Here is a 461,373-nt window from a genome sequence, read left to right as displayed (position 1 = left end):
CTATAGTGTTATTGTATTGAAAAGGGTCAGCATTACTGACACAATGACGCTGGAAAAAATATGATTGATAGATATGACGTAATGGCGATGGTAGAGGGAATGGACGACAGTTCGGAGTTTATTCCACTGTTTTCCGCTGAGGACGAGGAATCTTTAGCCAACGAAGCAATTCCTGAAAACCTGCCAATATTACCGCTTAGAAATACTGTACTGTTTCCTGGAGTAGTTATTCCAATTACTGTAGGAAGAGATAAATCCATATCCCTGGTTAAAGATTCTTATAACAAGGATAAAACCATTGGGGTGATCGCTCAGAAGAATCAAGACGAAGAGGATCCTGGATTTTCAGACTTACATTCCATTGGAACCGTAGCAAGAATTATCAAAATGCTTCGGATGCCTGATGGAAATACAACCATCATCATTCAGGGAAAACGGAAGTTTCGATTGGCTGAATTGACTCAAAAAGAGCCCTACTTAAGAGCTCGGGTTGAGGATTTTCCAGACATCAAACCTGAAAAAGAAGATGAAGAATTTAATGCCTTGGTGAATTCGATCAAGGACTTGTCTTTAGACATTATTAATAAATCGCCCGAAATTCCTACAGAGGCAACCCTGGCGATTAAGAATATTGAGAGTTCTTCCTTCCTTATCAACTTTGTGGCTTCAAATATGAATGCCGATCTTGATGAGAAGCAGAGCATTTTGGAAGAGCAAAGCCTGTCTAATCGGGCGAAGAGAACCTTGAGGCATTTGACCAAAGAACTTCAGTTGCTTGAAATCAAAAATGACATTCAATCTAAGGTTCGTTTTGATATCGACAAGCAGCAGCGTGAGTACTACTTGCAGCAGCAGATGAAGACCATTCAAGATGAATTGGGTGGTAATCCTCAAGATCAGGAATTGGAGGAAATTCGTCAAAAAGGCGAAAAGAAAAAGTGGGATAAAAAGGCAGCCGAGCATTTCGACAAGGAAGTGGCTAAGCTTCAGCGAATGAGTCCGCAAGGAATGGAATATTCCGTACAGCTAAACTACCTTGAATTGCTGGTGGAGTTGCCTTGGAACGAATTCACCAAAGACAATTTTGACCTCAAACGTGCCCGTAAGATTCTGAACAGGGATCACTACGGATTGGATAAGATTAAAGATCGAATCATTGAGCACCTGGCCGTATTGAAGCTTAAAGGTGATATGAAATCGCCGATTCTTTGTTTTGCAGGTCCTCCGGGAGTAGGTAAAACCTCTTTAGGTAAATCCATTGCCGAAGCTTTGGGCAGAGAATACGTTCGGGTTTCTCTGGGCGGATTGCGCGATGAGGCGGAAGTAAGAGGTCATCGTAAAACCTATATCGGTGCTATGCCCGGTCGGATCATCCAGAATGTGAAGAAGGCGGGAAGTTCCAACCCGGTTTTTATACTCGATGAAATTGATAAAGTGGGAAGCGATCACCACGGCGATCCATCTTCTGCTTTGTTGGAGGTATTGGACCCGGAGCAAAACGAGGCCTTCTACGACAACTTCCTGGAATTGGAATACGACCTGTCACGAGTGATGTTCATCGCCACGGCAAACGATCTATCCTTAATTCACCCAGCACTTCGCGACCGATTGGAGATTATCCAGTTGACGGGATATACCGTTGAAGAAAAGGTAGAAATTGCCAAAAGACACCTACTTCCCAAGCAATTGAAAGAGCACGGAATGGACAAGACATCCGTGAAAATGGACAAGAAGGTGCTCGAAAGATTGATCGAAGACTATACTCGGGAATCCGGAGTACGTGGTCTGGAAAAGAAAGTAGCTCAGGTAGTCAGAAAATTGGCAACCAAGGTGGCCATGGAAGAGGAATACGATTCCAAAGTGGTAGCCGATGGATTGCAGCCCTTGTTAGGGCCTGGATACCCGAAAGATAAATACGAGGCATCCGATGTAGCTGGTGTAGTAACCGGCCTGGCCTGGACATCTGTGGGTGGTGACATTCTCTTTATTGAATCTTCCATAACTCGTGGAAAGGGCAAATTAACCCTAACCGGAAACCTGGGTGATGTGATGAAGGAGAGTGCCGTAATTGCACTGGAATACCTCAGATCGCATGCTGAATCCTTTGGACTGGAGCAGGAAGTATTTGATCGATACAATGTACACGTTCACGTTCCTGAAGGAGCCACACCTAAGGATGGTCCTTCCGCAGGAATTACCATGTTGACTTCTTTGGCATCGGTTTTTACTCAGCGCAAAATTCGTAGCAAATTGGCTATGACTGGTGAGATTACTCTTCGTGGCAAAGTACTGCCGGTGGGAGGAATCAAAGAAAAGATCTTGGCGGCCAAACGAGCCAATATCAAGGAAATCATTTTGGCAGAGAGCAACCGCAAGGATATCGAGGATATTAATCCCGACTACTTGAAAGGATTGACTTTCCATTACGTAAAAGAGATGACTGAAGTACTCGATATTGCTTTGCTGAACCAAAAGGTGAAGAAAGCTTTGTCTGTGGCTTGATAAAGAAGGTCAGGACTATTTTTACTACTCAACTCATTCGGATTTGAAATCCGAATGTAAGAGTCGCGGATTTTATACTGAGCTTGCGACCTCATGAGCGAAGTGAGTAATCCGCAGCTATAGCTTTCGGATAGCATATCCGAAAGAGTGTAAATCCGAATGAGTAGTGTATAACTAATTGAAATTGAAAACCCTGTTGCCCCGAGTGACAGGGTTTCATTTTACGGTTATTAACTAAAAGTTTAGTTATAAAACTAAAATGTATATATTTGTAACTATTAAAACCTGTTTGATATGGAATTGACCAAGGCTGAAGAGCAAATCATGCAAGTATTGTGGAAGTTGAAAAGGGGAGTGGTACACGACATCATTGCCGAGCTTCCAGATCCCAAACCTGCTTATACAACTGTGTCTACTTTGATTCGAATTTTGGAAAAGAAGGGATTTGTAGACCATAAAGCCTATGGTAAAACCTACGAGTATTTTCCCAAGATTTCAAGGAAGAAGTATTCTGGAAAAATTGCAGACCGGTTTTTGCAGGGATACTTCGATGGCTCCACACAAAGCCTGGTTTCCTTTTTCGTAAAAGAGAAGAAACTTAGCACCAAGGAGCTGGAAGAAATTTTGAAACAACTAAAATCCGATTCCTGATGAACCTCCAAGATATTATTCTGTTTCAAGTCATGCTTGGCTTGGCTGTAGGGCTCACCGAATGGGTCATTCTTCGAGCTGGATTCCTCCGATTCAATCGCATCTGGCTTTTGCTCTTGCCTTTGGTGAGTATGATCATTTGGCTGCCTTTATCCGGTTCCATCCCTGGAACCCAATTTGCTCAGGTATTGCCCGAAATTCAAGTTTCATTGACTCCGTATGAAGCAACTTCCGGATGGTCTTTCATGAGTGTGCTCATTTTGGCTTATCTCAGTATAAGTGCTTTTTTCTTTGTTCGATCCTGGTTGAGGGTTGGCGCATTGTTTCGTAAGGGGCAAGTGGCTCCTAACGGACTTTCCCCTTATTCAGTAAGGTTTGTTGATGGCCAGCCGACCCAATCTTTTTGGAAAACCATTTTCCTCAATCCCAAGGATCGGTGCGAACCTTGGATTTTGGCCCATGAAGAAGCGCATATTCAACAATTTCATAGCCTTGATCTGATTTGGGTGCAGATTTTCTGGGCATTGAATTGGATTAATCCACTCATGTGGCGTTGGCGAATGCTGGTCAGGCAAAACCACGAATACCTCGCAGACCGAGCCGTATTGGATCAACCCAGCTCTTCCAAAAACGACTACATCCGATTGCTACTCGATAAGGCATTTGACACCCGGCACTTTTCTGTCGGACATACATTCTCCTGGAATTCATTAACATTTAAACGTATAAAGATGATTAATCAAGCTCAAAAAAGAAGCCCCTTGAAGATGGGGCTGGGTTTAGGATCGATTCTGTTCTTAGGCCTCTGGATTGCTGCGTGTAATCCAACCACTCCAAGTCCGGTGAACCCGGAAGAAACCGCTGAAGAAAAATCGCACAAAAAAGTGGATCAACCACCCTCGTTTGAAGGTGGCAATCAAGCTCTTTTTGCCTGGTTGGGCAAAGAGTTGAAATACCCTGAAGACTGCAAGGAAACGGGAATTGAAGGAAAGGTGGTTGTTGCCTTTGTGATTAACGCTGAAGGTGGAATCGAACAAGCCGAAATCAAGCAGAGTGTTCATGAATTGCTCGATGCTGAAGCCCTTAGGGTAGTCAATGCTATGCCGAAGTGGGTGCCGGGTATGCACGATGGACAGAGCGTATCGGTGAAGTACCAATTACCGATCATGTTTGCGATGAATTAAGATCATTGTATCCTAGAATGATAAAAAGTAAAAAGCCGTCTGATAATCAGACGGCTTTTCTATTATACGGGTATGATCTTCTTTTTTAGTAAATCACAAAAGTGGTTTTATACACCTGCCCGTTTTTGGTTCGGATCAATCCGAAAAAGGTACCTGGCTGAGGGTTGAGAATAGAAACGTTAGCCTCGTTGCCCTGGATTTCGGAGTTTTCCAATTCTACTCTTTTACCCAAAACATCTCTTACCTCTACTTCCTCAATCTCCATTCCATTGGAAAGACTCACCTGAAAGGTTCCTGAATTGGGGTTTGGAGTTAAAACAAACTGAATTTGCTCTTCTTCCAGCTCTTGTTCAGTAGAAGTTACTTCGGGAGCTTGGTCCTTACTACTACTGCTTGAAGTAGAAATGCCGGAGCATTCCCCAAAATGATAGCACAGCATGTTTTTTACCTGAGCCAGAGCTCTACCGCTTAGTGAGGTTTCGTATTGCTTGAGCTGTTGGTATTCAGTAGTTCCCAAGTCCCGAATACCTTCCTGTACGTCGATTAGAGTGATGATGTAATTCTTAAACGTTACAAAATCAGCCATTTCCTGTCGCATGGAAGAAGGGTACTGCTGAAGGTTGGAGGTGATGCTTTGCAATTCGGTGCTACAAGAACTTAGGTCCTCAATGCCCAAATAAGAATCAGCCAATTGACTTCTTAAAACCTCATCTCCCCGGGTAGTAATGCGACTTCGGTAGTCCGCCCAGTTTAGGCTACTCTTGTGACCCAAATCATAGATGGTAAGCAAATCCGATAGCTCAGTCATTTGACCTTCCAGGTCAGCGATGTGGGATCGTTTTTTACCTCGCATGGTAGCCGAGGTAAATCTCGCCTGGTCAATCTGATTGTAGAGCGATTGAGGCATAGGATTGGGCTTGGTTTGCAAGAAGTCCATAAAATCATCGTCCTGGGCCACTTCAATATTCAAATCAATAAGCTGCTTATACCAGTTGTGAGAAAATACCGAATTACTCTTTTTACCCACTTCCATCATAATGTCCTTCGAAAGGTAGGGGCTGTAGCTGATCAATTCCTGTTGGGTAAAATTCAGATTTGAAGAATTCACCTGATTAATCAAATGATAGAGGTAGCTGGAATTTCCGGCGTCATTCAGATTTTGCAAGTCATTCACTGCTTGTGTCCAACTATTCTCTGCTGTAGCCCTATCTGCTTCAAAGGTCGTTACATGCTGCGCTGAGAGCATGGACTCTGTCGATTGATTCACGATGAAGCTGGTGAAAGATGATGGACAGGAATGAGCGCTGTTTGCTGTATTCCAGATAAAAATATTTCCCTGATTCTGACTGGCCAAAGCCGGTGCCTGGTCCTGAGTAGAAGTCAGGTAGTAATAGTGTTCGTCACCGTCTGTCCGGAAGTGTTTTCTGGAAGAAGGGTTTCCATAGATATTGGAGAACACATTACCTGCTGATTCATCCGTGCTACCTTGGTAGTAACGAATACCAGCCTGAGTAGTGGGAACAAATGAACCAACCACATATTGATCATGCAATTCGTTGGATTCGTAAGTGTTACACAGCCATTGAAGTCCGGAGTAAAGGCCTGATTTATTAAGACCGGTAGCGTAGTTCCCCGTTCTTAACTTTCTATAGGTATTCCGATATATCTGGTTTTGCTCGTGACCTGAGTTATTGGTCCAAACGCCAATTGTTTGACTGTCGCTTACTTCACTTTCAAACAGGTTTCCTTCTACTTTGAATCCGGTACACATATCCAAAACACACTGGTTCATCGACGAAATGTCGCCTGGGTGTTCGGAAGAATACATGAACCAGTTTCTGGTTACGGTTGGATTGTCAATAACGGAAAGGTGCACTCCTTCCAGGCAGTCTTCAAACTTACAATGATCGATCACCAGTGTATTCTGCGTGTTGGAGTTCATGGCAAAGATTCCCGTTTTCAGGTTTTTAAACGTACAGATGTCGTAATTCAGTTCGCTAAAATTGTCATGAGCTGTGGCTACTAAACTTAAGTTCTTTCCAACCGCCAAAAAGCCTGCGTCCATGGTATAAATACCTGTGGTGCGATCCACATTACCTGTTCTGCTATCTTCAAAATCACAACCAATTACCTTAACTCCATTTACATTGTACATGCTAATTGCCGGACCAATGGTGGTGCCCAGGTAAAGATCATTCCAAATGAATTGACAATTGTCAAACTTGCCAATGTTGGGATATTCAAAATTGGGATTGTTGGCAGAGTAGTAGTGATAAGTGTAATAGGCTGCCGATCTCCAGTTGTTTCTAAAGGTACTGTTCGAAGCGTTGACAATTCCGCCTGTGGTGGACCAATGACCATGTTTCCATACGTCAATGGCTTCCTTGGCATTTTCAATCAGAGCTTGATTTCTGATAATCAGTTGCCCCTGGTTGCTAACGGTTCCCTGAGATAAGCTGTTGTCACCCCAAACTTCAATTCCACCCAAAAGGCGTCGCAGTAGTTGGTCAGAGTACCGCCGTTTACATCCAGTTTTCCTCCTGGTTCGATCATGATTTTTACTCCGCGGGACAGCTGAATTGTACTTGTAATTTCAAGAGTAACCCCCGATTTGACCAACACATGGGTATTGATTCTTTTCGGTTGATCCCAAAGCGTATTGGAGTTAATTGGATTCGCATAAGAACTACTAGTGGGTATAGATACCTCCGTTTTCCACATACCTCTTCCATAGGTGGACGCATAAAGTGTGTTTGTGCAGTAGTTATACTTCAATCCGGTGATCGAAACCTTAGGTAAGTTTTTGGAAAAACATTCCCATTGCGACATACTGCTTGTTCTGTAATAGATGCCCACACTGGTAGCGCAAAAGATCAAATCGTTGTCATCTTCCACCGTAAGTAAGCGCTCCACGGGAAGGGCTGGGAGTCCTTCAGAATAGTCGCTAAAGGTAGCTCCACCATCAGTGGATTTGATAACTCTAAAGCGTTCATCCGTAATGGTGTTGTTTACCTCATGAGTTCCTCCAATTCCACAATACAGCAGGTTGGGATTGGAGTGATCCACGGCAAGGGCTCTAATATGTACACCATGGGTCAAAAGGTCTTTGAGCGTGTTAGTTGTGGCTCCTGCATCCAGGCTGACCATTGCGGTGGTTAAATCTGACCACATATCCCCATCATCGGTTGATTTGAACAATTTTCTATCATTTCCCTGCCTATTCCTGTCTGCTGCGTAAATAACGTCGACATCTCGTTCGCAAATCGCGATTGGCCCTATTCCGTTTTGTGCGTCGCCAATGTTTACAATTCGTGTGTCGTTTGCCGAATAGTTTATAATAATGTCTCCATCGCTTCTTAAGCCTCTGGCAAATCGCTCTGGATGGTGACGGTATTGAATAAAATAACCACCGAGATAGGTTTGCCCGTTACCTACAATTTGCTCACCATTGGGACCCAAAACAATGGGATTTGGAGATCCTAATTTGTCTTGAATTCCTTCATAAGCATTTTCGCCGACAATGGCATCTGGATAATCTTGTTGAATCATGGCCGTAGAACTCTCATGGGCAAACCCATCGGCATCGGAGTAACTTAAATCTGCATTTCTATAGATCATTGTATGATCTTGAAAAGCATACACAGTGCGGCCAGTTTGCTCGTGAACGTCAAAGGCATGAATTAGATTTATAGACAGATCACCATTTAATGACTGGATTTTGGGAAAACCTATAAGACCATTTGGAACCAAGGCAGCCCCGCCATCATTTCCGAAAAGAATTCGATCGCTACCGTTTATGCTCAATATTTGGGAACATCGGTAATCATCATGATGTCCTTCATTTCCTATAACATCATTGATGGTAACAGCACTCGCCGCCGGGTCTGGGTCCGAATCATCAAACCGCAACAATTTTTTGACTGCTCCCCAATAAAAAACGTTGGCATCGTTAGGAGAAGCGATCAACTCATTTTTATAAAAACCTCCCGGCTTACCATCTGGAGCAAAAAAAGTAACATAAAAGGTGAAGTCGTTGATTACATTGGTGAATGTATTGCCATCATCTGTGGTTTTGTACACCCTTCTACGAGGTGAATAAACGGGCTGACCTTGGGAATTGTAGGATGAAATGTATCGGGTATGAATCTGCATATAGAAGCGGTTTCCCACACTGTTTGAGAAGTCATTAAAGGAAAGTTCTTCATCGCTTAGTAAAAAATTAGCCGAGATGTTGCTCCAGGAGTTAATGGATACCGTGGATCCTGAAATGCTAATTTGGGCTTTATACAATTCCGATCCAGGAGAGTAGAGGCTTTTTGTATTGACGAAAAAATTATTGTTGTTCACATGGATTTTAAAAAATTTCTTGTTCGTGGTAATGTATCCCGGAGGAGCTCCCAATGTGGACCAGGTTTGGCCATAATCAGATGAATAATAAATCTGTTCTCTGGAGGCAGCAAAAAGTAACCCGTTTACGGTAGGGTGATAGTCCAGCCAATAGAATTGGGGTAAGCCTGCCGCACCCGGTATTTGGCTCCAATTTACTCCTCCATCGGTACTTCGGATGACCCCTCCTACAATTTCGTCCCTTCCTCCCCATGTGGTAGATGTTCCGGTAATCGCCAAGAGGTGATCGGGGTTATTGGGAGCAGCAATAATTTGCTGAACCCCTAATACTGGAAAATTCAACCCGTCGGTGACACACTGCCAGGTCACACCCATATCGGTTGATCGCATGATTCCTGATGTACGCGTGCCAATGACGATGTGATTCAAATTGTTGGGATGATTGTATATCGCATCAACCCATCCGCCTCTTTGGCCGTAATCGTCTGATGGGCCCATGTGTGTGGGGCCGTCACTTACCCAATCGGCAGGGTCATTTGCACCGCAATTGAGTGGGCTGGTGTAAATGGATTGAATGGCCTTATTGTAATTGGCCATGCTGTAACTCCCATCCTCATTGATGTCGTAATTCTGAAACGAATAGTTTAACCATCGATCCATTTTCTTGAATTTGGATCGATCTTTTTCGTCCGTAGATTGGTGAAGCTGATTGTACTCCTGGAGCAACTCTTGATAGGTGGGCTGCAACTTGGGATTCTCGCTCGATGCATCTACGGCATTTTGCTGTACTTGACTCCAACATAATGGGGCTATCAAAATCCCAATTACCCAGAGCAAGTTTTTTTTCGCATTGATCATTTTTCTTTTGATTAAGGTGTTATTAGTAGTGTTTAGTTAGGTCCTGGAGGAAGATGCGTTGAGGTCATCATACCAGGAAATAAGGAGTGTTAAGCCATTGAGGATAGAAGTTTAGGTGGGCCTACTCGTTTAAGATTTGATCCGCTTTTCGGCATCCGCAGATTGGTGCAATCCGGGTTGCCCGTCAACAAAGTGGTTGAGGTAACCCGTTGAAAGGCAAAGCTATTCGAGGGTTAGTCGGAGCTTGTCAACAGATGTTAGTTTGTTGGAATCATATGTAAGGTAGAATGGCTGTAGGAAAATTGATTTCATTTTCTCAAGTTTCTATCCAACCCACAACCGAAAAATTTAGTCTTTACCAAATAGCCGGTAGGCCTTAAATAGAATTTTGAAGGTGGACTCAATCCATTTTTGGGGAATCCGGTTAAATCTTAAAACTCATTTGTCAACCCCTAATGACTTTATTCAACAATTACCTGGCGTTCCTATTTGTATCCCTTTTACTTTTTCTTGTTAGCTGTGATAATCAACAAACCAAGCCCATCGATCCTCTCCCGACTTCATCTCCTAAGGAGCTCAAGAAGATTGCATCCTTTCTGAATTCTCAACCGGATTCGGCTCGTTTATTATCCAAAGAGTATGTGCAACAAGCGTTAGTTATTGGTGATGCACAATTGGAAAGGCAAGTACGACTTCTTGAGACGGAGGCCTGGCTTAAATTAGGGGTACCCGATTCGGCCATGGAATCGATTAAACGGATAGAGGACCGTTTCAAATCGGAGATAGAGAACTCATCGGCACAACTCATGTACTATCGGGCCTATGCTCATGAACTGTATGGGGATTTTGACCTGGCTCTACAACTATCCAAAATGGCGACTGAGCTGGCATTGGCCGAAAACAACCCGATGCTGGCCATTGAAAGTGAATTAATCCAGTATGATATATACCTAACCCAATTTCATTATGATTCCATCCTATTGAATCAAACTGAGATGCGATCTCAGATTCGTACTTATGGTAATCCAGGTCAATTGGCTCAATGGCTGAAAATAGAAGGCAGTAGGATGTATGAGATTGGGCAACCCAAAAGAGCTCGGGAGCTACTGGATTCAAGTGCTGTTTTGGCTCAATTGGACAATAATTTGATTCAATGGACGGAAACCTTGTTTCATAAATTTCAATTTGTTCCTCAGTGTTCAGAAATACAGGTGATCGAGTCTCATAGGAAAGTGTTGGATTCAATAGTTGATATTACAGGCAATCGCCGACATATTCAGCACATCCTAAAAATTCAGGCCTACACACAACTCCGCCATTCAGAGACTGCCCGGGGCATGGAATTGATGGAGCAGATTTGCGATTCTTATAAAAACCTTGGACTTAGATATTTGCACGCTGGCACTCAGCTTAGTTTGGCTCAGTGGTTAATAAACATGGGGCAAAGAGGGAAGGCCTTAGAGCTTTTGCAAGAGAATTTTGAGATCGTAAAAAACCGGAATTATGAATACCTGGAATTAGAATCGATTGCCCACATGATAAGGCTCTATGCGATAATGGGGGAGATCGATAAGATGCCAGATCTCTTAAGTGAATTGAAAATGAGAACAGCTGATCTTCAACCATTAAAACTGAAAAGGATGGCGGTTGATTGTGAAAAGCTCTATCATTTGAAAAGGAGAGATTTTAAGGAGGCTATCAAATTTCAAAAGGAGTTATTGGCGATAAACCGACAGTTGTCATCACCGTGTAATTCGATCAATACCCAATTGTATCTGGCTCAACTCTATTACTATGTTGGTGACATGGAAACCAGCAAAAAGATCTTCTTTTCAACCCTTGATACGGCTAAAAGTGCAGGATACCATGAGCTTGTAGCGCTGGGGCAAATACACGCCGGGCAAATGTTAAGATTTAGGGAATCGGAATTGGCTATTGAACTCATAGAAGAAGCGAATGAGTATTTCCTTAAGTCCCATAGGAGTGAAAATATAAAGCTGGCTTATTACTTTCTGGCTGATGCTAACCGACGAACGGGTGACTATAAAAACGCCTTCTCCTACAGTCAAAAATTGATGAAGTTTAAGGATAGCATCAATCAAGTTGATATCAATCAGCAAACAGCTCTACTGGCGACTCAATTAGAAACGGCTCAAAAAGAGCAAAAATTGGCTGAGTCTGAACGGAATGCTAAGGAAAAGGAGCTTCAACTGGAAGTTCAACAATCAGAGTTAAATCGGTCTAATCAATTTCTGGCCACCTCGATCATTTCGGGTATTCTGATCCTTATTTCAGGGTTGTTTCTGTTCAATCGCTATCGGCTTAAGAAAACAACGGAAAACCTAGCTCTTGTTAGAAAACAAAATGAACTTGAACGAGTCAATCGAGAAACGGAACAGCGGCTGGAAATGGAGTCCTTGAAAAATCGTTTTTTCACGGATGTTTCCCACGAGCTTAGAACACCGTTGACGCTCATTCATGGCCCTTTGGAACAGCTGATTGCGGAAAGGTCGCTGGAAAAGGACAATCGCCTCCAGGTCATGTTACGCAATACCAACCGGTTGCTCGATTTAGTCAATCAATCCTTAGACTTATCCCGGTTGGAAAGTGGTCAGGTTCAATTGAAATTGGAAAAAGGATCGTTTACCGACTTGCCTCTTGGAGTAGTGGAGCAGTTTCAGAGTTCCTTGAACCAAAAGCAAGTACGTTTAATCCTGAGCACCGATTCCGATTCTCTCCAGGGAGATATGGATAGTCAACAACTCAGAACAGTTTGGAACAATTTGCTCTCCAATGCCCTAAAGCATACTCCAGAAAAGGGAAAAATAACAGTTGCTACTTCCGTGGTTTATCGCAATGAGGTTGAATGGCTAAAAGGAAGCGTTAGTAATACAGGGCCGAAAATCGATCCAAAGCACCTTCCTCACTTGTTCGATCGTTATTACCGGGCTGAAGATTCGAAAGGGACTGGATCGGGAATTGGTTTGACTCTCTGTAAGGAAATCGTGGAACTCCATGGTGGCGATTTTACGGTTCAATCCGATTCTGTGCTTGGGACCACATTTACTTTTAGAATACCGAGATATTCAGATCAGAAATTACCCGACGCATCTTTGAAACCATTTGGAATTCAGGAAAGAGAAGCGGTAAGCACAGACGAACAGATTCCAGTAAATGGGACATTGTTGGTAGTGGATGATAATCCGGACATGCTGATCCACCTGAAAGGAATCTTAACTCCTCAATTTGAGGTAGTAACTGCAAGCAATGGAAAGGAGGCTCTTGAATGGACTCAGAAACAATCATTCGATTTGGTGATTAGCGATGTCATGATGCCTGAAACAGACGGAATAGGTCTTACCCAAAAGTTGAAGGAGAATCTAACTACTTCGCATCTGCCGGTCATTTTATTAACGGCAAAGGCCACTCAAGAAGACAAGTTAACAGGGCTTATTATCGGGGCAGATGATTACTTATATAAACCTTTCGATGCCCGGGAACTGGTCGTTAGAGCCGAGAATCTGATTCGCCAAAGAGCTCAGCTGCGCAATTTATACACGCAGGGAGTGCTGGTGCCGCCTCAAAAAGTGGCTAAAAACAAATTGGACCAGGATTTTCTGGAACGAGCCCGAAACGTGGTGGATAAACACCTACAAAATTCGGAATTCTCAGTAGAATACTTTTGCCAGGAAATGGCCCTCAATCGGACTAGTGTTCACCAAAAGCTGAAGGTCCTCACCGGACTTTCTACCAGTGCCTATATTCGTTACATACGAGTTTGTCATGCTGCCGAAATGATTCGAAGTGGAACCACCCATATGGGTACCGTCGCCGATCTGGTAGGATTTAACAGTCGGCAAGCGTTTAACAAGGCCTTTCAGGAACACTTTCATTTAACCCCTTCCGAATTCTCTCGATTATGACCCGAATTGAGCGGGTTTCAGATACTTATTGCCTCAAAACTTTTAGCTAATATTGAAGCCTTAACGAAAAAATGCCTCAGGAAACTAAGACAACAGCAACGATGGGAACTATGCCGGTTTTTATGACCGCCATTAGTACCATTCTGGGGGCCATTCTTTTTCTCCGTTTTGGCTATGCCGTGGGGAATGTTGGGCTCATTGGAACTTTTGCCATTATTCTTATTGGTCATTTGGTCACCATCCCTACTGCTATGGCGGTGGCAGAAATTGCCACCAACACCAAGGTAGAAGGAGGAGGAGCCTATTACATGATATCGAGGTCTTTTGGACTCAATATCGGTGCTGCTATTGGTATTGCCTTGTTTCTTTCCCAGGCCATTAGCGTGGCTTTTTATGTGATTGCCTTTGCGGAATCCTTTAAACCTCTGGCGGAAATCATTTTTACCCAATACGGTTATTTGGTTACGCCCCGTATGAGTGGACTGGCCTTTATGGCATTCCTTTCCATACTTATGTTGATAAAGGGGGCAGATATTGGGGTGAAGGCACTTTATGTGGTAGTCGTTATTCTTTTGGTTTCATTGGGTATGTTTTTCGCCGGTGATGCCTATTCCACACCTTCGAGCAGCCTGGTTAAAACGGTGAGTAAACCCGACGATTTCTTTTACGTATTTACCATCATATTTCCTGCTTTTACCGGTATTGCCGCAGGTTTGGGGCTATCAGGCGATCTAAAAGATCCCAAGCGTTCTATTCCAGCTGGTACCATGTGGGCAACGGCAGTAGGTATTGTTGTTTACATGGCAGTTGCCATCAAATTATTTTATTCCGCCAGTCTTCAGGATTTGGCGAATACCGATCACCTGATCATGGGGAAAATTGCCATTTGGGAGCCTATTATTCCTATTGGCCTGGCCTGTGCCGCGATTTCCTCCGCTTTGGGTTCGGTAATGATTGCTCCAAGAACCCTTCAGGCATTGGGAGTGGATCAGGTTTTCCCGCAAAGCATGAGTGGATGGTTTGCAAAGGGCAGGGGAAAAACAAATGAGCCATTCAATTCAACCCTGTTGACCTGCCTGATAGGGTTCTTCTTTATTGGTATCGGTGATATCGATTTTGTGGCTCAGATCATCTCCATGTTTTTCATGGTTACCTATGGCGCCATTTGCCTGATCTCCTTTTTAGAACATTTTGCGGCAGACCCGAGTTATCGACCCACGTTTAAGTCGAAGTGGTACCTCTCTCTCTTAGGAGCTGTTTTGTGTTTCTACTTGATGTTCAAAATGAACTTCTCCTACGCCTTGTTGTCCCTCGGCATTATGATTGGGATTTATATCTGGGCAACGAAAATTGGCAACACAGACCGCGATATCGCCAAGCTGCTTCGAGGAGTTCTCTTTCAGCTCAATCGGGAGTTAATGGTCTACATCCAACGCCGGGCTTCTTCTCGCGAAAAAGGTTGGAGACCCTTCATTATCTGCATTTCGGGCGATACCTTTAAGCGAACCACAGCATTGGATTTTGTACGCTGGCTAAGCCATAAGTATGGATTTGGAACCTACATCCACTTTTTAGAAGGCTTTTTGAACAAGGAGACCTATCAAGAATCTACCGAAACCAAACGCCGATTAATCGAGTCGATTAAGGGCGGTAATAAGGTGTATATGGATACGATAGTGTCTCCGTCCTACACCAGTGCCATTGCCCAATCCATTCAGCTGTCCGGGGTTTCGGGAAAAGGAAATAACCTGATACTTTTCGAATTTTCAGATGACGATAAAGAGAGTCTGAAAGAGGTGATCAACAACTACAACTTGATGCGCGCCACGCACTTCGATGTATGCGTATTGCGATCAACCTACAAAGGATTTGGGCAAAGAAAGAGCATTCATGTCTGGATTTCGGCCCGTGATTTTGAGAACTCCAATTTGATGATTCTGTTGGCCTACATTCTCACCGGTCATCCGGATTGGAAAGACAGCGAAATCAAGATTTTCTCGGGTTATGAAAAAGGTCAGTTGGAATGGAAGAAGGAGACCTTAATGGAATTGATCGGCGATGGTCGTCTACCTATATCTCGTAAAAATATTGAGCTCATTCCTCAGGACGGGGAGTTGATGACACGCATCATTGAACAAAAATCCCATCACGCTGATTTGACCATTCTCGGTTATTCTGCGGACGGAATTGAGCAGAAAGGGGCCGATCTTTTCAATGAGTTTCCGAAGCTTGGAAACACCCTCTTTGTTAGTGCCTACAAGAAGAAGGAAATCGAATAAAATAAATAATCCGGTGTTTTTCATCGAAAAACGGATGAATATTCGCAGGGGCTGTTATTTTTGATTGGAATGCGATTTCCTCGGGTCATAACATCATTCATCATCGGGCTTTTGGGCTTGTCCCTTTTTTTCTCCCAAAGTCTTCGTGCCCAGTCGTATACCCTCGAATACTTGAACAACCAGTATGAAACGCTGGGAAAGTTTGTTTTTGATCTTTCAGTCGACGGCCTTGGTAATGTATGGGTATCCACCGAAAATGGCCTCTTTTTCTACAATGGAGAATCCTTTAAACAGGTAGCCTTACCCAGTAAATCGGAGAGTTTTTATGTATCGGCCTTGGCCGTGAAGTCGGATACCGTGTATTTCGCAGGAAATGATGGTAGCATTTATTCCTGGGTGGCCGGTCAGGTCATTTCCATCAAGGAGCCTGGATTGGGTGGAGCACGGGTTCAGGTGTTGCGCAACTTTGGATCCAATATCTATGGCTTTGACCAGGGTAGGGGACTCTTTAAAGTGCAGAATGATGCCGCCATTCTTTACGCTGGTTTTCCTGAAGTAGAGGGAATGATTCAGGATATCATTATTCGCGATGGAAACTTTTTTCTGGCTACCACCAATGGTGTGTACTGGGCAAAAATGGAAGGAGCGGTCCGCCATTCCAAACCTCGATTAATTACAGATCAAAACTTGATTTCGGTGCTCTGTATCAAAATGCACCCCGATGGCAACGAGCTTTTTATCGGAACCGAGGATCAGGGAATTTACCGTTGGAATGTAGAGCAGGACAGCTTAAGCCAATTGGAGTTGCTTTCCGGACAAACCATCGTTTTCATGGACGTATTTGAAGACGAACTTTGGGCGGGAACCAGAAATAGAGGGATTTATAAAATCCGGAACCTGAAAGGCATTCCGTCTATTGCCTCCCGAATAGATCCGGTTGACGAACGAAAGAAGATTTTAGGAAACGACCTTTCCTGTGCTCATGCCATTGGCCGTTTCGATCTTTGGATTGGGACCAATGGAAATGGATTGATGCAAGCCCACCTTGATGAGTTTGAATACATCGACCTCTTTGCTGCTCATGATATCCGTTTTGTAAACGATGTGATCGCCTATGGAAACCGGTGGATTTTGCTGGGGACTGATAAGGGATTGTACCGTATCGACCGCACCGAAATGAATCTGCCAGATCGGCGGACGCAAGCCGAACTGATGTGGAACGAGAGCCCCATTCGATCATTGTACCTCGATCCGTTGGGTCAGTTGTGGATTGGATCGGATAGGGACGGGATATTTTTAGGGAGCTTTGATTTACGCGGTGAATTGAAATCCGTAAAGCGTATTGATCGAAACCTTCGAACCAAGATTTGGACCATTTCAGGCGATCAAAATGCCGGAGTATGGGTTGCGGCCATGACCCAGGGGATAAGGGTGTACAATTACCAGGGAAATCTATCCCGCAAGTTTTCTATGGATAATGGATTTATCCACAATGAGATTTATGCGTTGGAACCTAAGCCAGATGGAAGTATGTGCATCGGTACACCCACCAATGGATTGGCCCTTTACAAGCCTGATGGCGAGTTTACCATGCTTACCCGTGACGATAAGTTATTGCTCAAGGATGTGAGTGCGATTCAATCACTCAATGATGGAGTGTGGGTGGCTTCGCTTGGTCAGGGCGTGGGTTTTATGCGCGGTGATTCGGTGTGGTATTTACACAAAGAAGACGGATTGCTGAACGACTATTGCATAGGCTTAACCAGCGATCAGGCAGGAAACCTTTGGGTGGTCCACCAGGATGGATTGAGTTTGGTCGATACCAATCGCCGGGTATTCCGCCAGGTACATACCGAAGCTCGGGTAACCAGAAATGGTTTTTTGAGAAATGCCATTGTCACCGATCCGGATGGCCATATTTGGATTGGAGGATATGGAGGGGTTATTCGAATCAATTACCCGCATGAACTCTCCAAACCGAGTTATTCGGCGATGATTCCTGAAGACATGTTGATCTTCTACAAACCGCTGGATCAATACCAATTTACCGATGGTGGAAGTGGTGAGTTTAACCCCAATCGCATTATTCGCCTAAACCATGATCAGAATCATGTGACCATCAATTTTAGCCACCCGACTTTTCGTTTTCGAAATCAATATCAATACCAGTTTAAGCTGGAAGGGCTGGATCAGGATTGGACTCCTTTACAAAAAGAGCAATCTGCAACTTATACCAACCTCGATCCGGGAGTGTATACCTTTAGAGCTCGTCCGGTATTTTATGGTCAGCCCGGTGAAGAGGCGAAAATCACCTTTGTTATTAAGCCTGCGATTTGGGACCAGTTGTGGTTTCAGTTGATGCTTTTGGCCATTTTCCTTTTGGGAACCTTTACGGTTTATCGGGTGAGGATCTATTCCCTTCATCGCTCTAAGGTCAAGTTGCAGGAGTTGGTTAGCGAAAGAACCGAGCACCTTAAGCAACGGAATGAAGAGATTGAGCAGTTTACCTATTCCGTTACCCACGATTTAAAAAATCCGGTGCACAACATTCAGGGGCGATCAGTTCCCTAAAGCAGTTTGGCGAGCTGAAAGAAGACGATGAACCGCTATTGGAAGTGCTGGAGGACAGTACCAATAAACTGCACCAAAACCTGGAGCGAATTGCCGAAGTTCTTCGTTCCGATTACTCCTACATTGAGCAGAAAGAATGGTTGTATGTGGATGAGGTAATTGACGAATTGCACAAAAACATGGACCTTCTCATTCAGGAGTCTCAAGCTGATATTCGGGTGCACAAGGAGTTTGAAATGATCTATTTCAATGCGAGTTACTTCTACAGCTTCATTTACAATCTGGTGAGTAATTCCATCAAGTACCGACATCCGGATCGCCCTTGTATCGTTGATGTGCATTTTGAAATCACGGACGACCAGCACGTGAGAATTCGGGTAAAGGACAATGGCTTGGGAATCGACATGGATAAAGATGGTGATAAGATCTTTAAACTATTCCGTCGAATTCACGACCATACCGAAGGTAGTGGGGTAGGACTACACTTGATCAAAAAGATGATTGAGCGCTCTCGTGGCACCATCAGTGTGACCAGTAAATTAGGAGAGGGAACCGAATTTACCATTCGGCTCCTGGGCAATCACAAATAAGCGATTAGAGAATGTTCTGGATTTTTACCGGATCCAGAGGTTTGCTCAAGGCCCCTTTTACAAAAGGGTTGTCCATAAGGTAGCGATCATCTGCTTTGAGGTCGTTCGTAAGCATTAAGTACACTTCAACTCCTTTTAGAGGATTCGACTCTATTTCCTTTAAAAACTGCGCACCATCCATCACCGGCATATTAAGGTCGAGAAAAACAACCTTACGCTCTTCGTCCGAGTCCTCCTGAAGCTGCTCCCATACCTGTTGACCATTGGAAGCCAATCGGATATCACGGGCCACATTCATACGTTGAAGAATAAGTCGGCATAAGGTTTGGGTGGATTTGTCGTCGTCAGCTACGTAAAAAATCATGGGTATTAATTGATTCGGTTAAAGTAAATCAAAAAGCGATTTAGGCCGAAAAAATTGAGTGCAGAATTTAACATTTATGTAAGCCCTACAACTTCAACATTGAGGAATGGGAAGTATCATTGTATCGCAGCAAATAGAAAATCATGACGGAAGCAATCCAAAAGCAATTTGAACTAAACCGAATTACCCGGGAGCGGGCTTTAGAGGCTATTGAAGGACTTGAATTGGAACAGTTGACCAGAATACCGGAAGGGTTCAATAATTCCTTGCTGTGGAACTTTGGTCATATTATCGTAACTCAACAACTGTTGAGCTTTGGCTTGTGCAAACAGGAATTACCTATCGAAAAAGAATTGATTGAACGATACCGAAAAGGAAGTGCTCCTGACCCCAATCATCCCAACGCAGAAGCCGATCTAAACTATTTTAAAGCCAATGCGCTTAAGTGGATCGATTTGGCTCGTGAATATTATGAAGAAGATCGGTTTGAGCCATTTCACTCTTACCGAACCAGCTATGGGGTTCCCTTACTTTCCTTGGAAGATGCCATCGCCTTCAACAACATTCATGAAGGGCTGCATTTAGGCTATATGATGGCTATGAAAAGAGCTCGTTAAAGGCAAATCCTTGATCGAATCTTACACCCTTTTCAGTTTGACGCAACGTACCACACTCGTGAACGGCATCGTGCTCAAAGAATAGAACGTAATCGTTTTCCACCGCCTTTTGGTAAAATTGACTTCTCTCTTCAATGGTCAAAAGAGGACGTGTGTCGTATCCCATAACCCAAGCCAATGGCACATGAGCGTGTGAGGGAAGCAAATCGGCCATATAGACCAAGGTTTTTCCCTGGTATTCGATGTGTGGAATCATTTGGGACTCGGTATGTCCATTTACCACCAAAGCCCTAAAACCCGGGAACAATTCCTCAGTCATACCTTCGGAAGTATTCACAAATTTCAACTGACCGCTTTCTTGCAAAGGCATGATGTTTTCCTTCAAAAAGGACGCCTTCTCCCTCGGATTGGGTTCTATGGCCCATTGCCAGTGCGATTCGTTACTCCAAAACGTGGCATTAGGAAACGCAGGGCGATAACCGTCTTTGGAGGAGTTCCATTCCACAGCGCCACCACAATGATCAAAATGGAGGTGGGTCAAGAACACATCTGTAATATCGTTCCGATGAAATCCATGAGCCGCCAGGCTTTTGTCCAAAGTAGCATCTCCGTGTAAGAAGTAATAGGAAAAGAACTTTTCACTTTGCTTGGTTCCCATTCCACAATCCACCAATACCAGGCGATCGTCATATTCTACGAGCAAACAGCGCATAGACCAGGGGCACATATTGTTGTTATCGGCAGGGTAAACGCGTTGCCATAGAGATTTAGGAACCACGCCAAACATGGCACCTCCGTCCAACTTAAAATTTCCGGTTTCTATCGGGTATATTTTCATGCGATCTACTTATTGGGTCGGTTTACCTGGGGTAAGGTTTATTTCTACTTTGTACTTGTATTTAGGCGGTCCTCCAATTGGGATACTATAAAATCCAACGGCTCTGTTATATTGATTCTTTACATGAATCACGAGGTCGTTTTGAAAGCTTGAATTGGTCGAAATCTGAAGGTCGTAAGAGGTATTCCTTTCGGCCTCTGTTACCCGGTGGGTACTGGTCGACCAATGGTTGTCACCTGAGGTGCGAGCGGGATGCCGGTTTTTGGAAACGGAATACACCAAAATGTTTCCGGCCTTGTCAAAGTCAAAATTGTGTTGGGTAAGTGATACCGTGTTTTTATCAATGAATGGGTAGATGTGAGAAATGATGGACGAGTCTTCGGGCATCCGAAATGAGTACTCGTAGGTAAAGGCATTAGCGCCATCAATTCCTCTGTTGATTTGAGAATTTCTACTGAGAAAGAAGTAATACAGGTTCCCATCATCTCCTTGCCGACCCGTCACCGTTACCTTAAAAACATATCCTCCTAGCTCAGGGAGAAACTCACCATCTTTCGGATTGAAAGGGCCAAGGCTATACCAACTACTGTCGTAGTTGTCCTGAACTCCAAAGGTTTTAGAAGAGAGGAGGATGCCACTGTCATAACCCGGAACCGGATCTACATTTTGAGCGGCTAAGTTAGAATGAGCGCCCTTTCCACCGTAAACGTTATAACGCATGTAGGTATCAAAAACACCATTTACTTCATCGTGGTTTCCACCTACTTCGGGATCAAAAATTCGGATAAAAAAGGGTTCATTAAAGGCAACGGGAATGGTGAAGAAGACTACTTGAGAAAAGTCGTCATCACCCCATGCCTTATCAGATTGGGAACCAAACGTAACCAAAAACTCAATGTTTTCGGCTTCATTGGGAATACGCTGGCCCTGGGAGAAAAGGCAAAGGAAGCTAAGCAATAAAATTATCGGAGAGCCCTTCCACATGTAGTTGGTAATTTATTTTACCATCATCTTTTTCGTCGTGCACAAGGTAATGATATCTCCGTCAGATCGCAACTCCAATATCAATTTTACATCATACTCCCCGTAATGGTCAAAGAAATGGAAGCCCGAAGCATCACAGCGGTAGTGGTAATCTCCGAAGTTCCAATAGGCCTTTTCGATTTTGTAGTTTATCGGCGGTATGAAGTTATATCCAAAAGCAAAGAGCTCCCCTTCAAACACTTGATCAGGAAGATTTAAGCCCAGGTTCAAAGAATCCCGGATGCTGAGTTGGAGGTCCAGTTCATTCTGTTCAAACACTCTTCCCGATTCAGGGTCAGCCAACATTAGGTTTACCTGGTAGTTACCAAACACCTGGTAGCAGTGATTGATTTTTGCACCTTCCAGAACGTTTCCATCACCCAAGTTCCATTTGTAAATCAAGGGCTTGCCATTCGGGTCAATAGAAGAGGATAGGTCCAATTCAAAACAGGTGTAAGGTGCAATCTGATCAATACACAGGGTCAGTGTATCATGAGCCAATTTAGACTGGCAAAGGTTATCGGTATAGAAGATTCCATCCTGATCGGGCTCGAGGTAATCAGGTACACCTGATTTGTTTTTGTCTACCGGATTGAAAACGCCCTTGCCACCTCGTTTTTTGTCAAAGGTGTCGTCTATACCATTGCGTGAAAAGTCCAGTCCTGCTTTGTAACGGAAGCGCAAAAAGTCTTGAGCTTCAATGTAGTTGGAAAGGCCATCACCGTCGGCATCCTGATCACAGTGATTGTATTCTCCATCGTTGTCCAGATCTTCCAACATTTCAGGTTTGGCAATTACTCCTTCAGATAGACCATCTCCATCTTCATCAAAGTAATCGTTTACTTGACCAAATTCGTTGTAATTGGTTAATCCAATGGCAAATATGTCGAGCAAACCGTCATCGTCAGAATCACCATCGACGAAATCGGGACGAGAATCTAAGTCGTAGTCAAATACATCGTTGATACCGTCGTGGTTGTTGTCTTTGTAGGATCCCCAAATCGGGTGGTAAAAGTCTACGTCCAGGTAATTTGGAATTAAATCGTTGTCATCGTCTAAAAGCGGACTGGTTTCGTAACACTCCAATAGATTTGGAATTCCGTCATTATCCCCATCGCGATCTTTGTAATCGGGAACACCATCTTCATCGGAGTCCGGTTTACAGTAGTAAGCCAGGTTATAGTAGGAATCTTCCTGAAAATTGTAGAAGCGGGTAACCAAGGTAAAACCACTTCCTTTTTGCCAGGTTCTTTTTCCTTCGTTCTTAATACCTCTTACATTCAAGTCATCCCAGGAACAATCGGTTTGGTAATTTCCCTTTCCAACCATCCGGTAACGGATTCCGCCTGGGTTGCGAGCTACGTTGAACAAGGAAATGTACAACGGACCTTGACGGTAGGAGATTTTCGCCCGAAGGTTTGTCCCATTGGAAACCACTTGACCATTGGCCAATTTCCCATCAAATAGTACATCGTGGAATCCAGGTTCTTCAAATTTTTCGCTCAATACCACCGAAGTACGTGAATCTCCCATTTCAACCCCTACCGGTTCAATCTGAAATTTGAGCTCTGCCGTTTCTGAATTTTGAGCAATAATTGCCGCTCTTAAGGTTCCCTTAGGATCGTAAAAAGGAACAAACTCCAGGCCTCCTTTGAATCCGCTTAACCTTGGAAATACCATAGGATCAGGTGGATTTAGGAACATCAGGTGTTCAGGCTTCAAGGAAATGTTGTTATCGCTCACCTCGTGTTTAGGCGAGGAAGAGGAAAAAGATGCCAGGATAAATTCACCAGCTTGAAAGTCTGGTAAATTGATTTCACCAGCGTAGAATATTTCGTCATTCTCCGTAGCAGGAAACAAATTGTAGCAGGTGAGTGAACTATGTCCATTGTCTGGATCAGCCTGTAAATTCAAGCTGTATGAATACAGTCTTCCAGGAATACATTGATCGGATACAGCATCTTCCTTGCCGGCATAACGTCCAGCGTCTTTCGAAACTGAAACATCAAAAAGCTGGAAAGTGATGCGATCGGAAGTATTAGGAACCGTTTGACTCCCTACATTAAATTCAATGATGTAATCGCCGGCCTCCATGGCTTCAAAGCTCAGAGGAGTGTAACCGTCTTTTACAACCGTTCCAGGACCCGTAACGCAACGCTGCCAGGCATCGCGATCGCTGCCTCCGATATAACCAGCACCCGAGGTGGGTACTTTTCGTTGCATAAGGGTATCACCCGAAGGGCTAATGATGTGCATATAAATTTCGGCGGGAGCAACCTGGTTACGGATGTAGGTCACATTACCATTGGTAAAGCAATTACCAAAACCCATGTGTATCCACTCACCACTGTGGTTGATACGGATATACATTTTCTCACTAATGGGGGAACCGAAAGACATCGAACCACTTCCCGGAACGCCTTTATAAGGGGTCGCTTGAAGAAAGAGATTGGATGCATATTCTCTACGAAGTTCTGCGGTACCTTCTGCCCAAGCAGAATATACCAATAACGTTATCAAACAAATGAAAACAACTCTCCGGGTCATGCACTGATTTTCACCAAAATTAAGTGAAGAAACTTATTGGGCAAACCAGGGGGGAATAAAAGATGCCATTCATCGAAGAAAAATGCACTTTAGCGGATCGAATTTCAATCCTTTGTAAGCATCCCAATTAGATTATATTTGTTCCTAACACAAGAGTGCGAAATACATGCGAATTCAAACCTTATCGTGCCTCCTTTTGGCGCTACTTTTTGGAGCAATGAGCGCGGTGGCTCAAGATGATTTGACCGAGTCTCAGAAGAAGAAATTGCTGAAGCAGGCCAGGGATTACATGCAGATGGAAGAGTTTCGTGAGGCGTTTAAGTCTTACAGTGAACTCCACAAATCCGATACGGCAAATCCAAATTACAACTACGAGCTTGGAATCTGTATTTATGAAGGTTCTTTTAATAAAGTAGCTTCCAAAAAGTATTTTGAGAGTGCCTTGGAAAAAGGAAATCGGGCCGATATGCCTGAAATGTTCTACTACTTGGGTCGTGTGTACCACCTCGAGCACAATTTTCTGTTTGCACTGGCTGCCTATAACACCTATTTGGTAGAAGGTCTTCCGAAGGGAAAGGTGGGAAGATTGCGCAAAAAAGAGGTAGAGTCCTACATCCAACAATGTGATGAAGGAAAAGATTTGATTGAAAAAGATCAGAACCTTCTCGATCGTGTGGATCGCAATACCAAAAACGTAAGTAAGTTTTATGTGGAAGGAAATAAATTCATCCGCATCGAGAATTTGGGTGATGAGGTAAACAGTGCTTTTTCGGAGTATGGCCCCATCATTATGAATAACAACCGTACCTTGGTTTTTACATCTCGTAGAACCGGATCGACTGGAGGAGAGGTATACTCAGACGGACAGTATTTTGAAGATATTTATGAGGCGACCAACCGCTCTGCCCTTTGGACGGACGTTCAAAATGTAAACAACTCCAAGTTCTTTAATGGAGCTTTGGTGAACTCAAAAAAACACAACGCTACGGTTTCTATTTCACCAGACGAGTCGCAGCTATTTGTTTATGTGGACAACCACATCGATGTTTTAGAAAATGACGGTGAAAACTGGTTGGAGCCTCGCAAGTTTAGTGAAACCTTTAGCCGGGCTGGTAACCAGGTAACCAGTGCAACTATTTCTCCAGATGGAAACAAGCTGTACGTTGCCGCCGATCGTTTCGACTGTATTGGTGGAAGAGACCTGTTTGTAAGTGAAAGAGATTCTTCTGGCAAATGGGGAGAGTTGGTTAACATGGGACCTGGAATTAATACAGAGCTCAATGAGGCCACTCCTTATATGTTGGACGACACCACTTTATTCTTTTCGTCAGCGGGTCATTCCAGTATTGGTGGATATGATGTTTTTGTAAGCTACCGTTCTGATACGGGATGGAGCAAGCCGCAAAACCTGGAGATTCCAATTAACTCGCCATTCGATGAAGTAAACTACATGCTCGGTCACGATCGTTCCCATGCTTACTATGCTTCTAACCGATCCGGTGGATATGGTGAATATGACATTTACCGCATTACCAAAGGGGTGGACATGAACATTGATGAAAGCATGTTGGCCAAGTTGGAAGCTGAAGAACGCGAATTGTCAGAAGGGGATAGCACTGCAACTGGCGGCCCTGAGTTGATTGCTGGCGGAATCGAAGGTGAGGGTGAAGGTTTGCCTGAAGGTGGAAAACAAGTTTTGTTGTTAAACGATATTTCATTGGATGAGTCTGGCAATCTGGATTCGGCTACCGTTGCTCGATTGGACGAAGCGGCTGAAGTGCTGAATAAGGATCCCAATTTTACTGCTCAGATCGTAGCCACTGGTGCTGGGGTAGGTGCGGCTGAAGATGCTCGTAAAAGGGCACTTAAAGCGTACAACAACCTAATCGATTCTGGCATTGAGCCATCGCGTATTGAGGTGAGCTATACCGGAATGGGACAAGAAGGTCTGGCCGGAGCTACCGAAATGGAAGACGGTCGTGAAAACCTAAAGGGTGCACCTGGAAGTGCTGCTGCATCGTCTGCACCGCTTACACCTAAGTATGAAGAGAATGTATACTTCGGATTTAACTCCAAGCTGGTGACCGAATACAGCCAAGGCAAATTGGCTAAGCTTTTGGCCTTCCTGGAGCAAAACCCGGATGTTAAAATCTACATGAGTGGCCACTCCGATCACGTTGGAAATGAGAGTTACAACCTCAAGCTTTCCGAAAAGCGTGTACTATCTGTTAAGGAGTATTTAGAAGGTCAAGGAGTGAAGCAACCTATCCGCACTGAATTCTTTGGAGAAAGCAGCCCACGTTTTGCGATCGATGAAGTGACCAGTGATCCGGATAAGCAGATCTACAACCGTCGGGTGAAAATTGTAGTATTCTAAGGAGTACTTAACCTATTTTACTTCCATTAGGCACCGGGCGCTCTGGACAAAGCAGGGTGACCTCAGATGTATCTTCACCATAGATTCCCAATACCAGGCATTCGGATTTGAAGCCGGCAATACGCTTGTTTTCAAAATTGACCACCGCAATAACCTGCTTTCCTTTCAAATCTTCGAGCGAATAGAGCGCCGTAATCTGAGCTGAGGATTTCAAAACACCCATAGGACCAAAGTCAATGCTCAGTTGATACGCTGGCTTACGGGCTTCAGGAAAGGGGCGAACCTCAATTAGAGTTCCAACGCGAATATCTAAGGAAGCGAAATGGTCGAAAGGAGCTGTTTCCTGTTTTGGATTTTCCATGGATTCAATTTTGACCAAAGATAGGAGGGACAAGGGTGGGTGCGAGTACGAAGACGAAAAATATAAATCACTGCTGGTGAACATCCCATTGCTATTGGAACCCTGAGTTCAGATACGAGATACGAGATGCGAGATTGGAGATTGAAGATTGGAGATTCGAGATTGGAGATTCGAGATTCGAGATTGGAGATTGGAGATTCGAGATTCGAGATTTGGAATTGAGATAGAAGCATGGAGATTCAAATCAAGTTCTATCTTTGGCGCATCTAAAATCACTCGCATGAAACTACTCGAAGGAAAGGTTGCAATTATTACAGGTGCATCTCGTGGAATTGGCAGAGGAATGGCCGAAAAATTTGCTGAGCAAGGAGCTCATATCGCATTCACTTATTTGTCTTCTGAAGAAAAGGCTAAGAAGCTGGAAGAAGAGCTAAGTGCATACGGTATTACAGCAAAGGGCTATAAATCTAACGCTGCCGAATTTGATGCAGCAGAACAATTGATTGCTGACGTACTGAAAGACTTCGGAGGTAAAATTGATGTGGTGATTAACAACGCCGGTGTAACTCGTGACAATTTGCTGATGCGAATGACCGAGGATATGTGGGATGAAGTAATGAACACAAACCTGAAATCGGTATTCAACATGACCAAGGCTGTGCAGCGTACAATGCTTAAGCAGCGCTCAGGGTCTATCGTTAACTTGAGCTCCGTGGTTGGGGTTAAAGGAAACGCTGGTCAGGCTAACTATTCAGCTTCTAAGGCTGGTATTTTGGGATTCACCCGATCCATCGCCCTTGAGTTAGGATCAAGAAACATTCGTTGCAACGCCATCGCCCCTGGATTTATCGAAACTGAGATGACGGGAGCACTTCCAGAAGAAACCGTGAACGAGTGGCGTCAGGCTATCCCGTTGAAAAGAGGTGGTACTCCTGAAGATGTGGCAAATCTGGCTGTATTCCTGGCTTCTGATATGTCTTCTTACATCACAGGGCAGACCCTTCATGTGGATGGCGGAATGCTAACTTCCTGATCGGAATTATAAAAGTTCCTAAAATAGGAACCAACCTTCCGGCGTTTCGATCAATTCATTGATATTTGAGAACGCATGCTCGAAATTAATTACCCCAACTGGTATCTGCTGGTTTGCCTGTTAGTCGGTGGACTTATTGCTGGTCTGCTGTATTACCGAGATAACCGCAGTGGTTTTTCCAAGCCGGTTGTTTGGGGCTTAGCCCTAATGAGAGCTCTGGTGGTAAGTGCGATTTGCGCCTTGCTACTCGAACCCTTGATTCGATACACCAGCTACGAATCTGAAGAACCCGTTCTCATTCTGGGGATTGACAACAGTCAGTCCATGAAAAATCATGCAGACTCATTGACGCTTGCTCAATCCGTTGAGACCTGGGTAAAGGAAGTATCGGAGAGATTGGATGGCAAATACCAAGTCAAGGCCTTTACTTTCGGAGAGGAAACCCAAACCTTTGATACGCTCAGTTTTCAGGAATCAGAAACGAACCTTTCTGGGTTTCTTGAGGAGCTGAATGCCTTGTACTCATTTCGAAATGTAGCCGGCGTTACGCTTATTACGGATGGGATATATAACCAGGGCAGCAATCCGGAGTATGTAAAAAATAGAATTAAGGCACCCATTTATGTTTTGGAAACTGGGGATACCTCCAAATCGGCAGATCTAAAAATTACGGATGCCCGGTACAACGAGATTGCTTTTCTGGGCGATCGATTTCCCCTGGAATTTGATGTTGTAGCCGAAGGTTTAAAGGGAAAACGAGCTAAAGTAACCTTAAGTTCAGGCGGACAGGTGTTGGATCAGCAACCCTGGGATTTGGGAGGTGGACACGTTTTTAAAACCTTTCGATACGAAGTAGAGGCTCAGCGAGAAGGAGTACAACAATTTACCCTTACCATAGAACCCCTAAAAGGAGAGCGCACGGTAAGAAACAACCGGATGAACCTTTATGTAAAGGTGCTGGATGCCCGGCAAAAGATTCTTTTGGTTTATGCTTTTACGCATCCCGATGTAGGTGCTATTCGCAGGACTTTAGAAAACAATGAAAACTACGAAGTAGAGCTTTTGCCTGTCAATGACCTTTCGTCGATGGATATGGATGGCCTGGAGAAAAACTACAACCTGGCCATTCTTTATCAGGCACCTGCTCTTAAAGGAAAACTTCAAGCATTCAACTCCTTTATGCAGACCCGTTTGCCCAAGATGTTCATTGTGGGGCCACGAACCAATATTGGCTTTCTCAATCAGCATAACATTGGTGTTAAATGGTCTGGCTTTAACGGACAATATGGCGAGGCCCGAGCTGGACTCAATGCCGGCTTTACACTCTTTGATCTGAATTCAAGAGAAAGAGCCGTATTTGATATTCTGCCACCATTGACCGTTCCCTTCGGTGAAGCAAAACCGATGGGGAACTACGAGTCCTTTTTACAGCAGCAAATTGGATTGGTAAAAACCGAGTATCCACTATGGATTTTTTCCACCCTAAACGGTCAGAAAACAGGAGTTCTTGCAGGAGAAGGGATTTGGCGCTGGCCTTTGGCTGAGTTTGAACAAAACGGCAACACTGAAGTATTCAATAAGATTTGGGACCGGAGTACGGCCTATTTGGCCAGTAAAGATTTGAATCGTCCCTTTAGAGTTCGGGCTGCTCGTAGCTTTAAAGCTACAGAACCCGTATTACTCTACGGTGAATTGTACAACCAGGCATTTGAGCGGGTGAACGATCCCGAAGCCACTGTGGTTCTGAAAAACCAGGAAGGGGAGGAATACAGCTGGCAAATGGCCCGGAGTCAAGGGAAGTATTTGTTAGAAGTGGGAACGTTGGAACCAGGATCCTATTCCTACGAAGCCAAAGTAAGTTTTGGAGGAAAGGAATTAAGTGATAAGGGTGAGTTTACAGTAACCGAAACCTACCTGGAGTTTGCCGAATACCGTACCAATCATCAGCTTTTGACCAACTTGACACAACAGTCGGGAGGAGCCTTGTATACCTTGGAGCAAGCCAATGAATGGTTAACCAAGATGGAACAAGAAATAGCTGAGCCTGTCGTTTTTGAGGAAAATACCTACCTCGACTTAGTGCATCTCAAATGGATATTTGCCTTGCTGCTAACACTGCTATCCTTAGAGTGGTTTTTCCGGAAAAGGGAAGGGGTGATTTAATCCTTAAAGAAACTCAACTTAATTTCCAGAAGCTTGTCCAGATTGAGAGGCTTAGTAATGTAACCTTTAACCATAGGATGGTTGTCCGATTGCCGAATATCTTCTGGGGAAATAGAAGAAGTGAGCATATAAACATCGGGTAAATGAGGAAGTTCCATTCCTTTAAGCATATCCAAAAACTCCCATCCATTCATAATAGGCATATTAATGTCAAGGAAAATGATTTCGGGCAGCGGTTCATCGCTAAGCAAGTATTCATCCCGAGCCAACTTCCCATTAATTGCCACATCGATGCGTTCGCTAAAGTCAATGCGGTTCAGAAGTTTGGTGTTAATCAGATTTTGAATCGGATCGTCGTCGATCAGTAATATTCTCTTAAAATTATTCATTCAGTCCTAATTGGCTCGCTTTACAACCAGGTTGATGTGTGGCGAATATATTAGAAAATTCACAGGAGCAAATCAAAAAAGTTGGGAATCGTAAAAATCAGTTGAGAATTAGAATTACCTTCGCAGCGCATTGCGGTTTCTGAAGCACTACCGTGCCCAGGAATTAAAATGGGAATTCCGTGAGACTCGGAGACTGTTCCCGCAGCTGTAAGGCTCATAATTTATCTTTTCGGACCACAATGTCACTTGTTGCCAGTGCAACTGGGAAGACCCGAAAAGGAGCTAAGTCAGAAGACCTGCCGCATGTAATTAATTACCAGGCTCGGGATAAGCCCGGTTTATTAGAAAACTATTTAAACACGTATTTTTACTTCGATGATTAATCTTTCCAAAACCTTTGCAGGTCTGGCATTGATGATTGGTTTGATCCCTTTTTCACAGGCTCAAACAGTATCTGATTTTGAAAACCTAATGGCTGCTCCGGATAGTATCTGGAACGGCTCTGACTTAAGCGGCGGAACCGTTAGCGGTGCTGCCTTCTTTTTTAATGACTATAACCCGGCCTGGAGCTCCTGGAGTGGATTCTCTGTGTCGGAAGTAAGCGATACCGTTACACGCGGTTGGGGTAATCAGTATGCCTCTATAGCTGGTTCAGGTGTCAACAATTCCAAAGCATATGGAGTCATGTATTCCGAAGGATTGATATCCTTCACTCACTCGGCTGCCGGAGACTCTGTAATGGGTGTGAGCCTGACTAATTCCACCTTCGCTTACTATTCCATGAAGGAAGGTGATAATATCGCCAAAAAATTTGGTGGTACCACGGGAACTGACCCTGATTTTTTCCGGGTTCAGTTTTACGGTATCGATGCCCAAGGCGAGATTACGGATTCCGTATACTTCTATTTGGCCGATTACCGCGGCGCAACGGGAGACTACATTGTTGATGACTGGACTTGGGTTGACCTTAGAACCTTGGGTCGCGTAAAAGCCGTTTACATGAGCTTTGAAAGTACAGATGTAGGAAACTGGGGTATCAATACGCCTACTTATGTGTGTATGGACAGTTTGATTGTGAAAAACAGTTCTAACCTTTTCGATCCTATCGCTCGATACGATTGGTCTGAAGCGGAAACAGCATCTTCTGGAAATGCCATTGACGTATTGGCCAACGACCTTGACCCAGATGGAGCTAAGGCAGATTTGAGTGTGAAAACAATTTTGCAGCCGATCAATGGTACAGCAATGGCTGGAACTGGAAATCAAATTGATTATACGCCAAACAATGGCTTCCACGGTTACGATACCTTGGGTTACGTAGTAGAAGATAAAAGTGGATTGACCGATACCGGATTGGTTTATGTATTGGTAAACTCAGCTCCAATTGCCGTTGACGATATGGGTTCTGCGCTTGAAGGACAAGCCATCACCATCGATATTTTGAAAAATGATTCAGACGAGGATAGCGCATCTCTCAATGTTTCTGTTTTAGACACTACCAAGAATGGACACATTACACTTACCAGCAACAAAACCTTGCAATACTTGCCGGATGCCGGATACATAGGAAAAGACAGTTGCTCCTACATCCTTTGTGATGTTTATGGTAAATGTGATACTGCCTGGGTAAATATTAATGTAGAAAAGAACACAGTTGGCGTAGACGAATGGTCGGCTCAAGAAAGCATTCATGTATTCCCTAATCCTACTAACCAGGTATTGACCATCGCTGGAGTTCAGCAAGCCGGTTCACTAAACTGGTATGATATGGCTGGTAATTTGATTCGTACCGATCGCATTGAGCTTGGATCCAACGAAGTATCCACCAGCAGTCTTCAGCCTGGAATGTATTTGATTACGACGAATCAAGCTGGAGTTAAACCTCTTCGCATTCAAGTGATTCACTAATGAAAGATTTCTCGCTTTGTACCCGGTTGTTTATTGGTCTGCTGCTCTTGGCAGGAAACCAGTTATTGGCACAAGGGCCCTTTGCCCCAGCTGCGGATCAGCCGGGTACAAAGGCGATTCATAAAGATTCTTCCATTTTCGTTTCCTGGGCATCTGAAGCCACCGTTCATCGGGGATTTATAAACATAGCCTTTCCACAAAAAGGAAGAACAACACACGGCGAAACCTGGTATGCACTGGGTAAAGCCAATCCTGAAGCTCTGAGTTTGGGAGATTCAGGTTACGTCACTGTTTCCTTTAATGGTACGGTGACCAATGGTGCCGGACCCGATTTTGCCGTTTTTGAAAACAGCTTCAATCACACTTTCCTCGAACTGGCCTTTGTAGAAGTGAGTTCTGATGGAATTAATTTTACTCGCTTTCCGGCTGAATCGCATACAGATACCACCTCTCAGATCGGTTCATTCGATGCTTTGGATGCCACCAATTTGTACAACCTGGCTGGCAAGTACAAAGGCTTATTCGGAACTCCATTCGATTTGGAAGAAGTAAAGGGAAGTCCAGGATTAAATGTAGATAGCATCACCCATATCCGAATTGTGGATGTGGTGGGGAGCATGGATGCCCGCTGGAAACAAAGAGATAGTAAAGGCCGGCCAGTCAATGATCCTTATCCTACGGACTTTGAAGTCAGTGGTATTTACACCGGTGGATTTGATTTGAATGCCGTTGGACTTATCCATTATCAAGGAGAGACTTTTTTGCCAGTACCCGATTTCTGGGCCGAAGAATCTAACCTGCAGTTATTCCCCAATCCAGCCACCGATCGTTTGTATTTGAAAGGATCTTCGGAGAACGTTCAATTGACTTTGATGGATCGCTTAGGCCGAATGAGCCAACTAAATCGCATGGGCGAAGGTTGGAGTCTGGATGGATTTTCTGCGGGTGTCTATAGCGTTATCATTCAGACTCAAGATGGACAAGAGATCCAGAAAGTAGTTCTTCGATGAAGTCGGTTTGGTGTCTGTTGATTCTGAGTTTAGTGCTCGGGAATACGATGCGAGCACAAACGGATACCACCCTTGAATTAAAAGTCTTTTTTCTTTCCGACGTTCGAATTACGCCGGATGAATCATTCAAAAAAAGCGAGCTGGATAGTGCACGAATGGCTCCTTACGATCTATCAGATCTCGGTGAGTTATTACGTTCCGAATCCGAGTTATTTATCCGTGATCAGGGCCCTGGATTGTTGAGCACCGCTTCGTTTCGTGGCACCGGTGCGAATCACACCAAGCTGTATTTTAATGGTGTTCCGATCAATTCCGGAATGAATGGAGTCTTTGACCTTAGCTTGTTTTCGGGGTTGCTGGTAGATGAATTGGAGGTTCATTATGGCGCTTCGAGTATGATCGATGGAGATGGAGGATTAGGAGGAAGTCTACAACTGCGTCAAAAGGCCACCTTTCAGCCTCGATTTTATGTCACGGCCATGGGGCAAATTGGGAGTTTTGGAGCGCATAACGAGGCACTACGTGTAGATTGGAGTAATTCGTCAATTAGTAGCTCTACCCGCATTTTGTACCAACATGCCGACAACGATTTTCCTTACATCGATCCCACACCTCCTGAATATGAGGAGCACACTCGAGAGCAGGCATCTTTTAACAAGGGCGGATTCTCTCAGTTGCTCCTCTTTCGAACCGGGAAGAACAGCGCCTTAAAAGCCAATTTCATTTACCTGTCTGCAGACCGTGACTTGCCTGGCCCGGCAGCAAAGGCCCATCCCAAAGAAAAGCAGGATGATCGAATTGCTTTGGGAACGCTGGAGTGGAGCCGTATTTCTTCCAAGACCTCCTGGTACGCCATTGGAGGCATCAAACACCAGATACTCTTGTATGAGAATGAGGGTGCCGATGTGTTTAGTAAGAGTTCAGAGAATCATGCAAATGGCCAGGTAAGGGTAAACTACTACCTCGGTAAAGCGCTCAAGATGGAGTCTTCTCTGATTACCGATTACGCCGAAGCCTTTAACACCGAATATGGCGAATGGAAATCGCAGTGGAAAACTCAGATGATTCACCGTGGTACCTGGGCCTGGGCCAACAAAAAGTGGATGAACAGTATACTCATTAAGAGCTTGGTAGCCGATGACCGAATCTATCCCTTATTGCCTTCCTATGCCACCAGTTATCCGCTCTATAAAAAATGGGTGAAAGCACGACTCTCTGCTTCATACCATGTCGCTATCCCTACCCTTAACGATCGGTTTTGGGGGTAGGAGGTAATCCTGATTTGAAAGATGAAGAAGGGTGGACAGCCGATGCGGGGTTTGAGGGCGAAGCCGGAAAAAAATGGATCTTATTTTATGATTTGGGTTATTATGTCAATCAGGTAAACAACTGGATTCTATGGATTCCGCAATCCGACGGAATTTGGCGGGTGACCAATCGGGATAGAGTGCTGGCTCAAGGAACCGAAGTGAACATGGGGGTGAGACGAAATGGTCGGAAAATGGGTGTAGAGGTCAGAGCTATGTATAACTACCAGTTTACCGAGACCGACGAAGGTTATCAACTTATCTATACGCCCCAGCACCGAGCTCGAATAAATCTGGAAGCCCGTTGGTTGGATTATTACCTACGATACGATCATAGCTATACCGGAACACGCTACATTAATCCTGAGAACACCATTTGGATGCCCGATTACTTTCTGGCCGATTTACGGATTGGATGGAAAAAGAAGTTCTGGAAAAAACACCGAATTGGAATGGAAGGTGGGGTGCTAAACCTGTTTGACGAGCCCTATCAAAACATAGCTAATCGCCCTATGCCAGGTCGTAATTATTTCCTTAAATTTCGCTACGAATGGCTATGATGAGGTATTTGCTATTAGCAGCGTTGCTGGTCTTTTTGGGCTGTAAAAAAGATCCTGATTTTGGTCCCCAGCAAGATAACCCCGAAATCAGGGATAGCCTGCTGGCTCCGGTTTATTCTGCCTTGGTGCTCAACGAAGGCAATTTTACCTACAACAATGCTTCGCTCACTCTGGTGGATTTGGATCAGCGTTCCGATCAGCAAGATTTCTTTTTTAGAAGCAATCAGGTGAAGTTGGGAGATGTGGCGCAGTCTATTACGGTAAGGGATACCATGGCCTGGATTGTGGTTAACTACTCAGGTTTAATCTATCAGGTTAGTCTGCCGGAAGTGAAAATTGTAAAGACCTTGAATGGTTTTGTGTCGCCCCGATACTTGCTTCCCGTCTCAGATACCATAGCCTGGGTGAGTGATTTGGGAGCGGAGAAAATCTACCAGTTGAATTTAAGAACCGGAGAGGTGAGTACCCGAACGGTGATTGAAGGCTGGATAGAGGAAATGATTGTTGTAGGAGATCGGGTTTTTGCTTGTATGGTTAAATCGCACGAGGTGATTGTTTTAAACAAACATTCCGGTCAGGTTGAAAAGCGGATTTCAGTGGGCAATCAGCCTCAGAGTTTAGTTCAGGATTACCAGGGCAAGGTTTGGGTTCTTTGTGACGGAGGGTGGAACGTAAACACGCGAAAAAATCCCCGATTGGATAGGATCGATGTAGATCGGTTGCAGGTAGATTTTACCTATACTTTTCCAAATATCGAAGATTCTCCAACCCGATTAAGAACCGATGGCGCTGCCCAGCAGCTTTATTTCTTGAATCGGGGTATCTACCGAATCGATGTAACTAACAACACGCCGTCGCCAGAACTGTGGTTAGAAACACCAGGACGCAACCTTTATGGTTTAGGAGTCTCGCCCGACGGTAAAACCATCCTTGCGACCGATGCAGGATCCTTCACCGCCAAAGGAAGTATTCTTCACATTGACTCATCGGCCAATCTGCTCAAAACCTACCCCGCTGGATTTATACCTCAGCATGTTGCTTTTTACCGAAGCAACTAAGTCGGTAATGTTGAAAAGCCTTAATTTAAGCCTGTATTAGCGGAATATAACCCAACGAATGGGCAGGTAAACAGTCTGTCAAAATGCGGGGTGTGTTTTCGTGGGAAAGTTGTCATAAAATTTTAGAGGATTGATCTCTAAGGTGCAGCTTTTCAAATATTTTTGCTTCACATGCAGCAGATCATATCAGGCATATTTTTCAGTCTAATCTTCCTTGTAAGCAGTTCTGCTTATGGACAAGAAGTGGCCGTTTTTGGCGACGAGGATGATTCCACGGCACTGGAAAACAATGTTTTGGTCAATGCTCAGGTAACTTTGAAAAACAGGCCTTTTTCGCAAGTTGAGGTAAAACTGTACCACGGAAAGACCTTGTTGCGCGAAACCACCACAGGCGAGGATGGCTTTTTTACCTTGATACTTGAATTTGATAGTCTGTATCATATCAAGTTCAGAAAAGAAGGATATGTCACTAAATTAGTTGAGGTGGATACCCGCGAAGTTCCAGGGGAAGATCAGAATATCGGCTACGATTTGGGCATGTTTAAACTGGACATGATTCCTCGGGAGTCCGGTACGAATTACGACCTTTACCGGGAGCCACTGGCAAGGTTTATGTATGATGATATAAGCATGAACTTTGTGGTGGACCGCAAACACAAGAAGTCCGTTAAAAAGAGATTTGAACAAGAAAATCAAAAACCAGATGTCATACACTTTTAAAAGCTCTTCCATTTCCTTTGTAGTTATGCTGGCCCTGATGTGGCTGATAACCCCTGCGGCTCAGGCTCAGGACGATCAAAATCAGGATCAGATGGAGGCTCCAGCCAAGGAAAAAAAGAAAAAGAAGCGCAGTTTTTGGGGTGGAGGCGATACCAATGCCATCGAGAAAAACCTTGAAATTAAAGATGCCTTTGTGACCGAGGGCGAGAAAATGCTTCGTGGAGTTCGGGTTGCCGTAATTAACAACGGTGCCACCATCGATTCTGCTTTTACCGACAAGTATGGGGGATTTAGTTTCAAATTGAAATTCGATTACCGCTATATTCTTCAGTTCTCCAAAGCTGGATACGTGACCAAAAGCGTGGAAATCGATTTGATCGACATGCCCGATGAGGCCAAAAAGGACGGCTACGATTTAGGAAGATTCAACATGGGAATGATTCGTTACGTAGATGGTATGGAAACCGATCAATACGACATTCCAGTGGCTCGCTACTACTTTGATGAGCGTACCAAAATCATCCAGGTAGATCGCAACTATGTAAAGAAACGTAAAGAGCTGATTGCTCAGCAGGCCGCTCAAAACCAAGAGGTGATTGACGAGAAGGCGGAAGAAGAAGATGCCCTTCAGGATGAGTACAATACCCTCATTCGAGATGCTGACATTGAATTTGAAGCTCGGGATTATGAGTTGGCCAAAGAGTATTACATGGCTGCTTTGAAGATTAAACCATTGGCTGAGTATCCAAGACAACAAATTCAGGCGATTAACAATTTGCGTAGCGATGACCTGAACCAGGATGAAAAGTACACCCTGTTGATTTCTCAAGGGGATGAAGCGATGAAAATTAAAGACTACGAGGCTGCTGAAAATGCTTATAAAAGTGCGATCAAACTCAGAACTACGGATCCATATCCTCGTAATCAATTGAAGAAAATTGAAGCTGCAAAAGCAGCTATGCAGGCTACGGCAACTACCGAATCTGAAAAGAATTACTCGCTTAAAGATGTTCAGATTTCCAACGAGAAAATGGGCTTTTGTACTGAACTGGCGAAAAAATACCCTCAGGGCTTGACCGAAGAAAAATACATGGAAGGAAGTAAGACGATTACCCGTAGAATTATCGTTGATGGTAATATAGGGGTGGAATACAAAAAGATCGTTCACAACTGGGGTGGTGTATATTACTTTAAAAACGGGAAAACAGTCTCTAACTTTGTTTGGCAGAAGGAGGCAATCCAGTAACTTTTAATCGCATAATGACTAATAACCGGGCATATTTTTGGATCAGGGGAATTGCTCTGTTCGTATGTTGTGTCCTTCTGGGATTTAAGGGTTTTAGTCAGGAGCAACCAGCCACAGATACTACCCAGGTAGCCGAAGATGTAGGCTTTCGATTCGAGATTATCGTTAAACACAAGGGGAGAGTACTCCCCAATGCCCGTGTTCGTGTGCTTAAAGATGGATCCGAATTTGATCAGGCCACGGCCGATTTGAAAGGGGACTTTAAGTACCTGATGCCTTTTGATGGAATTTACACCTTGCAGTTTGTAGGTGAGGGATTAGCTACCAAGCAAATTCTGATCGATTTGGCCGATGTACCCAACGAAGAAAAAATTCATCTCTACGAAAGAGCTTATGCGGAGATCAGCCTATTCAAAGGATATGATGGCCTGGATGTGAGCATTCTTAAAGATCCGGTAGCTCGAATTCACTTTGACAGCGACCTTCATGATTTTGTGATCGACTACGAATACAGCTCCAAGCGTGAAGTACAATTGGCCAAACTTGAAAAGCAAGTTCAGGTTTTTGAGAAGCAGGAAAAGGGAATGGAGAAGGAGCAAGGTCGGATGTATGATGAATACCTGGCTGAAGCGGATAAATATACCAAGGCCGGATCTTACGACGAGGCTACTTCGTATTACTACAAAGCCATGGATTTGATTCCCGAGCGGGAAGAGGCTCCTCAAAAACTACAGGAAGTACTTGACTTGATTAACCGCGATGAGCAATATGCTGTATTGGTTGAATCCGGCGATAGCCTTTTTAAACGCAAGGAGTGGAGCGAATCTCTGGAAAAATACCAGGCCGCAGTGGCCTTGAAATCAGGGTCTACCAAGGTGAATCAGCAAATGCAGCTCATCAAACAGGAGATGCTGAAAGAGGAGGAACAAACCGTTGCCTTCAACAATTACATGGCTTTGGCGGATGCCGCTTATTCGGATGGCAACTTTGAACAAGCCAAAATCAATTACGAAAAGGCCCTTGATATTCGCCCGGGGGCCGCTTTGCCTCAGCGCAAACTGGAAACCTCCACCCAAAAAATCGAAGAAAAGCGTCAGGCCGAAGAGTTTGCGGCAGCACAAAAAGCTCAACAAGAAGCTGATTTTGAGAATTACCTAACCCGTGCTCAGGAAATGGCTGACGCAGGAGACTTGAATGGATCGTTGGCTCTATTGGCTCAGGCTAAAGAGATTCATCCCGATGACCCACGCTTGATTGAAGATGAAAAGTTTGTTCAGGAACTGTTAGCTGATAAAAAGGCTGAAGAGGAAGCCAAGTTGGCAGTTGCAGAACGTGAAAAACAAAAAGAAGCCGATTACGAAAAGTACATGGAGTTGGCTCGTGCCTCAGAGGGTAGAGGTGATTTGCGAGAAGCAGCCTTTTTCTACAACAAAGCTGCTACTTACAAACCCGAAGATCAGGTGGCTCCGCAACAAGCCCAGCGGGTAAATGATCAAATGGCGGAGCAAGCCCATAAAGAGGAAGAGAAACTTGACGATCTGGATCACATGGATAAGAAGAGCGACGCTTTTATTGCCGCGCTGGCCAAGAATTATCCTCAGGGAGTAACAGAAAGAACCTACAAGAAAAACAACAAAACAATTACTAAGAGAATTGTTGTAGAAGGGAATAAAGGGACCGAATACATGAAAGTCGTTCACTCCTGGGGAGGAGTGTATTACTTCAAAAACGGAGACCCCATCAGCCAGATTATCTGGGATAAGGAAACCAAGGCCAACTAAGAATCGACTCCTTAGTCAGCCTAGCTCACAATTTCTTAAGACTTTTTTAGGTAAGCCAGTTGTGGATACTGGATAGAGATCACATAGAATCCGCCGAAAAGAGCCGTGCTAAAAACTAAGTCTCCCAAAACGTTGTAACCGAAGAATGGCACACCCGCTGCGTAGCAAGTCATCAAACCATCCCAAGTCATAGGATACATGTTCATAGACATCCAGGCGCCGAAATTGGTACCCAGGAAGAAAAGTACAGAAGCACTTAAACTCCCAAGCAAAACAGAACCGGCAGATAATTTGCGAATCAACATAGGGGCGATAGCTACGATAGCCAGCATAGAAGCGTAAACCCAAAGCACGCTTTCGTGAAATAGTACAAATCCATCGTTCATGTGGGCATAAACGGTATTGTTAAGTACTAAGTCGGAAATAAAAAGAGCACCAATTGGGAGAATCCACTTGATCCAGTTGCGACCGAGTGCAGCTCCAGCAAATAAGGCCATGGCGCCGATTGGGGTAAAGTTTGGAGGGTGAGGCAATAACCGTGTCATGGCCGCGACCAAAATCATTGAACTTATCAGGATCCAGTTACTCTTATTTTTCATGCAATTTGTATTTTCGCGTCAAAGGTAAAAAATTCACCATTTTTACCCGCTGCCAATTGACCTTATTATAATAATTGTAGCCCTTTATTGGTCATTTATTAAAACAATTTTTAATTTTAAACTGCACCGGAGACGGTGGGGCAGGATTATATACAAGGTTATGAATATCAACTCTTTCACAAAGTTCGGATTCCAAAATAATAGGGGTGCTTATGGAGTTAAATGAAGCATTAAAAAAATATTTTGGCTTTGAATCTTTCAAGGGGGAACAACAACAAATAATTCAGAGCGTACTAAATGGGCATGATACCTTCGTGATTATGCCTACTGGAGGGGGAAATCGATGTGTTACCAGCTTCCAGCTCTACTGATGGAAGGAACGGCAATCGTGATCTCACCTTTGATTGCCTTGATGAAGAACCAGGTGGATAGTATCCGCGGGTATTCGGAAGAAGATCATGTAGCGCACTTTCTGAATTCGTCTTTGAACAAAACGGAACAAGACCGGGTTAAATCGGACTTGATGTCTGGGAAAACCAAGCTGCTTTATGTAGCTCCGGAAACCCTGACCAAGGAAGATACCATTGCTTTTTTCCGAGAATTGAAAATATCCTTTGTTGCAGTCGATGAGGCTCACTGTATTTCTGAATGGGGGCACGACTTCCGTCCGGAATACCGCCGAATCAAGCAAATGATCAAAGGGATTTCAAAAGATATTCCGGTAATGGCGCTAACCGCTACCGCGACCCCGAAGGTTCAATCAGATATCCAGAAAAACCTGGACATGGTGGATGCCAAAGTGTTCAAGGCCTCCTTCAATCGAGCTAATCTTTTTTATGAAGTTCGTCCTAAGGTTGAGGTTGCCAAGCAGATCATTCGATTTGTAAAACAGCATCAAGGAAAATCGGGGGTTATTTATTGCCTGAGTCGCAAGAAGGTAGAGGAACTGGCCGAAACGCTGCAAGTAAATGGCGTAAAGGCATTGCCTTACCATGCGGGATTTGATGCCGGTACCCGGGCTCGCAATCAGGATATGTTTCTCAATGAGGAAGTAGACGTTATCGTTGCCACCATTGCCTTTGGAATGGGAATCGATAAGCCGGATGTCCGATTCGTGATTCACCACGATATGCCCAAAAGTCTGGAAGGATATTACCAGGAAACGGGTCGTGCAGGAAGAGATGGAGGTGAAGGAATTTGCCTGGCCTTCTACGATTACAAGGACATCGAGAAGCTTGAGAAATTCATGCAAGGGAAGCCCGTTGCTGAGCAAGAAGTAGGTCGTCAGCTACTGGAAGAAGTAGTGGCCTATGCCGAAACGGCTATGTCGAGAAGAAAATTCTTACTGCACTACTTTGGTGAAGAATTTGATGAAGAACATGGCGACGGAGCTAAAATGGATGATAATGCCGTTAATCCTCGTCCCCGGGAAGAAGGTGGTCAATGGGTGGAATTGTTGCTCAAGTGTATTCGCGAACTCAAGGAGACGGCCAAAGCCAAATACATCATTAAGATTCTTTTAGGGAAGGCAGATTCGGAAGTCAAATCTTTCCGTCATGATCATTTAGATTCCTTCGGTAAAGGCCAAGAAAAAGACGAAAAGTATTGGATGGCCGTGGTGCGACAAACCATTGTAGCTGGTCTGATTCGCAAAGAGATAGAATCCTATGGTGTATTAAAGATTACCGAAACCGGTAAGGCCTTTTTGGATAACCCTCAACCCTTCACCATTATTCTTGATCACGATTACGAGGCCCGTGCTGAGGACGATAACATTATCCTTAATACCCGAGCTCAAGGTGGTGCAGCTGACGAAGTTCTTTTTGGACAACTCAAGGATTTGACCCGGAAGATTGCCCGTGAAAAGGATCTTCCACCCTTCGTTATTTTCCAGGAACCATCCTTGATGGACATGGCCAATCAATACCCATAACCCTGGAGGAATTGATGAATGTGCAAGGAGTAGGACAGGGAAAGGCTACTAAGTTTGGAAAACCATTCGTACAGCTCATTGCCAAGTATGTAGAAGAAAACAACATCGATCGTCCCCAAGATATCGTGGTGAAATCGGTGGTGAATAAATCGGGGAAGAAGGTTTATATCATTCAAAACATCGATCGCAAGAGAAGTCTGGAAGATATCGCAGATGCCAAGGATATGAAGATGGATGATCTTCTTTCCGAAATCGAATTGATTGTCGATTCAGGAACCAAGGTGAACATCAGTTACTACATCGATGAAGTGATTGATGAAGATCGCCAGGAAGAGCTTTTCGACTATTTCCAGGAAGATGCTGAAACCGGTACTTTGGAAGAAGCTTACCAGGAATTGGCAGACGAGGATTACTCAGAAGAAGAGATTCGATTGATGCGTATCAAGTTCATGTCAGAAATGGCTAACTGATTTATTCCGAAGAAAGTAAGTCGCTTCGGCATACTAAAATCTTTTGCTTTTTCGTTGGTGTTGGAAACTATACATCACCATGTTTCGAGTATTCTGTATTCTGGTATTGGCATTGACCGTACCTTCTGCTTTTGCCCAATCGGATGAGTTTTCAAAGAGTCAAGTGGAGACTCCCGACAAATTTCCTGCCCATAAACACAGTATTGGCGTAAGCCTTACACCTATTGTGGTCATATTAGGGGGAACAGTCTTTCAACCCCGAGCTTTCAGTTATTTACCGTAGATATAAGGGAAAGTACAATTGGCGGCTTAAGGGTAATTTTGAAAATGAAATTTATGAATTGGGGATGAGGTCAACTCCAATTAAAATTTTGAATGATAGTGTTTTACGAGCGTATACGCGGCAATATTCACATATGCGTGCAGATTTACGCTTTGGTATGGAACGCTACTTTTCTGGAAAAAACAAACGTTCTCGGTTCTTATATGGGCTAGAGGTAGTCGGTGGATATGTAAGGGATCGTCAAGAAGTATATCCTTCGGATCAATACTATGAACGAGATACGGTAACCGGTACGATCTATATGCAAGGGTACCCTATACCTTCCGTAAATAGCAGACCCAGCTATGTAGAAGAGCATTACATTAAAACGGGTATTACACCCATTTTGGGTTACGATTTGTTCATTAGAAATCGCTGGAACCTTGGCTTACAAATATCAGCGGATATGGCCCTTCTTTTTGAAGTGGATCAATCTGAAGTGGACCCTGATAACCTCTTAGATCCGGGTAGTAGCAATGAAGTTCGTACGGAATTCGATGTAAATCCTTTAAACATTAACCTCTCCTTTCTATTCTGACAAAATCGCTTAACCAACCATGTTAAAAACCATTTTTCTACTGACCATTTGCCTTTTAATAGGGGGATTTGGCCATGCCCAATCTGAATCTGCTTCAAATACTCATTTTTCCAACAGTATTGGTGTCGCTCTATTTCCTTTAGGAGAGGATTGGTTTAGCGGCGATCCCAATAACTACCATTTGGCCATTCTTTATCGTCGCCATCAAAACAAGTTGAATTGGAGAGGCCTAATCGAGGTTGAAATAAATAGGGATATGATCAACGGTGATTCAAGGCTTTTGACAGATACATCAGCCTATTTGCATGATTATGAACTCTGGGAGAATAATTTTCATTGGAGCCCTGGAGTTTCCTTTCGCTGTTTAGGATCAGAGAAATTTTATGTTCTGGTAGGAGCAGAAGGAGAACTGGGTTACACCACTCGAAATTGGAAAAATGAAATTAATTGGATTACCATAGGCTCGGATACAGGTAGAAATCTGTCTCCTGGGTTGATTGTTGATGCCAAGGAACCCTATTCATCCCATGAACATCGAAAGTCGTATTTAGCTACTGGTGGTTCTGCACTTTTGGGATGTGAGCTTGCTTTGGGAAAACGTTTTCTATTGGCCGCTCACTTGAGGTATAGCTTTGAGAAATTGATTCCCATTACGGAGAAAAAAGAGTTTAAGGGGCCAGAGGTAGACGTTTCTGATCAGCCAGACTTGTTGTTTGAACACGGTTTGGAATGGCCCCGGATCTACGCTCTATATCGATTTTGAATCTACGAATAGGGCAAAAAAAAGCTCCTAAATCAACCGCAAAGCTGAGGGTTGAAACCCACCTTTTCGGGATTAGGAGCTTAGATTAAACGTAAATTTCTTAGCGAGCTGTAGTGCTCATAATTCGGTTGATCTGAGCCATGGCATCTTCCTCGTGGGATTCGGCCTTAACGATCTCAATCACACCGTCTACCAATTTTGGAGCAATGCTGGATGGGAATCCAAGACCAATGGCAAAACGACGAAGCAATGCAACTTCTTCTTCGGCAATAATACCGTCGGCATATACCATGCGTCCCAGGTTCCAGATTTGGGCATGACGATCTTCCTTGCTGGACGGAGGTGTAAAACCTACACTATCCATGTGCTCGATGATATCTTTCACATCGGCCTCAGAAAGTTCGTACTTCCGGGCAATTTTCAACAACAATTGGTATTCGGGGTCATCCATTTGTCCATCCGCACAAGCGATTCTGATCAAATTGCGAATGTGGCTTCTGGCCTTAGCATGATCTCCGGAGTAAAGGGCTTCTATCAAAGACATAGTTCGAAATTATAAGGGTGACAAATCTATGTTTTCACACTTGATTAAAGGTAATTAATTTGATGGATTAGTCAAATAAGCATCATTTAGTTAACGAATGACCAATGGTTTAGGTTGTGTGTCAATCAGATGAATATGGTCTGCTGGCTGGCAAACCATCCAAGTAGAATGTTAATTCAATTGATTTTCAATCCATTGCAAAATATCGGAATACTGATCGGGATGAAAGGATTGATACGTTTCATCACGTCTAAACCAGGTTAATTGCCGCTTTGCATAGCGCCGTGAGTTCTGTCGAATCATGTCGAGAGCTTCTTTGCGGGTGCACTTTCCGTCAAAATAATCGAAGAATTCACGATAGCCTACAGTCTGTAGTGGAGGGAGGTCGCGATAGGGAAGTAGGGCCTTAGCTTCTTCTTCCAAGCCTTGTTCGGCCATGATATCAACCCTTCGGTTTATGCGATCATAAAGCTCTTCCCGCTCTCTGTTGAGCAATACTTTCAAAGTTCGAAAGGGGCGCTTCTGATTTTGATTGGAGCGCAACTCACTAAACGTTTTTCCGGACAGTAGACATACTTCAATTCCCCGTATTAGGCGATGAGGATTGGCCTGATCTACTTGGGCAAAGTATTCCGGGTCGAGCGACTGCAGTTTGTTTTGCAGCCATTCGATGCCATCGGTCTTCCATCGTTGGGTAATTTCTTCTCTTAATTTAGGATCCGAAGAGGGGAGTGGATCCATTCCTTTGCACACCGCGTCTATAAACAGGCCTGATCCTCCAGTCAATATTAGAAGTTTATGCTTCTGAAAGCGTTCCTCTATCAGTTGGAGGGCTTCCGGCTCATATTGACCTACCGTGAGTGGTTGTTTTATGGTATGAGAATGAATAAAATGATGCTTGGCCCGAGCCAATTCTTCTGAGGTTGGCTTGGCCGTACCAATGCTCATCTCCTGGTAAAATTGCCGGGAATCTGCGGATATTATTTCGGTTTGGAAATGCTCAGAAAGCCTTATCGTTAGTTCCGTTTTTCCAACCGCCGTGGGGCCGGTAACTACTAATAGGGTATGCTCCTGGGAGATCAATTCTCGATTAGATCATCGAAATTAAAGTCATAGGGACCTGACTTATCATCCTCATCATCGCCGTTCGATTCAGGTTCAGAACCTCCGAAGTCCACAGGCTCTTTTTCATGTTGAGCCGGAGCATCACCATACGAAACCGCAACCCATGGATAGGTTTGGCTGGAAGATGGGGCTTTGATCGCCACTACATCCAAGTAGAAGCACCACATCAAAAAGAAGTCAAATACATAAAGCATTTTATCGCCAACGTGGTGCAAGTAATCTTCCACTTTGGCTTCCGACATGGTAGCTAACTTTTCAGGACCAAACTCTTCCTGAATGTCCATGAGGGGGATTTCTTTTCCCTTGTCCCAATTTTCGTTGCTTTCGTAAAAGGAGGCCATTTCTTCGGCCTGCCATCCAAAAGCCCGGATAATCTCTTGGTGAAATTGCTCGAACGTTGAGCTCCCCTGAATCTCAATATCACGAAAAACGTCCTCTTCGGTGTCAAGCAATACGCGAATGCGATAAATCATGTTTCCGGAATTTTTGCAAAAATAAGGATTCCCGAGGGTTCCGTAGGCACGGTTCGGCGCTCATTGCCATATTAAGGAAACAAAAATGGAGGTAACGAAGTTGCTTATAGCAGGCTCTTTACGGTGGAAACTACTTTTTGGGTTGAGAACATACAGCGGTGCGCATTGATTTTATGGCCACCAGTAATAGCTGAAGTTATGGCGTTCCATTTAGCATGTATATCGCTAAAGTCATGAACACCAGGTTTTTTGGCTGCAATCATGGCCCGATATTCCTTTCTTAACCCCAGTCCAAGATCATTTGGGTTGCGGTATTGAAAGGCCTTTTCCGTAGGCTTTAGCTTATTATGTATGTCGTGGAAATAGAAGTTTGCCGGTTGACCATTGGTTCCACCCATAATGCCTAAAACGGTGTGTCCGTCGGCATGTTCTTTTCGCTTTTCGGGATCCTTGTACTCATCCTTCTTCCATTTTTTGATGGCCTTGAGTTTTAATTGTGTGGAACCATAAAGCAGGTAATCAAATTCATTCCAGAATACATGAACCTCACCCCCAATTTGATTGAGTCTGGTAAAGTCGTATTTTCTTTCATCGTCGGCGTTAGGATCTTCCTTTTTGTGGATCGGATCGGTTACGACCACACCACCAGGTTGGATGGATTTATACGGTAAGTCCGGAGCAAACAAGAATATCTTGTCAAACATTTGACGATCGGCTGGTTTGATCTGACTGGCAAACCCATTAAAGAGTTGCATGGCAAAGGAATGTCCCATGAGATGCAACCTGATATTGTTAGCCTTAAGCGTATCGTAGAGCTTTTTGATTTTATCCAGATTATGCTTGTATAGGCTTACTCCTTGAGCATGGGCTTTGTCATCCACCAATTCCCTGACTCCACCAGAAGGCCAGGAAAAATGTAGAATGCATCCAATTCCCAAAGCAGCGTCCTTGGTGTAGGCATGTTTCATTCCGTTAAAAACCTTGTACATGTAACTGCCCACGTTTTTGCGAGGATCTCCATAAAAACCATGGAAGTAGATGACGACGTTTCTTTTTCCAGGAGGCATGTTTTTCACCTTTTCGAGCACTTGAAGCTCAAACTGGGCTTGATCATTCCATTCTTCCACCACGGGCATGGCTCCGGAAGTACGCATCGGGGCATAGTGCAATTCCCCGCTTTGATCCCATCGATCGTTTTTATCTACAATCTTGTTTACCCCGTTATTGGTAGTTAAGCGGTTGGTGATGAAGAAGTGTTTTTCTTGGAACATGGTGTTTACTTTAAGGTTGTCCTAAATTACAATTATTTCAAAACGAGTCTTCAGATTATTGGGCCCGAATGAAGGTCACCGTTTTAGGCCCTTGTTTTCGAGCAAGTGAATGGTATCCGATTGCTCTATCCAGGTATAATCTTCAAAGAGATATCCATTTAGATGTGATAGTGGAAGAAACTGGGTACTGGTCAGATCTATTTGCCCCTCAGGAATGGAATCATCGAGTGAGATGTTTGGGCCAAATTGGCTATTTAAAGCATCATATTCTCGACTTTCCTGGAGGAGAGTTTTCAAGGAATATTTCCAGGAGCTACGGATCAAATGATTGTTTTCAAAGAGGTTTTCTTGGGGAATTCGTGCATCATTAAATGTTTCCATTTTTTTCAATTCAGGATACTTAGCATAGAATTCCGGATGGGATTCCTTTCGGGCCTTTGGGCCGGACACAAAGGCATGGTCTTCATCAAAGAAGTGATGTGAGTAGCTAAATCCGGGTGCGTTGATTTTCAAAGCCGGTATGCAATCAATTATCCAGTTCGATGTGATTTCATTAAAGAATCCGCCATTGAGAATAATCGCATTAGGACAATTGACAATCACATTTTCTTTAACCCTGGTTCCAGAGGTGAATCCATCGAGGTAGACCCCCATGGAGCCATGGTCCCTCAAATAGTTGATGTCATGGATGTAGTTGAACTCGATCTGGTTGTTAAAGGATAGAAAGGATTCGTTAAAACAATAGATTACGCCCACATCAGAGGTCGAGTGACAAGTATTATACAACTCATTGTGATGGATGTGAATCTCTGAACCTTTGAAGATAATACCGGCATGAGGACAATCGAATATTTCGTTGTGATGAATGTCCATTCCAGATCCAACGGCATGAATAGCCGGGCGATAGGCCAGAATGTTGATTCCGATATCATGGATTTTGTTGCCTTCTATTTCGATCTCATTGTTTTCCACCTGACCCACTCCATTTTTCAAAGTGATCCCTGCTTCTCCTAAATCATGGAATTCGCAATGGTTGATTCTAACTTGATTGGCATTGGTCAATTGTATTCCATTTCCTTGAAACCCTTGAAAAGTGCAGTGTTCTACTTCTATTTGAGACACGGAATCACCGATGATTCCGGAGCCACGACCCTGGCTAAAGTGAATGCCTCGAAAAGTGATGTTTGAGCAATTTTGAAGTTGGATCAACGTATCGAGGGTACTTATCTCCAATTTTCCTTGGAAATGTGGTGGTAGTAAAAGGTCGATGGTTTGTTGAGGATAATTGAAGTAATACTCTCCAGGACTATCCCAGGCTGATCTCACGTTTTGGAGTCGTAATTTTTGATTGGGCAAACAACGTGAAGATTGCTCGAATTGAATTGCTTGATTAGAGACATATTTCAAAGGAAAATGGTAATCCGCCCAGTCCCATTGAGGAAATCCGTGAAACACGGCAAATGAATCGTTGGCAAGAGCAGGAATTTTTCCATCTACACCTTCAATAAGGTAAGTCGCGGAGTCCAGTCGCTTTCCAATCCGACCCCATCCCTTTTCAGGCCATATGGAGTTTTTCATTCGTTGATTTTCCACAAAGATTTCCGGAAGCCAAATCATATCGTTTTTCCAGCAACTGGTCCATTGCTGAGTAAAATCTGTTTCCACTTTCTCGAAGGGTATGGATAAGCGCTCCAATCCCGGTTCGAAGGAAAGTTCCTTAGCACCCGAAATTCGAACCGCCTCTTGAGGAAAGGCTTCAAAAGTGATGTTTAGGTGAGGCATTTCTTCGTTCAGTAATAAAGGCTTAGTCGGTCGATAGGTGCCTTCCCGTAAGACCACATGAATGGCGAGCATTTCCGAGGAGTCAGGCTTACGAAATGCTACCAATCTTTCTCTTACTTCTTCTAAACTTCTCAACGGATTTTCCAGGTCACCAATGTTGGTATCAGAACCTGACTCAGACAAATAGAAGGTATGATCATATTCTGCCTCCATGAAGTTTTCATAGATCTTTTTCCTTTTGAGAATCACGCAACTAAAATCCTTTGGATTAAATGCGAGTCCTGGGATAGAAGGCCTAAAACCCGCTGACTTTTGGCGCAATACGGCCACGGTATCCAGGGACATAACATCTGGATAGAGATTTGGAGCGCCCCAAGGCGCAATCAGGTATTCCAGATCAAATTGAGATTTGTGAAAATCCACTCGTTTTTCTGTGGGAGACAGCCACCAAAAGGTAGATGATTGATATTCCAATTCATGAGTTAAAGCGGCATAGTAGAACTTCTCTGGCCCTACGGTTCTACTGCCAGGTGGAATATATTGACCTACAAAATCGACCAGTTCCTGATGCTTTTTGGGAGTTCCGAAATCCAGATTAATGAGCTTTGCGGCGCTAATTCCAAGGTGGGAGATGATCAAAAGTATCGGAGCGAGATAACTCAACCTTTTGTTTTCCTGGACCAGGGAAAGGATTAGCATTGCGTACAGCGGTATGACGAAAACCACGTAGTTACCGCCCTTGACCAATAGATGAAAACAAACGATGGCAGTCAAACAAAAGAAGACGATTCCCTTGTCTTTTAGGTCCGCAAAAGTTTTGGATTTCCAAGAAAGAGCCAGTTGAAGGAATGCTATCACCATCATGGGGATGGACAACATTGGAATCCAGGGATTTTCCAACAAAGAGAAGGAATGGAAGAGGGCATTAAAATCGGTGTAGTAGGAAATGAATTGCGGAACAGAACCAAAGGCCCAAAATACCCAGGGAAGGTAGCCAACGATTAAGGTTAAACTCCAAATGAGAGCCATTCTCCAAGGGGTGGAATAGAATAGATAGATCGCTATGAAAAATAAGAAGAAGGCGCTTCGGGGAGTGGTGAGTAAGGCTAACAAGGCCAAAATCGCTGAAAGTAGAATCCATTTGTTTTTCGAATGCTTTTCAAAATGAAGAAGGGGCCAAAAGCTGGCTCCCACAAAGAAAATGGCCATCGAATCCATTCGACCTTCATGCAAGTTGTTTTGAAAAATGGGATCGAGCATGAAAAGCAGGGCAAACAGGTTGCTTTTTTCAACGGAAAACCGGTGCCGCACTATTTGCCGAAAAACAAGGACAGCTGCAATCCCAAAGAGCAAACCGGTCAGGCGATACTGAAAAACACCGATTCCAAACCACGTCATCAGGGTAGAGGTGCACCAGAAATACAAAGGACCATACAGATGGTAGTTTTGGGAGTAAGGAAAGTAGGGAGCTAACTCCAGGTTCAATTCACCAGAATCCATAAAGGACTTAGACAGACTCAACATGATTTCTTCATCGAACCAGGGAGTAGGAGTGAAGTTGAGCGTGATGAGGTGATAAGCGCTATAAACAAGTAGGGTGATCCACCAGAAGTAAGGATGTGCAAAGAGCCGCTTCACGCTCTAAAATTGGCTAATTCTAATAAGTTGCCGGCAAAAATTCGATCCTGATTTAAAACAATCCGGTTATTAGCTCACACTCAACTTGATAATAGGTGACTCTTCTTTTAGCCATCGGAAGTGACCACGGCCATTACTTCATCGCAGCTGAAATAGTATAAATGATTGGATAGTGAGGCCCACCATACCCGGTGTTTGCACCCGGTAGCTTCCAAATTGCGGATGGAAGAATTCATGGAAGGATCGTTTAAACCGTTTAATCCCAATCGCTCAATTCCATGAATTTTGCCGGAGGTTTTGAGTAAGCGATCCTTGTTGTGGTAAAAGATGGTCATATCACTGCAGCTTTCCAGAATGGATTGCCCTCTTTGGGTATTTAGGATGTTTTCTGGTAGATCCGGTGCTACCAGGTAGATGTGATCAAATAGGTTTTGGGTTTGATGAGAGCTCCCTCCTTCAAACAAAAGACTGAATACCCGATTGCCCATGGAGTGGCAAAACACGTTGATCTTTTTGTCGGGTTGAGAAGTTCTTAATTCCCGAAATAGACTCAAAATCGAGTCACGGGCAAAGTCCATCATTGGGGCCGTTTGGTTATAGTTTTTGGCATATCCCAATGCTGGTGCTTCCCATTTGATGTAGAGCACTTGATAGCCCTGCTGACTCAGATGTTCATCAAAAAAACGAGCCTGGTTTTTGAAAAAGGTGGATTGACTCCCATATAAACAATGAAACACAATCATGAGGTCTTGAGTATCTTGATTCCACTGAGTCATCAAATCCTGTTTCCAGCGAGATATTGATTCAGAAGGGGAGTGACGTACCTTTTTGTTTTGAATATCCAGGTTTCCGGATTCCAGTACATACGAGCCATGTTGATGTTGAATCCAGAGGTAAGGCTGAGTCGTTGCAAAGCCAGAATACGAGAAGAATATTAGGGCAGCGCTAAGCAGTAGTCGTTGAGTCATGAGCTTATTGTATACAAGAATCATGCGAGATTTTGATAAGGGATGTCACAGGTAGAATAACCCTACAATTCGGGAAAAATTATCTTTGGGAAACAATAATCACGGAACCATGGAAGAACAAGCCAAACCACACAAGAATCTGGAATTGGAATCGGATGATCAATTACGAAGTGATCTGGGATTTAATGAAGTTCCAGCTGAAGTTCCTCAGGATAATCTCGAAAAGCAGGTAGAGGATTATGTGTACAAGCTACTAAGCCAGGATGTATCGGAATTGGAAAAGCGCCAAACGGTAGACGGAATGGGAGCGGAAACTCAGGTGGAAGTGACCAACTTGAGTAAAATGCTCGAAACACCGATCCGAAAACTAAGCGCAGCCGGTGAGGATGGTGGTCCCGTGGCCAAGTCTCTGGTGGATCTAAAAGATCAGGTAGAGTCTCTGGATCCTACACGATTCGATTTGACCAGTGCGGCTGGATTTATGGAAAGTGTGGCACGTGCCCTTCCTTTTATTGGTAGCAAGCTTAGCCGGTATTTTGCCCGCTACATGTCTGCCGAAGAAGTAATTGATCGCATTATGGTTTCTCTTCAAACGGGAAGGGATGAATTGAACCGGGACAATGTCACCTTATCTCAAGACAAAGAGCGAATGCTTGGCGGTTTAGAAAAATTGAGATCATCGATTCAGTTGGGGCAGTTGCTGGATGAAAAGTTGCAGTATAAAGTGGACCGTGATCTGGCTAATGATGAGGAAAAAGCTGCTTTTGTACAAAACGAGTTGTTGTTTGCCTTACGTCAGAGAGTGTTGGATTTGCAACAAACGGTGCAAGTGGTACAGCAAGGTGTTTTGACGACTGAGTTGATCATTCGAAACAACCGGGAACTAATTCGTGGTGTAGATCGAGCTCGAACCGTTACCATTAGTGCCTTACAGGTGGCTGTGGCTTGTGCGGCGGCCTTGGCCAATCAAAAAATCGTACTCAAGAAAATTGAAGCTTTAAATAAAACCACCTCCAACTTGATCGCTCATAATGCTGCTATGCTCAAAAATCAAGGAGCCGATATCCAGAAGAAAGCTTCTGAGGCTACTATTGATATTCAGTCTTTGGAACGGGCATTTCAGGATGTGAAAGCGGCACTTACAGACGTAGCAACCTATCGCCAAAATGCGCTGCCCAGAATGGCTCAGAATATCCAGCGGATGCAGGCTCTCAATGAAGAAGCCTATAAGGCTGTGGAGCAATTAGAGTCTGGGAATAGTTCGAAGTAAGTTAGAGAGAGGGCGCCGTAGTTGCTTTAGAGACCGTATTTCTTGACTTGATCGGCAAGTATCTTTATTTCTTTTAGCGCTTCTTCCTGTTGGGTAGATTGCCCGTAAGGTCAACCGAAGACCAGAGCATGGCCATTTTTTGAAATTGTTCTACCGCCTTATCGTTGTGGTTGTATAAATCCTTGATCAAGTCCAGTTGTTTTTGAAAGAGTGTTTGAATTTCAGGTGACATCGATTCTTGATCTTCCGGAAGGCTGTGCTGTAAAATGTTGATTTGAGCAAAGTTGTTGATCGTTGCCGTCAACAAATGATCCACCGCCGATTTGTAGCGTTTGTAGGTCATTTCCGATGGATTCAATTTGGCATCCAGGGTTTCTAAAAACTGCTCGTAGGCGGTCAAAAGTGAATCTATCTGGTGCAATCCACGTTCGTCATCTCGGGCCGAAAAGTCCAATTCCAGGGTTCGCATTCGAGTAGCCAGTTGATGATCGATAGGGATGAGTCGGTGCCAATGTCCATTTTCAATCACCAGTTGTTCATCCTCCTCTTTCAAGGGCTCGTCAATGGCCAACCGTTTGCAAATGGCTTGTATAATTTCATCCGGATGATGAAGCCATTCGTATAAGCTCACGGGAAATACGGGAAGCGCTATTCGGGAAAGTACATGAATACGATCGAGCGAAAATGGATTTTCGTATTCCCCCGGAAAACCAATCAAGTCAATGGCCAACAGTTTTTGCCGATGGATGGCCACAAGGTCCAGGGCCATTCCAGCTACGGTGTAATTCTCCAAAACCTCTACTTGATTTTGTTGCAGCTTAACTACCAAATCCTGAAGGTATTTTCCGCGAAGTATCAATTCATTTTCCACCGACTTGATTTCTGCCGAGTGGATCGATTTTAGGTATTCGTGGATGAGACTCGATTCATTGATTTGCTCGTAGTCAAACGAGGTGTACAGCAGTTGGAGTCCCTTTGCCCTGGTAACGGCCACGTTAAATACATCTTCCCGGTTGAGGTAACCTAACACTTTTTTAACCGAGGCGTCGTCCACGCAACAAGAGATGAGCATGATGTCTCGCTCTTCCCCTTGAAACGAATACGGCGTACCCGATCTTAGTTGATGAGCATCCAGGGTTTCGTAGTCAAAAGCATCAAACAAACGAGACTGGAGGTAGTCTGACTGCTCCCTAAAAAAGGAGAGAAGACCTATCGATAGCCGGGAACCTTTGGGCAACTCCTTTTGAGATTCCACAATACTCTTCACTTTGGCCAAAATCTCATCGGCTTCCTTTTCGTTGATGTTTCGCTTTCTAAGTCCTTGACACTTGATTTCCCGAAGCGGATAGTGGCTATGTGGAACCGGCTTTTCGGTCATGATTCGTAGCTGACCTTCGTAAAACTTTTGGTTGCTAAAGGATATGATCTCCGGAAGACTTCTAAAATGCTCATCCAGCATGACCACGGCTTCGTAGTTGTGAATGCCTTGATTGGCCAAATCTATAATACTGTGGTTGCGATAGTCGAGAGTAAAAGGTGTAGTATTTGGATCTATCTTCAATTTCTTTCGAATCGCGGTTTGGTCTTCCGAGGAAAGAAAAGAAACATGTCGCAGTTGCTTAGGATCACCAACCACTACAGCAGATTTGGCTCGATAAAGTGCGGGTAGGCAAGAGGCAATGTTGCATTGAGTGGCTTCATCAAAAATCACGAGATCAAACTGTTCTTTGTACAATGGCAGCGCTTTGTGCAGGGTGTCCAAGGTGCATAGCCAAATAGGCAAAGTGTTGAGGATAACGTGAAAGTTGGTGTTTTTTAAGCGTTGATCCTGCACCGAGGATTTACTTGCCGATAACGACATTCGAAAATTGATCAGGTCTTTTCGTTTATTGCGTAAGGTATTGACCAATGACCGGTAATAGAAATGATCAATTTGATCCAGAAGTAGCTCCTGCCGTTTGAGTTGAAGCTCATGGATTCGATCAATCTGCTCATATAATTTCTGAGACGGCGTACGAAACAGTCTTTTGATCCATAGCCAAAAGCGATCGGCCCAGCGCATAGGTCCACCAAAACCATAAATCCGTTCCAGCCGAATCCCATCGGATACCTCGGAGATGGAGTTTTTGGTAAACGTCTTTTTGAGTTGAGCGATCTCCTTGTTTACGCTCTTGAGTTCAGAAGAAACATCATCCTTATTCCAATGGGGAACACTCCACCGGGTTAACCGGTCGATGTATTGTTTCATCTCGTTAAATCGGTAATGCTTACCACAGCGAACCACTGATTCTGTCGACAATCCGAGATCGTTGATCAATTTGTGTTGGATCACATCTATGGCACTTTCTGTTTGGGCCACGATCAAAATCGATTTTTTCCTAAGAAACTGCTCCAGCGCGATACTTCCAATCGTGTAGCTCTTACCCGTTCCTGGTGGCCCAATCACCTGGCTCAAAACCTGAGAGCCTGCATTTTCGAGAATTTTATGTTGAGCCGGACTCATTAGGCCCGGAACTCGGTTTTCAATGTTTTTGATGTTCGGGGCAGCCGAGAATTGGTCCAAATGAAACAGCTGTTGCAATGGTTTGGAGAGAACCTGCCTTTTTTCCAGTTGTTCCAATTCATGAACCACGCCTCTTGTTGAAGCGGACCTTTCCGCAATAAACAACAGAGCTCCAGGAGCTATTTTAATGGTCTTTTTTCGGGCTCTTCTTTTGTGCTCCTTAAGTTCAACCGAACCCTTAGGAGGATCAAGCTGTTCAATGTCAATCTCAGAATTGTTTTTTACCAGCCATTCTTCAAAGGCCAACCAATCCAAATCCGACGAACTCTTACCCTGAAACCGATCTTCCCATTCTGCCAAAGCCTCCTTATCGCTTACCAAGGACTGTAATATCGGAGTATTCCATTGAATCTCGTAGGGATCGAAATGAAGGGTATAACCGTCGTTTTCTGCAATCAAACTGGCCTCATGAAAGAGCAGGGGAGAGCAGATCGTATAGGTTTTAGTTTGCCCCATCAATACCGTGGTCGATTTGAAAATCAAATTTCCAATACCCACCAATAGCTTTTTCTCCCTTTTGTAAGCATCCAACTGGGCTTTGAATCGCTCACCGTGGGTATAAAACACATGGAAACCATCAGGATGATAAAGCCTTCCTCTTTCTTCTCTGGTGAGAATGTAGGAAATGATGCTTTTCGACATTACATCGCGAATCACTAACTCCCCGCTATCGGATTGGTAGCATTCTTTGAAGTAGCGGATTATTTCTGGGCGATTCTTGGATTCCATTAGTCAATGCCTAAAGTAGAATGAAACCAACAACTGAGCAAGCTTCGGTCATTAATCCCGTAATTTACAGCCAACGGTTCATACTTTTCGTGTGAAGGCGGGTGAAGGGTGCCATATTATTCTCATCTTCGGAGAGAATAAGAAAACGGCTTGCAACGCTATAAACCATATTTTATTCCCGCCATTCTGGCCCTCTTATCCCTTTTCATATTGGCTTGGTTTGCCTGGCCACTTTCTCATTTGGGCACCTTTCACCTTCGGGTGGTAGAGGCATTTGTTACCGATGAAGGGGATTACCTCTGGCCTATGATGCAGGCTGTGGAGCGGGGAGATTACGATTTAGGCATCTACAGTTATGGCTTGTTGTACTACAACATCGGTTTTGTTTTGGTCGATTTGTTTAGCTGGATCCCCGGGCTGAATCAGTTGTCCATCATACAAATCATGCGGTTAGAATCCTTTGGTTTTTTGTTGGCAAGCACCTGGCTAATGGCCTTTTATGTACGCCGATTTGTAGGAACTAAGCCGGCTATTTGGGTATTTGTATTGGTTCTGTTGAGTAACCTTAATCTACTGTCTTACAGTGTGATGTTACATCCAGATACCTGCCAGCTTTTCTTTGTCATTTTGGCCGTGTATGCCCTGGCCGAGTTTACGCAAAAGTTGCGAGTTCCCTGGTTGATGTTAGCTGGTGCCTCAGCGGGATTAGCTTTTTCAGCCAAGTTCGGTGGCTTAGCTCTTTTACCGGGAATGGTGATTTTATTACTGGTTTACCGCAACTCTTTGAGTCTAAAGTGGAACCCTAAACTTCTGAGTTTAGGAACCTTGATTCTTGGTGGTACCATTGTCTTTTTGTTTGACCCGCAATGGATCAGCCGATGGGTGAGTGAACCTGAATTGTTGGAAGCGCTCAATCATCCCTTGTACGTGGCTCAAGGGTTAGGCATTTGCTCCATCATTCTGAGTTGGGTGGTTCTGTCCAAGGCTATTACCAGTCGTTTTCCAGGATTGTTGCAGCTCAATCAAGCCCTATTTCTTACTTGGGTGAGTGTTGTCCTATTTCTTGTCGGATTTGCCATTGGATCGCCGCAGAGTATTCCAAACTACCGATTTCTGGAAGGATTTGCAGCCGTTACCTCCATTCACGAACAAGGCCATTGGTTTGTTGATGATTCTGGGTTAATGGGCTGGTTGGATTTGTTGTTCTCCGAAAACAGCCTGGGACCCATTCTAGGAATTTTCAGTCTCGCCGGAATCGTTTGGGCAGTTGGAATGACTGTTCGGGCCAAAGGTAGGGGAGTACTAAGTCCTGTTATGCTCCCTTTTTGGTGGATTGTCTCCTTCCTGATTATCGTTGTGTTTCGGGTGGGATCCAAGTTTTTGCATTACCTCATTCCCATAGTTCCCTTTTTGTTGTTCTATGTGGCCCTGGCCATCACGCAGCTTATTCCTCAAACTTTAGGACGTTTAGGAAACCCCATATGGCATAGAACCGGAAATGGGGTTTTGTTTCTTTTATTCACCGTTACGTTTTTGTATCAGATGCGGGAATATAAGATGGAACGTCACCGATTCTACTACGAATCCGGTCGTATGGAAGCTGGCTATTGGTTAGAGAAGAATATCCAGGAACCCGTCATGATTCTGGCTGATAAATACACTTACATACCCGCCACACCCCACATTCGACATGTGAGTACTTTTGGAATTCACCCAAGTCACTTCGAGGAGTTTCATCCCGATTGGGTATTGATTCATCAGGAAATCTACAAAGAGTTCTCCGACAGCAGCCGGGTAAGTGATTACTTGTATGGGCAGGACGTCTATTTAGAGCGCTACCATTTGTACCAGCAGCTGTTGAATGATCAGCATCCACAGTTTGAAAAGGTGGAGGATTTCGGGGAGGTGCAAATCTATCGTAAGCGAGCAAGCAAGTAACTCTTTTAAACTCTTTCGGATTTGCAATCCGAAAGCTAGAGCGGCGGATTTTAAATCCGCAACTCTCTACCTCCGGATTGCAAATCCGGAGGAGGCCGAAATTTTAAAATTTGCCATAGTAATTTCAACAGGTAAATAATGACAGTATACAGCCCGACTCTTTCGGATTTGTAATCCGAAAGCTAGAGCCGCGGATTTGAAATCCGCAACTCCCTACCTCGGGATTTCAAATCCAGAGGAGTGAAAAAAAGGCAAAAAAAAATCCCGACCGCCATAGGCAATCGGGATCTTGAGAATAGGGATTCTACTTAATTATTTTACTTTATCCACAACGGCTTTAAATGCCTCAGGATGATTCATGGCTAAGTCGGCCAACACTTTGCGGTTTAGATCCACATTGCCAGCTTTTACCTTACCCATAAATTGTGAATAAGACATTCCGTGCAAACGAGCACCAGCGTTGATACGCTGAATCCACAATGCGCGGAAATTTCTTTTCTTTTGACGTCTGTCGCGGTAAGCGTACTGTAGACCTTTTTCTACAGCATTCTTAGATACGGTCCAAACATTTTTTCTACGACCAAAGTAACCTTTGGCCAGTTTCATGACCTTTTTTCTGCGAGCTCTTGAAGCTACTGAATTTACTGATCTTGGCATAATTTTTAGTTTTTTGACGGGAAGTGGATCACTGTTTCAGATCGCTTAGGCACTATCCGCCGGGTATAACAATAACCAATTAATTAACGGCGAACCGTCAATCAATTACTTCATGTTCAATTGAAGTTTGATCGACTTTTCGTCTGATTTGTGAACCAAAGTAGCGTGCGTCAAATTACGCTTCTGCTTTGTTTCTTTCTTTGTTAGGATGTGGCTTTTAAAAGCGTGTTTCCTTTTGATTTTTCCAGTTCCGGTAAGCTTAAAACGCTTCTTGGCACTGGATTTTGTTTTCATCTTAGGCATCTTCTGCGTGTTTAAAATTTAATATTCAACCCCCGATTCCGATAGCTATCAGAATTATCGGGGCGAATCCCTATTCTATTCTCTTCTATTTCTTCTTCGGGTTGAAAAACACAACCATGCGTTTTCCTTCCATCTTAGGCATCGATTCCACATCCGCAATCTCAGATAACTCCTGAGCCAGCTTCAGCAGCAAAATCTCACCCTTATCCTTAAATAGGATCGTTCTTCCTTTAAAGAACACAAAAGCTTTAAGCTTAGCTCCTTCTTCGATGAACTTCTTGGCGTGCTTCAGTTTAAACTGAAAATCGTGTTCATCCGTGTTGGGACCAAAGCGAATTTCTTTCACCACAACCTTACTCGACTTACTTTTCAGTTCCTTTTTCTTTTTACGTTGCTCGTAAAGGAACTTCTTGTAGTCCATGATTTTTACCACAGGAGGTGTGGCATTAGGTGAAATCTCTACAAGATCCAGCTCAGCTGCATCGGCTTTTTTCAAGGCCACATCAATGGACACTACTTCGGCACCTTGTCCGTCAACAACTAATCGAACTTCTCTTGCTCGAATTTGTCCGTTTATCCTGTTTAAGATTTTTTCCTCACGTTGAGGACGTCGTCTTGAAAATCGCTTAGCTATGGCTTTCTCCTCCTAATTTTAGTTAGTAATAGTTCTTTATTCAAATTCTCTAATTAACTTCTTTGTCTCGTCTTCAACGTGCTTTACAAACTCGTCAACAGACATAGCCCCGAGGTCGCCCTGACCTTGACGGCGGACGGCAACGGTGCCGGTTTCTTTTTCTTTTTCGCCAATGATCAGCATGTACGGTACTTTGCGCAATTCGGTATCCCGAATTTTACGCCCGATTTTTTCCCCGCGATTATCCACGGTTCCACGCAGCCCATTTTGGCGGAGCAAAAGTAAAATATTTTCAGCTACTTCATCGTATTTCTCTGAAATCGTGAGAATAGCGAATTGTTCTGGGGTCAACCAAAGCGGGAATTTTCCCTCGCAATGTTCGGTCAAAATGGCGATGAATCGCTCCATCGATCCAAACGGAGCCCGGTGGATCATAATGGGGCGATGCTTTTGGTTATCACTACCCATGTAGTCCAAATCAAAGCGCTCAGGTAGGTTGTAGTCTACCTGAATGGTACCCAATTGCCACTTCCGGTTCAATGCATCACGAACCATAAAGTCGAGCTTCGGTCCGTAGAAAGCGGCTTCTCCGTATTCAATTTTGGTAGGCAATCCTTTTTCTTCAGCAGCCTGTATGATAGCCGATTCAGCCTTGTCCCAGTTTTCGTCGGTACCGATGTACTTATCAGGATTCTCAGGATCTCTCAATGAAATCTGAGCTTCGTAATTTTCGAAACCAAGGGATTCAAAAACATACTGAACCAGGTCGATTACTTTGTTGAACTCTTCGATCAATTGATCCGGACGAACAAACAAGTGAGCATCATCCTGTGTAAATCCACGTACCCGGGTCAAGCCATGAAGCTCCCCACTTTGCTCATAGCGGTATACCGTACCAAATTCGGCAAAGCGAATAGGTAAGTCACGGTAGGAGCGAGGTGCGGATTTGTAAATCTCGCAGTGGTGAGGACAGTTCATAGGTTTCAGCAAAAACTCTTCTCCCTCTTTAGGAGTGGTGATGGGCTGAAATGAATCTTCCCCATACTTTTCGTAATGCCCGGAGCACACGTAAAGCTCTTTAGCACCAATATGTGGAGTCATTACAGGCTGGTAACCTGCTTTTACCTGGGCAGCTTTCAAGAAGTCTTCCAAACGGGAACGAAGCTCAGCTCCTTTGGGCAACCAAAGGGGAAGGCCCAATCCTACTTTTTCAGAAAAAGTGAATAGTCCCAGTTCTTTTCCAATTTTACGGTGATCCCGTTTCTTGGCTTCCTCCAGCATGTGCATGTGCTCGGTGAGCATCTTTTGCTTGGGGAAAGTGATTCCATAAACTCGGGTCAACTGTGCTTTGCTTGCATCTGCACGCCAATATGCACCAGCCGTGTTCAATATTTTAACTGCCTTGATAAAGCCCGTGTTGGGAATATGTCCACCACGACACAAGTCAGTAAAGTTTGAGTGATCGCAGAAGGTGATTTCACCATCATTCAAATTCTTGATCATCTCGATTTTGTACTCGTTGAAATTTCCCTCTTGTTTGTAGAAGGCCAAAGCATCGGCTTTGCTTACTTCCTTCATTTTGAATTCAGCCTTTTCACGGGCAAATTCGAGGTAGCGCTTCTCAATTTTTGAGAAGTCCTTTTCAGAAATTCCTTCACCAGGTGCATCTACATCGTAGTAAAATCCGCTTTCCACAGCCGGACCAATAGTCAGCTTTACGCCAGGGTAAAGATCTTCCAAGGTTTGAGCCAATACGTGAGCCGAAGAGTGCCAGAAGGCTTTTTTTCCTTCATCATCGTCCCAGGTAAACAACCTAAGTTCGGCGTCTTCTGTAATAGGCGTCACCGTTTCTACCGTATTACCATTCACAGAAGCTGAAAGTACATTTCGTGCGAGCCCTTCGGAAATATCCCGGGCCACTTCAATGGGGGTAATGCCTGACTCGTATTCTCTTACTGAGCCATCGGGTAGAGTGATCTTCATTTTTATTAGGTTTTAAAGCCGGCAAAGATACATTTTTGACTGTTCCAAGAGGAGCGTCAATGCTCAATTTTCAACCTTCTTTCCGAACGAGGAATTTAAGTCTCCAAATAGAACCTTTTGTACCCTTGAAATGAGGTCAAAAAGTGATGAAATAAGGCGATGGAAATACGGAAAGGAGAATAGGGGAGTTAAGAAACAATGAAACTCCTAAGCTCGAAGATTTTGTCCTGCAGTTTCTTAAGGTCCATTGCATTGATTACCACACTATCTCCCGTTGAGGTAATCTGCATTTGACCCGCTAATTCCTCAAACTCCATCATTCGGTTTTGCAATTCCTCCACTTCGCTATTCACGGCACCTATTCTCGAAAGCTCCTCGTTTAATTGAGTAAGCATTTCAAGTTGCATGGTGATTTGGGATAGGGAGGCTGAATCCAAGGAATTGCTAAAGTTGGATTTGGCACTGAAGGCAATGTAAGCACTTTCAACCCAAGCTCCGGTGTAAAAAAGAATAGCTCGGTCTTGCGTCCCGTTCTGACGAAGTGTTTTGTCCAGATCTTGTTGAATACCACGTACCAATTTGGTCATTGAGTCCTTGTCTCCCAGGCTCTGATTGAACTGCGCAGCCACTACTTCGTAGCGGAAGATTTCGGAAAGCCCAATGCGTTCTGAGAGGGTTTGAAGAGCGGAAATGTAATCCGAGGCGCATTGACCCTGGTCGTTGAGCACACAATAACTTAAGTCCGCCGAGTAAACTCCAAAGTTGAGGGACTTTTTGGTGTGGGTGTGGTACCGTTCAAAGTTGTCCATAGGATTGGTAATCCCTGGAATGTATTCGATACCCGAATTTTTGTAATTGGAAGCCAGTTCAACCGGAGAAGGGAATTCGAGGTAGTGGCTATCCACCAGATTCAACTTTAGGCGGTAGTTTTCGAAATCTTCAATTGCTTCCTGCGCAATTTCCTCCTCATTGATGCTAATACCTTTCTGCTGGTCTTCCTGGCACGAATGCAAGGTAAAGACAATCAGTCCGGTAAAGAGCGTGGCGATGGTTGTCGTCTTCTTCATCTCAAACAACGAATGTAATAACAAATGACCTATACCCGAGGTTAATCTTCCTTGAATTCAAAATTATATGGCTATTTTGGTTGCCATAAATTATGAAAACGTATTTCAGAATATTTGGTTCGTTGTTGGGGTTGGTTTGGTTGACTTCGGCCTGCAATAATCCCAATCCTGCTCCGGGAATGGATGTGGAAATGCAATCCCTTACTGACAGTGCTTCTGATCGCTTGGTTCATGAATTGGGCGCGGTTAGAAAAAACATCGAACAGTCCGCTACCCTGTATACTCGGTTGAATGCTGAAGAATGCCCCTACAATCCGGGTTTGGCGGTGGAGCCAGAGCGTAATCACAATACCTCCAATGCCATGGCCTTTGGTTTCGGTGAATTGGGGGCAAAATTCGTTTACACGGCATCTTACGGACAAACTCAGCATGCCAATGAATACCTGGCACAGATTCTGGATTTATCGGAAAAAATGGGAATACGTCAGTCGTTCAATGAGGAGCAATTGAGGCAATTAGCATTGAGTGACCCTGAAATTGATAAGTCTGCTATTTTGACCAAGGCTTACCTGAGAGCAACCGATCAGCTGTATACCGAAGAACGCGCTGTTATGGTTAGCTATATGGTGCTGGGCGGTTGGATTGAAGGGATGTCTCTTAGCTATGAGATTTGCGGAGAATACCTGGAAGACGACAACATTCGCTTAGGCTTATATGATCAAACCTATGGTTACTACAATTGTATTCGCCTATTGAAAGCATTTGATTCCAACGAAACTACCCATCGTAGTTTGGAGCTCATGCTTGAGCTGGAACCTTTGATGGAGCGAGTGGTTCAATCGCGTGGAGTACTTTCACGTGAGCTCTTTACGGAGGTAAAAGAAAGTATCGAAAATCTTGAAAGTCAGATGGAAGAGCTTTGGTCATAAGCATTCCTCTTGTGGTGTTTTTAGCCCCAACTTAGTCCAATAAAAACAATTCCTTAATACATCCATAACCCGTTTCGGGGAACAGGGTAGACTTCTACATCGTAATCTTAATTGCTGAATGGTGAAGCGATTTTAGGCTTCATTATCAATTAATTACGGTAATATGGATTTATTTGACAACGGAATTTTCCGCAATGCTTGGTCGTCCAGGTCATCTCCTGCCGTGGTCAAACCTCAGGGAAATACAATTCAATTTCGGCTCTTGCTGGCTTTTCTATTTTTTACCCTCATCATTGTTTTTATGTCTGGGGTATCCGCCTATTACCTCTGGGAGGTGGAAAAGGTAAATGCCTTTAATACCCGGCTGCAAAACATGAGATCTTCTACTCAGCAGTTAATCAATCGGGATGCGGAGATTTTACATTTGGAGTTGATTAACACCGAATTCTACGAAACGGCTTCCACTCCAGCCATTATTCAGCGCGATCAATTGACTTCTCAGATAGAAAATAACCTTGAGTGGGTTATTGACAATCAGGTTCAGCATCAGCAATTGGGATTTCCTGATTTATCGCATATCCGAGCCCAATTGGATACCTATAACCGTCATTTCAGAGCCATTCTGGAAAAACAACGCGAACGGGGATTTAAAAACCATGGCCTGGAAGGGGAGATGCGCCAATATGCTCATCGTTTGGAAGACCCAGCCTTGCCCATTGACTTGGACAAGGTATTGTCGTTACGTCGTCATGAAAAGGATTTTTTCCTTCGAAACGATACGGCCTATATTCTTCGATTAAATCAGCTGTGCAATAAGATTCTTGCCGATTTAGCAGCTGAAGAGCAGCAAGCAGGATTGGTGGAAGGCGTTGCTTTGATTACCAATTACCAGGCGACGTTTAATCAATTGGTTAAAGTTCAACAGGAGATTGGATTAAAGAATCAGACGGGAATGACTCAGATGCTCGATTTTCAGCGCAATATTTTGAGCAATCAGTTTTACGCAGCCTCCCAAGCTTCGCAAGAACGCACAGAGGCCATCATGGGTAAGATTCGGATTCAATACGCGGTCACTTGTCTCATTTGTATTGTGCTCAGTTTCGTGTTGAGTTTGGTAATCTCGGCCTATATAAGCCGACCTATTCGTCGCCTTTCGGATTTTATGCGTCGTTTTATTCTCAACCATGTTGGGCGTTCTGATTTGAAAACGGTGGAAATGGAATCCGCCCCGTATGAGGTTAAAAATTTGGCTCGTTCATTTTCCGAAATGACCCGTCAGCTACGCAAGCAATACCATGAGATATCTGATAAAAAGATTCGTTTGGAAGATAAAAATGCAGAATTGACCAAGCTCAATGGCGAGCTGGATCGATTTGTATATAGTGTATCGCACGATCTCAGGGCACCGCTTACTTCCTTATTGGGCTTGATCGATTTGACTGAAATGGATTGCAAGGACGAGACTACTCAAGGCTACTTGGGAATGATGAGAACCAGCGTTCAACAGATGGATACGTTTATTGAGGATATTCTAAGTTTTTCCAGAAACCGCAGCCAAGAGGTTGTAGTGGAAACCATAGATATTGAAGGGTTCATTCGAGAGTTGTACGAGCAGAATAGTTTTTCGCTCAACGATCAGGTTGATCTATCCTTGTCTTCCGAAATCCTAACCTCGTTTTATTCCGATAAGCAAAGGCTTCGAATGATATTTAATAACCTGATGTCCAACGCTATCCGCTATCGGGATTTGAACAAGCCAATAACTCAGATTAGGGCACAGATTCAGGTAACTGAAAAAGAAGCCTTTATAAGTTTAAGCGATAATGGAATTGGGATAGATAAGGCTCATCAGGAAAAAATCTTTGACAAATTTTTCAGAGCAAGTGAACGCTCTAAAGGCAGCGGATTAGGACTATTCATCGTGAAAGAGGCGGTGGAAAAACTGAATGGTGGTATAGAGGTAAAATCAGAATTGGGGACAGGTACTACTTTCCTTGTCCGTATTCCCAATCTAAATCCAAATGCGTCCATCTCGGAGCCCAAAGCACAAAAAAATGCAACCAATCCAACCGATTTTCAGTTGTTTATGAATTGAAAAGGGGAGGGGGTGAGGGATTACTCAATAATGATTCCATCCCGAAGCTCATTAATTTGAGATTGGGTAGCGGTAAATCCTTTGGCAAGAAGAAGTGATTTACATTGCTTGATCGCTTGAATGATTCCTCCTTCCAAGTCCTTGGATTTAATTCCTGCGATGATATGGGCTACCACCTCATTCCAATCTTCCTGAGTCAATTTGGAGTTGATCCCCTTATCGCCCATCACATGTACTTGATGCTCGAGAAAGGATATGTAAATGAGAATGCCAATTCGTTCCGAGGTTTGAAAAACTTCTTCCTGCAAGAACACGTCGTGGGCTTTGGTTATAACCCGCTGCAACACATTGTTTTTGTGCATAAGGGCAACTCGAATTCTCGGGAAAAGAAAGGGGATTAGAACTCCGGTTAGGGTGATTGATAGAACGAACAGAGAAATATCAAACTGGGATAATCCAGCCGGGAGCATCCACAAGTAAGACATTGCTCCGACGCTTGCCGTGCTCAAGATGGCGAATAGGGTACCCAGGTACCAGATGGCATCACTGTAGTTATCGCTTCGACGAGCCAGGTAAATGACCAGTTCACCGGAAGTTTCTCTCTCAAGGTGTTGAACTTCAGTTCGGATCGCCTCCTGCTGTTGTTCGTTTAGCCGTATTTTTTGTGTAAATCTGTTCATTACCAACCTCCTGAGGCTCCGCCACCTCCAAATCCGCCGCCGCCACCGCCGCCGAATCCTCCTCCGCCACCGCCGAATCCACCGCTTGATCCTCCGCCGTACCAGCCTCCACCAGCTCGACGCCCGTAGGGATCGTTAGCACTGGTGTATCCAGATGTAGGATTTGAGAGACTAAATATTTTGAATTGAATGGTTAGGGTGAACACAAGGGCGATTAGGAGAACAATCCAACTGCTTAAAAACAGACCAATCACGGCTGCTAGGCCGACGCTTAATCCAATTCGCAAAAAAGAATTCTTAATCGCAGAGTACATAATGATATTTAAGAAGAAGGCGGCAAACAGAAGGAGTATGGCTTTTCCTACTTTTTCTTCTTGCTCTTTTTGAATCTGTTGTCGAGATTTCCCTTGGGCCGGTGGTAAATCCTCTCCCTGGATTAAGGCGATTAGGGCATCTACTCCGGCATTTATGCCACCAAAAAAGTCTGAAGATCTAAACCGCGGTACAATGCGTTCTTCAATGATTTGCTTGGCCATGGCATCTGGAATGGCTCCTTCCAAACCATACCCAACTTCTATTCTCAATTTTCTATCCTCCTTGGCAATGATCAGAATGACTCCGTCATCTACATCCTTTCTTCCGGCCTTCCATTGCTCGGCCATTCGAATTCCGTATTGCTCAATCGTCTCCTCACCAGTGGTGTAAACGATCGCGATAAACAGTTGACTACCCTTGGATTTTTCCAGGGCAGCCAATTTGGCTTCGAGGCTGGCAATATCACGGGAGGTTAACGTTCTCGTTTGATCAGTTACTCGGCTTTTCAGCTCTGGAATAGCAATTTGGGCTGAAGTCAGGTTGGTGATCAGGAGAAACAAAAAGAGGAGTGGATAAAGATATTTGGTTTGGGCAGTTTTCACTCGGGCTAAGATAATTAGATTTGAAATGACCAAATCACAAAACAATGAATAATAAAACCTGGATTGTTATTGGAGTGGTAGTTGGAGTTCTTCTGCTTACTATCTACTTATTTTATTCCCTTTTTGGCGGAACTTACAATACCCTTGTTGAAAAAGATGAAGCCGTTAAAGCGCAATGGTCGAAGGTAGAAACCCAGTACCAGCGTCGAGCCGATTTAATTCCAAACCTGGTAAATGTAGTTAAGGGATACGCCGATTTTGAAAAGGAAGTACTCATTGAAGTAACCACGGCTCGCTCAAAAGCGGGAAGTGTTACCATTGATCCTAAAAATCTGACGAACGAATCCATCCAGAATTACCAAAAAGCCCAATCAGGGATTACGTCGGCGCTTTCACGGTTATTGGTGGTTGCGGAGCGTTATCCGGACTTAAAAGCGAACCAAAACTTTCTGGAATTACAGGCCCAATTAGAAGGAACCGAAAACAGAATTGCGGTAGAACGGGGCCGATTTGCCGATGCCGTGCAGAGTTACAATACTTCTATTCGCCAGTTCCCAGCTGTGTTTATTGCAGGGTACTACGGATTTCAGGAAAGGGATACTTTCCATGCACAACCAGGAGCCGAAAAGGCTCCGGAAGTTAAATTTTGATTTTATGAAACGTTTCACCTCAGTAGAAGAATACCTTGAAAGCCAGGAAGCATGGACACCGCTTTTAACGGCCGTGCGAGATACGATGTTGGATTGTGGTCTCGAAGAAGCCATCAAATGGGGAGCTCCGGCTTACCTGTCAGGTGGAAAAACCATAATTGGCTTGGCTGCTTTTAAATCACATATGGCTGTTTGGTTTCATCAGGGAGCTTTGCTAAAAGATTCAGCAGGAGTACTTATAAATGCTCAGGAAGGTAAGACGCAGGCTTTGAGGCAATGGCGAATCCAATCGGAAGCGGAGCTGGATTTAAAGCTTCTACGCGCCTATATCGAGGAAGCGATTGAAAACCAAAAGCAAGGAAAAGCGATCAAACCTCAGAAAAAGCCGCTTATCGTTCCCGATGAACTACAAACCTGGCTGGACAATAATCCGGAAGGAAAAGCCCGGTTTGAAGGACTTGGACTTTCTCGCAAACGGGAATACACCGATTACATTTCCGAAGCCAAAAGAGCTGAAACTAAGCAGAAGAGACTGGAGAAAATCGGGCCAATGATTCTTCAGGGAATAGGTCTGCACGATAAGTACCGTTCCTAAAAATGAAAACCCCCAATCTACGGATAGATCGGGGTTCCTTGAAGTTTTAATTCTAACGACCTATTCAATAATCATCTGTTGCCTCAATACTTGAGAACCTGACACAGAAGTCGGTGCGGTTTTGTTGATTTGAAGCGCATTGGTCCACTCGTGTCGAATGGGATAAGCGGAAGTGGTTGATGGTTGAGATATCAGAATATTGAAGGGACCCGGTGGATTTGTTTTTCATGAATGATTTTTGGAGTTAATTGATATTTCGGAGGTTTGAATCCTGCCCGAAAATGCGGGGCAAATAACACAGGAATAAGAAAAGATTCACGATCGAAATGGGATGATTTTTGTAGGCCAAATGAGGAAGTTTGTTGAATGACAGTCATTTGATATGCTGTAAATCTTGACTCCATCTTGGGCTATCTTCTTAATTTCGCGGCATGGAAAAAAATCCTCCTGCTTATCAACCCTGGTGGCCCTTTCGATCGGGGCATTTCAATACGATATATTCCCGTGTATTTCGTAAAACGACTCAGGTAAGTTATCATCGTGAGCGACTGGAATTGGAGGATGGTGATTTTCTTGATCTCGATTTTTCCCGGGTCGGATCTGAGCAACTACTCATTCTTTTGCATGGATTAGAAGGAAGCAGTGATTCTCCTTATGCCCACAGCCTTGTTCACGCAGCCAATCAGGCCGGAATGGATGCTATGGTACTCAATATGCGCGGTTGTAGCGGTGAGCCCAATCGCCTGTTAGAGTCCTATCACAGTGGGAAATCAGATGATTTGAACCGGGTAATCAATCACTTGATTCAAGTGAGTCAACAAGACTTATTTGTGGTTGGAGTAAGCCTTGGAGGAAACATAACCCTTAAGTATGCAGGGGAGCGTGGAGACCAACTTCCGGATCGGGTAAAAGCCGTTGCCGGAATATCCGTGCCTTGTGACTTAGCTGCATCCGCTGTGCATTTGGCCAAGCGTTCCAATTTTGTCTATTTGAGGCGGTTTTTAAAATCTCTTCGCCATAAAACTCGCCTCAAGGCTGAGCAGTTCCCGGATTCCGGAATTTCTGTAGAGGAGGTGGATGCAACCCGTGATTTTCATCAATTCGATAATCTGTACACTGCCCCCGCTCACGGATTTAAAGATGCGGCGGATTATTACCAATCTTGCAGTTCCCGATTTTTTATTCCGGCTATTCAATGCCCTGCGCTGATTATCAATGCTTTGGATGATCCTTTTTTACCCAAGGAATGTTACCCGGTGGATGAAGCAATGGCAAATCCCCAGGTTCAATTATTGACCACTCGTTATGGCGGACACGTTGGTTTTCATACCAGAAGGGGGCAGGCTCCCTGGTTTGAGCAGGTGGTTATCCGGTTTTTTCAGGACCAAGGAAGCTAAAAGGAATAGGAGAGGGTAGATATAACCCCCCAGTCTTCGGTTGAAGCGGCTTCACTCACAGGTCTTGTATCAAATTGGTAGTAGTATCTAAATCCAAATTTGAGGTTGTTTACGATTTCCACTTTCGGATTGATATTAATCTCACCCCGATAACGACCTGGAATACTAAAACTGGGATAAACAGTGGCATTCGCATCCACATAAAAATCTTTTACTCCGCTATTAAACAGAAGATAACCTATGGTAGCAACACCTTCTGATGAGGTTACATAATCGGTGCTATCAATGGCTCGCTCAGCGTTTACAATCGTACCTACTGTTCCATGAAAACGATGCGCATTGGTGTAAATGAAATCATTACCTAAACCCACCCCGCCTTTTACCCGGAGGTCCAATCCTAATTCGCTGTTTTGCCCAAGACCGGAGTTCACAGCCACGTACCACCTTTTCACCAGGGTATATTGTACGGTGAGGTTGAGATCTGATTTTCGGGTGTTTTGGAGTTCTTCCTGCTCGGTCACAATCATGCTTCCGCCCATCTCCGCTGTGAGTCTTTGGTTGCGGTAGCTAATTTTTCCACCCAGGTTGTATTGCAAAACCTGACTTGCTTTGGTAAAGCTGAATCCTGCTTCCAGACTTCCGTCTACCTTGGGCCAGAATCCACGCTCCACTTTTTTCATGCTCACCAGTTCCATCAGGGCCACCGTTCGGGTTTCCCGGGTGCCTCGAAGTTCCACATAACCAGGAGCTGCCCGCCCCAAGGTTCCAAAAAATTCACTGTGATCGCGGAGAGACATTTCGAAATCATTGGGCGAGCTTATCCAGCTTACATCGTCCCAGTCCAGGGCGATAACCCCGGATTCATCGGTGTCGAATTTGAGCTTGCCCATGTCCAGCGATTTAATTTCACCAGTGAGCCGATCTCCATTGGCAAATACAATGGTGTCAGTGTTTTCAGCTTTGGCAGAATTCCAGCAACCCAGTAAAATAAGTCCTGTAAAACCAAGTAGAAGAAAAGCGTTTCGTTGAATCACCATGGGTTAATTTGCAATCGTCCTGCGAAAGTAAAACAACAAGAGAGGATGAAAAAGGGTTGTGGAAAGTCCTTCGGTACTAAATTCCAGGATCTTGTTTATCCGTTTCCTCAGGTGGGGTAAGGATAAGCTGAAAGAAAGGATTGGGGAAGAAAACCGTTCGGGCTGCATTGGTATCAGGTTCGGCAATCGAGTTGCTGTCCTTTTTGATCGGGTCCAGATCTAAACGCGGGTTTGGATCATCAGAAGTGGCATGCGCAGAAGCTACTCCCATCATCAAAACTGTTAAACCCAAAATCTTTAAACCGTTCATTTGAGCCCGAATTTAGCAATTCTTTTTAAGTCTGTAAATCTGATTTTCCGAAAGATGTGTAAATGGTACCCTATTTCGCGGAAAGCTTACCCAGGAAAAATTAGCTTTTTGGTACCATTTCGGCCTGTACCGTACAGGTAATCATCTTGGCAATTTTTTGGTTTACAATGGTAGGTATCTTAATGTTGTGGTCTGCCAAGGGCACTTCAAATTGACTGTTGATAATAAGCTTGTTATCAGTTATTTCCAGCGTTGCATCTAAAGTTCGTTCCTTACTAATTCCATGAATGTTGAGTGAACCCTTAACCTTTACTTGAGTCTTGCCTTTTTGGTTGTAATCAACGGGATCAACGAGCTTGCCCACAAACTTAATTTTTGGGTATTTGGTGCTCTCCATATAATTTTCATTGAAGTGCTCTCGCTGTAGCTCCGAATTAAAACCCATGAATGAAATGCAGGATACTTGAAAGGCAAAGCTGTTCTTTTCTGTGTTGAATAGGCCTACCAATTTGCTCGATTCTGCCTTGATTATTTCCATCGGTGCTTCTGATGAAAAATGCACTTTGGCCTGACTCGTTTTGTAGATGGTAGAAAGTGGGTTGGGGGCTGAGAAGCCCATCAATAGCGTGATTAATGGTATTAGCAAAACATTGCGCATAGATCAAAGTTACTCAATTAATTTCGTCCAAAAGTTCTTCTAACTCTTCCTCTTCGGTCTGTAGTTCCTTCTCTTCGTCGACCTGCACTTCTTCGATTTCCTGCTCAATCATCAGCTCCTTGTTTTTAAGCTCTTCTTCGAGTGCTTCACGCACTTCCTGAATTTTGAGCAGGGTGCCCTGCATGTCGTAGTAATAGGTCTCCAGAAGTTTATTGAATCGTTTTATGCGGTTGTAAAGCAAGGTCCGCATTTCCTCTTCGGTCAGACTTATAGTGTGGTTCTGATAGTTGAAATTGTCCACCAGTATCTCCGACCAGGTTGGGCTATTGGTATAGGCCATGAAGACCAGCCCTTTCTGCTCATTGGTTTGGAAGGATTTATCCAACTCAAAGAGCAACAGCTTGAGTACGGTATTGCTAATAAATTTCACATCTCCGCTCGATTCCAAAGCTTGATAGGTGTTGTTGGAGGGTACGTAAGCAAAGTTGTAAGTCAGTTTGTTTTCGATCAATTCAATGACCTGCGCCTGATCAATGTTTTCGGGCCGAGTGAGAATATGCATCAACTCCACGGTGGTAGCCATTTTATTCTCGTATTCCTGAATGCGTCGAGTGAGTTGATTTTGGTCCTTGATCAAATCCGAGTGAAGGCTCATGAGGTAGAATTCTTCCTTTTCAACCTTCTTCAATTCTTCGTCCCAGTTTTCGATAGCAAAGGCCACCAAAATGGATGCAATGATGCCAATGGCTTCAAGCAGCAATCCAGTGAATTTGGTGAGGTTATATCGGGTTCTGGCCTTGATCATAAGTGTGTTTGACGGCGGGAAGGTAGCAATTTTCAGAGGAAGGTTTTCGTCGGCTAAAATTCATAATGTAATTCTACTACACCCGAAGAGTAGGTCTTGTGTTCCTTTAGTTTTCCGGGTACTTCTCCAGTTCCTGCTGTAAATAAGGGTATTCCTTCTCCCAAAACTACGGGCATTATAAAAAGGATGAGCTTATCCAAGAAGTGATGTTCAATCATCCAGGTGTTTAAAAAACTACCGCCTACCACCCAAATGTCTTTACCAGGTTGAGATTTCAAATCCTTCATCCACTCTGGTGATAGATCGTGAACAAGAGTAACGGAATCTAAGGTCTTGAGGTTTCGATCATGGGTAATGACATAATTGGTTTTATCGGGGTAGGGAAAGGGAACATCAAAGCCTAAAACATCCCGATAGGTAGTTGCTCCCATCAAGGTAGTGTCGATGGATTCGTAAAAAGATTTGTACCCGTAGTCGCTGTTTTCGGGATGTGGAACCCGGTCCAGCCAATCCACTTTGCCCTCTTTATCGGCGATTTTTCCATCCAAACTACAAGCTATGTAGGCAACTGCTTTTCTCATGATTTTGACATTTAGGGAATTACAAGATTAGCGCTTTTTTAGAGGATTTTGGAAAATGTTCCCTTAGAAAAATGGTACTTTCGAGTTCCTGGAATTTGGTAGAAATGGACCTGGAAACCGCCCGATATATCTTCAATTATTTTGCTCATTTGCTCTCGCCATTGGAGCAGGCTGCAAGGCGTCACGCCTCCTTTGAATTGAAGTTGGAGGGAGCCGATAGACCCAAGGAGTTTCGCCGCTACAAGGAAATGGGTTGGTTAACGGACGATGCCCAGGTGTTGAATCTATTGAAGGATGGATTTGAAGCTTTTCAAGTTCAGGTGGCCGAGCGTATTTTGGTGGAGTCTCCAGAATCGGTTTACCTCAACCTGTGTCCCAGCTGTGGCCAGTTGACCCGTACGCCGCAAGCTCGTCAGTGCCGCCATTGTGGGCATGACTGGCATGATCAAATTGTGGGAAAGTTTAAATGGAATTCCTGTTTTGAAATCACGCCCCGAAGTTTCTTTTTGGTGGGAATGATTACCAGAGGCAAGGTTCACAAAGGAAATTTTCTCGATCTATCGGGAGTAGGATTGGCTGCCAAACCCAAAATCCGTTTGGTCGAATCGGTTCAATTGCGCAAACAAGGCCGCATCTACGAAGAAATCGGTTTAGGTGTCGCCACCCTCAACGAATGGGAGCGGAGCTACCTCAAAAAGATTGGATACTTCAAAGGTCGTCTCGATATTTTGAGGGAGTTGGATTAAGTTCTATTCCACGGCTGAGGTTTCCGGCTGGGATTGATCCATCAAATCTTCATAAGCCAGTTCTTCAAGAGACAATACAAGACTTTGCATGCTTTCCAAAACGTGACCCGCTGAAATGGCGCTGGCATGGTAGAAGTTCTCTACTTCCCAGGATTCCACCGTACCAAAGGTTTCATAAGTCTGGAAAAAGTCACGGAGGTATTCTTCCAGCGTTATCCTGTTTTTTGGGTTTTTCATCAAGCCGCTCAATTGTTCGGCATAGGATTCAACAGATGCCCTCAAGGCTAATGCTGAGCCGGGTTCTTTACTGGGTTGCCAACTATCCGCTCCAATAAAAAGTTGGGACGACACATCGCTGTTATCAATGTTCATGATTTCCCAGAATTCCATTTCTTCAGCCCGTTCTATGGGAAGCATGTCCACAGTGGCCATCAGCCTCACTTGAGCATCTTCAATTTCCTCCCAGGTCTCATTACTTAGAGCGTAAATCTGATCGGCTTGAGCTTGGGTATTCCCAGATTGAGCCAGTCTCTCATGCAACAGAGCATTGCGATCTATTTGATGAGAATTGATGCTGTGCGTTTGCCGGTAACTAACCAGGTGGCCTTGTAAGGAATTGAGCGAATAAGAGATAGTCGATGCCATGGTGATACCTGTGAAGGCGGCAAGTAAGGCCATTAAATTGAGACCTGAATAAGGATTTTCAGATTTGTTGAAACTGACAATAGCAACGGGAATCAACCCAAAAATCAAGAGAATTTGCCCAATATAAAGCAAGGATGTACCACCCGGGTAGTGCTGAATTTTAAACAGCAAGCCCATCGTCAATAACCAGGTTGTTACCGTGATAATCACACCGGCAAAAACATCAAATTGAGTTCGGCGAATTTGAATCCGGTAAATCAGGAATAAGGTCAGCGTGACCATGGAGAATAGTAGCGTGCCAATGAGCAGCATAAAGGATGCACCCGGGTAGTGCTGCATTTTAAAAAGGCAGCCCAATAGAACCAGTCCGGCGGAGATGCAACCTGTAATTATGATCGATTTTTTCATGGTTTTGGTTTAAAAATGAAACAAGAGGAAAAGGGCTATTCGTCCTTATTTGGAACCCTTTGACTGAGCAATATAGCTGCCGGTCGGGTTTCGGGAAATTCGTTGAGGATAATGATGATGATGACCGTGATAGGAACGGAAATCAGCATGCCGATAATTCCCCAGATACTTCCCCAAAGTGCCAGGGTAATTAAGGTGACCAAGGGACTTACATTTAAGGTAGATCCAACAAGACGTGGTTCAAGAATACTCCCAACCAACACTTGAATAGCGCCAACTACCACAATAACCAAAATGGCAGGTAGAAGTTCGCCAAATTGAAGCATGGCAAAAACCGCTGGAAAGGAGGTCGCTATTAGGGATCCAATGGTCGGAATAAAGTTCAAAATGAAAATAAGAAAGGCCCAGAATGCGGGAGAATCTACTCCAATAATGAGCAAGGCAAAATAACTCAATACACCGGTGAGCACACTTACGCCCGTCTTCATGGTGATGTAGGTACTAATGGATTGATCAATTTTTTTGATTACCGTAGACACATTTTTGTACCGGTCGGAGTTGGGGTACATGGCCTTTAGCTTTTCGCCAAAATGAGGTTCCTCCAACAGAATGAAAACGAGGTAGAAAAAGACCGTGAATATGTTGCCAAACAAGCCCACGAGAGCACCAATAATGCCGGAAATGATTTTCGTAAAGTTAAAATCCTTGGAGTAGTCCTTAGCCTGATCCATAATGTCCACATTCAAGGCTTCATCGATTTGTAGGGTAATGTTTTGAATGTTGGATTGATAAGAAGCCATGTTGGCGGAAAGCTGCTGGATGTTTACCGATAGCATTTCTACTACGCCAAAAACCACACTCAGTAGCAATGCCGATGAGGTGAGGGTAAGTATCCATTGAGGAATCTTTCCAATGACAGGGACCTTCTGAAGTAGTTTTCGGATAACCCGAATTAGAAACCAAAAGAGCACGGAAAGAATAAAGGGTATGATAACCTTTTGCCCATAAATGATGACAACCACCGAGATGATTACCAAAAGCAATACGTAGATTTTTCGGCTATTGTTCTGCTCCATCAGTCCATTTTTTTGAGATTTTAAATGTAGATTTTTTTCCAGCAACGACGGGCAAGTCTTGCAGAGCTTTTCACTGTTTACGGTACATGGGCTTTTACAAAGGCAAACTTTAATTGCTTGTTGTCACCAGAAACGATAGCGGTTAACGTATCTCCTGAAAGGTGATATTCAATCTTTTTGGGAAAGTCGTGCTTTGAATTCTCGGCTACGAAATGTCCCTTTTTGAGCTGTGTAAAAGGGAAGAAAACCGAGGTGTCGTTATGGCTAACTGCGGCAATGTAATTCCAGGTTTGGTTGTGCTGTTCGATTCTAAGTCCTTCTTCAAATACCAGTTGATCTCCTTCAAAAAATTGACCTGTACCCACCAATCCCTGATCGCTTGCTCGCCAAATTTCCTTACCGGATTGTCCGGAATCGAGACCTACTCGGATCCATTCACCTTCTAGCCAACTTAAATCCTGAGAGGGCGGAGAGCTGCAAGCCGAAAGAAATACAGCCAAGGTTGCGATTAGATAAAGGGTTTTCATGGGTGAAATTTTAATGAAAAATAGAAAATGCCTGGATACTGCACCACTTGATTTGCTAATTTCCTCCCCTGAAAAGGCGAAGCATCACGATGAAATTGACACCTAAAGCCAGAAGAAACCTATTCCGGATTTTTCCATTTGGATTTATCTGGCTCTTTGTGGGGTGGTTCTTTTTGCTGAGTGATACTTTACTTACCGGCAATCAAAATCCGGATCCAACTTCGGCCGTTACGATTTCCGTTCCCATATTCCTGTTTTCGAGCTTAGCTATCATGTTGGTGGGTTTCTTGGTAGGAACTATTGAGTTGTTTTTGATGGAAAAGTGGTTTCATCGATTCAGCTTTGTTTGGAAGGTCTTTTATAAGTTTCTGGTTTACTCCACGCTTATGCTGATCATTATGGTTCTGGCATTTCCATTGGCTGCGGCTATTGAATTGTCCAAGTCCATTATCGATCCGGAAGTTTTGGAAAAAACGGCTAACTTTTTTCACAGCACCGTTTTTTGGAACACCGCCCTGCAGTTGTCTTTTCATATCATGATCAGCGTATTTTATGCGGCCATTAGTGAAAATTTGGGGCACCAGGTCACGATTAATTTTATCACGGGCAGGTATCACCGACCCAAACAGGAGTACCGAATATTCATGTTTCTGGATATGAAGAACTCAACCGGTATTGCTGAAAAAATTGGGCATGTACGCTATTTTGACCTACTGCAGCTCTACTACGAAATTATGTCGGATGCCATTATTCGTTCAAAAGGCGAAGTATACCAGTACATCGGAGATGAGGTAGTTATATCCTGGCTGGCCAAAGATGGTTTTGAAAACAACCGGTGCATCCAATGCTTTTTTGATTTGAAAAAAGTGTTTCGCGAAAAAGCGGACGATTTCCAACGTCAATTTGGCGTGATTCCCGATTTTAAAGCCGGTGCACATGTAGGTGAAGTAACCACTGGTGAAATTGGTGCCCTCAAAAAACAGATTGTGTATACGGGAGATGTACTCAATACCACGGCTCGCATTCAGAGTTTGTGCAAGCAATATGAAAGTGATCTGCTCACCTCCCAAAAGTTGACCTTAGGACTCCATTTACCGGAAGAGGTGAAGTCTGATCAGATTGGTGAGATTCTGCTAAGAGGCAAACAAAAGAAGGTTATTCTACATGCCATTAGCACCAATCAATAAGGATTTGGACTTCTATTTAATTCCTTCATTCATAGGTCGAAAAGTGAATCTGAAAATTCAGAAAATGGATTAAATTGCAGCACCATGAACGATGCTGATCCTTCCTTGGTTGACGACGATATCCAGGGCCTTCATGAAAAGGCCGAGCACGATCGCCGCTATGTTGGATTGGGTACTCGTGTGGTAGCGTCACTTATTGACGGCGTGATTCTATCCACCCTGTTTGTTCTCATGATTTACAATGTGGTTTCCCTTAAATCGGGGGTGGTAGTTGTTCTGGTGCAATTGGCCATTATGCTCTATAAACCCCTTGCGGAGTGGGAGAAAGGAGCGACAATCGGAAAAATGGTTTTGGGTATTCAAGTGGTTCGATCAGACTTTCAAAAGTTGTCGCTCAAGGATTCCTTTCTAAGGAATTCAATTTTTATTCTTCCACAGTTCAATACTTTGGTGGGAATAATGATCGTTTTTGTGACCACGAGATTCGAAGAAATAGTTGAATTTAGAGATTTTGATATCGCTTATAATGAACCGATTACTTCAGCCATTGGATCAGGTCTGTTGTTAATTCAGTTTGTTGTGATCATTGCTATTGCGGTGGATCGGCGAAAACAAGGGCTCCACGATAAATTGGCTGATACGCTGGTGGTTCGCAAAGGAGCTTTTCAGAATAAGAACGCAGAATAACGCATTAACCACTTAATTAACAGAAAATGACCGAAACAAATCCATCCGCACTCGATGACGAACTCTTGGATGTAAAACACAGATTGCGAGAACCTGCCTATGCCGGATTTTGGACCCGGGTAGGGGCTTCCATCGTAGATACCATTGTACTTCTTCCTGCCATTGGTTTAATGATGTACAGTTTATTGTCTCTGCAATCTAATGCTATAGTCATACTTGTTTTACTGATCCTGATGATCTATAAACCCTTTATGGAGTTTCGCTACGGGGCTACATTAGGAAAAATGGCTGTGGGCATCAAGGTGGTAGACGAAAACCAAAATCCGATCACCTTGAAGCATGCCTTGTTAAGAGACCTTCCCTGGTTGCTTTCTCAGTTGAACGCTTCGGTGGGATTCATCATTGGGATATTTTTTATCCAGTCAGAAGATTTTGGAGCTCAGGTTCTTTCCAATTTTGGAGAAGGGGAGCAATCTCTTCCACATTTGATGGAGCCATTCTGTTGTTTCAAATCGCGACCGTATTAGCGGTGGCTTTTGATAAACGCAGACAGGGACTTCATGACAAGATTGCCAAAACCTTCGTGGTTTTTAAAGCGGGCTTCCAGGAAGAGGGCGAGGGAAACCTGCTCAAGAGTCGGGATTACCGGAAAACGGTAGAATAGTTTCGGAAAATCCTTACCTTCATGATTTAACCAATAGGAATTGATTATGAAGATGTTGCCTGCTTTTTTCGTAAAGGTGTTGACCTTGTGTTTGCTGCTGAGCCTATCTGCTTTGACCTCTCGGGCCTTCGTTCAGGTTAGTTCTGCTCAAATGACCACCACCACACCCACAGATTGTGATACAATTTCCTATACCATTGGTGGCTCACTTGGAGCGAGTAACTATACCTATACGGGTACGACCTGGTCCGTGTCAGGGTCTACACTCACCATCGATGTGAATTATACATCTGGTCTTATCATTTTGCCGGTAATCGTCCAGTTTACCCATTTTGTGGACTTAACAGGAATTCCATCAGGAACTTATACGGTAGTAGTAAGAGGAATGCTGAGCGGATCGCAGAGCAGCGTATTTAACGGGGCACCGAATTTAACTGTGGCCAAATGTTGTGCTGTCAAGGCTAATTTTATCGCTGGGGCTTCTTCTTATTGTTTGGGAGATACCATCTCGCATACCAACATAAGTTCATCCTCTTCCAGCCAAGTTTGGTATGCTAATAATTTGGCTGTGGATACCAACTTTCATTTAAATAAAATTGCAACCGTTCCAGGGGTTTATACCTATAAGCTGAAAGCCAATAGTCCTTGTGGAAGTGATTCGATCGAAAAAAATGTACTCGTTCTTGACAACCTAAAAATGCATAACGATACAGACATTTGTTTGAATGATAATCTGGTTTTAAACGCTCCACCTGGATGGGATTCTTATTCCTGGTCGGATCGAAGCCGCAAGCAATCATTAACGGTGACCCAATCCGGAACTTATGGCATAACCGTAACTGCAGACAATGGATGTAAACAAATTGATTCGGTAAAAGTGAATGTGGTGGGGCCCGCTTTCAGCCTTGGACCCGATACCTCTTTTTGCTACCAGGATAGCTTGATTTTGGATGCTGGAGCCATTTGGGACACGGTTTCCTGGTTTCAGAGACCTACAAATCGATACCTAACTGTAGATTCTGCTGGAGTATACGTGGCCGAAGTTACCAACTCCCTGGGATGCCGGTTTTTGGATGCGATCAAAGTCACTGAGTCAGGGGCAAATATTGAAGTTACAGGTTCTGATACGGTTTGCGAAGGCGATACGGTTTGGGTAGAAGTACAAGGAACAGAATGGACTCAATTTAGCTGGTCTGATGGATCCAATACGCGTAGAGTTGCTGCACCGGCCATGGGGAGACTCATAGTCACGGCAACCAATGCAGATGGTTGTGTCCGAACCGATACGGCCAACATAGGCCATTATTTTGTACCCACTGTTCACCTGGGAAGTGATACGACTCTTTGTATGGGAGATAGTTTGTTGTTGGATGTTACGCAAACCAATTCCACTTATGTCTGGCAGGATAGTTCAACAGGATCTTCCTGGTTAGTCGATACAGCTGGGTTCTATTTTGTAGAAGTAACCAATGCCGATGGTTGTAGTGGTGCAGATTCCATTCGAATTGCCCTGATGGATTGCGACACGGTTATTCAGGAACCTGATGGAATCGCTGAAGAGCAGGTCAATCGGCGAGTAGTTGTCTATCCCAATCCATCCACCGGAGAAATCTTTTTGAGAAGTTTGACTCATTCTGAAGAGGTCCAGGTGGAAGTGTATGGGGTTACTGGGAATCGGGTGTTTTCTGAACAGCTTGACAAGTACAACGGTACTTACGTGCTCCATTTGGAATCCCTGACCCAGGGCACCTGGTTTGTACATTGGATTACTCCCGAAGGACGGGAAGTGATTCCCATTCAGCTGATTTCATCTCCTTGACATTTCCTTCAAAAGTTTATCTTGGATGCGCTAATCGGATAAAGAAACGCTGCATTGAAGAATAAAAAGAAGGAATTGCCGGGGCGGCGGGAGTTCCTAAAAAAGGGGGCAACCGTTGGTGTAGGCTCCCTGTTGTTACCCTCATTTGTATTTGGAGCATCCTTTCCTAAAGGATTGATTCCTATTCCCTGGCCAGAGGGTGAAGAGCCCTTTGTGATTGATGGAAAACACCAGGATTTAACCATTCTGAATACACGACCCGTAAATGCGGAAACCCCGCCTTGGTTGCTGGATGATCCAATCACTCCAACCGACCGTTTGTTTGTTCGAAACAATGGACTTCCTCCTGTAGAAGTAAATCCTGATGAGTGGACACTGACCATAGAAGGGGAGTCTGCCACACAAAAGAAAACCTATACTCTGGCTGACCTCAAAGCACGTTTCAAAACATACAGCTACCAATTAACGCTGGAGTGCGGAGGAAATGGCCGTTCTGAGTTCAATCCTCCGGCCAAAGGAAATCAATGGACCACCGGAGCGGTGGGCTGCCCCAAATGGACCGGTGTACGACTAAAAGATGTATTGGAAGATGTTGGCTTAAAACCAGATGCGGTGTATCTCGGCTACTATGGAGCAGACACCCACTTGAGTGGTGATCCAGATAAGGTGGTCATTTCCCGAGGGGTTCCCATAAGTAAGGCGATGGAGGAGGAATCTCTAATCGCATGGGCCATCAACGATGAAGACTTGCCCTTGATGAATGGTTATCCCTTGCGACTGATGTTTGGAGGATGGCCGGCGTCTACTTCTGGAAAATGGCTCAATCGTATTGTGATTCGCAATAAGATTCACGATGGACCCAAGATGGGAGGTAAATCCTACCGTATTCCTTGCGAATCTGTGGCTCCCGGGCAAGAGGTGAAGGATGAAGATATGTGCATTATCGAATCCATGCCAGTTAAGTCTTTGATTACTTATCCAAAATCGGGAGGAGTGTTGACCAAAAGTCATGAAGTAACCGTGAGAGGTCAAGCTTGGGCCGGTGATTTGGAGGTAAAGAGCATGGAAGTTTCCATCGATTTTGGAACGACTTGGAAAACCGCTGATTTAAAACCTCCGGCCAATCGATTGGCTTGGCAACAATGGAGCTGCGCGCTAAAATTTCCAGACAAAGGTTATTACGAAGTTTGGGCTCGTGCTACCGATAGCGAAGGAAAGTCTCAACCCATGGTGGTGCCAGGGTGGAACCCCAAAGGATATTTAAACAATGCTTGTCATCGGATAGCCCTAAAAGTGCAATGAAGCAGCCCTTGGATGAAAATCAAGTAGAAGGGTTGAGAAAACTAACCCGGAATTTGCGTCGCTTCATCAGCATCGCAGCTTTGGTGTTGGGCTTCTTGTTTTATGCAGCCATCTTTGATCCCTCTTTGGGTAAACTCAATCGCTGGATCGCCGAGATAGGACAAACAACCGATCCATCGCCCCAGCAGGTGACTGAATCTGAACCTGAGGTTAAAGAAGGAATCCATTTGCCCACGGGTTTGGTGGCGGAAGGAGATTACCTGCTTGTTGCTCAGCATTGCACGCCTTGCCACAGCGCCAAACTGGTTACCCAAAATCGCATGACAGCAGAAGCCTGGACCTCTACCATACATTGGATGCAGGAAACCCAAAATCTTTGGGACCTTGGCGAAAACGAAGCTTTAATTGTGGCCTATTTATCCACGTACTATGCTCCCGAAGAAACCGGTAGGCGAAAACCCCTTAAAGTAGAAGAATGGTATACCCTCGATTAATAGCCTGGGCTAGCCTTCTGGGCCTACTCGTATCTTGTTCTACACCCAAAGAAGAGGTGGAGGTAGCTCCCTTGAATTGGCCGGAAAATAACCTGATGGAAGTTTCCGACCTGGGCTATTGGATGGATCAACCGGACGTGGTATTTGTTGACATTCGGTTAACCGATCGTTACATGACGGGACATATCCCTGGCGCGATCCATCTAACTCGGAAGGATCTGGAGAACGCTGAAATGGACTATGCTGGGGCTCAAGCCGATCGAGAACAATTACAAGCCTTGCTCAGCCAAAAAGGGGTAAAGCCAACGGATAGGTTGATTATCTACGATGCCCGGGGACAAGTAGAAGCAGCTCGGTTTTGGTGGATAATGCTAGGACAGGGGCACCAACAAATGGTTTTGCTCAATGGTGGTATTCAATCCTGGAAATCTGCCGGAAACCAGGTGTGTACCGAAAATTGCGATCACCGTGATCCGACACACTATGTATTTGAGCGACCCAAAAGCGATCAATGGTCCGTTTACAAAGAGGAGTTGATAGATCGCTTATCGGATTCAACTTTGCTTTTGGTTGATGCAAGGAATGATGATGAATACACCGGCGAGCGGCAAAAGAAAGGAGCTTATCGTGCCGGACACATTCCAGGTGCCATCCTGATCAACTACACTGAAAGTTTGAGTCCGGATTATACCTTTAAAACCGCCGATTCTTTGCGTGCTTTGTTTCAATCTCATCAGGTTAATCCTGAAGAGGAGGTGTTGGTCTATTGCCATTCCGGCGTGCGATCCAGTCATACCTTGTTTGTTTTGACCCAGATATTGGGTTATGAAAATGTTCGCAACTACGATGGTTCGTGGATAGAGTGGAGCAAGGATGAATCACTTCCCTTGGTCAGTCATCCCTAAAATTTAAGGCATAAAAAACCACCTCGCCCCAAATTGGAGGAGGTGGTTTCAAGTTTAAGAGGCTGAAATTTTTAAGGTTTCAAAATCAGCTTTTTACTGGAAGTTTTGGTTCCGTTTGTTTCAAACAGATAGAGGTAGGTGCCTTGAGGCAATTCGCTTAAATCTGCTCGAACCGGAATGTTGCTCGTTGCATCAAGAGTTTGCATGATTTGACCGTCCAAATTCAGAATCATGATGGTACCTCTGATTTCATCTTCCGTAGAGTGGATCTGGAACTCCACCCAGCCATCGCTTGGGTTTGGACGGGCGTGCACCTTAACATTTTCTATTCGGAAAGAAATTGGATTCGGATCTATCTCTTGTTTGTTGTCCACTTTAGGTTCCGGAGCCATCCCTTGGCCTCCGCCACCACCGCTTGAAATAATGCACTGCAAACTGGAGTAGGCTGAATAAACACTATCCGGACATCTGCTTCGAACTTCCCAGGATCCACAGGTTCCCAACGGAAGTGCCAGGTGATTGGCATTCACGATATACGATGTAGGACTACCCGTACCAAATCCACAGCAAACCTGGTCGTCGTAGATAACTACTTCGTAATCGATGGCACCTGGAATAGGATCCCAATTCAGTTGAACATGGGTAAGGTACAATTGACTGTACAAATTGATCGGGCCTACCGGATCACAAGGGTAGACAATAAACAACGGGCAGAGGCAATGTCTAACCGAGTAAGGGGAAGTTCGACCATCTTCACATACGGCATACACTCTAAACGATCCACAAGGATAACCTGAAAGCAACAGCTGATTGGTATCGGAGATGTACATGGTACCATATCCCACCATAGGCCAGAAGCAACAAGCCGGATCGCCAATAATCACCTCGATAATGTAATAATCAGCTCCATTTACGGGATCCCAGGTAAGCAAAGTACCTCCACCAGCGGCATGAGAACACCTTAGGTTGACTGGTATATCCGGAATGCAACATTCCAGTCGGAAGGTGTCGGTTTGGGTACAGCCGTTCGAATCGGTGACTTCTACCCAGTACGTATTGTTTACATAGCCATTAATAGACGATCCGGTTGATCCGGTGCTCCATTTAAAGGAGTGGTGTGTCGGAGAAATTGGATTGTTGTTGGAGTCCAGAACATTTAAGAAAAATGCCTTTTCCGGATCGGCACAAGGATCACAGCCACCGCAAAACATATCGATCTTGATTGGAGGGCAGCATAAAAACGCAAAGTGGAGGGTGTCCACACAATTGCCAGCAGAGTCACTTAGAATAACGGTAGTGGAGTCATTGGGAAGAATCCAGGAGTAGGCAGCACTCCAGCCCGGACGATGGCTCCAGCTAATGGTGTATTTACTATCGTCGATTAACACACCATTTTCATCCAGGATAAAAATTGGGAAGGTGTCGTTTTTAAATTCACAAGGATCGCAATCCGGTGATTCTTCAACACCAAAGGCCCTGTTCTCACGCTTCGAATTAATTCGGTTTTTGTATTCCAGTACCAATGCCTGAATCAAGGAGTCAGAAGAGGAAACGGCAGAGGATGCAAGAGCATCTTGGTCATCACCATACCAGTAAGTACAGCAATCCACCACATAGAAATCAGGGCAGCAATTTACACCCCAAATGAGGTCGTTGTTTTGCCCGGGATTGGAATGAACATTCGTTTCAGTATGAAAAGCCCCGTTGAGATTAAACACGATATCGGCCCGGAAATCGAATCCACCGCTGGCCCCATTCGGAAAATGACTGGAATCCAAATCGAAACAAAAAGTACTGTTTACGGCATCAATGGTCACTGGCACGGTACCCACGGTAACATCTACACCGTTTTGAAGAATGGTTAGTTGAATGGAATGTACACTAGAAGTACTACAGTTTTGAAAAGCCAGGTGGTAACTTCCGCAAATCTGACCAGGAAGGCTTAGGCAAGTATCCGTTTGGTCAAATAAAATATGGCCTTGGTAATCACACGAGTCGGGTAAACATTCTTCACAGATATCGTCAACGTAAGCATAACCGAAGTGGGCTGTAGCAGCACAATCAGAAGCATAAAATTCTACCGTTATGGTATCTCCAACCCGCCCGGATACATTGAGGAAATTACAGGTCCAGTCGGACCATACGATATCGTCAGCCCAGCAGTTATTGGGGTTTAGGCCGGTGACTGTTGTAAAAAACGGGTCTGTTGTCCGGGCAATACGTTCATACTGATCCAACACATTTCCTGCAGCATCAAGAGCCCGTGCGATGAAGTAGGGGTTCTGGTTGCAGTTTTGTTGAATATGACTTGGGTCTTGCTGTACCATGGCGTAATAGAATCCCACATTTTGGAATGAACTTGTGAGTACCACTTCTTTGGTGAGACGGTTAATCATGGCATTTGGTCTACAGGGATTGATCCAGTTGATTCGTGCCGCATGAGAGCTATTGTTGTGGGTTTGCCGAAGTTGTGGAATAACCGGGTCAGCCACGTTGTTGGTGATCAAGAAGTCATTGACTGGAGGAGCAGTCATATTAATCGGAGTCCAGTTTAGCCCCAAGATGTTTTGGGTTGAATCACACGCCGTAGATCGACTTCGAGCTCCCGTATAAAAGGAGAAATTGCCCATTTCAAAATCTCCATTCTGACAAGATAGGGCAGGCGCTCCTCCCGGAGAGGTATAAAGAGCCGCTGAGCCAGGATTCTTTACAAAGTACTGTTGACGCCAGTACAGCCTTTTAATTTCTTCCATCGATTCGGGAGATGGCTTTACCGCGTTGTGACCATCGTGGTCATGATCCTCGAGGTTTTCCCATTCCGATTTTGGAAAAGGGTCATCCAGGTGTTTCTGGATGAATCGCTCAATTTTAACCTCCTCCTTTTGGATGAGGTTTTCCCGCTTTTCGTCAGTAGATTGTTGAGCAAAAGCGCTTCCCCATACCAGCCCTATGAGCAGGCAGCAGAGGATAATTTTGGGTGTTTTCATGTTGTTCAGTTAAGAAAGTTTGTACGAAAGACTCGGGGAGAGTCCATAAATTGATGGGTTAAATTTATCGGGATGGATCATTGCTGATTCGAGGAAAGGTTTAGAACTTTCCTTGTGACTCAAAAGGCTTACTTAGAGCGAGTTAATACGTTTTTAATGAGTGTGAACTGTGTCTATCGCGAAGTATGGTTAGGCTCGTTGTTGCCTGCGGAATCACCGCGCTAAATCGAACGAATGGATCGTTTTTATTGTGGTAAGGTGTTGATTTGTAGTAGGTTGTTTTCTTTGGGTTATTTTCCGTAGAGCAGAAAAAGGCTTTTTGGTACTTGGGTAGGATTTTGGTTGGTTCCGTCTGCTTTGGAGTAACAGCACGCCTTATGGCCGGACAAAGGTAAATAGATAAAAAAAAGAACCCTCACCAAATGGCGAGGGTTCCCTATTCCTGATCCTTATTCTAAAGGACGAGAATCCTTTTAGTGTTGAATTTGAAGACGATCGGAAAAGGCAATTTGGTTTCCGTCAATTCTCAATATATACATGCCTTCAGCCACATCGCTGGTATTGATGGTTAGTTGATTGCTTCCAGCAGTCAAAGCCACTTGATCCATCAATTCGATACGCTGTCCATTGGGAGAAATCAATACCACAGAAACTTCATCGCTGTTTAGCATTTCCAGGTCAATTGAAATTTCAGCATTCCCCGGATTAGGATAGATTTTTGCTGAAAACTCCGGGTGATCTTCCAGGTCGCTTGCACCATCGATGTTCATTGTGCTTTCATCGTCATGGGTCATATCTGGCATCATTCCAGCTGGCTCACCACCGCTTGCAGTACCTACCGTACCACATTCAACTTCTGCACAGATGGTGCGAGTACAACATTCTCCAGGTTTACCATTTGGACCTTCAAAAATTACGGTTAAGCAAACGGAAGCGCCTCCGCTAAGCAGGTGCTGCACATTTTCAGTTGTGTAAATCGTTCCATTAATGTTCCAGTAGTATCCAATTACCGCTGTTGTTTGGTAATGAATAATAGGAGAGAAGTCCATTAAACAAGGATCGCAATACTCGTTGAAGGTCCAGCTAAAATCGATTTCAGCTTCACAGTCTCTGCACTCATTTACGCGAATCTCTTGCTTAATACTATCGGTACAGCATTCTTCACCATTAAAAGAGGTGACGTACAAGGTAGCCGTGTACGTGTTGTTTGGAGCGTACTGGTGGAATGGGTTCTGCTGATTAGAAGTTGTTCCATCTCCAAAGTCCCAATGCCATCCAATAATTGGGTAACCAGAGGCTGAAGTAGATTGGTCGGTAAACTGAACTCCACAACCGTTTACAGCATAGGTATACTTGGCCTCAAGGCTATCGCATGGATCTCCTTGTGGAGGAGTGCTGTCTCCCTTACTACAGTAGTAGAAGTTGTCAAAAGCCACGCCCACGCCACGGTTTGGGTGACCGATATAGGTCATAGTGATGTAATCAATCGGGTTACCATTGGTTTGAAGTTCCCAATAGGTATCACGACCATCGCCCGCCAGAATAGATCCGCCATTCCAGTTGTAGGCACCACTCATTGGTCCAGGCAGAGCCGGGCAACCCGAACAAGAAGCATATTGATCGGAGATGATGTAGATGCTGTTGTCTGGAGTTCCACCTCCGCCTACAGAGTAGATGTCCAAACGCCAGGCTTCAGCCATAGAGTTCCCATCCAGGTCATATACGTAACCTGAGGCGATAGTACACTGAATAGAATCTTGATCATATTCAATGTGTAACTGCTTTGGGTTTTGGGTAACAATTCCATCGTCATCCGTCATAAACCAACATCCGGGGTTGGTGGCGGAGTTATACGGGTTGTCATCCGTAGTGGAACCCGAATAGCAGTAAGTTGCATTGACATTAGATGTTTTAAAAGCAGCCGCATTCGGCCCTACTGTAGCGTACTTGGGAATGTATTGGGTACCGCTAAGTACATTAAAGAATTCAACGCCGTAGGCGCTGTGGAAATAAGCATTGTTGATGTTTGAATTTTCAGGTCCAGCCGTGTGGCCACCGCTGTATGTACCGGTTTCAAAATCTACGTAGTTTGGATTGTTTTGGGCACTGCCCACGAGGCTCCAGAATAGGATGCAAAGAGCCAAGCTTAGTTTAGTGTTCATGGTGTTTGTAATTTAAGAATTGATAGTTTGAATAATCAAAGTAAAGGGAAAGAAGTATGCTAATTGTTTCTGTTTGAGAGATTTCAAGTCCCAGAAGGATACTTGGTTCGTTTGAATTAGAATTTGGTCGGTTTGGGTTAGAATTTGGGAGGAAATTAAGAAGGGATTGGTTTGAATATATTTGCTACAAATTTGATTATTGAGATAAGGTGATTATTTGATGATTATTTCAAAATCCCTGTAATGACAATATTTGTAGCATTGCTATTATTTGTAGCAAGTTTGTTTTTTTTACTATAAAATTTAGCTAATCGTCTATCTTCGCATCAATCAATCTTAATACTAACACCAATAGGGGAAATTGGTGGATAACTATTGCTTGCTTGAGTAGAGTAGGAGAAAAATTGATATTTAATTTCACACCGTAAAAAGGTTACGTTTTACCCTCCTTCTTTTGCTTGCGGAAACTTTAAAAAAAATACGACTATGTCTCAGGATGCAAAACTGAAAGCCCTCAAATTAACCCTTGATAAATTAGATAAGCAATACGGTAAAGGTGCCGTTATGAAATTAGGTGATGATGCCATCGAAACTATGGATGTTATCCCTTCTGGCTCTTTAACTTTGGATATGGCTTTAGGGGTGAATGGTTACCCAAAGGGCCGTGTGGTTGAAATTTATGGACCTGAATCTTCGGGTAAAACTACTTTGGCCATTCACGCCATTGCGGAAGTACAAAAGCAGGGTGGTATTGCTGCCATTATTGATGCGGAGCACGCCTTCGACCGTTTTTATGCTGAAAACCTGGGTGTTGATACCGAGAACCTTTTGATTTCTCAACCCGATAATGGGGAACAAGCCTTGGAAATTGCTGATAACCTGATTCGCTCTGGAGCCATTGATCTAATCGTTATTGACTCGGTAGCTGCTTTGACTCCTCGTGCTGAAATCGAAGGCGAGATGGGAGACGCTGTGGTAGGTCTGCAAGCTCGTTTGATGTCCCAGGCATTGAGAAAATTGACCGGTAGCATTAACAAAACCAACTGCTGTTGTATTTTCATTAACCAGTTACGTGAAAAAATCGGGGTGATGTTCGGTAATCCGGAAACTACCACCGGTGGTAATGCCTTGAAATTTTATTCTTCTGTAAGAATCGATATTCGCCGTTCTTCACAAATCAAAGCTGGAGATCACGTTATTGGAAACCGCACCCGTGTAAAGGTGGTTAAGAATAAGGTAGCTCCTCCTTTCCAAAAAGCTGAGTTTGACATCATGTATGGCCTGGGTATTTCCAAGGCAGGTGAAATTTTGGATTTGGCAGTAGAACATGGAGTAGTTCAAAAAAGCGGCTCCTGGTTTAGCTATGGTGATACCAAATTAGGACAAGGTAGAGATTCAGTGAAAGAGTTGATTGGCGATAATCCTGAATTGGCTGATGAAATAGAAGCCAAAATTCGTGAAAAGCTGACCGCCGAGTAAGCCTCGGTCGGTTTTCTTTATTCAGACCCGGCCGAAAGCCTTATTTTCGGCCCACATTTCAATCCGTAAAGTATGGTGCGTAAGATTTTGGGCCTGTTTGCCCTGAGTGGTCTGTTGGTTTTTGGTTTTTCTTCCTGCGATTCTTCTGGAGAATCTTCTGATGCGGCGATTCAGTATGAAACCCGCTACGATAGTCTCAATGCAGTAATCAAAGACGATCCAAACAATGCTGCTCTGTATGCCATGCGTGCCGAGTGGCGTAAGGATGATGAAGATCAAGCTTCAGCTTATTCCGATCTGGATCGAGCTATGGAATTGGATAGTCTCAATGATCAGTATTACCTGAGAAAGGCAGAATGGTTAATTGAGGAGAAGCAATTTGGAAAGGCCAAGGCGCTTTTGGATGATGCCATTTACAAGGTTCCCAGCTCTACAGGAATCATGCTCAAAATTTCTGAAATCTACATGTGGGCTGGTGAGTACCAGAAGTGTATTAACTGGGCCAATGCAGCTCTTGGATTTGATGCCTACAATGGTCAGGCTTACTACCTCAAGGGAATGGCACACAAATATTCGAAAGATACGGTGAAGGCGGTTTCCAGTTTCCAAACCGCCGTCGAGCAAAATCCGGATCATTACGAAGCTTACATTCAATTGGGTATGCTCTATGCGATCGAGAACCACCCGCTGGCCGAAGCCTATTTTAGCAACGCCATTAAGGTGAAGCCGGAAAGTGTTGAAGCCTTGTATGCTAAGGGACTGTTTTTGCAAGAAAACGAAGAGGCCAAAAAAGCCCTGGATCAATACCGCCGTATTTTGGAATTGAGCCCCGATCATGTGAGCGCTTGGTACAACATGGGCTACGTGAAGTTGATTTTGGAAGAAGAATTGGATTCTGCTCAATACTTCTTTGAAGAGTCCCTTAAAAGAGCCCCTGACTATGCCGATGCTCACTATAACTTGGGTTATACCATGGAGCTGAAAGGCGAGAAGGAAGAGGCCCTGAAGAAATACCGCGAAGTGCTTGAAATGAATCCAAGCCACACATTGGCCGCTAAAGGGGTAAATCGCCTGACTGGTCAGTAGCGGGAAATCTTTAATTTTCAGGCTCTGTTTCTGATGAACAGAACTAGCATTGAGCCATGAATTTCTTGCTGAACATAACCAAAGACCTATCCGATATTGCCAAGGCTTTTCTAATCATTGGACTTCTTCTGTTGATTTATGGATTGGTCAGCCGATGGCTGCCCATTTACTTTCTATGGGAATCCTTGCCTATTAGTGGTATGGTGTTGCTCTTGGCCGTACTCTCCATTTTGGCTAAAAAAATGAGCGGAGCCAAACGTCAGGGAAAGAATACGACGGGGTACAAATTGGGGTTAGGATTTCTCGGCTTTGTCTTTTTTGCTCAGACTCTCATGTTCTTTATCATCCCAAATACTAAGGCTTATGATGCGGCTTGCTGGTATTTTACTCAATTGCCCGAAATCCAGAATGAAATTGGCCCAGTTGTTGGTTTTGGAATGATATCTTCCGGGAGTATAAGTATTGAGCAGAATGATCAGGGAGAGACAGGAGCTGCGCAGATCAACCTAATCATCAAAGGAGAAAGGAAATTTAAGAGTGTTACGGTATATGTATACAAAGACTATGGCAATAATTGGGAAGTTTATGAGTGGGAATAGAACCCTGGCCGTTTTGGTTTTTGTCGGGTTTGTTTCCAACATGGTCATGGCTCAAAATACACAGCTATCAAGTATTCATCCCACTGGACATAAACCCAAATCCAAAAAGGTTCGTCCGCTTAATTTTCCGGTAATTGAAACCGGTGATTCTGCTGTAGATGCCAACATTAACCAGCACCTTAAAAAGGACTTCTTAGGCGTTGATTCCGTAGAAATTGACCTACAACAGGCTCTGGATACTTGGATAGATGGAGTAGATTTCCTGGACTATGAAGTGACCTATGATCAATACGGTTTGTTGTCCCTCTTGATTTCAGCTGAAGGCTGTGGGGCCTATTGCACCAGTTGGTCTGAACCCTATGTATTTTCTACCTATTCTGGAAAGGAAGTAGAGCTCTATGATTTCATGGATACCACTCGCTTCATTCCTTTTTTGAGAGAACAGGTCAACAACCGATACACCTTTGCTCGCTATACCATAAAGCATTATTTGGGAGATTCACTCACGGGAGTAGATACCACGGATTATGAATGGGCCCTTGAAGTATATGAGCAATGTCAAAAGGATTTTTATCCCGACGATTTTCTCTTGTACGATGACCGTATTGAGATTTTGGCTCCCTGCCCCATGCCCAATGCCATTAAAACGTTAACTCCTTTGGTGGATCTTTCCTATAGTCGATATGATTTGTCTCCTTATTTGAAATACCGCACGGGTCCGGATTCGCCTTTGTTTATGATGGATAAACCATGAGTTGGTTGGCTCGTTTTTTCCGCTTATTCGGCTTTAAGGGAAACGAAGAATTGTTTCAAGAAATGGAGCAAGGAAGGCGTGCGGTGATCCAAGGTAGAGAAATGCGGATGGGCGATCGAATAGATCGCTTGGAATATCCCAAAGATTGGTACATACCTGAACGAGGAGGAGTCTACGAATCCATCACGGAGGTTCCGGTTACTTATCTTACCCATCACTTTGCTCCATATACAGGAGGAGAAAAAAGCGAACTTCCAGCGAATACCAGAATCTATTTGTTTCCTTCAACCAATGACAAACCAAGAAGCATTGGAGCGGTTCCTCTGGAGTATGACGAGGTGGAAAAAGTACTTGTTCCCGAAGAGCAGAGAAGAGATCCCACCTACGATTCTTACTCCCTGTCTATCGAAACACACTATTTTAGGGAAAAGTTTAAAAAGATAGCCTTGAATCCGATTACTTATACCCAAGGAGATGCTACCCAACCCAAGGGCGAAGGACCCAAATTTATTGTGCACGTGTGTAACGATATTGGTGGTTGGGGAAGAGGGTTTGTTATGGCCTTATCTGCTCGATGGAAGGAGCCTGAACAGGCTTATCGAAACTGGGCCAGATCGAAGGATAAATTTCGATTGGGAGAAATTCAATCCATTCAAGTGGAGCCCAATCTTTGGGTGATTAATATGATTGCTCAGCGCGATGTAAAGCCCAGTCCAGATGGAATACCTCCCATTCGTGAAGTTTATGTGGGGCGCTGTTTGGCCCAAGTAAGGGAGTTGGCTCTTGAGAAAGGAGCCTCCATCCACATGCCCCGAATTGGTTGCGGCCTGGCTGGTGGAAAATGGGAAAATATTCAGCCGCATATTTAAAGAGAATTAATCGCCTTTGGCGTAGATGTTACCGTTTATGATTTTGACTAAAAGTCGCTTTTTACTTATTGGATTGGTGCTACTATTCATGGGGTGTATGCCCGGATTGCATCGCAGTTTTCTCAAAGGAGATTTGCCTAAGACTACCTTCAAAGAAACCGTTGCTTGTGAGAATAACCTGGGTTTACTGATTCTACCGGTTACCATTCGTGGCAAATCCTACCGCTTTTTGTTTGACAGTGGAGCTCCACTGAGTTTGTCCAAGGAAATACAGGAAGAGTTGGGCTTCAAACAAGTGACTAAATCCATGATGCGGGATTCGGATGGAACTACTCGGGCCCTTAAATTTGTTAAGGTAGATACGATCCATGTGGGTTCGATTCCGTTTATTGATCAAACGGCATTTGTAGGAGACTTTAAGGCCCATCCCATATTGGAATGCATGCAGTTAGACGGTATTCTTGGATCTAATATGATGCGGTACTGCAACTGGACCATTGATTATCAAAATCTGGAAATTACCCTTTTCAAAGGCATGGAGTTAGACAGTAACCTGAGGGGAAAAGAAATTGCCTTTCGCAGCAATGGGCAGTTTGATATGATCACCGAATGGGAAGCAAAAGGGCACGCTATAACCAATATCAAAGTTGATTATGGATCGGTGTATGGCTTGACTTTACCCAAACAGGCTATCAGCAAGCTTCAAGAATACGAGGTGTTCGATACCGTTTTTGCTGAAACAGGTTGGAAGCGATCGGGTTTGTTTGCTCAGTCGAGTCCCTTTGAGGGGGTACGGGCCTTTACGGATAGCATGAAGTGGGGCGAAATAGAATTGCCTAATCTGGAGGTGAAAACGGGGCACTCGGGGTTGATTGGATCCAAGGTTCTTTCCCGGTTTGTTGTTACCATCGATTGGTCCAAACGGCGCCTGCATTTTGCTCCGGTGCAGAAAAAGAATGAAATCGAGAAAACTTTTGGATTGGGATTGGGATACAACGAAGAAAAAGGAGTGTTTGTTCAAACCCTGGTCCACCATTCAGTGGCCGATCAGGCTGGAATCAAACCAGGTATGAAAGTGCTAAAATTGAATACCCTAAAAATGGGAGATAAATCATCGTATTGCGGTTATATTCGATGGGCCAATTCAGAAGATCAACAAATGAACTTGTGGCTTGTGGATGAATCTGATACTTTAGCACCCATCCAATTGATCAAATCACCCTTGTTTTAACAACTCCACATAATACTTAGATGCAAGACAAAAAATACCTGGACGCCACTCCCGAAGCGGGAAGAGATTTTTACATCAATCACCAAGAGGGAGCCGTTGTCATGTTGAATTTATTGAAATTCAAGGCCGAGGCTGATTATGAGGGCTTGGATCACCTGGCTCCAGATGAACCAATAACTGGAAAAGAGGCCTACCGTGAATACATGAGCGAAACCATGCCTTATCTGCAAGCGGCCGGAAGCGAAGTGTTGTTTTATGGTAGTAGTAGCGCCTTTGTTATCGGTCCTGCCGATGAATCCTGGGATGCCGTTTTATTGGTGAAACATGCCTCAGCAGCTCAGTTTATTGCTTTTGCCCAAAATGAGGACTATTTAAAAATTGCTGGACACAGAAAAGCAGCACTGGAAGATTCCAGGTTATTACCCATTAAAGAATTGCCTTTGGATTTAGGGCAATAGAAGAACGATAAAATGCAACCCGAGTTAAGCCAATTAGGATTTTTAGAAGAGTGGAAAATCGACCAGAATGAAAGGGGATGGGATGATTTCCTCCTCGGTCGGGTTATTCTTGAACACAAAGAACGATATACCGTAAGCACGGGCCAGGAAGAATGGGACGCTGAAATATTAGGTAACCTTCGATATACGGCCACCAGTCGGCGCGATTTTCCAGCTGTTGGCGATTGGGTGGCACTTCAGCCTTATGAGGAAGGCAAAGCCTTAATTCACGGAGTTTTTCCCAGGAAATCCATTCTGGAACGATCTGCCGTTGGGAAGCAAGGCGAGAAGCAAATCATTGCCACCAATATTGATTATGCCTTTATTGTTCAATCCGTTAATCGGGATTTTAGCATCAATCGCCTGGAGCGCTACTTGACCTTGTGTTACGATTCTGGAGTGGAACCCATTGTGATTTTGAGCAAAATCGATTTGATTGATGGTGAGCAAGCCAAAGAGTTGGTAACTCAGGTGAAAAGTAGAATGAACCAGGTACCCGTTTATGCCATTAGTACGCTAACTGGCGAAGGATGGGAGCCTCTGACTCACCTTTTAGAAACAGGAAAAACTTACTGCTTGCTGGGATCTTCCGGGGTAGGGAAGTCTACCATCCTCAATGCCCTTCGGGGAGAAGAGAAGATGAAAACCGGAGAGATCAGTGGTTCAATCGACCGGGGCAAACATGTGACGACTCATCGCGAATTGGTGGTTTTGGAATCGGGGGGAATCTTGATCGATAATCCCGGAATGCGCGAAGTGGGTATGACCGACAATGAAACGGGAATGGAAACCACCTTTGAGGAGATTCTGGAATTGGCTCAGAATTGTCGTTTTTCCGATTGCTCTCACACCGAGGAGAAAGGATGTGCTCTACTCGAAGCCGTTGACAATGGGGAGCTCGATCCGGAAGCTTATTCTCATTTTATGAAATTGCAACGGGAGAAAGCCCGATTCGAGGGAACCGTTCGAGAGAAGCGTCTAAAAGACAAGCAGCAGGGAAAACTGTACAAGCGCATCATTAACGCAAAAAACAAGAGACATGACTAAGCAGGATTGGAAAGAATGGTCACCGCTGCTATGGTTAAACCTGATCGTATTAGTTGCCCTTGTAGAAGATTTTAGTAGCAGTTTTCCGATTTCGATTAAGTTATACGTGATTTGGGCGTGCATTCTGCTCTTAAATCTATTGTTCTTCCTTCATCGCCGCTTCTACAAGTATGGAATGGGTATAACGGTCCTATTGGCCACATTTACACCCATTTTCAATATTCTCAATTATTCTGTATCGATAACCCTCATTCTAATTACCATCCATATTCTTCTGGCCCCAGCATTGGTCATGTATGTAATGGTCTACTCTAAATCGCTGGCTCGTACAATTTATCAACTTCGAGATGAGCCGCAAACCGAAGAGGAAAAGCGGGAAATGGAAAGGCAAGAGTCTGCGAAGCTCTATAATAGCTTTAAACAGAGATTCAGCAACCTGACCGACTACGAAATTGAGCGAAGAAAGGATCGTGATTTGATGCCTGAGGCATTGCAGGCACTTGAAGATATCCGAAAGGAAAGAGGGTTGGTTGATCCGGAAGAAAAGGCCGAAGAGTAGATCCCTTTAACCTTAATAATGAGCAAAAAAAACGCCTTACCCGGAGGCAAAGCGTTTTCCTTAATTTATGAGGTACAAGCTTAAGCCTGAACGCCTTTAAGGGCTTCAAGCAAAGTGTGTCCAATTTGAGCGGGGCTTTCTGCCACGTGAATTCCACATTCACGCATAATAGCCATTTTAGCCTCAGCAGTATCGTCTTTTCCACCGATGATCGCACCAGCGTGACCCATTCTTTTTCCTTTAGGAGCGGTTTGACCAGCGATAAATCCTACAACAGGTTTTGGGTTACCAATTTCTTTCAACCAGCGAGAAGCCTGAGCTTCGTAGTTACCACCAATCTCACCAATCATAACGATGGCTTCGGTGTCAGGATCTTCTACCAAACGCTGAACAGCAGCTTTAGTAGAGGTACCAATGATAGGGTCTCCACCAATTCCGATAGCGGTAGAAATTCCCAATCCAGCTTTCACTACCTGATCAGCAGCTTCGTAGGTAAGGGTACCAGACTTAGAAACGATTCCGATTTTACCTGATTTGAAAACAAATCCTGGCATGATACCCACTTTGGCTTCACCTGGGGTAATAACACCTGGGCAGTTTGGACCTACCAACGTACAGTCGAAGTTGCTCAAGTAGTTTTTCACGTTAACCATGTCGGCAACTGGAATACCTTCTGTAATCGCAACAATTACTTTAATACCAGCTTCAGCAGCTTCCATAATTGCGTCAGCGGCAAAAGCAGGTGGTACAAAAATGATAGTTACGTCAGCCCCGGTTTGTTTAACCGCGTCTTCAACAGTATTAAAAACCGGACGATCCAAGTGAGTCTGTCCACCTTTTCCAGGAGTTACTCCACCTACCACGTTGGTTCCATATTCAATCATCTGGCCTGCGTGAAAGGTTCCTTCACCTCCGGTGAAACCCTGTACGATGACCTTAGAATCTTTATTGACTAATACGCTCATTGTTTCGAATTATCTCGTTGTTTATAAGGGAGTCCAAAAGTAAGGGTTTGTGGGTTTCTGGCAAGGGGAATTTTGCAGGCTTTTTGGACAGGGAAAAGCAAGTGCAATTTACCGACCATTCTCGTTTGAAAGTCGGGAATTCAGTATCCTACTTTTTCCAGTTAACAACCGGAATAACTACCACCCATTCGGAAAAAAGTCCAATTCTACAAACATCAATAAACCGATATTTGTGATGAACAAATTCCGAGAGATATGGCTTCTAAAAAAAATTCGCGACGAAAATTTCTTAAAAATACCACCCTGGGAGCCTTGTCTTTGGGCGTGTTGCCTTTGGTATCCAAAGACGCAATGGCAACCGGAAATATAACCGATGCCTGCGATCCAACTACCCTGGATTATTATGGTGAAGGTCCTTTTTATACAGCCAATCCACCCCAGATTCAGGGAGGGAAATTGGCCGATTCTTCTGAACCGGGCGAACGGTTGATCATAAGTGGTCGAGTTACGAATCTGGATTGTTCCCAGGTGATTCCTGATACTATCATTGATGTATGGCATGCTGATGATGCCGGGGCTTATGACAATGTAGGCTACAAGCTTCGAGGGCAAACCAAATCCAATTTCAACGGATTTTTTCAGTTTGAAACCATTATGCCGGGTAAATACCTGAACGGGGCTCAATACAGACCGGCACATATCCATTTTAAGATCACGCCTCCAGGAGGAACAACACTCACCACGCAGCTCTATTTTCTCGGTGATACAGATATTCCGGGCGATGCTGCCGCTTCGATTTCATCGGGACAATTCGATGCTACCGATCGAACGATAAGTGTACATAAAAATGGCCAGGGCGTTTGGGAAGGCTCCTGGGATGTTATTGTGGACGGACAGGGTGTTTCTACCGGATTAAACGAAGCTCATGTAGATAAGGGGATGATTTACCGGGTTAGTCCCAACCCTTTTACCGATCGGGTTGAGATATTCTATGGTGTATTCCGCCCAGCTCAGGTCAAAATAAGTGTGTTTGACATGCAGGGCAATGAAGTGGCCCACCTTTCGGAAGAAAACTTGAATGCAGAGAAGTACACGGCAGAATGGAGGCCAGAAGCAGATTTGCCCAAAGGCTACTATTTCATTTCCCTAAAGGTGAACGATCAGCAGGTACACTATCAAAAAGTACTCAGGAACTAAGCCAAGCAAAAAGGCAAAAACAAAGCAGTCGTTCTCGTCCTCGTCTTCGTTCTCGTCTTCGTCCTCAAAACCGTCCTCTCTTAGCTAAGCTGAAGCAAAACCGGACAATGGTCAGAGCCCATTACTTCGGTCAAAATATCGGCCTCTTGCACTTTTTCGAACATGCCTTGGGATACCAGGAAGTAATCGATACGCCAGCCCACGTTATTGGCTCGGGCTCCACCGCGTAGGCTCCACCAGCTGTATTTTACTTCATCGGGGTGCAGCGCACGGAAGGTGTCTACAAAGCCCGATTCGTCGATAAAGTTGTCCATTCCGTCAATTTCCTTTTGGGTATATCCAGGAGATTTGTTGTAGTTCGGCTTAGGCCGGGCGATGTCAATTTCACGGTGACATACGTTCATATCTCCACAAACAACTACGGGCTTGGTTTTCTGAAGATTGTCCAGGTACATACGGAAATCGTGGTCCCAATTTGCCCGGTAATCAAGGCGGGCCAATTTGTTTTGGGAGTTGGGTACATAAACCGTTACCAGGTAGTAATCTTCAAACTCAGCCATCAATACCCGGCCTTCCTGATCATGCTCAGTGATACCGATATTGGGATGAATGCTCAAGGGTTTTTCCTTGCTGATAATGGCTGTTCCCGAATACCCCTTTTTAACGGCAGAATTGGAATAAACATGGTATCCCTTCAAATCTTGCAAGGCCTCTGCTACTTGATCATCCTGTGCTTTGGTTTCTTGCAAACAAAGTACGTCGGGATTCAGATCGTAGATAATATCAATGAGCCCTTTTTTGACGGCAGCCCGCACTCCGTTAACATTCCAGGATATCAATTTTGAAGCCATTCTTGCAGAATTTGAAAGTAAACTTCGAAATTAAACCGGAATCGCCAATCGGCAAGTATTCGAGCCGACTATTTCCTGGATCAAAACCGATAGGTGAGGCCGAAGCGAGATTGGATCAACCCATAATTTCGGCGGTTGTTACCTGACTTTAGTCCAGAATACAAGGTGTATTGGGTGCCAGCCCCCAAATGCATCCACAGGTTGGGAGTTATTCGCCTTTCAATGTCGGCATACAAAAGAGCGGTAACCATCCATTTATTGCTGTTTGCTTTTTGGTCTTCGGCCAGATAAGGATTGAGGCTATGCGAACGAATGGAGGCAAATCCCAAGCTGATTCCCGGATTTACATGGACCTTCCAGGCAGGCCGGTTTAGCACGGTATAGCTGAGATAAATCGGGACTTCAAAATAGTTGTAGCTGTTTTTTCCTTGGTGTGAATAGGTCACCGAGTCGCTGACTAAACTGTCTTTTACCTGATGGGTGATGGTCGTTTGCGTATCGATCTGAATGACCAAAGTGGTGTCTACATGCCAGCGTCCTTGTATGAAGGTAGAGTCATAAATTTCATAACTTCTATCATTGATTTCGAAACTGGTATCTGAAATCTGAAAGGGCAAAATCCTAAACTCTTCGCCCCGGGTTTCAAAAGTGACGGATTCACCCAATTGCGAATATTGGAATCCAGTTCCTAAGGCAAATCGCTCATTGGCCAAGGACCGTTGTACCCCAAAATGAATACTTGGGGAAAGGAGGGAAGAGCTGGTTACATTTTTAGCCTCTTGCTGGTTGCCGTAATCAAGTTTGCCTGGAATACTGATTTGAGCACCACCGGTCATCGATAAACTCCACAGTGAAGGGGTATTTTGTTTGACTCGATCTCTTTCCTCATTTTCGAAAGAATGCTCCGAGGTTTCGCCCTGCTCAATATAGTGTAGAAACTCCTGTTGAAACAATGACCAGGAAAGACGGGGCATAAATCCGATACCCTCATTCGAAGCGATATTTTCCAATTCTACATCGGAGTGCAAGTGGGTGGTTTCCTTCTGCTCAGGTTGCAGCCTTTGATTTTCTTCTGGCTTTTCATCAGCGGAGAAAAAGGCTGAATTTGATACTGCTGAATATTGACCCCCGACAGTTTCCTGATAATCCTTTTCCAATGGATGGATTTCAGGGATAGTCGAAGCAGTTGACTTGGCCTGTGCTACTTCTTGATTGGGTTGCTCTTTGGAAATTGCTGCATTTGATGACTTGGTGTTTGCGGCTGGTGTAGTGCTGATACCTTTCGACGCTCGGGTAGGTTTGGCAGAGGTGTTATCAGCGACGCTTTCAGCCAATACGGGAGTGGAGTAGATAGAATCGTTAGTAGGAATTGGGAAAATTGAATGGGCGGAAGGAGAGGCTGCAAACCATCCGGAGAAGGCCAAAAGCATTAGCAGGTCACCCAAGAAGAAAAACCATCCTCCTTTTTTCTTCTTGGGGCTTCGGCCTGAAGAGAGTCTAACCGGGAAATGAGATCATTCCGGTAAGAATCCTTGATTTCGAACTCAGCATTGTCCAGAGAACTCCGGGCGTCTTGCAGAAACTTGTCTAAATCTTCCACCTTCTTTTCCTATTCGTTCGTAATGAATTTGTAATAACCGCTCAATTTTTTGCGAGCTTCCTTCACGTGCCACTTGGAGGTTTCTACCGATATGCTTAGCAATTCGGCAATCTCTTTGTGGGCGTATCCCTCCAGCGCAAACAGGTTGAACACATAGCGGGTAGCCGGGGGAGTACCTCCAGGACCTTTAGAATTTCCCGAATCCTTTCATCGCGTATGTAGTCGTTATAAGCCACCTGCTTGCCTCCGTATTCCAATTGCTCATCGGTGGCTGCCATCTCTCGGTTGCGTTGTTGCTTCCGAAAATCGTCAATCACCGTGTGTATCATTATGGTCTTAATCCAGGCTCGAAACGAGGTGCCCACCTGATAGTGATCCAGCTTTTTAAGCGCTTTGATAAAAGTGTCGTTAATTAACTCGGCAGACTTGTCTGGATCCAGTCGGTAACGGATGGCCACACCCATTAACAGACTGAAACAGCTATCGTACAATTTCAGCTGAGCTCGACGATCCCCTTTCCGAATCGCCTTCAGTAACGACTTATCTAATGCGTCCAATCCGCGTGAATACTAACAGCAAATGGCCACCGAAATAAGCGGTCGCCATTCACTGATTGAGAGTTGATGGTTACTTATTCAACAACAATGCGCTGAACGGCATTCCAGTTTTCAGAACGGACATTTAGCAAGTAAATACCAGGTGCCAAATCCTGAATATCGAGAGTGACCGGAGAACCTGTCCAATCCTCTTGTGCTGCCAGAACAACCTTTCCTGTTAAGGTCATCATTTCCAATTGCATGGATTGACCTTCTTCCGCCTCTACAGAAATCATAAGCTGATCGTTGGCGGGATTAGGATAAGCTTTGAAATTAACTTCTTCCCGGTGGTGAGACGCCACAGAAGTCAATTTGCTCTCATCGTACTCATCTACCCAGAGGGTAAGTCCTGCTCCACGGGTTACGTGACCATTGGAATCGATCTTTACAGTATCGCAGTAGGTATCCGTGCAGGATCCGGATGTAACCGTAAGGCATACTTTGTATGGACCATTGCCGCTGTACACATGAACTGGTTTAGCCTGAGTGGACGTGGAGCCATCTCCAAAATCCCACAAATAAGTTGGGTTGCTTCCAGTCGACCGGTTATGAATCATAACGTTGAAAGGAATTGGAGCTTGCCCCGGTCCACTCTGGTAAACCTGACTGACGGAAAATAAAGCCTTGCATGCGGGTGGTGGAGGTGGAGTGTTTGGGCATCCATCCAATTGAACCGTAGTTGACCATACCGAGGTTCCGGGATTCCAACTTCCACTGGCACGTTGAGAATTTCCGTTGCAATCGATCACGGTAGCCGAAATATATCCTTGGGTAGTTCCCATGGTGTTTACACTATCTGAGAAGTTTCCCAGTGAATCGGTTGTAACGGTTCGTGTAGATCCGTTAGCATCAATGCTTACGATTGTGGGTGATGAAATATTGATCACCTGTCCGTACATGTAGTAAGTCTGCGCCTGAAGGCCAAAGCAGCCAAGGAGCGAAAAAAGGAGGGTAAAAAGTAAATGCTGAGTTTTCATGATTAATGAATGTTTTGTGTTTATGCTTAATGGAACGATGGCGATTTGGCAAAAGGGGGGAAGAGGGGGAATAATTTTCAATTTTCAGGATCAATATTCAATTCTCAATTTTTTTAGTGGGAATTGGGGGGAGTTAATTTTCAATTTTCAGGATCAATATTCAATTCTCAATTTTTTTGGGGTACGGATAGCGGGATGACTGTTTAGCGTTTAACTTGAAAATTGAACATTTAAAATTCCTTACAAAGGGGGTGTCGTTTTAAGGAGTTACTTTTGCCGCCGTATGAATGTATCGGATTCTACCATCGTTGCTTTGGCCACTCCTCAGGGGGTAGGTGCTATTGGCGTAATTCGCCTTTCTGGTCCAGAGGCTATTAGTATTGCGAATTCAGTTTTTTCCAAGGATTTATCGAACAAGGCTGGGCATACGGCTCACTTTGGTGATATTCGGGATGGAGAAACCATTCTGGATGAGGTGTTGATGACGCTCTTTAAAGATGGGAAAAGTTATACCGGCGAAGAGGTGGTTGAAATTTCTTGCCACGGTTCTCCCTACATTCTCCAAAATGTGATGCGTTTGCTCACAAGCAAAGGTGCCGTTCCTGCTGAGCCGGGAGAATTTACTCTGCGCGCATTTCTCAATGGAAAACTCGATTTGAGTCAGGCTGAGGCCGTGGCTGATTTAATTGCCTCCAATTCTGAAGCCGCCCATAAGGTTGCTATGAATCAGATGCGTGGTGGATTTTCCCGACAAATCAAAGAGTTGCGCGAACAGCTTATTCATTTCGCATCCCTGGTCGAGCTGGAACTCGATTTTAGTGAGGAAGATGTTGAGTTTGCTGACCGCACGCAACTGGAAGAACTGATTCAGAAAACCCTAAAAGTCATTTCCGGGCTCATCGCTTCGTTTAAAACCGGGAATGCCATTCGAAATGGAGTCCCTGTAGCCATTGTCGGTAAGCCCAATGCCGGAAAGTCGACTTTGCTAAACGCTTTACTCAATGAAGAGCGTGCTTTGGTAACCGACATCGCTGGAACCACTCGGGATACCGTGGAAGACGAAATGGTGATCGAAGGCATCTATTTCCGCTTTATCGATACAGCCGGTCTACGCCAAACCGAGGATACCGTGGAGGCTATGGGCGTACAACGCGCCTGGGAAAAAATGGAAAGCGCCGATATCGTTCTTTATCTATTTGATTTAACGAACAATACTCCGGAAGAAGCCGCCAACAACTTGGTAGAACTTCAACAACGGAGTGGGGAAGAGGCCGTTATTCTTTCCCTGGCCAATAAAAGCGATAAGGTAGACGATCAGAAAATTGCAGCCTTTCAAAATGACCTCGAGTTTGTTTCGCTTTCTGCCAAGCAAAAGGAGGGACTCCAAGAGCTGAAAGATAAATTGGTCCAGTTGGTTCTTTCCGGACGCACGGGAGAAAACGAAACCTTAATCACCAACATTCGCCACTTTCAGTCGCTGACCAAAACCGCCGAAGCATTGGATGCGGTTCAAAATGGCATGCAAATGGGCATATCCGGCGATCTGTTGGCCGCTGATATTCGTCAAGCCCTATTCCACCTGGGCGAGATCACTGGAGAGATCACCACCGATGATTTGTTGGGGAATATCTTTTCGAAGTTTTGTATTGGGAAGTAAGCATCGAAACGTAAACAGTAGACTTCTCCAATATCATTAACTTACTGTGGCTTTTGTTCAGTTATTTGACCTGAAATCTACTGGACTCATCCCTACCTTTGATTTAAACAGCTTGCTGAAGTGATTGGGGTATTCAAAACCCAATCCATAGGCTATTTGACTAATAGGTGCGGTTGAATTTAGCAATCGGGTTTTGGCCAAATCCATTAAGTGAGTATAAATGTGATCCTGTGCGCTCCGGCCACTTTCTTTTTTAAGCATATCGCTTAAGTAATGCGCGGACATATTCATAGCCTCTCCAAAGTACTTTACCGTTGGTACACCCAGCGCTCGTTGTTTATCCTCCTTAAAATAATTGTGAAGCAACAACTCAAATCGACTGACCAGGTCTTTATTCAGATTCGAACGGGTGTAAAATTGACGATCGTAATACCGGGTGCAATAATCCAGTAAGAGTTTAATGTTCGACACCATCAATTCCTGACTATGGCGGTCAATAATGTATTCGTATTCTCTTTTAATCTTTTCCGCTAATTCGGTAAGTACTTCCTGTTCTTCGGTTGATAGGTGAAGGGCTTCAAAGATTTCATAGGAGAAAAAATCGTAGTTATCAATAATCTTTCCCAATTCTGATTTACGAATCAAATCAGGGTGAAATATGATGGTCCAACCCGATACATTGCTAAAGTCTTCCTGGGTGGAAAACTTCATGGCTTGATCCGGTTTGGTAAAAACCACGGTGCCATCCTTAAAGTCGTAAGAATTACGTCCATAGGAAATGTTTCCTTCAATCCCTTTTTTTAGACTGATTTGAAACAGATCCATGACAAAAGTAGTATCGCCATAGTTTGCAGTAACGATTCGTTCGTCAATCGGCAGAACGGTTATTAATGGATGTTTGGGGCCAGATAATCCCAAAAACTCATGGATTTGACTTACCGATTCTATTGTGAAAATGTTACTCATTCTCTACGTGGTTTTTAAGCTGTTGCAGCAATCTTTCGTAGGCTTTTTCTACCGCATTCGGATTCCAGAAAGGAACCATTATACCTCGGTATTTTTCGTGAATAGTAACGCGACAAAGGTCACCATCAGGTTCCAAAATATAGCTGTGATTAAAGGTGAGAATTCCAACAGGTCCACCTTCTTGATTAATTAGCCGCTTCGGCTCGATTTTAACCACTTTGGCACCGAGCTGGGTACTGCTATTTTCATCCTGAACAAAATTGTACTGAACCATTGTACCTTCTTTAAACTCTCCTGAAAGGGGAATAAGCACAGTATTCCATTCTTTAATTTTCTCAGGACTACTTAAGGCTTGCCACACTTGATCGGTGGAAGCATTTATTACGATGCTCGTTTTTACTTCTTTTTTACCCATTACAAACAGGATAAGCAGGATAGCCAATAGGGCTAATCCTGCTAACATCCATTTTGAACTTAAAATTGTCATTAGTAACATGGTTTTATTTCATGAATTTATCATACCAAGCAATCATTTCCTGCGGATATTCAGAAAAATACGTATAACCATGAAAACGCCATGGGGTATCTTCAATCCAAATAATATCTTTCATAGGAACCTCCAGGTTGTCATAAATCTCTTGAATGTCGCTTTCACGAGATACCCTATCGTTTCTAACTTGTAGAACCAAAGTTGGAATTTTTACATCCTTTACAAATTGACGCATGTTATGGTCATCAAATGAAAGGCCGGTTAGCTCTTTATTAATGGGTATAAATTCGGTGATTCCGTCTTCTATATTCATTCCCATGGCTTCCAAACTTCTTTCAATGCAAGTCTGGCCGTGTAGCGGCTGGATGAGTATCCAGCTTTTTATTCCCTCAAACTCTTCAGGAGCATTGTGCATGGCTCTTAGAGTAGAGTTTGCTCCCATACACATGCTTTGAAGGGAGATGTCCATGTCTTTGGTTTTTTCAAAGCTTTTGGCGAATCGTAAAGAACCGATCACATCTTGCCATTCCCAATAACCAACGCCACAAATCTCATTTTCTGAAGAATCACTTTCTCCATGGTTGCGCATGTCGTAGGTTAATATATTGTAACCGGCATCGTGTAAGGCCTTGTACTTGGGTAAGAAATTTACCTCGAACCCACCAGATGCCTCAAAGTTTTTCATGTGACCCGGAAACCCGTATCGGCTTGCCGGTGAAAAGTGGTTGTGAATGATCAATTTGTTTGAATCCGAAGGGATAAACCAGGCATGTAATTCTACACCATCCGCGGCTTTAAAGGTTACTTCTTCATAGTTTAAACCATATTCGTCAGGTTTTCTCAGGATTTTAGTTCTAATAGGTTTAGCCAAGTTGTAGGCTAAGCTGTTTAAGAATTCTGTTGTTTGGTCCGTTTCCATAGTTTTAGGATTATCAGATTATTAATTCATGTATTTGTTGAACCAATTAAGAATGGGTTCGGGGTTATTGCCAAGCCAATCGTAGGCTGCGCCTCGTTTTTTGTCTAAGTCTAACCACATCATTTCTTTTTCTACCAGAAGGTTATTGTAGTATTGGTTAACCATATCCATGTTGGTCATAGGGTCATTGCTGTTTTGAATAACCAATGTGGGTTTGTTGATGTCTTTCACATAAGGCAAAAAAGAGTCGCCCGTAAGGTCAACACCGCGTTTTTCTTTGCTGTATTTGTTTCCACTTTTTACTGCAGAGTTAGGCATGCCCAAAGCTTCAGTGAAGTAGTCGTACGTTAGGGGTTGAACAGCAATCATGGTTTTAACCTGATCATTCTTCGACAGTTCCTCCTCCAGGCCAAAAGCGAACGTGCTCGATGCAGCTCCCATACAAATACTGAGTAACCCGATAGAGGCATCTTTATAATCCTGGTGATTCGAAATAAAATCAACCGCAGCCAAAACATCCTTGCGTTCTTCAGTTCCCCACGTAATCCAGGGGGTGGTTCCTTCACCGCTGTTCCCATGATTTCGTAAATCATACATCAACACGGAGTAACCAGCATCAACCAGGTACTTGGCCTGATTTAGGAAATGGATATCATCCGTCCATAAAGCGTTTTTCATCATTCCCTTTCCCTTTTGGGTAAAACCAGCACAAGAACACTGGACCCCAAAGTGAGATTGAATAATTACTTTATCCGTGTTTCCTTTTATTAACCAGCCAGAAAGAGTTACACCATCGGATGTTTTAAAGCTTACGTCTTCATAGGCTAGGCCATATTGTTCCGGAGTTTCGAACACCGGTGAGCTACCGGGTTTAATCATCAGGTTAGAAACGGTTTTACCGCAACCAGCCATGAGTAGCGCTACTACAGGAAGCAGCAGGAGAATTTTTATGGAATTACTTGTTTTCATTTTTCCGTATTTAGAATTTCAGCAATTAGTGCTTGTTATACCAATCAATCATTTGTTCGGGATGCTCTGAAAAGTAGGTGTAGCCTTTAAAACGCTGCGTTGTTCCTTCAATCCAATACAGGTCTTTGTCCGTGTGAGGAATTGCGTCAAATACGGCTTGAACGTCCTCTTCAGCATAGGTAAAAGAGTCCTTTCTGACTTGAGCCACAAACGTTGGCACCTTTACATACCTGGCATCATCAATGGGTGAAGCATCATTGATGGCAAATCCATACAACTCCCTGTATTGTTGTTCAAATGCGTCGTACCCAGCCTTACCTAACTTCATGTTTTTAGCCAGTTTTCTTACCAATGCGTCACCAGAAATAGGTTGGAGTAACATCATGGATTTAACACCTTCGAAAACTTCAGGATGTTTGCGCATGGCTACCAAGGTGGAATTTCCACCCAAACACATACTGTGTAAGTGAATTTCCATTCCTTGAGTATCAGGTCGGTTTTTGACGTAGTTCATTGAGCCAATGACATCTTTGTATTCAAAGAATTTTGGATTGTAGGCTCCATTTTGTCCTGGGGTACTCATCCCATGACCTCGCAAATCATAAGCGAAAACGTTATAGCCTGCTTCTACAAGTGCCTTGTATTTGGGGAGAAAGTTTACTTCAAATCCGCCAGCACCCTTCCAGGGCTTAATGTGGCCTGCATATCCATAGCGATTACCTGGAGAGAAATGGTTGCAAATAACTACTTTTTGGGAAGGTTGTTTGGCCGGAATATACCAGCCTTCTAATGGTAAACCATCCAAAGAAGGAAATGAAACATCTTCATAGACCATATCATATTCATCTGGTCTTCTTAAAACCGGAGACCTCCTGGTATTGGCGACTGCTGGTACTACTCTTTTCATTAACATTTTAGCGATCATAATAGCGAGGGTTTGAATGTTTAAAACAAAGGTCCGTTGATTGTATAGGGCAGGGCAGAAATATATTCCTGTAAAGAGGAAACATATTGCAGGATGATATCATCCAGGATTATATTGGTTCAATCCTCCTGGACCCAATCATTCATTCTAAATTGTCCTTCGATTTGTATTTGTTAAGGTGTACTGCCTTAATTAATCCTTGGTTCAATCTGCCATCGTAATACAAGCCAATAACCCCATTCACAAGCTAAACATCCCATCGTTGCTTGGAATTTAAAGACCAATCGGCTTAGGGAATTCCAAGGCCTCCTACCAAAATGTATAAGTCTTCTACAGAAATGTTTAAGTGGTTTCGCTTAGTCTCTGCGGACCTTTGTCTTGTATCATTTTTCAAAAATCAGTTGAATATGAAAACAATCGCAAAAACATTAACCGGGCTCCTGATAGCCACTTCATTAAACCTATCAGCCCAAACAAATAACAACGTAAAAAACAATACCATGGAAAACTTAAAAGCAGGAAAGAACGAAGTTACTTTCAAATCATTTGGAGTAGAATTAGCGGGAGATCTATACCTCCCAGAAGGTTTTGATGCCAGCAAAAAGTACAAAGCCATTGTAAGTGCCAGTCCGTTTCCTCAAGTGAAGGAACAAGTGATGGCTACCTATGGACCAGAAATGGCCGAAAGAGGATTCATCTTCTTGGGATTCGACTATTTGGGAATGGGAGCTTCTCCGGCACTTCCAGGAGAATTTAAACAATCCAGATACATGTTTAGACTTTTGGAAAATACATGGGATGCTGTTTCTTACTTAGGTACGCTTCCTTTTGTTGATGAGATATATGGACTTGGAGTATGCCAGGGTGGTTCTATCATCGCCTCTGCAGCGGTAACCGATCACCGAATTAAGAAAATTGCTACGGTTTCCGGAATGATGGCAGCCGATGCTTTCCAATGGACGGACCGGGAAGCGGCCAACCAAATGATCGCTGCGGCCAATGCTTCTATGCAAAAGCAGTACGAAACGGGTGAACCTGATTACGTAGCACCTTTTGGACTAAATGACGAGCAATCCAGAGAAGAATTCGTGGGAGCTGCAGCCTATCCGGCAATGGCGGGTGAATCCTACGACTACTACGGAAGAGATGGTTATAGAGGTCCTAAGGCGGTGGAGAGCTTTACCAACATGCACATTGGTGATCAGGCCATGCAATCTCTTATCTCTATCGGAGAGGCTTATGCGGATAAAATTGTTCAGCCCACTTTGGTTATCTACGGAACCAGTGCCTCTACAGCTATTTGCTCTACCGGTTTTATCGAGAAGCTGACCAACAATCCTGAGGTGATCGCCTTTGACGAGTTTGGCCATGTTGATTTTTACTACAAGCCAGAAGCAGTAAACGCTTCCGCCGATGCTGCAGCAGAATTTTTCAATAAATAATGAGACCCTAAGGAACTCCATTTTGAACTAGCGCATCATGGAGTTCCTTTCATTCATTGCCATAATGTAGAATGGATGGAAGGCTTGCTTATCCCACATTGATCCATAATTCAAAACCCTCGACTATGAATAATTACCAAAACATTCCAGATTTAAGTGGCAAGGTGGCCATCGTAACGGGAGCTAACAGTGGAACCGGATACGGCATTACTTACCATTTGGCCAAACACCATTGCAAAGTCATTATGGCTTCGCGAAACGTGGAAAAGCTGCAGGATGCCAAGAAACGTTTGAAAGACGAAATACCTCATGCCAATCTCGAAATTGAGGTGGTAGATATTACTCATTTAGAAAGTATTAGAAAGTTTAGCCAGCGAATTACAAGTAGCTATGGCAAAATCGACTTTCTGGCCAACAATGCCGGTGGAGGGGGTAATAAATATGCCCTAACTGCAGATAAATTGGAACAACAATTGGCCGTCAATTATTTGGGACATTTTGCGATAACCACTCAGCTATTGCCGGTTTTAAAAGATGGAAGTAGAATTGTTACTTTTTCCAGTATCGGTTACAAACGATTCTTAAAAAACGACCTGGATGTGGATCATCTTATGTGCGTGAATCCTTCTGATTTTAACCAAATGCAGGAATACTGTAAGGCCAAACTTTGCTCCATTCTGTTTGCGGTAAAACTTCAAGATGAATTTGAAAGAATAGGCTCGAGTTCGATGTCTTTGTCTTGCCACCCTGGTTGGTCCAGAACAAATCTTTTTGAGCAAGCAGATACCTTCTCCATGAAACTACTCGGTAGGGTAATGAATGGGGTGTCAGGAATGTTGGGCATTAGCCAAAGTTTATACGATGGCGCTTTACCAGCCATTGAAGCATTGATAGCCGATGACGCCAAGCCCAAAGTGGTTTATTCGCCCAAGAAGAGAGAATCGACCGGAGCTCCCATTCCGATTGAAATAGATCGAACCCACTTTAAGGATGAAGACATTGATAAATTGTGGGATAAAACCCAGAAAATGTTGAATTTGAAGGTCGAAGACTTTATGTAATATCCCTGAACAATCGAGGACATGACAAAGCAGGAAATGATAAAACGGGTGGATGCAAAATGGGTCCATCAAATACGGTGCGGTGATCACCGTTTTATTGATATTACCATTGTTCAAACAGAAGGCCGATTTTTTGTGCGCCAATACAAGTTTGGAGGACGGAGCTGGTACCATGCCTTTTTGGATCATTCGGAAGGTGCCATGAAGCTGGGAGATGAGGTAGTTCCAATTGATGGGGTAGTTCCAACGGATCTTGAAAGCATCAACCCTAAAGTGAATAAGGCCTACTTCAGAAAGATGAATATCATGTATTGGTTAATGCGCCTGACCTATGACCGAAAGAAGCATGAAGCATCCACGTTGGAATTAATTCCGAGGGTTATCGGAAAAATTTGAAATTCCTGATAAGGAGATAATTAGTTTGAACTGTTTTAACTTAGAATCATGAAAGAACTGGTATTTAACACGATCACAGATTTTCATAACTTCAATGAGTTGCCCGCACCCGAGAATCCTTTATTCAGTGCTTCTCACCATGGTGCAAATAAGGCGAATGATGATGGCAGCTGCGATGAAGCCCAGGAAGAAATTAGCCTGACCTGCAATTTCTACAGCATCAGTTTAAAGAACATTATCTCGGGCGAGCTCACCTACGGCAAAACCAAATACGATTGCAACAGTGGAACTATGCTGTTTACCGCACCCAAACAAACCATGGTGTTCAAAGGTTTGGTATTCAGTTCGGAAGCCTATCACCTGATGTTTCACAAAGACTTTATACGTGGAACGGATTTGTACCGGCAGATTAAGAAGTACAGCTTTTTTGAGTACCGGGTAAATGAGGCCTTACACCTGGCTCCAAAAGAGGAAAAGTTGATTAAATCCATCTTTAAAAACATTGAAACCGAATACCACAACAACCAGGATGAATTTTCAAAAGAGCTGCTCATTTCTCAATTGAGTACTTTGTTACAATACTCCGATCGTTTCTACAAGAGGCAGTTTTTGGACAGAAAGCCCATTAACCAAACCGTTCTCGCTCAGTTTAGTCAAGTGCTGAATGAGTATTTCGATGCCGAAAAGCTCATGAGTAATGGCATTCCAACAGTTGATTTTATCGCTGCAGAGTTGGGAGTGGGCCACCGCTATTTGAGCGATTCCATCAAAGCCGAAACCGGAAAAACAGCTATCGATCAAATCAACTTGTTTTTGATAGACGAGGCCAAGAATATGCTATTGGCTCCTAATTCTTCTATTTCTGAAACAGCCTACAAACTGGGATTCGAATACCCGCAATACTTCTCCAGGTTGTTTAAGAAAAAGACCGGGATGAGTCCGAAAGAGTTTTCTTTGATGAATTCCAATAATTGATCCATCCAATGTCCGGATTCAAGCCATTGAATCACACTTTCCAACCCAATCCACGAATAGTATCTAACCTCCCGGAATTAGTATAACACTTATGGCCGGCAGCCTGCTCAACTTTGTACCATCATTAAAACAATACCGTGATGAGCAAAAATTGGACAGCAAATAATATCCGCGATCAACGAGGCAAAACCTTCTTGGTAACCGGTGCAAATAGTGGACTTGGCTTCGGAACTTCTCAGGTTTTGGCCAGTTTGGGAGCACAAGTAATAATGACGGCTCGTAATCTCCAAAAAGGGGAGAAGGCCGTAGCTAAGCTTAAGCAAGAGGTACCGCATGCCAAGGTCATTTTGATGAAGCTCGATCTGGCAGATTTGGAATCGGTAAAATCCTTTGCCGACGAATTCAAAAAAAGATACAGCCAGCTCGATGTGTTGATTAACAATGCCGGGGTGATGATGCCGGTGCAACGATTTGAAACCAAACAAGGTTTTGAAGGTCAATTTGGGACCAATCATTTGGGGCATTTCCTACTTACCAGTGAGCTCTTAGATGTACTCGAAGCAACTCCCAATTCACGAATTGTGGTGTTGAGCAGTTTGGTGGCCAAAATGAAAAAGGCTAACATTTATTGGAATGACTTGCAATTTGAAAAGTCTTACGACAAGATGGCTTCATACGCCCAAAGTAAGTTGGCCAACATGATGTTTGCCGCGGAGCTCAATCGAAAGCTTCAAGAAAAGCACAGTCAAGTAACCTGCCTGATGGCGCACCCGGGATATACGGCTACCAATTTGCAGCAGCACATGGGATTGCAAGGGAGAATCATGAATGCCTTGATGGCCCAAAAAGTGGAAATGGGTATTCTACCCACCTTGCGTGCAGCCACGGATCCCAAGGTCAAAGGAGGGGAGTACTATGGGCCGGCCAAAATGGGCAATTTCCGTGGTTACCCTATTATCAACGAGCCCAACCCAATGGCCAACAATCGGCCTGAAACGCAGAGACTTTGGAAGGTAAGTGAGCAACTCATTCAGAAGGAGTTTTCCTTCGCCTAATTGCTTTAGTCATTCTGTGATAGAGGCTTGCAACCCGATTTGGCCTCACTAAAGACTGGATTAACAACTAAATAAGATAAAATGAATAAGACCGTATTAATAACTGGTAGTTCAACCGGAATTGGTAAATCAGCAGCTCAAATCTTTCAAGCCCATGGATGGAATGTTATCGCCACCATGCGCAAAGTAGAAGATGGCGCTGAGCTCAGTCAACTTGAAAATGTACTCGTTGCTGAATTGGACGTAACCAAGCAGGAAACCATCGACCGAGCCATTGCCGCAGGTATTGAAAAGTTTGGACGTATTGATGTATTGGTTAACAACGCTGGCTTCGGTATGATGGGCGTATTAGAAGCATCTTCTGAGGAACTCATGAAACGCATTTTTGATGTGAATGTGTTTGGGGTGATTCGCACAACCAAGGCTATTTTACCGCACTTCCGGGCCCAAAAAGCCGGAACTATCGTCAATGTATCTTCCATCGTAGGTCGAGCCTGTTTTCCTTACCAGGCTTTGTATCATTCCACCAAGCACGCCTTAGAAGGGATGACCGAATGTAGCCAGTATGAATTGAAGCCCTTAGGTATTAACCTTAAGTTGGTGGAGCCCGGGGGAGTGGCCACCGAATTTATCAATAGCATTTCTATGGCTGTGGATGATGAGTTGGTTGAGTATCAAGCCGGCATGAATAAGTACATGGCCGGCGTTCAAGGAATGATGGAAAACCTGAGTACGTCAGGCAGCATTGCTGAGGTGGTATACGAAGCTGCTACCGACAACACAGATCGGCTTCGCTATTTGGCTGGACCCGATGCGGAACAAGTGATGGGGGCCCGTCAGCAAATGGATGACAAGGCCTTCTATCAAATGATGGCTGGACAATTTGGCATCTAACCCTCTGAATTCTTTAATCTGAAAAGACAAATGTGCATCGGCTCAGTAATAGGGTCGGTGCACTTCTTAATCTTCAAAAAATGGAACTTCTAGATTTACTCGATGCCTACTCCAAGGCGCAGAAACTCTCCGCCAATCACATTGCCATCATGGGCGCTTTTATGATGCTCTTGGCCGTGTTAACTCATTTCGTGTTTAAGGCAAGTGACTTGAACCAAGGTTTTAAGATTGGCGCTATCGTGTGTGGCTTGCTCTTTTTAGCCATGGGATTATCCTATCGATCTTATGTAGGGAAGCAACAGCAGTCCACCATCAGCATTTACGAAACGAATAGAGGTGAGGCTTTGGAAACTGAAAAAGTTCGTATGGCTAAAACCATGGCCGAGTTCCCAATGTATCTCTACATTTTCTCGGGGATGTTGGTAGCTGGCTTGCTTGTGGTTTTGTGGGATAAATCCAACTTTTGGTCGGGAGTATCGCTGTCGGTGGTTATCACCTTTTCCCTGATCATTTTTCTCGAAAAAGTTTCTTCACATCCATCCATGGAGGTGTATCAAGAGGGCATTGAACACATTTCTAAATTTAACCCTTAATTTCATGAGAACGACCCTTGCCTATTTCATTTCCATTTTTTTATTCGCGATGGCGGGCTGGCATGTGTTTCAACCCGATCAATTCGCCCCCATGATCCCCGATTTCATTCCCGCTTCGGTGGCCAATGTTGCTGCTGTTATGGCTTTGCTTCCAGTTGGATTTGCCCTGGTGTGGGAGAAGTATAGAAAGTGGGGTGGCATTGGCTTTTCGGTGTTAATGATTGGCTTTTTGCCTATTCATGTGTGGGATTTATTTCGCGACGATCCGGCGATTGGTGAGCCTCCGCTTCCCTTAATCAGACTGGTTTTTCAATTCCTATTTATTTATGTGGGATGGTGGATATACAGATCCTCCCAAAAAAGCTAACTTTCGTACTATGTCGGATATTTTCAAAATTGAATCCATCACCGATTTTCACAAAGCCATGGGGTATCCTAAACCCGCACATCCCCTCATCAGCTTGGTGGATCTGTCTGAAGCAGAATTGATGAGTACATCCCACCACAAGGTGGCTACATCGCTCTACACCATCTCCATGAAAACCAAGTTTGCTGCTACCCCCGTTTTATATGGGCAGCGCTATTTTGATTTTCAGGAAGGCGTTCTTTTGGGTATGTCACCGGGTCAGGTTTTTACGATCGATGGCAATATCAAGAAAGGCGATATGGAAGGTTGGGCATTGTACTTTCATCCAGACCTCATTCAAGGTTATCCGTTGCAGTCCTCCATTTCCAAATTCGGGTTCTTTGATTACGTGACTCACGAGGCGCTTCATCTTTCCGAAAAGGAAAAAGAAACGCTCAATCAAATTGTTTTTAAAATTCAGGAAGAGAGTGAGCAGAACATGGATGACTACAGCAACGATCTTTTGGTTTCTAACATCGAACTGCTGCTGAACTACATCAAACGCTTTTATGGCAGGCAGTTTAAAACCCGAAAAGCCGTCAATAGCGATTTACTATCCAAATTTGAAGGGCTGCTAAAAGAATATGTAGACTCACCTGAACTTCAGGAAAAAGGGTTGCCCTCGGTAAGCTATTTTTCGGATGAACTTCATTTGTCTTCCAGTTATTTCAGCGATTTGCTCAAAAAAGAAACCGGATTGAGCGCACAGGATCATCTTCACAATGCCTTGATCAAAAAAGCGAAAAACAAACTCCTCAATAGTGAAGAATCCATTTCTCAAATTGCCTTTGAACTCGGCTTTGAGCATCCCCCATACTTCAGTCGTTTATTCAAGAAAAAAACGGGATTGACTCCTAAAGAATTTCGGTTGAATTTGAATTGATTCTAAGGGAATAGATGGCTGTCATCCTGTAAAATGGCTATGTTATCCTGTAATACGGATAAGTGCCCACCACCTTCGTGTTCAGACCTTTGTGTCCTAATCTTTTCAATTCAAAAAAATCGAAAAAATGGCACAAATAACAGCAGAACAATTAGAGACAATTAAAGGCTTGGCCAAGGGATATACTTTTGTGGATCACCCCACACCCTTATTGGAGACACCTTCTGACTATGGAATGGAATTCGAAGAAATTACCTTCCCATCTATGGATGGTACCTCTTTGTCTGCCTGGTATATTCCGGCAAATTCAGATAAGCTCATTATTTGCAATCACCCCATGACCTTTAACCGGACCGGTTTTCCAGGACACATGGAGCCCTGGAGTGCATTCAGTGATGTGCATGTAAATTTTCATCCGCTGTACAAAGCACTGCATGACGCCGGGTACAATGTATTGACCTATGACCTCAGAAATCATGGAACGAGTGCGTCCGCAGATAACCATGTTTGTGGAGTAGGTTTACATGAATACCAGGATGTGGTTGGAGCCATGCAATACGTTCAAGGAAATGAGGCTTTGAAAAATATGACGGTAGGGCTTTTCAATCCATGTGCAGGAGGAGATGCGGCCATGGTAGCCATGACCAAACATCCTGAGTATTTTGAGGACGTAAAAGCCTTTGTTTGCCCACAGCCTGCATCTATGAATATTATGTCTCAGGTGACCTTAAACGGAATGGGACTAGGCGATCACCTGGATGTTTTGGACGAGGAACAAGTGAAGCTCGGAGGATTTAAGAGTAGTGAAATGTCTCCACATCACTATGCGGCCAATGTAAAAGTTCCTACCTTCATTATTCAAGTGAGAGAGGATGTTTGGACCATACCAGACGATGTTCAAACCACTTTTGATCGGTTGGGCGCAGAGGACAAAAAACTGTTTTGGGTAGAAGGAACTACCAAACGATTTGATGGCTACAACTACTTTGGGAAACATCCGGAAATGATGTTGGAGTGGTTTGACAAATACATGAAGTAAAGAATGAGTAAATGACCAGAGGCCGTCGTATTTAGGCCTCTGGTTTATTTAAACGAGAGCCTCCAATGACATTCCATTAGAGGCTTTTACCTAATATTACACTACTGACAAAAGAATGAACGGATGACTCGGTCAAAGCAAAATCAGAAAGCCAAAAGGATAGTAACCTCTATCAGCAAGTTGCACGAGATCTTGGGATACCCTTCAAAACCCGTACATCCGCTAATCACTCTTATTGATTTTTCAAAGATTAAAGTTCAGGAATCGGTAAACGATATTCCCACCGTTTTGGGCTTGTACTGCGTGGCCTTAAAGAAGCTCGATGATGCTAACTTCCTTTACGGACGCAAGGAATACGATTTTACGGAAGCCTCACTATTGTGTATGGCTCCGGAGCAAGTGACCGTAGTATCTGATATTGACAATCGGGCCTATCCGGAGGGCTGGGGACTCTATTTTCATCCGGATTTGATAAGAACGAGTTTTCTCGATCAAAAGATAAAGGAGTACACCTTCTTCTCCTACGATGCCAATGAGGCCTTGCACGTTTCAGAAAAGGAAAAGCAAACACTCTATTCAGTTGTTCAGGTGATCGAAGGAGAATACAGCATGAACCTGGATGCCTTTAGTCACGATTTGATCGTTTCTAACCTGGAAGTGCTCTTTAATTATTGCAAGCGGTTTTATGGTCGTCAATTCATTACCCGGAGCAACCACAGCAAGGGAGTTGTAGCCAGGTTTGAAGATCTACTTACCCAATATTTCGAATCGGAAGGAGTGGCTCAACAAGGGCTGCCGTCAGTCAAATACCTGGCCGAACAGCTTCATTTGTCACCCAATTACCTGGGGATTTACTGAAGCAAGAAACGGGTAAAAGTGCCTTGGAGCACATTCATTATTACTTGATCGAAAGAGCGAAATCGCTTTTGGCTAACAGCCCCGATACCATCAGCGAAATTGCTTATGGACTTGGATTTGAACAACCTCAGAATTTTAGCAAGTTCTTTAAGAAAAAGACCGGGATGAGTCCGAAGAACTACGCTTTGAAAAACTCCCCGAATTAGAGTGGATTCTTGATTCAAAAAGGTTCCAATTATCCATCCTAAAATTGGATTCTTATGGAAGGCTGAGGGATCCTGAGGTCTTCTTTTTAAATCTTCTGTTTACCAGTCTTTTATCTTTCATTTCTTACCGGTGAAATGTATACAACAACGCGTGGATTGTATACAGCATTGGCCCTTCTTTCTTAGGACCTTTATCCTCTCATTTTAGAATTAGAAAAAGATGCAAAAAATGGTATTGACCACTCTCGTATTGTTGGGTGGCCTAACGGGATGGTCCCAGCAGAAGGCAGATGAAATTCTGGGAGTCTGGGAGACAGAAGACAAAGACGGAAAAATCGAGATTTTTTCCTGTGGAAGCACCTACTGCGGAAAACTGCTATGGGGCAAAAACATTGTAAACCCAGACGGCACTTCCAAAAAGGATGTCAACAACCCCGATGAAGCTCTAAGATCCCGGGATATGGTGGGAGCCACCATCCTTACCGGTTTGGCTTTTGATGGGGAAGAGTATGAGGACGGTAGAATCTACAATGCCGAAGATGGAGATACCTACAAGTGCTACATCTGGATAGAAAAAGGAGTACTTCACTTAAGAGGTTACCTGGGAATTCCGGCCTTGGGGCAAACCACAAAATGGAGTCGAATCAAATAAAGGAGAAATCATGGAAAAGCATTGGAACAAAGATTTGAAGGATAAAACCGTCGTCTTTACCGGAGGTACGGACGGAATGGGGAAAGTAGCCGCGCAACAACTGGCTGAAATGGGAGCCAAAATCATGCTATTTGGCCGAAACGAAACCAAGTCCAGGCAGGCCATTCAGGAGATCAGGAAGGCCTCTGGAAATGAGAATATCCATTACGTGCATTGCGATTTGTCTTCTCAAAAAAGTATTCGGAGTGCGGCCCAGGAAGTATTGGATCGTTGCCCCAAAATTGACATTCTCGTTAATTGTGCAGGAATGAATGCTGGCGAGCGAGTAATCACTGAAGAGGGGATGGAAATGTCCTGGGCGGTCAATCACCTGGCTCCATTTTTACTTAACAACCTATTGCTCGATCGGATTAAAGCTTCTGCACCGGCACGAATTATTAACCTGTCTTCAGCCATGCAGAAAAATGGACACATTCATCTCGATGATATCCAACTAACCAAGGGCTGGAGCACCCTACAATCCTACGCACAGGCCAAATTGGCCATGAACATGGTAACCCGTAAAATGGCCCGGGAGCTCAAGGGTACTGGAGTGACCGTAAATGCGCTGAATCCAGGCTTTATTAAAACCAATCTCTTACACCAAATTAAGGGCTGGGAAAAAATAATTGGCGTGCCTTACATGCATTTTTTCGCCTCTAAGCCCGAAGTGGGGGCCGAGAGGATTGTACGATTGGCCGTGTCTGATGATTTTGAAGATGTCAACGGTCAATTCGTTTATGAAAGTGAAATCCGTGACCCCAATCCGGAAGCTTTGGATGATGATTTGGTGGAAAAAGTATGGGGACTTTCCAAAGAGCATGTTGGTCTTTAGATAATTTGAAACTTTGTAGATAAGAATGAGTGAGTTTTATACCATAAAATCATTGACCGAATTATTCAAGTTTATGGAGCTTCCCGGGCCCAAACACCCGCTGATTGCCTTCATGGATTTTTCGGATAAACCCTTTGTTAAGGCGGTGCCGGATTACAAGTATATCTGTGATTTTTATCAGATATCTTTTAAAAACGACGAGCACGGATCACTTAAATACGGACGAGAAACTTACGATTACCAGGAAGGATCTTTGGTTTATTTAGCGCCTGAACAGGTAATCGAATACTCCTTTGATGATGAGGTTCGGGCCGACCAGGGCTGGGTATTGTTTTTTCATTCCGATCTACTCAAAGCCTTTGATCTGGATAGAAAAATGAAGGATTTTCATTTCTTCAGTTACCAGTCTAACGAGGCACTCCATATTTCTGAAAAGGAGAGAACCATTATCGAATCCATTCTTAAGAAGATTCAATGGGAGTTGGATTCAAATATTGATGAGTTTAGTGAAGAGGTGATCGTAAGTAACCTGGAATTGTTATTGAATTACTCCAAGCGATTTTACAACCGACAGTTTATTACCCGGAAACGATTTTCGCAAGATGTGGTGGTCCGATTTACTCAATTGTTGGAAGGCTATTTTGAGGAAGGATATCAGCGAAGTCAGGGATTACCCACGGTTCAATATTTTGCTGATAACCTCAACTACTCTTCCAATTATTTGAATGAACTCATCAGGAAATCGACCAGCAAGAGTATTTTGGAACATGTTCATTATACCCTGATTGAAAGAGCCAAAGGTCAACTCCTAAACAGTGACAAAAGTGTATCCGAAATAGCCTTTGATCTTGGCTTTGAATATTCGCAGTATTTCAGTCGACTGTTCAAGAAAAAGACGGGCCTAACTCCTGTTCAATTCCGAAAAGCAAGTTGATATGGAACTCATTCATCACACCGTCAATTGGGCCAAGGGCGAAATTGTAGAAGCCATTGTTATGGCCATTATCGGAGCCATCGTCGTTTTAGGGGGCATCCTCTTCTGGAAATTTGGAACCACGCCCTATGCCAAGGCATTGGTCATTCCAACCTTGGTTGTGGGTTTAATCCCTTTGGTTATGGGAATTTCGGGGGCGTTTAGCAACAAAAGCCGGATAGCAGTTTATGAAAAAGCCTGGCAGCAAAACCCCAAAGAATTTGCCCTCAACGAAAAGGCCCGGGTAGAAGGTTTTGACGAAATCTTCAAATACTCCTATCCCTTTGCCGTCATCTTTACCATCGGTGGCGCCATTCTCTTTTTTCTGCTGGGTTCACCTACCTGGAAAGCCATTAGTCTGGCCATGATGACCCTTGGGTTGATGGCCTACTACATCGATCACTTTGCTGCCGAAAGGGCCCAAATCTATTTGGAGCACATCAAGGCAGCGATCCAATAAACAACAAGACCTATGAAAGCCACAAGGCCCTATGTTGATCCGGAACTGGATCAACCCCTGGCATTTGCCGTGTACCGGTTTTTGGGAAAATTCACCCGATATCGCTGGTTTGTAAATTTCATGAATAGAATGGTTAAAAACCGCTATGCTGGAAAGGACATAGACGGTTACGACTCGGAGGAACGCTATATTCCAAGTACCCATGGTGGTCCGGATATTCGTATACGCATTTTTAGACCCAAGAATTCGAACAAGGTACTGCCCGCCTTGCTCTACAACCATGGGGGTGCCTATATGTCTCTGGTCCCCGAAATGTTTTTGGTTAAAATGAAAAAGTACCTGGATGCGCGTCCCTGCGTGGTCGTTACAGCCGATTACCGTTTGTCTGTAAAAGCACCTTTTCCAGCTGGATTTAATGATTGCTATGATACATTGCTTTGGATGAAAGAACAGGCGGATGAACTCAAAATATTACCCAAGAGATTCATCATTGCCGGAGATAGTGCCGGCGGAGGAATGACGGCAGCATTAACCCTCAAAGTACGGGATACGAAGGCCGTAGATATCGCTTTTCAGGTCCCGGTTTGTCCTATGATTGATCATCGGCAAATAACCGAATCGGCCAGAACGATGCAATTGGCTCCCGTGTACAACAGCAACGACAATGAAATCGGTTGGCGCTATTACCTCGAAGGAATTCAAGGAGAAGTACCAGCCTACGCATCTCCGGCTTTAAATACAGATTACACCGGATTTCCCCCCACCATTAGCATTGTAGGGGAGAGCGAGCCTTTTCGGGATGAAACCATCGCCTACATGGATGCCTTGAAAAAAGCCCATGTTCCGGTAAAGTTTGGCTTGTACAAAGGAGGGTATCACGGTTTTCAGGAGGCCGTACCTGAAGCCGATGTGTCGAAAGAAGCGAGTTATTTTTTGTTTGAATCGTTCAGAGAATACTACGACACCTACGTTCTCGGCCAATAAATTTTTTTTACAATGTTTTGATCTGAGATAAGTGTTAGAGAAGCTGGTTTTTTTGATTTATTGAACTGCGTCCTTTTTGACTACCTCGAAAACTTTAAGGTACTTGGTTTGTTAAATGATTATCCTCACATAACCGCCGATCAGGTAAACCAGGCTTCACTTTTTACCAGTATTAAGTGGTTATTCGTTCTCTTAAGTGTTGCTGCCGTGGTGCTTTTGACCATGGTCATCAGTTTTCGTAAATTCATCAAAAAATGAAAAAGATACTTTCCTATGTTCTGGGTGTAGTCATGCTCGCAGGTGCAATCGCACATTTGGTGGCACCCGAGGCTTATGCTGCGATGATTCCTGATTTTATCCCGGCAACCTTGGCTCATATTCTTGCCGCCCTTGCCGAGTTAGTGACTGGCGTGGTTTTAATTGTTCCTCGTTTTCGCAAAACAGGAGGGTTGTTTTTCATGGGACTTATGATCGCATTTTTACCCATTCATGTGTGGGATTTGTTTCGTGAGAATCCCGCCATTGGCGACCCTCCCATTCCCATGATTCGTGTAGCCGTTCAATTTCTACTGATTTATACCGGTTGGTGGATTTACAAGAAGAGCGAAGCCTGGACTTAAAACCAGGTAAGAAAAGGAGGACTTCAGGAAAACGTGTCGATTCGGCAAAACTGATGATCCCGACGGATCGAATTGTTGTTTCAGCATTTTTAAAGAAAAAGCCGATGGGAAAGGTGACACCCACATTCCCTGAAGTCACTCCAAATTCTGAGTTAGTTTACTCCACCTCCTATAGCCTTGAAAATTTGGGTGGAGAGCTTCAGTTTTTGATTTTGAGCATCAACCGTCGCCAACTGGGCAACCAATAAACTCGATTGAGCATTCAGCACATCCAGGTAGTTGGCCAAACCATTGACCAGCATCAATTGGGAATCTTCGAAGGAGTTTTGTAAAGCCACTTCCTGTTGTTCGAGCACCTCCAAATTGGCTGAAGCCGTTTTCAATTCATTTAACAGGTTGCTCACTTCTATACTCGCATTCAACACCTTTTCCTGGAATTGCAGTTTGCTTATTTCCATTCGTTTAATGGCCACTTCCTTCTGGGTTTTTAAGCGGCGTTTTTGAAACAAGGGCTGCGTCAATCCCCCGGTAAGCGTGTTGAAGAAAGAGGAACTGCCAAACAGGGTAGAAGGACTCAAACTTTGCAACCCCATTTCGGCCGATAAAACGATGGTGGGATACATCGAGGCCCGGGCTACGTTGACCTGCTCAAAATTTTTGCGAAAATCTAATTCGGCTTCCAGAATATCCGGTCTATTGCTCAGCAGGGAAACCGGAACACTTGAGGTATATTCTTCCGGAAACCGTTGTTCATCCAATTGCCTTCTGGGAATGTCTGTTATCGCTTTTCCCACCAAAGTTGCTAGAGCATTTTCCAGGGCAAAAACCTGGTTCTCCACATTGCGCAATTGAATGGTTGCACCGTAGAGTTGAGCCTCAGCCTGACTCACAGCCAAAGAGTTGCTCTTGCCTGCATCCTTCAAGGCCTTGAGCGTTTCCACACTTTGCCGACGAAGCGTCACCGTTTCGGTTAAAATCTGTCTGCGGTTATCAGCAGCCAACAAGTCGAAATAGGTATTGGCCAAATTGGAAATAAGGGTAGTCTGCAACAGTTTTTGTGCCGTCACCGATTTTTCAAATTCAGCTTGGGCGGCCAATTTTTGACTGTTGATCTTGCCCCATAAATCGGCTTCCCAACTCAAGGTTCCACTGATGGTGTATTGTTCAAAGGGCTCACTAAAAAAGGAACCAAACTGAGAGTTAGAGGCCTGCTTTTGCCGTTGACCATTTCCCTGCAGGGTAATTCTTGGTAGCTGGCCCATTTTTCCCTGCTTAAACTGAGCCGTGAAGATCGCGATGTTCTTAAAGGCGATTTGGTTGCTGTAGTTGTACTTCAGCGCGGTATCAATGTAGCTTTTGAGAATGGGATCCTGGTAGAAGGTACTCCATTTTACGGTAGCCATATCTTCCAATTTTTGGCCCGTTGTACTTAGGCTATCCAATCGGAATAGATGCTGCTCTTCTTTCACATTCACGCCTTCATACTTTTGGGTCACCAGGCACGATGTCATGCTTGTAGCCAAGGCTATAATGGCCACAGCTTTTGTTGCTAATTTCATTTTCATCTTACTTAGTTTTTGAAGGAACAAATCGTTCTTGCAAGCCTTGAAAAATCACAAACATGACCGGGATTACCAGGATACCTAATAGGGTTCCCACCAGCAATCCACCAGCGGCTCCCGTTCCAATGGAGCGGTTACCCATGGCTCCTACGCCATTGGCCAATACCAGAGGAAGAAGTCCAAGAATGAAGGCAAAAGAGGTCATTAGAATAGGCCGAAGTCTTTCCTTGGCCCCTTCAATGGCGGCTTCGATGATACTGAGCCCTTCTTCACGTTTGTGTTTGGCAAATTCAATAATCAGGATGGAGTTTTTGGCCATTAATCCGATCAACACGAGCATGGCAATTTGGAGATAAATGTTGTTTTCCAATCCACCGATCGAGGTGAATAGAAAGGCCCCGGCTACACCCACGGGTAGTGGGAGCAACACCGCGAAGGGGAGAAACAAACTTTCATACTGAGCGGCCAGGAAGAAGAAAGTAAACAGAATTCCCAATCCTAAGATAATCGGGGCCTGTCCAGAACTTTTGATCTCTTCCTTGGTAATTCCACTAAACTCCACACCGTAGTTTTTGGGCAGCTTTTTAGCTTCCTCCTGAATGGCTCGAATAGCATCCCCTGAACTATGATCCCAAGAGGAACTTCCGTTAAAGGCTACCGAATTGTACAGGTTAAAGCGGCTCACCATCTGAGGTCCTGTGCTTGGAACTAAACTTACTACGGCATTGAGGGGGACCATATTTCCGGTCAATGATTTGACAAAGACACTGGCCAGGGCATTTTCGTTTTTACGGTACTTAGGATCGGCTTGTACCATCACCCGGAAGGGTTTCCCAAATTTGTTGAAATCGGCGACGTATAGGCCTCCAAAATAGCCCTGCAGGGTGGACATGATATCACTCACCGATACCTGCAGTTGTTTGGCTTTGGGCACGTTTAGTTTCAATTCGTATTGTGGGAAATTGGTATTGATCGAGGTCGACGTGTATTGAATCTCCGGACGCTGAAAGAGCTGGTAGGAGAATCCCTGCGCTACTTGATCCAAGGCTGCAATATCACCGGAGGTTTTGTCAATCAGTCTGAATTCAAAACCATCTGCGGTTCCATATCCCGGCACGCTGGAAGGCTCAAAGAATAGAATATTCGCATCCTTTACTGACTTCGCAATGGCATTCAATTCGGTCACAATGCTCGCCATATCCGATCCATTTTCGGTTCGATTACCCCAGGATTTTAGTCCAACGAAGCCAAGTGCATTGGCACTTCCAGGGCCAGAGAAGAAGTTACTACCAGCCGTGTAGGAGAAGTTGTCTACGTTGTCCATGGCTGTGATCTTTTCATTGAGCTGTTCCAGGGCATGCATGGTTCGTCCTAAGGAGGATCCAGGAGGTAATTCTACATTCATAAAAATTACGGCTCGGTCTTCTGTGGGAACAAATCCTTGGGGAATGAATTTCTGTAACCCCCAAATCATGAACACCGATAAGCCGAGGATCCCAAAGGCCATCCATTTTTGACGGATGAAAAGCGATACAACCCGGGTATACTTTTCTTTCATGGCATTAAAGGCAGAATTAAATCCCGCATAAAACCGCTGAAGTAGAGACTTGGGTTTTTCATCCGATTCGTGAATCGGCTTTAAGAAAATAGCACTTAGTGCCGGGGACAGGGTAAGGGCGTTGATCGCTGAAATAACGATGGCCACACTTACCGTGATTCCAAATTGCTTGTAAAATACCCCAGCAGGTCCTTGCAAGAAGGTAACGGGAACGAATACTGCTGACATGATCAAGGTGATCGAAATAATGGCACCACTGATCTCACTCATGGCCTGTTTGGCGGCTTCTTTGGCATTGGAGGCTCCTTTTTCCAGTTTGGCGTGAACCGCTTCCACAACTACGATGGCATCATCCACCACAATCCCGATTCCCAGAATAAGGGCGAAAAGAGTCAACATGTTCATGGAAAAACCAAACAGCTTGAGGAAGAAGAAAGATCCAATAACCGAAACCGGAACGGCAATCAACGGAATGAGAGTTGATCTAAAATCCTGCAGGAATAAAAGAACCACCAGAAACACAAGTAAGAAGGCTTCAATCAGGGTTTGAAGTACCTGATCCATGGAGGCTTCCAGAAAGTCATTCGTGTTGTAGTTCATGACCACTTTCAGGCCTTCCGGAAAGTCCTTTTCCAAGGCATTCAACTGTTCAATCAAGTCGGCGTTGATGGCTTGGGCATTCGTATTCGGAAGCTGGCTTACCCCAAAAGTGATGGAGGCAATTCCATCTGTTTCTGAAGAAGTAGAATAGGAGAATCCTCCCAGTTCAATGTCCGCTACATCCTTAAGCAGGAGTTGGGTTCCATTGCTTTCGGTTCGTAGAACAATGTTCTCATATTCTTCCACTGTTTTAAACCGACCGGCATAGGTGATTGCCAATTCAAAAGGTTGCTCAGAATTCTGTCCCAAAGCACCAGGAGCGCCTTCCAGACTTTGCTCCTGAATAGCTCGACTAACGTCCATAGGAGTGAGGCCCAGGTTAGCCAATTTGTTGGGATTGATCCAGATTCGCATGGCGTAATCCTTGGCACCATAAACCTCAACCTTACTCACGCCCTCGATTCGCTGAAGAACTGGGATAACATTAATCTTTAGGTAATTCTGCAAAAAGACCTCATCGTAATTTTCCGATTCTGAGGCTATGGAAGCAAACATCAAGTGGCTGTTTTCCGTCTTTTGGGTAATCACCCCGTTTCGAATAACTACCGCCGGTAGAACCCCATTGGCCCGGGAAACCCGGTTTTGAACATTTACAGCGGCCAAATCAGGATCGATGTCTTGATTAAAAATGACCGAGATCTTGGCAGAACCATCGTTGCTGGCGGTAGAGGTAATGTATTTCATTCCTTCCACCCCGTTGATGGCTTCTTCAAGCGGAGAGATCACACTTTCCAAAATGGTTTGTGCGCTGGCACCAGGATAACTGGTGGAAACTTCTACGGTAGGCGGGGCAATGTTAGGGTATTGCGAAACCGGAATGGTGGTAATACCAATAACCCCAGAATGACCGTGATTACTGCGATGACCAGTGATAGAACTGGTCTGTCTATAAACTTTTGAAACATAGCTTTTTACTTGTAAACCGATTGATAAGAAAGGACCACACTGTCGGCCGTTGTCGGTTGAGGTACGATAACCGAGTTGGGATACACCGTATTTACCCCTTGAGCCAAAATAGTTTCCCCCAGATTTAACCCCGATTGAATGAGGTAGTAGCGGTCTGTTTTTTCAGCAATTTGAATGGGTCGAACCTGTAGTGTATCTCCTTCACCGAGGGTGTATACCATGTCGAGCCCCTGCATTTTGAAAGCCGAAGAGGCTGGAATCCCAATTACATTGATGAATTCTTTTCTCAGTTCGATGCTGCCTTGAGTTCCGCTAAACAGGGTTTGGCCATCGTTTTCGAAACGTGCCCGCATTTGGATGGCACCGGTTTGGGTATTAATTTTTCCGGTGTAGGCCTCTACAATTCCCTCTGTCAATCGAACCTGGAGATCTTCAGCAAAAAACTGGGCAGGAGGGAGGTGCTTTAATTTTTCCAGGAGATCCTGGCCCGGCAATTTATGAGTCAGGTCCTGTAGGTCCTTTGGACTCATCGAAAAGTAAACCAGCAAATCACTGGTATTCGATAAAGTAGTGAGTGCAGTTACCGTAGCTGGACCCACCAAGGCCCCTTGTTTAAAATTGAGCTTGCCTACGTAGCCGCTAATCGGGCTTACGATGCGCGTATATTGCACGCTTGCCTGCAAGGCCTGATAGTTGCTTTTAGCCTGTTCCAGTTGCGCTTGATTGGCCACCAGTTTAGCTTCGGCATTCGATAGCTGAACCTTACTTACGATGTCCTTTTTAACCAGGGGCCTGAGGTTGGCCACTTCAATTTTGGCCGACTCCACGTTGGCTCTCGCCGTTTCGATCGCCGCTTTGGCCGCCTCAGCGTTTTGGCTCAATTGATTGGCTTCCAGTTTAAACAAGGGCTGCCCTTGCTCCACATATTGTCCTTCGTCGATGTATATATCTTGAATGTAGCCACTCACCTTGGCCCGAATTTCTACTTCTTGCAATCCTTCCGTAACGGCGGGAAAGGACTTAGTAGATTCGTAGTTTCCTTTTTTCACTTGAATAACGGGCAATACAGGCGGTTCTTGATTGTAGTAGGAACCATAATCGCCACCACCGCAACTGACCAATATCCAGGATAATCCTATGCTTTTTAGGGTGATAAGAGCCCTGCTCCTTGCGGAGTAAATTCTATTAATCATTTTCGTTTGGAATTAAATTTCAGGGCAAAATTACCGGGAGAGTCACCTATTTGTCAGGTGCTAATTGAGGTAATAATGGTAAAAAATAAGGTAAATACCTGGTGAGGGGTGTGCCCCTTAGGCACTGATCGCCTTACGAAAGGATCGGGGAGTGGAACCGGTTTTGGCTCGAAAGAATTTGGTAAAGTTGGAATCGTCACTAAAGCCCAAATCTGTAGCAATTTGAGAGATGGGTTCATCCGATTTGCGAAGCCTGGATTTCATTTCCAAAATCAGGTATTCGTCCACTATGGTCTTCACGGTTTTGTTGGTCACCTTTTTTACACATTCAGACAAGTATACGGGACTCACATGGAGCAAATCGGCGTAGTAGGCGGTGGGCTGTCTTTTGTCTGCCGTTCGTTTAATAAGGTTCTCAAAGTTGTAGGTGATTTCATGAGCCCTCGATTTAACGATATTGGCATCCTCATGGGGTTTCAAGGATTTCTTGGCTTTGAGTAAGAACAAGGTGAGCTGGGCCCGGGCAAATTCCAGGTAATCTTCCGTTTCGTTTTTATACTGGTCGTATATCTCCTGAATCTGGGCGAAGAATTCCGTTTTTAATTCCTGGGGAACCGTATAGGCTAACTTGGAATTGTGGTTGAAAAAAGGAAACTTTTTGTATACGTCAAACAAGTCGGAAGCAAAGGCCAGAAACTCGGGTTTAAACAGGATCATGTAACTCGTCGTCTCGTATTCCGGTGGAGTAGCACCTTGGGGGTAATCGTGCTTCCAGGAAACTACTTGCCTGGGCGAGATGAACATTAAGTTCCGTTCTCCAAAACTCTGAGAATTGCTGTTGATGGTCACCGTAACGTTGTGGCCTTCCCCCATGCTAATTTCAAAGTAGTCGTGGGTAAAAGGAGTATCGTCGTTGTTTTCAGCGGTAAACTGAACGTAATCCTCAAACTTGACAATGTAAAACTCAGGATGACGAAGACGAGGAATTTGAAGTTCCTCACACATGTCGTTGATATCCTGGTAGTACTTAAACGACTCCATGATACAAAGTTGAGGATTTGTATCAAGTGACCAACTCATTTCAGTTTTATTACCACCTTGCCCACCCGTCCTTTGTTTTGCAAGTATTGAAGTGCCTCCTGCCAATCGGCCTGGTTAAAAGATCGAGAGACAACCGGCATTAGCAATCCATTGTTGAATCCGGTGCGCAATTCTCGTTCAGCCCTGGGCCAGATTTCAGGGTCTTCGAAAACATCTTTGACCGTAAAACCATGAAAGGAAAGGTTCTTTTCAAAGGCTGGAAACAAGGGGAGTGGAGTAGGAGCCGTGGAGAGCATTCCATAAACGATCAAGGCCGCCTGATGGGCGGCCATCTGGGCAAGTTCTTCCAATCCGGGACCAGCAATACAATCGAATACCACATCGACTCCATGTTGTTGGGTGATTTCCATGATTCGATCAACCCTATTTTCTTCAGAGCTCACAATCACATGATGAGCTCCGAGTTTTTTCAATGTTCGAACCTTGTCATGCGATCGCGTAACGGCTATCGGAATGGCTTCGTATTGGTTGGCAATATCCAGCGCAGCCAGTCCGGGACTACCAGCAGCACCGGTGATTAAAACGTAGTCACCCTTTTTCAGTTGACCTTTATAAACCAATCCACCCCAAGCCGCGGCATAAGCCACCCAGGCGGCAGAGGCTCGTACGTCATCCAGTAATTTGGGAGCTTTTACCAAGGCCCGAGCAGGAACCACCGCATTTTCGGCCCAGGTTCCATATTTGCTCATGGAGAATACGGGTACGGTGTTTACTCTATCTCCCAATTTCCAGTTAGTTACCCCTTCACCCAATCCCGTGATAACTCCAGTGGCCTCGTATCCGATACGTGAGGGAAATTGAGGACGCTGCACATATTTTCCTTGCACAAAGTCCCTTTCGGAATGATTGATCCCAAAACTTCTTACGTCAATTAAGATCTCTCCGGGAGAGGGTTTGGGAGTGGATTTATCCACCCATTTCAGTTCATGTATACTTCCCATTTTGTTGAATTCGGCAACCTTAGGCATATTTCTACTTTAGGGGTTAAGGTGCAAACTTAGCAGTGGAGTGCCCGTGGACTGTGGTGGAATTTCAGGGGAAATTGGTGGATTTTTAGGTGGTGATAAATATCCGATGCATTTGGATCATCGCTCTTTTCAATTCGTTTAATTTGATTGAATTAAATTGATGGTTCCTTTGAATCACTTCAAAACCATATCAGAATACTGCGAGGGAATTACTATTCCTCTACCGAAACATCCCCACTTTGATATCCGGAGTTTTGAAGAGAACATGGAATTTGTGCGAAGCCAGATGCCTGCCTTTCGACATGAGTTTTATGCCATTGCGATAAAAGCCGAAGGAGATGGGCAAGTCATTTCGGGGCAGTTTTCGAATTTTCCGGAAGGCACTACGGTTTTCTTTAACACACCCTTTCAGCTGCTATCCTGGGACATTGTTCCCAATTGGAAGGGCTACTACCTCATGTTTAGCCAGGACTTTGTGGCCCAATCTAACGTGCTCACGGAGTTGCTCACCCTTTTTCCTTACCTGAAAATGGATAAGTCCATTCCCTTTAATATCCCAGCAGAGCAATTGCCGCGAATTTTGGGAATCTATGAAGTGATTTGGAAGGAGTACCATGGAGGGGCAGAGGACAAGTTTCGAATAATTGAAGCCCAGGTCTTTCTTTTGCTCTCCTATGTGCGTAGGTTGTTTGAGGAGCAAGTGGATCAGCAATTGGCGGAAATGAGCCTTCGAGCTGCCGATCTTAAACTGTTGTCTCGCTATCAAACCTTAATTCAAACCAGCTTCTACCCCAATGCCGAAGTAGAGACTTTCGCCAACTTGCATTCCACCAGCTACTACGCTCAAAAATTGAGCGTCCATCCGAATCACCTAAATGCTGTTGTCAAAGGCATTTCTGGAATTACCGCCCTCAGCCACATTCACAGCCACCTTTTGTCCTTGTCTAAATCCTACCTCGCTCAAACCGATTGGAGCATCAAGGAGATTGCCTACGCTTTACAGTTTGACAGCCCCAACAATTTCAGTGCTTTCTTTAAAAAGAAGAGCGGAATGACACCTTTAGCCTACCGTCAGCAGGCGAATCTTTGAAATTCATACTTCTTCATTTGATATAAAAATGCTTGACCGTCAAGTGTTTTAGAGCTTTGTCCTGTTCAAATTTTTCAAAGCAATGAAAGCGATAATTACCGGGTTTATAGCCCTTATTACTCTCTCCTTAAATGCACAGCAAATGAAGAATCCTCAAGAAACTGTCATTGAACTGTTTGTCAGTACCGATGAACAACAATGGGATCAGGTAAAAGCAGTTTTCGATTCAAAAGTCCTGCTCGATTATTCGTCGATGACAGGAAGTCCGGCCACATCAATGACGCCTGATGAAATTGTAGATGCCTGGAAAGGCTTGCTGCCGGGTTTTGATCATACGCATCACCAATTGGGCAACTTCCAAATGACCCTTTCCAACAACCAGGCACAGGTGTTTTGCTACGGTACAGCAAGCCACTATCTGGAAAACGAATCTGGCAAGCTATGGTGGGTAGTTGGTAGTTACAATTTTGACCTGGTAAAAGAGGATGAAACCTGGAAAATAGCTGGTATGAAATTCAATTTCAAGTACCAGGATGGAAACACCCAATTACCACAACTGGCTATGAAAAATCTAAAGAAATGAGACACTATTCATTAATTGCCCTCTTGACTCTGAATTGCCTTTGGGCTTGCACCAGCGAGCACGGGCAAACAGATGAAGGAGTAAGCATTCAAAATCAAAAAATCATGCAACAAGATATCGCTACGAAGAACAAGGCTTCGGTTGAAGCTTTTTTCTCCGCACTGGAAGAGGAAAATGTAGATAAACTGGTCAACCTCTTTGCCGAGGATGCCCGACACATTAATCCTTACGCTTCTGGTCTATTTCCAGAGGGAGCAGAGGGAAAGGAAGGGATTCGCTCCTATTGGGCTCCGGTGTTTCCCAACTTCGATGGCATGCAATTTAACCTTCAACAACTATATGCCATGGAAGATCCCAATTGGGTATTTGTGAAGTACAAAGGGAAAATCAAGCTGAAGGATGGAGCCGACTTTTATGAAAACCAATACTACTCCACCTTTCAATTCAATGAAGCTGGAGAGATCATAGAATATGTAGAAATTTTTAATCCCCTGGTGGCCGCTCGAGGATTCGGGATGCTTGACCAGATAAAGTAAATGATGATGAAAAACTGGATGATTGGAATGCTCGGAATCCTGACCCTATGGTCTTGTCAATCCGAATCGAATAAACAAACACAAACACAAACGCAAACAGAAATTGTAAATCCCAAGACGATGGAAAAAGTGAATTTTAAAAGTGAAGGAGCCAACCTGGTAGGGAACCTTTATTACCCTAAGAATTATGATCCTTCGAAATCCTACCCGGCGATTGTAGTGTCAGGAAGTTGGACCACGGTGAAGGAGCAGATGGCTGGCCTGTATGCCCAAAAATTGGCCGAAGAAGGTTTCATCACCCTGGCCTTTGATTTTAGAAATTTTGGTGAGAGTGAAGGAGAGCCTCGATTCTACGAAAGCCCAGCTATGAAGAAGCAAGATGTGATCAACGCGGTTACTTTTCTCCAAAGCAAGCCCGAAATACAAAAGGATAAGATTGGAGCTTTTGGGGTATGTGCCGGAGCCATGTACACGTTGATGGCGGCATCTGAAGATGATCGAATTAAATCGGTAGTAACAGCGGCTTCCTGGCTACACGATGCAGAGGCCGTTAAGCTTTTTTACGGTGGGGAAGAAGGTGTGCAAACCAAAATTGACGCTGCCCGCAAGGCTAAGAAGGAATATGCAGCAAATGGAACGGTAGCCTACATCCCAAGTATATCTACCGAAGATCCTACAGCTGCTATGTATGGGCCTTACGATTATTACCTGAATCCAGAGCGAGGTGCTGTCCCAGAATGGAGTGCCGATAAATTCGCTGTGATGTCCTGGGAAGATTGGTTGACCACCGATCCTATGCCTTCAGCGGATCAGTTAAATGCTCCTACTTTAATGATTCACTCCGATGGAGCTGTACTGCCTCAATACACCAAAAACTACTTTGAGCGCATTGCTTCAGTTGACAAGAAATTACACTGGATGGAAACCGAATTGGAATCTCCTTATCACCAGTTCAACTACTATGATCAGGATGCAGAGGTAAACGAATCTGTGGGAGAAGCCAGTGCTTGGTTTCAAGCTAAACTCTAAGCAGAAACTACTCGACAGAGAAAAGCGGGGAGATATCTTCCCGCTTTTTTTAGGTCAGAATGGAAGAGGCTGAAATCCGTTTTTTGAATTCTTCGGTCAGCTGATCGGTCCAGGTTTTTAACCGCTGTGTAGTCCGTTCCCCTTGATTTTCTTCATCAATGGCTAAACCATAGAACCAACCGGGCTTCATTTCCGCTTTCGATTGATCATATTCATAATTATCCGTAGGCCAGTGGCCAATAAGTCTTCCGCCTGCATGAGCTACTTGCTCAGCAATGATTCCCATGCCGTCTACAAACCATTCCGGGTAGCCGTATTGATCTCCTAACCCAAATACGGCGACCGTTTTACCTGTGAAATCCAATTCACAAAACTCGTTGAACTTACCATCCCAATCGCTTTGCAACTCTCCGTCATACCAGGTAGATAGGCCAAGAATCAGGTAGTCGTAGGAAGCTATTTTCGAGACCCCGGAATCATGTAATTCGTGAGAGTCAATTTGGAATTTTTGGGAAAGAATCTTTTCCAATTCCTGAGCGATGCCTTCTGTAGCTCCTGTATCGGAGCCCCAGAAAAGACCGATAACTTGTTCTTTCATAGCTAATATTATCCTTCGTCGACCAGTCGGATGACCAGGCCATCTAATTCTTCCTCAAGAAAAACCTGGCATCCCAATCGACTATTATCCTGAACAAAAAAGGCTTGGTCGAGCATGTCTTCTTCATCGTCTGTCGATTCTTTGAGCTCATGTCCCGACTCAATGTAGCAGTGGCATGTTGCACACATGGCCATGCCACCGCACGTGCCTTTGACCGGAAGCTCATAAGCTTTACACAGCTCCATGAGGTTCATATTCATATCGGTTGGGGCCTCCAACTCATGAGCTTGAGCTTCGCGATCTATTACGGTAACGGTGATAGTACTCATGATTCAAATCCGTTGATACCTCCCATAACGGTAGTGTATTTGAAGGATAATTTTTTATCCGGATACACGATTTTGAATGCACTTTGAACCATGAGTGTAGCTTCATGAAAACCACAAAGGATTAGTTTCAATTTTCCCGGATAGGTGTTGATATCGCCAATGGCAAAAATTCCAGGAATGTTGGTGCTGTAATCGAAGGTGTCTACTTCAATGCTGTTTTTACTGATGTTTAATCCCCAATCGGCTATGGGACCCAAGGACGGAGTTAGACCAAAAAGAGGGAGCCAATAGTCGAGTTTTTGGGAAATGACTTCACCCGATTTGTGTTTGATCTGAAGGGATTGGAGGTGTCCGTTTCCTTGAACATCCACCACCTCAGATTCCGTAATGAGGTTGATTTTTCCTTGTTGGGCAAGCTGCATGACTTTGTCTACAGAATCGGGATGTCCTCGGAACGAGCTCCGTCTGTGAACCAAGCTCACATCCTGAGCAACGTCGTCCGCAAGGAAAAGGGCCCAATCTAAGGCAGAGTCTCCACCCCCTGAAATGACAACAGATTTGCCGCGAAACTTCTCAGGATCTTTTACGAAGTAGTCAATACCTTTTTGCTCAAATTGGGAGATCGCACCAATTGGTGGTTTGCGCGGTTCAAAACAACCCAATCCTCCAGCAATGGCTACCACTGGGGCCTTATGAACCGTATTGAGATTGGTAGTGACAATAAATTTACCGTCTTCATCTTTCTCTACTTTCTCAACCCGCTCACCCAAGGTAAATCCAGGTTTGAAAGGGCGAATTTGTTCCATAAGGTTATCCACCAAGTCACCGGCTAAAACAGAGGGGTATCCAGGAATATCGTAAATAGGTTTCTTGGGATAAATCTCAGCACATTGTCCTCCAGGAATGGGAAGAGAGTCGATGAGGTGGCATCTCAGTTTTAGCAATCCGGCTTCGAATACGGTAAAAAGTCCGCAGGGGCCGGCACCAACAATAATTATATCGGTTTCAATCATGTTGTAGTCAGTTTTAGTTCAACTTAAATGACATACACTCTTCCTGCACAATAGGATTATAATGCCTTACCTGGTTTTGGCGCTGGTAGCTTTTGATAAAACGGGCATTCTTTTCAGCATGACTTAGAAAATGCCAAAAATCTTTTACCTGCTTTCGGTGAACCGCAACCTTGGTATTGCTATGTACATTATGGATGAGTAAACAACGTTGTCCACCATCCGCTTTAGATTTCAAAAAATTGGCAATGGCTAAGCGTAATTGACGAAATTCCTGGGTGGTGCTGGATACACAAATATTTTTGTGATAAAGCTTAATGTTCTGGTCTACAATGATATGCCACTGATCGAAGACTAATAAAACACTTGTGTTCAATTCTATATTTATTTAGATTAATTCTAAATAGCAAAGGTGAGATGCTTCACGCTAACCACCAATACCTAGTTGACGGTATTCTTTCCAAAGCCGAAAATTTTTCGAAATGTTAGCCCTAAGTTCGTCGCTCCAATTTTCGAAAAAAATCACTCTATGGAACAGGAATGGACAGAATCGGATCTGAAAAATTTGGCAGGTCAATTGGCCCGGCCAAGTGGAGAGCAGGGTTTGAAAATGGCCGAGGTTATGAATGAATCAAACCTGGCCATGACCCGATCGGCCATGGGAGCTCTGAATCTTGAATCTCACATGAGTATTCTGGAGGTTGGACATGGAAATGCCGGACATTTGAAGGAGCTATTGGGATTGGCTTCACCGCTTGAGTACACCGGATTGGAACTCTCCGAAACCATGCAATTGGCTGCATCCGAACTGAACAAAGAGCTCATGGATAACCATTCCATTCGGTTTGACATCTACGATGGAGTCAAACTTCCTTACCAAAGGGCCCGGTTCGATCGCATTTTTTCAGTTAATACCCTTTACTTCTGGTCCAATCCTCAAGAATTTATGAGCCAGCTGTACGCAACCTTAAAACCGAAGGGAAGCCTGATTTTGACCTGGGCCGCCAAAGCATTTATGCAGCAACTGCCCTTCGTGAAATATGGGTTCACACTATACGAACCACAGGAACTTGAAGAGCTCGCCCAATCGGCCGGATTTCTGACTGCCAGCTTAGATAAGTACGCGGACAAGGCCATGGATAAAACCGGGAAACCGGTGAATCGTGAATACTGGGTAATTCGGTTTTCAAAATCGTAATTCTAAAAAAGATTTTCTAAGGACGAATTGATTGTCAAAGGGTTGAGGGTAGCTACCTAAGGTTAGGCAGAAGTTGTCGAGAAATACCACGGGGTAGGTATTGCTTATTTCCATCGGGCGCAACCATTTTTGCAAGCGATTGTTAAGTGGATTTATGAGTACAAAGAAGACGATAGCACAACCTCCTGAAAAGTTTACCGGAATCATTCTTGAAGATGCCTCTACGGGTGCCGCTGGTCCCAAGGCAGTCAAAAGTGCTTTACAGCACATCAAGAGTGAAGTGGGAATGGTGAAAGGGGTGAAAGTGCTCAATCGTTTAAATCAATTTGACGGCTTTGATTGTCCAGGATGCGCCTGGCCCGACCCTAATGAGAAGCGAGCTTTTCTGGCCGAGTATTGCGAGAACGGTGCCAAGGCGGTAGCTGAAGAGGCGACCAAAAAGAAAGCCGGTCCCGATTTCTTTGCACAGCATTCCGTTGCTGAACTTGGACAGTGGTCTGATTTCGAATTGGGCAAATCCGGACGGATTACCCATCCTATGATTAAGCGGGCAGAGGATTCACACTACCGCCCAATAGAGTGGGATGAGGCCTTTGATTTGATGGGGAAGCAATTAAACGCTTTAGAATCTCCTGACCAAGCCATTTTTTACACCTCCGGTCGAACCAGTAATGAGGCTGCTTTTTTGTACCAGCTCTTCGTTCGACAGTTTGGAACCAACAACCTTCCCGATTGCTCTAACATGTGCCACGAAAGTAGCGGTACAGCTCTCTCCGAAACCTTAGGAATAGGCAAGGGTTCGGTAACCCTGGATGATTTTGACCAGGCCGAAGTGATCGTTGTCATGGGACAAAATCCAGGAACCAACCACCCAAGAATGTTATCGGCACTACGTGATGCCCGGCAGCAAGGGGCAGAGATAATTACTGTAAACCCCTTGCCTGAAGCCGGGATGATGAATTTTCGAGATCCGCAGACGCCAAAAGATTGGATTGGTGGAGGCACCGATCTTACCACCGAGTTTGTTCAGGTCAAGATTAATGGCGACCTCGCCTTTCTAAAAGCTGTGACCTACTTGCTTTTACAAGAAGAAAAGAAAAATCCCGGAACGGTTTTCGATCATTCATTTATCGAGACTAAAACGCAGGGTTATGAGTCCTTTATCAAAGAACTTGAAACAATCAATTTTTCATCGCTTTGTGAAGATGCTGGTATTTCGGAAGAGCAGGTGAAAAGGTGCGCCAACATCCTGATGCATCGCAAAAAAATCATCATCTGCTGGGCCATGGGATTGACTCAGCACAAAAATGCGGTAGGCAATATTCAGGAAGTGGTAAACCTGCTTTTGCTCAAGGGAAGTATTGGTAAACCTGGCGCAGGAACCTGCCCGGTTAGAGGACATTCTAACGTTCAGGGGGATAGAACGATGGGAATTTGGGAAAAACCAAAACCCGCTTTTCTGGACAAATTGGATGAAACATTTGGTTTTAAATCTCCTCGTGAACATGGACTCGATGTAGTTGAATCCATTGAGCACATGCACCGGGGTAAGGCCAAGGTGTTTTTTGCCATGGGAGGTAACTTTCTATCAGCCACCCCAGATACCGAATTGACCGCCGAAGCTTTGAAGCAATGTGAGCTTACGGTTCACGTTTCAACCAAACCAAACCGCAGCCACATCATACATGGAAAAACAGCCCTGATATTGCCTTGCATTGGGCGCAGTGAAACGGATATTCAGTCGTCCGGCGCCCAATTTATCACTGTGGAGAACTCCATGAGCGTGGTCTCCAAATCTCGAGGAGACATTGCCCCATGCTCAAATCACCTCCTCAGTGAAGTAGCCATTATATCTCGCTTAGCTCAATCTACTCTAGGAAGTCGCTCCCAGGTAGATTGGGCGGGCATGGCTGCTAACTATGACAATATTCGCAATTCTATTGAAAAGGTGATTCCTGGCTTTGAAAATTTTAACCAAAGAATTCGTCAAAAGGGTGGATTTAGGCTTCCTAATAACGCTCATGCCGGTGATTTTTCTCCAACATCTACGGGAAAGGCCAATTTTACCGTGAATAAGTGGGAGGGTAAGAAGCTGGATAAAGGCCGTTACCTGATGATGACCATTCGCACCCATGATCAGTATAATACGACCATCTATGGTTTAGATGATCGGTACCGGGGAATCAAAAACGAACGTCGGGTAGTTTTAATGAACGCGGAGGACATGAAGGAAGAAGGTTTGAAGCTGTTGGATTTGATTCATCTGAAAAGTCATTTTCAAGGTGAAATTCGAAGGGCAGAACAATTTCTGGCCATTCCATACGACATTCCCCGTGGCAATGTAGCTACCTATTTTCCCGAGGCGAACGTTTTGGTTCCCATTGGTCTAAAGGCAGATAAAAGCAATACTCCGGCTTCCAAGTCCGTAGAAGTGAGCCTGGAAAAGGCCTGATTTTTTCACGATTTCTTCTTGTAAAGAGGGGAGTGAGCTGATATCTTTGGTTGATTCGTTCCAATATGAAGATCGATTCGCCCGAAATAGAGTCCAAGTTGGTAGACCTTCAAAATGCCGTTAAAGAATTCATCGGCTTTTATCACCAGGATTTAGATTTCCAAATTCGGGTAAACCCACTTTGGTCCGCCAAAGACATCCTGGGACACATTACCTTTTGGCATGAGAGTTTTGCTCGAAATATCAGTGCTTTGGGCAAAGGCCAGAAACCCTTGCCACTCCAGGGAAAACTCTCTGAAGTAAACGCTCGAAGCGTAGAAGAAACTGAACCTTTTTCCCATGTTGAGTTAATTAACCGGTTAAAGACTGCCCAGCAAACTATTGAAGAGCATATTGGAAATGAGTCCATTGGAATGATTCCGTACAAGAAAGGTTCAAGAGACTACTCTCGCTTAGAGCATCTCGAAATTGTGGCCCATCATATTCAAAAGCACTTGAAAGGTTTGAGAAAGGCGGTCAAAGACCGGACTTAATGAACTATTACAAGCAATCGACGCTCTATCCCAGTATAGTGTCCTTCATCATTGGTTTTGCCATCGCCGTTATCGACAACTACGACTACAAGTCGGAATGGATACCCGCTGATTTAGCGATTGCTATGGTAACTGTTTGGGTTATGGTGCTTTGTATGTATTTCGCCATGCTCAATATAGGCTTGCTTGTGGTCCCTATTGATTCCATTCGAACCAACCGGGCAAAAAGTGTACTTGCCTGGTTTTTACTTCCAACTATAGGTACAGTTGTTTTGGTTTTACTGGTTGAATTTCAATGGATTATTGATTGGTTGTTATTTGCTGGCGTAGTGCTTCCCTTTTGGGTTGGATTGGTATTATCCTATCGAAAAATGAGAAGTGAAAAGTGATTTAAAGCTTGGAATACAGCCCACTTCTTGGAAAGAGCAAGGAGTTCAGATGGCATCTCCCATGGAAATGAAAAAAAATCCTAACGCTACTTGAGATTCAGTTTTTAATTCTAATTTTGGACCGAAATACGAATTTAGTCGAAAAAATGTCATTAACGAAAGAAGATATCGCCATCCAGGAAATCCTTGATGCGGGTAGAAAGATGTTTCAGCAGTTTGGATTGAACAAAACTACCATGGAAGACATCGCTAAGTCCGCCGGAAAAGGGAAGAGTACACTCTACTATTATTTCAAAAGTAAGAACGACATTTTTGACCGGGTAATCGAAGAGGAGATGGGGGATTTCTTTGAATCTCTAAAATCCGAATTAAGCAAGCATGAGTCCATAGAAGACAAGCTTAAGACCTTTGTTGCCTACAAATTTCAAAAGACCAAAGAGAAGATAAACCTTTACCGGTTGACCATAGATACTTCGAATGCCATTGAATTGAGCGGACACTTCAAATTGTTGAGAGACAAGTTCGATCAAAAGGAAATTCAATTGGTGTCCGATATGCTTCATGACGGAATCAGCAACAAGGAGCTGGCTCATATGGACGATGATGAAGTGAATTTAATCGCTGAGTTGATCATCTCAAGTATTCGGGGTGTTGAATTGGACATTGTAACCCGTGACCGATTCAAAACTTTGGATTCTAAGGTGGAACTCATTTCAAACATCATGATTAAAGGGTTGAAGTAGCCCTTTTTTTTGCACCCAATTTGGACTAAAAAACGGAAATAGTCGAAAAGTTAAATTAAAAAGGAAAATGAAAAAATTACTGATTTGCGGGCTTCCTGCCCTCACCCTGTTGGCTTGTTCGCCTGCGGAGTCGCCAGAGGCCTCAGGCAAGGAACTGGCTCAGAACCACCGATCGATAAGTGTACGATTGGCCAAGGTTATGCCCTACGATGGGGAAGTAACCCTGCAGTATTCTGGAGTAGTGGAGGCTAATGAAATGACCCCGCTGAGTTTTGCAACTACAGGGAATGTCTCCGAAGTTTTGGTGAACGAGGGTGACTATGTGACCAAGGGGCAGCTACTGGCCAAGCTGGATCAGGAAATGGCCAAAAATGCTTACGACCTCGCTTCTCAGCAACATCAGCGTGCTCAGGATGCCTACAACCGTCTCAAGCCCATGAAAGAAAACGGAACTCTTCCTGAAATTGATTGGGTAGAAATGGAAACGAACCTGGCCCAAACGACTACCGCAGTGGCCATGGCCCAAAACGGGATAGATGATTGTTTCCTAAAGGCGCCAAGATCCGGAGTGGTGGGTTCCAAATCCATTACCCCGGGAATGAATATCCTCCCTAATTCCACCGCAATTCAACTGTTAGATATTCAATCCGTATTGGTTAAAATTCCTGTTTCCGAGGACGAAATCGGTTCCCTGCAGAAGGGGCAGAAAGCTCGGGTATTCATCGGTGCATTGGGGCAGGAATCTGTTGGAGCTATTGAGGAAATTGGCGTTTCGGCCGACCTGCTCTCCCACACCTATCCGGTAAAGATTGAGGTGCAGAATGAAAACCGAAAAATCAAACCGGGTATGGTATGCGAAGTGGATGCCATCCTTTCGGATGAGGACCAAGGAATGCTGGTGTCCGAAAAAGCACTGCAACTGGATATTGAAGGCAATCAGTTTGTGTATGTGCACCAAAACGGTAATGTGCAGAAGCGGTTTATCAAAACCATTAAGACCTTGGAAAATCACCTGTTGGTGAGTGGAGATCTTAAGCCAGGGGAAGAAGTGGTCGTAGCCGGACAGCAAAAGTTGGTTCCCGGATTGGCCGTAAACGTAATTCGATAAAGCGCCATGGAGAAGAGAAGATTCAACATCATCGAAATGGCCATGAAGCATCGGCAAATTGCCGTTGTACTCACAACCCTTCTCGTTCTATTGGGGGTGTATGCTCTTGTGGTAATGCCCAGAAATGAGTTTCCGGAATTTACGATTCGTCAGGGACTTATTGTGGGCATATACCCAGGAGCAACTTCCGAGCAAGTGGAGGAGCAATTGGCTACCAACGTAGAGAGTTTCCTCTACGGATTTAAAGAAGTGAATCGGGCAAAAACCTATTCCATTTCCAAAGAGGGGATGCTTATCGTTTTTGTAGAGGTAAATAACAACGTGGACGATCCTGATGCCTTTTGGGACAAGATTAAATTTGGGCTCGATCAGCTCAAACCACAACTTCCGCCCCAGGTATTGGCATTGATTGCCAACAACGAGTTTGGAGAAACCTCGGCTTTATTGCTCACTGTTCAGTCAGAATCCAAATCCTACCGGGAGCTGGAGGAAGAACTCAAAATCATAGAAACCGAACTCCGGAAAATAGAAGCGGTTTCCAAAGTGCGTCATTTTGGCTTGCAGCGCGAACAAATCACCATTTATCCAGATAAGGACAAGCTGGCGCACTACGGAGTAAAACCAATTTCTGTGTTAGCCGCTATGCAAATGGAAGGTTCGGTGTATTACAGCGGTGAGCTTGAAAATGGCGAATTGATCACCCCGATTCATGTACCCAATAGCTTTCGATCGGAGGAAGACATCCGCAATCAGATTCTTTATGCCGATCCAAATGGAAATGTAGTTCGAGTCAAGGACGTCGCTCAGGTTATTCGCGAATATCCAGAACCCGATTCCTACATCAAAAACAATGGGAAGAAGAGTTTATTGATTTCCCTTGAAATGCAAACGGGCAACAACATTGTTCAATTTGGGGAAGAAGTAGACGAAACCCTGGCCCATGTTCAAACCCTGATTTCGCCTGATGTAAGTGTATCCAAAATTGCGGATATGCCTTCGGCCGTAGGTCACGCCATTAAGCACTTTCTCAAAGAGTTTATGATTGCGATATTGGCTGTAGTGGTCGTTATCATTCTGTTGTTGCCATTTAGAGTAGCAGCGGTAGCGGGTGTAACCATTCCGATTTCCATTTTCATCACCCTGGGAGTTTTGTACATGATAGGTACCGAATTGCACACCGTTTCCCTGGCTGGTCTAATCGTGGTTCTCGGTATGGTGGTGGATAATTCCATCGTGATTATCGATAGTCATGTTGAGAAGCTGGATCACGGTGATAACCCCTGGCAAGCGGCCTGGAAAAGTGCAACCGAGTTATTTGTACCGGTTTTTTCAGCTACGCTCATCATCTTTTGTTCCTACTTGCCCATGCCTTTGTTTCTGGAAGGGCAGTCAGGTGACTTTTTGGTTTCTCTACCCATCACCATAGGAGTAGCTCTGTTGGCCTCTTTACTGGTCGCCTACTTGCTGGTGCCTTACATGTGCTTTGTGTTCATCAAACAAGGATTGCACAAAAAAGAAGCGACTCCAAAAGATAAAAAATCGCTACTCGATTATTTGCAGAAAGCCTATGACAAGATGCTCGAAATGGCTATGCAATGGCCGAAGCTCACTTTGTTGGCCGGGCTTCTTTCCGTGGTTGCGGGTGGAATGATTTTGGCCATTTTGCCTCAGCAGTTATTTCCCAAGGTAGAACGGAATCAATTTGCCGTAGAAATCTACTTGCCAGAAGGATCTACACTGGAGCAAACCGCTTTTGTAGCCGACAGTATGGAAAACATGCTCCTGGCGGATAGCCGGGTGGAGAATGTAGCCACATTTATTGGCGAAAGCTCGCCTCGTTTTCACACGACCTATGCACCTCAGTTTCCTGCCAAAAACTATGCGCAATTGGTGGTCAATACTCAGAATCAAGATCAGGTTCCTGAAATTCTGGATGAGTATGAGCGCACCAAACGCAACCATTTCCCGAATGCCTATGTGCGTATGAAGCAACTGGATATGCTGGCAACTTCAGCCCCCATAGAGGTGCGGATTTCTGGAAGTAGCTTGGATTCTATCAAACTTGTGGCTCAGCAAGTGGAGGAGATCATGCACGATCATGAATCGGTTATTTGGGTGCGAAACGATTACAAAAAGCCCCGTCTTGGGCTTCGCCTGGATATTGATGATGAACGCGCCAATCGACTGGGAGTGACTCGTGGATCGGTGGCCATGTCGGTAGCAACAGGAATGTCTGGTCTACCTGTTGGAACGGTTTGGGAAGGAGATTACCCCATCGATGTCAAGGTGATGAGTCCCAAGGATGAGCGCAACGACTATGCCGACATCGGAAATCTTCCTGTCGCATCTCCATTAACGGCAAGTAGAGTGACGGTGCGTCAGGTTGCTGATATTACCAATGATTGGACGGAAGGCCAAATTGTAAGAAGGAATGGTGTGAAAACAATCACCGTTCGAGCCGATGTGCAACGCGACAAGCTGGCTTACAAGGTGCTGGGCGATCTGAAAAAAGGAATCAACCAACTTGATTTAGACGATCAGGTGAAGATTGGTTATGGGGGAGAAGAAGAGAGTCAAATTGAATCTTTTGTACCCATGTCCATTGCCTTTGCGGTGAGCATTTTCCTCATATTCATCATCCTTCTGTTTCAGTTTAAAACCGTGAGTTATGCCTTCCTTATTATGACCACCATGCCCCTGAGTTTATTGGGTGCGGGTCTCGGTCTGTGGTTGACCCAATATCCATTTGGTTTGACCGCCTTTGTGGGAATCATCAGTTTGATGGGGATCGTGGTGAGGAACGGAATTATCCTCATCGATTATGCGATTGAGCTTCAAAAGAAACAGGGACTTTCCTTGTACGAAGCCGCACTGGCAGCAGGAAAGCGTAGAATGCGACCGATATTCTTAACCTCTTTTGCCGCAGCCGTTGGAGTAGTGCCAATGATTCTCAGTGGATCCACTTTATGGGGACCGCTGGGATCGGTTGTGTGTTTTGGACTACTGGTATCCATGTTACTCACTTTGATTGTGCTACCGGTATTGTATAACGTCTCTTTTGGTCGAACCGAAAACAAGCTTCAGAAATGAAAAAGATGATCATGCTCGTGGCTATCCTCTATGGTGGGATGGCTAATGCTCAAACGACATTGAGTTTGGCTGAAAGCAAAAAAATGGCTTTGAAAAACAACGTGGCGCTCAAAAACAGCCAGCTGAAGGTAGAGGCCATGCAACACGTAAAAAAGAACGCGTTCACGAATTATTTTCCCCAGGTTAACGCCTCCGTTTTTGCCATGAAGGCCCTTGACCCATTGGTGGAGGCGGAGGTCCCTGGTGGGAATTTACCCGTGTACAACGGAAATCCGGCGACATTACCCGGGGCTACCGAATTTGCCTACTTTCCGGGAATGAGTGTTAGTGCCATGGACCAGCTCCAGGTAGCTCAGGTCAATTTGATTCAACCGCTCTATACTGGTGGCCGAATTCACAACGGCAACAAGCTGGCTCAATTGGGTTTGGATGTGGCGATTCAGCAGCAAGCCCTAACGGAAAAGAGCGTCTTGATTTCTACCGAACAACAGTACTGGCAACTGGTGTCTTTGCAGGAGAAAGAAAAAACCTTGGCCAAATATGAGGAATTGCTCGTCAGTTTGGAAAAACAGGTGAATGACGCCTACAAAGCGGGATTGATATTGAAGAATGACCTGCTCAAAGTTCAACTCAAACAAAGCGAACTGAAATCGAACAAAAATCGCTTGTTGAATGGGAAGAAGCTGGCCACTATGTTGTTTTGTCAAACCATTGGAATGACTTATGATTCTACCCTGGTATTGGCAGAAGATCTGCAAGAATTGGAAGCTCCACAGTCACACTTTGCGCTTACCGATGCGGCTGTGGCCAATCGAATCGAGTACGATCTGTTGCAAAAGTCGGTGGATGCTGAACAGCTTCAGAAGAAAATGGCTCGGGGCGAGAATCTTCCACAGGTGGCAGTAGGCATGTCAGGGTTTTACTACGATGGAATCACCGAAAACTTTGAAGGTACTTCCAACGGTTTGGTCTTCGCTACGTTATCCATTCCCATTTCCGATTGGTGGGGTGGATCGCACAAGGTGAAGGAACATAAAATCAAGGAGCAGATTGCGATCAACAATTTCTCTGATACCGAGCGCTCCCTCAAGCTACAGATTGAAAAAGGGTGGATCGATTTGGTTCAGGCTTATGAAATGGTAGGACTGATGGAAGCGACCCAGGTTCAGGCGGACGAAAACCTCCGGGTTACTCAGGACAGCTATCGCCAGGGAGTGGTTACCATCTCCGATCTATTAGAGGCTCAAGCTCTGCAAATTGAGACCTCCGACAAATTAATTGAAGCCAAGGCCCAATATAAATTGGCGATCACCGCCTACTTGCAATATACAGGCAGGTAGGTGCCCAAATAATAGGCTACGGCGATGACCCAGGAAGACACCTGCCCTTGTACTTCCTGGGTCATTTTTTTATGGGAAGTAATAATCTATATTAGCATTTGAAAGCCCATGATTAACCAACGGAAATAATTGCTACAGACCCGCCATGATCTACCGTGTTTCAATCTCCGATAAGAAAAGGGCCGTCGCAAAAAATCGAAGACACCTCACCATTACCTATGTTTTAGGTTTGCTCCTGTTGGGGAAGGCGATCTACCAGAACGGTTGGGAGTTTTTTCAGGAATTTTGGTATCCCCAAGTGGCCTTTATTCTCTTGCTTCATTTGGCCTGGTGGTATTTTGATCAAAAGTTCAGAACCAAATTATCAACCACCTACGAAGTCACACCTTATGAATTTATAGTCCGGACCAAAAAGCAGGAAACTCATCGGATATCCCTTAAGTCCATCGATCGAATTGTCAAAACAAAAGGAGCTTATCGAGTGGAGTTCGATTTTGATTACGCTTACATCCTGGCCATTACTGAAAACGTGGATGATCTCTTGAAAGAGATACAAAAAGGAATGCGTCAGTCAACAAATATCCAGTAAACGGTTGCATTTCTGCTCCAAATTAGCAGCATAAGAATGACAAGGGCCAAAAGAGGACATGATTTTGAGAAGATCATCCCTCCCTCAAGGCTTCGATCTTCGAGTAAGCCTTTTGGGAGGTAACCCAATCAGAAGGAGGTTCGAACCGTTCAAGAAACCCATCTGCAGCCGGGAGCTTGTTTGTCCTTTTGATCAAATCTGAAACAAACATCCAGCGATATTTGAGAGTATTTGGAAGAGTATTACCTGAGTATTCTGAGGATAATAATTGTGTATTGTTACAGGTTGATTGTTAGTGGTTTGTGCGGGCTTTTGGTAGGCTTTTTTTTCGAAAAGAAAGACCTTGTTTTCCTTTGAGTAAAAAAAAAATCCCCTATCCTGTCACACCTGGGTTTTGAAATAGTCTAATCGCTAAAGACAAAAATTATGAAGCGATTAGCTGTTTATTTAATGGTGGCCATCCCCCTCGCTGTAGCGAGTTGTTCCACCTCATTTTCAAAATCCCAAAACATGGAAAACAACAAGCAGGAAACCGTATATGAAATTGCGGTATTTAGAGTGAAAGACAATTCGGGCTTTACCGAAGCCAATCAAAAGGCAATTGACGTACTTAGTGAATTTGATGGGTATCTCTCCTCGAGAACCTTTCAAAATTTGGCTGACCCTATGATCTACATGGATATGGCGGAGTGGGCGAGTCTCGATCAGGCTAAAGCAGCCCAGAAGCAATTTGAAAAATCTGGTTCTCCGGAAATAGCGAACTACCTTCAGAATATGGAGAAGGTGACCTACTTTGCCCACCTCAAGGATATTCATAATGGTCAGATGCATTTTCGAGCCACCCAGGAAGGTGACATCCTGGAATTTGCCCTGGGTCATGTAGCCTCAGCCGATAGGGACAATTATTACAGAACCAGAATTGAAGTTTTGAATCAAATAGGAGGGAAGTACGATTTCATTCGGGAGGTACAAACCTTACAGTCGATAGAAGATGAAACCCAATTTTTGGATTTGCTCCGCTGGGAAAGTGCAGAGAAATGCGAGAAGGTGCAATCCGACTTGCAGGAAGACCCAATATATTTGGATTTTGCCTCCAACTTTGACATGAACAAGGAAATGATCATGCAATTCTACCGTCAAATCCGATGAAACAAGGAACGCTAATCGAGACATCCTACCAGGAAGCATCCGATCTTCAACTAAGATCGGATGCCCTGAATGGGAATACCAAGGCCCTTGATCAACTTATTCGCAACCATTACGCCTTCATTTATAACGTGGCGTTGAAAATGGTGTTGGATCCAAACGATGCCGAGGATGTGACCCAGGAAATTGTCATTAAAATCATTACCCATTTAGGCAAATTTCAAGGAAGGTCTTCTTTTAGAACCTGGCTGTATCGCATTGTGGTCAATCATATTTTGACCTTGAAGAAAATGCATTGCGAATACATTGTGCAAGATTTTGATCAATATGCCCGCGAATTGAATCAAATGCCGGATCACGATTTTCCATTTCAAGATTCCGAAACTCCGGAGAGTCAACAGATCCTGGAGGAAATCAAATTAAGTTGCACCGCGGGAATGCTCATGTGTTTGGATCGGGAGCAGCGCTTGGTGTATACCCTGGGAGGGATTTTTGAAGTGGACCATAATTTGGGTGCTGAAATTCTGGATATTACCCCAGCCAATTTTCGCCAGAAGCTCTCCAGGGCACGTAAGCAGCTTCACTCCTTTATGCATAATCAATGCAGTTTGGTTAATCCGTCAAATCCATGTAAGTGTGCTAAAAAGACTAAGGCCTTTATTGATTCAGGGGTAGTGGACCCAAACCATTTGGTATATCGGTCTCATTTTACTCGCCGTATCGAACAGATATTAGAAAAGGATCACCACAAAATGGAAAAGGAACTGGATACCATGACCCAATCCCTTTATCAAAATGCACCTTACCAGGAGAGTGAAGCGTTCAAAAAAAAATTGCTCGACTTAATTGACTCCAAACGGTTTCAGGATACCTTGGATTTCGGACGAGAATCTTAGAATTTAACCCCCAAATGCAAGCCCGGTTCGGGGAAGAAGAAATTAGACCACCGGTCTTCAACTTTCTGAAAAGATTCAGGCATGTTGGCATTCACAGGCCAAAAGGTACAAGCAACCGAGGGTTCAATGTAAAAGCGATTCTTGAATAACGGTAAATGATAGCCAAGCCTACCGGCGGTGAAGAGTTGAAACCCATCTTGGATGTGGTGATTGTCTTCATCGAAATAACGCTGAAGAAAAGGCGTGACATGAACAGCGGTATAAAGTCCCTTCCACCAATAATGTTGATAGGCGACCCCAATTCCAAATGATCGGACATATCCTGGAAATTCTTCATCTGGACTTTCATAGGATGGACCATAAGGAATACCCAAAGGGGCATTGTATTTCCAGGTGATAGCTTCAATCGCCAAGGTGTTCTTTCGATTTAGCCATTTACCAGCACTGAGTAAAACAAAGTCCGGCGGATTGACCTGATCGGGAACCAGGTTGACTAATACAAAAGCTGAGGATCCAACGAAGTACTGACGAAATGTACTATCCGATTGAGCACGAAGAAGGGGAGAGGAGACCAGTCCAATAAAAACAAGGAGACAGGCCAATGAGGTAGAAAAATTTGTTTTCATGATTTGATTTTGGGCAAAACTACCCGGGCCCATTCGGAGGGTTGATTGACTTTCGTCAAGAACGAAGGGGAGAATTCTGAATGTTCAACGTAGGTAATCTCGAATCAGTCCTTCTTCTTCGTCTGCCTTTTTCGGATTCGGCTAAGGGATTCAGCAGTCATGCCTAAATAGCTGGCGATTTGGTATTGGGGCGCCCGTTGAAGCAGATTTGGACGGTTGCGTTGCAAATTGAGGTAACGCTCTTCAGGAGAAGCTTGGCGAAACTCTAGGAAATCTTGTTGGTTTTCGTTCAGGAATTTTTCACTCATAATGCGGCACAGCGATTCGAATTCCGGGTGTTTAGCAAATCCTTCCGATTCTATTTCAGGAGTGCTAACCGTCACCAGCGTATCCTCAAGGCATTCCAGGTAATGCGGCGAAGGACGATCTTCTCCATAGGTTAGGGGAACGGCAATTTGCATTTCGGTGAAAAAGTCCAAGGTCCTTTCGTTGTAACCCGGACTCTTATAGCTCCGTATACACCCCTTTAAAACGAAGTAGGAATGATCCGCTTTTTCCCCCTCTTTTAGGAGTAGGGTTCCCTTGGGAAAAGATTGCACCAAAGTCGATTGTTCAATCGATTGAATGAGCTCCTCACTGAGGTCCACATATTGGGATAAATATTGAATGATTTCCTGAGTCATTTCGGAACCAAAAATCGGACTTCCAATTCAATTTTGCCAAGTTGGCTTTCAATTGGATTTCGAAATCCCATTTTTGAGGTTTTCTAAGACTGGATTTTCGTCAGCTTAAAACCTGACATTTTAGAGGGGTAAGTCAGTATTCATCCTTACATCGGTACATCCTTTGTCAGTTCGAACCCTTACCGACTTTGTTAATCGTCAGGCTTTCCCCTGACGGTAAGGGTTTGCGTAAAATGCGAAATACGCGTTTTGGGGTGGTTTTGGGGTGTTAAAAAGTGCTCCAAACGGGGTGATATGCCCCCTTTTTTGAAATTTTTTTAAATTTTTTTTGACCCCTCTAAGATTGCCTAAATCAAAGGGTTAACGGCCATTTTTAACAACGCCAGGAAGAACCATTTAATCATTTGACCCATCTAGCCCAACTAATTAACCGTATCAACTAACAAGAGAGCCCGAAGCCCAATTATCAATTTTCCAAATCCGGGCAGAACCAAAACAATTTAACTCATTTATCATGAAAAAAGTGATGCTTGCCATGGCAACATGGTTACTAGTCTTTTGTGCCAATTCTCAGGTAAACCTACCCTGGAAGCAGGGATTTGAATCGGCCACAGACTCATCCTACAGAACGGGAACCACTAACATTTTAGGTATCCCAAACACGGAATTTATAACGGCCACAAGTGGCCGGATGAGAACTGCTGCCGGAACCGGATTTTCTCATGCTGGAAATCGGGCGATAACGCTGGACAGAGACCCTAACGGAACCTTCGTTCAGAATTATTTCATCCAAACTCTCGACCTTTCTTCTTACACCGGTGCTGCCCGCATCGATTTTTCCTTCTGGTGGACCGACCACGGGGAAGAAGTTCACTCTGGTGACCGGGTATGGGTTCGTGGTTCAAGCACGGATTCCTGGATTGTAATCTACAATCAATCCTCCAGATTTTCTTCCAATTCTAACGGAAACTGGGTGTATTCCGGGGAAATTGACATTGTTCAGGAGCTGGCTAACAACAGCCAAACAGTATCCTCTACTACTCAAATTCGCTTTGGCCAATACGATAACTACCCTGCTTCTTCCGTAACGGGTTCTGATGGTTTTTCTTTCGATGACCTGGAACTGGTTGAAGTGAAGACCAATGACGGTGGTATTGTAGATATGAATCCTATTTGTGCTGGTCTTTCAGCGGTAGAAGTAGGATTAAGAAACTTCGGAGCAGATACTATTCGTTCGGCAGTGATCGACTGGAATATCAACGGTACTGCACAAACTACCGCTAGGTTAACCGGGTTGTTGATTCCTCCTGGACGTACGCAATCAGTAACATTGGGTAACTACAACGTTACTTTAGGAACTCCTTACAACCTGGATGCTTATCCTGATTCCATCAACGGAGTGCCAGATGAGCAAGCCGGAAACGATACTTTGTCCATCACCTTCCAAGCTGCCTATTCCGGAACCTTTACCGTAGGTAGAACAGGTGATTTCCCAATGCTTCAAGATGCAATCGACGATTTGGAGCAATTTGGATTGTGTGGAGCTGTAACCCTACAAATGCTTGACACCATCTTTACTGAGGATGTGACTATTGAAAACATTCCTGGAAGAAGCATGACCAATACCTTACGCATCACTTCAGCTCCTGCAAACCAGGATCCAGCTGTATTGGATGGTACTTTGGAATTGAAAGGTGTGGCTTACTTGCGATTGGATCACATTGAAATTTATGATGCAACCAAAGCCATTCAATTCAACGACCACAACCACGACATTGAAATTGATAGCAACTATTTGCACATTGATCCGACTGGATCATCTTCCAACAACGTTATTCGTGATGAAAGAAGCGGAAAAGCAGAGCGTGTAAACATTCACCACAATACGATTCAGGGTGGATACTACGGAGTTTACTTCCGCGGAAATGGAACTTCCAGAGCCAATCGTGATGTTGAGATTAACGTAAACTACAACACCATTATCGGTTTCCGCCAGGTAGGTGTATACTTTGACGAGTTGCTCGATGCGAACATCGAATACAACGTTATCCGCAACGATAGTGCTCAATGGACTCCAAGAGCAATTGATACTCGGGAGTGTAACAACATGAGCATCTCCTACAACGACATTCTTATGTTCGCCGATGGTGGTGGAACAGGTATTTATGCCTACAACAACAACCGTTACGGACGTCAGACTTCAGATACTACCCGTATCAATGGAAACTCAGTAGCTGCTGTAAACGATGATGCTACTTCTACCGAATATGGAATTTACTCTTACTATGGATACAACATGCAGATTGAGCACAACACGGTTCACGTAAGCTCAACTTCTGGAAGCTCTTATGCTTTGTATACCTCTACCATCAGAGATAGCTATATTCGAAACAACGTGTTGGAAAACCTTCAAGGTTCTGCTACCTGGAGACACCGTTCTACTTACAGCAACACTTCCAACGACTACAATACTTTCTGGGCAGGTGTGCCAGGAGTTGATGGAACTACCAATGTGACCATCGGAAGCAACTCTAACGTGGCTTATCCTCGTTTCCGTGACCTTGCCAATGGAGACTTAAGACCTAACTCAGTTGGGTTGGACAGCAACGCCCTTATTTCACACAACATTACTACCGATTTGCTCGGACAAACCAAGAGCGCAACGCATCCAGACCGTGGAGCTTACGAATTTGATATTTGTAAACATGACGCAGGGGTCCGTATGGTACAACACGGATACGGAATGGTTCCGGCAGGACAGGGAGTCCCTTTGTTTGCAACCGTAGCTTCCATTGGTCTGGACACTGTTAGTCAAGCCACAATTCACTACAGCTTGAATGGAGCAACTACTTCTGAGAACCTGGGAGTTTTGAGAATCGATCAGGATACTGTGTCGCAAGGAGCTCTTTTAGTTGGTAACGCAGTTGGAACCTTCCAGGTAATGGCTCGTTCTACTATTGCCGAACAAGATTGCGGAACGGATAATGATACCGCTTACAACGATGTATTGGTAACTGACACCGTGATGGCTCGTGAAAATGCCACTGCTCCAGATGCTGGAATCGGTAATACCACCCCAATCAGATTTGGACAAACCATTGACGTATTCAATGCGGATACGCTTTCATCTCTATCCTTCTTCTTGCAGAATCCTACCATTGGTACTTCTGTACGTTGTCTTTTGTATACCACCGATGCTCAAGGCGCTCCGGATCAACTTTTAGATTCTACTCGAGCCATGGTTGTATTGAACAGCCAAGCTGGTTGGTATCACATGCAGATGGGATGTAACGGTCGCGTATTGCAGCCAGGTAAGTATTTCATCGCCATGGATCAGATTAACCCAGTGAACATGACCTTGGGTTACATCGAGGAGCGTAATACTCCAGATCGCTTTTTGTACGTAGATCTTCTTCAAGGAGCAGGATGGGTAAGATCAGACGATGCTTCTTTGAACTCTTTGGTAGACAATATCACACTTATGCTTCGTGCCAACTTTGGACGTTGGGGAGGACCAGACGTAATGCCGGCATCTACGGATGTTTGCCACGGTTATGGTACCTACATCAAGCCTACTCAGAATTTCCCGTTCCAACAATGGGCTACAGGAAGTATTCAGGATTCTATTCTGATCACTACTCCAGGTACCTACCGGGTAGATGTATGGGATGAAATTGGATGTCACTATTTTGATTCAACAGTCGCGACATTGACGGCTCCAATTTCCGTTCTTTCTACCCCTACAGCGGCTACTTGTGGCCTCTCTGACGGAAGCATTAATGTTCAAGCAACAGGTGGTACTTCAGGCCCATTCCAGTACAAGTGGAGTGATGGAAGCACTGGAGCTACCGTTTCTCAATTGAAAGCCGGTGACTACCGAGTTACTGCTACCGATACCAATGGTTGTTACCAGATCGATGATGTACAACTGTTGGGTGCCTTCCCAGAAATTACAAGCAACTGGACTTACCCATCTTGTAATGGAGATGCTAACGGTACAGCTGCGGTGCAGGTTCAAAGTGGCGTTAAGCCATACACCTACGCCTGGAGCGCAGGTAACACCCCTGGATCTCCTAACAACTCAGGTTTGGCTGCCGGACAGTACCTGGTATCTGTAACCGATGCGAGTAACTGTACAACGATCGATACAGTAGACGTTCTTGATCCAACAATTATCATTACTCAGCCTAATGGAAACGATCCATCTGCCTGTACTTTGTCAGACGGTAGTGCTGAGATTAATGTACAAGGAGGAATTCCGCCCTATCAATATAATTGGAGCGACCCGAATCAACAAACCACCTCCAAAGCAATCGGGTTAGAAAAGGGGATTTACGATGTAACAGTTATTGACCATGTTGGGTGTGTTAAAACTGCCAAAGTTAAGCTCGTAGACCCTAATTCACCCGTTGCTGTTGCCTTGGATAAATCCTTGGATTGTAGCTACGATACCACAACTGTTGCTGTAACTATCAATGGTGGTACCGGACCATTTAACTATTCCTGGAATTACCAGAACATGCAGACTCCACAGATTCACGGAGTTGGAAAGGGACAGTACAAACTTCATTTGGTAGATCAGTTGGGATGTACTTTTGATACTACTGTAGTAATTAGTACTCCTGATCCTGTTCAGGTTCAGTTTAGTCAGCCTCAATACCTGGGTCAGGGTAACATTGAGGTTACAGCAACTGCATCTGGCGGTACTGCACCTTACCAATCTTACACCTGGAGCAATGGTGAAACCGGTCAAACGGCTTCAACTTTGAGCAACGGGGTGAGCACTGTAACCGTTGTTGACGACAACGGATGCTCCTTCGACTTCCAGATTGACCTTTACGATCCATCTACCGGCTTTGCCGATATGATCAACAATAAACAGTTATCCATCTATCCGAATCCTACTCAGCAATGGGTAACCCTTGACTTCGACCTGCCTGCTACGCAGACGGTTTCAGTAAGGGTGCTTTCGTCCTTAGGAAAAACGTTGGAATTCAACACATTTTCTGAGGTGTCCGCCGAAAAGATTACCCTGGACCTTGGTAAGTATTCAGTAGGCGTTTATTACCTGGATATTCAGGTGGGAAATGAACGGGTAACCAGTAGGGTTCAAGTGACCCGTTAAATTTCTCAATTCATCTGAGAAAATTAGTTAATGATTCGGCCTGCCCTCTTTGGGGCGGGCCGAATTTATAGTCAGTGTAATCGAATAATTCTCTTCTCTACAAAGGATTTTGATAATAGACAACGGCTAAAAGATGCGTCATGAGAAAAAACAAATTGCAGATCGAGCAATTGGAGTTTAAGATGAAGATACTGGCGCCTGCCTTGCAGGTGAGTCAACCTCCAACCGGTTGGATCAAAGCTACCCGACTAGCATTAGGAATGTCGCTCCGCCAATTGGCTCAGCGACTTTTTGTTACCAAACAAAGCCTGCAAGAACTCGAACAAAGAGAAAAAGAAGGAAATATCACCCTCAAATCGCTGCGCGATGCAGCAGAAGCTTTGGACATGGATCTGGTTTACGGATTTGTTCCCAAAGACGGAAGTATTGATGCCATGATTGAAAAACGTGCTCAGCAAATGGCGATGCACATGATGGCTCCAACCTCCCACCGATTAAAACTGGATGACCCGGAAAACTTTGAAGCTAATCTTCAAAACGCCATAGAAGAGCGGGTTACCTTGCTCAAGTATAAACTACCAAGAAATTTGTGGGACTAAGTACTTTAGCTTTTTGTCCCTACCTTTGAACAAACCTTTTTAAGATGAAAACTTTCCGATCCAATCGATTTCTATCCCTATTTGCCCTCGGCCTTATTCTAACGGCTACCAGCTGTCAGAAAAAAGAAGGATGTAACGATCCAATGGCTGTCAACTTTGATGCTGAAGCCGAAAAGGATAATGGTACTTGTGAGTATGTTCATGGCTGTACCGATTCTAAAGCCATCAATTTTGCTTCAGATGCGGTGAAAGATGATGGAACCTGCCGTTATGCTGCAGATCAATTTATTGGAACTTGGAATGTAAAGGATTCTATACGAGACGTATTCATAGAACCTATGTTTCACCACCGCCAGTACAAAATTCAAATTGAGCGATCTATGAATGATCCTGACTCGATTAAGATCACCAACTTTGCCAATCTGGGTGATCACATCTGGGTGATGGCCAAAGTAGAAAACAACACTTTTATCTTGGATCATGTAGACGGTAGAGCTCCTGCGGGACACGTGCATGATCGCTTTTTCAAGTATGTGGATTGCTCAAGTGAAGTAACCGTTGATGACATGGTCTTCGATTTTATATATGCTGAGATAAAGGGTGATCTTCGCCGTGGAAAGGGTACGGCTACCCGAACTCTATAAAGGCTATACGTCGTGCTCTTCCAGGTATGGGCGAGCATACTTTTCCGTAAAGTAAGACAGCAACCTCCAGGGAATTCTTCTGAACCAGGGCAAATGGCGATCGTGTACCAAAAGGAACTCGAGCTGACCCACCCCTCCGCGTTGTTTTTTAAAGGTCCCCGCCCCAGAGCTCATATTTAACAAATAGCCTCCTGATTGCGCTTTTTCCATCAATCTTAGATTTAAAAAAGGGTAGAGGCGATGTTCCCGGGGAACGGTCACATCATAGCCAATAAAAGGAGTGGTAATTTGCCCATCTTGCACCAGGTACAATTGAACTGCTACGGGGTAATTTTTATCATTCACCAACACTTCGCCCATTAGCCACTGCTTCTCTAAGGCAAGGCGAACAAATCCGGGCGTATACCGAGGGTTGAGTCGGGAATGTTTTTCCAGGTAAATGGATCGGTACAATTCCAGAATACGGGTAAGTTCATTTTCGTCGTTGTAGTCCACCGGCCGCCATTCATAATCCTCTTGTTTAGTCCACCGTTTCACATCCTGCTGCAAGGGGCGTTTTTTCTTCGGAAACCCGCTACTCATATCTACCTGGTAAATCTTTCGATTGGTTATTCGCCAGTAACCATAATCTTCCAGCGGTTCAATCAATTCAGGACGGGTCATTCCACGAATAACCAAGGCATGCCGAGGATATCGCTCCATAAGGTGGGCCGAAGCCTCCCAGTAGTCCAATGCTGAATTGCAGGAAGCAAAGGAAGTACTCAAAAGGTTCATGTCGATGTGGATGGTTTTGTCCAGTTGAAGGGTGCGAAACAAGCCTGCTACCCCTTTTTTTAACCAACCAATCCAAGGTTTTTTACCGTTTTTTTCTTCATACTCCTCCAGCCCATAAACAATGTATTGGTTGACAATACTGCCGACATAAGCTTCATGACGCTGCCGGTGATTGGGCAGGTAATAGGGTACGGTGTTACCGTTAATAAAGAGGTAATGGATGGATCCATGCAGGTTGTCAATCCATTGATGGAGATCTTTCTTTTTCCACGTGTCCAGCGTTTTCTTAAAGCTTGTTTTGTCCGCTTCGGGTTGAGTAGAATTCCACTGGTAGTAGGCCGCAGAAATGTTCATAGTTTAGAGTTATAGTAACATTCGAAGCTATCTGGAAAGTGTGAACTCCTAATAAAGGACAGGTCAAGAATGGAATAAGCCAAAATTACCGCCGTGTGTCCTAATGGTTCCTGTAGTGCTGATATTGAAAACGTTTTTTTTACGGATTCATAATACTTGCGGTACACCTTCCTCAGGGGATCTCAGTTCTTTTGCGTCATAGTACCTATGGAATATGAAATTTAAGAATGCTTTAGACCAACTCCGCGACAAACTCTTCGAATCCATCCACACCAATAACCTGATCTACAATACCTGTTGGGAAGATCCCCGGGTAGACCGTAAGTTGATGGATATCGACAAAGACAGTGAAATCGTTATGATTACCTCGGCTGGTTGCAATGCCCTGGATTATCTGCTCGATGGACCCAAGGCCATCCACTGTGTGGACATGAACAGAAGACAAAATGCCCTTCTCGAATTGAAGTTGGCCTTTTTGAAAGACATGCACTACGAGTCGTTTTCGCACTTTTTCCTTCATGGTCGTACTCCTGCAGCCACCATGATATATGAGAAGTTTATCCGGGCCTATCTAAGTCCGGAAGCCGCTCTGTTTTGGGATGAGAAGATTGACTACTTTACCGGATTTGCCTGGAAGAAAAAGACCTTTTACTACCGGGGAACAGCTGGACAGTTTGCCTGGGTATTTCGTAAATACCTTAATGCTCGTCCCAAGACCAGTCAACTGGTGGAAGATCTGCTGGAAGCCGATACTTTGGAACGTCAGCGTGAAGTTTATGCCGAATTGGAACCGAAGCTTTTGAATAAAATGGTTAGGTGGTTGATGAACCGTCAAATGACCATGTCGATGTTGGGTGTACCGCGTTCTCAAAAAGAAATCATTACCGAGAATTTTCCAGGTGGAATGTCAGAATATGTAGCTGCCAGTCTGCGTTACATCTTTACCGAACTTCCTATTGAGGATAACTATTTCTGGTATGTATACCTAAAAGGAGAGTACTCCGATACCTGCTTGCCGGAATACCTAAAACCCGAAAACTTTGGAATGCTCTGCAATCGTCAAAATCGGATTTCCCTAAATACTTCCACTTTGGCTGGATTCTTAAAAGACAACCCTGGAAAGTACACCCACTTTGTCTTGCTTGATCACCAAGATTGGTTGGCCGCTTACAACAAAGAGGCCTTAGAAGAAGAGTGGAAGCTGATATTGGAGAACTCTGCTCCGGGAGCCAAATTCTTGCTGCGTTCGGCCCACGCAGAGCCCGACTTTATTCCAGACTTTGTTTGGGACGCTTGTACAGAAGAGAAAGAATTGGTGGACAAGTACAAAGTATTGGATCGGGTAGGAACCTATGCCGGTACACTGATGCTAACACGGAATTAATACCACCAAGGTTCACCTTCATAATTACTTAGATTAAGGATAAAAACACGTTGAAATTCAGGTAAGATACCCACCGTATTTTGCGTAAAACACTCTCATGAAACAAGAGAAAAGGCCCGTTGATATAGTGGTCATCTCAGACGTTCACTTAGGCACCTATGGCTGCCGGGCCAAAGAACTTCTAATTTACCTCAAGAGTATCCAACCCAAGCGTGTTATCCTTAACGGAGACATTATCGACATCTGGTTATTTTCCAAGCGCTACTGGCCTAAGAGTCACATGCAGGTAGTTCGGCAGATTTTAGAATTTGTCGGTCAGGGAATACCTGTGGATTACATCACGGGAAACCACGATGAGATGCTGCGAAAATTTGTAGGGTTTGAGCTCGGGAGTTTTCGCATTACCAACAAGGTTCTCATGGAACGAGGAGGGAAGAAAATGTGGTTTTTTCACGGAGACGTATTTGATGTCACCATGCAACACTCTAAGTGGTTGGCCAGATTAGGAGCCATCGGATACGATTCCCTCATTCTGATTAACACCTTTATGAACTGGACCCTCGAAAAGATGGGGCGGGAACGCTACTCCTTGTCCAAGCGGGTTAAAAACAGTGTGAAGAGCGCCGTTAAGTTCATCAACAACTTTGAGCAAACTGCGGCTGATATCGCTATTGAAAATGGATATGATGTGGTATGCTGTGGCCATATTCACCAGCCCGAAAAGAGAATCATAACCAACGACCAGGGAGTGTGACCTACCTCAATTCCGGCGACTGGATTGAGAACCTAACCTCATTGGAATACAACAACGGCGAGTGGAGCATTTACGAATTTGGCAAACAAAACGTAAGCCGCAAAGCCGTTTTCGAAATCATCGATAAGGTGGATATGAACTCCAGCCAGCTGTACAAGGAACTCATTCAAGAATTTGAAGACCTGCGCAAAAAGAACCAACCCAATGATGGCAATTGGCGAAGTGAGGCGTCGTGATTAGAGTAAACAGGGAGTGGCAATCAATACTCCAACACCACCATCACAAACCGAACGCCCATATCAGCAGAAGAATAATCCTGTCCGGAATAGTATTGACGCACCCCATTTTGTAAGTAGTATCCTGGATCGCGCCAACTGCCTCCACGGGTAACTCCGGATGCATCTTGAACAGGTTGATCTTGCAAGTCGGGATCAAAGTCTGAGCGATCGTTGCGGAAGTAATAGGCATCCACCATTTCTTCTACATTTCCGGCCATGTTATACAAGCCATAATCATTGGGGAAGTAGGACCGAACCGGAGCCGTTATATCCGCATTGTCCATCAGATCATTTGGATCGATATACGGACTGCCCGGAGGATGGAAATTTCCGGTGGACAGCATTTGTTTCTTTTGCAAGGAACCATCTTCCTGTTTCACGTACATTGAATCTCTTTTGATTCCCGCTTGAGAAACCCATTTAAAATTGGCCATCCGCAATCCGTCAGAATTCACCACCCGAAACCCGAACCAGGGAAACGGGGCAGGATCTAAACCGCCGCGGGCCGCATATTCCCACTCTCGTTCGGTAGGAAGTCGGAATTGTACTTTTTGGAAAATGCGCTCCTCGTTGGCATTGTATTTTTCAGTTAACCACTGAGCATAGGCCTTGGCTTGCTTGTAAGAGATTCCCACTACAGGATAGCGTTGATAAGCTGGATGCTGAAAATAGTAGGTAACATAGGGTTCCTGATAGCTGTATTTGTTTTTCCACACGTTGGTATCCGGATACATGGCTTCGTAGGATGGATCGTTCTTTTCTTTTAGGTCAAACAGAAACTCTTTGTACTCGAAGTTCGTGAGCTCATACTGCCCGATAAAAAAGCTGTCTATCACCACCACTTTAGCACGCTGAGCCTCATCTGAACGAGCATCTTGATCAGACACCCCAATCTGGAAGGCACCCGAAGGTATCCAGCTGTAAGGGTTGTTCTTTTCGAACTTATTGACTTGTTTACGAATTTGTTTGTCAACCTGGGCAGGAAGGGAAATAGAAAGGCCTATAAGGGCAAGGACAAGGGCTGTTTTCATAGAATTAGGACTTAGGCGAATATAGCTAACTAATAACCCCCAAGAGCTGAATTTATTATTCTATTAACAAATGCCGAGAGATGGATAAGTCCCATCAAGCCCCTTCCCGACGCAGTATTTCCAAAGGAGGTACTCGCAGAATACTCTGATTCACTCCTACACCAATAACCAAGATGATTAGGAGTGTTCCCGGAAGAATGAGGGATGCAATTTCCAATCCTGGGTTAAACGGTAGATTGAAAACCCAGAACATGAGTGACCATGCTGCCGCCAAGGATAAAAACAGCCCGGTAAACAGAGCCAGTATACCCAGGATGAAGAACTCGTAGAAGTTGATTCGATTGAGTTGCCTTCTCAATATTCCCAGCGTACGCAGAAGAACGGCTTCTTTGATTCGTTGAAATCGGGTGAGGTACAAAGTGATGATGAGCACAATCAGAGCCGTGATAAAACTTAATGATGCCATGAAATTGATGGCAAAATGGACCTTGTCCAATACCTCTTGCAGGGTTTCCCGAATGGTGTTGAGGTCAATAAGGGATAGGTTTTTAAAGCGATCCAACAAGGCATTTTGAGCCTTGGCAAAGGTTTCATCATCTGGCGAACGAGCGATGTAAGCATAAGACTTCGGCGCATCATCGATCACTTCACTCGGGAATACTACGGTAAAGCCACCTTGAAATTTGGTAAAGTCCACGGAACGAACTGCAGCCACTTCACATTCCACGATGGAGCCGTATACGTTGAACGATAGCACATCACCCAATTCAACGCCCATTTGCTGAGCCAGCCTCGATTCCAAAGAGACAGGGGCTCTTCCGGAAGCGGGTGTGGGTGCGGGCCAGATTCCTTTTTCGAGAGTTTCGTTGGAGGCCAATTCGTCTCGTGCCGTCACCCGGTATTCCCGGTTGAATATATGCATGGGAATATCAGCGGTGGTATCTTTTTTCCAATCGAAGGTGCTTCTGTTTTTGAGCGAAGTCAATCGCATAGGCACCATGATCAATTCTTCTTTGACGATGATGTTGTTATCGGCCAGGATGGTTTGCAGTGAATCACGTTGTTTTTCGGTTACATCGAAAACGACCACATTGGCCCGCTGCGCTTCTTCTGAAAGCGATAAATAGCTTAACACAGAAGAACGAACAAAGGACAGGGTAAGGACCAAAAACAAGCTGAGTCCGGCGGATAATATCAATAGAGTTGATTGATTTCCCGGACGCTGTAAATTCTTTACTCCTTGCTTCCATTCATAAGAAGGGGATAGAGAAGAGAGCTTGGCAGAGAACAAAATCAATCCGCGACTTACCCCGAAAAACAACAAGAGGGTAAGTAGTAAAGCACCCATATAAATCAGGGCCATAAGCCACGTACCCATCAGCCACCAGGCGGCTCCAAAGAGCACTACGAAAAGTCCAATAAACCCAGAATATCGTACCCAAATGGATTTGGCTTCACCCGCTTGATTGCGTAACAATCGAATGGGCGTAACGCCGGCCAGGTTGCGAATATTTCCCCAGGCAATACTAAAGGTGATCAACACCCCAAGAAGGAGCCCTACAGAGAGTACTCCGGGTCGCAGAAAAACGGGGATGGAAACCGGCAGAAACTCTTGAGAAACGTAACTAATAAGGTATTGAAGGCCAACACCAAACAAAGCCCCAAGTAAACCTCCAACAAGGCTCACGAGCACAATTTGCATCACATAAACCTTCAGCACTTGATCTTGGGTAAATCCAAGGCACTTAAGAAGTGCTGCAGTATGCTTTTTCGCATCCAGGTACAGCGTAATGGCTGCCGAGATGGCCAGGGAGCCCAAAATGAGGGAGATAAAACCAATCACGTTCAAGAAACGTAGTAGGTTTTCATAGGCCGAGCTCATTTGCCGCTGGTTTGCAGCTACCGTAATCAAACGGCTACCGCCTAAGTTGATCTTCTTTTCGTGAGCTTCTACCAGGGGTTCTAATTCTTGCTTCTTGGGGATTTTGTAATAATAGGAGTACCGTACCCGGCTTCCGTAGGTGATCAATCCGGTGGCTTCCAGCTCTTCGAAGGAAATGTAGAGACCGGGAGCAACCGTGGCCGCGATTCCACTTTGTCCGGGACCTTTGTCATAAATACCAGCCACCACAAAAGTTCTGGATCCAATGATGAGTGAATCCCCTTCGGCAATTTGCAATTGATTGGATAAGTTCTTAGAAATAACTGTTTTACCCGGTGTCTTCACGGCCTCAAAGGGTTCGCCCGACAAGGGTTCGATTTCTCCGTAAAGAGGAAACGCTCCTTCGGCGGCTCTCACATTGACCAATCGAGCTTTGCGCCCTTTTACGCGGACCATGGAGGCTAAACTCCGTTCCCGGGCAGTTCCTTCCGCAGCTGCTTCAAATGGAGCTAACACCGAATCGGGTAGGGCAAAATTTCCTTTTATGGCCAGGTCGGCTCCCAGAATTTCTTTGGCCTCCGCTTTGACCTGATCTTCAATGTCGTAGCGTAAGGATCCAATGGCCACCACGGCTCCAACGCCTAAGGATATGGCCAGGGAAAATATGAACAGGCGGCTCCGTTGACGACGGGTGTCTTGAAGAGCCAGTTTAAACAGCTGAAACCAGGTCATTGAGCTTGAGTTACGGGTTGTTCGTCAGCAATCAGTTTTCCACCCTTGAGTCGAATAATTCGATCGGTGCGATTGGCCAATTGTAGGTTATGGGTGACCAAAACCATGGTGGTGCCAAATTCTCGGTTGAGGTTAAAAAGCAACTGTTCAATGTTGTCACCAGAATCCTCGTCGAGGTTTCCGGTAGGTTCATCAGCAAAAAGAATCTTGGGTGAATTGGCAAAGGCTCGTGCGATAGCGACCCGCTGCTGTTCTCCACCTGAGAGTTGAGTAGGGTAGTGATTCAATCGCTGAGCAAGTCCCACCTGAGTTAACAAATCTTTGGCGCGCTGAGTGGCATTTTTTTGTCCTAACAGATGGAGTGGGATCTCTACATTTTCGAGGGCAGTAAGAGTGGGGATAAGTTCAAAATTTTGAAAAACAAATCCGATGTGTTGACTCCGGAATTTGGCTCTTTGGTCTTCGTTCATATCCTGCCAGGAGCTGTCCAGAATTTCAACCCGACCTTTGCTGGGATTATCCAAGCCAGCGCTCAAACCTAAAAGGGTAGTTTTTCCGCTACCAGAAGGTCCCACGATAGAGGTGATGCTTCCCGCCTGAATTTCGCATTGGATGTCTTTTAATACCCAGAGTTCCCCATTTTCGGTCGGATAGGATTTCCCTATTCCGTCCATGCGTAATGCCCAATTGTTCATAAGAACAAAATTGACGTACGAGGCCGTAATATGGTTCAAAATGGTGTTAAGATTTCGCAATTCGCCTGTGAATTTGTAGGAACGGGAGCCAAGAGAGAAGAAAAGCGAGATGCGAGGATGAGTGGAAGGCTTGGCGACGGTTAGGAGAACGAGGACGAAGACGAGACCGAATGTCTTTGGAGATGCGAGATTGAAGATTGAAGATTGAAGATGATAATTGATCATTTAACTTAAAAATTGACCATTCTCCCCGCCTCAACTATCTTTGCGGCTATGAAAAGTCGCGCTCTTATTTTCAAGGTTTTTGTTGTTGTTTGGTTTTCATTTATTCTGATTTCTTGCGGTAATGAGCCGGCCAAGACTCCGACAGCTTCGGCCCAACCGGAAGCGGCTCAGGAAGTGGAAAAATCGACCATCGTATTTTTTGGAAACAGCCTGACAGCGGCCTTTGGGATTGATCCGGAATTGGGCTTTGTGAGCCGTATACAGCAGCGAATTGATTCGCTTAATTTGCCTTACACCTGCGTGAATGCTGGAAACTCGGGCGAAACCACACATGGCGGCTTGGAACGTTTGGACTGGGTGTTGAGAAAACCCGTGTCTATTTTGGTTTTGGAATTGGGAGCCAATGACGGATTGAGAGGATTGGATCCGCCCACGGCAAAGGCAAACCTGATTAAAATGATCAACATATACCGGGAAGCCAATCCTGAAGGCAAGGTGCTGCTCTTGGGAATTATGTCTCCCCCTTCAATGGGAGAGGAGTATACCCGGGAATTTAACCCCATTTTCAAGGAGATTTCAGAAGAAACGGGCTGTGCATTGGTTCCCTTTTTGTTGGATGGCGTTGCAGGTAACCAGAAACTCAACTTGCCCGATGGTATTCACCCGACGGCAGAGGGGCATGCGATATTGACCGAAACGGTTTGGAAGGAATTAAAGCCCCTTTTGAAGACCGACTAAGTTTCCCCCTTTAGACATTTTTACCTGATTTGAAGCAAGTTAAAGACTGCTATTGATTGGACAGTGTATTTCACTTCGTCAAAAAAATCTTGTTTTCTACAAAAAAAACGACTCACTTCACAAAAGCTAAGTGTCAGATTTTCATGTGATTGTTGAAATTAGAGTAACTAATAACTCAAAATCAACATTATGAAAAAGACAATTTTTACGCTAGCAATTGGGCTTTTGACGGCTAATTTCTCGATGGCCCAAACCATCTATACCGTGAGCGACGGTGGCGATAAGGTCATGGATATATTGAATACCATGGTCTCCGAAACAAGAATTCCCGCCAGTGGTACGGTAAGTTCTGTAAACACTGTTGGTTCACATGCTACTGTTGCGACTACACACAACAGTGGAACGAATATTTCCATGGTTTACTCAGATATTCATTGGGACTATGTATATACCAATCACAGTAGTCCCCAATGTAGCACCCAAGCAGCTATGAACCCCCTACTTACCGTGGCCTTTGCAAGGTACCGCCAAATGACTGGAGGGAATGGAGCAGGAGCACATCTCATTTTAGATACCGACCCAGCTCTAACCTCTAATCCCTATGTTCCTTACTACTACTATTGGCATCCTCGGGCAGGACAACCTGTTGATACACTGGATCCGATTAATGTGTTGGGGCACCATAACCATCCTGGACCAGGTTGCAATCCTCGCAATCATGTGATTTATTATTACCTGGTAAAATCCAATGGTGACGTAGTACACTTTGGGGATGTAGCGAATATTGACCACTATGAAATGGAACACGACTTCAATAAACTTCCAACGACCAATAATTCACCAAGCAGTTCAGTTTCTACCGCGATCAACAATATTTTGACCAATGCGGCTACTTTTTATGCCAGCGAATATTCTTGCGTTGGTTATCGGGTAAACGTGACCTTGTTTAACGGCTCACAGGAGCAGGCCTACTTGTTGGGACCTAACAACGATTTTCATTGGAAAAACAAGTACGATCCATGTCCACAAAACGATCCTTTGGATTGCAATTTCTTTGGCGTGAATTTTAACGATCCGGATGCTGAAATCGTTCATTTTGATGGTCCAACTTCGACCCGACTAAGTGCTATTTCCGTTAAGCCTCTAAGATACGACTGGGACGCAGCTGGTTCGCCAATGATCTCTCAGATGGATCATATCGCAACCTTCGATATGTCTATGATGGGCCACACTCCGGTTACCTTAGATCTATTCTATGAAAAACACAATCAAGGATGCTACCACGTAACTTCGGTAACCAACACGATTTATTTTCCTGGTGGATCTTGTAATGTACCACCGCCACCCGCTGCACCTAATGGACCTCAAGGACCTGCTGAGCCTTCATCAGTAGGAGAAGAAACGTCGGAAATGGAACCCGTATTGGTTTACCCTAATCCAACTGATGGTGTGTTTACCGTGCAATCCCAAAAGGAAATTTCGATTAGTGTTTTGGGAATTAATGGTCAGCAGGTTTCTCCGGAAGTTCACTTAGGAAACGGAATGGAGATGAGCGTTGATTTAACCACCGAACCAGCTGGAATTTATATCCTAAACATTACCGATAAGGATGGTTCTGTGACGAGAAAAAAATTGATTGTCGAGTAGGTTAACCTACTTTCAAAAAGGAAGGCTATTTCTGAGGTTTCGGGAATAGCCTTTTTTATGATCCTTAGGTAACAACCATTAACTGATAACCCAAAAGGGCGGCAGTAGCTACCAAAGAAACAGCCCTTAGTTTTACCTGATCGATAAAGAGGTGGGGGACGAAGAAGGCCAATACAATGAGTCGAAAGATTAACCGATTGTCGTTGACTACAAAAAGCTGAGCTAATATGTTGATGAGAATAAAACCGGCCAGTGCTCCAAAAAACGATTTTCGGTAGGTTATAAATCGGTCTTTTTGCTCCAATTTATCATCTTGAGAGGCAATGACATAACAGGCATGGACAAACATCAGAGGGGAAAGCAGGTATATCAAATACACCCAAAGATTTTGTGAAATAGCAGTGAGCTTCGGATAAAGGTCAAAGAGGTTTCCAACCAAAGAGACAAACAAAATCAAGGCCCAGGCCAGCGATTCCCAATAGTACTTCTTGGCCCGAAAAACGCTGAGTAGATCAAACAGGGCAATGCCATACAATACACCGGGAATCAGAAAGAAAAACTCTTCTCTATCCATGCTATTAGTTTTGAGCGATTAGCCCACTAAAATAGAAAATCGAAAAAGGCCTATCAAGGTTTGCAGAGCAAAACCTCAAACTTCTCGTTTTCAGCTACCTGTGTAACCTCACTAAACCATTTCCTTAAGTGGCTACTGTAGTTCAAATGCCGGTTGGCCACCAGCTGAAAGCTACCCGAAGGTTTAAGGCATTTTTTCACTTCCTGAAACAGGCTAAGGGAAACCTCAATGTTGGTTTCATGCTCAAAATGAAACGGAGGGTTGCATACCACCCCATCAAAGAAATCAGCAGGAAAACGATCCAAACAATCCCCAAAATGGAAGGAGAAACGATCGCCTTGTAGGTTCAATTTGGAAGACTCAACGGCCAGGTAGAAGTCATCGATCAACTGAATATTGGCTTCCGGCAATTGTTGGGCCAAAGCAGATGAAAGGTAACCGTTGCCACTGGCCAGATCGAGAACACATTCGGCCTCTTTGGGCATTTGCAAATGATCGACTAAAAACTGGCTGGCTTGATCAATGTGATGAGCCGAAAACACACCAAAGTATTGTTGGAAGGAATGCCCTGAGGTATCACTTACTTCATGGATGAAATCAGGCTTTTTACTCAACTCCTTTTTTCCGCGAAGGTGAATCAAACGAGACTTTTTCCAAGCCTGACTTTGATCTACTTCTTCGAAATATTGACCTGCAATTTGCACCATTTCGGGGCTAAAGTGACGGGTCATAAAAGCAGCTACTACTTCGCCATCGTCTGTTAGCGCATCGTGTAGCTGGGCCAATTGAAGGTGAAACAAATCCAGCGATTTGGGAACCTTAATCACGGCTAAGGAAGAGGGCTTTAACGTATCCAATGGATAGGCAAACTGTTCTTCACGCAAAACAATCTGATTAGCTTGTGAGTTTTGACGGCATGCCTTTTCCTGGGAGAAATGATGAATCACTGTGGTAGGCAAGGACGCATGCAACACGCAAGAAAGAAATCCAAATCGATCATTGACCAAAAGGGGATTGCTTGGAATATATTCCAGGGAATCGAGGTATTGAATCAGGTATTCATCGGCAGCGCTCCAGGGTCTTAGAGAGCGGTTGCTGGATTTGGGGTAGCGTTGAATCTGGTAATTCTTGTTCGAATACTTAAAATGCAAAATGAACTAACCTTTAAGTGATTAATGAAGCCCGCAAAACTACGCTTCTTCAACGAATGGAGAAGGCGACTACGGCACGAAATAACAGAATGACCGGCCTTTCCCTGGACCGGATTCCTTTGTTCTTAATTTTCCTTGAGCAAACGCTTGTCTGCGTAGATAAACCCAAAAGGAACCAAGGAGGAGAGAAACAACAAAAGGGAGCGGCTAAACTTCCAGTTGTATTCCATGCTCTGCTTCATTAAAAGCATTACAAAAAGAACAAACAAGGCACCATGTGCGGAACCTACCATTTTTGTCCATTCTGGCTGATCAAAAAAGTACTTAAGTGGCATGGCCACAAAGAGTAAAACTAACCAGGAAATACCTTCTAAGAGGGTAATTAAACGCAATCTACCCAGCCCCGTTGTTAACCAATTTTTCATGGGTGCAAATATCGTTTGCAACGGGTGAATTTGAAAATTTATTCTACAGTATTTGTTGCCGGTTTACGTTGCAAAAACAAGGCACTCACCAGCGTAACAATAAAGGCGATCACGAAAACAGTAAGAAACATGACTACAAATTGAACATAAGGACTGGCAAACATTTCTCTTTCGGCCTCCACACCTATTTTGGCAATTTCAAATTCTTCCGGTGTCATGCTGGCTTCCATATTCATTAAGGTTGCTGTGTAGTACTGATCCACAAAATCGGGATTGATGAAGAGAATGTAGATAACATCTACAATTCCGAATAGAAAAGAAGGTATTAAAGCGATGAGCACACCCACCAAAATGGCCTTTCCAAAACTTAGCCCATCGTCTCCCTGAAGATTGCGGTAAGATCGGATACCGAAGAAAATAAGACTACTGGCCAGAATGATCGATGCATAGCCCAGAATTTCATTGAGCTTCATATTCTCTTGTTCCGGAAAGAACAATTGTCCGATTAGAAATACCCCAATTAAGATCAGTCCACCATAGGACCCGTAGCGAATAACAATGCTTTTCATGCGAATTCTTTTTTGTGATTAAACGAGGTGACAAATAAGAGTAAGTTCCTCATTTTGGCACTCATACGAAAGTTCCAATTCCACATTTCCTACTAAAGTAGGAGAATTTTTAGTGGACCAGATGCCATTCTTTGGCGCGAATAACGGCTTGCGTTCTTCGCTTGACTTCCAGCTTCATAAGCAAGTTGGAAACGTGCGTTTTTACCGTACTTTCAGAAATGAATAGCGTTTCAGCAATTTCTTGATTGGATTTTCCCAAAACCATTTGTTCGAGTACTTCACGCTCTCTTTTGCTAATGCCCAGCTCTTCCAATTTGGATTCTTGAGCTTGCGGGGATACCTCATTCACGGTACCGACTGATTCTTGCGGTGGAGCATTTCGCCGACGATTGACCAGGAAGCCAACGGCAAAAAACAGCACCGAGAATATCGCAATGAGGATTTCCAGATTGAGATCGCCTTGGAAATAGGAGTATTTGCTCAACCTAAAAAGAAGGAGCAGGGCGAAAATGAGCATTCCGAATGTGAGGACAATTTTTTTCATGGTTCGGAAAAAATATTTTCCAATTCAAAGATGAATTATTCGATTTGATAATCCACACGAACATTCCGATTGTATAATTTAGAAATGTAAAAAAACACGATCACATGAACTGGAAATTACTCGGTATTGGGGCACTCTTAATGACATTTGGTTTAGGAGGAATGGCCCAGAAAAACAAGAAACCCAACATCTTAGTGATTTGGGGTGATGATATTGGACAATCAAATATTTCGGCCTATACCATGGGGTTGGTCGGCTATCGAACTCCCAATATTGATCGAATTGCGAAGGAAGGAATGATTTTTACCGACTATTATGGCGAGCAAAGCTGTACTGCAGGTCGATCTACCTTCATTACCGGACAGAGTTCTTACCGGACCGGTTTGAGCAAAGTAGGTATGCCAGGAGCAGAATTGGGAATGCAGGCAGAAGATCCTTCAATTGCTGAACTGCTGAAGCCTTTAGGCTATGCTACTGGGCAATTTGGTAAAAACCACTTGGGTGATAAGGACGAACATTTACCATCCAATCATGGGTTTGACGAGTTTTTCGGAAACCTGTATCACTTGAATGCCGAAGAAGAGCCAGAATTGGAAGACTATCCCAAGGATCCTAAGTTCCGTGAAAAGTACGGTCCTCGTGGAGTGATTCACTCTTTTGCCGGTGGAAAAATTGAGGATACCGGACCCTTGACCAAAAAGAGAATGGAGACCATCGATGATGAGACGGTTGCTGCAGCCATTGCTTTTATCAAGAAGCAGAATGAGGCTGGAACTCCCTGGTTTGTGTGGTGGAATGGTACCCGCATGCACTTTAGAACCCACGTGAAAGAGGAAAATCGTGGAATCTCCGGACAGAATGAATACGGTGATGGAATGGTAGAACACGACATGCATGTAGGTGAATTGTTAGCCGTTTTGGATGAGTTGGGAATTGCCGAAAACACGGTAGTGATGTACAGTACCGACAACGGTCCTCACAAAAATACCTGGCCCGATGCAGCGAACAGCCCATTCCGTGGGGAGAAAAATACCAATTGGGAAGGTGGATGGCGTGTTCCTGCCATGGTTAGATGGCCTGGGAATATTGAAGCGGGATCTATCTCCAACGATATTATGCACCACATGGACTGGATGCCTACCTTCCTATCTATCGCCGGCGATGATGATGTAAAGGAAGATTTGTTGGACGGCTACAGTGCCAATGGCAAAACCTTTAAGGTTCACTTAGATGGATACAACTTCCATAGCTACCTGACAGGGAAGGATAAAACGGCTCCTCGTAAGGAGATTTTCTACTTCACTGATGATGGAGACTTGAGCGCCTTGCGTTACGAAGATTGGAAAATGATTTTCCTCGAACAACGCACCGAGGGTACTTTGGCCGTTTGGGCCGATCCTTTTGTGCCACTTCGGGTTCCTTTGATTTTTAACCTGCGTCAGGATCCTTATGAAGAGGCAACGGTTACTTCAAATACCTACTATGACTGGGTGTTGGATCATGTATTTTTTGCCATTCCAGCCCAGGCCTATGTAGCTGATTTCCTTTCCAGTTTTAAGGAGTTTCCTCCGAGACAAAAGGCAGCTTCTTTTAGTATCGATCAAGTTATCGAGAAAATGGAAGAAGGATACGCGCACTAATCAAGTGACGTAAAAGACAGAACGAAAACGGGGTTCGAGAATGGAGGAATATCCACTCGGCCCCGTTTCTTTTTACAGCCTCTTTGCTCGACTCTCCCGATAGCCATTGGGAACGCAACTCAAAACCCTATGTTTGCACGGTGTCAAGATTTAAAAAGAACCTTCTAATCATTGCCTTTCTTGGGATGCTCTCTATGATCCTTTGGGAGTGTAGTCAGGAAAATACCGCCCAAACGGATCTTACTCAAAACAAATCAGCCAGTTATGTGGGGAGTGAGGCCTGTCAAAGCTGCCACCAGGAAGCTTACAAAGACTGGTCGGAGTCGCATCATTTTCATGCTTTTCACCCGGCTCAACCGGAGTTTATTCGTGGAGATGTTTCCGGCGAATTGGAATTAGATGGGGTGAACTACCGGTTTCTGCCCAGCGATTCTTTTCCAAAGATTCAGGTGATCGAAGTAAACTCAAAGATTGACACCTACACCGTTAAATATACTCTGGGCTGGGAACCTTTGCAACAATTGGTGGCAGAAGTGGAGCCGGGACGTTTTCAGGTCATGCGACTGAGCTGGAACGTTTCTGAAAACAAATGGTTTCATCAATGGGCCGATACCACGGTATTACCCCAAGACTGGCTGCACTGGACCGGACAATCGCAGAACTGGAATTCGATGTGTGCAGATTGCCACGTAACGGACTTCAAAAAGAATCTTCAGCCAGAATCCCAGAGTTACTTCAGTACTTGGGGAGAGGGGAGGGTAAGCTGTGAATCTTGCCATGGTCCAGCTTCGGTTCATTTGGAGCTGGTTACCCAGGAAAACTATTCGGCTCAGAATTCAGGTTTTGATAAGACTTTGCAAAAAGATCAATCGCAAATTCAATCCTGTGCTCCTTGCCATTCCAGGCGTGAAAAAATGGTGGATAAACAAGATCCAACCGCAGCATTAACCGAGTTTCATCACTTGGAATCCTTGAATGATGTTTATTACCACGGAGATGGCCAAATACGAGAAGAAGATTATGTTTTGGGCTCTTTCTTGTCCAGCGAGATGTACCATAATGACGTGACCTGCGGAGACTGCCATCAAGTACATTCAGGAAAGCTTTTGCAGGAGGGGAACAAATTGTGTCGGAGCTGTCATGAGGAGCAATACGATACCCCGGAACACCATTTTCATGCTCAGGGAGAGGGTACCCAATGTGTGAATTGCCACATGACTGGAACCACCTACATGGGTAATGATTTTCGCCGGGATCACAGTTTTCGGATTCCCCGACCGGATCAATCCGTTAAGTATGGAACTCCAAATGCTTGTATAGATTGTCACGAAGATCAATCGAACGAATGGGCTGCCAAGCAGGTGGAAGAGTGGTATGGGCCGGAAAGAAAGCCGCATTTTTCAGACTTACTTTTAAAGGGACGATATTCTAATCCAGTTCAATGGGTGGTCTTGCTCAAGGACACCAGCTATCCTTTGATTGCCCGGGTAACCGCCTTAAAATACCTGGCCGCCGAACAACCGATTTTGCTGGAAAAGAATTGGAATGCAGACTGGAACAACGATGAGGCTTTTAAAAAGGCCGTTTACGCCAGCTTGTCGCCCAATCCTCAAACACCGAAATTGAATCAATTGGTACTCGCTTCCACAGGTGATAAGACCCTGAGCAATCGAATAATGGGAAAGCGAAAAATGCTCGAACTCCCGGGTGCTCAAGAAGTGTTGAATCAACTCGACCCGACCCAAAAGAAGGAATGGTACGACTACCTTGATTACAACCAGGACTTTAGAGAAACCCGGGCCTTAACCGGTCATTTCCATCTTGTAATGGGAGATACCTTGAAAGGAATCGATGCCTTCTTAAAAGCCATTCAAGTAGATAGTCTCTACGTAGATCCGTATGTAAATGCTGCAATCATGTACAGCCGATTGGGCAAAAACGAAGAGGCTGATGCCTTGTTGGATCGATTGAATCGTAACCTGCCTGAAAACGACTATGGCTGGTATCTACATGGATTGTTGCTCATGGAATCCGGGGAGCAGGATAGGGCAGAGGCGGCCATGCTCAAAGCTATCGAATTGAACCCCGAATCGGCCCGGTATTTTGCCAATCTGGTGACCTTTTACATGCAAACCGGTAAGCTCGATCGGGCTGCTCATTGGTTAGATCGTGGATTAAAAAAACATCCCAAGAGTCCTGAGCTGGTTCAATTGGTCCGTTTTCTGAATAATCCAGGGTAGTTTTTTCAATTTTTTTTCTCCATTTAAGGGTCTAAATGTTTTCGGAATGACTGATCCTCAATAGGTTCTGTTTTTTTTGAAAATAGTACCAAACCAACCCTTTTTTGAGGCCGTACTTGATGGTGTGGAACGTGCGATCCACAAGCTATTGCAGCCCTTTATGAGAATATTTACTTGCCTATTGATTCTGGCTTTTTCTGTGCCAGGATTTTCCCAACAAACGATTGGACTTTTTAAGAACGACAGTACTTCTTTGAATGGATATACCCTGTTTACTCCAAACGGATCTACCCATTCGTATTTGATTGACAATTGTGGTGAATTGATCCATGATTGGGATGCCGGTGAGTTACCAGGAATGGTAGGCTACCTTCAGGAAAATGGAGATTTGGTTCGCCTTCGAAAAGACACTGCCGGAACATTCAGAGCCGGTGGATGGGGCGGAGGAATTGATCGCTTCGATTGGAATGGAAACCGCATCTGGCACATGGATTTGTACGGACAAAACTGGCAGCAACACCACGATGTAGAAGTCATGCCAAATGGAAATATTCTGGTCATCGCCTGGGAGTTGTTTAGTCTGCAAGAAGCCGTTGATGCCGGATTGGACACGACCCAAGTTTTCATCAATGAGATTTGGTCGGAAATGGTTTTGGAAATTGAGCCCCTTCCGGATTCGGGAGGAACGATTGTATGGGAATGGCATGCCTGGGACCATGTGGTACAGGATTTTGACAGCACGAAAGCCAACTATGGTGTAGTTTCTCAAAACGCTGATAAGATTGATATCAACTACTTGTTTCCCATTCCAGATCCAGACTGGTTGCACTTCAATTCCATTGCCTACAACGAGGAATTGGATCAAATCATGTTGAGTGTGAGAACCTTTAGCGAGCTATGGATCATTGATCACAGTACCTCAACCTCGCAGGCGGCATCCGATCAAGGAGGCCGGTCAGGTAAAGGTGGCGGACTGATTTACCGTTGGGGGAATTCGGCGGCCTACAAGCGTGGAAACATTTTTAACCAGGAACTCTACGGGCAACACGATCCTATTTGGATTCCAAAAGGCTACCGTGACGAAGGAAAAATCCTGGTCTTCAACAATGGATTCCAGCGTCCGCAGGGAAATTATTCAACCGTTCAGATTATCGATCCTCCTTATTTGGCCGATAGTTCAGGTTATGAATTGAACTCGCCGGCACCTTATGCTCCGGCAAAAGCATCCTGGACCTATCCTAATAAAGCTGATACGAATTTCTTTTCCTTTGGTATTTCAGGATCCCAAAGACTTTCCAACGGAAATACGCTCGTTACCGAAGGATTTGAAGGACGAATTTTTGAGCTCGATTCGAAGGATAGAATTGTCTGGGAATACATCAACCCATTGGCCAAAGATGTGCCCATGAATCAAGGGGATACAGCTAAGTTTAACAGTGTATTCAGAGCTTACCGTTACGATGAGAACTTTCCTGCATTTGCCGGGCGAAAATTGGATCCTCAAGGGCCGCTGGAAGCCAATCCTTTGCCTTCTACTTGTATGATCTATACGGACAAGGATACCACGCAGCAAGACACGACTCAAATGGGTTTAACCACTCCTTATCTGTTGGCCACAGAAACTGGAGTTAAACCTTTTCCGAATCCGTTTAAGGATCAGCTAAACTTGAGGTTTGCAGACTGGGAAGGAGAGTTGTCCATCAATCTGCTTAACATTTCTGGTCAAATTGTACAACACTGGGATGTGAAAACTTCTGGAAACGAGACCCTTCCATTGCCTGTTAATGAGGTTCCAGAAGGCGTGTATCTCTTGGAGGTAGCCGACCATAACGGTCAAGTAGCCCGGTTCCGTTTGCTGCGCTCCCGTTAGGAGGCAAAATTGCCATTCCCGGGCATTTGGTTAACTTCGGACAGGGACTTCTAATTCCCTGATTTACCGAGCTTAAACAAATGTCTGATTCCGCTGAGAAACGCCGTACCCCGTCGTCGGTCCAAATGGACAAGCCGAATTCGGTTGCCGTTTCCAGCCAGAGCTCGGAAATGGCCGATCACCGACCCGAAATGGCCCGGGATAGAAGGTGGATTGAAATGGCTCAATCTCCGGCACCACCGCCGGTTTCAAATTCCAACAATGGGGTCGTACAACGGGTAACTTACAACGCATCGAAACGTGGAATTCCCAAGGCTCAGAAAAACAAAACGCTTCAAGCCATTCAGGCCCAACACAAGTCCATCAACAAGGTAAAAACCTTGTACATTCCTCCAGAAAATGATGGCGACTGGGAAGAGAAACCCATTCCGTTAAAGGCCGTCACATCATCATCGGGTACGCATCCTGTGCGAGTGGAACGTGAATCCGCTCCTAATCTGAGGGAAAACCTTTTCTACGATACCTGGCCGATGCGGTTTAAGTCCAAGTTTTTGGCCTATGTGGTTGACTTGGTTACCGGCTACGATGGTGGATTCAAAAGAAAGGACATACAACCCGCTCAAATTGGAAGAGACTCCGTTACCGCACCTTTTGATATCCTCAAACGAATCATCAGCGGATCTCGAAAATCGGATATGGGTCGAACCTTTATTGGCCGTGATGCCTGGGGATTTGAAGACGAGCCAGATGAAGCCGTAGATGCAGCCAAGCTCAAAGAAATTCAAAAGCAATATGGCCTGGAACCCGGCAAGTATATTGGAAACTTAGCCGATGCCGGAGATTATGCCGAGTTACCAGGTGAGCATGATGGTTTTGTTTTTTACGTACATGAAGGAGATGAGGCAACAGCTGGAAACGTGCACAAGCATAGAGACCGCCGGGAAATGACGACCGCTGAATTTGACGGCAAATATAATCCCGAGAATGATAAACAGATGCAAGCCATTTCCCAAGTGCATCGGGTAGACCGTGGAGACTCGGATCGTGATCCTGGAAAAACCATGGGTGGTCCAGCTCATTTGGCAGCTGTGGATGAACTTCAGCCCGCCAGTAGTGTGAGTGGTTCGCTCTCCTCGCACGAATGGTGTCACCTGATAGGAGATGGTGATGGCGGACCCGATATGGCTGAAAATCTCGTTATTGGAACCCATCAGGTAAATACCGAGCAATTGGGCATGGAAACCGCCCTAAGGGGATTCCGACATCAGTTTGAACATTACGGCTATGGCATTCAAATCACGGTAAAAGTGATTACCCGAAAAGAAGATGATTTAGCGGCGGGATTGGACAAGCGCAGAACAGAGTTTGCAGCCAGAGTGACTGATCTGGAGACAAAGATTGCAGCAGCCAAAGGAAAATCCAATGCCGACAAAAGAACACGCTTGAAAGCTGAATTGGCCCAGGTTTCATCCGAATTGCAGTACCTAACCGACCATTCCAACGCCGAAGTAGCAGAGGAAGAAATTCATGCTGACTTTATAAGTTACCAAATCGATTTGCTGAAGAACAATTCGGATGAAGAAAGCCCTATTTACCGTCGAATCATGGACGCACGAAGAGGGACGATCACATTCAGTGAATTCAAGATGATTCAAACGATTGTTTCAAATAAGTTAAAAGCGGCTTTAGAGGTTAAAAAGAAGGAGTACGACACATTGGTGAAAAGTTACCTCTCCGATGACCACGATTCCCTGAGTGGCAAACTTCGGTTACGCGATACACGAAAGGCAGAGAGAAAGGCGAAAGGGGCCTTAAAAGTGGGTACATCAAGATTTAGGGAACGACGAAGAGACATGGGACGACTTTACCGTGCAGCTGCTTTAGGTGAGTTGGATAGCTGGGAAGAAACGGCTGCTCCTGAGGAAGATGAGCAAGCCAGAGTTAAGAAAAGGGTTCATGAGCTTGGGGATTACCTCGCCAATTACATGGCAAAATACTACACCCGGTTCTTCAAGGTGCAATCCAAATCATTTAATGAAACCGAGTTTACCGCTCTTCGAAAAATGGCAGAGGCGCTGTATGAGGATGATGATTTTCCGGAAGATTTGTTTGATGAAATTATGGATGAGTTTAAATCCATTTGTGTAAGGAGTACCAAATCCATTGTTTCCACTTTGGCTAAGGAGACTCAATTTAGCACGCCGCAACCTACGCGAACAAGAACAGCATTACCCATGCCAGGTACTGTTTAATGAGCTTAAAAACGATTGAGCAGGCTTTGCTTACGAGCCGGTGCCACATCCACTTCATTTCCATTGCTCATGGTGAGACGACCGCCCTTGCCTTTATGGTATTTGGTTACGTATTGAAGGTTGACCAGGTGAGATTTGTGAACACGCAGAAAATCGTAAGGTTCCAGTAGTTCCTCGTAAAATTTGAGCGGACGGCAAATCATCTTCTTTTTTCCACCTTCCAGGTAAAACTCCGTGAAGTTGTCGTTGGCTTTGCAATGGATAACATCCTTTACCCGTACCACTTCAAATCCATCCAAAACCGGAAGAACAACCTTGTGTAATTGCTTGTTTTCCACCTGGAAGTTGTCAATGAGTACCCGGGCGTTTTGTAGCTTATTTTTCTCAGACTGCTTTTCGCGAATTCGATCTACGGAAGCCACCAATTCGTCAATATCGATGGGCTTGAGCAGGTAATAAGAAGCACTCATGTTGAGTGCCTGCATGGCATACTGGCTGTAGGCTGTTACAAAGATGGTTTCAAAGCGAATGGTATCCAGTTGCTCCAACAGATCAAAGGCATTGCCAAAAGGCATTTCCACATCCAAAAACACAACATCCGGTTCGTAGCGAGCAATCAGCTCCATGGCTTCCTTGATGTTTTGGGCTTCTCCTTTTACCGTTACTCCTTCGCAGTATTTGGTAATAAAATGACGTAAGCTGTCGCGGCTTTCTTTTTCGTCATCAACGATAAGGGCTGTAAGGGGATTAAGCATGGATTAGATTTTTGGCGGGTATGGTCAAGGATACCCGTGTTCCGGTATTTTCCTGATCGGGATGCAAGTCTTCGATTAGAATGTCGTAATCGGTTTGATACAACCGGTTAATCAGTTTGATTCGATTCTCGGTATTTCTTAAACCGGTACTCTGGCTTTTCTGTTGGTTTTTGGTTTTCAGTTGCTGTGATTTTTGACGACCAATTCCATTGTCTTCAATAATTACTTTAAGGTCTTTATCAGCCATGGAAAAATGCACTTTGAGCTCTCCGGGTTCTCCTTCCAGGTAACGAAGTCCGTGCCAAACCGCATTTTCTACAAAAGGCTGCACCAGCATAGGAGGGATGTCGTATTGATCCGGATTTAGGTTTTCGTCCACTTCCAACTGGTATTCGAAGCGATCCTCAAACCGTGAATGTTCGAGCTTGAGGTAAAGGGCCAGTAGTTCCAGTTCATCTTTAAGAGGAACCAGTTCCTGCTTGGAGTTTTCCAAAACAAGGCGCATCAGTCTGGAAAATTCAGATAGGTATTTATTTGCTTTACGCTCTTCATTTCGGGAGATGTAACCATTCACAGAGTTGAGCGCATTAAAGATGAAATGCGGATTCATCTGGCTGCGCAAAGATTTCAAAGCGAGCATCTGGTTGGCCTTTCGTTTTTTCACCGATTCGCGATTGATTCGATAAAAGGCTAAAGAAAGGATCAGCAATCCACCGATGAGGGAGAAAATGATAACCCGCTGGTTAAAAATCTCCTGTTCGCGAATCTCCTGGGCCTGTTCCAGCAGAACAATCGTTTGTTCACTGATGCGCATTTCGTTTTCGATACTTTCAATCCGTTGAAGGCGATCGCTTATGGAGCTGTTGGGTTTCTGATTGGAGGCTAACCCATTTTGAGCCATTTGCGGTTGAATGCTATCCGTGATTTCTGCCCATTTTTGGTAAGCACCTAAGGCTTTTTCCGTTTCCCCATTGAGTTCATAAGCATGGGCATAATTACGGTACACCTGAGCTTGATTGGGTAATGGAAGGGTCGAGTCAATTTGATCCAATCCTTCCAAGGAAACGATGGCCTTGTTGGCATCTCCAACTTCCAGATAGGCGTCGCTCAGTTTTACTTTTTCTTCAATCGCTTCGTCCTCAATGCCCATTTCATCGAAGAACTTCAGGTTATCCTCACGCTGGGCAATTTCTTCTTCCTTTCGTCCCGTAGCATCATAATAGGAGGCCAGTTTTGATCGACTTTCGGCCAGTACTTCGGGAGGGGTAATCGAATCTGTGGCAATGTTAAATTGGGCGTTTTTTAGCACAGTATCGGCGATGCCTTCATTGCCTAATAAGGAGTTACTCGCTCCATAAATAATTTCCGCATCGTAGTTACGGAAGTTTCCTTCTGTTTGGGCTGAATTGAGAGCTCGACCACTGTAGTCCAGGGCTTGTACAGGTTCTCCCTTGCGCTGATACACTTCAGCAATCTTGGTTTGGATTTCACTCTTTCTTTGAAGGTCGCGGCGATTTTCCGCATCTTGTTCCAATTCGTCGTACAAAATCAAGACCTCGTCCCAGCGCTCCTGTTCTTGAACCGAAAGCGCCAAAAGCCATTTGATTTCGTGAATTGGATATAACGTGTCGTAGGCTTGGAGAGATTTGAAGGAACCCATTCTCGGGGCCTTCATTTTCTTTCTTTCCTGAACAATTAGCTCACTTTTTTCGAGAGGCTTTTCATATTTGGCCAGGGCTTGTCTGTATTTGCCTTCGGCCAAATCGAATTGACTCAAATGCTGGTTTACCTTTCCCAATACCGTGTAGCAATCGGCTTGCATAGGTAGGATATCGTTTTCCAAGCTGTAGTAGAGTGCCTTTTCCAACATATCCAGAGCAGCATCCGGGTCTTGGGCGTAGCTGCCATCAGCCTTGTTGAGCAGACGAACTCCTTCCTCCATCGATTGGATACGTTCCATTCGCTCTTGGGATGAAGATCTCTGGGAATACCCCTGAGACGAGAAAATCCCCAAGGCCAGAATTAAGAAAAGAAGGCGCAGTGCTTTCAACATGATCACAAATTAAACAGAAATCGAGGACTCTTCTTAATCAAAATGGTCAGGAAACCAGCTCAAATATCCTTTAAACCGATACTCTGATCCTTTTAACCAAGTGGATCGCCTTCGTTACCAAGTGAAGCTTTTGAGAGCCCTGAGTGCCCGGTAAATTTGAGAAAATCTTTGATCCTTCAAATTCCATTTATCATGAAAGCAATTCGAATAATATTGATGAGGCACAAGACCATCTGGACTCCAGCTCTGGTATGTGTATTCTTCCTTTCCTGTAGCAGACCCTTGGGCTCTCAAGGGCTTAGCCAAACTCAAATCAATGCTCCCATTCCGGATCCTGATCCAGAACCGGGCCAGCGAAATATCAAGGTGGCCATTCTGTTGGATACTTCTGGTTCTATGAATGGATTGATCGAACAAGCCAAATCGCAACTGTGGGCCATCGTCAACAAACTGGCCGACGCCCGCAGCAATGGGGTAGCTCCGAAATTGGAAATTGCTCTCTATCATTATGGAAACAGCACACTCCCCGGATCCAACGGTTATATCCAGATGCTCACCCCTTTGACAACAGATCTTGATTTGTTTTCTGAAAACCTCTTTTCACTAACCACCAACGGAGGAAGTGAGTTCTGTGGGCAGGCCATTCAAACTGCGTTAAGTCAACTGGAATGGAGCAACAACGAAGATGATTTGCAGATGATTTTCATTGCGGGCAACGAGCCTTTTACCCAGGGGCATGTTCCCTATGCAGAAGCCTGTATTGCTGCCAAGGACCGCGGAATTATTGTGAATACGATATTTTGTGGAGACCACCAGGCAGGAATTAATACAGCCTGGAAGAGTGGTGCCGATTTGACTTATGGCAATTACTCCAGCATTAACCACAATGCTCGTACGGTGTACTACAACACCCCATTCGATCAAGACATTGCCGACTGGAACTACCGACTCAATCAAACCTACGTGTGGTATGGAGCTGATGGAAAAACCTACTACGAACGTCAGGCCGCTCAAGATGAAGAAGCTACCAAATATGGGGCGGCCAACGTAGCTATGCGCTCCAGTTTCAAATCCAAGGCCAGTTATGAAAATAGCAGATGGGATTTGGTCGATAAGATGGAACAAGATTCTACGGTAATAAAAGAATTGAAGAACGAAGACCTTCCGGAGAATATGCGCACCATGGATTCAGAAGAAAGGGAAGAGTACGTTCAGGAAAAGGCCGAGGAGCGTAAAAAGATTCAAGCCAAAATTAAAGAACTAAATACCCAGCGAGAAGCCCACATAGCCGAGCAGAAAAAGAGTAATGCGATTGACCAGAACAATTTGGGTGAGGTGCTTATCGAATCCATAGTAACCCAAGCCAATGGCAAAAACTTCAAGTTTGAGTAGGACCTATCCGTAGAACCGATGCCGATGAAAAAGGGGAGAATCCAGGAACGAGCAAAAATGCTAAGCTTCCCCGAGAAGAAGAGCGATTTTAGATTCATGCCGAGCTCAATCCAGATTCTCCCTGTTATCGGTTTTGCAACTTGAAGGAGAGGACGGGAATGAAGACGAAGACGAGATTACCTTCAGTGATCGCTCGGCTCTGAGTTGGAGATTGAAGATTGGAGATTGAAAATTCAAGATTCTTCATACGTTTGCCCCATGCGTGCCTTGTCTCCATCTCAATGGGCTTTGGTTGCCACGGGTTTTCTACATATTCTGTTGATTGTATTCTTCTCCGGGCGACACATTCCTTTTTCTCCGGAAGAAAGGTGGAACCATGTAAAAATGGATTTTCAAACCCTGAAGGAAGCTCGACCTGAGCAGGTAATTGAAGAGGTGCATATTCCCAAAAACTACGAAGAACGAGGACTGGATCAACGAAAATACTCCGTAGCCAAAACCAACCAGGCGGTAAATGAAGCCACCGATGAGCTAAGCAAAGGCGAGCGGGAGCGCATTGAAGCAGAAATGGATGCCCAGGTTGAACAGATGGCCAAAGCAGCCAGTAAAACAGGATTTTTGGAAGGCAAAACTGGTGGAAACATGACCGGATCAATGTCGGCGAAAGAATCCAAAAAGTCTGAAAAGAAAAAGGCCGGCGACAAGGCGGGTAAAACCGATACGGGCAACCGACACAATCAGGAGACCAACATTAAGTTTAACCTCAATAATCCCAAACGTATCGAAGGAGCCATTGGGCTTCACAATCCAATTTACCGATGCGAGATAGGTGGAAAAGTGGTGGTCAATATTGTGGTCAATCGCTTTGGTGATGTGGTTCAAGCCAAGGTAAACAGCAAGTTATCAGAAGTCAACAATCCTTGTTTGTACGATGAGGCCAAGGAAGCTGCTTTGCTTTCCACCTTCAATGAAAGCCTCGATGCACCCGACAAACAATACGGTACCATCACCTATTTTTTTCCGGCGCAGTAGCTTAATTTGAAAAGGCCCAGGTTTGAGAAGGCAAAAGCAGTCTTTCGTAGACCTTAAAGTACTCCTTTGGCGTCAATGTGATTTTTAGTTTTCTTTACCTGAGTTTCTTAAAGGTTGGACCATGAGAGTTTTTCTGGCGACGGGTTATCTGGAACAACAGAGTGTAGTTTGAACGAATTTATCCCCAACAATCCATAGTGTTTAGAGTCTTTTTCATACTGGGCCTTATTCTCGCTTGTGCCAGCTGTACTGGACCGAGTGGAAGTGAAAAGTTTGATTATGGCCCATTTCAACTTCATGCCTCTGATGGTTGGAGGAAAGTAACTATTGAGGGATTCGATAGTTACGTTGGAGGTTTAACAAATGGAAAGGATACTTTAATCTTTGATTATGGTTGGTATTCAAATGACCTGAGTTATGTAGATCCCGAGAATCATTTATTCTCTATCGATACGATTAATGGAAAATTGGCCACTTTAATTAAACCAAGAGAGCCTGGGAATGGGGTCATTGGACTTTATATTGCGAATGCTTTTAATGAAAATCGTTTTAACCTGATTGGTCGAGACATTCAAGATGAAAGTGAGATTCTGCAAATATTCAAGTCCATAAGATTTATGGACAGCGATACAGCCCTTAATTCTCAAAATTTTGCTCACGGATTTTCATTAGATCGGTCTCCCTTTTTTGCGCAACAGTATTTTCGATCTAATTGTAGCGCTTGTCACCATCTTTCTAATCGTAGGTCAATTGGTCCCGGGCTTGGAAATTTAGATGAAGCACGTTTTAATCAATGGTTTTTGGATAGTAATTATGTTTACGCATCCCAAAATCAGAAGTATGAATCCGGTACCCAATACCACCGAAAATTGATAGAGTCATTGAGTCCTCAGGAAGTTTTTTTGATTAGAACATTTTTCAACGATAAAAAATGAAATTGATGGTTGGTGGTAGCAGTTTTCGTTGTGTCGATCAATTGTTTATCCTGAGTTTGCATGAGGCCGAAGAAAAAAATCTATAATTTGAACTGAGCATTTCCTTCCATGAAAATCATCCTAACATCCATAGGCACCCGGGGAGATATGGAACCCTTTTTGGCCATTGCCGAAATTCTCAAGGGTAGGGGACACCAGGTTATCTGTTTGTTTCCTGAGCAGTTTAGAAATCTTGCTGAAGATTCAGGATTTGAATTTGCCTCACTGGGAAGTGAGTTTATCGAGATGCTGGATAGTCCAGCTGGAAGGATTGCTATGGGTGGAGGACCGTTTGGCTTCAAAAAAATGCGGGCCTACCTCAAATTGGTTTCCCTGCAAAAGGAGGTCAACAAGAAGATGATCCTTCTTCAGGAAAAAATCATTGAAACAGAGCAACCGGATCGAATTGTACATAATGGTAAGGTGATGTATCCCATCATTTGGGGCTTGGAAAATAAGAACCGAAGAATATTGGTTACACCCGTGCCATATCTACATTATGTAAAGGATCATGCTCACGTGGCTTTCAACAAAAACTATGGCCCATTCATCAATAAATTAACCTACCAATTGGCAAATTTCGGATTGATCAAAACCATTTCGGGTTCGGTAAAGTGGCTGTCCAACCCTAAAAAGCTTAAGACCGGTGCGATCAAAAGAGCATTGTTTGAGAATCGAGCTATTTACACCGTTTCACCATCGCTTTTTAAAAGACCAAACTACTGGGGCGAAAACCTGCAGGTTTTAGGTTACCACGAGAGGAGCAAGACCATTAATTGGGAACCTTCACCGGAATTAGAGTCTTTTTTAAAACGCCATTCAAAATTGGTTATGGTGACTTTCGGTAGCATGATCAACACCAATCCCAAAGAAAAGACCCGAATCGTATTAGATATTCTGAAACGAAACAACATTCCTGCGATCATCAACACGGCCTCCGGGGGATTGATTGAACCGGATTCTTATGACCGCAACCAATTCCATTTCGTCAACCAAATTCCCTACGATTGGATTTGCCCAAAACTGTATGGAATGATTCATCACGGCGGTTCAGGAACCACCCATACGGCCATTAAATATGGTTGTGCATCCTTAATCATCCCTCACATTATCGATCAATATGTGTGGAACAGAATTGTATCCGAAAAGGGATTAGGACCTTTAGGAATAGATGTAAGCAAGATTACCGTTAAGAACTTAGAACCCAGAATGATCGATTTGTACACGAATTCAGCCTACAAGAAAGAGGCAGAAAGAATGGGAGCAGAAATGCAAAAGGAATCATTTAAGTCCGAGATTTGTCGGGTAATAGAAGAGTAATAGGTATCGGAATAAGATCATGACGGAATTGACAGATGAAGAGCTTCTTGAAGAAGCGAAGAAAAAGAAGAAAAGTAAGATGTATGATGCCGGTATTATTGGCCTTCTCATTGGCATTGGCTTATACAGCACCGTGTTTAACGGATTCGGCCTGCTTACCTTTCTACCCTTAGCCTATTTGCCCATTGCAGCCAGAAACAACACCGAGAGAGAGAAGTTGGAAAAGCTCCTAAAAGAACGTGGTTTGAAGTAAAAACCAAACGGGTTTTCCCTTTACATTTGATGGACTCATTTTCCTTATTCGGCTAATATGAATAGGGGAGATGATTGATTTTCGTTCCAATTCGTAAAGCATGAAAGTGGATATTATCGGAGCTGGTATTGGTGGATTAACAACAGCCATTGCCCTGGGGCAAAAAGGAATTGATACCCGAATTTATGAGCAGGCCAGGCAATTAAAATCGGCAGGCGCCGGTATCATCATTGCTAATAATGCCATGCAGGTGTATGAAAAATTAGGTTTGCGGGGTTTTCTGGAGGATAGTGGAAATCCGATTTCTTCTATGAACATTACGACCACCGGCTTGAAACGTATTTCTAAGATTGATCTGAAATACTTTGAACGAAAGTACAAGGTCAAAAATGTGGCTATTCACCGCGGTAAGCTTCAGGCCGTATTAATGGACCATTTGGATTCGTCGAAGCTTTTTCTGGATCACAAGCTATCGAATTTACAATCCAAGGGTAATCAGTATAAGCTTTCGTTTGAGAATGGAGTAGAGGTGGATGCTGAAGTGATTATCGGTGCCGATGGATTAAACTCTACTGTTAGGGAGCGGGTGTTTCCTGGAAAAACGATTAGAAATGCCAGGCAAATTTGTTGGCGGGGAGTAACTGATTTTGAGTTGTCTGCCCAGTATCAAAGTGAGTTAAATGAAGCCTGGGGTAAAGCCATCCGGTTTGGATTTGTACAAATTGCACCTCGACGTGTTTATTGGTATGCCTTGAAGACATTTAACCAATCGGCAAATGAGTTTAAGGTGGAGGATATTGAAGCCTATTTTCAGTCTTTTTCTCCTTTGGTTCAGGAAATCATCCGATCAACAGATAAGGCTCAAATTCACACGGCAGAAATTGAAGACTTACACCCTATCCACAAATGGTATGAGAATAAGGTCTGTTTGCTCGGAGATGCCGCTCATGCCACCACGCCAAATATGGGGCAAGGAGCCTGTCAGGCTATTGAAGATGCCTGGGTCATGGCTGAATACCTGGAACGACATGAGGCAGAGGAGGCCTTCAAAAGATTTCAGAAACATAGAATGCGAAAAGCGCATCACGTGGTCAATACCAGCTGGACCCTTGGAAAAATGGCACATTTAACTCATCCGGTTTTAATTACTCTACGCAACACCTTTATGCGGATGGCTCCAGAAGCGGCCAACAGAATGCAATCGAGCAAGATGTTTCGATTGGCTCCAATTAGCTGAACTTAAACCCTCCTATTTTGTCCTGAACTATTTTTTTAATAGACGCTATCGTCTAATTAAATGGTTTTGTTGATATTTGCTTTTATTAAACGGTGACGTCTAATAAAATGCCTAAGATAATTGCTACCAAGGAGCATTGGCTCGAACTCGGCTATCAGGAGTTTTCAGATAAAGGATCCGCAGGGTTGGTCATAGAAAAAATGGCTCAAAAACTCAAAGTCAACAAATCCAGCTTTTACTGGCACTTCTCAACGAAAAAGGATTTTTTAAAGCAACTGGTCGACTATTGGATTTTGGAGAATACCTCCAAAATCATTGAAGCCGTAAATGCCGAGAAGTCGGCTCGGGAGAGGTTCGAAAAGCTCATCGAATTATCCTTTAAAAAAGATCCCTACATCGACTTCTTCTTTTTCCTGAAGAAGCTTGCCAAAGCTGACAAAAAACTCTTTGATCTCATAGATTCAATTGATCGTCAAAGGATCGAATATACCAGTCAGTTGCTTGTTCAGATGGGATTTTCGGAAGAAGAAGCAAATCTCAAAGCCGGACTTTTCTACAAGTATCTAATTGGTTACCATGAAATGATTCGATACAAAAAGCAGAGCAAAGATTACCTGAAAGAAGTGAAAAAAGAATTGAGTCAATTTTTAGTCTACTGATATGAAAAAACGAAACATTTACCTGATCATCGCTGGTGTCCTCAACCTATTTACCGCCCTTCTTCATCTAATTGGTGGTCAGGTGGGTCTGGTTGAACCCATGCAAGAAAGCAGCATGACTTGGGCTGAAAAAACTCAGCTATTGGGAGTTTGGCATATGGTAACTGCACTTTTGTTTTACTCGTCCTTTATTCTGCTTAAAAAAGGGTTTAAAGGGCATCCCCATTCTAAGGGGATTGTCACCTTTATTGGTGTTTCATACCTGCTTTATGGACTTGGTTTTGTGGGGGCAAGTGTGTATTTGTTGCAATTTGCTCCACAATGGACTTTGTTAATTCCCATTGGAGCCCTGGCATTAATTGGACAACGAAAAATGGCATGAGCTTAATCAATAAATACCTGCCTAAGTTCAATTTCACGGAATATCACAGTATTCGAATTCAAGCCAGTTCGAAGGAATGCTATTCCACCGTTCTTGATCTTGATTTAGCGGAATCCAGAGTCATCTCCTTCCTCTTCAAATTAAGGGGCATGCCTTTTTCCAAAACCCGGTTTAAGGATTTTACAGAAGGGGCCAAGTTTACCTTGTTAGAGGAGAACGAACCACATGAATTTCTATACGGATTTTGGGCCAAGAAACACATTGAGTGGATTGCAGACAAAGAAGCCTACATCCAAGGCGGAAAGGGATACCGAATGCTAATTGCCTGGAATTTTGAATTCAAAGAGTTGGAAAATAACGAGTGTTTGGTGAGCACGGAAACACGAGTGAAATGCTTGACCACTGGCACCAAAATCATATTTTCCATCTATTGGTTTTTCGTCAAACCCTTTAGTGGCTGGATTCGAAATGAAATGCTACGGTTGGTAAAAAAGAAAGTGAATGAGAGACTATCGAATTAACGAAACATTCCCTTCTGTCCGAATAATCTTGTGATCCTGGCGGGTGTATTCCAACATCCAGGTATAAATGCCAATAGGTAGTTCTTCGCCAGTTTGCGGATGCGTACCATCCCAGCCATAACTTTGGTCGTGCGACTCAAAGACGATATGCCCCCAACGATCGAAGATGAAAAGATGGAATTCGGTAATGGTTCCACCAATTATTTCAAAGGTTTCGTTCAGCCCATCACGGTTTGGAGAAAAGGCTTTTGGAATAAACAAAGGACGGTCACACTGCCTGACTCGAATTGAATCAAAGGATTCACAACCGGCATCGTTACTCAGCTTAAATCGGTAAACGCCAGGTTCACTAATCTCACGGAATTCGCTACTATCTCCGTCCATCCAGACAATGGTAAAATCCTCACCATTCAAATCGTAAATGTCTGGTTGAGCAGGGAGCCCATCGCAAATGACAGTATCCAGAATGGGGCCCGGGACAGGGAAGGGAAGAACGACGACCTCAACTGAATCCAAATCTTCGCCACATTCATTGAAGGCTTTGGCCCAATAGGTTCCACTTTTCTTAACCAATCGAGTAGGGCTATTGGTTCCAGTGCTCCAGGAATGAGTCACATGGGGTTGACTGTCCCCTCTGAGTATGACGCTTTCTCCTTCACACATCCAGAGGCTATCTGGTAAATCCACTTTTGGCGTTTGAGCAGTGAATATTTCAAAAGTAGCCGTGTCGGTGGCACAGCGGTTGGTTACGGATATTCCATACACACCAGCTTCGGTAAATTCCCGAATTGAATCATGGCTATTGTCATCCCAGGTATAGGTTCCCTGAAAGGCGGTCAAATCCATGGTCCAGCTTTCACCGTTACACAAAACGGTATCGGTCGGAATATAAAACAGCGGTTTGGGAAGTTCGTCTACTTGGATGGATCGAGTCACGCTTCCGCAGGCATTGGTAACGGTAACTGTGAACATACCAGCGGTATCTACCATCATGGCAGGCTGCTGACTTCCGTTATTCCATTTGTAGTTGGAGTGCTGAGAAAAGGCGTTAAACAGCAGCGAATCTCCGGCACAAATTACGGTGTCGGTTGGAATATCGGGATTGGGAAGATCGATGGCCGTAATCTGGACAGAATCTCGATCAGTACCACAGGTATTGGTTACATCAATCCAATAGGTATTACTTTGATTTACATGCAAGGTATCCGTCTTGGCTCCGGAGCTCCACAGGTAGGTACTTCTGGGCCAAGTTGAGAATAGGGCCAGCGTATTCCATTTACAAGCCACCGTATCAGGACCAAGATTGGCTTGTGGAGGCATATCGTTGAGCACTCGGATGGTATCGGAAGAGGTATTACAGGTATTGTTTCCAGAAACCCAGTAGGTTCCCGCTTGATTCACCAGTCGAGGCGAAGCCGTACTCTGATCATCCCAAATAAATTGATTGGCACCAACGACCACGAGACCAATCTGCTGCCCTTGAATTTGGCACAGGGCCGTATCTTCTCCCAAATCAAGACGCAGGGTATCATCCACCTGAACGATTGTTTGTCCGGAATCTATACCGCATACGTTGGTTACCGTTACCGAATAGGTTCCCGTTTGTTTGACCCATAGAAGCGAGTCGGGCGACTGCGTGCTCCACAGGTATTGGGCATGGGGCGATCGAACTTCGAGTAGTACGGAATCGGTACGACAGAAGGCGGTATCTGTAGGAAGTTTTACATCTGGGACATCAATGGAATCGACCAGAATGGTATCCCGGAAAACGCCACATTGGTTTTCTACCTCCAGCCAAAAAGTTCCTCCGGTTTGAATTTGGGTAGTAGGGTGATTCGTACTATCCGACCAGGTATAATCCACTGAGTTCAGGCAGAAGGCGTTGGAATCACCAAGGATTAGGGTAGAACCCGCACACAAAACCGTGTCCTGCCCCAGATCAACTTTTGGAATTCCATCTATTTTCAGCGTATCCCAAATTGTGTCGGTTACCGCTCCGCGGTACAGATGAACTTGAATGGGGTAATCATTCTTATCCGGGTAAATGTGAATGGTCGTGTTTCCTGTTGCGGTGACGGGTTGACCATTAGAAGTATCACCAAACACCCAAAGGATGGAATCTACGCATTCGGTTCTGAAGTAGGTAAAAAAGGTGGTGTCGTCGGCACAAAATCCTTCGGTGCTGTAGAAGGAATTCAGCGTAAGTGATTTATCAAATCGCGGAAAACTATGAATCACATCAGGTCCAGGATGCCGGGAGTCAAAACTATGCAGTCGAGGGTATTCATCCTCGTGATAGTGCATGGCCTGGTTGTTATTACTGCTGTTGTAAATGGCATCCAGGTGGCCGTAGCAAAAGTCACGGGTGGTACCGCCATAAGGCGTTTGTGCTGTGGGGTCAACTCGTGAAATATAGATTTTTCGATCAGGGCCCAACTTCATATCCCGGAAGAAATGACCGTTGGAATAACTTCTCACGGTCATCCGACTACTGGCCAAAGCGGCTGTGGTTGTTGCTTGGGCATCAAAACGATAGAGAGTGTCATTGGAAGGGTGAACAAAGTGACGTTTGAGTGTGGTAAACAGATACTGGTTATCAGCAGAAAACTCCATGGCACCTAATCCAGCGTAATAGGCATCTTGGATGGACAAACTGTCATAAACCACGCTATCCAGTAGAGATTGAACCAACAACGGGTTGGATGGAACACCAGTAAGAATATCAAAGTCCATCAAGTAGATTCGGCTTTCGGCTCGGATGTTCTTCCCGCTGTATTCGTGGAAGTGATCGGAGTAAACAGCCAATTTTTTGCCATCCGTGGAAAAGCGCATTCCTCGTACTACGGCATCTTGAATAAAACTGGTATTGATCGGAGTTTTAATAAATCCTGTAGGGGTAAGTTGCAAGGTTTGGAATCGACTGTTGTAGATGTCGTAAATCACAATCCAATAATGCTCCGGTGCACATTGCAGGGTAGAAGCCATCAGGTTCCATTCTGCCAGTGAGACGTGCGAATACTCGTGACCCTTGAAAAATCCTCTGGGTCCCCATACATTCATCGCACCGGTGTAGGTATAAGGGCTTACCGTTGTTGGCAGAGTCAGTAAATGCTGCTTTCTGCTGATGACCCGGGAAATATTAGAATTCGGACGAACGACGATCTCGTCATAAAGTACTTTGCGGTTGGCAATGTCTTCGTAGAAAATGTACACCACCGTGTCGTTGCCTGGTTTTGGAATTCCATACCGGTAAGGGGTGGTTCTTATCGTATCATTCTGTGACCGATTCATCGGTAAGGGACCCGACCAAAAGGAACTGTAGGTACCAATGACCTGTTTCTTCCAGGTATTGCTGATTCGGTCGTCACTCGGAAATAGGCAGGCTGTACCCTGACGATTGGCTGAAATGGGAGCTTGAAAAGCCATATCCCGAATCCCATTCGGGTATTGAAACCAAAAGCGGGGAGCGCAACCTGTAAAGTCCATTCCAACGTAGCGCCAGCCCTGTACGTGATCGTTCACAAAGCTCGTAATCCACTGATCACCCATAGAGTTACGCTTCAACTGGCCATAGGAGTCCAATTGAAACAGAACCAAAACCAGGGCTATGGTCCAAGTATTCAGTAGATTGATTATGAAACGTTTGCTAAGAATCACGTAAAGTAAAAATACCTCAATTATCCAATCTCACAAGTCCATTCTTTTCATCCCCACTTTTCAATTTGTCAGACCCGCCGAATAGCTTGTGAAAAATATCCTTTCTAAAGAAAGGACCGCAAAAAAAGGCCAAAGGTTTGGTTCTCTATTTTTTAGGGCGTCAGTTCCCGAATTCGGGATTCTATCGTTTCCGCCACATTCTCCCAAGCGTATGTTGCAATTTGCGTGTCTTTTTTCCACGAAAAAGAGGGCCGATTTTCCGATAATAGATGGACCATCCTGGAGCGTAGATCGTCATAGTTTTGGTACAAATGCCTGCCTTTTGCTTCCTCGTTTAAATGCTCTGGAAATGCCAATCGATCGGGGAGTATTGGGTAGGTATTGCTGGCCATAGCTTCTACCGCGGAAATTCCAAAAAAATCCTGCCTGCTTGTAACGGGTAATAGATCGGCTCGCTGCAACCATTTTTGATAGTCTTCCTTGGATTCAACATAGCCCCAATGATCGATGCGATGCTTGAGTTTTGTTTTCGCCTGATCGAAAATAGGAGGGTACTTTCCCGTTTGTTCTCCCAATACAGCCAACCTGAAGTTCAATCCAAGTTTATCCAGGTCTACCATCAATCGGAAAAAGTCTTCCGGATTTTTGTCGTATTCCCAGCGGTGATTCCAAAGAATGAGTGGCGCTTCGTTGATTGTATTGTGTTGGTTTTTAGTGGGCTTTGGAATGTTCATGCCAATGGGAATAACCCGACTTTTGGCTCCGACTTTCTCTACATGATGAGGATGCGTATGGTCTGGAAACATCGAAATAAAGGAACGCAGACCTTCCAAAAAGGATTGACGATGATAGTGGGAATTAAACCAGATTTCATCGGCAGTTAGGCAAGAGGTGTAATTGATAAACCCGTAGTGGTGGTTGCGTTGTTTTTTTACATCTCCGTCCTGGTCAGACCAGGGGTAAGTGATTTGATTTTCATGAAAATACAGTACAACGGGAAGAGAATGGCTACGTTCACGGGTCAGGCTCAAAAAAGTGGTGAGGTCGAGCATGTCCGTGGCCAAAATGAGTTTTGGTTTAGGATTGTTTTCTAAAAACCGCTGGGCCAAGGTGATTGCGGCTCCATGCATTCGCCATTTCCAATGCCGGGCTGGTAGACTTAAAATCCTTACGGGAAGAGTTAGGTGATGAGTCAATTCTTCCGCCCATCGCTGATGCGAACCTCCGAAGAAAGGTTCGATCAATACTATTTCTTCATTAGCCTGCCACATGATCAATGGCCTTTCTTACACTGCCATGTTCGAGTAATAATTTTTGGGCTTGGTCGTAATCCACGTTAAGCGCATCCATTACCATTTTGGTTCCCCGATCCACCAGTTTATTATTGCTCAGTTGCATGTCCACCATACGGTTTCCCTTTACGCGACCAATTTGAATCATGGTAGCTGTGGAGATCATATTGAGTACCAGTTTTTGGGCCGTACCTGATTTCATACGAGTGCTGCCAGTCACGTATTCCGGCCCGACATTTACCTCAATTGGAAAATCCGCTTTCGCCACCATTGGGGCACCTGGATTGCAGGTAATGCAACCCGTTGGAATACCGTTTTGCTGGCAACGGTCCATTGCCCCAATTACATAGGGAGTGGTGCCCGAAGCGGCAATTCCCACCACCACATCATCCGGGCCAATTTGATGTTCCTGCAAATCCTTCCAACCCCGGTCGGGATCATCTTCGGCAAATTCAACCGCCTTTCGAATGGCTTGATCCCCGCCTGCAATTAAGCCCACTACCAATCCATGGGGAACTCCAAAAGTGGGAGGGCATTCAGATGCGTCCACAATGCCTAAGCGACCGCTGGTACCAGCACCTATGTAAAACAGGCGTCCACCTTTGTTCATTTGTTTCACTGTGCATTGAACCAATGCTTCAATCTGAGGAATGACTTGGGCTACAGCTTGCGGAACAGTTTGATCTTCCTGGTTCATGTCTCCAAGAATTTCAGCAACGCTTTTCTGTTCCAGGTTTTGGTATCGGGATTCGGATTCTGTAATCTTTTTCAAAATGTTGTTTTTGGACAATACCAAAGGTAGAATTCGGCTATATTTATGAGCTATCCTAGAAGTTCGCTTATGAAGAAAGTATTGTTAAGTGTTTGGATGCTACTATCCACGGTATTTGTCCTTGCTCAAAGTCCTGATTTGAGTTTGGGAATCAGGGATGTTTTGTATGGTGCCGAGCGATCGGATAAGTGGGTTGAAGTTTGGGTTTCCTTTCGGGATAAACCGGATTTTGAACGGCTCCGTCAAGAATTGAGTCAAGGCAATTATACTCCCCTCCAAAGGCGTAATAAAGTGTATCGCTTGTTACAGGAAGCGGATAAGCGTCAAACGGCTTGGTTCAGTCAATTGGATCAAAAATTTCCAGGTGGCTGGGAACTGGTGGACGATTATTGGATTTCCAATTCGGCCGTTGTTCGAACATCACCTCAGGTTCTTCAATACCTGGCTAAAAGTCAACAAGTAGCACATGTTTCCTTGTCCAACGAGTGGAACCTCACCTTTGATGAACCCGAACAAGTAAGCCCAACAAGTAAGGAGAGCGTAAACGGAACCGAGCCAGGATTAAGAGCTGTTCAGGCTCCCGAAATGTGGAAAAGAGGGTACACCGGTAAGGGACGTCTGGCTTTGATTATGGATACCGGATTCTGGCGAGACCATCCGGCACTTAAAGACAGTTGGCGGGGAAATCGTCGACCCTTGTCTGAAACCTGGTATGGATTTGACAGTCGTGTGCCCATTGATAAAGCGAGTAGCCACGGAACCCATGTTTGTGGAACGGTGCTGGGCCTTGATCCGGCCAACAACGATACCATCGGAGTCGCTTTCAATGCGGAGTTTATTGCGGCCGATCACGTGGTGAGTAATTTGAATGAAATTAAACCCCTCCACATCATTTCCAGAGCTTTTGAGTGGGCCCTCGATCCGGATGGGGATACCAATACGATTTCCGACGTGCCCGATGTGATCAACAACTCCTGGGGACATGCTCTTGATAGCAGTGAGATGATCTGTACCAATCCGATCGGAGATGCTTTTGAAGCTCTGCATCTGGCTGGAGTCGCAGTGGTGTTTAGTGCGGGTAATGATGGACCCGGTGCCAAAACCATTGGGAGTCCCGCGACCATTACCCGAAGTCCTTATTTGGTGTTTACCGTAGGTGCCATTAATGGCAATCAGCCATCCTACCCAATTGCGAGCTTTAGTAGCCGGGGAGTTTCTCATTGTGCTGACACTGGAAAACTGGCCATCAAACCCGAAGTAGTGGCCCCAGGAGTAAGCGTTCGCTCTGCTGTGGGAGACGATAGTTATGCCCAATACCAGGGAACTTCAATGGCCTCGCCCCATGTAAGTGGATGTGTACTCTTGCTCAAAGAAGCCTTTCCCAATCTGACCGGTGAGCAGCTACTTGAGGCCTTGTATCTAACTGCTCATGATTTAGGCGATCCAGGTGAGGACAATACCTATGGAAATGGAATGATCGATGTGGACAGTGCGTTTCGCTGGCTATCACAGATCCATACTCCGGTAGTGCCTCAGAGCTATTCGGAAGACGTGGAGGTAATTCTTTCTGAATATCCCGATCGTGATTCTATTTACTGTGATCATTATATCGATTACCGAATTCAAATTGTTAATCATGGAGCGAGACCCCTAGATAAGGATGAGTATGAAATGCGTTTGGAAATAACCGGACAGATGGCGCCTTTTGGACCAAAGCAGGATATCATGCCGGGAGATACTTTTGAGTATCATTTTGCATTTGCCTTTAACTTTCAAGGAAGTACACCTACTCAGTTTTTAGCTGATGTGGTTATTCTGGATACAACTCGGTCGGATGATCCGGAAAACAACTCGGTAGGTCACTATTTTAGCATTCTTCCCCCGAGTTACAACCCCTGGATAAACAAGATTGGTGGATAATCGAAAACCCCGATCGCGACGCTACCTGGACCTGGGCCGAATGGGAGGACAATGGTCAAACACAAGAAGCATGGAGATTACCCTTCTATACCATGCAAGGGCGAAACCAACAAAAGGATGCGCTCATTTCCGGACCGTTTAGAATGGAAATGGCCGATCCCAGGACCGTGGAAATTGAATATGCGCATACCTCAAGATCGTCTCAGGTTTTTAGCGATTGCATGAATATCTACCTCAAAGAGGCCAGCGGCGCTAATTTATGTGATACCAATCCGTGGGTTCTTTTCAATTCAGCCTGTGGGGATTCGCTAACAACCATACCGGATCAAACGACCTATTTCTTCCCTGGAGAAAACGATTGGACGACTCTCAAAATTTCTGATTTCGATTACGATAAGTTTTACATCAAAATTGAAGGGATTAATGACTTTGGTAATAATTTGTACGTTAGGAGTTTAGATGTGATTTATTCTACCTTGTCATCGGTGGAAGATTTAGGTTCCAAACCTACTTCCTGGTCCTTGTTTCCGAATCCGGTGGGCCAAAATCTTCAAATTGAATCAAAAGAGGAATGGGTAGCCTTAAGCATTTATGGATCAGATGGAAGATTACTAAAATCAGAAAACTCAGAGCCTTTTGTCAACTATGATCTGGACGTATCCGATTTGAACTCCGGTGTATACTTGTTGGTATTGACCAACAGTAAGGGTAGTTCGGAATCACAAAAATTTATCAAAGAATAGCAAGTTTCCGTTCCATCGGATAATCCAATTGTCCTTTATTTTGCGATCATGGAACCACTGAAAAACCTGATTAGTGAAAAGCTCATCCTACAATATGCGGATGAGATTCACGCCTTGCATGCTTCTTTTGATCGCAAGTCCTTTCTGAATGCTGTTTTAAATGAGCAATGGGAAGAGCGGGAATTAAAAGACAGAATCAACCACTTGGCAATTACTATTCATGAGCACATGCAATTGGATTTTAATCAGGAGATGGAAGTTTTGGAACAGGTTGCTGCCAATTTGCCTACTGGTTTTGAATTCATGGTTTTACCGACAGTTGTAGAAAAATACGGACTCGATGAGGTGACGCGTTCTCTCAAAGCTATTCACTGGCTGACCCGGTTTAGTACCGGAGAATTTGCCATTCGTCCCTTCATCAAAGCCGATCCGAAAGGAATCATGGATACGATGCTGAAATGGTCGAAGGATGAGAACGAACATGTAAGAAGACTCTCCAGTGAAGGGTGCAGACCCCGATTGCCTTGGGGAGGAAACCTCAAAATGTTTCAAAACGATCCGGCTCCCATTTTACCCATTCTCGAAAATCTGAAGAGCGATCCTTCCTTATATGTAAGAAAAAGTGTGGCCAACAACCTCAACGACATTTCTAAAGACAATCCTGAAATGGTCCTGGATATCGCTGAACGTTGGATGAAAAAGGCCACAAAAGAAACCCAATGGATTGTTAAGCATGCTTTGAGGGGACTTTTAAAACAACCTCATCCCAGAGCGCTCGAGCTTTTTGGATATGGAAATCCGGAAAAAGTGGTGGTGCGCAATTTAAGGCTGGATCAAGCTAAACCGAAAATGGGGGATACGCTCAACTTTGACTTTGAAGTAGAAGCCCCTCAAACAGGTAAATTGCGCATAGAGTACATCATCTACTACCAAAAGAAAAACGGCAAGCAGGCGCCCAAGGTTTTTCAAGTTTCGGAAGGCGAGTGGAAGAAAGGGGAAAAGAGGCTGTTTTCCAAAAAACAATCCCTGGCCGATATGACCACCCGAAAGCACCATCCGGGATTACACGATCTACGCATTCGCGTTAACGGAGAAGAAAAGACGAGTCAGGAATTTACTTTAATGGCCTAATGGAAAAGGATCCCAAGAAATCGAAGGAGTTGGCCCAGAATCGTCGAAAAGCTTACCGCAAGCTGACTAATCGATTGGGAAAAATGCCGGCTAAGAAACTGGATCCTCTTTTTCATGATTTGCACGATGAGGTGTTTGAAGAAATGGATTGCCTCATTTGTGCCAATTGCTGTAAAACCACGAGTCCGCTTTTTATTAATAAAGATGTGGAGCGGATTGCTGCACATTTAGGCATGAAGGCCTACGATTTTGAAAAGAAGTACTTACGTACCGATGAAGATGGGGATTTGGTTTTTCAACAGGCTCCCTGTCCTTTTCTGGGCGAGGATAACTATTGCTCGATCTATTCGGTGAGACCAAGAGCCTGTAGAGAGTATCCGCATACCAACCGAAAAAACATGTACCAGATTCTGGATCTGACTTTCAAAAATACCCGGGTTTGTCCTGCGGTATTGGAAATCTTTGAACGCCTTCCTCAAAAACTGGATTAAGCCTCCCATTTCCTTTTTTCGCCTTTGTTAGCAATGTTAAGCTGGCAAGCCTCTGATTTTCGTGAGCTTTCAATTGAGTGCCCAGCCGAAGGTTAAAGGATAATTAGGAAAAGTTTAAACCGAGTTAATATACGGTTGGTTGTAAGTGGTTGTTAATTAGTTATTTGTGATTTTGCAAGGTCTCTTTAGAATTAAAAAGGAGATAAGACAGGACTAACTTTCAAGGAAGAGCATCTCTGAACTTTTGTCAAAAATCACTGCAATGAAAAACATTTACACTTCAGCACTTGCTCTTTTGATCGGAGGTGCAGCCTTAGCACAGGCACCATTCCCACCATTGGAAGAGAATTTCTACGATTCTACAACACACACAACAGATTTGAAAGAAGTAGTAGTTCCTGCTTCTCCGCTTAAATACGATGTATTGTTCACGGGTGGAACAGACATGGTATTCAACAAAAATGGTCAGTCGGCAGTTGCCAAAGAATGGCAGGATTTTACCGGATATGTTCCCATCGACGGTAGAAGTGACTCTGGATTCGTAATCGTAAACCACGAAAGACTTCAAGCCGATGCCGTAAACGGAAACGGTGGTGGTATGACTGTATTTACTGCTCGTTTCAACAAGACTTCTAAAAAATGGGAAGTAGTTGATCCAGGAAACGGACAAAAATTCCGCAACGTAGATTTTACTGCTGTTGGTGGTACGGGTGCCAACTGTGGTGGTATTCAAACTGCTTGGGGTAAAGTATTTACCGCTGAAGAGTGGGGAAGTGCATTTAGAGACAATGCTACCATTTCAAGCTGGTCGGACACGACTGACTGGAATGTAACTTCCTTCAACGGATCGGCTGAAAACACAACCATTCCACGATACAAAAACTACCAGTACATGGTAGAGGTTGACGTAGCCAATGCTAAAGCCGTAAGAAAGAACTACAACATGGGACGTTACGACCACGAAGGTGGATGGATCGCTCCAGATGAAAAGACCGTTTACTTGTCAGACGATGCTTCTTCGGGATCTGTATTCTTCAAATTCGTTGCCGATCAAGTTCGTGATTTCTCCAAAGGACAATTGTATGCTTACAAGCAGTCTACCGATGGAAACGGCGGTTCTTGGTTAACCATTCCTATGGTTTTGGATTCTTGTATTAATGCTCGTAGCGTAGCCTTGCGCATGGGTGCTACCATCTTCATGCGTTTGGAGTGGGTTGATGGAAAAGGCGATATGGTTTACATCACCGAAACGGGTAGAGGTAAAGAGTTTAACATTTCAGGAGCAATGGCATTGGGTGGAAAGCCTGCCAAGCACTTGGCTGCTATGGATACTGACAACGATGGTAAAGCCGTGGATATGTTCGGTCGTGTATTGCGCTTCAACGCATCTAACAACAAAATGGAAATCATGCTTGAAGGTGGCGGTGATTTGGACGGAAACAACGTTCCAACCGGAAACCACTTGAGCTCTCCAGATGGATTGGCCATGGCTGAGATTAACGGAAAGACCTGGTTGGCTATCAACGAGGATATGAACCCAAAAGGAATGCCTGCTAACCCGGCTCACTTTGGTAGCAAATTGAACGAAGTTTACTTCCTGGATATTACGGGTGATGCGGCTGGTAAAACTTACCAGGTATCTGAATTGGTACGTTTCTTAGCGGGTCCAAAAGGATGCGAAACAACAGGTGGACGCTTTACTCCTGATGGAATGACTTATTTCGTAAACATCCAGCACCCCGATGCAACTCCAGGTGTTAACAACGCTCCATTCGATCACTCGGTAACCATCGCTGTTACTGGATTTGATGAGTTCCTTACTTTGGGTACAGCTCCGGAATTCAAACAAGAAAGCACTTTTTCCGTATGGCCTAACCCAGTTAGCCGTGAGCTTCACTTAAGCAAAGTAACCGACGTTCGTGTTATCGAAATGGCTACCGGTCGTGTGGTTAAAGTGAAAAGAAATACAAACGCATTAGACATCTCTACCTTGGCTCCAGGTACCTACGCGGTACAGACCATTGATGGTGAGGTGCAGAGGGTAATTGTAGAATAATAAAACCTCTTTTTTTATCATCAGGCGAAAGAATCCTTCAGGGTTCTTTCGCTTTTTCATTTTAGGACTATGAACATTCGTACTGCTCAATTACTAAGTCTTGTCGCCACCTTATGCATCTTACTGGCCTTTCGTTCCAACGGAGATCAGGCACCTTCTGATGTAGCCCGAGAAATTATGAACACCAGTTCCTCCCATCTTTTGGATGAACTAAATCACCTATCCCAAATTCTGAGGGATGGCTCGGAGGCAGAAAGGGAAGAGCATTTCAAAAAGGCACGATTGCACTACAAAAGAGCAGAAATGCTGCACGCCTATTTCTTTCCAGGCAGAGAGTCCTTTATCAACGGAGCACCTGTTATGCACTTTGAAACCGAAGTGCAGGTGGTGGACATGGAAGAGCCACATGGCTTTCAAGTATTGGAGGAAGCTTTGTTTGCTGAATCCACCCCTGATTACACCAAGGCCCAATCAGAAATTGAGGTTATTACCCACTGGATTAGCCAAAACCAAAAAGATTTTACCAACGTTTACCTCGAAGATCGCCAGCTTTTTGAAGCGGTAAGAGAGGAAATTATTCGCATTAATTCCCTGGGAATTTCTGGATTTGATTCTCCTGTTCTCAGCCATTCATTGCCAGAAGCACATGCTGCACTTAAAAGTTGCCTGGAATTGATCGATCCCTATTTTCATTCATCTCCTCAAACCGAGAAAATAGGAGCGGAAACCAAAGCGTTGTTTGCTCAAACTATTCAAAGTACCTCTTCCGGTGATTTCCATTCCTTTAACCGGGCCTTGTTTATCCGTAACTACAGCGACCCACTTTATGGAAACTTGCTCGACCTGCAACAAGCCAACCAGATTGAAACCCGTGATTTGGTGTACAACACGCCTCAACGGGTCAACTATTCTGCCCGATCCATTTTTGCAGAAGACTTTTTGGACCCAAACGCTTTTTCCCGATTCTCCTACATGAAGCCCAGTGAGAAATTGGTGGAACTTGGGCAGAAGTTGTTCTTCGATCCCGTGTTAAGCGGAAACAACAAAAGAGCCTGTGCTTCTTGCCACGATCCTAAAAACGGATTTGCTGATGGCGTTCCCAAAAGCCTGGCAATGGATGGGAAAGGAACGGTGGATAGAAATTCACCCACCTTACTCAACGCATCTTACCAAAACAACTTCTTCTGGGATTTAAGATCCGAACACCTCAACGATCAAATCGATCATGTGGTAAAAAGCGAAAAGGAATTTCACACCAACTACAACGACATGATCGCCCGTTTAAAGCAAAGTGATGAGTACCAAAAACTCTTTAACGAAGCCTACGAACGGGAAAACAAAGCCATCGGTATTTCGTCTATCAAACATGCGTTGTCCCAGTACATCAGAACCTTGAATGCCCTCAATTCTCCGTTTGACCAATACATGCGTGGAGAGACGGATGAAATCGATCCTGAGGTGCTGAAAGGATTTAACCTCTTCATGGGAAAGGCGGCATGTGGAAGTTGTCATTTTGCCCCGATGTTCAATGGTACTGTACCTCCGCGATTTACCGAAACTGAGGGTGAAGTCTTGGGTGTAGCGCAGACTTCTGAAAACAAAACACTGGACCCTGACCCAGGACGATATGGAATTCAAACCGCCTACCATAATCCTTACCTCAAAGGTCAATTTAAAACGCCTACGGTTCGCAATGTTTCCATTACAGGACCCTATATGCATAATGGTGCTTATGCAACCTTGAAGGAGGTCATGGAATTTTACAACGAAGGTGGTGGCGAAGGTTTAGGATTAGATCCGCTGCACCAAACCCTGGCGGCGGATAAGTTGGATCTGTCTGATCAGGAAATTCAGTCCGTCATCACTTTTATGGAAGCCCTTACCGATACTTCTCGGGTTTTTGAAATCCCTGGTTCCTTGCCTCGATTCCCAGAGTCACTCTCGTGGAACGATCGCAAAATAGGAGGGGAGTATTAGGCTATAAATTCACGGATATGCCGGTTGAGGTTCTCCGGTTTTTCTTCCTGCAAGAAGTGGCCAGCGTCGACCTCCTTTATCGTGGCTTCCGGTATTAGTTCCTTCCAGCGATCGAGGTATTCCTTTTTAAGGAATTTGTCGTGACTTCCCCAGATGAGCATTTTGGGAACGTCTTTAAGAAGACCCAGTTTTTGCTTTTGCTCTTCATACCAATCTGATGACCCGGCCAGGGCTTGAGCCAGGTGATAGGGGCCTGTTCGGTCTGCTGATTTGGAAAAAGGAAAACCATAGTGCTTTTTGAGATCCGAGGTCAGTTTCTTGCGATCGTGAAAACCTTGCGGCAGCAGGACACGGGAGGAGAAATTCATCTTGTAGTACAGAAACCGGCCAAGCCAGCTATTCACTAAGCGATCGATCTTTTGAACCGCCGGATCTTCCTGGGTGCTCCAGAGCCAGGTATTGAGAACCACAATCCGCTTTATTCGCTCTGGATTTTGCAAAGCCATTCCCCATCCAATAGGGCCGCCAAAGTCATGAACAACCAAGGTAATGTTCTTGAGATCCAGATCATTTACCAGATTGCTTAGTTGTTGGGCATGAAACTCAGGGTTAAGCTTACCTTCCTTCGGTTTATCGGATAGTCCAAACCCCAGATGATCCGGAGCAATGCACCGGTATTGATCCCGAAATGCACGAATTTGATCGCGGTACAAAAACGACCAGGTAGGTGTTCCATGGATCCACAAAATGGGATCTCCCTGGCCTTCGTCTACGTAGTGCAATTTACCGTGACCCGTGTTGAAATAGTTTTCGGTAAAGGGGTATTCTTCTGCGTTAAACCAGCTGTTTTTTTTGAGTGGATGCATTTCCATAAACCAAAATTTTAAGCAAATCTACCAGGAGGCAAATCAGAAAATCTTGGTCTATATCATGATTACAATTGTACCGTACCCAGAAGTTTGCTGAAATTGCTTGGAGCCATACCCAAATAGGAGGCCAGGTGCTTATGCGGAATCTGATTCAGAAGATGAGGACTGCGCTGCAAGAAGGTCTTAAAACGCTCTTCAATGCTCAAGGCCAGTAATTCATAGTGGCGGTGAATAAAGCCAATCAAAATTTGCTCGGTAGAAATTCGGAATAGCCGTTCAATCGAGCGGTGCTCTTCCAGAAGAACCTCCAGCTGTTGCCGGGGCATTCGCAAAAAGCGGGATGGTGTTATGCATTCCAGGTAATACAGCGATGGCGTTTGTGTGATAAAGGACTCCGGAATTCCCGAAAAGGAGGGAGCATAGGTAAAGGCAATGACGTGCTCTTTATCGTCTTTGATGTAGTAAGAGCGTTGAATTCCTTCGGTTACAAAGTAGATGTAATTCTCCACGTCGCCCTCTCTGGTGAGCAGCTGCTTTCTACTGGCTTCAAAAGGTTTCCAGGCATCCACAAATTCTTCCATAACCTCTTCTGGCAGGGGGTGGATGTAGTTTAAAAAGGCGATGAGTGATTCCCGTTCATTCATGAAAACAAGATACGTTAAGAAGATTAATTCACAGGTTCAGGATTAAATCGCAGGGTGTGAACCACGGGTGGTTTTTTCATTTTGATAAAAGTGGCAGGAACGGCAATGGCCATAAATAGGGCATATAGCCAGATAATTCGGGTGGTCCCAAAATGGGCAATCATTCCCAAAAGTCCACCCCACTTGCGTTCATATTCCATATTCATCGATTCATACCAAGCCATTTCAGTTTCGATGTCACGAGCAAGAAGGAAGAGTACGATACAAACCAAGGTGAGTAGTAATACGGACCAAAGCGGTTTTTTTGCGGCTCTAAATCGGGAATATTCATCCAGCTGATAATGGACTCGATCTACTTCTTGAAGTTGCTTAAATACTGCCTGTAATCCCCGGTTGTTGTCCATTCGAATGATTTCCTCCGAATCTTGTCCAAAGCGAATGAGCAAGAAGGGTTTACCTACTTTCCATTCCACGGTTTTGATGTAAGAAAAGGGAATGCTTAGGGCACTTTTTGGAATCTCGCCATTTTTCAAATCGCGGAGAACCCGTGGCATTTTTTCATCCGAGGGATTGAGCTTGTAGAGCTTGTTGTTGCCCAGGGCAATGATGGAATCGGCCGATTTGTTTCGATTGGTCCAAATGGAATCCATGAAGCGTTGTTTGCTCAAATGTATTGCATTCAATTTGAAGTTGTCATTGGATCGTGCTTAGCTAGATAACCGTTTTTAAGGAAGAATGCGGTATTTGTTTCCGGAGCGTCTGCTGTTCAACTAAATAATGAGTAGTATTTACTCCAAAAAAGAATTTGTTTGAACCCAATGTACTAATTTCGGTTTGACCGATAATAACTAAAAAATGCCCGATCGATCATGAACAAGTTAACCATCATCTTTACCGTTTTACTATTTCTGGATTTTACAGCTGGAGCTCAGGTTTTACCCAAAATAGTTTCGGTGAAAACCACGAAAAAAGCGGATTGCGTTGGTGTTGGAGCCACCATTGAAGTAACCTTAACAGACACCTTATCATCATTTTGGACGGGATTGAATGTGCATCTCGGAACAAACACTAACAATTCTGAACGCTCTGGTACCTCAACTTATCTGGGCAATAAGAAATACCAGATTACCGGAGTAAATGTCTTTCCATTGCAAATGTTATCCGCCATTGTAGAGGCCAATAATGGTTGGGGGACATATGGTGGATTATCATCTTCATCTTGCCCGAGTTCGCAGTTCTGTTTTCCACACGAATTTTATATTGAATCCGAGGTTTTATATATTGGTAAAGGTCAGATGGCTGGTGCGGCAGTGCCTGGTAAGGTGACTTTGGAACTGTGCAGGAATGGCGATTCAGCAAAGGTATTGACCAATTTACCAGGCAAGGCTCCCTATTATTATGGATCGTTGGGGTTTTCTGGCTGTTCTTATCTCTCAATCTTTCCTAACACTATGCTTACCGCTCATCGCAGTCTAAAAATATCCTCGATTGCTACCTCCCCCAACTACAAAAAATTGGTTGACATAAACACGGTGGGAACCATAACGAGTACCGCTATATTTGACAGCACCGGTTGCCCGATTTTTACCGGGTACTGTGATTTAAGTTACTCACCTTATTACAATAAAACCATGGTTCAACAATGGATTGTTGAAACCACGGGCAAGCCAGCCATTGCGGTAAACGATACTCTGGAATATTGTTCAGGAGATAGTATTTTGTTTAAGAATAAATACTACAAGACCACAACTTCTGTCTTGGACACTACCTATAGTAATCAAACGATCTGCCATGATACCCTTAAAACCATTTTAATCAGACCTAAGCAGAGCTCTAAAAAAACAATAATTAAGGCAAAGATTTGTGACGGAGATATCTACACTTTCCAAAATGGAGACACTTCTTCCATAAATAAAAATCATGTTGATATTAATAACAACCAATGCCCCACCTTTTGGGATACATTGGAAACCCAATTGACAGTACATCCAAACTATTGGGATGTACGGTACGATTCGCTTTGCTATGGATTCAATTACCATTTTCCCCATGGATTCAAGGCTGTTAATAAACCCCTCATTGATACCAGTTATTTAACTAGCTCCATGGGGTGTGATAGTGTTGTTGTGATCCATGTTAAGCCCATTGGCCAGCCATTGTTTAAGGTCGATTCTATATGCCAGGGTAAAACCTATACTTTTCAGGATGGCGGTACCTCTAAAGTGCCTGTTATTGATACCGCTATTGTTTCTTTACCAAATGGAATATATCGCTGGTGTTCGCAGAGAGTTGTAACGCAATTGAAGGTTACTCCGCCTTCTTATTCTTCTTCTTACGATACGATTTGTAGCGGGGCAACCTATAATTTCATAAGTGGGAGGCAGTCTAGAGTTTCGGTGATAGATACAAGTTTGTTGCAGACTCAAGGATCTTGTGATTTACAGGTTATAACCCATTTAACAGTCTCACCACCAAAACCCGAAACTATTCAAAGTCCCAATATTTGCCAGGGGCAGTACTATATTTTTCCAAATGGAGATACTACCTATGTAGCCAAGGTAGATACGAGTTTACTCACTACGGCTAATGGGTGTGATAGTACCGTTGTTACTACGTTAAGTGTACTACCAACGTATTATCGATCTGACAAACCAATAATCTGTTCGGGGAATTTCTACATCTTTCCTAATGGAGATACTTCTTCCATAAATCGAAATCATCTTAGCTACCTCACCAGTATTCATGGTTGTGACAGCATCATTGAGACCCATCTTTTGGTTAACCCTTCCTACCAAATAAAGGACTCGGTGCATATCTGTCACAATGATTCATACACCCTTCCCGATGGATCTATTGTGTCATCAGATGGTACCTATACTTCCAGCTTTTCAACCCAAAAAGGTTGTGACAGCATTATTGAAACCACATTGACTGTGCGGACCTTGCAGAGTTCTACGGTTCAGGATTCCATTTGCCAGGGTAGTGTGTATACCTTTCCCAAAGGAAATACGTCTCAAATGGCGACCATTGATTCTGCGATTTTTCAAAATCAATATGGATGTGATAGCTTGATTATCACACATCTTAATGTTATTTCATTGGATACATCGGTTACCCAAAACCATTTCACTTTAACAGTGAATGACACTACGGCTCAAGGATATCAGTGGATCAATTGCCAGCGGGATAGTGTGATTTTAAATGCTCAAAATCGACAATTTGAAGTTACGGCAAATGGCAGTTACGCAGTAGTGCTGAAAAAAGGAGCTTGTGTTGATACATCCAAATGTATTGTTATTGAAAACGTAGGCATCTCTTCGGTTAGTAGTCAAGGAAATATTCGTATTTACCCGAATCCCACCTCTGGAAATCTTTATCTGGATTGGGGGGTGAAGGCGGCTGAAACTCAGGTTCAAATATTGAATTCTTTGGGGCAGGTAGTATGGATGGATGAATATAGAGATACTCAAGTTATACTTATGGAATTGGGGCAATTGCCAGAGGGTAATTATGTATTAAAAGCAGTTGGAGATCAAGGGACGGCAGAGGTATTCAAATTGCGTATAAACCCTCCCCATTGATGGCCTAAACAATAGGTAATCCAAAAAACTACATCGCCGGAAACGCCATCAAATCCTCACTGTAAAAATGCCAGGCCGGTGTGGATATCGATTGACTCTCCTTGGCTCGATACCAGGGACTTATATCCGGTTCATTTCGATTGACTAATACATGGATGTTTTGAGCGGGCATGTAGCTTTGGGCCAATAGAAACAGCCGCTCACCCTCCGCATTTTCTGCCACGTCCATCACGATTACGGCATGTCCAGGACTACCTCCCTGAATAAAAACTTCACCCGGAACAATCCGGTCGATGGAGGCGGGTTTCAATTCTTTACTCAAGGATAATGTACCGGCGTAGGTGTACACTCGATCCAGATAGCGACGAAAGGAAGCATAATCAGTCGATGGAGCAGCAGAATTCTTCCAATACGTCTGATTGCCTTTAACCACCAGTCGTTTTCCCTCTTTCCAGGCGGAATAGTTCATCCGAAATCCATTGGTCAGGTTAAAGTGGATGGAATCGTACTCCTGTTTTCCATAGTGGTATTCCGCCTTTAAACGCATCACCGCATCAGCACATTGTTGCAGGTCTTTTTTACCCACATCAATCTGAAGTACGGCACAGTAATAATGGTCATTGGGAATGATGGAACTGTCGCAGGTATACACCAGGCTTCCATGGGGCATGAGTGGAAAGTTGCGCAGGTATTCTGCAAAGGATCCTTCTTGAACTGCCAACCGCTGATATCCTGCTGGAGGGGTAATCCGTTCGGCAAGATGGTCTCCTTCTGGGTGGTAGATTTTCGTTACAGGTTTTTCAGGAATTTGCGGTGTGGGCAAGGGCTCTGAGGTGTTTTCGGGAGCTGGATCCCAACAAGCCAGGAGGAACAAGGGAGTGAGTAGCAGTAGGTTTTTCATGAACCTTGAACGAAGGGGAGCAGATTTTATTGAGAATAAAGGGGGGAGCGATGGTTCAGGGGAATAGCAAGTATTCCCCTTTCGCAACGCATCATCAGCGAATACGATAGGACACCTCAAGTAATTGGGGGTTGAGGGAATGGGGTGTTTTTCGAATCCAATGGGAATAATCAGAGAAATCTCCAGGTGATGGGTTTGTACCTCCGCATGGTTGTGATTGGGACCATTCGCGTCTGATAATGGGGGAGGGCTGTTTCCTGGTCCGTTCGGCATTCCAATGACTGCCCCAAAACACAATCCAATCGGCCTCTTCTTCGGGTAGGTGGTTCGAAGCCGGGTGAGTGTTATGGATAATCGTGCTTTTCATTGTTATGGATAGACTGCAGATTTTAATGAGTCATTCGCTGTTGGGTTACGTATCGACCTTGGGGTGAAGCAGCAACCTGTACAAGAATTAACAAACATTATGCCTAAATATTGTTAATGGCTGAGGGGGAATGCTAATTGGAAGGCTTTGATGGATAGATGAGAAGGATCCAATTAAGGGGCATTTATTGGCCAAAGTTCCGTGTGAATCGGGGTGTTTTTTGTATTTTTGAGGTCCTGGCTTAACCACCTAAACCAACCTGTTTCAACCCGCGTGAATTTTCCTCCGCAATCTTTATTAGGTCCCGTGTTTATTGGGTTTGGCCAGAATAAATTATAACCCTTAATCCTTCAACCATGAAAAACCAATTGGATCAAATCCGGGAGAATCACCTGGATCAATTACGAGAAAAATTAAGTCAAATGAAATCTCCCATTCAGGGGAGTGGAATAATGGCCGCCTTGAGTTTTGGTAGCCAGGCCCAAACCTTGGATAAGGACCTAAAGCAATTGCTGGCGGAAGCGAATTCAGCCTTCGTTGATGAATTGAATAAAAAGGAAGTGGAGGATGCCTTTAGCGTTAGGGAACGGATGCAATGCTACGAAACCTATCGGGCCGATTGCTCCACCTTGGTCAGTGAATATACCTCAGGAATGCTCGGAGCAGTAATCAAGAAAAAGTAGAAAAGGCCGAACCTGAACCGGAGCTTAATGGCCCGGTTCAGGATTCGAGGCCAAAAGAATGCCTTGGTTAAACAGGGAATCGTACAAGGGCAGTTTTTCAGTAATGCGATTCTCCCGAATGACGGTATTAAGATTTTCAAATACCTCTTTGGAAATGGGGACCAACCTCAAGGTTTGCTTATTGAGGATGTAATAAAAGTTTCCAGCCATCACGCCAACTCCAAATCCCAAATGGTTAAATAGGGAATCGGTACATTTTCGTTCGGTAGCTGTAGGTGTATCAAATTCATCAAAGTCGACAAAATTGTGGTAGTAAAACCAGCCTTCCCAAGGACCGGGTTTGGTTTTTAAGTGTTGTTCGAGAACGGAGAATAAAGCTTGGTTACAAACCCGAATTTCGTCCTCATTCTTCCGATTGATGGGAAACGGAATGTTTTCCCGAATATCAAAGGAGAACTCGTTGTTCCATATATCACGATCGAGCAGAACGGTGGTGATTGGAGCTTGAATAATACTTGCCAAAGTCACAATGCCTTTTCGTACATAAATGGAATGATCTAAAAAGGGGATTTTCACCATATTGCTATTGTCTCGGGTCATTCCGCCTACACCGGAGTTTCCGTCGGCATAGAAGACCAGAGCAAAACCATCTTTCAGGGCTTCCTTACATTTCAGGATAACTGTTCGGGTTTCGGCATTGATGATTTCCAATTCAGGTAAGTCTGCTTTAAAGTGTTCGGCAATACGATCGTACGATTCGGTAGCCTGGTCACCTTGATTGGTGATGAAATTATTATCTGCAACCAGCTTAAATCGAATGCCCCAGGCAATGAGGCAGGAAATAAAAAGTCGGTAGGAGGAATAGTGAAATGTAACGATGATTTTTCCATGAAAATCGATGGCTGGTCTTGGTACCTGGCTAATGATGTCCATATCGGCTTCGTCTCTGGAAGCTTGAATTTGGAAAAAGGCGCTTTCCCGGGCGCAGTTCATTTGCTCTTCAAACGAAAGATCCGGGCGCAGTTTTCCAATGGTGGCTGAAATAAAATTAAAATCGTGTTGGTATTTGGGTATATCCATCAGGTTAAGCTGCTGGATGGCTTGGTGCAATTCAGAAGGATTCATGGTTGGTTAGGTGGTAGAGGTTAACGATTTCGATCAAAAAACTTAAAAATTGGTGCATGTCAATAGGGGCATCAGCACTTACATTGGCTTCTACCAAATCCATGGCAACCACATCGGCCTCCTCGTTAATACTGGCAAAGGCTTGCAACACGGCCTGAGGAGAAAGTCCACCGGGCAGCGGATCAGTGACGGATGAAAAATGGGATGGATCGAGCACATCAATATCCAAGGTGAGGTACACCTTTTTTCCACGCAACTGAAGAATGAGTTGATCAATTTGTTGCAGAAATTCCTGATCGTTTTGGCAAAATCGAGGATGGTAATTCGGGAGTTCATCAAAATCCAGGGACTCCACATTTACAAAACTGCGCAATCCCAAACTGTTTACTTCAAATCCTTGACGTAATAGCTTGGCTATAACCGAACTATGACTTGGAGCTAAATCCTCAAAAGCACATTCTGCTGTTAGAAACAGATCGTTGTGTGCATCCAGATGTACGCAAACCAGGTCTTCATGGCGCTGTTGAACTCCTTTAAAAAGGGGATAGGTGATGGAATGATCTCCACCAATAGCAATGATGCGGTTATCGGCTGATGCCAGTTGAAAAGCCCTTTCCTGAATGCGCTGAACGCTATGCACTGGATTAAGCCGGCGGGAGAAAAAACTATCGCCAATGTCCACAATACCTTGATCCTTGGTAAAGTCTAACGGGCGACCCAAAATGGAATCTGCCTGCCTGAGGTCTGAACGGATCAGGTTATAACGGTGGCCATACCTTCGCAGAGCCGCGCTGTTTCGGTCCAGGTTGTTGGGATTGTCGTTCCCCAGAGCGAAGGGAACTCCCCACAGCACCAGTCCATTTTCAACGGTATCGGCATCTGCAAAGGGTACACCCAGGTAGGTATAGTATGGCCTGACCATGAAACGAGTCAGATCTTCATAGTGAGTGTCTGGAGAAACCAGAACACCAGTTTCCAAAAGTGCCTTCAATACTTCCGCATATTCCGGAAGATCCAGCACCGATTCTCCTATTCCCATTAGCGAATAGAGCGGGTTCTGAAAGAGCAAGCCCACTTCTTCTGGAATTAAAACCAATTGCTTGGCAAATTGATGTTCCAGGTAGTGTTTGTCAAAAGCTCTTTTGTAATTGTAAAACGGTGAAAAAATGTAGCGTCGTTTCATGGTTGGTTTGGGTTATCAAGGGGAATCCCCCGTCCTGACCAGCAGGACGGAAGATTTCACCTTTCGCTTAAAATTAAAGCTCAGCTTTCAGAAGGGGAACTTCAACAGTAGTGTCGTTTCCACTGCATCGGTTGTTACACCGTACTGCTTCAGCGGACACTTCTTCGCCGTTTTCCCAGTTAATTCCTTTCAAGATGTCTTGCATTTCGTGTACTGACAATCCACCTGGAAAAGTAGGTTCTGCGTAGCCGATTTTGATTTCTGTAATTCTCATGGTAATTAAGATTAAAAAGGTTAGTAATTAAAAAATGAAGGCCTGTTTGTAAGCTGCTTTCCTGGCCGGGGAGGCAAACCAGTATCAGGCCGGCCTGAGGCTAAGCACGTTGTCTTTCTTCTCCTTGTGCACAAGTGGAGAAGAGACCGTAAGCCGAAGAATGGGTTGCCATATAAAGGATTGACCGGTGGTTTCCTTCCTGGATTTCCATCTCTTGCCTTAGGTTGGTTGGGGCGTCCGAAATCGACATAACCCCTGGGTGTTGAGAAGGCTTTAGATGGATCATGAGGTGGTTAGCATTCATGTTGGTTCGTTGTGTTTAGTTGATCAGGTTATTGATATGAAGCAAAAGTAGAGAGGGGGCGGAAAGCGCATTTCCGTGGCTCAATTATTTACAAAATATTTTCTCCTGCTTCGGTCATATTCGATGTCCATCCCGTCTTCTCGCAAACGGTTAATCATGTTGCGTATGGTTTTTTCGCTACAGTCAAATTGATCGGCAAGATCGTGGGGGGAGGATAGCTGGCCTTTGACCAGTCTTTCTTTCAAATATTCCAGTCGATATTGGTAGGTTCTAAAATTCATGGTGATTGGGTTATTGGGGTTGATTAATAGAGGTTTAGGGTTAATGGGTTTAGGTTTCGTTCAAAGGTTCATTTCATGATTTTATTCAGTTTAAGGGTTACTAATCAATTGATTTAAGACATAGTTCAAGGCCTCATCGGCTTTTACAACATGATTGGGATTTACTCCCTGGCCGTCTATTTTAAAGCCGTCTGAGGTATAATAGGTGGCCGTGGGGATAACCAAAGAAAAACCGCTTGACAAAGGGAAAATTTCTCCATTGAGCATGGCACCGGCCGTGGTTTCGCCCACCACCTGTGCTCGACCAAATTGTTTGAGGCCATACACGAGAGGTTCACAGGTACTTGCCGTTCGTTTGCTGGTTAACAAATAGAGGTTTCCCTGAAACGTTTTTTTCTCGGGAGTAAGCCGTAAACAAAGCCCCTCTTTTTCATGGATTCCCTGAATGATCAGATCGAAATTGGCTTCGCTGAATTCGGGCAGAAGGGTGTAATCCGATTGAGAAGGAACCTGCTCGTGTTTTTCAAACCATTTTCGGGTTAAAAATACACCTCCATAGTAGGAGCTATCCACCATTCGATTGGCGAAGGTTAATCCTGCTTCCACCGTGCCACCCGGATTTTCGCGAAGGTCCACAATCAAATTTTGGTATCCTCCTTCAATGATTTTCATGAGGATGCTATCCATTTCCTCAGCGCTTCCATCAAAGGAGCGAATGTTTAGGTAGGCCGTTTTTGCACTCTTCTCATCAAAATCGAGGCGACTTGGTTCTTCCTCCTCCGATTCCTGATTCCCGGTTTTCATCAACGAGAAATGGGAAAAAGGAAGTTTTCGGGCGTAATAGTAAAATGCGAATACCATTTCAAGATCGTCTTGAACCTTCAAGCTGGTTCGCTGCATTTTCTTTTCAAACGTTCGCCATTCCTTCTTCTCGGTCAATTTGGGATCATAGAGCTTTTCCAGAGCTTTGCTACGCGATTCTTCAAAAAGGGAAGAATAGTTGGCCAAAGGCAGTTCTACCCGTTGGCGTTTGCCGATCATCGTACCGCGCAGTTTTTTACGCCGGTCTCGCCATTCTCCTTCCAGCCGATCGTTGGAAAGCGTACCGCGAAATGCATAATGCCCCAAGGCGGATATAAATAAACCAGCCAAGTGGATAGTGTCTCCTCGCTGAATAAACTTCCCTTTCGAAATTCGAAGGAGCGATCCATTCTTAAAATCAGAGGTCAATAATCGACCTCCCAGAGAGGGCCAATACCCAATGATGTCGCGATCTGCGTTTGGACGTGAAAAGGCCGTAAAGGTGCTGTCTAAAAAATGAAACTCCATCACCGTTTGAACCACACCGATATCTCGGGAGTTTATTTCGATGAACCAGGTGGAATCTCTGTTCAGTTGGGTTAGGTTGGTTGAGTAGCCCACGGTAAAATGTATTATTCCGGCAAGAAGGAGTAAGCCTCTTATCATGTTCCGAAATTAGGTGAAAGATCCACTCAACCGGTTGTGCTGAGCTTCACAAAACAATTTGGTTTAAGCCTTACAAATTTAAGAAATCTAAGCTGGATTAAACCGTAATAAAGGTGAAAAATGAGTGCAAAAAAAAGAGCCAAACCGCAATCAAATCACGAATTTGGCCCTATTTACCTGGTATTATCTTCTAGTTTCTCTTCCGCTGACCAGAAACGAAAGTACGTCTTAGTTCAAAGTGCAAGGGCTGACATACAATCTGATTGATGGGCACCTCCTTTCTCAATGAGCGACTCTTCCCAGAGGGTGGTTCTCCTCTATGCGGGAATTACAGCAAATAAACAATTTCGCTTCCTTTTTCGGAAGAGCGAATGCATCGACAGTGCACCATTTTTTGTAAACGACATGATTTTTTTTGTGAAGCGCATTTTTGACTCTATTAATACAGGAGCGGTAACCCCTTCAACCATCCATTTGTGGTATTTTTAGCCAACCAAAAATTGGAAACGATGCTTATTACCACTACTGAAACCTTACCAGGAAAAGAAATTGCCGAAGTCTTAGGTGTTTGCCGGGGAAGTACGGTTCGTGCCAGAAATGTAGGCCGCGACATCCTCGCCGGATTAAAGAACATTGTGGGCGGTGAAATTGATGAATACACCAAACTACAGGCCTATTCTCGTGAACAAGCCATTGCCCGAATGATGGAAGACGCTCGCAACATGGGCGCCGATGCTGTGGTTAATGTTCGGTTTAGTACTTCTATGATTATGCAAAATGCGGCCGAAGTATTAGCTTACGGTACGGCTGTAAAATTGGCTTAAGTATGGAATGGTTAGCTGGATTAATGGTAGGTTTTCAAGGCCTGGCCTTTGGGATTCTTTTGGTCATTTTGGTTTACCTCATTTTCAGAAGGTCGAAGGTGAGTAAGGAAGAACGGTTTGAGAAAAGAGATAATTGAGAATTCTGAATTTTGAATGCTGAATTTTGATTTGATGGGAATTGGTGTAGTCTTCAATCTTGAGGTTCAATGATCAATTTTCAATAGTGGGTGGATAATCACGGATAGGGGAATTGGCCACTCGAATCACGATTCTCGTTCTCGCTTCTCAACTCTCTCCTCTCCATTCTCGCTTCTCATTTTATGGAATTCTCCAATAGGTGCATCTCCTTAAAAAATGTACCTATGAAAACCATCATTTCGCTTTTATTGTTAGCCCCTTTATCCTTGTGGGCCAAAGACACGTTAACTTTTTCTACCACCATTGAGTCTGTTCGGGTTTACCTGGATGCAGCTCAAATTACCCGCCACGGAAGCCTTTCCTTAAAGCCGGGTGATCAACTGGTGAAAATCGATCAGCTTTCTCCTTGGCTGGACCCCAAATCCGTTAAAGTAAAGGGAGAAGGAGAAGTGCAATTGCTTTCGGTATCCCACTCCGTAAAAGAGGATAGAGGAGTAAACAAAGAAGAACGAATGGCCTTGCTGCAAAGTCGAATGGATTCTATTCAAGACAAGCAGAAGGAGTGGAAAGCAGAAGGTGATGTGCTTAAGGAAAAGCTGGATCTGCTCAAGATCAACAAAACACGTAATCCAGAGAGCATGCCCGATGTGAATCAACTCAACCAGGTGATGGAATACTACGATGCCCAAATGACCAAAATCTTGGGCAGGCAACTTGAAATAAGTAGGCTTCAAGCCGAATCCATGAAGGTATTTACTCGAATTCAAGGGGAATTGGCCTACCTGAAAAAAGAAAAGGGAAAACCCAAGAGCGAAATCCTTTTGCGACTTCGGGTAAAAGAGGCCACTCGTTTTAAGCTTCATTTAACGTATGTGGTAGGCCAGGCCGGTTGGTATCCCTTGTACGACATTCATGCGGTAAACGTATCCGATCCGGTTAAGATTACCTACAAAGCCCGGGTTTACCAGCAAACTGGAGAAGATTGGAACAAGGTGAAAATGACTTTTACCAATAGGGAAGCTCAGAAATCTGGTGCGAAACCCAATTTATCCACCTGGAAGTTGAACTATGAGCGATACACCACCAGAAGATCTAATTTGACCGCACAGTTGACCCAAAGTAATGTACGGAAGGTTATGGGTAAGGTAACCGATGAGAATGGGGAAGCCCTGCCTTTCGTCAATATCCTGGTTCGAGGAATGACCATTGGAACCACTACGGATTTTGATGGACTCTATGAAATTACCCTTCCGGCAGGGAGCAATCAATTGGAATACTCCTTCGTTGGATATCGAAAAGAAATCCGGACGATCAATCAAGATAAAATGGATGTGCAGTTATACCCAAATGCGACTCAATTGTCTGAAGTAGTGGTTACTGAAAGAAAGATGGCAGCCGCATCTATTCAACGAATTCCTGGAGTGACTTCCTCGGGTTACAAAAGAGATGCAGCACCCGTCAGAACCCAGTTTATGGACCGGTACAATTCTGCAGAGTTTGAGTTGGAAGGCGAGTTTACCTTAGAAACTCATGGACAATCTGAAGTGGTGGAGCTGAAGGATTATTCCATTCCTGCGACTTACGAATACTATGTAGTACCCAAATTGGATGTGGATGTTTTTCTCATGGCCCGAATCACAGATTGGGGAAACTATGGTTTCCTTCCAGGGGAGGCCAGTCTTTACTTTGAAGAAACCTTTATCGGAAAGTCGGTGTTTGATACTCGCCAGTCTTCTGATACCCTTAATCTTTCCTTGGGTACCGATCCGGGGGTATTTGCTGCCCGTGAAATTCAAACCGAATTCAGTAAGGTGCGAACCGTAGGAAACAACCATCGAATTGATACTCGAGGAATTAGCCTCAGTATTCGAAACAACAAGCGGGACTCCATTAGCGTACAGGTTATTGACCAAATACCGGTTTCAGTAAACAACGCCATTCAAGTCAGTTTGATTCAATCTTCAGAAGCGCAGTATACAGAGTACAACGGCCGTTTATACTGGCCACTGAATCTTTCGGCAGGGGAGAGTGAAGAATTAACTTTCCAATATCAGGTAAAGTATCCGAAGACGGAACGAATTATTCTTGAATAGCCATTTACCGCTGAGACAGCATGTATCTCAGATGATGCTCCAGGTTGGACGGGGTGATGTTCTCCTTCATCCGTCCTTCCTTTACCGTTGAAATATTTCCGGTTTGTTCAGAAACGATAATGGCAATGGCTGTGGTGTTTTCAGTAATTCCAATGGCAGCTCGGTGACGCATACCTAATGTGGCTGGAATATCCCGGTTTTCAGAAACAGGGAGCACACAGCGGGCGGCCAGAATGGTATTGTCGCGTATTAAAACTGCCCCATCGTGCAAGGGCGTGTTTTTGTAGAAAATGCTTTCGAGTAGAGCTGAACTCAGGCGGGCATCCAGTTTTTCTCCACTGGTCAGGTAAAAGTCCATATCGGCGGATTTACCAATTACCAAAAGAGCCCCTGTTTGAGTTTGAGCCATGTGAATGCAGGCCCGGGCAATTTCAAGTGTGTCGGTGGAGAGAATGGTCTCGTCCTTTTTACCTAAATGAAAAATGTTGCGGTTTAGCGAAAGGGTATTCAGGTAGTCTGTATTTCCAATGAGGAGCAGAAACTTGCGAATTTCTTGTTGAAATACGATGATCAATACAATTACCCCAACTCCGATAAACTGTCCGAGAATTTCCGAAAGCAGCTCCATATTAAGCGCTTCCACAATTTTCCAGAATAGGTAAATGGTAAAAATGCCGAAGAAAATACGGATGGCTAGTGTTCCCTTAACGATCTTATAGAGTTGGTAGAGTAGCACCGCCACCAGGAAAATATCCAGAATGTCGAGAAAGTCGATATGGATGAACTGGAGCATCAACCTGCAATATTAGCAAAATCACCACGATAGGCTTCCAAAAGGCGAATGGTTTGCACCGCTTCTTTCACGTCATGGACCCGTAGAAAACCGGCTCCATTTTTCAAGGCAAGGGTATGCAATACGGTGGTTCCGTTAAGCGCCTCTTCTGGTTTTGTTTTAAGCACCTTGTTGATCATCGATTTGCGGGAAACACCCGCCAACATAGGGAGACTGAAAACCTGAAAGTGACCCATCTCTCGAAGAAGGGTATAGTTGTGCTCGACGGTTTTGCCAAAACCAAAGCCAGGATCCAAAATGATGTCGGAAACTCCAAGCAAACGCAACTCCTGAATTTTTTCTGAAAAGAAATAAGTGACTTCTCCAACTACATCATCATAGGTGGGATTGTTCTGCATCGAATCGGGTTTACCCTGCATGTGCATCAATACATAAGGAAGCCCCAATTCACCCACGGTAGAAAATAATGCGGTATCCAGCTGACCAGCAGAAACGTCGTTGACCAGTACTACCCCTTGATCAGCAGCAAATCGAACGACTTCACTCCGATAGGTATCAATGGAAAAAAGTACTTGAGGAAACCGCTTGACCAAATCTCCTAAAAAGCGCAACCGGTGAATTTCCTCTTTCACGGAGATGGCCTTGGCACCCGGTCGGGTAGAAACAGCGCCCACATCAATAAAATCAGCACCATCATTCACCATTTGCTCAACCCGATCAATCACCAAGCCCTCATCCAAAGAACTACGCGAATGATTATGTCCGTTCTCGTCCTCGCTCCCGCTCTGCGCCAGCTTCCCTCCATCAAAAAAAGAATCTGGAGTCAGGTTCAAAATCCCCATAACATAGGTCCGATCAAGCGAATACAACTTGCCTCCAAATCGGATCGTATTTCTTTTTTCCGGAAGGTGATTCATGGAGATCATTTTTTCAATTTCTTTGCAAATGTAGCTACTGGAAACAATCCGATAAGAATGGCAGATACGGCAAAACAATACGACGAAGTAATCAACGAGTGTAGAGATATTTTTACCAAAAAGATGAAGGACTACGGTTCAGCCTGGAGAATCCTTCGCGCACCGTCGTTGACCGATCAGATTTTTATCAAAGCCAATCGGATTAAAACCCTGGAGCAAACGGGTGAATCCAAAGTAGGGGAGGGCATTCGTCCGGAATACATTGGTATCATCAACTACTGCATCATGGCCTTGGTTCAACTCGAATTGGGTGAATCATCTGATATCAATATGCCATTGGATCGGGGAACGGCCTTGTACAACCAGTATGCACAAGCCACTAAAGATTTGATGATGGCCAAAAACCACGACTATGGTGAAGCGTGGAGAGACATGCGCATTAGTTCCTACACCGATTTAATTCTCATGAAAATATTGCGGGTTAAGCAAATTGAAGATAATCAAGGGGAAACCATTATTTCTGAAGGAATTGACGCCAACTACCAGGACATGATCAACTATTCGGTCTTCGCTATGATTCGCTTGAATGAGCAGGCCGTTGCCGCGTCCTAAAAATGTCGAGAAGTTAACAGGCTGTTAAATCACGATCGACCCTGTTAGATTGCTTACTATTTTTAGGCCCAAATTCAAACCGTTATGAAGTACTTCTTAGCCTTTTGCCGCCTGTTTGTGGGTTCCCTGTTCATCGTTTCAGGATTGATCAAAGCCAATGATACCCTTGGATTTTCTTACAAACTGGAGGAGTATTTCCACGAAAGTGCCCTGAATTTGCCCTTCTTCGAGCCTTGGGCTCTGGAGTTAGCCATTCTGGCTTGTGTGGGTGAAATCATATTGGGATTCGCTCTTTTGTTTGGAGCTAAAATGAGGCTGGCAACTTTATCCCTGTTGGCGCTAACGGTGTTCTTCGGTTGGTTAACGCTTTATACGGCAAATTGTGATCCTTCAGCGACCTATACAACTATAGTTAATGGCGAAGAAGTAGTGAAGTCGGTTACCTGTGTAACAGATTGCGGTTGCTTTGGAGATGCCATGAAAGGTTCGATTGGAAGAAGCCTAACTCCTTGGGAAAGTTTTTACAAAGACCTGGTGCTCTTCATTTTCTTGCTGCCGGTTTTGATCATGCAATTTGTGAAAGGAGAAACCCCACTTAATACAGACCAGGACGACAAGTTGTTCTTCCCGCTATCGTTGCTGTTTGTGGGATTCTTTAGTTACATATTTACTTGGTTCTTCCCTGTGTTTGTTACCGCTATAGGATATGCAGGATACTTCTTACTGAGAAGATGGAAAGGGAACAACTCCCAGTGGTTTAGCGCAGCATGGATCACCATTTTGGCCTTTGGAATTTGCTATTGGACGTACAATCATCTTCCTATTCGTGACTACCGTCCTTATGCCGTTGGAAAGAATATTGAAGAGGGAATGAAGTCTGCCGAAGAGCTGGGACTACAACCTCCAAAATACGGCTACATCTACACCATGAAGAATAAGTCTACGGGTGAGCAAACCGAAATTTCTGACGCCATCTACATTGAGCAGAAATGGTGGGAAAAGCCCGAGTGGGAAATGGTTAGTGATCTGACCCGTCAGATAAAAATCAGTGATGGATACGAGCCTCCAATCCACGATTTTGTACTGTTTGACAACGATGGAAACGACCGCACCTATTCGCTATTGGGAGAAGAAAGGGTATTCCTCTTGTTTGCCTACGACATCAAGAAAACCGATGGTAGTGTAATGGCCAAGGTGAACGAGCTTGCGGAAGCGGCTAATCAGGCCGGAGTTACCTTCATCGGATTAACGGCCGGTACATATGACGATGTAAACAACTTCAGACACGACAATCAGACTCAATTTCCATTCTGGTCAGGTGACGGAACTGTTCTTAAAACGGTTATTCGCTCGAATCCAGGATTGGTAGAACTGAAAAAAGGCACCGTGGTAGGTAAATGGCACGCCAACGACCTGCCATCCGCCTCAGAACTCTTCTAAGCGAAAGAGTAGTCGCCCTCGTCCTCGCCCTCGTCTTAGACTTCGTCCCCGTTCTGCGAATACGCTCTCATTTGTCACGTGATGGACGAACCAAATTCAAGGGGAACTGCACATTTGTAATGTGAAATTAATCGAGCTTTCTCAAGAATTGGTGCGTCAGGCCCGCAATGGAGTTGTTCCGATGAATTTGGTTGAGCAAGTGGCTCAATGGGACCGGAGTGCTCTGGAGGCTGAGTTGGATACCGATCTCAAGAGAAAGGTATTTTGGATTAATATTTACAATTCCTGTGTGGTTATCATTGCCCGCAAAATGGGAGATTTTGATCGAAGTTATTTTTCCAAGAAAATGTTGGAAGTAGCCGGAGTCAAAATGAGTTTTGATCAAATTGAGCACGGACTTCTCCGGAAATCAAAATTGAAATACACCTTCGGTTATTTACCTTGCCCCTTTACCCGGACATGGGAGCGGAAATGGCGGTTAAAAAAGCGTGACTATCGCATTCATTTTGCTTTGAATTGCGGAGCTAATTCCTGTCCGCCCATTGCCATTTACAGTTGCGAAAGCCTGGAAAATGAGTTGAATCTTGCCATGCGTTACTACCTGGAAGAAACCACCTTGTTTGAAACCGAAAAGCGACAGTTGAAAGTACCACGCCTATTCCTTTGGTATTTCGCTGATTTTGGTGGATTTGAAGGGATAAGAAACATCTACAAACGGGCCGGACTGATTAGTTTGCAAGCCTCCCCACGGATTGGTTTTCTCAATTACGATTGGACCCTCAATATTGATAATTTTACAAGCTAATACGAAAGCTCATGTTTGGATCGTGGTTTGGTGGAAAATCGGGCTTGCCCGAAGGATGGATTGCTTTGGAAGCAGAAGCCCAATTGGATGATGCTATTTCGGCCTCCTTTGACAAACCCGTTGTCTTATTTAAACACAGTACCCGCTGCGGAATCAGTTCCATGGCCTATGATCGTTTAAGAAGGGGATGGGAAAAGAACCAAGATACTTTTCAGTTTTACTACCTCGATTTGTTGCGTTTTCGCCCTCTTTCAAATGGTATCGCTAAGCGCTTTGGGGTTCATCATGAATCCCCTCAGGCCATCGTTCTTGAAAAGGGTCAGGTAAAATCTCACGTATCACACAATCAGGTGGATTTCAATAACTTCTGAAGCTGTTTTTTTCGATAAACGACGAAAAAAAAGCCGAAATCAACCAACCTCAGGATTCTGTTATCGTCTATTTTTATAGATACCAAATCCTAATGTAATTGTGTTAGGTTTTCGATCGCCTAATCTGATTTAACCATGAAGAAACTAATCCTGTTAACCACGACCTTGTCTTTCATTTCCTATTCCATTGCACAAAACGACCGAGCCTTTCGACTGGTTCTAAACGACATGAAAAAGAACCCGACTCAATACATGATTCCACCCGACTGTGGATTTAAAATTGGGTCAATCAACAGAACTTCGCCTTATTATGAGCGGTCCATGACCGATACGCAATTGGTTCGCTATTTTACCACCGATTCTGTTTTCCGGGCAGATACCACCGAAACCGAGGTTGAGGTTTACAGTGCTGGAGGAATGGTGATGGCCATTGAAACCGTGCAAGAATATCACCCACCTTCCTGGATTAAGGAGGTGAAGTGGCAAATACCTGAAAAAAGAAAGATCTCGGGAAAAACAGTTCGCGATTTCATGTCACCGGAAGATTGCGCCACCCTTATTCACACCGGACCGATTTACCGGTTTAAAGAGACTTCTTTCGTGTACATCGAATATGCCTATGGTGAACACAATGATGGCAGTTGTGATGGGGTAGCCTGGATCATTGAAGTAAACAATTCATCGGGTAGAATAGAGGCTGCGCATTCCCAATACCTGGTGGATTATGAATGCTATTAGGAGGTCTGCCTAATCGATACGAATGAGTTTGCTTTTGGGCAACACCTTTCCATCTTCCTCATCTGTGGTTATGTGGTAGTAAAAGTCCTCACCCGTTTCAACAATCTCACAAGTCAAATCTGAGTGCGGTCCCGGACCAATGGCTGCAGCAGTTGCTTTGTTGGCCTCCACAAATTTGAGTACATAAGTACACTCGTCCATCCAAACCACTTTCAGTTTGATTTTAAAACCACTTTCCTTGTGGTGTTCGGTTTGAAATTCAGCCGTTCGTTTGATAATGGTTCCCCGGGGAGAAAGAAAAGTTCCCGTTTTAAAACGATCACATTCAGGAGTATTATCCTGGGCAAAAGCGGAAGTTCCAACGAAAAGGAAAACTAAAAGCAGTAGGTATTTCATGGCAGTTAATTCAGTCGTGAGTGTGAGCATGGAGATGCGAGGAACTCCCGCTCAACAAATCCAAAAGTAAAAAATAACCGGTTTGGCAGTTTCGAGAACAGAACTCAGAACGAGAGTGAGGGCGAGAACGAGGAGTTCTTGAATTCCGTTGCTCACCCAAACCCACCCTCATTCTCAAACCTCGCTTCTCGCCCCTGAATAACCTCGTTCTCGTTCTCGCCTCTGATTAACCAACCTTTTCAAAAACACCTGTCCTAAAGGTGATGAAAAGAAAAACGAACCTCTTTCCCTTTTGGGTGCTTTGTGCGGTATTGTTGATTTTCGGTCGACCCGCGGCCAGTCAGGTGAGTTATGCCACGGCAGGGACCGAATTCATGTTTTGCGTACCCGATTATTACCAGCACTACTATACCAACAATGAAGACATGTATCTACTGGTGTCCTCTCATTATACCACCCAATTTACGGTGTCTGTGGCTGGGTTGAATTATCAACGGACCTATTCCATTCAGAAGAATTCTGTTTTGGAAATTGAGCTACCCAATATGGGGGTGGCTGTTAACATGGAGGTTGCCCACGATACTACCTTTCATATTCAGAGCGATCATCCCATTAGTGTTACACTAAGGCGATATCCCCAAGTGACAGGGGCTGGTATGATGACGATTTTACCTGTTATTTCCACCGGTAAGGAGTACCACATCAGCGGCTATCACAACGATTCGAATAGGACTGGAATGCCAACCATTGTTGGTATCACTGCCTTTTGCGATAATACACCCATTGAAATTACAACCACCGATACCAGTCATACCGGTCAGTTTATTCCAAATAAAACGGTCACCATAATGTTGAATGCCGGGGAGAGTTACCAGTTTAGAAACATGGTCTTCCTGGATAGCAATTATCATGTAGGCGATCTAGCGGGAACCTTTATTCAGGCACTGGGAAACCCGGATCAGAAAATTGCGGTCACGGTACACAGCTTTGATTATGCAGGGCCGTGCTGTGCGGATAACATGTATGAGATGATGGTGCCGGATCGATATGCGGATACCTTGTTTCTGGATTTTCCGGATACGCGGCATACGATTTATAGCTACCGGGTTTTGGCCACCGAGAATTCTACCAATATATGGGTCAATCAAAAGCCGGGAGCCCTGATTAATCCTGGGGAGTTTTACCAGTTTAATGATTCCGTAGCCGTTAAAATTCGTGCAGATAAACCCGTTCATGTCTATCGAATCGTAAAAGGTTCGTTGCCCGATACTTTTCATTTATCAGATCCCGAATTGGTTCGATTAGAACCAATCAATAATTTGATAACCCGGGCTGTCATTTTACCTCAGGAAAGGCCTTTTTACGGGCGATGGCGTAATGTGAATGTGATTCAGGTATTTACTCGAAAAGGAGATCATAAAGGGGTTATCCTTGATGGATTAAATCAGCAACATCAGTTTCAACCTTTTCCTCCAGATCCAGATTGGTACATCGCAAGAATTAAGGTCGACACCTTTGAACATTGGATTCAATCGGATAAACCCTTTTTCGGGTTTTACCATTTTAGTACGGTTCATGGAACTCTTGTTCAGCAATTGGGTGGTGGTTCGCATTATGACTTTCTATTTGTAAAGGATTCGTTGCCGTCTCAGGATACGGTGATTGCTTGTCGATTTCCGCATACCTACGGTGCCAAACTTCAGGCTGATGAATACCTCTGGTCTAACGGACAAACTCAACGAAATGCCCAACTTCCGAAAGCCGGAACTTATTGGGTTAGGCAAAGGCTTTATGGGGCATGTGATACCCTGGAGCATACCGATACGCTGGAGGTGGTTTATGATTCCCTCTGGTATGAGGCCCAGATGGGGCCTTCCGTGTGCCCCCATGACTCTACCTGGGTCAATCTCAGTGGAAACTACAAGAAGTTACTTTGGCAGGACTCCAGCGATTGGGTGAGCCGATTTATTATACCCGACAGCTCGTATCATTATCGCATGTTGATTGGGAACTGCTGGTTTGAAGACAGCGTTTTTTCTGAATCCTTGCCAGCTCCTGAACTTTTTGCCCTGGATCCTGTTGAAGTATGCGATAGCGGTAAACTCAACCTGGCGCTTGGCGTTTCAGATACCAATCACCAATTTCAATGGAAGCCTGAGCAGCATTTTATCTATGGAAATACCGATACGCCAACGGTTTTAATCAAAGAGCCATTTACCGCCTATTTGGTTACCACCAACCACCTCGGCTGTGAACGGGTAGATTCCCTTCCCATAGGTCTGGCGACACCCGATTCCAGTTATTCCCTCAATTCAGAAGGCTGGTTAGCCTGCGAACAAGCGTCCATACAACTCTCCATCTATCACGATGATTTGGCTTCCGCAGAATGGCATTTGGGTAGTACCATTTTAGAAGGTGAAGAAGTTTTTATGGAGGGGCCACCAAACACCACGTGGCAGGGTGAGGTATATGTTCGATATGGGGATTTTTGTCGAGATACCATCCCTTTCCTGATTGAATTAGACAGTATGATTATCGCTGAGGCAGTTAACGCGTTTACTCCCAATGGAGATGGACTCAATGATCGGTTCCATCCGCTCAAGGATCCGGCATTGCATCGTTGCTCCGATTTTCAGATCTATAGCCGCTGGGGCAACCTGGTTTTTGAATCCACAGAACAACAGCGATACTGGGAAGGAATGGTGCATGGAAAACCGGCAACGGATGGTACTTACTTCTACATTGTGAAATACGCAGACGCTGAATACAAGGGATCTTTAACTCTGGTGAGATAATTACCCAACCTTTAAAAATGATACTGTCCTAAGAGTGAAATCAAAAACAAAAAAGACCATGAGAAACTTTACCCTTATATCCCTTCTGCTACTTTTCCAATCTGCCGTTTTCGCAGCGAATGTTACGGTTAATGGAACTGTAAGTATCAGAGGAACACTCATGACATCCCAAGCGGTGTATCTCACCGACAGTGCGACAGGAACACAGGTGCTTGTGTTTACCAATTCTGCCGGACAATTCAGCGGAACTGTGAATACCGGTAGCCACACGGCCGGAAGAATAAACATACAATACCGAAACTGCAGTGGAATATCGTTGAAGGATACCCTGGGAAGATACAGTGTAGGAAACCATACGCTTGGACCCTTTCACCTTGAGCGCTGCCAAAATCCACCACCACCACCTTACAAAGTACATTACACGGGGCGTGTAAAAGATTTGCCTTCAGAGCTTTATGCGGTTCTTGTTAAAGGACCAGTAGCCGGAAGAATAGAATCTACCGATGCCAATGAACAATACAGTGGATATTTCTGGGCGAGCCAAAAAACAGGAACCTTCTACGCTTACCACATCGATTGCCATGGAGACACGATTTATTCACCAACCTATACCTACGTGTATCAGAAAGATACCTCCTTCGTGATCAAAGATTTTGAACACTGCGAAAATCCACCTTACGTATTGGCTGAAGGCTTGCTGACCGATCAGATGACGAGTGGAGTTCAAATGGATTTTTCAACCGACGGGTTTCAACAGGTCGTAAAAACTTCCTACACCAATAATCAGGGATTTGCCAGAGACACCTTTGCCATTACGCCGAGAAGCCGTGGCGTCCTTTCCCTTCGCTATGCTGATTGCCAGGGTAATATCATTCAAGATACCTTGCATTATGGGGGCTCCAAAGGCTACCGCATTCGGTTCAATACGCCTTATTGTCCGGATACCCTTCCCATCCGAATTTCAGGGAACATTCATACCCAGGGAGGGTTTGCTCAGGATGCTCATGTGGTCATTATGGAGTGGGACAGCGTTTCAAAAACCATTTTGGCAACCGATACACTCAAGCACATTCAAAAGCAATTTCAATACGATACCCAGGATACGACCAAAGTATTTCTGATTCAAGCCTTCTTGGATCCAGCTGACTCTGAATCTGGAAACTACTTTCCAACCTATGCGGACAGCAGTATTTATTGGAGCCAGGCTAAAGTTATTAAGTCGAATTCTTCCAGAAATATTCAACGGGACGTTTACCTGGTGCCGGTAGCCAGTGCTCAAGGTACCGGTGAGATTTTGGTAGAAGTGATGGACCATACCACCAATCCCAATTCTCCAGCGGCTGGTATACAAGTGTATATGTTAGGAGCTAATCAGCAACCTGAATCTTTTGGTATTTCCAACCCATCTGGCCAGCATACCTTCAATTCGGTGGTTCCGGGAGATCACTGGATCTACGCTGAAGTAAATGGGAAAGTAACCGTGCCCGTGAAGGTTTCACTCAGCCTACCTACTGATATGGCTAAGAAAGTAGAAATTCAAATAGGGGGCGATACCGTACAGGGTAGTGAAGGAGTGTTGGCAGTACTTGAGTATGCCGGCAACTCATCATTAAGAACTTATCCGATGCCCACAAGGGATCGGTTTTATGTAGAATTTCCGAACGAATCCAGAACAGGAAGTCTCGTTGTTCGAGATGTTTCTGGAAGGCTTTTGTACCAGAAGGATTTTGAAAATCAATCAGCTCTTGAAGTGGAAGTAGCTTCCTGGCAACCTGGTTGGTATTTCGGATCAGTGGAGACAGATCGTGGATTAGAGGAATTTAAACTTTTGGTGCAATAATGTACGGTTCCGGTAAGCAAAACCAGCAATTGATCACAGTTTTGATGAGGTACTTATGCGTAACCTTCTTGGTGCTGACATGGGCTTTTTCGGCCCAGGCTCTGACCTTTCAGATCAAAGGCTCGGTAAAGCTTGCCGGAACACTACAAGCCTACCATTCATTAACGATTTCCGCACCGGGTTTTTCGACCCAAATCCAAACCGATAGCAACGGTTACTACCAAACCCAGGTGGTTACTTCCAATTCAGGGAAAGTGTTTGCCCGAACCTTAGACTGCCTGGGGGCGGTATTGGAGGATTCAACCTCCTTTAATTCACTAACCACGGTGGCTGTTATTGATTTGGAGGGGTGCAAAAGCAAATGGTTGAAGGTGGCTGGTAAGGTTCGAAACAACCAGGGACTACCGATTTGGATATTTTTCAGCGCCGATCAATTCAACACTCATTTCGATTCGGTTCAATGTTCTACAAACGGTGATTATTATCACCTGCTTCATCCTCCGGTAGATGGACAGCTCGATATTCAATTTGAGAACTGTAAGGGATTGCTCGAGCATATTACCGCTCCGTTTCAGTTCAAAGATTCCATTTACCGGGATTTGAATTATTGCAATCAGATTCCTTCGTTTACAGTAAAGGGGATTGTCAATAACCGAGGGAGTTTTCCTGTGAATCATCCGGTTTGGATCGAGGCACCCGGAGTTAAGAGGCAGTTGACCACACAGTCAGGCGGATCTTATTCCAGCTTGTTGAATCCCAATAAAACCTCTGGGCCAGTATACGTTAAGACCCTGGATTGCTACGGAGATACCTTGCGAGATACGCTTTCCTATTCATTAGCAACCCACATACTGTCGTCCTATTTCCAGGGATGTCAGGATCAGAGTATTTGGGTAAATGGACAATTAGGTAGTCGTCAGCCTGATTCTGCCCGGATTTATTTTTCGGTGGACCGCTTTCATTCCGTCTTTGATTCGGTCACAGTGAGGCAAGCCTCCAACTACACCAAAAGATTGATTCCGGGCATTTCTTCCGGAAAACTCTACATCCGCCTTGAGAATTGTGTGGAAGAAGTTCTGGAAGATTCCCTGGCTTTTAACCTCTACGATATACTCAATCACCAAGTGGTTTACTGTCCTTATACTGGCCCCATATATGAAGGGCAGATACGGGGAAAAGGTCAGGATCTTTTGCCAGGAGAGGCTCAAATTCAAGTGTATGAACATCAAGGGCAGCGGTTGGTTTTGAAGGACACCCTTGAGGTACTCGAAGAAGGAAGATTTTATTTACCAGGTGAGGCCGGTGCCTATTATTTGTTAAAAGCCCTCCCCAAGGAATCAACCGGTCTTTTACCTGGTTATTATCGCAATTCTCATTTCTGGCAAGACACGGCAGCTAATGCCATAGGTCCTCATACCCAAAGTATCGCTTGGAATCTTGCCGAAGAAACACCCCTCTCAGGATCAGGAACTATTGACGGGGAAGTCAGTGAACATTTTGGAATAGAACAACCAGGCGCAAATCTGCCCATTATGTTGCGCCAAAACAATGGGAAGGTAGTAGCCTTTACCTATACTGACGCTCAAGGAGAATTTTCATTTAACGGGCTGGATCCAGGGCGTTATCAAGTTTACCTCGATTGGGCGGGGTTACCCACAGTTGCTCCAGAGGTTGAGGTGGTTGCTGGTGAACAATACAAAGTCCATTTAACAGCGAATAAACGGGGTATTCATTACGATCAATTTCTCGCTTCGGACGAGCATTCAGAGGAGATTGGAATCCACTGTTGGCCCAATCCTTTTCAAGATCAGCTCCAGGTGAAGACTTCGTTCCCGGTATTGGAAGAAGTTGAACTGACCAACCTACAAGGCAATCGCATTTTTTATGGTGACCAGCTTCCTGGAACCTTCTTATTGAATACAGCTGACTGGCCACCAGGCATATATCTGATTAAAATCAAATTAAACGAACAAGTATTGGTAAAAAAGCTACTCAAGAACTGATTATACTCTTTGAAATCGATTGATTCCAAATTATTAGAAGCCTGTAAAAAAGGAGAGCAGAAGGCTCAATTCACCCTCTACAAAAGGTGCTTTGACCCTTTGATCCGGATTTGTCATCGCTTTGCGAACAACCGGGATGATGCTGTTATGCTCTACAACGAAGCTTTTTACAAAATTCTTCAAGGGCTGGATAAATTGAATGATCCCAATCGGTTTGCCTCCTGGGCGAGGCACATCATGATGAATCACTGCATCAACGAGTACAAGAAAAAACAAACCCGCTCCAAATACGAAGCGTCGCTTCCGGCTCAGCTGGAAAACTTTGCCCTCTATGAAGAAGAGGAAGAACCCAAGGTCAGGGTTTCGATACCCGAACTGCGGGAACAGATCAAGGATTTGCCTGATCGTACGCAGGAGGTATTTCAACTATTTGTTCTGGATGAATGTAGCCACCAGGAAATCAGCGATGCACTGGACATCTCAGTCGGTACATCGAAGTGGCACGTCAACCAGGCGAGGAAACAGCTAAGAGAATGGTTAAAACGGACTGTAAAGTCGGCTAAAGCATGGATGCTATGAAAAAAGATAACCTCGACGAATTATCCCGTAAGGCATTTCCTGATGAGGCTTTTCCGTTCGAACCCCAATACTGGGAGCAATACCAGCGCGATTTTGGCCCAAAACGGAAAAAAAGAAGAGGCCTTGCCTGGTTGACCTGGGGACTTCCCGTGGCACTGATTGCAGGATTGGCCTTTTGGATGGGAACAGAATGGAATAAACCACTACAGTCTGTAGAAAACCACAAGAATATTGCAAGCAAAAAAGAAACAGCTATTGGTCAGTCACAAGCTGAAAAGCCGAATGTTGAAGGTGATGCAAGGGCAGGATCGTCATCGCCTTTGACTTCGGTTAACTCGATTCCTATCGTTCAGAAAGAGGAACCACAGCATAGCCAGGAGTCCATTATGACTCAAGAGTCCATCCTTGAACCATCCAATAGAGCTGAAAGTGCTCCGGAAAACCTGGTCGTAAATCCCGGTTCAGAGGATATGAATCCTGTGCCGGCTATTCAAAATGAGACGAATGAACCTTCTTTTTCGTCCCTGGAAATGAAGAGGGCGATTTTGAATTTTGAACCGGAGAATAAGCTTTTCACAAACCAGGATAAAGCCTTAAAATCAAAACCTCGATCGGCCATAGCGATTCGGGGAATGTTGGATTACCAAAGGGGTGTGAATGAAGGACAGCAGGTTGGAGCGAGTGGAGAAACCATTTCATTTGATGCCGAACAATGGATGGGCTTAGGAATCGATCTCATTTACCAACGCGGAAAATGGTTCGGTGCAACAGGAGTACGTTATGGAAACCTAAGTCAACAACTTAATCGCTCCCAAACCGCCCAGGAAGATTGGACACGAATAGATGTTTCTGAGCATGAAATGATGATTGTAGACAGCTCCTTTAGCCATTACAACATTGTGCGCCGGGTAGTGGGCAACAAACACTATTTCGAAAATCAGGGAAGTGTTTACGATTGGGATACTACCTGGCAAACGATTTATGATACCAGTTACACGGCGATGAGTCGGGAAGTGGAGAAGACGCAGCAAGAGCGGCAGCAACTATCTTACTTGAGTCTGCCTCTGCACGTGGGCATCGTTCAGCCTTTTGGTCGATTGGCGGTAGGGGTAGAATTAGGTTTGGATTTTCACATTCTGGTGGGACAGAAGGTTCGCTATATCCAAAGGACCGATGGTCTGAATTGGACCTCCATGAATGCCAATCCAGTATGGATGACAGCTCAATTGGGCATGGACTTTCAATATCGATTATCCGATCGCTTGGGTATATACGCTCAGCCTGGAGTTCACCTGCCTGTCAATTCCCCGTACAAAAATGTGGACCGAAGAGCAACGATGCTAGGGTTGCAAACCGGAATCAGGTTCGATTTATAAAGTATGTGCTACTTAGGCTTCAAGTGTGATACGGTATCCGGAATGGCTTCGCATATTGATGACGGAACCGTCTTCAAAAATCAAGTATTGCCCACGTATTCCGGTGAGTTTTTTCTCGATGTGCCCTACTTTGTCCAGCTTCATGCTCGTAACCTTTTTGGGGTATTCCATAACGGGGTACTGAATTTCCAGAGGTTCTTCTTCGTCCAGCACAAATTGACGCAAGGGTAGGGGAAGCAGCTTTTTTAGTCGTTCACGTTCAGCGACAAAGTCATCAGAACCTCGTTCGTCTGTGAGCATTTTTCGCCAATTCGTTTTATCCGAAACGTGTTGTTTCAATTCCACTTCAATCTGACCAGCTTTTTGGCGGTAGGGCGTTTCAGCAAAGCGGATCACTTTCCAGGCTCCTTGGTCAATCCATCGGGTAGGAATGGAGTTGTCTCGGGTAACACCCACTTTCATAGCACTGGTTAAAGCCAGGTAGACCGTGTGAGGGCGAACGTGTCGTTCTCGTTCCCATTCCAAGTCGCGAAGTCCAATACCTAAGTGAGATTTATCCAATTCCGGATTGATAATACTTTCTACGGCTTCCGGAGCACTTTTCCAGGCATCGTAACTCATTCCTTCACCGAAGGTTTTGTTAATTCTTTTGCCTGTTACCACACAATTGATAATGCCATCGAATCGTATGGAGATCGGCTGGCCAACGAAAGGGTTAAGGTCTACTTCTTCGCCTTGTTCCAAATTATCGAACAATGGCAATCGATACTGAACCGGCTTGTTGATTGCCGTTCGCATTTTCCGGATGTTTCCACTTGCTATCACGGCGGCAAATTAAAGATTATTCATCACATCCTCGACCTTTGGCCGACGGCGAAAATCGTGTTCGAAGTAATTCCAGATGACCTTTCTTTTTTGATCAACAATATAGGTAGCCGGAATGGGAACGATATCGTCTTTGCTTCCCGTATGCCGGTAGTTGTATCCGCTGTATTCCTTGTACTTATCAGGGAGGTTACGGGCACTCATCTTATAGGCCACCTGATAGGAGCTCATGACGTACCAATCGTTGTCCATGCAGATGGGGAACGTGAGTCCTTCCTCTTCCACCAGTTTTTTGACGTATGCTGCTTTTTCCCGGGTGATAACCACTACTTCCGCATTCTTTTGTTGGATCTCTTCATACCGCTCTTGAATGGCTTTCAAGTACTTTCGGTCATACTCGCTCCAGGAACCCTGATAGAAGATGATAATAAGGCGGTCTTTGGTTTCCAAAATCTCCTCCATATCGAGTCGATCTCCCGTGTAGGTTCGAATCACAAAAGGGGGAACCTTACTTCCAGGTGTAAACTTGTCTTTTTGAGCGTGAAGGTAGGAGCTGGCTAAGAAGCTGAGCGTCAGAATTAAAGCGATTTTGCGCATAATGTTGTTACTTTGTGAGTGTTTGGCAGTAGGCAACCAACCCACAGGCCTCGCAAACGTCTCAGTTTTAAGAATGGAAAGTAAAAAATGATCCGGAATGAAGCAAGAATTACGTACACGAAATAAGGTATTAGTAGGAATTTTGGCATTGGCTATGATGTTATCGTTGAATGGCTTAGCTCAGGACACAACGGTAGTGCAATGTTTTGAATTCAGTGATATCACCAAACGGAGAGATACCTATGTGTTTCCCGATGCCTCACAGGATTTTAGCAAGATATTGATGAAAATGACGCTGAAGTGTGATCCTCAAACCAAGCAGGATCAGTACGACTGCGGTGAGTGGGATTACGTAAACTATACCTACGTGTACAACCACGACGGAAGGTTGGATTCATTGCGAAGAACTCATCCTTTGTTTCGGGTTTCGGGCAGTTCTCCGGATTCTTTGGCTTACTCCAAAACTCCACTATACAACTATTGGGTAGAAGATCAGTATACCATCCGTCATACCTCAACCACCAGTTTGACTTCGGCAACCGTGGGCGGACAAATGGCCACCAACGACCAAATGCTTCCCGGATCAAAAGACAAAAGTCGGGTGCAGACCATCTACAAGGCAAGTGAACTCAGCTCAGGAGGTCTATCAGCAGGCAACATTACTGGAATTCAAATGGACCTGAGTGCTTTAGGTGGCGCCTTGCAGAACCTCGAGGTTCGATTAGGACACACGACCGATACGGCCTTTGGAAACGTAGAATTTGTGGCCACTTCCACCGTATACCGTAGTCATTCTCAGTTTAGCAGTACAGGAATGCAAGACATTCAGTTTACCACTCCTTTCAATTGGGACGGTACTTCGAATCTGGTTGTAGAACTTCGTTTTGACAATACTCAAACCAGTTCAGATTATACTTTAAAAGGTGACCAGCTACGATACACTCCGACCTTGGTTTCCTCTTCCAACAACGGTTATCTTGAGTTAAAAGGGAGACCCCAATACGTGAGCACCGATCAATCGGCTACCATTACTGGAAAAGCAGCCCGAACCATTGAAGCCTGGGCTCGTGCGGATCAATTTAACAATGCCGGGATCTTTCAAATGGGAGTCAATACTACAAATCAGGATTACTCCATTAGAACCACTTCAACAGATGATCAATGGAAAATCAATGTTTGGGGTAGTGGAGACTTTACGGTTACGCTAAACGGAAGTAAAGGAACCTGGCACCACTATGCTTTGGTGTATGATGGCAACACGGTGAAATTCTACTATGACGGCAACCTGGCCGGACAGAAAAGCGTGAATCTTAGCACCGGATTGCGTGAATTGCGCGTGGGTCGTTGGCAGGGAAGTTACTTCGTAGGTGGTATCGATGAATTTCGAGTTTGGGACAAAGCTTTGACTCCAGCCACCATGCAAGATTGGATGTACCGTGAAGTGGATGCCAGTCACCCAGATTACGCTGACCTAAAGGTGTATTACCCCTTCAACGAAACGTCAGGTGTTATTGCCAACGATATGGCTCAGGCTGGACAATACGATGGAGTGCTCAAAAATCTACCTTGGTGGAAAAGAGCCTATACCGGAGAACAAGATCTGAACCGGGTTATTTCTCAATTCCGTCCTAAAATGGTATTTGAGCAAGGCGTTTACCAATCCGTTAGAGACACTACCCAAGTAATGGACAGCGTAATGCATATCCCGGCTGAGTTGGTTTGGTACAATAATCCAGCGAACGAAGTACAGGTTCCTGAAAACAGTCCAATTCACCCTACATTGGCCACCGATACTCAATTTGTATGGGACGTAGGTGTGCCAGTGGAGGTAAGAAGACGAGAAAATGGAATGCTTGTCTCTTCTCAAAATCAAATGGCGGATACCATTGCCTACCAGGGAACCAAAGTGTGGTACAGCCCTGAAACCCGTATTGAAATTGCCCGCTACATTACTCCTTATGGTATTGGATTGACGTTGGGGCCTGATGGATTTACCTGGTGGTATGATGTTACCGATTACCGTCCTTATTTGACCGATTCGGTAGACCTTCAATCTGGTTCTCAGTCTGAGTTAATTGATCTTCAGTTTTTGATGATTAAAGGGAAACCTGCCCGTGAAGTGGTAAACATTACCAAGATTTGGGACCAAACGACGAACTACCTCTACCGGGATATTGACGATGATAAGGTAATGCCCAAAAAGACACTTCACTTGCACAAAGACGCGAAGTATTTCAAAGTAAAAACCCGAATTACCGGTCATGGTCACAACAGTGATGACGGAAGTTATCCGCACTGCTGTGAGTGGAAGGACAACGAGCATAGTCTTTATGTAAATGGAACTTTGGCCCGCAACTGGCACATTTGGCAAACACACGATTGCGCTCTCAACCCTGTAATTGCTCAAGGTGGTACCTGGGTAGGTGCTCGTGAAGGTTGGTGTCCTGGTGATGTGGTCAAAGAAAAGGAAATCGAAATTGGAGAAATGTTCACTGGTGATTCCGTGGAATTGGATTTCTCCATGACCCCAGTTCCGGCGAATAATCAAGGAATGGGTAACGGTAGATACCTTACTTCCATGCACCTCTTACAATACGGAGCTGCGAATTACACGGTAGACGCAGAAATCTACAATGTGATCAATCCAACGAACAAAGCTTACTACTCCAAAATGGGCGTGATTTGTGAAAATCCAAAAGTGATTCTTCGCAATTCTGGGTCTGAAACACTTACCGAAGTAACCCTGAAATACCGCGTTACCGGTGGAGAAATCATGACCTACAGCTGGCAAGGAAATCTTCCTTTTATGCAAAGCACAGAAGTGGAGCTTCCTTTGTCGGACATTGGATTCTACACCGGTGATGGTCAACCTTATTTTGAAGTAAGAGTGTGTAACCCGAATAACAAGGACGACGAGAATCCGGATAACGATACCTACAACACGGCTTACAATCTGCCTGATATGTACCCATCCAAAATTGTGGTGACTTACCGGACCAACAATGAGCCTACAGACAACATTTTGGTTATCAAAGACGCCAATGGCAACGAAGTATTGCGCAAAGAGAATCTGAATCCAAATACACAGTACAACGATACGCTGGCTCTTCCTGAAGGATGCTACGTGATGGACATGCTCGATGTGGCAGATGATGGTTTGTATTACTACTTCAACAATGCCCAGGGAAGCGGATTGCTGCGGTTCATGATTCTGGATGACAACAACAACATCATCGGAATTAAAAACTTCACCAATGATTTCGGCCGACGCATTTTGTATCCATTCTCCATTTCCAAAGAGATTGGCGACTTCCCTCGCATGAATGCAACGGGTAAAGATTGGATTTGCCTGGCAACCGGTGTGGATGAAGGTAAAACTACCTACGATCAATTGCGCGTATATCCTAACCCTTCTCAAGGAAACATCAATCTGGAGTTGGTTGGATTACAGGGCAGCTACCGGGTTCAAATCTGGAATGCCTTAGGTCAACCTGTGCAGCAGGAGATTATTCAGGCTGATAATTACTTTAATCAGGAAATATCTCTGAACGGGGTTCAAGACGGCATGTACATCATTCAGGTAGCTAACGACGAGGAGAGTTTCACCGGTAGATTTATGATTAAAAATGCCCGATAAACGATCGCTGGCCAAGGCAAACCGCATGTTGTGGTTATTTGGGTGGGCAAAGATCCGCCTGATTGCTATTTGTAGGCCAAAGATTGTATACCTCGATGACGACCGGATTACGATCCGGATTCGAAAGAATTTCTGGACCACCAACCACCTGGGTAGTATGTACCTGGGTGCCTTGGCCATCGGCGCCGATCTGGCTTCGGGTTTTCAGGCCTTTCAGATAGCCAGAGGTTCAGGATTGCGGGTTTCCCTGGCGTTTAAAAAAATGACTGCCGATTTTATTCAGCGCCCTGAGTCGGATGTTTATTTTCAGGCCCGGGGTGGAGAAGAGGCTCGTCAAATGCTGGAGGAGTGTCAGCGGACAGGAGAACGGGTAACACGACCCATCCCAGTTGAGGCGCAGATCAAGAATGGAAACGAAATGGTAACTGTGGCCAAGTTTGAAATGGAATTATCGCTGAAAGTCAAGTAGCCCAAGCCCTCGTAAAGCATCTTTCTGTATCGAAAAGTAGTATACTTGCAAGTCTCTGATGAAGGCATCCAAAAAAGTACTGATCCTAACCTATTACTGGCCTCCCAGCGGAGGATCCGGCGTTCAGAGGTGGATGTATTTTTGCCGCTACTTGGCCGAGTTTGGATTTGAACCCATCGTGGTTACCGTTAAGGAAGAAAGTGCCTCGTACAAACATGTTGACCCTGCATTTTTAGAGCGAGTCAAGCATGTAGAAACGCACCGGACTTCTACCCTCGAACCCCTGAAAATGTATTCGCTTTTGGTTTCCGGAAGTGCGAACAAGGGAATTCCCCAAGGTCACGTAGGAACCGACAAAAAGGGCTTTTTTCATAAGCTATCCACCTTCGTTCGAGGCAACTTCTTTGTACCCGATGCTCGAATGGGATGGAATCGATATGCCTTGCCCGAAGCTCGAAAATTGATCCGGGAACATAACATCGACTTACTCATTACCACTGGCCCTCCTCATTCTACCCACCTGATGGGATTGAAACTGAAAAAAGAGTTCCCCATTAAATGGTTAGCCGATTTGCGCGATCCCTGGACCGATTTGTATTACGTGAAGGATTTAATGCGCATGGATTGGGCCAATGAAAAAGACGCCCGCTTGGAGCGTGATGTGTTACTCGGTGCCGATCAAGTACTTACCGTTGGGGTTAAACTCAAAGAACTTTTGGGGCAAAAGATTCCAGGAAAAGAGGACAAGATTCACTACATCTACAACGGGTTTGATTCCTTCCTAATGGATGAATTAAAGGCTGAAGAACACGATCACTTCCAGCTTTCCTACACCGGATTGATGAGTAGCAACCAACCTTACACCTTTATGATTGAGGCTTTGAAAAAGGCATTCTCCGAAGTTGAGAAGGGTAAGGTGAAAATGGTGTTTGCCGGAAATATTGAGGAGGCCATTTTGGAAGCCTTTACCCGGGAGCTACCCTTTATGGAAATGGACTTTCGAGGTTACGTTTCTCACGCTGAAGCTTTGGTTCAGATGAAAAGTTCTCAGCTCCTGCTCAATGTGCTTCCCGAAATGAAGGACAGCGAAATCCTTATATCCGGAAAACTGATGGAATACATGGCGAGTGGAAATCCTGTACTCTGTATTGGCAATCCCGTTGGCGAAGCGGCTATCATGCTGCGAGAAGTAGATAATGCCCGTCTGTATGCTAAAGACAAGGTAGAGGAGATGGCAAGCTTTATCCGCCAGGTTTACGATCGCTGGAGTGCGGGTAATCCTATGATCAATAACACAGATACGGATTACATCAAAAGCAAAAGTCGCTACGAAACCAGCCGCCAATTAGCCGATTTTCTGAGAGACATGGGCGCTCAGTAGTACCTATCCTTTAATTTTTTGTTCGTACGTTTCCAAAGCAGCCGCTATGGTCTGGTGCATGTCGTAGTACTTGTAGTCTCCTAATCGCCCGCTAATCAAAACCTTGTTTAGTTTATTGACTTCTTCTCGGTATTGAAGAATGAGTTTTTGATTTCGCTCATCGTTGATCGGATAATAGGGAGCACTTCCATCATCCATCAAAGAGTATTCCCGAATAATCAGGCTTTCTTCATTTTGATAGACTGGACGCTCTGTATGTAGGTGCTTCGGTTCGTGAATGCGGGTATAAGGCACTGATTCTTCCGCGTAGTTCATAACCGATGTACCCTGGTAATCCTGAACCTTCACCACTTCAGATTCAAACCTGAGGCTTCTCCAATCCAATTTTCCATAGCGGTAGTCAAAGAAGCGGTCAATCGGGCCACTGTAAATGATCAACGTATGCTCTCCGATTTGATCACGGATATCAAAAAAATCAGTGTTAAGCTGTAGGTCAATGTTGGGATGGTTGAGCATTTTTTCAAAAATGGCCGTGTAACCATCGGTTGGAATACCCTGCCAGGTAGAGTGGAAGTAGCTTTCGTCGTAATTGCGTCGAAAGGGCAATCGCTTTAGGATGGAAGCCGGTAAATCTTTGGGGTGTTTTTGCCATTGCTTAAGCGTGTAGCCTTTAATAAAAGCCTCATACAAGGGGCGGCCAATCATGCTCAATGCCATTTCTTCAAAATTGGTTGGATTGTCAATCGGTTCCTTGGCAATTTCCTGGGCCAGAAAATCATCTACCTCAAAGGGTTTTAGGTTAACATTATAGAAGGAGTTGATCGTTTCCAAATTGATAGGCATCTGGTATACCCGATCCTGAAAAGTGGTTAATACCTGGTGGCGGTAGCTATTGAATCCGGTAAAACCCTGGATGTAGTTCCATACTTTTTCATTGTCCGTATGGAAAATGTGGGTGCCATATTCGTGTACTTCTATTCCCGTTTGCTCATCGATTTTGCTGTAGCAATTACCTCCAATATGAGGTCTCTTGTCAATCACCGTCACCGGTCGATTCAAGTCATTTGCAATGCGCTCAGCAATGACGGACCCAAAAAAGCCCGCTCCAACAACGAGGTAGTCTACCTTATCCCATTCCATAGCTACAAAAAAAGCGTTTAAGAGGGAATCAAACTCAAAATCTGGTAAATTCTTGCTGGGTATGGATAAGTTGTAAATAAATAGAGTGGTTTTCGGAAGGGAAAAAGGTGCTTTTCATTCTACTTTCGTTGTACCATGACAAGGGAGGAAAAGGAGCAACTGCTACGTGTATTTGGAGTACACAAAAAGTTTGAAGGAGATCGTGTCCGGTGGGCCTTAAAAGGAATATCGTTTGATGTTTTTAAAGGTCAACACCTCTTTATCATTGGCGAGACGGGAAGTGGAAAAAGTACCTTGCTCAAATGCATCTATGGTCTTTTGGCTCCGGACAAGGGGCGAGTACGAATGAAGGGACAGCGAGTGAGAGGTCCTGGCGAAATTCTTATTCCGGGTCATCACCACATGCGATTGGTTAGCCAGGGAATGGATTACAACGCTTATCAACCCGTTCGGCTGAATTTGGAAAGTGTGTTGTCTCCTGGGTACACGGTTCGCGAACGCGATCAAAAAGTAAAGGAAATGCTGGCCCTGGTTCAATTGGAAAAGGAAAGCAACAAGATGCCTGTACACCTTTCCGGAGGACAACAACAGCGACTTTCTCTGGCTCGCTCCTTAATCGAATTGCCAGAATTGTTGCTCATGGATGAGCCCTTTGCTCACTTAGATCCCCAAACAAAGAACCGAATTTACCACTACCTCAATGAGCAAACGCGGCTTCACCAAACGACCATTGTCACGGTGACTCATGACTACCATGAAACGCTTAAAAACGCTGATGAGGTGGTTGTTTTGCGAAAAGGTAAACTGATTCAACAAGGTTCACCTCAAGTGCTTTACAACGAGCCGGTAGATGAATATACGGCTGGATTGTTGGGCGAATTCAATAGCTGGGAAAAGAGAGGGACTACTCAATATATACGGCCCGAACATTTCGTTCCCGATGAGCAAGGCCCATGGTCAGGCAAGGTTACCGGAATACGTTACAGCGGATTCTACCGAGAACTTTTTGTTGATTATAAGGGGCAAAAGCTGACTTTCTTTCTTCCGCTCGGCGATGAGAAGGAATACTCCGGTACCATCCGATTTACGATTAAAAACAAATCTTAAGCTAAATAACCATGGATGTAAAAATTGAAGACGGCTGGAAAAGCGTTTTAGCGGAAGAGTTTCAAAAGGACTACTTCGGTCAACTTACTGATTTTGTAAAAGGAGAATACCAAAGCGGAACTGTATATCCCCCGGGAAAATTGATTTTTTCCGCTTTTGATCATTGTCCCTGGGATCAACTTAGGGTGGTGATAATTGGTCAGGATCCCTATCATGGCCCTGGTCAGGCCAATGGTTTGTGTTTTTCGGTGGCCGATGGCATTCCCTTTCCACCGTCTCTGAACAATATTTTTCGAGAAGTTCAGGACGATTTGCAATTGCCTGTTCCACAGTCGGGAAATTTAGAACGATGGGCCGATCAGGGAGTGTTGTTGCTTAATGCTTCGCTCACCGTGCGTCAGGGACAAGCGGGAAGTCATCAAGGCAAGGGCTGGGAGAAATTTACCGATGCCGTCATTCAAAAGGTCAATGAGAATAAGGAGCAGGTCGTGTTTATGCTCTGGGGAGGATTTGCCAAGAAAAAAGGATCACACATAGATCGGGGTCGTCATTGCGTTCTCGAATCGGGTCACCCTTCACCATTGAGTGCTAATAAGGGATACTGGTTTGGAAACAAGCATTTTAGTCGATGTAATGATTACCTGAAATCTATTGATCGAGAGCCGATCAATTGGTAGAGATAATGGACGCATCTGATCCCATCCAATGAATCAGGGTGAGTAGGGTCAATATCACCATGGGGATGACGAGAAATCGAAAGGCCTCCCGGTTCAAGGCAAGAATCGAAAGTGCTGCAACCATAATTCCACCTAAAACCCAAATAACCATTTGCTGAATGGCTGGAAAGAGTAGGGCGAATGCACCGGTAAATTCCAGGAAACCAATTACGTAAATCAGTGGAATAGGTAGATTCCAGCGTTTAAAATTGTCTGGCCAATGAGCCGGAGCTGGAGTGAATTTGGTCAATCCGGCTAAACTAAAAACGTAACAAACCGCCCATAGGCATAGCAAATAGGGCCAATTGTCAGATCGGAAATCGTACATGTTAATCATGCTGTATTTAGGCTGCTCGAGAGCACTGTTGTCTTTTTTAGGACAAGAGAAAGTAAAAGAAGGTTTAGCCTTCAATCACCTTTTTCCAAAGAAAATGCCTGGATACTGGTAAAAGTGTTTGAGTAAGAGGTAGATCCTGCTTATGTTGAAAGAACCAGGTAGCAGGATTGGGTAAGTTTTTAAACTGCTTGATCAGGTCCAATTTAATTTGCCTCAGCGATTTGCTGAGGGATCTGACTTCACTGCGTAGAAACCAGGTTTGAAGGTTGTGGAAAGGTTCGCCTTTCAATTCTACGGGCCTTACCCGATACCGGTAAATATGCACATCCGAGTGGTTTCCGGGTTGAAGCAAAAGATAGCCTTCCCGCAGATACAAGGGCTGAAGTCCAATCGGTTCCATTTGCAGGTCGTTTTTCACCTCCGCCAGGCGTTCATTACCGTTGTCCAGAGCGTGTTGAAGCTTTGGCAGGGCATACTCCGTTATTTGGTTAAACTCCTTTAAGGTTGTTGTTTCCTGTTCTGAAATGTGAAAGTTCAATTCTTGTTTTTGAAGATCAATACCTGTCAAGTCTGCACTAAATCCTTGTTGAATCAATTTTTGCGCTTCTATCAAATTCTGAAGCTGACCATGATGTTGCTTTAAATCTTCAAGAGGTGGATAGAGTTGATTTCCGTCAAAGGCCTTTTCTACCTGCTGCAAATAGGCGAGCAGTTGGTATTGTTTATACTCAAAATCTACCCACTTCGAGGTCAACCAATCTGCCGGTAAACGTTTCATTCTTCTAAAAATAACGTTATTCCGTGGATTTAGTACTTCAGGAAATCAAGTGGGAACTCACAACCGATTAGTGGTTCATTTTTTTCAAGATGTCACGACTGCGCACTTTTTCGCCAGCCGATCCCGTTTCATAAAGCGCTTCCAGAATCAACCGTAGCTCGCCATTAATTTCTGGCTCCTGCAGTCCAATTCGGTAAAGCAATTCCAATGACCAAACCTTGACCGCCGGAGGTGTAATGGCATTTTCTACAAGGTCGAAACAAGCTTGCAGTAAGTAACCTAAATTCTCTTTAGGCAAAGGACAACGAGCTAAAATTTTAAGCAAGTTTCTTTGGGTACCCGTATGCGGGAAATCGAGAACATGGCGAGCCATAAACTCAATGTGAGGTTCCACCAGACTCGTATCACGGAGGTATACAAATTCAGCCACATAGGAGGCCCGCATTGAAAGCGTTGGAGAAGCATTTAAAAACAGATCCACCAAGGCGGAAAACAGCTCAGGCTTCTGTGCAATGAGCTCAGCAATTTTTTGGGCTTGCCTTTTGGAGTTTTCTTGCTCAATCAGATTGACCAATTGAGTCCTGTAGGTTTGTTGTTCCGTCGTCATGGAGTAAATCAGGGAGGAGGCATTCCTGGGTTAGAGGTACAGGGTATGGGGCCTTGGTAGTTGCAACGTCCATATACCCGAAACGAGAGGGTAGTATCCTTTACGGCCACTTCCTTTTGAAAATCGCATTCGGCCATTTTTTTGGCCAGGCATTCTTCATCAAATTCCCAACCTGCTTTTTTCCAGTCCTCGAGGTATTTTTTTTCCTTTTTATAGGGGAGGAAAAAGCAGTATTTACCGGCCTTGTAGGGCAAAACCAAATTTCCGCTACTATCCGTTTGAAACTTCTGAGGATCGTTTTCGTTAACCGTGAGGTAAATGACTTGATTGGCCCAAGCCGAACCCTTGGACCGCTCGTTTTCCATTTCTTCAGTCGGTCGGGCACCGCCACAATAAGGAGAAATGTGTTGAAAGTGAAAGGTGAGTCCGCCTTTTTTTGCTTTAGGAGTGGTGGTTTTTGTGGATTGACAGGAGATCAGAATCAGGACCCATAATAGAGAAAACAATGTGCTTGCCGTTATCTTCATGTACGAATGTTGAGAGCCGTTTAACCGTATCATTCAATATTTTTCGTTGATGCAATTGGAGTCGCCTAAAGGTACGGATAGCTTTAAGCTCGTTGTTTTTGATCCTTTGCAAAAACTTGACCAGAAATCGGTGAAGGATGCCTTTTCAACAGGCCCTTACCAGATTCTCTTTCTGGCCGAAAAAGATACGTTTTTAGACGAGTTAATCCATGCACAGGCGGTAATAATTACTACCCCTCGTGTAGGGCAATCTCAGGCTTTAATTAGTCGCGTAAAAAACATTGTTTCTCAGGTAGCTATCATTCTGGTAGCCGATGAGGCTCCGACCCGTGAAGTAGTGACAGCAGTGCAAAGTGGTGTTCAACAGGTGCTCGATGCTGAGGATATGAATCAGATTCCAGACCTCTTGCATCAAGAAATTCAGCACATGCGTGTGAAGCGGGTACTCAATCCCATTCGCCCTTCTGAACCCCTTGAACCGAGGGATAAGACCACGGGAGAGATTTTCTTTGAATTGGGATTGGTGCCCGATAGCGAAGGCCAGTGGTCGGTGAGCTATGCCAGCGATGAATTGGCAGAATTGACTGGTTTTAGGCCAAATCAATTAGCTGCTTTGAAACGGGAATGGGAATCGCTCATTCACCCAGATGATATTCAGCAAATGAAGCGAGCCACCCGGCTTGCACTAAGCGATGGACAAAGTCACCATCGGCGATATCGCTTTCGAATTAAAGATTCGGACGACTACATCTGGTTGGAAGACCGGCTCACTCCGATTAAGGATCAAATGGATCGCGTTATTCGTATGCATGGTGTAGCCAAGGAACTGAACACCCCGGATATGACGGAAAGGGACCGTCTTTTAAGGGTAAAAGCGGGTGAAGCTGCCGAAAAGTTGGCTCGCTTTGGGGTTTGGATGTACGATGTGGAGCATGACAAATTTGAGATTTCGGAAGAGATTTACCGCATCTACGGTAAGTCACCCATGGATCCCATTACGGATTATCGCCAGCTTTTTGCCATGACCATGGAGGAAGATATTGCGGTGATTAATCGCAAAATACGTCAGGCACAGGAGGAAAGCAGAGACATATCTTTTGAGCACCGTATAGAACTTCCTGATGGGGAAGTAAAACACCTGGTTTCCTTCGTTAAGTTTCAGCGCCGGAAAAATGGTACGGTTCGCTATGTGATCGGATCCACGCAAGATATTAGCGTTCAAAAGAATTTTGAGCGAGAGGTGATGGTCAATCGCCAAAAGAGTCACGACATGGTGGAAACGGCTCCTGGAGTGGTTTACATTATCGACTATAGATCTAAAAAACTCATAGAAGGTGCCGATCGTTTTGCTCGTCTCTATGGTTACCGAAAATCTGAGATAGCCGCCCTGGATCAGGGAATTTATGAACTGGTTCATCCGGATGATATGCCCAAAATGGAGGAGCAAGAAAAAAGGCTCGAAAGCTCTGATCAAGGGGTTATTGTTCCACTCGAGTTCAGGCTTCTTCACAAAGAAGGTCACTATCGATGGTCGGCAGTTTACAGTAAGGTTTTTGCCCGTGATCATGACGGAAAGCCCATTATGGGCATTGGATCGGTGATCGATATTACCGAGCGAAAGGAAAGTGAAATCAGGTTTCAAACGCTGGCCAATAATGCTGCCGCTGGAATATTCATAACCACCGACAACAAAATCGTGTATGCTAATCCGGCCATGGCCGATCTTACAGGATTTACTCAAGAAGAGTTGATCGGGCGATCTTGTGCTGATTTAAGCCCTTCTGGAGAGGGGGCAAATTCGCTTACTTGTCCTAACAAGGTCCTTTTGAGCGGTGAAAAAGATCAGGAACAATTTGAGTATGCTCTATTGCGGAAAAACGGAGATACCCTGGACGTGGAAATGACGGCTTCCCGGATTGAATCGCTGGGAAAGAAATCGGTGTTGTTCATTGCAGTGAACATAACCCAAAAGAAACGGCAGTTTCAGCACATCGAAGAAAGTGAGATTAAGCTCCGCGGCATATACCACAACGCTTACAATTTTATCATGCTGCTGGACGGAAATGGAAGTGTGGTAGAAGTAAATGAGCGTACGCGTGAATACCTCGGAGAAGATGTGGATAAACTTATTGGAAATCCCATTAGCGATAGCCCCATTTGGAAGTTAGACCGATCCGAAAAAGATCATTTAACCTGGGAACTTACCGGAGTGCTCGAAGGCCATTTTCTGAGAAAAGAATTGGTGCTCAAAGGAATTGATGGAGATGCGGTACTGGATGTGACCTTCAGTCCGATCAAAGATGCCAATGACCAAATTGCCTACATCATTTTAGAGGGTAGAAACATTACCCATGTTAAGCAGGTAGAACAAACCTATCAGGAGATTTTCAACCACAGTATTGATCTGATTTATATTCAGAACGAGAAAGGCGAATTTTTAGATGTTAACGATGCCGTAGTCGAGAAGTACGGTATGGAGCGATCCGAAATCGTTGGACGGACTCCGGAAATATTCGCTGCCCCAGGTATGAACGACATTAATGCGGTGCGTGAGGCTCTGAGCAGGGCGTGGGAAGGGGAAAAAGTTCAATTTGATTGGTGGAGCAAAAAGGCGAATGGAGACGTATTTCCCAAGGAGGTACTCTTGCACAAGGGTAGGTACAAGGGACGCGATGTAATAATCGCAAGCGGACGGGACATCAGTGCCCGGAAAAAGGTGGAACTTGAGAAGAGTGAACTTATCGATCAACTAACCCGACAGAATCGGGATTTGGAACAATTTTCCTACATCATTTCCCACAACCTGCGGGGCCCCGTAGCTTCTATCCTTGGTCTAACGGAAATATTGGATCGAAACAGCTGCGGCCAGGAAAATGCGGAAATCATGGACCTGATCTGCGAATCGACCAATAACCTGGATAAGATTATCAAGGATTTGAACAAAACCATTAGCATTCGAAATCGCTCCAGAGACATGAAAGAAGAAATTGATGTGTCTGAGGTGGTGGAAAGTGTGAAAACCGGATTGAAAAAAGCCTTGGATGAAAGTGGCGCTCGAATCTTCCTCCGTAAGCAGGGAATTGATAGCATCTATTCCATTAAAAGCTATATTCAAAACATCCTGCACAACCTGGTGAGCAATTCCATCAAGTATCGCCATCCCCTTCGTGAACCTGAAATACACATCACCTTGAGCAGTTCCTCCAAAGGAGTAGTGATAAGTGTAAAAGACAATGGACTGGGTATCGACGTGGAGAAACACCAGCAACGCATTTTTAGGCTGTATGAGCGCTTCAATGACGAACTTGGAGTAACCGGCCGCGGATTAGGGTTGTATCTCGTAAAATCTCAGGTAGATGCCCTGGGTGGAACCATCAATGTGGTGAGTCGGGTAGGAGCAGGCGCCGATTTTGTGATTGACCTCCCTTATTAGTCCCTCTTTTCTTCCTTTAGGTATAATGGGCAAAGTCCTTAGATTTGACGCCATGAAACATGTCGCTTTGCTTGTATTGACCTGGATTTTTTTAGGAACGATAAATCTATCCGCTCAGGTGGATTATGTCTATCCTCAAAATGAAAGTTTTACCTACGAACAGGCCATCTCGGCTTTTGATTACCTCGTGAAGGAGTACCCAGAAGTAGAAATGGTAGAATACGGTAAAACCGATGTTGGCCGCCCTTTGCACCTGGCTATATTTAACGCCAATCAGGAATTTGATCCCCAACAGATTGATCGGAAAGAACAAAGCGTCATTCTAATCAACAACGCTATTCATCCTGGAGAATCATGTGGGGTGGATGCAACCGTTCGTTTGTTCGAATACCTGGCCACCCACCGCAAGTTGTTTCCCAATGTAGTAGTCATAGCCATTCCCGTCTACAATGTTGGAGGGATGCTCAATCGGTCACCTTATAACAGAAGCGGTCAACCCGGCCCCACCGAATGTGGATTTCGGGGCAACTACCAAAACCTGGATCTGAATCGCGACTTTGTCAAATGTGATTCCCGCAATGCCCGGGAGTTTAGCCGTATTTACCACGATTGGAATCCGGATTTGTTTTTTGATACCCACACCACCAATGGATCCGATCACCAGTACACACTAACTCTTATTCTTTCCCAAAAGGAAAAAATGAACCCCGTACTTGCGGAGTATGTCTATGGCAAAATGGAACCCCTGATTTACCGCAAAATGGAAGAGAAGGGTTACGAGGTAGTTCCTTATGTGTATGGACGCGGAAAGACCCCCGAGGAGGGAATTATGGACTTTATGGAAACACCCAGGTATTCCTCCGGATATGTAAATCTGTTCAATACCATTGGTATCATTACCGAGGCTCACAAGTACAAGACTTTTACGCAACGCGTAGAGCATACCTATCAGTTTCTAAAATTTATGACCGAGTATGCTTCGAGAAATCATACCGAACTCAGCCGGGTACGCGAATTGGCCAACGAGTATAGCGTCGGGCAGCAGATTTATGACCTCAATTGGGAACTGGATACCAACCAATGGGATTCTCTTCCTTTTAAAGGGTATGGACATGAGCAGGCGGTAAGTGCGGTGACCGGTCAGGCTAAATTGGCCTATCAAAGAGACGAGCCTAAAACTTTTAACATTCCTTATTTCCGCACTTACAAGGCAACCGATTCCGTTTCATTGCCCGATTATTACATCCTGCCACAGTGCTATGAAGATGTGGTAGACCGATTGCAGCTTAATCGCGTGGAAATGCAGGCCCTAACTGAGGATACGCTTATCCCCGGAGAGGTCTATTACATCGAAAAAGTTAAATCCCTGAACCATGCCTATGAGAACCATTTTGCGCATACCGATCTGAAAATCAGGAGAGATACCCAGAGGGTTCAGTTCTATTCCGGGGATTGGATCATTCCCACTCAACAAAAAAATGTCAGATATTTGGTGGAAGTTTTAGAACCTCGGGGAGCAGACTCTTTTTTCAGGTGGAATTTTTTCGATAATATTTTGATGCAGAAAGAGTGGTTTTCGGCCTTTGCCTTCGACGATGTTGCGCAGGAATTGCTGGACACCGATCCCGATCTAAAACGTGAGTTTGATGCCAAAAGGAATAGCGATGCTGAATTTGCGGGAAACCACAGAGCTCAGCTGGCTTGGATATTTTACCAATCGCCCTATTACGAGAAGACGCACAAACGCTACCCGGTTTTAAGGGTTTATAATAGGTAGGAGGTGATTATGAAGAAAGTGGTACTGGTAGCCTTAATGGCTTTAATGTTTAGCGTTTCCGCATGGGCGCAGTATGGTGCGGTGAATCACTGGGAAACGGCAGTTCTCGAAACGGACGAATGGGCCTACTTTGAAGGAACAACCGCTCCACCTCAGGATTGGAACAAAGAAAACTACGACGACTCTTCCTGGAAAAAAGGCAAGGGGAGTTTTGGGTATGGCGATGGTGACGATTCTACTGTTGTAAATCAGGCTACGTCGTTGTACTTGAGAATTAAATTCAACATTAGCGATACCTCCAAGTTTGTTGGAGCGGTTTTGTCAGCGGATTTTGATGATGCCTTTGTAGCTTACATCAATGGGGTAGAGATGACCCGCGAAAACATTGGAACGGTTTGGACCGAACCGGCCTACAATGATTTGGCTGATTTTGATCGAGAAGCTCAGCTATACCAGGGAGGCAAAAGATCCGACTACTTGATTAAAAAGTTTCAATTGGCTTATTCCATCAAAAATGGGAACAACGTATTGGCTATTCAGGTGCATAACAACACAACGTTTTCATCGGATATGTCCGCATTCTTTAACCTCACTTTTGGGATTAAAGATGCTTCTACCCATTTTTCGGCTCCGCCATCTTGGTTTGTAACTCCTCCTATGTTTGAAGAGTACTCGTCTTTGCCCATTGTTCGTTTAACCTCGGCCAAGCTCAATGATTCGGTTAAGATTCCTGGAACCATGGAAATTGCCTGGAACGGTGAAGGACAAAACACTCCCTTTGATCAGGCGGGAAATCACTACGATGGGCATATTGCCATTAAGTACCGCGGAAACAGTACGCTGGAATTTCCCAAAAAATCGTTTCGTATTGAAACCCAGGATTCTGTTGGTGAAAACAATAACGTGAGCTTGTTTGGCTTTCCAAAAGAAAACGATTGGGTGTTGTATGCTCCGTATAGTGACAAAAGTTTGTTGCGTAACTACTTGACCTATAATTTGGGAAGAACCCTCTGGGAGTACGCTCCAAGAACGCAGCTGGTAGAAGTGTTTCACAACGGCTATTACTTGGGAGTATATGTTTTTACCGAAAAAGTAAAACGTGATAAAAACCGGGTTGCGATTAAAAAGCTGGATAGCTCTGAAGTAGCGCTTCCCGATTTGTCAGGTGGTTACATGCTACGTATCGACTGGCCGGAGGGGCTTTGCCGGGTGATACATTTAAGATTCAACACACCAATGGTATCTCAGGGTTTAAGGACTTGACCTATCAATACTACTACCCCGATCCAGAAGATATGATGCCGGCCCAAAAAGCTTATATCAAGGATTACATGCAAACCTTGGAAGACAACTTGTTGTCCAGTGATTTTGACGATCCGGACAACGGTTATCGCAAATACCTGGATATGTCCAGTGCGATCGACTTCTTCCTTTTGAATGAGTTTAGCAAAGACATTGATGCCTACCGCTACAGTGTGTACATGTATAAAAACCACGAGAAAGACGACAACAAAATTCACCTCGGGCCTATTTGGGATTTTAACCTGGGCTATGGAAATGTAGACTTTGGGACAGAGCGAGCCGAAGAAACCGATGATTGGCTCTATGATAAAGAAGGACGAAGAATGTTTTGGTTCTTCCGGTTTCTTCAAGATCCCGAATTTGCGAAGCATGTAAACTGTCAGTGGCAAATTCACCGACTTCATGGGTTCACCAATGAGAACATCAATAAAATCATTGATGACGCCGTTGCGGACATGGGAGCAGCTGCCGATCGAAATCACTACCACTGGAAAACGTTGGGGCGTTATGTATGGCCCAACAACTTCGTGGGTGATACCTATGCTCAGGAAATTGATTATTTAAAAACCTGGGCCAAAGGACGTGCTCAGTGGATGGATATTCATGTTCCGGGCAACTGCCAGCTTTCCGTATCCACCGAAGATTTGGAGGTGGCCGCTGTTAATGATTTAAAGGTATATCCCAATCCCACTACAGGCCAGGTGAATGTGAAGTTTGGTGGTCTTATCAATCGGGTGGAGCTCATTGATGTATCTGGTAAAGTACTGCTGGCCGTTCAAGGAAATCAAGCGTCCTACCTTCAATTTGACACAGGCGAGGTTCCCTCAGGAATCTACCTCATTCAGGTGATTTCTGAAGATGGGCATCGGGAAGTAAGAAAATTGAGTGTACGCTAAGATCAGAAGCTTAGCATGTAGTTGACTCCGGTAACGAAACGTTGTACCGGAGATTCGATGTTCATTTGACGATCGTACTGAAGGAATAGATCCAGGTAGTTTTTCTTGAATATTCTTATCCGTCCACCTGCTACGTAGCGTTGTCTATTCCAGGCGCTATAGCTATTCGATACGGTATAGAAATATTGAATCTTTCCATAGATCCGAAGCTTTTTATTGATCTTGTGAACGTAGCGCAAACGAAAACGATAGCGCTGAAAATTGGGCCCGGCTTGAGGAAAGGAAAGCTGGTACTTGAATCGAAACTCAAAAAAGTTTTTTTGGATCGGAAGTCGGAAATAGTTGTTGATGTCGAATCGATGTACCACCAAGGTTTCTTCAAAATCGGAGAGGCGATAGTTAGCACCCAGCAAATAGTATTTGGCAAACTTGTACCGGATAGCTCCTTGAAGGTATTGCGATCTTAGTTGGGAGGCATTGTTCTTAAATCGGACTTGGTATTTTCCGGTGAGCTTTAGCTTCTTTTTCACTTTACCACTTACAATGGCACCTGTCCAAAGCTCATAGTCATTTTGAGCCTGAGACCAGGAAGAAGAGGGGAGGGCCATTAGCCAACCTATTATCACCAAAGGAACCAGCCACTTCATCATGATTGACTCCTCCCATTTTTAAAGAATATACGCAGCCGTGCGGTGTCTTTGAGGTAATCGGATTCCAGAATTTCAAATCGGATGACCTCTTTGCCTGTTCGTTTTTGGATATCCTCTCGAAGCAGGTGTTCATTTTCAGGTAACAGGTTCTCCACATTTTCGTAGATCATGATTTGAGTTTGAATTCCACCCTTGTTCACCAGTTTTTCCATGAAGTAGGTTAAGAATACAATGAACACATTGGTAAACATCAGCTCGATATAGCTCACCTTTTTGGTGGAAATCGCATTGATCACCGCAATCGAGATAATGATGAACATATAGGTCATTTCCTTTACCGGAATAGTGGTGGTGCGATACCTCAGAATGGAGAATACGGCAAAGAGTCCAAAGGCAAAACCAATACTGAGATCCGTCGTGGCAAACAAGTGGCAGATGAAGAACACCAGAGGGCTCATCACCAGGTAGGTAAACAGGTATTCGCTGTTTTTTCGGGTGGGTTGATACATGAGCCAAATCACGATATAGGCCGTGAGCAGGTTCAGTCCCAATCGGAGGCACAATTCAATAAAGTCTACGTCATAAAGCTTTATTCCGAAAAACCTCCTCGGTTTGTCGCCGTCCATGAATATGTCAAGCAGCAGAGTCATAGTTCAATTTTATTTTTTGAGCAGTTCTCACTATTCCTTTAAATCGATTGTGTTTAAGGAGAGGATGGGTGTGCATTACGCTAAAGCAGTACTTGGAAAACTTGTGCGGATAAATTTTTCGCTGTTTCAATCCCTGCATAAAAGGGCTTTTACGGGAAAAACGAGTCTGTTTTACTTCGGCTATAGCCAGGTAGGAAAAGTCAATTTTTCCATTGTTGTCTACCGTGTGCAGTCCTATATCCAGGGTATATTTTTCAGTAAGCGAAGCATTCGCAAAGGTGACCCGGCTATAGTTCACCGGGATAATTTGGTTTAACTCTTCAAACCCCATTGAGATGCGTTCCTTTAAAAACTGATTGGCCACTTCTGAGTTTCGGTCAGCCCATTGAGCCAATCGTAGTCGTTCTTTTAGGGTTTCGCCTTTGTTGTTTTTGTGTTTAATCTCCAGGTAAAAAGGGCCTTTTTCTCCATACTTGCGAGAACGTATTTTAACCCGATTCCCTTTTCCAACCTGATGATCGGCAAAGCTCTTAAACTGTGCCGTATCATAGTATTCATTTTGATAGTCAAACATCCGGGTGCCGTTTACTTCCAACACCTTTAAGTCGTGAGCTACCGATTCCAGAAATTCGGGAACAAGGTTAGGGTCAAAAATAAATTTGGTATCCGTGCGTGAAGGAAAGTCCACCAATGCCAGTTCTGCCAGGTCAATGGCAGGAACGGCTCTAATGCTATGTAGAATGGATTCCTTCAAGGATTTATTTGTAGCGGGTTATCATCAGGATTCCAATATCTACCTGATCTGATTTCTTAGGAATTTCGGTTTCGATGACCACTTCTTCCCGTTTAGTCAGGCAAGTAGTGCATTCCGAATAGGCGTACAACTTGTAACTTCCTTCATGCAGAAAGTCAAATTTAAAGGTGCCGTCGTAGCTGGATCTCACATCGTCGTCATTGGTAGAACCATTGCCATAAATGATGTAAACCCGCTCATCGGATAGCGGTTCAATTCCCAGAATAGTAGAGTCTGACTCTTCGATATAAGTCACCATCAAGGTTCCTTTCAACGTTGTTCGCCCGCCTCTTCCAGGTTCTTTGCTGCATGAAGTAGCCAATATTCCTGCAAAAATGAAGGCTGCTAAAATGAGGTTTCTCATAATCTTATTGTATTACTAAGCGGTAGGTATTCGGGCCGATTTTCAATTCGTATTTCCCTGCAGGAACATCGGAGAGGTTAATCTCTTCGTCTCCCGGGTTTAATTCTGTTCGGTAAATTTTACTTCCTTCTTTGTTACTCACCTCAACGCGCAAAATCTTATCTCCTTCGCGCTGTACCTGAATGGTGGTTTTCATCGGATCCCAAAGGGCCTTCACTCCACCTTTTTTCTTTTTGGCCTTAAGTAAAAGCTTACAGGCAGGGCCATTGGCTTTTCCAGGCGTGGGTTTGGTATACTTCTTCACTCTTGAGGTAGCCGGAAGATAGGAGTAGGACACATTCTTGTATTGACGTCCAAATTTGAATTTACTGGTTTGAATCTTACTGGGGTTGCTGAGGTAAAGGGTTTCACCTTTGGAGCTCAATTTAAACGAGGCATGAATTCCGGATTGAGCCGTTTGGCCATCCGCCCATACGATTAGGTAGTCGCCACCATCTACGGTAGTGCCTTCTGGAAAGCTCCATTTGTAGAGAGAGTCTTTATCATCGGAGAGAAAATAGCCGCTTAGGTCAATTTCTACTTCACTGGGGTTGTAAAACTCGATGTAGTCATCGTACTCACCGGATGGATCCATGACCGCTTTTTTGTTTACAGCCAACACTTCAGAAAACACCACTTGCTGCGCCTGTGCTACAATTCCGGTAAGCAATAAGGCCCATAACATCAATCCTCTTCCCATACGAACGACCAAACCTCTTAACATTTAAGTTAGAAAAGCATAAAAGTAGGATAAACCAAACAAGAATCCGGTCAATGTTGCACCGACCATGAACACCGCATCGTTAACTCAGGCGCCAAAATTAAAAATCTACCATTCCCTTTGCATAGAAAAAGACTGTTGTATATTTGCCGCCGCTTTCTGCGGAGGGCGTATTTCTTAGAACATTTTGCCAGAGTGGCGGAACTGGTAGACGCGCACGTTTCAGGGACGTGTATCTTCGGGTGTGTGGGTTCGAATCCCACCTCTGGTACAAATTCAGTGTGAGTGTGAGCACGAGAGTGCGAAAACTCATGCTGAATTTTCCTCGCACTCGCACTCAAACTCGCTCTAACTTTCACTTTCTACTTTCCAGAGCTTAAGACCTGCTTTCAATCATCGCTGATTGGTTTCTTCCGATTTCTTCCTTTCAAAGACACTAAGACAACGAGACTGGATCTTGGAAAATCTTTATTTTCTTCTGTTGCAGTCTGCGTATCGGGCAGGTTCGAGGCGATTGTGCAAATTAGCTGATTCTATTCCTGAAAATGTGTATTTGAACCTTAATGATAGTTTCGCCTTAGTTGCAACTTAGCGAAGCGATCTCATGACCGCAGGGAATAAACTATGCCGAGGTTGAGTTTCTTTTGTCATTAGACCATAACCAAAGTCATTTTCGAGAAAGCCATATTCCTTTCTCAAAAACATCTAATTCGGTTTTCTTCTTAAACAAATTCAACATCTTGATTTTCTAATTGCTTGTAACATTTAGTATATGAAGCGTAGCCTCCGATAGGCGGATATGATTCCTATACATTGTTGTGGTGTCGTTTTTTATCTTCTCTTAGTTTAATCCTTTACAGTATCCATAGTAGAACGGAACAACGTATTCTAAACTATCCTTTTCAGTGCGAATGGTCTGTAAAGTCTCATTTTCTTTATCCATTAAAATCTTTTTTCCAAATCGACTAGGCTTCTTTCCTTTATAATCGAGAAGAAGAGTGTCGCCACTTTTAGAGTAAGTACCAACGAAGAATTCATCATAGAAAAATACGCCCGTCCAATGAATTTCAAATTTATCAGGCTCTCTTAATTTAAAAGTTGCCTGATTCTGAGTACCTTCAAAACAAGCTCTAAATGTCACGTCACCATAGACATTTTCAAGGTTTAATCTCAGTGGATTGTACACTCCGTCAAGTAGTCCGAATAGAAGGATTCCTATTGGTAGAAATGAAATCAATTTTAGAGCTTTTCGATTTTTAATAACCATAACTACCTCAATAAGGATTTTGATTGAAATCCAAACGAAAAGTGCTGCAATCGCTATAAAGAAAATGACATTCCAAAGTCCGCCTGGATTTCTCTCCCATATAGGTCTAAGTCTAATCAGTCCGACAAAGACGATTGATAATATGATTGAGATTTTAAGCGACTTATTCAAGATTATAGGTTTCTTTTAATGCACCACTACATATGTACAACAACATGATGTTATTTTCATTGTACATAAAGCAGGTTATCGAATATTAAAATTTGGCCACAACAATAGAAATACTGCTCAGTTTAAAACTAAATTAACCAATTCAATCCAACACTCCTCAACCTCCCCTTTCAAGTTCTTGACCTCCTGAATATAAGTTAAAAATGGTTCGAGAGTAGTCTCGTCCTCCGTACAAATTCAGTGTGAGTATGAGCGCGAAAGTGCGAAGACTCATGCTGAATTTTCCTCGCTTCTCGTGCTCACACTCGCTTTGCGAGGACCCGGAACTAATTTTTCTTCGCACTCACCTCACTTCTTTTCTAATTGCCGGATGCTTTCAACCATCATCGGTTTTCTGGCTTTTATACTTCTCGATAAATTCTTCAGCTTCTTTCAAGGTTTTGGGCCATTTGACATAATTGTCCGTGGATGTTTTGTAGTAATCCGATTTGCCTTCTTGAAAAATGTGCTGAAACGCAAATCCATGAGCGACCAGGTATTTGACCACTTCCCAGGCTTTTTTGTCCGTTTTCTTAGGAGGACGGAAACGATGATTCATGAGAATCATTTCATACGAGCATTCCGGACACTTTCCAATTCGCAATTGAGTAAGGTCAGTCCCCAAATTTTCCACGCGGTGGCAGTTTAAACAAACGGCTTTGTGACCCATAATTCAACTTATTTATCAAATATCCATCCCTGGATCGTTTTCCCTAAAAATGGATTGATGGTATGCTGCTTTTCTTTGACCAGGGTAAAGACAGCTACCGATGTTTTTGTTTCCGGACAGTAGTTTACATCAGTGCCCCACCAGCCTCCGTGGTAATACAGGTGGTAACCAAAATCAAAATGATAGATACCTAAACAATACTTCGATTTTTCAGCGGGCAGCACGTAGGTATACATCTCTTTTAATAGTTCTTCGTCTTGGATCATCTTGCCTTCAAAAAGATGGTTATAAAACACGGCTGCATCTTTTACGGTAGCAGCCATTCCGCCGCCACCGTAGAGATCCCAGGATGGATTGATGGCATAAGAATCCAAATGGAAGTTCTGGGCATATTGATGAGCCATCGGAGCCAGATGTTCTGGTTTTTCTTCCAGGTTGATAAACCACGTGCTATTCAATCCATATTGCTGGTAGTTGAGTAATTCACGAATGGCTGTATAAAAAGGTTTCTGGGTTTGCTGTTCAATAATTTCTGTGAGCAGGAGGTAATTGATATCTCCATAATGGAATTCCTGGCCAGGATCACTAATTGGCCCCTTGCTTAGCGCTCGTTGAATCTGTTCGTTTTTTTTCCAATGGTATTGAGGGCGATTGATCACCAGCTCAAAATAGTTCTTGTCCACGTAGTCGTTTATCCCAGAGGTGTGGGAGAGAAGTTGACGAACAGTGATTTGCTCGATTGAATATCCTCCTTCTTGAAGGAGCGATTGAGTGCCGTCTGTAAGAAGGCCTTTGATGCTTTGATCCAGGGTGAATTTATTCAGCTCAACCAATTTCAAAGTAGCAGACGATACATAGGTTTTGGTATTGCTGGCCAACAGAACAGGCTGGTTTGAGGTAAGCTGACTCGTTCGGGATGAATCGGAAAAGCCACGAGCCGAGGTCCAGGAAATGTGTTGATCCCTGGATTCCACATGAATCAAAATTCCCAGAGCATCTTCATTGGCCTGGTAAACCGAATCGAGTAGGGCCTCAAATCGCATTTCCCAGGATTGAGCTATGAGCCGCTTTCCGGACAATAGATTAAAGATCAAAAGAAGGAGAATGCCAGGCAGGAGTTTCATCATGGTTTAAGGATTTGCTAAAAAAGGTGGTTTTGGATATCCACAGTCCACATCATACCCAAGGCAATAATTCCTCCACCCATAGATAGGGCGAAAAAGGTCTTGATTCGTTTGGGGGAGATCAAATCGCCACTCTTACCGAATGACTGGTAACGGATTATTCCCGGATGCTGAGACATAAATTCAGCGCCGTTTTTAAAGAATATCCATCGAATGGTTAAAATGTAAATAAGGAGTAATGTTCCGTGAAAGGCAAGTACAGCTGGGTTTAAGGTTCTCGGCTGGAAATATTGGAAAACGCTGTTCGTCATTCCGGATAAGTTGCCTATTCCGATCACCAACCAGGGAAGAGTTCCAAAAAAGGCAAAGCCCTTAAGAATTTGATTATACCCCGCTTCACGTTCAGGTTTTTCTTCGATATACGGTTTGAGTCGGGATTTAAATCCAATAAGGTTAATAAGCATTACGCCAATGAAAAGCAGCCAAGCGTATTCACTCAAAAATGGAAATGGATTCATAGTATTGGTTTTTGGGTTTGGGTTATCAATTGATCAAATATCCAAATTTGAATGGAATTGAAGTCCATATTTCCTCATTCTTGAGTTCTCCCTTTTTGCTAAAACCGATTCAAACCCTCAAAATGCAGTTTCACAAAACCGGAATGTGTATCTAAGCAACCCGGGAAGGTTTTTGACGTCTTCTGGGAAACACCCCAAAGATTCGCGAATGAAATCCTTTTTCTTCACTCTCTTTGCCATCAGCCTTACCCAGCTGGCTCTGGCTCAACTCAATGATGCAGAACTATCTCAAATCGACGGAAATTTTTGTGATGGTCAACAAACCCTCACAGCTACCTTAAACAACTCAGGATCCAATTCACTCCAATCGGTGTCCATTGCCTGGGCAGTTTCAACCAATGGTGGTGCCTATGTCACTCAATCGCCAGTGAGCTTAACGCCTTCATTGGCATCAGGAGGGCAAACCACGGTTACCCTGGGCTCATTCTCCTATTCTCCCGGAGATCAGTATGCCGTTAAAGCTTATTCCTTCAATCCCAATGGAGTTAGCGATTCAGACCCATCCAATGATACCAGTAATACATCTGGCACGGCAAGGCTAAATGGAACCTATACCCTGGGAGGATCGTCTTCAGACTTTACTACCTGGAAAAGCCTCGAAACTGCTTTAAATAGTTGGGGCGTTTGTGGTCCGGTTCGAATCGAAGTACGTCAGGGAGTTTACCAGGAACAAATCCATTTTAACGCCATTCCCGGAAGTTCGGCTTCCAATCCCATTAAGATTGTGGGAGCACCTGGAAATACGGCTTCAGCCAAGTTGACCAATTATGCACCTAACGTGAGCGACAACTACACTTTAAAACTGCAAAACCTAAGTCACATTACCCTGGATAGCCTAAGCTTTGAGGCGACCAATGCCAACTTTGGTCGGGTTATCGTTTTTAGCGGTACGGTACACCACATTACCATTTCCAACGATAGCCTTTTAGGAACACCTGCCACCAACGTGGGGAGTGATCAAGCGATTATTCACGATGGAGGAGGAAAGTTGGATCAAAGTGCCTACACACGCATTGAAAACAACTATTTCCGCAAGGGGAATTTTGGCGTTTACTTCGTAGGAGGTAAATACAGCAAGCAGGATTCGAATAATGTGGTGATCAACAACACCTTCGAAGATTATGTCAATTCCGGAGTTTTCTTTTCTCATCAGCGGGGAGGAAGCATCGAGGATAACTATTGCTACAGTTCCCAGAAAAATGGATTTAGCCCGTCAGGCATCTATTGCGGCGACTCAGACACCTTTTCCATTTTGCGCAACAAAATCATTGTAGATGGTTATCAGTCCGTTGGAATCAGCGTGGCTCGATGCAATGGATTTCCCAATCATCCGGTAACCATTGCGAATAACTCGGTTTCCATTGTGGGGAGCAGTGTCTACTTTACCTACGGAATGATGGCCTATGATGGGAGTTACAATCGTTTTGTCTACAACAGCGTATTGGTTGCCTCGGGCGGAAGATGGAGCGCTGCCATGGTTATCGATATGAAAACCGGCAGTCATGGAACCATCCTCAACAACAGCTTCGTTAATTTGCGCAGAGGTTATGCCCTCGATGCCAGAAATTCGGCCGGATTAGATACTTCCGACTTCAACAACCTTTACACCAATGGATTCAACCTGGGGCACCACACCAATCAGCTTTACACCAATTACATACCCGATCTATCCAGCTATCAGAACCTCATCGGACAAGAGGCCAATTCCTTTGTGGCTTATCCCGGTTTTAAATCCCAAACAGATCTAAAAACAAAGTCCTCTCAATTGGACGAAGCAGCTATTCCAATTCCAGGAATTACCGCCGATATATTGAACACTCAGCGCCATGTACTTACGCCAGATATTGGTGCCTATGAATTTGTACGTGCGGCCAACGATATTGCCATTATCGATCTCATTTCTCCTTTCAACAAAGGCTGTGGTCATCCAAATTTGCCACTCATAGCCGTGGTAAAAAACGTGGGAAAAAACACCCAAAACAACATCAAGGTAGGTGCTACGGTTAGTGGAATTACCACAGGGACCTTTTTGGATTCTGTGACCACCTTAAAACCAGACGAGACCGATACACTTTTGTTGGGAACCCTTTCAACCGCTCCAGGCGGTGTGGTTAATGTGTCGGTTTATTCTCAACTGGCCAATGATTTTGACCGAAGTGATGATACCCTTGCTGTTGACAGTATTAATTTGCTTCCTCACCCCAGTACGCCCATTGTACCATCAGTAATTACCTGTGCGCACAACGATACGTTTTTAGTGGCCCTGGGCACTACGGCCAAAACGCGTTGGTTTGCCGATTCGGCCAATACCATAATTGTGCACGAAGGGGATACCTTTCCCATTCCAAATCCCACCCAGAACGATACCTTTTATGTGGAAGCCTACAACGAAATTAAAACCCGGGTAGGTCCAAAGGACTTTTACATTGGAGCCTATTTGTACGAAAGCGATGTAGCTAATGGCTATGAGTTCGATGCCCATACCGATATTATCCTTGATTCGGTTACCTTTTTTCCGCAGGATACCGCTGGAACCATTCATGTTGAGGTGACTTTTGGTACCCAGATTATTGACTCCATTACTATTCCCTATTCCGGATACAATCCGCTGTTTGGATTAAAAGTTCAATTGGATTTGGAAATACCTGAAGGGCTGGGTTACCTCATTACTGCAAAAGGTTCAAGTTGCGGTGGTTTGAGGAGAAACACCGACGGATTTAAATACCCTTATACCGAAAGCAAAAACATGATGACCATTACCAAAGGCTCCAATACCATTACATGTAGACCTTTTGGATCTTTCAACTTTTTCTACGACATGGTGGTGAAGAAGGAGGGATGTGTCCAGCAAGAACAAGCCAAGGCTTACCTGTTGGTTAAACCCGCCCCCGATGCCACTCTCAATCCGATTCCCGGAGTATGTGAAGGTGGTTCTCCCTTTGCTTTGGTTCAAGGAAGTGTGATCCCGTCAGGAATCAGTACCCATTATTTTGGGCCAGGGGTGATTAATGGTCAGTTTGATCCGGTTTTGGCAGGCCCTGGAAAACACAAGGTAGGATACACCGCTTACCTCAATGGATGTACCGATACGGCTTTTCAAATGGTACGGGTAAATCGTTTGCCTTTTGTTCTTCTGCAAATTTTGGATGACCTCTGCGAAGATGACGCCCCTTATACTTTGCGCACCGGAGGTCCATTTGGAGGAACCTACAGTGGTCCTGGTGTTACTGGAAATCAGTTTAATCCATCGTCAACAGGTCCGGGTACTTTCGATTTGATCTACGAGTATACCGATACAAACAATTGTACCGCTGCCGATACCAGCGCTATGGTGGTGCATGCTTCTCCACAGGTGCAGGTAGGTGCGATTCAGGATCTTTGTGAAAGTTCTGATTCATTAGCCTTAAATTCAGGTACTCCGGTTGGAGGACTATATTCAGGTCAAGGTGTGGTCAATAATTGGTTTTACCCTTCCAAATCAGGAGTAGGTACGCATTCCATTCAGTATTCCTTTACCGATACTAATCAGTGTAGCGGTCAGGCCAATGGATCCGTAAAAGTCAGTGCTGACCCTCAATTTGATCTTGGGCCAGATACCACAACCTGTATGAATGCGAGTATTACACTTCACGCTCCTTTACAGGGAATGCGCTACCAGTGGAGCACTTCCGATACCACTTCGTCTATTCGGGTAAATCAGGCGGGCTTGATCAAATTGACCATTACCGATCCGTCCTCGTCAGCACAATGCTCCTATACCGATAGTATTCATGTATACCAGGAAGGAGTTTGCCTAAGTGTGAATGAGGCCTTTGCTCGACAGGTCCAATGGATTGTATATCCGAATCCAGCAAGGACTTCAGTTCAGGTAAGTTTTACAGGCTTGCATGCAGAAAACTGTACACTGCAGCTCTATAATGGCCAAGGACAAATGGTGATTAACGAAAACCATGAAGTAAGTGGAGGAGAGTTAAGCACCAGCCTTGCACTAAATGATTTGCCACCCGGAGTGTATCAGCTTCGATGTGTAACTACGAAAGGCGAGGTTTCTCGAAAGTTAGTGATTGAATAAAGTGATTGCGATGACAAGAGTAGCGTCCGGTTTTATTCTTCCAGAGTATTTTGTTTGTAGGAGTTGATCAATTTAAATAGATCCAGATCATTTTTACGACTTTGATGAAATGGTTGCATGACTCCCCATTGGGTAAATAGTCCGTGTTGCTCTCTGATCATTGTGAAAAGTCGATCATCGTATTTTAGCGCTTGGCCTCCTGGTAGCGTATAGGTGGTATCCGGATAAAATTCGAATCGATCGGATTCTACATAACCCTCACCTTCGATTTCAATAGATTCTGTGGGATTTTTGATCAGAAGTGTTGCCTTATGAATTTTACCTTCTTTTTCTACCCGTAGTTCCCAAGTTGAGAGAGTCGATGAATTTTGAGTAGAATCCAGATAAACATAGTTACCCGACCAATCTATTTGGGCTTGTGCCAGGCTATCTGCTATCATCAGCTGACGTATTTCTTCTACATGTTCTTGATGACTCTCCTCTGCATAATTGGTGAGTTGGAAATACAGGCCTATGTAAATTAATACACCAACCCCAAAGGCGATAAGCCTTTGTTTGCTTTTTAGCTCATATCCCTGCCGGTTAAGTCCCCATCCCCAAAGTAAATTACGTGGCCAGAGAAGGCTGAGATAGATTAGTTCAAATGGATTATAACTCTCCGATTTTCGAAGTTCCATCTCCTTTTGGATGAGTTTTTCATGATCCACTTGTAGTTCATTCGCTCTGGCTGCAATTTGTTCTAAAGACATTCCTCGTTGCACCAAAAGAGCTTCAGCGTATTGAATCGCCTCTTCTTGCCAGAGTTTTTTTTCGGAGTGAACAATCCAAATTAATTCATCGTCGGAGTACTGCTCGAAGTTTTTAAATCGTTTCATCGGTTGTTTGAAAGGGAAGTGTTTTTACAATTTGCTGCTATCCATGTTGCGGCACGAAGATCATGTCTATCGTTATCAATTTATCTAATTTCGTCCCCGAATTCAGCAATGTTCTTATGAGTGAATCTCCAAATGCGCAATCCGGAAAATCCGGCTGGAAGGGAATGATTAGCCTATTGGCCATTTTACTTATTCCGCTATACTTTTTTGTGACCAATTACATCGTGGTTAAGGAAGGGGCAGAAAAGGGTTCAACTGAGGTCACCGTAGACTCTACTCAGGTTACAACTCCAGTTGATACATCCGCTACGAAGTAAATTTATCGCTTAATCAAACGTTGGGTGAAATGGGTTTCGCTTCCCATAAGTTTAACCTGATACATACCGGCTGGTAATTCCTGAATATCCACAGTTACCTGGCCATTTTCTTCCAGGGATTGTTGTTTTACAATTTGCCCCAAACCATTGATAATCATAAGTTCCAGAGATTCAAGGGTAGAGGCATTCCATTTCAATTGAAATTGATCTTTCGCCGGATTTGGGTATAACTGTAATTCGCCTTTGCGTGAATCAGCAAATTGGACTGAAGTAGGATTACGTCCTTCCACTATTTGGTCTTTGCCCTGATAAATTACAGTTGTACTCGTTTGTCCACCATCGTTTTCCTGTTCAATGCGCAGTACATAATGGGGAGCTCCTTTTTGCCAGAATTCGTAGTATCGATTATTTACGGAGGTGTTGCCCCCAATTAAGGCACTATCCACATACATGTCTTCGATTTCCAATCGCAACACGTCGTTGAGGTAACCATAGGGCATGTGTAGAGTTCCTATAGCATCTACTTGCACATTGTAGGTCCCCACGCGTCGGTTGCCGAGCAATCCGTATTCCACATCGTAGGAGGTGGTGTGCAGGTCGTTGTAGGCCATGGGGAAGGATATATGCAAGAGACTGTCGGAACCATATTCTACCCGGGTAAGTCCATCTAAATCACCCATGAGGTACAAGGCCTGAGGAGTGGATCGATAGGGGATTCGTTGAAATCCTCGAACCGCGGTCAAAGTAGTATGATCAGGATCACCCAAAATACCTGTTTGCGGATTTTCAAAATCCATATCAAAAGAGTCTGCGGGAGTAAGATCGCTAAAATCCCAGATGACATCAACACCGCTACTTCCTTCCGAAACGCCCTCTGGGTTATCGGCTTCGTAGTAGGTGATAGAAGTCCCTGAAGCAGGTATGACATCGGCTGAATCGAGGGTTAATTGTGCTTGGGCGTTTAGGGTAAAAAGCGCTCCGGCAAGGAAAAATAAGCTGGATTTCAAAACATTAGATTTGGGTTCAACATTAAAACGAATATAAAGGATCGGCTTAAAATGGTTTTCTTCGGTTCAATTCCAAAGGTTGGTTTAAGTTTGAAACAAACGGAATATCTTGAGCACAGCAGCGGCGATTAAACAGTTTATTGATCACCTCGTCAATCATCCTCTTCAGCTGGATGAGTGTGAGGTAATGAATCCCTTTCTTAATTCGCAAACACGGGCCTACTCGGACCTATTTTGGGATAAGTATTATACGGATGACCAGCCACGGTATGCCTTGTGGGGAATCAATCCCGGTCGACTGGGTTCAGGCATAACAGGAGTAGGTTTTACCGATCCGGTTAATCTGGAAGAAAAATTGGGCATCAAAAATGATCTGCCCAAACGCCATGAATTGTCTTCCCGGTTTATTTACGAAGTGATTCAAGCTTTTGGCGGACCCGAGGCTTTCTTTGGGCGATTTTACATTTCATCCGTCCTCTCCCTGGGATTACTTCGCGATGGAAAAAACATCAATTACTACGACATTCCAGGACTTCCGGAAAAGTTGAAACCCTTGATTGTAGATCAAATCAACCGCCAACTGCCATTTTTGAGACGCGATGTTACCTGGTGCATTGGCAAAGGAAAAAACCTAAAATACCTGGAAAAGTGGAACAAAGAATACCAGTGGTTCGATACCATTGAGGTGGTTCCTCATCCCAGATGGGTGATGCAATATCGCTTGAAAAGGATGGACGAATTCGTTGATGAGTACCTCCAAAAACTGGCCCCTCAATAATTTCTTTTGCGGTAAGAACGACGATTTCCTTGTGGTTTGGCGGGTTTTCGAACCTGAGGTTTAATTTGAAGCAGTCGGTAAAAATCAGCTTGATCAATGGCTGTGTATTCTCCAGGTTGGAGTGGTGGTAGTTTAAGGTTTCCACTGGCTGCCCGAACCAATCGTAAGGTTGGAAATCCAACCGCCGCCGTCATCCGACGAACTTGTCTGTTCTTTCCTTCAATGAGCTGAAGCGAAATCCAGGAAGTAGGAACGTTTTTTCGAAATCGAATCGGTGGATCGCGATCCGGAAGGGTAGGGGAATCTACTCGCTCGGCCTTGGCCGGAAGGGTTGTGTAGTCCTGCTTTTTTATGCGGATAGTAATCCCCGCTTCCAATTGGGATAGAGCCTCCGAAGTAATTTCTCCTTCCACTTGCACCAAGTAAGTTTTCGGATGTTCATTTTCGGCTCTCAGAAGCTGTGCATTGACGCCCGGATCGTTGGTGAGAATTAAAAGACCTTCGCTGTCCTTATCCAAACGCCCAACTGGGTAAACATCTTTTTCCACATCCAAAATGCGTCCCAATCCCGGATTGCCGTCCTCATCCGTAAAGCGAGAAACGTAGCCGAAAGGCTTGTACAACACGTAGTAACGAAACGAAGAGGAGGAAGAATCTGCCATAGGAGTGCAAAGCTAATGAAACCCCAATAGGACTGAAAAGAACGAGTAAAATGTTGGCCATGCATCAATATCGGTTAAGCTTCGTTAAGGTCTTTCTTTCCACCTCTATATTGGTTACATTTGCAGGCCGAAATAAATTGAAAAACCTACAACATGAAAGAAGTATATATCGTATCAGCGGTTCGTACGCCCATCGGAAGTTTTATGGGTGCTTTGTCTACTGTTCCTGCCACACGTTTGGGCTCGGTAGCGATTAAAGCTGCTTTGGAAAAATCCGGAGTTAAAGCCGAAAATGTAGACGAAGTATTTATGGGTAACGTACTGCAGGCCAATGAAGGTCAGGCTCCTGCTCGTCAAGCCGCTATGGGTGCTGGTTTGGGCGATCACGTTCCTTGTACTACCGTGAATAAGGTGTGTGCCTCTGGTATGAAATCTATTTCCCTGGCTGCTCAGTCTATCCTGGCTGGCGACAATCACTTGGTGATCGCTGGTGGAATGGAAAGCATGAGTCAGGTTCCTCACTACTTTCCTGCCAGAAATGGAGTGAAGTTTGGGGATACCAAAATGATCGACGGAATGCTTAAAGATGGTTTGATTGATGTGTACAACGATACACACATGGGTAACTGTGCTGAGCTTTGTGCGAAGGAAAACGAAATCACTCGTGAAGACCAGGATGAATTTGCCATGGAATCTTACCGTCGTGCTGCTGCCGCTTGGGAAGCTGGAAAATTTGCTGAAGAAGTAGTGCCGGTAGAAGTACCTCAGCGTCGTGGAGAGCCTATCATAGTGAACCAAGATGAAGAGTACCGCAATGTGAAAATGGAAAAGATTCCTAATCTACGCCCTGCTTTCCAAAAAGAAGGAACCGTAACTGCGGCTAACGCATCTACTTTGAATGATGGAGCATCTGCCTTGGTTATTGCCAGCAAAGAAGCGGTTGAGAAATACGGATTGACTCCTATCGCTCGTATCGTAAGCTATGCAGACGCTGCTCAAGCTCCTGAATGGTTTACTACTGCTCCTGCTAAGGCAGTGCCAGTAGCTTTAGGTAAAGCAAACTTGGAAGCCTCCGATATTGACTACTGGGAATTGAACCAGGCCTTTAGTGTAGTTGGAATTGCCAACGCTAAATTGCTCGGAATCGATCCTTCTAAAGTAGACGTAAACGGTGGTGCTGTTGCTTTGGGTCACCCACTTGGGAACTCTGGTTCTCGTATCGTGGTTACCTTGATCAACGTATTGAAGCAAAATGGTGCAAAATACGGAGCAGCAGGTATTTGCAACGGTGGAGGTGGAGCCTCAGCCATGGTTATTGAAAACCTTTAAAAGAAACTGCGATTCGCCCGGAGTGTGTTAATAACTCCATTTGAATCGTGCATAAAATAACGAAGTAAGTCTGGTAATCGCAGGGTCTATTCCCTTCTTTTGTCAGACTTACTCTATTTGGTACAGACTTGAAGTACGGAATTTCCCAACTAAGCGTAATCCCTGGCCGGGCGGAACCTAATGACCGCTCAGAGATGGTGACGCAGGTTTTATTCGGGGAGCACTACAAGATTCTGGAAGAGCGTGCCAAATGGGTCAAAATTCGACTGGCCTACGACAAGTACGAATGTTACATTGATCGTAAACAGGCCTTCGAAGTTACCAAAGAAGTATACGATCAAATTGAAACCAGCCGGGAGTGGACATCCCTAACCGAGTTGGCCACCGTAGGTGCGGATCAGCATAAAGGGCTTTTGGTTCCTCTCTTAATGGGCAGCGTGTTGCCTAATTATGATGGAGAATCCTGTTCCTGGGGAGAAGAAAAGTTTGATCTACAAGGAAGTGTGACACACAGCAAAGAGCAGATTTCCCGTTCTCGTGTGGTAGAGCATTCCCTGATGTACGAAAATGCCCCTTACCTCTGGGGGGAAAAACACCTTTTGGAATCGACTGTAGCGGATTTACCCAGATGGTGTACAAATTGGCAGGCAAAAAACTGCCTCGTGATGCCTACCAACAGGCCGAAATTGGTACTACCTTGTCCTTTGTGGAAGAAGCAGAAGATGGGGATCTGGCCTTTTTTGATGACGAGGAAGGCAACATCATTCATGTTGGAATTCTAATGAATGAAAACGATATCATTCACGCCAGTGGAAAGGTGAGAATTGATAAGATTGATCACCAGGGTATTTACAACCGGGATACCCGATCTTACACCCACAAACTTCGTTTGATCAAGACCATTCTTTAAATTTGATCCGCAGCCGGGATTAGCTATTTACTTGGCCGGATTGAAATATGGAAGAATCGCCTATTCGTCAGTTTTTTCTTCAGAGTGGACTTTCTGAAGAGGCAGTTGCTTTGATGACCGAGCATTGGAATATTCCAAAAACGCTTAAACGGGGCGAGTTCTTAAGCCGCCCGGATCAAATTGAGCATTTTCTATACTACATCCATCATGGAACCATGCGGATATATCTAACCCGAGATGACTCCGAGTATGACGTAGGTTTCGGATATGACAACACCTTGATCAATAGTTTTCCATCCTTTGTTACTCAGGAGCCAGATGGCTACCACATTCAGATTCTCAAAACGGCTAAACTCACTGCCATACGCCGGCAAGATTTTTACGACGCCATGGGGCAAAGCCGCGAAATTGCGGAATTCTGGACCCGTTCCATGGAATTGGCAGTACTTGGCAAAACTGATCGCGAAACCGACTTACTCATCCTTTCGCCTCAGGAAAGAGCTCAAAAGTTACTGAAACGTAGTCCACAGGTGTTTCAATTTATTCCCAGAAAATACCTGGCTTCTTACCTCCGGATGTCTCCGGAAACCTTAAGTCGATTGAAGCTGTAACTACTTAACCGCGAAGTTGATGGAGGTAACGTGCTCCTTATCAGGTGTAGAGTGCGGATCCGTGTGATAAATCTCAAATGGATGTACACCCTTCTTGGCCTTAAACACTTTGGAGCGTTGCATGTTGTACAAGGCACTCCAGGCATTACCCAGGTAGTGATAGGCACCGTGATGTTCAACCGAATAAATCCGGGTGTTTGGAATTTCTCCGCTGACCAGGCCTGCGGGCAAATTTCCCGGAAGCTTTTTGACCGAAATCCCAGAGGTATATTCCACCAATCCTTTAACCGGATCCCATTTGTGGTAAATTGAGAAGACCATGCCCGGTTCCAAATCCTGGTTTTGTTGGGCAAATTCTCCTACACGGGCTAAATCGGCTTGCATTTTTGAACCCACCTCTTGAATACTACAGGACGTTTTTACCCCAACATAGCTGCATCCGTCAAATTGAGTTTCTCCTTTAAAATCTAACTTGGAGCTTACCGTACCCGCTTCTATGAATTCTTTGAGCATGTTTAGGCCACGGTCATAATCCATACCGATCATGGCGCTCATCGTTTTTTTCATCCAAAACATGATGAAGGGTAAGCTGGTGTCCATGCCCCAGGATACCTCACTACCTTGGCCTTTGGCTTTTATGTCAAACCAAACTTTAGCTGTCGATTTCCAGGGTTTCAAAAAGGTCAGATCCAGATCGATCCGGCTGTTTTCTTTTTCTCCGACGATCCGCATATTACCCGATCCGACCCGATTGCCGTCCCATTCGTAAAACTTGGCATCATCAGACACGGTTACCTTGGCGTCTGGCTCAGTGATTAACCAGGGAGACCAAGGCGTCCAATTATTAAAGTCACTTAGTAATTGATAAACTTTCTCGGGCGACGCATCCATTTGGATGGATCGATTGACATGTACTTTGGGCATAGCGTTGTTATTTTTTTGAAGAAGACGATATGAAATTAACAATTCCCAGGTCGTGAAACCCTATTTTTTGGATTTTGCTACAAGCCTTGGCATTGGTTGGGTTCTGAAATCTTGATTCTGGTCAAGGAAAAGAGGAGTCGCGTCCCATAGATTTGTATTGAAATTTTGATTTTATGACTACTAATCAGGACTTTGTCCAAGAAATGATGACTCTTCAAAACAAAATTGAGGAGTTAGTAAAACAACATCTCGAAGGAAGAGACCCAAGGGAATTGCAGTTCAAAGTCAATCCCGATAAATGGAGTGCCTTGGAATGCATGGATCACCTTAATCGCTATGATGATCACTACTTGCCACTGGTGAAAAAGGCGATGGACCGGTATCCGGTGAAGAAGGGTGGTTTTCGCTACAGTTGGTTAGGTAAAAAGTTTGTCAAAATGATGGAGCCCAACGGAACGAAGACGTTTAAAGCCCTAAAGGATATGAATCCATCCTTATCCGCTGTAGATCCTCAAACGGCTCGTAGATACTTGAGCAATATGGATGAAATGCGAACGCTTATCGCTGATTTGGAACGAGCAAACTTGAACAAACGGTGCATTCCAACCACCATGAGTTCTTTCATTGTGCTCAAGTTGGGAGATATCATCCACTTCCTTTTAATGCACAAATACCGACACACACTTCAGGCGGTGAGGGCCCTAAAAGAGGCCGAAATAGGGGCTGCGAAAATAGTGCAGTGAATGGTCTTTTCTTTATCGAGCTGAATGCGGAAGCCGAAAAGCATCAGCTTGATAATCAGAGTAGGCGAAAACTAAACTATACTTTAATGAAAACTTTATTTACCCTCCTTATCTGCCTCACGGCGTCGTTTGCGTCGATGAGTCAAACTCTTACCGTGAACAATGGAACTGGTTGTACTTTGTTCATGCACTTGGTAGAAATTAATCCTTCCTGTAGTGGAAATGTAATTCTCGTTGCTGTAGCACCAGGAACAAGTACATTTAATTCAACTCCAGGTTGGCGTTGGGATTTCGTTCGAGGAATTTCTGACGTTTATCCTTATACAGCTTGTTCAACACCTCTATATGTGGCTGCCCCATGGACTTGGTGCCATGCTGGTATTCCTTCAGTGAATAGCGGACCACAATGTACATGCCTCGGATTTTTAAATGCCCAATACACGGGAACGCCGGGGGCACCCATACTCAATCTCTGGTAGATTTAAGAAGATTCCAAATAGAAAGGCCCGACATTGTTCGGGTCTTTTTTTTGGCCAAAAATGGGGCTGCGGAAATACCGCAGGGAATTCTCGTTTCTTTAAACGCTTGTTTGATATCGATACTATCTTTTTGATTTACAAGTAGATTCCTTCCTTAACCTGAAAGCAGTGCTGGCCTAAGCCTTTGGCCAATGTGAATGATGATTAAACGGTCCGGCCGCCCCTGGGCCGTTTATCTTTTTGATAGGCACAAAAAAACGGCGCTGCAGAACCACAACGCCGTTTTAGGTAAAATTAGTCGACTACTGTCGGATGTTCAATTATTGCGTGATAATCACTTTTACATCTCCTGATGGGTAAGGAATCCACTGAATTTTTACCGGTGTACAAACGGTAACGTCCATACATGTCAAATTCAAAAATGGAGTACAGATTGTATTTCCAACTGCGGCAACATTGATGTTAGTGATGGGCCAGGTACAGGCATTGGTTCCACCAGAGTAAGGACCGGTAGGAGAACCAATTTTCATGAATCCCCAGTTCCAGCCAGCTGGTGGAGGAGTGGAGGGCCAAATAGGATCGCTCATCATGTAACCTACTTGCGCAAAAGGCACAAGGGTCATGGTGTTAGATGATTGCTGATTACAGGCAGGTGCCCCGCTTTCAGCCGTCACGTAGTAGATAAAACTACAACTGGTTTGGTTGTCAATTTTAATGGTTTGCCCAAAGGCTTGTGTCCCGACCATCATAAACAGGCCAAGCATGCTCGATAAAAGTAACTTGTACATTATAGTATAGATTTAAGAGTTTGAACTAAAGTAAATGGACCGACTGCGGTATTGCTGCAGGCAATGCCAGGGTGATGCGGTTCATCGAAAAATCCCGATTGCCTTAGCCTGGTATGGGATTGATTGAGTGGTTTTTGCTTAGGAAAAACACTTGGATCTATTTAATTCTCACACGCCTTTATCCTGACTCTCAGGGTAGATTTACTTGAATTTTAAAAGGCCATTTTATACGCTTATCAGGCTGCTAACTACCCCAGATATTTGAGGGCATAAACTTTTATTCTCTCACCTTTCAAAAACAAAAAGATCATGCAGTATGTATATGGCCAGGTGTTTAACAACGCCACTTTTTCGGGAGCAGGAATTGCCTCTATTTCAAATAATCAGGTTGGATTTTACGACATCAGTTTCGAGAACTATTTCTCCACTCCATACGGGGTCACTGCCTCTCCATGGGGAAGTGGTATGCTGGTAGCTGTCAATATTTTTGCTGAGAACATGGTTCAAGTGCAGGTCACAGATCTACAGGGCAATCCCGTTAATGAAGGATTCTCCTTTATCGCACTGGGAGAGGCTCTTTCCTAACCGTAATATTTGGAAAACTAACTCGCTAAAATCCTTCTCAATTTGAGGGGGATTTTTTTGTGCAATAAATTGTATTTCCTGGATACAAAATGAGCCGTTATGACCTATTTTCGCTTCGCTTTGAAATCGGTAGCTTCCATAGTGCTTATTGGTCTCCTGGCCTTGCCCGGGTTAAGTCGTTTTTGGACGTTTGTAGACTTTAAGATTAACCAGGATTATATCGCAGAAGTACTGTGTATCAACCGAAATGAGCCGATCACGATGTGTTATGGTCAGTGTTACCTGGTCGATCAATTGGAGTATCAGCAAACCCCGGATGATTTTCCGATTCCAAGTAAGGAAAAAGAAGCTCGTGATCTCATTTACCTGGGCCTGTTTTCCGATCAGCGTTTTAGCGAAATTCAGATCAACCCGAAAAATACTTTTCTTACTCTGGCCCCCTCTTGTTTAGCAGGGCATCTTGGTCAGCTTTTTAGACCCCCTCAAGTAGCTTAGGTTTATTCAAATCCCTGTGGTTTGATTTCAACAGACTGTTTCCCCCTGAAATAGTCCTTCTTATTTATTTCCGGTCGTAGGATGTTTCTGTGGTCCTCAGGTTATTCCTGTGTTTGATATTCAGGATTCGAATGTGGCCCATCCTTACCTGCACCGGCTTTTACCCCCTTTTTTATAAACCTAAGTAATGAAATATCTATTCTTATATTTTCTGTTGTTCTGGGTAGTAAGCCCAGTGTTTTCCCAAACGGTGATCAGCGGATCCGTAACCGATTCTGAATCTGGAGAGCCCTTACCGTTTACCCATGTATATAATGTTAGAACCCAGCATAAAACAACGACCGGTTCGTTAGGCGATTTTAGCCTCGAGGCCCAAGTGGGAAGTGATACCCTTGTCATTTCCTTTCTGGGTTATGAAACCCAAAGAATATTGGCCACTCAATCGGTTTCTGTTGTATTGGAGCCGGCTGCGCTCAAGCTGAACGACGTGATCGTAAGTGCCAATCGAGAAGAGGAGAAGAGAACGGACATGCCGATCGCTATTTCCAGTATCTCCGCCAAAACCATCGATGACAACAAGCCGACTAGCATCGATCAAGTGCTCAACCAAACCCCTGGGGTATATATGGTTGATCTCGGAAATGAGCAACACACTATGAGCATCAGACGGCCGATTGATTACGGAGCCTCATATTTGTACCTCGAAGACGGTGTGCCCATTCGGGCCTCAGGGGTGTTTAATCACAATGCCCTGTTGGAGATTAATATGGCCAACGTACGCAAAGTGGAGATTATCCGAGGGCCCTCTTCCAGTATGTATGGAAGTGAAGCCATTGGTGGCTCGGTCAACTTTATTAGCAAAAGAGCTTCGTTGAGACCTACCGCCAGGGTACAGATTCAGGGAAATTCTATTGGGTACAAACGAGCTGATTTTACGGCCTCCAATACCTTTAAGAAAAAGTTGGGCATTCGCCTATCTGGTTACTATGCGGATCAAAAGGATGGTGTGATTTCCCACAGCGATTTTCATAAGCTGGCTCTTTCCCTGAATACGAACTACCGGATTTCGAAAAGCTCGGAAATTCAATGGAATCAGTCCTTCATTGATTACTACGCGGATATGTCAGGATCTCTGGATAGCTCCGATTTTTACAGTAAAACTTATAGTTCCAATCAAACCTTTACCAACCGTAAGGTGAGAGCCTACCGAAGTACCTTGAGTCTGAAGCACTACTGGAAGGACAATTCCAAGTCTACCGTCACGGGTTATTACCGCAACAACTCCATCAAGCAAAATCCATCTTACCGGGTAAGAGACGATTACAAGCCCTGGATTCCTTCCGGACAACCTGGATTGGCCCATGGAGAGGTGAATGAAAATAAGTTTTCAAGTTATGGGCTTATCGCTCAGCACAAGAAGGGCTTTGACTTTTTGAACAGCAGTTTGGTGGTTGGAAGTAGCATTGATTACAGTCCAAATGCCTATCAGGCCGAATACATCCGCATCCACAAAGAGGATGGTAACTACACCTCGTTTGATGAAACGGATAGCCTATTGGCGGATTACCTTGCTGATCTGACCAACTTTGCGGCCTACGCTCAACTAAAGGTTGAACCCGTGAAAAACCTACAGGTAACCGGGGCTCTGCGTTACGATTTCTTCAACTATTCTTTTGACAACCATTTGGGAAGTAATGCATTTACTTCGGTGTTGGATGGTCAGAATACGTTTGCTCAATTGACACCTAAATTGGGTTTAACTTATAACTGGACGAAGTATTTGGGAACTTATGCCAACTACGGTAGAGGTTTTGTTCCTCCACAGGTAACGGAACTCTATCGAGGAAATGAAGTTCCTGCACTTAAGCCGGTTCATTACAACAACTATGAACTCGGAGGATGGTTAACCTTTGCACGTCAGCGAGGCAAATTGGAGCTAAGCTTGTACCAAATGGATGGGATTAATGAGATCATTTCTGTTTTGCAAGATGACGGTTCTCGCATTCGACAAAATGCCGGTAAAACCAGTCACCAAGGTATCGAGTACGGTTTAACGGTTTTTCCCATCAAGGATTTGGCCGTTCGCTTTAGCGGTACTGTCGCCCGTCACGAGTTTGTAGATTTTAAAGAATCGGGAACTGATTTTTCTGGAAATCGTATTCCTCAGTCTCCGGAATGGATTGCCAACTCGCAGGTAAGTTATGCACCCTCTTATTTCCCTGGATTCAGAATCAGTTTGGAATGGCAGCACGTAAGTCCCTATTTCATGGATCAGGCCAATACCAAGACCTATGAGGGGTATGATGTATTTAACCTAAGAACCGGATACACCTGGAAAGGAATCGAAGTGTGGGCTCACGTGATGAACCTTACGGACGAATTGTATGCTACGGTGGCTCGTGCCAATCAATGGGGGCAGTCCTATTCCTTGGGTAAGCCTCGATTCTTCACCTTGGGATTGTCTTATTCTTTTAAGTCTAAGAAGTCTTAAGGATACAGGCTCTATAATCCCGGAACCGAATCGGATCTGGGATGAGTGAAATCTAAGATTAATCGGGAGGCAGTTTTTTCTGCCTCCCATATCCCAAAAACTATGAACCAAAAATTGTATCCCTGGATTTGGAAATGGCATTTCATTGGAGGATTGCTGTGCCTGCCCGTCGTTATTCTTCTATCCCTAACTGGGAGTATCTACTTGTTTAAAGACTATTACGAAGAGCCGCAAAGAAAATCGCTTATTCAAGTGAAAGAATCCACCCATCCGTTAAGCTTGCACGAACAGTGGCAATGGGCCAGGCAGCATTGGGACAAACGTCCGCAGGCTTTAGTCATTCCCCAGTCTTCAACAGAAGCCACCGAGTTTACCTCTGGCCGTTTCTCTGGAAAGTCCAGTCTGTTTATCCACCCATCTCATGGAGAAGTGGTGGGGAAAATACAGGTTAATCAAACCGATATGTATAAAGTGAGAAAGCTTCACGGCGAATTGCTCTTGGGTGCCTATGGTACCAAGGTGGTAGAGCTTGTTGCTTCCTGGATGGTGGTGCTCCTGTTATCTGGATTGTATCTTTTTTGGCCCCGTAAAGTTGGTTGGAAGGGCCTATTTAGAATTCGAACGAACGGCCCCAAGCGACTCATGTACAAAGATCTTCATGCCGTTTCTGGTTTTTGGTTTTCGCTCATCTTATTACTGATATTGGCTGGCGGATTACCCTGGACCGATGTTTTTGGAACGGGCTATAAATGGGTTCAGCAAAAAACGGATGCGGGTTATCCTGCTGAATGGAAAGGGAGATCCTTTCACTCTCAGATAAATGGAGAACCCTTGACTTTGGATCAAATGGTGGCTCAAGCCCGAGAATTGAATCTGCCGGGAACGGTGAGTGTTTCACTACCTAAATCAGAAAACAGTGTATTTAGCGTGTCCAACGAATCCAGTCAATTGAGTTCGCATGCTGTGTATCATTTCGATCAATACTCAGGCAAACAGTTGTATCACGGTACCTGGAGTGATATTGGCTTAATGATGAAAACCCGGCTTTGGGTCATGGCTTTTCATCAAGGGCAATTTGGATGGTGGAATTGGCTGTTGGTTCTATTCACTTCGCTTGGATTAACCTTTTTGAGTATTTCAGCTATCCTGTCTTACCTGGCCAGAAAGAAAAAGGGGAAACTCAGCATTCCATCCGTTCCCGAGTCGGCCAAGCCTGGATTTTGGATTTGGATGGTCCTTATTTTGTTGGGGATACTGTTGCCTTTGTTCGGCCTTAGTGTTTTGTTTCTAATACTTGTTCAACTGCCCAGGTGGATTGCGGATCAGGAGCTTGATTTTTGGTCTGGAAATCAGATATAGGCCGAAACTATTTTGGGCCGGTCTTTCTTCCAAGATACAATCGAACAATTCCGCCCAGAATTAAAAGGATGCCGGGTAGGTAGATTTCGCTATAAATCCTTTGGGGTACGAATTGCCCTCCGGCCTCTTGTTGGCAGGGGGAGCATAAGAATACGGTCCAGCCTTGATCCGGGTACTGGGCCAGGAGAAAGGCTCCGTATTCCCATACCCAGGAAAGAATGACCAGAAAGGATCCACTAATGAGCAAGGTCCATCCCTTAGAATCGGGCCAGGACCGTTCTCCTTTAGAATCGATGTGAAGCATGAGGGAACTTAAGAGGATCATGAGCAGGGCCACAAAAACGGGTCCCCATACAGGTCCTACCCACATGATGGGAACCAGAAAGAGAACATCCCAGGTGGCCAAACTTTGTGGCCAACCGAGCAACAAGTAGAGGAATACGTAGTAAAAGATGTCCCAAATGGCAAAGGAGTAGAGAAACCAGGCAAATCGTTGAGCGCCATTTCGTCCCACAATCCATCCCACAGAAACCAACATGAGGATGGTGGCTATTTCCCGAAGAAATTCAGTGATGGCAACAGATTCATGAATCAGGTTCAGCGGGAAGTCAAATCCCTCTGGGTAATACAGCTGCCGTAGATAAACAACTACAGCCGATTCAAGAAATCCCATGGAGATGGCAAAAAGGCTGACCCAAAGAAAGGATGCGCGAAGAGAGGGGAGGGCATTCATACAGAATCGGGAATAAGGGAATGAGATAATAGGCTTTGAAGTTGATGGTGTAATTCTTCTTCCGAAGAACAGGTCAGGTTGATTAATCGAAAGGAAGGTTCGCCCTTGGCCATTCGCCACCTCCAATCCCATTGAGAAATGGTTTGATGGCTACCATTGTCATACCACCAGGCGGTAAATAACTTGGAGTCGTTTTGAAGAAGTTCGGCCGCAAAAATCTGTTGCTCGCCCAGCGTGAGAATTCTTTCATTTCGGAATTGATAGCCGCTTCCTTTCCAGCAGATCAACGGGGTGTGGTCGGCGCCGTAAAAGTGGACTCCGGGTTTTACGTAAATCAGGGCCAGATCATTTTCGTATTGAACAACCTGGTGATCGTTAACCTTTCGGGTAAATCCGGGAAGCTCCCGGGTAGCAAGCTCCTGTTGTTTGGGGCGATTTCTAAACTCGTCCCGGTTTATATTGATCCCTGTCAACAGCCCAAGAAGAAGCAATGTCATCAAAACACCATTGCGAAAAGGAGCAGAGCGGTGCTGAGTCTTGGCTTCAGTCGGTTTGCCCCAAAATCGTAGAAAACCATAAGTCAAACCCAATAAAGGAAGCAAGGTGTAGACCAACCAGGTGACCAGGCCAATGATTTCGTGTAGCGGCGTTTCAGGCATGGCTCGAAAAAAGACGATGAGTACAATGCGAATCAGGTTGCCTATCAAAACCAGTAAAAGGGAAAGTAAACCCCAAGCGGGAATAAAAGAAAGCGGTAAGAATTGATTTCGCTTACGCTGAAAGTAGGCCAGAAAAGCCAAGCCCAGAACAAAGGTGGTATTCATCAATTTAAGTCCCATACATTCAGGATCAACCCGAAATACTTCCTCTCCCAGCAGCAGACGATTTCCTTCCGCGACCAGGTTTGGCTCAAACCACCGGCAACAAAACGCGGCCCATTGAGTCAACTCCAGGCGAAGGGGAAAACCAATGACTTCCATGGCAAAAAGCGCAAAGGGGGAGGATACCAAAAGCAAAGCCATGGGTAGGTGGTTGATTTTTCCCATCCAATGGTCGATGATAAAGAGTACAAAGGAGCAAAAGCCAAGGAAGAAAAGGGATTGAACTTTTAGCACCGGATACAAGGCAAGCAAACCCACGCTTAAAACAGCATAACGCCAAGACCCCCGGTGATGGCGCTCAACCGTTATACATACGGGAAGCGCCATCAGGGTCAGGATCAAATTAAAATCGAATCGCAGGTAGTAGGAGAGGTTTTGAAAACTCAGTAATGCTCCTACCGCGATTAGAAGGATGGGACGGGTGGTTGAGACCACTCGATTGGGTAAATTCAGGATCATTTAGGTTAATCGTTTGATAAGAAAGCCAAACAGAATAACACCGGCCAACAAAATGAGCGCCCATTCGTGAGGTTCGGGAACTGCTCCAGATTGATGTTTACTGGCATTTTTCAAACCTTGCTTGTTTTTATCGATACCAAATCTTTTGTAGTCATTTTCGGTCTCCAGGGCTACCAAACTCGAGATAGGAGTGACTACAAATGCCTCGGCTGCTTCCTCAATAAGTGGGTCGGGAATCTCACGACTTGCCACAAAATAGGTTCTGCCGGATTGGTGGAGAACATGGTTGTAGGCAAAGAGGCGCATTACATGATCCGGAGCATTTCCTGGAAGAGCCGAGTCTACTTCTTGAATTAGCAATCGGGAGCCTGGTATTTCAATTTGCCGATCGCTGTTCAAGTAGGCCTTGAATTGGTGCTTGTCTTGCATTTCACGAGCGTAATACACTGTTCCCTGGGTGGCGTTGAAGAGCCCAAATTCGAGAAAGGTTTTGTAAAGGGGCGAGTATTCGCCCATTTCAAGCAAGTGGATGGGTGGGACCTCTTCTTCTAAACTGGCAAGCAGTTTTTTTCCAAATGGAGAATCTCTCAAATCGGTTAGATTGGGACCCGTCGACGATGATTTAGCGACAAGAAGAGAGGTTTCTGGACATTCTATTTCGAAAAAAGGAAAACAGCTGAATCGCTTTTGAAGGAGCTGAGAGAAGAGTTTGTGTTGGTTTTCAGGAGTTACCTGAATCATTTTATTGCGGTGGACATAGATATCCTGTTCGGCGTAAGTCTCCAACAGGTAATCCCATTCTTCCTGAGTCCATTGTCCATTAACATCCAGGTAAACCCTTTCTGGAATAAATGTGGATAGGCTATCGGCACCATCGACTAGTTGGTAATGGCGATTTTGAAAGGAAAAGGTGGAAGAACTTAAGGGAACGGATTTTAAGATAAAATCCTTGCGCTTGCCGTAATTGGACTTCCAGGAATACATGCCGTCCTCTAACTTAGGGCGGGTAGGTTCAAAGTGAATCCATTCTGTGGGATGATCGCTAATTACCTGAAGGCTACAATCTTCGGGAGCTTGATCGGCATAAGGTCCTTCAAACCAAATATCTGGGATGAACAATTGCTCTTTTCCAATCTTAAGGGGAACGGTAAAGCCCACTTTGAGCTCTCTTACCTCCTCCGGAGTGCAGGGATATACCGTAACGGTCACTCGATTGCCTTCTTGCCAGTGAACCAGGGAAGGATCCCGAGGTCTTCTATTTACCGGGCGCACTATGGAACGGTAAGCCGTATCCGCTTTGTGACGGGTGGTTAAGCGTCCCATTTCTTCCCGCCCTTCAATCACAAGAGACATGGACGTAACCACAGCTCCTTCTGGAACATGAAAGGTGTAAAGTGCTTCTTGATCGCGACCGTTTCCAGAGTGTTCTATGAATAGCTTTTTCTCGATGTAAGCTAAGCGGTATTCGGGATAAATATCCCAGTGCGATTCCATTTTTTGGGTTTTGAGATTGCTACCCGACCACAGCTTTCGATGGGCAAGGTGACGTTTGTTCCTCAAAAGACTCAACATTTGAATGCGTTCATTTTGGGTAAAATGAGGCGTTCCAACCATCGATTTAGCGAACCATACCAGGGGATCATGTTGCCGGTTTTCACCATAAGAAGTACCCGCTACGTTGAAGTCGTTCCAGGCCAACCAACGGTGATCGTATTGCAGATCGTAGGCCAGCATTTTTTCAGTGATGCCGTCGTTGTTCAGGAATTGACTGGCCACCACCCAGCGAGGTAAATCGGCGGATCGCAGGTGAGCCTTTTGGCCGGAAGTAATCAAGGTGTCTTTGGCGACCGACCATTGGATCAAAAAGAAAATCAAATACCCTACAGGGAGCGCAATCCCCAAGGCCAGCCACCAGCGTTCGGCGGCATCCAATTTCATCTTAATCGCTTGACTGATGTAGGAAAAGAATAGAATAGCCGGGGCCAATAGGTGCAGGGATAATCCCAGAATAAAAAACAAGATTAGCCCGATACCAGCCATCGGAAGGAGATAGGTAGCAAAACTCAACGATAAAACCATCCCCATCCCGATGGTAAAAGCTACTGGTATCCGGGCCCAAATAGGTAAATCCCGATAAAGAATATTCATGGCCAGCGGAAACAGCATGACCAATAGATAGAGGCGAACCCACAGAGTGAAATCTGAGAATAATCGCAGGGTGAGGTTGAAGGAAAATGCGCTTATGCAAAACAGGGTTACAGCGATGAGAAAAACCTGACGATCAACGCGAAAAGATCGAAGCCCGCCTGTGAATAGAGTATGCCCCAAGGTGGAAACAAAATACAGTGCAGCGATGGCGTAGTTTAAAACGAAAAGACCATCTCCCTTTAACTTGTGATCTCCGATAGGGATCCATCCTGACCCAGCTAAAAACAGAGCAAGAGATACCAGGATCATTCCTATTCCAACCCTTTTCCAGCCGACTAAATTGTCGGTAAATTCTTTGGTGTTTTTTGACGTAGACATGGCTTAGGGTTTAGTGATAGGTTTGGGCTCCAAAATGGTGATAGGCTCGCATGTCCTGATAATTCCAGGAAAGCCAGGACTCGGATTCATAGCGCTCCTTGAAATCCTGAATTCGACTTTCCAATTGGTAGTGGAAGTTGTTGTTCGGCTGTTGCCAGTTTTCGATATCCAAAATCTGCCGATTCTGATCGAGCAGAGGCAGTGTCTTGTCAGATAACGAAACCAGAAACTCGATATCCAGGTTTTGGGGATAGGCCAATTTGAGGTTGTGTCGAAGAATAATGCCATCCCAGTTAAATAGGCTTATGGCAATGAAAGCCGCATAAATGCTCCAGCTATTCCAACGAATAAGGTAGTAAGCCGACTTGCGATCTTTTACTTTTAGTACAAGCGTATAGAGGCCAAAAAGCACCAAGGTGAGAAAAACGAAAACGCCAATTCGCTTGTAGGCCAGGCCATAGTAATGAATGTATTGCAAGTTGCGAATGGCCACAGAGATTACCAGTACCGCATTTTGAAGAATCCACAGGTAGGTGAGTGGTTTGAGTTGATTTTGAAAGGGATAAAAGTTTTGATTTCTTCGGTAGAAATACAAGATGAGCGACATCGAAAGCAGGATGCTGAAAATAAGAATGTAGGTACCCTCGTGCACATAAGCCGTTAAGTCGAAGTCGCCCTTGTATTCGAGACCAAACCAGCCCCAGATGATGTCAATCAAGTTAACGGCAACCAGCAAGAGATTAACCAATACCATCATGATTCGAGCCGTGCGGTTTTCGTTTTTCAAGGCGATGAAGGAGTGTTTTGGATGGCTGGAAGTGGTTGCTTGGGAAGTGGAAACGGGCTTTGGGCGATTGGGACGAATACGTTCGATGATGTTTTTCATTCTGGATTCAAGCTCTGCAAACTTTTCGGAGTGTTGGGAGTAGAGTGCCCAGAAAACCAACGTGAACCCACTTAGAAAGAAGAAGATCCGTGGAAAGGAAAGGACTTCATACAAGTGCTCCAGATAGGCTCCAACGTAATCCAGGAAATCCGTAGAGAAATCGTAGAAGATGGGGTTGGCCACTCGAAAGAGAATGAAGAATACGGCCACAACGATTAGTGGAAAAACGGATAGCTTCAAGAAGCGCAACAATCCTTTCGCCGGAATTCCCTCAGGCTGAGAATGATTAATCCCATCGCGCATATTCTTTGGAATTAGAAGGAGATTGTGCACCAGGGTGGGTATGGCGTACCAAATGGATTTGAGGATCTCTCGTCCTGCTTGATTGGCAAAAGTGATGAGCAATACCATGGAAAGGATATGAATCACGACAGACATGGTAGAGTGGATAAATAGTACGGAAAATCCGGTGAGTAGAGCGCCTAAGGCTAAGACTTGAACATGCCTGTCGGTTTTGACGAGCCGGAATGGAACGGCGAAAAGGGTGAGGAAGAGTGAGAAGAGAAAGAGGTTGATTCCCAGACTTTCTCCCCAGAAAACGTAGTTGAACAAAAGACTGCCGAGTAGGAGTCCGATTACTTTTCTTTTCATGTTGAGTTTTGTTTTTGAAAAGTACTTTGAAAAACAAAGTTTATAGTTAAAAAAAGAGACAACCCTCTGATTTGGATCCGTTTTCATCGGATTGTCATGACCATTAAAAGTACTTTGAAATACAAAGTAAAAGAAAAAATGTTCAGAAATTCAAATAGGGGAGGCAAAAAAATGAGCTCATGTTCCTTTATCTAAAAAAATAGACCGTTTAACTAACAGCCCAAACCTCGGAAATTGGAATCTGTTTATCCAATTAAATGCTCCTTGAAAGCAATCATTTTGTATTATTGAAAATCACCCATCCCGGACTCAACGACCACTGACTATGGAAATCAATTGTATCCTTATAGACGACGAGCCACTTGCCATTGACAATCTTCAAAACTTACTCGGCATTTACTGCCCGGAAGTAAAGGTTTTGAAAACATTTACCGACCCCGTTCAGGCGCTCAAGCAGATTCCTGAAATCGAACCTGATTTGATTTTTTTGGACATTAATATGGGTAAGCTCAATGGTTTGGAATTGGCCGAAGCTCTTATGTGGTCGAAAAGCGAGGTGATCTTTGTTACCGCTTTTAGTCAATACTCCCTGAGAGCGTTACGGGCCAATGCCTTGGATTATTTGCTCAAGCCCCTCGAGCCGCAGGAATTGGTTCGCGTGGTCAATAAATATGAGCTCAAAAGCCAGGAGCCCAATGCAGAGGAGAAAAAGGAAACGGTGGAGGCCTTCAAAGATTTTTTTGAATCCTATGGCAAAGAGGAGTTTCCGAAAAAGATTCGAGTACCTTCTCAAAATGGGTTTTTATTGGTGAATACCGATGAGCTGGTCCGAATTCAAGCCGACAATTCCTACTGTGATTTGTACTTGGCCGATGGACGAAAGCTAACGGTGAGCAAGGGGATAGGGATATTTGAAAGCATTTTGGATCAACGCTGGTTTAAGCGGGTACATCAGTCTCATATGGTGCACCTGAAATTTGTAGAAGAATTCACTCTCGAAAATGGTGGAGTTCTTCGGTTAAAAGACGGAACGGAAGTGATGATTTCCCGCCGTCGACTAAAAAGTTTCAAGGAGAGTTGTTCAGAATTGTTTACGGGAATCTAAGTCCAAGTATAGGACTCGTACTTACTTTGCTTTTAGGGCTAACCCTGGGAGGAAATAAGGCTGCACGAGCCCAAGAATCAGTTACCTACTTTTACCGACAGTTTACCCTGGCCGATGGCCTGCCTACCAACAAGGTTTATTCCTTTGCTCAAGACAAGGATGGTTTTTTTTGGGCGGGAACCGATAAGGGGCTATCCTGGTTTGACGGCGTAAGGTTTCACCCCTTATCCGCTGCCGATGGATTTAATTCACTGAGCTGTGAAGACATTGTTTTACTACGGGATTCCTCTCTTGTTGCTGTTGGGGTGTCACCGATGAGGCTGTACTGGCTCAAGGAAAATAAGGTGGTAAAAAGTATCGACCTGGGGCCCAAATGGTGGACCTCTCTGGGAATGGCTTATAATCCCAATTTAAACTATCTCTCCTATTCTTCGGGTAGATCTGCCCATATCTATGACTTGAGTGAGGACCGGGCCTATTTTTTCCATGATTTACACAAAGAACTATTCGCACATAACTACGCTTTGAGCGACACGAGTATGCTCCTGTCTTACGGGACCAAACTGGGGCTCTATTGGTACACCAACTCTACTTGTGAAGATTCTCTCATACCCGGAACTGAGGGGATGAAAATCATGGCCTTGAATCATTATAAAAACAACGAATTGGATTTGTTTACCAGCCGAGGCTGGTACCGCATAGACCTGAATGACAATTATCGGATCACCACGATTCGCGACAATTTTGAGTCCTTTAATAAACTGAACCATACAGCTTATTACAAGGGTAGTTTATGGTACACGTATTTTGGGAATGGAGTGGCTCAACTATTTCCCAGTGGCCGGTTTGCCAATGTGAATGATTACTTCCATTTTGGAAATATTCAAGTCAATAATTTACACAAAGACAACAGCAATAACTTATGGATTTCGACTCATGGTAAGGGGTTATATGTGGTGTATCACTCACTGATTACAAATTACTCTATTGTTGATGGACTGCCCTCAGATTACATTACTGATATGGACATATCTGAAGAGGGTAAAATATGTTTCTCCACCAATAAAGGAGCGATGTGGATTACCCCTGACGATAAATTGACTCCGATAAACTCTCAATTGGTTTCCTCGGTAAAAAGGAAAAAACCAATTAACACGACAAACTTTGATGACAAGTTCATCATTGAGGTTGATTACCTAAAAGGAAATTGGCACATGTCAGTTAACTCGGCTGACTTGGTTTCTCATTGGGTTGATGGGAATGATACCCTTATTATTTCTAGCTATTCTTCCATAGGTCTTCGAAGTGATTCTCTTCATATTCTAGGGCACTGGAATTTTATTCGATCCGTACAAATTGCCAATGGGAAATACGATGTTTTACTGCCTCGAACTCATCTGAATGGCCCTGAAAGATTAAACGATATTCTGTACCGGGATTCGGTTTCTTCGTGGGTGGCCGGAAAAAAAGGACTTTATATCTACGAATATGGTGACCGAAATCCAGGCCTGAGGTTGGTCAATGACGAATTTCCCGGTTTACCTAAATCGCCAGCCAGTTTGGTGATTGAAGAAATGCACAATGGTGCCGATGGTTCATTGTGGTTGGCTACCTCCCTTGGTTTGTATCAGTTGAAAGAGGGGCAATGTCGCCGATGGGGAGGATTTACCGATTGTAGCACCGTGGACCAGGATGCCGAAGAACGAATTTGGGTGGGGACGAATGATGGCCTCTATCGTTTAGATTCTGCCGGATTTGTGAAATTTCATGCCGCTTCTGGCCTTATTAGTGATGAAATCAATAAAGTCATGTACGACTCCATCCGCAATGTGCTTTGGGTGGGTACGGTTTCCGGACTATCTAAATTGGATTTGAATCTATTGGGATCGGAATTGGAGCAGCGCAATCCTGTTATCATTCACCAGCTGGAGGTGATCGGAGATACCAGTTATTCCTCACCCCAATTTCAGCAATTGGATTATACCCAGAATGGAATTCGGATCAGTTATTCTTTATTGGCCTCATCCAGTCCTAAGTACCGCCAGTTTGCCTATAAGTTGATCGGCGTTCATAAGGAGTGGATTCCGACCAATGCCAGTTCGGTTGAGTTCACAGCATTGGCTCCTGGTGAGTACACCTTTACGGTGCGGGGGAGGGTAGAAGGAGGAATTTGGAGTGAACCGGCCAATTATCGGTTTTCGATTACGCCTCCCTTCTGGAAAAGGAATTGGTTCATTTTAGGTTCGCTTTTGATTGCACAGTTGTTGATCGTTTCGGTGCTGTTCCGCTATTACCGAGGACGTATTCGCAAAATTCGTCATCATCAGTTGCAAAAAGACCGTATTCGATCCCTGGAGCAAAAAGCCAGAAATGCAACGCTCAATCCACACTTCGTGTTCAATGCACTCAACTCCATTCAATCGTTTACTGGTCGGTCGGATAAGAAAGGAACCATCGAGTTTATCGCCGATTTTGCCCGATTGATTCGGACTAACATGGACGTTTCCGAGCATTCACACATTACCATTGCCGAAGAGATAGAGCGCCTCACCTTGTTTATGAATATTGAAAAGAGAAGGCTCGGAGGTCGTTTTGATTTTAATATTCAAGTTTCGGAGCAGGTAGACTCAGAAGAAATTCTCATCCCCAATATGATTCTGCAGCCGGTGGTTGAAAATTCCATCTGGCACGGAATTGCTCACTTGGATCGGCCTGGAAAGATTGATCTGGTATTTGACCTCCACAGCACCGATTTTCTACTCATTCACATTACCGATAATGGAGTAGGGCTTCAAAGCAATCATTCGCGGCCCGGACATTCTTCCAAAGGAGTATCCCTCACTCGTCAGCGTCTTGGCTACTTTTCTCCGCTCAACCGCTTTTACCTCCATCGTCTTATTCATCCTGACGGAAGTTCTGCAGGTACCCGAGCCGAATTTTTGATTCAGATCGATTAGCTTGGAATTCCGACAGCCTGAAGCAATTGAGAGCGTCTGTCAGAAGCGATTTCCACCCTCAAATCTTCACTCAGCACTAAGGTGTTGGTGGCCTTGATCAACTGCTTTATATGCCGGCTATTGATTAAATGAGAGCGATGCACCCGAATGAAACCATGGTTTTTGAGAAGCCTTTCATAATGCATTAGCGTTCTCGATGTAGTTATCGATTGCCCTTCTTTTAACCGCGCAGTGGTGTAATTGCTGCTGGCTTGAAAACAAATGATATCGTTCAGATCAATAAAGTGCACCGATTTTTGATCGCCGAGTGCCACCTTCTGAACACCTTGCCCTCGATCGTTGAACCCTGCCATGACCAACTGTTCGGCGGGCGATTGCAGGGGTACATGTCTCAGGGGTTGGATCAGGGCCAAAACCAGGGCGAAAAGCTTTTCCGGATTAATCGGCTTGTTGATCGTAAGAATGTTTTGTGATTTATGATTCTGACTAAATCGGCTTTGGTTGCTGGTAGCCACAATCGTACGATTCTGGTACGAGGCCAATGAATCGGAAAAATGGGTTTGCAAGGTTTCCCAAGCCCGTTCGTCAATCACCAATAAAGTGAAGGAGTGTTCCAGGTTTTTGTCTTGCATAAAACTATAAGGATCCTCAAAGCTTCGGGCTATACGAATACTCGGATCCGTCCACAAGGGATGAATTGGAGAGAAGGCCTGATCGGAAATTCCGATCAGTGCCAGAGAATAGGGTTGCATAATGTTAGTTCTTAGGGTGGAACGTTAATACAGGGGGAAAGGGGAAATTTGATACGTATTAATCGTCTCTAAAGAAGGAGCAACCGAAAAAAGATAGGGCACTTTTCATGAGTCAACAGGTTTAGTAATAAAATTAGGTCTTTGTTATCCTAAATTTAGTCAGATTTCTGGGCAAGAGGGTATCTTCTTTCCGAATGAACCTCGAATGTTTCCGTCTGGACGGATTTAACTTTAGAACCTCCGGTTAGCTTGAAAAACAGACCGTTTGCAAGAGTTCAGGCCACCTATTCCAACCGGACAAAAAATTTTTTTGTGAATTTTTTGTGGAATTTCTAAAACCAACCATCCTAACTATCAAAGGCCTTTTCATTTGATGTTGAACCTCTAAAAAATGAAGCTATGAAATACTTAATCTCAATTCTTACTCTCACATCTTTCATGTTAGCCTCCACCTTGTTACAGGCAACCGGATCGATTAAAGGAAAGGTTTTTGACCCTGATGGATTACCAGTAATTTCGGCCCACGCATATGTAAAGGTGGGAGCCAATATTTATGGATCTCAAACCGATATCGACGGACGATTTACGATCAAACCTCTTCCTACCGGGACCTATACTTTAATAGTAACTTTTAGTGGGTTTGACACCGTAAAAGTTCAAGAAGTGGAAGTGCTGAGTGGCCGAATTACTATCATGAAGGATATTCACATGAATTACCGAACCCTTGGAGTTTTTGATATGGTCTATTACAAAGATTTGATCATTATAGATGAACCATCAGTACAAACCATCGATGCTGAGTTTATCGATAGACTGCCATACAAAGGAGGAAACATGCTGGAACTGGTCAGTGCCATTAGTTCAGAAGTGAGTCAGCCTGAGCCTGGTGGAGATGTATACATACGTGGTTCCCGTTCCGGATCAGTTGTTTATTTTGTGGACGGCGTAAAGACCTTTGATGGAAACCAAGGAATTCCCGGAGCGGCCATTGGCAATATGCGGGTATATACCGGCGGAGTGCCAGCTATGTATGGGGACTGCTTAGGCGGAGTAATTGTGGTAGAATCCAAAAGTTACTTCGGCAGCGGACGATAATGAAAAGTAAATCAAGTGTAGTGTTAATGCGAATTCCAAGCGCCGCCTAAAAAGGAGGGTATGTTAAACAATAATGAAAGCGAATTGTTGGCCCGCTACCGCGAAAGCGGTGACCGGATGGCGCTTGGAATTTTGTTTAAGCAATACCTACCCCTGGTTTACGGAGTATGTCTCAAGTACTTAAAAAACAAAGAAAAAGCCCAGGATGTAGTCTCTGAAGTTTTTGAAAAACTCCTTCCTCTCTTGCGGGAAAAGGAAATCCGAGACTTTAAATCATTCGTTTATGTGGTAGCCAAAAATCAATCCCTGGGTCAGCTCAGATCGCAACGAATCTGGGTAGAATACCAAGAGCTACACGATCAACACGAAGAAGAGTCCCAACAAGACCAGCGAATTCTCAAAGAAGCCCAATTGGATCAACTCAAGGAAGCTTTAAAAGAACTCAAACCGGATCAGCAGCAGAGTTTAGATCTGTTTTACCTGCAGGATTATTCCTACCAGGAAGTCGCTGACCAAATGAAGCTTGATCTCAAAAAGGTGAAAAGCCTCATTCAAAACGGAAAGCGAATGCTACGTATCCGGCTAACTGAAAGGATGAATGATGGAAACTAAAGGATGGCATAAAATATTTGAAAAGGCCTCGGAAGCAGGAGATCTCCGAGGACTGGAAAAAGCCGCTGTGGATCACCCCATGGATGCCGACGCCTTGGAAGGACTGGAGTCTTTTGGAATTACCGGAGCTGAATTAGAAGCCCTGGAAAACCAATTTGATTCAGGTCTTCAATCAGGCGGAGGAGCTACCGGGCTCGAAGGATTTAATACGCTTCTTCTAATGCTCGCGGCAGGCTTTGCGGCTTCGTTGGCTTTTGCCTGGTTCTATGAAAATGATGCGGTAGAAAACTACGCACAAGCTCATCCATCCCCAATTGTATTGGAAAGTGAACCTACTCCTGCGGTTCAAAAAGCTTCCCCATCCATTCCATCTTCTGCAGTAGATCTCGAGCATGAAGGACCGGTCTTGGTGGCCCATTCCTCCACTCCGATAGATGAGCCCGTGGTTCTCGAATCGGCCCGTGAAGTATGGCACCTACAACCCATGACTCCTAAAGAGTCGGGTAAGGTGTATGTAGCACCTCGCAAACAGCGCCTTTGGAGAGAAGCTCCGGATTACCGCTACGACTACATGCACAACTACAAAATTTACGATTACGGCAAACGGAATGTTCCCATGGATAAAGAATGGATGATTGGCTTGGAGCCTGGCTATTCTCATTGGAAGTTTGCCGGTGAAGATATCACTGTTGGCGATCATTACGTGCCTTACCTCAATGTGTTGGAAAAAGCCATTCTGGCCTTTGATAAGGAGGACTATGAAAAATCGCTGCAGCATTTACAAACCATTCTTCGAGCGGTTTCAAAAGATCAAAATGGACTCTTCTATTCGGCCATGTGCCATTATCAAATGGGGGAGTATGGTAAGTCTGAGGATTTTTTGCGTCTTCTTTTGGAAGAGGATTCCGATGTGTTTCGTCCAGAAGCTACCTGGTATTTGGCCTTAAATCTATTGGCCCAGAACAAGTCAGGTGAAGCCCGCGATTTTCTAAAAGGAATTCAGGCCAGAAACGGATTTTACAGCAACCGGGCCGAAGAACAATTGAGCGATTTGGAATGATTAGGTTCTTAAACATAGCAGGGGCGATGGCCCTATTTCTCCTTTTGAGTTTTGCTGCTGAAGCTCAGGTATTGGTCGGTCGAATGGTGCACAACGAAACCGGTAAGCCCATTCGCAATGTACACATTTCGGTAGATGGTCGCCCAGAATTGGCCGTAGTAAGCAAAGGAGATGGAAGGTTTCAAATTCCCGTGGGAGAAGGCGACATTACTCTAAGGTTTTCCCATGTTGCCTTTGAGCCCTACACGGAAAAGATTCACATGCACCAGGATACCTTGAGAAGAGATTTTAAGCTTATTCCCAAGGTCTATCAGCTGGGCGATTTTACCACCACTGCTGACCGAAAGCCGGAATCCGTATTTCACACCTTTGTTCATTATGTACATGATTTTGAGGTAATGGACAACCGCTTGATCCTGATTACCTTTTCCCGAAATCTGAAGAAGGACCCAAAGCTAACCTTGTCAGGTTTGAATCAGGAAATATTGGATGAAATCGCCATACCAACTGAACCCGAAACCTTGTTTAGAGACTATCAGGGGCGCGTATTTCTTGAGTATGAAAAAACGGCCTACCTCATTCGTTACCAGGATGATGAGTTAAAGCTTATCGAGGTAAATGCACAAGAATTCAGAGCTCGGGTTAAACCTTGCAATGATACCCTGGATCAGCAAATATTCTTCTCCGATCAATTGTGGTATTTACCTCGGTTCAACTATTACTCCTTTGATACCCGGGATAGCTTGTTTCGATTGGTCAGAAACATCGTGGACAAAGAACTCAATCACATGATGCGCTGGGAGTTCTATGATATGACCATTGACCAACAACGTCAAGCCCGGGAAATGGCCGAGTTTTTTCCCAATCTAGACAAGCAGGAAATGGCCGGTATTATGAGTGGATTTCAAAACAGTATCTACTACGAAGAGCCTTATGCTCCTTTGTTTGTGGTGAATGATACCATTCTCATTTTTGACCATTACTCTAATTTTCTATACCGCTATTCAGAAAACCTAATGCCCTTGGATAGCCAGGAGATTTCCTACCATATTCCACCTCGTCGCAGGGAATGGAAGAGCAAGGTTTTCCTGGATCGGAATAGAGGAGAGTTTTTCGGCCTTTTTGAGAAGAAGGGATATGTCTATCTCAAAAAGATCAATTGCGGCAACGGTTCCTTCGATTATGCGGTAAAACTGTCTAACCAGTTCGTTGAAAAGGTGCGGGTACACGACAATTATGCCTATTACATCCACAAACCACCCAGTTCACCGGAAAAACCAACCATCTACAGAGAGCGAATAGCCGAGAGATAGCTGTATTTTTGTAGGATGGAAAAACAAGAACGAGTGCTCGTCATGGGCGCCTCTACCAATCCTACACGCTATTCGTATTTGGCCACTCAATCTTTGTTGAAGCACGGCCACGAGGTGGTTCTTTATGGAAGAAAATCAGCAGAGGTATCGGGCATTCCGATTTTGACCAGTCTCGAAGGAATTAAAAATATAGATACGGTTACCTTGTATCTAAATCCGACCAATCAGAAGCCCTATTACGACTTTCTGATAGAGCTGGCTCCCAAGCGAATAATCTTCAATCCAGGTACAGAAAATGCTGAACTCATGGAGCTGGCCGCGGCCAATGGAATAGCCAATGAAGCCGCTTGCACCTTAGTTATGCTCTCGGTAGGGACTTATTGAGATTCGAGATGCGAGGTGCGAGGTGCGAGATTCGAGATTGAAGATTGAAGATTGAAGATTGAAGATTGAAAAATCGTTATTTCCCGCTCGACCATAAATTGTTATCTTCACAAGATGCTTGGAATAGCGGCTCCCATAACATTGCCTCTGTATTTCGATGAAGGCTTAACCATCCTTGAAGCACCGGTTTTGGCGCTCATTGCTGTCGGTGTGGTTTGGGTATATGTATTGATGAAGAAAAGGAAATACGTCTTTTCAGATGAAATAAATGCCCGTGAATTTCCGGTTGAACTTTCCAAAGACGTTTTACAGCAACCCCAAGCTTTGGCCCATCCTCCGGGAAGATTACCTTTTACACAATACAGCCTGCTTCAGTTAATCGGGAGCATTTTTCTTTGGACATTTCTGATCTTGGCTTCCTGGTTTATCATTTGGGTGTAAATTAGTGTCATGACCCGAATACACCTTATTTCTGGCCCACGAAATCTGTCTACGGCCCTCATGTACTCATTTGGCAATCGAGCCGATTGTAGCATTGTTGATGAACCCTTTTATGCTTGGTACCTCAATCAAACGGATATAGACCATCCGGGAAGGGAACAGGTATTGGCAACGATGGATCAGGATGTGGATAGAGTCAAGCAAAACGTGCTATTCGCTCCTTATGAAACGCCGGTAGTGTTTTTTAAAAACATGGCCCATCACATCATCAACACGGATTTGGGCTTTCTGGATGACCTGACTAATTTGTTCCTCATTCGGGATACCACGCAGCTTATTCGTTCTTTTCAGAAGGTGATACCCAATCCCATTATGCGGGACATTGGCGTTCAACGTGAATGGGAACTGTATGAATACCTAAAAAACAAAGGCAAGAATCCACTCGTATTGGATAGCGGTCAATTGCTGAAGGATCCGGAAGGGGTATTGAGAAGATTATGTGAAGGCTTAAACATTCCCTTTGATCCAAATATGCTCAGCTGGCCTGCAGGAGCAAGAAAGGAAGATGGGATTTGGGCTGAGTGGTGGTACAAGGGGGTACATCAATCAACCTGCTTTGAACAACGCGAAACGAGCAGGTCTATTGAACCATTGCCTGAATCTCTGATGGAATTGGATGAGAAGGCGAGGTATTATTACGATAAGCTCTCGGCCGAGGCGGTTTAGGAATTCTGAATCTGAAATCTATCGGATGATGTTTTTTGGCTGATGTTCAGCTGACTTATTCTTCTTGTTTGTCTTCTTCTTTCCCAAAAATTTGTTCGAGGGCTTCCCGAAAAACGGGGAAATCGGGCAGATCCATGTGGGTGGCACCCGGAATAGTGGTAAGCTCGATGTGATCGCCTAAGTCCGCCAATTTTACACTCGACTCGTAAGGAATGACTTCATCTTCGGTTCCGTGAATGAGGTAAATAGGGCATTCCAGGCCTGGGAGAAAGGCGTCGGTGGTGAATTTGTATTTCAACAAAATCGTAACCGGTACATAAGGATAGTGGTGGCTCACAACATCTTCAAAGTTGAAATAGGGGGTAACCAGCACCAATTGATCCGGTTGATAGCGTGTGGCTAAGCTTGCGGCTATTCCGGTACCAAGCGATCTGCCGTAAAAAATGACCTGCTTGTCAGCATATTCAGGAATGATGCGTTGATAGATGTATTCGGCATCGGAGTGAATGCTTTGTTCATCTTTAATCATACCGCTGCTTTTTCCATAGCCTCGGTAATCGTACATCACCACATCGTAGTTGTAGTCCAGAAAGAGTTGGGCCCACTGTCCCCAGGAAGCCATTGAACCCGCATTTCCGTGGAAATAAAACAACACTCCCTTTGGATTTGGATTGCGAAAATGCAGGGCGTGAATGGAAATACCCGATTCGGGTTTAAAGAAACGTTCTTCGTACTCTCCGGGAAAGTTGAACACAAACTGGCGCGGCAATTTTTCCGATAGAAAAATCATTTTTTCCTGCCTGGTGTATAAGAATACCAGTACCAACAGGAAGAAAATCACTGAAAACAGGGCTATGGCCAGTACAAATTTCATCGTACTAAAGGTAAGAATTCATTCCCTCTCTTTAGTCGGTAGACTGTCGGGAAACCTTTAAAATTTCTATACGGCGATCCTCCATGGCTGAAGGACTGTATACCGAGTTAATCTTATCATCCAGGTTATCACTGGTTTGTGCAGAGGCCTTTGATTCACCATAGGGAATTCGTTCAATTTCAATATGGCCTTTTCCTTCTTCCGCTGTTTCGAAATAGGGGAGAAGGGCACCTTCTTTATAAACCTTGAAGTAATTAATCAGACTTTCAATTCTTCGCTGGGTTAGATTGAGGTTATAGTCGGATTTCGCCAGCGGAGAAGCGTAACCTTTAATGGTGAGTACCACTTGTTCTCCTTTGGTGACCTGTGTTAAGAGCAATTCACAAAAGACATCAAACTCCTGACGACCTTTTAGGATTTTGTCCCGGTAGAAAGATTTGATGGCCTTTTTGGCCGAGTCCTGCTGTTCTTCAGGTTTGTTTTGGCTATAGGAATCAATGTATTCTTCGCGAAGCTCCAGGTATTCTTCGTAACAGTCCTGGTAGGTCAAATCTGTGGTTTTGGCCCAGGATCTCGGATTGGGTTGGTCATTGTGGAAGTAGAGTACAGGAAGGTATTCATTGATTTGCTCCACGGTTACCAGAATTGGAACTACTGGCGTATCTACAGGGGAAATTGTATCTACGGGAACTTCTGGGGTGTCTACTTCTTCAATAACAGGTGCAGAAATGGTATAGGAGTATATATCGTTGCAGCAGGTTTGATTCTCCATTCGGAAGCCACCTTCGCGGTTTGAACTCAAGAATACTGCACTGTCTTGCAGAGGCCAGGAAAAGTAAAGATCATTGGCTGGTGAATTGATGGGTAGTCCCAAGTTTTCGGGTGGTCGGGCAGATCGCAAGCTCGTGGCAGATGACTGAAAAATATCGAACCCTCCGAAGCCCTCATGCCAATCTGAACTAAAGTAAAGGCGGTTGCTATCGGCCATAAAGTAAGGGGTGATTTCATTACCAGCGGTATTCACATTTCGCCCCATGTTTTTGGGGTAGGTAAAGTCCTTGTAACGCTTGTTGTATTCCGAATACCAAATGTCGAGTTTACCCTTGCCCTGGGGACGATTGGATACGAAAAAAAGGTAGGTTTTAGCTCCAATAGAGGTGATGTAAGGCTGGGTGTTGTTAAAGCCTTCCAGATTAATGGTTGGAGCCAAAAGTTCGGGTTCTGTCCATCCATCTTCCGTTTTGCGGGATAATTTGATTACACAAGCCGCTGGATCGGCGCACTCTGAAAAGACCAGCCAATTACTATCCGGATAAAAACAGGCATTGGCCACATGTGCCCCTTCCACATTGAACATGCTGTCTAAATTGCCTTCGGAATACCAAATCGAATCTCGCTTTATGGCCTTCATCAGCTGGAACCGATTGGCTTCTTCAATTTTGGCCAATTCCATGGAACTATCCTTCTTGAAAAATTGGAGAGATGAGTAGATTAATGTACTGTCATTGAGTAGGCTACCTCCAAATTCGGCGTAATTGGAATTGGAACCAATTCCCAGGTTTTCAGGCCTATGCGGTACTGAATCCTGAACGTGATTGGCGGCCCATTTACAGGCTTCAGCTTGCTGTTTGGCATCCTTGTAGAGAAATCCTCCCCGCATGGCATAGTAGTTCATATAGGTGCTGAAGTTGAATTCAGCGCTATCGTATTGTCCTAAGCTTTGCAGCATTTTGCCCCAGTAATAAAGGGCATCTTCAAACCGCTCCGGACGATTGGGGTATTCAAAAACGTATTGGTAGGTATTAGCGGCCTTACGGTAGTCGTTGTTCATTCGAAGTGCATTGGCATACAGCATCCAATATTGCATGTCGGTGCTATCGGCTTTGGCGGCTAAGCTGTAGTAGTAGGAAGCTCCGTGAAAATCTCCTGAGTGCATAGATTCATCCCCATGCCGGGCCCATTGCTGGGGCGACTGAGCGTTTGCCACGCCTGTAAACAGGAGGAATCCCAAGACCAACCGAAACGCGTATGACATGGAATCAAATATAGTTCGGACAGTATTTATAAGGGACCCGTTTTGGCAATAGATCGCGCAAAATGTAAATGACGGAAACTTCCCAGCCGCCACGGTAGTTACTCGCCGGGTTTAAGGTAGAGTAATTGACATCGTAACTCAAGGCAAATCGCCAGCTTTTGTAGTACATGCCCAAATTGGTGATGGCGGCATCATTGCCCCGATTCCACAATCCAAAAAACAAGGCTTGGTATACGTAACGATTCGAATTGATGAGGTAGTTGATTTCTGTTCCAAATACAAATTCCTGGGCCGTTCCCTGGCGCGAATAAACCAAACCGGGGGTGAGAAACCAATCTGTGCCTAAGGGCACATGTCCACCAGCATGGAGGTTGTATCGTCGTTCTATTTCTTTTTCTGTTCCCAGTTGGAAGGTAACATTGGGAGTGTTGAGATTATACCCAGCTGCCCCTACGTGAAGTCTACTGTTTCCAACTGGAAAATGATAAGCGATTCCAGCGGATACAGTCGGATAGAACACCGATTGTCTGGGAAAAGATTCGTTGGAAGCCAAATCCGGATCATAGCGATTCCCGTTATATTGATCGTCAAAAGTCAGGTCGTCGGTATTGATACTTTGGTTGCCAAAACCGGGTTGTAAGCCGAAGGTAATTCGGTGAAGCGTGTCGGTGGCAGTTAAGGGCAATTCATAGGAAATGGGTACCGAAAATTCAATGGTTTGAAAGTTCGACGTGCCCGCCTGATCGTAGTAAAAATCAAGCCCAAGGTTAAAACGTTTGAGATTTAAAAACCTTCTGGCATCTCCTGATAGCGAAATCGTTTGGAAGGGGCGGGAAACACTTCTCCACTGATTTCGGTAGTTGAACACAAGGCGGTAACGACCATCAAATTGACCGGTCATTGCGGGGTTCAGATTCATGGGAGAATACAGAAATTGACTGAAGTGAATGTCTTGTGCCTTTACCGCATTGGGAGAGAAACAAAGCAAGAGGGATAGAACAAGTAGAACAGGGCCACAACCAGGTAGGAGATATGTCAACCAATTTCTAATCATTCTCACTTATCGAATGAGGGTAATGTCTCCTTTGGTTTCGTATTCCTGATTATCTACACATCTTACATAGAGGTAGTAGGAATAAACGTCCCCGGGAGCCGGTGCATCCTTGTATTGGCCATCCCAGCCTTCGGATTGTTCATTCGATTGAAAGACTTTTTCACCCCAGCGGTTATAAATGTAGAGTTCCATGTGGTCTACATATTTTCCACGCAAATAGAGTTTGTCATTTTTGCCGTCTTCGTTGGGTGTAAAGCTATTGGGTAAATAGATGAATGGAGTACCGCACACTATTTCATCCACCTGAATCAATACACTACGCTTCACTTCGCATTCCGGTTTATTGGGATCAAATACGGTGACCTCGTAAGTCGTAGTTTCCTGGGGACTGGCCTGAGGATCGGCTGCGGTGGTGTTACTCAATCCCGTCTCGGGTTCCCATCTATAGGCAAAACCTTTAGGCGTAACATCCAGTTGAGCAAATTGGTTCTTTAAGATTGTATCGCGATTAGTAGTGGCATCTGCCTGTAGGGTGTCCAATTCTGAAACCTCAATAAACACGGAATCCACGATCAAACATTTGATTCGGTTTTCCACTTCTACCTGATACCAGCGATCTTCTGAAGGTGTCACCAAAACAGAGGTGCTATCGTTACTCGTGTGCATTTCCTCAAACGGTGTCCATCGAGCAAACAAGGTATCGCCGGGAACATCACTAATCACATTCATCCAAACCGAATCGCCCAAGCAAATGGAGGCATCATTGGAGGTGCGAATCCCAAAATCGTTGATTCTAACAATGACAGAATCGGCTCGTGAACAACCTCGTGAGGAGGTAGCGCGAACATAATAAGTGCTTACAAAACCACTTGGGGTAACCAACAATGTACTATCCGTGAGCGCCGTTAACGTATCGCTAAATAAAGTATCGCTCGACCAGTGGAATTTGGAAGAAGTACCAAAACCTGTAGCACCAATCTCCACGGATTGGCTATTTGTTAGGCATACATTGGTATCTCCATCTGTTGCCAGTAAAATGGAATCGATAAATACCTCTTGCACCGCCGTATCGGTACAAATGCCTTTGTCGATCAACAAGAAATAGGTCGTATCTGTTGCCGGATTGGCAATGGGTTGCGAAACGGTGGAGTCACTCAACTCGTAGCCACTGGTCCATCGGTAGGTATAACCTGAAGTGTCAGGAATGCCAATTTCAACGCCTACGCGATTACAAGCCAGTTGCGGAAAAAGTGGAAAAGTGGTATCACTTTCGGCGATTACTTCCCGAATCAGGGTGTCGTGTTTGTTGCAGGAAAGGCTATCAGATACTCGAAGTTCAAATTGATATACTCCCTTCTTACTGATCTGAAGTTGGGGATTGGCCACGGTGGTGGTTCCTAACTGCGTGATGTCCCAGATCCAGGTGGATGTGCTGAGCAAGGTGCTCTGATTCATAGCAGTAACCTGAAACGGTTCGCACACAGAATCGGGTAGGCTAAAAAGAGCTTCAACGGCTGAGTCCACTTGCAAGGTAATTTGGAAGGTATCCGTACATAACTGATTTGGGCCGGATACCAGCATTCTATAATTGGTCGTTTGTGTAGGGTAAGCCCCGGTTAACATGGAGTTAGGATTCGTTAGTCGGTGATTGGGAATCCAGGAATAAGTTAGGCTGGGATCAAAGTTTCCACCAATATCAATGGTATCGCCCAAACAAAGGGAATCGTTGGGAAAGAAGCTTAGGTTAGCCGCTCTAACAGATACATTCTTGGTTAATGAGTCCACAATGTTGCACGAAGTGGAGTCGATGATAATAAGAGTCACCTTAAAAGTTCCTGTGCTATCAAAAGTGATGAAAGGCTCCTTTTGGGTGGATGAATCCTTGCCAAAAAACCATTTATAGGTCGACGATTTTTGCTCCTTACTCAAGTTGATTGCCTGAACAGAATCGTTGATGCACAATTCGGCAGGAATCTGAAACTCTGAAACCACAGTAGGTGGGAGGAAGTCCATCTTAAACACCGCATTATTACACGAAGCAGATCCTGAATTTCGGGCATGAGCACCCGGAGTCGTTGGAAACTGAACAGTGGTATTGACACAGGCAGCACACACCGATTGGTAGATCTTACCCTTCTTATCAAATCTACTCGTTCCACCATCTACGTGTTCGGCAGCGCTTCCTCCAATAAAGGCACCAAACACCAGTTGCGATGCATCATCCTTGAGCACCATGAGGTAAAAGTCACTGGAATCTGTTGTACCAGAAACGAGGTTACCAGGAACAATGCCAAGCGTGTCCATGCCTCCTGTATGTCCAGCATTGTTAGTCACAATAGGACTTTGATTGGTAGCACCTCCCCAACCAGACAGGTAAATACTGCTACACAAGTCTACCAAAAACGCTGTTGGCGAGATGTTGGGGCTGGCCAATTGTCCAACTCCGGTTGCCGTACCAAATGTGGTAGACCAGTGAATGGTGTCCAGCTGAGGCCCAAACTTGGTTACAAATTGACCACTTCGAGGTGTGTTATAGGCTGCATGCCTTATAAAGTGGTTGGTAGAGTCTTCGGTTTGTCCGTAGACAAAGATGTTTTCGTCCTTGTCTAAATCCACAAAATAGACCTGATCGTATTGACGTGTTCCATAATAGGTACTGTTGATGATCGCTGTACCATCACTTTTGATATGGCTGATGAATCCATCACAGCGGCCTCCTTGTTGAGATCGATAACGGGGATGAGATCCTGCAGGGAAATTAGGTGAAGTAGTTCCACCAGCAACTACAATGTTGTTGTTGCGGTCAATAGCCAATGAGTAAATGGCATCGAGTCCAATGCCGCCCCAATAGGAACTCCAAATGATGCCGGATAAATCATTTTTTAACTTGACAATAATACCATCCTGCTTACCAAATTGGTAGCTGGTAAAAACAGTATTACCTACAATTGGAAAGTCGTTAGACATCGTGGTGGAGGCGATGTAGACATTGTCGTCGCGATCAATATCAATTTCTCCCCGAACCTCATCGGCATAGTTGTATTTCAGGCGGCGTACCACCGGAGTGCCCAAATCGTAGTCATTGAGGCCGTCGTTTGAACTTCCTCCAATGTAGGTACCTCCGAGCATGAATTTTCCATCGTTGCTAAACTTTACCACAACCATATCGCAACCCTGGTCGAAGCGAATCCCCATGCCGCCTAAGGTCACATTGTTGAGCACATTGGGTACCTTAAGTTGCCTCTGTAAACCATTGGTTGCCGTGGGAAAATCGAGCGAGCCCGAAGTACCCAGCATATACAGCTGATCGCGGCTATTGACTACAATCGAATGCGGTTGCTCATCACCCGTTCCACCTAAGTAGGTAGAGTAGACCATAAAGCCACCAGTAGTGTCGTATTTCGTAATGGCGATATCCGTTCCACCTGGACCAAAACCTCCGGCAAAGGTGGTTTGGAAGGCACCCAAGGTGGTGTCGTAACCATTTCCGAAAACCGTACTGCCAGAATAAAGGAATCCCTCAGAATCGAAGGTAGCTGTGTAACCAAAGTTGGGTGAAGTGGATCCCGAATAGGTCGAAAAGATCATGGTTGGATCAATGATCAGCGTGTCATGCCCATTGTAGGATCCATCTACCCGAAAGGATACCGTATTTTTACGAAGCAGGTAACTCCCCGGAATTTGGGTAAGCTCTTCCTGTTTTTTCAGAAACAGTACCGGACGATCTTCCCGGATTTCAGCCAGAGAAGTGTGGATTTCGAGTTGTCCATCCTTAATTTTTAACTGATCCTGACCCTTGTAGCGCAGTTGAATTTGACTGGGATCGGCCATTGGATCTACAATGAATTCGTATTTCAACTGATCCTCTTTCGAGTATATTTTTAGGTCAATGCCTGGGTACAAATCTTCGTAAATAACTTCTTGATAGGCCGGTACATCCGAGACCCATTGATCAGGATCATCTCCTAAGAAGAAATTGTAGTAAGAGATCGAGGGGAAATTCCCTTTTACCTTGGCTTCCGGATTGGCCCCCACAAATTCTACTTCATAGCTGTGGTGGTTTATGACCACATTGTCATTTTCAAATTCCGCCTCACCTATGTGCCAGGAGTGCAATTGCGACCAATCTGAAAAGTGAAAAAAGAGTCTGTTTTTTTCGAGGTAGAGTTTGCCTGATGGAATCTCCACCCGGTAGTGGATTTGATCTGGCCACTGGTTGCGGTTTTCTACAAAGGAATAGGAATGAAGATCCCCTTCGTGATCGTGGGCATAGCTTATGCCTGGCCAACACGACGAAAGTGCTGCCAAAAGCAGGATTATGTAACCAAATTTTTTCAAAAGGGTCCTCATTTACAAAGAACTTCGAAATCCCGAAATGGTTGGCTAATCGCCGTAAAATTCTTTGCCGTTTTCACAAAGTTATTCAACTCGCCGGGAACCCGTTGTTAGCCAAGAGACAACCCTAAGGGGCCACTCCCGACATCAATATCCCGCAGATCCAAGCTCCATAAGTTCCTAAGGCATAGCCCAAAACGGCCAGTAAAACGCCTACCGGAGCCAGGGAAGGGTGGAAGGCAGCAGCCACAACAGGGGCCGAAGCAGCTCCTCCAATATTGGCCTTACTTCCTACAGCCAGGAAGAAGAAAGGAGCGCGAATCATTTTACCTACCACAAAGAGCAAGCCGACGTGGAAGGCCATCCAAGTGAGTCCTACCAAAAAGATCATTGGATTTTCACGAATAGCCAGAATGTCCATTTTCATACCGATGGTAGCTACCAAAATGTAGATGAATACGCTTCCCACTTTGGATGCACCCGCTCCCTCATAGTTTCGAGCCTTGGTAAAAGACAGTCCAATTCCGAAGGTGGTAGCCAATACGATCAACCAGAAGAAACCAGATCCAAGGCTAAACGTTTCCGCCAAAAAGGGAGAGGTTTCTTTAATCCAAGGGGCAATGTAACCGGCGATAAAGTGAGAAAGGCCGGTAACTCCGAGTCCAATACCAACGATAATCATCAAGTCATTGAAGGTTGGAATACGGGCAATTTTCTGGCTGAACTCATGCATGTGGTTTTTCAACGTTTCCACCGAACTGGCATCTGCCTTAAAGAATTTGTCAATCGCTTTTGATTTACCCACACCCAGCAGTAAGAAGAACATCCATACCTCAGCAATTACGATATCTACCGTAATCATGATGGAATACATACTTCCTGAGATGAGGTTTTTGTCACCCTCTTTAAAGATTTCGTACATCGCAGCCTGGTTGGCACCACCACCAATCCAGCTTCCGGCCACGGTGGTCATTCCCCGCCAAACTTCGTTCGGTTCTACACCACCTACAACCTCCGGAGAGATGTAAGAAAAGATCAAAACCGCCAATGGTCCACCCAAAACCACACCAATGGTTGCGGTAAAGAACATAACCAGAGCTTTGGGGCCAAGTTTAAATACTTCCTTCAAGTTGATGCTCAAGGTAAGCAGCACCAAACTCGCTGGGAGCAAGTAACGCGAAGCCACAAAATAGAGCTTGGATTTACTGATGAAGGGAGATAAAATGTCGTTGCCCACTTCATTGGCGAAAGCCCATTTTTTGAATTCTCCAACGTCATGAATACCCGTAAGATCATAACCCTGGCTGGTTAAATGACTTATTGCCGCTGACATATCTATCCAACAAGGAGAGATAACGCCCAAGGTGCTAAAAAGCGAGGGAAGAAAGTAGCAGAGGAGGAGTGCTGGGAAAATCGAATAAAACCCTTTGAAAGTTTTCATTTCACTGGTTTTGAACACCAGCATCAACAGGGCCACCAGAATACCAAAAACGACAGCGTCATTGGTAATGAATGGAATATCTGATACTACTTCTTCAATCATATTTTTTGTGATTTCGGCCAAAAATAGCCTTTTATGGCAAAGCGCTTTGTGGTACTTTTATCAAATGGAAAATCAAGAACGCATTTCCTTTTTTGGCCGGGTGCTGCTTCTATCTATCTCGGTGTATGCCACGGCATGGCTTTTACCTGGAATCCATTTGGACGGTTTTTGGACCGGTATCATTGTGGCCTTAGTACTTGCCTTGCTCAATGCCTGGGTCAAACCCTTATTGATCATTATTACTATCCCAATTACGGTCCTTACCTTGGGATTGTTTTTGCTGATTATCAATGTATTCGTTATTCAGCTCGCCGATTATTTAATCAACGGCTTTTGGGTAGATGGCTTCTGGTGGGCCCTTGCTTTTAGTTTGATCCTTTCGTTGTTGCAGGGATTTTTGGAGAGGAGTGTGCAGAGGTAAAGTTGAATTTTACAGTCTTAGGTCTGGTAATCTGAAAAACAGGTATTTCGTCAGTGAGTGGTTAAATCTGGCGAGAAGATGTTTGAATTTGTAGTAATTTCGGAATTCACCATTTGATTGACTAATCATGATTCCGACTTCAACCTGGCATAACAGGATTTTTCTGTTGCTCCTTTTCTTGTGCTTTATTCCTTTGGAACAGGTGGCTCAAATTCCCAATAACCCAAGTATTAAAAAGACCACCATCGTCAAAAATGCAGATTGCATGGGTTATGGAGCCATTGTTGAAATAGAATTGGATTCTCTTCCTATGCCTTGGAGTACGATTGTTTTAAGAGCTCCCCACACCTATTCAAATCCGGTAAACAATTGGCGTTTTACGGGCACTCACTTGGGCAACCTGAAGTATCGATTTACCAATGTGGATGTTCATCCCTTATTTGCCAACTCGATTGAAGTAGAGGCTTATGACGGTTTATATTATGTTCAATTTGCGACGATGAGTATCCCCATTGATTTGGCAAAAGTGCCCTTTGGTTTTCAAATGAGTTCCTTGGGATGTTGCGATACAGTTGAATTTAAGGCTGGCACTCAAAAGCTTTCGGGCTATCATATTGGACCCGCAGTGGGAACAGTGCCTTTTAATTGTTGCGTAGGCTACTCTTGGCGTGGTTATCATGGAGGAAGTCCGCCGAGTGGAAAACCTGACCAAGTATGTTCCACCCAAACCGTAGGACTATATGATTCGCTAGGGTGTCCTGTGTTCTCAGGGATCAGTATATCGGCCAGCCCATATTTTCTTACCATATGCTTAATTCCTGGACCATAACAGTACCTAACCCAGCGATAATAGTAAATGATACCACCAAGATTTGTTCGAGTGATTCAGTGTTGTTTAGAGGCCGATATGTCAAGGGGTACCGCACCCATCGCGATACCAATTGCGCGAAGGTGGGTATTCATGCTGATTCTATTTTTAACTTGGTTGTGCTCCCGGCTTCCCAAAAAATCGAGCATCGAAAAGACACCTTGTGTTATGGGAGAACTTACTTTTTTGAAGATGGAGATAGCTCGAGGGTCAGCGGAAAGGATACAGCCTATGTGAGCTTGTCAGCAGGTTGCGATAGCGTCTATATTGTTGATCTAAAAATACTTGATCCGCCCAAAACCACTGCTTCACCTGTGTTCATTTGTCCGGGAGACTTTCATATATTTCCGGATGGCGATACTGGAAGAACTCGGCAGTGGGACACCACTTTCTTTACCAATTCCCAAGGATGCGACAGTTTGTTATTAACCTATTTGGCAATACGGCCATTGGATACCAATGAGAAAAAAGTTTCTATCTGTCAGGGGGATACCTATTATTTTCCGAATGGAGACTCCAGTCAAGTTAATGTGATTGATACCACATTGCTTACGGATAAATTTGGCTGTGATAGTTTGGTTATTACCGACCTAAAGGTGTATCCGAACTACGCAAATGTTCAATCCGATACCATTTGCGAAGGTATGACCTTTTATTTCCCAGATTGGACTCAATCCAAAGTGTCTAAAACCCATACCAGTCAATTGACATCAAGTCGTGGTTGTGATTCGGTCATTGTCAGTCACTTGTACGTTACACCGGCTCCTTTGTACAAAGAAAAAGACACGATCTGTCAAGGACAGGTATTTATTTTCCCGGATAGTACCCAATCACAAGTAGCACAAACTCATACCAGTTTATTAAATGCTCAGGGTTGCGATTATAAGATTGAGAGCCAATTGACCGTAACTGCTGCTCCGATTACTCATCGAAAGGATACTATTTGCCAGGGAAAGATCTTCACCTTTCCTGATGGTTCTACTTCCAGTACAAGCCAGTTGGATACAAGTATAGTTTCCACTTCCTTAGGATGTGATTCTGTTATTTATACGGAATTGACAGTGGCCCCACCGACAGGTCAATATCAATATCACACCATTTGCTGGGGGCAGGTTTTTACCTTTCGAGATGGAGATACATCGAGTATATCTAAGGTGGATAGCAATTTGCTTACTCAACCTCGAAGCTGCGACCAATTGATTTTAGATTCCTTATACGTTTTCCCGCTGTCCTTAACAAAGGATACAGCTTACACCTGCGTTGGAACACCTCATACTTTTTACGATGGGTTTAGTTTTGCCTACGACACGGTATACCGTAGCTACTTTACCAATAAAATGGGATGCGATAGCATTTTGGAGACCCAATTGATCACCCACCCGGATTACTCCGTTCGAGTTTATGATACCGTTTGCCAAGGTCAAGTGTATACCTTTCCTGATGGTTCGACGACTACGTCAAGTACCTTTCACGCCAGTCAACTCCAGAGCCAATATGGTTGCGACAGTTTGGTGAGCACCTTATTAACCTTTAAGCAGGCGGATACCTCGGTGGTCCAAAACACATCTGTATTGACTGCTGTCAATCAGTCGGCTCAATCTTATACGTGGATAGATTGTCAATCGGGGCAAATGGTGTCTGGACAAAATACAGCTCAGTTTTCGGCCAGTCAAAACGGTAGTTATGCTTTGATTATTGAGGATAATGGATGTGTTGACACCTCTTCTTGCTACACCATTTCTTCGCTGCAATTAGGCGTTTACGACCCAAATACGATCGAGAAGTTAGTACGCATTTACCCCAATCCAACATCCGGCGAATTTGTGCTTGAGTTGAATGAGGAGGGAAAGGTTTATCAGGTAATGATTGCTGATGCTCAAGGGAAGTTAGTCTGGGAGCAAAGGAATTTGACCGATTCTAAACAATTCATCGATTTGACCGCTGAACCAGAAGGTACTTACTTCATTTCGATTCAATTGGATGGACAAGAGCAGGTTTTTCGATTGGTTAAAACCCGTTAGCCGAATCCATACCCAATTCCATAAATCATAATGGGACGTTTGGTCTGATAAAATGGGTCTTGGTCAATTAGTATAGGACTTTGGTTATTAGTCATTTAAGATTTATTTATCTTAGTAATTAGTTTAATAAGACCTTTACTATGCTGCCGATAACCGCCCAAAATTTCAGAATCTTCTTCACAACCGTGTTGTTGTGCCTGGCCGCTACAGCCCTGTTTGCCCAGTTTCCATCAGTAACGGGTTACAGTACCACCAAGCTTCCCGATTGTCACGGCAATGGTGCTGAGCTACAGGTAACCCTGTCAGGGGCTCTTCCTTCAGGATATTCCTTAACCATCAATTGGCTTTACTCTTCTATGTCTAGGGTGGGGAATGTATATACCTTCAAAGGTATCAACGGTGTCTCCGCAAATTCCAATGTGAATAATGTAAATGTGCAGGCCGACGATAATGTGGTCCAAATTACCATAGGCTACGCCTACATTTTAAACTCTAATCAACTGTGGGTATCAAGTGGGGGAAATTATTCTTCCTGCGATTTTACGACCGGTATAAACTACATCGTTCCTGGAGCCAGTCTGCCAATAACCATTTCTTATTGGCCCAAATGGGTACCTGGTCCAAGCGGATCCGGTACTTTACCAATTAGTTTACCTCCCGGCGATTTTGAATGTACCTTGACTGATGCCAGAGGATGTCCTATTTACCAGGGTTTGCTTACAAGTGTTCCTACGGGTATTGGAGATTTAATAATTGCCGACAATATCAAGCGTAAATCGGTGAATAACTCAATCTGTGCAGGTGATACCTTATGGGTTGGAAATCAAGCCGTCACAGCAGCAGGTACTTATTATGATTCTGTGGTACATGCCTCCGCCTGCGATACCCTTGTTACGCATTTGGTTACCATTACTCCCAGGTCGGTTTTTGATACCACAATTTATCATTGCCAGGGAACTACCTACACCTTTTTGGATGGAGATACGGCAACGGTTTCGAAAATGGACACGAGTGCCTTATCGACAGGGATTTGTAATGATATTTTGGTGGTGGATTTAAATGTGATGCCACATCATTGGGTAACGGTGAACGACTCGATTTGTCAAGGAGATTGGTACCAATTTCCTGATGGAAATTCGACTCAAACGGCCGGCATTGACACCAGTTATTTGATTTCCTCTTTTGGATGCGATAGTAATATTGTTACGCATTTGGCGGTAAATCCACTATCTGGAACGCAGAGCTCAGCCAGCATTTGTGCTGGTAAATGGTTCACTTTTCCTGATGGAGACTCCTCAGATGTGAGCGTTGTACATACCAGTCGGTTAAACAATGTTTTTGGGTGCGATAGTTTGGTTGTGACCACATTACAGGTGAGTCCGGCTTTTCAGTCCAGCCGCAAAGATTCAATCTGCCAGGGAAAGGTATTTACTTTTCCGGATGGAAGAAGATCAGCCGTAGCTATGAAGGATACAAGTGTTTTGAGCACCCTATCGGGTTGCGATTCCATCGTATACACTGAATTGACCATTATTCCTCCAACCGGACAGTATCAGTATCATTCCATTTGCGAAGGACAGTTGTTTACTTTTAGAGATGGTGATACCTCCAGTAGGTCCATGGTCGATACCAATTTGATCACACAACCCGGGTTTTGCGATCACCTGATTTTTGATTCCTTGCTGGTTCACCCACTATCCAAAAGAAAGGACACGGCCTACACCTGCATTAAAACACCATTTACTTTTCACGACGGATTCACCTTTGCTTTTGATACCGTCTATACCAGTACTTTAACGGATAGCAAGGGATGCGATAGCTTGATTGAGACCACACTAATTACGCATGACGATTATTCGGTTCGGGTTTACGACACGGTCTGTCAGGGCCAGACTTATACTTTCCCTGATGGATCCACTGGCAATTCGAGCACTTTCCAGGTGAGTAAGTTACAATCCCAATACGGTTGCGATAGTTTGGTACGGACTCACTTGGCCTTGAAAAGTGTGGATACTGCGGTTTCTAAGAACAATGGGGTACTCATTGCTTCCAACAAATCGGCCCAATCCTATTCCTGGATTGATTGTCAAACCGGCCAGGTAATTACCGGACAAAACACATCGGAATTTACCGTGACTCAAAATGGCTCCTACGCCCTGGTCATTGGGGAGAACGGGTGCGTGGATACTTCGGCTTGTTACGTCTTCGAGGCAGTTGGATTAAACGAGTTTTCCCAGAATCCATCTTCAGGCAAGGATATTCGTATTTACCCTAACCCAACTTCCGGAGATTTTGTGGTGGATTTGGGATCAAGAACCGGTACCTGGAATATTCGGGTAATGGATAGCCAGGGGAGAGAGGTTTTAAATCGAACGGAGAGTGAACAACCTATCGTACCCATCGATTTGACTTTATTAGATGCCGGTACTTACCTGATCAAGGTTGTTGGAGAACAATCTACCGAGGAGTTTAAACTGATCAAAAGGTAGATTGATATAATCATGAAATTTCGAATTGAGCTAATCCCATTCTATATTGCACTTTTCGGTGGATTCTTTTTCGGGTTAGTGGCTCAAGCTCAAACCAACCCCTCTGTTAAAAGCGTAACTACAGTAGTGAAAGCCAATTGTGTGGGAAAGGGTGCCACCGTTGATGTAGAGCTAACCACCGCACCAACAGGAGGAATGCCATACGTCGCTATTGAAAACATGGGCAATACTGGCAACCAGACTCGCTATCTTTATCCTACATCGATGGGAAACAATACCTACCGATTTACCAATGTTGATATTTGGCCCTTAAACGACCTCATTACCGTTTATGTGTACTTCGATTTTTCGCTTGGCATTTATGCCTCCATCGGGACCGGAAAAATAGATACTGAAGTCCTAAGACCAAGTTCCTTGTCTGGTATTACCGTTTGCTCCTGCAACGATACCTTGGAGCCTATTTCCAATGATTGGCCCGGAGTGTCGCCGTATTACATTGCATCACCACGATCTGGAGTGAGTGCTTGGAATTACAGTAACCTTAGCTCAAACCTAATTGGTGCTACAAGACTTTCTTGTCCAGGTACATTAAACTCTGCTGTATACGATAGTCGGGGGTGTCCGTTTTTTTCAGGAAGTCACTACCGGGGGCAACCGTTTTTTGATTACCATGCTGAAAACAAATGGTCTTTGACCACCGTAACTGGAGCCGATTACCATCCCAAGTCCTTTGTTCGCGATACGATTTGCCTGGGAGATAGTTCACTTATCTATGGGGTTTACCGGAAAAATGATGGCTACTATTACGATACAGTTCAGGCCGTTTCGCCTTCGTGCAGAGATACTATTAAAAGGACTTTTTTACACAACACCAGAAATGAGCTTTGGCAAAATGTCCTTCACTGCGATACTACAGTTTATACTTTTCGCGATGGAGATACAGCCACCGTTTCTAAAACGGATTCTTCAGTCGTTCAAACCTTGGGTTGCGATAGCTTAATTGTAACCAATTTGACTGTGGCTCCCAGTTATATCTTTACCACCACAGATTCTTTGTGTGAAGGGAAGCATTATTATTTTCCAGACGGTTCCTTTACAAGAATATCCAAAAGCATTCTCGATACTACCTTCTTGTCCACCCAAAAGGGGTGCGATTCGATCTTAATAGTAAGCGTAAAGGCCCTTCCAGCGAAATTCGTTCAGCAAAACGCATCTATCTGCGAAGGGCAGGTTTACACCTTCTTGGATGGCGATACCTCTACCGTATCCAGGCTTGATACAGCCAGGCATCAAACGATTGGTTATTGCGATCAAATGATTATTACCAAACTCACGAGGCATCCGGTTTGGTCCTTGGCAAGCTTCGATACCATTTGTCAAGGTGATACGATCCTATTTCCCGATGGACAGAAAGGTTTTAGGAATCAAAAGTACCTGAGCCGGTTAGTCTCCTCCAAGGGTTGTGACAGTTTGATAGAAACCCACTTGGTTGTTAAACCCTCCTTTTATCAGGCTCATGCCGATACGATATGCCAGGGACAAACCCATACACTTCCTGATGGCAGTCTGGTGGATACAACAGGTGTGTACACGCTTTCCTACCAGAATGTGGTTGGTTGTGATAGCATTTTTAAAACTTCCTTATGGGTAAATCCTTCTTATCATGATCAATATTTTGATACGATCTGTGAGGGTGAATTGTTCACCTTTCCTAATGGGGATACGACCAGTGTTCCGCGAACGCTATCCAAATACACATTGACCATGCACGGCTGTGATAGCCTGGAAGAACACCACCTAATGGTCATTTACCTTGATACTCAAATAGCGCTGTCAAACAGTGTTTTAGAGTCAAAGGAGATGAACGCGACTCAATATACCTGGATAGATTGTAAAACCGACCAACCCGTTACCGGAGAAACTTCACGGAGCTTTGAGCCGAAAGCTAACGGCAGTTATGCACTCATTTTGGAGAGAAGTGGCTGCATGGATACTTCAGCCTGTTATACTGTGAATACGGTTGGAGTAGGAGAGGAGTCGTCCTTATCGGATACTGAGCGTATTCGCATTTACCCCAATCCCACCAGTGGGCCTTCCTGCTGGAAAACGTTAATGGACAAGGCGGATTTTGGGTTACTATTACCGACCTTTCCGGGAAGGAGGTTTTAACCCGTACCCATGTATTCTCACATCAATTCTCTTTGGATATAAGCAACCGGCCGAATGGCACCTATCTGATTCGGGTGGAACAAGCAGGATCCATTCAAAATTTCCGACTCGTTAAGGAAGACTAATTCAGTTCCCCTTCACCTATCAGATTCATCGTTTATCCGCCGTTATTTCGGTTGATTGTAAACCCTAAAATTGGTCCTAAAAAGGGTTGCCTCCCACTCGTCATGAAATCCTGTTTTTCGTCGATCGAAATTTGTAAAAAGCCCTCCTGAATTTACGGTTAAAATGGGGCTGCCCATTCCTGTTGTATCTTGGATCTATCAAAGATGAAAACCACTGAGCATCAATCACCAACACGAGTTATTGACCCCTTATTCGCTAAGGGCTTGTAGCTAAACCAGGTGCTCCCGATCGACACCAACCAGCTCGTCGTTTCGGGTAGCACTTTTTTTTTCCAATCGAAGAATGGAGGTCCCGACCAACCCTCCAGACCAGCCTAAGCCGAGTTCCCATGGAAAGCACTCCAACGAACCGGTTTGAGGCTGGATTTTTTGAGATCAAAAAGGAGCAACTGAGCCTTTTACAAATTAGATCATGTGTTTTGCAAAGATTATTTGTCCTTGCCGAATAGCGAAGCTAATTTCGCCTAATCCCTAATTTTCAGAGCTATGAGCCTTAACCATCTTAGGACGCTTGTTGCAATTGTCTTTCTGACCACCCTTTCCTCCTTCGTATTCTCCCAAAGTATCAATACGGATCTTATTCATTATTATCCCTTCTCGGGAAATGCCAATGATGCCATCGGTAATAAAAATGGGACAACCATGGGGGGAGTTTCATTAACCACAGACCGACACAACAACGCCAATAGCGCTTACGATTTTGATGGGATCAATGATCAGATTCAAACGAATGGATGGGACTTGAGCGATACCGATGTGGTCACCATTAGTGCTATGGTTAAGCCAGATAATATTACTTCATCAACCTATTACAACATCACAAGACAAGGTCCATGGCCTGCAAATTACCTGTTGGCGTTCCAGCATAATGGGACTTTATTGTCCTTTGGAATTCATTCAGGAAACGTTTACCTGGAGCTCGATGTGGCGATAACCGCTTCCAATTATACCGATGGAAACTGGCATTGTATTACCGGTGTTTATGATGGTAAAAACATGTACCTCTATTCGGATGGAAAGCTCATCGGTACTCGCACCAAAACAGGGAAACTGGCTGCTCCCGGGACCATCAAGCAATCTATTGGATCTTACTTGACCCGTGAATTCTTCGACGGAAAAATCGATGAAGTTAGGGTGTATAAACGGGCTCTTGATAGCAACGATGTTAAGATGCTTTGTGACTCTACCTGGACCTACGTAAACTTCTATGATACACTCTGCTCTGGCGATAGTCTATATGCAGCAGGGGGCTTTCGTAAAACAACTGGAATTTACAAGGATACCGTGGTGGTAACCGGAGGAATTGATACCATAAAATCCACCTACCTTCAAGTTTATCCAAGATTCAGATCGGATACCATCATTACCCTGTGTTCGGGCATTCTCTACACTTTTCCAGATGGAGATACAAGCTCTGGAGCACGGGTAGATACCAGTCTCTTCCAATCACAGCATGGGTGTGATAGTTTAATCATTACCGACCTCCGAAGGTTACCTGTAGCAACGACCCAGGTCTCGGTATCTCAATGCCAAGGATTGGTTTATACATTCCCAGATGGAGATACTTCCAGCATTTCAACAACGGATACCAGTCTATTAACCGGAATTGGAGGCTGTGATAGTTTGGTCATCACTCAACTTACGGTAACCCCTCCATCTCCCGTGATCGTGAATGCCGTTATTTGCCAGGGACAGAATTACGTTTTTCCCGATGGCGACTCTTCATCCATAGCCACCACAGATACCAGTTTGATCACCAGTGCCGGAGGTTGTGATAGCCTTGTTATTACACATTTAATAGTTACCGTTCAAGGGCAGCCGACTTTCGTAAATGCGATGACTTGCCAGGACCAGGTACACACCTTTCCTGATGGTGATACATCCTCTATAGCCACAGTAGATACCAGTATTGTAACCAATCAGCAGGGTTGCGTAATGACCATTATCACCTTTTTAGGAGTGACACCCAAGTACCGCAGAGTAGATTACGATACCATTTGCGGTGGAAACACCTATACCTTTCCTGATGGTACAAAATCGGATACATCCATGGTCCAAATGAGCAAGCTGAATTCTTCCAGCGGCTGCGATAGCATTATCGAAACCCACCTTTGGGTAAATCCCACTTCATACAAGCATCAATTGGCCAGAATATGTGAAGGTGAGTCCTATACTTTTCCCGATGGAAGCGTAACCACTGTAGCCGGAAGCCGAAATTTTTATTACCAGACCCATAAGGGCTGTGATAGTATCATTCATATCTCTCTATTGGTCAGTCCTTCTCATACAATTCAGCGGTATGATTCAATTTGTCATGGTGAAACGTACACTTATCCTGGTGGAGCAACAACGAGTACTTCCGGAAAAGACACCGTTCGTTATCAAACCGCCTTTGGATGTGATAGTACCGTTATAACGCATTTAACCGTCAATCAGATTGATACGGCGGTTTGGAGATTCAGCGATAGCCTATTGGCTCATGATCCGGCAGCAAGCCACTATCAGTGGATTAATTGTGAAACCGGCCAGGCAATTTCAGGCGCTAATCAGCGAGCCTTTGGCTTTACTCAAAATGGTTCCTATGCCGTGGTGGTTAGCCGCTTTGGCTGCACTGATACCTCGGCATGTTATTCGATTGAAACGGTCGGTACAAGAGATCTTACCTTAAATTCCAATGCTATTCGGTTGTTCCCGAATCCAACTTCTGGAGAATTGTTTTTGGAATGGAGCATGAGTCCAGAACCATATCAGGTGCAAGTGCTGGATTTGAGTGGCAAGGTCATCCAAAGCCAAAGGACTATCCAGGAGCAGCAATACACCTTAGACCTATCTCAATTATCCACAGGAATGTACATTCTGCAAATAGAGCAGGGGGGAAGCCAATCTCGCTTCCGGGTCATTAAGCAAGACTAGGATTTTTGAATTCGGTCAGATTGGCTTTGAATTCGGTTTTGAGCAACCTACTAGGCCGGGTAATTTTGCAAGTGTGAAACTTTGCTTCAGAATTCATGAAACTTATAAGCCTACCTTTTAAGATTGCTCCCTTTGGGGGCTTGGTCTTTCTGATGGGAGCCCTCCTATTGGGTCAATCCATTCAAGCTCAAAACAACCTCCCTACTATACTTTCCTACCGAACGATTACCAAAGCCAATTGCGTTGGGCAAGGAGCAACTGTTGAAATTATCTTGTCCGACACCTTGGACCCGAATATTTATGGCGGCGTTTATGTGGCCAATATGGGGGCGTATTCTTACAATCACAGTTGGGCGAACTCCTATAATGTTTGGACTCATAAGCACATGGTTGCTGGTATTAATGTTTACCCGGATTATCCATTTTTGGATGTTTACGCTTGCCCAGTTTTAGGTGGCTGTAGTTCCCCACCAAATTGGAATCTTTTTTTAGGGACGATTAAGGTTGATACCGAAGTTCTTAGAATAGAACAAAATCAAACCCTCGAATACGATGTTTGCGCCTGTGGTGACCCCGTGACTATCGGGGCTGACTGGCCAGGGGTTCCTCCATATTACAAAAAGAGTTTGGTTGACGGCCAACAGGCTGGTATGAATTGGTTTGCGGTAAACCCCATAAATCATTTAAGCGGAACCACTCCGATCAATTGCCCGGATCATTATGCATATGCTCTTTTTGATAGCAGAGGTTGTCCTATTTTTTCGAGTTCCACTGTTGTATCCGGACAAGGTCCCCATGGAAGCTTTTCAACGTCGTATATGCATGCCGCCACCTGGATAAAATCGAGTCCCGGAAAACCAGCACTGCAAAAGAATGCTTACCACTATATCTGTCCAGGAGATAGTGTTCAATTGTTTAGTAAGTACTTCTATTCGGACACCATTCTTTTGGACACGAGTTCAAGTAATCAGGTGATTTGCCGGGATACGGTTACCAACCATCATGTTATAGTTCGTACTCAGGATACTACCTATTTATCCTTTACCAAATGCGCTCAGGGAGTTTACACTTTTCCGGATGGAGATACATCTTCAATAGCCACCGTAGACACCAGCACACTTTCGAATCAATTTGGCTGCGATAGTTTAATTATCACCGATTTGAAATTGGACACCGTTACCTATACCCATCGCTTAGCCTACATCTGTGAGGGCAACACCTATACTTTTCCAGATGGAGATACGTCCATCACAGATGTTGTAGATACTTCCATTATTCATAATTCGACCTCATGCGATACCTTATTGATCACTGATTTGCGAGTGATTAAGCCGGATACAAACTACTTTTCCGTTACCGCTTGTTATGGTCAACCCTATCTTTTACCCAACGGAGATACAGCAAAAAAGGGGGGATTGGATACTACTTTACTTACCAATCAGTTCGGGTGTGATAGCTTGGTTATTTTAGATATTAATATAGATACCCCTCGCTATCAAGTGGACACTGTTTCAGTTTGTCAGGGAACGGTATACTACTTTGCTGATGGAGATAGCAGCGATACCGCAATTAGAGATACCTCTTGGTTTCAAACCAAACAGGGCTGTGATAGCCTTTTGATCATTGAATTGACCTATCGAAGCGATTCTGCTCGGAATGTGATGGTCACCCAGAGTATTTGTCAGGGAAAAGTTTTCGCCTTTCCGGATAGCAGCTTAACAGTTAGTGCTAAATCCAACACTTCTGTACTTACCTCGTCAAAAGGTTGCGATAGCACAGTAACCACAAATTTATCGGTTAAGCCATCAAGCATTCCAAAGTCTTCGCTGGCCTATGTAGGCCGTAACGAATTTAATGTTCCGGGCAGTGCTCAGAAATTGGAAGTAAGCCTTGAATCTACCTCGGATGGCAACCTAATTCAAGCAGGAAGTAAAGTTTATTTTGAGAGAAACGGAAATTCAAACGACCATGTTCTAAAAGGCCAAAGCGCTAAAAGTTTATCAGGTTATGTAATAAAAAGGGATAAAGCAGGAAAGATTCTGTGGAAACGAACTTTTGAAGGAACCGGTAGCAGCAAAGGGAATATTGAGGTTTTAGATATTACGTTAGCCGATAATGACGACATCATTATGACCGGTACGTTCAAGGATTCGGTGGATTTTGATCTGGGTACGGCTGTCAATTGGGGGTACTCTTTGCGAACATCATCGTTTTTGGCTCGATATACTAAGGATGGAAACCTGAAGTGGTTGGTTTATGAGAAAAATAAATTATCGGGTACCACGGCCCGGGTCGCTCGAATTCACTGCGATACTAAAGGGAATATTTATTTAGCTGGTCGAATTCTCTATGCTCCGGTTAACCTTGATTTTGCAACAAGTACGGCTTTGGTTAATAGAGTAGGTACCAAATCAGATCTGTTTATTTCCAAGTATGACCCTGTAGGTAACTTTGAGTGGGCGAAGCAGCTGATCTGTTCCTATGATGCCGGTGTGGAGGATTTTGAAATCGATACTGCTGGAAATCCTTATCTATTAGGGATTAATTCAGGCACAATTGACCTGGATCCCAGTACAAATCAATACGTCCTTGGCCCCTCATCTTATTACAGTTTCATTGCTCGTTATGACACGGCTGGAAATTTTATTTGGGGAGGCAAGTATGATGCTCAATCCATGAGCATGGAAGTTAATGCCTCAGGAGAGGTATTTGTCGCGGGTATCGCAAGAGACTTTAGTTTGGATTTGGACATCGGATCAGGGACCCATACATTGGATGCTTCTAAATCCAGGAGATTTGTAGCGAAACTAAATCCGAATGCAACGCCCATAATCGTTCGCCAGTTTGATGGTAAAAGCTATTTCGCTGACCACGTTGAAATAAAACGGGAGAAAATATCAAATAGGCTTTTCCTATGGGCTCGATACGTTAGAGGCTTCGAAATAGATTTGGATCCAGGTCCTGGAGTAGATAATACTTTTGATTTCAGTGAAGGCCATGTAATCATGGCTCTTGATAATAAGTTAAACTACCAGTATGCCAGCCAGATAGCATTTCCTGGTAGTACCTATCTTCCCTACAAACAAATGTTACCTACTTTAAGTAGTGTTCATCTTTATATGAATATAGATGGGAAGAATGTGGATTTAGATCCAGGTGCCGGTCGGGAAGTAGCTTCCAACTGTCCGCATTCGGTATTGCTCCATTTGTCTCAAACCTATAGTGGAGATTTTAATCGTGTGCTTCATTGTGGTCCGGGATATTATGTATTTCCCGATGGAGACTCCAGCTCTGTTTCTACTTTGGATACCAGTTTCTTTCAATCAGTCAATGGTTGCGATAGTCTCGTTTTAACTGAATTAACGGTAGAGTATAAGGTAAATGAGGTCTATGAAACCGTTTGCAGTTCATCTGGCACCTATTATTTTCCTGATCTGGATACGGCCACAGTTAGTAAGGTTGATACCTCGATTCTTAAGTCAGTAAATAACTGTGATAGCCTCATAATTACTAATTTGACTGTGATTCCAAACCCTCCACAAACGGTTCTTTATGATACCATCTGTAATGGGCTATTTTTCATTTTTCCTGATGGAGATACGGGTTGGAGTACTACAACCGATACCAGCCATTTAAATTCCAATGGATTTTGTGATAGTTTGGTGGTTACTCATTTGTATGAACGTCCACTAACTTGGATGGCTTCTCTGGACACTATTTGCAGTGGAAATTATTTTTATTTCCCTGATGGAGACAGCTCTAATGTGGCCACAGTGGATACAGCAGCAGTAACAGACTCGTTAGGCTGCTCAGCGAATTGGGTGACTACGTTGAGCATTTTGCCTGCACCGCGTGATACCGTGGTAGATTCTATCTGTCAAGGTGCTCCTTATTATTTCCCCGATGGAAGCTCATCCTATCGAGCCACTACTCAAACCAGCACCATCAAAACGATAAAGGGCTGTGATAGCATTGTAGTCACTCAACTTTCCATTATTCCTCCTACACCTATGGTGGTTTTTGATACGGTTTGCCTGGGAGGAAGTTATCAATTTGCAGATGGTAGAAGCATCACTCCAACAGGTCCGTTAAGCGATACAACTACTTTATTGTTGGGCCAGGCTTGTGATAGTGTTATTATCGTGAATCTATTTGTTACTCATCCTCCTGTTATTCATAAAAATGATACACTGTGTCACGGGAAAACCTATACTTTTCCTAATGGAAGTCAAAGTGATACGAGCAAAACAGATACTTCACTTGTAACCAATTTACAAGGTTGTTTGGATACCCTGGTGACCCATTTTATATCGCTTCCTCCTGTATATCATTATACCCGTGATTCCATTTGTCGTGGTACATCTTATACTTTCCCCAGTGGAAAGGTTTCTTCTGTTGCAGTTCGGGATACTTTGGCTCAACAGAATATGGGTTGTGTGGAATATTTAATCATTGATTTATCTGTTTATCTAGCAGATTCTACGTTCTTGGCAGATACTATCTGTTATGGTGATAGCTATGTTTTTCCTGATGGCACGATCGGTACAAATACAGCTTCCAAAAAGTTTATTCTTAAATCAATTTTGGGCTGCGATAGCGTGGTTCAGGTCGAATTGCGCCGGATTGTTCCGGATTCGTCAGTCAAGCAAACTTCGAGTGAATTGGAGGCCTTGGGAGTTGGAAAATATCGTTGGATAGATTGTGCAACAAATTTGCCCATCCCGGGAGAAACGGGTAAAACCTTCAAGCCTCAGGCCAATGGATCTTATGCTTTGGTGGTGGATCGCTTCGGCTGCACGGATACTTCTTCCTGCTACACCTTTACGAATGTGGGGATAGGCGAGGAGGCGAAACCAGGTGGGGTTAAAATCTATCCTAATCCTACCCAAGGTCGGTTTGTGCTCGAAGTTCCGGAGGGAATTCAATCCTTCGATATGGTCATCCTGGATTCACAGGGCAAGGAAGTGATGCGCAAAGACAAGGTAGATGAAAAGACTTTGTCTATGGATCTATCCACTTTTGAATCGGGAACTTACCACATTCGGGTATCCTGGGGAGGCCGGATAGAACACTTCCAGTTGGTTAAGGAGAATTAATCCTCCACTTCTTTCATTTCCAGAAATTCTGGCGGCTTTTTTTTCGAAGACCTGTCTAAATGACCTGTCCATAGTGCATTTGCTGCCATAATTTCTGATCTTTTTCCTTGGCCGAGTACTTGATATGCCCTGAGTGCAAAACAGACTAAAAGAGCATTATCAATATGAATACAAATAATTTAACCATTAAAACACAGGAAGCCCTTCAAATGGCCCAGCAAATGGCCTTTGAAGCGGGTAACCAGTCCATCGAAACCGGGCACGTTTTGAAAGGTGTGTTCGCTGTAGATGAGAATGTGACTCCCTTCCTCTTCAAGAAATTGGGAGTGAATACCGATATTTTCCGCCAAGCTTTAGATCGAATCGTGGAGGGCTACCCCAAAGTGAGTGGAGGAGAAGCCTACCTTTCGAGAGAGGGAGCTCAGGTTTTTCAGAAAGCCACTTCGCTGCTAAAGGAGTTTGGAGACGATTACGTTTCCATCGAGCATGTGTTATTGGGACTCTTGATGACCAAGTCAACCATTGCTCAGTTGATGAAAGACAATGGGTTGAACGAGAAAGGGTTAAAAGCCGCAATTAAAGAATTGCGTAAGGGCGAAACGGTAAAAAGCCAAACTGCCGAGGATACCTACAATTCCCTGAATAAATACGCCATTAACCTAAACAAACAGGCGGCTAAAGGAAAACTGGATCCCGTTATTGGCCGGGACGATGAAATACGTCGGGTACTTCAAATTTTATCGCGTAGAACAAAAAATAACCCCATACTGGTTGGAGAACCAGGAGTAGGTAAAACAGCGATTGCGGAAGGTTTGGCTCACCGAATCGTTTCGGGAGATGTACCTGAAAACCTCAAGCAAAAGGAACTCTTTTCCCTGGATATGGGAGCCTTAATCGCCGGAGCTAAGTACAAAGGTGAATTTGAAGAACGCCTCAAGTCCGTGGTGAAGGAAGTGACCAGCAGCGATGGAAGAATCATCCTGTTTATTGATGAAATTCACACCCTGGTAGGTGCCGGTGGAGGACAAGGTGCCATGGACGCAGCCAACATTCTCAAGCCTGCCCTTGCCCGTGGAGAGTTACGTGCCATTGGAGCTACCACATTGAATGAATACCAAAAGTATTTTGAGCAAGACAAAGCCCTGGAACGCCGCTTCCAAACCGTAATGGTGGACGAACCTACGGTAGAAGATGCAATCTCGATTCTCCGTGGTTTGAAAGAGAAGTACGAAACCCATCACAAAGTTCGCATTCAGGATGAAGCCATCATCTCTTCCGTAGAGTTGAGTCAGCGCTACATCACCGATCGTTTTTTGCCAGACAAGGCCATTGATTTGATTGATGAAGCAGCATCAAAGTTGCGCATTCAAATCAATTCTATGCCCGAAGAACTGGATGAGGTAGAACGTAAGATTCGCCAGTTGGAGATTGAACGCGAGGGCATTAAGCGGGAAGGTGATAAGAAGAAAATTGCCGGGCTCAAGGAGGAAATTGCAAACCTCACTGAACAACGGGATCAGCTGAAAGCGAAATGGGAAAGTGAAAAAGAAGTAATTGATGGAACCCAGCGGGTAAAAGAAGAAATTGAACAACTGAAGCTTCAAGCTACTCAGGCTGAGCGTGAAGGCGATTACGGACGTGTAGCTGAGATACGCTATGGCCAGATGTCAGCGGCTGAGGACCAGTTGAAGTCCTTTGAGGCTCAATTGGCAGAAATGCAGGCCAGTGGTTCGCAAATGGTGAAAGAAGAAGTAGATAGCGAGGACATTTCTGAAGTGATCAGTAAATGGACCGGAGTGCCTGTGAGCAAGATGATGCAAAGCGAAGCCGAAAAATTGCTTCATCTGGAAGATGAGTTGCACAAGCGTGTCATCGGTCAGGATGAAGCCATTGTGGCTATTGCTGACGCTGTACGTAGGAGTAGGGCAGGGCTTCAGGATCAAGAGAAACCAATTGGATCCTTCTTGTTTTTGGGAACGACCGGTGTGGGTAAAACAGAATTGGCAAAGGCCTTGGCTGAATACTTATTTGATCATGAAGGAGCACTTACTCGAATTGATATGAGTGAATACCAGGAACGCCACGCCGTTTCTCGCTTGGTAGGGGCGCCTCCAGGATATGTCGGTTATGACGAAGGCGGGCAATTGACCGAAGCCGTCAGACGCAAACCCTACAGCGTGATTTTGCTGGATGAAATCGAAAAGGCACACCCGGATGCTTTCAACATTCTCCTCCAAGTGCTCGATGACGGGCGTTTGACGGACAACAAAGGGAGAGTGGCCAATTTTAAAAATACGATCATCATCATGACGTCAAATTTGGGCAGTGAAATCATTCGTGACAACTACGATGCTGCCGATGGAAAAGACCCAATGGTTTTTGAACGCACTCGAGACGATGTTTTAGGTCTGGTTCGTCAATCCTTGAAGCCCGAGTTCGTCAACCGAATCGATGAAACCATCATGTTCACTCCTCTGAGTGCCGATAATATCAAAGACATCGTTCGCATTCAACTCAAAGGAGTGGAGCGCTTGTTGGCCCAAAAAGACATCCGTATGGAAGCTTCTGATGAAGTCATTGGCTTGCTCGCCGATGTGGGTTTTGACCCGCAATACGGGGCTCGTCCGGTAAAGCGGGTAATTCAAAAAGAAGTGATGAATGGATTGTCCAAAGAGATCTTATCTGGAAGGGTTTCTGAAGGTGATCATATCATCCTCGATGAGTTTGACGGACAGTTCGTTTTTCGTAAACCGAAAAAAGTGAGTCATTAAGTCAAAAAGCAAATTAAGAAAGGGCTGTTGGTAAACTTCAGCCCTTTTTCTTTTTTAATAGAGATCCTTTGTATTTTTGCAGATCTCAGATGCAGAAATTATTTTCATATCTCGTTCTAACCCTTCTACTTGCCATTTCATTTGAAGCACAGTCTCAAACCGTGTTTGAATTTAAAGGAGATGGTACCTGGAAGTGTTCTTCGACCCTTACCCCAGGATGGAATGATGTGGGATTTAACGATGCCGGATGGTCCAATTCCACGGCACCTTCTCCAAACATCGTTCCCGGATATCCTATTGCACCTGGATCACAGAGTATGTGGTTGCTTCCTTATCAGGATACGGTTTATTTCAGAAAATCATTCTACCTCAAAACCTTGGGGAATGGCTGCCTGAAGGCAACCAATTTTAATGGAACGGGAACGTTGGCTGAAATTTCTGCTGACAACGAATACGTGATTTACGTTAACGGTCAAATGGCAGGTGCTGCTACCAATTCCAATTTGAATGTTCATAATCTGTATCCCTTTTTACAGGTAGGGCGGAATGTGATTGCCATACGAGCCATTGACTGGAACCCACCGTTTATGATTTCCTTCTATTGGAAATTGGAATACGAAACCGGACCTGTACTCAATATCACCTCAGACTCTTATATCTGCGAAGGCGATACGACTACCTTTAGTAGTACCGATCGTTATTTCTCCTACAAATGGAGTGATGGGCAGACCACACGTGACGCTAAGGTCTACAAAGAAGGAAAATATTGGCTCGAAGCTGTTGATTCCGGAAATTGTACCTGGGTAGATACAACCACCTTGACCGAGTATAAGCATACACCGGTAGACTTAGGTTCGCCACAGGCCATTTGCCAAGGAGAGGAAGCTGTTCTTCGCGCAGGTAACTATTTAAAGTACAACTGGTCAACTGGAGATACTATTGATACGGTAGCGGTTAACTATTCAGGGAAATTCGCTGTAACTGTAACAGACGGAAACGGTTGTAGTTCCAAAGATTCAACGACCGTCACGGTATTTGATTTTGCAGCCGTAAACTTGGGAGAAGACACCATCCTGTGTAAAGGTGAAACGGTTGAACTGAGTGCTACCTTCCCAAATTCAAGTTACAAGTGGAGTACCGGAAGCACCGATACTTCTATCATCGTTTCCGAGCCTGGAACTTATGCCATAACGATCACCAATTTCTGTGGAGAGGTTTCTGATAATATCCAGGTCGATTACATTACTTCGGTAGATGTGGACCTTGGAGAAGATGATTACTTCTGTTTTGGTGAATCCTACACGCTTACGGCTGAGTCTGAAAATGCCTCCATCTACGATTGGAGTACTGGAGAATCGACCAAAAGCATAAAGGTGAAAAAGCCGGGTTACTATCAAGTGACCGTTTACGACAAGTGTGGAAACAAGAATTCTGACGAAGTGGAAATTTTGAAAGGGGTAACTCCTTTTGATATGATTCCCACCAGCTTTACCCCTAATGGCGATGGTTTAAATGAAACCTGGGGAACCTTTGTTCAGGAAGATGAAAACTTTGAGATCTCTATCATGGATCGTTGGGGACAAATTGTGTTCCGTTCCAATCATCCGTCTGAATGGTGGGATGGTATGCATAATGGCAAAGAGTGCCCGGTAGGGAATTATTTCTACGTCATTAAGTTTACCGACTGCGCCAATCAGCAGGAATCGACTTCAGGTAGGGTGACCATTGTGCGCTAAAGATCTATTTATTAGGCGTTTAAATAATACCTACATTTGGTAAAACCTTGGCCATGCTTCGACACGTACTACAACTGCTATTGATTTGTTTGTCTGTTTCACCACTCTATGCTCAACAGCTGGAACAGGTAACTTTTTTTGAAGAAGGAAAACAGACGAAATCCCACTCCAATGTGTTAGACTCTAAGCACGGGTTGGTTATCCACTCGGGGCTTGAAAGTGCCTTTGGTTATGGTCCGCAAATTCAAACGATCGGAATTTTTAAGGAAGATTCCTTTAAGACGCTATTCTCATCTCCCTATTTAAAAATGGAAGCGGTAAGCGGCGATCATGCCTTAATTAGCTACGGCTACTCCAATGGTTATGGAGAAAAGTTGGCTTGGCTGCACTTGGTATCTGGAGAAGTAATTGAAATAGAATTAGGATTAGGCGATCCTGCCTATGTTCTTCGCTTGAATAAATTAAGTGATCGCCTGGCCTTTGTTTATTCTCATGGTGCCACGTTTAAGTACGTGGAATTGGAGGAAGGCAAAAGTGCAGCTTCATTCAGCACTACCCTGAATAACGTCAATCAAGTGATGCAAATGGTGGCCAATGATGAAACCGTGGCCATGGTAGTTTTTCATCCTGATACGGATGGTCAATTCCGGATGGATGTAATGGATCGAAGAAATCCAACCAGCTGGAAAACCATTAACAAACGAAACAGCAACGCGGTGAATTTGGATGCGGGTAAGACCAGAATCTATTTTTCCGATAGTGAGCTTCAATCTCAATATGAGTTGAAGTACATTGAACCTCAAACACTTGTTGAGAAAAACGTAGAACCTGGTGTAAATGGCTTTCGATATCCCATGGTATTCATGGCTCGAGAAGATACCGTTTACTACGAGTGGTCTACTGCTGACGACTCTATTCACCTGAGGAGATTTGAGCAAAACATTGAAACCCTATACGCTACGAAAAAAGCGGATTTTCGCCACACGGCTCATTTTCACCAAAACAGCAAAGACATTTTTTATTCGCGTAAAAACTCGGGACGCTACACGACCTGGGTGATTGAGCAAAACTCCGTGAAGCCTATTGTGGGGAACTATGCCGCGGCCCAGGTTGAAGTGGATGAAATTGGATTGGTTTATTTCTTCAATGACAAGGTTCGCATCTATTACAGCTCAACCGAAAAAGTGGCCGACTATTCCATGTATCTATTCTACAACTACCAAATGGAAATGGCCACCTATAACAACCGTTTGTATTGGGTTACCCGGGTTTTGCAATCTCCGAGAGACTATAGAATTGAAGAGTTTGATCCTATCCAAGGCCATTTAGGCGATATCAACGATCAGTTGTTGGATCAGCCTTATTCGAAGGTAGCTGAGTTATCCAAGCGAGGTAATGTGCTTTATTTCGAGGCCTATCAAGAGGAAACCGGGGACGAGCCTTGGTATTCTACCGGAATTGGAAAAGAAGCCCTATTGGCAGACGTTCGTCCGGGAAAGGAAGGCTCCCACTTAGCCCGATTCCAGCCTACCGAGAACGGAATGTTCTTTATGGCCAACAATGGAAACAGCGGTTACCAGCTTTGGAGAGCGGAAGGTTCTCAGAGCAAGCAAATCTCCTGGAACTGGTCAAGTGAGGACTCCTACCAGGGAACCTACCCTTATCAGTTCATCGATTTTGGCTATTACAACGTTGCTGGAACCGATTGGTTTACCAATGACAAAGGAGTGCCTTATGCTTATCACCCACAGGGAGATAAGTTGGTAGAGAAAACGGAATTTGATCAATGTAAGTCCATTGGCGCTTACTTCAATCAACCCTTATTTCACCGGATTTACCGGGAAGAGGGGCAAGGCAACTGCCACTATTTTGATTCGTACCGAAATGGACGAATTCGAAAGTCGTGTTCTGGTTATCACAATTTTTACCCAAATGTTCCGGGAATCACCTGGGGTGGCCAGTACCTCTATGTGGATCAGGACGAGGAGCATGGACCTGAGATTTGGACTTACCAGGAAGGTAAAGGAGCAAGCCTATTTCAAGAATTGGTGCCTGGCAACAACATCCGCGTAGATGATAACCCCATGCATGGTTACATGGAGTATCGGGTGCAGCCTCAAATTTTGGGAGCGAACAAATACGCCATTTTCGCCACTGGAGAACATGACTTTTGGATCATGAAGGCGGGTGAAGCAAACTTTACCAAAGTTGATTCAAAACGCAGACAATGGTATATCGGAGATCGTATGGTCTATAGTTTTAGCCAGGATTCAATTTTGGTTTACGATGCGGCCGAGGCAAGCTGGAGCTATTTAACCATTCCGGTTCACGGTTATGGTGATTGGGTGGGCAAAATGATTGGTGATCAACTGTTCTTTAGTGTTTTAGGAGGTAAAGAGTGGTGGAGTACTCAGGGTACAGCGCAAACCACTTACCAGGTGTTTAGTCCGGTTGAGAACAATTTGATCGTAGACCGTCAACAAATGGAATGGATGAACGGCTATATGTATTTTGCCGCCAATAAAGAAGAAACTGGAACTCAATTGTTTCGCTTCAAATTAGCCTTGGAGCCTGCTTTGGGAAGTCCGGTAAGCGAAACGGAGAGGTTGAGTATTTATCCCAATCCTGCGGTAGATTACCTACAGGTAAGACAAGTTCCCGAAGGTGAAACCACAACCCTACATTTCTTTAACCTGCAAGGCCAGGAGGTTTATACTTTCGAAACCCGTGAAGATGGTTTTGTAGATGTAAGCCAAATGCAGAGTGGATGGTACCTCGTTCGTTATGAGATTAACGGGGAGAGCCGTACAGACAAAATTCAGATTGCCCAGTAGAAGTAGCTAGTAAATTGGGAGTGATTGAATGGCTCGCTTAGCCTTGGGCTTACTTCTGAATAATGTTGGCTAACCTTTGATTCCAGTGATTCCAGTCGAAGGATTGTGATACGTACTTCCTTCCTGATTCAGCCAGTTTTTGTTGCTTTTCCGGTTGCTCGATTAGATCGATAATGTGTTGGGCATATTCTTCTGGTTCGGTTCCAATTAGAATTTCTTCATTTTCCTTGGCTCCCAGCGCACGGTTGGCAATAGGCGAGGTGATACAAGGCAATTCCATGGCCATCGCTTCAAGCAGTTTATTTTGCAGGCCGGATCCTAAAACCATCGGAGCCACAAAGATTTTGGCACGGGCGTAGGAGTCACGCATGTCTTCTACCCAGCCACTGACCAACACATTTTTTCCAGCGAGCATTTTCACCTTCATCGTAGGAGATTTACCGCTGATTAAAACCTTGGTGTCTGGGTATTTTTCCCAAACCAGGGGCATGATTTTTTTCACGATGTATTGTGCTCCCTCAATGTTAGGTGGGTAGGCCATGTTTCCGGTAAACAACAGCTCCACATCCTGCTTTTCTTTTCGGGGTTCGAAGTAATCTACGGGAATGCCATTAGGAATGACGTCAATTTCATCCGTATTGTGGTGGGCAATATGATCGCGATCTTGTTCCGAAATAATCACCTTCTTCTCAAAATCCTGAAATACTTGATTTTCGTAAGTCGCCAATCTCTTTGCCTCCTCTCGAATGAGTGGTCGAAGCAAAAATGAGCTCTGCTCATAGCGCCGCTGCATACCAATGGATAAGGCGTCCATGTAATCCAGTGTTTTGCCGAAAATGGTGTATTTACGGGCATATTCCGTCACTCGAATAAGCTGGCAATAAAACCGGTGTGGCAAGTGCTTTTCGATGATTTTATCCAATTCCTGCTGTGCCTTGGGGCTATGAAAGAAAGCTACTTGAAAAGGTCGTTTGTGCCACCAATTGGTAGCTACTCGCCAGGCAATTCCCGCTTTGCTTAGGGGAATGAAGTACAGGTGGTCGCTCAGTGGTTCTAACTTTTCCCGAGCCTCATTGGGAATGTTTCCTACGTAGAGGCAACAGAGAATAATTTCGAAACGCTCGTGCAGTCCTTTTAACTGGTGATAGGCTCGAAGCTTATCTCCTTTGTCCAGGGGATAAGGCACCCGGGACAGTAAAACCAATAGCTTGGGTTTAGGACTCTTTTTTTCCACGGTTTACCCAGTTTGATATCCAACGGAAGCGGATCAGTTTTCCCACCAGTTTCCGGTAGAATTCAGAGTCCAGGATGACGGAGTCGGTTGTGGCTTTATACGTTAAGAATATACCGACAGGTGTAAGTGCCAGTGACGCCATCCACATTCCGATCCAAGGAGTCATCTGCCCTTGCTTCACCATTTTCTCACCTGAAATAGAGGCGATGTGGAAGGCTATAAACAGCAGTACGGAGATCACCGTAGGCATACCCAATCCTCCTTTACGAATAATCGCTCCAAGCGGTGCTCCGATAAAGAAGAGAATCAAACAGGCAAAGGATAAGGTGAACTTGCGGTGCCATTCAATCTCATGCCTCCGAATGGTTTTTAGCCGCGATTTGTGCTCCGCTTCATAAACTCCGGCATAGGTATTCGTAGACCGAACGGAGTTGAGCGCCCAATTGATGTATTGAATCTTTTTGTGCTTGGGTAAGGAATCAAACCAATGGTTCAGATTTGGGGTTTCTGCGGCCAAAGGCTTGTCCAACTTGAGAGAGTCGGAAACAATGAGCAAGCTTTCCATCAATCCTTTGTGGAAGTCTTTGGTTCTGACGTCCATCTTCATTTTCAGCGTATCAATTTTGCGCGATAGCTGGTCGATGGTCATCATCTTGTAGTTGTTCTTAAATAAGTCCTCATCCGTGTGTGCCATCTTAAAGTCGGAGAGGTCAAATCGAATGGTTTTCTTTTCAAACGACGATCGGTAGAGCGGGAACTTATCTCCCTCTAATTCATCATATAGGTTTCCTTGCTCCAGCACAAAGGTGAGCGTCATCTGATCCTCAGACATGCTCATCTTTCCTTTTTTGGCGCGAATCACCCGGTTATTTCCACGGTTGTCCGTATGATCATAGATCAACACATCGTGGAGCATATCGGTTTGTTCGTCCCGGTTTTTTACCCGGATAACAAATCCGTCAATGTCTTTGTAGTAGGCCTTGTCTTTAATATCCAGAGCCGGTTTTTTGGAGCGGATGTCGTAGAGAAGGGAGGCAAACTTGAGGTTAGCGACGGGCCAAACGTTATTGGAGAAAACAAAGGCACCAATGCAGAGCATTACCATAAACACAATCAGCGGAGACATAATACGCTGAAGCGATAGTCCCGATGATTTGAGGGCCACCAACTCGTAGTGTTCACCCAAGTTTCCGAATGTCATAATCGAAGACAGCAGTACCGCCAGAGGCAGGGCCATAGGCACCAGGTTGGCCGAAGCAAAAAACAGAAGTTCCAGAATGACGGTCATCTCCAGCCCTTTACCCACCATATCGTCAATGTATACCCAAAGGAATTGCATGACCAATATGAATAGGGACACGAAAAAGGTTATCACAAAGGGCCCGAAGAAGGTCTTGAATATGAGTGAATAGATTTTTTTCAAGGGCTGTGCTTCAATTTGGCGCAAAGATACACGATGCCTTTAGCCGGACTCATTAAAAAATCAAAAAGTGAGAAGTGCTTGGGCTTAAAAAACAAAACACGGATAAAACGCTGTTTACCCGTGTTTTGTTGTCTTATTCGTTTGGAATCAGGATCCGAGAATCAACTTTAATTTTCCGATTTGTTTGTCCCATAGATTGGTGGTTTCATTCACCTCGTCGGGTTCAGCAAAATCAGTGACAATCAGTGCAATGTCTCCGGTAAGGCTGTCAATCTTGATTTTAAACTCAAAGTAGGATTCCTCCTCGTCGTCATCCACCCACTTGAAGCGAACTGACTCTCCTTCGATGGATTGAAGCATTTCTGCCTCTTCCTCACTTCCTTCCCACACAAAGGTGTAGATGTGGTCGTTAATCTTCACATTGTCAGCAAACCATTCTGCCAGTCCACCTGGAGTCACCAGGCGATTGTACAAAATGCCGGGGGCTGAACGGATATCGTATTCCAGTTCGATTTTTTCCTTAGTCATAGCCCATTATTTGGATCAACCTGCAATATATACAAAAAAGCATTACATGCAGGGGAGAGGCTTAATAGCCAAATAGTTCCTCCAAACTAAGCTCTCTAACCTGACCGTATTTGCTAAGAATGTTCATGTCCACATCCTTGCGGTTACCCATCACAACGAGGGTGTAATTTTTACCCTTTACGGTTTCGTCAAAGAAGGCTGCCATCATTTCCATATTGGCCTTAGAAACACCTTCATAGATGTCTTTACTCATATCGTGATCGATTCCCAGTTTTTGGTACGTTTTGTAGGTAAAGTACTTCCGCTCCTTGATCCGACGATCGCTGGCAATCTTTTTCATGATAGAGTGCTTCGACTCTTCCAACTGAATGTCCACTTGTGGCATTTCATTGAGCAGACCAAATAAGGCGTCCAAGGCGTCGGCCAGTTTATCGGGCTGAGTTCCTACGTACGAATTCAGGAAGAAAGAGTACTTCTTGTCATAGGGGAGGGTGTACCTGGAGTAAGCCGTATAGGCCAATCCTTTGGCTTCCCGAATTTCCTGGAAAATAATGGACGACAATCCGCTTCCGTAGTAGGTGTTGTACAAGTTTACCATAGGGACCATTTTAGGATCGAAATCCTGGCCCTTAGAGATCACAATCACATCGGCTTGAACCTGATCGCGGTGAACAAAGAATACCTGGTTTTGCGATTCTTTCTCTTCAAAAGAAGTTTCAATCGCCAACGGATTCAAAGCCTCTAATTTGGGGTGAGAAGCTTCAATCAGTCCAGTAATCGTTTCAGGAGAGTCTTCTCCATAGTAGAAGATTTCGTGTTCAGTAGAAGTTAAGCCATGGATTAGGTCCGTTAATTCAGACGGGTTAATCGAACGTAGCTCTTCTTCAGACAGAACGTTGGTGAAAGGATTGTCTGGACCATACTTTACATAACTTGGAATGGCTCCTCCTTGAATAGTTCGTTTATCCAACTTACTATCCATTCGCTTCTTCAGCTCACCTTCAACAAACATTTGATAAGCCATGCTATCTGGCTTGGCATCAGCAAGAATGTGTTCCATCAACTCAATACCCGCCTGGGTCGATTTTTTCAAACCCGACATGATCACGTAAGTTCTTTCGTGACCGGAGATGGCATTAAACTGAAGTCCCAGGTTGTATAGCTCTTTTTGCAACTCTTCTGCCGAGTACTTCGAAGTACCGATATAAGGAAGGTATTCAAAAGCCAGGGAGAATTTCTTGTTGTGTTTTTTACCCGCTTCAGCAGTGTAAATCAGCTTAAACAACTCGTTGTCCTCATTCTCAATGTACAGGAATGGAATGTTGCTATTGATCGTTGCGTGTTTAATGTCCTTTTGGAAATCCAGGAATACAGGCTTTAGCTCTGGAGACTTGATTTCACGGAATTCAGCCATATACTCAGACTGTACATCTTTGTTCAATTCCAGCTTGCTGATTTCTGGCTTGTCAACCTTGATGATTCCTGGGTCTTCACCCGTTTGTTTGTAAATCACCACGTAGTTGTCTTTAAAACGCTCCTGGGCAAACTTGATCAAGTCTTCTTTCGTGATTTGATCCAATCGATCGAGGTAGTCTACCATTTCATCCCAGGAAATATCCATTACAAAGGATTCTACCAAATCAAAAGCTCTCCAGTTGGATTCACGCTTTTCAATGGCACTACGGCGAAGGTTGTTGATGATGGCGTCGAAGGTTTTATCGTCGAAATCACCCTTCTTTACACGCTCCATTTCTGCAAGCAGCAGGTCACGGGCTTCTTCTTTGGTTTGTCCGTCACGTAGGGTGGCAATCATGCGGATAAAACCGTAGTCTTTCATGAAGTTAACTCCGGCTCCGGCATCCAACACCTGTTGTTTTTGAACCAAATCAATATCGATCAATCCAGCTTTACCGTTGCTTAGCAATTCGGCCAGAATGGTTCCGTACTCGCTGTCTTTGGTTTTAGCTCCACCCAATCTCCAGGCGATGCTCACGTTTTCCTTTTCAGGTCCGTAGATGTTAACCTCTTTTACTTCAGTAATCTCAGGAATCTTGTCAAACGAAGGGTGACTCAGCTGATCGTTTTTGGCCAGATCGCTCCAGTATTTTTCGATCAAGGCCATGGTTTCTTCAAATTCAAAATCACCGGAGAGGCAGATGGCCATATTGTTGGGCACGTAATACTGCTCAAAGTAGTTTCGAATGTTCACCATCGATGGATTTTTCAAGTGCTCAGCTTCACCAATGGTCGTTTGCTCTCCATAGGGGTGACCGGTAAACAAATTCTTGAACATGGCCTGATATACCTTACGACCGTCGTTGTCTTGTCCGCGGTTAAACTCTTCGTATACCGTTTCCAATTCGGTGTGAAACAAGCGCATAACCAATGAACCAAAACGCTCTCTTTCCAGGCGTACCCATTTTTCCAATTCATTGGAAGGAATGGTGTTCATATAGACCGTTCTCTCGTTGCTGGTAAAGGCATTGGTATAGCTACCACCAATAGAGGAAATGGCCTTGTCGTATTCATTAGGCACGGCATATTTAGCTGCTTCTACCGAAAGGCTATCAATGAGGTGGTAAATGGCTTTTTTCTTTTCCGGATCGTTTTCAGCCTTGTGCAATTCGTATTGCTCCGAAATCTGATCGAGTAATTTTTTTTCTTCTTCCCAATTCTGAGTTCCCAGCTTCTCGGTTCCTTTAAACATCAAGTGCTCCAGGTAGTGGGCCAGTCCTGTATTGTCACTTGGATCGTAGGTAGAACCTGCCTTCACCGGAATCAAGGTTTGAATGGTTGGTTCGTTTTTGTTTTGGGTTAAGTACACCTTTAATCCATTCGGCAGCGTATAAATACGCACTTTCATCGGGTCATTCTCAACATATTCATAGGTCCGTCCCTGACCATCCGTCGCGGTTAATGGATTCATGGAGTCTTCTGTTTTGGGGGTTTCTGCACAACCTGTGAGCAGCACAGCCGCAAACAGGGAAAAGAAACCGATCAACTTATTCATCTCAAAGGGTTTAAAAAAGGGCTACAAATTAAGCGAAATAGCAGGTGCGATGGTCAATTTCAGGTTCAATTTTTAATATCTAACCTCCGATCTGACAAATCAAGATTGAAAATGGATCGTTGAATCACCTATATGAATTCTGAATTTCGAATTCTGAACTAATCTTCAAATAAATGGAAATTGAACCTGATCATTCAAAATTCACCTTGTCCGGGTGCGCATAGAATGAAAAGCCATTCAGATCATACATCCACTGGTAATGTGGCTTTTCGGCTTCGAAGGCTTCACGCTCAAAAAATTTCATGACCATATAATCGGGTTCCCGGCCTTCGTGAACGGGCATTTTACGGGTGTAGAACAGGTCCGCATAGCTTTTAAAGCGATAGGTTTCTACGTAATGTCCTTCCCGGGCATGAGTTCGGTAAAAATCGATGGCAGCACCCTGGGTGTAGCGTTCAATTTTGGGAATGTGCAATACCATGAAAAGGTGAAAACACAACAGACTAAAACCGTATAAACCAATGTTTCTGATGGCCTGTGTCTTAGCAAAAGCGTAAATTATTAGACCGGGTAAAAGAACCAGGGCCGGAGCATAATCCATCCATGTCCAATAGGCCTCTGCCTGTAAGTTGGCTTCGGCAAAAGGATCATTCATGAGCCCCCAGGACAAGAATGTTTCGGTATTCATCCCTACCCAAGCCAATCCTCCAAATAGAATGACCAGGGCAAAACCAATGATCATGGTAAGCGTAAGTTGTGGCCATTTGATCCGTTCACCAGCAGTCACTTGGCGGTAAATGGTGTAGGCCGCGAAATAGCTCAGAGGGAAATAACAGAGGCTGGAGTAATGAATAATTTTCGTTTTAACCAAAGAAAAAAGCAGGAGTACAGACCAAAACAAAATACCCATAAGGCGAGCCCAGAGTTTGCGTTCCTGATTTCCCTTATTGCGATGAAACAGCGAAAAGAGCGCAGCTACCGATAGCGGGAAACAACCAATCAATAAAACATACCAATGGTAAAAGAAGGGTTGACTGTGACCGGCATCACCCGTTTGCAACAAACGAATCTGGTAATCGATAAATTGGGTGACGATGTAGCCGCGGCCCTGGCTGTATTCAAACAAAAACCAAAAGCTACCGGAAAACACAAAGGCTGCTGTAAAAGTGAGTAACGCAGGAAAAGTGGCGGCTTTTCGAAAACGATAAAAGGCCCAGAAAATCCCCCAAACCATTCCAAAAATCAGAAAGGCAACGGGACCTTTGGTCATTACTCCTAATCCAATGGACACTCCAGACAGTACTGCCCATTTCCATTTGGAATGACCTTCTTTAAAATCGTGAAACCAGGCGTAAGCAAAATAGATTCCAGCGAAGATGAAGAGGTTGAACCAAGGATCAATGATTCCACTTTTAAAATAAAGCTGAGGTAGGAGGGAGGCGGCATATACTCCAGACCAAATCCAACCCATACGAGCGTCGTAGAATCGTCGACCCAGGTGATAGAGCAACATCAAGGTGAAAATTCCACAAACTGCGTTTGGAAAACGAGCGGCATATTCACTCACCCCAAAGAGTTTCATGCTCAAGGCCTGCATCCAAAAGAATATCGGTGGTTTTTCCCAAAATGGCTGGTAATCTATTTGAACCATGGAATAGTTTCCCGTAACCAACATTTCACGAGCGGCCTCTGCAAAATTGACTTCGTCCCAATCAAACAGAGCTACGTTGCCCAAAGCCGGAATAAAAAGTAATGCGGCAAATACAGCAATCACGAGCATGGCCCGGCCGGACGAAAGTTGAAGAAGCGTTTTCACCGGTTAATTAGGGATTTGTACCACCATTGAATGGAGTAACGGTTTTCCAACCATTGGAGCAGGTGATAAATGATCAAAGTACCTGATATCCCAATGAATGAACCCACATAGGTATCCACAAAAAAGTGTTGTGATAAATATACTCGAGAATAGGCAATGATCAGAGCGGCAAAAAAGAAGATTACTCGAAAAGAAGGACGTCGGGTAATCATGGCTAAGGTGCAAAACATAGCAAACGATGCCGTAGAATGGCCCGATGGAAAACTGTTGTGAATTAAGGTCTGCACTCCGGGAACCACTTGCGGCATAAATTCACCTGGGTGGAAATGGTTAAAGTAGAATACGGGGCGAACGACGTCGTCGAAAAACTGGTGTTTTAAAAACTGGGTAATTCCTCCAGCCAGCATCCCTGACAAGGCCATGAAAATGGTGGCTCGAAAGTTTAGCATCAGTAGGATAGCTGCTACAATGGCCAAGGTTAACCCATCTCCCAAATGGGTGATGTAGGCGAAAAATGGGTGGAGTGGAGCCCAAAAAAACTGGTTTAGAATCTCATGGGATTCTGCCCGGTTTACATTGAGCAAAAAGATCCCGCCAACCACTAAGTAGGCCAGGTAGGGATAAATGAATCCAGAGTGGGATTTGAGCGTTTTGATCAGCATCATTTTCAGAACCGCGAAATTAAGTTATTTCAAGCTTTCGACTTCTGACGGGTAGGGTCATAGTTGAGGTCTTTTGCTAAAAAATCCTATCATTGCTCAACTACTGTACCAACATCATGACCGCGGAGATTCATTTTATCCTTTTTATCATACTTGTTCAAGGGGCTGTCTTTCTGATTAAGTTTTCGAGAGATTCTCAAGGAAAAAACAAACGTAGCGCCTGGTACGATGATTTGGCTGATGCTTTGTATTTCACCATAACCGGAGAAGGTGAAGTGATCAAGCGAAGAAAGGCCATGAGTAATTTGGACCGAGGTGTGATGGAAGTGGTTTTGAAGCGATACAACACGTTTTATCAAAACCTGTCTCCCCGCAATCAAATTAAGTTTCAGCGCCGAATGATGTATCACTACAGCGAAAAGCGCTATTTCGCCAAAGAAGGGCTTAAACTTACCCGGGAAATGAAAGTGGTTATTTCAGCGGCCGCCGCTCAATTGACTTTTGGTTTGGAGGATTATGAGTTACCTCGGTTTCATACCTATGTGCTCTATCCCGATATTTTTCAGCTGCTTAAGGGCAAGCCCTATCTCAAGGGAGGTACCATTTCTGGTGGACTGGTCTATTTTTCATGGAAACACGTTAAGCATGGTTTTCGAGTCAAAGATGATGGAGTAAATCTGGCCATTCACGAGTTGGCCCATGCCCTTAAAATTCAGGGGCACTTCAGTATGCCCAGCGATTACGATTGGGTCGATGATCTCAACGTATGGCTCGCCAACTCTGCTGAATGGATACAGCAAGCCTCCAAAGAAGACCAGGAGTTTTTTCGAAAAAACATGCTCAAGGATGCCCATGAGCGGTTTGCCACAGCGGTAGAGGTATTCTTTGAGCAACCCGTTGAATTTGAGGAACGCTTTCCGAGGGTTTATCGAGGATTGGTGGAGTTGCTAAGGCAGGATCCAGCGAAGGGACAGAATACTCAGGTACGCGTTTAAACGCGCACCTGAGGTTCACTCATCCGGATTTGCAATCCGGATGTGGAGAGCTGCGGATTTGAAATCCGCGACTCTGGCTTTCGGAGTATTCTTTGAGCAACCCGTTGAATTCGAGGAACGCTTTCCGAGGGTTTATCGAGGATTGGTGGAGTTGCTAAGGCAGGATCCTGCCAGGGGACGAAGTGCTCAGGTGCGCGTTTAAACGCGTACCTGAATACTTTCATCATTGAAAATTAAACCCGTCCACGTACATTTGCCAACCGCACCATGAATACAATCCCAAGAAAAGACCTGATCTTCCTGTTGCTTATCGGCATACTGGCCACTCTGATCAACGTGAATAAGGCTTTTCATATTGACGATACCTTCTATTTGGAGGCCGCTCAGTGGATCGAGCATAATCCTTTGCATCCTTTTTCGGCGGTGGTAAATTGGGAAAATACCGCAAGGCCCATCTACGTAGAGAACAACCCCCATTGCATTATTACGGGATAGCTTTTATGGGGAAATTGTTCGGCTATGGTGAGGTTTCTATGCATCTCTTTCAGGCGCTATTTACCTTTTTGGATATTTTCCTGTTTTACCTGTTGGCTCAGCTGTTTGCTGCGAATAGGGCTTTGCTTTTAACGGCTCTGTTCACCCTCTCGCCGGCCTTTCTGGTCAACCAAAATCTAATGCTCGATATTCCCTTGCTCAGCCTACAGTTGGCTATGATGTATGTCCTGCTCAAACCGGGTGAGTTCAATTGGAAGCGCTACGCTTTGGCGGCTACTTTCTTTGGATTGAGCATGCTCATCAAGTACTCCTCCTTGCCCATGATTGGGCTAATTGGTTTATCCATATTGGTACAGCGACGCTTTATCTTGCTTTGGACCTTATTCATCCCGGCAGCTATTCTCGGATTGTATTCAGCCTTTAATTGGTGGGATTTTGGTGGAATTCATTTGAATAATCCTGTCTATGAGCCAACTACGATGGAGTGGGTGGTTCGCGAATTTCAAGCCTTTTTGATCATTCTGGGAGCTATTTCACCCTTCGTTTTGGTCTTTGTTTCCGGATTCTTTTCCGGGAAAAAAGTGCTAAAACTTGCATTCTGGATAGTGGCCCTGGCCCTAATGGTTGGTCTTCCTATCGTCGCCTGGATTTACGGAATTGGAGTCGATGGAGAATTGTGGATGAGGCGCTTGTTCACCTTTATGGGACTGATTATGGTGGGTTTAGCCATGTGGCCCTTTGTGAGATTTCGCTCTGGCCTTCTGCCCGAAAGCTTCCACCAAAGAGTCATTCTATTTGCTTGGGCGTGGTGTATGATTATTTTCATGGTGCCCTTGGCACCCTTTATGGCTACCAGACACGTTTTGTTGATCTTGCCGCCTCTGTTGCTCTTAGCAGCTCCCTTTCTAAACAAAACCACAAAAACAGAGCGAAACCTTACTCTCACTCTCACGCTCATTCTTGGCCTACTGCTTTCCATTTCAGATTGGCACTACGCCAATTTTTACCGGCAAACCGCTCCAGAAGTCAGTCAAAAAATTCCCCAAAATTCCACTACTTGGACTGTAGGACATTGGGGCTGGCAATGGTATGCGACTCAAGAGGGGATGCAGTTCTATGAAACCAACCTAAGTGAGGTAAAGCCCGGTGAATACTTTGTCATTCCCAAAGATGTGGCTGGTCAATATGTACCCGATTCTTTACGAAACCAACTTGAATGGCAGTTTGATGTAAGTCGTAAACCCACTTGGGCTACCTTCTACGCGACTCACGGTTTTGCCCGATTCTACAATTCTTACTTCTGGAAAGCTCCATGGACCTTTTCTAAGGAAGAGCTGGATCGGATCGAGGTGTATAGAGTCAAAGAAAAAGTAGAATCCTGATCCTCTATTGGCGTATCAGCCTGATCGCTTCACCGAGTTCCATGAGCTGAAGAAAGTATACGCCAGAAGGAATGTCGTCAATAGAAAGGTGCGTGTTCTCTGGCCCTAAATGACCACTTAAAACTTCTTTACCGGTGAAATCCAATAGTTTAAACGAAGTGGCTGATTGAACGGACACATTTAAATCATTTTCAAATGGATTGGGGTATACACGGATTCCGCTGGTTGCCTTGGAAGCATCGGTAGTAGATTGAACGATCATGCAAACTGAAAATTCGGTCTGACTATGGGAACTAAGTTGACCATTAAGAAATCCGATTCGCTCAGTTTTAACCAGTTGGTCGAAATCGTAGGTATAATGGTTACGGATCAATCTTTTTTGGGTGACGCCGCCGAAGTTTTCATCGATCTGAGAAACACTTGAATCCAGCCTTTGCTGAGAATAGTGATTTTGGGTTTCGTCAATTTTCCAACCACCCTGATTTTTACTGGAAATCCGCTCATAAAGCAAGGAGCCATTGTGATACCTCATTTCCGTAATTGAAGAGGTGTCAACGATCGAAAAATGGGCATCCACATTCACAGCATATTCGAAAATCTGAGAACTATCAGGAAGGTAATCATAAAGGTTCATGGCCTTTAGTTCCAGTTTTTGAGTCTGGCTATTTGGGCTGTAATAAAGTACGCTGTCCAGCAACTGGCCAGCCCATTTATATTCTTGGCGAGTTTCCCAAACCTTCATACCAGTTGAATCATAAACAATCCGGTTGCGCTCTATTTTTTGATCCTGTTGAAATGTGAAACTGACATCTTCAGTCTTTCTTAGAAGGGATCCTGATCCGTTGAAATAGCTTTTTTGGGTAAGATGCTTGCCGGTAAATTGGTATTCGATTTTACTGATTTCTTTGCGGCTACCTTGTAAGGAAAAAGTGCTCCGCCTTATTATTCGCCCCTGATTGTCCCTATCGAGAATAAACTCCCAGGTGGGATTTGTGCTGTTGGCATCCATTTTATCTAAGTAGTCATAATGGAAGGTGCCAATCAGAGAATCATTTTGGTCATAGGTGAAAACGATTTTGGAATCATAAACCCAATCTTTAACCACCTGACCATTCAATCGATGACTTAACTCGGTTTTGGAGAGTACCTGGCAATGGTTGTCCAATTCAGTAATGGTCATTTCAATGGTGTCCAAATTCCCCGATGTTGGGTTTAGATTCATGAAGTAGCTGGTATCTGCTTTTTGAGCTTGTAGTAGGGTGGCAAAAAAGGAGGAGAGGAGAATTAGAATGGATTGTGGTTTCATAAAATAGGGCGTCTTAGTTCTTACGGTTACTACTATACTGACGAGGTATTTCGAATTGAGTTGCCCATGACAATGAGCCATTTCCATAAAAGCTATAGCCTAAGACGAATGAATTTGCGGCTGCTTTTGGCGGCATAAAAAAAGTCGACCCGTTTCCAGATCGACTTTCTTTTGTAGCGGAAAAGTTTTAATAGGAGTTCAGATTTGAACATTTTGAAAACTCCCTGAATCTCTGAAAAGGGAAGAGGGTATTCAGGATTAGAGGAAAGTAGACTGGTTCTATTTACCTATTTCGACTATCATATTCCCTTTACTTATTCCTTTTGAATTCCGAACCTGGACACTATATGTTCCTTTTTGTACCAATCGTAAATCAGTGAATCTGAATTGTCCTCTACCTGATTTTTCCACTTCGAATTTCAAGGCCATAACATCTCCATTGTCCAATACTAAAGGGTCTTCAGCTGAGGTGGCTATAGCTTGACCATTAGGATCAAAAAGTTGAGCATATAAGGTCTCATTTGTGGTGATGCAGCCTTCGATATAATACGATACTATGATTTTGTCCACCCGACGGGGATTATAGGTTTCATCGCCTTTTTTGTTTCGCGGTGAGTAGCGCTCCAACTTGAAGTCGTATTTGTTGTCCTTCACTTCATCTATAGCCCGTTTCATGGCATCCATATCTCGATCTATAGTTTGAGCTTGTCTGTACTCTGGACTTGATTCCGCTTCACTCACCAATTGTTGGTAGCGATTGGTGACAGCTTGCCGGCTACTATCCAGGCTGTGCAATAGCTTTTTGAGTCTGAGAATATCCTTTTGGTACTCTGCCGTATTTTCTCTTTCCTTTTTTATTTTCTCTTCCAGCACGAAGATTTCAACCTTAACTTTTTCTATCTCCAAGTTTCGTTCTTCGATAAGTTCTCCTTGATGGGTAATTAACGAAAGAGTAGTTCGATTCTCCGCCTTGATATCCGATATGCGCTCGAGGATTTTTAAGTGGTTCATCCGGTTGCTGGTTAACTCTCTACGACTGGATGACGCCCACTGTTCTTGCATTAAAAATAAGGCTATTTCAAAGCCTATTACCAGCATCAAAACGATGACAAAGGCAATGCTCAGCGTATTATTGTTTGATTTCGATTCCATCTTTTTTGCTTAATTATTACACTTCCTTAAATAGGCTTGATAGATTTTCTTCAATTCCTGATATTGTTCTTTTTTTTCCTGCAAGGTCTTCAGGTCCACTTTGAGATCTTTAAGAAAAATGGTCTCCTTCGATGCCAACCTTACCTTTTCCGATTCTTGATCCAATTCGGCTTCAAGCAGTTTGAGTTTGCGTTTTAAATCTCTTAGAATCTTCTGTTTTTTATGGGTGTTGTCTTCTTCAGATTTGAGTTGAACGAAGAGTTTTTTTATCTCTATGTTCAGTTGTCTGATTCTTTCAGTTTTTTGAATCAGTGTATTTCGGTGAACAATGACATTTTTATCCAGATCAACACCCACATTGAGAAGCATTTCATGCTCCACTTCCAGATCAAATATTTCATCATCAATCATCGTAATCTCATCATCCCATCCTTTTACACTTTGTTGGTTTCTTAGGATGAGGAAGAAGAAGCCAACCATAACAGCGATCAATATCGGAATGACAATCGCTGGAATTATTTTGAAGTTTCGTTTCATGGAATGGTGCATTTGTGGAGATCGTCTCCAAGTTTAATAGTGTATTCTTTTTCAGAAATCAACTCCCCTGTTATTCTGTGTATAATCTTTAGGGAGTAGGTGTATTCCTTATCGGAACTTGGTAAGAGCATTATTTCAAATTGATCGGTAATATGGGCTGAGTCTCCGGGTTTAAAATCGGGTAGAGCAATCATATTTCTGCTAAGAATCTTAATCTGGTCACGTGGAACCAATTCAACATAGAGAAAGCTTCCTTGGCTTTTTTCCTCATTTTGAAATCGCATCATCAGTTTGATAGGAATTCCAGTGGCAATTCGTCCCTCAGTCGGTCCACAGTACTCCACATTAGTGCTGAATACGGAAGTTGGAAGGGGAGTGTCACCTTCAATATCCACGATCACAACTTTGGAATCTGCCTTCTTTTTGGTGTCCTCAATTTGATATACCTCAATGCGAAATTTTAACCGATCACAGTTTTTTGAGCCCATCCACTGAAAGGGAATGTCTAAAGTCTGATCCTCTTTTAGCGCACCCATTCGAACCAAGGTGTCCAATTCGATGTTTTGAGATTCCTGAGAATAAAACCCTCCGTTCCGATTATCGTTTTCATAGCAGAATATTCGGAGGTAATTATTACCGTGATGACTGTTCCCGTTGGTTTGTAGCTCTATGGATATTTTGGCTTGTTGACCAATTTGAACCACGGCATAATCGCGCAGGGTATCTTTCATCCCAACCACAACCAAGGCTTCGCCGAAGGTGATTAAAGAGTTGTTGTCTTTTACAATTTCAGGCGGACTACCACATTTAGTAGCCGTCAATATCAGCATGATAAGAGATAGGGCCAGAGTTCCGGAGACTGCCTTTTTCCAGGGTACAACGAATCTGGTCAGAACACGGTAAAGGAATCGCATACTAACAGTTTAGAATAAGGGTTACTCAAACCTAACACAAAATCCAATGAAATTCAAGGGAGATAGAAGGCATAAAAAAAGTCGACCCGTTTCCAGATCGACTTTCTTTTGTAGCGAGAGAGAGATTTGAACTCTCGGCCTCCGGGTTATGAATCCGACGCTCTAACCAACTGAGCTACCTCGCCAAATTTGAATTTTGCTCTCGAATTGAGGATCAAAATTCGGGGTGCAAATATAAATTTTTCAATAGAATTTTAGGCATGATAATCATAATTTATGATCACTTCTTTTGGATGCTTTCTCAAATGATCTGATTGGTACGAGGTTAGAGGAATAAATGTCGATGGGAAAAGTCTTTGAATGACTGATTTGTTATATCGTTTTCGACCCCAAAATCCCACTCATCGAAAACATTGGCTACCAATCAATTCACGTAAAAATACCTATTGGAAAATGGGGATAGGAACGATAGCTTCGATTTAGAAATTGCTATCAACCTTATTCGTATGAATCCCATTGATATCTATAAGTCGGCGGCTAAGAAGGTCCCCCAACTCAAGTATTTCCTGGCTGTGGCAGCCGTCATAGGTCTCATTGTCATTGTGTATGGCTGGATAAAGAATGAGAACATCCCCTGGATGGTGGTCGCTCTGGGTTTTCTTTTTATGGTGGCGGGGGCAGTCATTATCATCTTAATCGCCAGTATGACCCGAAGCCCGAAGGAAATTAAAAATGGGGTAGAACCGGATAAAGATGTACGAATCATTGGGTTGTTTTTCTTTTGGTCGGTATCGGTTTTGGTGGTTGGAGTGATGTTTACCCTAATGAGTGCAGCTCTGTTTGATCAACCGCATCTCTTTGAATCTATTCATCCATCTTCGGCCGTGGCGGGACCAACTGCTGGTGACACAGATCCGACTATAACTCCTATCCAAAGTGAAGTTCCCCGAGATACCACTTATTCGGTGTCTATTGTTGGTCCGGGTGCCGAAGCCCTGGGCGATTTAATTCAGGCGTCGCTTCCGGAGGCCGAAGTGGAATACAAATCGGGAAGTAAAAACCTGATCAAACTGGAAAATGGGGGACAGGTTAACCCAGGAGATTTACCAGGCAGATTTCGCTACTCCGGAGGTGGATTTAGCATTAAAGTTAACAACCGAAGGTGCTTTAAGTCACCTGGAGGATGTATTCCTGCCACATCGGGTATCGATGTTTCCAAGGCCCAAATAATGGCAAACATTCATTCAGGAGTTTCCAACTATTTGGAACGAGATAACATTCAGGATTCATTATCTACGCTCATTCTTCCCCTTCTAAAACCAAGTATCCAATGAAAGTCGGATTGATTCTTTTTCTCGGGTTGATTCTGGGAGTGACCGGTTTTGCGAAGGACGAGCCCAAGACTAAGACCAAACAAACAAGTTCGGTTCGGGCTTTGATGTATTATGTGCATTCAGCCGACAGCCACCAATATGTGATTCCGACTATTGAATCCCAGCTTCGCAAACTGACCCGAAACGATAGCATTCTATTCGATACAGTAGTTAACTTCAATTCCTTCGACGAAAATTTCAAAATTCAGTACGGTATCTTCGATCGCTATACCCGAAGCAGCGGAAAACAAGCCAATCCCAAAGCTTTAAAAGATCACCGAGATCGCATATCCAAGTTTCTACAACGGGGCTACACTTCCTTTTTGGTCATTCACGTTGCTACATTTCAGGAATTGGTGGAGATCCAATTCTGGCGGTACAAGCGTATTCAGAATGACAAGGGACTCTATGTGCTGGACCCCATCAAGTATGAATCATCGAGCTTGTTCATCGATCCGCGAAAAAAGGACTACAAAACTCGCTTGGAATACACGCTTAAGCAGGTTTTTCCAGAGGCTAATCGACCTCCCGATGCTCAGCTTTACATCAATGATTCCTGGGTGCCCAATAATGCAGGTGGCCAGGAGGTATGGGTAGAATCGGGTAAACCCTTTAAGCTCAGAGCAAATGTTTCTGACTTCGATTCTGACAGTTCCGATCTGTGGTACCATTGGACTTTTCGAACGGATTCTGATACCGTGAAGGTTAAAGGTCAAAAGGGACTGTTTGAAATGGCAGATTTACCCGAACAAGACTACCAGGTATTGGTCAGTGTATTTGACGGAATCGATAGCGCTCATTTTACCTTTCCCACCATTCGATCCAGAAAACGAGGTCAAATCATATTGGAACGTGAAGAAACGGAGGTTCATTCTCCCAGAAACCTGGGCATTGTGAGCTACGGAGATTTTGGTCGACAAGGGCTAAATACTTTTGGAAGTACGGTAAAGCTAAAGATCAAGCCCAATCCAACGTCTGGTAACTTTAACCTTGATGCTGGGTTTTATCAACTTCAAGATTCCAAGGATACGAGCCATCCCATGAAATTTGAACTTACCTTGGATAGCAACTCGGTTGGTCGTAATCGTTTCAAGTTAATCAAGGAAACCAATGACCTGTGCGCCGAACTGAATTGGCAGGATTCATCGCTCATTCTTCATTTTAACAAGGCTCTTCCAGTCGGACATTACCGTTTGATTCTTAATGGAAGCAACGACCACCTGAACTACGACCCGAGCATTATCGATATTGATCATGTGCGAATTGGTGCCGCATCGCTCTATGCCGGATTGGCAGTGGGGTACGAGAGCTTTACGATTGATTCCACCTGGAAGTTTGATAACACTTTTTTGGCCATTGACTACCGTTTGGCTTATCGTTTTAGCTTGTTTCGATTTACCGCAGGCTTGGAGTTGAGCACGTCTAAATACAGCAGCTTATACCAGGATTTGGCTCCCAACTTCAAGTTCGGATTGGGTTTATGGTTGGCCTCTTTTTCGAGTTATAACAAGGGCGGGTTATTTAAAAACAACTACAACTTCTACCTCGATGTGGACTATTACTCCAAGTATGTTCAATTTGATGAGGAAAAATACGCTTTATCTAATCTCGGTATAGGTGTGTCGGCCGAACCTGGATTCAAAAAGCAAGTCTCCGGAAAGTTATTGCCAACCTTTGGAGTCCATTTCTACCAAGGCATAGACTTCGGTACGGGAATCACCCGAAACCGCTTAGACTATCTAATCACAGGTTCCATTGGATTAACGATCTACAGCTTCAAGACAAAGTAAAAAGCATTAACCCCAAAACATCAGAATTCAAAATTCAGAATTCAAAACAAACCTCTCCGATTGTTCAGTAATCACATAAAGCGGCCGCCCCTGCACGTTGCGATGAATCCGGCTCAAATAATTACCCAAAATGCCAATCGAAATCAACTGCACACCACCAATAAACATGGTGCTCACCACAATGGATGTCCAGCCAGCAATGGTCCTTTCCAAAATGAAGTGGGAGTAGCCGGCGTAAAGAATTATGAGGAACGAAAGGAAGGAAAACAAAAAGCCCATTTGAGTCACAAGGCGAAGTGGAGCGGTGGAAAATCCAGTAACCCCGTCCATCGCAAAACGCATCATCTTCCACAGTGGGTAACCCGTTTTTCCATATTTCCGCTCATCTCGATCAAATAGTACTTCGGTAGACGGAAATCCGGTCCAGGCTATTTGCCCCCGAAAAAATTTCGTCTTTTCGGGCATCTGCCTTAGTGTATTCACCACTCGTCTGCTAATGAGTCTAAAGTCGCCTGTGTCTAATGGAATGTCTACCGAAGTGATTTGATTGAGCAGGCGGTAAAACAAGCGGGCAGTGGATGTTTTGAACGCCGTTTCACCTTTACGCATCTTTCTTCGCGCACCCACTATGTCATGACCAGAGCGGTGAGCAGCGTAGAGTTTGGGAATGAGTTCAGGAGGATCTTGCAAGTCTCCATCCATAATGACTATGGCTTTACCTTGAGCATGATCCAACCCGGCCGCCACGGCTATTTGGTGACCAAAATTGCGGTTAAAGTGCAGGTATTTGATGCGTTCGTCCCGTTGGCTTAGTATTCGAATGATTTCAATCGACCGGTCCTTACTTCCGTCATTCACTAAGAGAATTTCCCAGCTGACTTTTAGATTTTCAAGGGTATGCTTCAGGCGGTTGTGAAGTTCAAAAAGTGAATCCTGCTCATTGTAGATGGGAATCACAACGGATAGATCAGGCGTCCGGATGTTGGTTTTTTTGTCCATAGATTTTGGCTGTTAGGAGGTGTTTGGATTGACTTAATATTTGGTAGTGGTAATGCTCGTCCAGGTAGGTTTTAAGCTTGGGTTGTTGCACAATGACGCGATCGCCAAATGCTAACTTCTTCCAATCTTTAAATTCGACCTGAACGCCCTTTTGGTTCAACATAAAAAAGTAGCATTCCGTATCTGCTCGATAGCCATCATACAGGACGTAATAGCCATCTAAATCCGCTTTGCCCCGAAGGGCGTCGCGCAGCAGGTAATTGGTTTCGTAGTAAACAGCGTCAAAACCTTTGTCTTTGGGAATGTAGGTCTGGTCCCACAAAGTCTGATAAGGCGTGGCAAAAATCACAAACAAGCCCATAAAGGGTAATACCTGATACCTCAATTTTCGGCTTTCTTTCAATAAGTCAAAGAGGTGATAGATGGCAATGGCCACCAGTAAACTCAAGAAGGGGTAAATCGGAATGAGGTACCACCTGATCTTGGTTTCTGCCAGAGATAGAATGAGTATAAAACTCAGTACCAGTAGGCTCGAAAAGGTGGCCAGTCGATTGAAGCGGGCATGGCGATGTACCCAACCGATAATGGCTCCAACCGGAATAACCACAAACCAATGCTGAAACCCGTAATCCTGCAGGTAGTTGTAGTAAAGATCAAACTCTCCCTGATGCCCCTCGATGACGGTGTTGTAGCGACCGCCCAATTCATTTTTCCAAACGGCAAGGAGATAACCCGGATTCTGAGATTCACGAATGAGGTAAAAGCCAGCAACGGCGATAAGAAAGCCTAATAGGCCTATATAAAGTCCCTTTTGCCTGAGCAAAACAAGCAGCTTTCGGTTCCAGAGGGTGTACAGAAAAAGTCCGGGAAGGAGAAACAATCCGGCAATGCTCTTGCTTAAAACGGCCAGCGTTAATCCCACGAAAAAAACATAGAGATAAAAGGGCTTGGCCTTTTCATGCCACAAGTAAAAACTGAGGCAATAGATCGTGGTAAATAGGGCGAGTAGGGAATCATATTCGCCAAATCGGATGCCGTGATCGATCACATAACCATAGCTGGTCATCAATACCATTACAGCGATGAAACCAAACCAGGGCTTTTTCAGGTAACGGTGGCTAAACAAGAGCAGCAAAACACAGGTAAACAAGGAAGCCAGAATGGAAGGCAGGCGAGTAGCAATCTCGTTTGCACCGATCACTTTAATCCAGAAGACCTGAAGCCAGATCATCAACGGAGGTTTGGTATTCCACATATCGGGAGCGCCCTTGTAGTGGGTTACAAAAGGATTTCCGTGCTCGGCCATTTCAAAAGCATTCATCGCCAGGCGAGATTCATCCCACGTTCGAAAACAAAGGGTATCCAGGTGTCCGAAAAAGGGAACGGCCAGTAAAAGTGCCAATAGCAGGTAGGGAAGGATGTGTAGAAGCCGGTTTTGCATAGTTAGATGTCCGAGGAAGAACAGGCTTTGGTGGTTCTTCAATAAGGTTAATTACTTATTTGGTCTAACTACCTTACAAGGTTCAATATGCGACGGTTTGCGCAACGTTCTTCCAAATTTTTTATTGTGGGCCAGTCTGATACCTATTGACAAATAAAATGGAATGAATGTGTGGGGCACTTATTACAAGCATTTGTCGACCAGACTGCCATTGCCGGATTTCCTCGTATGATCTGTTTTAATTCTGCCTAAAACTTCCTAGATTGGTTCAAATTCTCTACCATGGAAAAGAAGATCGTCTGGCACCGCGTTTTGGAAAACAAAGCCGACTTACCCGAAGGCCGGGTTATGAGCGTTACGGCTGGCCACACCGGCATTTGTCTTACCCACGTTGATGGCGAATTTCACGCCTTAAACAACCGCTGCCCGCATCAAGGTGGTCCCTTGGGAGAAGGGAGTATTGAAAACGGTTTGTTGCGTTGTCCCTGGCACGGATGGGATTTTAATCCATGTACCGGAAAACCTCCTGGTGGCTACGACGATGGTGTACCGACTTATGAGGTCAAATGGGAAGATGAAGCGCTTTGGGTAGGCATTGAAGAAGAAGCGCCACATGAACAAACCGTATCGGATGTGATGGTGGAGACGATGATCAACTGGGGAGTGAATCGGGTTTTTGGAATGGTTGGGCACTCCAATCTCGGGTTGGCAGATGCCATGAGAAGGCAGGAAGAAAAAGGAAACTTAAAGTTCTACGGAATTCGACACGAGGGAGCTGCTTCTTTTGCCGCTTCGGCTTATGGTAAACTTACGGGAAAACCTGCGGCCTGTTTTGCTATTGCCGGGCCGGGTTCCACCAATATGTATACGGGTATGTGGGATGCCAAGGTTGATCGGGCCCCGCTTTTGGCGCTAACCGGGCAAGTCGCCACCCAAGTAGTGGGCACGGGAAATTTTCAGGAAATCGACTTGGTAAATGCCTTTCACTCGGTAGCGCAGTTTAATCACCGGGTGCAACACCGCAGCAAACACAGCGAATTGATGAGTTTGGCCGTTAAGCACGCCTTACTTAATCGCGATGTTTCACATCTTACTTTTCCGGATGAAGTTCAAGAGCTACCCGCTACGAACAGTCAACCGGGAACGGCGGCTGGCAGAATTACCCCGATGACTATTGCACCCCCTAAAGAAAGCTTGGAGCAAGCCCTCCAATTGATCGAGGAATCTAAGCGCCCCGTTATCATCATGGGACATGGTGCCCGTTTTCATACGGAGGATGTTATTGCTCTGGCCGAAAGGCTCAAATGCCCCGTGTTGACCACTTTCAAAGGAAAGGGGCAAATTGCCGATGATCACCCTCAAGGATGTGGAGTTTTAGGACGAAGCGGTACACCGATAGCCTCCTGGTTTATGAATGAGTCAGATCTACTTATCGTAATAGGAGCTTCGTTTTCTAACCACACCGGCATTACACCCAAGAAGAAAACCATACAAATCGATTTTGACCCTTTGGCCTTGAGTAAGTTTCATGCCATTGATGCAGCCGTTTGGGGTGAAATATCAGTGACTGTTTCCTTACTGCAGGAGCAAATTACCCAATGGGATAAGGTGGATCAACTGCCGGAAATTGCGGAACGAAAAGCCATCTGGAAGGCCGAAAAACAAAAACGATTGCAAGATGATCGCGGCTCGGGTATTAGTTCCATTGCCGTGTTCGATGCTTTGAGCCGATGGGCTCCGGAAAATGCCGTTATGTGTGTAGATGTGGGAAACAATGCCTATTCCTTCGGCCGGTATTTTGAGTGCAAGCAACATTCCTTTTTGATGTCAGGATACCTCGGATCTATCGGGTTTGCCTATCCGGCAGCTTTGGGTGCCTGGGCAGCTACAGAAGGGGAGAGACCGGTAATCGCCGTGGCGGGTGATGGTGGCTTTTGCCAATACCTGGCGGAGATTACCACAGCTGTCAAATACAACATGGGTATCAAGGCGATTATATTGAACAATAACGAATTGGGTAAAATATCCAAGGAGCAACGAGCGGGGCATTTCGACGTTTGGGCTACCGATCTTAGCAATCCGCATTTTGCCGATTACGCCCAGGGCTGTGGTGCATTAGGAATAAGAGTAAGTGATCGAGACGACCTGGAAAGTGCACTGCAAAGAGTATTGAGTCATCCGGGGCCAGCTCTGCTCGAGGTGATCACAGATGTGGCTTTGATTTAAGAGCCGAGGTTGCGAACTTCTTTCGGGTCCACCCGGTAATATTCGCCCTCCATGGAGGGTATTCTTACCCGGTATTCACCACCTTCAAACAAGACCGGTGTACCGGTTTCTACCACCCAAATGAATTGCCTCTTTTGATTCAACAGGCGGGCGTTTTCTCCTTCTGCAGGATCGTATTGAATAACGGATAGCACTTCCAATTTAACCAAGCGGTGATTCGGTAAATCCTCATGTTTCGCCGATTCAACTACCCGGGCTTTAAACTGGGTCAGGTATTTCTGAACTTCATAGTGTCCTTTGTTAGGATGGTCAAACAAGCATTCGCAAATATTGATATCCGGACTGTTGATCCAAACCAAGCTATCCTCATGCTCTTTGTACCAATCAATAACCCTTTGCTTAAAGTCTTTTCGGTTTTGCAGGCTCCGACGGGTATAATTCCAATAGCCCCAAATACCATTTCGCTTTTCCGGCTTTTCCGGATCCTCAGCCATATCCAGGGTAGGAAGGTCCCAAACGATGGTGGAGAAAACAGCATAAGAAATATCGGCTACGGTATAGTTTGACCCAAAGTAGGGAACCGGTGCAGGAGTAGTGGTGGTATCGTCCAAATGATCCAGCAGATAAGGAATAATGGCCTCCTTTTGTTGTACCGCTTCCCAAATCACCGGATCACCGCACCCACGCGGACTACGACCCGGCTGCTCACAGATATAAGGCATGTCTTTTACCGTGGCAAAACGCTCAATAAGCGCCAACAACTCATCTTCATTCAAAGTATCCTGCGCAGAAACAGAACTTGAAACAAAAGCCATTAAAAGAAGCAGAAAGCCTATGGAAAACGCACTCATTCGCATCAAGCGAAGATAGAAGAATTGGAAGTTATTTTGAATCTCGAAACTTCAATCTCGAATCTCGTCTCTCGAATCCTGAAGATTACCTACGGTGATCGCTACGCCAAAGTTGAAGATTGAAGATTGGAAATTGAAAGTTCAATAACAAGCCCATCCAAAAGCCATCAACTTCTCATCATTAGGGCTAACGGTTAGATGTCCCACGCCAGAATCGCCAAACATGAATGGTAAATTGACCTCCGAATCCAATTGAAAAAGGAGTTGCATCACTTCACCCGTTTGAGGGTTATGGGGATATTCTACACCTTGAATCCAGAGGGGCCATCCGCCCAGCTTGTCACCAGAGGTAGCAGCATATCCGTTTTCGTAAAGCCATTCGCCAACCTCGTCATCCATCTGCTCTAAACCCAGGTCATCATATTCCTCGGCGGTAGGGTAGTCCAATATGTGCTCCCAGCGATTGAGTCGTTTTTCTTCAAAGAGTTCCTCAATTTGTGGAGTCACTTGTAGCGATTCTCCCTTGTATTCCACTCGCCGGCAAACCACCGCGGCAGAAAACGGGAAAAAGGCTTCCAAATCAGATTCACAATGTGGATCGCTATGGGTGCAATAAAACAATTGAATGATCCCTTCTTCTGGCTTGGTAGGGTGGTCCTGAAGATTGAATTGAAGAAAAAGCTGCATGTGATCTCCACAGTTGGGGCATTGCGGCCAGGGAGATTCCTGAGTAAGGTAGGGCAGTCCTCCGAATTTGGTGTGGGAAGAGTGTTCGGCTTGATGGACCACTGTTTCAGGCAACCAGGCATCGCGGGCCAAGGGTTTCAATCGATCCACCCATTCCTCAATTTTCGCTTCCAAATAAGGAGGCTTTTTACCAGAATCAACAAGGTCAACTGACTTGCGGCCAAACCAGGATTTCCAGAAACTCATACTTACTATTCAATCGGTTAAAAGGGCCATTTCCAGGAAACGACCAGCTGTTAAATAGAACGACGAGAAAAATGATTAGAAGGTGAGGTGGATAATTTTAAACTCCGAACGAAGGGATCACCGAAGGTAATGATCGGGTTCAGCGCACCTGAAAATTGAGCGTTTAGTTTGAAAATTTAAAATTCTAATCCCGTTTCTCCACCCGAAAAACAGCTTCTTCCTTTTTCAGGAGGTAAACCCCGGCGGACAAATCGCTTAAATCCAGGCGATCGCTTTGGTGTACGGTCTTCAATACCCGGCCATGCAGATCCAGTATTTCCACATCCACGGTTTCACCCAGGTAGATCATGCCGCTGGTAGGATTCGGGTAGCATTTCCAACCTTTTTGTGCGTGGGATTGGTGCTTTATAGAAAGAATTCCTTCTTGCAATCCGGTGCTGTCGCTTTCATAGGCACCCAGGTCTGGCCCGGCGTAGAGTGGGCGAACTTGTCCATCAATATCCGTGTTGATTCCGGTGGCCGAGGATCCTTTGTCCAGACCAAGTTTGGTAAGCGGTTTTCCTGTAGCAGTATCCAGCAAAGCTTGAGGGTAGGGGTTGATGGAATGCTCATCAAAACCTTGGCCCCACCAGAACTTAAGTGGGAAACTCGTTCCATTGCGGTAGATCGTTTCAGTGATGTCATCCACGGTATGGAGGGCGTTAAAGTCGCTTTCCCTGGGAATATTAGACTCGGTAAAGAACAGGCAGTAATGGGGATTTGGACCGCCTTGAATTTCATTGCAGAAAAAGTTGTTGTACAAGTAACGGTCACCTCGGTTTTGTCCAAAGTAGCAGGCTGTTCTTCCGACAACACTATCCTGTTCACCTTTTAGATAAATCGTGTTGTGTGTCCAGCGTATTTCACCCGTTTTCAATTGATCGTACAAACCATAAGCCTCCACATCCTGACCCGTGCCTTGGTTATAGAGCACCACATTGTTGTAAAACTGTCCTTCTTCGGTAGAACTCACATGAATGCCGCGGAAAGAGGATTCAAAGGAGGTATTGTCAAATCGGTAATCGTATACCCGGTTGCGGGAAAAATCGACCGTAGCGTTTCCACCTGAGATCAAAAAGCCTCGGGTAGATGCTTTTAGCTTGCCCTGCGAACTGGATGATTGAATATCATAAACCCGGTTGTTGGACAGTACATGAGAACCCGAGTCACTCTCCAGGCTCATTCCATTAAACCTTATCGTATAGTTATTGCCCTCCAGCAACCAGTCATTCACTTCATTATTCAGGATTTCAGTGTTGCCCGCATCCAGGTTAATTCCGTTTACTTCCACGGTTCCAATACTTCCTTCCAGTTCCACATCCTTCACGATGTTGCCATGTAGATCTACCGGTACAGGTGAGGCCGCTTTAACTTTAAGTACACTCACGGTGGCCTGCTTATTCAGCTTGTATCGAATGCCTTTAAAGGTATTGCTTCTAATGCCCACATCGCTGCAGGTAGCCGCTGGATTGGCATAGAGCAAACCGCGGTCATAGAAACTGGAGGTCATATTCAGGGTTGAGTAGCCACCAAATTCACCCACTTGGTTTCGGGTGATTTCCAGCGAATCGGTAGTGCCCAGTACTTCAATCGCACTTAGAGGCACATCCGTGGTGTCGGCAGAAGAGGTCGTGATACCACTAATCTGATTAAACAGGATTCGGGCTGTAGACATATCTCCGTGCAGGTAAATTCCCCGGCTTACCGGGTTGCTCGTTTTTTGCGTTCCCTGTAGGGTAATGGCATGCGAGGTAAGGCTTTGGCCAATTTCGTTGTAATTCACCTGGCAGTGGCTCCCTCCATTTGTGGCCTCTTCGAGTTCAATTCCGCGAAACGAAGCCTGGTTCATGGCGTCCAGGCTGATAATTCCCATTTCGTTGCTGTCCACCATTACTTTCGGACAAGCCATATTTTCCAAAAGAATTCCATGAAAGTCGCCAGGGGCAGCCAGCTTGATTCCTTTGTATTCATCAAAACTCACCCGATTGGCATTTACCTGAAGCCATTCATCTACGGCAACGTGCACATAAATTCCCTGAAAATCGGTACGTTCATTTAAGCTGCTACTTTGGGTCCGGGCTGAGGCTATTATATTATTACGAACAATCACTGAGTCTACCTGAGTACCCGATACTTCAATCATTCGAACGTTAGACTGGGCGCTGCCGGAGTTGTTAAACTCCATGAAGTAGTCTGCACTAATGTCCTTGTTGCGCAAACCAAAGGCATTGTTAATCACCTTAACAGAACCCGAAAGAGGGTAGGTGAATACGGCTTTAAAGTCACTGGAAAAATCATCCTTACAAGTTACTCCTGAAAAGTGGTTGTGAAGAATGGAGATGGGGCAGTTAGACTGAATCATAATCAAATCGCCATCGCTGTTCTTCACAATGTTGTGGGCCAATCGACCAATGGTGTTGTTGTTGAACCAGACTTGGCTCGCTTCATTGATTTCGATTAGCTTTACTTTAGTTCCCAATGGGTTTGCCGTTTTCTCCATCAGAATTCCACCGATGTTGTTAAGGCTCACCCGCACCGTTTGTTCCGGTTCCAGGTCCATCACCCTAAAGCGGTTGTCGGCGCTGTTAAATCCTTCGTGTACCAACAAAGAAGCCTGATTGGGCGTCAGAATTTGAATGTTGTCTCGGCCTACTTCATTAAAGTGCAGTTCAATTGGATTGTCTACCAAAGGCTCCACCCGAAATAAACTTACCTCCATAGCTTGGGTAGTGGGCCCTGCAATGGATACGTCTCGAATAATGTTGCTGTCAATATGCACCGGTAGATTTCCTGATACGCCACGTCCCAATCGAATAAAGTGACAAGTAGAGCTGGCCGCTGGCAAGCTAACCTGCATTTTTTGAAGTATACCTCCACCCAAATGGTTTTTCGAAATCCGGTGACCCGTACCCGTGTTCACGTAGATCATACTCAGCGTACCGCCGGCCGTATTTCCCATCATACCCGCTGGGGCCATTATCCGGTTGCCTTCGATCACCGCTGCGTTAACCGTACCCGACTGATCGGCCAGGTAGATGGTGCGGTATTGCACATTTTCCAATTGATTGTCCACGATTCGCAAGCGATCCATGTGTTCATTCGCCAAAGAAGGAGCTTGCACATAGATACCAATCATTAGGTCTCTCGAAGAATTGATCGATTGAATCAGGTTGTTTTGAATACTCAGTCGATCGCTCCCCGTACCCGAGGTTGACTTTACCAGTACCGCACCACCTGTTGCGGATAGGGTAGAGCTGTTGTTTGATTCGATGACGCAATTCTCCAAAACATTGTCTTCACAATCCAATTTGTATTGAATCACAGGAAAGTTTTGTCCCGAACGAAAGGTCAAATAACGACCCATTCCCTGAAAACTTCCATCAATCGTTACCCGATCCGCTCCTTTTATATCAATTAATTCCCGAGGTGTACTACTCGTCTGCTGAATCCTAACCATTGCCGCAGCTGCCGGTGCAATGCGAAGTTCGTGGGGAGCCGGAAAAGCTTCCAGATTATAGGCTCCCGTTTCTTTCAGTAGATCCGTACGTATTAAAAAAGTAACATCACCACTCATACCTATAGAGTCCAGGGCACGGAAGGCACCACCCGGACAGGTGAGGCAGGAAAAATCGTCAGTTGCTCCATTTCCCACCAGGTAGTTTCCCTGCATTTGAGCGAAAACAGATTGGCCTATAAAGAGTAAAAGGAGTGCGGGTATCAGTCGTTTCATTCCAGTTTTGGTTTTCTCGGCGCTAATGTACGGATTAGAAGAACCGATCGATCCACCACTTGATAAGTGAGGGTGAAGGTGTTTTCCAAAATCGACTTAATACAGTTGTGAAAATCGAAGGGATTTTGGACCCTTTTCAAAGCGATTGAACAAAAAATGAAGTTTTTTTTGAAAAAAAAATTGATTTTTTTGGATGAGGGTGATTTCGTTTGTAATGGATGAGGTGCTTGTAATAACTACTTGTTTATCAATTTTATAACCTGTTCTTAACGTGCAAAGCCCCTTCTTACAAAAAGGGCAGGTGATTACTATTTTAACAAATTTAACGGGGGCTTCACCCTGGAGGATGAAAGCGGATCGGAATTAATTGTCTTCTTTTGTCTCACTGCAAGCCCGCTTTACAGCGGCAACAGTTTAGTTTAAGGTTGGTTGATGGAAGATGCCCCGCTCGGGGCATCTTCTTTTTTATACACTTGGTGTAACCTCAGAGACCGAAAAAACGTATCTTTTCTACAATTCATCTAATTATTCACGATTTTGGTATTGGGGCAAAAGTCATGACTATGACTGGCATACCAAACTTTAAACTTAAGGCTTATGCAATGTGATCCTTACAATGTTACGTTGACACCAGTGGGTGCTACTGGTGCAGATTTATCATTTGACTGCAATGTAGGTGCAGAAAAAAATCTACAATTTACCGACCGGATTCCCGGAGCTCCCGAAGGGCAAATCATCTTTGAAATTGTGGGTGATCCCACTCAGGGAAATCCATCTGTTAACGTAACAACCAGTTTTAACGACCGAGCAGAGGGCGAGGTTGATTTACTGATATTAATAAAAGAAGGTGGACAAATAAAGGGACGGAAGCAAGTTTCCTATGGTTAGATTTATTCCTTTGTACAAATCAAAGGCTTAAATGAGAACCCTTTTATTAACTACTATCATAATTTTTAGTGCAGGAAGGCTGTCCGCGAATGTGGATAGCCTTTCGCTATTATTTGAGAGTGGTAAGTATGAAAGGTTGTCTGAAGTGGCATTTGAAATTCTCGATACCGCAAAGAGTGATAGCTTAAAAGGAGTTGCTTGTAAACATCTTGGGAATACATTTTCCAAATTGAATGAATTTGATAAAGCACTGAAGTACTATGATTTATCACTTAAGTATGATTTTCAAAGTGTTACACTTTCAAATATTGGTTTAGTTTATTACTTCTCAGGTGATTATGATCGTGCGAATCAATACTATGATTCGGCTATTTCAACTGCAAATGACGAAAATGTAAAGGCAATAGCTCTCAACAATAAAATTGTCATTGAAATTGAACAAGAGAATTATGACCAGGCTTTAAATCTTTTGGAAGAGGTGCAAGATGTTTTTCAGGATCTGAATGATTCAGCGAATTACATAACCACTATATTTAACAAGGCTGAAATTTACATGGAGATGGACTCCTTTAAGAAGTCTGATTCCATATTTAAGTTTCTTCTTAATAAATTCGAAAAGGAGAAGAATTATCCCAGTTTCAAGGAAAACGTTTACTACAACCTCTTCATCCTAAACCTCAAACAAAAAAACATAGACTCTGCCTACCACTACCACCTGGCCTGGGAAGAGCTCACCAATGAATTAACCGGAGAATCGGTGCAGAAGCAGCTGGCCGAACAAGAGCAAGCCTACGAAAACAAAATTTTGAAGCTGGAAAACCGCCAGAAATCCTTTCGCCTCAAAGCTACCATTTGGGGGAGCGTGGGCTTGGTGTTAGTCATTATTCTGGGTGTGTATCTGCTGTACTCTTACCGGGAGAACAAACGACTACGTATGGTCAAGGTTTTTGCCGATCGCTGGGAAAATGAATCACAGAAAATTGCAGGTTGGTTGATCCATGAATTAGGGCAGCGGGTGATGGCCATGCGGTTTATGTACCAAAGCCGAAACGATCAGTTGCTCGAAGTAGCCGATGAAGGGCTGGAAATGCTCAACACCATGTCTGATCATCTATACAACATGGGGCTTGAAGGCTCAGGGTTGAAGGTTATCCTCGAAGGGTTGGTCGAGAATCATCGGGAGGTTCACCAAACCGAAATAGAATTGAAGTTTGACGGAATCCGTAATTTGCAACACGTTCACAATGAGGTCAAAATCTATACTATATTGCGGGATTTATTAGGGGCTGTTGTGAAACATGAAAAAATAAAAATACATTTGAGCCATACTGATCGAACTCAAATAACTGTATCTTTGGAGCGTGAAGCTGAAGTGATTAAGGCCATATTAGAACCACGTGTGATTGGGGCAGGGAAAATTTCAGTAAACAAGAATACAATTAACCTTTTTATTAAATGATCCGGGTAGCGTTAGTACACGAGTACAGACTGTTTGCAGATGCGCTGATCTACTACATTAAATCGATGAACCAGGTAGAGCTGGTATGTAGTGGAGAAGACGCCGAAGAAGCGCTTCGGGCTACCGATTGGGATCAGATCGACGTACTCATTACCGGAATTGATATTAAGCCCAAAGGAGGCAAGTGGATAGTCAACCAGGTGAAAGCCCGGAACCCACGTATCAAAACCATCGCCTTTTCCATGTACGACCGCACCAAAACGGAAAGAATGTTTCCCAATCTGGAAGTGTTCGACGCTTTTATGGAAATGAAGATGAGCATGGATGAGTTTGAACAAACCCTCAAAAATGTAGTGGGTAAACTTCAACCTCAATTTTTCAGTCTGCCTCAATACGATTCTGTAGCCGAAGAAGCCAAAACCGCAGTAGAAGATTTCAACTTGACCGAGCACCAGCTGCGGGTTTTCGAGTTGATTGCCGACAACAAAGAAAATCATCAAATAGCCGAAGAACTGGGCGTGAGTTACAACACGATTAAAACCCATGTAAGAAGGCTCTACACCCGCTTGGGAGTGAACAACCGCGGTGCAGTGATGAAACTTGCCTTCGAACTGGGCGTCAAAAAGTCGTAGCGGGGCATTCCCCCAATACGGGCAACATACAGAGTACCGAGAGTTTTAGATTTTTTCGTTGACCAAGGCGAGTATAGCTGCCAGGGCCTTGTTGTGCCCAATTTTATAGGTCTTCACCCATGCCTATTCGTTGCCCATTCATTCATCATTAAAAATTTAAAATTGACCATTAAATTTTCCCTCCCTATATTCGCTGCACCCTAAGATTTTGATAGACAACCAATCAGGAATTGTTAAATCAATTTATGGGAACGAAGGAAAAAATCTTGCAGGAAGCCCTTTGCCAGTTCAATACCCTAGGTGTGGAATTGGTTACAACCCGACACATTGCTCACGCATTGTCGATAAGTCAGGGGAATTTACATTATCACTACCCATCGCGCAATGCCCTTATCGAGGCTTTGTTTAATCAGTTTGCTCAGGTAAGCAGAGAAGGGGACGAAAAGGACATCGATCCATTGGATCACCGCGAAGTATTGATTTCAGTACGCGATGCTTTTGATCGTATGTATGCCTACCGTTTTCTGTTCAAAGACAACGAAGTGGTGTGGAGACGTCTGCCCGAAATGCGGGAAAAGATGATTGAGATATTCAATCGCTTGCAAGACCGAATCGATCGATTGATTGAATCTTATCAGAAAGCCGGTTACATCAGCGAGCAAACGACAGACGCTCAATTGTACAACCTGGCCGAGCAATTCGTCTTCACCGCTACCACCTGGCTCAATGCCTCCGAATACCGCTCCCGGCCTCGAAGAGGCATGACCGAAGCCGATCACTACGCCCGATTTGCCTTCCGCATCTGGCTACCCTACCTCAATCAAGAGCAACAGCAGGCCCTACAAGAGGTACTCGATCGTTGAGCAAAGCTTCAGAATCTTCAATCTTCAAATTCAATCTCGAATCTCGAATCTCGTTTCTCTCCCGATAGTCATCGGGGTCGCTTCTCGCTTCTCGAATCTCGTTTCTGATGTTCGTAGCATTGAAGATTGAATTTGAAGATTGAAGATTCAAGATTCAAGATTGAATACACGTATAAATACTTGTTTTATATAAACACGGGAAATTACGCTTACCATTTTTTCGCTGATTGTAAATCTTTGAGACCCTCGTTGAATTTTGTGTTCAACCAGGTTGGATAAACACGGATGTATGGGCGGTTTGCGCCTGATGCTCCAAAAAATCCAGTCCGATGAAAGTCGGATCAACTAACAATGATATACGACGCCTTAAACATTCTGCGAAACGAGCTCAATCAGCACATTCGGCTCCGTTTATCCACCCCATCAGATCGGGTTATGTTATCTGGTGTCTCTTCACCAGAAGGACAGCTTCCCGTTGAGTTTAACGACAAAATTTTGCTTTCTCTGGTCAACCTTGAGCATGAAACTAACCGCAGGGTCAATGCCAATTTTGTTTCCGGAGGTGCCGCCATGTCAGGTAGGCAGTTTCCTTCCATTCAGCTCAACTTGTATGTGATGTGTTCGGCTTACTTCAATCCGGACAACTACGATGAATCGCTCAAGTTTATATCAGAAGCCATTTCTTTTTTTCAAGGCAAGCCGGTGTTTACCAGTGAGAATACACCCGACATGCCAGAATCGATAAATAAAATTACCCTCGAAGTAGTAAATCTCAATATGCAGGATATGAGTCACTTCTGGGGCGTTGTAGGGGCTCGATATCTTCCTTCGGTCATCTACAAAGTACGTATGTTGAATTTCCAGGATGGAAAAATTGTAGAATCACTGCCCAATGTCCAGGGAACACAGGGTCAAGCCCGTTAAGATTAATGAATACACCCGAACAGACATACAACAGACTTTTTGGAATCAGCTGCACCCATAGTTTCTACACCGATCAAAACGACCCTCACCTAAGCCTTGCACCCACCCTAAGTACCAAAGAATTGATGAACAACAGAGATCTGCTCTTTCACACCTTTGGGCCACGGGCTGGAATTTTTTACAAAGGGCAACCCGAAGACGAAACCGTATGGCTCACCTTTCGGGTTATTGAGGAAGACGACAACTTTATTAATCGTACCGAAGTTCCGAAAGATCTCAACTTCTTTGATCAGCAATTCTATTTTTCACCAGCCTCAGGGCAAACCACTTTGAGTAAGGGGGTAGAGGCAGGGGCATCTGATTTACGTGCCGCCCAGCCCAAGGCCTTTATCTACACCTTGCCCAGTGGAAATACAGCCGAAGAGCTTACTTTGAACTACCACGGCAAAACCATTCAAACCCTATCCGTATTGGATGGGAAGGTATCCGTAGATCTTAGATCCTGGCCCGAAGGCGGCTATGAATTAAATCAGGGAGATAAAGTTGTCTTTTCTTTTCTGGCCCTAAACTGGGTTCAGCCGGGAATGATCGGTTTGATCGATATACCCTGTAACCTCGCTGGCAAGGAAATAGAGTATAAGTTGCCCTTTGCAGCTCGCAAAACCTATTGGCAATATTTGGTGGTAGCCAAAAATCTATCCCCACAAGCCGAACTCAATATCACCGATTTTACTGGGGAAACCCACTTCGAATTCAACGGAAACGTAACCCTGCCCGATAGTTCTTCTGCCCGGCAGTTTACCTCGCTACAAACCCTAGCGCTCCAACAGCGATCGCAGCAAGATTTTCAACTGGAGATTACCTCCTCCGAAAACGGACTTTTTGCCGATCGCCAATCACTCAATCTGCCTCCGGCCGGCACGGCACGTCTCAAGGCGCCGCCCAATGGATCGACCGAGGCCTACTATTCTGAAATTTATGTCTATGTATAATCTTTTAATCTCTCAATCGATATGGCTGTAACATTCAAAACACCCGGTGTTTACATTAAGGAGGAAAACGCCTTTCCGAACGCGGTGGTCGCTGTGGAAACGGCAATCCCTGCTTTTGTAGGCTACACTCAGCAAAACACCTTTGATGGGCAGAATCTCCAGAACACACCCGTTCAGGTGACTTCGATGCTCGAATTCGAAACTTATTTTGGCGGCGCGCCCAAAACAACGTACACCCTTGCCGAAAACGATCCGAAGGCAGATCCACCCGTGGATCCTGATTTCTTCATTGGAACCCAAGGATATAACCTAACGGCAGATGCGGGAACCAACTTCCTGCTACACACTTGTATGAAGTGGTTTTTCCAAAATGGAGGAGGTACTTGCTACATCGTAAGCGTTGGAACCTATGGCGGAACCGCTGTTACCCCAGACTTTTCGCTGGATCCGTACAATGCTGGTATCGCAGCCCTGGAGAAAGCCATGGAGCCTACCATGTTGGTTATTCCCGATGCCGTTTTGTTTGACGCCGTTCAGGATGACGTAAAAGGTGCCAATTGCTACTCCCTGCAAGGAGCCATGATTGATCACTGTGGTAAAATGAAAAACCGGGTAGCCATCCTCGATGTATTTGACGGATTTTTGGCCGATGGACCTACAGTAACGCCGATTGAAACCTTCAGAAATCAGGTGAATTCAGATTTTCTGGATTATTCAGCGGCTTATTATCCCTGGATGAATACGACCGTTATTCAAGCTCCGGAGGTGTCTTACCAAAACGTAAATTCCGCTTCGATCAAAGTGTTGCAAGGCATTTGCACCAATTTCATCACAGCCAATAAGTTGAGCGATACCCTAAATACCTACGTAACGGCTATGGCCTCGTCAAGCGCACCCGCTGCCGATGGAGACAAGCCTGCTGCCGACGGAGATAAGCCCGCTCCTGCTGATAAAGGGAAGCCAGCTGCTGCTGCACCCACTCCAGATGAGATCAATACCGTTCTCAACACCGCTATCGCCGATTACAAAACCGTGATGGGAGTGATTTTGGAGAAATTGAACCTACTTCCACCAAGTGCTGCTATGGCCGGTGTGTATACTTCGGTAGATGATACGCGTGGAGTATGGAAGGCCCCAGCTAATGTGGCCATGGCTTCTGTTGTTTCTCCATCCGTGATCATCGACGATGGAATGCAAGCTGATTTGAATGCGCCTCTTTTTGGAAAAGCCGTTAACGCTATTCGTTCATTCACCGGTGAAGGTATTTTGGTGTGGGGTGCCCGTACGATGGATGCCAATAGCCTGGATTGGAGATACATCAGCGTTCGCCGTACCATGATTATGCTGGAGCAGTCTGTGAAATTTGCAGCTAAGGCCTACGTATTTGAGCCTAACGTGAAAAACACATGGGTCTCCGTACAAAGTATGATTGAAAACTTCCTGACCAATGTTTGGAAGCAAGGGGCCCTGGCAGGATCTAAACCGGCTGATGCCTTTAGCGTAGCAGTAGGATTAGGAGCTACCATGACCGCAGTAGATATTCTGGAAGGAATTATGCGGATTCAGGTAAAAGTAGCCGTATCACGTCCGGCTGAGTTTATCGAAATCACCTTTGAACAACAAATGCAGAAATCGTAATTCCTGATTCTGGAATATTCAAAACGTAGTTTAAAAACTTTAAAACAAAGAAATTATGGCAGCAGATGGAAGTACTGAAAATAATGTATGGCCCTTACCCAAGTTTTACTTTACCGTAGACATTGGAGATCAAAAGAACCTGTCCTTTCAAGAAGTTTCGGGATTGGATACCGAAACACAAATCATAGAATACCGTCACAGTAACAGTAAAACCTTTTCTACAATCAAAATGCCGGGTATCGCCAAAACCGGTAACGTAACCTTGAAGAAGGGAATTTTTGTGAAAGACAACAACTTCTGGAAATGGTATGATCAGATAAAGCTGAATACCATCAAACGGGTAACGGTAACAATCAAATTGCTGGATGAGAAGGGGAGTCCGACTATGACCTGGACCCTTCAAAATGCATGGCCTACTAAAATTACCGGAACGGATATGAAATCTGACGGAAACGAAGTAGCTGTTGAAACCATCGAAATTGCCCACGAAGGCTTGACGATAGCAAATGGCTAAGGCAGATAAGGTGTATTACCCGCCGCCCGGGTTTTACTTCTCCTTATCGTTTGAAGGGATTCGCACCAAAAGTGATTTCGCTTTTAAAGAAGTCTCCGGTATTCAGATGGAGACCGAAGTGGAAGAAATTGCGGAGGGTGGCGAAAATCGGTTTAAACACCGGTTGCCCAAAGCATCTAAGTACCAGGACCTGGAACTCAAACGTGGCCTTGTGGCCAAGGGTTCCAGCCTGGCACAATGGTGCAAGGGAACGATAGGAGGGGGGCTCAATTCACCCATTCAGACCAAGAACGTGACCGTAAATCTCCTCGATTCAGACGGCAATTCTTTGATGGCGTGGAGTTTTGCCAATGCCTGGCCAGTGGCCTGGAGTGTGTCTAACTTAAACTCCATGGAGAATCAACTGATGGTGGAGACCCTCAAGTTTGCTTACAGCTACTTTACCGTGAAATCTTAATTGCTTATGCCCATAGAAATCAGGGAATTAGTCATACGAAGTACCGTGCAGGAACGAAAACAGCAGCAAGCAGGCCTGTCACAAGAGGAATTAGCCCGGCTACGACGAGAAGTGGTCCGGGCTTGTTTGGCTCAGATACAGGAAAAAATGAACAACAAATCGGAGCGATAAGTCATGGGAGCGAGTGGAAAACTGGAGAAAATGACGATCTACGCCTATTCCAAACCGGATTTTTCCAGTCAGGTAGGGTCGAAGTTTTCGGTGATGATAAACCCCAATAAGTACACCCACAATCATTCCATTAGCTACAACAAGGAAACGGCGCAGGGAGCTCCGGGTTCGAGCATTAAGTTTGACCGGATTCAGCCGGAAACGGTAGGTTTTGAATTTACCCTGGATGCCACCGGGGTGATTAGCTCATCGCCTATTAATGATCAGATCAAGACTTTTAAGTCGCTGGTGTACGACTACAATGGAAAGGTACACGAGAGCAACTACATTGTGCTGTCTTGGGGAACCTTGTATTTCAAGTGCCGCCTCACCAAGCTGGATTTGACCTACACCTTGTTTAAGCCCGATGGTACGCCTCTACGTGCAACGGTTAACGTGAGCTTTGAGGAGTATACCGATGCTCGTACGCTGGCTTTGGAAGCCAATAAGAATTCACCCGACCTGACCCACGAGCGCACCGTGAAGTCTGGAGATACCTTGCCCTTGATGTGCTACCGTATATACGGGAGTCCGGCCTATTACATGGACGTGGCTCAGGCCAATCAGTTGGATGATTTTAGAAGCCTGAAACCCGGGCAGGTGTTGTATTTCCCTCCCATTGATAAATAAATACAACTATGTCAGCACCCTCGCCAGTTAACGAAAACACCGATTTAGTCTCCTTCACCATTTTGGTTGGAGGCAGCGAAATTGATGGGTCTTATCAAGTAGCCCGTATAGAAGTGGATAAGGCCATTAATCGTGTACCCTCAGCCACAGTGGTTATCCAGGATGGGAATCCAGCTACCGAAAACTTTCCCATTAGCGATTCATCCACCTTCGTTCCAGGAAGCGAAATAGAAATTAAGGCCGGCTACCACAACACCAACGAAACGATTTTTAAAGGCCTGATTATGGGCCAGAAAGTAAGCATCTACCGCGATCAAGGCTCGACCTTAACGGTGGAATGCCGCGACAAGAGTGTGAAGATTACCTCGGGGCGGAAAAACGCTTATTTCCAAAAAAAGAAAGACAGCGACATCATCAGTCAACTTATTTCCGATGGCGGGCTTTCAGCCGATGTGGACTCCACCTCGGTTCAGCATGAAGAACTCATTCAGTATTACAGCACCGACTGGGATTTCATAGTCTCCCGGGCAGAAGTCAACGGATTGATCGTAGTGGCTGATGCGGGTACGGTAGGTGTGAAAAAACCAGAAGTATCCGGGAGCGCTGTTCTCGGCCTTACCTACGGGGACGACATTTGGTCATTTGATGGCACGATCAATGCCCGGGCTCAGATCGAGTCTGTGCGAACCACTTCCTGGGACCCTGCTACACAAAGGGTGATTAACGCTTCGTCCTCAGAGCCGAGCGTCAATTCTCAAGGAAACATTACGGGTAAAAAGATGTCGGACGTGATGTCTTTGTCTGAGTACGAATTACAAACGCCAAGCCCCTTGCCTCAGGATGAACTTAAGGCCTGGGCAGATGCCCAATTGCTACGTTCGAGGTTGGCCAGCAACCGGGGAAGTGTGAGTTTTCAGGGCAGTTCGCTGGTTAAACCCAATACCCTGATCGAGCTCAATGGAGTAGGAGAACGGTTTAATGGGACGGCCTTCGTTTCTGCGGTACACCATGAAGTGGAAGATTCTAACTGGACCACCACGGTAGAGTTTGGCCTGCAATCGCATTGGTTCTATGAAAACAATGACATCAACGAACCACCTGCCTCAGGATTGATTCCGGCCTTAACCGGACTGCAAATTGGGGTGGTCAAGCAAATTGACAAAGATCCCGACAATGCCTTTCGGGTGTTGGTGACTTTACCCATGATCCAATCTGGCGACGATGGTGTATGGGCTCGCCTGGGCAGTAACTTCTATGCGACCAATGGGGCCGGTAGCTTTTTCTACCCCGAAGTGGGAGACGAGGTAGTGCTCGGATTTTTGAACGACAACCCGACATTCCCCATCATTCTGGGCAGCATGTACAGCGGAAAATACAATCCGGCATTTACTCCGGATGACAAAAACAGCATTAAAGCCATAACCACCAAAAGCCAGCTGCAACTCGAATTCAACGACGAAAAGAAGATCATTACCATTCAAACACCTGGTGGAAACAAAATGATTTGGAGTGATGATGAAAAGTCCATCACCATTCAGGATCAAAACGGCAACAAGGCCATTTTCAACGATTCGGGAATTGAATTGAACAGCGCCAAGAACATTACCATCAAGGCTTCTCAGAATGTAGAGATCAGCGGAGTAGAGGTAACTGCCAAAGGAAGCTCCAAACTCTCTGGTTCAGGCGAGCAGGTTTCCTTTTCAGCCGATTCCACCTTTAGTGCATCGGGCAGTGCCAGTGCTGAGGTAAAAGCCTCGGGCAACCTGACCTTGAAAGGATCCATGGTGAGCATAAACTAAACGTAAAATGGAGAACGAAGACAAATCATTTTTAGGCACCGGTTGGAACTTTCCTCCGCGTTTTCAGAAGAGTACTTCGAGCGTAGAAATGGTTTCTTACGACCAGGATATACGCCAAAGCCTTCATGTATTGTTGGGAACCGAGCCTGGCGAAAGAGTCATGATGCCCCGATTTGGCTGCTCCCTCCGAGAAATGCTTTTTGAAAACATTGATACTTCCTTGGTTCAGGTTATCGGCGATCGCATTCGGTATTCAGTATTGCATTACGAACCTCGCATTACCCTCGATAGTATCGAAATCGACATCAATGAGCAGCTAAACGGTGTGGTTTACATTCACCTTAACTACACCATTCGGAGAACCAACACCAGGAGCAATATGGTTTATCCTTTCTACCTAAGGGAGGCTACGAATAAGACTGAAGACTATCAAATTGAGCTATCATAAATGCAGGAGGATAAAGCCATAGCGTGGTATTTTAGGCAAGGCCTAACCCGGGACACCCGTCTCATCAAGGCCCTCATGCCTGACACGGTTAAGGTTGGTGGGTGGACCGCTGGTGCTTTGACCAACTTTTGCTCGCAATACGCCAAGTTGCTTTGGTACTTCAATCAGAATGATCAGCATGATGGAGATTGGACCGAGCTATTGGTGAATGATCCCTCCATATTCTTGAGCCGCATCTACCGAACCAATTTAGACTTGATTGGCAATCAACGTATGGAGTTGTTTGAAGCCGTTTTGGAGAGCTCCGATGACGATGACCGACGCAAGGCTGTATTGGCGAGTCTGCAATTTATGATGGATTTGGCCAATCAACTACAGGATTGGAGCCAACAGGCCTTGGAGCTTAACTTACCCGAGCTGTCGTTTGAATTGGACAATGCTACCAACAATCGCTTGAAGGCGAGCTTTTCGAAGCTGATGGCCTGGATTGCAGAATGCAGCGGGGATACCACAGAAAGCACGGTAGGAAGTTTAATGACTCCGGTAATCGAGCACGATTGGGGTATGACCACCCAGGATTTACTGGATTCCATTAGCCAGGATTCCTCGGAGCTTCTAAAAAACGCCACACCTGACATTATAAAGAGCCTCAACAATCTGTTTGACAGCTTCTACCAGGTATATGTCTACATCGTAAACCTGATTCCTGAAATGGTGGAGCGCTCCATCGAGGACAATTCCAACCACAAGCCTCATATCGCTTTGCTTTTTTCTTTTATCGAACTCTACTTGAGGCTACAGGACGAGCAGAACAAGCTATCGGAGCGGCATTTGAACTATTACTACCAGACCTTACTCGATCAGCAAATTCAACCCGGTACGGCTGATCGCGTTTTTCTATCCTTGCCGCTGCGGAAAGGAGCGCCTCCTACCTGGGTGCCCAAGGGAACTCTCTTAGCCGCAGGAAAAGATGCTCAGGGTCAGGATGTAGAATTCGCCACCCTCACCGATTTGTTGGTCAATCATGCCGAAATTACCGATATCCGCACCTTGATATTGGCCACTAATACCTTCATCGAACCTTTGTATAGCGAGGGAATGACCACCAGTATCTACGGTGCCATTGTTCAACCCAAAGAAGTGGATCCAGCAGAGGGCTGGGCGCCTTTTGGAGAAAACTACCATCTGCGCTCCAGTATGGCGGGAGTTAATCCCCAAAGTGATTTAGGTTGGGTCCTTTCGGCACCGGTTCTTCGTTTGGAAACAGGCATTCGAAAGGTTCAGATTTTGCTCAAGTTCAATCCGGCATCTTTCCAGAAAATGGATCAGAAGATTAGCCAAATGGTCAAGGATTCGCGTAGTTCCGAAGCGTTTCTGGTAAGTCACTTTTTTGCCTCCACCTTCGATCTTAGTTATACCAGTGGCAAAGTATGGGAGAGTATTCCCGTATATCGGATGGGACTTCCTCAAGAGGTTCCCAATACACTTTCTATTGAATTCATTCTTTCAGCGAGTTCGGCGCCATTAACCCGTTTTGCGGGCAAGCCTACCACGGTTTATGAAGAATCTGAGCATCCAAGTATCAAGTTGATGCTCAATCAAAAATCGGTCTACAATCCTTATTCATTGATCTGTGATCTCGTTCTCGATCAGGTTCAAATCAACGTAGAGGTGGAGCAGGTGGACAAGTTGAACCTGTACAACGACCTGGGAAAAATTGTGACCGGAAGTCCCTTTTCTGTTTTTGGGGTGAATGCTCAGATTGAATCGTCGTTCTATTTCGGTTATCCTGAGCTTTTCGCTAAAAAACTAAACAGCCTGAACCTGAAATTTCAGTGGATGAATTTGCCCGAAACAGCGGGCGGTTTAACCAAGTACTACGAAAATTACGGTCTCGGAATTACCGATGAAAGCTTTCAGGTAGACATAAGTGTATTGAGTAACTATAGCTGGGAGCCTGAGCGAAATATACGTCAGCGCTTCCCCTTATTTGCCACTTATCGGAGCAAGGATCAAACCTTCCTCAGCCGGGATACGGAAATGACATCGCTGGATTTGGATTTACTCAGATACAATTACCTGGACAACCTGACCGATCAGGAGGTGTATAATTCCTTGCAGCAATCCGGATTCTTTAAATTGAGCCTTTGTGCACCTATGGAGGCCTTTGGCAGCGAGAAGTACCCAGAAATACTGACTCGCATTGCTATGGAAAACATTCAGAACAAGGGCAAACAACCACCCGTTGTTCTTTCAAAACCTTTTGAGCCCAAGGCCTCTGGTTTTTCATTGAGCTACAGCGCTGAGCAAACCATAGAAGTCGCTCCGGGTGTGGGAATGAAAAGCGGCTACAACAGCCGGGCTTCGCTCTACCACATTCACCCTTTTGGCAACCATCAGGTATTCTCCAACGGCGTTTCTGAAAACGATTTCTGGTTTCCACATTACAATGGCAAAGGCTATCTGTTTCTTGGACTGGAGAAGCTTCAGCCCGGTGAGGCGGTAAACATTTACCTGGAAATAGCTTCCGTACCCTCATCCATTGCCGGAACTCCACCACTGGTTATTCAATGGCAATACCTAACCGATGACCGATGGATGGACCTTCACCCGGATCATCTATTGATGGATGGTACCCGTGGATTTCAAAATTCAGGAGTAATTCAGCTGCAATTGCCCCGTGATATTTCCTTTAACAATTCCCTCATGCCTCATGAGAAGTATTGGTTTAGAGCCGTACTGGTCGACGAAACCAAGCCGGTAGGAAATGTATTGTATGTGTCCACCCAGGGGATTGAAGCTATCAGGCAAGGAAGTATTACTTCGAAAGAACCGCCAGTACTTCCAGCTGGAAAAATTACCCAGCCCGTTCAAAAATTTCCCAACCTGGATTCTTTGGTTCAGCCCTTTTCATCCTTTGGCGGTGGTGGGGCAGAAACCGATCAGGAATACTACGTTCGGGTAAGTGAGGTGCTTGGGCATAAAAATAGAGCCATTACCCGCCGTGATTTCGAACGCTTGATTCTGCAAGAGTTTCAGGAAATCTACAACGTTAGGTGTGTAACGCCTACCCAATGTCCGGGATGGCTAAAACCGGGTGAAATCGTGATCATGGTGGTGCCTAAGGTGCTGGAGCCAACAAACCTAAGTCAGTTTCAGGCCAGTTCTTTTGAGTTGGATGCCATAAAACGGTTCATTCAACCCTTGGCAGCTCCCAATCTGAATATCACGGTAAGAAACCCACTGTATGAGGAACTGCTCATTAAATGTAACATCTGCTTTACCGAATCTGGTTCTGACGGACATTTCCTGGAATTGTTGAATCAAGCCATTCGCGAATTTGTTTCTCCCTGGATGGTGGATCAATCGGCAGTTCCGCAGACCAATCAGGGTATCCAAAAAGACGTGTTGCTGGGATTGATACAGCGGCAGGAGTACGTAAAGTACGTGACGAGCTTTTCGGTTATTCAGATTTTTCCGAAAGAAGAAAACCTATACGGGTACTACGATACCGCAGCAAAAAATATTGACTACGCAGAAATAAGACCCTCAGCGCCCTGGGCTGTTTTGGTAGCTTCCAACCAGCATCAGATTGAGGTGATTTCTCAAGAGAAATACGAAGAACCGAGTCCGCTGTCGATCTCGGATATGACCATTGGTGCCGATTTTATCATTGGCAGTCATCCTGAAAAACCACCACTTATCAGGAGTGGGGCTCAGGGTGCGACGGATCCCAAGAAGAACTATGTTTTGGTACTGGATAAAAACTTTTAGCAATTATGGCAAATGATGACATAACCGGAAAACTGTTCAATCGAGCTTCGCTCAAGCAGTTGTTTAAGAACGGTGTAAAACCGACTCAGAAGAGTTTTGCCGAGTTAATTGAATCTACGGTAAACAAAGTAGATGACGGATTTTCCAAGGACATGCAAAATGGACTTATGCTTTCTCCGGAAGGCGAATCATCGGAGAGTTTGTTGAGTTTTTACCGCAAAATTGATGACTTAAAACCGGCCTGGTCGGTTCAGCTAAATCAGGCGAACGATCAATTTGGATTGCGGTTTATGGACGGTAAAACGGATAAGAGTTTGCTCTACCTCAAGCAGGGTGGATTTTTAGGCGTGGCCAACGAAAATCCGGAATACCCCTTGCACGTAACCGGAATGGCAGGACTGGATGGTCGATTAGGAACCTTTGCCAAAGGAACCGTGCCGGCCGACGGTAAATGGCACCCGATAGTGTCTAAACTCACCGGCTGCCAGGGGTTTGAAGTAGTGGCTAAGGCTGCCGGAACCCCAAGAAGGGGAAGTACGCTTTGATGCACGCTTTGGCTTTGAGTACCTATGGCAATTCACACAACAAAATTCGAAAGACCCAGGCCTGGTACGGACCGTGGTGGAATCGACTAAACCTGAGATGGACTGGTGAGCTGGACAACTATTCCCTGGAAATAAAAACCCGGTGCAACTACGGAGCAAACCGACTTATTCAATACAACGTGACCAAGATTTGGGACGATTCAGATAATCAAACTGTTGCTACACCTATAAAAAAGAAGGCCAATGAAAGCGCTAAATAAGTCCTCCAAGCAGGTTCCTGCAACCCGAAAGAAAATCCTGTTTACCCTTACTGTAGATGAGGCTAATTTGATTTTTAAGGCCTTGGGTGACCGTCCTTTTTCAGAGGTTTTTGAATTGATAGGCAAGTTGCATGAACAGGCCAACGAACAATACCAAAGAAACAACGCATTTAACCCAGGATCGCAGCAAGAGCAGTGAAAGAATCTCAAACCATACCCGCCAAGGTTGATAAGGAATTGATCTTCGACTACCGCAAGCTGCGGCAAATGGCGATTTCCTTTACCCAAAAGTTTTCCAGCGATATATGGACGGATTACAATGAGCATGATCCCGGTGTTACTATTCTCGAGAGTCTTTGCTATGCTGTGACGGATATGGCCTATCGAACCCAGTATCCGGTAGAAGATATTTTGGTGAGTACGCCCGGAGAAAAACTTAAGGCCGGTGACAATGCTTTCTATCCGCCGGATGAAATCTATCCAGTTAATCCGGTCAACAACCAGGACTTGCGAAAATACCTGATCGACGCACTCAATGAGGTAAACAATGCCTGGGTAGAGAAGGGAAAGAACCTGGGGGAGAAAAACGTTTGGCTTCTGCTCAACGATTCTGTACCGGTGGGGTACGAAAAACGGGTAAAGTCCAAAGCCCGAAAATCCTATAATCTGGTTCGCAATCTTTCTGAATCCTTGGGTAAAGTGGAAGTTCTACCGCGGAAAGAAGTGGGCGTATCCTGTCAGATCCATATCAATGAAAATACCCGTGCCGAATTGGTGATGGCGCACTTTCTATATCGAATAGAACGATTTTTTAATCCATCACCACGCTTTTATTCGGCTGCAGAGATGTTGGCTAAAGGGTATTCCAAGGAAAGCTTGTACAGCGGCCCGGTGATGAAGCATGGGCACATCATCGATTCGGAGCTACAGCCCTTTCGCGATGAGTTTGACCTGAGTGATTTGATCAAACGGCTAATCAATGTAGAAGGGGTAAAGAGCATTCACGATTTCAAACTGTTTCTGGATGGACAGCCCATTACGGGAGTTTTCAAGAGTCCCAATTTTGTACCGAAGCTCCGGGATTACGAAATGTTTACTTCTCAAAAATCCGGGGTTCAGTTTCTGGTCAAGAATGTGCCCATTGTATTGAATAATAACCTGGTGAAAGAAGGGCTAAACCGAATTCGGGCTCAACGCAACCGGAGTTATCAAATTGAATCGCAAAAAACGGGCAAGGATCTGCCTCAGGGGCAATACCGCGATGTGTCGAACTACTATTCCTTCCAAAACGATTTTCCTACGATCTACAACATTGGGAGCTTTGGCATGGGGCCAGATGCTTCCTTATCTACTCGTTCGGCAGCTCATCAGCTCAAGGCTTATCTCATGTTTTATGACCAGATCTTTGCCAATTTCCTCAAGCAAACCTCTGAGCTCAAAAAACTTTTCTCGATTGAGGATGTGGACCAATCCAACTACTTTCAGGCTCCAGAAGAAGTGCCTCGCTTTTGGGAAGTATTGAAAAACGAGGATGCTCCTGAAGTCCATTCTACCGCTGCAAAACGCCAGCAGGCGAAAGAATGGTTGGATCAGGAGCTGGAGAAAATTCGAAGCCAGTTCGATGACTTTGGCCAACGTAGAAACGCCTTTCTCGACAACCTGCTCGCTCGATTTGGAGAGTCATTCCGGGAATATTCACTCTCCAAGTTCAATTACTACTACACGCCCGAGAAGTTTGAAAAAGTAATGATCCGCTATAAAACGGCCTTTCTAAGGGAGTATGTGAGCCTGAGTAGAAACCGTGCCCGAGGAATTGATTTGAATAAGAACAGCTGGGATACGAACAATGTAGCGGGTATCCATGAACGTTTATGCCGACTTCTGCTCATTCAAAACCACAAAAACAGATCGCTGGTAGATGTGGTGGATAAATCGGGATTTAGCTTGTTTCAAGTTAGAACCGAAGTGGATACCATGAATACCGAAACCTGGGATGGTGAACTGCTCGAGGATGATTCCACTCATATTGAGATCATTAATGTGGAAGCCATGTGGTCGGAGGATTTTCAATTGGATCCCAATGCGGAGCGAATGCTATTTACTTCTCCGTCACCGGATGTGCTCAATCAAGTGCTTTTCAATGGCGTAGATCGAACTAACTACCGTATTTTTAGAGATCCCCTGGAAAACAATCGTTTCGATCTGCTGCTGCAATTGAAGGAAAAGGGGAGGTGGCTCAAGCTTAAGCAATGTGAATCTCGGGCCAAAGCGAGGCAGCTTAGGCAGCGCCTTATTCAGTTTCTGATTCAAGTAAGTGTTAAGTCTGAAGGGCTATTTCTGGTGGAGCACATTTTGCTTAAGCCAGAATTGGAAGTCGTGCAATCCACCACCGGACCAGAAGAAGGCCAATCAGGCACACCGGATCCGGTTACCCCTAAAAAAGTACCAAGCTCGAACGTAGATCCCGAAGATCCCTTTTTCTATGGCCAATTGAGTTTTGTTTTTCCATCCTGGCCTGCTCGTTTTCAAAACGAAAGCTTCCGTTCTCTGGTTATGGAGACGGTTCAATCTCTGGTTCCAGCCCATTTGCTCGCACGCTGTTATTGGTTGGATCTGGAAATGATGCGTGATTTTGAAAAGGATTACGAACAATGGGCACAAGCCTTACACGGTGGTCCGGCGAATGAAACCTTGAATGTGCTTAGCGAGCGGATCATGAACTACCTGAAATCCTTCTCCCAACAGCGCGGATCAAATACGATAGTTAAAAGTGCCGGAGGAAACACATAGAATCTATACCCAACGAATGGAGTTGGACATTCCTTCTGAGGAATTGAATACGTCTATTCAGGATCGAATTAGTCGAATCGGTCAAGCTCAGCTAAAAAGGGCTATAGAGCAAGTTTTAGATCGGTATTCTCCCCAGGGTAAAACCTGGTATTTTAATCAAGTCCAATTGAATTTGGATCCCCTGCGCCTGGACCACCTGGAGGACGACTTGATCCAACAGGTGTCTCGTGAGTTGGCCCTCTTTCTGGAAAAGTACCAAGAACGAGAAGCACTGGAATTGCCTTTACCTGAGGTGAGTACGGGAGAGGAAGGTGAATTCCTAAAACCGGATCGATTGGCTTGGCTGGGGCATTATCTACTCACTGGAAGCCTACCGTGGGGTGTTCATGAACTGGATTATAATCCCGATGAAGAACTCCAAAACCAATTGAACGACAACAAGACTGAATTGCTTGAACGAATCCGCGATTGGGGGCAAAAGGAAGTGGTGAGGGCTCGATTGGCCTTTCATTTTGAGGATAGAACCCTTCGCTCCTTGGTTCGATCTCTGGAACCCTCCGGAGCCGAGAGCATTTTCGCTTTGATGGATGAGTCTCGTGAACAGCATCGAACGCAACCGGTGGTTCAAGAAGATTCGGAAACCTTTAATCGCCGACTGTGGCAGTTTGTACTTCATTATTTGTTGGTGGAAAAGGGATCTCATTTTGACCGAAAGACTTTCGTGGCCAGCCAAATCCGACAAATGGCTGATTTCTACCATTTGGTTTACGCTGAGGTGTTGGACTACCTGCATGGTCTCATCCGACAAGAAGATGCCAGTCCTGCCTATGACTCTTTGATTCATATTCTAAAGGAATTGAAGCTGGAGGAGCAAAAGAATGAGGCCAGTAAAAGCAACTTGAGTCGGAAATCTTTAAGGAGACTCTCCAAAGAATCGATTAGAGGGAAGGAAGATCTTCAGGGTAAGGAAGATTCAGTTACTGCTTTTCAAAAATGGATTCGATCCAAGGGCCTAATGCGACAGGCGGAATCATCGAAGGCAGAAGAGGCCAGATTGTATGAAGCTTTTAAACGAGCCAACAAAGAATTACCCAAGGGATTGACCTGGCAGGTTCGCAAACGTTCTGAAATAGAGCAGGGGACTATAAGTTCTGAAGATTGGGAAGAACTACTTTATGTAGGAGAACGAGATTGGTTAAACTGGTCTTACACGGAATTTGAATCCTGGAAGGCTTCTGCGGAAGTACAACGAAGGGTTGACAAAGATCGGACTACCTGGCAAAAGCTATTTCGAAACATGGAAGGGCTACGATTCCTAAAAGAATGGAAGGAAATGAGCGCCCAATGGCATCAGGGACGTCCTACTGGAAGATCCTTCTGGACTCTGTGGAAATATCTACTGCAGCAAAGAGAACTGGGTAAGCGAATGAAGATTTCCTGGGCTGCCCGAAAGGAGGAAGTAACCGCGAGCCCAGGAGAGAATGAGATTCGCTATTTTCTAAAACATGCTTCCTTACCTGCTGCTTTTCAGGCTTTGACGGAAGAATCTTGGGTTGAATTTGTTGAACACCTCATTCAGGATCAACCGGCGCGTTTCCGTCAGCTTTGGCAATCCATTGTTCATCAGGATCAGGTTCTTCATCCACGGGCTATCGCTTGGGTCGAAATGCAATGGCCTAAGTACGCGCCGATCTTTAGGCGGGAACGTGAATCGGTTGAAATGAGGCTTTGGATGGAAGCTCAGTTTCGGAATTCGGATCGGGTTCGACCGGCTCACTGGTCTATTGATCAATTGAACGTTTGGGTAAACCTCCTCCTCGAGCAAGATCCTGCGGTACTTGTGGGAAAAACGGAAAATACGGATCGACTAATGGCGGTTTATCAATCCTTAGAAATAGCCGTTCAGAAGAAGTGGATTTTTGTTTTATTGAATTATTATTCAGTTGATTATAAGTTTAACCGAAATTTATACTTTAAGTCTTTAGTAGCCCTTCAAAGGTCTTTTGGAGTTTCCGAAAAAGAAGCGACGGAAACCGAGCGAAGCCTTGTTTTTCAATGGCTTATAAGTAATCAACCGGCGGATCAATGGCCTGCATTTTTTGTTCAACATTGGCGAGCTACGCAACACATCGATCAACAATCCCTGGCTCAGGTATTGGAAAAACCGGAATGGAAATCGGATCCCTTGTTCAAATGGCTCAAGCAGAGTTTAGGAGATAAGGTCGACTTTGTGGCGGAGTCTCTGGAAAAGAAAGATTTCCTGACTTCCCAGGTTAATCAAGTGGATGTGTTGCTCCATCTACTCATCACCGGATCATTGCCCTGGTGGGGGAAGGACTGGTCGAACCTTAGTATCAACGAATTACTCAAGAAGACGCTGAAAAATGAGCCCACAGCTCTCTACAATCGTTTGTTGCAAACGGATTGGAAACCCGCAGCTCTTTCCCGATTCGTAGAAGCAATGGAGGAAAGTTCTAATTCCACATTGACCGAACCCATCGTTCGTTTATTGCTCAAAGGCCATGAAAAACGATCCCAGGATTGGTTGGTTTTTCATGAGGTATTGCTGCAGATGCGTGAATCGTTGATGGAAAACGGAGTGAGCTCTGGTGAATTGAATCTTTGGTTTTCTGGCGATCCGGTTCTTGGCTTTTGGGAGGCTTTATTGAATCAATCGGCTGGCAAAGGAGCTATGAGTCCGGCAAGTACCATGCGCTGGTTACACAATCGACTGCGGCAAAATTTGGGATGGGATCCTGAAAGCTGGAATCGTTGGGTTAGAGTAGAGTTACTGGGGGATAAGAGTGAGGTGAGTCATAGAGTACGGGAATATCTTGTGCGGGAGTGGCAGGTGGAAAGTGAAGATGGGGCTATGGAGTTAGATCCGGCCTTGGGCTTTGGGACCTTCGAAGCTTTCTTGTGGGAAGAAGAGGATAAGCAATGGGAATTGGCCTGGAAGAAAAAAGGAATGCGCGAACATCGCCTCAAGTGGATCCGACAGGAAGCCAGAAAAATTGCAAGCGAAACGGCTCGTAGAAAGGATTGGAACAAACTGGCTCGAAGATTAGCCAATGTTGAGGCCCTTCAGGCTTATTTGAGCAGTCAGGTAAGTGCTCAGGAATCCTCCTGGCTACAGCACTGGTTGAAATGGTCGGAAGAAGCCGAGTCCAAAGGAGAAGTTTGGGGACATTGGAAGGTCAGTCGCCAGGAGGTTACCGTGTTTCTCTTAAAATGGTTGTTCCGCAGAGGAAGCCAGACCTTTGATCGCTTTCGATGGATGTCAGATTTTCTGGAGTGGTTAAGCCTAAAATCCAAAACAAGGCCAGAACAAATCGTTGAGAGGATGCAGAAAATGGTTTCCGCTCAATCCACCATTGGAGAATCGCTGAAGCCCCTAAAAGTCGAGCTATTGAAGAGGATTGCACAGCAGGAATGGAAAATCAATCAGGAGCAGTTGCGATTTCAGCCTGAACTTAAGCCTCAGCCATTAAAAGAAAACTCTGATCAGTCTACGGCTGAAGACGATTTAGATTCGGAATACACCGATGAGGAAGAGGACGAGTCACCGTTAGAAACCGCCTCATTCATTCGAAATGCGGGATTGGTGCTCCTCAATCCCTACTTACCACAACTCTTTTCCCGATTGGAATACCTGGAAGGAGATAAATTCAAATCCAAAAAAACGGCCTATCGGGCGGTGCATCTGCTGCAATACATCGTTACAGGTGAGGAGCATCCGGTGGAACATCACTTGCTACTCAACAAATACCTCTGCGGCCTACAGGCCATAAAGCCTATCGAAGACCGCGTGCAACTGAAAAAAGAGGAGAAGGAGATGGCAGATGGACTACTTCAAGCCATTATTCAGCAGTGGAACGCCTTGGGAAGTACCAGTGTTGATGGGCTGAGGCAAACTTTTTTGCAGCGGGAAGGAAAAATTCAGGAAGTGGACGACTTTGTCCGTCTTCAAGTAGAAACCAAGGCATTTGATGTTTTACTGGATCGTTTGCCCTGGTCGTATCACCAAATCAAGTACTCATGGATGAAAAGGATGCTCTTTACCGAATGGCGACAGAAGGCCTGATCGCAGAATCAAATGCGGAAACCCTGGAGCACGAAATTAGATGGTTGGAAGAGGTGCTTGACGTACGCTTTAAGCTCTATTTTGGGCATGAGTGTGATTACGAGCACATTCTCAAACTTCAGCCACCAAATCTGGAGCACGACCCCTCTGAGTATGCTCAGTTCTGCCACAGTCTATCCTTGTCGTTTGCAGAAAGAATCCTGGTATTGTTGGCATTGTTGCCCCACATTCGTCCTCAGCTGCTCGATATTTTCTTCATTAAAAACAAGAACTACGACCGGGGATATACCGAATTTGGTGGAATCCAGGGATCCACTCATGGTGGGTTTCTTCCGACTGTGGAAACAGCAGCTTTCATCCTGGCCGGGGATAATTTGCCGGAAAGAATTCATCTCGCCTCAATGCTTCAGCCCCATTCCAACCTAATTCGTGAAGAAGTGCTGCTACCCGTCAGTAAATCGTACAAAGAGTCCGTGTTCTCTTCACGGCTTCAGGTGGCTCCTGATTTTTTCAATCGACTATTCCAGGCGGGAAATGCCGAACCTGAGTTTAGTCCAGAGTTCCCGGCACGCCGTATCAAAACAGATCTGGATTGGGAAGATGTGGTGATGTCTCCGGCTTTAATTCATGAGATCTTTGAAGTGAAGGACTGGATTGAACATGGGGGAGAAGTGCTGGATCAATGGAATTTAGAAAAATGGGTGAAGCCCGGATACCGAGCTCTTTTTTACGGCCCTTCCGGCACCGGAAAAACAATGACTGCCTGCCTTTTAGGAAAGTCAGTAAATCGTAAAGTCTTTAGAGTAGACCTATCTCAGGTGATTTCCAAATACATTGGAGAGACAGAGGAAAACCTGGCCCGCCTGTTTGATCGTGCCGAAAACAAGAATTGGATTCTTTTCTTCGATGAGGCCGATGCTCTATTTGGAAAGCGAGGGCAAACCAAAAGCTCCAACGATCGCTACGCCAATCAGGAAGTGGCTTATTTGCTTCAGCGCATTGAAGATTACAACGGACTCATTATTTTGGCGAGTAACCTCAAATCCAACATGGATAGTGCTTTCTCAAGACGATTTCAATCCATGATCTACTTTCCTTTACCCAATTCCTCCGAGCGTTTTCAGCTTTTGTCTTCCTTGGTTGAAGGAAGGTTTGGAGATCGAAAGTTTCTTAAAAACTTGACTCATCAATACGAACTTTCTGGTGGAGCTTTGGTTAATGTCGCTCGTTATGCCGCTTTACAGGCCGTGAGAAAAGGGGCTCAGGTATACGACCCAGAAGACTTAAGAGAAGGTGTGCGCAAGGAGATGCAAAAGTCCGGAAAGACTGGGGTTTAGCTCCTGGAAATAAAGTCTCATTTAATCACCCCGTATTTGTAAATCCTGGTGTTTCTTTGCAAAAAATTTGAGCCATGGCAAAGTACCGCTTATTGACCCACGAGGAATTGATGGAAATGGAACAGGAATTCGTTGAATACCTGGTTGTTAATGGAATCACTGCTCCGGATTGGGAAAAAATGAAAAAAGAGGAACCTGCCAAGGCTAAGCAAATCATCGAGCTGTTCAGTGACGTGGTATTTGCCGGTATTTTGCGCAAAATCAAATTCCTCGAATTTCGCTCAGAGCACGAAGTGCGTGTTTTTCAATGTCTTCCCGAAAAGTTGATTCAGGTTGCTTTGGAGTGCGAGGGTGAAGGAGTTGATTTTACCCAGGAGGGAAGCATCGAGCAAGTATTGAGCGATCCACCAGCGGAGATTTCCATATACACCGTTGAGAAGGAATACAACGAATCCAGAGAGGAAGAACTCTTCGAAATGATCGAATGGGGATGCCTTGTTGGCGGGGAATCTCTCTTCAAGGCACTCAGCCTGGCATTGGCCGCTTCCCAGGAGTAATTCTGGCCCACTCCGACCCTTTTTGGAACAAAATGGTTTAGAATTCGTAAGGAATTACTAAATTTTTACTCAAAATCGGGATCGGGATATTCTCATGAAAACAATACCCACAAGGGCAGCTGACGTCTCATTAGACGATCAGGGTATCATTCATATGACCTTTACCCAAAACTCGAAAATCACTTTGAGCGATGCTCAAGAGATCTTTAGAGTTCGGCGTGAATTAGAACCCAATCGATCCAAGCAGCTATTACTGCTGGATATGAGGGCAACTCCTGGCGCAAACCGGGAAGCAAGGTTCTACTCCAAAAAGAAGGAGGTGATAGATACTACTCAAGCAATGGCTATGATAGTAGAAAACTATTCGAGTCAAATCTTGGGGAACTTTTTCCTTGGTTTTATTCGTGGGGATTATCCGGTTAGACTATTTACCGACGAAGAAAGTGCGGTTAAGTGGTTAAAAAGTAAGGAGTAAGACCATGCCTTTAAACGAAAAAGAAAATCAGCAAGTTGTCCAGATTCTCCAAATGATTGGAGGAATGGCATCGCTGAGGTTTCCAGGTCCGCTGGATTTAACCAAGTTCTCTGTTCCGCTGGATGCGGTGGCGCAAGGACTCAACTGGTTGAATGAGGAATTGGAGGCCAATGTTGTAGAAAAGAAAACGCTCCAGGAAATGAACGGAAACCTGGAGAAGTTTGCTTACACGGTATCTCATGATCTCAAAGCCCCTTTGAATCGAATCCTGGGGCTTCTTCAATTGATCCAGGTGCAAAAGGGGGCAAGCTCTCCGGAAGAAATGGAAGAGTACCTGGCGTTGATTCAAACCTGTGCGGAGCAAATGAAATCCTTGATTGAGGACATTCTGTCCTATTCCACCTCAGCATTAGGGGACCAGGAAATGGACCGGATTGATATCCAGGAACTCATCGACGAGATCAGTCATTCCTATGAGTCCGATGGAAATATTCGGATCCAGCTTGAAGAAACCCCGCCGGTATTATTATTCAATCGGGTAGCGTTAAGACAGATCTTCCAAAATTTGATTGACAATGCCATCAAGTTTTGTGATAAGTCCAATTGTTTGATTACCATTGGTTTTGAGCAACATGGAGAGATGTTACAGTTTTCAGTTACCGACAATGGCCCGGGAATTGACCCCCAAATATTGGAACAGGTATTCCAGCTCTTTTTCAAATCCGATCAGGAAGGAAAGGAGGGGAGTGGCATTGGATTGGCCACGGTTAAGAAACTGGTTGAAGAGTGGGGCGGGAAGATTTGGGTCGATTCCGAAAAAGGAAAAGGAACTACTTTCTTCTTTACCCTCGATCTAATTGAGGCTCATCATCTCCAAGGTGAATAACGAGCTACTCGTCTTCCTCAGAAAGAAGCGAATCCTCAAATTCCAACTCCTCCAGATACCTTTTTAGGTCTTCACTATCAGGCTCTTGAACTTGACTCAGTGGGAGGTAGGCTGTTTTGGGAGATCGTAGCATCATCAATTCATGGACTACTATTTCGGTGGCCGTTTTCTTTATCCCATCTCTTCCTTGGTATTGCCGATAGCGTAAGCGCCCCTCAACGGCAATTTCCTGCCCTTTGTGTACATAATTTTCAACCAGGGTGGCGATCCCGTTCCAAGCTACCACGTGGTGCCATTGGGTATCTTTTTGGGCATGCCCGGATCGATCGAGGTATTTTTCGGAGGTGGCCAGACTAAAGCGGGCTAATTTGGTTTGGTCGTTCAATTGGCGGATTTCGGGATCTTTACCCAGTCGGCCAATTAGGATTACTTTATTCTTCAACGTATTCATGGTCCAACCAAAGTAAAGGCTATTCCCCCTGTTGATTCGGGAGTTAAATGCTTTTAAATGTTTATAATCGTTTACAAACGTTTCCTTGCAAAACGATGGGGCACTTTCCCTTTCAAGTGATCTGAGTCACAGATTTCAATCGATACTTTTACCGACTTTTGCAGCAAAGCTTTTCGATGACCCTTCAAGATTTTACCAAGAGCAAAACTCTGCTGGCTTCCCTTTTCCTTCTGGTGGTTACCAATACCGCATTTTTATGGGAGCAGATTCCGGGCCTGGAGGAGTTTCTGGTCTTCATGGTTCTTTCCCTGGTTTACCTCATTTTGCTCGTAACCCTTGGTCTTAAGCTGGGTACCATGGCGCTTGAACGCTTTAAGAATAAGGCAGGATTGGTACGTTGGATTCTTTCGGCATCGATCTTGGCTTTTGTATTCATTTTTCCATCCGGAGTGTATTACCCGGTAATTCTGGGTGATGAGCCCACGCTAACGGTGCAAAATGAAGGCGCAGCCAATTGCCAAACGCATATTTATTTCCTGCCCGGTGATCAATTTGTGAAGCGGTCGGTTTGCTTTGGTATCGAACGACAAAAAGGGCAGTACCGCGTTAAGGGTGATTCAGTATTTCTCATGTATGATGGTCTTGATGATAAAAAGGAGATCGGTATTTTAGGATGGAACCAGGATGGAGAGCCTGAATCGATGCGATATACGGCTGCAGGACAGGAGTATTCTTCTTGGATGGCTGTTGTACAATGGGACAGCAGTTGGAACCGTCCGGTAGAACCGACCGAATACGAATCGTCAAGTTTGGTTGAAGAGGTTGCACCAGAGGAGTTGAGTTACATGGAATATTGGCACAACAGAGTGGCTCCTACCAATGAGTGGGCCAAAGGATTGGACTCTTTGTTGATCCAAAATGCTTTAAAGGCTCAAGAAATGGGTTCTGACTCCAAAATGGCACTCCGCTACCAATTGGATGAAAAAAGCGTCAAATGGGTCGTTTATGACCTGGAAACAGAGGATGAAGGCATTTCTATCTTCTACGAAATCGACGGTGAGCTTAAACTGGCCCTGGAGCGTTCCTTTGAATCGATGGCTTCTAAAGCGCCGAAAAGCAAGGGGAATTGGGATCTTTTTGACGTGGGACTACCGGATTCACTGCAAATGGAATGGATGGAAGATCGCTTTTATTTTGAGGCAGATTCTTTGATCTATCTCTACAATAACCAGGATTGCGGTTCTCCCAACGCACCGGAATTCATGCAGGAAGAGCAATCAAGAATGCTGCAGCAATTCGCTCATTGGAAGGCTTTGCAACAGTAGTGCTAAAAGGGCTTTTCTAATCCTATCTTTGGGCCGTTATTCACCCAAATCAGCAAAACACATGATGGATGCAAAGGAATTAGAGGCACTGCGCTATCCCGTTGGGAAGTTTGAAAAGCCAACTACTATCAGCCCGGACCAGCGAAAAGCATGGATGGAAGAGATCGCTCTTTTTCCGGCTAATCTTCGAACCTTGGTACAAGGAATTTCGGAAGAGCAGAAGCAACTTCGATACCGTCCTGAGGGATGGACCCTTGCCCAGGTAGTTCACCATTGTGCCGACAGCCACCTCAATAGTTTGATCCGATTCAAATGGGCGCTCACGGAAAACAATCCGACCATTAAAGCCTATTTCGAAGATCGCTGGGCAGAGCTTCCAGATTCGCAAAATCTTGATTTAGAGCCTTCTCTCCAATTGCTGGAAGGGCTCCATAAACGATGGGCCTACTTGCTTACCCATTTGACGTCAGAACAACTTCAAAAAACTTTCGTTCACCCTGAAACCATGGATGCCATTTCCTTGGACCAGAATGTGGCGAACTATGCCTGGCATGGTCGTCACCATTTGGCCCATGTTAAAAATGCGTTAGAGTTAAAGTTTTGAATTTATTGAATTTATTTAATGTTTTGATTATTAGTGTTTAATAAATATTTTTTAGTGTCGTTTGTTGCCTTGGTTTTGATACTTCGGGTTCAGGCACAAGAGTCGTTTTTTACTTCAGATACATTGGGGTACTGGGAGCATGAACACCAGGGTAAGCTCTTCGTTTTGGGAGAGCGCTGGTACATTCAGCCCGAGAGCAGTTCAGATACCCTGTACTTTTCCAAAAAACTGGATAGAAATAGGGCCAAAGCCATTTTTGAATTTGATCAAATGGGAAGGTGCTACCTGCAATCCGGTCGAGGCGAATGTGGTAAATGGGGACCTGAGAACATTGCCCAGTACAAACGAGTAGAGGATACCCTTGCCATTTCTCCTTGGGAAGGGCCTTTTCCTGAGTTTTGGCTTCGTTCATCCTTTCTGATTCTTCGTCACGATTCCGACACTATGATTCTTCAGCGTGTTAGAGATAAGGAGTAAAGCCTTTATTTTGAGGGATGAAGAAAACCATCGCTTTCCATCTATTTCTACTTCTAATCTTAGGCTCCTGTAGCGAGTCAGCTCCGCAAAAGGAAACTCCTACTCCTCCACAACAGTCTTTAGCTCCTCCTGTTAGCGATTCTGTAAGAGAGGTCAATGTTCCTCTTGAAGAGCCTGAATTTAAGGTTTCGGAGGAGGAAATGGATGATGACTATGCCCTATTAATTTGTGGAATGCTTCACCAGGAAGAGCTTCCGGAGAATTGGAAGGAAGAAGGCTGGGTCGCCTTATTGAAAGTGGAAGGAAATCACGTTTTACGAATGGCGCACCTCCAGGTAGATTCGGTGCACGATCCTTTGGTGGATGAGGAGGATCAAAAAACAGGCTGGCAGGTACAAACCGACACCAAGGATGATGACTGCCATATCCTCATTCGCGGATTGCTGTTGCGTGAAAAATACCTGGATCCTATCTGGGAGAAGGTAGGGTATGTACTACCTGGTGATACTTTGGTACAGGAGTACAAGGGCAAGACCTATCGCCTCACAGCCGAAGGCAAATTGGTAGAACCTTCAGCTGAACTGGATTGGTACGGATGGGAACGCTACCGGCTCTTTCTGGAACGCCAATCGGATGAAGGATGGCAAAAAGATACCCTGGTCCAAATTCCAGACTTTAATGAAGCTATGGTAACTATTCTCTTTGCCGGTGACTTGGATGGTGACGGCGAGTTGGATTTGATTTTGGATAAAACCTTTCATTATAACCTCTACAACCCTGCTCTTTACCTATCGATTGAGGCGCCTCAAGGAAAACTACTCAAATTGGTTGCACAGCACGAAAGTGTAGGTTGTTAAGATGGCCGATTCCATTTCCATATTGCTCCAAAAAATCAGTGCCTGCCAGACTTGTGCAGCGCATTTGCCCCATGGTATCAATCCGGTGTTAACCGCCCATGAAAAGAGCCCAATCGTAATAATAGGTCAGGCTCCCGGACGCAAAGTGCACGAAAGCAGCATCCCCTGGGACGACAAGAGTGGCGACAATCTTAGGGCTTGGCTTGATGTGAGCAAAGAGGATTTTTACAATCCTCAAAAACTGGCCTTAATTCCCATGGGATTTTGTTATCCAGGAACAGGCAAATCGGGGGACCTACCCCCACGAAAGGAGTGTGCTCCTCAGTGGCACCCAGGATTGATGGACCAGATGAAGGAGGTGCAATTGGTCATTTTGATTGGACAATATGCTCAGCAGTATTACCTTAAAAAAAAGCGGTTATCCAATTTGACCGAGACCGTAAAGAACTTCAAATCATACCTACCTGAATTCTTTGTTTTACCGCATCCTTCACCCAGAAACAACATTTGGAGAGCTAAGAATCAGTGGTTTGACCAGGAAGTAATTCCTGAACTTCAAAAAACCGTTAAATATCTGCTTCCCTGAACCTTGACCAGGAAATGGATTCGCTATTTCACGTAGGTTTGTGCTTCATCACGGAAGTTTCTACCTAATGACTCAACAAGATCCTCTAAAAGCTCTGGAAGCATTGAATTTGCAGCTACCGGAGCCCAGCAATCCTGGAGGGAATTACACCTCAGTTAATATTCGCGGAAACGTGGCTTGGATCGCCATTCAATTTCCCATTCTCAATGGGGAGTTCAGGTACCAAGGGCGTTTAGGTAAAGAAATCAATACCGAACAGGGGACTTTGGCCATGCAGCTTTGTGCGTTAAACGTATTATCCCAAGTTCACGCCAAGATTGGTTTTGACCGAATGGCGGGATTAAATCACCTCGAAGCTTGTTATCAGGGAACCGATGAATGGGATGATGCTCCCCTTGTTTTTAATGGCGCTTCGGATCTAATGGTGGAAGTACTGGGAGAAAAAGGAATGCACTCAAGGTCCTTATTCGGTGTGGCTCACTTGCCACGAAATTTTTGTGTTGGTTTAACGGCACATTTCACACTTAAAGAAGGTTGATATGAAAATTTCGATGTACCAGGTGGACGCTTTTACTCATTCCGTATTTGGCGGTAACCCGGCAGCTGTTTGTCTTTTAGACCATGAAATACCAGCGGAACTCATGCAGCAAATTGCGGCAGAAAATAACCTGGCAGAAACGGCTTTTCTTTTGCCCCAGGACTCCACCATCCAGATTCGATGGTTTACACCTACGGTTGAGGTAGACCTTTGCGGACACGCAACTTTGGCCTCGGCTCATGTGTTATTTCAAGAATTTAGGAGAAATGCAGAGTCCATATCCTTTTATTCTCCCAGAAGTGGAGCTCTTTCTGTAAGCAGAAGCGGAGATTGGTTGACCCTCGATTTTCCCGTAGATCAATTTCATCAAACCGATGCGCCTCCCTTGTTAGAGGAAGCCATTGGGCGCAAACCTTTGGACGCATACCGGGGCAAAACAGATTACCTGTTAATATACCCGAGTGAAGTAGATATAGCTTCCATAGATCCCGATATGGCTTTGCTCAAAAGGGCTGGTGGTCGTGGGGTGATAGTTTCGGCACCTGGAGATCATTGTGACTTTGTTTCCAGGTTTTTTGCGCCACAATCCGGAATTGATGAAGATCCGGTAACCGGTTCGGCTCATACCACCTTAACGCCGTACTGGAGCAATCGATTGGGGAAGAAGCAACTGACTGCTCAACAAATATCGAAACGGGGAGGAGATTTACGCTGTGAGGATAAGGGAGATCGAATTCTTATTTCGGGGCAGGCGGTAACCTTTTTTAAGGGGCAAATAGAGGTTTAAAATGGCATGATGCTTGAATAGGATTGGTCATGAAAATTTCCTTGACCATCCTATTAATACTCCTTAGCATAGCCGGAGTAGCTCAAACCGACACCAGTGCGTGGAAAGTCCATCCAGATCTACAAGAAGTGGAGGAAGAGAAGCTCCCTTGTTATGATCACGTTCATCCCGAAAGCCAGTTAACGGACGAAGCCTTCAGGAAAGGTTGGAAGCTGGTCGATTACAGTCTTTCTAAATGCGACCACAATTCCAATGCCTATGAATCCGTCAGCCGGGTTAAGTCAACAAAGACGATCGGAGATACGACTTGGATAGAAACCCAAGTGATTAAAAACTGCTGTGGCGGCTCCTCTGCTGAGATTCAATGGGTTGATTCCGAAACGATCAATCTTGTGGTTCGCGAGGTGGAAGGATGTACCGGATGCTTTTGTTATTGCGTTTTTTGCGGAACCTGGATTATTGATCATGGAGAGGTGAGTCCACCAAAAAACATCCAACTTACCGTGGAATTAATTGACTACTCTTCCGGAAAAAGAACAAAGTAAACGCCCCTAAAAGACCAAAACCGCTAAGAACTAAAAACACCAATTGATGACCGAGAGATCCGGGATAGGTATCCAATAAATAGCCCATCAATGGACTCATGAAAATATCGGGGGTATAACCAATCACGGACATCAGTCCCACGGCTGCACCTGTTGAGCTTAAAGGAATGTGAGCTTCTTCGAGTAAGGCAAAGTAAATACCACGTAAGGCATAGACCCCGGCCACAGATGCGAGCAAAAGAACCACACTGAGCATCGTCCAAACTCGAAAGAAATCACCGGCAATAAGCAATCCACCTAAAACGAGTGAGGCAAAACACATCATTCCCACTTTGGAAGCTGAATAACGATCGGCAAGAAACCCTGCCAGCACTGCAAATAGAGGTCGCATCCAAAGAGCTGCGGTACCCACTCCAGCAGATTGAATCTGATCAAAGCCCAATACATCATGAGCATAGAGCGAAAGGTCGTCGGTTATTTTGTAGCCCGAATAGGCACAAACGATAATAATTCCCTGAAGCCAAATGCTACGCTGCTTGAACAAGGGTAAAAGGTGTCTCAAATTGATCCGGGTATAGGCTTCTTGCTTAATGGTTTTAGCTGGAATGGCCATCCAGACCCAAATACCGCTGGCCAGTACCATCAAACTGATTCCCAGAATGACCATTCCAAAGGACGATAGATGTTGGGCTTGCACATTTCCATCACCAGTCTCATCCATTAATACGGAAAAGAGGGCCAATCCAAAAGCGCCAATTAGGGCTGCGGCCAACCCTCGGCCACCTTCAAGCAAACCAAATGCACGGCCTTGAAAACGAGAACCGCCCCATTCGCGGGTAGCTCTGATCAATGCAGCCCAAAAGAGTAGGATAGTGGTCATTCCCCAAAAGCCATAAAGCCACATGAGTTGCTGTTGAGAAGGAATGGTAAGTAAAAACAATCCTCCCACACCGGTTGCCCACAAAGCAAACGACATCAGGTTGCGAGCGGGAAAACGATCCGCCAAAGGCCCTCCGAAGAAGTAGGAAACGGTGGCTACAATACCGTAAATGGAAAAACAAGTGCCGAGTTGTAGGTTGTTGAGTTCAAAGACTTCTAAAAAAGTAGGACGAAATATGCGCACCAAAACAAAGGGTAGAAAGAAAATGGCTTCACCCGCTACAATGAGCGACAGCAAGGTGGAAGGGGAGTGGTTCGCAAATTTTGAGCCTGACATGCTACAAATATGACCGATTCGGTTGGAATGTTCAAACCATTTTTGGAATAGTATGTTTAACCATAAGTATGGAGAAAGTAGTTGCATTTTGGTTTAGAAGAGATCTTAGGTTGGAGGATAATCGCGGCTTACATCGGGCTATTGAGTCGGGGTACAAGGTGCTTCCGGTATTTTTCTTCGATCCTGATATTCTGGACGATTTGCCACGAAACGATGCCCGGGTAACTTTTATCCATCAAAGGTTGAATGCCCTTCAAGCAGAACTGCAAAGTTTGGGATCATCGCTTTATGTTCGCTATGAAAGGCCAGAGGTAGGATGGAAACACTTATCCGAACAGTTTGATTTGCAGGGCGTTTTCTTCAACCGGGACTACGAACCCTATGCTCGGAAACGGGATCAGCAAATAGAGGGGTGGCTCAACGAAAGTGGGATTGCCGTTCATTCGTTCAAAGACCAGGTCATCTTTGAAACCGACGAGGTATTAAAACCAGATGGCAAGCCATACACCGTTTTTACACCCTATAAACGTCAATGGATGGCTCGGTTTACCGAGAAGGATAAACAGCCTTATCCAAAACCCGATCAAGGGTTCGTTTCTTGGAATGGGGAGCTCCCTTCTTTGGAGGAAATGGGTTTCGAGTCCTCATCCATTCGAGTACCCGACTATGATTTGAGCCAACTGGATCGCTATGGCGAGGTGCGCAATTTTCCAGGCTTGGATGCCACCAGTCAAATTGGCCCCCATCTTCGATTTGGTACCATTGGCATTCGAAAATTGATTGCTGGCTTGGGAAGTCAACATGAGGTATATCTCAATGAGTTGATTTGGAGGGAGTTTTTCATGCAGATTCTCTATCACTTTCCAGAGAACGTTCATCGCAACTTCAAATCTCAATACGATGGAGTGCCTTGGCGAAACCATGCTGAAGATTTTGAGTTGTGGTGTCAAGGCAAAACGGGCTACCCATTGGTAGATGCAGGAATGCGGGAGCTATTGGAAACTGGGCGTATGAGTAATCGGGTTCGCATGGTGGTGGCTGGCTTTCTTTGCAAGCACTTATTGATTCATTGGTCTTGGGGAGAGGCTTTCTTCGCCAAACATTTGCTCGACTTCGAATTATCGGCCAACAACGGAAATTGGCAATGGGCAGCTGGCACGGGCTGCGATGCGGCACCCTACTTTAGGATATTCAATCCGATGACCCAGCAGGAAAAATTTGATGCTCAAGGCAGTTACGTAAAGCGATGGGTTCCTGAGTGGGGAACGGACCAGTACCCAAAGCCAATGGTTGAGCATACTTTTGCTCGTAATCGTGCCCTTGAAGCCTTTCAAAAGGCAACCCGCTTGGATCCTGCTTAATAGTTTCACCAAATAACGGTAAAACGTGTCATCCATCGTTTAATCTCTAAGATGGTAGACGAAAGCCTGATCTCCTCCGTTTTTCAGGAAACAGCTTAAAAATGACTCAAAAACCATCTCCCTTAAGACCATTTGGGGTATTGGTAATATTGACAATCATCCTCCTTATGGCATTGATGGGGTGCTCCGTTCCCGAATCAGGGGAAATCTGTTCCCCCGAACGCACAAACCTTGTTTATGAAGCCGCACGCAAAAGGGGCTTTGAAGCCTACAATAACCTCGAATCGGCCCAGCAGTGCAGCCGAGTTAATGGTAAACCGATTTTGCTAGTATTTACCGGATGGGCTTTTCTTTCAGATCAGGCTTTGCCGTGGAAGGTTCTCGAGGATACCGAGATTAAGGATAGGGTAAAGAACGACTTTCTCCTAGTTACCCTTTATGTGGATGATAAGTCTAAAATACCCAATCCTCAAAACCCAAATGACAGTATTACCTGGGGTGAATCGAACCTCAAATTTCAGGTAGAACGTTTCCAAACCAATGTAAACCCGCTCTTTGTTCTACTCAATTCTGAGTTGGAACCTATCGGAGAAGTAAAGGGATATACCCCTATCGAAGAGCGGGAAAGTTTTTTACGCTTTCTGGATCAGGTCTCTACGGTCGAGGAAAAGTAAATGGGAACTTAACCTGCAATTCCCTTTTCAGAGGACCAGAAATTTGTAAACTTGAACTATGAAATATTTCTGGTTAATTCCTGCATTGAGTTCAGTACTCCTGCTGGCCTGCGAAGCTCCTCAAAAAAGTGAACCTGCTCCTTCTGAGCCTCCTGCAAAGACCTATTTGTCTTCTTGGAATGATGGCACCGTTAAGCAATCTATCTTGAAGTTTGTGGACGAGGTGAGTGATAGCACAAACCCCAATTTTGTTCCGGTAGGAGATCGAATAGCCACTTTTGATAACGATGGGACCCTTTGGTGCGAACGTCCTTTGTATTTCCAGTTTTATTTCGTGTTGGATCAAATTCGTGCTCAGGCGAAAGATCATCCGGAGTGGCAGGATAAGCAGCCCTTTAAAGATGTTATTGCCGGAGATGACGATGCCATCTTTCGCTACGGTGTAGAGGGAATCGTTACGCTTATGTCGTCTGCTGTTCCGCCCAAGAATGTGGAAGATTATGACCTGATGATTCAAAACTGGCTGGATACCGCTCGCCATCCTACCACCGGCAAGGCCTATACCGATATGGTCTATGTGCCCATGTTGGAGCTTTTGGAATGCTTGAGGGATCACGGTTTTAAAACCTTCATCGTTTCCGGTGGTGGGTTAGAATTTATGCGTCCTTGGATGAATCAGGTCTATGGTATTCCAACGGATCAGGTAGTGGGAAGCTACAACAAGCTTGAATTTACTACCGAAAACGGAAAGCCAGTCATCATCCGTCAGCAGGAGATGGACAACTTTAATGATCGCGATGAAAAGCCATTGAACATTCGCCGTTTTATTGGTAAACGACCTATTGCTGCATTTGGAAATTCGGATGGAGATTTGTCCATGCTGCGTTATACAGCGGCTGGCGATGGCGCTCGTTTGATGATGTATGTGCACCATACGGATAGTGTAAGAGAATGGGCCTACGATCGTGGTTCACTGGTAGGTGGTTTGGACAAAGGTCTCGACACAGCTCGTGCCAAAGGTTGGTTGGTTATGGATATGGACAAGGATTGGAACCAGGTATTTCCTAAGTAATCCAGTAGTTAAGTGTACTATCCGGCAAACAAAACTCAGAATATGAAAAAATTACTTCTCCTTCCGATTCTAACCCTAATCTTCATTACTTCCGTTCAAGCCCAGAAAAAAGTGCAATGGGAGGCCTTCGTAGATGGTCGTCTGGTTTCACGTTCTCAAGTGCCAGAGGGGGAGCTTAAAGTAAGCATCAATGCTTCTGAGGTTTCGAGTGATGCCTCATTTGGAGTGCGGGTATATACCTTGCAGCCTTGCCTTTCCTGCTACCAGGTTTTGGTAATTAAAAACAAAGAGGGAGAGGTGTATACAGAAGCGGAAACCAACCAAAAAGAAGGGGAGATGTCTGTGCCATTCGCAGATCTGTTCGGTTATTGGGCACAACAATCAGAAGGTCATTTTCAAGTTTACTCCTACCTAAGAACGCCTTCTGGTCAGAAAATGAAAGAGGAGTTTCTTTTCGATCTGCACTTCGAGTAGAAAGAAGCAGAAGCAGAATTAAAAACCAACCTAAAATCCAGAATCGAGATACGAGCGCGGAGATTAGAATGTAATTCCATGATTAACTCGGATGATTCCCCCAATATTTATAGGATCCCCATATTCAAGATTACCTGCGGTGATCGCTTCGCTCTGGGTTGAAAATTCAAGATTCGAGATTCAAGATTGAAGACTCCCCCGTCCGTTCATCAAAAAAAATTGGACCTTGATGCAGCGTTTTTCAATTTTGGGTATCTATTAGAGTAAACGTGCACATTCTTTCCGACCATACACTGGAAGAACTGATTCATCTCTGCCAAAAAGAAGACTTAAAGGCACAAAGGGAGATGTACCGCATCTATTCACCGGAGATGTTCAAACTGTGTATGCGCTATGGTGACTGTAGGCAAGACGCCGAAGACATGTTGCAGGAAGGATTTATTAAAGTATTCGGGGGATACGATCCTACCGCCAGGAAGGTTCATTTGAAGGCTGGATGCGTAGAATATTTGTCAATACGGCATTGAAGCATATTCAACGCGAAAAGAAGCACCGGCACCAAGAGAATCTGGATCAACTTTCACTACCCGTCGATAACAAATCCGAAGCTCCATTCGAAATGAATGAGCTCCTGTCACTCATTCAACGGCTACCTTCTGGTTATCGGACAGTATTCAACCTTAATGTGATGGATGGATACAGTCACCAGGAAATCGGAATGAAGTTGGGCATTTCGGAAAGTAGCTCCAGATCTCAACTGGCCCGAGCTAAAAAACTGCTAAGGGAAGGACTGGAAAAGCTGGAAGAACGAACGAAAAACAGAAAAGATGGCTGAAGAAAAAGATCCATTTTTTGATCTGTTTCGAGAAGAAATTGATCAGGTTCATGTGGAGCCTTCTGAAGAGGTTTGGAACTCGTTGGAGAATCGTCTTACTCGCAAAAAAAGAAGGGGAGGCTGGTTTTTCTACCTGGCCGGATTGGCTGCCGTAGCTTCAGTTGGCCTGGTGTTGCTTTTGCCTTTTCCTGAAGACAACCCTGATGCCTTAACCGACCTGGCTGAGCCAACAAAAGCAGTGGAAAAAACGGAATCTTCTTCTTTGAAAGGAAGATCAGCGGCAACAGCATCGCAACCCACCACAACCGAAAACCAAAAGAATACATCCGTACAGCCCGAGGAGACTTCCTCAAAACCCCCTGTTGCAACTGAAAATCAAACAGCCCCGTTAGCTGAGCAAGCTACGACTCCACTAAAGACGCAAACTACCACCCAGCCTGAGAATGTCGCTGATTGGGAAACCAACGCTTCTGATCGGATGGCATCCCATTCCCCGGCTCAGTCATCCACTTTAACGGCGAAGGTCCCAGACATCCAACAATCGACCTTGGTATCACCTATGGAGCAATGGGTTTCTCTTAAACCCATCTCCTTAGTGGCCCTTCCTGAAGCAAGGATGGATGAACAGCTTAGTCCAATTACATTCAATGATCAAGGACTAACAGAGCCTAAACCTTCGAAGTTTTACTCCAGAGGGAAAACAGTTGAGCTCCAGGTTGCGGCGCTTTTTGGTCAACAACAGCCCTTCAACCCTGAAGATGTTCCTTCCGAAGATTTGTTCGTTTCCACCAATCGGGTGAGCCAAAAAATGGTGAATTCAAAAACCGATGGCTCTTTTAACTGGAGCATTGGTGCCCGAGGGGGAATTCAGTTGTTTAAAGGATTTTATTTCACCGGAGGAATTCAGTACGATCAATGGTCAGGAAAAGGATATACCTACTATAATCAAGTATATGAGAATCGCACGGTGATATCGGTGGAACATTGGGCACCGAAAACGGTGGAACGGGTGGTGGAACAAACCGAGGGTACTCAGCTCACCACCAATCAATTTAACAACATGTACAGTCACTTGAACAGTAATCAGGGGACTACCACCTTCGAAAACGATGGTCTGATTGGGGCTGGAACGAACTTTCCGGCTCCTCAAAAACCCAAAACCAGGGTAATCACCGAAACCATTTATACCGTTGAGAATACCGAAATTACGGTTATTGATCATGCGAGCTACGATGATACCGTGGTGAGTAATTACCGCCAGCAGGTGGTATCGGTGCCGCTCCAGTTGCGTTGGATGTGGCAGGTAAAAAGAGGAAAACTCAGTAAACTCGGAGGGTTCTTGGGATCAGGTGTCTCTTTGCAGGCCTTAAACGCCTATAGAATGGAGTCACACAGTGTTTCTACTGCCTATGAGAACAACTTGGTAAATAGCCGCAATCAGGTGTTTAAGAATACCGATGCCTTATTCTCCCTCGGCTTGTCCTACCAGCTTGATCCCAGAACATCCTTGTTTATTAGTCCTGAATACCGCGTACCAATGGGAGGGCAAAGGGATGTTTCTCCCGGAAATTCCTGGCGTGCGGCCGGTGGACTTCTCATCCAATTTTAACCGCTTATAAAAAAAAGCCATCGCCGTGCAGCGTTTTGAAAAACCATGGGGTCTTAGAAATAAAACAAACACCCATGAAGAACCTGCTGTTCACCACACTCTTTACTTTGTTCCTGTTTGGGGCAAATGCACAAAACTTCCAAACATTGGGCACCGATGCCAATGGCGATCGTAGACAACCCTTTGCTCCGGATCTAATCAGCTTCGCCATGGCTGTGGATTCCATTCAGGATTCACTTTGGCTAAAAATTGAAGCCGCAGACTCCATTACCGGAGATTGGGGAATGATCATCCTTTTTGATACCAACGAAACTCCTACGAGTGGTAAATCTTGGGCATTGCAGCACAATGCCATGAACAATTCCATGAAATACAACCGTAAGTTGGAGATCCTTAATAATAAATTCTTCCCGCCTACCCATACTATGTTGCTAGATACATCGGGTATGTGGTTCTCCCAGAATATCGATTTATCCTATCCTACGCCCAATACTTTGGTAGTGCGTTTGGTGCTATCGGAAGTAGACGATGATACCCGAATGAATGTGGTTGTTGGTGGCTCTGGATTTGGCGGTCAGGTATACGATGAAATGCCGGATAATGTCTATTTCTCCTTTTCAGCTCCGTCTTCTACTTTGAGTCAAATCGAACACCAAAAATCGAGCACCATTCGAATTTACCCGAATCCAGCTCAAGATATCATTCACTTCCAATCTTCAGAACCTTTGACGTCATTGGAGATTGTAAACATGCTTGGGGAAGTGATGATTCATTCTTCAGAAACCAGCATAAATACAGAGGCACTCAGCAATGGCCTTTACCTGGTACGCTACCAATTGATCGGAGGCGAGCAGGGAGTTGAACAACTAATTATTCACTAATTAAAACCTATCTCAAAATGAACAAATCGCTTTTTATGCTGGCCTTGCTCAGCCTTGTATTGTCCTTTACGTCCTGTAAAAAGGATCCTGGAAACGACCCTATCGATGATCCGGTTTCAGACGGATGTGTTGATTCCACCAAAATCAGTCAGGAAATTGTTTGTTTCACCATGTACGACCCCGTTTGTGGATGTAACGGAGTAACCTATGGAAACCCCTGTGAAGCGGAATATTACGGCGGAGTAACCAAATGGACGAGTGGCCCATGTAAAGGGAAGGTTCCTGTGAAAATGTGTGTAAACCCGACTCAAATTGACTTGAATAGATCGTGTACTATGGAGTATAATCCGGTTTGCGGATGTAATGGGGTGACTTATTCGAACCCATGTGAGGCCAAGTATAGAGGAGGGGTGACGAGTTGGAAGCCAGGAGCCTGTAAGCCTAAACCCACTCAAAAAGTGACTATTTGCCCAGGAGAGTGTGTAACTCTTCCTAACTCTATCGCCTTGTTTCCAAACAATGGTTCCAAAAGCTTTAAGAGTTACTCATGGACTCCTACCACGGGTGTAGATTGTCCTACCTGTGAAACCACCAAGGTGTGTCCAACAGAAACCACTACCTATACCTTAACCGTGGATGAAATGTATCATTCTGGTGATAGCACCGTTTGGTTTTGCGGTACCGGAATGCCAAGAAAAACCTATCAGCTTTTCTACGAAGTCGTAGTAGATACCTGTGATTTGCGCTAATACCCCTGTATCTTTTAGCTGAGCTTTTGACGAATAGCGGACTTGTTCCGCTATTTTTTTGCTTCAAACTCAAGAAAATTCGGTTACTCGAAAACTATTTCATGCACTTCACAAAATGGAGGCTTTCTGAAGAATCATGGATTTGGCTTTGTGCTATTTTGCACCCTCTTTTTTGTAATTCTTCATACGCGAGGGTAGAAGGGATTGGATGCGGTTAGAGGGAAACCGTTCCAAAATTATTCCGTGCAGCGTTTGTAGTGAAGCCAAATTGAAAACGGTTGAAGGAATCGAGCCATTCTGATCCTTCCCCTATGCACACGGGAAAGGATCGCCAACAGAAACTACGCGAACAAAACCTTCCCTTAGCTTTGGTGGCCGGAGCATTGTCCGCCATCAGCATGGGTTTAGGGTGGTTTTTCTTGTCTTTTTATGCAGGGAGTCACTTGAGTTTTATTGCCATACCGGTGTCCCTGCTTTTGGCCTTTTTCGTGCACTTGGCAGGAAAGGGGGTGAGTCCCTTATTCGGATGGGTAGGAGTGCTTTGTCAACTGGCTTGTTGTCTTTTTGCAATCCATTTGAGAGCCATTGATCGATTTGCGGAACAAAACAAGATATCCTTTCTCGAAGCCTTTTCCTTTTTTCCTGCTGATCCCTTATTGGATTGGATGATGCCCGTGATCCATCCGTTAGACCTTGTTTTCTGCTCCCTCTCGGTATTAATTGCCTATCGGTATTCGTTTAAAGAAGAGAAGAGATAAGCTAGATTAAGTTCTTTGCAAACAGGAGCACTGGCTTGATCAAATCTTCCTTTTGAGGTTGGTCCAATTTTCCGATTTTTGAGCAGATATGAAGACAGGCAGTTTTGTAAGTAAGTTTTCCTTGATTTTGGGCGTGGTTTTTCTCTCAGGATGTTTATTCGTTTCCTGTAATGATTCTGATGCCGAGTATGATGAGGAATACGAATATGTGGACGAGGAGTACGAGGAAGAGCCAGCGGAACCCATAAGAACACCCTTGAGTTTGAATCTTCAGGTGGGAGATTCTCAAACGGTTTATGTTCAGGATTTTCGCCTGACCGAAGGGTATCAAAAAAACGAAGACTCCAGACTTGGACTTTGGGGGGTGGTTAAAATCGTTACTCAGGTATACGAGGAGGAATGGAAAAAAGACCCCAATTTGATTATGAAGGGGCATGTGGAATATTTGCTCAATATTGATCCCGATGGCACCCTACGAATGATCAATGAGGAGGCCATAAGTTTTGAAGATGAAAACCAATTGAAAGTCGCAGCAAATTTTGCTCGGGGAATTGTTACCCGTGAAATTCGATTTCCGCCACCCAATCAATACATTCAGATCTGGGTTCGGATTGGTCTTAAACCGAAATCTACTTTAAACCAAAATCCATAGAAGTGATGTCTTCCATTCCAAATCCCACTAAGAGATTGGCTTTTAAGCAACTTGAACTCCAGGATGCAACTTGGTTTGCCGAGTTGAACCAAGACGCCGAGGTACTCAAATACACGGGCGACCAGCCTTTTGAAAACTTAGAGGCGGCTCAATCCTTTTTGGGAGGGTATCAGGAATATCAAAATCACGGTTTTGGAAGGTGGGCTGTAGTTCTTCGTTCCACGGGAGAGCCTATTGGATGGTGCGGTTTGAAGCGCAATGAGGAAGATGAGGTGGATATTGGCTTTCGATTCTTTAGAAAACACTGGAATTGCGGCTATGCCACTGAGGCAGCCAAGGCGTGTTTGGATTGGGGGTTAAACGAAAAGCGACTTGCTTATATCGTTGGAAGATCGATGAAAGAAAACGAAGCCTCCATTCGGGTACTGGAAAAAATTGGAATGAGCTTCTGGAAAGAAAATGAAGTTCCTGGCTTACATACTGCCGTTTACTACCGCATTAACGGCCCGAAGTCCCTTGATTAAATACTTCGTGGTAGGTACTTGAACTGGTGCCAAATCCAATGCTGGAGATCATGTAGGTTCTCACGGCTGTATCATCTACTACGGCAGGATACCAGCGCAGCGACTTGATTAACCGCAGTGCTTCTTCTGTACATCCTGCCGGGAGCGTTTGTTCCACCTTAATGTTGGTTAAGTTACCACTTTGCTCAATGACGAAAGAGACGATCACTTGTCCTTTGATACCCAACTTCAAGGCTTCTTGGGGATATTCCAATTTTGCCGAAATGTAGTGTAGGTAATCCCGGTAGTTTTCATTCTTCTCGTACATCGGGTAGGGCTTGGTTTCCAAGGTTTGATACTTGTACAGCGTTTCAGTGCTATCAATCGGTTCATGAATGTACATGATCTCCTGGTAGCCCCGTTTGGTGTAGACCTTCACCCAGTTTTTTCGATTGAAATTGAAAACCATTTTCTCCGATTGGGATGACCAGTTGACCCTTCTCGAATTTTCTGAAAAGCAGATTTTTTTGAATAGGCGCATACCTTCAGCTGCCAGGGTAGGGCTTGGAGACGAACTGACCTTGACATCTGTAGGAATGCCATCGACGGGTAATTTGTATTCAATCACCACATCTCCATCGGTTTCGGTTTTGATATCCTCCAAAGGATACTCCATTTCCAGGTAAATCAACTGCTTTACTTGTTTCATTCCACCGTTGGGAGAATTGATGGACTTATTGATCGATTCGAGAGAAGCTTTTTGGCTCCAGGCTTGAAGACCTGGAATTAACAACGCAATTAGAAAAAGCCTGGAAAAATGCATAGGTATCAGTATTATTCGATGCAAAAAATACTATTTTCTGTCAGAGAGCTTACTTTTGAAAACATCTATTTAGTAGACGGAATGAAATACGGTCTTGTTGTTGTTTGGGCGGTGGTGTTAACCTCACTTTTTTCCTGTGAGGGGAAGCAGTCAGAAGATTCCTCGAAGCCAAAAAACTTGGGGAAGGAAGAGTTGATTGATCGAAATAAGGATATTGTGGTACAGGAGAATCAGCGCATTGAAGCTTTCATTAGTCGCCGCAACTGGCCCATGAAATCCTCAGGTACCGGATTGAGGTATTGGATCATGGAAGAGGGTACGGGTGATTCTGTTCGCACCGGAGATGTGATTGCCGTTAATTATGAGATTAGTTTGTTGGACGGCACGGTGTGCTATTCAAGTGATGAAAATAAACCCGAGCATTTTAAAGTAGGAATGGATCAAGTGGAATCTGGGTTGCATGAAGGTGTGACCTACCTCAAAGTAGGAGATCGGGCGCGGTTCATTTTACCTCCACACTTGGCTCATGGCTTAGCAGGCGACATGAATAAAATTCCTCCGCGATCAACCCTTATCTACGACATTCGAATAGTTAGCAAGTCATGATCTTTCGATTTTTGTTGGGCCTTTTTTTGGCCTTAAGTCTGACTTCTTGTGATCCCCTTCGATGGGATGGCTATTCCGTTACGGACAGCGGCGTGTACTACAAGTTGCACTATCCAGGAGATGGTGAACGTAAAGCGCAACCTGGCGATCGGGTTTATGCGCAGTTGTTGGTTTTAACGGAATCAGATTCTGTAGTATACGACAACCGGATGCAAACAGGAGACCTGTTAGACTTAACCCTGATCAAAAATTCCGGTGGAGGATTAGGCGAAGCGCTAAGTCTCCTTCACGAGGGTGATTCAGCAACTTTTTTGTTTCCCACAGAAAATACCTCTTTATCTGATCTTCTCGGTCTGGAGAACTTGCCAAAAGAGGGGAGGGCTAAGGTTTCGATTCAACTCAATAAACTGATTCCTCCGGCAGGTAAGCAGCACCTTACTGGCCCTGATCCGGAAATGGAAGAAATGAAGGTTATGATGGCCTACCTTAAAGAAGAGGAAATTTCATCGGAGAATCACGTTCAAGATGTCTATATCCTACCTATTAAGCCTGGGAAAGGTAATCGGGCACAAAGTGGCCAACAGGTTCGAATAGCCTACAAGGGCTACTTCCTCGATGGTACGCTGTTCGACGATAGTTGGGCATCTTACAAAGCTTTGGATTTTCAGTTGGGAAAACCTGATCAGGTCATCCGGGGAATTGAAATTGCCTTGCATCAGATGCGAAAGGGGGAAGAGGTTCGTTTAATTATTCCCTATTACCTTGCATTTGGTCAAGAAGGCTCTTCCACGGGCATCGTTCCACCTTATACTACAGTGATTTATGAGGTGAAACTGATCAGTGTTCAATAATTTCGATCAAGTACACAACAACGGTACAAGCGGTAACGTTCACACTCTTTAAACCCTATAATTTTGCGGCATGAAGTCGAATATGAGTAGTGCGGACCGCTTGGTGAGATTGATGATTGCCGTGATATTGGCAGCCTTGTATTTTGGAAATGTGGTAATTGGTACCATGGGCCAGACCCTGGTGATCTTAGCCGCCGTATTTACCTTTACTTCTCTTTCCCGGGTATGTCTGCTTTATCTGCCCTTTAGATATAGCACCAAAAAGTCCTGAATTTAGCTGATTTTGTCAGCAATATTGTCGCAGGCCTCGTTGATCATCTGATACACGTTTTCAAAGCCCTGTTCGCCGCCCCAATAGGGATCGGGTACTTCTTCAAAAGAATCTGGGTTCCTTTCGTTCAGCAATAAATCTACTTTCGATTTGTCATCCTCGCCCCGAGCCATGGCCAATACATTGGCATAATTGCTTTTGTCCATCACATATATCCGGTCGAAGCGATCAAAATCTTCTACCTGAAACTGGCGGCCACGAAGGGATGAAATATCAATGCCGTGCGATTTACCACTGGCAATGCTTCTGGGATCGGGATGTTCTCCTACATGATAGGCTGCAGTTCCCGCTGAATCTACTTCGGCATCCAAACCACGTTCTTCAATTTTGTGACGCATCACGCCTTCTGCCAAGGGAGAACGGCAAATGTTTCCCAGGCAAACCATTAATATTCTTTCCATAGCTAAAGGACTAAGCTTATTTCTTTTTGAAGGAATTGATGGCGTTAACCGTAAAATCAGAAAGGACCAATTTTCCACTCATTGCAGCACGCTCCATAAGTAGGTCGTCCCAGTGTTCGGTTCCTTCCCAAAATACACCTTTGAGCAATTGCATGGCTTCAGGGTTACTCTTGGCCAATTTCTGAGCCAGCGTGTCAATGGCTTCATCCATTTCTTCTGCCGTTTCGAAAATCTCGCCATACAGCCCTTTTTCCTTGGCCCATTCGGCGCTGTACCAGGTGGTAGCATCAATGGCCATCATACTCATGGCAGAGGTACCTACTTTACGTTCCACAGCGGGTCCAACCACAAAGGGCCCAATTCCAACTGCTAATTCAGACAATTTAACTGCGGCATGTTTGGTCGCATAGCAGTAGTCTACGGCACTTGCCATTCCAACACCACCACCAACGGCCTTACCCTGAACCCGTCCAATGATGAATTTAGGGCATTTACGAGCTGCATTAATCACATTGGCAAAACCCGAGAAAAAGGTTTTACCCGTTTCGAAATCCTGAATAGAAATCAATTCATCGAAAGAGGCACCGGCGCAAAAAGCACGATCACCAGCTGATTTCAAAACAATTACTTTCACATCATCCTGTTGACCCAACTCGGTAATAGTTTGAGCAAGTTTGGCCAAAATCTTTCCCGGAAGGGAGTTACTCATCGGGTGAAAAAACTCAACCGTGGCGATCCCTTCTACGATCGATTGTTCCACATATCCTTGTTCTGTAATAGCAGTCATATTTGTCTAATAGTTACTTAAAAAATTTGTAGTACAACAGGAACATTCCTCCCAATGTAAAGGCATATATGATCAAGTTTATCGTTGAGGCAAGAATGATTTTGATCAAACTCACAAAAACATTCTCCTTGTATACCTTAATGTAGTACCATAAGGAATAGATATAAGGAAACGTGCTCCAAACGATGGCGGTGATCATGAATATTTTCCTGTCGAGAAAAGTGAGCAAATACATCGGGATGTTTATCAAATTGGTGATTCCCGTGATGTAGGTGATTACAACCAGGTGCTCGGCCAGGTTGTATTTCAATTTTCGGAACAACAACGAATTAATTATTGCTCCGGTAGGAATTGTTAAAAAGAGGAAGATGGTAAAATACTGCCTCAACATTTTTTGAAACAGCTTTCCAGCCTCGTTGCCATTAATATTAATCGAAGGACCGGCCTGTTGCGCTTGTATGTCCCAAATACTGTCCATTCCCGGTAATCCTATAAAGGCAATAGAAGTAAGGGTGATCGTAAGCAGGAGAAATTTGAAGGGCTCAAAATAGTGGGCTCGTTTGCCCTCCATAAACTCTGTCAAAACAACGCCTGGCCGAATAATGAGAGCAAAAACGGTATGTAAAAAACTGTTGTCATAACTCAGAATATGCCCCGAAGTATTATCTATGATATACTTCAAGGTGATTCTGGGAAGGACCTTTTGGCCACATACCGAACAGTATCTACCCGGGTTTTCAGCTCCGCAATTCTGGCAGGTTTCCATCCTCCTTAATTACTTAGGCGCTTTGATCCAGTTTTTTGATCATGGTAAGAATGGTAGCAATGGCTACGGTTTCACCTGTTTCATCGTAAACTTCTACCAGGAACTTAACAATACCCTTGGCGATATCTTCTTCGCTTCGTTTTTCCTGATCTACCTTTTCCTTTACGGTAAAGTTTACACCAATAGTAGCTCCGGCGTAGACAGGTTTAACAAAACGACATTCTTCCAATCCGTAGTTCAACAGAACGGGCCCCTTACCTGGATCCACAAAAAGACCAGCAGCTGCGGATAGTATAAAGTATCCGTGAGCTACACGCTCCTCAAAAATGGTTCCTTCTAAAGAGGTTGTATCGGTATGGGCATAGAAGTGATCCCAGCTAACATTGGCAAAGTTCACAATGTCGCCTTCGGTAATCGTCCGTTTATGGGTAATAACGGTTTCTCCAACTTCCAGTTCTTCAAAGTGCTTGCGGAAAACGTGTTTTCCGGGATCTTTGAATTTGGCTCCCACCTGAAACTGTTGCGTAATGTGTGATAGGGTAGTAGGGCTTCCCTGAATAGCGGTACGTTGCATGTAATGGAAAACGCCTCGCTTTCCACCCATTTCTTCACCACCACCAGCTCTACCTGGACCACCATGCACCAATAGTGGCATTGGAGAACCGTGACCTGTACTTTCTTTAGCACAGTCTTCATTCAAAATCAGAACACGTCCGTGTAAGCAGGCAGCACCTAAAGTAAAGTCTCGAGCAATGTCGTCGTTACCCGTAGTGATGGAGGTAACCAAAGATCCTTTACCCATCTTGGCCAAATCGATGGCTTCATCCAGGTTTTTGTAAGGAATCAGAGTTGATACAGGACCGAAAGCTTCCAGGTTGTGGCAGTCCGTTTTGTGGAATGGATCGTCGTTGCGGAAAAGGATAGGGGCCAGGAAGGCTCCTTTGTCCCGATCAGCACCGGTCACTTCAAAATTGTCCAAGTCCCCGTACACGATTTCCTGCGAGTCTGCAAGCTGCTTGATTTTGTCAGCAACCTCGGCTACTTGAGATTTACCGGCCAAGGCACCCATTCTCACGCCTTCTGATTGAGGATCACCCACTACAGTTTTGGCCAATGATTTACCCAAAGCGATTTGAACGTCTTCGATTAGGTTTTCAGGAACGATGATCCGGCGAATGGCGGTACATTTTTGTCCAGCCTTTACGGTCATTTCTTTGCGTACTTCTTTGATGAAGATGTCGAACTCAGGAGTGCCTGGTACAGCATCTTCTCCCAATACGGAACAGTTTAATGAATCTGCTTCCATATTAAAAGGTACTGCCTGATCGATCAGTCGTGGGTTGCTCTTCAGCATTTTTCCAGTACTGGCCGAACCGGTAAAGGTCACAACGTCCTGACTTTCTACATGATCGATAATGCCATGGGCTGAACCACAAATCAATTGAAGTGATCCTTCGGGTAAAATACCCGATTCGATGATGTCTTTTACAACCAACTCGGTTAGGAAAGAAGTAATGGTAGCGGGCTTAACAACAGCCGGTACACCAGCTAACCAGTTTACCGCCACTTTTTCCAACATTCCCCATACCGGGAAATTGTAGGCGTTAATGTGTAAGGCAACTCCTTGTTTAGGAACCTGAATGTGGTGCCCAATAAATGAACCACCCTTACTCAATGGGGCCATTTCCCCATCCACATAGTAGGGGAGGTCAGGAAATTGTCTTCTTAAACTGGCGTAGGCAAACAAGTTGCCGATTCCACCTTCAATATCGATCCACGAGTCCATTTTAGTGGCTCCGGTAGCCCAACTCAACTCGTAGTATTTTGCTTTTCTTTCAAACAGGTAAAGGGCCAGGGCCTTCAACATACGTCCGCGTTCCTGAAAGGTCATTTTGCGAAGACTTGGTCCTCCGGTTCTACGACCGTAGTCCAAAATTTCACCAAATTGAAGTCCTTCGCTGCTCGCTGTTGCTATAGTGGCGCCTGTAATCGCATGGTGTAGGGCTTTTCCATCGCCGCTACCAGCCTGCCATTGGCCTAAAACGTAGTTCTGTAATTTCATGGGATAAAGGTATGAATTGTACCGTGTTCAGCATGCAAGTATACAAATGAAAATTGGGCTCCGCCAGCTCATTCAATCCAGGGGTAGCCGAGGTTTTGCTAATATCTTGGTTTGAAGGTTATTTAACGATTCACAGCGCAATGATTCGAAGGATATTCAGCTCGGTAATGTACATTCGTAAATGTGGAAACGCTGGACGACGAAATCTACCAATCGGAGAAAAAGGGCTATACCATTCGACCTGGAAAAGCCAACTTGCTGTATCTCGCCTTATCGGTTGGTATTGTCTATTCCCTTTCGCAATCCTTCGCTCCGGCATTGGACTCAGTTTTCAATCTGAATCGAGGAGCGAAGAGTTTTTTGTTTATTCCAGTGTTGGTTTCTGCCGTTATGGTGTCATGGGAGTTGGTGCGCTACTTTCGCTTCTACCATATGAAATGGGCAGGAGACTTGACCCTGGCATTGCTGGTTTTTGAGGCTCTTAACTACCTGGATGAAATCCTGGCCCTTCCCATGGAGATTGAAGGAGTTTCCTGGATTAAAACTGGTATCGGATTTATTCTCCTGATTTTGACTTTTTTCTGGGTGATTTTTGTTCTTAGAAAATCGAATTGGAAAGGCCAGTTACGTGCCTATTCATGGCTACGTTCCTATGCCTGGATTAATATTGCCAATATGGTAATCTCCGTTTTGGGTGTAGCCTTACTCTACTATTTCTATTTGGTTATAGATTCCAGTGGAGAAGGGTACTTAGAAACTTTACCGCTTTTGTCACTTTTGGCAGTTCCTCCCTATGTGTTGTTGATTTTCTTTTTTAAGGAGTTAAAATCTCCTGAAGAATAAACACGTTGAATTCGAATTAATCCTCGATCATGGTAACCCCAATGTAATCCAATGGCTCAGAACAGACTTGTTGTCCTTGGGTGTCAATCAGATTCCATTGTTTTTTGGATTTGGCTCTGGCAATACCATTTTGGTACAGCGGCTGCTTTAACACGTTGTAGGACGCAATTCCCATAGGAGGTAACTCAAACAAGTTGTCATAAGCAGGCTCAATCACAATGTTTCCTGATTCATCCACAAAGCCCCAGAGTTTTTTGAACATCACGGGAACCATTCCTTGAGAAGGGTAGGCTACGTGAGCATAGGCGGGTTGGATAATCCACTCTCCTTTGCTGTTGATGAATCCCCATTTGCCTTTTTGGGCTGCAGGAATATAGCCTCTTACCATAGGCTTAACAGATTCAAACTGTGGTTCAGCCAACCAGTTTCCATCTCCATCGATCAATCCTACTTTTTTGCCCACAATCACCCGGGCTACTCCTTCTGTGAAATCGTGAACCTTGTCTACTTTGCCTAAGTTTAGTTCGGTTCCGTCTGCTTTCAAGAAGGTGTATCCATTATCGGTCAAAACGCGGGCATGTTTTTCCTGAAAGTCAAAGGTGTTGCCGTATTTAGGTTCAACCAGCCACTCGCCATTTTGACGAATGTAGCCCCATTTATCTCCCACTAATACGCGGGCAAATCCTTCATGAAAGTCTTTGGCTTTATCGTATTGAGCCTCGATAGTCCATTCTCCCTGATCATTTACATAACCGAATTTGCCTTTGGTTTTGTCCAATACCAATCCGTATCCTTCCGAAAAGTTGTGCAGCTTCATGTTGCTACCTACGGAATATTCATTTCCTTCTTTATCTACATAAATCCATTCCGTGCCCTTAAGCACCATGGCTCGATCTTCCTTAAAAGGTTTGGCCTTGACGTATTTGGCCGCAATCATTTCTTCACCCTCAGGACTGTAATAGCCAAACTTTTCGTTTTTGCGAAACATGACCATGCCTCCTCCGGCTTTCAGGTAATCATGCTCTACCGCCAATACGAGTTCCCCCGATCGGTTGATCAATCCATGGCGATCTGATTTCATAACAACACCTACGTTGCCATCCATTTTAAAAACTCGATCGTATTCCGGCTTAACCACCCATTCACAGTGTTCATTGATGTAGCCATATTGCTTGCCTGATTTGGCAACGTACAAATTCTTTTGAGCAAATAGTCCGGTGGTTGCGAGTAGTAAGCAGAGGGTATAAAAGGTTTTCATGGATCTAATTAGTTTGATCCTCAAAATTATTCAAACCGATTAATGCGAGTAAGGAAATAAAACGTTTTTTACGAATGAAAATGAGTGTACCATATAGCTTGTATTCAAAGGGTTATTTCCATTGGCCGAGAAAGATTGAAAAAAAAATGCCCGAATAGCCAGCCCCTTGCCCAATTCGCACGTTAAGGAAGTAAGCGCAAATTAGGAAGCACGAATCTGGGGGGATAGTGGTTCAAAATGGAGTTAACATTTCGATCTATGTTGGCCTCCGCTCGATAATCACCTCAGGAAAACGCTCTTTTTGCTTTGGAATATTAGCTAAATTAGATTTTCAAAGAAGTTGTATGGCGGCAAACGAAAGTAAACTCTGGTATCTGGAACAGATTAACATCTTCCGGGACCTCACCCCAGAAGACCTTAACCGTATAGACGAATTGACCAGCATGCGCAGCATGGCTAAGGGGAAGTACATCTATTTTCCGGATGATCCCTCCAAGGTGGTTTTCCTTTTAAAACAAGGGAAAGTGAAAATTGGAAGTTATTCGGATGACGGAAAAGAAATCATCAAAGCGATTCTTGAACCGGGTGAAATTTTTGGAGAATTGGCCATTATGGGTGAGGAAAATCGAAAGGACTTTGCTCAGGCATTAACCAGTGATGTTCGCTTCTGTGCTATTGGAGTAGAGGAGATGAAAGAAATGCTAATGAGTAACCCGAAGCTCAACTTCGAAGTGACTAAGACCATCGGCGATCGTTTACTTAAGGTAGAGCGTCGCCTTGAATCCTTGGTTTTTAAAGATGCCCGCCAGCGTATTCTCGAGTTTATCTTCAACAATGCTATGGAGCGTGGAGCGAAGATTGGCTATGGCCAAAAATTGAAACACGATCTCACCCACCAGGATATCGCCAATTTAACAGCAACCTCGCGTCAAACTGTTACGATTGTACTTAACGAACTACGCGAACGGGAGTTAATCAATTTTGACAGGAAGAGTATCCTTATTCACGATACCCGTGAATTTGAAAACGAATTGGCCCGGGAAGAAAGAGTATGAAATACCATTTGTTTGTAGGTGAGAACTGCCACGATTGCAAAAAAGTGCACCAAAAAATCGTGGAGCAAGGTTTGGATGTTGAAGTGAAAAACCTGGACCACGGAGATGAATCTCCAGTAGACTTGTTTATTCTCCCGGCCCTATTATCATCCGATGGTGATCTGAAGGCCTATGGAATGGATATAATTGATTACCTCCAAAAACCTGAGGCCGAAGCCGAGAGACTTTCCTGGTTAACCCGCTGGCTTAGAGGTGGGAAGCGTAAGGCCTAAGCTTATTAACAGTTTCTTCTGATGATTTCATTCCCATTTCGGCTCATTGGCTCGGGGAGTGTCTTACTTTTGGCGTCAAATCAATACCTATGGCAAGAAAAGTTTTGTTTGGAAACTGGAAAATGAATAACAATCTGGCGGAAGCCGGAGCTCTCCTCGCAAACCTGAAAGAGCACTACCAAGAACCCACCGAAGATTTACTCATTGGCGTATCGCCTTCCTTTCCTTTTATAGCCCTGGCGGTTGAAGAGTTGAAAGGATCGCCTTTCCAGGTATCCGCACAAAATATTTCCTCCGAAAACTCAGGTGCATTCACCGGAGAAGTGAGTGCCGATATGATTGCTTCATTAGGAGCGGGTTATACCTTGGTTGGGCACAGTGAAAGACGCGCTCTTTTTGGCGAAGAAAACGCTATTCTGAGGAAGAAAACAGACTTGGCTCTGGCCGCAGGAATTCAAGTGATTTACTGCATTGGTGAAACGTTGGAAGAGCGACGTACCGGAAAATTGGAAAGTGTGATTCGCGAACAGATCGAGCAAGTGGTATTTGGGCGTGATGCGGCCGAATTGGAAAACATGATTTTGGCTTACGAACCCGTTTGGGCCATCGGTACAGGAGAAACGGCTTCTCCGGAACAAGCTCAGGAAGTTCACGCTTTTATCCGCCGTTTGATCACCGAAGAGTTTGGTGCCGACGTGGCTAACAACTTGTCTCTCATTTACGGTGGAAGCTGTAAGCCGGCTAATGCTCAAGAGCTATTTGCCTGCCCGGATATTGATGGTGGCTTGATTGGTGGAGCTTCTCTAAAAGCCGAAGATTTTGTTGCCATTGCCAGATCCTTTTAACCCATGAATTACATTGAATTTAAGGCCGAATACGATCCCGACCAGGTAAGTGGGGATTGGTTGCTCGCTGAATTGACAGAGGTTCCATTCGAGAGTTATGTGGAAGAAGAAAGAGCGATCGTAGCCTATATACCAGAAGACGATTACGACGAAAGTTGGATCACGTCCCTGGAATTGCCTGATGGGGTGCGTTGTTCGGTAAAAACGATTAAACAGGTCAATTGGAATGCAGAGTGGGAAAAGAATTTTGATCCGGTAACTATTTCCGATCAATGTATCGTTCGAGCTCCCTTTCATACCTTGGATCAGGAGTACCGTTACGATATCGTTATTCAGCCGAAAATGTCCTTTGGAACTGGGCATCACGCTACTACTTCTTTAATGCTTCAGGAAATGCTAAGCATGGATTTCGAAAACCAATCCGTGCTGGATATGGGAACCGGAACCGGGGTTTTGGCCATTTTGGCCGCCTGGAGAGGAGCCAAGCACGTGTTTGCTGTAGATATTGATTCTTGGGCTTATGAGAATTCTCTCGAAAATGTGGACACCAATCCGGATACAGATGCGATTGAAGTAGCACAAGGAGATGTGAGTTCGATTGAAGGCAAGGAATACCACACCATTTTGGCGAATATCAACAAGAACATTATCCGCCAGGATATCGGTCAATATGAAAAATGTTTGCTTCCCGGAGGTCGATTATTAATTAGTGGAGTGCTTTTTGATGATAAAGAGGATGTAAAACAATGGGCTTCCGATTTGGGGCTGGTTTTCGATAAAGAAAATCAGAAAGATAATTGGATGATGATCTCGTTTTACAAAAATGTTGATTAGATTCGTTAGGTCTCAAAGCCTCTGATGAACCGCATTCTTTATTCCGCAATTATTCTGTTGGGCCTGCTTTTGGTGGGAAATGCCGTAGAGGCCCAGGTCGATCGTTTGCCCATACCCAGGGATTCCACCGAATTCTTTAACCGCATCGAAAAGATGATGAATTCGGATAAAACCCGGAAGCAGGATGCCAAAGACTTCTTGGAGCAATTTGAACCGGTTTGGTTTGGCGGGTATTTTGACGAAGAAATTCGGACCAAAATCTACGAAACCTGCGACCGGATGAACGAGCGTCGTTTGCTTCCTTTTCCCGATTTCTATGCTTACTTGTCATCGGTGTCTGCCTTCGTTACTTCAGGGCACGATATGGAACAGTTCTATTCCTGGCACCAGGGCGTGGATTACCTGATTGAGGGCAAAAGCAAGCGTAAGTTTGAGAACTTTCTGCTCTTTAGTAGTGAGCTCTTTAAGAACAATACGCTCTATAAAACCAATGCGAGTGAATGGCGTTCCTCAACTTCTGAATTCAAGATTCAGTGGGAGGGAGGTAAAACCGGTGAGGCTGTTGTTGATATTCCGGAATGTAACTTGGTTTGCTACGCTAAAAACGACAGTGCTCACATATTTGCTACTGAGGGTAAGTACTACCCAATGCAGAGTATTTGGGTCGGTCACGGCGGAACGGTGAACTGGAATCGGGCTGGATTCGAAGAAGAAGCTGTGGTGGCTAAGATTAAAAACTACCGCATTGAGATGGACCGCTCTCAGTACCATGCGGACTCGGCGGAGTTTAAAAACACGATCTACTTTGGCAACGCTAAGCTTTTAGGAGAACTCGAGGATAAAGTATTGGCCAATGTAAATGAAGATCGGGCGCAATATCCTCGATTTAAATCATACAAAGACAACCTGAAAATTCGAAACATTTTCCCCAATGTGGATTACCAGGGTGGATTTACGCAAAAGGGAACCAGCTTTATTGGATCGGGTACCGATGAAAACCCGGCCAAAATAACCATCAATCGAAACGGAAAGCCCTTCTTGGAGGCCTATGCCAAGAGTTTTATTATGCGCTCCAACAAGATTAATGCGGATCCAGCTGAGATCTTCATCTATTTTGAAGGGGATACCATTTACCACCCCGGAACCAATTTCAAATTTGATAACGAAAAGCGGACCCTCGTTTTATTTAGAAACAACGTCGGTCGGGCCAAATCACCTTATTACAATGAATACCATGGGGTAGACATGCACGTGGAGGTGATGGAGTGGAACATCGATGGAAACATGATGCACATGAAGCCTCTGATCGGTAACACGAATAGGGGAGCGCTCTTCGAGTCAACCGATTTTTACAAGGCCTTTCGTTTTGACGAACTCTATGGATTGGGGCGAAAGCATCCCTTGGTGATTCTAAAAAAATGTTCAGAAACCTACCAATCGCGGGAACTATTGGTGAGTGATGTGGCCCAATGTTGGGGATTGCCCGCTTCGCAAGTGAAGCCCATGATGATGATCCTGAGCAACGTAGGATTCGTTCGTTACGATTACGACGAAGATAAAATCACGGTGATGGACAAAACCTTCAATTACGTGCTGGCACGTGTGAAGAAGGTGGACTATGACATTATTCAATTTAACTCCGAACCCAAAAGATCGAACAACGCCGACTTCAACCTGGATTCCCTGTATATGCAACTCCACGGAGTTAGAGGGCTTAACCTTTCTGATTCTCACAACGTACTCGTGATTCCTACCAATGGTGAGATTCTGCTCAAGCACAACCGCGATTTTGATTTTTCAGGGGTAGTTGTAGCCGGTCGGTTGGAGATATTCGGTCGGGATTTTAGCTTTAAATACGACTCCTTCCTCATTCGAATGCCCCATATCGATTCCATGAGGATTAACGTAGAGCTCGAAGAAATGGATACCTATGGTCGCCATAAGATGAAGCGGGTTCGAACGGTGATTGAACAGATAAATGGGGTATTGGAAATTGACAAACCGTCCAACAAATCGGGTAAGATACCGATTAAGCGATGGCCCGTATTCCGAAGTTTCGATCGATCCTATGCCTACTATGACAAAGGCGAAGTATTGGGCGGGGTATATGACCGAAACCGATTTATGTTTGAGCTTGAACCCTTTGTATTTGATAGCCTGGACAACTTCCAGAATTCGGCGATTCAGTTTGACGGAACCTTTAAATCGGGTGGGGTATTTGAAGACTTTACCCAAACGCTGAGCTTACAGAATGACTATTCCCTCGGATTTGTGAACAAAACACCCGATGAGGGGATGCCTATTTATGAGGGGAGAGGAACATTCTACAACGACATCCACTTGAGCCACGAAGGTTTGAAGGGAGATGGTTATTTGGATTACATTACCTCAACCACAGAGTCGCAGTCCTTTTTCTTCTTTCCGGATTCGGCCAATGGAATTGCCCAGAATTATGTGATCGAAGAACAATATCCAGGTCCACCTGAATACCCACCCGTAGAGGGGCATGACCTGAACTGGCATTGGTATCCAGCTGAAGACACCATGACGGTGGCCAATATTTCCGATCCCATTGGTATGTATGATGGGTCATCTAAATTCTCTGGAACCTTGATCTACAACCCCGATAGTTTGATTGGTACAGGTAAGGGGGGCAAAAAAGGACATTTCGAGTTTGATAAGGCCATTACTGAATCCGATGAGATTCGTTTCCGCTTCTACGAATTCCTCAGTGATACTGCCGATTTTGCTTTGAAAACAGGGTCTCTGGGTGAGTTAGGATTCGATACGAAAAACATGCGGGCCCATGTGAGCTTTAAGGATCGGGTAGGGCATTTCTGGGCCAATGGTGAAGCCTCTGAAATTGTCTTTACCAAAAACGAATACAAGGCAAAAATGGATGAGTTTACCTGGCACATGGATGATGACATGGTGGACTTGACGGCCAAGAAACAACAGGTAGAGAGCGGCGCATCCGGATCGGTAGATATTGAAGGGGCGAAGCTGACTTGTATTAAAAAGCACGATAAAGCCGCACAGGATAGCTTATTCTTTTACTCCAGTAGTTGTAAGTATGACCTGAAACGAGACATCATTACCGCTGATGAGGTGAAATATGTGGAAGTAGCTGATGCTGAGATTATTCCGGATAGTAACCGTTTGGTGATTTATAAGGAAGCCAAAATTCGTAAGTTGGCCAATGCGCAGATCGTTGCCAACAAGATTAACCGCTTCCATAAAATTTACAATGCGGAGTTAGAAATCATCAATAAGATCGAATACAAAGGGAGCGGGAAATACGATTACAAAGACATTAATAAATCCGTTCAGGTAATTGATTTTCAGGAAATTTACGTCAGCAGTCAGGTGCAGACCGTGGCCAATGGTAAGATTGGGGAAGAAATGGACTTTACCTTGAGTCCCAAATTCCGATTTAGAGGAGAGGTAGCCTTGCAAGCCAGTAAGGAACTTCTTGAATTTGCGGGAGGAACCCAGATCAATCACGAGTGTAAAGAACTGGAACGCCCTTGGATCAAATTCGTAGCTTCGATCGACCCGGAAGATGTGATGATTCCAGTTGATACCAACTCTGAAAGTGAGTCGGGTGATGCGATCTTTATGGGACAAATGATGGGAAGTTTACCGGCCAACGTGTATTCCCTGTTTGGAGCCGCATCTCAGAAACCTTCTGATAAGGTGCTGTCTTCAGCCTCTGGGGTAATTGCTTACAATTACCAAAGCAAAGAATTTAGAGTCGGTTCGGAGCAAAAAGTAAATATTCCAACCTTAACCGGTAACTACTTGACCCTGAGCACGGAGAAGTGTGTTGTTCAATTTGAAGGAGAGCATGACTTCGGAGCTAAGCTGGGACGTATAGCTGCGCGGCCAGTAGGTAAAATCAAGCATGACCTTAAGACCGATTCAGTGACCTTGGAAACTTCCTTGTTGGTTAATTTCTTCTTTGAGGAAAAAGCCTTGAAGGATATGTCTAAAGAATTTCAGGATGACCCTGATTTGGAACGGGTAGACTACGACAACACCACCTACAACTACGGAATAAAAACCTTGATTGGTGAAAAGGAAGGGGAGAAGATACGCTCGGAGGTGGCCTTGACCGGAAAGATGAAAAGGGTTCCGGATGAATTGGCGAAGACCTTCTACTTTACGAATCTGAAGTTGTATTGGAATCCGCAGAAAATGGCCTTCCTTTCTTCAGGTGGAATTGGTTATGGAAACTCTTTGAAGCAGCAGGTGAACAAGATTTCCGACGGTACCATCATGATCAAGAAGAAGAGGAGTGGAGACATTTTTGCGATCTATTTGAAAATTGATAAGCAGACCTGGTACTACTTCTCGTATTCGAACGAAGTACTCGAAACGGTTTCTACCAATGACAAGTACAACACCGCTATCAAAGAGGCTAAAAAGAACAAGCAGGAGAGAACCAAAGGACAGGCTCGTTTCCGGTTTATTCCTACGCCAAAAACAAAAGTATCTGCGTTTCTACGACAGATTTAGCCCCAATTAGTTTTAATTTGTAGTTCAACTATTCTTGATGCCAGATAGTTTACAAATCGCCGGTGTAGTGTTGGCCTATTTGATTGGATCTATTCCTACGGCTGTATGGGTTGGCAAGATTTTTTACCAGACTGATGTTCGAGAACACGGTAGTGGAAATGCCGGTGCTACCAACACTTTCCGGGTTTTAGGAAAGAAAGCAGGAATCTTCGTATTGCTATTTGACGTTTTTAAAGGTGTTTTAGCGGTTTTGTTGGCGGGCTATTTTAGCGCCTTTGAACCACAAGAAGTCAAGTACGTCAATTTTCAGCTTGCTTTGGGTGTAGCCGCCTTGCTTGGGCACATTTTTCCCGTTTATGCCGGATTTCGCGGCGGAAAAGGAATCGCTACCCTTTTGGGCATTATGTTGGCCATCCATCCTCAAGCGGCTTTAAGTTGTATTGGAATTTTTCTAGTGGTGTTTTTATTAACACGCTATGTTTCATTAGGTTCTATCGTGGCTTCCGTCTGTTTTCCGCTTATTGTTATATTGGTCTATCAAAGTAGGGTTCCTTCGTTGGTAATTTTCTCCATTTTCATTGCTGTAATGGTGATTATTACGCATCAGAAGAACATCGAAAGACTGATTCGGAGAGATGAAAACAAAGCCAATCTTAGGCTCATCCGTTCGCGGTCTGAGAAGTATTCTTCAGAAGAGGATTATGAGGAGCCTGATGAAGATGACGACTAATGATCGGTGGTAAAGGATTGAAAATTGTTGGTCTGCTCATTTTTCTCTGCTGGGTTCAACTACAGCCAGGGTTTGCGCAGGACTACAAGAGCGAAAAACAGCTCATAAAAGGGGCTAACACAGCCTTTGATAACGAAGCATACGGAGAGGCAATTCCTTTGTATTCCACTTTGGTGAGTAACTACCCCAAAGACCCGGAGTACAATTTCAAATATGGTGCGAGCTTGCTGTACGGCGGTGCAGACAAAGAGAAACCCATCCGGTATCTGCAATATGCGGTGAGTAAGCCTTCGGTGGATCCTTTGGCTTATTACTATTTCGCACAGGCTTTGCACATGAACTACGAGTTCGAAAAAGCCATAAAATACTACCAGAAATTTAAAAACCAGGGTAAACCAGCCGATGTCAAGAAATACACGGTTGAAAACCAGATTAACCAATGTGAGAATGGTTTAAAGCTACTCAAGACCATTACCGACCTCATCGTATTGGACAAAAAAGAACTTCGTGAAGAAGATTTTTACAAAGTCTACGATTTAAGTGACTTTGGCGGCCAAATACTAACGAAGACCGACGATTTCAAATCGGATTACGACAAAAAGAACAACAAAGAAGGAATCTTCTATTTCCCAAAGAATGCCGAGAAGATCTTCTTCTCCAGCCATACCATGGACAACAACCGTGGTAAGGATATCTACTTCGCCTTTCGCGAGCCTGATGGAGGATGGTCTAAGCCCATCAACATGGGGAAGGTTATCAATACCGACTACGACGACGACTATCCCTTTATGCATCCGGATGGAAAGACGCTCTACTTTGCTTCAAAAGGACACAACAGCTTAGGTGGCTACGACATTTTTGTAACCACCTTAAACGAATCCGGGGATTGGACAACTCCACGCAATCTCGATTTTGCTATTAACACTCCTGGAGATGATTACCTCTTCATAACCGATGAGTCTGGAAAAACGGCTTATTTCTCATCTAATCGGGAATCGGCGAAAGGGGAAGTAAACGTATACCGGATTAACATGAGCCGGGTACCACTCGATTTTGCTTTTATCTATGGAACCTTCAATTCAGAATCTACCAAGTCTGCCAACATCAAGGTAAAGGACGTGGAGAAGGATGCTTATATCGGAGAATACGAAACCGATGAGAATGGAAAGTACCGCATCAAGCTTCCGAACAAAGGAAAGTTTGAGTTTGAAGTAAACTACGAGAACAGCGAAGTCATCCACTCTGGAACAGTAGAAATGAACAACCAGGACGCCTTCAAGCCTTTGAAACAGGAGATGATGGTGGTTGATCAGGGAACGGAAGCCGAGAAGTTGATCATTCGAAACCTATTGGATGAGGATGCTGGTGAGGAAGTTAAACTGACTGCCGATTTCTTAAAAGAACGAGCCAAGCTGGAAATCAACAAAGATGATTATCCTGAAGAACCAGAAGGTCCGGAACTCCTTTCGGAGGAAACGAGTGCCACAGAAACTTCGGAAGAATCCATGGCCTCGGCGGAAGAATCTTCTACCGAACCTCAAGACACAACCGGAAAGGCTGGTACTTCTATTTTGGATGAAAAGGTAGTTCAGGAAACTGCTGAGACCGGTGGCCCTGATTTGGTTTCTGCTGAAGAACACGAAGAAACAGGAGGAAGCAACGGCTCAGATTCAGTCAATGAAACAGAGGGTTCTGAAAACTCAAGCGAGTCGGGAAGTGGCGGAAGTGATGCCTCGGGCAACAATGGGGCTGCCTCATCCGGTGGTGGAGCTGTTTCTGGCGGTGGATCTGCCGGAGTTCAAGCAGGTGCTGCTGTGGTAGGTGGTGCTATTGCAGCTACTACAGGTGGAAATCAAGGTGAAGAGAACGAGAGCTCGTCTACCCCTTCTTCATCCAGCAACGAAGCAAGTGAAGAATCGACCATTGGGAATCAGGTGTCTTATGAAATGGCAGCCGAAAACCCAACCAAAGAAGATTACCTGGAATCCGCTAATACCAATAGCCAAGCCTTGCGAAACGATGCCCAGATTCAAGAGTTTCAGGCGAATATTGCTGGAGATGTGGCCAGTAAGCGTAATGCGGAAGCCGAGGAGTACAAACTGAAGGCTGAAACACTTTTGGCAGAAATCGATGCTACAACCGAAGAGGGGCAACAGTCAGAAGAGTACCAAGAAGCTCAGGAATTGCTGCTTCAGGCCGAAATAGCAGATTACCAATACGATAAGGCAAGCAGTTTACAGGAAGAATTAAAGACTTCGAGTCGTGAATCTCAGGTGGCTGCCGTAAAGGGAGTGGAGTATTCTGCTCAGATTCAGGCTGCCTCGGACGAAGGGGAAGAGGCCAGTGATACCTATGAAGAGTTTTTGAATTATGCTCAAGATCAAACCAGCGATCAAGCCGTTTTGGAGAGCAAATTCGCCCAGGTTAACAAGGAGTATCAAGGCAAGATTACTGAATACAACCAGGCCCATTCCCGTACCATGGCTATGGAAGAGGAAATTGAGGAGATGGAATCAGACTTGACCACTAAAAAGGCTGAAGCTGAGAATGCCTCGGGTAAGACTCAAAAGACGCTATTGGCCGAAATTGAGCAGGAAGAACAAGACTTGGCTACCGAGAAAATAAACCTGAAGAATGCTCAAAAAGAGAACGAAGATCTCTACAAAGAGGCCATGAAAAAACAGTCGGAGCTGGAAGTGATCAGAGATGTGATGGATCGCTCAGCTGAGAATTCCGACATTACCCGCTTAGCAGAACAGGGGACTCATTTGCAAATTGGTGGAAGCCTTCCCGCTGTGGCTGCTCTGCCATCAGGAGCACCTGAATCGATGGCTATTGCGTCAGAGAATGAAGCCGCAAGTGGTAATGGTGAAATGAAATCCTCTGAAGAATCTTCCACTAATTCGACAAGCGATGCGAGTGAATCTCCGGCCTTAGCGGCGAGTAGCTCCGAAACTGGGTCAGAGAATGAATCAAGCGCTGGTTCGAACTCTTCTGCGGGAAGTGAACCCGGTAATGAAGGCGAAAATTCAGACTCATCAAACTCATCTAATACTTCCCAATCCGATTCAGGATCCTCTTCATCTGAAGGAGGAACAAGCATGTCTGGTTCAGGAGCTTCAACGGCAAGCTCTGGAGTTGCTGGTGCTGCAGGTGCTGTTACGGCGGTTGCGAACCCGGCCTTAGCAGCCATCCCCGTTGAGACGGAAGAGAGCATTGATAATCGTGAGGCTCTTGGGTTTTATGAAGATGACAGTTTAAGTCCGGTAGAAGAGGCTCTAATGCCTCAGGAAGGTCAGGAAGTAGTTCTTTTTGATCCCGGTAAGACTGTAGAATCTCTGGCCAATGAAGATCAGAGTGTAAGAGCGTTGAATAGTAGTGGTTATAACCGCGAATACATGAATGAGTTCATGGAAGTGGTAGAAGTAGAAGATGACTACGAAAGAGCGGTTAAGAACTATGTCATTAACGAAAGTTGGTTGTTGGATCTAAATCGTGAGGAACAATACCTGGAGAGTATCGAGGGTGATGTGCCTGAAGAATATCAAGCCAATTACCGTCAACGCCTGGCATCTGTTAGCAACCTAAAGCAGTTGAAGGAACGTGACATGGAAAGGTCACGTGAACAGGTAATTAACCTTACAGAAGACAACGGTGCTGACCCAGGGCCGGTTGCCGCAGATTACCGAAGTACATTTGGACAAGAGGCCTCCCAAGAAGAGGGTGGTTTAGCAGAAGAAGCTGGATCTGACCCGAGCTTGATGGCCGAAGAAGGAGGAACCGCTGCCGCCAATCCTACCTTAATAGAAGGAGGAGAATCTGAAGGTGCAGAAGCTACCGACACCGGTGCTGAGAGCGAGTCTTCTAATGGTTCTGAGGAAAGCATGGAAGGAGCTGATGGCTCTACCGAAGATGGTACTTTGGAATCAGGAGAAGTTGCAGTTGCTGGTGCCGCTGCAGCTGGATCTGCCGGAGCTGGTCAGGACGGATCTGAGTCCGCTGAAAGTTTTGCAGGTGAGGAATCAGGATCAGAAGGTTCTGAGTCGGAATCTTCGATTAATCCAGGTACGAATGAAGAGACAAGTTCGGCAGAAGAATCCTTTGCTGAAGCTGGTGAAGCGGAAACTGAGGAATCCACTTCTTTCTCCAATGAATCTAACGAAGGGGGAGACGGAGAAGATACATCCTCAAACACGGGAACTGAGACAGAAACTTCATTAAATGAAGTAGAAAATGGTTCTGCCAATAATTCGGGTAGTAACTCTGAAGGTGGGAACGATGAAGGAAGTTCCGCCTCCAACTCTTCTGATAATACTTCAGGAGGATCTTCTTCCAATGCCAATGAGGCTGGAGCAAGTTCGCCTTTAATTACCTCGGCGGCCCCAACCGCTAGCGGCGGTGCTACCTCCGTTAAAGGATCCACAGGTTTCGCGATTGCGCCTTTGGCTGGAGTTGCCTTGCCTAAAGTTACTTCTGAAAAGGTAATGGCAGAACCCAATGAAAAGGCTCAGAAAGAGGCTGATGTTCAAAATCAATCCCTTGCCGAAGTTGAGGAAGAGTATGATCAAAAGCAACAAGATTTAAGCACGGCTAAAGGCAAAAAGAAGAAAACACTTCAGGCAGAAGTTGAGACTATGCGCGCCGATGTATCTGCACAGCGCACCCAGGCTGTAATTGCTGAACACCGAGTGGAAGCCATGAGTCGAGCTGCTGATGTGATAATGGTATCGGGTCCGGATGCAGAAAGAGAGTCGGTTAAAGAAGCGGCCTTGGCCGAAGAATACCAGGCTGCGGCAACAGCGAAATTGGAAGAGGCCGATGCAAAGGAAAAAGAGAAAGTAAAAGGCGGAAAGAAGAAGAAAAGAATCCACGCTGCTGAAGTACAGCAAATTCGTTTGGAAGGAGATAGCCTGCAACAATTAGCCATTGCTTCTAAAAAGCTGGCCGGTGATCTCGAAGAATTGGAAGATGAGCTCATTGAAGTTTATTTAACCACCCCAGAGGAGCTTCCATTAACTGAAAAGCGATTGACCCAGGCCGAAGTTCAGAACGTTCAGCAGACTGAAGAGTTTAAAGAATATGATTTGCAGCGTAAGGAAGCTGCTGTGAGTTATGCCAAGGCTCGTGAGTATCAGCGCATGGCCGATGAAGGTAAGGAACAGGTAACTCAAGCCGAGGAAGCGCTAAAAGTAAAAAAGGAAAAAGCCGAAAACGAAGCCGATACCGAGAAACGTCAGGTCATGATGGATGAGATCGTGGAATTGGAGCAAAAGATCGATGGCCAAAAGAGTGTAAATGCTACCTATGAGCAAAAGGCACAGGAAAACTACATGGCTTACAATCAAAATCGTAACGAGGCTATTCGATCCATTCAGGAGCCCGATGAAGAATTGTCCTCCGATTTAATTGCTTTGGCCAACCAGTTGGATGAAAGTGCTTATTACCAAGCTCCAGCAGGTAATGACTTTATGGCTAACGAAGAAACTCCTGGTGGTGGTTTTACTCCTGAAGAGTTTAGCCGTGTGGTAACTGGTTTGGATGCCTATCCGGAGAACTTGGAAGACGCCATCTTCCAGATGATCGAATTCAACGAATCTCTGTATGACGAAGAGAATCCTATTCCAATGGATTCTAAGATTCCAAATGGAGTAATTTATAAGGTTCAAATTGGAGCCTTCCGCACGCCACCGCCTCAGGATGTGTTCAAAGGATTTGCTCCAGTTAGGGGAGAGAATACACGTCCAGGTTGGATTCGATATACGGCAGGGTTGTTTAATTCCATTGGACAAGCTCGCTTGAAAAGAAATGAAATTCGGGCTTTGGGTTATGAAGATGCCTTTGTTGTGGCTTACTTAAATGGAGAGCGCATTAGTTTGGATCAAGCTCAGGAATACGAGACTTCCGGTGTTCCGGTTGCCAGTCAGCCTGCCGCAACAAGCTCAGGAGAACAATTGGTACTTCTGGAAGAGCCTACAGGAACTTCGGCTCAGGAAGCCTTTAACCAAGGGGTAAACACACCAACATCTAACAATACCGCAACTCCAGGGGAGGTAAAGCAGTTGGATGAAATTCAGGGATTGATGTACACCGTGCAGGTTGGGGCATTTAGAACACCTATTACCACTAATGACTTGTACAACATCAGTCCTTTGGTTGAATACGAGCAAAGTGGCCTCTTTAAGTATGGTTCAGGAGTATATAACGACCGAAACCAAGCAGAAGCCGATAAGAATAGAATTGTAGCCCTTGGGGTAGAAGATGCCTTTGTAACGGCGTTTTACAATGGAAGACGCGTTTCTATGGCTGAGGCAGCCCAAATTGCTCAAGGTGGAGGAGATGTGTTTGCAGAAGCTACTCCAATTACGGTGGGAGCCAGCCCGAGTCCGAGCACATCTGCTGGCTCAGGAAATGTAGAGTTCCGGGTTCAAATTGGAGCCTATCGAGAAGAAGTTCCAGTGGATGATGCCCGAGTTATTCTTAGTTTGTCTAACTTAGGCATTGAAGTCAAGCAGGAAGGTGATATGACCACCTACACGGTTGGCAGTTATGAGAGCTATGATGTGGCCAGTGAGTTCAAGAACCGGGTTCAGGGCCAAGGATTACAGGGTGCCTTTGTGGTAGCCTTCCAAAATGGACAAAAAATAGATGTACAACGGGCAATTCAATTGTCCGGAAATCAGTAGAACAATGATTGGTTCAGGAAAAGAACAAACCCAGTCGGAAGAACTTGTACTCGAAGAATTAGAGAGTAGTTTAATCCTCTACAACGATGATGTAAACACCTTCGATTACGTGATAGACTGCCTGGTAGAAATTTGCCGCCACAACCCTATACAGGCCGAGCAAATTACCCACATTGTGCACTATAACGGCAAGTGTGAGGTAAAACAGGGAACAAAAAAGGAATTAATTTCAATGTGTAAGGCATTGATCAACTGTGGCTTGCAAGCGGAGGTAAATTAATCTTAAGAAAAAGGTATTCTCCAATTAAAAGAAAGCTATACATTTGCAGCCTCGTAAGGCTCCGTAGCATAACTGGATAGTGCACCTGACTACGGATCAGGAGGTTCGGGGTTCGAATCCCTGCGGAGTCACCACCAAAACCCTCAAGTCTTTATTATTCAAAGGTTTGAGGGTTTTGTCTTTTTTAGGGGCCGGATTCGGGGCCATCCTGCCAGGAAGGCAGGTTTTTCATTTATTCTTAGAACGATGGATGCGGGAAAATCCGGCATCTCAGGTAAAGGTACCTAAATCGTGCCAAAAGGCGAATAGGGGCCTATTTAGTGCGGTGATGAACCGGTGATGAATTTCTATGCCGGGTGTTGAATTTTCGCTCCCGGTGTTGAATGGATGATGAATGGGTGATGAATTTCTGTTCTCGGTATTGAACGGGTATTGAATTTCTACGTTGGGTATTGAATGGGTATTGAATTTTCGGCGCTCGGTATTGAACGGGTATTGAATTTCTACGTTGGGTATTGAATGGGTATTGAATTTTCGGCGCTCGGTATTGAATGGGTATTGAATTTTCTGAGTTCGGTATTGAACGGGTATTGAATTTCTGAGTTCGGTATTGAACGGGTATTGAATTTCTGAGTTCGGTACTGAACGGGTACTGAATTTCTGCGTTCGGTACTGAATGGGTACTGAATTTCTGCGTTCGGTACTGAATGGGTACTGAATTTCTATGTTCGGTACTGAATGGGTACTGAATTTCTGCGTTCGGTACTGAATGGGTACTGAATTTTCTGTGTTCGGTACTGAATAGGTACCGAATTTCTGCGTTCGGTACTGAATGGATACTGAATTTTCTGTGTTCGGTACTGAATAGGTACTGAATTTCTGTGTGCGTTAACTAATAACCTTTGATTATGCGATCATGCGATTGAGAATTTAAGCGTTTGCTTGAGAAAAGCACGTATTTTGAACCCTCCTTAAACTACTAGTTGTATTTCATTAGATATCTTAATCTGTGCTTTATTGGACAATAGTATGTTTTGTGAGGCGAGTCTTGAACTAAAATCTTACCTATGAAAGAAGAGGACGAATCAATAGAATTTAATTGGGGCGAATTGCGAAGACAACGTTTTATATATCGCTGGAAATATATACATGAGAGATTTAGCTGGTTTCCTCCTTGCTGTCCAGATCCTAATAATCATAAGAACTCAAACAATGATCAGAACCTCAATAACTGTATTGAAATTCAATTATATCAGGCTCCTGAAAACCCTCCATTTGATGAATACATTAAACGCTCGAATTGGCAATTGCAACTGTTAGTTAAACACTTTAAGGAGGTGTTTGATGAAAGATCTTTTATTGAGGGATTTATTCCAGAGCATAAGTACCAATCAGTGATTATGCCACCCGAAATCTATCAGGAAATTTCTGAGTTGATAGAGAAATTTGGGCTCAACGAAATCCATGATCTGATACTGGAAATACTAGCAATAGGTCAAAATACATACACAAAAAACATTGCATTCTGGGAGCGGGCCGAAAATCAAAAATTAATTAGTTCGGCAAAGTCTGAATCAGAGAAAGTAATAAAGATAATTGAGCAGTCGAATGCCGTTTTTAAGGATTTTGATAAACGTGAAAATGAGATATCACCTGAATTGGACCATATCAAATTTGTATTTAATACTGGAACGATTAAACTGGAACATAAGTGGCTTGCTGAGGAATTTGTTGAAGCCACAAAAGAACATTTTGATAACTCAGCGTACAAAAATTGGAGGCTTGAACTTGGAAGGTATCATCAAAGATTTAACGTGTTTGCTGAAAAAGCCACATTCAAGTATGGCCTGACAATCGCGTTATATAATTTTCTAACACAAGAAGGTTTTATTCAGGTTTCTGATGAGAATCCATACCCCAATCAACTCATGTTGTGCATCGCTAAATTGCTTGAATTCTGTCTTTTACCAGTATGGGATTATAGTGAAGTGGATGATATTAAGATAAAGCACGTTAGAAATTGGGTTAAGCGGAAGGAGCTTCCTCACTTCAACACTCATGAGGAGGTGAACGCGAATAGGCCTTTGCTGCTAAAATACTTTGAACAGGATTTCATAGAACTTACTGGGCCAGTGAAACAAATTGGCACAATTGTTTTCTCTGAATTTTTGATAAAACGCTTTGGTATCAACGATGAAATTTTACCTGAGATCGTTCATTTGATTGACTGTTTGAATAAATCGCGAACTTTAGTTGAAACCCAACCAACTTTTGGCTTTAAAGACGGAAAAAGAGCTCCAGAACAGTATGAATCGTTTCAATCATTGATTTCTGGACTTAATAATGGTGAAAAAATTGCATCCTTTAAGTTTACCACTGAAAATGGTCATGAGAGGGAACTAACTGAAAGGCTTCCGTTATACATCCTTGAACAGGCAATAAAGCGGTATTATCAAACTGACAAGGTAGAGTTTAGTTCGGATGTATTGCCTACAAAGTTTTCTCGGCAAGAGGATGGAGCGATCAAAATCGAAAGGGAAGATCGCTTTAGTCTGCCAAATGAGCGCCACTTGGTGAAGTTGGTCTCTGGATTTTACAATTATTTGAAGGATCATGCTGGCTTGTCGCAGAGTGTTTACAAGCCCGAGGAAGAGTTGTACAAAATTATAGCCGTTATTTTTATCGATTCATGGGTCTTTTATCACAGGCTTTATGACGAGAAGAAAGCATTGGATAAAATACGTCAATGGCACAACTTGACTGCTGATAGTTAGATAAGTTTTTTGGTGTAATTGCCTGAAATTCAATAGGAACAAAATGGTTGTTTTTTGCTCCATTCAGGTTCCTTACCTCCCGGTTTTCTATTTGGACTTTTGTAATAGTTCTAAAAAAATAAGTAACTATGAAAAAGAAAAAAAGAAGGAAAAAGAAGGGAAAGAAAGGCTGGAGTATTTCGTATTTAAAGGCACCAGAATTCAGTCAAGTAATTCGCTTCCTGTCGTCAATTGCATTACTCCTTGACAAATTGTGGCGATTTGTCAAACCACTATTAATCGACCGCGATATAACTCTTTGGTAGAGGCAAAATTAGTGATACATGAACAGTTATTAATTAGGTTGGCGACCGAAGAGATTTATCGACCATTACAATGCCATAACGGAATAAAAAATTTGAGGCTCTTTTTGCCACCATTTTTCCTTGATTCATGTATCGTTCAAACTTCTAAGTACTATTTACTTAAGGTTTATGGAGTGGATTTAATTTATTTGCTGCAGGTTATAACGGTTATACCACGGAAAACATCCGCAGGTAATAGCGATTCATACATGGTTTAGTTTTATTGGTTAGTTGACGAGAGGAGCGAGGTACTCCTCTTTTTTTTCAATGTTCTACATTTGGATATAACCTGACCCGCCTTAACAAGCGGCTAAACTATATATCCATGCAATATGACCCGTATAACCTGGAAGCGACGTACGTTTCCTCTTCTTCGGCTAACCTTTCCTTTGACTGCAATGTAGGCGAAGGGAAGAATTTGTCTTATTCCGGCCATACTCCGGGAATTCCTGAAGGTGAAGTGATTTTTGAATTGGTGAATGACCCGAACCAGCCAAATGAAACCGTTCACATCCATAATCAGCTCATTTCAGGCTTGGAGTCAGGAGAAAACAAATTGATGGTGCTGGTCAAAGAAGGAGGAGACGTAAAAGGAAGAGGGATTGTAACCATATTATAGCAAGGCATACCATGAGGCGATTTTCGCTGTTTCTTTTTCTGATTCTTTCCGTTTCACTGAAAGGCCAGGATAAATTGCAGCGCCTTTTTGACGAAGGGCGCTATGATAGTTTGGTGGAAACGGCTATTTCCTCGCTGCCTTCCTTATCCACAGCTAAAGACAGCGCGTATGTCTACAAACAAACCGCCAGCGTCTTTTTAGTCAATGGGGATTTCAAAAATGCGATTCGGTATTATCAAAAATCCTTGCACTGCGAACCATCTTGCAAAGCCTGGGTCAATCTAGGTGGTGCCTATTACTATGCCAATTTACTGGATTCCGCCATTTACGCCGATTCCATGGGTATGACGATGGCCACTACGTTTTTGGAAAAGGGCGGTGCTTTAAACAATCTCTCACTAGTTTACATCGAAAAAGAGGACACCGCCAATGCCTTGCGTTTTTGCCAGTTGGCTCAGGGTTACTTCAAGAGTGCCCACGATACAGCCAGACACCTCAAAGCTTGGTACAATGAAGGAGTAATATACCTGAATGCGAAAAGATTTTCAGAATCACGAATGGTATTTGATTCACTTGAAGTCCGTTATCAGTCTTTTATGGATGCCTTTTTTCAGAAGGAGTTCGCTTACCAACGTTATTTGTTGGAAGTGGCTGAAGGAAATCACGAAGCAGCCCTGACTCGTTACCAGCACTGGAAATCCCTTTCCGATTCACTGAACGTTGCCGATCTGGAAGAAAAGACCAAACGAATAATGAAGGAGCACGACCTCCGCTTATTGCAAGTGGAGTCGGCTAAGCAAGAAGAAATCAACGAACTCACTTTGATATATGGAGGTATTCTCCTTTGTGTTTTGATCTTGGGCGGTATCGGGTGGTACTATTTCGAGCGCAAACGGCTGCTTTGGGCACAAGAAGTTTTTGCCAATTATGTGCAAAGTGACCGGGAAAATGTTGCACGTATTCTGGATACCGAAATCCGCGATTCCTTGTTTGATTCCCTGATGGAACAAGGACAGCAGGATGGCAATGGGGCAGAGGCCATCAATCATACCATGGATAGAATTAATCTTATTTCTATTTCGCAGTATGCTAAAGGAATTGAGCGGCTGGGTTTGCGCCTTTGTTTAAGCCGTCTGTTGCTGCTTCAGCGGTCCCTCTATCCCGATGCGCAAATTTTAATGGAGACTCATGGAGTAGAGGAGTTAGAACATCCCTTGGGAGAGAGACAGGTTTATCATATTGCTCTAACGACCATAAAGCTCAATGGCAATGCCGACATCCGCTTGGAGATTTTTCACGAAAGTGGAAACTGGAAGGTTTTAATCGTTTCGGAAACCAAAGTCAAAACCATCCGCAGCGTTTTGGAAATCATGTTGGCGAATAAGGCTAAAATATCATCCTACCACTATACAATCACACTTAAACTAAGGAAACATTATGTCACGAATAATTCTGGTTGACGCCCATCCATTTCGGTCGGTCCCACTCCTGGATCACCTGAAAAACAAGGGGATTGCGTCAGAGGTTCAGTATTATATCAATCCCCTAGAAGCGCTTAAAGAATCGGCTATGCAGGAAGTGGATTTGCTCTTGTGCGATTTACACTTCAAGGAATTGAAAGGGTGGAACCTCGCTTTTCATGCCAAGCGTAAGAATCATGCGTTGAAATGTGTGGCCATCACCGCATCACCTTTTGATCTTCAAGTGTATTTAAGCAATCCTGAACTCTTTAATGGATACATAAACAAGACCATTTCTCTCGAAAAGTTTGAAGAACGAATTTTGAGAATTGTAGAAATGAATACGGATGAAATGGAGCAGTCGTATCGCAAACTCCTGCATGAATTCGATCAAAAAGTGCAACATTCCAAACTAACAAGTTCAGAATTAGAGATCATTGCCCTGCTTCATCAGGGAAAAAGTACCCGCGAAATTGTCATTATACGGCACTCTACGCGGAAGACGGTAGAATCTCACATCTATAACCTGACCCGCAAACTGGCTGCCAATGGTCGGGAAGATGCCTTGACCGCCGCTAAAGAACTCGGATTGATCTTTTAGCATCTCAGTAGAAAATACTGACAGATTGTGAAGTGGAGTTTGTTTCTTTGATTGAGTTAATGCCCAACCTCTCGATAGAGAACAAAGTTTTATAGTTACTATCTTTAGAGGAAATTTCGATCGGAACACTTGTACTGATCTTGTTATGAGGGTTTTAACTTGCCTTGCATACTCAACCATAAATGAATGAAGACATTCCCTGATATAGTGATTAAGCGAACAGCCTTATTCAGTATGCTGTGGTTATTTTCCTTGCCTTCATTCGCACAGCATTGGAAATCAACTGGCCAATGGATTTCACCAAGTATTTTAGGACGAATGTATGAGGATACGGCAACCAATCACCTATATCAGGCCGGCGAAAATGCGGTAGGGGGAAGGCTAACCGGCCTATTTCGATTTGATGAACGAGGACAATTTGAAAGAATAGATAGCTCTAATGAACAATCACAGGGAAGTGATTATGTTACATCTCTCATGCGTTATCAGGGGCAACTTTATATTGCAGGGACCTTTGAGAACATAGGGAGTATACAAAACAAGGTCAAAAACTTCTGCACTTGGGATGGGAATACTTTCAACCAAATTACCATTCCTACAACGGATCAAAACCTGTTTATTAATCACCTCTTTCCGTATAAAAACGATATGCTCTTAGCGGGCAGTTTTGAAAACGTTGATGGATTTAAAACCCGAGGATTGATTCTTTGGGATGGGCAAGACTTTAAAGAATTTCCCAATGTAATCAGCCGCAGCAGCTTTGAAACCATGATCGAGACTTTTGTGGAGTACAAAGGCAAATATTACGTTGGAGGCCTGTTTAATACCAACCATCAAAATAGAAACCTGCAAGTATTGGATTCTGGCGAATGGCAGGCGATTGATGGCTGGGAAGTAACCGGCTTGTTTGGAGACGTATTGACGATGAAGGTGTATAAAGGAGAATTATACATCGGAGGGACTTTTCATAAGAATTATGGAGGAATAGCCAATTGCATAGTCAAGTATGATGGTGAGCATTTTTATGAATTGGGTTCCGGGTTCGACTATCCGGTTCACGATTTGGAAATATATAATGGTAAGCTATATGCCTTTGGCCGTTTTAATTCTGTTGACAGTTTACAGTGTCCAAGTCGCATAGCCTCTTGGGATGGGGAACGCTGGTGTCAATTTTCGTCCGATACATTAAGTGAACATCAAATCGCAGACGGATATTTCTTTAATGATACGCTGTATATAAGTGGCGGATTTGATCAAATATCCGGTAACAATTCACTGAGAACAATCGCCAAATGGGCGGGTGATTATTCCACTCAAAATTGCACCTCGAATAAGGCTGAAATTAGAAGAGTAGGGGTGTATTGGACCGGAGTTGAAAATGATCATGCTATAAGCGAGAATTCTTGGAAATTCTACCCCAATCCGGTTTCTGACCAACTGTTATTTACCACGGTCCAGGCAGTTGAAATTTGCGTTACCGATTTAAGCGGAAGAATATTGATAAAAAAGAAAATGGAACCGGGGGAATACACTATTGACACCAGTGCGTTGCCCCCCGGAACCTATCAAGTATCGAGTATGAACCAAAAAGAATTGCTTATGAAACAATAATTACGGAACGGCACTTGGACCTGCCACTCCGGGCTTGAACTCGATATTCAAAGATATACAACATCTGCCATAGCCGGGTTCTCCTTTTTATTTACCTGGGCTTACCACCGGTCGGTTTTGATAACCCTCCAAGCCTTACTAAACGCTATTTTCTTATGTATTTTATTAAAAGTACCTGTTACTCCCTTTTGGGGTGTTTATTCTCTATTTCCCTATACGCTCAAGATTTTTCCATTCCCGATGGCAAAGGCGAAGAAGCATCTAATGTCCTTTCTTTTCGGGAAAACAAAGGACAGGTCGGTGACGTAAACTATCACCCCGTGCCATCCGTGAAGTATGCCTGTACGGGCAAGTCCCTAGACCTTTATCTTTTAGACAGCGGCCGTGTTTCCTGGGTGCATACCATCGAAGCCACGGACCCACTGGCCCCGGATAGTCTAAGGCGATTGGATATGTGGCACTTCAACAACGACGAAGTACCCACCCCGGTTGAGGCCTCTCCTGTGGGTTGGGATACCTTGCCAGGAGAAGATAACTTCTGGCTACCCCAATGTCCGAATGGGGTGACCGGTGTTCGCTCCTTTACGAGAGTGGTTTATCCTTCTATTTACGATCAAATCGACTACCAAGTATATAGCAACGAGGGTGGTTATAAAATGTACTGGGTCATTCACCCGGGCGGAGATCCGTCAGAAATTCGTGTAAAATTTGAAGGGTATGATTTACAAACGGTTACCCCTCAGCAAGTACAATTATTCCAGAATCAATTGCAAATTGGGTTGGAGCAAGCGATCGCTTACCAGATAGATGCGAATTATACGATTAGCCCTTTAAGTTGGCAGCCCGGTTACGTTGAAAATGCCGATCACAGCGTAAGTCTTACTTATGGAAGTTATGATTCAACTAAAATTCTCGTTTTTCAGGCAGGGCCTCCCATTCCTCCGGCAACTCCTTCGATAGCCGGAAATTCCAATCATCTGGAATGGAGTACCTATTTGAGTTCCAGTAAATGGGATGAACCAAAAGATCTGTTTCAAAGCAACCAGGGTTTTACGTACGTGGCTGGTTTTTCACAAAGCACGGCATTTCCAATTTTCACGAGTCCCGCTCAGAGTTATGTCGGAGAAGAGGACGCATTTATCGGAAGCTTTACCGATTTGGGTGAGCGTCTGTTTGGGACCTATTACGGAGGCAAGGAAACGGATGTCTTTAATTGCGGTACTGTTTTGCCAAGCGGCGAAATTTTGGTGGCAGGATATTCAAAAAGTGATACGATCAATAATATTGGTGCTAATCCGGCGATTAATGATCTAAAAACCGGAATCATTGTCAAATTTGACGCTCAGTTTAAGAACCCTCCTCTTAGGATGTTCTTTGGTGGTGATCACGATGACGAAATCTATGACATCGAATTCGCTGGAAACAATGAATTCCTTGTCGTAGGTCGCACCAACGGCCCACAAGGTCATTTCCCTTTAAAATCTCAACTCATTAACCAAAGCTACTATCAAATTAAGGCTCTTGAATACGAAGGTTTCTTTGCTCGATTGAATATTAATAATGGTTCGGTAATCCATAGCAGTTATTTTGGTTCGGGAAGAAACGATGCGGTGACCACCATCCTACAGGCTGAACCGGGAACCTATTATATGGCGGGTTATACAGAATCGAAAACAGGAAAGGATAGTTGCTTTTGGCCCATCAGCAACATGAGCATTCATATCCATCCATTCCCTACCTGCAATAGCACCGGCAATTATTGGGTGCAGCCAAATGGTAAAGGGCAACAGCAGGAATCGGACTATTTTATTGCCTCCCTAACGGGATTCGATGTACTTACCTGGTCCACGTTTATTGGAAGCGATAAGCCCGAAGGAGGTGAGTTTAGAGGTTTTCCCAAATTAGCGGTCAATCCAAATGATCCAAGTAAGCTATTCCTGGCAGGAAGCACCGATGACTATTCCACTTTCCCACAGGCATCAACAAATGCTTATCAATGGACTCCAACCGGTCAAAATCAACGTCAGGGAGTCGTCGTCAGATTCGATGATCGCACCACGTTAGATTGGAGCACCTTTATAGGATGCGATGCCCTGGGTTCAGTTTCAATCGTTGAGGGTATTGAATACGTTAGTGGTCAAGGTCTTTATGTTACCGGAACCACCGATTGCAATCAACCTCAATCACGGTCTAATTATGGCACTCCACCTACCGGAACCGAATTTCCCATAACAGACAACAATTATGAACTTTGGTTGCAGGAAGACACCACCTTTGGACCTATTCAACAAGGTTCAAGTGAATCCTTTATCCAGGCATTCGACGTAAATGATCAATTGGCTTGGAGTACTTGGTATGGTGGAGGTCAAAATGAACAGGGGCAGCTTATCTCCTATAATCCCGGAACGGATAAGTTGTTCATTTCCGGAGTCGTAAATCCCGATACTCTTATTGCGAAGATTCCATTAAAAAGACTACCTCACCCAAACAGTTACTTCCAGGGAAGTGGCCCCGGATTGGGAAATCAAATTGGGGGCTACATCGCCCGTTTCCAAAGCGGTTTTACTCCGGTTTTCGTAGAAGAGATTAAATCCAATTTTGACCGTTTTGAAGTTTGGCCCAATCCGGCATGCTCCATGGTGCATATAGATTTGGACGGTCCTGCGGAATACCAGATTTACACCATTTCAGGGCAGTTGGTGGTAGAAGGGAGAATTGATGGGTACGTAAATGCCATTTATGTGGCTGAGTTGAGTAATGGAGTTTATGTGGTTAATTTGACAGGGAGCAACCGTTCTGGGTCGTTCAAGTTAGTAAAAGAGTAGTTATGTACGAATTTGAGAATCCAGCCTCACTGATATTGTCACTTAAAACAGGTAGAAATACGCATTGCGAAGGATAACTTTGAGCTATATTTTAGTTTGATCAACAATTCCGCCTTAGGCTAAAAGATAAGTGTTCTCATAAATAATAGTGCCTTAAGGCGAAATTGTTCGATTACGAATTTAATCGATATGGTTGATTCTGGCCGCCTTAACAAACCACAGAAATAGGAAGTATTAAGTAATGTTTTTAACTAAACTAAAATGTGGTAACTATGAAATATGTAGCAATCGTTGCGATGCTGGTGTTGACGTTTTGTTCGTGCAGGAAGGGTTGCACGGATGTCAATGCAGATAATTATAATTCAGACGCATGGAAGGACGATGGGTCTTGTGAATATCCTAAGGGATGCACTGATAGCAAGGCGGTTAACTATGATTATGAGGCTCATGAAAATGATGGGTCCTGTGAATATTCGAATGTTGTTTTCTATGCTCAGTATGGTTATTTTTCTGGCGTTCCAGTCACAAGAATAGAAGTAAACGTTGAAGGAAATATTGTAGGCGCGATTAGCGCAACTTATCCAAATGGCCCAGGTAATTGTTCGGCGGTCGGAACGGTGAACTATAAATTTAATGACGGGGAATCCGTTGATTGGAGTGCTATAGTTTATTTGGCAAATGGAGCAAGTCTTGTGCAAAATGGAGTAGTTTCTCCAAATAGAAATGAGTGTATTGTGGTCAATGTTACTAGGTAGGAAAATTTCATGTAATCCTTAAATTCTTGCGAAAAGCGTTTAGAACAACTTATAGGGGAATTATCTAAAGTGTATTCTAACATATTCTCTCGCTACTCTGTCGCTCAATTCGGAAATCATTTCTTTAGTCCAAACATCAGATTTAGAATTCTTCACTATTTCATTAATTATGCTCTTAAATGCATGACTAAATTCTTTATCTCGGTTTAATTTGGTTGCTATTTTCATTACTCTTTTTACTTTTCCTGACAGCAATGAAGGAGGGTTAGTAGAATTAAAAATTTCTTGAATTTCTTCCATGGTTAAATTGAGATTAACTTTCTTTCTTACTTCCTTGTGATTAACAACGTCATAGGCATAGGTCTCGGTGAATTTCTTTCCTTTATATTGGTTCGATAGTACAACCAGAAAGGAGTAAGAACTGAAAAATTCGATATAGGCATAAATTACACCATTGTATTTGTTTCCCACTAGGTGTATCAGGTGAATTACTTCATTTGGTGCCTTCCTATAGATTGATTTTTTCGGGTAATAGTGTCCTACTAATGATTCTGTATTTAATCCCTTTAATTGGTCTATTGCTAAGGTGATTTCCTCTTTAGGGTATTGCTTTAAAAGGTAAAAATTTACACCTGTTTTAAGAATTGAAATAAAGGCCAATTCTCCACCTAGCGTTGTAGAAATCCTAAGTACTTCATTCACTGGTTCCTCCTTAACCTGAAACTTATCCCTGATATTACTTAAATCAAGGTCCGGATACTTTTTCTTTGCTTTACCAAGAATAGTCAGTAGTTCTTTTTCATTTCTTGCACTTGCATGGATCCGTACTTCATTACCCTCTCTTATTTCTTCGTACTCAGGTTTGGACATTGCAGGTTTTCCTCCCCCGGTAATATGGAATTCCTTTCCGTCTTTGTTTTTTACTCCTTTTAGAGCAGGACTTTTGCCGTGATCTCTTTTTACATCCAAATAAACGGATAGAAACCTCAGTTGATTGGACAGTTCTGCATCAGATTTATCTCCCAATTCTGAATTGCATTTTCTGCATAATAGATTCTTCGATTCTAACCTACCGCCAATAGAATTCAAAATAACGTGTTCTGAGCTTGAATTACTTTTTGTTAGAGGCGCATCGCAGAAATAGCAAAGGGTAATCTTGCTCATTTGGATAGTTTAGTTGAAACTAATTTAACCAATTCTGGTCTTAAATAAATTTGATTGGAACGTTGTGAATTAAGGAATAGAGCGGAATTTAGGGTCTTTTAAGTTGGTGAAAAATTGAAATGACTGTGATCCACAGCGAATTTTCACTTTTTGTTTACAAATTGGAAAGTAGTTCGGTTAAAATGCCTATTCATCTTAAATGTCAAGAAAGTCTAAGAAATAAATAACCGGGAACAAGAGAATTTTTAGTCCAAAATTGGAATGCTCATAACGCTTGTCCAAGTCAATTTCTAGTTGATTCAATTCTTTTTTGTGATCATATCTATACTTCTCTGGAATTTCATAGAGCAAGCCAATGCTCTTTTCATCTAATTGCAGGGAAGTCTTTGGTTTGAAGGATGAAAGAAGTTCTTCCTGAACTTTTGTTTCTTTAAATAAGGAATCCATGTGTTCCAAATAGCTGTAACAGAATCTAAAGTATTCTTTGTTGCTTTTATGACGACAAGAATCTTTTAATTCCTTGAATAAGTTCTTATCGCTATAAAATTGAGCGTTAAATTCACTTCTCAAGGAATCTAAAATCTCTAAATTAAGCACAGCCACATCGATTTCTTTTTTTTCATTCTGAACAGGGACAAAATTTGAATCAGATTTTGACAATTCTTTTTCATATTTTATTAATTGTCTTAGAGTCTCGTTGTATGAATTTCCAGAAAAGTAATAGGCCAACTTATGAGTGACAAATTGAACTCTGTGAATTCTAATAGAATTTGAGTCCAGTGACTCAATTACAATCAAGTAATACTCATCAGATAAGCTATTGATAGCTGAATAACTCCTTATTATACCACTTTCATACTCTTTACTTGGGCTATAATTAAATTGTTTGTTTAAATCTGAACTTGGTTCTACAAAAGCAACATAAGTGTATGCGATTGAAGTTAAAAAAAGTACAAGGAAAACATAATTCATAGTAACCCATGCTAGTTTTTTCCATGCTGAAGTCTTCGAGATTATTGGTACAACAAGAAGCATCCCCATCCAAATTAGCAATAGTCCATTATCAATTAGGTAATAGACAACCTCGATTTGGCTCCATTGGGCAAAAAGGATTAGAAGAACGAAAATTGGAACGAATTGGAACTTAATAATTAAAAAAGTTCTGAACATATTCTTCCAATTTACGGCGGTTTCAGATTTTCTTGAAAAGAAAAGGAAGGGAATTAGAAAAACAGAAAAGGGGATGAATGTTATTAGAACTTCTAAGATGACTACTTGAACAGTGAAGTAGATTTCCTTGAACAATATGAGAACTAATACTGAGTAATAAACAATATGTAATATCACAAAGTTGTAAGAGGAATTTTTCGAGCTATATGCCTTTTTCCAGCTATCTATTGGATGTAGAAACAGTTCAATATATTCGCTTATGTATTGGCCTAACTGTTTAACAGTCAGCTTTGAAATTATGTCTCCTATGCCATAAGCCATTTTACATCAAAATCAGTATTGTATTACTATCTAAGGGCAATGAGTCTCAATGGTAATATTTAGTTCAGGTCAATCTGTGATTCATAGGCCAAACACAGATATTCAAGCAAATCAAATTTAACCTTTTTGACTATTGTGGGTGGCAATCTGTAAGTTGCCTATATATAGGTAGTATAGCGCTGTTATTGTTAATTTCGAGGAGAATGACTTTTTCAATCTTAAACTTATGTCTGGCCCTTCTCTATCAGAAAGAATTAATCTTTTAGAAAAAAGAATTTCCAATTCGGAAGAAAACAAGACTTTACCTGGAGGAATCATTTCCGCCAAGGTTGCCTTAATCTTGGCTTGGGTATCCCTTTTTTGCGGCCTTTTACTTGGATTATTTGGAGTTCAAGAGTTTATTATTGCTCCAGGCGAGCTTAAGTTGAGTGATTTTGGGGATTATATTGGTGGAGTCGTCGGATCAACGTGGGCGCTTGGCGGTTTACTCTTGGTTTATGTAGGGTTTATTGCACAAAAAATGCAGTTAAGTTCTCAACAAAATGAACTCTTGCATAGCAGGTTAGAACTTCTTTATACGCAACAAGAAATGCGGGCACAGGTAGCTCAATTAGAAGGGCAAAAAAAGCAAATGGAACTCCAAAATGACAATCTTGCTACTCAAAGATTTGAAACTACGTTTTTCAATTATTTGACCCACATTGATCGAACCAAAGCTTCCTTTTTTGTTAACAAAAATCACACTGGACACAAGGTTATGGAGTTGATCTATTTAGAATTTCAGAATTACATCTTTTCACGGGTAAAAAGAGAGTATGACGGGCCTGACCCTCAAAGTCCAATGCCTGATCCGAAATACATAAAAATGGACTCCGAACAAACGTGGTCGGTGGCAATTGAAGCGATCGATGACTTAATGGTAAAGCGAAGTGTCATATTTGGTCAGTTTATCCAGTTGTATCAGCAACTATTAAAGCTAATTCGAGAATTATCCATTTCCCAGGACCCATGGTACTATGGTAGTATTCTATCCTCAACTCTTTCAATTTCAGAAAAAAGACTTCTATTCTATTATGCAATTACAGAAGATGGAGTTTATTTTAGGGAGCTGTCAATCTTAACGAGGTTTGTAGCACCTGATGACTACTTGGTACCATTCCAGTCTGAACATCTTGACAAATTTCATAAAAAATAGATTTATCCGTGGTCTTCCAATTTCTTAATCAGTAGGAAAACATGAAGTACAAGAACTAATTTGAATACAATGAAAAAAACTGTTTTTATTTCCTCCACTTTCGTTGACTTAGAGGATGAACGTCGCGAAATATGGAAATCACTGGAAAAGTTTAATGTAATAGTTAAGGGGATGGAGCGATTTGGAGCTCGGCCTGAAGATTCTCTTTCGACTTGCTTGAACGAAGTTGAGCAGTCGGATATTTATATAGGAATAATCGGTGTAAGGTTTGGTTCAATTGATGGTAAATCAAATAAATCTTACACACAATTAGAATACGAAAAAGCATTAGCCACCAATAAGATTATTCTAGTGTATTTAATGGATACTAAAACTGCAAAAGTAGTGGCCGATCATATCGACATTGACAATCAAGAGAAGCTCAAAATATTTAAGGAAAAATTGAGAGAGAATCACACGGTCGATTTTTTCAAAGATTCTTCAGATTTGGTTGATAAACTAAATCGAAAATTCAAGACCTTTTTTGATCAAAAAAAACTAGGAAATGACCTAAGTGATTACGATACGAGTATTAATACTATTAATCGATTCTTCTTGACCCCAAAATCTCATTCTGGAAAAGAGGTCAAGTTGAGGATTAAAATCCTGGGCAAATTGTTTCCTGCGTCTCAGCTAGTATGCTCTAACTTTGGACTTGTGTTTGGTAAAACTGTTGGAGTACCGATTAAAGTTATAGAACCAGCTTTGAACACAAAAAGCGCAAATTTTCATTCCTTATTCATTGAGGGTAAGTACATCGATGAATTCTTGGAACTAAGCCAAGAGGAAGTTGTTATTTATGCTACAGTGCTTTTTAGTGAAACTCAAATTGCGAAGCTTGGTACAACTTTTTTAGATAAGAAAACAGAAGTTTATATTGATGATTTCATGACCGAACCGCAAGAACCAGTATATAGTTACACAAGAATCGACAGAGGAGAAGGTCAGGTTTTGTTAGTTCTTAAAGAAATAATCAGATCAATTCCAGACTAAGTCGAGCACTTGATATACTGTAAAAATGGGAATGCTTAACTATAGCCAATACCTTATATCACTAAGAGAATAACTCAAACCGTATAATTGCAATAGATAAATTCATCGGTCCGTTGGATGCAATGTCTATTTGTCAAACCACTCCATTCATCATTTAAGAGAAAAGCACATCAATCGATGTAAATGGTATAGGACTTTCCCTTATAATAAGAGCCTTCAAATTCTTTTCCATTATAATACACTGCATTGAGTTTATTGTCACTTGAATAGCATATATCTGCGAAGCCAGAGCTATTTACTATGACTCGATCTGTTACTCCTCCATAGCTTACACTGCCGCTTACCTTCCCAACAGTGCATTTGCTTCCATTGGAATATTTAACGTAAATCCTTACGCAGTTGGAAGATTGGCTTTCAAGCAAATTCAAATTACTTGAACTGTCATGATTTCCTAAAGAAATTAGGCTGAGTGTGCAACTGAATGATAGAACAAATACCACGAATAAGATTTTTTTCATTTTGTTTTAGTTTAGATTAAGGATTATTGTATTTTACTACTTAATAGTCGAACCGAATTGGGTTTCACGACTTTGATAAGAGGTGAGCATCGAATCTCATTGAAAACACAGTTTAGTTTGAATCTAAGATAGCCAATTTGTAGATTCAGTATAACACCTTTAATTTTTTTTTTGCGCCGTTGAAGTCTTATGGAAATGCAAACTTTTAAGCTGCCTTAAAGGATAATTGGCCACTAAAGCATATAACTGAACAGGAGTAAAAATCCAAACCTTCAACAATGACACCTTCGACATTAGAAAATTCAGTTTTACACTTCTCTACCAAACGATTCAATTTCATTTCCATCGAATCCTGTTTCACATTGTCCAAGCTGACTATTCCCAATTCCCGAAATCGACCGGTAGGAGAGGACAACAAATACACCCTTATTCCCAAAACCTTTTGCACTTGAGCAGCATAATTCTCCTCCCGTTTCTCCTCCTGCTTCCGCAAAATATAATCGGCACCTTCTTCCATCCCCACCTTCACATAATGCAAAAAGGTCTTCTCCGATTTGTGCCCGGTAATCTGCATGATCAGTTTCATAGGCACCCCATCCTTATACATATTCGTTGCGAACGAACGTCGGGCGGTATGGGTGCATACCAATTGCCACTTCTTTTGGGTAAAGGTTTTGACCTCTCCGCCTTCGGTTCGCGTATAGGTAAAAGGGGAGTGGAGGCGGGCCATCAGGCACACCTTTTTAATGAGTTTATTGATTTTTTGCTGGGAGCAGGCCGGAATATTCCAATCGTATTTGGCCAATAGGGTTTTGACGATTTCGTTCATGGGAATAACCACCTGAATATCGCCCTTTTGGGTGGTGATTCTGATTTTACTTTCCTTTTGATCTATATGTTTTTGGTTGAATTTGTGCCAGTCAGAATGACGGAGGCCGGTATAGCTGGCAATGATAAAGGTATCGCGCACCAGTTCTAAAGTGGGATGGGAGGAAAGGTCCAGGTGGTAAATCTGTTCCAACTCGGTATAGTTCAGGTAGATTTTGTCTACATCTTCACCGGGAGTAGAGAAGTCTTCATTGTCGAAAATTTTGTTTTGGTGGAGCTCCTTTTTAAAGGCGACCTTGGTCAGGTGTTTTAACCGTTTGATGTATCCGGCGATGGTACTTTGCGCCAATTCTTTCTCCTGAAGAAACAGAACAAAATCATCTTTGAATTTGAGGTTGATGTTATCAAAAAGCAATTGGCGGTTTTTTGCCGATTCATAGGCTTTTAGGTTGGTGTTGAGGTTGCCGTATTGTTTAGCTGTACCGATTCCAATTTTTTTGCCCTTTTTATTCAGGATTTTTCCGGCAAAGCATTGTTGGATATGGTCTTCAATAAAGGCGGTTACCGGAACGGTTCGTTTGGAAGTGGGATTTAGTCTTTTCCGTGTTTCTTCCAATAGGGTTTGGTTGTTGATCGGCAAATGTTCATTGTCCAGGAAACGGTAGGCGTTGTACACGGCCGTTTTAATTTTCTGCAAACGGGCATTGAATTCCGGGTATTGAGGAAACTCGCTGATTTCCCTTGCTTGTTGTTGTTTCTCATTCCAGTATTTGGGCAGAATGGTTTCGCCCGTAGGAAATTTGAAAGGAGATTTGGACCCATAGCGAAACCTAAGGGTGATTGGCGTGGGTTTTTCAGTTTTAGGTTGACGCAATAAAAAAGATGAGCTTGGCATAATTAAGTTTTTTGGTTGAGATAAAGTGGCCAAATCGGGGGCCGGATTGGGGGCCGCTTTGGTTTAATCTCATTTAATTCGACTTAACTTGCCTTAATGACAGAATGGCTGAAACCCGGATGAACACTAGCGTTTAGATAAAACCCGATAAAATAGAGTAGAGGTGATTCAATCCCTGCGGAGTCACGAACTAAGCGTCACAATGAAAATTGTGGCGCTTTTTTTATTCCACTTCGTCAACAGTATACCGTTGTAAGAAGAGGAGTAAAAAAAGCCACCGCGGCAGGCGGTGTAGCTTAGTTAGAGCTAGACGGAGATTAAGGATCGCTTAGCAATCTCAATAAAGTAAGAAGAGGAATAAAAAAAGCCACCGCGGCAGGCGGTGTAGCTTAGTTAGAGCTAGACGGAAATTAAGGATCGCGTAGCAATCCCAATAAAGTAAGAAGAGGAATAAAAAAAGTCACCGCGGTATGCGGTGTAGCTTAGTTAGAGCTAGACGAAGATTAAGGATCGCGTAGCAATCCCAATAAAGTAAGAAGAGGAATAAAAAAAGCCACCGCGACAGGCGGTGTAGCTTAGTTAGCGCTAAGCAAACCCTTCCGTCGATCAAACAACCCGAATCATTTCCTAAACTGCTCTGGCATCAATTTCTTCTTGGCGCTCTCCACAATGGCTGCAACCCTCTTTTGTTTTGTTTCCATCCTTTTGGCAGAAACTACCCAATAGAGGAGTATCTTCTTATCAGACTTGCTAAGGTTGTCAAAGAATTCCCGAGCCATTTTATGCTTGGTTAGTTCCTTCTGAAGCTCAATGGGAATTTCTAAGGCCTCTACCTTATCCAGAAGGTTCCAGGAACCATTTCTTTTGGCCGTTTCAATACTGTCCATACCGGCTTTGGTCATGAGGTCGTTTTGAATGAGATGAGCTACTTTTTCCTTATTTATTTTGGACCACATACTACGCGGTTTTCTTCGGCTGAAGTATTGCATGTAGCGGCGGTCATCCAAAGGTCTTTTGGTGCTGTCTATCCAACCATAACAAAGGGCTTCATCCACCGCTTCGCTCCAGCTAAGTGAAGGCATGCCGGAAGATGTTTTGTAGAATATGACCCAAATAGATTGCTGGGATTGATGGTTTTTGGCCAACCATTGTCGCCAATCTTCGCGGCTTGTTGGGCAATAGGTTTCATATTCTTCCTGGTTCATATTATCATCCATTCTTTGCCTTCTGATTGCTTCGATTCGGCAGATTTCTGCCAAACGTACCAAATGGCGGTGACAACCCTATGGCAAAGGTGAGTAGAATAAATCATAGCTCCTGTTTTACTTCCCCTATACCGGGCATTTGACGCTTTCATGAACCGGCTCAAACCGGAATGAAATCAACCATTTTCTAATTGCTTGATGCAACATTGTCTAAGAAAACTAAATTTGGGAACCTTAATTGACTTGCGGATGCGCTTATTGCTTTTCCTTTTTACCTTACTCTGTTTTCCTACATTTCTTCATGCCCAGTTGCTCCATTCCTTTGAGCACCTAACTTCCAATACGGGATTACGGGCTACCGAAGTTTATCAGGTACAGTCAGATAACCAGGGCTACCTATGGTTTTGTACCGACAGGGGTGTGTCTCGGTACAATGGAGAGGATTTTAAGCAGTTTACCATTCATGATGGATTAACGGATCATACCGTATTTGCTTGTCACGAAGATCATTGGAACAGGATGTGGTTCATCTGCTTTAATGGTTCGCTCTGCTATTATGATAAGGATACAATAAAGCCGTACAAACACAACGATGTATTAATTAAAGAATTGAATGGAATATTTGGAACGGCTATTTATGTTGATACCCTGCAAGGAGTTTGGTTAAGAACAGCCAGTGGTCTTTATGGCATTGATAGTAGCGGGCAGGTTGTCTATAATAGCTACGATCCGCCCAGGAAGAAGGACTCCATTTGTATTGAGTTAAATGCCAGGTATCCTTTACCTTATTTGTACCGGAACTCTGAATATCTTCCTTCCAAGATTTCTTACATAGATAATCAAGGCAACAAATGGCTAATTGATGGGCCAGATCGGGATGTAACCTACCTTTCAGGTGCACTGGAGGTAGCTGAACTGAATGGGGAGTACTTTTTCTCCGACGGATTCGACCTCTATAAATTGGATTCCAACCGGAATATCAAATTTGTTGAGTTTCTCGGGAAGAACACCCGAAGTTTTTGGACAGACCGGGAAGGAAACTTTTGGTTCGGAGTATACAACTACGGTGCGTATTGTTTTGAGAATGGAGATATTGAACAAAAGCCTCGAGTTTTCCTCCCTGGAAATTCGGTTTCTTCCATCGCTCAGGATTATGAGGGGAGTTATTGGTTTACCACTCTCGATAATGGGGTCTATTACCTCAAAAACGAAAACGTCAAAACCTTTCGTCAAACTCCTGATAAAGGAACTCAGAAGATTATCGATTTAGTAGCTGACTCCAATAGTATATGGATCGTTTTTGATGACTATAAGATTTACAACAAGATCGGAAATGGAGAATTAAGCGCCTATATGCCGTCGCGGCAACTTGGTATTCCAAGAATCGGAGATGGAGTGATTTACTTTCTGGCTTTTCGAACGGATGAGTCTAAGCGTTCCAATTCATTTTGTGTAGATACCAAAACGGGTGACATTCTTCGGTATGACCGGAGGTATTATTACTCCTATCGAGCGGAGGCCATGGGAGAGAATACGCTGGTGGATATTGGCTACAATCCCAAAGACGGGATGTATATGAAGGTTTATGAAAACCAGGAATTGGTAAGAACAGAACCTTTGGCCGATCGTTTTTATTCAGCCCGATTCACCAATAAAGAGTCCGATTCCACCTTATTGGCTGGTGGTCACGAAGGTGTTTATCGGATAAATATTAACCAAAAGACTATTGATTCCATTCCGCTTGGTATTCCCAAGAAATTTGCTCGGGTAAACGATGTTTTGACTTTTGGTCAGGATCTTATTGTTGCCAGTCATTACTACGGATTATTGGTCATAAAAGATGGAAAATCTCACCGGCTAAGTGAGGCCGAGGGATTTCTTTCCAATCAGGTGAATGATCTTCTGCTGGTTCAAGATACCCTATGGGTGTCTACCACCAATGGCTTGGTAAGAATAAAGTTGACCTCCGATTACCTGGAGTCCCATCGCTGGAGTGATTTTACCCGATCCAATGGATTACTTTCTAACGATTGCTACAAGACTGCCTATTACCAAGGTAAAATTTGGATCGCTTCAGGCTTAGGAATGTCCATTCTTAAGGCAGATTGGAACAAAGAAGAAATGGTGCCACCTCGGTTGACATTAGAGGGGGTAAGGGTGAATTCCAAAAGATACAAAACGGCGGATTTGCTCGATTTGGGGTATCAGGAAAACAACTTAAGGATTGACTTGGAGGCGATCGGATTTCACAACCGGGAAGACTATAAGTATTATTACCGATTAAACGCCGCAGATTCCAATTGGGAGGTTTCTTCTCAGGGCAAGATTAATCTGGCTTCCTTAGCTCCGGGTGAGTATCTGTTTGAGGCTTATGTGAATAATGGTAACCGCAATAGCGAAGGATTTGTGCAGCTCCCTATCCGCATTTTTCCGCCATTCTGGAAAACGGGCTGGTTTATTATTCTGTCCTTTTTGATCCTAAGTTCTTTAACCACGGCTTTCTTCTGGTATCGTTTTAGGGTACAACAAGAGGCTCATAAGTTGGAGCATTCTCGGAAAATGGCCGAAGCTGAAAAGCAAATGGCAGAGGAGAGGCTACAAATCGTAAATTTGGAGAATGAGTTGCTCGATTCTAAGGTAAAGTGGCAGCAGCAGCGTTTGGTGTCCCGATTAATGGAGGGGAGTGCTAAAAACGAGTTGTTTTCTCAACTCAAAAAAGAATTGCACGCTCTGTTGGTATTGGACAAAAGGAAACGACAATCTAAAACCCGGGAGTTGATTAATCTAATCAACCAATACGGAAGCTCGGATGCTACCTGGAAGGAGTTTCATGATCAATTTGACCAGGTTCACCCAGGGTTTTATGAGAAGCTCGCAGAGATTAGTTCAGAGTTGACCACTAACGATCTGCGATACTGTTCGTTAATCCGGATGAATATGAATGCTAAGGAAATTGCGGGTATTCTAAATATATCTCCAGACACTGTCCGCATCGCCCGATATCGGCTCAAAAAGAAGTTGGGAATGCCTGCCGAGGAGCGTTTAAATTCCTACCTGATGCGCATATAACCGCGAAATTTTGTGGTGAATTCGACAGAAACTTAAATTTAGCCCATTTCAAAAAGTGCAATTTATTTTCTTGTTAATCATGATGTTACAATCTCTTGTAGCCATTGTTTAACAGCCAATTTTAACCGTTTAGCCCGACTAAATCCTATTTTCGTCCTCAGAAGATTATTCGCGAAATGATCCTCTAAAGAGTTTTCATCTTTTGGTTATTGAATGGAAACTTGTTGCATTCGAAAGAATGCTGCCGTCAAATCAAGGTTTTGGGAGAGTTTGTTGCACCCTATCAACAAGCTCTCCATTTGACGAAGTTTTGATTTGAAAGGTTCTGACCTCCTGACAGGAAGAAAAGGTTTACATCGAAAAAAGGTGTTGACCCGTTCGACACCTTTTTCTTTTCTTCTATTCTTCTCCTTGAATTTCTTTAAAAGCAGGCACTAAGGCCATCTGAAACAATATGGTTTAAGACTCTATTGCGGTATGAATAGTTCTACCACAAACAGCAAGAAATGAAATCAGAATTTGAGATGTAGGTCTATTGAAGAGCCCGAAGCATCTTTTGATAGATCTCGTGGTTGTTGTAAATCCCGTTAAAGTCCGTTTCCCCTGGACCGTATGCAAAAACCGGAATTAGAGAAGCCGTATGCCCTCCCGTAGAAAAGGTAGGTGCGATTTCGTCATAGTTGCTTCTCACTTTACCGTCGATCGTATCTCTTCTTGAAGACAAGGCATATCCACCCGTTTCATGGTCAGCGGTGACAATAACCAGCGTATTTTGATTTCGAATGGCGAATTCAAGTGCCACTCCAATCGTTTTGTCAAAGTCTTCCACCTCCGTGATGATGTAGTCGGAGTTGTTAGCATGTCCGCCCCAGTCGATCTGAGATCCTTCCACCATGAGGAAGAAACCATTAGTATCCTGAGAAAGGTAGTCAAGGGCCATTTGAGTAGCCTCTGGAAGAAAATCACCACGTCCTTTTAACATGCTTGGCATAGCCAGGGTATCAGCAAGGAATCCGTATTTTTTATTGATATCCCAGTTTTCAGGGGCTTGAATCGGTCCGAGACTTATTTCAAATCCTCGATTTTTGAGGGTATCGATGTAATTGGCTCCATCTTTTCTTTTGTTGAAGAAATGAGAACCACCACCAGCAAAAAAGTCCACTTCAGAATCAGACATCTGAGAAGCAATGAATTCTTCCTTCCTACGCGAATCAGCGTGAGCGAAGAAGCAGGCTGGTGTGGCATGGGTTATAGATGAAGTAGAAACCAGCCCAGAGCGAATGTTTCGTTTGGCCAATATCTCAGTAATGTTGTTAATGGATTGAGTATCCGCATCCATTCCAATGGCTCCGTTGTAGGTCCGTTTCCCACAGGCAAAGGCTGTCGCACCAGCTGCCGAATCAGTAATCTTATGACTACGAGATGAAGTATTAATCAAGCTGATCTGACGAAACTTCGAAAAGTTGGGAACACCCCCTGAAAAATAGAAGGCCGTACTTACTTGAGTGAGCCCCATTCCATCTCCGATGAGGAAAATGACGTTTTTGGTTTTGGGATCCACTTTGGGTGCGCTGGGAGGAGCCGTTATTTCAGGTTCCTGGCATCCCCAGTTCACAAAGGCCAGGAGGGCGATGAGTAGGAAGGAGTTTAGTGTTTTCATAGTGCGTTCTCAGTGCCTTCAAAAGTGCAACAAAGGCTGGAGATAATCAAGCCATTAGGTTTTGGAGCAGGAGGCTTTTTTGAGGTGTATTTTACCGTCCATTTTTTTGGTTTTTCCGAAATAATTTTGAAATTTGTATTCATATAAGCCAAACCAATTACCGACAATCCAACACAATCCGTAACCAACGGCACTCCTTGTTTTAGACGTAGTTTACTGGCACCACCAAAAAACGAACCCATGAAAACGATTTCAACGTTGTGGTTGTTAGGCCTGTTTGCCACTTTTTTGACCATCCCGGAACTAAGCGCTCAGGACGAGTTTGAGTTTTTAGACCGACAGTACATTACTCACGATGATTATACAGAAGTAATCCTGATAAGCGAAGACAAGAAGTATTCCCATCCTCGAGAAGATCGCTTTTATTATTCCTGTAAATCCCATACCGTAGTGGGGATCCGTGGTGCCTATCATGGCAAGGCCCTTCATGGTGATTACACTTCTTATTTCCGTAATAAAGTGCTTAAAGAACAGGGCCGATACAAAAAAGGACTGCGAGAAGGAATCTGGAAGCAGTGGTATAAAAGCGGAGAGATTCGCCGCTGGGCTCAGTACAAAAAAGGAGTGTTGCACGGAAAAGTTACTTACTACGATGCTGAAGGTAAGGTACAGGCAACAGCTGAATACAAAAAGGGAATTCTGCACGGTGATTCAGTTCTTCACTCAACCGATGAAACGGTTACCCGGATCAGTTATAAGAATGGAACACCCAAGGTGAAGAAGATCAAAGACGAAAAGGTTAAAAAGCCAAAAGTCAAGGATCGCACTAAAAAGGAAAAGAAGGACAAATCCGAGATTCTTGAGAATATTGAAAAATCTGAAAAAGAGGAAAAGGAAGTAAAGTCGACCAAGAAACAAGAAAAGAAAACAACTTCCGAAGATCTTAATGAAGACAAACAGGAGTCCTGGTGGAAGAGGACGACAAAAGGATGGTTTGCTTCTAAAGAAAAGGCCGACAAGAACGAATCGAACAACCCAAAACCCAAAACCAATGAGAAGAAGGTAAAAGAGAAGAAAGAAAAGAAAGAGAAGAACGGTCTGTTCCCATGGTTTAAATCCAAGGAGACCCAGGAGGATTCATGAAAAAATTGCAAGCATCCGCCTTGTATTTTGCCCTGGTGATGGCTCTGCTTATTAGTCTGATAAGTGGCTCTTTTATCTTATATGCCCATTCCGTTAGGCAAGAGCTGTTGCACTGGGACCGGTCCGATAAAGTGGTAGACAATTGTTTCTCAGGTATCGCTTTGGGCTTGAATCAGGATTTGAAGGACTATATTCCTACCGAACTCGACCTCTATCACCAATTTCAGGATTCCGTTAAACTGACATCTAAACCCTGGGGCGTGTACGAAACACTTACCTCTGAAGCGCATACGGGTAAGCATGAATTTTCCAAATCGGTATGGTTAGGCCGTTCTATTGACGAATCTTTTTCCCTCTATCTTCAAGATCGAAGTAAACCCCTGGCGCTATGTGGAAAAACCTACATAGGAGGTCCGGTTTATCTTCCCAAGTCGGGCGTGAAGCGTGCCTACATCGAAGGGCAGAATTACCAAGGAGAGCAGTTGATCTATGGAGCTGTAAAGACCAGTCAGCGAAGTTTACCAAAACCGGATGCTGAAAGAATACAGGCCCTCCATCGCAATTTGCTGGGCCAATTTGCCAGCGACTCTGTGTTGACCTATATATCCAATGATAGCTTGAACGTTCCTTTTTACGAGAAGAATCTAGTCGTTCGTGCTTCTGCAGGAGAAGAATACTGTACAGGTTTTTTTGAAGGAAATGTAATTCTCCATTTTCCAGGGAAGGTGACGATTGCAAATACAGCCCAGTTAAACGGTGTGCAGGTGTTTGCTCGAGAAATTGTTGTGCAGGAGGGGAGTACCCTTCAGGCCCAGTTGTTTGCCACCGAAAAGATCCACATTGAGGCCAACTGCAACCTTAAACATCCATCGGCAGTGGGTTTGTTACAGCCCGAGAATAAGTCGGTAAACCTGGAAATAGAGTCCGGTTCAAGGATTGAGGGAATTACCTTTTTGATTAACGAGGTTGAGCCGATCCGTCATTTTTCTACCTTGAAAATTCATCCTGATGTGCTTCTGGTAGGGCAGGTATACACCAACCAGGATTTGGATTTAAAAGGCAACATTCACGGGCAATTGTGGTGTAAGCGAATGCTCATGAAAACGCCATCTTCCTTATACGAGAATCACCTGCTGTCGGTAGAGTTGGATATTCATAAACTCCCGTCCGATTTTTTGACCGGTAATCTCATCAATTATTCCAACCACAAATCCATCATTTTATGGCTCGACTAAGCGCTCATAAGGTGAAGGGGCAAACCTTGGTTGAGGTGATCGTCGCGATTACCCTTTTGGCTTTAACCACGGGGCTTGCTCTCTGGATTTCGTCTCGGGTAATTGCTGGAGTAAGTGTAGAAAAAAAGGCCGAAGCCAGGCAAAGCTGCAGGCAGTTGTTAGAGTCGCCGCAACTGAGGGCAGGAACCTATCCCTTTGAAGGATATCAGGTGGAAGTTTTTGTCACACCTGCTCAAGGCGATGATCGGTTGAAATTGGTAGAAATGTATGCCCGCGATGATTACAGGGAATGGTATAGCCTTAAAAAATGGTTGATTGATGAATAAGCTACAGGCCTTTACTTTGTTGGAGTTAGCTGTGGTTTTGGCTTTAACCTCAGTCGTTTTTTCGTTGGGCTACATGGCGTATGGAATGGTAGTGAAGTCCTATGGGAATTTTCAAACCCATCAAGACCAGCAATTGGATCAGTATGCATTAGCATCACTGTTTAATGTGGATTTTCAGGCTTGTGAATCCATTGAACTTGATCAAAACGCGCTGACTTTGGTCGATCGAGGCAAACGGGTGAGTTATCAAAACCTGGATGGATACTTATTGCGCAACCAAACCTTTCGAATCGATACCTTTTATAATTGCGCTTGGATTATCCAGGGTGATTCGCTGATCTTGCAACAAGAGAAAGCTCAGTATTTCTATTCCCTTCAACCTAAAAAACGAGCATCATGGCCTTGAACTTAAACGAATTGGCAAGTACTTCGGTAGCTCCACGTCAAGTGGAAAAGAGCGATGCTCTTCCATTTTGGAAACGAGATTTATTGTCTTCCGGGTTTGGAGATAAGGTCAAGCAGCGGTTTTATTCTGAAATGCATATTCTACTCACCTCGGGTCTTGATGTGAAATCGGCTTTAGAAATTGTCTTGGAAGACTTTGCCTCAACAAAGCATTATCCTTACTTCGATGCCTTACGCAAAGAAGTGATTCGGGGTAAGAGCATTGCGGAGGCACAAGAGCAATCCGGAAAGTTTTCTGAGTATGAGTTTTACAGCGTACGAATAGGGGAGGAGACCGGAGAACTCAATCATGTTTTTGCCGATTTGGCCTCCTATTACAAGCAAAAAACCGAGCAGAAAAAGAAACTCATCAACGCCCTTTCTTATCCGGTGATCGTATTGCTTACCGCTTTTGGTGCCGTCTTCTTTATGTTGAAATTCATTGTACCCCTTTTTGAAGATGTGTTTCAGCGTTTTGGAAAAGAGTTGCCCGAATTAACGCAATGGGTTTTGGCCTTATCCGATGCCATGGGACCTGTAGCATTGATTATTGGTTTAGTGGTAACATCCATCATCCTACTTAACCGAAGCTTGGGCCACCAGGAGCAATTCCGAAAATTTCGTTCTCATTTACTCATGAACCTGCCCTTGGTGGGGCCCATGGTAAGAAAAACTTACCTCCTTCGATTTTGCCGGGCAATGACTTTGTTGTTATCCAGTAAAACCCCGTTGAGTGAAGCCCTATTGCTGCTTGAAAAGATGATTCGATTTTATCCTCTTGAGCAAGCCATTCAAACCGCCAACAAAGACATTCTCCAAGGAACACCTCTGTATAAGAGTTTGGAAAAAAGTAGTTTGTTTGATCGGCGAACCATTACCTTATTAAAGGTAGGAGAAGAGGTAAATCGATTGGAACAAATCTTCGAGCAGCTCACCGAGCAACTCAATCAGGACATGGAGCATCGAGCCGCCACCCTCAGTAGCGTGCTCGAACCCATTCTTATTCTATTTATAGGTTCCATCGTAGCCGTCATTCTGATTGCGATGTACTTGCCCATGTTTGAGCTTTCTAATGCTTTTTAGGAGGAAGAATCAAAGTCATATTACCAATTTAGACCCTTATAATGAAAGCTGCAAAATCTACATCTAAAGATGAATTTTAATGAAGTTTTTGAAAAGTTTAGCGAACAGGAAAATTTCTTAGAACCAGATTTTCATAGAAAAAGTGAAATTATGGATTTGGTGATGGCGGAACCCACAACGTTTTTCAGACATGCGTTGTTCTCATATTCGTCATCCTCGGCCTCTCGGTTTTTAAGATCATTTCCTTCCGGCTGGAACAATATGTCAATGGATAATCTGAAAAACTTGATAGTAGAGGTCAATAAAAATGATAGGTTAGATCCGTTGTATGCCTTGCTTCGATTTTTACACTGCACTTTAAGAATTAATGGCTTAGATTACTATTTACAGGTTTGCTCATCTGAGAAAGGTATATTGTTCAATCATGTCAAAGAGTCATATTCTCCTCTCAAGAAAAACCTAGAATCCAATGATGAGATCGATATGAGACTTCTTCAAATTAACATTGATGATTTCTATGAATTCCGGGAAAAGTGGGAAGAATCAATTCCTAAGAGTTTAAGGCAGTGAGAAATTTTTTTAAATGGAATTTAATATTAGGCGTAATCTTTGGTATCGTTGTTATTGCGGTTTTTCAAATTAGACGCTTTCAGGTAAAGGGGATTATGCCAGAGTAAAAAGTAGGAGGACGGTAAAGGTTTTTAGCAATGGTGAAAAGTATTGCCCAAAAACATGTCCTGTTTTTATTGTTAGGCAACACCAGGATACATCAAATCTTCTAAAGTTTTATAAGCAGGCAGAGGACGCGGGAAGTATAAATGGCATAATAATGAATTTCGATATTTTGTTTGCGCCTTTTGCCGATACTTTTTATGTGGTTGATGTATTACCTAAGAACCCGAACATGGTAAAGGTAGCTGCTTTCAAAAAAAGTTGCTGGGGAAAATTGGAGGGTTATGCCTATTCGAAACACATTCATTATCTCCCCTTGAGTCTAGAAACAGAAATTGAACATGAATTGTTTCTTCAAAAGTTGAAAAAACACAATGATTCGACACATTTGAGAGGACCAAGCTGGAGTGTTTATGGCTTTCAATGTAATTGATGAATTTTGGGTGTAATGCGTTGTTTTGTTGAACCTCCATTTAATGTTATAAACTTCAATACGCCTAAATTTTGGTTAATATGAGAAGGGGAGAGTTCTTCTTCCAACCGTCCTATTTTGGCATGGAGCGATCAGAGCTTTATTGCCAAAGTCTGCCAATTACAATTGCGAAATAATACAATATCCGTTAGCATAAGCTTGAATGGTTTGGATAGATAAACAAAGTGCAATTTATTAAGGCCTGATATTTCCAAATTCCATTATCCTTTTTAGCCATTAAAACTCTTCATAAAGAGGCCAATCAATTCAAAAATAATCACCAAGCTCCAAAACGCGCATTTTGGGGTGGGTAAAAAAGGGCTCTACTTCGGGTTTATTCGAAGTTGACTTTCAGTTAAAATTGGAAGTTGCTTAAAATCAATCAACTAAAAAGTTATTAACATCGGGTTTATTCGAGTCTGTTTTGAAAAACGTGTTGCAAATTTGAAATAACAAAACCAAAAAACAGAACCAGTAACTTAATAAAACGAACCAAAAAACAACCCCTAATCACCCCATTATGATGTATTGTAGGAATGGAGTAGGAATACTCTTTATGTTGCTCTTTTTTGCCTGTTTTTCTGGATATGCTCAAAGCTATCCGGCACCGGCTGACTTCAAAGTTTTTGTTCAGCCCACGGTTGCGCATACGCTCTCTGGCAAAAATGCTACCCAGATTTCAGACTCTCTAAAAAATGGAGAGATGGTAGATCTCAAAATCCTTTTTAACCATAACGATAGTCTGGCTTTGGATAGCATCGTAGTTGACCTGATCGATAATTCAGGACCCGTGGATTCTACAGTAAGTCATCAAGAAATCAGTTTGAAACAATCTTCGGTGCCGGCAGGACTGACCTATAGCCGGTCCGGAGATTGGTGCATTCTCAAATACTCGGCGTTTGCCCTTCGGCGCAAAATGAAAATTGAAATTCGCCTGGTAGATAATGATCCAACCAAAACCAGTCAGGGAAGTCATCAATTTCAACTCTAAGAACCTACCATCATGAAATTAAGAATCATTATTGCAAGTGTTCTACAGCTTGCCATTTTTCAGGGTTTCGCTCAAAATTACAACGCCCATTGGGTAGACGATTTTGGCACACTATCTAATCTTGGAACCCATCGAATTACGAAAGAGGTTTCAACAGACCAGTGGGGAGATGCAGGAGCAAATCTATTTGCATCCCTTCCTGCCAATCAGTCCGGCTCCATCTTTTTTACTGCTCCTAGCGACGGTGATCTCAACAAAGCCATTGGTTTTGATGAAGGTCGTCATACCGTTGGGATGCTCGATGAAATAGACTTCTGTTTCTATTTGGAAGACGGAGAAATCTACGTTTTTGAAAATGGGGTGTTAGAAGGATATTATGGAAGTTATAGTGCCGGTGATGCCTTCGAAATCCAATCCAATGGAACTACCCTTTTCTTTATCCATGAAGGATTACCAGTAACCGAAATCACCTTACCCGCTCCGATGGAGCTGTTTGGTTGCTGTGCCTTTTATAATTCCGGTGCCTATTTCGAGGGAGTGGAGACCGATTTTGGTGGACCATTTGTATATGATATGCAGGTCAGAAACACCGAGCCAGGTCAGTACAACGGATACATCAAGTTGAAGGATATTGACGGTTTTGGTCCTTACACCTTCCGATGGAAGGGTTTTACCAGTCAACTTTCAGAAGTACATGACACTATTTACACAGATTCCGTAAACTACCGAATTGATACCCTGCTTGTCAATGATCCAACCGACTCATTAATGGGTTTGATGGCAGGTCGATATGAGGTAGAAATAGAAGATGCCAATAACCATGTTTCAACCTTTCCGATTACAGTTTCTCATCACATACCTTTTAAGACAGATGATTCCATTTTTGTGGATACCACAGATTGGAGTCTTCAAGGCGTAGGTAGCACTTCGGGCTGGGGAGATTACAATTTCACAGCGGGGCACTACTACCATAAATATTTAAACGGAGGATTCTCGTTTAAAACCACCAATAGCACTCGATTAATTATTGGTTTTCGAAATGAAAACAACGCAGTAGCCAACGAGCTGAGCGGGCTTGATTATGGAATGAAAATCGAGGATGGAACCATTGATGTACGTTCAGCCGGTACCACAAGCTTGGGAGTTACTGATTGCGATCAATCCGACCTCCTCAGCATGGAAATTGATGCTATTGCCGGGCTTCTTCACTTTAAGAAAAACGGAGTAGCCTTCCATTCCGCCAGCCTTTCTGCTGTATCCAGTCAATTCCTCGTGGATGGTGGGTTTTATGATTCGGGTTCACACATTAGCCAATTGCAGTTTTTTGGTGGAGGAACCTATATTTACTTGAATCATGAAGTGACTCATTCTTCGTGCTTGGTTCCTAATGGGATCATTGAAATTACCCCCAAAATCCGGCAATCAACTTAAATGACTTTATGCCACCCATGTGGTATGACAAGCATGGAACGTTAATTTCCAGAAGTACCAAGGTTACCGGTTTAGGTGCCGGTGAATACCACCTGGTTTTGCCCTTTATTTCTTCAGGTATTAGAGGATTTCAATACCACCATGCCTTTTCAGTCCATGTAGGGAATAAGGTTCTTTGGGAATCAGATTATACCCAGGGACTCACCGTACAGAACGAATTGGATCTGATTGGCGGACAGGCCAGTACTGACTATTATGCCGTTTCTCGCAACCGGGTAAGTTCCACCGAAGATGCCTGGATTAGTTTTGAAGTACCTCAATATAGAAACGTTGGCTCACCCAGCCCATCAGCATTAATTCATCACAACAAAGCACGTATTGGTTTTACGGAGGCTGAAAAGGCAAGTGTTTCCCATGTAGTTGCGAGGACCCATGGGCACTATTTGCGACTTCCTTCTCCCTCATCCAGCAGTAGTCTTCCCAATGGAATAGCTTCTTTGAATGGAGTTTTCTCAGGGGTTAACTGCTATGGTTCTGTCGATCCAGCCTTGTCATCTCAGCAACAAGAATGGAAAATTGAACGTACCTATCATACGCCTGGAGGTGGTCAGCCCTATTACACTTATACCGTATCATCACCTGCTGGTCAGAAAATGGAAATGACGGTGGATCTGGCCGCTTGCCAGAAAACCGATCAAACCCTCAGAATTGGAGCCATTCTTCATGATGGGCCTTCTCAAATTCACAACATCATTACCAGTATGGGCTGCGAAGAAATTACCAGCTACCATGAACTCATGCCCGAGTTAGAAGGAGATTATAGGGACACCTACTACGGTCATTTTTTCTTCCGCTATGAGGGAGAATACAACCATGGAACCCTGGATTATGAGCTTACCGATATTCACGGAAATCCCGTGAACGGAGTAGGTATTAATACCACCGGAAAAGACTATGGAGATAATCGTTATGTGCTGGATATGAATTCAGTAGCCAATGGATTTTACCTCCTAACCGTAACCAACGAAAAGAAAGAAAACTATTACCTGAGAATTAAAAAAGAACTGTAATGAACTTTTTAAGAAAGAAACTGACCCAGAAGGTAATTGCGTATACCCTCATTGGAATATTCGTACCCTCATTAATCACGATACCCATTGAGGCAGAAGCCAATGGAAATGGAACCAAGCAAGCTGAGCATGAGGGAGGAGCGAGCTCTTTGACTATTGATAAAATGGTTGATCCAGCTACGGGTAATTTTAGCTACTCCATTCCCTTGTTGGATGTCGAGGGGTATCCCTTGACTCTGAGTTATGCCGCTGGTATTGGGATGGAACAGGAAGCGAGTTGGGTCGGATTGGGATGGACCCTAAGTCCAGGAGTACTGAACAGATCCGTCAGAGGATTGCCCGATGATTTTAAAGGGGATGAAGTAAAACGCGAAGCCAACTTTAAAACGCAGAAAACGAATAACCTGCATGCCAGTGTGAACCTTGAATTTGTTGGGTACAATTTTACCGATAACGGCTCCGGAAGTTCTTCTGCTGGCATTCGAATGGGGGCGAACTCAGGTACCGGAGTAGGCGTTACATGGGGGCAACATTTAGGAACTCATGTAGATTTTTCTCAGACCTTTTCTTCGAGTGTATCCGATGGACTTAGTGGAAATAACATTGGTATTAACATGCAAGGAGGATCTAGCGGTATTACGCTAACACCCTTTCTTGGAGGACAAATCATTGGAGGAAAAATGACAACTCTTCAAGAATCCTATGGATTACCGATTAATTCTAGAGATGGAATTAGACAATTATCTGTTAGCAGGTCCCTCAACGCCAGTCAAAGTATTCATTATGAAGATGGTATTCAGATTGGTAATAAGAAGTCGATGGTAAGTGGAGGAGTTGGCGTTAGTTCTTATGTGCCATTTGGAACTATAAGTTCAATCCCCTATCAACCTTATGCCAAGAATACATCTGGCTTTGCTTATGACATTGGAATTGGCGGTGAATTGAGCTGGAGCTCGATTAAGGGAACTGTTAAGCACTCCAAGGTTCAAGTTGAGATGGAAAATATGAATTGGTCGAACCAGGGATACGGATATATATATAGTCAATATGCTGATGGGCATTCTTTGATGGACTTCAATGGTGAAACTAATGGCGAGTTTAATTCTAAGACTCCGAGGTTAGGATTTAGTGCAATGACACCTGATGTCTATACGGCCAGTGCAATGGGAAGTAATTTCAATTTTCGCCCTCATCGTAATGATGTTGGGCAAGTGGCAGATCCTATTGTTCAAGAGGGAAATTCGAGATTACCTGGAGGCTTTGAAATAATGTTTGGCCAATTGATCAAGGCAGGAGTCAACCTTGACCTTCTGACTATTAAGAACACCTCAGGACCTTGGGAGGAGTTAAATGGAAATCTTGATGATTTTAAATTTTTAAATGGTAGCGAAATGGAAACTAAAACGGGTAAGGAAAACATTGAACCCTTTTATTTCCGCGTTATTGGTGAGCCTACTCGTTTTCAGAATTCCATTTATGCGTCAAACACCTTGGGTGATGAAAGTCCAATTGAGCCCCAAATGACGAAAAAACTGAAAAAAGAGAGCATGGAAACCTACTGGGTGGGAAATGACCCAAATACTCAAACTACCCTTGAAGGAAATTACTATCGGACAGAACGCCAACCGTTGAATCATGTAGTTCAAGCCCTCACTGCGGATGAAGCAAAATATTATGGTCTTAACCGTAAAATAAAGCGATACACGGTCAATAATTTTGCCTTCGATGTTGAAGGTGATGGCAGTAAAGGGGAATTTTTAAAGAATAACCCTGGCTATAAGGGGTATACCTCGGTTGACCGGGGAAGTTATACAAATGGCCACCATTTCCATCAATTTACCGCATTAGATGTTGAGGGTACTCGCTTCATTTATGACGTTCCTGTTTACAACCTGGATCAGCATGAAGTTACTTTCAGTGTAGATAAGGATTGGAACCAACAAGCAGATAGAAACTGGCACCGCAATGGGTTGGCAACTGGTTTGGTTTCTTACAGCAAAAATGTGGATAATTCGACCCAGAATGCCAGGGGAATATCCGGCAACTTTGATAAAAAGGAAATGCCTGCGTACGCTACAGATTATCTACTCAGTGGAGTGGTGTCAAGCAATTATGTGGATATGACCGGTGATGGCCTGACCCCTGATGATAATGGAAATTATACAAGATTCAATTATGCCATGCTTTCCAATAATTTTAAATGGCGGAACCCTATCCAGGAGGATATGGCCTATTACAATCCCAATACCTATGTTCATTCTTCGATGCAGGAGGAAGATGACATGGCTTCCTATGTCTATGGCAAAAAGGAGCTGTGGTATCTACACTCGATGGAGAGTAAGAATTATGTTGCCGAATTTCATACGAGTGATCGATTTGATGGATTGGGCGTTGATGACGAAAATGGTAAAATAAGCACCAGTATTCGCCCTCAGCAATTGGATAAAATTGTTCTTTATCCAAGGCAGGAAAAAATCAAGGCGGTAAATGATCCTAATTATCAGCCTGTACCCGTAAAGACTGTTTACTTCGAATATGATTACTCCCTCTGTCCAGGAACGCCTAACTCGTTGGAAGATCAGAATGTCAATCCGAATTCAGGCAAATTGACATTAACCGGAATCTATTTTACTTACGGTAATCAAACAGAACGATCCAAGGAACGCAAGTATATTTTCCATTACGGAGATCCAAATCACACAGTTGAGGATGAAGATGATAATAACCCCAGCTATGATCCATTAGCTAAAGACCGATGGGGAAGCTATTTGCCTCAAAAAGAGCTTGAATACATTGGAGATTCTACAAATGGTTATTACTTTTTTTCAACCAACCTAACGAACCAAGAATTTCCATACTCAGTACAGAATAAATTAGAGGCTGATAAGAATGCGTCAGCCTGGAATCTGACTTCA

The 461,373-nt window shown here is 44.3% G+C and carries 374 protein-coding genes, 3 tRNA genes, 6 pseudogenes and 1 riboswitch (1 of these 384 only partly in view); of the genes and pseudogenes, 243 read left to right on the top strand and 140 right to left on the bottom strand.

Features of this window, described 5'->3' with window-relative positions:
• The first annotated feature begins 60 nt into the window (after positions 1 to 60).
• The 3 genes from lon to KFE98_21560 all read left to right on the top strand — a co-directional run bounded on the left by lon (position 61) and on the right by KFE98_21560 (position 4,337).
• Positions 61 to 2,502 carry an endopeptidase La gene (lon, locus tag KFE98_21570; protein ID UTW62552.1) on the top strand — a complete coding sequence of 814 codons (2,442 nt, stop codon included), beginning with the start codon at positions 61 to 63 and terminating at the stop codon, positions 2,500 to 2,502.
• 294 nt (positions 2,503 to 2,796) lie between these two features.
• Complete coding sequence (locus KFE98_21565; GenBank protein ID UTW62551.1) at positions 2,797 to 3,153, top strand: BlaI/MecI/CopY family transcriptional regulator; 357 nt, start codon at positions 2,797 to 2,799, stop codon at positions 3,151 to 3,153.
• Positions 3,153 to 4,337, top strand: a complete 1,185-nt coding sequence (locus tag KFE98_21560) for a TonB family protein (protein UTW62550.1) — start codon at positions 3,153 to 3,155, stop codon at positions 4,335 to 4,337. The genes KFE98_21565 and KFE98_21560 overlap by 1 nt, the downstream gene beginning before the upstream one ends.
• An 85-nt stretch (positions 4,338 to 4,422) precedes the next feature.
• Here KFE98_21560 and KFE98_21555 read toward each other — a convergent pair whose 3' ends face one another.
• Entirely contained in the window at positions 4,423 to 6,825 is a 2,403-nt protein-coding gene (locus KFE98_21555) for a T9SS type A sorting domain-containing protein (protein ID UTW62549.1), read from the bottom strand.
• On the bottom strand, positions 6,756 to 9,542 hold the full coding sequence (locus KFE98_21550) for an exo-alpha-sialidase (GenBank protein UTW62548.1): 2,787 nt from the start codon (positions 9,540 to 9,542) through the stop codon (positions 6,756 to 6,758). Before KFE98_21550 ends, KFE98_21555 begins: the two co-directional genes overlap by 70 nt.
• Before the next feature lie 455 nt (positions 9,543 to 9,997).
• Here KFE98_21550 and KFE98_21545 point away from each other — a divergent pair, with 455 nt between their 5' ends.
• From KFE98_21545 to KFE98_21530, 4 genes are all read left to right on the top strand, one after another.
• Positions 9,998 to 13,465, top strand: a complete 3,468-nt coding sequence (locus KFE98_21545) for a response regulator (GenBank protein UTW62547.1) — start codon at positions 9,998 to 10,000, stop codon at positions 13,463 to 13,465.
• A gap of 101 nt (positions 13,466 to 13,566) precedes the next feature.
• Entirely contained in the window at positions 13,567 to 15,744 is a 2,178-nt protein-coding gene (locus tag KFE98_21540; GenBank protein ID UTW64766.1) for an amino acid permease, read from the top strand.
• Between the two features lie 69 nt (positions 15,745 to 15,813).
• Positions 15,814 to 18,315 carry a hypothetical protein gene (locus KFE98_21535; protein ID UTW62546.1) on the top strand — a complete coding sequence of 834 codons (2,502 nt, stop codon included), beginning with the start codon at positions 15,814 to 15,816 and terminating at the stop codon, positions 18,313 to 18,315.
• A gap of 44 nt (positions 18,316 to 18,359) precedes the next feature.
• Positions 18,360 to 18,905: a hypothetical protein gene (locus KFE98_21530; GenBank protein UTW62545.1), complete on the top strand. Its 546-nt coding sequence runs from the start codon at positions 18,360 to 18,362 to the stop codon at positions 18,903 to 18,905.
• Between the two features lie 4 nt (positions 18,906 to 18,909).
• Here the strand turns inward: KFE98_21530 and KFE98_21525 are convergent, their stop codons facing one another.
• Complete coding sequence (locus tag KFE98_21525) at positions 18,910 to 19,269, bottom strand: response regulator (GenBank protein ID UTW62544.1); 360 nt, start codon at positions 19,267 to 19,269, stop codon at positions 18,910 to 18,912.
• A 143-nt stretch (positions 19,270 to 19,412) separates the two neighbouring features.
• Here KFE98_21525 and KFE98_21520 point away from each other — a divergent pair, with 143 nt between their 5' ends.
• The gene (locus KFE98_21520) at positions 19,413 to 19,886 is read left to right on the top strand and encodes a DinB family protein (GenBank protein ID UTW62543.1); all 474 of its coding nucleotides are present in this window, start codon (positions 19,413 to 19,415) and stop codon (positions 19,884 to 19,886) included.
• Here KFE98_21520 and KFE98_21515 read toward each other — a convergent pair.
• The 3 genes from KFE98_21515 to KFE98_21505 are packed head-to-tail and all read right to left on the bottom strand — an operon-like array spanning position 19,867 to position 24,294.
• The gene (locus tag KFE98_21515; GenBank protein UTW62542.1) at positions 19,867 to 20,724 is read right to left on the bottom strand and encodes an MBL fold metallo-hydrolase; all 858 of its coding nucleotides are present in this window, start codon (positions 20,722 to 20,724) and stop codon (positions 19,867 to 19,869) included. The genes KFE98_21520 and KFE98_21515 overlap by 20 nt on opposite strands.
• Positions 20,725 to 20,733: 9 nt before the next feature.
• The gene (locus tag KFE98_21510; GenBank protein UTW62541.1) at positions 20,734 to 21,708 is read right to left on the bottom strand and encodes a hypothetical protein; all 975 of its coding nucleotides are present in this window, start codon (positions 21,706 to 21,708) and stop codon (positions 20,734 to 20,736) included.
• 12 nt (positions 21,709 to 21,720) lie between these two features.
• Positions 21,721 to 24,294: a PKD domain-containing protein gene (locus tag KFE98_21505; GenBank protein ID UTW62540.1), complete on the bottom strand. Its 2,574-nt coding sequence runs from the start codon at positions 24,292 to 24,294 to the stop codon at positions 21,721 to 21,723.
• Positions 24,295 to 24,460: 166 nt separating this feature from the next.
• Here KFE98_21505 and KFE98_21500 point away from each other — a divergent pair, with 166 nt between their 5' ends.
• On the top strand, positions 24,461 to 26,671 hold the full coding sequence (locus tag KFE98_21500) for an OmpA family protein (GenBank protein UTW62539.1): 2,211 nt from the start codon (positions 24,461 to 24,463) through the stop codon (positions 26,669 to 26,671).
• Between the two features lie 7 nt (positions 26,672 to 26,678).
• Here the strand turns inward: KFE98_21500 and KFE98_21495 are convergent, their stop codons facing one another.
• Positions 26,679 to 27,032, bottom strand: a complete 354-nt coding sequence (locus KFE98_21495; GenBank protein ID UTW62538.1) for a tRNA-binding protein — start codon at positions 27,030 to 27,032, stop codon at positions 26,679 to 26,681.
• 280 nt (positions 27,033 to 27,312) lie between these two features.
• On the opposite strand from KFE98_21495, the gene fabG reads away from it, so the two are divergent.
• Both fabG and KFE98_21485 read left to right on the top strand, forming a co-directional pair.
• Entirely contained in the window at positions 27,313 to 28,065 is a 753-nt protein-coding gene (fabG, locus tag KFE98_21490; GenBank protein UTW62537.1) for a 3-oxoacyl-[acyl-carrier-protein] reductase, read from the top strand.
• A gap of 75 nt (positions 28,066 to 28,140) precedes the next feature.
• Positions 28,141 to 30,228 carry a hypothetical protein gene (locus KFE98_21485; GenBank protein ID UTW62536.1) on the top strand — a complete coding sequence of 696 codons (2,088 nt, stop codon included), beginning with the start codon at positions 28,141 to 28,143 and terminating at the stop codon, positions 30,226 to 30,228.
• Here the strand turns inward: KFE98_21485 and KFE98_21480 are convergent.
• Positions 30,225 to 30,617: a response regulator gene (locus KFE98_21480; GenBank protein ID UTW62535.1), complete on the bottom strand. Its 393-nt coding sequence runs from the start codon at positions 30,615 to 30,617 to the stop codon at positions 30,225 to 30,227. The two genes, KFE98_21485 and KFE98_21480, sit on opposite strands and share 4 nt — an antisense overlap.
• Before the next feature lie 116 nt (positions 30,618 to 30,733).
• Positions 30,734 to 30,936, top strand: a riboswitch (cobalamin riboswitch).
• A 56-nt stretch (positions 30,937 to 30,992) separates the two neighbouring features.
• On the opposite strand from KFE98_21480, the gene KFE98_21475 reads away from it, so the two are divergent.
• The 8 genes from KFE98_21475 (at position 30,993) to KFE98_21440 (ending at position 40,207) form a co-directional block, all read left to right on the top strand.
• Complete coding sequence (locus KFE98_21475; protein UTW62534.1) at positions 30,993 to 32,525, top strand: DUF4465 domain-containing protein; 1,533 nt, start codon at positions 30,993 to 30,995, stop codon at positions 32,523 to 32,525.
• Positions 32,525 to 33,535: a T9SS type A sorting domain-containing protein gene (locus tag KFE98_21470; GenBank protein UTW62533.1), complete on the top strand. Its 1,011-nt coding sequence runs from the start codon at positions 32,525 to 32,527 to the stop codon at positions 33,533 to 33,535. Before KFE98_21475 ends, KFE98_21470 begins: the two co-directional genes overlap by 1 nt.
• Positions 33,532 to 34,803 carry a Plug domain-containing protein gene (locus KFE98_21465; GenBank protein UTW62532.1) on the top strand — a complete coding sequence of 424 codons (1,272 nt, stop codon included), beginning with the start codon at positions 33,532 to 33,534 and terminating at the stop codon, positions 34,801 to 34,803. The genes KFE98_21470 and KFE98_21465 overlap by 4 nt, the downstream gene beginning before the upstream one ends.
• A complete protein-coding gene (locus KFE98_21460) occupies positions 34,794 to 35,402 on the top strand; it encodes a TonB-dependent receptor (GenBank protein ID UTW62531.1) in 609 nt (202 codons plus the stop codon). Before KFE98_21465 ends, KFE98_21460 begins: the two co-directional genes overlap by 10 nt.
• Positions 35,393 to 36,460, top strand: coding sequence for a hypothetical protein (locus KFE98_21455; GenBank protein ID UTW62530.1), 1,068 nt, complete (start codon positions 35,393 to 35,395; stop codon positions 36,458 to 36,460). The genes KFE98_21460 and KFE98_21455 overlap by 10 nt, the downstream gene beginning before the upstream one ends.
• Positions 36,461 to 36,631: 171 nt before the next feature.
• On the top strand, positions 36,632 to 37,180 hold the full coding sequence (locus KFE98_21450; protein UTW62529.1) for a carboxypeptidase regulatory-like domain-containing protein: 549 nt from the start codon (positions 36,632 to 36,634) through the stop codon (positions 37,178 to 37,180).
• A complete protein-coding gene (locus tag KFE98_21445; GenBank protein UTW62528.1) occupies positions 37,164 to 38,426 on the top strand; it encodes a hypothetical protein in 1,263 nt (420 codons plus the stop codon). Before KFE98_21450 ends, KFE98_21445 begins: the two co-directional genes overlap by 17 nt.
• 14 nt (positions 38,427 to 38,440) lie before the next feature.
• Positions 38,441 to 40,207 carry a hypothetical protein gene (locus KFE98_21440; protein ID UTW62527.1) on the top strand — a complete coding sequence of 589 codons (1,767 nt, stop codon included), beginning with the start codon at positions 38,441 to 38,443 and terminating at the stop codon, positions 40,205 to 40,207.
• Between the two features lie 35 nt (positions 40,208 to 40,242).
• Here the strand turns inward: KFE98_21440 and KFE98_21435 are convergent, their stop codons facing one another.
• On the bottom strand, positions 40,243 to 40,806 hold the full coding sequence (locus tag KFE98_21435) for a hypothetical protein (GenBank protein UTW62526.1): 564 nt from the start codon (positions 40,804 to 40,806) through the stop codon (positions 40,243 to 40,245).
• Positions 40,807 to 41,018: 212 nt separating this feature from the next.
• Here KFE98_21435 and recQ point away from each other — a divergent pair.
• The 4 genes and pseudogenes from recQ (at position 41,019) to KFE98_21415 (ending at position 44,832) form a co-directional block, all read left to right on the top strand.
• Positions 41,019 to 43,209: pseudogene (gene recQ / locus KFE98_21430) on the top strand (DNA helicase RecQ).
• A 79-nt stretch (positions 43,210 to 43,288) separates the two neighbouring features.
• Positions 43,289 to 43,492 carry a hypothetical protein gene (locus KFE98_21425; protein UTW62525.1) on the top strand — a complete coding sequence of 68 codons (204 nt, stop codon included), beginning with the start codon at positions 43,289 to 43,291 and terminating at the stop codon, positions 43,490 to 43,492.
• Between the two features lie 133 nt (positions 43,493 to 43,625).
• Positions 43,626 to 44,069: a hypothetical protein gene (locus tag KFE98_21420; GenBank protein ID UTW62524.1), complete on the top strand. Its 444-nt coding sequence runs from the start codon at positions 43,626 to 43,628 to the stop codon at positions 44,067 to 44,069.
• Positions 44,070 to 44,088: 19 nt separating this feature from the next.
• Entirely contained in the window at positions 44,089 to 44,832 is a 744-nt protein-coding gene (locus KFE98_21415) for a hypothetical protein (GenBank protein UTW62523.1), read from the top strand.
• Positions 44,833 to 44,932: 100 nt separating this feature from the next.
• Here KFE98_21415 and KFE98_21410 read toward each other — a convergent pair whose 3' ends face one another.
• The 6 genes from KFE98_21410 to KFE98_21385 all read right to left on the bottom strand — a co-directional run bounded on the left by KFE98_21410 (position 44,933) and on the right by KFE98_21385 (position 52,657).
• Positions 44,933 to 45,376: a hypothetical protein gene (locus KFE98_21410; GenBank protein UTW62522.1), complete on the bottom strand. Its 444-nt coding sequence runs from the start codon at positions 45,374 to 45,376 to the stop codon at positions 44,933 to 44,935.
• A 171-nt stretch (positions 45,377 to 45,547) separates the two neighbouring features.
• Complete coding sequence (gene miaA, locus KFE98_21405; GenBank protein UTW62521.1) at positions 45,548 to 46,459, bottom strand: tRNA (adenosine(37)-N6)-dimethylallyltransferase MiaA; 912 nt, start codon at positions 46,457 to 46,459, stop codon at positions 45,548 to 45,550.
• Positions 46,456 to 46,974: a hypothetical protein gene (locus KFE98_21400; protein UTW62520.1), complete on the bottom strand. Its 519-nt coding sequence runs from the start codon at positions 46,972 to 46,974 to the stop codon at positions 46,456 to 46,458. Before KFE98_21400 ends, miaA begins: the two co-directional genes overlap by 4 nt.
• A gap of 104 nt (positions 46,975 to 47,078) precedes the next feature.
• Entirely contained in the window at positions 47,079 to 48,245 is a 1,167-nt protein-coding gene (locus KFE98_21395; GenBank protein ID UTW62519.1) for an alpha/beta hydrolase, read from the bottom strand.
• Between the two features lie 75 nt (positions 48,246 to 48,320).
• Positions 48,321 to 51,665: a right-handed parallel beta-helix repeat-containing protein gene (locus KFE98_21390; GenBank protein ID UTW62518.1), complete on the bottom strand. Its 3,345-nt coding sequence runs from the start codon at positions 51,663 to 51,665 to the stop codon at positions 48,321 to 48,323.
• A 107-nt stretch (positions 51,666 to 51,772) separates the two neighbouring features.
• Positions 51,773 to 52,657: an alpha/beta hydrolase gene (locus KFE98_21385; protein ID UTW62517.1), complete on the bottom strand. Its 885-nt coding sequence runs from the start codon at positions 52,655 to 52,657 to the stop codon at positions 51,773 to 51,775.
• 85 nt (positions 52,658 to 52,742) lie between these two features.
• On the opposite strand from KFE98_21385, the gene KFE98_21380 reads away from it, so the two are divergent.
• Entirely contained in the window at positions 52,743 to 53,903 is a 1,161-nt protein-coding gene (locus tag KFE98_21380; protein UTW62516.1) for a toxic anion resistance protein, read from the top strand.
• A 73-nt stretch (positions 53,904 to 53,976) separates the two neighbouring features.
• Here KFE98_21380 and KFE98_21375 read toward each other — a convergent pair whose 3' ends face one another.
• Complete coding sequence (locus tag KFE98_21375) at positions 53,977 to 57,195, bottom strand: DNA2/NAM7 family helicase (GenBank protein ID UTW62515.1); 3,219 nt, start codon at positions 57,193 to 57,195, stop codon at positions 53,977 to 53,979.
• A gap of 150 nt (positions 57,196 to 57,345) precedes the next feature.
• Here KFE98_21375 and KFE98_21370 point away from each other — a divergent pair, with 150 nt between their 5' ends.
• A complete protein-coding gene (locus tag KFE98_21370) occupies positions 57,346 to 59,133 on the top strand; it encodes a glycosyltransferase family 39 protein (GenBank protein UTW62514.1) in 1,788 nt (595 codons plus the stop codon).
• 312 nt (positions 59,134 to 59,445) lie between these two features.
• Here the strand turns inward: KFE98_21370 and rplT are convergent, their stop codons facing one another.
• From rplT to KFE98_21345, 5 genes are all read right to left on the bottom strand, one after another.
• The gene (gene rplT / locus KFE98_21365; protein UTW62513.1) at positions 59,446 to 59,790 is read right to left on the bottom strand and encodes a 50S ribosomal protein L20; all 345 of its coding nucleotides are present in this window, start codon (positions 59,788 to 59,790) and stop codon (positions 59,446 to 59,448) included.
• Between the two features lie 105 nt (positions 59,791 to 59,895).
• Positions 59,896 to 60,093: a 50S ribosomal protein L35 gene (gene rpmI / locus KFE98_21360; protein UTW62512.1), complete on the bottom strand. Its 198-nt coding sequence runs from the start codon at positions 60,091 to 60,093 to the stop codon at positions 59,896 to 59,898.
• Positions 60,094 to 60,178: 85 nt separating this feature from the next.
• A complete protein-coding gene (gene infC, locus KFE98_21355) occupies positions 60,179 to 60,670 on the bottom strand; it encodes a translation initiation factor IF-3 (GenBank protein UTW64765.1) in 492 nt (163 codons plus the stop codon).
• A gap of 93 nt (positions 60,671 to 60,763) precedes the next feature.
• A complete protein-coding gene (gene thrS, locus KFE98_21350) occupies positions 60,764 to 62,710 on the bottom strand; it encodes a threonine--tRNA ligase (GenBank protein ID UTW62511.1) in 1,947 nt (648 codons plus the stop codon).
• A 188-nt stretch (positions 62,711 to 62,898) separates the two neighbouring features.
• Positions 62,899 to 63,777 carry a hypothetical protein gene (locus KFE98_21345; GenBank protein UTW62510.1) on the bottom strand — a complete coding sequence of 293 codons (879 nt, stop codon included), beginning with the start codon at positions 63,775 to 63,777 and terminating at the stop codon, positions 62,899 to 62,901.
• Between the two features lie 92 nt (positions 63,778 to 63,869).
• Here KFE98_21345 and KFE98_21340 point away from each other — a divergent pair, with 92 nt between their 5' ends.
• Both KFE98_21340 and KFE98_21335 read left to right on the top strand, forming a co-directional pair.
• The gene (locus KFE98_21340) at positions 63,870 to 64,706 is read left to right on the top strand and encodes a hypothetical protein (GenBank protein UTW62509.1); all 837 of its coding nucleotides are present in this window, start codon (positions 63,870 to 63,872) and stop codon (positions 64,704 to 64,706) included.
• A gap of 163 nt (positions 64,707 to 64,869) precedes the next feature.
• Complete coding sequence (locus tag KFE98_21335; GenBank protein UTW62508.1) at positions 64,870 to 66,801, top strand: HAMP domain-containing histidine kinase; 1,932 nt, start codon at positions 64,870 to 64,872, stop codon at positions 66,799 to 66,801.
• A 20-nt stretch (positions 66,802 to 66,821) separates the two neighbouring features.
• Here the strand turns inward: KFE98_21335 and KFE98_21330 are convergent, their stop codons facing one another.
• Positions 66,822 to 67,481: a TPM domain-containing protein gene (locus KFE98_21330; protein UTW62507.1), complete on the bottom strand. Its 660-nt coding sequence runs from the start codon at positions 67,479 to 67,481 to the stop codon at positions 66,822 to 66,824.
• On the bottom strand, positions 67,481 to 68,398 hold the full coding sequence (locus KFE98_21325; protein ID UTW62506.1) for a TPM domain-containing protein: 918 nt from the start codon (positions 68,396 to 68,398) through the stop codon (positions 67,481 to 67,483). The genes KFE98_21330 and KFE98_21325 overlap by 1 nt, the downstream gene beginning before the upstream one ends.
• A gap of 44 nt (positions 68,399 to 68,442) precedes the next feature.
• On the opposite strand from KFE98_21325, the gene KFE98_21320 reads away from it, so the two are divergent.
• From KFE98_21320 to KFE98_21310, 3 genes are all read left to right on the top strand, one after another.
• Positions 68,443 to 69,048 (top strand): LemA family protein, encoded by a 606-nt coding sequence (locus tag KFE98_21320; GenBank protein UTW62505.1) that lies wholly within the window; start codon positions 68,443 to 68,445, stop codon positions 69,046 to 69,048.
• 4 nt (positions 69,049 to 69,052) lie between these two features.
• Entirely contained in the window at positions 69,053 to 69,643 is a 591-nt protein-coding gene (locus tag KFE98_21315) for a YdeI/OmpD-associated family protein (GenBank protein UTW62504.1), read from the top strand.
• Between the two features lie 431 nt (positions 69,644 to 70,074).
• Positions 70,075 to 71,040: an alpha/beta fold hydrolase gene (locus KFE98_21310; GenBank protein UTW62503.1), complete on the top strand. Its 966-nt coding sequence runs from the start codon at positions 70,075 to 70,077 to the stop codon at positions 71,038 to 71,040.
• Here KFE98_21310 and KFE98_21305 read toward each other — a convergent pair.
• The 5 genes from KFE98_21305 to KFE98_21285 all read right to left on the bottom strand — a co-directional run bounded on the left by KFE98_21305 (position 71,037) and on the right by KFE98_21285 (position 74,431).
• Positions 71,037 to 72,077 (bottom strand): DUF481 domain-containing protein, encoded by a 1,041-nt coding sequence (locus tag KFE98_21305; GenBank protein ID UTW62502.1) that lies wholly within the window; start codon positions 72,075 to 72,077, stop codon positions 71,037 to 71,039. The two genes, KFE98_21310 and KFE98_21305, sit on opposite strands and share 4 nt — an antisense overlap.
• Positions 72,078 to 72,153: 76 nt before the next feature.
• Positions 72,154 to 72,387, bottom strand: a complete 234-nt coding sequence (locus KFE98_21300) for a hypothetical protein (protein ID UTW62501.1) — start codon at positions 72,385 to 72,387, stop codon at positions 72,154 to 72,156.
• Between the two features lie 100 nt (positions 72,388 to 72,487).
• Positions 72,488 to 73,006, bottom strand: a complete 519-nt coding sequence (locus KFE98_21295; GenBank protein ID UTW62500.1) for a YceI family protein — start codon at positions 73,004 to 73,006, stop codon at positions 72,488 to 72,490.
• Positions 73,007 to 73,058: 52 nt separating this feature from the next.
• Positions 73,059 to 73,850, bottom strand: a complete 792-nt coding sequence (locus KFE98_21290) for a hypothetical protein (GenBank protein ID UTW62499.1) — start codon at positions 73,848 to 73,850, stop codon at positions 73,059 to 73,061.
• Between the two features lie 53 nt (positions 73,851 to 73,903).
• Entirely contained in the window at positions 73,904 to 74,431 is a 528-nt protein-coding gene (locus KFE98_21285; GenBank protein UTW62498.1) for a dihydrofolate reductase, read from the bottom strand.
• A 71-nt stretch (positions 74,432 to 74,502) separates the two neighbouring features.
• On the opposite strand from KFE98_21285, the gene KFE98_21280 reads away from it, so the two are divergent.
• Complete coding sequence (locus KFE98_21280; GenBank protein UTW62497.1) at positions 74,503 to 75,177, top strand: hypothetical protein; 675 nt, start codon at positions 74,503 to 74,505, stop codon at positions 75,175 to 75,177.
• 3 nt (positions 75,178 to 75,180) lie between these two features.
• Here the strand turns inward: KFE98_21280 and KFE98_21275 are convergent, their stop codons facing one another.
• The 3 genes from KFE98_21275 to KFE98_21265 form a co-directional block, all read right to left on the bottom strand.
• Positions 75,181 to 76,230, bottom strand: coding sequence for a hypothetical protein (locus tag KFE98_21275; GenBank protein ID UTW62496.1), 1,050 nt, complete (start codon positions 76,228 to 76,230; stop codon positions 75,181 to 75,183).
• A 35-nt stretch (positions 76,231 to 76,265) separates the two neighbouring features.
• Positions 76,266 to 77,306 carry an AI-2E family transporter gene (locus tag KFE98_21270; GenBank protein ID UTW62495.1) on the bottom strand — a complete coding sequence of 347 codons (1,041 nt, stop codon included), beginning with the start codon at positions 77,304 to 77,306 and terminating at the stop codon, positions 76,266 to 76,268.
• A 77-nt stretch (positions 77,307 to 77,383) separates the two neighbouring features.
• A complete protein-coding gene (locus KFE98_21265) occupies positions 77,384 to 77,833 on the bottom strand; it encodes a hypothetical protein (protein UTW62494.1) in 450 nt (149 codons plus the stop codon).
• Between the two features lie 89 nt (positions 77,834 to 77,922).
• On the opposite strand from KFE98_21265, the gene KFE98_21260 reads away from it, so the two are divergent.
• The 7 genes from KFE98_21260 (at position 77,923) to KFE98_21230 (ending at position 84,891) form a co-directional block, all read left to right on the top strand.
• Complete coding sequence (locus KFE98_21260) at positions 77,923 to 79,020, top strand: adenylate/guanylate cyclase domain-containing protein (GenBank protein UTW62493.1); 1,098 nt, start codon at positions 77,923 to 77,925, stop codon at positions 79,018 to 79,020.
• A gap of 84 nt (positions 79,021 to 79,104) precedes the next feature.
• On the top strand, positions 79,105 to 79,707 hold the full coding sequence (locus KFE98_21255) for an RDD family protein (protein UTW62492.1): 603 nt from the start codon (positions 79,105 to 79,107) through the stop codon (positions 79,705 to 79,707).
• Positions 79,708 to 79,733: 26 nt separating this feature from the next.
• The gene (locus KFE98_21250; GenBank protein ID UTW62491.1) at positions 79,734 to 80,234 is read left to right on the top strand and encodes an RDD family protein; all 501 of its coding nucleotides are present in this window, start codon (positions 79,734 to 79,736) and stop codon (positions 80,232 to 80,234) included.
• Positions 80,235 to 80,417: 183 nt separating this feature from the next.
• Positions 80,418 to 82,190 carry a T9SS type A sorting domain-containing protein gene (locus KFE98_21245; protein ID UTW62490.1) on the top strand — a complete coding sequence of 591 codons (1,773 nt, stop codon included), beginning with the start codon at positions 80,418 to 80,420 and terminating at the stop codon, positions 82,188 to 82,190.
• Between the two features lie 54 nt (positions 82,191 to 82,244).
• Positions 82,245 to 83,492, top strand: a complete 1,248-nt coding sequence (locus KFE98_21240) for a sulfite oxidase (protein UTW62489.1) — start codon at positions 82,245 to 82,247, stop codon at positions 83,490 to 83,492.
• Positions 83,489 to 83,986 (top strand): monoheme cytochrome C, encoded by a 498-nt coding sequence (locus KFE98_21235; protein UTW62488.1) that lies wholly within the window; start codon positions 83,489 to 83,491, stop codon positions 83,984 to 83,986. Before KFE98_21240 ends, KFE98_21235 begins: the two co-directional genes overlap by 4 nt.
• Positions 83,968 to 84,891 (top strand): sulfurtransferase, encoded by a 924-nt coding sequence (locus tag KFE98_21230; protein UTW62487.1) that lies wholly within the window; start codon positions 83,968 to 83,970, stop codon positions 84,889 to 84,891. The genes KFE98_21235 and KFE98_21230 overlap by 19 nt, the downstream gene beginning before the upstream one ends.
• A 71-nt stretch (positions 84,892 to 84,962) precedes the next feature.
• On the opposite strand, the gene KFE98_21225 is transcribed toward KFE98_21230, so the two are convergent.
• Both KFE98_21225 and KFE98_21220 read right to left on the bottom strand, forming a co-directional pair.
• Positions 84,963 to 87,878: a T9SS type A sorting domain-containing protein gene (locus KFE98_21225; GenBank protein UTW62486.1), complete on the bottom strand. Its 2,916-nt coding sequence runs from the start codon at positions 87,876 to 87,878 to the stop codon at positions 84,963 to 84,965.
• Positions 87,879 to 88,351: 473 nt separating this feature from the next.
• Positions 88,352 to 90,040 carry a T9SS type A sorting domain-containing protein gene (locus KFE98_21220; protein ID UTW62485.1) on the bottom strand — a complete coding sequence of 563 codons (1,689 nt, stop codon included), beginning with the start codon at positions 90,038 to 90,040 and terminating at the stop codon, positions 88,352 to 88,354.
• Positions 90,041 to 90,526: 486 nt separating this feature from the next.
• Here KFE98_21220 and recA point away from each other — a divergent pair, with 486 nt between their 5' ends.
• From recA to KFE98_21175, 9 genes are all read left to right on the top strand, one after another.
• Positions 90,527 to 91,519, top strand: coding sequence for a recombinase RecA (gene recA / locus KFE98_21215; protein UTW62484.1), 993 nt, complete (start codon positions 90,527 to 90,529; stop codon positions 91,517 to 91,519).
• 72 nt (positions 91,520 to 91,591) lie between these two features.
• A complete protein-coding gene (locus KFE98_21210) occupies positions 91,592 to 92,605 on the top strand; it encodes a tetratricopeptide repeat protein (protein UTW62483.1) in 1,014 nt (337 codons plus the stop codon).
• Between the two features lie 56 nt (positions 92,606 to 92,661).
• Complete coding sequence (locus KFE98_21205) at positions 92,662 to 93,204, top strand: hypothetical protein (GenBank protein ID UTW62482.1); 543 nt, start codon at positions 92,662 to 92,664, stop codon at positions 93,202 to 93,204.
• Positions 93,191 to 93,958 carry a hypothetical protein gene (locus tag KFE98_21200; protein ID UTW62481.1) on the top strand — a complete coding sequence of 256 codons (768 nt, stop codon included), beginning with the start codon at positions 93,191 to 93,193 and terminating at the stop codon, positions 93,956 to 93,958. Before KFE98_21205 ends, KFE98_21200 begins: the two co-directional genes overlap by 14 nt.
• A gap of 446 nt (positions 93,959 to 94,404) precedes the next feature.
• Positions 94,405 to 94,827, top strand: a complete 423-nt coding sequence (locus KFE98_21195; protein UTW64764.1) for a macro domain-containing protein — start codon at positions 94,405 to 94,407, stop codon at positions 94,825 to 94,827.
• Between the two features lie 37 nt (positions 94,828 to 94,864).
• Positions 94,865 to 96,058, top strand: coding sequence for an aspartyl protease family protein (locus tag KFE98_21190; protein ID UTW62480.1), 1,194 nt, complete (start codon positions 94,865 to 94,867; stop codon positions 96,056 to 96,058).
• Between the two features lie 20 nt (positions 96,059 to 96,078).
• On the top strand, positions 96,079 to 96,516 hold the full coding sequence (locus KFE98_21185) for a DUF1330 domain-containing protein (protein ID UTW62479.1): 438 nt from the start codon (positions 96,079 to 96,081) through the stop codon (positions 96,514 to 96,516).
• A 12-nt stretch (positions 96,517 to 96,528) separates the two neighbouring features.
• Positions 96,529 to 97,602, top strand: a complete 1,074-nt coding sequence (gene rsgA, locus KFE98_21180) for a ribosome small subunit-dependent GTPase A (GenBank protein UTW62478.1) — start codon at positions 96,529 to 96,531, stop codon at positions 97,600 to 97,602.
• Complete coding sequence (locus tag KFE98_21175; GenBank protein ID UTW62477.1) at positions 97,595 to 98,161, top strand: hypothetical protein; 567 nt, start codon at positions 97,595 to 97,597, stop codon at positions 98,159 to 98,161. Before rsgA ends, KFE98_21175 begins: the two co-directional genes overlap by 8 nt.
• An 80-nt stretch (positions 98,162 to 98,241) precedes the next feature.
• On the opposite strand, the gene sucD is transcribed toward KFE98_21175, so the two are convergent.
• Positions 98,242 to 99,126, bottom strand: a complete 885-nt coding sequence (sucD, locus tag KFE98_21170; GenBank protein UTW62476.1) for a succinate--CoA ligase subunit alpha — start codon at positions 99,124 to 99,126, stop codon at positions 98,242 to 98,244.
• Between the two features lie 255 nt (positions 99,127 to 99,381).
• Between sucD and KFE98_21165 the strand changes: the two genes are divergently transcribed.
• The gene (locus KFE98_21165) at positions 99,382 to 100,323 is read left to right on the top strand and encodes a T9SS type A sorting domain-containing protein (protein UTW62475.1); all 942 of its coding nucleotides are present in this window, start codon (positions 99,382 to 99,384) and stop codon (positions 100,321 to 100,323) included.
• Between the two features lie 80 nt (positions 100,324 to 100,403).
• Here KFE98_21165 and xth read toward each other — a convergent pair whose 3' ends face one another.
• The 4 genes from xth to KFE98_21145 all read right to left on the bottom strand — a co-directional run bounded on the left by xth (position 100,404) and on the right by KFE98_21145 (position 104,347).
• The gene (gene xth / locus KFE98_21160) at positions 100,404 to 101,174 is read right to left on the bottom strand and encodes an exodeoxyribonuclease III (GenBank protein ID UTW62474.1); all 771 of its coding nucleotides are present in this window, start codon (positions 101,172 to 101,174) and stop codon (positions 100,404 to 100,406) included.
• A gap of 80 nt (positions 101,175 to 101,254) precedes the next feature.
• A complete protein-coding gene (locus KFE98_21155; GenBank protein UTW62473.1) occupies positions 101,255 to 102,619 on the bottom strand; it encodes a hypothetical protein in 1,365 nt (454 codons plus the stop codon).
• A 250-nt stretch (positions 102,620 to 102,869) separates the two neighbouring features.
• Positions 102,870 to 103,331: an RNA polymerase sigma factor gene (locus tag KFE98_21150; protein UTW62472.1), complete on the bottom strand. Its 462-nt coding sequence runs from the start codon at positions 103,329 to 103,331 to the stop codon at positions 102,870 to 102,872.
• Between the two features lie 74 nt (positions 103,332 to 103,405).
• Positions 103,406 to 104,347, bottom strand: a complete 942-nt coding sequence (locus KFE98_21145) for a T9SS type A sorting domain-containing protein (protein ID UTW62471.1) — start codon at positions 104,345 to 104,347, stop codon at positions 103,406 to 103,408.
• Between the two features lie 283 nt (positions 104,348 to 104,630).
• Between KFE98_21145 and mnmE the strand changes: the two genes are divergently transcribed.
• Positions 104,631 to 106,004, top strand: coding sequence for a tRNA uridine-5-carboxymethylaminomethyl(34) synthesis GTPase MnmE (gene mnmE, locus KFE98_21140; GenBank protein UTW62470.1), 1,374 nt, complete (start codon positions 104,631 to 104,633; stop codon positions 106,002 to 106,004).
• Between the two features lie 57 nt (positions 106,005 to 106,061).
• Here the strand turns inward: mnmE and KFE98_21135 are convergent, their stop codons facing one another.
• From KFE98_21135 to KFE98_21115, 5 genes are all read right to left on the bottom strand, one after another.
• Positions 106,062 to 106,970, bottom strand: coding sequence for an AraC family transcriptional regulator (locus KFE98_21135; GenBank protein UTW62469.1), 909 nt, complete (start codon positions 106,968 to 106,970; stop codon positions 106,062 to 106,064).
• Complete coding sequence (locus tag KFE98_21130; protein UTW62468.1) at positions 106,963 to 107,457, bottom strand: SRPBCC family protein; 495 nt, start codon at positions 107,455 to 107,457, stop codon at positions 106,963 to 106,965. The genes KFE98_21135 and KFE98_21130 overlap by 8 nt, the downstream gene beginning before the upstream one ends.
• A gap of 13 nt (positions 107,458 to 107,470) precedes the next feature.
• Positions 107,471 to 108,331: an alpha/beta hydrolase gene (locus KFE98_21125; protein UTW64763.1), complete on the bottom strand. Its 861-nt coding sequence runs from the start codon at positions 108,329 to 108,331 to the stop codon at positions 107,471 to 107,473.
• A gap of 69 nt (positions 108,332 to 108,400) precedes the next feature.
• Positions 108,401 to 109,291, bottom strand: coding sequence for an alpha/beta hydrolase (locus tag KFE98_21120; GenBank protein UTW64762.1), 891 nt, complete (start codon positions 109,289 to 109,291; stop codon positions 108,401 to 108,403).
• An 82-nt stretch (positions 109,292 to 109,373) separates the two neighbouring features.
• A complete protein-coding gene (locus KFE98_21115; GenBank protein ID UTW62467.1) occupies positions 109,374 to 110,255 on the bottom strand; it encodes an alpha/beta hydrolase in 882 nt (293 codons plus the stop codon).
• Between the two features lie 518 nt (positions 110,256 to 110,773).
• Between KFE98_21115 and KFE98_21110 the strand changes: the two genes are divergently transcribed.
• From KFE98_21110 to KFE98_21030, 17 genes and pseudogenes are all read left to right on the top strand, one after another.
• Positions 110,774 to 111,715, top strand: a complete 942-nt coding sequence (locus KFE98_21110; GenBank protein ID UTW64761.1) for an alpha/beta hydrolase — start codon at positions 110,774 to 110,776, stop codon at positions 111,713 to 111,715.
• A 125-nt stretch (positions 111,716 to 111,840) separates the two neighbouring features.
• Complete coding sequence (locus KFE98_21105) at positions 111,841 to 112,776, top strand: SDR family NAD(P)-dependent oxidoreductase (GenBank protein UTW62466.1); 936 nt, start codon at positions 111,841 to 111,843, stop codon at positions 112,774 to 112,776.
• A gap of 21 nt (positions 112,777 to 112,797) precedes the next feature.
• The gene (locus KFE98_21100; protein UTW62465.1) at positions 112,798 to 113,172 is read left to right on the top strand and encodes a hypothetical protein; all 375 of its coding nucleotides are present in this window, start codon (positions 112,798 to 112,800) and stop codon (positions 113,170 to 113,172) included.
• Between the two features lie 48 nt (positions 113,173 to 113,220).
• On the top strand, positions 113,221 to 114,147 hold the full coding sequence (locus KFE98_21095) for a helix-turn-helix transcriptional regulator (protein ID UTW62464.1): 927 nt from the start codon (positions 113,221 to 113,223) through the stop codon (positions 114,145 to 114,147).
• Between the two features lie 140 nt (positions 114,148 to 114,287).
• Positions 114,288 to 115,202 carry an SDR family oxidoreductase gene (locus KFE98_21090; GenBank protein ID UTW62463.1) on the top strand — a complete coding sequence of 305 codons (915 nt, stop codon included), beginning with the start codon at positions 114,288 to 114,290 and terminating at the stop codon, positions 115,200 to 115,202.
• An 81-nt stretch (positions 115,203 to 115,283) separates the two neighbouring features.
• Positions 115,284 to 116,096: an SDR family oxidoreductase gene (locus KFE98_21085; GenBank protein UTW62462.1), complete on the top strand. Its 813-nt coding sequence runs from the start codon at positions 115,284 to 115,286 to the stop codon at positions 116,094 to 116,096.
• Positions 116,097 to 116,176: 80 nt separating this feature from the next.
• Positions 116,177 to 116,689, top strand: coding sequence for a hypothetical protein (locus tag KFE98_21080; protein UTW62461.1), 513 nt, complete (start codon positions 116,177 to 116,179; stop codon positions 116,687 to 116,689).
• A 4-nt stretch (positions 116,690 to 116,693) separates the two neighbouring features.
• Positions 116,694 to 117,056, top strand: a complete 363-nt coding sequence (locus KFE98_21075; protein UTW62460.1) for a hypothetical protein — start codon at positions 116,694 to 116,696, stop codon at positions 117,054 to 117,056.
• Positions 117,057 to 117,066: 10 nt separating this feature from the next.
• A complete protein-coding gene (locus KFE98_21070; protein UTW62459.1) occupies positions 117,067 to 117,978 on the top strand; it encodes a helix-turn-helix transcriptional regulator in 912 nt (303 codons plus the stop codon).
• A gap of 235 nt (positions 117,979 to 118,213) precedes the next feature.
• Positions 118,214 to 119,017, top strand: coding sequence for a prolyl oligopeptidase family serine peptidase (locus tag KFE98_21065; GenBank protein UTW64760.1), 804 nt, complete (start codon positions 118,214 to 118,216; stop codon positions 119,015 to 119,017).
• 123 nt (positions 119,018 to 119,140) lie between these two features.
• Positions 119,141 to 120,081, top strand: a pseudogene (locus KFE98_21060) (helix-turn-helix transcriptional regulator).
• A gap of 220 nt (positions 120,082 to 120,301) precedes the next feature.
• Positions 120,302 to 120,733, top strand: coding sequence for a DUF2147 domain-containing protein (locus KFE98_21055; protein ID UTW62458.1), 432 nt, complete (start codon positions 120,302 to 120,304; stop codon positions 120,731 to 120,733).
• 10 nt (positions 120,734 to 120,743) lie between these two features.
• Positions 120,744 to 121,607 carry an SDR family oxidoreductase gene (locus KFE98_21050; protein UTW62457.1) on the top strand — a complete coding sequence of 288 codons (864 nt, stop codon included), beginning with the start codon at positions 120,744 to 120,746 and terminating at the stop codon, positions 121,605 to 121,607.
• Between the two features lie 25 nt (positions 121,608 to 121,632).
• Positions 121,633 to 122,541 carry an AraC family transcriptional regulator gene (locus KFE98_21045; protein UTW62456.1) on the top strand — a complete coding sequence of 303 codons (909 nt, stop codon included), beginning with the start codon at positions 121,633 to 121,635 and terminating at the stop codon, positions 122,539 to 122,541.
• Position 122,542: 1 nt separating this feature from the next.
• Positions 122,543 to 123,040: a hypothetical protein gene (locus KFE98_21040; GenBank protein ID UTW62455.1), complete on the top strand. Its 498-nt coding sequence runs from the start codon at positions 122,543 to 122,545 to the stop codon at positions 123,038 to 123,040.
• 129 nt (positions 123,041 to 123,169) lie between these two features.
• A complete protein-coding gene (locus KFE98_21035) occupies positions 123,170 to 124,024 on the top strand; it encodes an alpha/beta hydrolase (protein UTW64759.1) in 855 nt (284 codons plus the stop codon).
• Between the two features lie 254 nt (positions 124,025 to 124,278).
• The gene (locus tag KFE98_21030; protein UTW62454.1) at positions 124,279 to 124,644 is read left to right on the top strand and encodes a hypothetical protein; all 366 of its coding nucleotides are present in this window, start codon (positions 124,279 to 124,281) and stop codon (positions 124,642 to 124,644) included.
• 152 nt (positions 124,645 to 124,796) lie between these two features.
• Here KFE98_21030 and KFE98_21025 read toward each other — a convergent pair whose 3' ends face one another.
• From KFE98_21025 to KFE98_21005, 5 genes and pseudogenes are all read right to left on the bottom strand, one after another.
• Complete coding sequence (locus KFE98_21025) at positions 124,797 to 126,203, bottom strand: efflux transporter outer membrane subunit (protein UTW62453.1); 1,407 nt, start codon at positions 126,201 to 126,203, stop codon at positions 124,797 to 124,799.
• 7 nt (positions 126,204 to 126,210) lie between these two features.
• A pseudogene (locus KFE98_21020) lies at positions 126,211 to 129,329 on the bottom strand (efflux RND transporter permease subunit).
• A gap of 6 nt (positions 129,330 to 129,335) precedes the next feature.
• Positions 129,336 to 130,523 carry an efflux RND transporter periplasmic adaptor subunit gene (locus KFE98_21015; protein ID UTW62452.1) on the bottom strand — a complete coding sequence of 396 codons (1,188 nt, stop codon included), beginning with the start codon at positions 130,521 to 130,523 and terminating at the stop codon, positions 129,336 to 129,338.
• A gap of 117 nt (positions 130,524 to 130,640) precedes the next feature.
• On the bottom strand, positions 130,641 to 131,603 hold the full coding sequence (locus tag KFE98_21010) for an AraC family transcriptional regulator (protein ID UTW62451.1): 963 nt from the start codon (positions 131,601 to 131,603) through the stop codon (positions 130,641 to 130,643).
• Positions 131,600 to 132,592, bottom strand: a complete 993-nt coding sequence (locus KFE98_21005; GenBank protein UTW62450.1) for a zinc-dependent alcohol dehydrogenase family protein — start codon at positions 132,590 to 132,592, stop codon at positions 131,600 to 131,602. Before KFE98_21005 ends, KFE98_21010 begins: the two co-directional genes overlap by 4 nt.
• A 169-nt stretch (positions 132,593 to 132,761) precedes the next feature.
• Between KFE98_21005 and KFE98_21000 the strand changes: the two genes are divergently transcribed.
• The 4 genes from KFE98_21000 to KFE98_20985 all read left to right on the top strand — a co-directional run bounded on the left by KFE98_21000 (position 132,762) and on the right by KFE98_20985 (position 135,830).
• A complete protein-coding gene (locus tag KFE98_21000; GenBank protein UTW62449.1) occupies positions 132,762 to 133,682 on the top strand; it encodes an AraC family transcriptional regulator in 921 nt (306 codons plus the stop codon).
• 142 nt (positions 133,683 to 133,824) lie between these two features.
• Positions 133,825 to 134,265: a nuclear transport factor 2 family protein gene (locus tag KFE98_20995; GenBank protein UTW64758.1), complete on the top strand. Its 441-nt coding sequence runs from the start codon at positions 133,825 to 133,827 to the stop codon at positions 134,263 to 134,265.
• Positions 134,266 to 134,369: 104 nt separating this feature from the next.
• On the top strand, positions 134,370 to 134,801 hold the full coding sequence (locus KFE98_20990; protein UTW64757.1) for a nuclear transport factor 2 family protein: 432 nt from the start codon (positions 134,370 to 134,372) through the stop codon (positions 134,799 to 134,801).
• A 6-nt stretch (positions 134,802 to 134,807) separates the two neighbouring features.
• Complete coding sequence (locus tag KFE98_20985; protein UTW62448.1) at positions 134,808 to 135,830, top strand: alpha/beta fold hydrolase; 1,023 nt, start codon at positions 134,808 to 134,810, stop codon at positions 135,828 to 135,830.
• A gap of 49 nt (positions 135,831 to 135,879) precedes the next feature.
• On the opposite strand, the gene KFE98_20980 is transcribed toward KFE98_20985, so the two are convergent.
• From KFE98_20980 to KFE98_20965, 4 genes are read right to left on the bottom strand one after another with little or no spacing between them, the layout of a single operon-like run.
• Complete coding sequence (locus KFE98_20980) at positions 135,880 to 136,428, bottom strand: flavodoxin (GenBank protein ID UTW62447.1); 549 nt, start codon at positions 136,426 to 136,428, stop codon at positions 135,880 to 135,882.
• Positions 136,429 to 136,436: 8 nt separating this feature from the next.
• Complete coding sequence (locus KFE98_20975) at positions 136,437 to 136,757, bottom strand: 2Fe-2S iron-sulfur cluster binding domain-containing protein (GenBank protein ID UTW62446.1); 321 nt, start codon at positions 136,755 to 136,757, stop codon at positions 136,437 to 136,439.
• A complete protein-coding gene (locus tag KFE98_20970; protein UTW62445.1) occupies positions 136,754 to 137,770 on the bottom strand; it encodes an NAD(P)/FAD-dependent oxidoreductase in 1,017 nt (338 codons plus the stop codon). Before KFE98_20970 ends, KFE98_20975 begins: the two co-directional genes overlap by 4 nt.
• A 13-nt stretch (positions 137,771 to 137,783) precedes the next feature.
• Entirely contained in the window at positions 137,784 to 138,143 is a 360-nt protein-coding gene (locus tag KFE98_20965; GenBank protein ID UTW62444.1) for a hypothetical protein, read from the bottom strand.
• 153 nt (positions 138,144 to 138,296) lie between these two features.
• On the opposite strand from KFE98_20965, the gene KFE98_20960 reads away from it, so the two are divergent.
• The 11 genes from KFE98_20960 to KFE98_20910 all read left to right on the top strand — a co-directional run bounded on the left by KFE98_20960 (position 138,297) and on the right by KFE98_20910 (position 151,251).
• Positions 138,297 to 138,965, top strand: a complete 669-nt coding sequence (locus KFE98_20960) for a class I SAM-dependent methyltransferase (GenBank protein ID UTW62443.1) — start codon at positions 138,297 to 138,299, stop codon at positions 138,963 to 138,965.
• A 154-nt stretch (positions 138,966 to 139,119) separates the two neighbouring features.
• Entirely contained in the window at positions 139,120 to 141,417 is a 2,298-nt protein-coding gene (locus tag KFE98_20955) for an FdhF/YdeP family oxidoreductase (protein UTW62442.1), read from the top strand.
• 65 nt (positions 141,418 to 141,482) lie between these two features.
• Positions 141,483 to 141,950 (top strand): hypothetical protein, encoded by a 468-nt coding sequence (locus KFE98_20950; GenBank protein ID UTW62441.1) that lies wholly within the window; start codon positions 141,483 to 141,485, stop codon positions 141,948 to 141,950.
• On the top strand, positions 141,950 to 142,339 hold the full coding sequence (locus tag KFE98_20945; protein UTW62440.1) for a hypothetical protein: 390 nt from the start codon (positions 141,950 to 141,952) through the stop codon (positions 142,337 to 142,339). Before KFE98_20950 ends, KFE98_20945 begins: the two co-directional genes overlap by 1 nt.
• Positions 142,340 to 142,485: 146 nt before the next feature.
• Entirely contained in the window at positions 142,486 to 143,082 is a 597-nt protein-coding gene (locus KFE98_20940) for a TetR/AcrR family transcriptional regulator (protein UTW62439.1), read from the top strand.
• A 67-nt stretch (positions 143,083 to 143,149) separates the two neighbouring features.
• The gene (locus KFE98_20935; GenBank protein ID UTW62438.1) at positions 143,150 to 144,190 is read left to right on the top strand and encodes an efflux RND transporter periplasmic adaptor subunit; all 1,041 of its coding nucleotides are present in this window, start codon (positions 143,150 to 143,152) and stop codon (positions 144,188 to 144,190) included.
• 6 nt (positions 144,191 to 144,196) lie between these two features.
• Positions 144,197 to 147,280, top strand: a complete 3,084-nt coding sequence (locus tag KFE98_20930; GenBank protein ID UTW62437.1) for an efflux RND transporter permease subunit — start codon at positions 144,197 to 144,199, stop codon at positions 147,278 to 147,280.
• A complete protein-coding gene (locus KFE98_20925) occupies positions 147,277 to 148,620 on the top strand; it encodes a TolC family protein (GenBank protein UTW62436.1) in 1,344 nt (447 codons plus the stop codon). The genes KFE98_20930 and KFE98_20925 overlap by 4 nt, the downstream gene beginning before the upstream one ends.
• Before the next feature lie 145 nt (positions 148,621 to 148,765).
• Positions 148,766 to 149,209, top strand: coding sequence for a hypothetical protein (locus KFE98_20920; protein ID UTW62435.1), 444 nt, complete (start codon positions 148,766 to 148,768; stop codon positions 149,207 to 149,209).
• 426 nt (positions 149,210 to 149,635) lie between these two features.
• Entirely contained in the window at positions 149,636 to 150,358 is a 723-nt protein-coding gene (locus KFE98_20915; protein ID UTW62434.1) for a hypothetical protein, read from the top strand.
• A complete protein-coding gene (locus tag KFE98_20910) occupies positions 150,355 to 151,251 on the top strand; it encodes an RNA polymerase sigma factor (GenBank protein UTW62433.1) in 897 nt (298 codons plus the stop codon). The genes KFE98_20915 and KFE98_20910 overlap by 4 nt, the downstream gene beginning before the upstream one ends.
• Here KFE98_20910 and KFE98_20905 read toward each other — a convergent pair.
• Both KFE98_20905 and KFE98_20900 read right to left on the bottom strand, forming a co-directional pair.
• Positions 151,248 to 151,877, bottom strand: coding sequence for a hypothetical protein (locus KFE98_20905; protein UTW62432.1), 630 nt, complete (start codon positions 151,875 to 151,877; stop codon positions 151,248 to 151,250). The genes KFE98_20910 and KFE98_20905 overlap by 4 nt on opposite strands.
• A gap of 104 nt (positions 151,878 to 151,981) precedes the next feature.
• Positions 151,982 to 152,560, bottom strand: coding sequence for a Crp/Fnr family transcriptional regulator (locus tag KFE98_20900; protein UTW62431.1), 579 nt, complete (start codon positions 152,558 to 152,560; stop codon positions 151,982 to 151,984).
• Positions 152,561 to 153,074: 514 nt separating this feature from the next.
• On the opposite strand from KFE98_20900, the gene KFE98_20895 reads away from it, so the two are divergent.
• The 3 genes from KFE98_20895 to KFE98_20885 all read left to right on the top strand — a co-directional run bounded on the left by KFE98_20895 (position 153,075) and on the right by KFE98_20885 (position 158,928).
• Complete coding sequence (locus KFE98_20895; GenBank protein ID UTW62430.1) at positions 153,075 to 157,685, top strand: T9SS type A sorting domain-containing protein; 4,611 nt, start codon at positions 153,075 to 153,077, stop codon at positions 157,683 to 157,685.
• A 140-nt stretch (positions 157,686 to 157,825) separates the two neighbouring features.
• Positions 157,826 to 158,284, top strand: a complete 459-nt coding sequence (locus KFE98_20890; protein UTW62429.1) for a mobile mystery protein A — start codon at positions 157,826 to 157,828, stop codon at positions 158,282 to 158,284.
• A gap of 44 nt (positions 158,285 to 158,328) precedes the next feature.
• Positions 158,329 to 158,928: a hypothetical protein gene (locus tag KFE98_20885; GenBank protein ID UTW62428.1), complete on the top strand. Its 600-nt coding sequence runs from the start codon at positions 158,329 to 158,331 to the stop codon at positions 158,926 to 158,928.
• Between the two features lie 3 nt (positions 158,929 to 158,931).
• Here KFE98_20885 and KFE98_20880 read toward each other — a convergent pair whose 3' ends face one another.
• Positions 158,932 to 160,056: a GNAT family N-acetyltransferase gene (locus KFE98_20880; GenBank protein ID UTW62427.1), complete on the bottom strand. Its 1,125-nt coding sequence runs from the start codon at positions 160,054 to 160,056 to the stop codon at positions 158,932 to 158,934.
• A 214-nt stretch (positions 160,057 to 160,270) separates the two neighbouring features.
• Between KFE98_20880 and KFE98_20875 the strand changes: the two genes are divergently transcribed.
• Positions 160,271 to 161,440 (top strand): BtaA family protein, encoded by a 1,170-nt coding sequence (locus KFE98_20875; protein ID UTW62426.1) that lies wholly within the window; start codon positions 160,271 to 160,273, stop codon positions 161,438 to 161,440.
• 97 nt (positions 161,441 to 161,537) lie between these two features.
• A pseudogene (locus tag KFE98_20870) lies at positions 161,538 to 162,430 on the top strand (UDP-2,3-diacylglucosamine diphosphatase).
• 23 nt (positions 162,431 to 162,453) lie between these two features.
• Here the strand turns inward: KFE98_20870 and KFE98_20865 are convergent.
• The 3 genes from KFE98_20865 to KFE98_20855 form a co-directional block, all read right to left on the bottom strand.
• Complete coding sequence (locus KFE98_20865; GenBank protein ID UTW62425.1) at positions 162,454 to 163,503, bottom strand: SUMF1/EgtB/PvdO family nonheme iron enzyme; 1,050 nt, start codon at positions 163,501 to 163,503, stop codon at positions 162,454 to 162,456.
• Between the two features lie 94 nt (positions 163,504 to 163,597).
• Positions 163,598 to 166,117: an ABC transporter permease gene (locus KFE98_20860; GenBank protein ID UTW62424.1), complete on the bottom strand. Its 2,520-nt coding sequence runs from the start codon at positions 166,115 to 166,117 to the stop codon at positions 163,598 to 163,600.
• Complete coding sequence (locus KFE98_20855; protein ID UTW62423.1) at positions 166,114 to 166,812, bottom strand: ABC transporter ATP-binding protein; 699 nt, start codon at positions 166,810 to 166,812, stop codon at positions 166,114 to 166,116. Before KFE98_20855 ends, KFE98_20860 begins: the two co-directional genes overlap by 4 nt.
• 273 nt (positions 166,813 to 167,085) lie before the next feature.
• On the opposite strand from KFE98_20855, the gene KFE98_20850 reads away from it, so the two are divergent.
• Complete coding sequence (locus KFE98_20850) at positions 167,086 to 167,775, top strand: arylesterase (GenBank protein ID UTW62422.1); 690 nt, start codon at positions 167,086 to 167,088, stop codon at positions 167,773 to 167,775.
• Between the two features lie 189 nt (positions 167,776 to 167,964).
• The gene (locus tag KFE98_20845; protein ID UTW62421.1) at positions 167,965 to 169,422 is read left to right on the top strand and encodes a T9SS type A sorting domain-containing protein; all 1,458 of its coding nucleotides are present in this window, start codon (positions 167,965 to 167,967) and stop codon (positions 169,420 to 169,422) included.
• A gap of 64 nt (positions 169,423 to 169,486) precedes the next feature.
• On the opposite strand, the gene KFE98_20840 is transcribed toward KFE98_20845, so the two are convergent.
• The 5 genes from KFE98_20840 to KFE98_20820 all read right to left on the bottom strand — a co-directional run bounded on the left by KFE98_20840 (position 169,487) and on the right by KFE98_20820 (position 172,685).
• Positions 169,487 to 169,996: a hypothetical protein gene (locus tag KFE98_20840; protein UTW62420.1), complete on the bottom strand. Its 510-nt coding sequence runs from the start codon at positions 169,994 to 169,996 to the stop codon at positions 169,487 to 169,489.
• A 53-nt stretch (positions 169,997 to 170,049) separates the two neighbouring features.
• On the bottom strand, positions 170,050 to 171,147 hold the full coding sequence (locus KFE98_20835; protein ID UTW62419.1) for a methyltransferase: 1,098 nt from the start codon (positions 171,145 to 171,147) through the stop codon (positions 170,050 to 170,052).
• Between the two features lie 125 nt (positions 171,148 to 171,272).
• Entirely contained in the window at positions 171,273 to 171,572 is a 300-nt protein-coding gene (locus KFE98_20830; GenBank protein UTW62418.1) for a DUF3817 domain-containing protein, read from the bottom strand.
• A 38-nt stretch (positions 171,573 to 171,610) separates the two neighbouring features.
• Positions 171,611 to 172,141 (bottom strand): DUF4199 domain-containing protein, encoded by a 531-nt coding sequence (locus KFE98_20825; GenBank protein ID UTW62417.1) that lies wholly within the window; start codon positions 172,139 to 172,141, stop codon positions 171,611 to 171,613.
• Between the two features lie 109 nt (positions 172,142 to 172,250).
• Entirely contained in the window at positions 172,251 to 172,685 is a 435-nt protein-coding gene (locus KFE98_20820) for a response regulator transcription factor (GenBank protein ID UTW62416.1), read from the bottom strand.
• A gap of 104 nt (positions 172,686 to 172,789) precedes the next feature.
• On the opposite strand from KFE98_20820, the gene KFE98_20815 reads away from it, so the two are divergent.
• From KFE98_20815 to KFE98_20800, 4 genes are all read left to right on the top strand, one after another.
• On the top strand, positions 172,790 to 174,325 hold the full coding sequence (locus tag KFE98_20815; protein ID UTW62415.1) for an arylsulfatase: 1,536 nt from the start codon (positions 172,790 to 172,792) through the stop codon (positions 174,323 to 174,325).
• A 140-nt stretch (positions 174,326 to 174,465) separates the two neighbouring features.
• Entirely contained in the window at positions 174,466 to 176,565 is a 2,100-nt protein-coding gene (locus KFE98_20810) for a hypothetical protein (protein UTW62414.1), read from the top strand.
• A 76-nt stretch (positions 176,566 to 176,641) separates the two neighbouring features.
• Positions 176,642 to 178,435, top strand: a complete 1,794-nt coding sequence (locus tag KFE98_20805) for an aryl-sulfate sulfotransferase (GenBank protein UTW62413.1) — start codon at positions 176,642 to 176,644, stop codon at positions 178,433 to 178,435.
• Between the two features lie 80 nt (positions 178,436 to 178,515).
• Positions 178,516 to 180,687 carry a hypothetical protein gene (locus tag KFE98_20800; GenBank protein ID UTW62412.1) on the top strand — a complete coding sequence of 724 codons (2,172 nt, stop codon included), beginning with the start codon at positions 178,516 to 178,518 and terminating at the stop codon, positions 180,685 to 180,687.
• A 5-nt stretch (positions 180,688 to 180,692) separates the two neighbouring features.
• Here KFE98_20800 and KFE98_20795 read toward each other — a convergent pair whose 3' ends face one another.
• Positions 180,693 to 181,442 carry a response regulator transcription factor gene (locus KFE98_20795; protein UTW62411.1) on the bottom strand — a complete coding sequence of 250 codons (750 nt, stop codon included), beginning with the start codon at positions 181,440 to 181,442 and terminating at the stop codon, positions 180,693 to 180,695.
• Complete coding sequence (locus tag KFE98_20790) at positions 181,435 to 183,495, bottom strand: histidine kinase (protein ID UTW62410.1); 2,061 nt, start codon at positions 183,493 to 183,495, stop codon at positions 181,435 to 181,437. Before KFE98_20790 ends, KFE98_20795 begins: the two co-directional genes overlap by 8 nt.
• A 192-nt stretch (positions 183,496 to 183,687) precedes the next feature.
• Between KFE98_20790 and KFE98_20785 the strand changes: the two genes are divergently transcribed.
• From KFE98_20785 to KFE98_20745, 9 genes are all read left to right on the top strand, one after another.
• Complete coding sequence (locus KFE98_20785; protein UTW62409.1) at positions 183,688 to 184,887, top strand: VWA domain-containing protein; 1,200 nt, start codon at positions 183,688 to 183,690, stop codon at positions 184,885 to 184,887.
• 225 nt (positions 184,888 to 185,112) lie between these two features.
• The gene (locus KFE98_20780; GenBank protein ID UTW62408.1) at positions 185,113 to 185,919 is read left to right on the top strand and encodes a hypothetical protein; all 807 of its coding nucleotides are present in this window, start codon (positions 185,113 to 185,115) and stop codon (positions 185,917 to 185,919) included.
• Between the two features lie 197 nt (positions 185,920 to 186,116).
• Positions 186,117 to 186,854, top strand: a complete 738-nt coding sequence (locus tag KFE98_20775) for a hypothetical protein (GenBank protein UTW62407.1) — start codon at positions 186,117 to 186,119, stop codon at positions 186,852 to 186,854.
• Between the two features lie 108 nt (positions 186,855 to 186,962).
• Positions 186,963 to 188,213 carry a glycosyltransferase family 1 protein gene (locus tag KFE98_20770; GenBank protein UTW62406.1) on the top strand — a complete coding sequence of 417 codons (1,251 nt, stop codon included), beginning with the start codon at positions 186,963 to 186,965 and terminating at the stop codon, positions 188,211 to 188,213.
• 19 nt (positions 188,214 to 188,232) lie between these two features.
• Positions 188,233 to 188,466, top strand: coding sequence for an FUSC family protein (locus KFE98_20765; GenBank protein UTW62405.1), 234 nt, complete (start codon positions 188,233 to 188,235; stop codon positions 188,464 to 188,466).
• Positions 188,467 to 188,566: 100 nt separating this feature from the next.
• Positions 188,567 to 189,703, top strand: a complete 1,137-nt coding sequence (locus tag KFE98_20760; protein ID UTW62404.1) for an FAD-dependent monooxygenase — start codon at positions 188,567 to 188,569, stop codon at positions 189,701 to 189,703.
• Positions 189,704 to 189,810: 107 nt separating this feature from the next.
• The gene (locus tag KFE98_20755) at positions 189,811 to 190,362 is read left to right on the top strand and encodes a TetR/AcrR family transcriptional regulator (GenBank protein ID UTW62403.1); all 552 of its coding nucleotides are present in this window, start codon (positions 189,811 to 189,813) and stop codon (positions 190,360 to 190,362) included.
• Between the two features lies 1 nt (position 190,363).
• Positions 190,364 to 190,744, top strand: a complete 381-nt coding sequence (locus KFE98_20750; protein UTW62402.1) for a hypothetical protein — start codon at positions 190,364 to 190,366, stop codon at positions 190,742 to 190,744.
• A 149-nt stretch (positions 190,745 to 190,893) separates the two neighbouring features.
• On the top strand, positions 190,894 to 191,265 hold the full coding sequence (locus tag KFE98_20745) for a hypothetical protein (protein ID UTW62401.1): 372 nt from the start codon (positions 190,894 to 190,896) through the stop codon (positions 191,263 to 191,265).
• On the opposite strand, the gene KFE98_20740 is transcribed toward KFE98_20745, so the two are convergent.
• The 3 genes from KFE98_20740 to murQ all read right to left on the bottom strand — a co-directional run bounded on the left by KFE98_20740 (position 191,254) and on the right by murQ (position 196,986).
• Entirely contained in the window at positions 191,254 to 194,922 is a 3,669-nt protein-coding gene (locus KFE98_20740; protein ID UTW62400.1) for a gliding motility-associated C-terminal domain-containing protein, read from the bottom strand. The two genes, KFE98_20745 and KFE98_20740, sit on opposite strands and share 12 nt — an antisense overlap.
• Before the next feature lie 152 nt (positions 194,923 to 195,074).
• Complete coding sequence (locus tag KFE98_20735) at positions 195,075 to 196,193, bottom strand: DUF3524 domain-containing protein (protein UTW62399.1); 1,119 nt, start codon at positions 196,191 to 196,193, stop codon at positions 195,075 to 195,077.
• Positions 196,180 to 196,986 (bottom strand): N-acetylmuramic acid 6-phosphate etherase, encoded by an 807-nt coding sequence (gene murQ, locus KFE98_20730; protein ID UTW62398.1) that lies wholly within the window; start codon positions 196,984 to 196,986, stop codon positions 196,180 to 196,182. The genes KFE98_20735 and murQ overlap by 14 nt, the downstream gene beginning before the upstream one ends.
• 69 nt (positions 196,987 to 197,055) lie before the next feature.
• Here murQ and KFE98_20725 point away from each other — a divergent pair, with 69 nt between their 5' ends.
• The 6 genes from KFE98_20725 to KFE98_20700 all read left to right on the top strand — a co-directional run bounded on the left by KFE98_20725 (position 197,056) and on the right by KFE98_20700 (position 205,304).
• Entirely contained in the window at positions 197,056 to 198,906 is a 1,851-nt protein-coding gene (locus tag KFE98_20725) for a S8 family serine peptidase (GenBank protein ID UTW62397.1), read from the top strand.
• Positions 198,907 to 198,998: 92 nt separating this feature from the next.
• Positions 198,999 to 199,649, top strand: a complete 651-nt coding sequence (locus KFE98_20720; protein UTW62396.1) for a T9SS type A sorting domain-containing protein — start codon at positions 198,999 to 199,001, stop codon at positions 199,647 to 199,649.
• A 48-nt stretch (positions 199,650 to 199,697) separates the two neighbouring features.
• Positions 199,698 to 200,780 carry a DNA alkylation repair protein gene (locus KFE98_20715; GenBank protein ID UTW62395.1) on the top strand — a complete coding sequence of 361 codons (1,083 nt, stop codon included), beginning with the start codon at positions 199,698 to 199,700 and terminating at the stop codon, positions 200,778 to 200,780.
• Complete coding sequence (locus KFE98_20710) at positions 200,780 to 201,271, top strand: YkgJ family cysteine cluster protein (protein UTW62394.1); 492 nt, start codon at positions 200,780 to 200,782, stop codon at positions 201,269 to 201,271. Before KFE98_20715 ends, KFE98_20710 begins: the two co-directional genes overlap by 1 nt.
• A 262-nt stretch (positions 201,272 to 201,533) precedes the next feature.
• Complete coding sequence (locus KFE98_20705; protein UTW62393.1) at positions 201,534 to 203,327, top strand: DUF839 domain-containing protein; 1,794 nt, start codon at positions 201,534 to 201,536, stop codon at positions 203,325 to 203,327.
• A 69-nt stretch (positions 203,328 to 203,396) separates the two neighbouring features.
• On the top strand, positions 203,397 to 205,304 hold the full coding sequence (locus KFE98_20700) for a cytochrome-c peroxidase (GenBank protein UTW62392.1): 1,908 nt from the start codon (positions 203,397 to 203,399) through the stop codon (positions 205,302 to 205,304).
• Here KFE98_20700 and KFE98_20695 read toward each other — a convergent pair.
• The 3 genes from KFE98_20695 to KFE98_20685 all read right to left on the bottom strand — a co-directional run bounded on the left by KFE98_20695 (position 205,301) and on the right by KFE98_20685 (position 207,467).
• Positions 205,301 to 206,170, bottom strand: coding sequence for an alpha/beta fold hydrolase (locus KFE98_20695; GenBank protein UTW62391.1), 870 nt, complete (start codon positions 206,168 to 206,170; stop codon positions 205,301 to 205,303). The two genes, KFE98_20700 and KFE98_20695, sit on opposite strands and share 4 nt — an antisense overlap.
• 68 nt (positions 206,171 to 206,238) lie before the next feature.
• Positions 206,239 to 206,817 carry a Crp/Fnr family transcriptional regulator gene (locus tag KFE98_20690; GenBank protein ID UTW62390.1) on the bottom strand — a complete coding sequence of 193 codons (579 nt, stop codon included), beginning with the start codon at positions 206,815 to 206,817 and terminating at the stop codon, positions 206,239 to 206,241.
• 23 nt (positions 206,818 to 206,840) lie between these two features.
• Positions 206,841 to 207,467 (bottom strand): hypothetical protein, encoded by a 627-nt coding sequence (locus tag KFE98_20685; GenBank protein ID UTW62389.1) that lies wholly within the window; start codon positions 207,465 to 207,467, stop codon positions 206,841 to 206,843.
• A gap of 219 nt (positions 207,468 to 207,686) precedes the next feature.
• Between KFE98_20685 and KFE98_20680 the strand changes: the two genes are divergently transcribed.
• Positions 207,687 to 210,398: a T9SS type A sorting domain-containing protein gene (locus KFE98_20680; GenBank protein UTW62388.1), complete on the top strand. Its 2,712-nt coding sequence runs from the start codon at positions 207,687 to 207,689 to the stop codon at positions 210,396 to 210,398.
• A gap of 28 nt (positions 210,399 to 210,426) precedes the next feature.
• On the opposite strand, the gene KFE98_20675 is transcribed toward KFE98_20680, so the two are convergent.
• A complete protein-coding gene (locus tag KFE98_20675) occupies positions 210,427 to 211,299 on the bottom strand; it encodes a DUF4846 domain-containing protein (GenBank protein UTW62387.1) in 873 nt (290 codons plus the stop codon).
• 723 nt (positions 211,300 to 212,022) lie between these two features.
• Here KFE98_20675 and KFE98_20670 point away from each other — a divergent pair.
• Positions 212,023 to 212,349, top strand: coding sequence for a hypothetical protein (locus KFE98_20670; protein UTW62386.1), 327 nt, complete (start codon positions 212,023 to 212,025; stop codon positions 212,347 to 212,349).
• Between the two features lie 24 nt (positions 212,350 to 212,373).
• On the opposite strand, the gene KFE98_20665 is transcribed toward KFE98_20670, so the two are convergent.
• From KFE98_20665 to KFE98_20645, 5 genes are all read right to left on the bottom strand, one after another.
• A complete protein-coding gene (locus KFE98_20665) occupies positions 212,374 to 213,474 on the bottom strand; it encodes a hypothetical protein (GenBank protein UTW62385.1) in 1,101 nt (366 codons plus the stop codon).
• Entirely contained in the window at positions 213,461 to 214,657 is a 1,197-nt protein-coding gene (locus tag KFE98_20660; protein ID UTW62384.1) for an arginase family protein, read from the bottom strand. The genes KFE98_20665 and KFE98_20660 overlap by 14 nt, the downstream gene beginning before the upstream one ends.
• Positions 214,658 to 214,730: 73 nt before the next feature.
• Complete coding sequence (locus KFE98_20655; protein ID UTW62383.1) at positions 214,731 to 214,931, bottom strand: hypothetical protein; 201 nt, start codon at positions 214,929 to 214,931, stop codon at positions 214,731 to 214,733.
• Between the two features lie 384 nt (positions 214,932 to 215,315).
• The gene (locus tag KFE98_20650) at positions 215,316 to 215,516 is read right to left on the bottom strand and encodes an HTH domain-containing protein (GenBank protein UTW62382.1); all 201 of its coding nucleotides are present in this window, start codon (positions 215,514 to 215,516) and stop codon (positions 215,316 to 215,318) included.
• Positions 215,517 to 215,606: 90 nt separating this feature from the next.
• Positions 215,607 to 216,983 carry a hypothetical protein gene (locus KFE98_20645; GenBank protein ID UTW62381.1) on the bottom strand — a complete coding sequence of 459 codons (1,377 nt, stop codon included), beginning with the start codon at positions 216,981 to 216,983 and terminating at the stop codon, positions 215,607 to 215,609.
• A gap of 509 nt (positions 216,984 to 217,492) precedes the next feature.
• Here KFE98_20645 and KFE98_20640 point away from each other — a divergent pair.
• Together KFE98_20640 and KFE98_20635 are read left to right on the top strand one after the other, a co-directional pair.
• Positions 217,493 to 217,807, top strand: coding sequence for a YbjQ family protein (locus tag KFE98_20640; GenBank protein UTW62380.1), 315 nt, complete (start codon positions 217,493 to 217,495; stop codon positions 217,805 to 217,807).
• A gap of 362 nt (positions 217,808 to 218,169) precedes the next feature.
• The gene (locus tag KFE98_20635; GenBank protein ID UTW62379.1) at positions 218,170 to 220,038 is read left to right on the top strand and encodes a mucoidy inhibitor MuiA family protein; all 1,869 of its coding nucleotides are present in this window, start codon (positions 218,170 to 218,172) and stop codon (positions 220,036 to 220,038) included.
• Positions 220,039 to 220,042: 4 nt separating this feature from the next.
• On the opposite strand, the gene cdaA is transcribed toward KFE98_20635, so the two are convergent.
• Positions 220,043 to 220,831 carry a diadenylate cyclase CdaA gene (gene cdaA / locus KFE98_20630; protein ID UTW62378.1) on the bottom strand — a complete coding sequence of 263 codons (789 nt, stop codon included), beginning with the start codon at positions 220,829 to 220,831 and terminating at the stop codon, positions 220,043 to 220,045.
• Entirely contained in the window at positions 220,831 to 221,748 is a 918-nt protein-coding gene (gene folP, locus KFE98_20625; protein ID UTW62377.1) for a dihydropteroate synthase, read from the bottom strand. Before folP ends, cdaA begins: the two co-directional genes overlap by 1 nt.
• A gap of 57 nt (positions 221,749 to 221,805) precedes the next feature.
• Between folP and KFE98_20620 the strand changes: the two genes are divergently transcribed.
• The 5 genes from KFE98_20620 to KFE98_20600 all read left to right on the top strand — a co-directional run bounded on the left by KFE98_20620 (position 221,806) and on the right by KFE98_20600 (position 225,714).
• Positions 221,806 to 222,360 carry a DUF1599 domain-containing protein gene (locus KFE98_20620; GenBank protein UTW62376.1) on the top strand — a complete coding sequence of 185 codons (555 nt, stop codon included), beginning with the start codon at positions 221,806 to 221,808 and terminating at the stop codon, positions 222,358 to 222,360.
• 84 nt (positions 222,361 to 222,444) lie between these two features.
• Complete coding sequence (locus tag KFE98_20615; GenBank protein UTW62375.1) at positions 222,445 to 223,800, top strand: DoxX family protein; 1,356 nt, start codon at positions 222,445 to 222,447, stop codon at positions 223,798 to 223,800.
• A gap of 121 nt (positions 223,801 to 223,921) precedes the next feature.
• Positions 223,922 to 224,605 carry a DUF547 domain-containing protein gene (locus KFE98_20610; GenBank protein ID UTW62374.1) on the top strand — a complete coding sequence of 228 codons (684 nt, stop codon included), beginning with the start codon at positions 223,922 to 223,924 and terminating at the stop codon, positions 224,603 to 224,605.
• A gap of 11 nt (positions 224,606 to 224,616) precedes the next feature.
• A complete protein-coding gene (ytxJ, locus tag KFE98_20605) occupies positions 224,617 to 224,976 on the top strand; it encodes a bacillithiol system redox-active protein YtxJ (protein ID UTW62373.1) in 360 nt (119 codons plus the stop codon).
• A 135-nt stretch (positions 224,977 to 225,111) separates the two neighbouring features.
• Complete coding sequence (locus KFE98_20600; GenBank protein UTW62372.1) at positions 225,112 to 225,714, top strand: hypothetical protein; 603 nt, start codon at positions 225,112 to 225,114, stop codon at positions 225,712 to 225,714.
• Between the two features lie 9 nt (positions 225,715 to 225,723).
• Here the strand turns inward: KFE98_20600 and KFE98_20595 are convergent, their stop codons facing one another.
• Positions 225,724 to 226,110 carry a hypothetical protein gene (locus tag KFE98_20595; GenBank protein ID UTW62371.1) on the bottom strand — a complete coding sequence of 129 codons (387 nt, stop codon included), beginning with the start codon at positions 226,108 to 226,110 and terminating at the stop codon, positions 225,724 to 225,726.
• A gap of 263 nt (positions 226,111 to 226,373) precedes the next feature.
• Between KFE98_20595 and KFE98_20590 the strand changes: the two genes are divergently transcribed.
• Genes KFE98_20590 through KFE98_20570 form a run of 5 tightly spaced genes read left to right on the top strand, consistent with a single transcriptional unit; the run spans position 226,374 to position 234,703 of the window.
• Positions 226,374 to 228,905: a gliding motility-associated C-terminal domain-containing protein gene (locus tag KFE98_20590; protein UTW62370.1), complete on the top strand. Its 2,532-nt coding sequence runs from the start codon at positions 226,374 to 226,376 to the stop codon at positions 228,903 to 228,905.
• Positions 228,906 to 228,963: 58 nt separating this feature from the next.
• Positions 228,964 to 230,745, top strand: coding sequence for a T9SS type A sorting domain-containing protein (locus KFE98_20585; GenBank protein ID UTW62369.1), 1,782 nt, complete (start codon positions 228,964 to 228,966; stop codon positions 230,743 to 230,745).
• A 44-nt stretch (positions 230,746 to 230,789) separates the two neighbouring features.
• Positions 230,790 to 232,748: a carboxypeptidase regulatory-like domain-containing protein gene (locus tag KFE98_20580; GenBank protein ID UTW62368.1), complete on the top strand. Its 1,959-nt coding sequence runs from the start codon at positions 230,790 to 230,792 to the stop codon at positions 232,746 to 232,748.
• 9 nt (positions 232,749 to 232,757) lie between these two features.
• Positions 232,758 to 233,327, top strand: a complete 570-nt coding sequence (locus KFE98_20575) for a sigma-70 family RNA polymerase sigma factor (GenBank protein ID UTW62367.1) — start codon at positions 232,758 to 232,760, stop codon at positions 233,325 to 233,327.
• A complete protein-coding gene (locus tag KFE98_20570) occupies positions 233,324 to 234,703 on the top strand; it encodes a hypothetical protein (protein ID UTW62366.1) in 1,380 nt (459 codons plus the stop codon). Before KFE98_20575 ends, KFE98_20570 begins: the two co-directional genes overlap by 4 nt.
• Before the next feature lie 12 nt (positions 234,704 to 234,715).
• Here the strand turns inward: KFE98_20570 and KFE98_20565 are convergent, their stop codons facing one another.
• Both KFE98_20565 and KFE98_20560 read right to left on the bottom strand, forming a co-directional pair.
• Entirely contained in the window at positions 234,716 to 235,501 is a 786-nt protein-coding gene (locus KFE98_20565; GenBank protein UTW62365.1) for a DUF2797 domain-containing protein, read from the bottom strand.
• Positions 235,502 to 235,537: 36 nt separating this feature from the next.
• On the bottom strand, positions 235,538 to 236,125 hold the full coding sequence (locus KFE98_20560; GenBank protein ID UTW62364.1) for a redoxin domain-containing protein: 588 nt from the start codon (positions 236,123 to 236,125) through the stop codon (positions 235,538 to 235,540).
• Positions 236,126 to 236,222: 97 nt separating this feature from the next.
• Between KFE98_20560 and KFE98_20555 the strand changes: the two genes are divergently transcribed.
• From KFE98_20555 to KFE98_20545, 3 genes are read left to right on the top strand one after another with little or no spacing between them, the layout of a single operon-like run.
• Positions 236,223 to 239,762, top strand: coding sequence for a T9SS type A sorting domain-containing protein (locus KFE98_20555; GenBank protein UTW62363.1), 3,540 nt, complete (start codon positions 236,223 to 236,225; stop codon positions 239,760 to 239,762).
• The gene (locus KFE98_20550; GenBank protein UTW62362.1) at positions 239,752 to 240,231 is read left to right on the top strand and encodes a DUF4442 domain-containing protein; all 480 of its coding nucleotides are present in this window, start codon (positions 239,752 to 239,754) and stop codon (positions 240,229 to 240,231) included. The genes KFE98_20555 and KFE98_20550 overlap by 11 nt, the downstream gene beginning before the upstream one ends.
• A gap of 58 nt (positions 240,232 to 240,289) precedes the next feature.
• Entirely contained in the window at positions 240,290 to 241,612 is a 1,323-nt protein-coding gene (locus tag KFE98_20545) for a glycosyltransferase (protein ID UTW62361.1), read from the top strand.
• A 3-nt stretch (positions 241,613 to 241,615) separates the two neighbouring features.
• On the opposite strand, the gene glf is transcribed toward KFE98_20545, so the two are convergent.
• The gene (glf, locus tag KFE98_20540) at positions 241,616 to 242,752 is read right to left on the bottom strand and encodes a UDP-galactopyranose mutase (GenBank protein ID UTW62360.1); all 1,137 of its coding nucleotides are present in this window, start codon (positions 242,750 to 242,752) and stop codon (positions 241,616 to 241,618) included.
• A 135-nt stretch (positions 242,753 to 242,887) separates the two neighbouring features.
• Here glf and KFE98_20535 point away from each other — a divergent pair, with 135 nt between their 5' ends.
• Both KFE98_20535 and KFE98_20530 read left to right on the top strand, forming a co-directional pair.
• Entirely contained in the window at positions 242,888 to 243,859 is a 972-nt protein-coding gene (locus KFE98_20535; GenBank protein UTW62359.1) for an ABC transporter ATP-binding protein, read from the top strand.
• An 11-nt stretch (positions 243,860 to 243,870) separates the two neighbouring features.
• The gene (locus KFE98_20530; GenBank protein UTW62358.1) at positions 243,871 to 244,536 is read left to right on the top strand and encodes a uracil-DNA glycosylase; all 666 of its coding nucleotides are present in this window, start codon (positions 243,871 to 243,873) and stop codon (positions 244,534 to 244,536) included.
• Here the strand turns inward: KFE98_20530 and KFE98_20525 are convergent.
• The 4 genes from KFE98_20525 to KFE98_20510 form a co-directional block, all read right to left on the bottom strand.
• The gene (locus KFE98_20525) at positions 244,526 to 244,903 is read right to left on the bottom strand and encodes a DoxX family protein (protein UTW62357.1); all 378 of its coding nucleotides are present in this window, start codon (positions 244,901 to 244,903) and stop codon (positions 244,526 to 244,528) included. The genes KFE98_20530 and KFE98_20525 overlap by 11 nt on opposite strands.
• 73 nt (positions 244,904 to 244,976) lie before the next feature.
• Positions 244,977 to 245,690 carry a hypothetical protein gene (locus tag KFE98_20520; GenBank protein UTW62356.1) on the bottom strand — a complete coding sequence of 238 codons (714 nt, stop codon included), beginning with the start codon at positions 245,688 to 245,690 and terminating at the stop codon, positions 244,977 to 244,979.
• Positions 245,691 to 245,757: 67 nt separating this feature from the next.
• On the bottom strand, positions 245,758 to 246,297 hold the full coding sequence (locus tag KFE98_20515; protein UTW62355.1) for a hypothetical protein: 540 nt from the start codon (positions 246,295 to 246,297) through the stop codon (positions 245,758 to 245,760).
• An 8-nt stretch (positions 246,298 to 246,305) separates the two neighbouring features.
• Positions 246,306 to 246,824: a hypothetical protein gene (locus KFE98_20510; GenBank protein ID UTW62354.1), complete on the bottom strand. Its 519-nt coding sequence runs from the start codon at positions 246,822 to 246,824 to the stop codon at positions 246,306 to 246,308.
• 49 nt (positions 246,825 to 246,873) lie between these two features.
• On the opposite strand from KFE98_20510, the gene KFE98_20505 reads away from it, so the two are divergent.
• The 4 genes from KFE98_20505 to KFE98_20490 are packed head-to-tail and all read left to right on the top strand — an operon-like array spanning position 246,874 to position 254,232.
• The gene (locus tag KFE98_20505; GenBank protein ID UTW62353.1) at positions 246,874 to 250,257 is read left to right on the top strand and encodes a PAS domain S-box protein; all 3,384 of its coding nucleotides are present in this window, start codon (positions 246,874 to 246,876) and stop codon (positions 250,255 to 250,257) included.
• Positions 250,258 to 250,309: 52 nt separating this feature from the next.
• A complete protein-coding gene (locus tag KFE98_20500; GenBank protein UTW62352.1) occupies positions 250,310 to 252,034 on the top strand; it encodes a hypothetical protein in 1,725 nt (574 codons plus the stop codon).
• 9 nt (positions 252,035 to 252,043) lie between these two features.
• A complete protein-coding gene (locus KFE98_20495; GenBank protein UTW62351.1) occupies positions 252,044 to 253,297 on the top strand; it encodes a CotH kinase family protein in 1,254 nt (417 codons plus the stop codon).
• Positions 253,237 to 254,232: a CotH kinase family protein gene (locus tag KFE98_20490; GenBank protein UTW62350.1), complete on the top strand. Its 996-nt coding sequence runs from the start codon at positions 253,237 to 253,239 to the stop codon at positions 254,230 to 254,232. Before KFE98_20495 ends, KFE98_20490 begins: the two co-directional genes overlap by 61 nt.
• Positions 254,233 to 254,234: 2 nt before the next feature.
• Here KFE98_20490 and KFE98_20485 read toward each other — a convergent pair whose 3' ends face one another.
• Genes KFE98_20485 through KFE98_20465 form a run of 5 tightly spaced genes read right to left on the bottom strand, consistent with a single transcriptional unit; the run spans position 254,235 to position 257,452 of the window.
• On the bottom strand, positions 254,235 to 254,882 hold the full coding sequence (locus KFE98_20485) for a DUF2490 domain-containing protein (GenBank protein UTW62349.1): 648 nt from the start codon (positions 254,880 to 254,882) through the stop codon (positions 254,235 to 254,237).
• On the bottom strand, positions 254,879 to 255,532 hold the full coding sequence (locus tag KFE98_20480; GenBank protein UTW62348.1) for a DUF4956 domain-containing protein: 654 nt from the start codon (positions 255,530 to 255,532) through the stop codon (positions 254,879 to 254,881). The genes KFE98_20485 and KFE98_20480 overlap by 4 nt, the downstream gene beginning before the upstream one ends.
• Positions 255,516 to 256,286 (bottom strand): VTC domain-containing protein, encoded by a 771-nt coding sequence (locus KFE98_20475; GenBank protein UTW62347.1) that lies wholly within the window; start codon positions 256,284 to 256,286, stop codon positions 255,516 to 255,518. The genes KFE98_20480 and KFE98_20475 overlap by 17 nt, the downstream gene beginning before the upstream one ends.
• 4 nt (positions 256,287 to 256,290) lie before the next feature.
• Positions 256,291 to 256,689, bottom strand: a complete 399-nt coding sequence (locus KFE98_20470) for a hypothetical protein (protein ID UTW62346.1) — start codon at positions 256,687 to 256,689, stop codon at positions 256,291 to 256,293.
• 4 nt (positions 256,690 to 256,693) lie between these two features.
• Positions 256,694 to 257,452 (bottom strand): lamin tail domain-containing protein, encoded by a 759-nt coding sequence (locus KFE98_20465; protein ID UTW62345.1) that lies wholly within the window; start codon positions 257,450 to 257,452, stop codon positions 256,694 to 256,696.
• Positions 257,453 to 257,638: 186 nt separating this feature from the next.
• On the opposite strand from KFE98_20465, the gene KFE98_20460 reads away from it, so the two are divergent.
• A tRNA-Leu gene (locus KFE98_20460) sits at positions 257,639 to 257,720 on the top strand.
• A gap of 570 nt (positions 257,721 to 258,290) precedes the next feature.
• Here KFE98_20460 and KFE98_20455 read toward each other — a convergent pair.
• The 4 genes from KFE98_20455 to KFE98_20440 all read right to left on the bottom strand — a co-directional run bounded on the left by KFE98_20455 (position 258,291) and on the right by KFE98_20440 (position 261,238).
• Positions 258,291 to 258,887 carry a hypothetical protein gene (locus tag KFE98_20455; GenBank protein ID UTW62344.1) on the bottom strand — a complete coding sequence of 199 codons (597 nt, stop codon included), beginning with the start codon at positions 258,885 to 258,887 and terminating at the stop codon, positions 258,291 to 258,293.
• A 376-nt stretch (positions 258,888 to 259,263) separates the two neighbouring features.
• The gene (locus KFE98_20450) at positions 259,264 to 259,485 is read right to left on the bottom strand and encodes a hypothetical protein (protein ID UTW62343.1); all 222 of its coding nucleotides are present in this window, start codon (positions 259,483 to 259,485) and stop codon (positions 259,264 to 259,266) included.
• A gap of 119 nt (positions 259,486 to 259,604) precedes the next feature.
• Positions 259,605 to 260,723 carry a beta-lactamase family protein gene (locus tag KFE98_20445; GenBank protein ID UTW62342.1) on the bottom strand — a complete coding sequence of 373 codons (1,119 nt, stop codon included), beginning with the start codon at positions 260,721 to 260,723 and terminating at the stop codon, positions 259,605 to 259,607.
• A 14-nt stretch (positions 260,724 to 260,737) separates the two neighbouring features.
• Positions 260,738 to 261,238: a hypothetical protein gene (locus KFE98_20440; protein UTW62341.1), complete on the bottom strand. Its 501-nt coding sequence runs from the start codon at positions 261,236 to 261,238 to the stop codon at positions 260,738 to 260,740.
• A 208-nt stretch (positions 261,239 to 261,446) separates the two neighbouring features.
• On the opposite strand from KFE98_20440, the gene KFE98_20435 reads away from it, so the two are divergent.
• On the top strand, positions 261,447 to 265,370 hold the full coding sequence (locus KFE98_20435) for a T9SS type A sorting domain-containing protein (protein UTW62340.1): 3,924 nt from the start codon (positions 261,447 to 261,449) through the stop codon (positions 265,368 to 265,370).
• Positions 265,371 to 265,402: 32 nt separating this feature from the next.
• On the opposite strand, the gene KFE98_20430 is transcribed toward KFE98_20435, so the two are convergent.
• Positions 265,403 to 266,245 (bottom strand): hypothetical protein, encoded by an 843-nt coding sequence (locus tag KFE98_20430; protein ID UTW62339.1) that lies wholly within the window; start codon positions 266,243 to 266,245, stop codon positions 265,403 to 265,405.
• A gap of 116 nt (positions 266,246 to 266,361) precedes the next feature.
• Between KFE98_20430 and KFE98_20425 the strand changes: the two genes are divergently transcribed.
• Positions 266,362 to 266,562, top strand: coding sequence for a hypothetical protein (locus KFE98_20425; protein UTW62338.1), 201 nt, complete (start codon positions 266,362 to 266,364; stop codon positions 266,560 to 266,562).
• Between the two features lie 2 nt (positions 266,563 to 266,564).
• Here the strand turns inward: KFE98_20425 and KFE98_20420 are convergent, their stop codons facing one another.
• Entirely contained in the window at positions 266,565 to 267,569 is a 1,005-nt protein-coding gene (locus tag KFE98_20420; GenBank protein UTW62337.1) for a T9SS type A sorting domain-containing protein, read from the bottom strand.
• Between the two features lie 109 nt (positions 267,570 to 267,678).
• On the opposite strand from KFE98_20420, the gene KFE98_20415 reads away from it, so the two are divergent.
• Positions 267,679 to 268,347: a DUF4918 family protein gene (locus tag KFE98_20415; protein UTW62336.1), complete on the top strand. Its 669-nt coding sequence runs from the start codon at positions 267,679 to 267,681 to the stop codon at positions 268,345 to 268,347.
• On the opposite strand, the gene KFE98_20410 is transcribed toward KFE98_20415, so the two are convergent.
• Positions 268,341 to 269,009 (bottom strand): pseudouridine synthase, encoded by a 669-nt coding sequence (locus KFE98_20410; GenBank protein ID UTW62335.1) that lies wholly within the window; start codon positions 269,007 to 269,009, stop codon positions 268,341 to 268,343. The two genes, KFE98_20415 and KFE98_20410, sit on opposite strands and share 7 nt — an antisense overlap.
• A 153-nt stretch (positions 269,010 to 269,162) precedes the next feature.
• On the opposite strand from KFE98_20410, the gene KFE98_20405 reads away from it, so the two are divergent.
• The 3 genes and pseudogenes from KFE98_20405 (at position 269,163) to KFE98_20395 (ending at position 271,859) form a co-directional block, all read left to right on the top strand.
• Positions 269,163 to 270,338, top strand: a complete 1,176-nt coding sequence (locus tag KFE98_20405) for an acetyl-CoA C-acyltransferase (protein ID UTW62334.1) — start codon at positions 269,163 to 269,165, stop codon at positions 270,336 to 270,338.
• A 194-nt stretch (positions 270,339 to 270,532) separates the two neighbouring features.
• Positions 270,533 to 271,248, top strand: a pseudogene (locus tag KFE98_20400) (C40 family peptidase).
• 47 nt (positions 271,249 to 271,295) lie between these two features.
• Positions 271,296 to 271,859 carry a Crp/Fnr family transcriptional regulator gene (locus KFE98_20395; protein ID UTW62333.1) on the top strand — a complete coding sequence of 188 codons (564 nt, stop codon included), beginning with the start codon at positions 271,296 to 271,298 and terminating at the stop codon, positions 271,857 to 271,859.
• Here KFE98_20395 and KFE98_20390 read toward each other — a convergent pair whose 3' ends face one another.
• On the bottom strand, positions 271,860 to 272,783 hold the full coding sequence (locus tag KFE98_20390; protein ID UTW62332.1) for an SRPBCC family protein: 924 nt from the start codon (positions 272,781 to 272,783) through the stop codon (positions 271,860 to 271,862).
• Positions 272,784 to 272,956: 173 nt separating this feature from the next.
• On the opposite strand from KFE98_20390, the gene KFE98_20385 reads away from it, so the two are divergent.
• On the top strand, positions 272,957 to 273,526 hold the full coding sequence (locus KFE98_20385) for a DinB family protein (GenBank protein UTW62331.1): 570 nt from the start codon (positions 272,957 to 272,959) through the stop codon (positions 273,524 to 273,526).
• Between the two features lie 86 nt (positions 273,527 to 273,612).
• Positions 273,613 to 274,005, top strand: coding sequence for a hypothetical protein (locus KFE98_20380; protein UTW62330.1), 393 nt, complete (start codon positions 273,613 to 273,615; stop codon positions 274,003 to 274,005).
• Between the two features lie 320 nt (positions 274,006 to 274,325).
• Here KFE98_20380 and KFE98_20375 read toward each other — a convergent pair whose 3' ends face one another.
• Positions 274,326 to 274,793: a hypothetical protein gene (locus KFE98_20375; protein UTW62329.1), complete on the bottom strand. Its 468-nt coding sequence runs from the start codon at positions 274,791 to 274,793 to the stop codon at positions 274,326 to 274,328.
• A gap of 309 nt (positions 274,794 to 275,102) precedes the next feature.
• Between KFE98_20375 and KFE98_20370 the strand changes: the two genes are divergently transcribed.
• From KFE98_20370 to KFE98_20355, 4 genes are all read left to right on the top strand, one after another.
• Entirely contained in the window at positions 275,103 to 275,378 is a 276-nt protein-coding gene (locus KFE98_20370; protein UTW62328.1) for a hypothetical protein, read from the top strand.
• 99 nt (positions 275,379 to 275,477) lie between these two features.
• Positions 275,478 to 275,873, top strand: a complete 396-nt coding sequence (locus KFE98_20365; GenBank protein UTW62327.1) for a hypothetical protein — start codon at positions 275,478 to 275,480, stop codon at positions 275,871 to 275,873.
• A gap of 187 nt (positions 275,874 to 276,060) precedes the next feature.
• A complete protein-coding gene (locus tag KFE98_20360; protein ID UTW62326.1) occupies positions 276,061 to 278,364 on the top strand; it encodes a TonB-dependent receptor in 2,304 nt (767 codons plus the stop codon).
• Between the two features lie 102 nt (positions 278,365 to 278,466).
• Complete coding sequence (locus KFE98_20355; protein ID UTW62325.1) at positions 278,467 to 279,723, top strand: PepSY domain-containing protein; 1,257 nt, start codon at positions 278,467 to 278,469, stop codon at positions 279,721 to 279,723.
• Positions 279,724 to 279,730: 7 nt separating this feature from the next.
• Here the strand turns inward: KFE98_20355 and KFE98_20350 are convergent, their stop codons facing one another.
• From KFE98_20350 to KFE98_20335, 4 genes are read right to left on the bottom strand one after another with little or no spacing between them, the layout of a single operon-like run.
• A complete protein-coding gene (locus KFE98_20350) occupies positions 279,731 to 280,456 on the bottom strand; it encodes a hypothetical protein (protein ID UTW62324.1) in 726 nt (241 codons plus the stop codon).
• A complete protein-coding gene (gene xrtN / locus KFE98_20345; GenBank protein ID UTW62323.1) occupies positions 280,453 to 281,796 on the bottom strand; it encodes an exosortase N in 1,344 nt (447 codons plus the stop codon). Before xrtN ends, KFE98_20350 begins: the two co-directional genes overlap by 4 nt.
• On the bottom strand, positions 281,797 to 284,322 hold the full coding sequence (locus KFE98_20340; GenBank protein UTW62322.1) for an XrtN system VIT domain-containing protein: 2,526 nt from the start codon (positions 284,320 to 284,322) through the stop codon (positions 281,797 to 281,799).
• Positions 284,323 to 284,332: 10 nt separating this feature from the next.
• On the bottom strand, positions 284,333 to 285,859 hold the full coding sequence (locus KFE98_20335; protein UTW62321.1) for a DUF4173 domain-containing protein: 1,527 nt from the start codon (positions 285,857 to 285,859) through the stop codon (positions 284,333 to 284,335).
• 325 nt (positions 285,860 to 286,184) lie between these two features.
• Between KFE98_20335 and KFE98_20330 the strand changes: the two genes are divergently transcribed.
• Positions 286,185 to 286,964, top strand: coding sequence for a response regulator transcription factor (locus KFE98_20330; protein ID UTW62320.1), 780 nt, complete (start codon positions 286,185 to 286,187; stop codon positions 286,962 to 286,964).
• Positions 286,937 to 289,921 carry a histidine kinase gene (locus tag KFE98_20325; protein ID UTW62319.1) on the top strand — a complete coding sequence of 995 codons (2,985 nt, stop codon included), beginning with the start codon at positions 286,937 to 286,939 and terminating at the stop codon, positions 289,919 to 289,921. The genes KFE98_20330 and KFE98_20325 overlap by 28 nt, the downstream gene beginning before the upstream one ends.
• Here KFE98_20325 and KFE98_20320 read toward each other — a convergent pair.
• Positions 289,918 to 290,673 (bottom strand): LytTR family transcriptional regulator, encoded by a 756-nt coding sequence (locus tag KFE98_20320; protein UTW62318.1) that lies wholly within the window; start codon positions 290,671 to 290,673, stop codon positions 289,918 to 289,920. The genes KFE98_20325 and KFE98_20320 overlap by 4 nt on opposite strands.
• A 399-nt stretch (positions 290,674 to 291,072) precedes the next feature.
• Between KFE98_20320 and KFE98_20315 the strand changes: the two genes are divergently transcribed.
• The 7 genes from KFE98_20315 (at position 291,073) to KFE98_20285 (ending at position 296,304) form a co-directional block, all read left to right on the top strand.
• Positions 291,073 to 291,768, top strand: coding sequence for a carboxypeptidase regulatory-like domain-containing protein (locus KFE98_20315; GenBank protein ID UTW62317.1), 696 nt, complete (start codon positions 291,073 to 291,075; stop codon positions 291,766 to 291,768).
• Positions 291,769 to 291,828: 60 nt separating this feature from the next.
• Positions 291,829 to 292,380 (top strand): RNA polymerase sigma factor, encoded by a 552-nt coding sequence (locus KFE98_20310; protein UTW62316.1) that lies wholly within the window; start codon positions 291,829 to 291,831, stop codon positions 292,378 to 292,380.
• Entirely contained in the window at positions 292,367 to 293,440 is a 1,074-nt protein-coding gene (locus KFE98_20305) for a hypothetical protein (protein ID UTW62315.1), read from the top strand. The genes KFE98_20310 and KFE98_20305 overlap by 14 nt, the downstream gene beginning before the upstream one ends.
• On the top strand, positions 293,437 to 294,753 hold the full coding sequence (locus tag KFE98_20300; protein ID UTW62314.1) for a carboxypeptidase-like regulatory domain-containing protein: 1,317 nt from the start codon (positions 293,437 to 293,439) through the stop codon (positions 294,751 to 294,753). The genes KFE98_20305 and KFE98_20300 overlap by 4 nt, the downstream gene beginning before the upstream one ends.
• A 15-nt stretch (positions 294,754 to 294,768) precedes the next feature.
• Positions 294,769 to 295,137: a CoA-binding protein gene (locus tag KFE98_20295; protein ID UTW62313.1), complete on the top strand. Its 369-nt coding sequence runs from the start codon at positions 294,769 to 294,771 to the stop codon at positions 295,135 to 295,137.
• Positions 295,138 to 295,251: 114 nt separating this feature from the next.
• Positions 295,252 to 295,578 (top strand): hypothetical protein, encoded by a 327-nt coding sequence (locus tag KFE98_20290; protein UTW62312.1) that lies wholly within the window; start codon positions 295,252 to 295,254, stop codon positions 295,576 to 295,578.
• A gap of 9 nt (positions 295,579 to 295,587) precedes the next feature.
• Complete coding sequence (locus tag KFE98_20285) at positions 295,588 to 296,304, top strand: sulfotransferase family protein (GenBank protein UTW62311.1); 717 nt, start codon at positions 295,588 to 295,590, stop codon at positions 296,302 to 296,304.
• 55 nt (positions 296,305 to 296,359) lie between these two features.
• Here the strand turns inward: KFE98_20285 and KFE98_20280 are convergent, their stop codons facing one another.
• From KFE98_20280 to KFE98_20260, 5 genes are all read right to left on the bottom strand, one after another.
• A complete protein-coding gene (locus KFE98_20280) occupies positions 296,360 to 297,178 on the bottom strand; it encodes an alpha/beta fold hydrolase (protein ID UTW62310.1) in 819 nt (272 codons plus the stop codon).
• Positions 297,179 to 297,209: 31 nt separating this feature from the next.
• Positions 297,210 to 299,213: a PD40 domain-containing protein gene (locus KFE98_20275; GenBank protein ID UTW62309.1), complete on the bottom strand. Its 2,004-nt coding sequence runs from the start codon at positions 299,211 to 299,213 to the stop codon at positions 297,210 to 297,212.
• Positions 299,214 to 299,217: 4 nt separating this feature from the next.
• Positions 299,218 to 300,252 (bottom strand): PorP/SprF family type IX secretion system membrane protein, encoded by a 1,035-nt coding sequence (locus KFE98_20270; GenBank protein ID UTW62308.1) that lies wholly within the window; start codon positions 300,250 to 300,252, stop codon positions 299,218 to 299,220.
• 21 nt (positions 300,253 to 300,273) lie between these two features.
• Positions 300,274 to 304,605 (bottom strand): gliding motility-associated C-terminal domain-containing protein, encoded by a 4,332-nt coding sequence (locus tag KFE98_20265; protein UTW62307.1) that lies wholly within the window; start codon positions 304,603 to 304,605, stop codon positions 300,274 to 300,276.
• A 124-nt stretch (positions 304,606 to 304,729) separates the two neighbouring features.
• On the bottom strand, positions 304,730 to 306,145 hold the full coding sequence (locus KFE98_20260) for a DUF819 family protein (protein UTW62306.1): 1,416 nt from the start codon (positions 306,143 to 306,145) through the stop codon (positions 304,730 to 304,732).
• Positions 306,146 to 306,209: 64 nt separating this feature from the next.
• Between KFE98_20260 and KFE98_20255 the strand changes: the two genes are divergently transcribed.
• The 11 genes from KFE98_20255 to KFE98_20205 all read left to right on the top strand — a co-directional run bounded on the left by KFE98_20255 (position 306,210) and on the right by KFE98_20205 (position 329,648).
• Positions 306,210 to 306,566 (top strand): phage holin family protein, encoded by a 357-nt coding sequence (locus KFE98_20255; protein UTW62305.1) that lies wholly within the window; start codon positions 306,210 to 306,212, stop codon positions 306,564 to 306,566.
• Between the two features lie 127 nt (positions 306,567 to 306,693).
• Positions 306,694 to 307,395, top strand: a complete 702-nt coding sequence (locus KFE98_20250; GenBank protein ID UTW62304.1) for a hypothetical protein — start codon at positions 306,694 to 306,696, stop codon at positions 307,393 to 307,395.
• A complete protein-coding gene (locus tag KFE98_20245) occupies positions 307,374 to 309,455 on the top strand; it encodes a T9SS type A sorting domain-containing protein (GenBank protein UTW62303.1) in 2,082 nt (693 codons plus the stop codon). Before KFE98_20250 ends, KFE98_20245 begins: the two co-directional genes overlap by 22 nt.
• 140 nt (positions 309,456 to 309,595) lie before the next feature.
• Complete coding sequence (locus KFE98_20240) at positions 309,596 to 311,944, top strand: T9SS type A sorting domain-containing protein (protein UTW62302.1); 2,349 nt, start codon at positions 309,596 to 309,598, stop codon at positions 311,942 to 311,944.
• A 12-nt stretch (positions 311,945 to 311,956) separates the two neighbouring features.
• On the top strand, positions 311,957 to 314,113 hold the full coding sequence (locus tag KFE98_20235; protein ID UTW62301.1) for a hypothetical protein: 2,157 nt from the start codon (positions 311,957 to 311,959) through the stop codon (positions 314,111 to 314,113).
• A complete protein-coding gene (locus KFE98_20230; protein ID UTW64756.1) occupies positions 314,041 to 314,238 on the top strand; it encodes a T9SS type A sorting domain-containing protein in 198 nt (65 codons plus the stop codon). The genes KFE98_20235 and KFE98_20230 overlap by 73 nt, the downstream gene beginning before the upstream one ends.
• A 546-nt stretch (positions 314,239 to 314,784) precedes the next feature.
• Positions 314,785 to 317,211, top strand: a complete 2,427-nt coding sequence (locus tag KFE98_20225; GenBank protein ID UTW62300.1) for a T9SS type A sorting domain-containing protein — start codon at positions 314,785 to 314,787, stop codon at positions 317,209 to 317,211.
• A gap of 95 nt (positions 317,212 to 317,306) precedes the next feature.
• Positions 317,307 to 322,307, top strand: a complete 5,001-nt coding sequence (locus tag KFE98_20220) for a T9SS type A sorting domain-containing protein (protein ID UTW62299.1) — start codon at positions 317,307 to 317,309, stop codon at positions 322,305 to 322,307.
• Between the two features lie 164 nt (positions 322,308 to 322,471).
• A complete protein-coding gene (gene clpB / locus KFE98_20215; GenBank protein UTW62298.1) occupies positions 322,472 to 325,078 on the top strand; it encodes an ATP-dependent chaperone ClpB in 2,607 nt (868 codons plus the stop codon).
• A gap of 89 nt (positions 325,079 to 325,167) precedes the next feature.
• A complete protein-coding gene (locus KFE98_20210) occupies positions 325,168 to 326,814 on the top strand; it encodes a gliding motility-associated C-terminal domain-containing protein (GenBank protein ID UTW62297.1) in 1,647 nt (548 codons plus the stop codon).
• A 53-nt stretch (positions 326,815 to 326,867) separates the two neighbouring features.
• Positions 326,868 to 329,648 carry a T9SS type A sorting domain-containing protein gene (locus KFE98_20205; protein ID UTW62296.1) on the top strand — a complete coding sequence of 927 codons (2,781 nt, stop codon included), beginning with the start codon at positions 326,868 to 326,870 and terminating at the stop codon, positions 329,646 to 329,648.
• A 49-nt stretch (positions 329,649 to 329,697) separates the two neighbouring features.
• On the opposite strand, the gene KFE98_20200 is transcribed toward KFE98_20205, so the two are convergent.
• The 6 genes from KFE98_20200 to KFE98_20175 form a co-directional block, all read right to left on the bottom strand.
• Positions 329,698 to 330,882: a glycosyltransferase gene (locus tag KFE98_20200; GenBank protein ID UTW62295.1), complete on the bottom strand. Its 1,185-nt coding sequence runs from the start codon at positions 330,880 to 330,882 to the stop codon at positions 329,698 to 329,700.
• Positions 330,863 to 332,305 carry an LptF/LptG family permease gene (locus KFE98_20195; GenBank protein ID UTW62294.1) on the bottom strand — a complete coding sequence of 481 codons (1,443 nt, stop codon included), beginning with the start codon at positions 332,303 to 332,305 and terminating at the stop codon, positions 330,863 to 330,865. The genes KFE98_20200 and KFE98_20195 overlap by 20 nt, the downstream gene beginning before the upstream one ends.
• A gap of 147 nt (positions 332,306 to 332,452) precedes the next feature.
• Positions 332,453 to 332,833 (bottom strand): SRPBCC domain-containing protein, encoded by a 381-nt coding sequence (locus tag KFE98_20190; protein UTW62293.1) that lies wholly within the window; start codon positions 332,831 to 332,833, stop codon positions 332,453 to 332,455.
• Between the two features lie 61 nt (positions 332,834 to 332,894).
• Positions 332,895 to 335,843 (bottom strand): insulinase family protein, encoded by a 2,949-nt coding sequence (locus tag KFE98_20185; protein UTW62292.1) that lies wholly within the window; start codon positions 335,841 to 335,843, stop codon positions 332,895 to 332,897.
• Between the two features lie 190 nt (positions 335,844 to 336,033).
• Positions 336,034 to 337,659, bottom strand: a complete 1,626-nt coding sequence (locus tag KFE98_20180; protein ID UTW62291.1) for a glycosyltransferase family 39 protein — start codon at positions 337,657 to 337,659, stop codon at positions 336,034 to 336,036.
• A complete protein-coding gene (locus KFE98_20175) occupies positions 337,656 to 338,324 on the bottom strand; it encodes a phosphatase PAP2 family protein (protein ID UTW62290.1) in 669 nt (222 codons plus the stop codon). Before KFE98_20175 ends, KFE98_20180 begins: the two co-directional genes overlap by 4 nt.
• 113 nt (positions 338,325 to 338,437) lie before the next feature.
• On the opposite strand from KFE98_20175, the gene KFE98_20170 reads away from it, so the two are divergent.
• The 3 genes from KFE98_20170 to KFE98_20160 all read left to right on the top strand — a co-directional run bounded on the left by KFE98_20170 (position 338,438) and on the right by KFE98_20160 (position 341,193).
• Complete coding sequence (locus KFE98_20170) at positions 338,438 to 339,316, top strand: zinc-dependent peptidase (protein UTW62289.1); 879 nt, start codon at positions 338,438 to 338,440, stop codon at positions 339,314 to 339,316.
• 267 nt (positions 339,317 to 339,583) lie between these two features.
• Positions 339,584 to 339,811 carry a hypothetical protein gene (locus tag KFE98_20165; protein UTW62288.1) on the top strand — a complete coding sequence of 76 codons (228 nt, stop codon included), beginning with the start codon at positions 339,584 to 339,586 and terminating at the stop codon, positions 339,809 to 339,811.
• 5 nt (positions 339,812 to 339,816) lie between these two features.
• Positions 339,817 to 341,193, top strand: a complete 1,377-nt coding sequence (locus KFE98_20160) for a glycosyltransferase family 39 protein (GenBank protein ID UTW62287.1) — start codon at positions 339,817 to 339,819, stop codon at positions 341,191 to 341,193.
• A 4-nt stretch (positions 341,194 to 341,197) separates the two neighbouring features.
• On the opposite strand, the gene KFE98_20155 is transcribed toward KFE98_20160, so the two are convergent.
• The 5 genes from KFE98_20155 to KFE98_20135 form a co-directional block, all read right to left on the bottom strand.
• Positions 341,198 to 342,499: a T9SS type A sorting domain-containing protein gene (locus KFE98_20155; GenBank protein ID UTW62286.1), complete on the bottom strand. Its 1,302-nt coding sequence runs from the start codon at positions 342,497 to 342,499 to the stop codon at positions 341,198 to 341,200.
• 279 nt (positions 342,500 to 342,778) lie between these two features.
• A complete protein-coding gene (locus KFE98_20150; GenBank protein ID UTW62285.1) occupies positions 342,779 to 343,651 on the bottom strand; it encodes a hypothetical protein in 873 nt (290 codons plus the stop codon).
• Positions 343,652 to 343,660: 9 nt separating this feature from the next.
• Positions 343,661 to 344,188 (bottom strand): hypothetical protein, encoded by a 528-nt coding sequence (locus KFE98_20145; protein ID UTW62284.1) that lies wholly within the window; start codon positions 344,186 to 344,188, stop codon positions 343,661 to 343,663.
• Positions 344,185 to 345,102 (bottom strand): hypothetical protein, encoded by a 918-nt coding sequence (locus tag KFE98_20140; GenBank protein UTW62283.1) that lies wholly within the window; start codon positions 345,100 to 345,102, stop codon positions 344,185 to 344,187. The genes KFE98_20145 and KFE98_20140 overlap by 4 nt, the downstream gene beginning before the upstream one ends.
• Positions 345,103 to 345,213: 111 nt before the next feature.
• Positions 345,214 to 345,287 (bottom strand) — tRNA-Met (locus tag KFE98_20135).
• A 321-nt stretch (positions 345,288 to 345,608) separates the two neighbouring features.
• On the opposite strand from KFE98_20135, the gene KFE98_20130 reads away from it, so the two are divergent.
• The gene (locus tag KFE98_20130; protein ID UTW62282.1) at positions 345,609 to 346,436 is read left to right on the top strand and encodes a hypothetical protein; all 828 of its coding nucleotides are present in this window, start codon (positions 345,609 to 345,611) and stop codon (positions 346,434 to 346,436) included.
• Positions 346,433 to 348,265: a hypothetical protein gene (locus tag KFE98_20125; protein ID UTW62281.1), complete on the top strand. Its 1,833-nt coding sequence runs from the start codon at positions 346,433 to 346,435 to the stop codon at positions 348,263 to 348,265. The genes KFE98_20130 and KFE98_20125 overlap by 4 nt, the downstream gene beginning before the upstream one ends.
• Before the next feature lie 27 nt (positions 348,266 to 348,292).
• On the opposite strand, the gene KFE98_20120 is transcribed toward KFE98_20125, so the two are convergent.
• Both KFE98_20120 and KFE98_20115 read right to left on the bottom strand, forming a co-directional pair.
• The gene (locus KFE98_20120; protein ID UTW62280.1) at positions 348,293 to 349,264 is read right to left on the bottom strand and encodes a glycosyltransferase family 2 protein; all 972 of its coding nucleotides are present in this window, start codon (positions 349,262 to 349,264) and stop codon (positions 348,293 to 348,295) included.
• Positions 349,233 to 350,705: a glycosyltransferase family 39 protein gene (locus KFE98_20115; protein UTW62279.1), complete on the bottom strand. Its 1,473-nt coding sequence runs from the start codon at positions 350,703 to 350,705 to the stop codon at positions 349,233 to 349,235. Before KFE98_20115 ends, KFE98_20120 begins: the two co-directional genes overlap by 32 nt.
• 282 nt (positions 350,706 to 350,987) lie before the next feature.
• On the opposite strand from KFE98_20115, the gene KFE98_20110 reads away from it, so the two are divergent.
• Positions 350,988 to 352,931, top strand: coding sequence for a Rieske 2Fe-2S domain-containing protein (locus tag KFE98_20110; GenBank protein UTW62278.1), 1,944 nt, complete (start codon positions 350,988 to 350,990; stop codon positions 352,929 to 352,931).
• Here the strand turns inward: KFE98_20110 and KFE98_20105 are convergent.
• The 3 genes from KFE98_20105 to KFE98_20095 all read right to left on the bottom strand — a co-directional run bounded on the left by KFE98_20105 (position 352,928) and on the right by KFE98_20095 (position 358,484).
• Entirely contained in the window at positions 352,928 to 353,788 is an 861-nt protein-coding gene (locus KFE98_20105) for a hypothetical protein (protein ID UTW62277.1), read from the bottom strand. The genes KFE98_20110 and KFE98_20105 overlap by 4 nt on opposite strands.
• Before the next feature lie 135 nt (positions 353,789 to 353,923).
• Positions 353,924 to 354,715 (bottom strand): DUF1963 domain-containing protein, encoded by a 792-nt coding sequence (locus tag KFE98_20100; GenBank protein ID UTW62276.1) that lies wholly within the window; start codon positions 354,713 to 354,715, stop codon positions 353,924 to 353,926.
• Between the two features lie 184 nt (positions 354,716 to 354,899).
• Entirely contained in the window at positions 354,900 to 358,484 is a 3,585-nt protein-coding gene (locus KFE98_20095) for a T9SS type A sorting domain-containing protein (protein ID UTW62275.1), read from the bottom strand.
• Positions 358,485 to 359,081: 597 nt separating this feature from the next.
• On the opposite strand from KFE98_20095, the gene KFE98_20090 reads away from it, so the two are divergent.
• From KFE98_20090 to KFE98_19985, 22 genes are all read left to right on the top strand, one after another.
• Complete coding sequence (locus KFE98_20090; protein UTW62274.1) at positions 359,082 to 359,372, top strand: hypothetical protein; 291 nt, start codon at positions 359,082 to 359,084, stop codon at positions 359,370 to 359,372.
• A 31-nt stretch (positions 359,373 to 359,403) separates the two neighbouring features.
• Complete coding sequence (locus KFE98_20085) at positions 359,404 to 360,831, top strand: tetratricopeptide repeat protein (protein ID UTW62273.1); 1,428 nt, start codon at positions 359,404 to 359,406, stop codon at positions 360,829 to 360,831.
• Complete coding sequence (locus KFE98_20080; GenBank protein ID UTW62272.1) at positions 360,828 to 361,463, top strand: response regulator transcription factor; 636 nt, start codon at positions 360,828 to 360,830, stop codon at positions 361,461 to 361,463. The genes KFE98_20085 and KFE98_20080 overlap by 4 nt, the downstream gene beginning before the upstream one ends.
• A 245-nt stretch (positions 361,464 to 361,708) precedes the next feature.
• Positions 361,709 to 362,326 carry a TetR family transcriptional regulator gene (locus KFE98_20075; GenBank protein UTW62271.1) on the top strand — a complete coding sequence of 206 codons (618 nt, stop codon included), beginning with the start codon at positions 361,709 to 361,711 and terminating at the stop codon, positions 362,324 to 362,326.
• A gap of 351 nt (positions 362,327 to 362,677) precedes the next feature.
• Positions 362,678 to 363,250 (top strand): DUF4255 domain-containing protein, encoded by a 573-nt coding sequence (locus tag KFE98_20070; GenBank protein ID UTW62270.1) that lies wholly within the window; start codon positions 362,678 to 362,680, stop codon positions 363,248 to 363,250.
• Positions 363,251 to 363,255: 5 nt separating this feature from the next.
• On the top strand, positions 363,256 to 364,242 hold the full coding sequence (locus tag KFE98_20065; protein UTW62269.1) for a hypothetical protein: 987 nt from the start codon (positions 363,256 to 363,258) through the stop codon (positions 364,240 to 364,242).
• Between the two features lie 21 nt (positions 364,243 to 364,263).
• The gene (locus KFE98_20060) at positions 364,264 to 365,880 is read left to right on the top strand and encodes a phage tail sheath family protein (protein ID UTW62268.1); all 1,617 of its coding nucleotides are present in this window, start codon (positions 364,264 to 364,266) and stop codon (positions 365,878 to 365,880) included.
• Positions 365,881 to 365,935: 55 nt separating this feature from the next.
• A complete protein-coding gene (locus tag KFE98_20055; GenBank protein ID UTW62267.1) occupies positions 365,936 to 366,394 on the top strand; it encodes a phage tail protein in 459 nt (152 codons plus the stop codon).
• Complete coding sequence (locus KFE98_20050; GenBank protein ID UTW62266.1) at positions 366,387 to 366,851, top strand: phage tail protein; 465 nt, start codon at positions 366,387 to 366,389, stop codon at positions 366,849 to 366,851. The genes KFE98_20055 and KFE98_20050 overlap by 8 nt, the downstream gene beginning before the upstream one ends.
• A 174-nt stretch (positions 366,852 to 367,025) precedes the next feature.
• Entirely contained in the window at positions 367,026 to 367,691 is a 666-nt protein-coding gene (locus KFE98_20045; protein UTW62265.1) for a LysM peptidoglycan-binding domain-containing protein, read from the top strand.
• An 8-nt stretch (positions 367,692 to 367,699) separates the two neighbouring features.
• Positions 367,700 to 369,490 (top strand): type VI secretion system tip protein VgrG, encoded by a 1,791-nt coding sequence (gene vgrG, locus KFE98_20040; protein UTW62264.1) that lies wholly within the window; start codon positions 367,700 to 367,702, stop codon positions 369,488 to 369,490.
• Between the two features lie 7 nt (positions 369,491 to 369,497).
• Positions 369,498 to 369,938: a GPW/gp25 family protein gene (locus KFE98_20035; GenBank protein UTW62263.1), complete on the top strand. Its 441-nt coding sequence runs from the start codon at positions 369,498 to 369,500 to the stop codon at positions 369,936 to 369,938.
• On the top strand, positions 369,939 to 373,712 hold the full coding sequence (locus KFE98_20030) for a hypothetical protein (GenBank protein UTW62262.1): 3,774 nt from the start codon (positions 369,939 to 369,941) through the stop codon (positions 373,710 to 373,712).
• Positions 373,713 to 373,717: 5 nt separating this feature from the next.
• The gene (locus tag KFE98_20025; protein UTW62261.1) at positions 373,718 to 374,257 is read left to right on the top strand and encodes a hypothetical protein; all 540 of its coding nucleotides are present in this window, start codon (positions 373,718 to 373,720) and stop codon (positions 374,255 to 374,257) included.
• Entirely contained in the window at positions 374,257 to 374,517 is a 261-nt protein-coding gene (locus tag KFE98_20020) for a hypothetical protein (GenBank protein UTW62260.1), read from the top strand. The genes KFE98_20025 and KFE98_20020 overlap by 1 nt, the downstream gene beginning before the upstream one ends.
• A complete protein-coding gene (locus KFE98_20015; protein UTW62259.1) occupies positions 374,501 to 374,716 on the top strand; it encodes a hypothetical protein in 216 nt (71 codons plus the stop codon). Before KFE98_20020 ends, KFE98_20015 begins: the two co-directional genes overlap by 17 nt.
• The gene (locus KFE98_20010; GenBank protein UTW62258.1) at positions 374,713 to 377,307 is read left to right on the top strand and encodes a hypothetical protein; all 2,595 of its coding nucleotides are present in this window, start codon (positions 374,713 to 374,715) and stop codon (positions 377,305 to 377,307) included. Before KFE98_20015 ends, KFE98_20010 begins: the two co-directional genes overlap by 4 nt.
• A 16-nt stretch (positions 377,308 to 377,323) precedes the next feature.
• Positions 377,324 to 381,391 (top strand): hypothetical protein, encoded by a 4,068-nt coding sequence (locus tag KFE98_20005; GenBank protein ID UTW62257.1) that lies wholly within the window; start codon positions 377,324 to 377,326, stop codon positions 381,389 to 381,391.
• On the top strand, positions 381,373 to 382,728 hold the full coding sequence (locus KFE98_20000; GenBank protein ID UTW64755.1) for an ATP-binding protein: 1,356 nt from the start codon (positions 381,373 to 381,375) through the stop codon (positions 382,726 to 382,728). The genes KFE98_20005 and KFE98_20000 overlap by 19 nt, the downstream gene beginning before the upstream one ends.
• A 74-nt stretch (positions 382,729 to 382,802) precedes the next feature.
• On the top strand, positions 382,803 to 383,285 hold the full coding sequence (locus KFE98_19995) for a hypothetical protein (GenBank protein UTW62256.1): 483 nt from the start codon (positions 382,803 to 382,805) through the stop codon (positions 383,283 to 383,285).
• Between the two features lie 94 nt (positions 383,286 to 383,379).
• On the top strand, positions 383,380 to 383,760 hold the full coding sequence (locus KFE98_19990; GenBank protein ID UTW62255.1) for a hypothetical protein: 381 nt from the start codon (positions 383,380 to 383,382) through the stop codon (positions 383,758 to 383,760).
• Between the two features lie 64 nt (positions 383,761 to 383,824).
• Complete coding sequence (locus KFE98_19985; GenBank protein ID UTW62254.1) at positions 383,825 to 384,646, top strand: HAMP domain-containing histidine kinase; 822 nt, start codon at positions 383,825 to 383,827, stop codon at positions 384,644 to 384,646.
• A 4-nt stretch (positions 384,647 to 384,650) separates the two neighbouring features.
• Here KFE98_19985 and KFE98_19980 read toward each other — a convergent pair whose 3' ends face one another.
• Complete coding sequence (locus KFE98_19980) at positions 384,651 to 385,097, bottom strand: single-stranded DNA-binding protein (GenBank protein UTW62253.1); 447 nt, start codon at positions 385,095 to 385,097, stop codon at positions 384,651 to 384,653.
• 176 nt (positions 385,098 to 385,273) lie between these two features.
• Here KFE98_19980 and KFE98_19975 point away from each other — a divergent pair, with 176 nt between their 5' ends.
• The 8 genes from KFE98_19975 to KFE98_19940 all read left to right on the top strand — a co-directional run bounded on the left by KFE98_19975 (position 385,274) and on the right by KFE98_19940 (position 390,816).
• Positions 385,274 to 386,422: a hypothetical protein gene (locus KFE98_19975; protein UTW62252.1), complete on the top strand. Its 1,149-nt coding sequence runs from the start codon at positions 385,274 to 385,276 to the stop codon at positions 386,420 to 386,422.
• Positions 386,423 to 386,486: 64 nt separating this feature from the next.
• Positions 386,487 to 387,026, top strand: coding sequence for a putative metal-dependent hydrolase (locus tag KFE98_19970; protein UTW64754.1), 540 nt, complete (start codon positions 386,487 to 386,489; stop codon positions 387,024 to 387,026).
• Positions 387,027 to 387,080: 54 nt separating this feature from the next.
• The gene (locus KFE98_19965) at positions 387,081 to 387,503 is read left to right on the top strand and encodes a hypothetical protein (protein ID UTW62251.1); all 423 of its coding nucleotides are present in this window, start codon (positions 387,081 to 387,083) and stop codon (positions 387,501 to 387,503) included.
• A gap of 17 nt (positions 387,504 to 387,520) precedes the next feature.
• A complete protein-coding gene (locus KFE98_19960; GenBank protein UTW62250.1) occupies positions 387,521 to 388,360 on the top strand; it encodes a hypothetical protein in 840 nt (279 codons plus the stop codon).
• A 13-nt stretch (positions 388,361 to 388,373) separates the two neighbouring features.
• Positions 388,374 to 388,946 carry a uracil-DNA glycosylase family protein gene (locus tag KFE98_19955; GenBank protein ID UTW64753.1) on the top strand — a complete coding sequence of 191 codons (573 nt, stop codon included), beginning with the start codon at positions 388,374 to 388,376 and terminating at the stop codon, positions 388,944 to 388,946.
• 67 nt (positions 388,947 to 389,013) lie between these two features.
• A complete protein-coding gene (locus KFE98_19950) occupies positions 389,014 to 389,484 on the top strand; it encodes a RidA family protein (protein ID UTW62249.1) in 471 nt (156 codons plus the stop codon).
• 1 nt (position 389,485) lies between these two features.
• A complete protein-coding gene (locus KFE98_19945) occupies positions 389,486 to 390,271 on the top strand; it encodes a PhzF family phenazine biosynthesis protein (protein ID UTW62248.1) in 786 nt (261 codons plus the stop codon).
• A 29-nt stretch (positions 390,272 to 390,300) separates the two neighbouring features.
• Positions 390,301 to 390,816 (top strand): hypothetical protein, encoded by a 516-nt coding sequence (locus tag KFE98_19940; GenBank protein UTW62247.1) that lies wholly within the window; start codon positions 390,301 to 390,303, stop codon positions 390,814 to 390,816.
• Here the strand turns inward: KFE98_19940 and KFE98_19935 are convergent.
• The gene (locus KFE98_19935) at positions 390,770 to 392,032 is read right to left on the bottom strand and encodes an MFS transporter (protein ID UTW62246.1); all 1,263 of its coding nucleotides are present in this window, start codon (positions 392,030 to 392,032) and stop codon (positions 390,770 to 390,772) included. The two genes, KFE98_19940 and KFE98_19935, sit on opposite strands and share 47 nt — an antisense overlap.
• A gap of 68 nt (positions 392,033 to 392,100) precedes the next feature.
• Between KFE98_19935 and KFE98_19930 the strand changes: the two genes are divergently transcribed.
• The 11 genes and pseudogenes from KFE98_19930 (at position 392,101) to KFE98_19880 (ending at position 401,621) form a co-directional block, all read left to right on the top strand.
• Positions 392,101 to 393,393 carry a deoxyribodipyrimidine photo-lyase gene (locus KFE98_19930; protein ID UTW62245.1) on the top strand — a complete coding sequence of 431 codons (1,293 nt, stop codon included), beginning with the start codon at positions 392,101 to 392,103 and terminating at the stop codon, positions 393,391 to 393,393.
• 101 nt (positions 393,394 to 393,494) lie between these two features.
• Positions 393,495 to 394,067 carry a hypothetical protein gene (locus tag KFE98_19925; protein UTW62244.1) on the top strand — a complete coding sequence of 191 codons (573 nt, stop codon included), beginning with the start codon at positions 393,495 to 393,497 and terminating at the stop codon, positions 394,065 to 394,067.
• 58 nt (positions 394,068 to 394,125) lie between these two features.
• Entirely contained in the window at positions 394,126 to 395,139 is a 1,014-nt protein-coding gene (locus KFE98_19920) for a haloacid dehalogenase-like hydrolase (GenBank protein UTW62243.1), read from the top strand.
• A 42-nt stretch (positions 395,140 to 395,181) separates the two neighbouring features.
• Positions 395,182 to 395,613: a hypothetical protein gene (locus tag KFE98_19915; GenBank protein ID UTW62242.1), complete on the top strand. Its 432-nt coding sequence runs from the start codon at positions 395,182 to 395,184 to the stop codon at positions 395,611 to 395,613.
• A gap of 347 nt (positions 395,614 to 395,960) precedes the next feature.
• Positions 395,961 to 396,448 (top strand): annotated as a pseudogene (locus KFE98_19910) (RNA polymerase sigma factor).
• Positions 396,441 to 398,057 (top strand): hypothetical protein, encoded by a 1,617-nt coding sequence (locus KFE98_19905; GenBank protein ID UTW62241.1) that lies wholly within the window; start codon positions 396,441 to 396,443, stop codon positions 398,055 to 398,057. The pseudogene KFE98_19910 and the gene KFE98_19905 overlap by 8 nt, the downstream one beginning before the upstream one ends.
• Positions 398,058 to 398,131: 74 nt before the next feature.
• Positions 398,132 to 398,938: a T9SS type A sorting domain-containing protein gene (locus tag KFE98_19900; GenBank protein UTW62240.1), complete on the top strand. Its 807-nt coding sequence runs from the start codon at positions 398,132 to 398,134 to the stop codon at positions 398,936 to 398,938.
• Between the two features lie 170 nt (positions 398,939 to 399,108).
• Positions 399,109 to 399,687: a hypothetical protein gene (locus tag KFE98_19895; GenBank protein UTW64752.1), complete on the top strand. Its 579-nt coding sequence runs from the start codon at positions 399,109 to 399,111 to the stop codon at positions 399,685 to 399,687.
• A gap of 311 nt (positions 399,688 to 399,998) precedes the next feature.
• Entirely contained in the window at positions 399,999 to 400,445 is a 447-nt protein-coding gene (locus tag KFE98_19890; GenBank protein ID UTW62239.1) for a hypothetical protein, read from the top strand.
• Positions 400,446 to 400,533: 88 nt separating this feature from the next.
• Positions 400,534 to 401,097 carry a hypothetical protein gene (locus KFE98_19885; protein UTW62238.1) on the top strand — a complete coding sequence of 188 codons (564 nt, stop codon included), beginning with the start codon at positions 400,534 to 400,536 and terminating at the stop codon, positions 401,095 to 401,097.
• A 5-nt stretch (positions 401,098 to 401,102) separates the two neighbouring features.
• The gene (locus KFE98_19880; protein UTW62237.1) at positions 401,103 to 401,621 is read left to right on the top strand and encodes a GNAT family N-acetyltransferase; all 519 of its coding nucleotides are present in this window, start codon (positions 401,103 to 401,105) and stop codon (positions 401,619 to 401,621) included.
• Here KFE98_19880 and KFE98_19875 read toward each other — a convergent pair.
• Positions 401,596 to 402,423 (bottom strand): TonB family protein, encoded by an 828-nt coding sequence (locus KFE98_19875; GenBank protein ID UTW62236.1) that lies wholly within the window; start codon positions 402,421 to 402,423, stop codon positions 401,596 to 401,598. The genes KFE98_19880 and KFE98_19875 overlap by 26 nt on opposite strands.
• 81 nt (positions 402,424 to 402,504) lie before the next feature.
• Between KFE98_19875 and KFE98_19870 the strand changes: the two genes are divergently transcribed.
• The 3 genes from KFE98_19870 to KFE98_19860 all read left to right on the top strand — a co-directional run bounded on the left by KFE98_19870 (position 402,505) and on the right by KFE98_19860 (position 404,151).
• Positions 402,505 to 403,029 (top strand): FKBP-type peptidyl-prolyl cis-trans isomerase, encoded by a 525-nt coding sequence (locus KFE98_19870; protein UTW62235.1) that lies wholly within the window; start codon positions 402,505 to 402,507, stop codon positions 403,027 to 403,029.
• Positions 403,026 to 403,880: an FKBP-type peptidyl-prolyl cis-trans isomerase gene (locus KFE98_19865; GenBank protein ID UTW62234.1), complete on the top strand. Its 855-nt coding sequence runs from the start codon at positions 403,026 to 403,028 to the stop codon at positions 403,878 to 403,880. The genes KFE98_19870 and KFE98_19865 overlap by 4 nt, the downstream gene beginning before the upstream one ends.
• A 70-nt stretch (positions 403,881 to 403,950) precedes the next feature.
• Positions 403,951 to 404,151: a DUF2892 domain-containing protein gene (locus tag KFE98_19860; GenBank protein UTW62233.1), complete on the top strand. Its 201-nt coding sequence runs from the start codon at positions 403,951 to 403,953 to the stop codon at positions 404,149 to 404,151.
• 2 nt (positions 404,152 to 404,153) lie between these two features.
• Here KFE98_19860 and KFE98_19855 read toward each other — a convergent pair whose 3' ends face one another.
• Genes KFE98_19855 through paaZ form a run of 4 tightly spaced genes read right to left on the bottom strand, consistent with a single transcriptional unit; the run spans position 404,154 to position 408,227 of the window.
• The gene (locus KFE98_19855) at positions 404,154 to 404,612 is read right to left on the bottom strand and encodes a low molecular weight phosphotyrosine protein phosphatase (GenBank protein UTW62232.1); all 459 of its coding nucleotides are present in this window, start codon (positions 404,610 to 404,612) and stop codon (positions 404,154 to 404,156) included.
• A gap of 16 nt (positions 404,613 to 404,628) precedes the next feature.
• Complete coding sequence (locus KFE98_19850; GenBank protein UTW62231.1) at positions 404,629 to 405,399, bottom strand: enoyl-CoA hydratase/isomerase family protein; 771 nt, start codon at positions 405,397 to 405,399, stop codon at positions 404,629 to 404,631.
• A gap of 13 nt (positions 405,400 to 405,412) precedes the next feature.
• Positions 405,413 to 406,165 (bottom strand): DUF3667 domain-containing protein, encoded by a 753-nt coding sequence (locus tag KFE98_19845; GenBank protein ID UTW62230.1) that lies wholly within the window; start codon positions 406,163 to 406,165, stop codon positions 405,413 to 405,415.
• Positions 406,166 to 406,178: 13 nt separating this feature from the next.
• Positions 406,179 to 408,227, bottom strand: coding sequence for a phenylacetic acid degradation bifunctional protein PaaZ (paaZ, locus tag KFE98_19840; protein ID UTW62229.1), 2,049 nt, complete (start codon positions 408,225 to 408,227; stop codon positions 406,179 to 406,181).
• Positions 408,228 to 408,410: 183 nt separating this feature from the next.
• Here paaZ and KFE98_19835 point away from each other — a divergent pair, with 183 nt between their 5' ends.
• Entirely contained in the window at positions 408,411 to 409,070 is a 660-nt protein-coding gene (locus KFE98_19835; GenBank protein UTW62228.1) for a hypothetical protein, read from the top strand.
• A 16-nt stretch (positions 409,071 to 409,086) separates the two neighbouring features.
• Here the strand turns inward: KFE98_19835 and KFE98_19830 are convergent, their stop codons facing one another.
• Positions 409,087 to 410,328 carry a WG repeat-containing protein gene (locus tag KFE98_19830; protein ID UTW62227.1) on the bottom strand — a complete coding sequence of 414 codons (1,242 nt, stop codon included), beginning with the start codon at positions 410,326 to 410,328 and terminating at the stop codon, positions 409,087 to 409,089.
• Between the two features lie 344 nt (positions 410,329 to 410,672).
• Here KFE98_19830 and KFE98_19825 point away from each other — a divergent pair, with 344 nt between their 5' ends.
• The 16 genes from KFE98_19825 to KFE98_19750 all read left to right on the top strand — a co-directional run bounded on the left by KFE98_19825 (position 410,673) and on the right by KFE98_19750 (position 436,534).
• On the top strand, positions 410,673 to 411,383 hold the full coding sequence (locus KFE98_19825; protein ID UTW62226.1) for a Crp/Fnr family transcriptional regulator: 711 nt from the start codon (positions 410,673 to 410,675) through the stop codon (positions 411,381 to 411,383).
• Positions 411,380 to 411,655, top strand: coding sequence for a hypothetical protein (locus tag KFE98_19820; GenBank protein ID UTW62225.1), 276 nt, complete (start codon positions 411,380 to 411,382; stop codon positions 411,653 to 411,655). Before KFE98_19825 ends, KFE98_19820 begins: the two co-directional genes overlap by 4 nt.
• An 89-nt stretch (positions 411,656 to 411,744) precedes the next feature.
• The gene (gene tpiA, locus KFE98_19815) at positions 411,745 to 412,500 is read left to right on the top strand and encodes a triose-phosphate isomerase (GenBank protein ID UTW62224.1); all 756 of its coding nucleotides are present in this window, start codon (positions 411,745 to 411,747) and stop codon (positions 412,498 to 412,500) included.
• A gap of 3 nt (positions 412,501 to 412,503) precedes the next feature.
• Complete coding sequence (gene prmA / locus KFE98_19810; protein ID UTW62223.1) at positions 412,504 to 413,334, top strand: 50S ribosomal protein L11 methyltransferase; 831 nt, start codon at positions 412,504 to 412,506, stop codon at positions 413,332 to 413,334.
• A 24-nt stretch (positions 413,335 to 413,358) separates the two neighbouring features.
• Positions 413,359 to 417,852, top strand: a complete 4,494-nt coding sequence (locus KFE98_19805; protein UTW62222.1) for a hypothetical protein — start codon at positions 413,359 to 413,361, stop codon at positions 417,850 to 417,852.
• Positions 417,853 to 417,889: 37 nt separating this feature from the next.
• A complete protein-coding gene (plsY, locus tag KFE98_19800) occupies positions 417,890 to 418,582 on the top strand; it encodes a glycerol-3-phosphate 1-O-acyltransferase PlsY (protein UTW62221.1) in 693 nt (230 codons plus the stop codon).
• On the top strand, positions 418,582 to 425,265 hold the full coding sequence (locus KFE98_19795) for a PD40 domain-containing protein (GenBank protein UTW62220.1): 6,684 nt from the start codon (positions 418,582 to 418,584) through the stop codon (positions 425,263 to 425,265). The genes plsY and KFE98_19795 overlap by 1 nt, the downstream gene beginning before the upstream one ends.
• Before the next feature lie 4 nt (positions 425,266 to 425,269).
• On the top strand, positions 425,270 to 425,545 hold the full coding sequence (locus tag KFE98_19790) for an ATP-dependent Clp protease adaptor ClpS (protein UTW62219.1): 276 nt from the start codon (positions 425,270 to 425,272) through the stop codon (positions 425,543 to 425,545).
• Positions 425,546 to 425,602: 57 nt separating this feature from the next.
• Positions 425,603 to 425,679: transfer RNA gene (locus KFE98_19785), tRNA-Arg, on the top strand.
• Positions 425,680 to 426,612: 933 nt separating this feature from the next.
• Positions 426,613 to 428,319, top strand: coding sequence for a hypothetical protein (locus tag KFE98_19780; GenBank protein ID UTW62218.1), 1,707 nt, complete (start codon positions 426,613 to 426,615; stop codon positions 428,317 to 428,319).
• 669 nt (positions 428,320 to 428,988) lie between these two features.
• The gene (locus tag KFE98_19775; protein ID UTW62217.1) at positions 428,989 to 429,282 is read left to right on the top strand and encodes a hypothetical protein; all 294 of its coding nucleotides are present in this window, start codon (positions 428,989 to 428,991) and stop codon (positions 429,280 to 429,282) included.
• 11 nt (positions 429,283 to 429,293) lie between these two features.
• Positions 429,294 to 430,742: a hypothetical protein gene (locus KFE98_19770; protein ID UTW62216.1), complete on the top strand. Its 1,449-nt coding sequence runs from the start codon at positions 429,294 to 429,296 to the stop codon at positions 430,740 to 430,742.
• A complete protein-coding gene (locus KFE98_19765) occupies positions 430,720 to 431,343 on the top strand; it encodes a response regulator transcription factor (GenBank protein UTW62215.1) in 624 nt (207 codons plus the stop codon). The genes KFE98_19770 and KFE98_19765 overlap by 23 nt, the downstream gene beginning before the upstream one ends.
• Positions 431,344 to 431,529: 186 nt before the next feature.
• The gene (locus KFE98_19760) at positions 431,530 to 432,954 is read left to right on the top strand and encodes a T9SS type A sorting domain-containing protein (protein UTW62214.1); all 1,425 of its coding nucleotides are present in this window, start codon (positions 431,530 to 431,532) and stop codon (positions 432,952 to 432,954) included.
• Positions 432,955 to 433,109: 155 nt separating this feature from the next.
• Positions 433,110 to 435,779 (top strand): T9SS type A sorting domain-containing protein, encoded by a 2,670-nt coding sequence (locus tag KFE98_19755; protein UTW62213.1) that lies wholly within the window; start codon positions 433,110 to 433,112, stop codon positions 435,777 to 435,779.
• Between the two features lie 272 nt (positions 435,780 to 436,051).
• Positions 436,052 to 436,534 (top strand): hypothetical protein, encoded by a 483-nt coding sequence (locus KFE98_19750; protein ID UTW62212.1) that lies wholly within the window; start codon positions 436,052 to 436,054, stop codon positions 436,532 to 436,534.
• Positions 436,535 to 436,594: 60 nt separating this feature from the next.
• On the opposite strand, the gene KFE98_19745 is transcribed toward KFE98_19750, so the two are convergent.
• Entirely contained in the window at positions 436,595 to 437,698 is a 1,104-nt protein-coding gene (locus KFE98_19745) for an HNH endonuclease (protein ID UTW62211.1), read from the bottom strand.
• Between the two features lie 195 nt (positions 437,699 to 437,893).
• The gene (locus KFE98_19740; GenBank protein UTW62210.1) at positions 437,894 to 439,189 is read right to left on the bottom strand and encodes a hypothetical protein; all 1,296 of its coding nucleotides are present in this window, start codon (positions 439,187 to 439,189) and stop codon (positions 437,894 to 437,896) included.
• 226 nt (positions 439,190 to 439,415) lie between these two features.
• Between KFE98_19740 and KFE98_19735 the strand changes: the two genes are divergently transcribed.
• Both KFE98_19735 and KFE98_19730 read left to right on the top strand, forming a co-directional pair.
• Entirely contained in the window at positions 439,416 to 440,384 is a 969-nt protein-coding gene (locus tag KFE98_19735; GenBank protein ID UTW62209.1) for a hypothetical protein, read from the top strand.
• A gap of 69 nt (positions 440,385 to 440,453) precedes the next feature.
• Positions 440,454 to 441,416, top strand: coding sequence for a DUF4062 domain-containing protein (locus tag KFE98_19730; protein UTW62208.1), 963 nt, complete (start codon positions 440,454 to 440,456; stop codon positions 441,414 to 441,416).
• Positions 441,417 to 442,139: 723 nt separating this feature from the next.
• Here the strand turns inward: KFE98_19730 and KFE98_19725 are convergent.
• Positions 442,140 to 443,657, bottom strand: a complete 1,518-nt coding sequence (locus KFE98_19725) for a site-specific integrase (protein UTW62207.1) — start codon at positions 443,655 to 443,657, stop codon at positions 442,140 to 442,142.
• Between the two features lie 620 nt (positions 443,658 to 444,277).
• A complete protein-coding gene (locus KFE98_19720) occupies positions 444,278 to 444,862 on the bottom strand; it encodes a YdeI/OmpD-associated family protein (GenBank protein ID UTW64751.1) in 585 nt (194 codons plus the stop codon).
• Positions 444,863 to 445,111: 249 nt separating this feature from the next.
• On the opposite strand from KFE98_19720, the gene KFE98_19715 reads away from it, so the two are divergent.
• Positions 445,112 to 447,931 carry a hypothetical protein gene (locus tag KFE98_19715; protein UTW62206.1) on the top strand — a complete coding sequence of 940 codons (2,820 nt, stop codon included), beginning with the start codon at positions 445,112 to 445,114 and terminating at the stop codon, positions 447,929 to 447,931.
• A 532-nt stretch (positions 447,932 to 448,463) separates the two neighbouring features.
• On the opposite strand, the gene KFE98_19710 is transcribed toward KFE98_19715, so the two are convergent.
• On the bottom strand, positions 448,464 to 449,591 hold the full coding sequence (locus KFE98_19710) for an alkaline phosphatase (GenBank protein ID UTW62205.1): 1,128 nt from the start codon (positions 449,589 to 449,591) through the stop codon (positions 448,464 to 448,466).
• Between the two features lie 240 nt (positions 449,592 to 449,831).
• Here KFE98_19710 and KFE98_19705 point away from each other — a divergent pair, with 240 nt between their 5' ends.
• The 10 genes from KFE98_19705 to KFE98_19660 all read left to right on the top strand — a co-directional run.
• Positions 449,832 to 450,734, top strand: coding sequence for a hypothetical protein (locus KFE98_19705; protein ID UTW62204.1), 903 nt, complete (start codon positions 449,832 to 449,834; stop codon positions 450,732 to 450,734).
• On the top strand, positions 450,731 to 451,969 hold the full coding sequence (locus KFE98_19700) for a polymer-forming cytoskeletal protein (protein UTW62203.1): 1,239 nt from the start codon (positions 450,731 to 450,733) through the stop codon (positions 451,967 to 451,969). Before KFE98_19705 ends, KFE98_19700 begins: the two co-directional genes overlap by 4 nt.
• The gene (locus tag KFE98_19695; protein UTW62202.1) at positions 451,957 to 452,295 is read left to right on the top strand and encodes a prepilin-type N-terminal cleavage/methylation domain-containing protein; all 339 of its coding nucleotides are present in this window, start codon (positions 451,957 to 451,959) and stop codon (positions 452,293 to 452,295) included. Before KFE98_19700 ends, KFE98_19695 begins: the two co-directional genes overlap by 13 nt.
• On the top strand, positions 452,288 to 452,701 hold the full coding sequence (locus KFE98_19690; protein ID UTW62201.1) for a prepilin-type N-terminal cleavage/methylation domain-containing protein: 414 nt from the start codon (positions 452,288 to 452,290) through the stop codon (positions 452,699 to 452,701). Before KFE98_19695 ends, KFE98_19690 begins: the two co-directional genes overlap by 8 nt.
• Positions 452,692 to 453,822 carry a type II secretion system F family protein gene (locus KFE98_19685; protein UTW62200.1) on the top strand — a complete coding sequence of 377 codons (1,131 nt, stop codon included), beginning with the start codon at positions 452,692 to 452,694 and terminating at the stop codon, positions 453,820 to 453,822. Before KFE98_19690 ends, KFE98_19685 begins: the two co-directional genes overlap by 10 nt.
• A 69-nt stretch (positions 453,823 to 453,891) precedes the next feature.
• A complete protein-coding gene (locus tag KFE98_19680; GenBank protein ID UTW62199.1) occupies positions 453,892 to 454,392 on the top strand; it encodes a hypothetical protein in 501 nt (166 codons plus the stop codon).
• Between the two features lie 1,094 nt (positions 454,393 to 455,486).
• A complete protein-coding gene (locus tag KFE98_19675) occupies positions 455,487 to 455,957 on the top strand; it encodes a hypothetical protein (GenBank protein ID UTW62198.1) in 471 nt (156 codons plus the stop codon).
• A gap of 12 nt (positions 455,958 to 455,969) precedes the next feature.
• The gene (locus tag KFE98_19670) at positions 455,970 to 457,388 is read left to right on the top strand and encodes a hypothetical protein (protein ID UTW62197.1); all 1,419 of its coding nucleotides are present in this window, start codon (positions 455,970 to 455,972) and stop codon (positions 457,386 to 457,388) included.
• Between the two features lie 8 nt (positions 457,389 to 457,396).
• On the top strand, positions 457,397 to 458,458 hold the full coding sequence (locus KFE98_19665; protein UTW62196.1) for a hypothetical protein: 1,062 nt from the start codon (positions 457,397 to 457,399) through the stop codon (positions 458,456 to 458,458).
• A protein-coding gene (locus tag KFE98_19660) for a hypothetical protein (protein ID UTW62195.1) crosses the window boundary here: on the top strand, positions 458,458 to 461,373 show its beginning. 3,480 nt of this gene lie beyond the right edge of the window; only the first 2,916 of its 6,396 coding nucleotides appear in the window; its start codon is at positions 458,458 to 458,460; its stop codon lies beyond the right edge, outside the window. The genes KFE98_19665 and KFE98_19660 overlap by 1 nt, the downstream gene beginning before the upstream one ends.

Source organism: bacterium SCSIO 12741 (assembly GCA_024398055.1).
Taxonomy (GTDB): domain Bacteria; phylum Bacteroidota; class Bacteroidia; order Flavobacteriales_G; family Salibacteraceae; genus SCSIO-12741.
Note: the sequence above shows the minus strand (reverse complement) of the source record. Positions and strands in the feature narration are given on the sequence as shown.

Bases quoted from the DNA above. Each gene is read 5' to 3' on its own strand.
- lon (UTW62552.1), top strand. From the start codon at position 61: ATGATTGATAGATATGACGTAATGGCGATGGTAGAGGGAATGGACGAC.
- KFE98_21565 (UTW62551.1), top strand. From the start codon at position 2,797: ATGGAATTGACCAAGGCTGAAGAGCAAATCATGCAAGTATTGTGGAAG.
- KFE98_21560 (UTW62550.1), top strand. From the start codon at position 3,153: ATGAACCTCCAAGATATTATTCTGTTTCAAGTCATGCTTGGCTTGGCT.
- KFE98_21550 (UTW62548.1), bottom strand. From the start codon at position 9,542: ATGATCAATGCGAAAAAAAACTTGCTCTGGGTAATTGGGATTTTGATA.
- KFE98_21545 (UTW62547.1), top strand. From the start codon at position 9,998: ATGACTTTATTCAACAATTACCTGGCGTTCCTATTTGTATCCCTTTTA.
- KFE98_21540 (UTW64766.1), top strand. From the start codon at position 13,567: ATGGGAACTATGCCGGTTTTTATGACCGCCATTAGTACCATTCTGGGG.
- KFE98_21535 (UTW62546.1), top strand. From the start codon at position 15,814: ATGCGATTTCCTCGGGTCATAACATCATTCATCATCGGGCTTTTGGGC.
- KFE98_21525 (UTW62544.1), bottom strand. From the start codon at position 19,269: ATGATTTTTTACGTAGCTGACGACGACAAATCCACCCAAACCTTATGC.
- KFE98_21520 (UTW62543.1), top strand. From the start codon at position 19,413: ATGACGGAAGCAATCCAAAAGCAATTTGAACTAAACCGAATTACCCGG.
- KFE98_21515 (UTW62542.1), bottom strand. From the start codon at position 20,724: ATGAAAATATACCCGATAGAAACCGGAAATTTTAAGTTGGACGGAGGT.
- KFE98_21510 (UTW62541.1), bottom strand. From the start codon at position 21,708: ATGTGGAAGGGCTCTCCGATAATTTTATTGCTTAGCTTCCTTTGCCTT.
- KFE98_21505 (UTW62540.1), bottom strand. From the start codon at position 24,294: ATGACCCGGAGAGTTGTTTTCATTTGTTTGATAACGTTATTGGTATAT.
- KFE98_21500 (UTW62539.1), top strand. From the start codon at position 24,461: ATGCGAATTCAAACCTTATCGTGCCTCCTTTTGGCGCTACTTTTTGGA.
- KFE98_21495 (UTW62538.1), bottom strand. From the start codon at position 27,032: ATGGAAAATCCAAAACAGGAAACAGCTCCTTTCGACCATTTCGCTTCC.
- fabG (UTW62537.1), top strand. From the start codon at position 27,313: ATGAAACTACTCGAAGGAAAGGTTGCAATTATTACAGGTGCATCTCGT.
- KFE98_21485 (UTW62536.1), top strand. From the start codon at position 28,141: ATGCTCGAAATTAATTACCCCAACTGGTATCTGCTGGTTTGCCTGTTA.
- KFE98_21480 (UTW62535.1), bottom strand. From the start codon at position 30,617: ATGAATAATTTTAAGAGAATATTACTGATCGACGACGATCCGATTCAA.
- KFE98_21475 (UTW62534.1), top strand. From the start codon at position 30,993: ATGATTAATCTTTCCAAAACCTTTGCAGGTCTGGCATTGATGATTGGT.
- KFE98_21470 (UTW62533.1), top strand. From the start codon at position 32,525: ATGAAAGATTTCTCGCTTTGTACCCGGTTGTTTATTGGTCTGCTGCTC.
- KFE98_21465 (UTW62532.1), top strand. From the start codon at position 33,532: ATGAAGTCGGTTTGGTGTCTGTTGATTCTGAGTTTAGTGCTCGGGAAT.
- KFE98_21455 (UTW62530.1), top strand. From the start codon at position 35,393: ATGGCTATGATGAGGTATTTGCTATTAGCAGCGTTGCTGGTCTTTTTG.
- KFE98_21450 (UTW62529.1), top strand. From the start codon at position 36,632: ATGCAGCAGATCATATCAGGCATATTTTTCAGTCTAATCTTCCTTGTA.
- KFE98_21445 (UTW62528.1), top strand. From the start codon at position 37,164: ATGTCATACACTTTTAAAAGCTCTTCCATTTCCTTTGTAGTTATGCTG.
- KFE98_21440 (UTW62527.1), top strand. From the start codon at position 38,441: ATGACTAATAACCGGGCATATTTTTGGATCAGGGGAATTGCTCTGTTC.
- KFE98_21435 (UTW62526.1), bottom strand. From the start codon at position 40,806: ATGAAAAATAAGAGTAACTGGATCCTGATAAGTTCAATGATTTTGGTC.
- KFE98_21425 (UTW62525.1), top strand. From the start codon at position 43,289: ATGTTTCGAGTATTCTGTATTCTGGTATTGGCATTGACCGTACCTTCT.
- KFE98_21420 (UTW62524.1), top strand. From the start codon at position 43,626: ATGCGTGCAGATTTACGCTTTGGTATGGAACGCTACTTTTCTGGAAAA.
- KFE98_21415 (UTW62523.1), top strand. From the start codon at position 44,089: ATGTTAAAAACCATTTTTCTACTGACCATTTGCCTTTTAATAGGGGGA.
- KFE98_21410 (UTW62522.1), bottom strand. From the start codon at position 45,376: ATGTCTTTGATAGAAGCCCTTTACTCCGGAGATCATGCTAAGGCCAGA.
- KFE98_21400 (UTW62520.1), bottom strand. From the start codon at position 46,974: ATGATTTATCGCATTCGCGTATTGCTTGACACCGAAGAGGACGTTTTT.
- KFE98_21395 (UTW62519.1), bottom strand. From the start codon at position 48,245: ATGTTCCAAGAAAAACACTTCTTCATCACCAACCGCTTAACTACCAAT.
- KFE98_21385 (UTW62517.1), bottom strand. From the start codon at position 52,657: ATGATTCTTGTATACAATAAGCTCATGACTCAACGACTACTGCTTAGC.
- KFE98_21380 (UTW62516.1), top strand. From the start codon at position 52,743: ATGGAAGAACAAGCCAAACCACACAAGAATCTGGAATTGGAATCGGAT.
- KFE98_21375 (UTW62515.1), bottom strand. From the start codon at position 57,195: ATGGAATCCAAGAATCGCCCAGAAATAATCCGCTACTTCAAAGAATGC.
- rplT (UTW62513.1), bottom strand. From the start codon at position 59,790: ATGCCAAGATCAGTAAATTCAGTAGCTTCAAGAGCTCGCAGAAAAAAG.
- rpmI (UTW62512.1), bottom strand. From the start codon at position 60,093: ATGCCTAAGATGAAAACAAAATCCAGTGCCAAGAAGCGTTTTAAGCTT.
- thrS (UTW62511.1), bottom strand. From the start codon at position 62,710: ATGAAGATCACTCTACCCGATGGCTCAGTAAGAGAATACGAGTCAGGC.
- KFE98_21345 (UTW62510.1), bottom strand. From the start codon at position 63,777: ATGAAGAAGACGACAACCATCGCCACGCTCTTTACCGGACTGATTGTC.
- KFE98_21340 (UTW62509.1), top strand. From the start codon at position 63,870: ATGAAAACGTATTTCAGAATATTTGGTTCGTTGTTGGGGTTGGTTTGG.
- KFE98_21335 (UTW62508.1), top strand. From the start codon at position 64,870: ATGGATTTATTTGACAACGGAATTTTCCGCAATGCTTGGTCGTCCAGG.
- KFE98_21330 (UTW62507.1), bottom strand. From the start codon at position 67,481: ATGAACAGATTTACACAAAAAATACGGCTAAACGAACAACAGCAGGAG.
- KFE98_21320 (UTW62505.1), top strand. From the start codon at position 68,443: ATGAATAATAAAACCTGGATTGTTATTGGAGTGGTAGTTGGAGTTCTT.
- KFE98_21315 (UTW62504.1), top strand. From the start codon at position 69,053: ATGAAACGTTTCACCTCAGTAGAAGAATACCTTGAAAGCCAGGAAGCA.
- KFE98_21310 (UTW62503.1), top strand. From the start codon at position 70,075: ATGGAAAAAAATCCTCCTGCTTATCAACCCTGGTGGCCCTTTCGATCG.
- KFE98_21305 (UTW62502.1), bottom strand. From the start codon at position 72,077: ATGGTGATTCAACGAAACGCTTTTCTTCTACTTGGTTTTACAGGACTT.
- KFE98_21300 (UTW62501.1), bottom strand. From the start codon at position 72,387: ATGAACGGTTTAAAGATTTTGGGTTTAACAGTTTTGATGATGGGAGTA.
- KFE98_21295 (UTW62500.1), bottom strand. From the start codon at position 73,006: ATGGGCTTCTCAGCCCCCAACCCACTTTCTACCATCTACAAAACGAGT.
- KFE98_21290 (UTW62499.1), bottom strand. From the start codon at position 73,850: ATGATCAAGGCCAGAACCCGATATAACCTCACCAAATTCACTGGATTG.
- KFE98_21285 (UTW62498.1), bottom strand. From the start codon at position 74,431: ATGAGAAAAGCAGTTGCCTACATAGCTTGTAGTTTGGATGGAAAAATC.
- KFE98_21280 (UTW62497.1), top strand. From the start codon at position 74,503: ATGGTACTTTCGAGTTCCTGGAATTTGGTAGAAATGGACCTGGAAACC.
- KFE98_21275 (UTW62496.1), bottom strand. From the start codon at position 76,230: ATGAAAAAATCGATCATAATTACAGGTTGCATCTCCGCCGGACTGGTT.
- KFE98_21270 (UTW62495.1), bottom strand. From the start codon at position 77,306: ATGGAGCAGAACAATAGCCGAAAAATCTACGTATTGCTTTTGGTAATC.
- KFE98_21265 (UTW62494.1), bottom strand. From the start codon at position 77,833: ATGAAAACCCTTTATCTAATCGCAACCTTGGCTGTATTTCTTTCGGCT.
- KFE98_21260 (UTW62493.1), top strand. From the start codon at position 77,923: ATGAAATTGACACCTAAAGCCAGAAGAAACCTATTCCGGATTTTTCCA.
- KFE98_21255 (UTW62492.1), top strand. From the start codon at position 79,105: ATGAACGATGCTGATCCTTCCTTGGTTGACGACGATATCCAGGGCCTT.
- KFE98_21250 (UTW62491.1), top strand. From the start codon at position 79,734: ATGACCGAAACAAATCCATCCGCACTCGATGACGAACTCTTGGATGTA.
- KFE98_21245 (UTW62490.1), top strand. From the start codon at position 80,418: ATGAAGATGTTGCCTGCTTTTTTCGTAAAGGTGTTGACCTTGTGTTTG.
- KFE98_21235 (UTW62488.1), top strand. From the start codon at position 83,489: ATGAAGCAGCCCTTGGATGAAAATCAAGTAGAAGGGTTGAGAAAACTA.
- KFE98_21230 (UTW62487.1), top strand. From the start codon at position 83,968: ATGGTATACCCTCGATTAATAGCCTGGGCTAGCCTTCTGGGCCTACTC.
- KFE98_21225 (UTW62486.1), bottom strand. From the start codon at position 87,878: ATGAAAACACCCAAAATTATCCTCTGCTGCCTGCTCATAGGGCTGGTA.
- KFE98_21220 (UTW62485.1), bottom strand. From the start codon at position 90,040: ATGAACACTAAACTAAGCTTGGCTCTTTGCATCCTATTCTGGAGCCTC.
- recA (UTW62484.1), top strand. From the start codon at position 90,527: ATGTCTCAGGATGCAAAACTGAAAGCCCTCAAATTAACCCTTGATAAA.
- KFE98_21210 (UTW62483.1), top strand. From the start codon at position 91,592: ATGGTGCGTAAGATTTTGGGCCTGTTTGCCCTGAGTGGTCTGTTGGTT.
- KFE98_21205 (UTW62482.1), top strand. From the start codon at position 92,662: ATGAATTTCTTGCTGAACATAACCAAAGACCTATCCGATATTGCCAAG.
- KFE98_21200 (UTW62481.1), top strand. From the start codon at position 93,191: ATGAGTGGGAATAGAACCCTGGCCGTTTTGGTTTTTGTCGGGTTTGTT.
- KFE98_21190 (UTW62480.1), top strand. From the start codon at position 94,865: ATGATTTTGACTAAAAGTCGCTTTTTACTTATTGGATTGGTGCTACTA.
- KFE98_21185 (UTW62479.1), top strand. From the start codon at position 96,079: ATGCAAGACAAAAAATACCTGGACGCCACTCCCGAAGCGGGAAGAGAT.
- rsgA (UTW62478.1), top strand. From the start codon at position 96,529: ATGCAACCCGAGTTAAGCCAATTAGGATTTTTAGAAGAGTGGAAAATC.
- KFE98_21175 (UTW62477.1), top strand. From the start codon at position 97,595: ATGACTAAGCAGGATTGGAAAGAATGGTCACCGCTGCTATGGTTAAAC.
- sucD (UTW62476.1), bottom strand. From the start codon at position 99,126: ATGAGCGTATTAGTCAATAAAGATTCTAAGGTCATCGTACAGGGTTTC.
- KFE98_21165 (UTW62475.1), top strand. From the start codon at position 99,382: ATGGCTTCTAAAAAAAATTCGCGACGAAAATTTCTTAAAAATACCACC.
- xth (UTW62474.1), bottom strand. From the start codon at position 101,174: ATGGCTTCAAAATTGATATCCTGGAATGTTAACGGAGTGCGGGCTGCC.
- KFE98_21145 (UTW62471.1), bottom strand. From the start codon at position 104,347: ATGAAAACTCAGCATTTACTTTTTACCCTCCTTTTTTCGCTCCTTGGC.
- mnmE (UTW62470.1), top strand. From the start codon at position 104,631: ATGAATGTATCGGATTCTACCATCGTTGCTTTGGCCACTCCTCAGGGG.
- KFE98_21135 (UTW62469.1), bottom strand. From the start codon at position 106,970: ATGAGTAACATTTTCACAATAGAATCGGTAAGTCAAATCCATGAGTTT.
- KFE98_21130 (UTW62468.1), bottom strand. From the start codon at position 107,457: ATGACAATTTTAAGTTCAAAATGGATGTTAGCAGGATTAGCCCTATTG.
- KFE98_21120 (UTW64762.1), bottom strand. From the start codon at position 109,291: ATGGCTGGTTGCGGTAAAACCGTTTCTAACCTGATGATTAAACCCGGT.
- KFE98_21115 (UTW62467.1), bottom strand. From the start codon at position 110,255: ATGAAAAGAGTAGTACCAGCAGTCGCCAATACCAGGAGGTCTCCGGTT.
- KFE98_21110 (UTW64761.1), top strand. From the start codon at position 110,774: ATGGAAAACTTAAAAGCAGGAAAGAACGAAGTTACTTTCAAATCATTT.
- KFE98_21105 (UTW62466.1), top strand. From the start codon at position 111,841: ATGAATAATTACCAAAACATTCCAGATTTAAGTGGCAAGGTGGCCATC.
- KFE98_21100 (UTW62465.1), top strand. From the start codon at position 112,798: ATGACAAAGCAGGAAATGATAAAACGGGTGGATGCAAAATGGGTCCAT.
- KFE98_21095 (UTW62464.1), top strand. From the start codon at position 113,221: ATGAAAGAACTGGTATTTAACACGATCACAGATTTTCATAACTTCAAT.
- KFE98_21090 (UTW62463.1), top strand. From the start codon at position 114,288: ATGAGCAAAAATTGGACAGCAAATAATATCCGCGATCAACGAGGCAAA.
- KFE98_21085 (UTW62462.1), top strand. From the start codon at position 115,284: ATGAATAAGACCGTATTAATAACTGGTAGTTCAACCGGAATTGGTAAA.
- KFE98_21080 (UTW62461.1), top strand. From the start codon at position 116,177: ATGGAACTTCTAGATTTACTCGATGCCTACTCCAAGGCGCAGAAACTC.
- KFE98_21075 (UTW62460.1), top strand. From the start codon at position 116,694: ATGAGAACGACCCTTGCCTATTTCATTTCCATTTTTTTATTCGCGATG.
- KFE98_21070 (UTW62459.1), top strand. From the start codon at position 117,067: ATGTCGGATATTTTCAAAATTGAATCCATCACCGATTTTCACAAAGCC.
- KFE98_21065 (UTW64760.1), top strand. From the start codon at position 118,214: ATGGAATTCGAAGAAATTACCTTCCCATCTATGGATGGTACCTCTTTG.
- KFE98_21055 (UTW62458.1), top strand. From the start codon at position 120,302: ATGCAAAAAATGGTATTGACCACTCTCGTATTGTTGGGTGGCCTAACG.
- KFE98_21050 (UTW62457.1), top strand. From the start codon at position 120,744: ATGGAAAAGCATTGGAACAAAGATTTGAAGGATAAAACCGTCGTCTTT.
- KFE98_21045 (UTW62456.1), top strand. From the start codon at position 121,633: ATGAGTGAGTTTTATACCATAAAATCATTGACCGAATTATTCAAGTTT.
- KFE98_21040 (UTW62455.1), top strand. From the start codon at position 122,543: ATGGAACTCATTCATCACACCGTCAATTGGGCCAAGGGCGAAATTGTA.
- KFE98_21035 (UTW64759.1), top strand. From the start codon at position 123,170: ATGGTTAAAAACCGCTATGCTGGAAAGGACATAGACGGTTACGACTCG.
- KFE98_21030 (UTW62454.1), top strand. From the start codon at position 124,279: ATGAAAAAGATACTTTCCTATGTTCTGGGTGTAGTCATGCTCGCAGGT.
- KFE98_21025 (UTW62453.1), bottom strand. From the start codon at position 126,203: ATGAAATTAGCAACAAAAGCTGTGGCCATTATAGCCTTGGCTACAAGC.
- KFE98_21015 (UTW62452.1), bottom strand. From the start codon at position 130,523: ATGATTAATAGAATTTACTCCGCAAGGAGCAGGGCTCTTATCACCCTA.
- KFE98_21010 (UTW62451.1), bottom strand. From the start codon at position 131,603: ATGAGTTGGTCACTTGATACAAATCCTCAACTTTGTATCATGGAGTCG.
- KFE98_21005 (UTW62450.1), bottom strand. From the start codon at position 132,592: ATGCCTAAGGTTGCCGAATTCAACAAAATGGGAAGTATACATGAACTG.
- KFE98_20995 (UTW64758.1), top strand. From the start codon at position 133,825: ATGAAGAATCCTCAAGAAACTGTCATTGAACTGTTTGTCAGTACCGAT.
- KFE98_20990 (UTW64757.1), top strand. From the start codon at position 134,370: ATGCAACAAGATATCGCTACGAAGAACAAGGCTTCGGTTGAAGCTTTT.
- KFE98_20985 (UTW62448.1), top strand. From the start codon at position 134,808: ATGAAAAACTGGATGATTGGAATGCTCGGAATCCTGACCCTATGGTCT.
- KFE98_20980 (UTW62447.1), bottom strand. From the start codon at position 136,428: ATGAAAGAACAAGTTATCGGTCTTTTCTGGGGCTCCGATACAGGAGCT.
- KFE98_20975 (UTW62446.1), bottom strand. From the start codon at position 136,757: ATGAGTACTATCACCGTTACCGTAATAGATCGCGAAGCTCAAGCTCAT.
- KFE98_20970 (UTW62445.1), bottom strand. From the start codon at position 137,770: ATGATTGAAACCGATATAATTATTGTTGGTGCCGGCCCCTGCGGACTT.
- KFE98_20960 (UTW62443.1), top strand. From the start codon at position 138,297: ATGGAACAGGAATGGACAGAATCGGATCTGAAAAATTTGGCAGGTCAA.
- KFE98_20955 (UTW62442.1), top strand. From the start codon at position 139,120: ATGAGTACAAAGAAGACGATAGCACAACCTCCTGAAAAGTTTACCGGA.
- KFE98_20950 (UTW62441.1), top strand. From the start codon at position 141,483: ATGAAGATCGATTCGCCCGAAATAGAGTCCAAGTTGGTAGACCTTCAA.
- KFE98_20945 (UTW62440.1), top strand. From the start codon at position 141,950: ATGAACTATTACAAGCAATCGACGCTCTATCCCAGTATAGTGTCCTTC.
- KFE98_20940 (UTW62439.1), top strand. From the start codon at position 142,486: ATGTCATTAACGAAAGAAGATATCGCCATCCAGGAAATCCTTGATGCG.
- KFE98_20935 (UTW62438.1), top strand. From the start codon at position 143,150: ATGAAAAAATTACTGATTTGCGGGCTTCCTGCCCTCACCCTGTTGGCT.
- KFE98_20930 (UTW62437.1), top strand. From the start codon at position 144,197: ATGGAGAAGAGAAGATTCAACATCATCGAAATGGCCATGAAGCATCGG.
- KFE98_20925 (UTW62436.1), top strand. From the start codon at position 147,277: ATGAAAAAGATGATCATGCTCGTGGCTATCCTCTATGGTGGGATGGCT.
- KFE98_20920 (UTW62435.1), top strand. From the start codon at position 148,766: ATGATCTACCGTGTTTCAATCTCCGATAAGAAAAGGGCCGTCGCAAAA.
- KFE98_20915 (UTW62434.1), top strand. From the start codon at position 149,636: ATGAAGCGATTAGCTGTTTATTTAATGGTGGCCATCCCCCTCGCTGTA.
- KFE98_20910 (UTW62433.1), top strand. From the start codon at position 150,355: ATGAAACAAGGAACGCTAATCGAGACATCCTACCAGGAAGCATCCGAT.
- KFE98_20905 (UTW62432.1), bottom strand. From the start codon at position 151,877: ATGAAAACAAATTTTTCTACCTCATTGGCCTGTCTCCTTGTTTTTATT.
- KFE98_20900 (UTW62431.1), bottom strand. From the start codon at position 152,560: ATGACTCAGGAAATCATTCAATATTTATCCCAATATGTGGACCTCAGT.
- KFE98_20895 (UTW62430.1), top strand. From the start codon at position 153,075: ATGAAAAAAGTGATGCTTGCCATGGCAACATGGTTACTAGTCTTTTGT.
- KFE98_20890 (UTW62429.1), top strand. From the start codon at position 157,826: ATGAGAAAAAACAAATTGCAGATCGAGCAATTGGAGTTTAAGATGAAG.
- KFE98_20885 (UTW62428.1), top strand. From the start codon at position 158,329: ATGAAAACTTTCCGATCCAATCGATTTCTATCCCTATTTGCCCTCGGC.
- KFE98_20880 (UTW62427.1), bottom strand. From the start codon at position 160,056: ATGAACATTTCTGCGGCCTACTACCAGTGGAATTCTACTCAACCCGAA.
- KFE98_20875 (UTW62426.1), top strand. From the start codon at position 160,271: ATGAAATTTAAGAATGCTTTAGACCAACTCCGCGACAAACTCTTCGAA.
- KFE98_20865 (UTW62425.1), bottom strand. From the start codon at position 163,503: ATGAAAACAGCCCTTGTCCTTGCCCTTATAGGCCTTTCTATTTCCCTT.
- KFE98_20860 (UTW62424.1), bottom strand. From the start codon at position 166,117: ATGACCTGGTTTCAGCTGTTTAAACTGGCTCTTCAAGACACCCGTCGT.
- KFE98_20855 (UTW62423.1), bottom strand. From the start codon at position 166,812: ATGAACAATTGGGCATTACGCATGGACGGAATAGGGAAATCCTATCCG.
- KFE98_20850 (UTW62422.1), top strand. From the start codon at position 167,086: ATGAAAAGTCGCGCTCTTATTTTCAAGGTTTTTGTTGTTGTTTGGTTT.
- KFE98_20845 (UTW62421.1), top strand. From the start codon at position 167,965: ATGAAAAAGACAATTTTTACGCTAGCAATTGGGCTTTTGACGGCTAAT.
- KFE98_20840 (UTW62420.1), bottom strand. From the start codon at position 169,996: ATGGATAGAGAAGAGTTTTTCTTTCTGATTCCCGGTGTATTGTATGGC.
- KFE98_20830 (UTW62418.1), bottom strand. From the start codon at position 171,572: ATGAAAAATTGGTTAACAACGGGGCTGGGTAGATTGCGTTTAATTACC.
- KFE98_20825 (UTW62417.1), bottom strand. From the start codon at position 172,141: ATGAAAAGCATTGTTATTCGCTACGGGTCCTATGGTGGACTGATCTTA.
- KFE98_20820 (UTW62416.1), bottom strand. From the start codon at position 172,685: ATGAAAAAAATTGTCCTCACATTCGGAATGCTCATTTTCGCCCTGCTC.
- KFE98_20815 (UTW62415.1), top strand. From the start codon at position 172,790: ATGAACTGGAAATTACTCGGTATTGGGGCACTCTTAATGACATTTGGT.
- KFE98_20800 (UTW62412.1), top strand. From the start codon at position 178,516: ATGTCTGATTCCGCTGAGAAACGCCGTACCCCGTCGTCGGTCCAAATG.
- KFE98_20795 (UTW62411.1), bottom strand. From the start codon at position 181,442: ATGCTTAATCCCCTTACAGCCCTTATCGTTGATGACGAAAAAGAAAGC.
- KFE98_20790 (UTW62410.1), bottom strand. From the start codon at position 183,495: ATGTTGAAAGCACTGCGCCTTCTTTTCTTAATTCTGGCCTTGGGGATT.
- KFE98_20785 (UTW62409.1), top strand. From the start codon at position 183,688: ATGAAAGCAATTCGAATAATATTGATGAGGCACAAGACCATCTGGACT.
- KFE98_20770 (UTW62406.1), top strand. From the start codon at position 186,963: ATGAAAATCATCCTAACATCCATAGGCACCCGGGGAGATATGGAACCC.
- KFE98_20765 (UTW62405.1), top strand. From the start codon at position 188,233: ATGACGGAATTGACAGATGAAGAGCTTCTTGAAGAAGCGAAGAAAAAG.
- KFE98_20760 (UTW62404.1), top strand. From the start codon at position 188,567: ATGAAAGTGGATATTATCGGAGCTGGTATTGGTGGATTAACAACAGCC.
- KFE98_20755 (UTW62403.1), top strand. From the start codon at position 189,811: ATGCCTAAGATAATTGCTACCAAGGAGCATTGGCTCGAACTCGGCTAT.
- KFE98_20750 (UTW62402.1), top strand. From the start codon at position 190,364: ATGAAAAAACGAAACATTTACCTGATCATCGCTGGTGTCCTCAACCTA.
- KFE98_20745 (UTW62401.1), top strand. From the start codon at position 190,894: ATGCCTTTTTCCAAAACCCGGTTTAAGGATTTTACAGAAGGGGCCAAG.
- KFE98_20735 (UTW62399.1), bottom strand. From the start codon at position 196,193: ATGTGGCAGGCTAATGAAGAAATAGTATTGATCGAACCTTTCTTCGGA.
- KFE98_20725 (UTW62397.1), top strand. From the start codon at position 197,056: ATGAAGAAAGTATTGTTAAGTGTTTGGATGCTACTATCCACGGTATTT.
- KFE98_20720 (UTW62396.1), top strand. From the start codon at position 198,999: ATGCAAGGGCGAAACCAACAAAAGGATGCGCTCATTTCCGGACCGTTT.
- KFE98_20715 (UTW62395.1), top strand. From the start codon at position 199,698: ATGGAACCACTGAAAAACCTGATTAGTGAAAAGCTCATCCTACAATAT.
- KFE98_20710 (UTW62394.1), top strand. From the start codon at position 200,780: ATGGAAAAGGATCCCAAGAAATCGAAGGAGTTGGCCCAGAATCGTCGA.
- KFE98_20705 (UTW62393.1), top strand. From the start codon at position 201,534: ATGAAAAACATTTACACTTCAGCACTTGCTCTTTTGATCGGAGGTGCA.
- KFE98_20700 (UTW62392.1), top strand. From the start codon at position 203,397: ATGAACATTCGTACTGCTCAATTACTAAGTCTTGTCGCCACCTTATGC.
- KFE98_20695 (UTW62391.1), bottom strand. From the start codon at position 206,170: ATGCATCCACTCAAAAAAAACAGCTGGTTTAACGCAGAAGAATACCCC.
- KFE98_20690 (UTW62390.1), bottom strand. From the start codon at position 206,817: ATGAATGAACGGGAATCACTCATCGCCTTTTTAAACTACATCCACCCC.
- KFE98_20685 (UTW62389.1), bottom strand. From the start codon at position 207,467: ATGGATTCCATTTGGACCAATCGAAACAAATCGGCCGATTCCATCATT.
- KFE98_20680 (UTW62388.1), top strand. From the start codon at position 207,687: ATGAACAAGTTAACCATCATCTTTACCGTTTTACTATTTCTGGATTTT.
- KFE98_20675 (UTW62387.1), bottom strand. From the start codon at position 211,299: ATGAAAAACCTACTGCTACTCACTCCCTTGTTCCTCCTGGCTTGTTGG.
- KFE98_20670 (UTW62386.1), top strand. From the start codon at position 212,023: ATGAAAAACCAATTGGATCAAATCCGGGAGAATCACCTGGATCAATTA.
- KFE98_20665 (UTW62385.1), bottom strand. From the start codon at position 213,474: ATGAATCCTTCTGAATTGCACCAAGCCATCCAGCAGCTTAACCTGATG.
- KFE98_20660 (UTW62384.1), bottom strand. From the start codon at position 214,657: ATGAAACGACGCTACATTTTTTCACCGTTTTACAATTACAAAAGAGCT.
- KFE98_20655 (UTW62383.1), bottom strand. From the start codon at position 214,931: ATGAGAATTACAGAAATCAAAATCGGCTACGCAGAACCTACTTTTCCA.
- KFE98_20650 (UTW62382.1), bottom strand. From the start codon at position 215,516: ATGAATTTTAGAACCTACCAATATCGACTGGAATATTTGAAAGAAAGA.
- KFE98_20645 (UTW62381.1), bottom strand. From the start codon at position 216,983: ATGATAAGAGGCTTACTCCTTCTTGCCGGAATAATACATTTTACCGTG.
- KFE98_20640 (UTW62380.1), top strand. From the start codon at position 217,493: ATGCTTATTACCACTACTGAAACCTTACCAGGAAAAGAAATTGCCGAA.
- KFE98_20635 (UTW62379.1), top strand. From the start codon at position 218,170: ATGAAAACCATCATTTCGCTTTTATTGTTAGCCCCTTTATCCTTGTGG.
- cdaA (UTW62378.1), bottom strand. From the start codon at position 220,831: ATGCTCCAGTTCATCCATATCGACTTTCTCGACATTCTGGATATTTTC.
- folP (UTW62377.1), bottom strand. From the start codon at position 221,748: ATGAATCACCTTCCGGAAAAAAGAAATACGATCCGATTTGGAGGCAAG.
- KFE98_20620 (UTW62376.1), top strand. From the start codon at position 221,806: ATGGCAGATACGGCAAAACAATACGACGAAGTAATCAACGAGTGTAGA.
- KFE98_20615 (UTW62375.1), top strand. From the start codon at position 222,445: ATGAAGTACTTCTTAGCCTTTTGCCGCCTGTTTGTGGGTTCCCTGTTC.
- ytxJ (UTW62373.1), top strand. From the start codon at position 224,617: ATGTTTGGATCGTGGTTTGGTGGAAAATCGGGCTTGCCCGAAGGATGG.
- KFE98_20600 (UTW62372.1), top strand. From the start codon at position 225,112: ATGAAGAAACTAATCCTGTTAACCACGACCTTGTCTTTCATTTCCTAT.
- KFE98_20595 (UTW62371.1), bottom strand. From the start codon at position 226,110: ATGAAATACCTACTGCTTTTAGTTTTCCTTTTCGTTGGAACTTCCGCT.
- KFE98_20590 (UTW62370.1), top strand. From the start codon at position 226,374: ATGAAAAGAAAAACGAACCTCTTTCCCTTTTGGGTGCTTTGTGCGGTA.
- KFE98_20585 (UTW62369.1), top strand. From the start codon at position 228,964: ATGAGAAACTTTACCCTTATATCCCTTCTGCTACTTTTCCAATCTGCC.
- KFE98_20580 (UTW62368.1), top strand. From the start codon at position 230,790: ATGAGGTACTTATGCGTAACCTTCTTGGTGCTGACATGGGCTTTTTCG.
- KFE98_20570 (UTW62366.1), top strand. From the start codon at position 233,324: ATGAAAAAAGATAACCTCGACGAATTATCCCGTAAGGCATTTCCTGAT.
- KFE98_20565 (UTW62365.1), bottom strand. From the start codon at position 235,501: ATGCGAACGGCAATCAACAAGCCGGTTCAGTATCGATTGCCATTGTTC.
- KFE98_20560 (UTW62364.1), bottom strand. From the start codon at position 236,125: ATGCGCAAAATCGCTTTAATTCTGACGCTCAGCTTCTTAGCCAGCTCC.
- KFE98_20555 (UTW62363.1), top strand. From the start codon at position 236,223: ATGAAGCAAGAATTACGTACACGAAATAAGGTATTAGTAGGAATTTTG.
- KFE98_20550 (UTW62362.1), top strand. From the start codon at position 239,752: ATGCCCGATAAACGATCGCTGGCCAAGGCAAACCGCATGTTGTGGTTA.
- KFE98_20545 (UTW62361.1), top strand. From the start codon at position 240,290: ATGAAGGCATCCAAAAAAGTACTGATCCTAACCTATTACTGGCCTCCC.
- glf (UTW62360.1), bottom strand. From the start codon at position 242,752: ATGGAATGGGATAAGGTAGACTACCTCGTTGTTGGAGCGGGCTTTTTT.
- KFE98_20535 (UTW62359.1), top strand. From the start codon at position 242,888: ATGACAAGGGAGGAAAAGGAGCAACTGCTACGTGTATTTGGAGTACAC.
- KFE98_20530 (UTW62358.1), top strand. From the start codon at position 243,871: ATGGATGTAAAAATTGAAGACGGCTGGAAAAGCGTTTTAGCGGAAGAG.
- KFE98_20525 (UTW62357.1), bottom strand. From the start codon at position 244,903: ATGTACGATTTCCGATCTGACAATTGGCCCTATTTGCTATGCCTATGG.
- KFE98_20520 (UTW62356.1), bottom strand. From the start codon at position 245,690: ATGAAACGTTTACCGGCAGATTGGTTGACCTCGAAGTGGGTAGATTTT.
- KFE98_20515 (UTW62355.1), bottom strand. From the start codon at position 246,297: ATGACGACGGAACAACAAACCTACAGGACTCAATTGGTCAATCTGATT.
- KFE98_20510 (UTW62354.1), bottom strand. From the start codon at position 246,824: ATGAAGATAACGGCAAGCACATTGTTTTCTCTATTATGGGTCCTGATT.
- KFE98_20505 (UTW62353.1), top strand. From the start codon at position 246,874: ATGCAATTGGAGTCGCCTAAAGGTACGGATAGCTTTAAGCTCGTTGTT.
- KFE98_20500 (UTW62352.1), top strand. From the start codon at position 250,310: ATGAAACATGTCGCTTTGCTTGTATTGACCTGGATTTTTTTAGGAACG.
- KFE98_20495 (UTW62351.1), top strand. From the start codon at position 252,044: ATGAAGAAAGTGGTACTGGTAGCCTTAATGGCTTTAATGTTTAGCGTT.
- KFE98_20485 (UTW62349.1), bottom strand. From the start codon at position 254,882: ATGATGAAGTGGCTGGTTCCTTTGGTGATAATAGGTTGGCTAATGGCC.
- KFE98_20480 (UTW62348.1), bottom strand. From the start codon at position 255,532: ATGACTCTGCTGCTTGACATATTCATGGACGGCGACAAACCGAGGAGG.
- KFE98_20470 (UTW62346.1), bottom strand. From the start codon at position 256,689: ATGAGAAACCTCATTTTAGCAGCCTTCATTTTTGCAGGAATATTGGCT.
- KFE98_20465 (UTW62345.1), bottom strand. From the start codon at position 257,452: ATGTTAAGAGGTTTGGTCGTTCGTATGGGAAGAGGATTGATGTTATGG.
- KFE98_20450 (UTW62343.1), bottom strand. From the start codon at position 259,485: ATGAATCATCGTTTCCGTCCTCCTAAGAAAACGGACAAAAAAGCCTGG.
- KFE98_20445 (UTW62342.1), bottom strand. From the start codon at position 260,723: ATGATGAAACTCCTGCCTGGCATTCTCCTTCTTTTGATCTTTAATCTA.
- KFE98_20440 (UTW62341.1), bottom strand. From the start codon at position 261,238: ATGAATCCATTTCCATTTTTGAGTGAATACGCTTGGCTGCTTTTCATT.
- KFE98_20435 (UTW62340.1), top strand. From the start codon at position 261,447: ATGAAATCCTTTTTCTTCACTCTCTTTGCCATCAGCCTTACCCAGCTG.
- KFE98_20430 (UTW62339.1), bottom strand. From the start codon at position 266,245: ATGAAACGATTTAAAAACTTCGAGCAGTACTCCGACGATGAATTAATT.
- KFE98_20425 (UTW62338.1), top strand. From the start codon at position 266,362: ATGAGTGAATCTCCAAATGCGCAATCCGGAAAATCCGGCTGGAAGGGA.
- KFE98_20410 (UTW62335.1), bottom strand. From the start codon at position 269,009: ATGGCAGATTCTTCCTCCTCTTCGTTTCGTTACTACGTGTTGTACAAG.
- KFE98_20405 (UTW62334.1), top strand. From the start codon at position 269,163: ATGAAAGAAGTATATATCGTATCAGCGGTTCGTACGCCCATCGGAAGT.
- KFE98_20395 (UTW62333.1), top strand. From the start codon at position 271,296: ATGGAAGAATCGCCTATTCGTCAGTTTTTTCTTCAGAGTGGACTTTCT.
- KFE98_20390 (UTW62332.1), bottom strand. From the start codon at position 272,783: ATGCCCAAAGTACATGTCAATCGATCCATCCAAATGGATGCGTCGCCC.
- KFE98_20385 (UTW62331.1), top strand. From the start codon at position 272,957: ATGACTACTAATCAGGACTTTGTCCAAGAAATGATGACTCTTCAAAAC.
- KFE98_20380 (UTW62330.1), top strand. From the start codon at position 273,613: ATGAAAACTTTATTTACCCTCCTTATCTGCCTCACGGCGTCGTTTGCG.
- KFE98_20375 (UTW62329.1), bottom strand. From the start codon at position 274,793: ATGTACAAGTTACTTTTATCGAGCATGCTTGGCCTGTTTATGATGGTC.
- KFE98_20370 (UTW62328.1), top strand. From the start codon at position 275,103: ATGCAGTATGTATATGGCCAGGTGTTTAACAACGCCACTTTTTCGGGA.
- KFE98_20365 (UTW62327.1), top strand. From the start codon at position 275,478: ATGACCTATTTTCGCTTCGCTTTGAAATCGGTAGCTTCCATAGTGCTT.
- KFE98_20360 (UTW62326.1), top strand. From the start codon at position 276,061: ATGAAATATCTATTCTTATATTTTCTGTTGTTCTGGGTAGTAAGCCCA.
- KFE98_20355 (UTW62325.1), top strand. From the start codon at position 278,467: ATGAACCAAAAATTGTATCCCTGGATTTGGAAATGGCATTTCATTGGA.
- KFE98_20350 (UTW62324.1), bottom strand. From the start codon at position 280,456: ATGAATGCCCTCCCCTCTCTTCGCGCATCCTTTCTTTGGGTCAGCCTT.
- xrtN (UTW62323.1), bottom strand. From the start codon at position 281,796: ATGATCCTGAATTTACCCAATCGAGTGGTCTCAACCACCCGTCCCATC.
- KFE98_20340 (UTW62322.1), bottom strand. From the start codon at position 284,322: ATGTCTACGTCAAAAAACACCAAAGAATTTACCGACAATTTAGTCGGC.
- KFE98_20335 (UTW62321.1), bottom strand. From the start codon at position 285,859: ATGAAAAGAAAAGTAATCGGACTCCTACTCGGCAGTCTTTTGTTCAAC.
- KFE98_20330 (UTW62320.1), top strand. From the start codon at position 286,185: ATGGAAATCAATTGTATCCTTATAGACGACGAGCCACTTGCCATTGAC.
- KFE98_20320 (UTW62318.1), bottom strand. From the start codon at position 290,673: ATGCAACCCTATTCTCTGGCACTGATCGGAATTTCCGATCAGGCCTTC.
- KFE98_20315 (UTW62317.1), top strand. From the start codon at position 291,073: ATGAAATACTTAATCTCAATTCTTACTCTCACATCTTTCATGTTAGCC.
- KFE98_20310 (UTW62316.1), top strand. From the start codon at position 291,829: ATGTTAAACAATAATGAAAGCGAATTGTTGGCCCGCTACCGCGAAAGC.
- KFE98_20305 (UTW62315.1), top strand. From the start codon at position 292,367: ATGATGGAAACTAAAGGATGGCATAAAATATTTGAAAAGGCCTCGGAA.
- KFE98_20300 (UTW62314.1), top strand. From the start codon at position 293,437: ATGATTAGGTTCTTAAACATAGCAGGGGCGATGGCCCTATTTCTCCTT.
- KFE98_20295 (UTW62313.1), top strand. From the start codon at position 294,769: ATGGAAAAACAAGAACGAGTGCTCGTCATGGGCGCCTCTACCAATCCT.
- KFE98_20290 (UTW62312.1), top strand. From the start codon at position 295,252: ATGCTTGGAATAGCGGCTCCCATAACATTGCCTCTGTATTTCGATGAA.
- KFE98_20285 (UTW62311.1), top strand. From the start codon at position 295,588: ATGACCCGAATACACCTTATTTCTGGCCCACGAAATCTGTCTACGGCC.
- KFE98_20280 (UTW62310.1), bottom strand. From the start codon at position 297,178: ATGAAATTTGTACTGGCCATAGCCCTGTTTTCAGTGATTTTCTTCCTG.
- KFE98_20275 (UTW62309.1), bottom strand. From the start codon at position 299,213: ATGTCATACGCGTTTCGGTTGGTCTTGGGATTCCTCCTGTTTACAGGC.
- KFE98_20260 (UTW62306.1), bottom strand. From the start codon at position 306,145: ATGATTGAAGAAGTAGTATCAGATATTCCATTCATTACCAATGACGCT.
- KFE98_20255 (UTW62305.1), top strand. From the start codon at position 306,210: ATGGAAAATCAAGAACGCATTTCCTTTTTTGGCCGGGTGCTGCTTCTA.
- KFE98_20250 (UTW62304.1), top strand. From the start codon at position 306,694: ATGATTCCGACTTCAACCTGGCATAACAGGATTTTTCTGTTGCTCCTT.
- KFE98_20245 (UTW62303.1), top strand. From the start codon at position 307,374: ATGCTTAATTCCTGGACCATAACAGTACCTAACCCAGCGATAATAGTA.
- KFE98_20240 (UTW62302.1), top strand. From the start codon at position 309,596: ATGCTGCCGATAACCGCCCAAAATTTCAGAATCTTCTTCACAACCGTG.
- KFE98_20235 (UTW62301.1), top strand. From the start codon at position 311,957: ATGAAATTTCGAATTGAGCTAATCCCATTCTATATTGCACTTTTCGGT.
- KFE98_20225 (UTW62300.1), top strand. From the start codon at position 314,785: ATGAGCCTTAACCATCTTAGGACGCTTGTTGCAATTGTCTTTCTGACC.
- KFE98_20220 (UTW62299.1), top strand. From the start codon at position 317,307: ATGAAACTTATAAGCCTACCTTTTAAGATTGCTCCCTTTGGGGGCTTG.
- clpB (UTW62298.1), top strand. From the start codon at position 322,472: ATGAATACAAATAATTTAACCATTAAAACACAGGAAGCCCTTCAAATG.
- KFE98_20210 (UTW62297.1), top strand. From the start codon at position 325,168: ATGCAGAAATTATTTTCATATCTCGTTCTAACCCTTCTACTTGCCATT.
- KFE98_20205 (UTW62296.1), top strand. From the start codon at position 326,868: ATGCTTCGACACGTACTACAACTGCTATTGATTTGTTTGTCTGTTTCA.
- KFE98_20190 (UTW62293.1), bottom strand. From the start codon at position 332,833: ATGACTAAGGAAAAAATCGAACTGGAATACGATATCCGTTCAGCCCCC.
- KFE98_20185 (UTW62292.1), bottom strand. From the start codon at position 335,843: ATGAATAAGTTGATCGGTTTCTTTTCCCTGTTTGCGGCTGTGCTGCTC.
- KFE98_20175 (UTW62290.1), bottom strand. From the start codon at position 338,324: ATGATGCTGATCAAAACGCTCAAATCCCACTCTGGATTCATTTATCCC.
- KFE98_20170 (UTW62289.1), top strand. From the start codon at position 338,438: ATGACCGCGGAGATTCATTTTATCCTTTTTATCATACTTGTTCAAGGG.
- KFE98_20165 (UTW62288.1), top strand. From the start codon at position 339,584: ATGAATACAATCCCAAGAAAAGACCTGATCTTCCTGTTGCTTATCGGC.
- KFE98_20160 (UTW62287.1), top strand. From the start codon at position 339,817: ATGGGGAAATTGTTCGGCTATGGTGAGGTTTCTATGCATCTCTTTCAG.
- KFE98_20155 (UTW62286.1), bottom strand. From the start codon at position 342,499: ATGAAACCACAATCCATTCTAATTCTCCTCTCCTCCTTTTTTGCCACC.
- KFE98_20150 (UTW62285.1), bottom strand. From the start codon at position 343,651: ATGGAATCGAAATCAAACAATAATACGCTGAGCATTGCCTTTGTCATC.
- KFE98_20145 (UTW62284.1), bottom strand. From the start codon at position 344,188: ATGAAACGAAACTTCAAAATAATTCCAGCGATTGTCATTCCGATATTG.
- KFE98_20140 (UTW62283.1), bottom strand. From the start codon at position 345,102: ATGCGATTCCTTTACCGTGTTCTGACCAGATTCGTTGTACCCTGGAAA.
- KFE98_20130 (UTW62282.1), top strand. From the start codon at position 345,609: ATGAATCCCATTGATATCTATAAGTCGGCGGCTAAGAAGGTCCCCCAA.
- KFE98_20125 (UTW62281.1), top strand. From the start codon at position 346,433: ATGAAAGTCGGATTGATTCTTTTTCTCGGGTTGATTCTGGGAGTGACC.
- KFE98_20120 (UTW62280.1), bottom strand. From the start codon at position 349,264: ATGGACAAAAAAACCAACATCCGGACGCCTGATCTATCCGTTGTGATT.
- KFE98_20115 (UTW62279.1), bottom strand. From the start codon at position 350,705: ATGCAAAACCGGCTTCTACACATCCTTCCCTACCTGCTATTGGCACTT.
- KFE98_20110 (UTW62278.1), top strand. From the start codon at position 350,988: ATGGAAAAGAAGATCGTCTGGCACCGCGTTTTGGAAAACAAAGCCGAC.
- KFE98_20105 (UTW62277.1), bottom strand. From the start codon at position 353,788: ATGCGAATGAGTGCGTTTTCCATAGGCTTTCTGCTTCTTTTAATGGCT.
- KFE98_20100 (UTW62276.1), bottom strand. From the start codon at position 354,715: ATGAGTTTCTGGAAATCCTGGTTTGGCCGCAAGTCAGTTGACCTTGTT.
- KFE98_20095 (UTW62275.1), bottom strand. From the start codon at position 358,484: ATGAAACGACTGATACCCGCACTCCTTTTACTCTTTATAGGCCAATCT.
- KFE98_20090 (UTW62274.1), top strand. From the start codon at position 359,082: ATGCAATGTGATCCTTACAATGTTACGTTGACACCAGTGGGTGCTACT.
- KFE98_20085 (UTW62273.1), top strand. From the start codon at position 359,404: ATGAGAACCCTTTTATTAACTACTATCATAATTTTTAGTGCAGGAAGG.
- KFE98_20080 (UTW62272.1), top strand. From the start codon at position 360,828: ATGATCCGGGTAGCGTTAGTACACGAGTACAGACTGTTTGCAGATGCG.
- KFE98_20075 (UTW62271.1), top strand. From the start codon at position 361,709: ATGGGAACGAAGGAAAAAATCTTGCAGGAAGCCCTTTGCCAGTTCAAT.
- KFE98_20070 (UTW62270.1), top strand. From the start codon at position 362,678: ATGATATACGACGCCTTAAACATTCTGCGAAACGAGCTCAATCAGCAC.
- KFE98_20065 (UTW62269.1), top strand. From the start codon at position 363,256: ATGAATACACCCGAACAGACATACAACAGACTTTTTGGAATCAGCTGC.
- KFE98_20060 (UTW62268.1), top strand. From the start codon at position 364,264: ATGGCTGTAACATTCAAAACACCCGGTGTTTACATTAAGGAGGAAAAC.
- KFE98_20055 (UTW62267.1), top strand. From the start codon at position 365,936: ATGGCAGCAGATGGAAGTACTGAAAATAATGTATGGCCCTTACCCAAG.
- KFE98_20050 (UTW62266.1), top strand. From the start codon at position 366,387: ATGGCTAAGGCAGATAAGGTGTATTACCCGCCGCCCGGGTTTTACTTC.
- KFE98_20045 (UTW62265.1), top strand. From the start codon at position 367,026: ATGGGAGCGAGTGGAAAACTGGAGAAAATGACGATCTACGCCTATTCC.
- vgrG (UTW62264.1), top strand. From the start codon at position 367,700: ATGTCAGCACCCTCGCCAGTTAACGAAAACACCGATTTAGTCTCCTTC.
- KFE98_20035 (UTW62263.1), top strand. From the start codon at position 369,498: ATGGAGAACGAAGACAAATCATTTTTAGGCACCGGTTGGAACTTTCCT.
- KFE98_20030 (UTW62262.1), top strand. From the start codon at position 369,939: ATGCAGGAGGATAAAGCCATAGCGTGGTATTTTAGGCAAGGCCTAACC.
- KFE98_20025 (UTW62261.1), top strand. From the start codon at position 373,718: ATGGCAAATGATGACATAACCGGAAAACTGTTCAATCGAGCTTCGCTC.
- KFE98_20020 (UTW62260.1), top strand. From the start codon at position 374,257: ATGCACGCTTTGGCTTTGAGTACCTATGGCAATTCACACAACAAAATT.
- KFE98_20015 (UTW62259.1), top strand. From the start codon at position 374,501: ATGAAAGCGCTAAATAAGTCCTCCAAGCAGGTTCCTGCAACCCGAAAG.
- KFE98_20005 (UTW62257.1), top strand. From the start codon at position 377,324: ATGGAGTTGGACATTCCTTCTGAGGAATTGAATACGTCTATTCAGGAT.
- KFE98_20000 (UTW64755.1), top strand. From the start codon at position 381,373: ATGGCGACAGAAGGCCTGATCGCAGAATCAAATGCGGAAACCCTGGAG.
- KFE98_19995 (UTW62256.1), top strand. From the start codon at position 382,803: ATGGCAAAGTACCGCTTATTGACCCACGAGGAATTGATGGAAATGGAA.
- KFE98_19990 (UTW62255.1), top strand. From the start codon at position 383,380: ATGAAAACAATACCCACAAGGGCAGCTGACGTCTCATTAGACGATCAG.
- KFE98_19985 (UTW62254.1), top strand. From the start codon at position 383,825: ATGGCATCGCTGAGGTTTCCAGGTCCGCTGGATTTAACCAAGTTCTCT.
- KFE98_19980 (UTW62253.1), bottom strand. From the start codon at position 385,097: ATGAATACGTTGAAGAATAAAGTAATCCTAATTGGCCGACTGGGTAAA.
- KFE98_19975 (UTW62252.1), top strand. From the start codon at position 385,274: ATGACCCTTCAAGATTTTACCAAGAGCAAAACTCTGCTGGCTTCCCTT.
- KFE98_19970 (UTW64754.1), top strand. From the start codon at position 386,487: ATGGATGCAAAGGAATTAGAGGCACTGCGCTATCCCGTTGGGAAGTTT.
- KFE98_19960 (UTW62250.1), top strand. From the start codon at position 387,521: ATGAAGAAAACCATCGCTTTCCATCTATTTCTACTTCTAATCTTAGGC.
- KFE98_19950 (UTW62249.1), top strand. From the start codon at position 389,014: ATGACTCAACAAGATCCTCTAAAAGCTCTGGAAGCATTGAATTTGCAG.
- KFE98_19945 (UTW62248.1), top strand. From the start codon at position 389,486: ATGAAAATTTCGATGTACCAGGTGGACGCTTTTACTCATTCCGTATTT.
- KFE98_19940 (UTW62247.1), top strand. From the start codon at position 390,301: ATGAAAATTTCCTTGACCATCCTATTAATACTCCTTAGCATAGCCGGA.
- KFE98_19935 (UTW62246.1), bottom strand. From the start codon at position 392,032: ATGTCAGGCTCAAAATTTGCGAACCACTCCCCTTCCACCTTGCTGTCG.
- KFE98_19930 (UTW62245.1), top strand. From the start codon at position 392,101: ATGGAGAAAGTAGTTGCATTTTGGTTTAGAAGAGATCTTAGGTTGGAG.
- KFE98_19925 (UTW62244.1), top strand. From the start codon at position 393,495: ATGACTCAAAAACCATCTCCCTTAAGACCATTTGGGGTATTGGTAATA.
- KFE98_19920 (UTW62243.1), top strand. From the start codon at position 394,126: ATGAAATATTTCTGGTTAATTCCTGCATTGAGTTCAGTACTCCTGCTG.
- KFE98_19915 (UTW62242.1), top strand. From the start codon at position 395,182: ATGAAAAAATTACTTCTCCTTCCGATTCTAACCCTAATCTTCATTACT.
- KFE98_19905 (UTW62241.1), top strand. From the start codon at position 396,441: ATGGCTGAAGAAAAAGATCCATTTTTTGATCTGTTTCGAGAAGAAATT.
- KFE98_19900 (UTW62240.1), top strand. From the start codon at position 398,132: ATGAAGAACCTGCTGTTCACCACACTCTTTACTTTGTTCCTGTTTGGG.
- KFE98_19895 (UTW64752.1), top strand. From the start codon at position 399,109: ATGTACGACCCCGTTTGTGGATGTAACGGAGTAACCTATGGAAACCCC.
- KFE98_19890 (UTW62239.1), top strand. From the start codon at position 399,999: ATGCACACGGGAAAGGATCGCCAACAGAAACTACGCGAACAAAACCTT.
- KFE98_19885 (UTW62238.1), top strand. From the start codon at position 400,534: ATGAAGACAGGCAGTTTTGTAAGTAAGTTTTCCTTGATTTTGGGCGTG.
- KFE98_19880 (UTW62237.1), top strand. From the start codon at position 401,103: ATGTCTTCCATTCCAAATCCCACTAAGAGATTGGCTTTTAAGCAACTT.
- KFE98_19875 (UTW62236.1), bottom strand. From the start codon at position 402,423: ATGCATTTTTCCAGGCTTTTTCTAATTGCGTTGTTAATTCCAGGTCTT.
- KFE98_19870 (UTW62235.1), top strand. From the start codon at position 402,505: ATGAAATACGGTCTTGTTGTTGTTTGGGCGGTGGTGTTAACCTCACTT.
- KFE98_19865 (UTW62234.1), top strand. From the start codon at position 403,026: ATGATCTTTCGATTTTTGTTGGGCCTTTTTTTGGCCTTAAGTCTGACT.
- KFE98_19860 (UTW62233.1), top strand. From the start codon at position 403,951: ATGAAGTCGAATATGAGTAGTGCGGACCGCTTGGTGAGATTGATGATT.
- KFE98_19855 (UTW62232.1), bottom strand. From the start codon at position 404,612: ATGGAAAGAATATTAATGGTTTGCCTGGGAAACATTTGCCGTTCTCCC.
- KFE98_19850 (UTW62231.1), bottom strand. From the start codon at position 405,399: ATGACTGCTATTACAGAACAAGGATATGTGGAACAATCGATCGTAGAA.
- KFE98_19845 (UTW62230.1), bottom strand. From the start codon at position 406,165: ATGGAAACCTGCCAGAATTGCGGAGCTGAAAACCCGGGTAGATACTGT.
- paaZ (UTW62229.1), bottom strand. From the start codon at position 408,227: ATGAAATTACAGAACTACGTTTTAGGCCAATGGCAGGCTGGTAGCGGC.
- KFE98_19830 (UTW62227.1), bottom strand. From the start codon at position 410,328: ATGAAAACCTTTTATACCCTCTGCTTACTACTCGCAACCACCGGACTA.
- KFE98_19825 (UTW62226.1), top strand. From the start codon at position 410,673: ATGGCGGCAAACGAAAGTAAACTCTGGTATCTGGAACAGATTAACATC.
- KFE98_19820 (UTW62225.1), top strand. From the start codon at position 411,380: ATGAAATACCATTTGTTTGTAGGTGAGAACTGCCACGATTGCAAAAAA.
- tpiA (UTW62224.1), top strand. From the start codon at position 411,745: ATGGCAAGAAAAGTTTTGTTTGGAAACTGGAAAATGAATAACAATCTG.
- prmA (UTW62223.1), top strand. From the start codon at position 412,504: ATGAATTACATTGAATTTAAGGCCGAATACGATCCCGACCAGGTAAGT.
- KFE98_19805 (UTW62222.1), top strand. From the start codon at position 413,359: ATGAACCGCATTCTTTATTCCGCAATTATTCTGTTGGGCCTGCTTTTG.
- plsY (UTW62221.1), top strand. From the start codon at position 417,890: ATGCCAGATAGTTTACAAATCGCCGGTGTAGTGTTGGCCTATTTGATT.
- KFE98_19795 (UTW62220.1), top strand. From the start codon at position 418,582: ATGATCGGTGGTAAAGGATTGAAAATTGTTGGTCTGCTCATTTTTCTC.
- KFE98_19790 (UTW62219.1), top strand. From the start codon at position 425,270: ATGATTGGTTCAGGAAAAGAACAAACCCAGTCGGAAGAACTTGTACTC.
- KFE98_19780 (UTW62218.1), top strand. From the start codon at position 426,613: ATGAAAGAAGAGGACGAATCAATAGAATTTAATTGGGGCGAATTGCGA.
- KFE98_19775 (UTW62217.1), top strand. From the start codon at position 428,989: ATGCAATATGACCCGTATAACCTGGAAGCGACGTACGTTTCCTCTTCT.
- KFE98_19770 (UTW62216.1), top strand. From the start codon at position 429,294: ATGAGGCGATTTTCGCTGTTTCTTTTTCTGATTCTTTCCGTTTCACTG.
- KFE98_19765 (UTW62215.1), top strand. From the start codon at position 430,720: ATGTCACGAATAATTCTGGTTGACGCCCATCCATTTCGGTCGGTCCCA.
- KFE98_19760 (UTW62214.1), top strand. From the start codon at position 431,530: ATGAAGACATTCCCTGATATAGTGATTAAGCGAACAGCCTTATTCAGT.
- KFE98_19755 (UTW62213.1), top strand. From the start codon at position 433,110: ATGTATTTTATTAAAAGTACCTGTTACTCCCTTTTGGGGTGTTTATTC.
- KFE98_19750 (UTW62212.1), top strand. From the start codon at position 436,052: ATGAAATATGTAGCAATCGTTGCGATGCTGGTGTTGACGTTTTGTTCG.
- KFE98_19745 (UTW62211.1), bottom strand. From the start codon at position 437,698: ATGAGCAAGATTACCCTTTGCTATTTCTGCGATGCGCCTCTAACAAAA.
- KFE98_19740 (UTW62210.1), bottom strand. From the start codon at position 439,189: ATGGCTTATGGCATAGGAGACATAATTTCAAAGCTGACTGTTAAACAG.
- KFE98_19735 (UTW62209.1), top strand. From the start codon at position 439,416: ATGTCTGGCCCTTCTCTATCAGAAAGAATTAATCTTTTAGAAAAAAGA.
- KFE98_19730 (UTW62208.1), top strand. From the start codon at position 440,454: ATGAAAAAAACTGTTTTTATTTCCTCCACTTTCGTTGACTTAGAGGAT.
- KFE98_19725 (UTW62207.1), bottom strand. From the start codon at position 443,657: ATGCCAAGCTCATCTTTTTTATTGCGTCAACCTAAAACTGAAAAACCC.
- KFE98_19720 (UTW64751.1), bottom strand. From the start codon at position 444,862: ATGAACCAGGAAGAATATGAAACCTATTGCCCAACAAGCCGCGAAGAT.
- KFE98_19715 (UTW62206.1), top strand. From the start codon at position 445,112: ATGCGCTTATTGCTTTTCCTTTTTACCTTACTCTGTTTTCCTACATTT.
- KFE98_19710 (UTW62205.1), bottom strand. From the start codon at position 449,591: ATGAAAACACTAAACTCCTTCCTACTCATCGCCCTCCTGGCCTTTGTG.
- KFE98_19705 (UTW62204.1), top strand. From the start codon at position 449,832: ATGAAAACGATTTCAACGTTGTGGTTGTTAGGCCTGTTTGCCACTTTT.
- KFE98_19700 (UTW62203.1), top strand. From the start codon at position 450,731: ATGAAAAAATTGCAAGCATCCGCCTTGTATTTTGCCCTGGTGATGGCT.
- KFE98_19695 (UTW62202.1), top strand. From the start codon at position 451,957: ATGGCTCGACTAAGCGCTCATAAGGTGAAGGGGCAAACCTTGGTTGAG.
- KFE98_19690 (UTW62201.1), top strand. From the start codon at position 452,288: ATGAATAAGCTACAGGCCTTTACTTTGTTGGAGTTAGCTGTGGTTTTG.
- KFE98_19685 (UTW62200.1), top strand. From the start codon at position 452,692: ATGGCCTTGAACTTAAACGAATTGGCAAGTACTTCGGTAGCTCCACGT.
- KFE98_19680 (UTW62199.1), top strand. From the start codon at position 453,892: ATGAATTTTAATGAAGTTTTTGAAAAGTTTAGCGAACAGGAAAATTTC.
- KFE98_19675 (UTW62198.1), top strand. From the start codon at position 455,487: ATGATGTATTGTAGGAATGGAGTAGGAATACTCTTTATGTTGCTCTTT.
- KFE98_19670 (UTW62197.1), top strand. From the start codon at position 455,970: ATGAAATTAAGAATCATTATTGCAAGTGTTCTACAGCTTGCCATTTTT.
- KFE98_19665 (UTW62196.1), top strand. From the start codon at position 457,397: ATGCCACCCATGTGGTATGACAAGCATGGAACGTTAATTTCCAGAAGT.